The organism is Streptomyces acidiscabies, assembly GCF_020010905.1.
Classification (GTDB): Bacteria; Actinomycetota; Actinomycetes; order Streptomycetales; family Streptomycetaceae; genus Streptomyces; species Streptomyces acidiscabies.
In genome coordinates this window covers 2,876,570-3,335,847 of record NZ_JAGJBY010000001.1, presented here as the reverse complement: position 1 = coordinate 3,335,847, position 459,278 = coordinate 2,876,570, and the positions used below count along the sequence as shown (strand labels likewise).

At 70.6% G+C, this 459,278-nt stretch carries 407 protein-coding genes, 1 tRNA gene, 3 rRNA genes, 4 pseudogenes and 1 riboswitch (2 of these 416 running past the window's edge); of the genes and pseudogenes, 157 read left to right on the top strand and 258 right to left on the bottom strand.

Features of this window, described 5'->3' with window-relative positions; all coding sequences use genetic code 11:
* The 7 genes from J8M50_RS15505 to J8M50_RS15475 form a co-directional block, all read right to left on the bottom strand.
* A protein-coding gene (locus J8M50_RS15505) for a class F sortase (protein WP_075825440.1) crosses the window boundary here: on the bottom strand, positions 1-265 show its start. The gene continues 614 nt to the left of window position 1, outside the view; 265 of the gene's 879 nt are visible here — the first part of the coding sequence; the start codon lies at positions 263-265; its stop codon lies beyond the left edge, outside the window.
* 16 nt (positions 266-281) lie between these two features.
* Complete coding sequence (locus J8M50_RS15500) at positions 282-848, bottom strand: hypothetical protein (protein ID WP_010354357.1); 567 nt, start codon at positions 846-848, stop codon at positions 282-284.
* A 164-nt stretch (positions 849-1,012) separates the two neighbouring features.
* Complete coding sequence (locus J8M50_RS15495) at positions 1,013-2,281, bottom strand: MFS transporter (protein WP_040836710.1); 1,269 nt, start codon at positions 2,279-2,281, stop codon at positions 1,013-1,015.
* Between the two features lie 40 nt (positions 2,282-2,321).
* On the bottom strand, positions 2,322-3,779 hold the full coding sequence (locus J8M50_RS15490) for a CitMHS family transporter (RefSeq protein WP_010354359.1): 1,458 nt from the start codon (positions 3,777-3,779) through the stop codon (positions 2,322-2,324).
* A gap of 156 nt (positions 3,780-3,935) precedes the next feature.
* Positions 3,936-6,167, bottom strand: a complete 2,232-nt coding sequence (locus J8M50_RS15485) for a molybdopterin oxidoreductase family protein (protein ID WP_010354360.1) — start codon at positions 6,165-6,167, stop codon at positions 3,936-3,938.
* A gap of 159 nt (positions 6,168-6,326) precedes the next feature.
* Positions 6,327-6,944 carry a TetR/AcrR family transcriptional regulator gene (locus J8M50_RS15480; RefSeq protein WP_010354361.1) on the bottom strand — a complete coding sequence of 206 codons (618 nt, stop codon included), beginning with the start codon at positions 6,942-6,944 and terminating at the stop codon, positions 6,327-6,329.
* A gap of 81 nt (positions 6,945-7,025) precedes the next feature.
* The gene (locus J8M50_RS15475) at positions 7,026-7,742 is read right to left on the bottom strand and encodes a hypothetical protein (RefSeq protein WP_010354362.1); all 717 of its coding nucleotides are present in this window, start codon (positions 7,740-7,742) and stop codon (positions 7,026-7,028) included.
* Positions 7,743-7,902: 160 nt separating this feature from the next.
* On the opposite strand from J8M50_RS15475, the gene hmgA reads away from it, so the two are divergent.
* The 4 genes from hmgA (at position 7,903) to J8M50_RS15455 (ending at position 11,495) form a co-directional block, all read left to right on the top strand.
* Positions 7,903-9,234 (top strand): homogentisate 1,2-dioxygenase, encoded by a 1,332-nt coding sequence (gene hmgA / locus J8M50_RS15470; RefSeq protein ID WP_010354364.1) that lies wholly within the window; start codon positions 7,903-7,905, stop codon positions 9,232-9,234.
* On the top strand, positions 9,231-9,980 hold the full coding sequence (locus J8M50_RS15465) for a GntR family transcriptional regulator (RefSeq protein WP_010354365.1): 750 nt from the start codon (positions 9,231-9,233) through the stop codon (positions 9,978-9,980). The genes hmgA and J8M50_RS15465 overlap by 4 nt, the downstream gene beginning before the upstream one ends.
* 65 nt (positions 9,981-10,045) lie before the next feature.
* Entirely contained in the window at positions 10,046-10,318 is a 273-nt protein-coding gene (locus J8M50_RS15460; protein ID WP_223786307.1) for a class I SAM-dependent methyltransferase, read from the top strand.
* Positions 10,319-10,361: 43 nt separating this feature from the next.
* Positions 10,362-11,495 carry a type ISP restriction/modification enzyme gene (locus J8M50_RS15455; RefSeq protein WP_029183940.1) on the top strand — a complete coding sequence of 378 codons (1,134 nt, stop codon included), beginning with the start codon at positions 10,362-10,364 and terminating at the stop codon, positions 11,493-11,495.
* 22 nt (positions 11,496-11,517) lie between these two features.
* Here J8M50_RS15455 and J8M50_RS15450 read toward each other — a convergent pair whose 3' ends face one another.
* Positions 11,518-12,234: a TetR/AcrR family transcriptional regulator C-terminal domain-containing protein gene (locus tag J8M50_RS15450; protein WP_010354368.1), complete on the bottom strand. Its 717-nt coding sequence runs from the start codon at positions 12,232-12,234 to the stop codon at positions 11,518-11,520.
* A 63-nt stretch (positions 12,235-12,297) separates the two neighbouring features.
* Between J8M50_RS15450 and J8M50_RS15445 the strand changes: the two genes are divergently transcribed.
* Together J8M50_RS15445 and J8M50_RS15440 are read left to right on the top strand one after the other, a co-directional pair.
* The gene (locus J8M50_RS15445; protein ID WP_010354369.1) at positions 12,298-13,248 is read left to right on the top strand and encodes a daunorubicin resistance protein DrrA family ABC transporter ATP-binding protein; all 951 of its coding nucleotides are present in this window, start codon (positions 12,298-12,300) and stop codon (positions 13,246-13,248) included.
* The gene (locus tag J8M50_RS15440; protein ID WP_010354370.1) at positions 13,245-14,033 is read left to right on the top strand and encodes an ABC transporter permease; all 789 of its coding nucleotides are present in this window, start codon (positions 13,245-13,247) and stop codon (positions 14,031-14,033) included. The genes J8M50_RS15445 and J8M50_RS15440 overlap by 4 nt, the downstream gene beginning before the upstream one ends.
* A 222-nt stretch (positions 14,034-14,255) precedes the next feature.
* Here the strand turns inward: J8M50_RS15440 and J8M50_RS15435 are convergent, their stop codons facing one another.
* The 3 genes from J8M50_RS15435 to J8M50_RS15425 all read right to left on the bottom strand — a co-directional run bounded on the left by J8M50_RS15435 (position 14,256) and on the right by J8M50_RS15425 (position 16,032).
* Positions 14,256-14,531 (bottom strand): hypothetical protein, encoded by a 276-nt coding sequence (locus J8M50_RS15435; protein ID WP_010354371.1) that lies wholly within the window; start codon positions 14,529-14,531, stop codon positions 14,256-14,258.
* Positions 14,532-14,659: 128 nt separating this feature from the next.
* A complete protein-coding gene (locus J8M50_RS15430; RefSeq protein WP_010354372.1) occupies positions 14,660-15,493 on the bottom strand; it encodes an anti-sigma factor in 834 nt (277 codons plus the stop codon).
* Positions 15,490-16,032: a sigma-70 family RNA polymerase sigma factor gene (locus J8M50_RS15425; RefSeq protein WP_010354373.1), complete on the bottom strand. Its 543-nt coding sequence runs from the start codon at positions 16,030-16,032 to the stop codon at positions 15,490-15,492. The genes J8M50_RS15430 and J8M50_RS15425 overlap by 4 nt, the downstream gene beginning before the upstream one ends.
* A gap of 207 nt (positions 16,033-16,239) precedes the next feature.
* On the opposite strand from J8M50_RS15425, the gene J8M50_RS15420 reads away from it, so the two are divergent.
* The 4 genes from J8M50_RS15420 (at position 16,240) to J8M50_RS15405 (ending at position 23,483) form a co-directional block, all read left to right on the top strand.
* A complete protein-coding gene (locus tag J8M50_RS15420) occupies positions 16,240-17,772 on the top strand; it encodes a DUF4331 domain-containing protein (protein WP_010354374.1) in 1,533 nt (510 codons plus the stop codon).
* 576 nt (positions 17,773-18,348) lie between these two features.
* The gene (locus J8M50_RS15415; protein ID WP_223786306.1) at positions 18,349-20,124 is read left to right on the top strand and encodes a tetratricopeptide repeat protein; all 1,776 of its coding nucleotides are present in this window, start codon (positions 18,349-18,351) and stop codon (positions 20,122-20,124) included.
* Entirely contained in the window at positions 20,121-21,857 is a 1,737-nt protein-coding gene (locus J8M50_RS15410) for a HoxN/HupN/NixA family nickel/cobalt transporter (RefSeq protein WP_010354376.1), read from the top strand. The genes J8M50_RS15415 and J8M50_RS15410 overlap by 4 nt, the downstream gene beginning before the upstream one ends.
* Before the next feature lie 48 nt (positions 21,858-21,905).
* Positions 21,906-23,483: a serine/threonine-protein kinase gene (locus J8M50_RS15405; RefSeq protein WP_010354377.1), complete on the top strand. Its 1,578-nt coding sequence runs from the start codon at positions 21,906-21,908 to the stop codon at positions 23,481-23,483.
* A gap of 18 nt (positions 23,484-23,501) precedes the next feature.
* Here J8M50_RS15405 and J8M50_RS15400 read toward each other — a convergent pair whose 3' ends face one another.
* Positions 23,502-24,299: an SGNH/GDSL hydrolase family protein gene (locus J8M50_RS15400; RefSeq protein ID WP_029183942.1), complete on the bottom strand. Its 798-nt coding sequence runs from the start codon at positions 24,297-24,299 to the stop codon at positions 23,502-23,504.
* A gap of 263 nt (positions 24,300-24,562) precedes the next feature.
* Between J8M50_RS15400 and J8M50_RS15395 the strand changes: the two genes are divergently transcribed.
* The 5 genes from J8M50_RS15395 (at position 24,563) to J8M50_RS15375 (ending at position 30,260) form a co-directional block, all read left to right on the top strand.
* The gene (locus J8M50_RS15395; RefSeq protein WP_010354379.1) at positions 24,563-25,765 is read left to right on the top strand and encodes a S8 family peptidase; all 1,203 of its coding nucleotides are present in this window, start codon (positions 24,563-24,565) and stop codon (positions 25,763-25,765) included.
* 556 nt (positions 25,766-26,321) lie between these two features.
* The gene (locus tag J8M50_RS15390) at positions 26,322-27,188 is read left to right on the top strand and encodes a glycosyltransferase family 2 protein (protein ID WP_010354380.1); all 867 of its coding nucleotides are present in this window, start codon (positions 26,322-26,324) and stop codon (positions 27,186-27,188) included.
* Positions 27,185-28,240, top strand: a complete 1,056-nt coding sequence (locus J8M50_RS15385) for a glycosyltransferase family 2 protein (RefSeq protein WP_010354381.1) — start codon at positions 27,185-27,187, stop codon at positions 28,238-28,240. The genes J8M50_RS15390 and J8M50_RS15385 overlap by 4 nt, the downstream gene beginning before the upstream one ends.
* The gene (locus J8M50_RS15380; protein WP_010354382.1) at positions 28,237-29,037 is read left to right on the top strand and encodes a polysaccharide deacetylase family protein; all 801 of its coding nucleotides are present in this window, start codon (positions 28,237-28,239) and stop codon (positions 29,035-29,037) included. The genes J8M50_RS15385 and J8M50_RS15380 overlap by 4 nt, the downstream gene beginning before the upstream one ends.
* Before the next feature lie 125 nt (positions 29,038-29,162).
* The gene (locus tag J8M50_RS15375) at positions 29,163-30,260 is read left to right on the top strand and encodes a DUF5925 domain-containing protein (protein ID WP_010354384.1); all 1,098 of its coding nucleotides are present in this window, start codon (positions 29,163-29,165) and stop codon (positions 30,258-30,260) included.
* 87 nt (positions 30,261-30,347) lie between these two features.
* Here J8M50_RS15375 and J8M50_RS15370 read toward each other — a convergent pair whose 3' ends face one another.
* Complete coding sequence (locus J8M50_RS15370; protein ID WP_010354385.1) at positions 30,348-30,719, bottom strand: GntR family transcriptional regulator; 372 nt, start codon at positions 30,717-30,719, stop codon at positions 30,348-30,350.
* An 82-nt stretch (positions 30,720-30,801) separates the two neighbouring features.
* On the opposite strand from J8M50_RS15370, the gene J8M50_RS15365 reads away from it, so the two are divergent.
* Together J8M50_RS15365 and J8M50_RS15360 are read left to right on the top strand one after the other, a co-directional pair.
* A complete protein-coding gene (locus J8M50_RS15365; RefSeq protein ID WP_029183943.1) occupies positions 30,802-31,728 on the top strand; it encodes a GNAT family N-acetyltransferase in 927 nt (308 codons plus the stop codon).
* The gene (locus tag J8M50_RS15360; RefSeq protein WP_010354387.1) at positions 31,709-32,206 is read left to right on the top strand and encodes a ribonuclease FAU-1 family protein; all 498 of its coding nucleotides are present in this window, start codon (positions 31,709-31,711) and stop codon (positions 32,204-32,206) included. The genes J8M50_RS15365 and J8M50_RS15360 overlap by 20 nt, the downstream gene beginning before the upstream one ends.
* 89 nt (positions 32,207-32,295) lie before the next feature.
* Here J8M50_RS15360 and J8M50_RS15355 read toward each other — a convergent pair whose 3' ends face one another.
* A complete protein-coding gene (locus tag J8M50_RS15355) occupies positions 32,296-32,910 on the bottom strand; it encodes a class I SAM-dependent methyltransferase (RefSeq protein ID WP_040836713.1) in 615 nt (204 codons plus the stop codon).
* 106 nt (positions 32,911-33,016) lie between these two features.
* Between J8M50_RS15355 and J8M50_RS49105 the strand changes: the two genes are divergently transcribed.
* Positions 33,017-33,148 carry a hypothetical protein gene (locus J8M50_RS49105; protein ID WP_010354389.1) on the top strand — a complete coding sequence of 44 codons (132 nt, stop codon included), beginning with the start codon at positions 33,017-33,019 and terminating at the stop codon, positions 33,146-33,148.
* Between the two features lies 1 nt (position 33,149).
* Here J8M50_RS49105 and J8M50_RS15350 read toward each other — a convergent pair whose 3' ends face one another.
* From J8M50_RS15350 to J8M50_RS15340, 3 genes are all read right to left on the bottom strand, one after another.
* A complete protein-coding gene (locus J8M50_RS15350) occupies positions 33,150-33,599 on the bottom strand; it encodes a GNAT family N-acetyltransferase (protein WP_010354390.1) in 450 nt (149 codons plus the stop codon).
* A gap of 79 nt (positions 33,600-33,678) precedes the next feature.
* Positions 33,679-34,545, bottom strand: a complete 867-nt coding sequence (locus J8M50_RS15345; protein ID WP_010354391.1) for an esterase/lipase family protein — start codon at positions 34,543-34,545, stop codon at positions 33,679-33,681.
* Between the two features lie 174 nt (positions 34,546-34,719).
* Positions 34,720-35,166 carry a MarR family transcriptional regulator gene (locus J8M50_RS15340; protein WP_010354392.1) on the bottom strand — a complete coding sequence of 149 codons (447 nt, stop codon included), beginning with the start codon at positions 35,164-35,166 and terminating at the stop codon, positions 34,720-34,722.
* Between the two features lie 126 nt (positions 35,167-35,292).
* Between J8M50_RS15340 and J8M50_RS15335 the strand changes: the two genes are divergently transcribed.
* Positions 35,293-35,667, top strand: coding sequence for a cupin domain-containing protein (locus J8M50_RS15335; protein WP_010354393.1), 375 nt, complete (start codon positions 35,293-35,295; stop codon positions 35,665-35,667).
* Here J8M50_RS15335 and J8M50_RS49100 read toward each other — a convergent pair.
* From J8M50_RS49100 to J8M50_RS15310, 5 genes are all read right to left on the bottom strand, one after another.
* Positions 35,664-36,773 carry an NADAR family protein gene (locus J8M50_RS49100; RefSeq protein WP_263303511.1) on the bottom strand — a complete coding sequence of 370 codons (1,110 nt, stop codon included), beginning with the start codon at positions 36,771-36,773 and terminating at the stop codon, positions 35,664-35,666. The two genes, J8M50_RS15335 and J8M50_RS49100, sit on opposite strands and share 4 nt — an antisense overlap.
* A 25-nt stretch (positions 36,774-36,798) precedes the next feature.
* A complete protein-coding gene (locus J8M50_RS15325; RefSeq protein ID WP_010354395.1) occupies positions 36,799-37,599 on the bottom strand; it encodes a slipin family protein in 801 nt (266 codons plus the stop codon).
* A gap of 154 nt (positions 37,600-37,753) precedes the next feature.
* Positions 37,754-38,653, bottom strand: a complete 900-nt coding sequence (locus tag J8M50_RS15320; RefSeq protein ID WP_010354396.1) for a S1 family peptidase — start codon at positions 38,651-38,653, stop codon at positions 37,754-37,756.
* A 460-nt stretch (positions 38,654-39,113) separates the two neighbouring features.
* Complete coding sequence (locus tag J8M50_RS15315) at positions 39,114-40,094, bottom strand: LLM class oxidoreductase (RefSeq protein ID WP_223786210.1); 981 nt, start codon at positions 40,092-40,094, stop codon at positions 39,114-39,116.
* Positions 40,091-41,857, bottom strand: a complete 1,767-nt coding sequence (locus tag J8M50_RS15310) for an FAD/NAD(P)-binding protein (RefSeq protein WP_010354398.1) — start codon at positions 41,855-41,857, stop codon at positions 40,091-40,093. Before J8M50_RS15310 ends, J8M50_RS15315 begins: the two co-directional genes overlap by 4 nt.
* Positions 41,858-42,516: 659 nt before the next feature.
* Between J8M50_RS15310 and J8M50_RS15305 the strand changes: the two genes are divergently transcribed.
* Positions 42,517-42,954, top strand: coding sequence for a cell division protein SepF (locus J8M50_RS15305; protein ID WP_010354399.1), 438 nt, complete (start codon positions 42,517-42,519; stop codon positions 42,952-42,954).
* A 47-nt stretch (positions 42,955-43,001) separates the two neighbouring features.
* Here the strand turns inward: J8M50_RS15305 and J8M50_RS15300 are convergent, their stop codons facing one another.
* Positions 43,002-44,174 carry an acyl-CoA dehydrogenase family protein gene (locus J8M50_RS15300; protein ID WP_010354400.1) on the bottom strand — a complete coding sequence of 391 codons (1,173 nt, stop codon included), beginning with the start codon at positions 44,172-44,174 and terminating at the stop codon, positions 43,002-43,004.
* Between the two features lie 344 nt (positions 44,175-44,518).
* The gene (locus J8M50_RS15295; protein WP_010354401.1) at positions 44,519-46,099 is read right to left on the bottom strand and encodes an MFS transporter; all 1,581 of its coding nucleotides are present in this window, start codon (positions 46,097-46,099) and stop codon (positions 44,519-44,521) included.
* Positions 46,100-46,319: 220 nt separating this feature from the next.
* On the opposite strand from J8M50_RS15295, the gene J8M50_RS15290 reads away from it, so the two are divergent.
* Positions 46,320-47,603: a mannosyltransferase family protein gene (locus J8M50_RS15290; protein ID WP_010354402.1), complete on the top strand. Its 1,284-nt coding sequence runs from the start codon at positions 46,320-46,322 to the stop codon at positions 47,601-47,603.
* Positions 47,604-47,842: 239 nt separating this feature from the next.
* Positions 47,843-48,859 (top strand): phosphatase PAP2 family protein, encoded by a 1,017-nt coding sequence (locus J8M50_RS15285; protein ID WP_029183944.1) that lies wholly within the window; start codon positions 47,843-47,845, stop codon positions 48,857-48,859.
* 88 nt (positions 48,860-48,947) lie between these two features.
* Here the strand turns inward: J8M50_RS15285 and J8M50_RS15280 are convergent, their stop codons facing one another.
* From J8M50_RS15280 to J8M50_RS15265, 4 genes are all read right to left on the bottom strand, one after another.
* On the bottom strand, positions 48,948-49,163 hold the full coding sequence (locus J8M50_RS15280; RefSeq protein WP_010354404.1) for an I78 family peptidase inhibitor: 216 nt from the start codon (positions 49,161-49,163) through the stop codon (positions 48,948-48,950).
* Positions 49,164-49,899: 736 nt separating this feature from the next.
* Positions 49,900-50,385: an MTB12 C-terminal domain-containing protein gene (locus J8M50_RS15275; RefSeq protein ID WP_010354405.1), complete on the bottom strand. Its 486-nt coding sequence runs from the start codon at positions 50,383-50,385 to the stop codon at positions 49,900-49,902.
* Positions 50,386-50,477: 92 nt separating this feature from the next.
* On the bottom strand, positions 50,478-51,029 hold the full coding sequence (locus J8M50_RS15270) for a LysM peptidoglycan-binding domain-containing protein (protein WP_075661778.1): 552 nt from the start codon (positions 51,027-51,029) through the stop codon (positions 50,478-50,480).
* 116 nt (positions 51,030-51,145) lie between these two features.
* The gene (locus J8M50_RS15265) at positions 51,146-51,856 is read right to left on the bottom strand and encodes a LysM peptidoglycan-binding domain-containing protein (RefSeq protein WP_029183946.1); all 711 of its coding nucleotides are present in this window, start codon (positions 51,854-51,856) and stop codon (positions 51,146-51,148) included.
* Positions 51,857-52,378: 522 nt separating this feature from the next.
* On the opposite strand from J8M50_RS15265, the gene J8M50_RS15260 reads away from it, so the two are divergent.
* Together J8M50_RS15260 and J8M50_RS15255 are read left to right on the top strand one after the other, a co-directional pair.
* Positions 52,379-53,152, top strand: coding sequence for a DUF8842 C-terminal domain-containing protein (locus J8M50_RS15260; protein ID WP_010354410.1), 774 nt, complete (start codon positions 52,379-52,381; stop codon positions 53,150-53,152).
* Between the two features lie 62 nt (positions 53,153-53,214).
* Entirely contained in the window at positions 53,215-53,604 is a 390-nt protein-coding gene (locus J8M50_RS15255; RefSeq protein ID WP_010354411.1) for a hypothetical protein, read from the top strand.
* A gap of 44 nt (positions 53,605-53,648) precedes the next feature.
* Here J8M50_RS15255 and der read toward each other — a convergent pair whose 3' ends face one another.
* The 4 genes from der to J8M50_RS15235 form a co-directional block, all read right to left on the bottom strand.
* Positions 53,649-55,124, bottom strand: a complete 1,476-nt coding sequence (der, locus tag J8M50_RS15250) for a ribosome biogenesis GTPase Der (protein WP_435032925.1) — start codon at positions 55,122-55,124, stop codon at positions 53,649-53,651.
* A 53-nt stretch (positions 55,125-55,177) separates the two neighbouring features.
* The gene (locus J8M50_RS15245) at positions 55,178-55,765 is read right to left on the bottom strand and encodes a lysophospholipid acyltransferase family protein (RefSeq protein ID WP_050369057.1); all 588 of its coding nucleotides are present in this window, start codon (positions 55,763-55,765) and stop codon (positions 55,178-55,180) included.
* A gap of 136 nt (positions 55,766-55,901) precedes the next feature.
* Entirely contained in the window at positions 55,902-56,591 is a 690-nt protein-coding gene (gene cmk, locus J8M50_RS15240; protein WP_029183947.1) for a (d)CMP kinase, read from the bottom strand.
* Positions 56,592-56,691: 100 nt separating this feature from the next.
* Complete coding sequence (locus tag J8M50_RS15235) at positions 56,692-57,777, bottom strand: prephenate dehydrogenase (RefSeq protein WP_010354415.1); 1,086 nt, start codon at positions 57,775-57,777, stop codon at positions 56,692-56,694.
* Between the two features lie 264 nt (positions 57,778-58,041).
* Here J8M50_RS15235 and J8M50_RS15230 point away from each other — a divergent pair, with 264 nt between their 5' ends.
* Complete coding sequence (locus J8M50_RS15230) at positions 58,042-58,458, top strand: Rieske (2Fe-2S) protein (protein WP_010354416.1); 417 nt, start codon at positions 58,042-58,044, stop codon at positions 58,456-58,458.
* Positions 58,459-58,521: 63 nt separating this feature from the next.
* Here J8M50_RS15230 and J8M50_RS15225 read toward each other — a convergent pair whose 3' ends face one another.
* The 11 genes from J8M50_RS15225 to pyrG form a co-directional block, all read right to left on the bottom strand.
* Positions 58,522-59,541 (bottom strand): ADP-ribosylglycohydrolase family protein, encoded by a 1,020-nt coding sequence (locus tag J8M50_RS15225; protein WP_010354417.1) that lies wholly within the window; start codon positions 59,539-59,541, stop codon positions 58,522-58,524.
* A complete protein-coding gene (locus J8M50_RS15220; protein ID WP_010354418.1) occupies positions 59,538-60,260 on the bottom strand; it encodes an NUDIX hydrolase in 723 nt (240 codons plus the stop codon). Before J8M50_RS15220 ends, J8M50_RS15225 begins: the two co-directional genes overlap by 4 nt.
* Before the next feature lie 199 nt (positions 60,261-60,459).
* Positions 60,460-61,581: a pseudouridine synthase gene (locus J8M50_RS15215; protein ID WP_010354419.1), complete on the bottom strand. Its 1,122-nt coding sequence runs from the start codon at positions 61,579-61,581 to the stop codon at positions 60,460-60,462.
* Complete coding sequence (gene scpB / locus J8M50_RS15210; protein WP_233450382.1) at positions 61,581-62,147, bottom strand: SMC-Scp complex subunit ScpB; 567 nt, start codon at positions 62,145-62,147, stop codon at positions 61,581-61,583. The genes J8M50_RS15215 and scpB overlap by 1 nt, the downstream gene beginning before the upstream one ends.
* A gap of 50 nt (positions 62,148-62,197) precedes the next feature.
* The gene (locus tag J8M50_RS15205) at positions 62,198-63,130 is read right to left on the bottom strand and encodes a segregation and condensation protein A (protein ID WP_050987239.1); all 933 of its coding nucleotides are present in this window, start codon (positions 63,128-63,130) and stop codon (positions 62,198-62,200) included.
* 17 nt (positions 63,131-63,147) lie between these two features.
* On the bottom strand, positions 63,148-63,705 hold the full coding sequence (locus tag J8M50_RS15200) for a hypothetical protein (RefSeq protein WP_075693379.1): 558 nt from the start codon (positions 63,703-63,705) through the stop codon (positions 63,148-63,150).
* Positions 63,690-64,859 carry a ParA family protein gene (locus tag J8M50_RS15195; RefSeq protein WP_075661776.1) on the bottom strand — a complete coding sequence of 390 codons (1,170 nt, stop codon included), beginning with the start codon at positions 64,857-64,859 and terminating at the stop codon, positions 63,690-63,692. Before J8M50_RS15195 ends, J8M50_RS15200 begins: the two co-directional genes overlap by 16 nt.
* 358 nt (positions 64,860-65,217) lie before the next feature.
* Complete coding sequence (ald, locus tag J8M50_RS15190; protein WP_010354425.1) at positions 65,218-66,333, bottom strand: alanine dehydrogenase; 1,116 nt, start codon at positions 66,331-66,333, stop codon at positions 65,218-65,220.
* Positions 66,334-66,453: 120 nt separating this feature from the next.
* On the bottom strand, positions 66,454-68,511 hold the full coding sequence (locus tag J8M50_RS15185) for a tetratricopeptide repeat protein (RefSeq protein WP_010354426.1): 2,058 nt from the start codon (positions 68,509-68,511) through the stop codon (positions 66,454-66,456).
* A gap of 231 nt (positions 68,512-68,742) precedes the next feature.
* Positions 68,743-69,369: an NUDIX domain-containing protein gene (locus J8M50_RS15180; protein ID WP_010354427.1), complete on the bottom strand. Its 627-nt coding sequence runs from the start codon at positions 69,367-69,369 to the stop codon at positions 68,743-68,745.
* Positions 69,370-69,455: 86 nt separating this feature from the next.
* Complete coding sequence (gene pyrG / locus J8M50_RS15175; RefSeq protein ID WP_010354428.1) at positions 69,456-71,105, bottom strand: CTP synthase; 1,650 nt, start codon at positions 71,103-71,105, stop codon at positions 69,456-69,458.
* A 508-nt stretch (positions 71,106-71,613) separates the two neighbouring features.
* Between pyrG and J8M50_RS15170 the strand changes: the two genes are divergently transcribed.
* The 3 genes from J8M50_RS15170 (at position 71,614) to J8M50_RS15160 (ending at position 75,887) form a co-directional block, all read left to right on the top strand.
* Positions 71,614-73,416, top strand: a complete 1,803-nt coding sequence (locus J8M50_RS15170; RefSeq protein ID WP_010354429.1) for a glycoside hydrolase family 15 protein — start codon at positions 71,614-71,616, stop codon at positions 73,414-73,416.
* Positions 73,417-73,420: 4 nt separating this feature from the next.
* Positions 73,421-74,122: a nucleotidyltransferase domain-containing protein gene (locus tag J8M50_RS15165; protein WP_010354431.1), complete on the top strand. Its 702-nt coding sequence runs from the start codon at positions 73,421-73,423 to the stop codon at positions 74,120-74,122.
* Between the two features lie 85 nt (positions 74,123-74,207).
* Positions 74,208-75,887 carry a PucR family transcriptional regulator gene (locus J8M50_RS15160; RefSeq protein WP_010354433.1) on the top strand — a complete coding sequence of 560 codons (1,680 nt, stop codon included), beginning with the start codon at positions 74,208-74,210 and terminating at the stop codon, positions 75,885-75,887.
* A 4-nt stretch (positions 75,888-75,891) separates the two neighbouring features.
* Here the strand turns inward: J8M50_RS15160 and J8M50_RS15155 are convergent, their stop codons facing one another.
* From J8M50_RS15155 to J8M50_RS15135, 5 genes are all read right to left on the bottom strand, one after another.
* A complete protein-coding gene (locus J8M50_RS15155) occupies positions 75,892-77,013 on the bottom strand; it encodes a glycosyltransferase family 4 protein (RefSeq protein ID WP_010354434.1) in 1,122 nt (373 codons plus the stop codon).
* A 333-nt stretch (positions 77,014-77,346) separates the two neighbouring features.
* Positions 77,347-79,089 carry a DNA repair protein RecN gene (gene recN / locus J8M50_RS15150; RefSeq protein ID WP_029183950.1) on the bottom strand — a complete coding sequence of 581 codons (1,743 nt, stop codon included), beginning with the start codon at positions 79,087-79,089 and terminating at the stop codon, positions 77,347-77,349.
* A gap of 666 nt (positions 79,090-79,755) precedes the next feature.
* Entirely contained in the window at positions 79,756-80,661 is a 906-nt protein-coding gene (locus J8M50_RS15145; protein ID WP_010354437.1) for an NAD kinase, read from the bottom strand.
* Complete coding sequence (locus tag J8M50_RS15140) at positions 80,658-81,473, bottom strand: TlyA family RNA methyltransferase (protein WP_010354438.1); 816 nt, start codon at positions 81,471-81,473, stop codon at positions 80,658-80,660. The genes J8M50_RS15145 and J8M50_RS15140 overlap by 4 nt, the downstream gene beginning before the upstream one ends.
* Positions 81,474-81,520: 47 nt before the next feature.
* Positions 81,521-81,715, bottom strand: coding sequence for a hypothetical protein (locus tag J8M50_RS15135; RefSeq protein WP_010354439.1), 195 nt, complete (start codon positions 81,713-81,715; stop codon positions 81,521-81,523).
* 42 nt (positions 81,716-81,757) lie between these two features.
* On the opposite strand from J8M50_RS15135, the gene J8M50_RS15130 reads away from it, so the two are divergent.
* Positions 81,758-82,105: an SCP2 sterol-binding domain-containing protein gene (locus J8M50_RS15130; RefSeq protein WP_010354441.1), complete on the top strand. Its 348-nt coding sequence runs from the start codon at positions 81,758-81,760 to the stop codon at positions 82,103-82,105.
* Here the strand turns inward: J8M50_RS15130 and J8M50_RS15125 are convergent.
* From J8M50_RS15125 to J8M50_RS15110, 4 genes are read right to left on the bottom strand one after another with little or no spacing between them, the layout of a single operon-like run.
* Positions 82,089-82,964, bottom strand: a complete 876-nt coding sequence (locus tag J8M50_RS15125) for an ABC transporter ATP-binding protein (RefSeq protein WP_075661771.1) — start codon at positions 82,962-82,964, stop codon at positions 82,089-82,091. The genes J8M50_RS15130 and J8M50_RS15125 overlap by 17 nt on opposite strands.
* Complete coding sequence (locus J8M50_RS15120; RefSeq protein ID WP_078480834.1) at positions 82,961-84,031, bottom strand: FecCD family ABC transporter permease; 1,071 nt, start codon at positions 84,029-84,031, stop codon at positions 82,961-82,963. Before J8M50_RS15120 ends, J8M50_RS15125 begins: the two co-directional genes overlap by 4 nt.
* 8 nt (positions 84,032-84,039) lie before the next feature.
* Positions 84,040-85,074, bottom strand: a complete 1,035-nt coding sequence (locus tag J8M50_RS15115) for a FecCD family ABC transporter permease (protein WP_029183951.1) — start codon at positions 85,072-85,074, stop codon at positions 84,040-84,042.
* A 58-nt stretch (positions 85,075-85,132) separates the two neighbouring features.
* Positions 85,133-86,158 carry an HAD hydrolase-like protein gene (locus tag J8M50_RS15110; protein WP_010354446.1) on the bottom strand — a complete coding sequence of 342 codons (1,026 nt, stop codon included), beginning with the start codon at positions 86,156-86,158 and terminating at the stop codon, positions 85,133-85,135.
* Between the two features lie 72 nt (positions 86,159-86,230).
* Here J8M50_RS15110 and J8M50_RS15105 point away from each other — a divergent pair, with 72 nt between their 5' ends.
* A complete protein-coding gene (locus J8M50_RS15105) occupies positions 86,231-87,517 on the top strand; it encodes a DUF1015 family protein (RefSeq protein WP_010354448.1) in 1,287 nt (428 codons plus the stop codon).
* A gap of 57 nt (positions 87,518-87,574) precedes the next feature.
* Here J8M50_RS15105 and J8M50_RS15100 read toward each other — a convergent pair whose 3' ends face one another.
* The 6 genes and pseudogenes from J8M50_RS15100 to J8M50_RS15075 all read right to left on the bottom strand — a co-directional run bounded on the left by J8M50_RS15100 (position 87,575) and on the right by J8M50_RS15075 (position 96,199).
* Positions 87,575-88,453 (bottom strand): tetratricopeptide repeat protein, encoded by an 879-nt coding sequence (locus J8M50_RS15100; protein WP_223786303.1) that lies wholly within the window; start codon positions 88,451-88,453, stop codon positions 87,575-87,577.
* A gap of 345 nt (positions 88,454-88,798) precedes the next feature.
* A pseudogene (locus tag J8M50_RS50080) lies at positions 88,799-89,680 on the bottom strand (hypothetical protein); the annotation flags it as partial.
* A 193-nt stretch (positions 89,681-89,873) separates the two neighbouring features.
* Positions 89,874-89,990, bottom strand: a 5S ribosomal RNA gene (gene rrf / locus J8M50_RS15090).
* A gap of 110 nt (positions 89,991-90,100) precedes the next feature.
* Positions 90,101-93,224, bottom strand: a 23S ribosomal RNA gene (locus J8M50_RS15085).
* 281 nt (positions 93,225-93,505) lie between these two features.
* Positions 93,506-95,031: ribosomal RNA gene (locus tag J8M50_RS15080) — 16S ribosomal RNA — on the bottom strand.
* The 16S, 23S and 5S rRNA genes sit together here, the layout of an rRNA operon.
* 526 nt (positions 95,032-95,557) lie before the next feature.
* Entirely contained in the window at positions 95,558-96,199 is a 642-nt protein-coding gene (locus tag J8M50_RS15075) for a DNA-3-methyladenine glycosylase (RefSeq protein ID WP_010355652.1), read from the bottom strand.
* A gap of 122 nt (positions 96,200-96,321) precedes the next feature.
* Between J8M50_RS15075 and J8M50_RS15070 the strand changes: the two genes are divergently transcribed.
* From J8M50_RS15070 to J8M50_RS15060, 3 genes are all read left to right on the top strand, one after another.
* A complete protein-coding gene (locus J8M50_RS15070; RefSeq protein WP_010355651.1) occupies positions 96,322-97,104 on the top strand; it encodes a sporulation protein in 783 nt (260 codons plus the stop codon).
* Between the two features lie 51 nt (positions 97,105-97,155).
* Positions 97,156-97,695 carry a YbhB/YbcL family Raf kinase inhibitor-like protein gene (locus J8M50_RS15065; RefSeq protein WP_010355650.1) on the top strand — a complete coding sequence of 180 codons (540 nt, stop codon included), beginning with the start codon at positions 97,156-97,158 and terminating at the stop codon, positions 97,693-97,695.
* Between the two features lie 144 nt (positions 97,696-97,839).
* Positions 97,840-98,346: an HNH endonuclease gene (locus tag J8M50_RS15060; RefSeq protein WP_010355648.1), complete on the top strand. Its 507-nt coding sequence runs from the start codon at positions 97,840-97,842 to the stop codon at positions 98,344-98,346.
* A gap of 128 nt (positions 98,347-98,474) precedes the next feature.
* Here the strand turns inward: J8M50_RS15060 and J8M50_RS15055 are convergent, their stop codons facing one another.
* The 3 genes from J8M50_RS15055 to J8M50_RS15045 form a co-directional block, all read right to left on the bottom strand.
* A complete protein-coding gene (locus J8M50_RS15055) occupies positions 98,475-99,422 on the bottom strand; it encodes an SPFH domain-containing protein (protein WP_010355647.1) in 948 nt (315 codons plus the stop codon).
* 165 nt (positions 99,423-99,587) lie between these two features.
* A complete protein-coding gene (locus J8M50_RS15050) occupies positions 99,588-100,016 on the bottom strand; it encodes an NfeD family protein (RefSeq protein ID WP_010355646.1) in 429 nt (142 codons plus the stop codon).
* Between the two features lie 48 nt (positions 100,017-100,064).
* Entirely contained in the window at positions 100,065-100,862 is a 798-nt protein-coding gene (locus tag J8M50_RS15045) for an ABC transporter ATP-binding protein (protein WP_010355645.1), read from the bottom strand.
* Between the two features lie 319 nt (positions 100,863-101,181).
* Between J8M50_RS15045 and J8M50_RS15040 the strand changes: the two genes are divergently transcribed.
* Positions 101,182-101,964, top strand: a complete 783-nt coding sequence (locus J8M50_RS15040; protein ID WP_010355644.1) for an Rv1486c family protein — start codon at positions 101,182-101,184, stop codon at positions 101,962-101,964.
* Between the two features lie 61 nt (positions 101,965-102,025).
* Here J8M50_RS15040 and J8M50_RS15035 read toward each other — a convergent pair whose 3' ends face one another.
* From J8M50_RS15035 to J8M50_RS15020, 4 genes are all read right to left on the bottom strand, one after another.
* Positions 102,026-102,265, bottom strand: a complete 240-nt coding sequence (locus J8M50_RS15035; protein ID WP_010355643.1) for a chaplin — start codon at positions 102,263-102,265, stop codon at positions 102,026-102,028.
* A 159-nt stretch (positions 102,266-102,424) separates the two neighbouring features.
* Positions 102,425-102,679, bottom strand: coding sequence for a chaplin (locus tag J8M50_RS15030; RefSeq protein ID WP_010355642.1), 255 nt, complete (start codon positions 102,677-102,679; stop codon positions 102,425-102,427).
* Positions 102,680-102,852: 173 nt separating this feature from the next.
* The gene (locus J8M50_RS15025) at positions 102,853-103,494 is read right to left on the bottom strand and encodes a response regulator (protein WP_010355641.1); all 642 of its coding nucleotides are present in this window, start codon (positions 103,492-103,494) and stop codon (positions 102,853-102,855) included.
* Positions 103,487-104,638 carry a GAF domain-containing sensor histidine kinase gene (locus tag J8M50_RS15020; RefSeq protein ID WP_010355640.1) on the bottom strand — a complete coding sequence of 384 codons (1,152 nt, stop codon included), beginning with the start codon at positions 104,636-104,638 and terminating at the stop codon, positions 103,487-103,489. Before J8M50_RS15020 ends, J8M50_RS15025 begins: the two co-directional genes overlap by 8 nt.
* Positions 104,639-105,053: 415 nt before the next feature.
* On the opposite strand from J8M50_RS15020, the gene J8M50_RS15015 reads away from it, so the two are divergent.
* Positions 105,054-105,749 carry a transglycosylase SLT domain-containing protein gene (locus tag J8M50_RS15015; RefSeq protein WP_010355639.1) on the top strand — a complete coding sequence of 232 codons (696 nt, stop codon included), beginning with the start codon at positions 105,054-105,056 and terminating at the stop codon, positions 105,747-105,749.
* A 68-nt stretch (positions 105,750-105,817) separates the two neighbouring features.
* Here J8M50_RS15015 and J8M50_RS15010 read toward each other — a convergent pair whose 3' ends face one another.
* On the bottom strand, positions 105,818-108,283 hold the full coding sequence (locus tag J8M50_RS15010) for an ABC transporter ATP-binding protein/permease (protein ID WP_029184124.1): 2,466 nt from the start codon (positions 108,281-108,283) through the stop codon (positions 105,818-105,820).
* Positions 108,284-108,551: 268 nt separating this feature from the next.
* Here J8M50_RS15010 and J8M50_RS15005 point away from each other — a divergent pair, with 268 nt between their 5' ends.
* Both J8M50_RS15005 and serB read left to right on the top strand, forming a co-directional pair.
* Positions 108,552-110,015, top strand: a complete 1,464-nt coding sequence (locus J8M50_RS15005; RefSeq protein WP_319169081.1) for a streptophobe family protein — start codon at positions 108,552-108,554, stop codon at positions 110,013-110,015.
* 1,029 nt (positions 110,016-111,044) lie between these two features.
* The gene (serB, locus tag J8M50_RS15000; protein ID WP_010355637.1) at positions 111,045-112,265 is read left to right on the top strand and encodes a phosphoserine phosphatase SerB; all 1,221 of its coding nucleotides are present in this window, start codon (positions 111,045-111,047) and stop codon (positions 112,263-112,265) included.
* A 57-nt stretch (positions 112,266-112,322) separates the two neighbouring features.
* Here serB and J8M50_RS14995 read toward each other — a convergent pair whose 3' ends face one another.
* The 4 genes from J8M50_RS14995 to J8M50_RS14985 form a co-directional block, all read right to left on the bottom strand.
* Entirely contained in the window at positions 112,323-112,841 is a 519-nt protein-coding gene (locus J8M50_RS14995) for a SixA phosphatase family protein (protein ID WP_010355636.1), read from the bottom strand.
* A 76-nt stretch (positions 112,842-112,917) separates the two neighbouring features.
* On the bottom strand, positions 112,918-113,124 hold the full coding sequence (locus tag J8M50_RS14990) for a hypothetical protein (RefSeq protein WP_029184123.1): 207 nt from the start codon (positions 113,122-113,124) through the stop codon (positions 112,918-112,920).
* Between the two features lie 172 nt (positions 113,125-113,296).
* Positions 113,297-113,413 carry an SGM_5486 family transporter-associated protein gene (locus J8M50_RS49095; RefSeq protein ID WP_010355634.1) on the bottom strand — a complete coding sequence of 39 codons (117 nt, stop codon included), beginning with the start codon at positions 113,411-113,413 and terminating at the stop codon, positions 113,297-113,299.
* 47 nt (positions 113,414-113,460) lie between these two features.
* Entirely contained in the window at positions 113,461-114,738 is a 1,278-nt protein-coding gene (locus tag J8M50_RS14985; protein ID WP_010355633.1) for a CynX/NimT family MFS transporter, read from the bottom strand.
* Positions 114,739-114,822: 84 nt separating this feature from the next.
* Here J8M50_RS14985 and J8M50_RS14980 point away from each other — a divergent pair, with 84 nt between their 5' ends.
* On the top strand, positions 114,823-115,512 hold the full coding sequence (locus J8M50_RS14980; protein WP_010355632.1) for a FadR/GntR family transcriptional regulator: 690 nt from the start codon (positions 114,823-114,825) through the stop codon (positions 115,510-115,512).
* On the opposite strand, the gene J8M50_RS14975 is transcribed toward J8M50_RS14980, so the two are convergent.
* The 3 genes from J8M50_RS14975 to fabG form a co-directional block, all read right to left on the bottom strand.
* Entirely contained in the window at positions 115,493-115,849 is a 357-nt protein-coding gene (locus J8M50_RS14975; protein ID WP_010355631.1) for a hypothetical protein, read from the bottom strand. The two genes, J8M50_RS14980 and J8M50_RS14975, sit on opposite strands and share 20 nt — an antisense overlap.
* A 157-nt stretch (positions 115,850-116,006) precedes the next feature.
* Complete coding sequence (fabI, locus tag J8M50_RS14970) at positions 116,007-116,774, bottom strand: enoyl-ACP reductase FabI (RefSeq protein WP_010355630.1); 768 nt, start codon at positions 116,772-116,774, stop codon at positions 116,007-116,009.
* Between the two features lie 5 nt (positions 116,775-116,779).
* The gene (gene fabG / locus J8M50_RS14965) at positions 116,780-117,499 is read right to left on the bottom strand and encodes a 3-oxoacyl-[acyl-carrier-protein] reductase (protein ID WP_010355629.1); all 720 of its coding nucleotides are present in this window, start codon (positions 117,497-117,499) and stop codon (positions 116,780-116,782) included.
* Between the two features lie 247 nt (positions 117,500-117,746).
* Here fabG and J8M50_RS14960 point away from each other — a divergent pair, with 247 nt between their 5' ends.
* The 3 genes from J8M50_RS14960 to tyrS are packed head-to-tail and all read left to right on the top strand — an operon-like array spanning position 117,747 to position 121,971.
* Complete coding sequence (locus J8M50_RS14960) at positions 117,747-119,270, top strand: TldD/PmbA family protein (protein WP_010355628.1); 1,524 nt, start codon at positions 117,747-117,749, stop codon at positions 119,268-119,270.
* Positions 119,267-120,661 (top strand): metallopeptidase TldD-related protein, encoded by a 1,395-nt coding sequence (locus J8M50_RS14955; protein WP_010355627.1) that lies wholly within the window; start codon positions 119,267-119,269, stop codon positions 120,659-120,661. Before J8M50_RS14960 ends, J8M50_RS14955 begins: the two co-directional genes overlap by 4 nt.
* A gap of 44 nt (positions 120,662-120,705) precedes the next feature.
* Positions 120,706-121,971 carry a tyrosine--tRNA ligase gene (tyrS, locus tag J8M50_RS14950; RefSeq protein ID WP_010355626.1) on the top strand — a complete coding sequence of 422 codons (1,266 nt, stop codon included), beginning with the start codon at positions 120,706-120,708 and terminating at the stop codon, positions 121,969-121,971.
* Between the two features lie 54 nt (positions 121,972-122,025).
* Here tyrS and J8M50_RS14945 read toward each other — a convergent pair whose 3' ends face one another.
* Positions 122,026-122,304 carry a GlsB/YeaQ/YmgE family stress response membrane protein gene (locus J8M50_RS14945; protein WP_010355624.1) on the bottom strand — a complete coding sequence of 93 codons (279 nt, stop codon included), beginning with the start codon at positions 122,302-122,304 and terminating at the stop codon, positions 122,026-122,028.
* 222 nt (positions 122,305-122,526) lie between these two features.
* On the opposite strand from J8M50_RS14945, the gene J8M50_RS14940 reads away from it, so the two are divergent.
* Positions 122,527-122,910, top strand: a complete 384-nt coding sequence (locus J8M50_RS14940) for a DUF3099 domain-containing protein (RefSeq protein ID WP_010355622.1) — start codon at positions 122,527-122,529, stop codon at positions 122,908-122,910.
* Positions 122,911-123,114: 204 nt separating this feature from the next.
* Complete coding sequence (locus J8M50_RS14935) at positions 123,115-123,333, top strand: hypothetical protein (protein WP_010355621.1); 219 nt, start codon at positions 123,115-123,117, stop codon at positions 123,331-123,333.
* Between the two features lie 12 nt (positions 123,334-123,345).
* Here J8M50_RS14935 and moaA read toward each other — a convergent pair whose 3' ends face one another.
* From moaA to J8M50_RS14920, 3 genes are all read right to left on the bottom strand, one after another.
* Positions 123,346-124,335, bottom strand: coding sequence for a GTP 3',8-cyclase MoaA (moaA, locus tag J8M50_RS14930; RefSeq protein ID WP_010355620.1), 990 nt, complete (start codon positions 124,333-124,335; stop codon positions 123,346-123,348).
* A gap of 157 nt (positions 124,336-124,492) precedes the next feature.
* Positions 124,493-126,115: a monocarboxylic acid transporter gene (locus tag J8M50_RS14925; protein ID WP_010355618.1), complete on the bottom strand. Its 1,623-nt coding sequence runs from the start codon at positions 126,113-126,115 to the stop codon at positions 124,493-124,495.
* The gene (locus tag J8M50_RS14920) at positions 126,112-126,468 is read right to left on the bottom strand and encodes a DUF485 domain-containing protein (protein WP_010355616.1); all 357 of its coding nucleotides are present in this window, start codon (positions 126,466-126,468) and stop codon (positions 126,112-126,114) included. The genes J8M50_RS14925 and J8M50_RS14920 overlap by 4 nt, the downstream gene beginning before the upstream one ends.
* Before the next feature lie 357 nt (positions 126,469-126,825).
* On the opposite strand from J8M50_RS14920, the gene J8M50_RS14915 reads away from it, so the two are divergent.
* The 7 genes from J8M50_RS14915 (at position 126,826) to J8M50_RS14885 (ending at position 138,761) form a co-directional block, all read left to right on the top strand.
* Entirely contained in the window at positions 126,826-128,361 is a 1,536-nt protein-coding gene (locus J8M50_RS14915; RefSeq protein WP_010355615.1) for a S8 family serine peptidase, read from the top strand.
* 148 nt (positions 128,362-128,509) lie between these two features.
* Positions 128,510-131,539, top strand: coding sequence for an NACHT domain-containing protein (locus J8M50_RS14910; RefSeq protein ID WP_010355613.1), 3,030 nt, complete (start codon positions 128,510-128,512; stop codon positions 131,537-131,539).
* A 149-nt stretch (positions 131,540-131,688) separates the two neighbouring features.
* Positions 131,689-134,277 carry an MXAN_6230/SCO0854 family RING domain-containing protein gene (locus J8M50_RS14905; RefSeq protein ID WP_010355612.1) on the top strand — a complete coding sequence of 863 codons (2,589 nt, stop codon included), beginning with the start codon at positions 131,689-131,691 and terminating at the stop codon, positions 134,275-134,277.
* 41 nt (positions 134,278-134,318) lie between these two features.
* Complete coding sequence (locus tag J8M50_RS14900; protein ID WP_010355611.1) at positions 134,319-135,308, top strand: DEDDh family exonuclease; 990 nt, start codon at positions 134,319-134,321, stop codon at positions 135,306-135,308.
* 57 nt (positions 135,309-135,365) lie between these two features.
* Complete coding sequence (locus tag J8M50_RS14895) at positions 135,366-136,163, top strand: SURF1 family cytochrome oxidase biogenesis protein (protein ID WP_010355610.1); 798 nt, start codon at positions 135,366-135,368, stop codon at positions 136,161-136,163.
* Between the two features lie 55 nt (positions 136,164-136,218).
* Positions 136,219-138,000 (top strand): glycoside hydrolase family 15 protein, encoded by a 1,782-nt coding sequence (locus J8M50_RS14890; protein WP_010355609.1) that lies wholly within the window; start codon positions 136,219-136,221, stop codon positions 137,998-138,000.
* 5 nt (positions 138,001-138,005) lie between these two features.
* Positions 138,006-138,761, top strand: a complete 756-nt coding sequence (locus J8M50_RS14885; protein ID WP_010355608.1) for an SDR family oxidoreductase — start codon at positions 138,006-138,008, stop codon at positions 138,759-138,761.
* Between the two features lie 4 nt (positions 138,762-138,765).
* Here J8M50_RS14885 and amaP read toward each other — a convergent pair whose 3' ends face one another.
* From amaP to J8M50_RS14860, 5 genes are read right to left on the bottom strand one after another with little or no spacing between them, the layout of a single operon-like run.
* Entirely contained in the window at positions 138,766-139,344 is a 579-nt protein-coding gene (amaP, locus tag J8M50_RS14880) for an alkaline shock response membrane anchor protein AmaP (protein WP_010355606.1), read from the bottom strand.
* A gap of 6 nt (positions 139,345-139,350) precedes the next feature.
* A complete protein-coding gene (locus tag J8M50_RS14875) occupies positions 139,351-139,977 on the bottom strand; it encodes a DUF6286 domain-containing protein (RefSeq protein WP_010355605.1) in 627 nt (208 codons plus the stop codon).
* Positions 139,974-140,318, bottom strand: coding sequence for a hypothetical protein (locus J8M50_RS14870; protein ID WP_010355604.1), 345 nt, complete (start codon positions 140,316-140,318; stop codon positions 139,974-139,976). Before J8M50_RS14870 ends, J8M50_RS14875 begins: the two co-directional genes overlap by 4 nt.
* Entirely contained in the window at positions 140,315-140,500 is a 186-nt protein-coding gene (locus tag J8M50_RS14865; protein ID WP_029184122.1) for a hypothetical protein, read from the bottom strand. The genes J8M50_RS14870 and J8M50_RS14865 overlap by 4 nt, the downstream gene beginning before the upstream one ends.
* Positions 140,501-140,516: 16 nt before the next feature.
* Positions 140,517-140,981: an Asp23/Gls24 family envelope stress response protein gene (locus J8M50_RS14860; RefSeq protein ID WP_010355602.1), complete on the bottom strand. Its 465-nt coding sequence runs from the start codon at positions 140,979-140,981 to the stop codon at positions 140,517-140,519.
* Positions 140,982-141,075: 94 nt separating this feature from the next.
* On the opposite strand from J8M50_RS14860, the gene J8M50_RS14855 reads away from it, so the two are divergent.
* Positions 141,076-141,744 (top strand): hypothetical protein, encoded by a 669-nt coding sequence (locus J8M50_RS14855; protein WP_010355601.1) that lies wholly within the window; start codon positions 141,076-141,078, stop codon positions 141,742-141,744.
* A gap of 45 nt (positions 141,745-141,789) precedes the next feature.
* On the opposite strand, the gene J8M50_RS14850 is transcribed toward J8M50_RS14855, so the two are convergent.
* The 3 genes from J8M50_RS14850 to J8M50_RS14840 form a co-directional block, all read right to left on the bottom strand.
* Positions 141,790-142,581: an enoyl-CoA hydratase/isomerase family protein gene (locus J8M50_RS14850; protein WP_010355599.1), complete on the bottom strand. Its 792-nt coding sequence runs from the start codon at positions 142,579-142,581 to the stop codon at positions 141,790-141,792.
* 118 nt (positions 142,582-142,699) lie between these two features.
* Positions 142,700-142,921 (bottom strand): helix-turn-helix domain-containing protein, encoded by a 222-nt coding sequence (locus J8M50_RS14845; RefSeq protein WP_010355597.1) that lies wholly within the window; start codon positions 142,919-142,921, stop codon positions 142,700-142,702.
* Positions 142,922-143,266: 345 nt separating this feature from the next.
* Complete coding sequence (locus tag J8M50_RS14840) at positions 143,267-144,865, bottom strand: ABC-F family ATP-binding cassette domain-containing protein (protein WP_010355596.1); 1,599 nt, start codon at positions 144,863-144,865, stop codon at positions 143,267-143,269.
* A gap of 189 nt (positions 144,866-145,054) precedes the next feature.
* Here J8M50_RS14840 and ypfJ point away from each other — a divergent pair, with 189 nt between their 5' ends.
* A complete protein-coding gene (ypfJ, locus tag J8M50_RS14835; RefSeq protein WP_010355595.1) occupies positions 145,055-145,945 on the top strand; it encodes a KPN_02809 family neutral zinc metallopeptidase in 891 nt (296 codons plus the stop codon).
* 117 nt (positions 145,946-146,062) lie between these two features.
* Positions 146,063-146,476 carry a VOC family protein gene (locus tag J8M50_RS14830; RefSeq protein WP_040837098.1) on the top strand — a complete coding sequence of 138 codons (414 nt, stop codon included), beginning with the start codon at positions 146,063-146,065 and terminating at the stop codon, positions 146,474-146,476.
* 54 nt (positions 146,477-146,530) lie between these two features.
* On the opposite strand, the gene J8M50_RS14825 is transcribed toward J8M50_RS14830, so the two are convergent.
* The 3 genes from J8M50_RS14825 to J8M50_RS14815 all read right to left on the bottom strand — a co-directional run bounded on the left by J8M50_RS14825 (position 146,531) and on the right by J8M50_RS14815 (position 150,129).
* Positions 146,531-148,003: a hypothetical protein gene (locus J8M50_RS14825; RefSeq protein WP_167545697.1), complete on the bottom strand. Its 1,473-nt coding sequence runs from the start codon at positions 148,001-148,003 to the stop codon at positions 146,531-146,533.
* A gap of 211 nt (positions 148,004-148,214) precedes the next feature.
* On the bottom strand, positions 148,215-149,333 hold the full coding sequence (locus J8M50_RS14820) for an alpha/beta hydrolase (protein WP_029184121.1): 1,119 nt from the start codon (positions 149,331-149,333) through the stop codon (positions 148,215-148,217).
* Between the two features lie 127 nt (positions 149,334-149,460).
* Complete coding sequence (locus tag J8M50_RS14815) at positions 149,461-150,129, bottom strand: class II aldolase/adducin family protein (protein WP_010355583.1); 669 nt, start codon at positions 150,127-150,129, stop codon at positions 149,461-149,463.
* 129 nt (positions 150,130-150,258) lie between these two features.
* Here J8M50_RS14815 and J8M50_RS14810 point away from each other — a divergent pair, with 129 nt between their 5' ends.
* From J8M50_RS14810 to cobI, 9 genes are all read left to right on the top strand, one after another.
* Positions 150,259-151,470 (top strand): inorganic phosphate transporter, encoded by a 1,212-nt coding sequence (locus tag J8M50_RS14810; protein ID WP_010355581.1) that lies wholly within the window; start codon positions 150,259-150,261, stop codon positions 151,468-151,470.
* A 20-nt stretch (positions 151,471-151,490) separates the two neighbouring features.
* Positions 151,491-151,712: a hypothetical protein gene (locus tag J8M50_RS14805; RefSeq protein ID WP_010355580.1), complete on the top strand. Its 222-nt coding sequence runs from the start codon at positions 151,491-151,493 to the stop codon at positions 151,710-151,712.
* A gap of 148 nt (positions 151,713-151,860) precedes the next feature.
* A riboswitch (cobalamin riboswitch) is annotated at positions 151,861-152,001 on the top strand.
* Between the two features lie 101 nt (positions 152,002-152,102).
* Positions 152,103-153,059, top strand: coding sequence for a cobalamin biosynthesis protein (locus tag J8M50_RS14800; RefSeq protein ID WP_010355579.1), 957 nt, complete (start codon positions 152,103-152,105; stop codon positions 153,057-153,059).
* Positions 153,056-154,564 (top strand): cobyric acid synthase, encoded by a 1,509-nt coding sequence (locus J8M50_RS14795; RefSeq protein ID WP_010355578.1) that lies wholly within the window; start codon positions 153,056-153,058, stop codon positions 154,562-154,564. The genes J8M50_RS14800 and J8M50_RS14795 overlap by 4 nt, the downstream gene beginning before the upstream one ends.
* Positions 154,561-158,211, top strand: a complete 3,651-nt coding sequence (cobN, locus tag J8M50_RS14790; RefSeq protein ID WP_029184120.1) for a cobaltochelatase subunit CobN — start codon at positions 154,561-154,563, stop codon at positions 158,209-158,211. Before J8M50_RS14795 ends, cobN begins: the two co-directional genes overlap by 4 nt.
* Positions 158,208-160,193, top strand: a complete 1,986-nt coding sequence (locus tag J8M50_RS14785; RefSeq protein ID WP_029184119.1) for a putative cobaltochelatase — start codon at positions 158,208-158,210, stop codon at positions 160,191-160,193. Before cobN ends, J8M50_RS14785 begins: the two co-directional genes overlap by 4 nt.
* Positions 160,193-160,792: a cob(I)yrinic acid a,c-diamide adenosyltransferase gene (gene cobO / locus J8M50_RS14780; protein ID WP_010355571.1), complete on the top strand. Its 600-nt coding sequence runs from the start codon at positions 160,193-160,195 to the stop codon at positions 160,790-160,792. Before J8M50_RS14785 ends, cobO begins: the two co-directional genes overlap by 1 nt.
* On the top strand, positions 160,786-162,195 hold the full coding sequence (locus J8M50_RS14775; protein WP_010355570.1) for a cobyrinic acid a,c-diamide synthase CobB: 1,410 nt from the start codon (positions 160,786-160,788) through the stop codon (positions 162,193-162,195). Before cobO ends, J8M50_RS14775 begins: the two co-directional genes overlap by 7 nt.
* Positions 162,192-162,923 (top strand): precorrin-2 C(20)-methyltransferase, encoded by a 732-nt coding sequence (cobI, locus tag J8M50_RS14770; RefSeq protein WP_040837096.1) that lies wholly within the window; start codon positions 162,192-162,194, stop codon positions 162,921-162,923. The genes J8M50_RS14775 and cobI overlap by 4 nt, the downstream gene beginning before the upstream one ends.
* Positions 162,924-162,940: 17 nt before the next feature.
* Here the strand turns inward: cobI and J8M50_RS14765 are convergent, their stop codons facing one another.
* On the bottom strand, positions 162,941-163,669 hold the full coding sequence (locus tag J8M50_RS14765; protein ID WP_010355568.1) for a ZIP family metal transporter: 729 nt from the start codon (positions 163,667-163,669) through the stop codon (positions 162,941-162,943).
* Positions 163,670-163,784: 115 nt separating this feature from the next.
* On the opposite strand from J8M50_RS14765, the gene cobM reads away from it, so the two are divergent.
* From cobM to cobC, 6 genes are read left to right on the top strand one after another with little or no spacing between them, the layout of a single operon-like run.
* Positions 163,785-164,606 carry a precorrin-4 C(11)-methyltransferase gene (cobM, locus tag J8M50_RS14760; protein WP_010355567.1) on the top strand — a complete coding sequence of 274 codons (822 nt, stop codon included), beginning with the start codon at positions 163,785-163,787 and terminating at the stop codon, positions 164,604-164,606.
* On the top strand, positions 164,603-165,838 hold the full coding sequence (locus tag J8M50_RS14755) for a bifunctional cobalt-precorrin-7 (C(5))-methyltransferase/cobalt-precorrin-6B (C(15))-methyltransferase (RefSeq protein ID WP_010355566.1): 1,236 nt from the start codon (positions 164,603-164,605) through the stop codon (positions 165,836-165,838). The genes cobM and J8M50_RS14755 overlap by 4 nt, the downstream gene beginning before the upstream one ends.
* Positions 165,835-167,517 carry a precorrin-3B C(17)-methyltransferase gene (gene cobJ / locus J8M50_RS14750; protein ID WP_010355565.1) on the top strand — a complete coding sequence of 561 codons (1,683 nt, stop codon included), beginning with the start codon at positions 165,835-165,837 and terminating at the stop codon, positions 167,515-167,517. The genes J8M50_RS14755 and cobJ overlap by 4 nt, the downstream gene beginning before the upstream one ends.
* Positions 167,514-168,128, top strand: a complete 615-nt coding sequence (locus tag J8M50_RS14745; protein ID WP_010355564.1) for a precorrin-8X methylmutase — start codon at positions 167,514-167,516, stop codon at positions 168,126-168,128. Before cobJ ends, J8M50_RS14745 begins: the two co-directional genes overlap by 4 nt.
* The gene (locus J8M50_RS14740) at positions 168,125-169,054 is read left to right on the top strand and encodes a sirohydrochlorin chelatase (protein ID WP_010355563.1); all 930 of its coding nucleotides are present in this window, start codon (positions 168,125-168,127) and stop codon (positions 169,052-169,054) included. Before J8M50_RS14745 ends, J8M50_RS14740 begins: the two co-directional genes overlap by 4 nt.
* Positions 169,044-170,090, top strand: a complete 1,047-nt coding sequence (gene cobC, locus J8M50_RS14735) for an Rv2231c family histidinol phosphate aminotransferase CobC (protein ID WP_010355562.1) — start codon at positions 169,044-169,046, stop codon at positions 170,088-170,090. Before J8M50_RS14740 ends, cobC begins: the two co-directional genes overlap by 11 nt.
* Before the next feature lie 124 nt (positions 170,091-170,214).
* On the opposite strand, the gene J8M50_RS14730 is transcribed toward cobC, so the two are convergent.
* From J8M50_RS14730 to J8M50_RS14710, 5 genes are all read right to left on the bottom strand, one after another.
* Entirely contained in the window at positions 170,215-171,099 is an 885-nt protein-coding gene (locus J8M50_RS14730; RefSeq protein ID WP_010355561.1) for an SCO1860 family LAETG-anchored protein, read from the bottom strand.
* Between the two features lie 147 nt (positions 171,100-171,246).
* Positions 171,247-172,338: an amidohydrolase family protein gene (locus tag J8M50_RS14725; protein ID WP_010355560.1), complete on the bottom strand. Its 1,092-nt coding sequence runs from the start codon at positions 172,336-172,338 to the stop codon at positions 171,247-171,249.
* A 63-nt stretch (positions 172,339-172,401) separates the two neighbouring features.
* Positions 172,402-173,178 carry an amino acid ABC transporter ATP-binding protein gene (locus J8M50_RS14720; protein WP_010355559.1) on the bottom strand — a complete coding sequence of 259 codons (777 nt, stop codon included), beginning with the start codon at positions 173,176-173,178 and terminating at the stop codon, positions 172,402-172,404.
* On the bottom strand, positions 173,175-173,978 hold the full coding sequence (locus tag J8M50_RS14715; RefSeq protein ID WP_029184117.1) for an amino acid ABC transporter permease: 804 nt from the start codon (positions 173,976-173,978) through the stop codon (positions 173,175-173,177). Before J8M50_RS14715 ends, J8M50_RS14720 begins: the two co-directional genes overlap by 4 nt.
* Positions 173,975-174,820 (bottom strand): transporter substrate-binding domain-containing protein, encoded by an 846-nt coding sequence (locus tag J8M50_RS14710; RefSeq protein WP_010355557.1) that lies wholly within the window; start codon positions 174,818-174,820, stop codon positions 173,975-173,977. Before J8M50_RS14710 ends, J8M50_RS14715 begins: the two co-directional genes overlap by 4 nt.
* Before the next feature lie 193 nt (positions 174,821-175,013).
* Between J8M50_RS14710 and J8M50_RS14705 the strand changes: the two genes are divergently transcribed.
* Both J8M50_RS14705 and J8M50_RS14700 read left to right on the top strand, forming a co-directional pair.
* Complete coding sequence (locus J8M50_RS14705; RefSeq protein ID WP_010355556.1) at positions 175,014-176,117, top strand: pyridoxal-phosphate-dependent aminotransferase family protein; 1,104 nt, start codon at positions 175,014-175,016, stop codon at positions 176,115-176,117.
* A gap of 196 nt (positions 176,118-176,313) precedes the next feature.
* Positions 176,314-176,856 carry a DinB family protein gene (locus J8M50_RS14700; protein WP_010355555.1) on the top strand — a complete coding sequence of 181 codons (543 nt, stop codon included), beginning with the start codon at positions 176,314-176,316 and terminating at the stop codon, positions 176,854-176,856.
* A 135-nt stretch (positions 176,857-176,991) separates the two neighbouring features.
* Here J8M50_RS14700 and J8M50_RS14695 read toward each other — a convergent pair whose 3' ends face one another.
* Positions 176,992-178,056: an alkene reductase gene (locus tag J8M50_RS14695; RefSeq protein WP_010355554.1), complete on the bottom strand. Its 1,065-nt coding sequence runs from the start codon at positions 178,054-178,056 to the stop codon at positions 176,992-176,994.
* Positions 178,057-178,245: 189 nt separating this feature from the next.
* Between J8M50_RS14695 and J8M50_RS14690 the strand changes: the two genes are divergently transcribed.
* Complete coding sequence (locus J8M50_RS14690) at positions 178,246-178,725, top strand: MarR family winged helix-turn-helix transcriptional regulator (protein WP_010355553.1); 480 nt, start codon at positions 178,246-178,248, stop codon at positions 178,723-178,725.
* 25 nt (positions 178,726-178,750) lie between these two features.
* Here J8M50_RS14690 and J8M50_RS14685 read toward each other — a convergent pair whose 3' ends face one another.
* From J8M50_RS14685 to J8M50_RS14670, 4 genes are all read right to left on the bottom strand, one after another.
* Positions 178,751-179,803: an aminotransferase class V-fold PLP-dependent enzyme gene (locus tag J8M50_RS14685; RefSeq protein WP_029184116.1), complete on the bottom strand. Its 1,053-nt coding sequence runs from the start codon at positions 179,801-179,803 to the stop codon at positions 178,751-178,753.
* A gap of 83 nt (positions 179,804-179,886) precedes the next feature.
* Positions 179,887-180,618: a DsbA family oxidoreductase gene (locus tag J8M50_RS14680; protein ID WP_010355551.1), complete on the bottom strand. Its 732-nt coding sequence runs from the start codon at positions 180,616-180,618 to the stop codon at positions 179,887-179,889.
* A 488-nt stretch (positions 180,619-181,106) separates the two neighbouring features.
* A complete protein-coding gene (locus tag J8M50_RS14675; RefSeq protein WP_010355550.1) occupies positions 181,107-181,715 on the bottom strand; it encodes a DUF1349 domain-containing protein in 609 nt (202 codons plus the stop codon).
* A gap of 74 nt (positions 181,716-181,789) precedes the next feature.
* On the bottom strand, positions 181,790-183,319 hold the full coding sequence (locus tag J8M50_RS14670; RefSeq protein ID WP_010355549.1) for an aldehyde dehydrogenase (NADP(+)): 1,530 nt from the start codon (positions 183,317-183,319) through the stop codon (positions 181,790-181,792).
* A gap of 140 nt (positions 183,320-183,459) precedes the next feature.
* On the opposite strand from J8M50_RS14670, the gene J8M50_RS14665 reads away from it, so the two are divergent.
* From J8M50_RS14665 to J8M50_RS14655, 3 genes are all read left to right on the top strand, one after another.
* A complete protein-coding gene (locus tag J8M50_RS14665; RefSeq protein WP_010355548.1) occupies positions 183,460-184,233 on the top strand; it encodes an IclR family transcriptional regulator in 774 nt (257 codons plus the stop codon).
* Between the two features lie 4 nt (positions 184,234-184,237).
* Positions 184,238-184,708: a GNAT family N-acetyltransferase gene (locus J8M50_RS14660; RefSeq protein WP_010355547.1), complete on the top strand. Its 471-nt coding sequence runs from the start codon at positions 184,238-184,240 to the stop codon at positions 184,706-184,708.
* A gap of 77 nt (positions 184,709-184,785) precedes the next feature.
* Entirely contained in the window at positions 184,786-186,234 is a 1,449-nt protein-coding gene (locus tag J8M50_RS14655) for a peptidoglycan D,D-transpeptidase FtsI family protein (RefSeq protein ID WP_010355546.1), read from the top strand.
* Between the two features lie 2 nt (positions 186,235-186,236).
* On the opposite strand, the gene J8M50_RS14650 is transcribed toward J8M50_RS14655, so the two are convergent.
* Positions 186,237-187,694 (bottom strand): NCS2 family permease, encoded by a 1,458-nt coding sequence (locus J8M50_RS14650; protein ID WP_010355545.1) that lies wholly within the window; start codon positions 187,692-187,694, stop codon positions 186,237-186,239.
* A gap of 289 nt (positions 187,695-187,983) precedes the next feature.
* Between J8M50_RS14650 and J8M50_RS14645 the strand changes: the two genes are divergently transcribed.
* The 3 genes from J8M50_RS14645 (at position 187,984) to J8M50_RS14635 (ending at position 191,205) form a co-directional block, all read left to right on the top strand.
* On the top strand, positions 187,984-188,550 hold the full coding sequence (locus J8M50_RS14645) for a SigE family RNA polymerase sigma factor (RefSeq protein WP_010355544.1): 567 nt from the start codon (positions 187,984-187,986) through the stop codon (positions 188,548-188,550).
* Complete coding sequence (locus J8M50_RS14640) at positions 188,547-189,413, top strand: hypothetical protein (protein ID WP_010355543.1); 867 nt, start codon at positions 188,547-188,549, stop codon at positions 189,411-189,413. Before J8M50_RS14645 ends, J8M50_RS14640 begins: the two co-directional genes overlap by 4 nt.
* 133 nt (positions 189,414-189,546) lie before the next feature.
* Positions 189,547-191,205 (top strand): rhamnogalacturonan lyase B N-terminal domain-containing protein, encoded by a 1,659-nt coding sequence (locus tag J8M50_RS14635; protein WP_010355542.1) that lies wholly within the window; start codon positions 189,547-189,549, stop codon positions 191,203-191,205.
* An 86-nt stretch (positions 191,206-191,291) separates the two neighbouring features.
* On the opposite strand, the gene J8M50_RS14630 is transcribed toward J8M50_RS14635, so the two are convergent.
* The 17 genes from J8M50_RS14630 to J8M50_RS14550 all read right to left on the bottom strand — a co-directional run bounded on the left by J8M50_RS14630 (position 191,292) and on the right by J8M50_RS14550 (position 211,342).
* A complete protein-coding gene (locus J8M50_RS14630) occupies positions 191,292-192,413 on the bottom strand; it encodes a right-handed parallel beta-helix repeat-containing protein (protein WP_010355541.1) in 1,122 nt (373 codons plus the stop codon).
* Positions 192,414-192,470: 57 nt separating this feature from the next.
* Positions 192,471-193,502 (bottom strand): pectinesterase family protein, encoded by a 1,032-nt coding sequence (locus J8M50_RS14625; RefSeq protein WP_010355540.1) that lies wholly within the window; start codon positions 193,500-193,502, stop codon positions 192,471-192,473.
* Position 193,503: 1 nt separating this feature from the next.
* A complete protein-coding gene (locus J8M50_RS14620; RefSeq protein WP_010355539.1) occupies positions 193,504-194,628 on the bottom strand; it encodes a pectinesterase family protein in 1,125 nt (374 codons plus the stop codon).
* A gap of 76 nt (positions 194,629-194,704) precedes the next feature.
* The gene (locus J8M50_RS14615) at positions 194,705-196,063 is read right to left on the bottom strand and encodes a pectate lyase family protein (protein ID WP_010355537.1); all 1,359 of its coding nucleotides are present in this window, start codon (positions 196,061-196,063) and stop codon (positions 194,705-194,707) included.
* A 37-nt stretch (positions 196,064-196,100) separates the two neighbouring features.
* Positions 196,101-196,889, bottom strand: coding sequence for a rhamnogalacturonan acetylesterase (locus tag J8M50_RS14610; protein WP_029184114.1), 789 nt, complete (start codon positions 196,887-196,889; stop codon positions 196,101-196,103).
* Positions 196,890-196,994: 105 nt separating this feature from the next.
* Positions 196,995-198,335, bottom strand: coding sequence for an ABC transporter substrate-binding protein (locus tag J8M50_RS14605; RefSeq protein ID WP_010355535.1), 1,341 nt, complete (start codon positions 198,333-198,335; stop codon positions 196,995-196,997).
* A 47-nt stretch (positions 198,336-198,382) separates the two neighbouring features.
* Entirely contained in the window at positions 198,383-200,422 is a 2,040-nt protein-coding gene (locus J8M50_RS14600; protein ID WP_040837083.1) for a pectinesterase family protein, read from the bottom strand.
* A gap of 33 nt (positions 200,423-200,455) precedes the next feature.
* Positions 200,456-201,955, bottom strand: a complete 1,500-nt coding sequence (locus J8M50_RS14595) for a glycoside hydrolase family 43 protein (protein WP_010355533.1) — start codon at positions 201,953-201,955, stop codon at positions 200,456-200,458.
* Positions 201,952-202,797 carry a DUF6807 domain-containing protein gene (locus J8M50_RS14590; RefSeq protein ID WP_010355532.1) on the bottom strand — a complete coding sequence of 282 codons (846 nt, stop codon included), beginning with the start codon at positions 202,795-202,797 and terminating at the stop codon, positions 201,952-201,954. The genes J8M50_RS14595 and J8M50_RS14590 overlap by 4 nt, the downstream gene beginning before the upstream one ends.
* Complete coding sequence (locus J8M50_RS14585; RefSeq protein ID WP_010355531.1) at positions 202,794-203,963, bottom strand: Gfo/Idh/MocA family protein; 1,170 nt, start codon at positions 203,961-203,963, stop codon at positions 202,794-202,796. Before J8M50_RS14585 ends, J8M50_RS14590 begins: the two co-directional genes overlap by 4 nt.
* Positions 203,960-205,243 carry a pectate lyase family protein gene (locus tag J8M50_RS14580; protein WP_029184112.1) on the bottom strand — a complete coding sequence of 428 codons (1,284 nt, stop codon included), beginning with the start codon at positions 205,241-205,243 and terminating at the stop codon, positions 203,960-203,962. Before J8M50_RS14580 ends, J8M50_RS14585 begins: the two co-directional genes overlap by 4 nt.
* The gene (locus J8M50_RS14575) at positions 205,240-206,136 is read right to left on the bottom strand and encodes a carbohydrate ABC transporter permease (protein WP_010355529.1); all 897 of its coding nucleotides are present in this window, start codon (positions 206,134-206,136) and stop codon (positions 205,240-205,242) included. The genes J8M50_RS14580 and J8M50_RS14575 overlap by 4 nt, the downstream gene beginning before the upstream one ends.
* Positions 206,133-207,068: a carbohydrate ABC transporter permease gene (locus J8M50_RS14570; protein WP_010355528.1), complete on the bottom strand. Its 936-nt coding sequence runs from the start codon at positions 207,066-207,068 to the stop codon at positions 206,133-206,135. Before J8M50_RS14570 ends, J8M50_RS14575 begins: the two co-directional genes overlap by 4 nt.
* Before the next feature lie 97 nt (positions 207,069-207,165).
* Complete coding sequence (gene araD, locus J8M50_RS14565; RefSeq protein WP_010355527.1) at positions 207,166-208,899, bottom strand: L-arabinonate dehydratase; 1,734 nt, start codon at positions 208,897-208,899, stop codon at positions 207,166-207,168.
* On the bottom strand, positions 208,896-209,807 hold the full coding sequence (locus tag J8M50_RS14560; protein ID WP_010355526.1) for a dihydrodipicolinate synthase family protein: 912 nt from the start codon (positions 209,805-209,807) through the stop codon (positions 208,896-208,898). Before J8M50_RS14560 ends, araD begins: the two co-directional genes overlap by 4 nt.
* Entirely contained in the window at positions 209,804-210,460 is a 657-nt protein-coding gene (locus J8M50_RS14555; RefSeq protein WP_010355525.1) for a GntR family transcriptional regulator, read from the bottom strand. Before J8M50_RS14555 ends, J8M50_RS14560 begins: the two co-directional genes overlap by 4 nt.
* 120 nt (positions 210,461-210,580) lie before the next feature.
* Complete coding sequence (locus J8M50_RS14550) at positions 210,581-211,342, bottom strand: MBL fold metallo-hydrolase (protein ID WP_029184111.1); 762 nt, start codon at positions 211,340-211,342, stop codon at positions 210,581-210,583.
* A 163-nt stretch (positions 211,343-211,505) separates the two neighbouring features.
* On the opposite strand from J8M50_RS14550, the gene J8M50_RS14545 reads away from it, so the two are divergent.
* On the top strand, positions 211,506-212,825 hold the full coding sequence (locus tag J8M50_RS14545) for an MFS transporter (protein WP_010355522.1): 1,320 nt from the start codon (positions 211,506-211,508) through the stop codon (positions 212,823-212,825).
* A 271-nt stretch (positions 212,826-213,096) separates the two neighbouring features.
* Here the strand turns inward: J8M50_RS14545 and J8M50_RS14540 are convergent, their stop codons facing one another.
* The 8 genes from J8M50_RS14540 to J8M50_RS14505 form a co-directional block, all read right to left on the bottom strand.
* Positions 213,097-214,293, bottom strand: coding sequence for a TerD family protein (locus tag J8M50_RS14540; protein WP_059044835.1), 1,197 nt, complete (start codon positions 214,291-214,293; stop codon positions 213,097-213,099).
* Between the two features lie 129 nt (positions 214,294-214,422).
* Positions 214,423-217,383 carry a S8 family serine peptidase gene (locus J8M50_RS14535; protein ID WP_100216718.1) on the bottom strand — a complete coding sequence of 987 codons (2,961 nt, stop codon included), beginning with the start codon at positions 217,381-217,383 and terminating at the stop codon, positions 214,423-214,425.
* Between the two features lie 172 nt (positions 217,384-217,555).
* Positions 217,556-218,548: a zinc-dependent alcohol dehydrogenase family protein gene (locus J8M50_RS14530; RefSeq protein ID WP_010352408.1), complete on the bottom strand. Its 993-nt coding sequence runs from the start codon at positions 218,546-218,548 to the stop codon at positions 217,556-217,558.
* A gap of 31 nt (positions 218,549-218,579) precedes the next feature.
* On the bottom strand, positions 218,580-219,350 hold the full coding sequence (locus J8M50_RS14525) for a carbohydrate ABC transporter permease (RefSeq protein ID WP_263303958.1): 771 nt from the start codon (positions 219,348-219,350) through the stop codon (positions 218,580-218,582).
* Between the two features lie 50 nt (positions 219,351-219,400).
* Entirely contained in the window at positions 219,401-220,327 is a 927-nt protein-coding gene (locus tag J8M50_RS14520) for a carbohydrate ABC transporter permease (RefSeq protein ID WP_010352410.1), read from the bottom strand.
* Positions 220,324-221,670 carry an ABC transporter substrate-binding protein gene (locus tag J8M50_RS14515; protein WP_010352411.1) on the bottom strand — a complete coding sequence of 449 codons (1,347 nt, stop codon included), beginning with the start codon at positions 221,668-221,670 and terminating at the stop codon, positions 220,324-220,326. Before J8M50_RS14515 ends, J8M50_RS14520 begins: the two co-directional genes overlap by 4 nt.
* A 70-nt stretch (positions 221,671-221,740) precedes the next feature.
* Positions 221,741-222,511, bottom strand: a complete 771-nt coding sequence (locus J8M50_RS14510; protein ID WP_029183669.1) for a DeoR/GlpR family DNA-binding transcription regulator — start codon at positions 222,509-222,511, stop codon at positions 221,741-221,743.
* 295 nt (positions 222,512-222,806) lie between these two features.
* Positions 222,807-223,616: an NAD-dependent epimerase/dehydratase family protein gene (locus J8M50_RS14505; protein ID WP_010352413.1), complete on the bottom strand. Its 810-nt coding sequence runs from the start codon at positions 223,614-223,616 to the stop codon at positions 222,807-222,809.
* Positions 223,617-223,878: 262 nt separating this feature from the next.
* On the opposite strand from J8M50_RS14505, the gene J8M50_RS14500 reads away from it, so the two are divergent.
* Both J8M50_RS14500 and J8M50_RS14495 read left to right on the top strand, forming a co-directional pair.
* Positions 223,879-224,820 carry a 5-dehydro-4-deoxyglucarate dehydratase gene (locus tag J8M50_RS14500; protein ID WP_010352414.1) on the top strand — a complete coding sequence of 314 codons (942 nt, stop codon included), beginning with the start codon at positions 223,879-223,881 and terminating at the stop codon, positions 224,818-224,820.
* A complete protein-coding gene (locus J8M50_RS14495) occupies positions 224,817-225,977 on the top strand; it encodes a hypothetical protein (protein ID WP_010352415.1) in 1,161 nt (386 codons plus the stop codon). Before J8M50_RS14500 ends, J8M50_RS14495 begins: the two co-directional genes overlap by 4 nt.
* A gap of 61 nt (positions 225,978-226,038) precedes the next feature.
* Here the strand turns inward: J8M50_RS14495 and aac(3) are convergent, their stop codons facing one another.
* Positions 226,039-226,887: an aminoglycoside 3-N-acetyltransferase gene (aac(3), locus tag J8M50_RS14490; protein ID WP_010352416.1), complete on the bottom strand. Its 849-nt coding sequence runs from the start codon at positions 226,885-226,887 to the stop codon at positions 226,039-226,041.
* Positions 226,888-227,163: 276 nt separating this feature from the next.
* Entirely contained in the window at positions 227,164-227,730 is a 567-nt protein-coding gene (locus J8M50_RS14485; RefSeq protein ID WP_010352417.1) for a TetR/AcrR family transcriptional regulator, read from the bottom strand.
* A gap of 204 nt (positions 227,731-227,934) precedes the next feature.
* Here J8M50_RS14485 and J8M50_RS14480 point away from each other — a divergent pair, with 204 nt between their 5' ends.
* The gene (locus J8M50_RS14480; RefSeq protein WP_010352418.1) at positions 227,935-229,521 is read left to right on the top strand and encodes an MFS transporter; all 1,587 of its coding nucleotides are present in this window, start codon (positions 227,935-227,937) and stop codon (positions 229,519-229,521) included.
* Here the strand turns inward: J8M50_RS14480 and J8M50_RS14475 are convergent.
* The 9 genes from J8M50_RS14475 to J8M50_RS14435 all read right to left on the bottom strand — a co-directional run bounded on the left by J8M50_RS14475 (position 229,454) and on the right by J8M50_RS14435 (position 240,622).
* A complete protein-coding gene (locus tag J8M50_RS14475) occupies positions 229,454-230,320 on the bottom strand; it encodes a carbohydrate ABC transporter permease (RefSeq protein ID WP_010352419.1) in 867 nt (288 codons plus the stop codon). The genes J8M50_RS14480 and J8M50_RS14475 overlap by 68 nt on opposite strands.
* Positions 230,310-231,281 carry a carbohydrate ABC transporter permease gene (locus tag J8M50_RS14470; RefSeq protein ID WP_010352420.1) on the bottom strand — a complete coding sequence of 324 codons (972 nt, stop codon included), beginning with the start codon at positions 231,279-231,281 and terminating at the stop codon, positions 230,310-230,312. Before J8M50_RS14470 ends, J8M50_RS14475 begins: the two co-directional genes overlap by 11 nt.
* Position 231,282: 1 nt before the next feature.
* Positions 231,283-232,569, bottom strand: coding sequence for an ABC transporter substrate-binding protein (locus J8M50_RS14465; RefSeq protein WP_010352421.1), 1,287 nt, complete (start codon positions 232,567-232,569; stop codon positions 231,283-231,285).
* A 197-nt stretch (positions 232,570-232,766) separates the two neighbouring features.
* Entirely contained in the window at positions 232,767-233,789 is a 1,023-nt protein-coding gene (locus J8M50_RS14460; protein WP_010352422.1) for a LacI family DNA-binding transcriptional regulator, read from the bottom strand.
* A 118-nt stretch (positions 233,790-233,907) separates the two neighbouring features.
* Positions 233,908-234,924 carry a 1-aminocyclopropane-1-carboxylate deaminase gene (locus J8M50_RS14455; protein ID WP_010352423.1) on the bottom strand — a complete coding sequence of 339 codons (1,017 nt, stop codon included), beginning with the start codon at positions 234,922-234,924 and terminating at the stop codon, positions 233,908-233,910.
* A 37-nt stretch (positions 234,925-234,961) separates the two neighbouring features.
* Complete coding sequence (locus tag J8M50_RS14450; RefSeq protein WP_029183672.1) at positions 234,962-235,609, bottom strand: GntR family transcriptional regulator; 648 nt, start codon at positions 235,607-235,609, stop codon at positions 234,962-234,964.
* A 71-nt stretch (positions 235,610-235,680) separates the two neighbouring features.
* Positions 235,681-237,261: a TROVE domain-containing protein gene (locus J8M50_RS14445; RefSeq protein ID WP_010352425.1), complete on the bottom strand. Its 1,581-nt coding sequence runs from the start codon at positions 237,259-237,261 to the stop codon at positions 235,681-235,683.
* A 355-nt stretch (positions 237,262-237,616) separates the two neighbouring features.
* Positions 237,617-239,050 carry an alkaline phosphatase PhoX gene (locus J8M50_RS14440; protein WP_010352426.1) on the bottom strand — a complete coding sequence of 478 codons (1,434 nt, stop codon included), beginning with the start codon at positions 239,048-239,050 and terminating at the stop codon, positions 237,617-237,619.
* A 156-nt stretch (positions 239,051-239,206) separates the two neighbouring features.
* A complete protein-coding gene (locus J8M50_RS14435) occupies positions 239,207-240,622 on the bottom strand; it encodes a hypothetical protein (protein ID WP_010352427.1) in 1,416 nt (471 codons plus the stop codon).
* 322 nt (positions 240,623-240,944) lie between these two features.
* On the opposite strand from J8M50_RS14435, the gene J8M50_RS14430 reads away from it, so the two are divergent.
* Positions 240,945-242,762 carry a DUF8508 domain-containing protein gene (locus tag J8M50_RS14430; RefSeq protein ID WP_010352428.1) on the top strand — a complete coding sequence of 606 codons (1,818 nt, stop codon included), beginning with the start codon at positions 240,945-240,947 and terminating at the stop codon, positions 242,760-242,762.
* Here J8M50_RS14430 and J8M50_RS14425 read toward each other — a convergent pair.
* The 6 genes from J8M50_RS14425 to J8M50_RS14400 form a co-directional block, all read right to left on the bottom strand.
* A complete protein-coding gene (locus J8M50_RS14425) occupies positions 242,722-243,828 on the bottom strand; it encodes a cation:proton antiporter domain-containing protein (RefSeq protein WP_010352429.1) in 1,107 nt (368 codons plus the stop codon). The two genes, J8M50_RS14430 and J8M50_RS14425, sit on opposite strands and share 41 nt — an antisense overlap.
* Positions 243,825-244,865 carry a hypothetical protein gene (locus tag J8M50_RS14420; protein ID WP_141655560.1) on the bottom strand — a complete coding sequence of 347 codons (1,041 nt, stop codon included), beginning with the start codon at positions 244,863-244,865 and terminating at the stop codon, positions 243,825-243,827. Before J8M50_RS14420 ends, J8M50_RS14425 begins: the two co-directional genes overlap by 4 nt.
* A 6-nt stretch (positions 244,866-244,871) precedes the next feature.
* Positions 244,872-245,735: a MinD/ParA family ATP-binding protein gene (locus tag J8M50_RS14415; RefSeq protein ID WP_141655561.1), complete on the bottom strand. Its 864-nt coding sequence runs from the start codon at positions 245,733-245,735 to the stop codon at positions 244,872-244,874.
* A 71-nt stretch (positions 245,736-245,806) separates the two neighbouring features.
* Positions 245,807-249,763 (bottom strand): FxSxx-COOH system tetratricopeptide repeat protein, encoded by a 3,957-nt coding sequence (gene fxsT, locus J8M50_RS14410; RefSeq protein ID WP_010352432.1) that lies wholly within the window; start codon positions 249,761-249,763, stop codon positions 245,807-245,809.
* A gap of 23 nt (positions 249,764-249,786) precedes the next feature.
* Complete coding sequence (locus J8M50_RS14405; protein ID WP_010352433.1) at positions 249,787-250,560, bottom strand: hypothetical protein; 774 nt, start codon at positions 250,558-250,560, stop codon at positions 249,787-249,789.
* A gap of 45 nt (positions 250,561-250,605) precedes the next feature.
* Positions 250,606-251,829, bottom strand: coding sequence for an FxsB family cyclophane-forming radical SAM/SPASM peptide maturase (locus J8M50_RS14400; RefSeq protein ID WP_010352434.1), 1,224 nt, complete (start codon positions 251,827-251,829; stop codon positions 250,606-250,608).
* A 464-nt stretch (positions 251,830-252,293) separates the two neighbouring features.
* On the opposite strand from J8M50_RS14400, the gene J8M50_RS49685 reads away from it, so the two are divergent.
* From J8M50_RS49685 to J8M50_RS14385, 3 genes are read left to right on the top strand one after another with little or no spacing between them, the layout of a single operon-like run.
* Positions 252,294-253,436 (top strand): toll/interleukin-1 receptor domain-containing protein, encoded by a 1,143-nt coding sequence (locus J8M50_RS49685; RefSeq protein WP_010352435.1) that lies wholly within the window; start codon positions 252,294-252,296, stop codon positions 253,434-253,436.
* A complete protein-coding gene (locus J8M50_RS14390; protein WP_029183675.1) occupies positions 253,433-254,497 on the top strand; it encodes a hypothetical protein in 1,065 nt (354 codons plus the stop codon). Before J8M50_RS49685 ends, J8M50_RS14390 begins: the two co-directional genes overlap by 4 nt.
* Positions 254,494-255,456 (top strand): toll/interleukin-1 receptor domain-containing protein, encoded by a 963-nt coding sequence (locus J8M50_RS14385; RefSeq protein WP_029183676.1) that lies wholly within the window; start codon positions 254,494-254,496, stop codon positions 255,454-255,456. Before J8M50_RS14390 ends, J8M50_RS14385 begins: the two co-directional genes overlap by 4 nt.
* Before the next feature lie 3 nt (positions 255,457-255,459).
* Here J8M50_RS14385 and J8M50_RS14380 read toward each other — a convergent pair whose 3' ends face one another.
* From J8M50_RS14380 to J8M50_RS49085, 4 genes are all read right to left on the bottom strand, one after another.
* Positions 255,460-256,194 (bottom strand): SRPBCC family protein, encoded by a 735-nt coding sequence (locus J8M50_RS14380; RefSeq protein ID WP_010352436.1) that lies wholly within the window; start codon positions 256,192-256,194, stop codon positions 255,460-255,462.
* Positions 256,195-256,205: 11 nt separating this feature from the next.
* The gene (locus J8M50_RS14375; protein ID WP_010352437.1) at positions 256,206-256,820 is read right to left on the bottom strand and encodes an ArsR/SmtB family transcription factor; all 615 of its coding nucleotides are present in this window, start codon (positions 256,818-256,820) and stop codon (positions 256,206-256,208) included.
* Positions 256,821-256,913: 93 nt separating this feature from the next.
* Positions 256,914-257,570 carry a hypothetical protein gene (locus tag J8M50_RS14370; protein WP_010352438.1) on the bottom strand — a complete coding sequence of 219 codons (657 nt, stop codon included), beginning with the start codon at positions 257,568-257,570 and terminating at the stop codon, positions 256,914-256,916.
* Complete coding sequence (locus tag J8M50_RS49085; RefSeq protein ID WP_256725292.1) at positions 257,567-257,692, bottom strand: hypothetical protein; 126 nt, start codon at positions 257,690-257,692, stop codon at positions 257,567-257,569. Before J8M50_RS49085 ends, J8M50_RS14370 begins: the two co-directional genes overlap by 4 nt.
* Positions 257,693-257,855: 163 nt before the next feature.
* On the opposite strand from J8M50_RS49085, the gene dapA reads away from it, so the two are divergent.
* Positions 257,856-258,731, top strand: a complete 876-nt coding sequence (dapA, locus tag J8M50_RS14365; RefSeq protein WP_010352439.1) for a 4-hydroxy-tetrahydrodipicolinate synthase — start codon at positions 257,856-257,858, stop codon at positions 258,729-258,731.
* A 38-nt stretch (positions 258,732-258,769) separates the two neighbouring features.
* Positions 258,770-259,276, top strand: a complete 507-nt coding sequence (locus J8M50_RS14360) for an HAD domain-containing protein (RefSeq protein ID WP_010352440.1) — start codon at positions 258,770-258,772, stop codon at positions 259,274-259,276.
* A gap of 54 nt (positions 259,277-259,330) precedes the next feature.
* Here the strand turns inward: J8M50_RS14360 and dapD are convergent, their stop codons facing one another.
* The 3 genes from dapD to J8M50_RS14345 all read right to left on the bottom strand — a co-directional run bounded on the left by dapD (position 259,331) and on the right by J8M50_RS14345 (position 261,559).
* A complete protein-coding gene (gene dapD / locus J8M50_RS14355) occupies positions 259,331-260,320 on the bottom strand; it encodes a 2,3,4,5-tetrahydropyridine-2,6-dicarboxylate N-succinyltransferase (protein ID WP_029183677.1) in 990 nt (329 codons plus the stop codon).
* 379 nt (positions 260,321-260,699) lie between these two features.
* A complete protein-coding gene (locus J8M50_RS14350) occupies positions 260,700-261,239 on the bottom strand; it encodes a TetR/AcrR family transcriptional regulator (protein WP_010352442.1) in 540 nt (179 codons plus the stop codon).
* Positions 261,239-261,559 carry a DMT family transporter gene (locus J8M50_RS14345; protein WP_029183678.1) on the bottom strand — a complete coding sequence of 107 codons (321 nt, stop codon included), beginning with the start codon at positions 261,557-261,559 and terminating at the stop codon, positions 261,239-261,241. Before J8M50_RS14345 ends, J8M50_RS14350 begins: the two co-directional genes overlap by 1 nt.
* Positions 261,560-261,773: 214 nt before the next feature.
* Between J8M50_RS14345 and J8M50_RS14340 the strand changes: the two genes are divergently transcribed.
* Entirely contained in the window at positions 261,774-262,670 is an 897-nt protein-coding gene (locus tag J8M50_RS14340; RefSeq protein WP_010352444.1) for an AbfB domain-containing protein, read from the top strand.
* Positions 262,671-262,773: 103 nt separating this feature from the next.
* Here J8M50_RS14340 and J8M50_RS14335 read toward each other — a convergent pair whose 3' ends face one another.
* The 8 genes from J8M50_RS14335 to J8M50_RS14300 form a co-directional block, all read right to left on the bottom strand.
* Entirely contained in the window at positions 262,774-263,106 is a 333-nt protein-coding gene (locus tag J8M50_RS14335; protein WP_010352445.1) for a metal-sulfur cluster assembly factor, read from the bottom strand.
* Positions 263,103-263,564, bottom strand: a complete 462-nt coding sequence (sufU, locus tag J8M50_RS14330) for a Fe-S cluster assembly sulfur transfer protein SufU (RefSeq protein WP_010352446.1) — start codon at positions 263,562-263,564, stop codon at positions 263,103-263,105. The genes J8M50_RS14335 and sufU overlap by 4 nt, the downstream gene beginning before the upstream one ends.
* 9 nt (positions 263,565-263,573) lie before the next feature.
* Complete coding sequence (locus J8M50_RS14325; protein ID WP_010352447.1) at positions 263,574-264,830, bottom strand: cysteine desulfurase; 1,257 nt, start codon at positions 264,828-264,830, stop codon at positions 263,574-263,576.
* A complete protein-coding gene (gene sufC, locus J8M50_RS14320) occupies positions 264,827-265,591 on the bottom strand; it encodes a Fe-S cluster assembly ATPase SufC (protein WP_010352448.1) in 765 nt (254 codons plus the stop codon). Before sufC ends, J8M50_RS14325 begins: the two co-directional genes overlap by 4 nt.
* 7 nt (positions 265,592-265,598) lie before the next feature.
* The gene (locus J8M50_RS14315; RefSeq protein WP_010352449.1) at positions 265,599-265,916 is read right to left on the bottom strand and encodes a non-heme iron oxygenase ferredoxin subunit; all 318 of its coding nucleotides are present in this window, start codon (positions 265,914-265,916) and stop codon (positions 265,599-265,601) included.
* The gene (gene sufD / locus J8M50_RS14310; protein ID WP_010352450.1) at positions 265,916-267,097 is read right to left on the bottom strand and encodes a Fe-S cluster assembly protein SufD; all 1,182 of its coding nucleotides are present in this window, start codon (positions 267,095-267,097) and stop codon (positions 265,916-265,918) included. Before sufD ends, J8M50_RS14315 begins: the two co-directional genes overlap by 1 nt.
* A 64-nt stretch (positions 267,098-267,161) precedes the next feature.
* Positions 267,162-268,577 carry a Fe-S cluster assembly protein SufB gene (gene sufB / locus J8M50_RS14305; protein WP_010352451.1) on the bottom strand — a complete coding sequence of 472 codons (1,416 nt, stop codon included), beginning with the start codon at positions 268,575-268,577 and terminating at the stop codon, positions 267,162-267,164.
* The gene (locus J8M50_RS14300; protein ID WP_010352452.1) at positions 268,574-269,314 is read right to left on the bottom strand and encodes a helix-turn-helix transcriptional regulator; all 741 of its coding nucleotides are present in this window, start codon (positions 269,312-269,314) and stop codon (positions 268,574-268,576) included. Before J8M50_RS14300 ends, sufB begins: the two co-directional genes overlap by 4 nt.
* 161 nt (positions 269,315-269,475) lie before the next feature.
* Between J8M50_RS14300 and J8M50_RS14295 the strand changes: the two genes are divergently transcribed.
* From J8M50_RS14295 to J8M50_RS14280, 4 genes are all read left to right on the top strand, one after another.
* Entirely contained in the window at positions 269,476-270,270 is a 795-nt protein-coding gene (locus J8M50_RS14295) for an AAC(3) family N-acetyltransferase (RefSeq protein ID WP_010352453.1), read from the top strand.
* Between the two features lie 44 nt (positions 270,271-270,314).
* Complete coding sequence (locus J8M50_RS14290; protein WP_010352455.1) at positions 270,315-271,238, top strand: ABC transporter ATP-binding protein; 924 nt, start codon at positions 270,315-270,317, stop codon at positions 271,236-271,238.
* Positions 271,235-272,005, top strand: coding sequence for an ABC transporter permease (locus J8M50_RS14285; RefSeq protein ID WP_010352456.1), 771 nt, complete (start codon positions 271,235-271,237; stop codon positions 272,003-272,005). The genes J8M50_RS14290 and J8M50_RS14285 overlap by 4 nt, the downstream gene beginning before the upstream one ends.
* 124 nt (positions 272,006-272,129) lie before the next feature.
* Complete coding sequence (locus tag J8M50_RS14280; RefSeq protein ID WP_029183679.1) at positions 272,130-273,137, top strand: COX15/CtaA family protein; 1,008 nt, start codon at positions 272,130-272,132, stop codon at positions 273,135-273,137.
* Here the strand turns inward: J8M50_RS14280 and J8M50_RS14275 are convergent.
* The 3 genes from J8M50_RS14275 to J8M50_RS14265 form a co-directional block, all read right to left on the bottom strand.
* Complete coding sequence (locus J8M50_RS14275; RefSeq protein WP_010352458.1) at positions 273,134-274,186, bottom strand: amidohydrolase; 1,053 nt, start codon at positions 274,184-274,186, stop codon at positions 273,134-273,136. The two genes, J8M50_RS14280 and J8M50_RS14275, sit on opposite strands and share 4 nt — an antisense overlap.
* Positions 274,187-274,296: 110 nt before the next feature.
* Positions 274,297-274,614: a hypothetical protein gene (locus J8M50_RS14270; RefSeq protein ID WP_010352459.1), complete on the bottom strand. Its 318-nt coding sequence runs from the start codon at positions 274,612-274,614 to the stop codon at positions 274,297-274,299.
* A gap of 45 nt (positions 274,615-274,659) precedes the next feature.
* Positions 274,660-275,613: a heme o synthase gene (locus J8M50_RS14265; RefSeq protein ID WP_075661741.1), complete on the bottom strand. Its 954-nt coding sequence runs from the start codon at positions 275,611-275,613 to the stop codon at positions 274,660-274,662.
* 390 nt (positions 275,614-276,003) lie between these two features.
* Between J8M50_RS14265 and tkt the strand changes: the two genes are divergently transcribed.
* The 5 genes and pseudogenes from tkt (at position 276,004) to pgl (ending at position 283,107) form a co-directional block, all read left to right on the top strand.
* The gene (gene tkt / locus J8M50_RS14260; protein WP_010352461.1) at positions 276,004-278,091 is read left to right on the top strand and encodes a transketolase; all 2,088 of its coding nucleotides are present in this window, start codon (positions 276,004-276,006) and stop codon (positions 278,089-278,091) included.
* 38 nt (positions 278,092-278,129) lie between these two features.
* The gene (gene tal, locus J8M50_RS14255) at positions 278,130-279,248 is read left to right on the top strand and encodes a transaldolase (RefSeq protein WP_010352462.1); all 1,119 of its coding nucleotides are present in this window, start codon (positions 278,130-278,132) and stop codon (positions 279,246-279,248) included.
* 6 nt (positions 279,249-279,254) lie between these two features.
* Positions 279,255-280,778 (top strand): glucose-6-phosphate dehydrogenase, encoded by a 1,524-nt coding sequence (gene zwf / locus J8M50_RS14250; protein ID WP_010352463.1) that lies wholly within the window; start codon positions 279,255-279,257, stop codon positions 280,776-280,778.
* Positions 280,775-281,699 (top strand): annotated as a pseudogene (gene opcA / locus J8M50_RS14245) (glucose-6-phosphate dehydrogenase assembly protein OpcA); the annotation flags it as partial. The gene zwf and the pseudogene opcA, both read left to right, overlap by 4 nt.
* A 634-nt stretch (positions 281,700-282,333) precedes the next feature.
* Positions 282,334-283,107: a 6-phosphogluconolactonase gene (pgl, locus tag J8M50_RS14240; RefSeq protein ID WP_010352465.1), complete on the top strand. Its 774-nt coding sequence runs from the start codon at positions 282,334-282,336 to the stop codon at positions 283,105-283,107.
* A gap of 537 nt (positions 283,108-283,644) precedes the next feature.
* Here the strand turns inward: pgl and J8M50_RS14235 are convergent.
* The 12 genes from J8M50_RS14235 to uvrC form a co-directional block, all read right to left on the bottom strand.
* Complete coding sequence (locus J8M50_RS14235) at positions 283,645-284,229, bottom strand: hypothetical protein (RefSeq protein ID WP_010352466.1); 585 nt, start codon at positions 284,227-284,229, stop codon at positions 283,645-283,647.
* Between the two features lie 97 nt (positions 284,230-284,326).
* The gene (locus J8M50_RS14230) at positions 284,327-285,541 is read right to left on the bottom strand and encodes an MFS transporter (protein WP_050987183.1); all 1,215 of its coding nucleotides are present in this window, start codon (positions 285,539-285,541) and stop codon (positions 284,327-284,329) included.
* Positions 285,542-285,696: 155 nt separating this feature from the next.
* Entirely contained in the window at positions 285,697-286,032 is a 336-nt protein-coding gene (locus tag J8M50_RS14225) for an RNA polymerase-binding protein RbpA (RefSeq protein WP_010352468.1), read from the bottom strand.
* Between the two features lie 214 nt (positions 286,033-286,246).
* On the bottom strand, positions 286,247-286,483 hold the full coding sequence (gene secG, locus J8M50_RS14220; RefSeq protein ID WP_010352469.1) for a preprotein translocase subunit SecG: 237 nt from the start codon (positions 286,481-286,483) through the stop codon (positions 286,247-286,249).
* Between the two features lie 99 nt (positions 286,484-286,582).
* Positions 286,583-287,359, bottom strand: a complete 777-nt coding sequence (tpiA, locus tag J8M50_RS14215; protein ID WP_010352470.1) for a triose-phosphate isomerase — start codon at positions 287,357-287,359, stop codon at positions 286,583-286,585.
* Positions 287,360-287,364: 5 nt separating this feature from the next.
* Complete coding sequence (locus J8M50_RS14210; protein WP_010352471.1) at positions 287,365-288,576, bottom strand: phosphoglycerate kinase; 1,212 nt, start codon at positions 288,574-288,576, stop codon at positions 287,365-287,367.
* A 113-nt stretch (positions 288,577-288,689) separates the two neighbouring features.
* On the bottom strand, positions 288,690-289,694 hold the full coding sequence (gene gap, locus J8M50_RS14205) for a type I glyceraldehyde-3-phosphate dehydrogenase (RefSeq protein WP_010352472.1): 1,005 nt from the start codon (positions 289,692-289,694) through the stop codon (positions 288,690-288,692).
* Between the two features lie 229 nt (positions 289,695-289,923).
* A complete protein-coding gene (locus J8M50_RS14200; RefSeq protein ID WP_010352473.1) occupies positions 289,924-292,881 on the bottom strand; it encodes a M14 family metallopeptidase in 2,958 nt (985 codons plus the stop codon).
* Positions 292,882-293,110: 229 nt separating this feature from the next.
* Positions 293,111-294,100 (bottom strand): DNA-binding protein WhiA, encoded by a 990-nt coding sequence (gene whiA / locus J8M50_RS14195; protein WP_010352474.1) that lies wholly within the window; start codon positions 294,098-294,100, stop codon positions 293,111-293,113.
* Positions 294,091-295,167 (bottom strand): gluconeogenesis factor YvcK family protein, encoded by a 1,077-nt coding sequence (locus J8M50_RS14190; protein ID WP_029183681.1) that lies wholly within the window; start codon positions 295,165-295,167, stop codon positions 294,091-294,093. The genes whiA and J8M50_RS14190 overlap by 10 nt, the downstream gene beginning before the upstream one ends.
* Positions 295,164-296,129, bottom strand: a complete 966-nt coding sequence (gene rapZ, locus J8M50_RS14185) for an RNase adapter RapZ (RefSeq protein ID WP_010352477.1) — start codon at positions 296,127-296,129, stop codon at positions 295,164-295,166. Before rapZ ends, J8M50_RS14190 begins: the two co-directional genes overlap by 4 nt.
* Positions 296,126-298,165: an excinuclease ABC subunit UvrC gene (gene uvrC, locus J8M50_RS14180; RefSeq protein WP_010352478.1), complete on the bottom strand. Its 2,040-nt coding sequence runs from the start codon at positions 298,163-298,165 to the stop codon at positions 296,126-296,128. The genes rapZ and uvrC overlap by 4 nt, the downstream gene beginning before the upstream one ends.
* 295 nt (positions 298,166-298,460) lie before the next feature.
* On the opposite strand from uvrC, the gene J8M50_RS14175 reads away from it, so the two are divergent.
* The 3 genes from J8M50_RS14175 to J8M50_RS14165 all read left to right on the top strand — a co-directional run bounded on the left by J8M50_RS14175 (position 298,461) and on the right by J8M50_RS14165 (position 301,758).
* Positions 298,461-299,414 carry a hypothetical protein gene (locus tag J8M50_RS14175; protein ID WP_010352479.1) on the top strand — a complete coding sequence of 318 codons (954 nt, stop codon included), beginning with the start codon at positions 298,461-298,463 and terminating at the stop codon, positions 299,412-299,414.
* Positions 299,415-299,626: 212 nt separating this feature from the next.
* Positions 299,627-300,850 carry a LacI family DNA-binding transcriptional regulator gene (locus J8M50_RS14170; RefSeq protein ID WP_010352481.1) on the top strand — a complete coding sequence of 408 codons (1,224 nt, stop codon included), beginning with the start codon at positions 299,627-299,629 and terminating at the stop codon, positions 300,848-300,850.
* Positions 300,847-301,758: a carbohydrate kinase family protein gene (locus tag J8M50_RS14165; RefSeq protein ID WP_010352482.1), complete on the top strand. Its 912-nt coding sequence runs from the start codon at positions 300,847-300,849 to the stop codon at positions 301,756-301,758. The genes J8M50_RS14170 and J8M50_RS14165 overlap by 4 nt, the downstream gene beginning before the upstream one ends.
* A 96-nt stretch (positions 301,759-301,854) precedes the next feature.
* Here J8M50_RS14165 and uvrA read toward each other — a convergent pair whose 3' ends face one another.
* A complete protein-coding gene (uvrA, locus tag J8M50_RS14160) occupies positions 301,855-304,815 on the bottom strand; it encodes an excinuclease ABC subunit UvrA (RefSeq protein WP_029183682.1) in 2,961 nt (986 codons plus the stop codon).
* 223 nt (positions 304,816-305,038) lie between these two features.
* Here uvrA and J8M50_RS14155 point away from each other — a divergent pair, with 223 nt between their 5' ends.
* The 5 genes from J8M50_RS14155 to J8M50_RS14135 all read left to right on the top strand — a co-directional run bounded on the left by J8M50_RS14155 (position 305,039) and on the right by J8M50_RS14135 (position 309,201).
* Positions 305,039-305,725 carry a maleylpyruvate isomerase family mycothiol-dependent enzyme gene (locus J8M50_RS14155; protein WP_010352485.1) on the top strand — a complete coding sequence of 229 codons (687 nt, stop codon included), beginning with the start codon at positions 305,039-305,041 and terminating at the stop codon, positions 305,723-305,725.
* A gap of 9 nt (positions 305,726-305,734) precedes the next feature.
* Positions 305,735-306,391, top strand: a complete 657-nt coding sequence (locus tag J8M50_RS14150; RefSeq protein WP_010352486.1) for an MBL fold metallo-hydrolase — start codon at positions 305,735-305,737, stop codon at positions 306,389-306,391.
* A gap of 301 nt (positions 306,392-306,692) precedes the next feature.
* Positions 306,693-307,580 (top strand): ABC transporter substrate-binding protein, encoded by an 888-nt coding sequence (locus J8M50_RS14145; protein WP_010352487.1) that lies wholly within the window; start codon positions 306,693-306,695, stop codon positions 307,578-307,580.
* Entirely contained in the window at positions 307,577-308,452 is an 876-nt protein-coding gene (locus J8M50_RS14140) for an amino acid ABC transporter permease (RefSeq protein WP_010352488.1), read from the top strand. The genes J8M50_RS14145 and J8M50_RS14140 overlap by 4 nt, the downstream gene beginning before the upstream one ends.
* On the top strand, positions 308,449-309,201 hold the full coding sequence (locus tag J8M50_RS14135) for an amino acid ABC transporter ATP-binding protein (protein ID WP_010352490.1): 753 nt from the start codon (positions 308,449-308,451) through the stop codon (positions 309,199-309,201). The genes J8M50_RS14140 and J8M50_RS14135 overlap by 4 nt, the downstream gene beginning before the upstream one ends.
* 57 nt (positions 309,202-309,258) lie before the next feature.
* Here the strand turns inward: J8M50_RS14135 and aroQ are convergent, their stop codons facing one another.
* The gene (gene aroQ / locus J8M50_RS14130) at positions 309,259-309,732 is read right to left on the bottom strand and encodes a type II 3-dehydroquinate dehydratase (RefSeq protein ID WP_010352491.1); all 474 of its coding nucleotides are present in this window, start codon (positions 309,730-309,732) and stop codon (positions 309,259-309,261) included.
* Between the two features lie 96 nt (positions 309,733-309,828).
* Between aroQ and J8M50_RS14125 the strand changes: the two genes are divergently transcribed.
* Together J8M50_RS14125 and J8M50_RS14120 are read left to right on the top strand one after the other, a co-directional pair.
* The gene (locus tag J8M50_RS14125; RefSeq protein WP_010352492.1) at positions 309,829-310,875 is read left to right on the top strand and encodes a S66 family peptidase; all 1,047 of its coding nucleotides are present in this window, start codon (positions 309,829-309,831) and stop codon (positions 310,873-310,875) included.
* A gap of 113 nt (positions 310,876-310,988) precedes the next feature.
* Complete coding sequence (locus tag J8M50_RS14120; protein ID WP_010352493.1) at positions 310,989-312,269, top strand: MFS transporter; 1,281 nt, start codon at positions 310,989-310,991, stop codon at positions 312,267-312,269.
* A 37-nt stretch (positions 312,270-312,306) separates the two neighbouring features.
* On the opposite strand, the gene J8M50_RS14115 is transcribed toward J8M50_RS14120, so the two are convergent.
* From J8M50_RS14115 to J8M50_RS14090, 6 genes are all read right to left on the bottom strand, one after another.
* The gene (locus J8M50_RS14115; RefSeq protein ID WP_010352494.1) at positions 312,307-313,407 is read right to left on the bottom strand and encodes a calcium:cation antiporter; all 1,101 of its coding nucleotides are present in this window, start codon (positions 313,405-313,407) and stop codon (positions 312,307-312,309) included.
* Between the two features lie 128 nt (positions 313,408-313,535).
* On the bottom strand, positions 313,536-314,516 hold the full coding sequence (locus J8M50_RS14110) for a TerC family protein (RefSeq protein WP_010352496.1): 981 nt from the start codon (positions 314,514-314,516) through the stop codon (positions 313,536-313,538).
* Positions 314,517-314,751: 235 nt separating this feature from the next.
* Positions 314,752-316,665 (bottom strand): TerD family protein, encoded by a 1,914-nt coding sequence (locus J8M50_RS14105; RefSeq protein WP_010352497.1) that lies wholly within the window; start codon positions 316,663-316,665, stop codon positions 314,752-314,754.
* Between the two features lie 49 nt (positions 316,666-316,714).
* Positions 316,715-317,293, bottom strand: a complete 579-nt coding sequence (locus J8M50_RS14100; protein ID WP_010352498.1) for a TerD family protein — start codon at positions 317,291-317,293, stop codon at positions 316,715-316,717.
* Positions 317,294-317,448: 155 nt separating this feature from the next.
* On the bottom strand, positions 317,449-319,590 hold the full coding sequence (gene uvrB, locus J8M50_RS14095; protein ID WP_010352499.1) for an excinuclease ABC subunit UvrB: 2,142 nt from the start codon (positions 319,588-319,590) through the stop codon (positions 317,449-317,451).
* A gap of 56 nt (positions 319,591-319,646) precedes the next feature.
* Positions 319,647-320,507 carry an MHYT domain-containing protein gene (locus J8M50_RS14090; protein ID WP_010352500.1) on the bottom strand — a complete coding sequence of 287 codons (861 nt, stop codon included), beginning with the start codon at positions 320,505-320,507 and terminating at the stop codon, positions 319,647-319,649.
* A 276-nt stretch (positions 320,508-320,783) separates the two neighbouring features.
* On the opposite strand from J8M50_RS14090, the gene J8M50_RS14085 reads away from it, so the two are divergent.
* Together J8M50_RS14085 and J8M50_RS14080 are read left to right on the top strand one after the other, a co-directional pair.
* Positions 320,784-321,653, top strand: a complete 870-nt coding sequence (locus tag J8M50_RS14085; RefSeq protein WP_010352501.1) for a glycerophosphodiester phosphodiesterase — start codon at positions 320,784-320,786, stop codon at positions 321,651-321,653.
* Between the two features lie 45 nt (positions 321,654-321,698).
* Positions 321,699-322,253 (top strand): methylated-DNA--[protein]-cysteine S-methyltransferase, encoded by a 555-nt coding sequence (locus J8M50_RS14080; RefSeq protein ID WP_010352502.1) that lies wholly within the window; start codon positions 321,699-321,701, stop codon positions 322,251-322,253.
* A 33-nt stretch (positions 322,254-322,286) separates the two neighbouring features.
* Here J8M50_RS14080 and J8M50_RS14075 read toward each other — a convergent pair whose 3' ends face one another.
* Positions 322,287-322,715 (bottom strand): VOC family protein, encoded by a 429-nt coding sequence (locus tag J8M50_RS14075; RefSeq protein WP_010352503.1) that lies wholly within the window; start codon positions 322,713-322,715, stop codon positions 322,287-322,289.
* A 100-nt stretch (positions 322,716-322,815) separates the two neighbouring features.
* Here J8M50_RS14075 and J8M50_RS14070 point away from each other — a divergent pair, with 100 nt between their 5' ends.
* Complete coding sequence (locus J8M50_RS14070; RefSeq protein ID WP_010352504.1) at positions 322,816-323,724, top strand: pseudouridine-5'-phosphate glycosidase; 909 nt, start codon at positions 322,816-322,818, stop codon at positions 323,722-323,724.
* Positions 323,725-323,813: 89 nt separating this feature from the next.
* Positions 323,814-324,719 (top strand): carbohydrate kinase family protein, encoded by a 906-nt coding sequence (locus J8M50_RS14065; RefSeq protein ID WP_029183683.1) that lies wholly within the window; start codon positions 323,814-323,816, stop codon positions 324,717-324,719.
* A gap of 824 nt (positions 324,720-325,543) precedes the next feature.
* On the opposite strand, the gene J8M50_RS14060 is transcribed toward J8M50_RS14065, so the two are convergent.
* Entirely contained in the window at positions 325,544-326,338 is a 795-nt protein-coding gene (locus J8M50_RS14060) for a methyltransferase (RefSeq protein ID WP_010352506.1), read from the bottom strand.
* A 222-nt stretch (positions 326,339-326,560) separates the two neighbouring features.
* Here J8M50_RS14060 and J8M50_RS14055 point away from each other — a divergent pair, with 222 nt between their 5' ends.
* Complete coding sequence (locus J8M50_RS14055) at positions 326,561-327,688, top strand: magnesium and cobalt transport protein CorA (protein WP_010352507.1); 1,128 nt, start codon at positions 326,561-326,563, stop codon at positions 327,686-327,688.
* A gap of 55 nt (positions 327,689-327,743) precedes the next feature.
* On the opposite strand, the gene J8M50_RS14050 is transcribed toward J8M50_RS14055, so the two are convergent.
* The 4 genes from J8M50_RS14050 to J8M50_RS14035 form a co-directional block, all read right to left on the bottom strand.
* Positions 327,744-328,163: a CBS domain-containing protein gene (locus J8M50_RS14050; protein WP_010352508.1), complete on the bottom strand. Its 420-nt coding sequence runs from the start codon at positions 328,161-328,163 to the stop codon at positions 327,744-327,746.
* A gap of 145 nt (positions 328,164-328,308) precedes the next feature.
* Complete coding sequence (locus J8M50_RS14045) at positions 328,309-328,704, bottom strand: PPOX class F420-dependent oxidoreductase (protein ID WP_010352509.1); 396 nt, start codon at positions 328,702-328,704, stop codon at positions 328,309-328,311.
* A 69-nt stretch (positions 328,705-328,773) separates the two neighbouring features.
* Positions 328,774-329,415, bottom strand: a complete 642-nt coding sequence (locus J8M50_RS14040) for a nucleoside/nucleotide kinase family protein (RefSeq protein WP_059047483.1) — start codon at positions 329,413-329,415, stop codon at positions 328,774-328,776.
* A 6-nt stretch (positions 329,416-329,421) separates the two neighbouring features.
* A complete protein-coding gene (locus J8M50_RS14035) occupies positions 329,422-329,766 on the bottom strand; it encodes a winged helix-turn-helix transcriptional regulator (RefSeq protein WP_029183684.1) in 345 nt (114 codons plus the stop codon).
* A gap of 101 nt (positions 329,767-329,867) precedes the next feature.
* Between J8M50_RS14035 and J8M50_RS14030 the strand changes: the two genes are divergently transcribed.
* The 3 genes from J8M50_RS14030 (at position 329,868) to J8M50_RS14020 (ending at position 332,846) form a co-directional block, all read left to right on the top strand.
* Positions 329,868-330,509 (top strand): NAD(P)-dependent oxidoreductase, encoded by a 642-nt coding sequence (locus J8M50_RS14030; RefSeq protein WP_010352512.1) that lies wholly within the window; start codon positions 329,868-329,870, stop codon positions 330,507-330,509.
* 240 nt (positions 330,510-330,749) lie between these two features.
* Positions 330,750-331,229 (top strand): anthrone oxygenase family protein, encoded by a 480-nt coding sequence (locus tag J8M50_RS14025; RefSeq protein ID WP_029183685.1) that lies wholly within the window; start codon positions 330,750-330,752, stop codon positions 331,227-331,229.
* A gap of 129 nt (positions 331,230-331,358) precedes the next feature.
* The gene (locus J8M50_RS14020) at positions 331,359-332,846 is read left to right on the top strand and encodes a glutamate synthase subunit beta (RefSeq protein WP_010352515.1); all 1,488 of its coding nucleotides are present in this window, start codon (positions 331,359-331,361) and stop codon (positions 332,844-332,846) included.
* Positions 332,847-333,081: 235 nt separating this feature from the next.
* Here the strand turns inward: J8M50_RS14020 and J8M50_RS14015 are convergent, their stop codons facing one another.
* The gene (locus J8M50_RS14015; RefSeq protein ID WP_010352516.1) at positions 333,082-333,618 is read right to left on the bottom strand and encodes a carboxymuconolactone decarboxylase family protein; all 537 of its coding nucleotides are present in this window, start codon (positions 333,616-333,618) and stop codon (positions 333,082-333,084) included.
* A 46-nt stretch (positions 333,619-333,664) separates the two neighbouring features.
* Between J8M50_RS14015 and pdxR the strand changes: the two genes are divergently transcribed.
* Entirely contained in the window at positions 333,665-335,086 is a 1,422-nt protein-coding gene (gene pdxR, locus J8M50_RS14010) for a MocR-like pyridoxine biosynthesis transcription factor PdxR (RefSeq protein WP_010352517.1), read from the top strand.
* A 193-nt stretch (positions 335,087-335,279) separates the two neighbouring features.
* Here the strand turns inward: pdxR and J8M50_RS14005 are convergent, their stop codons facing one another.
* Positions 335,280-335,540 (bottom strand): DUF397 domain-containing protein, encoded by a 261-nt coding sequence (locus J8M50_RS14005; protein WP_010352518.1) that lies wholly within the window; start codon positions 335,538-335,540, stop codon positions 335,280-335,282.
* On the bottom strand, positions 335,541-336,401 hold the full coding sequence (locus J8M50_RS14000; RefSeq protein WP_010352519.1) for a Sco1979 family transcriptional regulator: 861 nt from the start codon (positions 336,399-336,401) through the stop codon (positions 335,541-335,543).
* Positions 336,402-336,733: 332 nt separating this feature from the next.
* On the opposite strand from J8M50_RS14000, the gene J8M50_RS50075 reads away from it, so the two are divergent.
* From J8M50_RS50075 to J8M50_RS13985, 3 genes are all read left to right on the top strand, one after another.
* Entirely contained in the window at positions 336,734-337,648 is a 915-nt protein-coding gene (locus J8M50_RS50075) for an ATP-binding protein (protein ID WP_370516615.1), read from the top strand.
* Between the two features lie 32 nt (positions 337,649-337,680).
* Positions 337,681-338,085 (top strand): hypothetical protein, encoded by a 405-nt coding sequence (locus J8M50_RS13990; RefSeq protein ID WP_050369994.1) that lies wholly within the window; start codon positions 337,681-337,683, stop codon positions 338,083-338,085.
* A gap of 299 nt (positions 338,086-338,384) precedes the next feature.
* Positions 338,385-340,256: an ABC transporter ATP-binding protein gene (locus tag J8M50_RS13985; protein ID WP_178855033.1), complete on the top strand. Its 1,872-nt coding sequence runs from the start codon at positions 338,385-338,387 to the stop codon at positions 340,254-340,256.
* Here the strand turns inward: J8M50_RS13985 and J8M50_RS13980 are convergent.
* The 3 genes from J8M50_RS13980 to J8M50_RS13970 all read right to left on the bottom strand — a co-directional run bounded on the left by J8M50_RS13980 (position 340,241) and on the right by J8M50_RS13970 (position 342,641).
* Positions 340,241-340,414: a DUF8839 family protein gene (locus J8M50_RS13980; RefSeq protein ID WP_010352523.1), complete on the bottom strand. Its 174-nt coding sequence runs from the start codon at positions 340,412-340,414 to the stop codon at positions 340,241-340,243. The genes J8M50_RS13985 and J8M50_RS13980 overlap by 16 nt on opposite strands.
* Before the next feature lie 141 nt (positions 340,415-340,555).
* Positions 340,556-341,197: a DUF899 domain-containing protein gene (locus tag J8M50_RS13975; RefSeq protein WP_010352524.1), complete on the bottom strand. Its 642-nt coding sequence runs from the start codon at positions 341,195-341,197 to the stop codon at positions 340,556-340,558.
* A 115-nt stretch (positions 341,198-341,312) separates the two neighbouring features.
* On the bottom strand, positions 341,313-342,641 hold the full coding sequence (locus J8M50_RS13970) for an amidohydrolase (protein ID WP_010352525.1): 1,329 nt from the start codon (positions 342,639-342,641) through the stop codon (positions 341,313-341,315).
* Between the two features lie 128 nt (positions 342,642-342,769).
* Here J8M50_RS13970 and J8M50_RS13965 point away from each other — a divergent pair, with 128 nt between their 5' ends.
* Entirely contained in the window at positions 342,770-343,711 is a 942-nt protein-coding gene (locus tag J8M50_RS13965; RefSeq protein ID WP_010352527.1) for an endonuclease/exonuclease/phosphatase family protein, read from the top strand.
* Positions 343,712-343,742: 31 nt separating this feature from the next.
* On the opposite strand, the gene J8M50_RS13960 is transcribed toward J8M50_RS13965, so the two are convergent.
* From J8M50_RS13960 to J8M50_RS13950, 3 genes are all read right to left on the bottom strand, one after another.
* On the bottom strand, positions 343,743-345,728 hold the full coding sequence (locus J8M50_RS13960; protein WP_075824731.1) for an FUSC family protein: 1,986 nt from the start codon (positions 345,726-345,728) through the stop codon (positions 343,743-343,745).
* Between the two features lie 198 nt (positions 345,729-345,926).
* On the bottom strand, positions 345,927-346,694 hold the full coding sequence (locus J8M50_RS13955) for a nucleotidyltransferase domain-containing protein (RefSeq protein WP_010358688.1): 768 nt from the start codon (positions 346,692-346,694) through the stop codon (positions 345,927-345,929).
* 42 nt (positions 346,695-346,736) lie between these two features.
* The gene (locus tag J8M50_RS13950) at positions 346,737-348,620 is read right to left on the bottom strand and encodes a tetratricopeptide repeat protein (RefSeq protein WP_010358689.1); all 1,884 of its coding nucleotides are present in this window, start codon (positions 348,618-348,620) and stop codon (positions 346,737-346,739) included.
* Between the two features lie 37 nt (positions 348,621-348,657).
* Here J8M50_RS13950 and J8M50_RS13945 point away from each other — a divergent pair, with 37 nt between their 5' ends.
* Positions 348,658-349,356 (top strand): hypothetical protein, encoded by a 699-nt coding sequence (locus J8M50_RS13945; RefSeq protein WP_223786209.1) that lies wholly within the window; start codon positions 348,658-348,660, stop codon positions 349,354-349,356.
* A 30-nt stretch (positions 349,357-349,386) separates the two neighbouring features.
* Entirely contained in the window at positions 349,387-349,788 is a 402-nt protein-coding gene (locus J8M50_RS13940) for a RidA family protein (RefSeq protein ID WP_010358691.1), read from the top strand.
* 79 nt (positions 349,789-349,867) lie between these two features.
* On the opposite strand, the gene J8M50_RS13935 is transcribed toward J8M50_RS13940, so the two are convergent.
* Together J8M50_RS13935 and J8M50_RS13930 are read right to left on the bottom strand one after the other, a co-directional pair.
* Positions 349,868-350,584 (bottom strand): aspartate/glutamate racemase family protein, encoded by a 717-nt coding sequence (locus tag J8M50_RS13935; protein WP_010358692.1) that lies wholly within the window; start codon positions 350,582-350,584, stop codon positions 349,868-349,870.
* 5 nt (positions 350,585-350,589) lie between these two features.
* Positions 350,590-352,032, bottom strand: coding sequence for an NCS1 family nucleobase:cation symporter-1 (locus tag J8M50_RS13930; protein ID WP_010358693.1), 1,443 nt, complete (start codon positions 352,030-352,032; stop codon positions 350,590-350,592).
* A gap of 147 nt (positions 352,033-352,179) precedes the next feature.
* Between J8M50_RS13930 and J8M50_RS13925 the strand changes: the two genes are divergently transcribed.
* Positions 352,180-352,866, top strand: coding sequence for a GntR family transcriptional regulator (locus J8M50_RS13925; RefSeq protein ID WP_010358694.1), 687 nt, complete (start codon positions 352,180-352,182; stop codon positions 352,864-352,866).
* 7 nt (positions 352,867-352,873) lie between these two features.
* On the opposite strand, the gene pip is transcribed toward J8M50_RS13925, so the two are convergent.
* The 7 genes from pip to J8M50_RS13890 form a co-directional block, all read right to left on the bottom strand.
* Positions 352,874-353,824, bottom strand: a complete 951-nt coding sequence (gene pip / locus J8M50_RS13920) for a prolyl aminopeptidase (protein ID WP_010358695.1) — start codon at positions 353,822-353,824, stop codon at positions 352,874-352,876.
* 37 nt (positions 353,825-353,861) lie between these two features.
* Positions 353,862-354,587, bottom strand: a complete 726-nt coding sequence (locus J8M50_RS13915) for a uracil-DNA glycosylase (RefSeq protein WP_075661722.1) — start codon at positions 354,585-354,587, stop codon at positions 353,862-353,864.
* Positions 354,588-354,695: 108 nt separating this feature from the next.
* On the bottom strand, positions 354,696-355,136 hold the full coding sequence (locus J8M50_RS13910) for a DoxX family protein (RefSeq protein WP_010358697.1): 441 nt from the start codon (positions 355,134-355,136) through the stop codon (positions 354,696-354,698).
* A gap of 157 nt (positions 355,137-355,293) precedes the next feature.
* Positions 355,294-355,989: a class I SAM-dependent methyltransferase gene (locus tag J8M50_RS13905; protein WP_010358698.1), complete on the bottom strand. Its 696-nt coding sequence runs from the start codon at positions 355,987-355,989 to the stop codon at positions 355,294-355,296.
* A gap of 7 nt (positions 355,990-355,996) precedes the next feature.
* Positions 355,997-357,637, bottom strand: coding sequence for an IS200/IS605 family element transposase accessory protein TnpB (locus J8M50_RS13900; protein WP_029184455.1), 1,641 nt, complete (start codon positions 357,635-357,637; stop codon positions 355,997-355,999).
* Positions 357,630-358,163 (bottom strand): recombinase family protein, encoded by a 534-nt coding sequence (locus J8M50_RS13895; RefSeq protein WP_010358700.1) that lies wholly within the window; start codon positions 358,161-358,163, stop codon positions 357,630-357,632. The genes J8M50_RS13900 and J8M50_RS13895 overlap by 8 nt, the downstream gene beginning before the upstream one ends.
* 147 nt (positions 358,164-358,310) lie before the next feature.
* The gene (locus J8M50_RS13890; RefSeq protein ID WP_010358701.1) at positions 358,311-359,231 is read right to left on the bottom strand and encodes an acyltransferase domain-containing protein; all 921 of its coding nucleotides are present in this window, start codon (positions 359,229-359,231) and stop codon (positions 358,311-358,313) included.
* A gap of 77 nt (positions 359,232-359,308) precedes the next feature.
* Here J8M50_RS13890 and J8M50_RS13885 point away from each other — a divergent pair, with 77 nt between their 5' ends.
* The gene (locus J8M50_RS13885; protein WP_178855030.1) at positions 359,309-359,566 is read left to right on the top strand and encodes a DUF6343 family protein; all 258 of its coding nucleotides are present in this window, start codon (positions 359,309-359,311) and stop codon (positions 359,564-359,566) included.
* Between the two features lie 24 nt (positions 359,567-359,590).
* On the opposite strand, the gene J8M50_RS13880 is transcribed toward J8M50_RS13885, so the two are convergent.
* From J8M50_RS13880 to rpsA, 5 genes are all read right to left on the bottom strand, one after another.
* Positions 359,591-359,971 (bottom strand): tetratricopeptide repeat protein, encoded by a 381-nt coding sequence (locus J8M50_RS13880; protein ID WP_010358703.1) that lies wholly within the window; start codon positions 359,969-359,971, stop codon positions 359,591-359,593.
* A 56-nt stretch (positions 359,972-360,027) separates the two neighbouring features.
* Positions 360,028-360,627 carry a dephospho-CoA kinase gene (gene coaE / locus J8M50_RS13875; protein ID WP_010358704.1) on the bottom strand — a complete coding sequence of 200 codons (600 nt, stop codon included), beginning with the start codon at positions 360,625-360,627 and terminating at the stop codon, positions 360,028-360,030.
* 93 nt (positions 360,628-360,720) lie between these two features.
* Positions 360,721-361,659 (bottom strand): PAC2 family protein, encoded by a 939-nt coding sequence (locus J8M50_RS13870; protein ID WP_010358705.1) that lies wholly within the window; start codon positions 361,657-361,659, stop codon positions 360,721-360,723.
* A gap of 87 nt (positions 361,660-361,746) precedes the next feature.
* Entirely contained in the window at positions 361,747-363,327 is a 1,581-nt protein-coding gene (locus tag J8M50_RS13865) for an NAD(P)/FAD-dependent oxidoreductase (protein ID WP_010358706.1), read from the bottom strand.
* A 185-nt stretch (positions 363,328-363,512) separates the two neighbouring features.
* Positions 363,513-365,018, bottom strand: coding sequence for a 30S ribosomal protein S1 (rpsA, locus tag J8M50_RS13860; protein ID WP_010358707.1), 1,506 nt, complete (start codon positions 365,016-365,018; stop codon positions 363,513-363,515).
* A 402-nt stretch (positions 365,019-365,420) separates the two neighbouring features.
* On the opposite strand from rpsA, the gene J8M50_RS13855 reads away from it, so the two are divergent.
* Both J8M50_RS13855 and hrpB read left to right on the top strand, forming a co-directional pair.
* Positions 365,421-366,239, top strand: a complete 819-nt coding sequence (locus J8M50_RS13855) for a class I SAM-dependent methyltransferase (RefSeq protein ID WP_029184459.1) — start codon at positions 365,421-365,423, stop codon at positions 366,237-366,239.
* Positions 366,240-366,282: 43 nt separating this feature from the next.
* Entirely contained in the window at positions 366,283-368,811 is a 2,529-nt protein-coding gene (gene hrpB, locus J8M50_RS13850; RefSeq protein ID WP_010358709.1) for an ATP-dependent helicase HrpB, read from the top strand.
* 5 nt (positions 368,812-368,816) lie between these two features.
* Here hrpB and pgfA read toward each other — a convergent pair whose 3' ends face one another.
* The 3 genes from pgfA to J8M50_RS13835 all read right to left on the bottom strand — a co-directional run bounded on the left by pgfA (position 368,817) and on the right by J8M50_RS13835 (position 371,854).
* Positions 368,817-369,803, bottom strand: a complete 987-nt coding sequence (gene pgfA / locus J8M50_RS13845; protein ID WP_010358710.1) for a cell envelope lipid trafficking protein PgfA — start codon at positions 369,801-369,803, stop codon at positions 368,817-368,819.
* A 10-nt stretch (positions 369,804-369,813) separates the two neighbouring features.
* Positions 369,814-369,948 (bottom strand): SPW_0924 family protein, encoded by a 135-nt coding sequence (locus J8M50_RS13840; RefSeq protein ID WP_010358711.1) that lies wholly within the window; start codon positions 369,946-369,948, stop codon positions 369,814-369,816.
* Between the two features lie 136 nt (positions 369,949-370,084).
* Complete coding sequence (locus J8M50_RS13835; protein WP_010358712.1) at positions 370,085-371,854, bottom strand: lytic transglycosylase domain-containing protein; 1,770 nt, start codon at positions 371,852-371,854, stop codon at positions 370,085-370,087.
* Between the two features lie 302 nt (positions 371,855-372,156).
* Between J8M50_RS13835 and J8M50_RS13830 the strand changes: the two are divergent.
* A pseudogene (locus tag J8M50_RS13830) lies at positions 372,157-372,963 on the top strand (DUF4184 family protein); the annotation flags it as partial.
* A 36-nt stretch (positions 372,964-372,999) separates the two neighbouring features.
* Here the strand turns inward: J8M50_RS13830 and polA are convergent.
* Positions 373,000-375,726 carry a DNA polymerase I gene (polA, locus tag J8M50_RS13825; protein WP_010358714.1) on the bottom strand — a complete coding sequence of 909 codons (2,727 nt, stop codon included), beginning with the start codon at positions 375,724-375,726 and terminating at the stop codon, positions 373,000-373,002.
* A gap of 132 nt (positions 375,727-375,858) precedes the next feature.
* Here polA and J8M50_RS13820 point away from each other — a divergent pair, with 132 nt between their 5' ends.
* From J8M50_RS13820 to J8M50_RS13790, 7 genes are all read left to right on the top strand, one after another.
* Positions 375,859-378,138 carry an FdhF/YdeP family oxidoreductase gene (locus J8M50_RS13820; RefSeq protein ID WP_010358715.1) on the top strand — a complete coding sequence of 760 codons (2,280 nt, stop codon included), beginning with the start codon at positions 375,859-375,861 and terminating at the stop codon, positions 378,136-378,138.
* 46 nt (positions 378,139-378,184) lie between these two features.
* Positions 378,185-378,658 (top strand): hotdog fold thioesterase, encoded by a 474-nt coding sequence (locus J8M50_RS13815; protein WP_010358716.1) that lies wholly within the window; start codon positions 378,185-378,187, stop codon positions 378,656-378,658.
* Positions 378,659-379,152: 494 nt separating this feature from the next.
* Complete coding sequence (locus J8M50_RS13810; protein WP_010358717.1) at positions 379,153-380,385, top strand: branched-chain amino acid ABC transporter substrate-binding protein; 1,233 nt, start codon at positions 379,153-379,155, stop codon at positions 380,383-380,385.
* 113 nt (positions 380,386-380,498) lie between these two features.
* A complete protein-coding gene (locus J8M50_RS13805; protein ID WP_010358718.1) occupies positions 380,499-381,428 on the top strand; it encodes a branched-chain amino acid ABC transporter permease in 930 nt (309 codons plus the stop codon).
* Positions 381,429-381,433: 5 nt separating this feature from the next.
* Positions 381,434-383,254 carry a branched-chain amino acid ABC transporter permease gene (locus tag J8M50_RS13800; RefSeq protein WP_010358719.1) on the top strand — a complete coding sequence of 607 codons (1,821 nt, stop codon included), beginning with the start codon at positions 381,434-381,436 and terminating at the stop codon, positions 383,252-383,254.
* 5 nt (positions 383,255-383,259) lie between these two features.
* Positions 383,260-384,102, top strand: coding sequence for an ABC transporter ATP-binding protein (locus J8M50_RS13795; protein ID WP_010358720.1), 843 nt, complete (start codon positions 383,260-383,262; stop codon positions 384,100-384,102).
* Complete coding sequence (locus J8M50_RS13790) at positions 384,099-384,815, top strand: ABC transporter ATP-binding protein (RefSeq protein ID WP_010358721.1); 717 nt, start codon at positions 384,099-384,101, stop codon at positions 384,813-384,815. Before J8M50_RS13795 ends, J8M50_RS13790 begins: the two co-directional genes overlap by 4 nt.
* Before the next feature lie 61 nt (positions 384,816-384,876).
* Here the strand turns inward: J8M50_RS13790 and J8M50_RS13785 are convergent, their stop codons facing one another.
* The gene (locus J8M50_RS13785; protein ID WP_010358722.1) at positions 384,877-385,530 is read right to left on the bottom strand and encodes an ANTAR domain-containing response regulator; all 654 of its coding nucleotides are present in this window, start codon (positions 385,528-385,530) and stop codon (positions 384,877-384,879) included.
* 100 nt (positions 385,531-385,630) lie between these two features.
* On the opposite strand from J8M50_RS13785, the gene J8M50_RS13780 reads away from it, so the two are divergent.
* Positions 385,631-385,705 (top strand) — tRNA-Leu (locus J8M50_RS13780).
* A gap of 130 nt (positions 385,706-385,835) precedes the next feature.
* On the top strand, positions 385,836-387,074 hold the full coding sequence (locus tag J8M50_RS13775; protein ID WP_078481279.1) for a serine hydrolase domain-containing protein: 1,239 nt from the start codon (positions 385,836-385,838) through the stop codon (positions 387,072-387,074).
* On the opposite strand, the gene pyk is transcribed toward J8M50_RS13775, so the two are convergent.
* Together pyk and J8M50_RS13765 are read right to left on the bottom strand one after the other, a co-directional pair.
* Complete coding sequence (pyk, locus tag J8M50_RS13770) at positions 386,989-388,425, bottom strand: pyruvate kinase (protein WP_059046647.1); 1,437 nt, start codon at positions 388,423-388,425, stop codon at positions 386,989-386,991. The two genes, J8M50_RS13775 and pyk, sit on opposite strands and share 86 nt — an antisense overlap.
* A 123-nt stretch (positions 388,426-388,548) precedes the next feature.
* A complete protein-coding gene (locus tag J8M50_RS13765) occupies positions 388,549-389,220 on the bottom strand; it encodes an SIMPL domain-containing protein (RefSeq protein ID WP_010356552.1) in 672 nt (223 codons plus the stop codon).
* Positions 389,221-389,351: 131 nt separating this feature from the next.
* Here J8M50_RS13765 and J8M50_RS13760 point away from each other — a divergent pair, with 131 nt between their 5' ends.
* Positions 389,352-391,154, top strand: coding sequence for a bifunctional metallophosphatase/5'-nucleotidase (locus tag J8M50_RS13760; protein WP_010356551.1), 1,803 nt, complete (start codon positions 389,352-389,354; stop codon positions 391,152-391,154).
* Positions 391,155-391,209: 55 nt separating this feature from the next.
* Here J8M50_RS13760 and J8M50_RS13755 read toward each other — a convergent pair whose 3' ends face one another.
* The 6 genes and pseudogenes from J8M50_RS13755 to J8M50_RS13735 form a co-directional block, all read right to left on the bottom strand.
* Positions 391,210-392,184 carry a phage baseplate protein gene (locus J8M50_RS13755; protein ID WP_010356550.1) on the bottom strand — a complete coding sequence of 325 codons (975 nt, stop codon included), beginning with the start codon at positions 392,182-392,184 and terminating at the stop codon, positions 391,210-391,212.
* A gap of 59 nt (positions 392,185-392,243) precedes the next feature.
* Positions 392,244-393,650 carry a lysine N(6)-hydroxylase/L-ornithine N(5)-oxygenase family protein gene (locus J8M50_RS13750; RefSeq protein ID WP_010356548.1) on the bottom strand — a complete coding sequence of 469 codons (1,407 nt, stop codon included), beginning with the start codon at positions 393,648-393,650 and terminating at the stop codon, positions 392,244-392,246.
* Positions 393,647-395,065 carry a pyridoxal phosphate-dependent decarboxylase family protein gene (locus J8M50_RS13745; protein WP_010356546.1) on the bottom strand — a complete coding sequence of 473 codons (1,419 nt, stop codon included), beginning with the start codon at positions 395,063-395,065 and terminating at the stop codon, positions 393,647-393,649. Before J8M50_RS13745 ends, J8M50_RS13750 begins: the two co-directional genes overlap by 4 nt.
* A gap of 9 nt (positions 395,066-395,074) precedes the next feature.
* Positions 395,075-395,476: pseudogene (locus tag J8M50_RS49680) on the bottom strand (aspartate aminotransferase family protein); the annotation flags it as partial.
* 136 nt (positions 395,477-395,612) lie between these two features.
* Positions 395,613-398,084: an aminopeptidase N gene (gene pepN, locus J8M50_RS13740; RefSeq protein WP_010356544.1), complete on the bottom strand. Its 2,472-nt coding sequence runs from the start codon at positions 398,082-398,084 to the stop codon at positions 395,613-395,615.
* Positions 398,085-398,200: 116 nt separating this feature from the next.
* Complete coding sequence (locus tag J8M50_RS13735; RefSeq protein WP_010356543.1) at positions 398,201-398,518, bottom strand: chorismate mutase; 318 nt, start codon at positions 398,516-398,518, stop codon at positions 398,201-398,203.
* Positions 398,519-398,613: 95 nt separating this feature from the next.
* Here J8M50_RS13735 and J8M50_RS13730 point away from each other — a divergent pair, with 95 nt between their 5' ends.
* Positions 398,614-399,486 carry a hypothetical protein gene (locus J8M50_RS13730; protein WP_010356542.1) on the top strand — a complete coding sequence of 291 codons (873 nt, stop codon included), beginning with the start codon at positions 398,614-398,616 and terminating at the stop codon, positions 399,484-399,486.
* A gap of 21 nt (positions 399,487-399,507) precedes the next feature.
* Here the strand turns inward: J8M50_RS13730 and J8M50_RS13725 are convergent, their stop codons facing one another.
* The 3 genes from J8M50_RS13725 to J8M50_RS13715 form a co-directional block, all read right to left on the bottom strand.
* On the bottom strand, positions 399,508-400,665 hold the full coding sequence (locus tag J8M50_RS13725; RefSeq protein WP_010356541.1) for an acetyl-CoA C-acetyltransferase: 1,158 nt from the start codon (positions 400,663-400,665) through the stop codon (positions 399,508-399,510).
* 81 nt (positions 400,666-400,746) lie between these two features.
* Positions 400,747-402,360 carry a cytochrome bc1 complex cytochrome b subunit gene (qcrB, locus tag J8M50_RS13720; protein WP_010356540.1) on the bottom strand — a complete coding sequence of 538 codons (1,614 nt, stop codon included), beginning with the start codon at positions 402,358-402,360 and terminating at the stop codon, positions 400,747-400,749.
* 63 nt (positions 402,361-402,423) lie between these two features.
* On the bottom strand, positions 402,424-402,765 hold the full coding sequence (locus tag J8M50_RS13715) for a MerR family transcriptional regulator (RefSeq protein ID WP_010356538.1): 342 nt from the start codon (positions 402,763-402,765) through the stop codon (positions 402,424-402,426).
* 60 nt (positions 402,766-402,825) lie between these two features.
* Here J8M50_RS13715 and J8M50_RS13710 point away from each other — a divergent pair, with 60 nt between their 5' ends.
* Positions 402,826-403,680, top strand: a complete 855-nt coding sequence (locus J8M50_RS13710) for an aldo/keto reductase (protein ID WP_010356537.1) — start codon at positions 402,826-402,828, stop codon at positions 403,678-403,680.
* Here the strand turns inward: J8M50_RS13710 and J8M50_RS13705 are convergent.
* The 4 genes from J8M50_RS13705 to J8M50_RS13690 form a co-directional block, all read right to left on the bottom strand.
* Complete coding sequence (locus J8M50_RS13705; protein ID WP_010356536.1) at positions 403,664-404,389, bottom strand: vWA domain-containing protein; 726 nt, start codon at positions 404,387-404,389, stop codon at positions 403,664-403,666. The genes J8M50_RS13710 and J8M50_RS13705 overlap by 17 nt on opposite strands.
* Positions 404,390-404,507: 118 nt before the next feature.
* Positions 404,508-405,968 (bottom strand): glutamate synthase subunit beta, encoded by a 1,461-nt coding sequence (locus J8M50_RS13700; protein WP_010356535.1) that lies wholly within the window; start codon positions 405,966-405,968, stop codon positions 404,508-404,510.
* Positions 405,961-410,553: a glutamate synthase large subunit gene (gene gltB, locus J8M50_RS13695; RefSeq protein ID WP_075662857.1), complete on the bottom strand. Its 4,593-nt coding sequence runs from the start codon at positions 410,551-410,553 to the stop codon at positions 405,961-405,963. The genes J8M50_RS13700 and gltB overlap by 8 nt, the downstream gene beginning before the upstream one ends.
* A gap of 375 nt (positions 410,554-410,928) precedes the next feature.
* Positions 410,929-411,660, bottom strand: a complete 732-nt coding sequence (locus tag J8M50_RS13690) for a VIT1/CCC1 transporter family protein (RefSeq protein WP_010356532.1) — start codon at positions 411,658-411,660, stop codon at positions 410,929-410,931.
* Positions 411,661-411,923: 263 nt separating this feature from the next.
* On the opposite strand from J8M50_RS13690, the gene J8M50_RS13685 reads away from it, so the two are divergent.
* From J8M50_RS13685 to J8M50_RS13655, 7 genes are read left to right on the top strand one after another with little or no spacing between them, the layout of a single operon-like run.
* Entirely contained in the window at positions 411,924-412,949 is a 1,026-nt protein-coding gene (locus J8M50_RS13685; RefSeq protein WP_010356531.1) for an ADP-ribosylglycohydrolase family protein, read from the top strand.
* A gap of 56 nt (positions 412,950-413,005) precedes the next feature.
* On the top strand, positions 413,006-414,364 hold the full coding sequence (locus J8M50_RS13680; RefSeq protein WP_078481094.1) for an ADP-ribosylglycohydrolase family protein: 1,359 nt from the start codon (positions 413,006-413,008) through the stop codon (positions 414,362-414,364).
* An 8-nt stretch (positions 414,365-414,372) separates the two neighbouring features.
* Positions 414,373-415,539, top strand: coding sequence for an ADP-ribosylglycohydrolase family protein (locus tag J8M50_RS13675; RefSeq protein ID WP_010356529.1), 1,167 nt, complete (start codon positions 414,373-414,375; stop codon positions 415,537-415,539).
* A complete protein-coding gene (locus J8M50_RS13670; RefSeq protein WP_040837405.1) occupies positions 415,527-417,026 on the top strand; it encodes an ADP-ribosylglycohydrolase family protein in 1,500 nt (499 codons plus the stop codon). The genes J8M50_RS13675 and J8M50_RS13670 overlap by 13 nt, the downstream gene beginning before the upstream one ends.
* The gene (locus tag J8M50_RS13665) at positions 417,023-417,916 is read left to right on the top strand and encodes a ribokinase (RefSeq protein ID WP_075662912.1); all 894 of its coding nucleotides are present in this window, start codon (positions 417,023-417,025) and stop codon (positions 417,914-417,916) included. Before J8M50_RS13670 ends, J8M50_RS13665 begins: the two co-directional genes overlap by 4 nt.
* Positions 417,913-419,103: a CaiB/BaiF CoA transferase family protein gene (locus J8M50_RS13660; RefSeq protein WP_029184233.1), complete on the top strand. Its 1,191-nt coding sequence runs from the start codon at positions 417,913-417,915 to the stop codon at positions 419,101-419,103. Before J8M50_RS13665 ends, J8M50_RS13660 begins: the two co-directional genes overlap by 4 nt.
* Positions 419,100-419,915, top strand: a complete 816-nt coding sequence (locus J8M50_RS13655) for an HpcH/HpaI aldolase/citrate lyase family protein (RefSeq protein WP_010356525.1) — start codon at positions 419,100-419,102, stop codon at positions 419,913-419,915. Before J8M50_RS13660 ends, J8M50_RS13655 begins: the two co-directional genes overlap by 4 nt.
* A gap of 85 nt (positions 419,916-420,000) precedes the next feature.
* Here the strand turns inward: J8M50_RS13655 and lgt are convergent, their stop codons facing one another.
* From lgt to hisI, 11 genes are all read right to left on the bottom strand, one after another.
* The gene (gene lgt, locus J8M50_RS13650; RefSeq protein WP_010356524.1) at positions 420,001-420,972 is read right to left on the bottom strand and encodes a prolipoprotein diacylglyceryl transferase; all 972 of its coding nucleotides are present in this window, start codon (positions 420,970-420,972) and stop codon (positions 420,001-420,003) included.
* A gap of 134 nt (positions 420,973-421,106) precedes the next feature.
* Positions 421,107-421,880 carry a DsbA family protein gene (locus tag J8M50_RS13645; protein ID WP_029184232.1) on the bottom strand — a complete coding sequence of 258 codons (774 nt, stop codon included), beginning with the start codon at positions 421,878-421,880 and terminating at the stop codon, positions 421,107-421,109.
* Positions 421,881-422,007: 127 nt separating this feature from the next.
* On the bottom strand, positions 422,008-422,826 hold the full coding sequence (gene trpA, locus J8M50_RS13640) for a tryptophan synthase subunit alpha (protein WP_010356522.1): 819 nt from the start codon (positions 422,824-422,826) through the stop codon (positions 422,008-422,010).
* A complete protein-coding gene (gene trpB / locus J8M50_RS13635; protein WP_010356521.1) occupies positions 422,823-424,070 on the bottom strand; it encodes a tryptophan synthase subunit beta in 1,248 nt (415 codons plus the stop codon). Before trpB ends, trpA begins: the two co-directional genes overlap by 4 nt.
* 60 nt (positions 424,071-424,130) lie before the next feature.
* The gene (gene trpM, locus J8M50_RS50070) at positions 424,131-424,328 is read right to left on the bottom strand and encodes a tryptophan biosynthesis modulator TrpM (RefSeq protein ID WP_075662911.1); all 198 of its coding nucleotides are present in this window, start codon (positions 424,326-424,328) and stop codon (positions 424,131-424,133) included.
* Positions 424,329-424,349: 21 nt separating this feature from the next.
* The gene (gene trpC, locus J8M50_RS13630; protein WP_010356520.1) at positions 424,350-425,159 is read right to left on the bottom strand and encodes an indole-3-glycerol phosphate synthase TrpC; all 810 of its coding nucleotides are present in this window, start codon (positions 425,157-425,159) and stop codon (positions 424,350-424,352) included.
* Between the two features lie 136 nt (positions 425,160-425,295).
* Positions 425,296-425,733, bottom strand: coding sequence for a DUF2752 domain-containing protein (locus J8M50_RS13625; protein WP_010356518.1), 438 nt, complete (start codon positions 425,731-425,733; stop codon positions 425,296-425,298).
* Between the two features lie 115 nt (positions 425,734-425,848).
* Positions 425,849-426,100, bottom strand: coding sequence for an HGxxPAAW family protein (locus J8M50_RS13620; protein ID WP_010356517.1), 252 nt, complete (start codon positions 426,098-426,100; stop codon positions 425,849-425,851).
* A gap of 123 nt (positions 426,101-426,223) precedes the next feature.
* Positions 426,224-426,862, bottom strand: a complete 639-nt coding sequence (locus tag J8M50_RS13615; protein ID WP_029184230.1) for a TIGR02234 family membrane protein — start codon at positions 426,860-426,862, stop codon at positions 426,224-426,226.
* 70 nt (positions 426,863-426,932) lie between these two features.
* Complete coding sequence (locus J8M50_RS13610; RefSeq protein ID WP_010356515.1) at positions 426,933-428,426, bottom strand: anthranilate synthase component I; 1,494 nt, start codon at positions 428,424-428,426, stop codon at positions 426,933-426,935.
* Between the two features lie 11 nt (positions 428,427-428,437).
* Complete coding sequence (gene hisI, locus J8M50_RS13605) at positions 428,438-428,818, bottom strand: phosphoribosyl-AMP cyclohydrolase (RefSeq protein WP_010356514.1); 381 nt, start codon at positions 428,816-428,818, stop codon at positions 428,438-428,440.
* A gap of 83 nt (positions 428,819-428,901) precedes the next feature.
* Between hisI and J8M50_RS13600 the strand changes: the two genes are divergently transcribed.
* Positions 428,902-429,537: a TIGR03085 family metal-binding protein gene (locus J8M50_RS13600; RefSeq protein WP_010356513.1), complete on the top strand. Its 636-nt coding sequence runs from the start codon at positions 428,902-428,904 to the stop codon at positions 429,535-429,537.
* A gap of 400 nt (positions 429,538-429,937) precedes the next feature.
* Here J8M50_RS13600 and J8M50_RS13595 read toward each other — a convergent pair whose 3' ends face one another.
* The 10 genes from J8M50_RS13595 to hisD all read right to left on the bottom strand — a co-directional run bounded on the left by J8M50_RS13595 (position 429,938) and on the right by hisD (position 437,811).
* Positions 429,938-431,398 carry an MFS transporter gene (locus J8M50_RS13595; protein WP_010356512.1) on the bottom strand — a complete coding sequence of 487 codons (1,461 nt, stop codon included), beginning with the start codon at positions 431,396-431,398 and terminating at the stop codon, positions 429,938-429,940.
* An 8-nt stretch (positions 431,399-431,406) separates the two neighbouring features.
* Positions 431,407-431,997 carry a winged helix-turn-helix domain-containing protein gene (locus tag J8M50_RS13590; RefSeq protein ID WP_029184228.1) on the bottom strand — a complete coding sequence of 197 codons (591 nt, stop codon included), beginning with the start codon at positions 431,995-431,997 and terminating at the stop codon, positions 431,407-431,409.
* 124 nt (positions 431,998-432,121) lie between these two features.
* The gene (gene hisF / locus J8M50_RS13585; protein ID WP_010356510.1) at positions 432,122-432,877 is read right to left on the bottom strand and encodes an imidazole glycerol phosphate synthase subunit HisF; all 756 of its coding nucleotides are present in this window, start codon (positions 432,875-432,877) and stop codon (positions 432,122-432,124) included.
* Positions 432,874-433,269 (bottom strand): RidA family protein, encoded by a 396-nt coding sequence (locus tag J8M50_RS13580; RefSeq protein ID WP_010356509.1) that lies wholly within the window; start codon positions 433,267-433,269, stop codon positions 432,874-432,876. The genes hisF and J8M50_RS13580 overlap by 4 nt, the downstream gene beginning before the upstream one ends.
* Positions 433,266-433,991, bottom strand: a complete 726-nt coding sequence (gene priA, locus J8M50_RS13575) for a bifunctional 1-(5-phosphoribosyl)-5-((5-phosphoribosylamino)methylideneamino)imidazole-4-carboxamide isomerase/phosphoribosylanthranilate isomerase PriA (protein WP_010356508.1) — start codon at positions 433,989-433,991, stop codon at positions 433,266-433,268. The genes J8M50_RS13580 and priA overlap by 4 nt, the downstream gene beginning before the upstream one ends.
* Positions 433,988-434,638 (bottom strand): imidazole glycerol phosphate synthase subunit HisH, encoded by a 651-nt coding sequence (gene hisH / locus J8M50_RS13570; protein ID WP_029184227.1) that lies wholly within the window; start codon positions 434,636-434,638, stop codon positions 433,988-433,990. Before hisH ends, priA begins: the two co-directional genes overlap by 4 nt.
* Positions 434,629-434,793, bottom strand: a complete 165-nt coding sequence (locus tag J8M50_RS13565) for a CG2302 family histidine operon protein (RefSeq protein ID WP_010356506.1) — start codon at positions 434,791-434,793, stop codon at positions 434,629-434,631. Before J8M50_RS13565 ends, hisH begins: the two co-directional genes overlap by 10 nt.
* Positions 434,790-435,383 (bottom strand): imidazoleglycerol-phosphate dehydratase HisB, encoded by a 594-nt coding sequence (gene hisB, locus J8M50_RS13560; protein WP_010356505.1) that lies wholly within the window; start codon positions 435,381-435,383, stop codon positions 434,790-434,792. Before hisB ends, J8M50_RS13565 begins: the two co-directional genes overlap by 4 nt.
* Complete coding sequence (locus J8M50_RS13555; RefSeq protein WP_010356504.1) at positions 435,380-436,489, bottom strand: histidinol-phosphate transaminase; 1,110 nt, start codon at positions 436,487-436,489, stop codon at positions 435,380-435,382. Before J8M50_RS13555 ends, hisB begins: the two co-directional genes overlap by 4 nt.
* A complete protein-coding gene (gene hisD / locus J8M50_RS13550) occupies positions 436,486-437,811 on the bottom strand; it encodes a histidinol dehydrogenase (protein ID WP_010356503.1) in 1,326 nt (441 codons plus the stop codon). Before hisD ends, J8M50_RS13555 begins: the two co-directional genes overlap by 4 nt.
* A 203-nt stretch (positions 437,812-438,014) precedes the next feature.
* On the opposite strand from hisD, the gene J8M50_RS13545 reads away from it, so the two are divergent.
* The 4 genes from J8M50_RS13545 to ybaK all read left to right on the top strand — a co-directional run bounded on the left by J8M50_RS13545 (position 438,015) and on the right by ybaK (position 442,059).
* Positions 438,015-439,589 (top strand): oxidoreductase, encoded by a 1,575-nt coding sequence (locus J8M50_RS13545; protein WP_029184226.1) that lies wholly within the window; start codon positions 438,015-438,017, stop codon positions 439,587-439,589.
* Positions 439,590-439,772: 183 nt separating this feature from the next.
* The gene (locus J8M50_RS13540) at positions 439,773-440,804 is read left to right on the top strand and encodes a hypothetical protein (RefSeq protein ID WP_059047740.1); all 1,032 of its coding nucleotides are present in this window, start codon (positions 439,773-439,775) and stop codon (positions 440,802-440,804) included.
* Positions 440,805-440,815: 11 nt separating this feature from the next.
* Positions 440,816-441,553, top strand: a complete 738-nt coding sequence (locus J8M50_RS13535; protein WP_010359746.1) for an LON peptidase substrate-binding domain-containing protein — start codon at positions 440,816-440,818, stop codon at positions 441,551-441,553.
* An 8-nt stretch (positions 441,554-441,561) separates the two neighbouring features.
* Positions 441,562-442,059: a Cys-tRNA(Pro) deacylase gene (gene ybaK / locus J8M50_RS13530; protein WP_010359748.1), complete on the top strand. Its 498-nt coding sequence runs from the start codon at positions 441,562-441,564 to the stop codon at positions 442,057-442,059.
* A gap of 213 nt (positions 442,060-442,272) precedes the next feature.
* Here the strand turns inward: ybaK and J8M50_RS13525 are convergent, their stop codons facing one another.
* The 4 genes from J8M50_RS13525 to J8M50_RS13510 all read right to left on the bottom strand — a co-directional run bounded on the left by J8M50_RS13525 (position 442,273) and on the right by J8M50_RS13510 (position 446,224).
* Positions 442,273-442,923, bottom strand: a complete 651-nt coding sequence (locus J8M50_RS13525; RefSeq protein ID WP_075662849.1) for a DUF2567 domain-containing protein — start codon at positions 442,921-442,923, stop codon at positions 442,273-442,275.
* Positions 442,924-443,043: 120 nt separating this feature from the next.
* Entirely contained in the window at positions 443,044-443,865 is an 822-nt protein-coding gene (locus tag J8M50_RS13520; protein ID WP_010359751.1) for an ABC transporter permease, read from the bottom strand.
* Positions 443,866-443,962: 97 nt separating this feature from the next.
* A complete protein-coding gene (locus tag J8M50_RS13515) occupies positions 443,963-444,937 on the bottom strand; it encodes an ABC transporter ATP-binding protein (protein WP_029184585.1) in 975 nt (324 codons plus the stop codon).
* 96 nt (positions 444,938-445,033) lie between these two features.
* On the bottom strand, positions 445,034-446,224 hold the full coding sequence (locus tag J8M50_RS13510; RefSeq protein ID WP_010359753.1) for an NYN domain-containing protein: 1,191 nt from the start codon (positions 446,222-446,224) through the stop codon (positions 445,034-445,036).
* A 223-nt stretch (positions 446,225-446,447) separates the two neighbouring features.
* Here J8M50_RS13510 and J8M50_RS13505 point away from each other — a divergent pair, with 223 nt between their 5' ends.
* Complete coding sequence (locus tag J8M50_RS13505) at positions 446,448-446,621, top strand: hypothetical protein (protein WP_010359754.1); 174 nt, start codon at positions 446,448-446,450, stop codon at positions 446,619-446,621.
* 99 nt (positions 446,622-446,720) lie between these two features.
* Here the strand turns inward: J8M50_RS13505 and dnaE are convergent, their stop codons facing one another.
* Positions 446,721-450,260 (bottom strand): DNA polymerase III subunit alpha, encoded by a 3,540-nt coding sequence (gene dnaE / locus J8M50_RS13500; protein ID WP_223786208.1) that lies wholly within the window; start codon positions 450,258-450,260, stop codon positions 446,721-446,723.
* A gap of 197 nt (positions 450,261-450,457) precedes the next feature.
* On the opposite strand from dnaE, the gene J8M50_RS13495 reads away from it, so the two are divergent.
* From J8M50_RS13495 to J8M50_RS13480, 4 genes are all read left to right on the top strand, one after another.
* A complete protein-coding gene (locus tag J8M50_RS13495) occupies positions 450,458-451,783 on the top strand; it encodes a DUF2252 domain-containing protein (protein ID WP_010359756.1) in 1,326 nt (441 codons plus the stop codon).
* Between the two features lie 88 nt (positions 451,784-451,871).
* The gene (locus J8M50_RS13490; protein ID WP_075825242.1) at positions 451,872-452,564 is read left to right on the top strand and encodes a hypothetical protein; all 693 of its coding nucleotides are present in this window, start codon (positions 451,872-451,874) and stop codon (positions 452,562-452,564) included.
* A gap of 58 nt (positions 452,565-452,622) precedes the next feature.
* On the top strand, positions 452,623-453,432 hold the full coding sequence (locus J8M50_RS13485) for a thioredoxin domain-containing protein (protein WP_010350386.1): 810 nt from the start codon (positions 452,623-452,625) through the stop codon (positions 453,430-453,432).
* 92 nt (positions 453,433-453,524) lie between these two features.
* On the top strand, positions 453,525-455,183 hold the full coding sequence (locus J8M50_RS13480) for an alkaline phosphatase D family protein (RefSeq protein WP_010350387.1): 1,659 nt from the start codon (positions 453,525-453,527) through the stop codon (positions 455,181-455,183).
* A gap of 3 nt (positions 455,184-455,186) precedes the next feature.
* On the opposite strand, the gene J8M50_RS13475 is transcribed toward J8M50_RS13480, so the two are convergent.
* Positions 455,187-455,756 (bottom strand): dienelactone hydrolase family protein, encoded by a 570-nt coding sequence (locus J8M50_RS13475; RefSeq protein ID WP_010350388.1) that lies wholly within the window; start codon positions 455,754-455,756, stop codon positions 455,187-455,189.
* An 86-nt stretch (positions 455,757-455,842) separates the two neighbouring features.
* Here J8M50_RS13475 and J8M50_RS13470 point away from each other — a divergent pair, with 86 nt between their 5' ends.
* Positions 455,843-456,955 (top strand): mechanosensitive ion channel family protein, encoded by a 1,113-nt coding sequence (locus J8M50_RS13470; RefSeq protein WP_010350389.1) that lies wholly within the window; start codon positions 455,843-455,845, stop codon positions 456,953-456,955.
* 14 nt (positions 456,956-456,969) lie between these two features.
* Here the strand turns inward: J8M50_RS13470 and J8M50_RS13465 are convergent, their stop codons facing one another.
* Positions 456,970-457,707 (bottom strand): SDR family NAD(P)-dependent oxidoreductase, encoded by a 738-nt coding sequence (locus tag J8M50_RS13465; protein WP_029183363.1) that lies wholly within the window; start codon positions 457,705-457,707, stop codon positions 456,970-456,972.
* 148 nt (positions 457,708-457,855) lie between these two features.
* Positions 457,856-459,278, bottom strand: the 3' portion of a protein-coding gene (locus J8M50_RS13460; RefSeq protein ID WP_010350392.1) for a Na+/H+ antiporter. The gene runs 164 nt beyond the window's last position; 1,423 of the gene's 1,587 nt are visible here — the last part of the coding sequence; its start codon lies off the right edge, out of view; the stop codon is at positions 457,856-457,858.

Here is a 459,278-nt window from a genome sequence, read left to right as displayed (position 1 = left end):
CGGAGGCCGAGGAGCCGCTCCCCGCACCGGCGCCGGACTCCGCGAGAACGCTCTTCGCGTCGGCGCCGGGAGCGTGCGCGGCGCTCACCGTCGGCGGCTCCGGATCGCCGGCCCACCACACGCAGCCCGTCGTCAGCGCGGCGGCCACCACGAGCGTGCGGGTGAGGCGGTAGGCACGGGTGCGGTACCAGGGGCGTACGGGGGGACGCCGCCGTCCCCGTGGGCCGGGCCCGGCGCCCGGGGAGGCGCCGGGGAACTGGGGCACGCGTACTGCTCCGGAGCTACGCGGCACCGTGCGGGCGGCGGCGGAGCCGGAACCAGGCCACCGCGCCGACCGCGGTGACGCCGACGGCCGCCGCGCCGGTCAGCGGGCTGAAGGCGTCGGCCTTGGCGAGACCGCCGCCGCCCGCCGGGGGACCGCCGTTGGGTCCGCCGGGGCCACCGCCGGGGCCGCCCGGACCGCCCGGCGGCGGGCTGCTCGGCGGGTTGGTCGGGATGTCGGGGCAGTCGACCTTGAAGACCTTCATCTTGCCCGCGCCGTTGCCGCCGACGATCTTCCAGGTCAGCTTGTACTGCCCGGTCGGCAGCAGCAGGTTCTCGGTGACGCCCGCACCGTTCGTGAGGGTGAGGGAGTCGGAGAGCGAGGCGGTGGTGCCGGACTGTCCGCCCTGGGGATTGATCGTCCAGTCGATGCCCTGGGCGGTGTCGAAGTTGAAGGCGTCCAGGTAGAACCGGCAGATCTTCGGCTGGTTGGCATGGGCGGCGACCGCGGTGTCCACCATGTGGACCTTGACGTCGCCGTTGTCACCGGGTGCGGCGATAGCGGCCGTAGCTCCCAGGAGTGTCATACCTGTGGCGGCGAGGGCCGTCAGGGCGGCGGCCCTACGGGAGAGGTACGGGCGAGAGTGATACCTGCGGGTCACACAGTCCTCCGAGTCAGATGATTGTCATCTTTTTCGGAAGCCTGCGCCGAAGAAGTACGCGATCGGCGGGAGCATCGCCGTACGGGGCGTCAGTCCTCACTCTTACGGCTCAGCGAGAGGCGTCCTCGCCGCCGGGGAGAACCGTCCCTCTCAGGTATCTCCCCCTCAGGTACCCCCTCCCCGTCCCCCGGAGGTCCCGGTGCCCGCAGCGCCACCCCCGACGACAGCAGCAACAGCACCCCCAGCATCAGGAACGGCGCGGCGACCCCGGCGGCACCGGCCATCAGCCCCGCCCCGGCGGGCGCCGCGACCTGCGCGAGCCGGTTGCCGGTGAGGCGCAGCGCGAGGGCCGTCGAGCGGGCGGAGGCGGGGGCCGCCTGGACGACCGTCGTCATCGACAGGGGCTGGCCGACGCCCAGGCAGAAGCCGAGCGCCGCGAGGACCGCCCCAAGTACCCACACCGGTACGGGAATCGCGATCGCCGCGCACAGCAGCGCGGCCAGCAGACAGGTCAGGGTGAGGAGCCACGTACGGCCCAGCAGCCGCAGCAGCGGGGTGAGGATCAGGCGGCAGGCGATGGAGGCGGCGGCGCGCAGGCTGAGGAGGAGGCCGACGGCCGCCGGGGAGATGCCGCGGTTCTCGCCGACGACGGGCAGGTACGCGGTGAGGATGTCCGTCGCGGAGAGCACCGACATGCTGACGAGCATCCCGGCGGGCACGCCCCGGGTCCGCAGGATCCCCGTCACGGACACCCGATCGCCTTGCCGCGCACGGGACTTGGGAACGGTCGCCCGGTCCTCGATCCGCCACAGCGAGCTGACCGCGACGGCCGCGCCCGCCCCGGCGACGAGGAGGGCGAGGGCGCTGGTACCGGCGAGGTCGTCGCCGCCGATGAGGGCACCGGCGGCGACGGGCCCGGCGAGCTGGCCGAGGGAGGCGCCGATGGTGAAGTGCCCGAAGTTGCGGTCCTGTTCGTGCGGCGCGGACTGCCGGGCCACCAGCGACTGCGCGCCGATGACGAAGCTGAGGTGCCCGAGCCCCATCACGCCGCTCCAAAGGGCCATCGCCCACAGGGAGTCGGCGACGCCGCTCATCGCGCAGCCGCCCGCGATCAGGACCACACCGGCCGGCAGCAGCGGGGCGCAGCGCCCGTGATCCGTACGGCGGCCCAGCGGGACCGCGACGAAGAGCGGCAGCAGCGCGTACACCCCCGCGATGACGCCGATCGCCCGCTCGTCGGCGCCCAGCGCGAGGGCCCGGTAGGAGACGGCGGGCCGGGCCATCGACACCGCCCCCTGTGCGAAGGAGAAGGCGACGACGAGCCTGAGCAGCCAGCCGCGGTTCCCGCCGGGCCTCACAAGTACCTCCATTTGTACGCCGGTTGAGCCGGGTCCTGCGCTAGATGATCCCGAAGAGCATGCCCGCCGCGAGGATCACCAGACAGGTGAGACAGGCCCACTTGACGACGAACCGGGTGTGGTCGCCGAACTCGACCTTCGCCATGCCGACGAGGACGTAGACGGCGGGGACGAGCGGGCTGGACATGTGCAGCGGCTGGCCGACGAGGGAGGCGCGGGCGATCTCCAGGGAGGAGACGCCGTGCGCCTGGCCGGCCTCGGCGAGGACGGGGAGGACGCCGAAGTAGAAACCGTCGTTGGACATGAAGTAGGTGAGCGGGAGGCTCAACAGACCGGTGACGAAGGCCATGTGGGGGCCCATGCCGTCGGGGATGTTGTCGACGAGCCAGCGCGCCATGTGGTCGACCATGCCGGTGCCCTTGAGGACGCCGGTGAAGACGGCGGCGGCGAAGACCATGCCGGAGACGTTGAGGACGTTCTCCGCGTGGGCGGCGAGGCGGGCCTTCTGATCGGGCATGTGCGGGAAGTTGACGGTCAGGGCGAGGGCCGCGCCGAGCAGGAACAGCACCGGTATCGGCAGCCACTCCATGATCATCGCAGTGAGGAGGGTGACCGTCAGGAGCGCGTTGAACCAGTACAGCTTGGGGCGCAGGGTGGAGCGGTCGGGGTCGAGGACCCGGAAGCCGTCGTCCTCGTCGCTGTCGTCGCCGCCCGTCGTACCCGTAGTACCTCCGGTGGAACCCGTGGACCCCGTCGTACCCGTAGTACCCCCGGCGGCGCCCTTGGCCCCCGTAGTACCTGTAGCACCCGTAGTGCCCGCGCCGACCAGGACCGTCTCCGACTCCGTGGTCTTCTCCTCGACCAGCACGTCGTCCAGCGTCAGCACGCCGAGCCGCTTGCGCTCGCGGCGGCCGAGGACGTACGAGAGGGCGAACACGAAGACCAGGCCGACGGCCAGCGCCGGGATCATCGGTACGAAGATGTCGCTCGCGTCGAGCTTCAGCGCGGTCGCCGCGCGGGCCGTCGGGCCGCCCCAGGGCAGCGTGTTCATCACGCCGTTGGCCATGGCCGCGACGCCGGTCATCACGACGAGGCTCATCTTGAGCCGCTTGTAGAGGGGGTACATCGCCGAGACGGTGATCATGAAGGTCGTGGAGCCGTCGCCGTCGAGGGAGACGATCGCCGCGAGGATCGCCGTACCGACGACGATCCTGAGCGGGTCGGCCTTGCAGAACTTCAGGATGCCCCGCACGATCGGGTCGAAGAGGCCGACGTCGATCATCACACCGAAGTAGACGATCGCGAACATGAGCATGGCCGCGGTGGGGGCGAGGCCGGTGACGCCGTCGATGACGTAGTCGCCGAGGTGGGCACCCTTGCCGACGAACACGCAGAACAGCGCGGGTATCAGTACGAGCGCCGCGATCGGCGACATCTTCTTCAGCATGATCAGGACAAGGAATGTCGCGATCATGGTGAAGCCGAGGATGGTCAGCATGAGTTGGATACCTAACGTTCGCCCTTGAACATCCCACCGGGGGCTGGCGGTGCGACGACGTTAGGTGGCGCGCAAGAGTGTTAACAAGACGTTGACACGCGAGCAATAAGCGCAAAACTCCTGGTCAGGTACTAGAGCTCTAGTACCGGTGGGGTATCAGCGGACCGGATCGAGATCGACGGGTACGCCGTTGAGGACCGCGTTCCCCGACAGGGGGTCCAGCAGCCGGCCGTCGAGGAGCTGGTTGACGTTGACGCCGGGATCGAGAGCCGCGTGGCCCATGCGGGTGCCGGGGCGGTCGTGTCCCCAGCCGTGCGGGAGGCTGACGACGCCGCGCCGGACCGAGTCGGTGACCTCGACGGGTGCGGTGACCGCTCCCCCGGCGCCCTTCACGCGGACGTACCCGCCGTCGGTGACGCCGAGGCGTTCGGCGTCCTCGGGGTGCAGGTGCAGGGTGCATCGGTTCGAACCGCCGGTCAGGGGCGGCACGTTGTGCATCCAGCTGTTGTTCGAGCGCAGGTGGCGGCGGCCCACCAGGACGAGCCCCGTGGGGAGTTGGGACATCGCGCGGACAAGTCGCGGGAGGTCGGCGGCGATCGGCTCCGGGAACAGCTCGACCTTGCCGCTCCGCGTCTTCAGCGGCTGCGGGAGGCGCGGACGCAGGGGGCCGAGGTCGATGCCGTGCGGGTGCGCGAGCACCTTCTCCAGGGTGACGCCGTCCGGCCGTACGCCGAAGCCGTCGCCGTACGGGCCGAGGCGGAGCATCAGGTCGAGGCGGCGCTCCACGCCGTTCTCGCCGGTGAGTTGATCGGCGAGATCCTTCGAGTCGCGGCCGTACGCCGGGGAGTGGGCCTCCTTGACGGCCTTGCCGAGAGTCTGGCCGATGACCAGGTCGTCGACGGCGGACGGGTCGGCGCCGTGCATGCCGGTCGCGGCGAGGGTGAGGCGCGCGAGGATCTCGCTCTCGGCCATGCGGCCGGGTTCCAGCGGGATCGCGGCCCGGTTGTAGCGGACCTGGGCGCGGATCGCGAGGGTGTTGAGCGCGAAGTCGTGGTGCGGGCTCTGCGAGGGCGGCGGCGGGGGCAGGATCACGTCGGCGTGCCGGGACGTCTCGTTGAGGTAGGGGTCGACGCTGACCATGAACTCCAGGGATTCCAGGGCCTTGTCGAGCCGGTCGCCGTCCGGCGCGGACAGCACGGGGTTCGCGGCGACCGCGATCAGCGCGCGGATCGGCTCGCCCTCCGCCGTCGCCGTATCGATCTCCTCGGCCAGCGCGGAGAGCGGCAACTCACCCTTGGCCTCCGGATGTTGACTCACCCGCGACCGCCACCTCCCCAGCGCGAACCCGTGACTGGGTCCCGCCGGACGCGGCGTCTTGTCCGTCGCCGCCTGGGGGAAAAGGGCGCCGCCGACGCGGTCGAGGTTGCCGGTGAGGATGTTCAGGACGTCCACGAGCCAGCTCGCGAGCGTGCCGTACGGGACCGTGCAGCTCCCGATCCGCGCGTACACGGCGGCAGTCGGGGCAGCGGCGAGGTCGCGGGCGAGGGTGCGGATCGTGTCGGCGTCGACGTCGCAGGCGGCGGCCACGGCGTCGGGGGTGAACTCGCCGACGGCTTCCCGGAGTTCGGCCAGGCCCTGGAGGTGCGGGGTCAACTCCCCTGTGTCCACGAGGTCTTCGGCGAACAGGGTGTGCGCCATCGCCGCGAGCAGCAGGGCGTCCGTGCCCGGCCGGATCGGGACGTGGCGGTCGGCGAGCTTCGCCGTGCGGGTGCGGCGCGGGTCGATGACGACGAGGGTGCCGCCGCGCGCCTTCAGCGCCTTGAGGCGGCCCGGGAAGTCGGGGGCCGTGCACAGACTCCCGTTGGACTCAAGGGGGTTGGCGCCGATCAGCAGGAGGTGGTCGGTGCGGTCGAGGTCGGGTACGGGGATGGCGTTCGCGTCTCCGAAGAGGAGGCCGGAGGAGACGTGCTTGGGCATCTGGTCCACCGTCGAGGCGGTGAAGTAGCTGCGCGTGCCGAGGCCGGCGAGCAGGACGGGCGGGTAGAGGGCGCCGGCGACGGTGTGCACGTTGGGGTTGCCGAGCACCACGCCGACCGAGTCGGCGCCGTACCGCTCGACGACGCCCCGCACTCCGGCGGCCACGGCGTCGAAGGCCTCCGTCCAGGTGGCCTCCCGCAGCTCGCCGTCCCTGCGGACGAGCGGTGTCCGCAGCCGGTCGGGGTCGCCGTCGACCGCGCCGAAGGACGCGCCCTTGGGGCACACGAAGCCCTTGCTGAACACGTCGTCCCGGTCTCCCCGGGCATGGGTGACCGTGGTCCCCTCGATCGTGAGCGTCAGACCGCAGGTGGCCTCGCACAGGGGGCAGACACGCAGGGCGGTTCGGGACACGGGTCCTCCCGGAGGGGCGGCGGCTTCGGCGCGGGTACTAGTACGCGGGTGCTAATACTCCGAGCGTACCGACCGGTAGGTATTACGGGGAGTCCTTTGGAGTTAGTCCTTGAGAGGGAGGGGACTACGACACCCCCGGTCCGGCCCCCGGTCCGGCCCTCAGTCCAGCACCCTCGCCAGATACGCCCGCAGCAGCTCCCGCGTCTCGTCGATCACCCTCTCGTCCCCCTCCGGGGACAGGCGGAAGGCCAGGTGGACGAGGGTGTCGGCGGTCTCGACGGCGATCAGGAACGTCCGGCGCAGGTCGTCGTCCGGCGTCCGGTCCAGGTACGCCGAGAGGAGTTCCGTGAGGCGGTCGGCTACGCGCGTGTTGGGCTCGGCGTGCCGGGAGCCGACCGGGATCTGGTTGCCGAAGTCGACGAGGGAGAAGCCGGGGGCGGTACGGGTCATCTCCAGGTACTCGTCGAGCACCGCGTCCATCGCCGCCCGCCAGTCCCCGGCGCCGGCCCGCTTGAGCCGCTCCGTCACCCGGGTGGAGTACCTCTCAAGGTTGCGCTGGGCCAGCGCGTCGGCCATCTGCCGCTTGTTCCCGAAGAAGCGGTACACCGAGCCGATGGGCACGCCGGCCCGCTGGGCGACGGCCCGCGTGGAGAGGTCGTCGTAGCCCACCTCGTCGAGGAGGTCCGCGCACGCGTCGAGGATCCTGGTCAGCCGTTCCGCACTCCGGCGCTGGACGGGCGCGCGGCGCAGCGATGTCGCTTGAGGCACGGAGTTCATGATGCCTTTCCGCCGGTGGCCGGGGTACCCCGCCCCTCGGGACGGAACGGGCTGCCGACCGCGCTCGGCTCCGCGGAGGTGCTAGAGGCTACCGCCCGTAGTACCGGAGAGGGACCGGGGGCTACTGGAGGGGGTGTGCACGACGAGGGAGACGTACGGGGAGTACGGGTAGGGGTACGAGCCCACCGCAGTGTCCGCCGCGCCTCCCGCCCCCGCCCCCAGCGCGACCCCCGTCGGCGACGCCGGCCCCGACACCGAGGCCGAAGGCGACGTCGCCCCCGGCGATTCCTCCGGCTCCGATGCCGTGATGTCCGCCGTGCTCTGTACCGCCTTGCCGTCCACCGCCCACACCGTGCCGTCGTCCGCGTACAGCCGGGCCGTGACGTGGTGGGTGCCGTGCGGCAGGTAGCCCACGCCGATGCGGTACCTCGGGGTGCGCAGTTCGGCGAGCGGCTTCTCGTCGACGTACAGGCGCGCGGCACCCCGGCCCTCGACGGCCCGCGCGGCGCTCCCCTCGGGGGAGAAGCGGAAGTTGCGCAGCGTGAGGCGTACCTCCCAGCTCCCGTCCGAGTCCGGTTCGACCTGGACGCCCACCCAGGGCGCCCCTTTGCTGCCTACCTCCCGGTACCGGCGGCCCGCCTCGTCCGTGTCGTCCAGGAGTTTTCCGGCAGGGGCGGTCGACGCCCCGTTCTTCCCGTCTCCCTGTTCGGAGCCGGCACTGGACTCGCAGCCCGCGAGTCCGGCCGGCAGCAGGACACAGACCGCGAGCGCGGCGAGAAACCCACGCGTCCACGACATGCCCGTGAGCCTAGAACAGCGCTCCGGCGCCCGAATCCCCCTGAGGTCTGGTTCTCGTCCCCCCGTGATCGTCCTACCAGAGGACTACACGGGTACCCCTTGCGAGCCAGCCCTTTCATTCCTACGGTGATACAGAGGATTCGGACGCGAGGGAGCGACGATGGCCACGGACGCGCGTAAGACCGCGGAGGGACTGACGTACCTCACCGGCTTCGGCAACGAGCACAGCTCGGAGGCGGTGCCCGGCGCGCTCCCCGAGGGCCGCAACTCCCCCCAGCGCGCCCCCCTCGGGCTCTACGCGGAGCAGCTCAGCGGTACGGCGTTCACCGAGCCGCGCGCCCACAACCGGCGCTCGTGGCTCTACCGGATCCGGCCGAGCGCCGCGCACCCCGCGTTCGCCCGGACCGACAACGGCGCGATCCGTACGGGCCCCTTCACGGAGGCCGTCCCCGACCCCAACCGGCTGCGCTGGAACCCCCTTCCGGAGCCCGCCCCCGGCACCGACTTCCTCGCCGGGCTCTGGACGGTCGGCGGCAACGGTGACGCCACGCAGCGCGCCGGGATGGCCGTGCACCTGTATCACGCGAACGCCTCCATGGACCGCGTCTTCTCCGACGCGGACGGGGAGTTGCTGATCGTCCCCGAGCGCGGCGGTCTCCTGCTGCACACGGAGTTCGGCCAACTCCACGCGGAACCGGGGCACATGGCGCTGATCCCGCGCGGCGTACGGTTCCGTGTCACCCTCCTCGACGCGACCGCCCGCGGGTACGTCTGCGAGAACTACGGCGCCCCCTTCCGGCTCCCCGACCTCGGGCCGATCGGCGCCAACGGCCTGGCGAATCCACGGGACTTCAAGGCACCGGCCGCCGCGTACGAGGACGTCGAAGGTCCCGTCGAGGTCGTCAACAAGTTCTGCGGCAACCTCTGGCGGGCGACGTACGGCCACTCCCCTCTCGACGTCGTCGCCTGGCACGGCAACCTCGTGCCGTACGTGTACGACCTGCGGCGCTTCAACGTCATCGGGACGATCTCGTACGACCATCCCGACCCGTCGATCTTCACGGTGCTGACGTCGCCGTCGGACACACCGGGGCTCGCCGGCGTCGACTTCGTGGTGTTCGCGCCGCGTTGGCTGGTCGGCGAGGACACGTTCCGGCCGCCGTACTTCCATCGGAACGTGATGAGCGAGTACATGGGGTTGATCGAGGGGGCGTACGACGCGAAGGCCGACGGGTTCGTGCCGGGCGGGGGGTCGCTGCACAACATGATGTCCGCGCACGGGCCCGACCGGGAGACGTACGACCGGGCGAGCGCCGCCGAGCTGAAGCCCCAACGCCTCGACGACGGGCTGGCGTTCATGTTCGAGACGCGCTGGCCGATCACGCTCGCGGCGCATGCCGGGGAGCATCTTCAGGAGCGGTACGACGATGTCTGGCGGGGGTTGGAGCGGCACTTCCGTCCCGGGCACCGGAGTTTCCGGCTGGCGCCGTGACCTCCTTCGCCCCCGACTCGCTCACTCTCAACGCCAAACTCCCTCTCTGGTACCAGGTTTCGCAGTCGCTGCGCGCCTCGATCCTCGGCCGCTCACCCGACGCACCCTTGCGCCTGCCCACGGAGGAGCAACTCGCGGTCCACTACGGCGTGAGCGTCCTCACGATGCGCCAGGCCCTCAAGGAGCTGGAGACCGAGGGCCTCATCACCCGCCACCGGCGCCGGGGCACCTTCATCGAACCCAGCGCCAGGCGCGGTACGCCCGTACGCCTGTTGGGTTCGGTGGACGCGATCGTCGCCCAGCAGTCGGGGATGCGCACGCAGCTCCTGGACCACGGCAAGGTCCCGGTCCCGCCCGAACTGGCCTCCCACTTCCCGGACTTGCGCGAACTGACGACGTACCACCGCCTCCGCTCCGACGAGAAAACGGGCGACCCCACCAACCACGCCCGCAACTGGCTCCGCCCCGAACTGGCCGCCCGCATAACCCCGGACGCCCTCACCCGCCACCCCATGACCAAGGTCCTCCGGGACATCGCCCACGCCGACATCGCCCGCATCACCGACACGATCGAGGCCCGCCTGGCGGACCCGGAAACCTCCCGCCTCCTCCAAGTCCCGCTGCTCAGCCCGATCCTGCATTACACGGGCGTCACGTACGACAAGTCGGGCCAAGTCCTGGACGTGGCCGTCATCCACTACCGGGGCGACCGCTTCTCGTTCACGGTGACACTGGAGGCACCGTGAACACGGCCTACTGGGATGCCGCCGCGACGACGAAGACGTTCACGCACCCGCTGCACCTGCCCTGACTGGACGGCGTCGATACCTCTCCGGGCATGATCGCCCAGGCCCGCCGGCTGTGCCCCGGGGCACGGTTCGCAGCGGCGGACGTGCCGCTGCCCGGTGCCTCGTTCGACCTGGTGCTCCTCTTCGCCGTGCTGACCTGCGTCCCCGACGACGACGCCCAGCACCTACTCTCCGCGTTCGACGCCGTCCACTCGCGCACCCTCCCCGTACCCACCATGAACGGCCACCCGGCGAAGGCGATCCAGCTCCTCGTGCGCGCGCCCGCGGCGACATGAACCCCTATGTCCCCTCTACGGCCCGCGCCGAGTCCGACGTACCATGCCCTGCGTGACGCACGACGACGCTCCGCTGCTCGGTGACCTCATGCCGTGGGCCGTTGGGCCGCCGCGGGTGGGGCGGGGGTGGCCGGTCGGGCCGGATGTGGGGGCCCTGAAGGCTCGTTGGGACGTGCTGCTGAAGGCCGGAGGGGCCGAGCGGGCGGCACTGTTCGAGCCGTCCCGGGGCCGGACTCCGGACTCGGCGGTGACCCAGCTGCCGGGGCAGGCCACGGACACCGGCAGGCTCGCGCACGCCGAAGGGCCCTGCCCGCCCCCGGTGCGCGTCCTGTACGCCCCGTACGACGAGCAGTGGCTGATCCCGGACCACCGGCTGATCGACGTGGCCCGGCCGGAGTTGTGGCGGGTGGCGGACGAGCGGCAGGTGTTCCTGGTGGAGACGCCGGACGGACTACTGGCCAGCGCGCATCTGCCCCTCCTGGGTCGTACCCGGGTACGACCCCTGTACCGCCGCCCGGGAGGACAGGAGCCCAACCTGGCCCCCGGCCTCCTGGACCACCTCGCCGATCACCTCAAGGCATCGCCCACCCCCGAAGACGTACTCGCCTGGATCCTCGCGACGACTACCCCCACAGAGCTACGGGTCCCCCTCACGGACGACCCCGAGATCTGGGCCGAGGGCACCCGCAGAGGCCACCGCATCCTCTGGCTCCACCGTCGAGGCGGCGACCGCCCCAAACTCCCCGGCGGCAGCCGCCCCTACGTCCGAGCCCCGATCCCGGCCCGCCCCCAGCACGTCCACTACGACCCCGAGGACCAGACCCTCCACCTCGACGAGGGCAAGGTCTCCCCGGTCCCCCAGGAAGCCTGGGACTTCACGCACGGCGAGACCCGGGTCCTGGAGCAGTGGTTCGCCGCACGGACCGAACAGGGCGAACCGGGCACCCTCTCGGCGATCGGCCCCCGCACCTGGCCCCAGCCGTGGACGTCCGAACTCCTGGAGCTGATCACGGTGTTGACACTCCTGACGGAGCTACGGGAGCCGTTCGAGGTCGAGCACCGGATCAAGGACCTCCACCCGACGGGCATCCTGCCGCCCCCGCCCCGCTCCCGCCGCCCCGCCTCGGTCCTGGACCACCAGGAGGAGGGCCCGGCAGGGCAGTTCACCCTGCTGTAGCCCCTGAGTACGAGCCCCCGCCCTACCCCCTGGGTACGAACCCGTCCAGCACCCGCCGCAACGCCTCCTCGAACACCGCCTCCATATCGATCGGCCCCGCATCCTCCGTGAACGCGGCGGCCATCCGCGGATACTTCCCGCTCATCACCTGCGCCCCCAGATAGGCGATCCGCACGGCGTTCTCCTCCTCCTCGGACCAGGGCAGCGACCGCGTCCGCTCGGCGGTGGCCAGCTCGCCCGACACATAGACGGTGACCACGCCGTTGAGCATCGCGACGAGCTGCATCTTCAGGCCGTACGTCATCCCGGTCAGCGGATCCAGGCAGGTCAGGCAGTGTTCCAGGTAGCGCAGGGCGTTGGGGCTGAAGCCGTAGGACGCCGACATCAGGCGGGGCAGCCAGGGGTGGCGGAGCATCAGCGCGCGCGTCTGGCGCCCGACGCGGAGCATGTCGGCCCGCCAGTCACCGCTCGGCTCCCACAGCTCGTGCTCGCCGCTGACCGCGTCCATCATCAGCTCGTACAGATCCTCCTTGCGGGGGACGTAGTTGTACAACGACATGGTCCCGCAGCCCAGTTCGGCGGCGACGTGCCGCATGGAGACCTCGTCGAGCCCCCGCGCGTCGGCGATGCGGACGGCAGCCGCCGCGATGTCGGCACGCGTGAACGCGGGCCGGGGCCCTCGGCCGGTCCGCTCGGGACGGCTCCAGATCACTTCGGGTACGGACGGACGGCCCGCCATCGATCATCACCTCGCCCCCCATCGTAGTTACGTACACCGTACGTAGTGCGCTATGGTCGGGCCATGACTTCTACGTACGCTGTACTTAGTGAAGGTCTGGAGAAGCGGTTCGGCGAGGTCCACGCCGTCCGGGGGCTCGATCTCGCCGTCCCCGAGGGCACGGTCTGCGGCGTCCTGGGCCCGAACGGGGCCGGCAAGACGACGGCCGTACGCCTGTTGACGACCCTGCTGCGGCCCGACGCCGGGTCCGCGCGGGTGGCGGGGCACGACCTCGTACGGGAGGCCGCCGCCGTACGGCGCGCCATCGGCGTGACCGGGCAGAGCACGTCGGTGGACGGCGATCTCACCGGCCGGCAGAACCTGCGCCTGTTCGCCCGTCTGCACCGGGTGCCGGGGCCGGGAGAGCGCGCCGCCGGCCTGCTGGAACGGTTCGGCCTCACCGAGGCCGCCGACCGGCCGGCGTCCACCTACTCGGGCGGAATGCTGCGCCGCCTCGACCTCGCGGCGAGCCTGGTGCGCCGCCCGGCCGTGCTCTTCCTCGACGAGCCGACCACCGGCCTGGACCCGGCCAGCAGGAACGACGTCTGGGACGCCGTACGGGAGGTGCGGCGGCAGGGCACCACCGTGCTGCTCACCACGCAGTACCTGGAGGAGGCGGACCAACTCGCCGACACCATCGCCCTGGTGGACCGGGGACGGGTCGCGCGGACCGGAACACCCGCCGAGCTCAAGGCGGTTGTCGGCACGTACGCCGAGGCCATCGTCGCCGATCCGGACCTGCTCGTGAAGGCCGCCGCCGTGCTCGACCAACTGACCGGCGGTGAACCGGTGTTCGACCACGAGCGCGGCGCGGTCGGCGCGGTCACCCGCGACACCACGCTCACCCTCCCCCGCCTGGTGCGCGAACTCGACGCGGCGGGCGTGCCGTTGCTCGACGCGAGCCTGCGGCCACCCACCCTCGACGAGGCGTTCCTGCGCCTCACGGACAACGTTCAGGAAGGCAGGGCGGCATGACCGCGAGCACGCTCCGGTACGACGGGACGGCCATGCTCGGCCGCCAGTTGCTGCGGGTCCGCAACAACCCGGCGCTGGTGATCCTGACCCAGACGATGCCGATCACGATGCTGCTCTTCTTCGGCTACGTCTTCGGCAGCGCGCTGGCGATGCCCGGCGCGCAGTACCGTTCCGTCCTCGTCCCCGGACTGCTGGTGGCGACCGCGGCGAACGGGATCATGACGGGGATGTTCCAGGCGGCCCAGGACGTCCACCGCGGGGTGACGGACCGGCTGCGGACCCTGCCGGTGAGCCGGGCGGCGGTGCCGCTCGGGCAGGCGGTGGCCGACCTGGTCGTCACGGCGGCCGGGACCGTGCCGTTCCTGCTGGTGGCGCTGGCGGTGGGCTGGCGGGTCGAGGGCTCGGCGCCCGCGGCGGCCGGCGCGCTGGCACTGCTGCTGCTGTTCCGGTTCGCCTGCACCTGGGTGGGCGTCTTCCTCGGGCTGCTCTCGCGCAGCGAGGAGGCCGCAGGTCAGCTCGGCAGCGCCACGTTCATGCTGCCGCTGCTGTCCAACGCCTACATCCCGACCGACAACCTGCCGGGCTGGCTGCGCACGATCGCGGAGTGGAACCCGATCAGCGCGCTGACGACGGCCCTGCGCGACCTGTTCGGCAACGCGCCCGTGCCCGAGGGCGCGGCCTGGCCGGTGGCGCATCCGGTCGCGGGTTCCCTGCTGTGGTGCGCCCTGCTGATCGGTGTCTTCGCGCCGTTGGCGGTACGGCGGTACGCGCGCGCCCAGCGGTGAGGTGAACGGGGTGGTGGACCGCCGAAGCCGGGGGATCTTCGGCGGTTCGCGACGTAACCAGACGAATTCGCGACGTAACCGGACGAACGGGTACGGGAGTTGAGGGAGCGGGAGTCGGGAGCCCGCGCCCGGGTGAGTGCGCCGGACACCGCCGCGGCCGTGGGGATGACGGACTGCGGCGGGGGACACGGCGGCACGGTGGGCCGCCTGAACGCGGGCCCGTCAGTGCCGGCGGCTCCCGAAGAGGGAGCGGCGGAGCCGGCGCAGCGGCGCGAAGAGCGAGACGCGGCTCACTCGGCGGCCCTGGTCGCTGGGCTGGTGCTGGGTGTCGCGCGCGGTCAGCTCACGCATGAGCGAGGTCGCCTCGACGGTCTCCCTCTGCGGTATGGCGGGACCCGCCAGTACCGAGAGGTGACGGTCGAGCCGCGAACTGGTCGCGCTGCTACCGCACGTGATCGCAGGGACCCTCGCCCTGCTGCGCATCGTTATCTGTTCCATCGTCACTCCCCACCCGTACGAGTCCACCCGACCCCGGGCAGGTTAACCCTATCTCCCCCTGGGGTCACGCGTGTATCGCGCTCACAGGATCAGCCTTCCCCGCAAGGGGGTTGACGACTCCCCCGCGATTACTCTCCGAATCCGACCGATTTCAGGGCGAGTTGGACAACTGGCTGCGAAGTGGGCTGAGGTGACCCGCCCGAGGGCTCCACCGTCACAGCGAGTGACGTCGCATCGGAACTGAGACCCGTCGCCACCAAGGGCGTGTCGCCGTCGAAGAGTCCGAGCGAACGAGGCTCCACATCGGGCCGCATGAGCCAGAGTTGATGGACCTGCCCGCCGCCGAGTCCGCCGTACCCGCGCAGCGTGACGATCGCGTCGCCCTCCGACGCGGAGGCGATGACGCCGATGCTGCGGCCCTGCGCGTCCCGGCCGTTCCCGGCGCGGGCGTCGGGTGCGGAGAGCACCTGCGCGATGTCCCGCGCGCGGTCCTGCGCGGCGTCCAACTGGTCCTGCGTACGGCTGGTTTGGACCGCGAAGAGGGAGGCGACGACGAGCGCGGCGGCGGCCGTGATGGTGGCGAACGGCGCGAAGAGCGGACGGCGCGCGCGGGGAGCGCGTGAAGCACGGGAGCGTCCGGGCGGCGGCTGCGCGCCCCACACGTGCGGCGGAAGCTGCGGCGCGCGCTCCTGAACAGTGCGCGCCCCCGCCGACTCCTGCGGGGTCACCTGTACGGCGGCCAGCACCCGGTCGCGCATCGCGGCCGGCGCCGGCGCGGCCGTCGACCACGCCAACCGGACGGCGTCCTCGGCGAGTTCACGCACCTCGGCGGCGCAGGACGTACAGGTACGCAGGTGTTTCTCGAAGCGGCGGCGCTCGTCACCGTCCAGTGCGTCGAGGGCGTAGGGGGCGGCCAGCGAGTGGAGGTCCCCTCTGCCCAGCAGACGGTTCAGGACGCTCATGCGGCACCTCCCAGGCAGTTGCGCAGCCGCGTGAGCCCGTCGCGCATCCTCGTCTTCACCGTGCCCAGCGGCAGGGAGAGCCGCTCGGCCACTTCACGGTACGTGTAGCCGTCGTAGTACGCGAGAGTGACGGACTGGCGCTGGAGCGTCGTCAGCCGGCCGAGACAGCGGCGTACCCATTCGCGTTCCATGCCCGCCTCGACCTCCTCGGAGACCTGATCGAAGGCGGGGTGGTGGGTGCGCAGGGCCTCGCGCTGCTCGCGTTCGCCGGCCGCGCGCACGCTGCGGACCCGGTCGACGGCGCGGCGGTGGGCGAGCGTGAGGATCCACGACAGGGCGCTGCCGCGCGCGGGGTCGAAGGTGGCGGCCGAGCGCCAGCACTCCAGCAGCACTTCCTGAGCCACCTCCTCCGACTGCGACGGATCGCGCAGTACGCGCCGTACGAGACCGAACACCGGACCGGAGACCAGACCGTACAACTGCTCGAAGGCCCGCTGGTCCCCTCGCGCCACGAGCACCAGCAGGTCGTCCGCCTCCATGCGGTTCCCCTCTCCGCGACCACAGCCGGGCCGTCCTGTCACACCAGGCACTCGCACGCGCACACACCTCCGGCGGAAGTACGGATCTGACGGCCCGAAACGCGGGTCGGAAGCAAAAATAAAAAACTTTCGGATGGACCAATCCGAACACCCCTCCCGCTCCGTATACCCGTCCGTCAAGCAAGTTGGGACCTCAGGACGGACGGCATGACGACACCTAACTTCCGGAGCGCCGCAGGGCGCAGGAGCATCGCGACCCTGATCTGTGGCGCGCTGGCCGCAGGCGGACTCACCGCCGCCTCAGTGGCCCTGCTGGAACCGGGGGTCGCCGCCGCTTCCAGCCACCGCGAAGCTCCGCTGATCTCCGGCACCCCGCAGTACGACAACACCGACGTGTACGCGTTCGTGAGCCCGGACCACCCGGACACCACGACGCTCGTCGCGAACTGGATCCCGTTCGAGGAGCCGGCCGGCGGCCCGAACTTCTTCCCGTTCGCGGAGGACGCGCAGTACGACCTCAACATCGACAACGACGGTGACGCGCGCCAGGACCTGACGTTCCGGTACACGTTCAAGACGCACGTCAAGAACAAGAAGACGTTCCTCTACAACACCGGCGCGGTCGAGAGCCTCGAAGACCCGGACCTGAACGTCACGCAGACCTACGACCTGGAGCTGATCAAGCTCAAGAAGGGCAAGGTCCAGCACGAGACGAAGATCGCCAGCGATGTTCCGGTGGCGCCGTCGAACGTCGGCAAGGCGTCCATGCCGAACTACGCGAAGCTGCGCGACCAGGCGATCTACAAGCTGTCCAACGGCTCGAAGACCTTCGCCGGCCAGGCCGACGACCCGTTCTTCCTCGACCTGCGCGTCTTCGACCTGCTGTACGGGGGCAACCTCTCCGAGGTCGGCAACGACACCCTCAAGGGCTACAACGTCAACACCATCGCCCTCCAGGTGCCGAACGACATGATCCGCGAGGCCGAGCACCAGCCGATCGTCGGCATCTGGTCGACGACCCAGCGCAAGAACGCGCGCGGCAAGTTCGAGCAGGTCTCCCGGCTCGGCAGCCCGCTGGTCAACGAGGTCGTCAACCCCATCAAGGACAAGGACAAGTTCAACGCGTCCCAGCCCAAGGACGACGGGCAGTTCCTGAAGAACGTCACCAACCCCGAACTGCCCAAGCTGATCGAGGCGATCTACAAGATCAAGGCCCCGGCCGAGCCGCGCAACGACCTCGTCGACGTGTTCCTCAAGGGCGTCAAGGGGCTCAACCAGCCGCCGTACGTGACGCCTTCGGAGCAGCTGCGGCTCAACACGTCCATCAAGCCGACCGCCAGCCCCAAGCGGCTCGGTGTGCTCGACGGCGACAACGCGGGCTTCCCGAACGGGCGTCGCCTCACGGACGACGTCATCGACGCCTCGCTCCAGGTCGTCGAGGGTGAACTCGTGGGCGCCAAGAACGACTTGGGCGACGCGGTCGACAAGAACGACAAGAACTTCGAGAAGTCCTTCCCGTACGTCGCCCTCCCGACCGAGGGGTCGCGCGGTCCCGTCGCGAAGGGTGTCAGCGGCGGCAACGACGTCCGCAGCCAGCTCGGCAACGCGCTCCAGCCTGCCGGGGCTTCGGAGACGGACAACAACACGCTGATCGCGGCGTCGGCCGGGGCCGGGGCGGCCGGGGTGCTGCTCATCGGCGGCGGCCTGATGTGGTTCCGGGGGCGGCGGCGGGCGTACTGACGCCCACGCGGTGACCGGCCAGGGAGAACCCTGGCGCAGTGACCGGGCCGGGGAGACCCCTGCAACTCCCCGGCCCTGACCCACAGACCGGCGCGGCCCGGACTGAACCGAATCCCCCACGGACCGGGCCGCGCCGACCGCAGGAAGACCGAGAGCGACCGAGGAGAGGGCATGGCCCCGCGCACCGACAGCGGCGAACCGGACCGGACGGAATCCGGGAACACCCCGGACCCCACGGACCAGCCGAAGCCGAAGGGGCGGCGGCCCGAGGGAAGTTCACCGCGTCCCGAAGCGGCACCGACACCCACGACCACCCTGACGGGGGCCAACTCCTCGGCGCCTGCTGCTTCTTCGGGGGAGCGGGGAGAGAAAGGGGGGCGGGGGGAGGCTGGTTCGGGAGGAGCGGAGTCGACGGGCACGGCCGACCTGGTGGAGAAGGCCGGTTTGACGGACGAGGGCGGTGCGGCGGAGAGGGCCGACTCGGCGGACGAGACCGGTGCGGTAGAGAAGGCCGGCTTGGCGGAGAAGGCCGACCCGGTGGACGAGGGCGGTGCGGCGGAAGTGAGCGGTTCCGAGGTGGGCGGCTCCGAGCCGAGCGGTTCGGCGAAGGCTGCTGAGAGCGGGACGCGGGACGCCGAAGACTCCGCGCCCGCAACCGCCCCCGCCCCGGCTCCGGCTCCGGCTCCGGCTCCGGCTCCGGCTCCGGCTCCGGCTCCGGCTCCGGCTCCGGCTCCGGCTCCGGCTCCGGCTCCGGGTGAGCCCAACTCCAGTGCCCCCTCCCCCGCTTCGAGCGAAGACTCCCCGTCCGACACCCCCGACACCGACGCCTCCGCGCCCGCCCCGGCTTCGGCTTCGGCTTCGGCTTCGGCTTCGGCTTCGGCTTCGGCTTCGGCTTCGGCTTCGGCTTCGGCTGAGCCCAACTCCGGGACCGCCTCCCCCACTTCGGGCGAAGACCCCCCGTTCCCCACCCCCGACCTCGACCCCCGAGTAGCCGCCGTCCGCCGCGCCGGCGCCGCAGGACGTCGCTGGCGGTCCCTTCAACTCGGCGCCTGTGCCGCCATGTTGGCCGTGGCCCTCACCGGCGGAGCCATAGCGATCGGCGCGATGAAGGACGGCAGCGCGGCCCCCGCCGCAACCGCCTCGGCGGTCTCCCCCGGCCTTCTCAACAGCGGCGACATCGACAGCGCGATCACCGCGCTCCAGACCCATCTCCGCGCCCAGCCACGGGACTTCGGCAGCTGGGCCACCCTCGGGCTCGCCTACGTCGAACAGGCCCGCACGAAGGGCGACCCTTCCCGCTACCCCCAGGCGGAGAAGGCGTTCACGAAGTCCCTCGAACTCTCCGCCGGCAACGGCCAGGCACTCGCCGGCCGCGCGGCACTGGCTGCGGCCCGCCACGACTTCCCCGGCGCCCTGAAGTACGCGGACCAGGTCCTCAAGGACAACCCGTACAACGAGCGCTCCCTGTGCACCCGCGTCGACGCGTTGGTCGAACTCGGCCGCTACGACGAGGCGTTGACGGCAGCCGAGACGGCGGACACGCGCCGCCCCGGCATCCCGGTGTTCACCCGCTACGCGTACGTCCAGGAACTCCGGGGCGACGTGACGACGGCTCGCCGCGTCCTGGAACAGGCCCTGGCCAGCTCCACGGCGAAGGGCGACATCGCCTACGTGGCGAGCCAGCTCGGCCAACTCGCCTGGAACCAGGGCGACTACGAGACGGCCCTCACCGACTACGCCCGAGCCCTGACCGCAGACGAGAACTACCTCCCGGCGCTGGAGGGCCGAGCGAAGGCGCAGGCGGCCAGCGGCCAACAGGCGGAAGCGATCAAGGGGTTGGAGTCGGTGGTGGCCCGCTACCCCCTCCCCGCCCCCCTGGTGGAACTCGGCGAGCTGTACGAGGCACGCGGCGCGGACGGCGACAAGATGATGGCGGCGGACCAGTACGCCCTGGTCGACGCCTGGACCGCCCTCGCCCGCGCCAACGGCGTGAACGCCGACCTGGACACGGCCCTCGCGGCGGCCGACCACGGCGACAAACAGGCGGCGCTGCGCGCGGCCCAGGCGGAGTGGGACCGCCGCGAAACGGTCCACACGGCGGACGCCCTCGCCTGGGCGCTGCACGTCAACGGCCGTGACGCGGAAGCCCTTCCGTACGCGAAGAAAGCCACCGCAACGGGTTACCGCAACGCGTCCTTCCTCTACCACCAGGGCATGATCGAGAACGCCACCGGCAACAAGACGGACGCCCGCGCGCACCTCACCAAGGCCCTCGCCCTGAACCCCGGCTTCTCCCCCCTCGGCGCCCGCACCGCGCGCGCCGCCCTCAAGACGCTGGAGGCGAACCAGTGATCTCCCGTCGTCTGTTCGCCTCCAGCGCGGCCGTCCTGACGGCCGGGTGCGCGCTCGCGCTCCTTCCCACCGCCAACGCGAGCGCGCACCCACTCGGCAACTTCACGGTCAACAGGTACGACGGCCTGGTCGCCGCCCCCGGCCAACTCCGCGTCACGCACGTCGAGGACCTCGCCGAGATCCCGGCGACCCAGGCGAAGCCCACGATCGAACGCCTCGGCGGCCTGACCCCGTGGGCGCAGCAGCGCTGCGAGACGGCCGCCGCCGACAGCAAGGTCACCGTCAACGGCACTGCGGTCACGCTGACTTCGGCGTCCGCGAAGGCCACCGTACGACCGGGTCAGGCGGGCCTGAACACCCTGCGCGTGGAGTGCGAGCTGAACGCTCCGCTACCGAAGGGCGAGTCGGTCTCCCTCACGTTCCACAGCGCGGGTGCCTCAACCGGCCCAGGCTGGCGGGAGATCACAGCTCGCGGCGACCGTATGACGCTCACGAAGTCGGACGTCCCCGAGAAGTCGGTGTCGGACGAACTCACGTCGTACCCGCAGGAGTTGCTCTCCTCCCCGGCGGACACGACGACCGCCGCCACGACCGTCGAGCCGGGTGGTCCGGCGCTCACCGAGAACGAGCGGACCGCCCCCGGCGCCGCCATCCTCCCCCGTGGCGCGGACCGTTGGACCCAGGCGCTGGACGATCTGGTCGCACGCCAGCACCTGACGTTCGGCTTCGCCACGCTGGCGATCGTCCTCGCGATCTTCCTGGGCGCGATGCACGCCGTGGCGCCCGGGCACGGCAAGACCATCATGGCCGCGACGGCCGCCGCGCGGGGCGGCAAGGCCCGTATGAAAGACGTCCTCCCGCTCGCCGCGTCGGTCACCGTCACGCACACCATCGGCGTCGTGGCCCTCGGCCTCCTCGTCACCGCCGGCTCGGCCGCCGCGCCCTCCGTCATCACCTGGCTGGGCCTCGCGAGCGGCGCGCTGGTCGCGGTGGCGGGCGCGACGCTGTTCCGCAAGGCGTGGAAGAACCGCAGGCACGGACACGGACATGGCCACAGCCACGGTCATGACCACGGCCACTCGCACGATCACGGGCACAGCCACTCGCACGACGACGACCACGGGCACGATCACGGTCACAGCCATGGGCACCCCCACCCCCCCAAGCCCTCCCCCTCCCGCCAACTCGCCCTGGTGGGCGCCGAGTCGACCTCAGCCACCACCGCCGCACTCCCCAACTCCCCCTCCCCCACGCCCAGTCACGACCACAGTCACACCCACGAACACGACACGCACCACGACGACGACCACAAGCACGACCACCACACGCACGAAGACCACACCCACACGCACACCCACAACGGCCACACCCACACCCACTCCATCGCCCCCACCCTCCGCGGCACGATCCTCCTCGGCCTGGCCGGCGGCATGGTCCCCAGCCCCTCCGCCGTGGTCGTCCTGGTGGGCGCCGCCGCCCTCGGCCAGGCCTGGTTCGGCCTGCTCCTCGTCATCGCGTACGGCATCGGCCTGGCCCTCACCCTCACCGCGGCCGGCTTCGCGGTCGTCCGCCTGGGCAGCCGCGTCTCCCGCCTGCTCGACGAGGGCCCGCGCTGGACGTCCCGCCCGGTCATCGCCCTGGTCCGCCGCAACATGCCCCTGTGGTCCGCGCTGATCGTCGTCGCACTCGGCGTCGGACTGATGCTCAAGGGGGCGGCAACCGTAGTGGGCTGAGCTAGTTTTGGGGAGTATCCGCGAGCGAGGGTGCGAAGAGGGGGAGCGATGTCCGAGCAACCCGGAGGCGAGCGGCTGATCGCGGACCGCTACCGACTGCAATCCCCGCTCGGCCAGGGCGGGATGGGCACGGTGTGGCGCGCGCGGGACGAGGTCCTGCACCGCGAGGTGGCCGTCAAGGAGGTCCGGCCGCCGGCCGGGTTGTCCGGACCGGAGATCGAGCGCATGTACGCCCGCCTGGAGCGCGAGGCGTGGGCGGCGGCACGCGTCGCGAACCGCAACGTCGTGACGGTGTACGACGTCGCGATGCAGGACGGCCGCCCGTGGATCGTGATGGAGCTGGTGCGCGGCATCTCGCTCGCCGAACTCCTGGACGCGGAGGGCCCGTTGGCGCCCGCGCGGGCCGCGTACGTCGGTGCCGAGGTGCTGTCCGCGCTGCGGGCGGCGCACGACGCGGGGGTGCTGCACCGGGACGTGAAACCGGCGAACGTGCTGCTGTCGAACGACGACCGGGTCGTCCTCACCGACTTCGGGATCGCTAGCGTGGAGGGCAGTTCGGCCATCACGATGACCGGCGAGGTCATCGGCTCCCCCGAATTCCTGTCCCCGGAACGGGCGTTGGGCCGCACCCCGGGCCCGGAGTCGGACCTGTGGTCGCTGGGCGTCCTGCTGTACGCGGCCGTCGAGGGCCACTCCCCGTTCCGCCAGGACACCCCGCTGAGCACGCTACGGGCCATCGTGGACGAGGAGTTGCCGCCCCCGCACCGGGCGGGCCCGCTCGCCCCGGTCATCGAGGGCCTGCTCCGCAAGGACCCCGCCGAACGCCTCACCCCCGACCGCGCGGAGCAGGACCTCAGGATCGTCGCGGCGGGCGGTACGGCGCGTACGGTGCCGTACACCCCGACGATCGTGCCGCCGCCCCCACCGCCCCCGACGTACCAGCAGCCGTCGTACCGACCCCAGCCCCCCACCGAGCCGTTGGTGCGCGACCAGCCGGGGCCCTCCGGGAGCAACCGGCGCGCCACGGCCGTACTGGTCGCGGGGGTGCTGGTCGTCGCGCTGGCGATCGGGGGGCTGACGTACGCGCTGCTGAACAACGAGGGCGACGGCGAGGCCAAGGGCGGGCAGCAGACCAACAGCCAGTCGCAGGGGGTGAGTTCACCGCCGGCCAGTCGGAGCGAGGAGCCGCCCCCGTCCCCGTCTCCGTCCCCCACTCCGACGCCGAGCAAGGAGAAGCCGCCGCAGTCGGTCGCGGTGACCGTGAGCGGTGAGGGCACCGAGTACTCGGGGACCTGCCCACCCCCGAAGTCCCAAGCCCCGGCGTTCACCGCGACGTTCACCGTCGGCCGGGTGCCCGCGACGGTGTCGTACCGGTGGGTGTCGAAGGACGGTCAGGCCGTCGACTCGGGCTGGCGGACGCTGGAGTTCGCCGACGGAGGGGGCACGTCGCAGAAGGCGCGGGTGTTCCTGACGACGGGCGAGGAGAGCGGGACGTTCGAGAACGAACTGTGGGTGGAGGTACGCAAGCCCGCGAACGCGAAGTCCAACTCGGTTCCGTTCTCGGTCACTTGCGAGACGGAGACCCCGCCGGGCGGAGCCTCCCCCTCACCGTCCGCATCGTACTGACAGTCCGTCAGTAACCCGTCAGTCGTTCGCGTTGAGCACCGGCAGATAGCCGCCGGACTGGCCGGCCGCCGTCGGGTGGTACGACTCGCCCGCGTTCAGCAGTTCGAGGCTGTGCAACCAGGGGCTGCCGGAGCAGAGTTCGTGCCCGGCGAAGGTGGTGCGGACGTCGCCGAAGGCGAAGCCGTGGTCGGCGGCGCGCTTGGCGATGGCCGCGTCGATGTAGTCGGCGGCGCCGTTGATCGCGCTGCGCTTGGTCTCGGAGAGGCCGAGGCAGACCATGCCGAGCTGGTAGAAGCGCGGGTAACCGAGCACGACCACATGGGCGTTGACGGCTTTGGAGCTGATCGCGCTGTACACGCTGTCGAGTCGGCCGGGGAGCGTCGAATCGACGTACGCCTTGGCGGTGTTGATGCGGCCCAGGCAGGTGCTGTCGCTGCCGAAGACACAGGTCGTCATGACGTCGGCGAACCCGGCGTCGTTGCCGCCGATGCTGATGGAGACGAGGCCGGTCGCGGAGTTGAGCCCGCCGAGCTGGCCGGAGAGGACGTCGCTGGTGGTGGCGCCCGAGCAGGCGGCGAAGGTGAATGAGGCGGGCGAGTGGGCGGCGTTCCAGAGGTACGGGTACGCCTTCGTGCTGCGCTTGCAGTCGCCGCTGGAGCTGATGTAGCTGCCCGATCCGACGCCGGAGGAGTAGGAGTCGCCGAGGGCGACGTAACCGCCGGTGGCGGCCTGGGCGCTGCCGGCTCCGCCGGTGAGGGCGGCGGTCGCGGCGAGAAGCACTGTGCTGACGAATACGGCAATTCGGGAACGTCTCATGGAACCTCCCTTTAGCAGCATGTCTGCCACAACTGTCGTAGCAACCACACGCGTTGACGGGAAGTGCTCATGCCAAGACTTTTGAGCACGTACCGGGACCGGTTTCCGACCTTTTCCGTTCGCTTTATTTCGTGCACATGTCAAGTTTGTTGACAAGCATTCAACCCTCTTGTTCTACGCAGGTAGTTGGCGGAGTCTTTACCTCCACAGCCGCCCTCCCCCCACCCAGGGAGCGGCATCGCCTAGCGGAGGACATCCTCGTCATGGCACAACTGCGTAGTCACAAAGCCCTGTTGACCGCCACCCTCGCGGCAGCAACCCTCGTCGGCGGGCTCACCGCACTGCCCGCCCAGGCCGCACCGGCCGAGGGCAAGGTCGTCGCGGCCGGCTCCCCCACCGCCGTCAAGGACAGCTACATCGTCACCCTGAAGTCGCAGGCCGGCCTCAAGTCGGCCTCGGTCGCGGGGAAGAACCTCATCAAGGAGTACGGCGGCGAGGTCGACAAGACCTTCGGTGCCGCGCTCAACGGCTACACGGCGACCCTCTCCGCGCAGGAGGCCCGCAGACTCGCGGCCGACCCGTCGGTGGCCTCCGTGGAGCAGAACCAGACCGTCCGGCTGGCCGACACCACGCAGTCCAGCGCCCCGTGGGGCCTCGACCGCGTGGACCAGGCCGCGCTCCCGCTGTCCGGCACGTACACCTACCCCGACAGCGCGGGCAGCGGCGTCACGGCGTACGTCATCGACACCGGCGTCCGCATCACGCACGCCCAGATCAGCGGCCGTGCCACGTACGGCTACGACGCGGTCGACGGCGACACCACCGCCGCCGACGGCAACGGCCACGGCACGCACGTCGCGACGACGATCGCGGGATCGACGTACGGCGTCGCCAAGAAGGCGAAGATCGTGGCCGTCCGGGTGCTCGACAACAGCGGCAGCGGCACCACGGCCGGCGTCATCGCGGGCGTCGACTGGGTCACGGCGAACCACTCGGGCCCCTCGGTCGCCAACCTCTCGCTGGGCGGCGGCGCGTCCGCCTCGCTGGACACCGCCGTACGCAACTCCATAGCCAGCGGCGTCACTTACGCGATCGCGGCCGGGAACAGCAACGTCGACGCCTCCTCGTCCTCCCCGGCCCGCGTCACCGAGGCGATCACCGTCGGCGCCACCACCAACACCGACGCACGCGCCAGTTACTCCAACTACGGCTCGGTGCTGGACATCTTCGCGCCGGGTTCCTCCATCACGGCCGGCTGGTACACCAGCGACACGGCCACCAACACCATCTCCGGTACCTCCATGGCGACCCCGCACGTAGCGGGCGCCGCCGCGGTCTATCTGGCGGGCCACACGTCGGCCACCCCCGCCCAAGTCGCCACCGCACTCGTCTCGGGGTCTACCACGAACGTGGTAACCAGCCCCGGCAGCGGCTCCCCGAACCGGCTGCTGAAGCTGGTCCCGTAATACCCGTAGTACCCGTAATACCCGCACATCTCAGCTGATGTCCCTGTTCCCCGGAGGCGCCCCACAGCCTTCGGGGAACTCCCATGTCAGAGGCCGGAGTTGAGGAAACTTTCCGGGCCGCGGCGGGAACCGATGACGGACGAGACGATGTGTAACGGTCAAACGAACAAAATCGTGAGCCCTCCCTTCAGGTCTTGCCATACGGGCTCATTCATCAATACCGTCGTACATCTCACTCGCATTCGGACCGTCGGACGCGGCACCAGGGGAGGGCTCAGGGACCGCGGCGGCACCGGAGCGGGAGCGCGGTAGGGGGGTGCCGAGCTCGGTCGCCGAACAGGGCGGCCGGGCCGTGCCGCGCGGTCGGCCGCCGTAACCTCGGGCGGCCGTCAGCTTTGCCAGCTCACCCGGCGGACCCGGGCCGGCGGACGCGACGCGCTCACGTCGCCTGCGCCGGGCCCTGGTCCCTCCGGGGGAGAAACCCCCCTTTCGAACCGGACTTTCAGCCGGGCCGCCCAGGGGCGGGCGGTCCGACCGGACGAGAGGGACCAGACTCATGAGTTCCGTTCTGCAACCGGCGACGACGGGCCAGGACCGCCTGGCCGACGACACCGCCATCACGTACCGCCCGATCTCCTCGCACCTGGCCATCACACCGCCCGTGAGCGTCGTCATACCGGCGATGAACGAGGCGGAGAACCTTCCGTACGTCTTCAAGACCCTGCCCGACTGGATCCACGAGGTGGTCCTGGTCGACGGCAACTCCACCGACGCGACCGTCCGCGTCGCCCGCGAACTGTGGCCCGCCGTCAAGGTCGTGGCGCAGCAGGGGCGCGGCAAGGGCGACGCGCTGATCACCGGGTTCGAGGCGTGCAGCGGCGACATCATCGTGATGGTCGACGCGGACGGCTCGGCCGACGGCAACGAGATCGTCAGCTACGTCTCCGCGCTGGTCTCCGGCGCCGACTTCGCCAAGGGCTCGCGGTTCGCCAACGGCGGCGGCACGGACGACATGACGTTCATCCGGTGGCTCGGCAACCGTGTGCTGTGCGCCATCGTCAACCGCAAGTTCGGCGCGCGCTACACCGACCTGTGCTACGGGTACAACGCGTTCTGGCGGCACTGCCTCGACAAGATCGACCTCGACTGCACGGGGTTCGAGATCGAGACCCTGATCAACATCCGGGTCGTCAAGGCGGGGCTGAAGGTGCAGGAGATACCGAGCCACGAGTACCTGCGCATCCACGGCGTCTCCAACCTGCGGGCGGTGCGCGACGGACTACGGGTACTACGGGTCATCCTCAGGGAGCGGTCCAACCGGCGTGCGCTGCGCAGCCGCCGGCGGACGTCGCCGCTGCTGGACACGGTGCCGGTACTCGACACGGGCCGGGGGCCCAACTCCGCGCGGGGCGACGCCTCGTGACCCCGCTCGACATCTCCGTGGTGATCTGCGTCTACACCGAGGACCGCTGGGACGACGTCCTCGCGGCGGTCGCCTCCGTACGCGCGCAGAGCCATCCGGCGCGGGAGACCCTGCTGGTCGTCGACCACAACCCGACGCTCCTGGACCGGCTCACTCTGGAGTACAAGGAGACCTCAGAGGTACGGGTACTGGCCAACGCCGGTCCGCGCGGACTGTCCGCCGGACGCAACACCGGCATCGCCGCGTCCTTCGGCGAGATCATCGCCTTCCTCGACGACGACGCGGTGGCCGAGCGGGACTGGCTGCGCCGGTTCGCCGACCCGTACAGCGACCCCCGGGTCCTGGCGGTCGGCGGGCGCTGCGAGCCCGTGTGGTCCTCAGGTCGTAGACCCGCCTGGTTCCCGGAGGAGTTCGACTGGGTGGTGGGCTGCTCGTACCGGGGCCTGCCGCCCGGCCGGGTCCGGGTACGGAACATCCTCGGCGGCAACGCCTCCTTCCGGCGCAGCGCGTTCGACCTCGTCGGCGGGTTCGCGAGCGGCATCGGGCGCGACGGCGACAAGCGTCCGATGGGCGGCGAGGAGACCGAACTGTGCATCCGGCTCGGCCACGAGAGACCCGACGCGATCCTCCTGGTCGACGACAGAGCCGTCATCCACCACAAAGTCCCCTCGGCCCGCGAGCACTTCGCCTACTTCCGCACCCGCACCTACGCCGAGGGCCTCTCCAAGGCGCTGGTCGCCCGCAGCGTCGGCACCGACAAGGGGCTGGAGTCCGAACGCCGGTACACGACACGGGTGTTGCCCGCCGGGGTCGCACGCGGCCTGCGCGACGCCCTGCGCGCGAGGCCCGGCGGGGCGCAGCGGGCGGGGGCGATCGTCGCGGGGGTCCTCACGGCTGCGGGCGGCTATGTCGTGGGCACGATCCGGGCCCGCCGCAACGGGACGACGTTCGCGGTGGTGCCGATCGACCGGGCAACGGTGGGGGGAAGCCGGGGAGTTGAGGTGGAGGGCGACCCGGCCGCCACCGGGTACGACAATGAGGGCGCCGCATGACCGACGTGCGCGTCCCCATCCTCATGTACCACGCGATCTCCGCCGAACCCAGCGCCGCGACACGGGAGTTGTCGGTGTCGCCGGAGGCGTTCGCGCGGCAGATGGAGCTGGTCGCGGCGAGGGACTTCACCCCGCTCACCACGGCCACCCTCGCCACGCGCTGGCGTTCGGGCCGCCCCCTGCCACCGCGCCCCGTCCTCATCACCTTCGACGACGGCTACGAGGGCGTCCACCGCCACGCCCTCCCGGTCCTCGCCCAACTCGGGTTCCCGGCAACCCTGTTCGTGTCCACCGGCTGGATCAAGGGCGCGTACGACACCGGCGGCGCCCTCGACACGATGCTCGACTGGGAGCAGATCCGCCAACTGGCCGACGCGGACGTGGAGATCGGCGGCCACAGCCACTCCCACCCGCAGCTCGACCAGCTGAACGACGCTGCTCTGCGCGGCGAGTTGACCCGCTGCCGGGATCTCCTCGCCGATCGGCTCGGCGCGCCGCCCGTGTCGTTCGCCTACCCGTACGGCTACTCCGACCGCCGGGTCCGCACCGCCGTCCGCGAGAACGGCTTCGCCCAGGCCCTCGCGGTCGGCAACTCCCTGGCCCGGCGCGCCCAGGGCCCGTACGCCCTGCGCCGGATCACGGTCCGCCGCCGCACCACAGATGCCGAGTTCACCCGCCTCCTCGACGGCCACGCCGTCACCCGCACGTTCGCCAAGGACCGCACCCTGACGAAGGGGTACGCCCTGGTACGCCGGACGCGGAGGGCCGGGAGGAGAGCGGCGGGGGCGCTGATCTGAGGCGAGGGCGTCGTACGACGGTAGGGGGGTAGGGGGCGCGGGCGTACCCGTACCCCTCCCTCTCAGGTACGTCATACCGGGAAACCGGGTGTACGGCCCGCCCTCCGTGCCGGATCATTGCGGGCATGTCTGTCGAGCCCCCGCACAACTCCCCGCCGATCCGGCTCACCGTGAACGACTCCGACTCACCGTCCGACGTCGTGAACGTGCTGTTCCTCGGCCGGTTCACGACGGGCGAGCAGCCGTATTCGCACGCGGCGAACATCGACCGCGTCCGCTCGGGCGCGACCCTGCTGCCGCCCGGCGCCAAGGTGCTGCACGTCGCCCGGGCCGACGACCGCAGCGCGACCCTCGCGGAGGGCGAGGGCTGGACCCTGCTGGCCACCCGCTGGAACCGGGGCGCGGACGTCACGGTCACGGCGACGTCCCCCGAACTCGCCGAAGAGATCCTCGCCGAGGCGACGGACGGCGCGGCGGACGTGCCCGAACCGCAGCCGGACGACGTCCCGATGGGGTTCTGGTACGTCTCCCCGCGCCGGGGTGCGCACCGTACAACTCGCCAGATCTCGGCGGAAACCTGGGAAGAGCTCCGCCCCAACTACACGGCCCCGGTGGCCGAGGCGATGGACACCCTGATGCAGACGACCCCGGAGGACATCTCCGGCCGTCTGCTCCTCCTGCACGGCCCGCCCGGCACCGGCAAGACCTCCGCGCTGCGCACGCTGGCCCGCTCCTGGCGCGACTGGTGCCAGGTCGACTGCGTCCTCGACCCCGAGCGCCTCTTCAGCGACGTCGGCTACCTCATGGACATCGCGATCGGCGAGGACGACGCGTCCGGCAGGTCCCGCTGGCGCCTGCTCCTCCTGGAGGACTGCGACGAACTGATCCGGGGCGGGGCGAAGCACGAGGCGGGCCAGGCCCTCTCCCGCCTCCTCAACCTCACGGACGGCCTCCTCGGCCAGGGCCGCAACGTCCTCGTCGGCATCACCACGAACGAGGACCTCGAACGCCTCCACCCCGCCGTCGTCCGCCCCGGCCGCTGCCTCGCCCGCATCGAGGTCGGCCCCCTCACCCGCCCCGAAGCGATCAAGTGGCTCGGCACGGACGAGGGCATCGGCCGCGAGGGCGCGACGCTGGCGGAGCTGTACGCACAACGCCGGGGGACGTCCCCGACGACGCTCCCGGAACCGAGGACCGACACGGACGCGGGCCTGTACCTGTAGCACTCACGTCGTAGCCCTCAGGGGGTAACTCTCGGGAGGTAGCTCTCAGGCTGTACCTCTCGCGATGTACCCCTCACGCCATACCCCTCACCCCTCCCCGAACACCGCCCGCACCGCCTCCCCCACAGCCCCCGCCACCGCCTCCTCCCCGAACCCCAACCGCCGAGCCCGCTCCACATACGCCTGCGCCGCAGCCGCCAGCTCCCGCTCCGCCGCATCCCCCGCAGCGGCGACGTACGTCCCATTGCGCCCCCGCGTCTCGATCACCCCGTCCGACTCCAGCGCCCGGTACGCCTTGGCGACCGTGTTGGGCGCGAGGCCGAGGGAATCGGCGAGCGCGCGGACCGTGGGGAGCCGGTACCCCACCGGCAGGGCCCCCGTCCGCGCCTGCTCGGAGATCTGCGTACGCACCTGCTCGTAGGGCGCGGGGCCGTCGATGATGTCGATCGTCAAGGTCACCCCCCGATTCTTCCGCACCCGCGCACCCCTCGCCGGAAAATGGGAGGCACCTCCCGCGCCCCCCGCCCTAACCTCCGCATATATGACCATCACTGTGCGAGATCTCCGCCTGGACGTGCCCGCCGACCCCGAAGCCTTCTGCCGGGTCCGCGACGCCGCCCTCCCGTACCTCCTGTTCACCCCCGCCTCGGTGGCCCACGACATCACGCACAGCCACCCGGACGCCCGCGTCCGCAGGCTCGTCGCCGAGGTGGACGGCGTGCTCGCCGGCACCGCCCAGATCAGCCTGGCGCACGACGCGCCGGAGCCCGGCAAGGGCAACCTGAACGTGTACGTCGACCCCGCGTACGAGGGCCGGGGCGCGGGTACGGCCCTGCGCGAGACCGCGGAGGAGTACCTGTCCGGCCTCGGCGCCACCCACCTGTACGCCTGGGTCCTGGACGCCCCCCGCAACCTCGCGTACGCCGAGCGCGCCGGCTACCGCCCCAGCCGCTCGGCCCACTTCCTGCGCCTGGACCTGACGACCGCGGACCTCACCGCGCCGTCCGTCCCCGAGGGCGTCGAACTGCGGACGGCCGCCGACTACGCCGCCGACCCGCGCCCCCTGTTCGAGCTCGACGCGGAGGTCACCTCCGACGAACCCGGCGACGTGGGCACCGAGTTCACGGACTACGAGGCGTGGGTCGAGGAGAACTGGCGCCACCCCCACCTGAACCGCGCCCTGACGAGCGTGGTCGTCGTCGACGGCCGCCCCGTCGCGCTGAGCGTCGCCCACACCGACGGCGCCGGCCGCTACCACACGGCCATGACCGGCACGGCCCGCGCGCACCGGGGCCAGGGCCTCGCGAAACTCGCCAAGACCGCCTCCCTGCACCGCGCCCGCGAGGCCGGCTGCACGGTCGCCTTCACCGGCAACGACACGGACAACGCGCCCATGCTCGCGATCAACAAGGGCTTCGGGTACGAGATCTGCGCGACGGAGGTACGCCATGTCCGCGACCTCGTCTGACCCGTCCCTGGAAGTGGTCCTCCTCAAGGCGGGCCGCACGAAAATCCGCTACCCCGCGACCCTCCTCTCCGACGACGGCACCCACATCACCGTCCGCGCCCCCTGGGCCGGCACCGGCACCCGGGACTTCGGCTTCGTCCGCTTCGAACCGGGCGACGTCTTCACCGAGCACTACTGGCGCGACCGCTGGTACGCGATCAAGGAGGTACGCACCTCCACCGGCACCCTCAAGGGCTGGTACTGCGACATCACCCGCCCCGCCGTCCGCACGGACCTCACCCTCACGGTGGAGGACCTCGACCTGGACCTCTGGCGCAACGCCTCCGGCACGGACGTACGCCGCCTGGACGAGGACGAGTTCGAGGAAAGCGGCCTGCGGGACCGCGACCCGGAGGCGGCGAAGGCGGCAACAGCAGCGCTGGACGAGCTGGAGGGGTACGCGAGGCGGACGGGCGGGTTGGAGGGGCTGCTGGCGTAGGGGGAGGGACGGATACGGCGGCGCCCCCCGCCGCCAAACGCCCGAGGCCCGCCCCGGCAACACCCGTACCGCCCCTCCCCAGCCCCCTCTCACCCCACCGCCACCACCACGTACCGCACATCATCCACAGCACCACCCCACAGCCGGTCGTCCCCGTCCAGCCGCTCCACCCGAGCACTCCCCCCACCCCTCTCCACCAGCTCCACCACCCGCTCCGCCGGAATCCCCACCGGCGTGACCGACCCCCACACGCCCTCCACCAGCACCATCCGCCCGCCCTCCCGCAGCAGCCCCCGCCAGCGCGCGAGCGCCCGCGCGGGGTCCGGCAGCGCCCACAGCACGTGCCGTACGAGGACGACGTCGAACCGCGCGTCCCCGACGGGTGGCTCCTGGGCGTCCCCCAGCAGGAACCCGGCGTCGTAGGCAGCCAGCTTGGTGCGGGCCAGTTCGAGCATCGCCGAGGAGCGGTCGACGCCGGTCACCCGGTGGCCCCGTTCCGCCGCGAGGAGCGACAGGCTCCCCGTCCCGCACCCGAGGTCGAGCACGTCGGAAGGGGTGGCCGGCAGCCACGTATCCATCCGCTCGCCCCACGCCCGCCGGACGGCGGGATCCCGCAGCCCGTGATCCGCCTCCTCGTCGAAGGACCCCGCGGCGAGATCCCAGTCGACCCCGCCCGCCACCGCACCACCATGTCGATCACTCATGCCCCCAGAGTGACACCCGCCACTGACAACGGGCCTCCGATGAGCCACCCTCCCCCAAAGGGCCCGCCCCGCACCCACGGACCAGGCGGCCCCCGAAGGAGGCCCCATGCGCCGCACAACCCTCCAGAAACCGCTGAAAAAGCAGACTCCCCGCTCCCGGGAAACCCCCGATCCCACCCCCGCCACCCGCCCCGAGATCCGCAAGGACATCGCCCGCACCTGGTGGCCGGAGACGTGAATCACACGAGCCGCTTGCGGTAGTGGACCCGGTCGTAGACCCCGTCCGTCCGCCGCTCCACGACCTCGTACCCGTACCTCGGGTAGATCTCCTGGTTCTCCCACATCAGCGCGTTGGTGTAGAGCCTGACCTCACCGAGCCCCGCTGCCCGCGCCCGCGCGTCCACGAACCGCAGCAGCCTCCCCCCGAGGCCCTGCCCGTGGGCGTCCGGATGCACGGCGATGCTGTCGAGGAACAGATGGTCGTCGTAGTCCCGAAGTACTACGACCCCGACGACCGGCTCCCCCACGACGAACACCCGCCCGGCGTCGACGTCCGCCGCGTGGTCCGCCTCCATCGGTTGGGGTACGACCCCGATACGTGCGATGTACGGCCGGTACGCCGCGTCCGTCACGGTCCGTACGGCCGGTACGTCGGCGGCGACGGCCGCTCTGATCTCGCTGTGCCCCATGCCCCGGACCGTACCGGCCCCCAAAACCCCGAAGGGCCGCCGCCCCGAGGACGGCGACCCTTCGAAGGTCAGGTGCATGTCAGCTGAAGACCGATGCGCAGGTCGTCGGCTTCGCCCGCGCCGGGTCCAGCGCGTTCGCGACCTCGTGGAACGCGATGCGGTCCGTGAGGCCGATGAGGGCGTGTTCGGAGAGGTCGAGGGGGCAGAGGTCCTGGATGAGGACGTTCCTGACATTGGCACCGGTCAGGAACTGGGACTGGTAGGGGGTGACAACCTCGTCGTACTTCGTGGCGATCACGGTGTACTTGACGCCGGGAACCGTGTCGCCGCCCGCGTTCAGCTTCGTCAGGAAGTCCGACCCGACGATCTGCTGCGCGAGCGCCGGCGTGCTGAGGTCGAGCCACTCGCGGGCGCCGGGGAAGTAGGGGAGCAGGTTGGTCAGCCCGCTGAGCGTCGTCCCCCGATTGCTGGGCGAGATCGCGACGAGGGAGTTCACCTTCGCCGCGCCACCGAGGAACTTGAGGTAGTACCGGGGCATCATCCCGCCCTGGGAGTGCCCGACGAGATCCACTTTCGCGGCGCCGGTCGCGGCGAGGACCTTGTCGACGTACGCGGCCAACTCCTCGGCCGACTTGTCGATCGGCCCGAGCCCGTGGATCAGCGGTACGCCCTCCAACTGGCCGTAGTCCAGGGCGAAGACACAGTAGTCACGGCCGACGAGATAGGGGCCGAGACCGAGCCAGTTGTCCACGGAGTTGGCGAGCGTCCCGTGGACGAGCACGATCGGCCGGGGATGCGCGGCGGACGGCTTGCACGAGTAATCATTCCAGCCGCTGCTGACGGCGGACGACGACTCGGCATGCGCGGCGGACGCGGGAACGGTAGCGGCAACAGCCGCCAGCAACAGCGCTGTCAGAGGTCTGAGCAGGCGTCTCCAGTGCAGCATCGATCGATCTCCTTGCGGCTCAAGGGGGGAGGTGCAACGGCACTAAGCCCTGTGATCCGGATCACGAGGATGCTGTTCACTCTTCAAGTTACGGACGAGTAGCCGAACTGGGAAGTTACGCGTCGGTAAAAACTAGGAGACTCCCCCATCCACACAACCCCCCAAGCCACCCCCTCACCAAACAGGCCGCACCACGCCACCCCCCACAACCCTCCCCAACTTCTCCCACACCCCCCGCAACTCCCCTTCCCCCACCACGATCCCCCACTCCCGCACCACCTCCGCGGCAGCCTCCTCGGCGGCCCGAGTACACGCCCACCCCAACGCGGTCAGCACCACGACCCGCACCCGCCCGTCCCCACCCCGCCCCCGTCGCTCCACGTACCCCTTCCGCACCAGCTCCTCCACCATCTGACTGGCGGCCTGCTTGGTCACCCCCAGGTGTCCCGCCAACTCCCCCACGCTGGCCCCCTCGCCCGCGATCCGCGCGAACGCGAACCCATGCACAGGCCGCACCCCCTCGAACCCCCGCGCAACCACGCCTTCATGAATACGCCGCGTCAACTCCCCGGCGGCGGCGAGCAGAACGGCGGACAGGGCGAGCGCATCGGAGTTCTCCACGCCCGCATTGAAACACCCTTGACGAGAAGGTCAAGGAGCTTGACCATGTCCAGGAAAGGTCAAGCAGCTTGACCATCACCTCAACTCACGTACCCGACCGCCGTGTTCACAGAGAATCGGAGCCCCATGCCAATCGTCCGAGCCGCCGAAGCCACCACCCACGAACTCCACGGCGCCTGCTTCGTCTCCTACGCCACTCCCCGCACCGGCAGCCGCCAACTGGCCGCCTGGCGAGCCGAGATCCCGCCCCGCACCAAGGCCCCCGCCCACACCGTCACCCACGAGGAGATCCTCCACCTCCTCACCGGCACCCTCCGGATCACCCTCGACACCGAAACCACCCACCTCGCCCCCGGCGACACCCTGATCGTCAACGCCGACTCCACCCTGACCATCGAGAACCCCACCGACCACACGGCGTTGACCTGGGTCACCACCTCGATCGGCCTCACAGCAAAGCTCACGGACGGCACAGAAGTCACACCCCCGTGGGCCAACTAACCCCTCCCCACCACCACTTCCGCCCGCACCAACTCCAGCAACCGCCCAACCCAGTTACGCCCGCCCGCACTCCCCGCGTCCCGCCAGTACAGCGAGTCCGAGAACCCGGTGTAACGAATCACCGCACCCCCGGTCCCCACCAACACCTCGGCCAGCGAGGGATGTTGCTCGAACTTGGCCCGCAACAACCCCGCCATGACGGCGAGTCGGACCGCACCCCAGTCCGCTCGCCGTACGGCACGACCACCCGCCTCCCGAGCCCCGCGACCGTCGCGGGCACCCCGGATAGCCGCACGATCGACGGGGTCCGCCGCGGAAAGAGCCCAATACCCGTGCAGGACGGTCGGATAGACGACTCCCCCGTACTCCACCGGCGCCGGATAGTCGTTGCGCAACACGAACAGCCCCGACCACTCGGGCCACCCGCCGGGATACACCCCCTCGGATACCTCAACCAACGCCCCCACCCCCGCAACGGGATCGTCCGCGTACACAACGGCCTTGCCCTCCGCCGCGACCCCCGCCCGCAGATACTCCAACACCCCCCGATGCATCTCGTCCGTCACCACCGGCCCGTCCCCGTCCACCCGCACCCCCACCTCGGTGAACAACACCCGCAACGGCCGGTCCAGCCGGTCCATGTCACCAAGGCAGAAGATCCGCCGATGAGCGGGGATCGCCAGATACGCCTCCCGAAGAAGCCCCCGGCTGTCGTCGTCGGGTGTCGCGCAGAACCGCCGGATCGCATCGGAACACCGCATCACGGCGGTGGCCCGCCCGGCCAACTCCTCGACGAGATCGGCGACTTCGAGCAGAAAGCTGTCGACCGTACGCGCCTCGCCCCACCGCCGCCTGCCCCACTCCCGAGCCGGCTCGACCCGAACCGGCGCTCCCGGTTCCGTGAGGGCCACCCGCCCATCCATCAACCACCGCTCCAGCCCGGCGAGTTCGGTCGCCTCCCCACACACGACGACCCCATCGGCGTACACGATCAGATCGTCGACGAAGCACCTCTCCCCCATCAACTCCCGCCGCCACACATGACACCACGCACCGGGAACCCGCTCCCCGTCCACCACCCGATACGTGGGCCGCTGCCAAGCCATGCACAAACCCCAGCCACCAAGCCTGCTACGACGCCTTCCCCCCGCTCTCCGGAGGCAACTGCGCCGGCGGCGTCGCCCGTTCCAGGAACCGCAGCAACTCCACCGGAAACGGCAGCACAAGCGTCGAGTTCTTCTCCGCCGCGACGGCAACCACCGTCTGGAGCAACCGGAGTTGCAGCGCGGCCGGTGTGTCCGCCATCTCCTGGGCCGCCTCGGCGAGTTTCTTCGACGCCTGCAACTCCGCGTCCGCGTTGATGACCCGTGCCCGCCGCTCGCGGTCCGCCTCGGCCTGGCGGGCCATGGACCGCTTCATCGTCTCGGGCAGGGACACGTCCTTGATCTCGACGCGATCGATGGAGACGCCCCACTCGACGGCAGGGCTGTCGATCATCAACTCCAGCCCCTGATTGAGCTTTTCGCGGTCGGAGAGGAGATCGTCGAGGTCGCTCTTGCCGATGATGGACCGCAACGACGTCTGCGCCATCTGCGACACGGCGAACCGGTAGTCCTCGACCCGGACGATCGCCTCGGCGGGCGCCGTCACCTTGAAGTACACGACCGCGTCGACCCGCACGGTCACGTTGTCCCGGGTGATCCCCTCCTGCCCGGGCACCGGCATCGTGACGATCTGCATGTTCACCTTACGGAGCCTGTCGACACCGGGAATGATCATCGTCAGCCCCGGCCCCCGCACATCCGGCCGCAGCTTCCCGAGCCGGAACACCACCCCCCGCTCGTACTGCTTGACGACCCGCGCGGCAGCGGTCGCGTACACGACCCCGGCGGTCACCAACCCCGCTCCCACCGCCACCAGTTCCTCGACCACAACGGCCACCGCCCTCCGTGCGTCAGACCTGCGTCCAGGGGCTCCCTCGACGGTAACCCGCCCCGCGTACAAGGGGGAGCCCCCGCACGCCGGTTGCGTACGGGGACTCGGAGCGCTCGGCCCGGTGCACTCGGGCAGAATCACTGACGGTAGGTCAGAACACGCTCACGCCGTACGCGTTGAGCGCCTCGACCACCGGCTGGAAGAACGTCGTCCCGCCGGAGGAGCAGTTCCCGCTGCCGCCCGAGGTCAGCCCGTAGGCGATCCCGCTGGTCGAGTACAGCGGGCCACCGGAGTCGCCGCCCTCGGCGCAGACGTTGGTCTGGATCATGCCGTAGACGACGTCGCCGCCACCGTAGTTGACGGTCGCGTTGAGGGCCGTCACCCGGCCGCTGTGGATACCGGTGGTCGAGCCGTCACGGTAGACCGTGGTGCCGACGCTCGGCGTACCCGCGCTGGTGATGTCCGTGTTCCCCGCGGTCCCGGACTTGGTCACCGAGGTGTTGGTGTACCGGACCAGCGCGTAGTCGTTGGTCGGGAAGCTGTAGCTGACGTTCGAACCGAGCACGGTCGACTGGCCGGAGTTGGAGTACCAGGTCGACGCGACCTCGCCGCAGTGACCGGCGGTGAGGAAGTAGTACGTGCTGCCGCTGACGACGTTGAAGCCGAGCGAACAGCGGTAGCCGCCACCGTAGATGGCGTCGCCACCGGCGATGAGCTTGTTGAACTTGCCGGGCGTGTGCTTGATCGTGAGGGCGCCGGCCTTGCTGCCCGCGTCCTTCTTGAGCTGCGCGATCTCCGCCGCGGAGACCGTGCTGTCGACGGTGACGACCACCCGGTTGGTGGCCGCGTCGACGGCCCAGGCGGTGCCCGGGATGTCGGACTTCAGCACCGAGCTGTTGACGCCGCTGAGTTCGGAGGCGCTGAACGTATGCGCGTCGGCGGCGTTCGCGGTGGGGACGGCGAAGCCGGCGGCGGCGACGAACCCGGCCGCGAGGGCGACCATGCGGGTGCGTCTCTTGTGGGTGGTGGGGGTGGTGCGCTTGTTCCTCACTTTTCGTTCCCTCCCGGGAAGCCAGGGGGCCCGCGTGGGGTCGGGGCCCGTGAGGCGCAGCCAGGGCCGGATTCCGCCCGTGAAACCAGGGATGGATGCCCCGGCAAGCGCTGAGGATGGAGTATTCGGCCGAACGGACGGTCGGCGCAAGAGCCCCCCGACCGCTCGCCGCACGCAAGAGCATCTTTCGGCCGAGAACCGGAGTTGAGACTGTGAGGTATGAGCTGTTTCAGGCCAACTTCGTCTTCTGTACGACGGTGAGGGGCCCCCATTGGTTCCCCAGAACCCCCAACTCCCAGTTGAAGCACACCCCCGCACCCACCCGCCACCGGCCCCGACCCGACTGCCCCCGGCGCACATCTACCCGGGTCACGCCCCACACCTGCGCGTCCCCGGGGGACGGCCGAAAACACCCCCCGGAACAACCCCTTCCGCGAACTCCCCACCGCTCCCCGCGACTTCACCGCGACGCCTGGACGGGCCGCCCCAGCCCCAAGTGCTCGCGCAAAGTCGCCCCGGGGTAGAACGTCCGGAACAACCCCCGGTGTTGAAGCAGCGCGACCGTCCCGTTGACCAGCCGCTCCAGATCCCGGCGCGGCTCGACCGGCGTCAGATGGAACCCGTCGACGGCCCCCTCCCGGTACCACCCGGCGATCAGCTCCGCGAGATCCACGGGCCCGCCCCGGTACGACGGCCCCCGCGCACTCGCCCTCGGCCCGCCCCCACCGTGCCCGGGTACGGCGGCCCGCTCCCCGTCCCCGAGGTCGATCACCAGCGCGGCCAGCACCCGCAGCGCGTCCGGGTCCCGCCCCGCCTCCCCGGCGAGCGCCCGCAGCCGCTCCCGCACGGCCCGCGCCTCCCCGGCCCCCGCGACGCGCACGAGCGCGACATCGCCATACCGCGCGGCGAAGCCCCACACGGCGGGATCACCGGCATCGACGACACGCAGCGGACAGGCGCCCGAAGAAACGCCGCTCCCCGAAGCCACACGCGCCTCAGGAAAGGCACCCGCCCCCGAAAACACACCTGCCTCCGCGAACGCCCCAGCACCGGCACCGGCACCGGCCACCCCGGCCCCGGCCCCAGCCCCAGCCCCAGCCCCAGCCCCAGCCCCAGCCCCAGCCCCAGCCCCAGAAAACGCCCCAGAAAACCCGAAGTAACCGCTCCCACAACCCTCCGCCGACACCAACCCCCCACCCCTCCCCCCACTCACCCGATCCAGCCCGACCACCCCCGCCCCCTCGACGGACATCGCCACCAACCCCACCCGCCGAGTCACCGCAGCCGCCTCCGCCAGCACCCCCACCACATCCCCCGCACCCCCGAGCGTCACGAAGTCCAGCCCACCCCGCTCGGCCAGCCCCACCAACTCCGCACAGTCCTCCCCCTCGGGCACATCCACGGCGGCGGCGAGATGCGGCAACCCCCAGGACGCGCTCACCGCGCACCCTCCCCGCGCAGAAACTCAAGCACCGCCCGAGCCGTCGCATCGTTCTGCCGGAACGCCGGCCCCCCGGTCCGGGGCCGCGTGAACGCCCCCGGCGTACGCGCGTCCGTATACGGTCCGAGCGCGAACCGCCGAGGATGCGCGCGCCCGTCCGCGTCGAGCACCCGCCCGTCCCGCGCGTCCACCCGCAGCAGCCCGGCGTCGGTCTCCCCCACCCCCTCCTCGGCGAGCCCCCGCAGCAGCGGATCCAGCGCCCGCCCCACGGACGCCTCCGGCAACCGCGCCTCGACGAGCGCCCGAGCCTCCACAACAGCCCCGGGGACGTTGGGACTTGACGCCCGGAACACCCCGTCCTCGGCGCGCACCTCCATCTCCCCGCCGACGAACCTCAGCACCCCCGCCCGGGACAGCGCGAGCATCTGCCGCAGCCGAGGTCCCGGCGGCCCGGACGCGAGGTAGCTGAAGAACCCGTGCCAGGAGGCGGGGACTTGACCCCCGAGGCGTATCAACTGGCCGTACACGGAGAGGAGTCCGAGGAAGACGGCCAAGTCGGCGCTGTACGCGTCATCGTGACGTCGCGTCAGATCCGCCTCGATGTACGCCCGCAATCCGTCCTGGAACTCCTCCGCCGACCCGTACCGCGCCCCCTCCAACGGCCGGTCCAGCACCGCCAGATCGAGCCGATCCCGGGGATCGGGCACGGCCTCGGCGACCAGCGCCCGCAGGTCCGCCCCGCTCCCCGCCGCGTACTTCTCCTCGAAGTCGGCCCAGCCCATCGCCGTCCGCTCGGGGTGCGCGGAGAACAGCCGGTGGTAGTGCGCGAACCCCAACTCCTTCTCCACCAGCGACCACACGTCCCGCCGGTAGTCGAACCCGCCCTCCCTGGCGAGGAGTTCGTCGATCTCGCCGGGCCCGAGGAACCGGGGCAGCGGCGGGCGCTCACCGGTGAACTCGTACCCGATCTTCGACCGGTACGGCACACCTCGCCGCGACCCCACGTACAGCACCGGCTCCCGCCCCGACGGCACGTACACCTCACCCTCGTACCGCCCGCCCCGCCCCTCGGTGAGCAGCACCATCAGATCGACGAACGCAAGCCCGAACCCCCGCACGAGCACGGGCGCGCCGGGTTCGAGCGCGGACAGATCACTGTCGGCGGTGAAGTCGGGCGGCAGATGAACAAGCCCGTGCCGCGAGGCGTACGAGGCCAACGCACGCTGCTCGTCGTCGAGTTCGGCGTCGAGATGCCCGAGGGCGAGGACGACGAGGTCGGCGTGGAGAACATCACGCCCACCTTCGAGCCACACCTCCTGCCGCCCATCCCACGCCCCAACAACCCGCACCGCCCGCCCCACATGCCGATGCACCCGCACCCCCACCGGCAACGCGGCAACCGCCTCCTCATAGAACCACCCCAAATACCGCCCCTGAAGCTGCCGATCAGCGAACGTACCCCCCTCCACCCCCGCCCACTCATGCAGCGTCGGCCCCTCCCGCACCGGCCCCTCCATGCTCACCGTCTCGTCCGTGAACATCGTGACGTCCTCGGCATGGGAGTTCATCCACAGCAACGGCGACTGCGCGGCACGCCATATGCGGCCCGCGCCCGGCGGATGCGGATCGACGAGGTGGATGTCGAGGCCCGAACCGTCGTACAGCTCAGGCGCGTTGGCGGCGATGCGTTCGATCAGCCCGGCCCCTCGGGGTCCGGCCCCGACGATGACAAGGGAAGACGAAGACAGGGAAGACGAAGACATGGCAGGCTCCGTGGCGGAAGTCCCCCGGGCAGGGGGTGGCGGTTGCCTTCACACGGAGCGGCGACGCGGCCGAGCCCCTCAGCAGGACCGCACCCCGAGGGTACGACCGCGTTTCCCCCAGCTGTCAAGGCCGTCCACACTGTGGGCGCTTCGTCTCAGGTCGGTTGACTCGTATCCGGAGACCTGTTCCACTTACCCCATGCATCCGCAGCTGTGGCTGGTCACCCGCTCCCACATCGACTTCGGTCGCGTGTGGTCCTGTTCCTGTTGAGCTGACCGCCACCTGCCCCACAGCTTCGCCGATGCCTTCCTCCCCGCCTTCACACGTGCGCCTCCCCTCACCCCGCACACCCTCCTGACGCTCGGTCAGCATCCGTACGCAGACTGACAATCAGCCCGCGTCGAGCCCGAACGGTCGCATCCGTTCACCCATACGCACCGCTTGTCACCCGTCCGCCACAAAGAATCGTATTTCACTCTCAGTCAGCAGCCGTACACGTTACGACCCTTGGGGCACTTGGACTCTCGACGAATCGGCTGTGCACCAGTACCGTCACAAACCCCCCGCGCGGCGTCTATCCACTTGGCGCGACATCCGCATCATGGACGACCATGGGTCCTGCGGATAGCAAGCAAGACCGCTGTGAGAGGAGGCGTCCATGGGATCGGTGCGCAAGGCGAGCGCTTGGCTTGGCCTCGTCGACGACAACGACGACGAGCGTTACTACGACGACGACTACTCCGAGGGGACCGACTCCGGCGAAGCCTGGGTCACCGACCCTCGGGTCAAGGTCGCCACGGACACGGCCGAGGAGAAAGGCCGCCGGATCGGCACGGTCACCCCGGACAGCTTCCGGGACGCCCGAGCGATCGGCGAACTGTTCCGCGAGGGCGTGCCCGTGATCATGAACCTGACGGCGATGGAGGCCGCCGACGCCAAGCGCGTCGTCGACTTCGCCGCCGGGCTCATCTTCGGCCTGCGCGGTTCGATCGAGCGCGTCTCCACGCGCGTGTTCCTGCTGACCCCGGCCAACACCGAGATCGTCAACGGCGACCCCGGCGGCCACCGCACGGACGGTTTCTTCAACCAGAGCTGAGGCAGGGCCGCTCACCGGCCCTGCCCCCTGGGGTTCAGGTCCGGGGGTCAGCGGAAGGCGTCGAGTCCGGTGAGCGCCTTGCCCAGCACCAACTGATGCATCTCCACGGTGCCTTCGTACGTCAGCACCGACTCCAGGTTCGTCGCGTGCCGCATCACCGGGTACTCCAGCGAGATCCCGTTGGCGCCGAGGATCGTCCGCGACGTACGGCAGATCTCGATGGCTTCGCGTACGTTGTTGAGCTTGCCGAAGCTGACCTGTTCGGGCCGGAGCCGTCCCGCGTCCATCCGCCGGCCCAGGTGATGCGCGAGCAGCACCCCCTTGTGCAACTCGACCGCCATGTCGGCGAGTTTGGCCTGCGTGAGCTGGAACGCGCCGATCGGCTTCCCGAACTGCTCCCGGGTCTTGGCGTATTCGACGGCCGCCTCGAAACAGGCCCGAGCCGCTCCCATCGCGCCCCACACGATCCCGTACCGGGCATGCGACAGACAGCCGAGCGGCCCCTTGAGCCCCACAACGTCGGGCAACACGGCATCTCCGGGCAACCGCACATCATCCAGCACCAGTTCACTGGTCACGGACGCCCGAAGCGACCACTTGTGCTTGATCTCAGGCGCGGAGAACCCGGCGACATCGGTAGGCACGACGAACCCCCGGACCCCACCCTCGGTCTGCGCCCACACGACGGCGACCCCGGCGACGGACCCATTGGTGATCCACATCTTCCGCCCGTTGAGAACCCAGTCGCCCCCATCACGCTTGGCGTAGGTCCGCATGGACCCGGGATCGGACCCGTGATCGGGCTCGGTAAGCCCGAAGCACCCGATGACCTCCCCCGCAGCCATCCGAGGCAGCCACTCGCTCTTCTGATCCTCGCTCCCAAACCGATAGATGGCATACATGGCAAGGGACCCCTGCACAGAAACAAGCGACCGAACCCCAGAATCCCCAGCCTCCAACTCCAGACAAGCCAACCCATACTGCACAGCACTGGCCCCCGCACACCCATACCCCTGAAGAGACATCCCAAGGGCCCCAATCCCCCCCAACTCCAGGGCCAACCCCCGCACATCAGGCAACTCCCCCGCCTCGTACCACCCCGCAACCCCGGGCAAAACCCGATCCCCCACCCACCGCCGCACGGTCTCCCGCACAGCAAGATCCTCGGGCGACAACAGCTCATCGATCCCGAGCAGATCACCAGCGTCGAACGTTCCCACATCTCCTCCAAAACTAGCACCGCTAGTTACACACCACCCCGGAACCTACGCCCCACAGTCCCACCCCAACAACCCCTCGGGAGGGAACCCACGACGACGGGAAAGTTGAGGAGCTGAGGGAGCCGAGGAGCCGAGGGGAGCCCAGGGGAGAAAACGAACGGGACCTATCAACGCAGGCGCCTGCCCCCACCCCAGGGGCGCGGGGAACTGCGCGCCCAGCCACAAACAACCCGCACCCGGCACCAACCAGCAACCCACCCCCACACCCCCCGAACCACCCACACACCCCCCAGCCGCCAACGGCGCCCCACCCCCACAGGAAACGCCCACCCCTCAACAAACAGTCACGGGCGGCGCGCGGGTGGGCAAGCCCCCCGAGGCCCAGGCACCTCAACCTGCATAACCCGCGGCAACCGCAACGCCATAACCGCCCCCAGCAACAACAACCCCGCACTGACCAACAACGTCACATGCAACCCATGCACGAACGACTCCCGAGCCACCCGCCGCAACACCCCTCCCGCAGGCCCCCCGATCTCCCCAGCAACGTCATACGCCTCCCCCAACGAATGCCCAGCAGCAACAGAAGCCTCCGCAGGCACCCCCACCACCCCCACAACCCCCGGCTTGTAGGCGGCATTCATCACGCTCCCGAGCAACGCGATCCCGATCCCCGCCCCCAGCTGATACGACGTCTCCCCCACAGCCGCAGCCCCACCCGCCTGCTCAGCAGGAGCCTCACTCAACATCGACTCATACGCGGCGAACAGGGTCGTCTCCAACCCGAACCCCAGCAACACGAACCCCCCGAGCAACAACCCGACGTTGTCAGATCCCCCCATCCCGGTAAGCGTCAGAACAGCGACGGCGGTCAACACGAACCCCCCGCACACCATCCGCCGAGGCCCAACCCGCCGCAACAACCGAGCCCCAGCAAGCCCCGCAGCCATCGCCGCGATGGTCAGAGGCAACAACCGCAACCCGGTCTGAAGCGGCGAAAGCCCGAGCACCAGCTGCAAATACTGCGCGGCGATCAACTCCAGCCCCACCAGCGCCAGCATGGCCAGCACGATGCACAACACAGCGGTCCCGAACGCGGGCCGAGCAAACATCCGCAGATCGACAAGCGGACACTCCCGCCGCCGCTGCCGCCGCACAAAGAGAACGAGCAACCCACCCCCAAGAACGAGCGGCACAAAGGTCAGCCCCCCGAACTCCCCACCACCGAGCTGCTTGACCCCAAGAACAGCACAGAACAACCCGGCGGCAGCCATGAGCGCCCCGACGACATCCCAGGGCCCACGACTCTCCCCCTTGGACTCGGGCAGCAACCACCGCCCGACGGGCAGACTGACCAGCATCAACGGAATGTTGACGAGAAAAACGGACCCCCACCAGAAGTGTTCGAGCAGGAACCCCCCGAGCAGGGGCCCCGCCGCAGCCCCGACGGCGGCAACCGCACTCCAGATCCCTATGGCCAGCGCCCGCTCCCGCCGATCGGGAAACACCTGCCGAAGAATCGACAACGTCGCCGGCATGATCATCGCCCCACCAACACCAAGCAGAGCCCGCGCAAGGATCAACACCTGCGCACTCCCGGCGAAGGCGGCAAGCCCGGAGGCCACCCCGAACAACGCGTACCCGAGCAACAGCACCCGCCGCCGCCCGACCTTGTCCCCCAGGGTCCCGAAAAGAATGAGCAGAGAAGCACAGACCAGCGGATACGTATCGACGATCCACAGCAGCTCGATGGCCCCGGGCTTGAGATCCTCGGTGACGGCAGGCACAGCCACATGCAGAACGGTCGCGTCGACGGCGACCAGCAACAGACTCACGCACAACACGACGAGCACGACCCACCGCTGCCCCCCGGCCCGCTCGGCGGAGCGTCCACGCATGGCTGTAGCCGTCACGGTCCCGGACATGCGTACCTCCCAGCTGATTCGCACGTCCGGCGGATTCACTGGGCGGGGACTCCCAGGACTCGGCCGGAGAGGAGCGGTGTCCCCGGCCCACGCAGACGAACGGCGAGTGCATCGCAGCGTACGCGAGTTCGCCCACCGAGCACGTGGCGGACCTCTCAGACGCCACCTGCAACCCATGTGGCGTACACCACTCGTCCACACCCCCCTGATAATCGAGCCCATGATCGAGACAGCGGCACGCGTCCCCCCGACCCTGCGCCGGGCGGCCCCGGCCCTGCTGGGATACGCGGCGGTCCGTGCCCTGGGCCTGGTGGTGCTGGCGATCTGGAGCGCCGCGAGGGACAAGAGCGCGTACACGTTGTTGACGGCACGCTGGGATTCGTTGTGGTACGTCCGCGTGGCCGAGCAGGGGTACGGCTACGAGGTCCGCCTCCCGAACGGCGACGTCCACTCCAACCTGGCGTTCTTCCCCCTCCTCCCCTGGCTGGAGCGCCTCCTCCACTCACTGACCCCGCTGTCGTACGCCGACGCGGGTTTCACCGTCTCCCTCCTCTCCTCCCTCGCCGCGGCCTGGGGCGTCTTCGCGGTCGCGGACCATGTGTACGGCGCCCGCGCGGCGGTGTACGCGGTGCTGGTGTGGGCGGTGCTCCCGGTCGGAATCGTGCAGTCGATGGCGTACAGCGAGTCGTTGTTCACCGCGCTCGCCGCCTGGGCGCTGTACGCCGTCCTGACCGGCCGGTGGGTCACGGCGGGCGTGCTCGCGTCGCTGGCCGGTCTGACCCGCCCGGTGGGTCTCGCGGTGGTGGCGGCGGTGTGGGCGGCCGGGCTGGCCTCCCTGCTCCGAGAACGGACCGCGCCCGGCCCGGGTTCCTCCGGCGAGCCCGTTCACTCGTCCGTGTCACCCGGCGGCACGGCGCCCGCAACCGGCGCGCAGGAGGCGGCGCGCGCCCCCGACACCTCCGTACCCGCCCCGCCCCCGCGCGCGGGGACACCCACCGGCGCGTGGAACCCGGCACGCGCCCTGGGGCTCCTGCTCGCGCCGCTCGGCTCGCTCGGCTACGTCCTGTGGGTCGGGCACCGCACCGGCGACGGCCCGCTCGGCTATCTCGACGTCCAGGCGGGCTGGCGCAACGGCTTCGACGGCGGCTACGCCTTCGCCCGCTTCGTCGCCGAGAAGTTCACCTCCCCGCCCGGCGCCCTCGCGGGCCTGGCACTGATCGCGGGGGTGACCCTGCTGCTGCGCCTGTACGCCGTCTGCGTACGGCAGCGCCAGCCGCTGCCCGTGCTCGTGTACGCCGGTGCCGTCCTCGCCCTCGCGCTGTGCGCGTCGAGCTACTTCGGCTCGAAGCCGCGTCTGCTGATGCCCGCGTTCCCGGTCCTGCTGCCGTTCGCGCTGGCGCTGGCCAGGTCGCGTACGGCGCGGTCGGCGCTGGTGGTGGGCGGCGCGGCGGTGGCGTCGGCGGTGTACGGGGCCTGGTGGCTGAACGGCTCGGGGCCGCCCTGACCCCGCCATGATCGCTTTTCGCGGACACCGTTAATTCCCGACTACCGCCGGTCGAACTCATTCATAACTCCGCCGAAACTCGCACCTCGATTGATCAAAGGAAATGAAGGTACGAACGGCCGCCGATTTCGGATTGAGGGGGAATAAACGGCATCCTGAGAGCAATCCCACATCACATCGTCATCACAAAGCCGTGGATTCGCGGGGGAAGAGACCTCACTCGCTGTAACGTCGATTGGGTGCGTACCGAACGAAACCTCACCCGTCTGGACCGGGTGTTCGCGAGACTGGACCGGGAGCCCGAACGCCCGGCCCACATCGTTTTCCCGCGGATGAGCCGGCACCGGGTCGCACTGCTGTCCGCGACCCTGGCCTTCTACCTCGCGATCGTCTGGCTCGTGGTGACGACCTCGTGGCTGGTCCGGTTCGACTGGCAGGTCATGTTCTTCCGGCCGTACCAGCAGTGGCCGTCCATCCACGCGTTCCTCGACTACTACGTCGTCCTCGGCCAGCGCGGCCCGACGGCGGTGATGGTCGCGGCCTGGCTCGGCTGGCGTTCGTGGCGCCAGCACACCCTGCGCCCGCTGCTCACGCTCGGCGCCTCGCTGCTGCTGCTGAACATCACGGTCGGCGCCGCGAAGATCGGCATGGGCCGCCTCGGACCCCACTACGCGACGACCGTCGGCTCGAACGAGATGGGCCTGGGCGGCGATATATTCCCCAGCGGCCACACCGCCAACGCGGTCGTGACCTGGGGGATCCTGGCGTATCTGGCGTCCACGCCGAGAGCCCGCCGCTGGCTGTCCGCCGGCTCCGCGCTGGTGTCGCTGGGGGTCGGCCTGACCACCGTCTACCTCGGTACGCACTGGCTGAGCGACGTCGTGCTCGGCTGGGCCGCCGGACTGCTGATCTTGCTCGCGCTCCCCTGGTGCGAGCCCCTGATCGCCCGCGCCGAGGCCGGAATCCTGGACCTGCGCGACCGCCTGCGCGACCGCCGCAGCGCCGCGCCCGTGCCCGTACCCCTACCCGCCGCGCCGGTCACCGTGCCCGTCTCGCTGGCGGCCCCCCGCAAGGTCGTCGACCTGGAGAAGGCCCCGATCCCGCGCCCGCCGAGAGCCCCGGCCTACCTCGCACCCGGCCCGCACACCACACGCGCCGAGCGCACCCCGGTCACCCCGATCGGCAGCCGCCGCCCCCCGCACGCCGACCGGCTGCCCCGCGGCACGACGGCCTCGGCCGCCCGCCCCGGCACCTGAGAGACACCGGTACGCACACCCCGGAGCCCTACGACGACGGCGCCGGCCCAGTTCGGAAACTGGGCCGGCGCCGTCGTCGTACGGCGTCTCAGCCCTTCCAGGCGCGGGTCACATGGTTGTCGCGGACCTCGAAGTTGAGGCGGCCCACCCGGTACTCCATGGTGATGATCGCGCCGGGCGGCAGGGACCTGACGGTCGGCCAGCCCCGTTGCCGGGCGCGCTGTTCGGCGTCCTCGGCCGTGAGGCCGACGTAGTCCTCGGGGTTGTCCTGGGGCTCCTCGGCGGGAGGGGGAATCGATGCCATGGCGCCACGCTAGGCCCACCGATCGCGCCGCGTGAAGCCCGGGTTCCCGCTTCTGGTCACACTTCAGTCACAGGATCACGGGGCGTGTTTCGGTCCCGGTCCGTCACACGTACGAGCGGTTCCGGCCGAGTTACACACGTATTCGAACGCAATTGCCGCAGGCTCGGACGCGCCCCTGAAAATCCGCTCCTCAATTAGTTTCCGGCCGTCTGGCGCATTCTCCTTCCGGCGCCGGTGCGGTGATCTGACGAGCCATGGGAAATACACAACTCCCGCACACGCCCCCGGTCGGAGCGGGCATCATGCCGGGTTCCGGGGAGCGGGCGGTGAGGAGGCGGACCGTGGCGGCGGCCGTACGGCCGGGGCGGGCGGGCGGGGTGACGGCCCTGCCGATGCGGGCCGAACTCGCCCGGCGCGGGCTCCAGATCGTCGACACCGACAGGCCTGCCACGTTCGGGCGGTCCGCCTACGCGCCCCTCAACAGCTCCGCCCACTCACCCGGCGTCGGGCTCGACCTGTGGATCACGGGCCCGCGCCCCCGACACGCGCAGGCTGACGACGGGCGCCCCCACCCCTCGCCCCCGCCCCTCGCCCGGACCGCGACCGCACCGGCGCCGGGCCGGCCGGGTCTACCGGCACGGCCGAGGCGCGGCGACACCACGCCGGAGGACATGCCTTCAGCAGCAACACACCCGAACCCGACGCGCCCCGGGCGCCCCCGCCCGGAAACATCCGCTCAGCACACCGGCGCCCCCGACGGAGTCCCCGTCGGCGTCGACTTCGGCAGCGCGCACAACGTGTTCGCCGAGATCTTCCACGCCCCCGCCTGCTCAACAGCCGTGCCCGTCGCGTCCGAGGCCGTGCCCGGCAGCGTGTACGTCACCAACGCCCGCTTGTCCGAAGCGAACCGGATCTCCTTGACGTCGGCGCCGCCCGCGGACGCGTCGTACGTCCGGAGGACCCCCGCGAGGAGCTTGCCGTTCTCCAGCAAGGACTGTCTCTCCTTGAGGGACGTCTTGGGGGCGAAGAACTTCGTCCAGGCGGCGCGGATGGACTGTTCCGCGGCGGCCGTGTCGGCGGGAGCCGTGGGCCGGGACGAGGAGGGGGACGGCGACGGGGTGAAGCGGGGCAGCTTGTCGTCGGGGTCGTGGCTGCACGCGGCGAGTGTGAGGAGAAGCGCGGCCACCCCTGCCACCCGCAGCGTGCCGTTCCGGAGAGCCATCTGATTGCACCACCATGTGTCGACGTCGGCCTGCCAGAAGGCATCTTGCAGTCAATTGCCGTTGTACGACAGCCACTTGAACCACAGCGAGATCAAACCGGCACCTGCGCCAGCGGCGGCCCGAAGACGGCCGTCGGCCGTTCCCTGGCCCCGGACCCGGGGAGCACGAGGAACGTACCGGGGTTGAGCCGGTCCGGATACGCGCCCACCACATCCTTGTTGGCCCGGTACAGCGCCCTCCACCCGCCCGCGACACGGTACTTGGCGGCGATCCCGGAGAGCGTGTCCCCGGACTTCACGATGTACATGCGCCCCTGGAGCCGGTACCGCTCGGAGCACGCGGGCCACGCCTCCCACCCTTGGAGCGCCAACACCTCCTGCGCGACAGCGATTTGCTGCTCCCGGGAAGCGAGGTCGGCGCGAGGGGCGTACGAGAGCCCCCCGAACTCCTTCCAGGTCGGCGCCCAGAACTGGAGCCCGCCGTAATACCCGTTGCCGGTGTTCGCGTCCCAACGCCCCCCGCTCTCGCACTCGGCGACACAGGCCCAGGGCCACTGATCGCGGGCGCAGTCGTAGGGGACCGGCGCGGGCGACGGAGCGACGAGGAGCGGCAGCAGGGCCGTCAGCAGAGGCACGAGAAACATCGCGTCACCGTAGACAGCACCCCCGTACCCCTCCCCCAGCCGCGCCACACAACGGCGGGGGTCCCACCCGGTCGGCTCACCGGATGGGACCCGGTCCCGGACGCTCGGGCGACGGCTCAGACGAGCAGCCGCTGCCCCGGCATGATCAGGTCGGGGTTTCCCCCGATGGCGGCCTTGTTGGCCGAGTACAGCCGACCCCAGGTCGTGCCGTTGCGCTCGGCGATGCCGCTGAGCGTGTCACCGGCGCGGACGGTGTAGTTCGCGCCCGGCGTCGCCCGGAGGGTCCCGCGCGAGGACCTCTCGGGAGCCGAGTTCTCGCGCGAACTCCCGCCGGTGGAGCTCTTCTTGTACGAGTTCTCGCTCTTGTACTTCTTCACCGACCCGGAACCCGAAGACCCGGAGCCGGAGTTGGCCGACCCGGAACCCGAAGACCCCGACCCCGACCCGGAGTTGGACGGCGCACTGCCGTAGGCCCCGGCACGGGACGAGCACACGGGCCAGGCACCCCAGCCCTGCCCGCGCTGCACCTTGCTGGCGACAGCTATCTGCTGCTCCCGGGACGCCTGGTCGGCGGTGGACGCGTACGCGCTCCCGCCGTAGGCACGCCATGTGGAGGCGGAGAACTGGAGTCCCCCGTAGTAGCCGTTGCCGGTGTTGATGTGCCAGTTGCCGCCGCTCTCGCACTTGGCGATCCTGTCCCACACCCCGCTGTCGGCCGCGGCGGCGTTGCCGCTCGTGGCCAGCAGACCGAGGGGGGCGAGGAGCACTGCCCCGGCAAGGACAGCGGTCGTACGGGCGCGGCGGGTGTTATCGGCACACTCGGACATGAAGTTCCCTCTCTACGGACCCGGATTTCCCCCTGACGAGCGGGACGCTATCCGCGCATGGACGCCGATATCGCGTTCCGCCCCCTGTGCGCCGACGTGATGCATCGGCGCGCTGTCTGTCCCAGCGCGGTTGCCGCACAGGTTCCGGGTGGTGCTCGGTGCACCGGCGGAGGAATCTAGGAGGCCTGACGAGGCGTTAGCAACCAACCCCCTGTTTCCGCAGGCCAGTTGGGAGTTACCAGGGGTAATGAAGAGGATTGAACAGCCTTTACATCCCACCATTTCGTGATCTGTCGACCATGAACCAGAGCGCCCTGTGAGTCACCTCACGGAACCAAGGCCCGTAACCCGCCCGTTACTTGACCATGAGTGTTCGAATCGCGACTCAAAGTGACCGACCGCGTCAGGTGGCTCGGTTCAGTCCTCCCAGGTGCGTGACTCCCACCACAGCTCGCCCGTTGAGTCTGAATGAGCCGGGGACCCACCCGGCCCGCCACAGCACCGCATCCCGAGGGAGCCCCCGTGCCGCGCATGCTCGACGTCAGCGACGAGGTACGCACCGAGATCGGCGACGAAGAAGCCGACCGGCTGCTCACCGGAGACAACGCCCCGGGCAGTTACGACTGCACGTCCTGCCGCACCCCGGGCGACTCCGAGCACGAGCGCACCAGCACCGTCCTGTTCATCGGGGACGAGACCGCCGTCCTCGCCTTCGCCCACGCCGGCTGCCTGCCCTCCCAGGTCGTCCAGGTGACGGAGGAACAGCTCCAGGGCGCCGTCCGCTCCATCGGCAGCGCCCCTGAGCCCGCCAAGGCCGTACCGGAGCAGGCGGTGCTCGGGGTGACGAGCGGACTCCTGCTGATCGCCGGGGAGTTGCACCCCGCGCTGGTCGTCGAGCCGACCGCGCCGATCGCGCGCCCCGGCTCCACCGGCTCCGGGGACGACTTCCTGCCGCTCCTCGTCGAGCAGGGCTTCCTGCCGGTCGGCCAGATCACCGAGGTGCCGCCGGTACGGCACGGCTGGTCGGTGCTGCTCGCCGTCGGCCAGCTGCACGCGATCCTCCAGCCCGGCCCGCACGGCGCCCAGCCGGCGGCCTGGTGGCAGGCGCACCAGCCGCTCCAGGTCACCGACGGCTGGCGGGCCGCCGCCAACAAACACCAGCAGGTGCTGATGTTCGCGGCCCCGGTCGGCTCCATCGGCCGCCAGCCCCGCGAGGACCTGCTGAGGGACGCCCTCGACAAGGCCGCCGCGAACGGCCGCCTGGTGGCCGCGGCCCTGCCCCTCGCGGGCACGTGACCCTCACTGCGGTCACACCAGTCGCACCGCATCCCTTGCCCACCCGGGTCGTTTGAACTGACGTGCACACATACGACTCTTCCCGGTGGCCGTCCTACGCCGCGATCCCGCCCGCCCGCCCCGGACAGGACCCGCAGTCGGCCACCCCGATCTACGACGCGCTCTACACCGAGTACGTCAAGTCCTTCCGGGCGCTGCCGGGCGACCGGAGCGGGGAGGAGGAGCTGGGGTTCACGGCGTTCGGGGGCGGGCCCGGACACAGCGTCGGGTACGCCGGGGGGTACGCGGGGTCGCACACCGGCACGTACAGCGCCTACAGCGCGGGGGCGCAGAGCGCGCGGCAGCAGGGGCAGTGGCAGCGGGTGGGGACGCTGGGGCAGCAGCAGCCGTACCAGTACCAGGGGACGCAGAACCTCCCCGCGCTGCCGCCGGGCCCGCGCCGGGGGTACTGAAAAGGGGCGGCTCCCGACGGAGCCGCCCCTTTTTCTGTAACCGCTTACTTCTTCTTGCCGCGCTTCTCGCGCACGCGCACCGAGATATGGATCGGCGTGCCCTCGAAGCCGAACTCCTCGCGCAGACGGCGTTCGATGAAGCGCCGGTAGCCCGCCTCGATGAAGCCGGAGGCGAAGAGCACGAAGCGCGGCGGCTTGGTGCCGGCCTGGGTGCCGAAGAGGATGCGGGGCTGCTTCCCGCCGCGGATCGGGTGCGGGTGCGCGGAGACCAGCCCGCCGAGGAACGCGTTCAGCCGGCCGGTCGGCACGCGCGTCTCCCAGCCCGCCAGCGCCGTCTCGATCGCCGGGACGAGCTTCTCCATGTGCCGCCCGGTGCGCGCCGAGACGTTCACGCGCGGCGCCCAGGCGACCTGGCCCAGCTCCGTCTCGATCTCCCGCTCCAGGTAGTAGCGGCGCTCCTCGTCGAGCGAGTCCCACTTGTTGTACGCGACGACGATCGCGCGGCCCGCCTCGACGGCCATCGTGACGATCCGCTGGTCCTGCACGGAGATGGAGTCGGCGGCGTCGATCAGGATGACGGCCACCTCGGCCTTCTCGACGGCGGCGGCGGTGCGCAGCGAGGCGTAGTAGTCGGCGCCCTGCTGGAGGTGGACCCGCTTGCGGATACCGGCGGTGTCGATGAACTTCCAGACCACGCCGCCGAGTTCGATCAGCTCGTCGACCGGGTCACGGGTCGTGCCCGCGATCTCGTTGACGACGACGCGGTCCTCGTTGGCCACCATGTTCAGCAGCGAGGACTTGCCGACGTTCGGGCGGCCGATCAGCGCGATCCGCCGGGGACCGCCGACGGCCGTGCCGAAGGACTGCTCCGGCGCCTCCGGGAGCGCCTCCAGGACGGAGTCCAGCATGTCGCCGGTGCCCCGGCCGTGCAGCGCGGAGACCGGGTGCGGCTCGCCGAGACCCAGCGCCCACAGGTACGAGGCGTCCGCCTCGCCGCTCTGCCCGTCCACCTTGTTGGCGCACAGCACGACCGGCTTCCCGGCCTTGCGCAGCAGCCGTACGACGGCCTCGTCGGTGTCCGTCGCGCCGACCTTGGCGTCCACGACGAAGACGACCGCGTCGGCCGCCTCGATCGCGTACTCCGCCTGCGCGGCCACGGACGCGTCGATGCCGAGGACGTCCTGCTCCCAGCCGCCGGTGTCGACGACCTTGAACCGCCGCCCGGCCCACTCGGCCTCGTACGTCACGCGGTCCCGGGTCACCCCCGGCTTGTCCTCCACGACGGCCTCGCGCCGTCCGATGATCCGGTTGACGAGCGTCGACTTGCCGACGTTCGGCCGCCCGACCACGGCCAGCACCGGAAGCGGTCCGTGCCCCGCCTCGTCGATGGCCCCCTCGACGTCCTCGACGTCGAAGCCCTCTTCCGCCGCGAGCTCCATGAACTCCGCGTACTCGGTGTCACCGAGCGCTCCGTGCTCGGAGTGGTTGTCGTCGTTCATGAAGTTCCGTACCTCGTTCATCGTGGTGATCGGTGGGCCGGCCGTTATTGGGACGGTCCACTACTAAGTGTCGCTTAGCGCCCGGTGAGGCGCTTCGCGTTTTCCAGGTGCGCGGTGAGCTGCTTCTGGATGCGTTCCGTGGCCTCGTCGAGGGCCTTGCGGGTGCGGCGGCCCGTTCCGTCGCTCGCGTCGAAGGGGTCGCCGAAGACGACGTCGACGCGCGAGCGCAGCGGGGGCAGCCCCTTGACCAACCGCCCCTGCCGCTCGGAACTTCCCAGGACGGCCACGGGGACGATCAGCGCGTTCCCGCGTACGGCGAAGTAGGCGAGGCCCGCCCGCAGCGCCGCGAAGTCTCCCTCACCCCGGCTGCCCTCGGGGAAGATCCCCAGGACGCCGCCGTTCTTCAGGACGTCCAGCGCCTGGGTGACGGCGCCCCGGTCGGTCGAGTCCCGGTCCACCTTCAGCTGGCCGATGCGCAGCAGGAAGGGGTCCAGGGGACCAACGAACGCTTCCTTCTTGATCAGGAAGTGCGTGGGCCTGGGTGCCACGCCCATCACCATCGGGCCGTCGATGTTGTGCGAGTGGTTGACGGCGAAGATGACGGGGCCGGTGGCGGGGACCCGCCAGGACCCGAGCACGCGGGGTTTCCAGAAGCCGTACATGAGGCCTACGCCGATCCGCCGGCCGACCTCGGCACCCTTCTCGGAGGGTACGGAGGGAGCGGCCGGTGTGTCCGGCGCGGAGAGACGCCGGGTGAGCCGGGACGTCCAGGCGGACCGGGTGGGGTGTGTGGTCACGTCACTTTCCCGCCCGCTTCTCCTCGACGAGGGTCACGACGCACTCGATGACCTGGGTCAGCGTCAGCTCCGTGGTGTCCACCTCGACCGCGTCGTCCGCCTTGGCGAGCGGCGAGGTCTTGCGGCTGGAGTCCGCCGCGTCCCGCTTGACCAGCGCCTCGCGGGTGGCGGCGACGTCGGTGCCCTGCCCCAGCTCCCCGCTGCGGCGGGCGGCCCGTGCCTCGGCGGACGCGGTGAGGAAGATCTTCAGGTCGGCGTCCGGCAGGACGGTCGTCCCGATGTCCCGGCCCTCGACGACGATCCCCTGCTCCGCGCCGGCGGCGATGGACCGCTGCAACTCGGTGATCCGGGCACGCACCTCGGGCACCGCGCTCACGGCGCTGACCTTGGAGGTCACGTCCTGCGTCCGGATGGGCCCGGCGACGTCCACCCCGTCGACCTGGATCGTGGGCGCGGCCGGGTCGGTCCCCGAAAGGATCTCCGGCTTCCCCGCGACCGCGGCGACGGCCTCGGCATCGTCGACGTCGATCCCGTTGCTCACCATCCACCAGGTGATCGCCCGGTACTGGGCCCCGGTGTCCAGGTAGCTAAGCCCAAGTGCCCCGGCCACAGCCTTCGACGTACTCGACTTCCCGGTGCCGGAGGGACCGTCGATGGCAACGATCACAGGCTGAGCGGCGCCGTTTTCCACGGGGGGACACCTTCCTGGTGCATGGTGGTGGGATCCGGGACGACAAGAACGCCCCGCACAAGGTTACTGCGTACACATCACCCCCCTCCCCGGTGCCCGGCTACTGGCGTACCCCCCAGCCCCGCTCCCGCAGAGCCGCCGCCAGCACCGGCGCGGCCTTCGGCTCCACCATCAGCTGCACCAGCCCGGCCTGTTGCCCCGTCGCGTGCTCGATCCGCACGTCCTCGACGTTCACCCCGGCCCGCCCGGCATCCGCGAAGATCCGGGCCAACTGCCCCGGCTGGTCGTCGATGAGCACGGCGACGATCTCGTACACCCGGTGCGCGGCGCCGTGCTTCCCCGGCACCCGGACCTGGCCCGCGTTCCCCCGCCGCAGCACGTCCTCGATCCCGGCGACCCCCGCCTTCAGCTGATCGGGATCCCCGGACTCCACGGCCCGCAGCGCCCGTACGGTCTCGTCGAGATCCGCGGCGACGTCGGAGAGCAGCTCGGCCACCGGCCCGGGATTCGCGGACAGGATGTCGATCCACATCCGGGGATCGGACCCGGCGATCCGCGTCACGTCCCGGATCCCCCCGCCGGACAGCCGCACGGCGGACTCCTCGGCATGTTCCAGCCGGGCGGCGACGAGGCTGGCCACGATGTGCGGCATGTGGGAGACGAGCGCGACGGCACGGTCGTGGGCGTCGGCGTCCATGACGACCGGCACCGCCCGGCAGTGGGAGACCAGCTCCAGCGCGAGATTGAGCACCTCGGTCTCGGTGTCCCGCGTGGGCGTCAGCACCCAGGGCCGCCCCTCGAACAGCTCGGCGGACGCGGCGAGGGGCCCGGACTTCTCCCGCCCGGACATGGGATGCGTCCCGAGGTACCGGGACAGATCGACGCCGGCGGCCTCCAGCTCCCGCCGGGGCCCGCCCTTGACGCTGGCGACGTCGAGATACCCGTACGCGACCCCGCGCCGCATGGCGTCGGCGAGCACCCGGGCGACATGGGCGGGCGGCGCGGCGACGACGGCGAGATCGACGGCCCCGTCGGGAGCCTCATCGGTCCCGGCCCCCAGCGCGGCGGCCGTCCGGGCCTGCTCCGGATCATGGTCGGCGAGATGGACGACGACCCCTCGCTGTACGAGGGCCATGGCGACGGACGTCCCGATGAGCCCGGTCCCGATGACGAGCGCGGTCCTCACTGCGCGACGCCCCTGAGCAGTTCCCCGACCCGCCGCGCCGTCTCCCCGACGACCTCGTCCACCTGGACGGCCCCCCTGACCGCTCGTACCGCCACGCCACCGCTCCTCGCTGTTCCGTCCCGCACACCGCGCCTCTGGACCACCCAGCGTAATCAGCACCACTGACAACGGCGCGCCCGCCCGCCCCCTGAGACGCCCGACGCCTTTGTGCCACTCCGTCCCGGTTGCTTCTCGTTGCCGCCCGTCGGTGCCAGGATGACGCGCATGACGCTCCCCGCGACCCGCCGAACGGTCCTCCTGACGTCCCTGATGACGACGAGCGCGGTGGCGCTCACGACAGCCTGTGGCGGCTCCGACGACAAGGACAGCTCCTCCTCGGACAGCACCCCGGGGACGACGGACCTCGCCAAGACCTCCGACATCCCGGTCGGTGGCGGCAAGATCTTCAAGGACCAGAAGGTCGTGGTCACGCAGCCGGTGAAGGGCGAGTTCAAGGCGTTCTCGGCGGTCTGCACGCACCAGGGCTGCACGGTGGCCACGGTCGCGGACGGCACGATCGACTGCCCCTGTCACAAGAGCATGTACAGCATCACGGACGGCGCGGTGAAGGGCGGCCCGGCCCCGCGCCCGCTGCCCGTGAAGGAGATCACGGTGAAGGGCGACACGATCACCTTGGTGTGAGCGCGAAACCCCGTCACGCGCGCGCGTGAGAAACCGCCGGCCCCCTCGCGCGCGCACCACCCCTCACTCGTCCCACAGCGCCCCCAGCGTCACCAGCTCGCTCCCGTACTCGATCCGGTCCGCCCACTCCGTGGGCCACGCGTCGATCCCCAGCCACGCCCCCGCGAAAGCGCCCGTGAGACAGGCGATCGAGTCGGAGTCCCCGGAGGAGCAGGCGGCCCGGCGCAGCGCGGTCACCGGCTCCTCGGGGAACAGCAGGAAGCAGAACAGCCCCGTCGCGAGCGCCTCCTCGGCGATCCACCCGGCCCCGGTCGCGAGACACGGGTCGGCCTCCGGATCGGGAGCCAGCAGAGCCGCTTCCAGCCGGTCGAGGACGGCGAGGCACTCGTCCCACCCGCGCGCGATGAAGTGCTCCGGGCTCGGGTCCTGGCTGCGGGTCCACAGGTCCCCCAGCCAGTCCCGCCGGTACTTGGACCGGTTCGCCAGCGCGTACGCGCGCAGGAGCCCGATCAGGGCGTCGGGCCGGGTCCCGTGCGCGAGGAGCCGTACCGCGTGCGCGGTGAGGTCGGAGGCGGCGAGCGCGGTGGGGTGGCCGTGGGTGAGCCCGGCCTGGAGCTGGGCGGCGCCCGCGCGCTGTTCGTCGCTGAGCGCGGGCGCGAGCCCGATGGGCGCGACGCGCATGTTGGCGCCGCACCCCTTGGAGTCGATCCGGCTGGCGTCCTGCCAGTGCCGCTCGGGGTCGTCGAGCAGCTCGCACGCCCTGAGACAGGTCGTTCCGGGTGCGCGGTTGTTCTCCGGGGAGTGGTACCACTTCACGAACTCCTCGCGCACCGACCGCTCCAGCCCCAGCGGCGCGAGCACGCCCCGGTCCCTCGCGGACCGCAGCCCGCGCGCGAGGGCCAGTGTCATCTGCGTGTCGTCGGAGACGAACGCGCGCGTGGGGAGCGGCATCTGCCGCCAGGGCCCGAACTTGGCGACGATCTGGGGGACGTCGTTGAACTCGGTGGGGAACCCGAACGCGTCCCCCAGTGCCAGCCCCACCAGGGCCCCGGAGGCGGCACGCTTGTGCGCGATGTAACTCATGAGGGACGTCCTTCTGAAGAGGGCCGGACGAGCGGCGGGTGGAGAGCGGTGGCCGTCCCCGCGCGGTAGAGGGCGGCGGGTTTGCCGCGCCCCCCGGTGAGCCGGGCGGCGCCCGCGCGGGCCGGTTCGACGAAGCCGGGTGTGGCGAGGACCTTGCGGCGGAAGTTGGGCCGGTCGAGGCCGGTGCCCCAGACGGTCTCGTACACGCGTTGCAGCTCGCCGAGGGTGAACTCGGGCGGGCAGAACGCGGTGGCGAGGCACGTGTACTCGAACTTGGCGCCCACGCGTGCGCGTGCGTCGGCGAGGATCCGGTCGTGGTCGAAGGCGAGCGGCCCGGCCTCGTCGTACGGCGTCCAGCGGGCCTGTACGGCGTCGCCCCCGCCGTGCGGTTCGGGTCCGTCGGGGACGAGGGCGGCGAAGGCGACGGAGACGACGCGCATCCGGGGGTCGCGGCCGGGGTCGCTGTAGGTGCGCAGCTGCTCCAGGTGGAGGCCGGCGGCGCCGGTGAGGCCGGTCTCCTCGGCGAGTTCGCGCAGGGCGGCGTCCTCGGCGGACTCCTCGGGCAGCACGAACCCGCCGGGCAGGGCCCACTGTCCGGCGTACGGCGGCCGGCCCCGTTCGACGAGCAGGACGTGCAGGGCGCCCGCGCGCAGGGTGAACACCGCGAGGTCGACGGTCACGGCGAAGGGTTCGTACGCGTGCTTGTCGTAGCCGTCCATAGTCGCCCCCCGCCTTTATGGTCATCTCGACCATAAGCAGCGTGTCCACCGGCGACAAGACCCTGGCCGCGACCGGCACCGGCCCTCCACAAAACCCACGAAAGCCCTCAGCACCCCCAGGAGGGCCTCTCCGGAACGCAATGACGGCCGGATCCCGGAGAACCAGGGATCGGCCGTCACGGAGCCGTACAGCCGCCTTCTAGAGGTCGACCTCCTGCATCAGCATCCCCACCTCGGTGTTGGACAGCCGCCGCAGCCAGCCCGACTTCTGGTCGCCGAGGGTGATCGGGCCGAAGGCGACCCGCACCAGCTTGTCCACCGGGAAGCCCGCCTCGGCGAGCATGCGCCGCACGATGTGCTTGCGGCCCTCGTGGAGCGTCACCTCGACCAGGTAGTTCTTGCCGGTCTGCTCGACGACCCGGAAGTGGTCCGCGCGTGCGTACCCGTCCTCCAGCTGGATGCCGTCCTTCAGCCGCTTGCCCAGGTCGCGCGGGATCGGGCCGACGATGTGCGCGAGGTAGACCTTCTTCACGCCGTACCGGGGGTGGGTCAGGCGGTGCGCCAGCTCACCGTGGTTGGTGAGCAGGATGACGCCCTCGGTCTCCGTGTCGAGCCGGCCCACGTGGAACAGGCGCGTCTCACGGTTGGTGACGTAGTCGCCGAGGCACTGCCGGCCCTCGTTGTCCTCCATCGTGGAGACGACACCGGCGGGCTTGTTCAGCGAGAAGAACTGGTACGTCTGCGTCGCGACCGTCAGCCCGTCGACACGCACCTCGTCCTTCTCGGGGTCGACGCGCTTGCCCTGCTCCAGGACGATCTCGCCGTTGACCTCCACGCGCGCCTGCTCGATCAGCTCCTCGCAGGCCCGCCGCGAGCCGTAGCCCGCGCGCGCGAGGATCTTCTGGAGCCGCTCGCCCTCCTGCTCGGCGCCCGGGAAGGTCTTGGGGAGCTTGACGTCCTTCTTGTCCGCGTACCGCTCCCGGTTGCGCTCCTCCGCGCGCGCGTCGTACTCACGCGAGGTCGCCGGGACCCAGCGCCCGCGACCGCTGCCCGCGGACTGCTTCGGGCCGCCCTTGGCACCGCCGCGCGCCGAGGCGCCGCGCCCGGACTTGGGGCCCTCCGGGGAGGCGCCGGGGCCCACGTCGTAGCGCCGCTCCTCGGGGCGCGGCCTCTTCGGCCGGCCGGCCTGGTTGTCGTCACGGTTGTTGCCGGCGCCGCGCTGACCGCCGCGGCCCCCGCTGTTCCCGCCGCGGCTGCCGCTGTTGCCACCACGGCTCCCGCCGTTGTTTCCGCTGCTGTTCCTGCCGCTGCTGCTTCGCATCAAAGTTCCGTCTTGTCGTCTTCCTCTGAATCCGGAGCGTCCGGATCGAACGACGGGACCCCTTCCAGCGTCTCGGCCTCGATCGCCTCCGCCTCCGGGAGGAAGGGCGCGAGGTCCGGAAGCTCGTCCAGACCGCGCAGGCCCATCCGCTCCAGGAAGTAGTTCGTCGTCGCATACAGGATCGCACCTGTTTCGGGTTCCGTGCCCGTCTCCTCGACCAGACCCCGTTGCAGCAGGGTGCGCATCACGCCGTCGCAGTTCACTCCGCGCACCGCGGAGACGCGGCTGCGGCTGACCGGCTGGCGGTAGGCGACGACCGCGAGCGTCTCCAGCGCCGCCTGGGTGAGGCGGGCCTGCTGGCCGTCCAGGACGAAGCCCTCGACGGCCGCCGAGTAGGCGGGCCGCGTGTAGTAGCGCCAGCCTCCGGCGACGGCCCTCAGCTCGAAGCCCCTGCCCTGTGCCGTGTACTCGTCGGCCAGCTCCCTGAGCGCGTCCGCGACCTGCCGCCGGGGCCGCTGAAGGAGCTTCGCGAGATGCTCCTCGGTCGCCGGTTCGTCGACGACCATCAGGACGGCCTCCAGCGCGGGCTTGAGGTCCAGCTCCGCGACGCCCTCGCTCACGTCTCCTCCTCCTCGGTCGGCCGGTCGAACTCGTCGGTCACCGCGGCGGCTGCGTCCTCGCCGGACCCGCCGGTCCACCGCACGAGCAGGTCCCCCAGCGCCGTCTCCTGGTCCAGCTCGACCGCCTTGTCCCGGTACAGCTCCAGCAGCGCGAGGAACCGGGCGACGACGGTGAGGGTGTCCTCGGTGTCCTCGACGAGCACCCGGAAGCTGGCCTCGCCGAGCTCCCTGAGCCGCGCGACGACGATCCGCGCCTGCTCCTGCACGCTCACCAGCGGTGCGTGGATGTGGTCGACGTACACCTGGGGCTTCGGCTTCGGCTGCATCGCCTTCACGGCGAGCCTGGCGAATCCTTCCGCCCCGATGCTGATCACGACCTCGGGCAGCAGCTCGGCGTGATGCGCTTCGAGCCCGACGGTACGGGGGTAGCGGCGCCCCTCGACGTCCAGGCGGTGGTTGAGGATGTCGGCGATCTGCTTGTACGCCCGGTACTGCAACAGGCGCGCGAACAGCAGGTCCCGCGCTTCGAGGAGCGCGAGGTCGGCCTCGTCCTCGACCTCGGCGGCGGGCAGCAGCCGGGCGGCCTTGAGGTCGAGGAGGGTCGCGGCGACGACGAGGAACTCGGTCGTCTGGTCGAGGTCCCAGTCCGGCCCCATCGCCCTGATGTGCGCCATGAACTCGTCGGTGACCTTGGACAGGGCGACCTCGGTGACGTCCAGCTTGTGCTTGGCGATCAGCTGGAGCAGCAGGTCGAAGGGGCCTTCGAAGTTGGCGAGCCGAACCTTGAAGACCCCGTCGGGAGCCACCTCTTCACGGACCGGCGCCTCTTCGGGAACCGGCGGATCCTCCTCGGCCCCCGGCCCCCGACCCAGTGCGCGTCGGCGGCCGGCCGGGGTACCGGCGGCAGAAGACGTGTCGTACGAGGTCATAGCCCCCGAAGGTACCCCTAACGCCCCCGCAACCGGCGTACGAGGATGCTCGCGTCACCGCGGGACTCCAGGTCGGCCAGGACGACGGCGACCGCCTCTCGGACGATGCGGCCCCTGTCGACGGCGAGGCCGTGCTCGCCCCGGAGCACCAGGCGCGCGTGCTCCAGGTCCATCAGTTCCTCGGCGGAGACGTAGACGGTGATCTTCTCGTCGTGGCGTTCGCGGCCGGAGGGGCGGCGGGCGGCGGCGCGGCTGCGTTTGCGGGACTCGGCGTCGGCGGAAGCGGCGTTGACAGAACCTTCCTGCGCCCGCCGCACACGCCCGTCGCCCCTGCTGCGGGACTCGCCCCCGTCGCCCTGGCCGGCGTCGGTGGCGACGTGTTCGGCCCCGTCGCCGTCCCCGCCCTGCGCGGGTACGGCGAGCGGCGCGTCCTCGGCGGACGCCCCTTCGCTCTCACCCGCCTGCCCCGGCACCCGGCCCTCGCCGGGCCGCCGGGGAGTGGACGGCTGGAGCGCCGTTCCCCCTGTCGTGCGGAAGAGTTCGTCGGCCCCCGGCAGACTCACTCGGCGTGACACCGGGCGAGCACCTCCCTGGCGAGCTGACGGTAGGCGGCGGCGCCGACGGAGTTGGACGCGTACGTGGTGATCGGCTCGCCCGCGACCGTGGTCTCCGGGAAGCGGACGGTCCGGCCGATCACCGTGTGGTAGACGTGATCGTCGAACGCCTCGACGACTCTCGCGAGCACCTCACGGCTGTGCACGGTCCGCGAGTCGTACATCGTCGCGAGGATGCCGTCCAGTTCCAGCTCGGGGTTGAGGCGCTCCTGGACCTTCTCGATGGTCTCGGTGAGCAGCGCGACCCCGCGCAGCGCGAAGAACTCGCACTCCAGCGGGACGATCACCTTGTGGGCGGCCGTGAGCGCGTTCACCGTGAGCAGGCCCAGGGAGGGCTGGCAGTCGATGACGATGTAGTCGTAGTCGTCCATCAGCGGCTTCAGCGCCCGCTGGAGGGTCGACTCGCGCGCGACCTCGGAGACCAGCTGGACCTCGGCCGCCGACAGGTCGATGTTGCTCGGCAGCAGGTCCATGTTGGGGACCGCGGTCTTGAGGAGGACCTCGTCGGCCGACATGCCCCGCTCCATGAGCAGGTTGTAGACCGTGAGGTCGAGCTCCATGGGGTTGACGCCGAGACCCACCGACAGCGCGCCCTGCGGGTCGAAGTCCACGAGCAGTACCCGCCGGCCGTACTCCGCGAGCGCGGCACCCAGGTTGATGGTCGACGTGGTCTTGCCGACGCCGCCCTTCTGGTTGCACATCGCGATGATCGTCGCGGGCCCGTGATCGGTCAGCGGGCCCGGGATCGGGAAGTACGGCAGCGGCCGTCCGGTCGGGCCGATGCGCTCGCGACGCTGGCGTGCGGCGTCGGGCGCGAGCGTGGCCGCGTACTCGGGGTCGGGCTCGTATTCGGCGTCGGGGTCGTAGAAGTGCCCGTCGGGCAGTTCGTCGTAGTCGGCGAAGTGGTTGTGGGGCGCGCCACTTCCGTCGCCGGCCATGGCGTTCACGTGATGGCCATCCATGCTCTGGTCTGCTGTCCGCAGGGTCTGCGGACTCTGGTGGGCTGCGAAGGTGCGCACAGCGACGGAGCCGACAGCCTCGGTTCCCTCAGGGCTTCGGCCCCGGACAGGCGTTCCTGCTCGACCACCCCCGGGAGAAAATGTCGACTCATTCACAAGTCGTCTTACCTCCTTGGTGACCAGGGAATTTCTAGACAGGTCAGCGTGGCACCATGCCGACGGTTGGCGACTCTATGGCGTGTCGACCGTTCGCAGCAACACAATCCGCCGGACCCGACCGGATGTGTCGGCAAAGAAACATGACGCTGTCAAGGGCGTACGGCCGTCGCACAGCAGGTTTCACCGCTGTACGAATCGGTCGAAGGGTTACGTTCGCGGCGAGTTGACCGAGCATCGCAAAGTGACCATACACACATTGGGCCGGACCTTATGGACAAGGCCCGGCCCGCTGTGCGTCGTTGACGCGTCTTGTTGACGTATCGCCTTTATGAAAAGGTGACTTGAAGTCGCCCGGTCACCCCAGCAGCGACGTCAGTTCGACGTGCTCAAGGCCGTGCGCCTCGGCGACCTCGCGGTAGACGACCTTGCCGTCATGGGTGTTGAGCCCCTTGGCGAGCGCGGGGTCGCGGCGCAGCGCCTCGGCCCAGCCGTGGTCGGCGAGTTCGACGATGTACGGCAGGGTCGCGTTGGTGAGCGCGTACGTCGAGGTGTTGGGGACCGCGCCGGGCATGTTGGCGACGCAGTAGAACACCGACTCGTGGACGGTGAACGTGGGTTCGGCGTGGGTCGTCGGCCGGGAGTCCTCGAAGCAGCCGCCTTGATCGATCGCGATGTCGACAAGGACACTTCCGGGCTTCATCCGGGCCACCAGCTCGTTGGTGACCAGCTTCGGCGCCTTCGCGCCGGGGATGAGGACGGCGCCCACGACGAGGTCGGCGTCCAGGACGGCCTTCTCCAGCTCGAAGGAGTTGGACATGATGGCCCGCACCCGGGTGCCGAACACCTTGTCGGCCTCGCGGAGTTTGTGGATGTCCCGGTCCAGCAGCGTGACGTGGAAGCCGAGTCCGATCGCGATCTGCGTGGCGTTCCACCCGGAGACCCCGCCGCCGATCACAACCGCCTTGGCGGGCTGGGTCCCTGGCACTCCGCCGGGCAGGACCCCACGACCGCCGGCCGACCGCATCAGGTGGTAGGCGCCGACCTGGGGCGCGAGCCGCCCCGCGACTTCGGACATCGGTGCGAGCAACGGCAGCGCGCGCCCCGGGAGTTCGACCGTCTCGTAGGCGATCGCGGTGGTGCCGGAGGCGACGAGCGCGTCCGTGCACTCCTTGGACGCGGCCAGGTGCAGGTAGGTGAAGAGCGTCTGATCCTTGCGCAGCCGGTGGTACTCCTCGGCGACCGGCTCCTTGACCTTGAGCAGCAGATCGGCGGCGCCCCACACCTCGTCCGCCGTCTCCAGGATCGCGGCGCCCGCCGCGACGTACTCCTCGTCCGGGATCGAGGACCCCACCCCGGCGCCGCGCTCGATGACGACCTCGTGGCCGTGGCGCACCAGTTCGTGCACACCGGCGGGGGTGATGGCCACCCGGAACTCGTTGTTCTTGACCTCGCGGGGGATGCCGACCTTCACGTCGATCACGGTCCTCGGCTCATGGGACGTATACGTATGCGTATACCGGGATATGTCGCACTGGTGGCGCGACAGAGCCAGTCTAATGAAGGTGTTCCCGGTGTCCAGCCTTCCAAAGCATCAATCTTCGGCTGATGTGCCACGGATTTCGTAGGTGTTATCCCCGTGTTCCGCCTCGGAATCATGGCCGGGACGCTCCTCGGCCAGCATTCGGTCGGCCGCCGCCCGGTGCACCCGGGCCGCCGCCGGGTCGCCGAGGTGCTCCAGCGTGTCGGCGAGGCGCAGGTGGAGCGCGGCCTGCAAGCGCTCGTCCTCCGCGCGCCGCGCCCACTCCAGCGCCTCCTGGCAGGTCCGCAGGGACTCCTCCGGCCGGCCCGCGTACTCCTGGACCCGCGCCAGTTCGCTGAGCGCCCGCGCGTGCGCCCCCACGTCCCCGTTCTTCCGGTGCCCGGCGGCCGAGGCACGCCACGCCCGCTGCGCCTCCCCGTACCGGCCGGCGTAGGTCTGCGCGGTGGCGATACGGCCGTACAGGCGCGCGGCGTCGGCGCGTTCGTCCCGGGCGAGCCGCTGGGCGAGGGCGCGGCCGTACCAGTCGGCGGCCCGTTCGTAGTCCCCGAGTTCGAGGTGCGCGCCGCCGATCGACTCCATGGCCCGACCGGTCGCGTACGGGTCGTTCGCCTCGCGCCCGGCGTCCAGGGCGGACCGGTAGCGGGTCAGCGCCTCCTCGGTGCGGCCGGTGCTCGCGTCGACGTCGGCGAGGTTGAGCAGCGCCGCCGCGCGCTCGCGCGGGAGGTCGCGGCGTTCGGCGACGTCGAGGACGAGGTGGTGGACGCCGTACAGGTCGGGGGCGGCGGCCCGGGTGCCGAAGTGGGCGACCATCGCGCGCACGAACTGGGACATCAACCGGCGTGCCAGGGTGTCGAGTTCACCGTCCGCGACCGCGAGGCGGGCCGAGGCGAGCAGGGCCGGGCGGCGCAGCCGCAGCCAGTCACCGGCGGCCCGCTGGCTGGGGAAGCGCAGGGCGCGCGGGAGGCCCTGGAGGCGGGCGCGGGCCTGCGGGTTCTCGGGTTCGGTGACCGCGCGGCAGGACTGGAGGAGGCGGACCGTGCGCTCCAGCATGCGCGCGCGGGCCAGGTGCAGTTCGGCCGGGCGGTCGTGCGTCTCGGCGGCGGCCTTCAGCAGGGGGTACAGGCAGCCGGGTACCTCGTACTGCGGGATCGGCGAGTCGACCGCGTGCAGCAGGCCCTGCGCGGTCAGGTCGTCCAGGGTGGTGCGGGCGGCGCCGATCGAGCAGCCGGCCAGCGCGGAGGCGGTGTGCGGGTCGACGAGCCCGGCCGGGGCGAGGCTCAGCAGTCGCAGTATCCGCGCGGCCGGCCCCGGCAGTCCCGCGTGCACGAGCCGGAAGACCCGGCTCAGCGGCGTCCCCTCGTCCCCCTCCGCGCGCACGTGCTTGGCGAGGTCGGCGACGGCCGCCGTCGGCCGCGCGGCCAGCCACCCCCCGGCCAGCACCAGCGCGGCGGGCTGCCCCTGGCACACCTCGACGAGCCCCTCCGCCGAGCGCGGGTCGACGGTCACCCGCACCGACCCGGTCGACCGGGTCAGCAGTTCCAGCGCCGACTTGGTGTCCAGCCCGCCCAGCGTGCACGGCCGCACATCGGCGATCCCGGTCAGCGGCCCCCCGGACACGGCGACGACCAGGCACTCCGGGTTGTCCGGCAGCAGCGCGTCCACATGTTCGGCACCCGGCGCGTCGTCGAGCAGCAGCAGCGTACGGCGCTCGGCGAGCGCGTCCCTCAGCAGCGCGGAGAGGTCGTCCTGGTCGGCCCCGGCGGGCGCCTCGACCTCCAGCTCGGCCAGCAGGTCACGGGCGGCGCGCTCGACCGGTACGGGCGTGCCGTCCGGCTCGGCGAGCCGTACCCGCAGGACGCCGTCCCGGTACTGGCCGGCGACCTGGCGCACGAGTTCCTCGGCGAGCGCGCTGCGGCCGGACCCCGGCCGGCCGGCGATGAGCAGCACCCGCGCGCGGGGCGACTTCTTGCCGACCAGGGTGTCCAGGCCGACGCGCTCGATATCGGCCCGCAGCTCCTTCAACTCCCTGGTCCGGCCCAGGAACTGGCCCTCTGTCACAGCGTGGCCCGACAGCACCGCGCCGTCCGTCTCCACTGCCTGATCCGCCACGGGCCACGCTCCCGTCTCACACACGCGCAACACCGGCACGCACTCTCGGCTCACTCAACGGGAGCCTAGTTCACGCTCTGCAACCTTCTTCGCGGAGCGCGGCCATGACAGCCCCTCAGGTCCCCTGATCGGATCAGCCGATGGTCATACCGAGAGGGTGAACCTCCGAGGGATCGAGGAACGATCACACAGGGTTCACGTTTGCGTCAGAAACGGTCACGCGGTGAACGGTCACGCCTCGAACGGCCGCGCGGGCCAGGCCGCCTCCGCCGCACGCAGCGCCGAAAGGCCGTCCCCGGCCCGCGCCGCGACCAGTGACAGCACCCCCACCACCAGACAGTTGTTGTGCAGCTCCCCCGCGAGGATCCCCCGCACCAGCTCGGCGACCGGCACGCGCGCGTGCTCCATGTCCGCCTCCTCGTCCTCGACCTCGAAGCGCTGCCCCTCCGCCTCGGAGAGCCCCTGCGCGAGGAAGACGCGCACGGCCTCGTCGCAGCCACCGGGCGTGGTGTAGACGTCGGTGAGGACGTGCCAGCTCTCCGCCTTGACGTGCGCCTCCTCGTACAGCTCGCGCTGCGCCGCGTGCAGCGGGTTCTCGCCGGGGACGTCGAGCAGACCGGCCGGGATCTCCCACAGCTTCTCGCGCACGGGGTGGCGGTACTGCTTGATGAGCAGCACCCGGTCCTCGGCGTCGAGGGCGAGGACGGCGACCGAGCCGGGGTGGACCTGGTAGTCGCGGCGGACGACCGAGCCGTCGGGCATGACCACGTCGTCGGTGCGCACGGACGTCTTCTTGCCGACGAAGGGAGTGTCCGTCGCGCGGACCTCCCACTCCTGCGGGGTGTCCTTGATCGTCATTGCTCTGGCCTCTCCGACGTGCGCAAACGAAAACCGGGGCGCTCCCGTTGAGAGGGAGACACCCCGGCCACCGTACAACCGGTGTGCTACTTCGAACTCTTGCGTTCCACCGAGGCCTTCACGAGCCCGGCGAACAGCGGGTGCGGCCTGGTCGGGCGCGAGCGCAGCTCCGGGTGCGCCTGCGTGGCGACCAGGTAGGGGTGGACGTCGCGGGGGTACTCGACGTACTCGACGAGCTTGCCGTCCGGGGACGTGCCCGAGAACTGGATGCCGGCCTTCTTCTCCAGCTCCGCGCGGTAGGCGTTGTTGACCTCGTAGCGGTGGCGGTGCCGCTCCTCGACGTACTCCTTGCCGTCGTACACCTCACGGACGATGGAGCCCTCGGCGAGCTTCGCCGGGTACATGCCGAGCCGCATCGTGCCGCCCATGTCGCCCTCGCCGGCCACGATGTCGAGCTGCTCGGCCATGGTCGAGATGACCGGGTGGGCCGTGGCCGCGTCGAACTCGGTGGAGTTGGCGTCCGGGATGTCCGCGAGGTTGCGGGCCGCCTCGATGACGATGCACTGGAGGCCCAGGCACAGTCCGAGCAGCGGGATCCTGTTCTCGCGGGCGTACTTGATCGCGCCGACCTTGCCGAGGACGCCGCGGTCGCCGAAGCCGCCGGGGATGCAGATGCCGTCCACGTCGGCGAGCTGGGCCGCCGCGCCGGCCGGGGTCTTGCAGTCGTCCGAGGTGACCCACTTGATCTTCACGCGGGCCTTGTTGGCGAACCCGCCCGCGCGCAGCGCCTCGGTGACCGAGAGGTAGGCGTCCGGGAGGTCGATGTACTTGCCGACCAGGGCGAGCGTGATCTCGTGGTCGGGGTTGTGGACGCGGTCCAGCAGGTCGTCCCACGTCGTCCAGTCCACGTCGCGGAACGGCAGGTCCAGCTTGCGGACCACGTACGCGTCGAGGCCCTCGCCGTGGACGGTCTTCGGGATGTCGTAGATGGAGCGCGCGTCCGGGCAGGCGACGACGGCGGACTCGTCGACGTCGCACATCAGGGAGATCTTGCGCTTGATCGCGGTCGGCACCTCGCGGTCGCAGCGCAGGACGATCGCGTCGGGCTGGATGCCGATGTTGCGCAGCGCGGCCACGGAGTGCTGGGTGGGCTTGGTCTTCAGCTCACCGGACGGGCCGATGTACGGAAGGAGCGAGATGTGGACCACGAACACGTTGTCCCGGCCGACCTCGTGACGGACCTGGCGGACCGTCTCCAGGAACGGCAGCGACTCGATGTCGCCGACCGTGCCGCCGACCTCGGTGATGACGACGTCGACCTCGTCGGTCGCCATCCGCCGGATGCGGTGCTTGATCTCGTTGGTGATGTGCGGGATGACCTGCACGGTGTCGCCCAGGTACTCGCCGCGCCGCTCCTTGGCGATCACGGTGTTGTACACCTGGCCGGTCGTGACGTTCGCGCTGCCGTCGAGGTCGCGGTCGAGGAAGCGCTCGTAGTGGCCGATGTCCAGGTCGGTCTCGGCGCCGTCGTTCGTGACGAACACCTCGCCGTGCTGGAAGGGGTTCATCGTGCCGGGGTCGACGTTCAGGTAGGGGTCGAGCTTCTGCATGACCACGCGCAGACCGCGAGCCTTCAGGAGCATGCCGAGGCTGGAGGCGGTCAGGCCCTTGCCGAGCGAGGAGGCGACACCCCCGGTGACGAAGATGTGCTTGGTCGTCGTAGATTTCGGCGTCATGGCCAAGAGGGGGCTCCCGTGGTCGCGGTCTGGGGGTCGCTGCGGTTCGGGGGTTTCGTGACCTCCGGTCCACGGGCTACCAGCGTATCAGCGCCCCGGAGAGATGGCTTCCGCCCACGCTCCGCGCACGCGCCGACACAAGTCTTTGACGAGGATTTCGTGTTCCTTGACGACGCTTTCACCCTGACTCACCCGTTCGGCGCAGCCGCGTTGGCGAGAGCGGCGCACAGATCATCTACGTGAGCCGTATCCTGCTCAGACACTCGCTGCCGAGCCCACCCGCTGCCTCACGGGACACCCCCGTCCGCGCACCGGAACAGCGAACGCTCGTCGGCTAGTTGAGCGAAAAATGCCAGCGGAAATCGGCGTTTTGCCACAGGGCGGGACGGCTGGTTTGCTTCACACCTCAACACCGTGCTTTTCGAAAAGCATGCTTTTGACACCGACCCCTTGACCGCAAGAAGCCCCCTTCACCGGGGGTGACGTGGCCGTTCGACTGGAGTTGCACGTGGCCGGGCGCATCGAAGACTACGCACTCATCGGAGACATGCAGACCGCCGCACTGGTCTGCCGGGACGGCACAGTCGACTGGCTGTGCCTGCCCCGCTTCGACTCGCACGCCATCTTCGCGGGCCTGCTCGGCACGGAGGATCACGGCTTCTGGCGCCTGGGCCCCGCCCATCCCGCCGAATCCGCTCCCCCGCCGGCCACCCGGCGCACCTACCGGGGCGACTCGCTGATCCTGGAGTCCGAGTGGGAGACCTCGCGCGGCACGGTCCGGGTCACCGACTTCATGCCCCCGCGCGACGGCGCGCCCCAGCTGATCCGCATCGTCGAGGGCGTCTCGGGCCGCGTGCCGATGCGCTCGGCGCTGCGCATGCGCTTCAGCTACGGCCGGATCGTCCCCTGGGTCCACAAGCACGAGGGCCGTACGGTCGCCGTCGCGGGCCCGGACTCGGTGTGGTTCGACACGACCGCACAGACGTACGGCAAGCAGCTCACGACGTACGCGGACTTCACGGTCGCGCCGGGCGACCGGATCGCGTTCACGATCTCCTGGGAGCCCTCGCACAAGCAGCCCCCGCCGCTCCCCGAGCCGGAGGCGTCCCTTGAGGCGACCGAGGAGTTCTGGCGCGAGTGGGTCGCGCAGTGCACGTACCACGGCCCCTACCGCGAGGCCGTGATCCGCTCGCTGATCACGCTGAAGGCCCTGACGTACGCCCCCACCGGCGGGATCGTCGCCGCGCCCACCACCTCGCTGCCGGAGGACATCGGCGGCGTACGCAACTGGGACTACCGCTACACGTGGCTGCGCGACGCCGCGATCACCCTCTCCTCGCTGCTGCGCACCGGCTACCGCGACGAGGCGCGCGCCTGGCGCGAGTGGCTGCTGCGGGCGGTTGCCGGTGACCCGGAGAACCTCCAGATCATGTACGGCATCGCGGGCGAGCGCGAGCTCGGCGAGGCGGAGCTGGACTGGCTGCCGGGGTACGAGAGCTCCGGGCCGGTCCGCGTCGGCAACGGCGCCGCCCACCAGCTCCAGCTCGACGTGTACGGCGAGGTCACCGAGGCGCTGCACCTCGGCCACATGACCGGCCTCGCCCGCAACGACTACGCCTCGCTGCTCCAGCTGAAGCTGATCCGCTACCTGGAGGACCACTGGAACGTGCCGGACGAGGGCATCTGGGAGGTCCGCGGCCCGCGCCGGCACTTCGTGCACTCCAAGGTGATGGCCTGGGTCGCCGTCGACCGCACGATCAAGCTCATCGAGTCCGGCGACGCGGACGGCCCCCTGGAGCGCTGGCGCGAGCTGCGCGACGACATCCACCGGGACGTCTGCGAGAAGGGGTACGACAAGGAGCGCAACACCTTCACGCAGTCGTACGGCTCGAAGGAGCTGGACGCGTCGTTGCTCCTGATCCCCCAGATGGGTTTCCTCCCGCCGGACGACAAGCGCGTCATCGGCACGATCGAGGCGATCCAGCGCGAGCTGTCCACGTCGGACGGCTTCATCCTGCGCTACCCGACCTCCGGCGGCGACGAGGGCGTCGACGGCCTCCCCGGCGACGAGGGCGCGTTCCTGGCGTGCTCGTTCTGGATGGCGGACGACCTCGCGATGATCGGCCGGGTGGACGAGGCACGCAAGCTCTTCGAGAAACTCCTCTCCCTGCGCAACGACCTCGGCCTCCTCGCCGAGGAGTGGGACCCCCGCCTGAAGCGCCAGGTGGGCAACTTCCCGCAGGCCTTCAGCCACGTCCCCCTGATCGACACAGCCCTGCGCCTGACGGCATCGGGCGCGTACGGCGGCTGAGGCCGTGCACAAGGACCAGGTCGCGGACCGTCTCCTGACCCTCGCCCGCCAGGACCCCGCGATCACGGGAGCCGCCCTCACCGGCTCCCACGCCACGGGCCACGCGGACGCGTGGTCCGACCTCGACCTGGTCCTCGCGGTCCACGGCGACCGCACACCGGTCGTCGCCGCGTGGACGGCCCGCCTGTACGCCGATTTCGGCGCCCTCCACCACTGGGACCTCGGCACCATCCGCGTCTTCCTCCTCCCCGGCTGGACGGAGGCCGACATCACGTTCGCCCCTGAGGCGGAGTTCGGCCCACGGGGCCCGCAGTGGCGCACTCTCTTCGGGAGTACGAGGGTGCTGGAGCCGTTCGGCGACCCGGACCCGGCGCACCTGATCGGCCTCTCCTGGCATCACGCCCTCCACGCGCGCGTGTGCGTGGAGCGGGGCCGGTTCTGGCAGGCCGAGCACTGGATCGGCGCGCTGCGGGCCCACTTGATCACCCTCGCGTGTCTCCGGCAGGGGGTTGCCTCGGCTCACGCCAAGGGGGCTCACCTGGTGGACCTCGCCCTGGAGCCGACGCTCGTGCGGTCCCTGGACGCGGAGGAGCTGCTCAGGGCGCTGGGGGCGGCGGCGGGGGTGCTGGCGACCGAGGTGGGGCACTGGGACGCGGGGCTGGCGGGGCGGTTGGGGCCGGGGCTGAGGGAGCTGGCCGCGCGGTAGGGGGTGCTGGTGGCGGTCGTGGCCGTCCGCCCGCGTCGGCCGTCCGCCCGCGCCGGAGTCCGGCGTCCCCAGGTAGCGTCCCCGTATGGACACCCCTCCCGACCACATCACCGTGCGCCGTGCCCTGGAGCTGCCGGGGCTGCGGCGTGGGCTGCCGGAGGTGCTTGCGGGGGCGGAGGGGCTGGAGCGTGGGGTGCGGTGGGTGCATGCCGGGGAGGTGCCGCATATCGCCTCGCTCCTCAAAGGGGGTGAGTTGTTGCTCACCACCGGGTACGGGCTCGGCACCCGGCCCGCCGAACAGCGTGCGTTCGTGCGGACTCTCGCCGAGCGGGGTATCGCCGCGCTCGTGGTCGAACTGGGGCCCCGTTTCACCCGGTTGCCGGCCGCGCTGGTCGAGACGGCGCGTACGACGGGGCTGCCGCTGGTCCAACTCCACCACGAGGTGGCCTTCGTGACGGTCACCGAGGAGATCCACACGGAGATCGTGAATGGGCACTACGCGCTGCTCCAGCAGGCGGAGGAGGTGCATCGGCGGTGCACGGACGCGTTGCTCAGCGGCGGCGGGATTCCCCAAGTGCTGGGCATCCTCGCGGACTTCAGCGGCAACCCAGTGTTCCTGGAGACGGCGGGGGGACGTCTGCTGTACGCGGCGGGAGCTGATCCGCTCCAGGTGTGGGAACGGCTGCGGGGGCCCGGCCGGGAGGCACCGTCGGGGACGGTGGTGGTGGACGTGCCGGGCGGGTACGGGGCCGGCTCGCCGCCGGGGGTCGGGTGGACCGGCTCGACGCCTGGCGCCGGTGCCGAGGCGGTCGGCGGTGGTGGCAGGGCCGGCTCCACCGGGGGCGCCGGCAGCGCTGCGGTGCGCGCCAGGCTCGTACTGCTTCCCGTGCGCGCCCCCCTCACCCCCGTACACCGCATCGCCGCCGACCGCGCCGCCGGCCTCCTCGCGGTCGTCCTGATGCAGGCGCGGCAGGAAGAGGAGCTGGCCGCACGCGGGCGGGGTGATTTCCTCACCGACCTCGCGGAGGGGCGGATCGCCGCCGAGGACGCGCCGGCCCAGGCCAGGGTGCTCGGGTTCAAGCCCGGCGCCGGTCCCCTGCTGCCGATCGTGATGCGCCTCGGCGATCCCGGGACGCTCACGGCGAGGGCGCTCGCGGAGGAGCTGGCGTCCCTGGGCGTCCCGGTCCTGCTCGGCGTCCGCCCCGTGGAGGGCCGTGTCCTGGTCCTCCTGGGCCTGCGCACGGAACAGGACCGTACGACGCTGGCGGACCGGGCGGCGGCAGCCCTCCACTCCGGAGCGGACCGAGCGGGCACCCGGCGCCCGGGTTCCCCGCCGCCGGTCGTCGTCGTCGGAGTCCCCGGCACCTGGACGGCAGCGGCGGCAAGCCTCCACCACGCGACCGAGGCGGCGACAGCGGCCCAGGGCCTCCCGCCCCAACCCTGGCACGACGCCCGCCACTTGGACACGGACCTGCTGCTGTGGCGGCTACGGGACCACCCCGACCTGGCGGCGTTCGTGACGAGGGCGATCGGCACCCTGCGATCCCACGACACCAGAGCCAAGCCCCCGCTGCTCCCCACGCTGGAAACCTACTTGGCACACGCGGGCCGCAAGGCGGAGACGGCGAGAGAACTCCACCTGAACCGCCAGACGTTGTACAACCGCCTGGCGAAAATCGGCGAGTTGCTGGGAGCGGACCTGGAGGACCCGCAGACGGTACTGACCTTGAGCCTGGCGCTGAGGGCAAGAAGATACGTGTCCTGAGCCCCTACCCAACAGGCCGAGGCTGGGTCAACTCGTCGTAAACGCTCAGCACTTGCGCCACCGTCTCGTCCTCCGTCGGCCAGCTCCCCACCTGCCGCTCCCCCAACTCCCGCAGCACCCCCCGCCGTTCCTCGTCCCCCAGCAGCCGAACCACCGCCCCCGCCAACGCCTCCGCATCCCCCAAAGCCACCAACTCCGCCGCATCCCCCACCAGTTCCCGCACCCCACTGGTCAGCGGAGCCACCAGCGGCACCCCCGCCCGCAAAGCCTCCTGCGCGAAAACGGACCGGGACTCGTCGACCCCCGGCAGCAACGCCAGATCAGCCGCCCCCAGCAGCTCCGGAACATCCTCCCGCCGCCCGACGAGCAGCACAGGCAGCCCTTCCCGGTCGATCCGCGCCTGCAACTCCCCCCGCAACGGCCCCTCTCCGGCGACGACGACCAGCGGAACGGGATCGAGGAACCGCCAGGCACGAGCCGCGTCGAGCAGCACCTCGTACCCCCGGTACCGGTCGAGCGATCCGACGGCAAGCAGCAACGGCCGCTCCCCCACCCCGAGTTCGGCCCGCACCTTGCCCCCCGGCAGCACACCGGAGCCCCGCTGCCCCGGCAGGGACACGGCGGCGAGCCGAGCGTCCCGGGCCCCGGTCCGCCGAGCCCGGTCGACGAGGTCGGAGGTGGTCCCCAGCACGACGGTGGCCGCCTTGACGACACGCCGCTCCAGCACGCGCAGCAGATGCGCGCGAGCCCCCTCGGCCCGGGCCCCGTTGTGCCAGGTGACGATCAGCGGCGTACGGCGCCCGCTGAGCGCGAGGACGGCCCGGAACGACGCGTGCAGCCCGTGCGCGTGGACAAGGTCGGCGTCGGAACAGGCGGCTCGCAGCGCCGCCACCGACCCCGGATCACTGCTGCGCGGCACGGGCACATGGTCCGCGCCGGCGCCGGAGAAGTCGTAGGCGTGATCGGACTCGGAGGGGGCGCACACCGTGACCCGTACGCCCCGCGCGACGAGCCCGGCGGTCAGCGAGCGCACGTGCGCGCTGCTGCGGGCGTTGCCGCCGCCGAGTACCTGCACGGTGCGCAGCGGCGCCTGGCCCTGGGACGAAGGGCTGCTCACGTGGCTCACGTGGCCGGAACTCCTGGCTCGGCGGGGGACGGTCACGAAGAAACGTACAGAAGGAACGCACGGGGACCCGCCCCGCGCACCTTCCTCCGTGTCCTCCAAGGATGCCAGCACGTACGGGTGTTCCGGACCGCCCGGCGGTCGCGAACCCCCGCACCTGAACCCTCTTGTCACCCACATGAGTGACGCCGTCCGGTTACGTACGAACAACCTCTCCACGGGTGGAGAACTTCGCACACCCGGCCGTCACAGCACCCCCGGACGACCCGCACATCACCCGTACGGCCGACAAGGGCGGGGGCGCGCCCCGTCAGGAGCGCGCCCCCGCAAAGCCTTCTACGCGTCCGCGCGAGCCGTCGCCAGCAGTTCCTCCGCGTGCGCCCGGGCCGTCTGCGAGTCCTCCTGCCCGGCGAGCATCCGGGACAGCTCCCTGATCCGGTCCTCGCCCTCCAGGACCTTCACGCCGGAGCGGGTGACGGACCCGTCGCTGGTCTTCTCGACCAGCAGCTGCCGGTCGGCGAAGGCCGCGACCTGCGGGAGGTGGGTGACGACGACGACCTGAGCGGACTTGGCGAGCTTGGCGAGGCGTCGGCCGATCTCGACGGCCGCCTTGCCGCCGACGCCGGCGTCGACCTCGTCGAAGAGGTACGTGGGGACGGGGTCCGTCCCGGCGAACACGACCTCCACCGCGAGCATCACGCGCGACAGCTCACCGCCGGACGCGCCCTTGGCGATCGGGCGCGGCGGGGCGCCGGGGTGCGGGGCGAGCAGCAGCTCGACCTCGTCGGCGCCGGAGGGGCCGTACGCGACCGTCCGGCCGTCGACCTCGACGCCCTCGGGGTCCTCGGTCTGGCGGATCGCGAACGACACGCGCGCGTGGGGCATCGCGAGGGAGGCGAGCTCGGCGGTGACGGCCGCGGCGAAGCGGTCGGCGGCCTCGGTGCGGGCGTCGGTCAACGCCTGGGCGAGGGTGCCGAGTCCGGTGCGCAGGGCGTCGCGTTCGGCGGTGAGTTCGTCGACGCGTTCGTCGTCGGAGTCCAGTTCGGTGAGGCGGGCGGCGCTCGTCTCGGCCCACTCCAGGACGGCGTTCACGTCGGGGCCGTACTTGCGGGTCAGGGCGGTGAGGGCGGCGCGGCGTTCCTCGACCGCCGCGAGCCTTCTGGGGTCGGCGTCCAGGTCGTCGGCGTACCCGGCGAGTTCGCCCGCCACGTCGCCGAGGAGGATGCCGATCTCGCCGATCCGGTCCGCGAGCGCGGACAGCGCCGGGTCGTGCGAGCGGACGGCCTCCAGGGCGCGCTGTGCGCCCGCTACGAGGGTTGCCGCGTCGATGCCCTCCGGGTCCTCGGGGTTGCCCGCGAGGGCGGCGTGCGCGAGGGTCGCGGCCGAGGACAGCGCCTCGGCGTGCCCGAGCCGCTCGGCCTCCTCGGAGAGTTCGGCGTCCTCGCCGGCGCGGGGTTCGACACCGGCGATCTCCTCCAGCCCGAAGCGCAGCAGATCGGCTTCCTGCGCTCTCTCCCGCGCGCGCGTGGTGATCTCGTCCAGCTCGGCGGCGACCGCCCGCAGCCGCCGGTACGCCTCGCCGTACTTCACGAGCTGTCCGGCGACAGCGTCACCGGCGTACCGGTCGAGCGCCTGCCGCTGCCGGGTGAGCTTCAGCAGGCCCTGCTGATCGGTCTGCCCGTGCACGGCCACGAGTTCATCGGCCAGCTCGGCAAGCACGCCCACGGGCACGCTCCGCCCGCCGACATGCGCCCGCGACCGGCCCTCCGCCGAAACGGTACGGCTGATGAGCAGCGCCCCGTCATCGAGCTCGGCCCCGGCCTCCTCGGCCCTGAGCGCCACGGCACCCCCCGAGGGCAAGGAGATCCGCCCCTCGACGACGGCCCGCTCGGCCCCGATCCGCACCAACGCCGGATCCGCCCTCCCACCGAGCAACAGACCCAGGCTGGTGACCACCATGGTCTTCCCCGCCCCGGTCTCCCCGGTCACGGCAGTAAACCCGGACGACAACTCGACAACAGCGTCATCGATGACTCCGAGGGACCGTATCCGCATCTCTTCCAGCACGCAGAAGACCATACGAGGTGGACGGGGAAGAGCGCGAGGCACCCTTGTCACCCGGGCGGGTGGAGGTGGGGGGGCGGGTGAAGACGGGGAGGGGCGGGGGTGAAGGCCGGGGTGACCGAAAGGGGGAAGGGGGCGGAGGCCGGGAGCGGGGGGAGCCGAAGTCGCGGGGCGGGGCTAGAGCCGGGGTCAGAGCCGGGGCTAGGGCTAGAGCTAGAGCCGGGGCTAGGGCCAGAGCCAGGGCCGGAGCCGGGGCCGAGGCTAGGGCCAGGGCCGGGGCTAGGGCCAGGGCCGGAGCTAGGGCCGGAGCCGGAGCCGGAGCCGGAGCTAGGGCCGGAGCCGGAGCCGGAGCCGGAGCCGGAGCCGGAGCTAGAGCTAGAGCTAGAGCTAGAGCCGGGGCCGGGGCCGGGGCTATAGCCAGGGCCAGGGCCAGGGCAGGCAGGCCGTCAGGCCGGGAGCTGGGGGCCAGGGGCCGGTGACGGACAGTGGCCAAGGCCCGAAGCAAGCGGGAACCGAGATCACCCGAACGGTAGGCAGCCGGAGCCGAGCAAACAACGCCGGGCAACCGCAGGTTTTTTAGGGGCGCGGGGCTGTATCGATATGCGGCTCCGCCGCGCGGGCGCGACCAGCCACAGATCACCCGCACCCGCCCACGGCGAAGCACCACCCCCCACGAACCGCCTAGTGCGGAGCCCCCCTCCACCCAGAAACCGGCAACGCAAACTTCGCCACCAACCGATCCGTGAACGACGCATGATGCAACCGCGCCAACCGAACCGGCACAGACCCCCGCCGAACCTCCACCCGAGCCCCCGGCGGCAGCTCAACAGTCCGCCGGCCGTCACACCACAACACCCCCGGCGGGACATGCGGCAGAACCTCCACCGCCAGCACCGAATCCGGCGACGTCACCAACGGCTTCGCGAACAGCGCATGCGCACTGATCGGCACCATCAGCAACGCCTCCACCTCGGGCCACACCACAGGCCCCCCGGCGGAGAAGGCGTACGCGGTGGACCCGGTAGGCGTCGACAGACAGATGCCGTCACACCCGAACCCCGTAACCGGCCGCCCATCGATCTCCAGAACGACCTCAAGCAGCTTCTCCGCCCCGGCCTTCTGAACGGCCGCCTCGTTCAGCGCCCAGTCCGTATGCACGATGTCCCCGTTGCTGTGCACGACGACATCGACGGTCATCCGCTCCTCGACCTCGTACGCCCGAGTCACCACCCGGTCGACGACCTTGTCGAGATCATCCCGCTCAGCCTCCGCGAGGAACCCCACACTCCCGAGATTGACGCCGAGCATGGGCACCCCGGACGCCCGAGCGAACTCGGCGCCACGCAGCAACGTCCCGTCCCCGCCAAGGACGATGAGCAGCTCACACCCCTCAAGGCACTGCGGAGTGGCCTCGCCAACCAGCTCGACCTCCGTCGGCAACGGCAGATCCCGCGCCTCGTACTCCAGGACCCGCACCCCGATCCCGGACCTGAGCAGCCCCTTCACGACAAGCTCGGCACTACGGATGGCGGCGGGCCGCCCCGTATGCGCGAGCAGGAAAACAGTACGACCTGAGTTCTGGGTCACCGCGGCCCCTCCGCCACTGCACGATCGACATCGGCCGGGTCCAGAGCGGGCGCCCCGGCACGCAGCCACAGAAAGTATTCGACATTCCCGGACGGCCCGGGCAGCGGACTCGCGGTGACCCCGTTCACACCGAGCCCCAGCCCCGCGGCCCGCCCGGCCACCCCCCGCACAGCTTCCGCACGGAGTTCGGGACTGCGTACGACCCCTCCGCTGCCGAGCCGTTCCTTCCCCACCTCGAACTGCGGCTTGACCATCATCACCAGGTCGGCGCCGGGTTTCGTGCACCGCGCCAGCGCGGGCAGCACGAGCCCGAGCGGAATGAAGGACAAGTCCCCCACGACAAGATCCACAGGCTCCCCATCGATCGCTTCAAGCGTCAACTCGCGTACGTTCGTACGGTCCTTGACGGTGACGCGTTCATCGCTCCGGAGAGACCAAGCGAGTTGTCCGTATCCGACGTCCACGGCGACGACGTGCGCGGCCCCGGCCCGCAGCAGCACATCGGTGAACCCGCCGGTGGAAGCGCCCGCGTCCAGCGCGCGCCGCCCCTCGACGACGAGCCCCTGCGGCACGAACACCGACAGCGCGCCCGCGAGCTTGTGCCCGCCCCGGGACACGTACTCGGGATCGTCGTCGTCGGCCTGCACGACGATCGCCGCGGCCGTCTCCACCTGGGTCGCCGGTTTCGTCGCGACGGTCTTCCCGACGCTCACCCGCCCCGCCTCGATCAGCTGACTGGCGTGCTCCCGCGACCGCGCCAGCTTCCGCCGCACCAGCTCCGCGTCCAACCGTCGACGCGCGACTCCTGCCACCTTGGGTCCAACTCCCGATTCCGGTACGACTTACGACTGATTTCCCGTTACGACGGTGAGGGCCCCGAAGGGCCCGGGCGGCCGTCGAGCGCGGTGAGCGCCTCGCGCAGCCCCCGGTGTACATCCTCGTACACCTCGACGTGCCCCTCGGTCGCGAGGTGCCCGGTGTCGGCGAGCCGGTCGAGGAGGGTGTCGACCTCGGGGTTCCCGGTGGGTGCGCGGCCGTCGGCGGCATCGTTCATGCCCCGACGCTACCGCGTGCCGCCGGTGTACGGTCGATCACAATGGCCACGATCGATGAGTGCCGTACGGCACTGGAGAAGCTCGCGCAGAACATGCGCGGCGCCGACGGCGACGTACGCGCGGCGGCGAGCATGGAACGCACGGTGAGCTGCCGTATCACCGACCTGGACGTCACGTTCACCGGCCGTATGACGGGCGGCGCGATCGTGGTGGACGACGTCGCGCCCGGACCGCCCGCCGAGAAGGCGCAGATCAGACTCACCATGACCGGGGACGACCTGGTGGCGATGGTCGCCGGTGAGCTGAACTTCGCGAAGGCGTGGGGCTCGGGCCGGGTGAAGCTGGAGGCGGGCTTCCGTGACCTGCTGAGCCTCAGGAAGCTGCTGTAGCGGCCTTCGTACGGGCCTGACGGGCGGCCGGCACGACCAGCGGCGTCCCCGTCTCCGGATCGTCGATGACCTGGCACCGCAGCCCGAACACCTCCTCCACGAGCCCCGCCGTGACGATGTCGCCCGGCGCTCCCTCGGCGATGACCTTCCCGTCCTTGAGCGCGATCAGGTGGGTCGCGTAGCGCGCGGCGTGGTTCAGGTCGTGCAGGACGGCGACGAGCGTGCGCCCCTGCTCCTCGTGGAGCTGCGCGCACAGGTCGAGGACGTCGATCTGGTGCTGGATGTCGAGGTACGTCGTCGGCTCATCGAGCAGCAGCAGCGGCGTCTGCTGCGCGAGCGCCATCGCGATCCACACCCGCTGCCGCTGCCCGCCGGACAACTCGTCGACGTACCGCTCCGCGAGCTCCGCGACACCGGTCTGCTCCATCGACTCCCGCACCACACGCTCGTCCTCGGCGGACCACTGACGCAGGATGCCCTGGTGGGGATAACGCCCCCGCCCGACAAGATCCCCGACGGTGATCCCATCGGGCGCGATCGACGACTGCGGCAGCAGCCCGAGGATCCGCGCGACCTTCTTCGCCGCCATCGACTGAATAACCTGCCCGTCGAGCAGCACACGGCCCTGCTGAGGCTTCAGCATCCGCGACAGCGCGCGCAGGAGGGTGGACTTGCCGCAGGCGTTGGGCCCGACGATGACGGTGAACGACTGATCGGGTATCTCCACGGAGAGCTGTTCGGCGATGACCCGCTGGTCGTAGGCGAGGGTGAGGTTCTCGGCGGAGAGACGGTTCACGGTGCTCCTTGGGGGGTTCTGGAGGTCTGCGGTGACATCTGCACGGTCGTACGATCCGGTCATATCCGGCCCGCCTTCCGTTCCGTGACCAGGAGCCACAGCAGGTACACGCCGCCGAGTACGCCCGTGACCACGCCGACCGGCAACCGGCCGTCGCCGAAGAGGTGTTGGGAGGACCAGTCGGCGGTGACCAGGAGGGTTGCGCCCATGCAGAGGGACGGGACCAGGTTGGGGCCCGGGGAGCGGGTGAGGCGGCGGGCCAGTTGGGGGGCCGTGAGCGCTACGAAGCTGACGGGGCCCGCGGCGGCGGTCGCGGCGGCGGTGAGCAGGACGGCGGACACCATCAGCAGCATCCGTACGCGTTCCACCCGTACCCCGAGCGCGCCCGAGACGTCGTCGCCCATCTCCATCATCCGCAGCCCGCGCGCGTTGGCCAGCACGAGCGGCACCAGCACGCAGACCAGCGCGAGCAGCGGCCAGACCTGCTTCCAGTCCCGCCCGTCGAGCGTCCCGGTCATCCAGACGACGGCCCGCGCGGCGTCCACGATGTCGGCCTTGGTGATGAGGTAGCCGTTGACCGCGGTCGCCACGGCGGAGACGCCGATCCCGACGAGGACGAGCCGGTACCCGTGCACGCCCCGCTTCCACGCGAGCAGATAGATCAGCGCGCCGGTGACGAGCCCGCCGACCAGCGCCCCCAGCGTGACCTGCGCGGTCGACCCGGAGAACAGCACGATCATGATCAGCGCTCCGGCGGTCGCCCCCTGGCTCAGCCCGAGGACGTCGGGACTGCCCAGCGGGTTGCGCGACACGGCCTGGAACAGCGCCCCGCCGAGCCCGAGCGATGCCCCGACCAGCAGCCCGACCAGGACACGCGGCAGCCGCAGCTCGTTGACGATGAACTCCTGGCCCGGATTCCCGTCCCCGAACAGCACCTTGAGGACGTCGGACGCGGGGATCGGGAAGTCGCCGGTGCCGATGAGCACGACGCTCGCGGTGAGCGCGGCCAGCAGCAGGACGAGGGTGACGGTCAGCGCGCGGGGGTCGAGACGGAGAGAGAGGCGGCCGGTGCGCAGGGCACGGGGTGCGGCCGGAGTACGGGGGGCGCGGGGAGCGCGGCTCCTGGGCATCGTCGTCTTCACAGCTGTGCCGTCCTCCGCCGCCGCACGAGAAAGATGAACACCGGCCCGCCGACGATCGCCGTGATGATCCCGACCTGCACCTCGGAGGGCCGCGCGACGACCCGCCCGAGCACGTCGGAGCCCAGCAGCAGGACGGGCGACAGGATCGCCGCGTACGGCATGATCCAGCGCAGGTCGGGGCCGGTGAACGAGCGCACGGCATGCGGGACCATCAGGCCGACGAACGCGATCGGACCGCACGCCGCGGTGGCCGCCCCGCACAGCACGGTCGCCGCGAGCATCGACAGCGCGCGCGTGCGGTTGAGGTTCGCGCCGAGTGCCGTGGCCGTGTCGTCGCCCATCGCCACGGCGTTGAGGGGACGGGCGAGCGCGAAGGCGAGGAGGGTACCGACGGCCAGGAACGGCAGCACCTGGCGGATCGTTTCGTCGGAGGCCCCGGAGAGCGAGCCGACGGTCCAGAACCGCATCCGCGCGAGCGCCGCCTCGTCCATGATCATGACGGCCTGGAGATAGCCGTACAGCGCGGCCGTGATCGCCGTCCCGGCGAGCGCGAGCCGTACGGGGGTCGCGCCCCGGCTGCCGCCCAGGAACCAGACGAGCGCACCGACCGCCGCCGCACCGAGGAAGGCGAACCACACGTACCCGCTCAGGCTCGTGACGCCGAGGAAGGTGATCGCGGTGACGACGGCCGCCGAGGCGCCCGCGTTGATGCCGAGGAGGCCCGGGTCGGCGAGCGGGTTGCGGGTCAGCGCCTGGAGTACGGCTCCGGCGAGGCCCAGCGCGGCGCCGGCCAGGAGGCCGAGGAGCGTCCGCGAGAGGCGGTCGCCGACGACGACGTCCGCGTAGCTCCCGGAGTCCTGGAACAGGCCGTGCCAGACCTGCCCGAGGGACAGCTCTTTCGCGCCAATGGCGATACTCGCGACGGCGACCGCCGCGAGGAGCGACACCGAGAGCACGAGCCCTAGGGAGCGCGCCCCTCGCCTGCCTCGGGGTGGGGAGACCGCCTGTTCCGGAACACTGTCGACCAACACGGAAGTTAGGTTAGCCTACCCTGCCATGCGCTCCGGTTGGCCGCTTCCCCGCCGCGCCTCAGACCCCCAGCCGCGCCAGCGCCTTCCCCCCGTCCAGCTCGCAGGAGCCCTCGCCCGCCGCCGTCCACGCCGCCGCGCACAGCGCCCGCAGGCCGTCCAACGCGTCGCCCTCGCCCGTGAGTTCGAGGTGCTCCGCCGCCGTCGCCGTCCAGCCTCCGCAGCGGAAGCCCGGGCCGTCCGCGGTGACCTCCGGCTGGCCGGTGAGCAGGCCACGCAGGTCGCGGTCCACATAGGTCGGCCGGTGCTGCGGAGGCGCCGCGAGGAGCTGGGCGCCGTCCGTGACGCCGGTCAGGACCAGGAGGGAGTCCACCTCGCCGTTGAACGCGCCCTCGATGTCCGTGTCGAGCCGGTCCCCGACGACCAACGGCCGCTCCGCGCCCGTACGCAGGATCGTCTCCCGGTGCATCGGGGGCAGCGGCTTGCCCGCCACCTGCGGCTCCGCGCCGGTCGCGATCCGGACGACCTGGACGGCCGCGCCGTTGCCCGGGGCGATCCCGCGCCCGCTGGGGATCGTCAGGTCCGTGTTGGACGCGAACCACGGCACCCCGCGCGCGATCGCGTACGACGCCTCCGCGAACCGCCCCCACGGCAGCTCCGGGCCGCCGTACCCCTGGACGACGGCCACGGGATCGTCGTCCGCCGACTCGACCGGCACCAGCCCGCGCTCGCGCAGGGCGACCCGCAGCCCCTCACCGCCGATGACCAGCACGCGCGCGCCTGCGGGAACCTGCTCGCTGATCAGCCGGGCGACGGCCTGCGCGGACGTGATGACGTCCTCCGGAGCCGTGTCGATCCCCAGCTCGGTCAGGTGGTCGGCCACCGTGTCCGGCGTCCTGAGCGCGTTGTTCGTCACGTACGCCAGGCGCATGCCCCCCGCGCGGGCGCGGTGCAGCGACTCGACGGCGTACGCGATCGCGTTCCCGCCCGCGTACACCACCCCGTCGAGATCGAGCAGCGCCGTGTCGTACGCCTCGCTCAGGGCCTGCCCACTGCCGTCCGGAACCCTCCGCACGCCCTGCCCCATACCCCACACTCCTCGTTCGCTCGCCTTTCCACCGATCATCCCCCATGCCACTGACAGCCGTACGATGCCCTGATGAACACAGCAGGTCACTCGCAGGCAACGGCGCCCCGAGGTCTGGAACTCACCCCGTTCCGAGGGCTTCGCTACGACCCCGACCGGGTCGGCGGACTCGCCGCGGTCACCTCGCCGCCGTACGACGTCGTCGTCCGCCCGGACGGCCTGCACGAACTGCACGACGCCGACCCGTACAACATCGTCCGGCTGATCCTCCCGCAGGCCACCACCCCGCGCGCGCGGGGCGAACAGGCCGCCGCGACCCTGCGCGCGTGGCTCACCGAGGGCATCCTCACCCCGGACCCCGCCCCGGCCCTGTACGTCTACGAGCAGCGCCACGCGGACGGCATGCTCCAGCGCGGCCTCATCGGCACCCTGCGCGTCTCGGAGCCCTCCGAGGGCGTCGTCCTGCCGCACGAGGACGTCATGCCGCACGTCGTCGCCGACCGCGCGGCCCTCATGCGCGCGACCCAGGCCAACCTGGAACCGCTGCTGCTCACCTACCGGGGCGACGGCGGCCCGACGGCGGACCTCGTCGAACGCACGGCGGCCCGCGCGCCCCTGCTGGCGACCACCACGGACGACGGCTACCACCACCGCCTGTGGCAGGTCACCGACCCGGCCGAGGTCGCCGCCGTCCAGGCCGACCTGGCCCGCCACCAGGCACTGATCGCCGACGGCCACCACCGCTGGGCGACGTACCGCATGCTCCGCGCGGAGCACCCCTCCCCCGGCCCCTGGGACCACGGTCTCGTCCTCCTCGTCGACACGGCCCGCTATCCCCTGCGCGTGCGCGCGATCCACCGCTACCTGCCGGGGCTGCCTCTTGGTGAGGCGCTGGCGGCTCTGGAGGGGCGCTTCCGGGTTCGGAGGCTGGAGGCCGCGCTTCCCGAGGCGCTGGAGGTTCTGGCGGACGCCGCGTGCGCGGGAAACGCGTATCTCCTCGCGGGGGACGGCGGGCTGTGGCTGGTCGACCGGCCGGATCCGGAGCTGCTGGCGCGCACGGTCCCTGCCGGGCATCCGACCGCCTGGCGCACGCTCGACGCGACCGTCCTGCACGCGACGCTTCTCGCCACGGTCTGGGAGATCCCGGAGGACGATCCCGCGCGCGTGGCGTACATCCATGACACGGAGGCGACCGTGCTGAAGGCCGAGCGGGACGGAGGGACGGCGGTTCTGCTGCATCCCGTGCGCGAGGAGGTCGTGCGGGAGCTGGCTCGGCAGGGGGTGACGATGCCGAGGAAGTCGACGTCGTTCGGGCCCAAGCCGGCTACTGGGTTGGTGCTGCGTGCGGTGGGTGTGTGAGGGCGCTCTATAAACGAAATGGGCCCCCTCTTTAAAAGAGGAGGCCCATTTCGATCGTCAGGCGTTGTCGTCGGAGTCCTTCTTGACGTCCTTCTCGACATCCTTCTCGTCGGCCGGTTCGGCTGCTACGGCCTCGTCGACCTCGTCCTCGACCTCTTCGTCGTCCTCATCCTCTTCGTCCTCGTCGGCCTCTTCGGCTTCCTGGGACGACGGGGGCTCGATCGCCTCGGGGGTCTCGGCGTCCTCGTCCGTCATGGCGTCCACGAACTCCACGCCGTCCAGTTCGGCCAGGCGGTCGGACGCGTCGGTGCTGCCGTCGCGGTCCGCCTCGACGGCCTTGGCGAACCACTCGCGCGCCTCGTCCACACGCTCGGCCTCAAGGAGGGCGTCCGCGTAGGCGTAGCGCAGGCGCGCGGTCCACGGCTGGACGGAGTTGGACGCCAGCTCGGGGCTCTGGAGCGTCACGATCGCCGCGTCGAGCTGGCCCATGTCACGCCGGGCACCCGCCGCGACGAGCCGCATCTCGACCTGGCCGGCCTTGTCCAGCTTGTTGACCTCCGGGGCACCGGCCATGTCCAGCGCCTTCTCCGGCCGCCCGAGCCCGCGCTCGCAGTCGGCCATCACCGGCCACAGCTCCGTGTTCCCGGTCATCCGCCGGGCCGCCCGGAACTCGGCGAGCGCCTCGCTGAACTTCTGGTTCGCGTACGCCGCGAACCCGGCCGCCTCGCGCACGGCAGCGACCCTCGACGCCAGCCGCAGGGCGACCTTCGAGTAGTCGTACGCCTTCTCCGGCTCCTCGTCGATCAGCCGCGCCACCATCACCAGGTTCCTGGCGACGTCCTCGGCGAGCCCCTTCGGCAGGCTCAGCAGCTCCTGCCGTACGTCCTTGTCGATCTCGTCGCCCGTGACGTCGTCCGGGATCGGCAGCCGCTTGATCGGCTCGCGGTCGCGGTCACGGTGGTCCCGGTCGTCACGCCCACGGAAGCCGCCACGGTCGTCCCTGCGGTCGTCACGACGGTCATCGCGCCGGTCGTCACGCCCACGGAAGCCACCGCCGGCGGGGCGTCCGCCTCGGTCGTCACGACGGGGGCCGCCGTAGCCGCCCCGGCCGCTGTCGCGTCGGTCGTCGCGACGGAAGCCACCGCGGTCGTCGTCGCGGCGGAAGGGGGGACGGTCGTTGTCACGACGGTCGCCGCCGCCCTGCGGACGGTCGTCGCGGCGGTCGTCCCTGCGGAAGCCACCACGGTCGCGGTCGTCGCGCTGGAACGCCGGACGGCCACCACGGTCGTCACGGCGGGGGCCGCCGTAGCCGCCACGGTCACCCTGCGGACGATCGTCACGCCGGTCGTCACGGCGGAAGGGAGGACGGTCATTGTCACGGCGGTCGCCCTGCGGACGGTCGTCGCGACGGAAACCGCCACGGTCGTCCCTGCGGTCGTCACGCCGGTCATCGCGCCGGTCGTTGTCACGGCGGAAGGACGGACGGTCGTCGTCGCGACGGAACGAGGGACGATCGTCACGGCGGGGGCCGCCGTAGCCGCCACGGTCACCCTGGGGACGGTTGCCTTGCGGACGGTCGTCGCGGCGGAAACCGCCACGGTCGTCACGACGGTCATTGTCACGACGCGGGCCGCCGTAGCCGCCACGGTCGCCCTGCGGACGATCGTCACGCCGGTCGTCACGGCGGAAGGGAGGACGGTCGTTGTCACGACGGAACGAGGGGCGGTCGTCGCGCCTGTCGTCCCGACGGAAACCGCCACGGTCGTCACGACGGTCGCCGCCACCCTGCGGACGGTCGTCGCGGCGGTCGTCCCTGCGGAAGCCACCACGGTCGCGGTCGTCGCGCTGGAACGCCGGACGGCCACCACGGTCGTCACGGCGGGGGCCGCCGTAGCCGCCACGGTCACCCTGGGGACGGTTGCCTTGCGGACGGTCGTCGCGGCGGAAACCGCCACGGTCGTCACGACGGTCATTGTCACGACGCGGGCCGCCGTAGCCGCCACGGTCGCCCTGCGGACGATCGTCACGCCGGTCGTCACGGCGGAAGGGAGGACGGTCGTTGTCACGACGGTCGCCGCCACCCTGCGGACGGTCGTCACGGCGGAAACCGCCACGGTCACCCCGGTCGCCCCGGCCGCTGTCGCGTCGGTCGTCGCGGCGGAAACCGCCACGATCGCCGCGCTCACCACGGTCGTTGCGGTCCCCACTGTCCCGTCGCCGCTGGTCGCGCTCCGGTCGGTCGTCGGGAGAGTTGGTGGACATGGGTGACTCCTGTCTTCGGTACCTCAAAGCATTGTAAAAACAAAAGGACCCCTGGTCCCAGCTGAACGCTGGGACCAGGGGTCCTCCAAAGATTGTTCGGCGGCGTCCTACTCTCCCACAGGGTCCCCCCTGCAGTACCATCGGCGCTGTAAGGCTTAGCTTCCGGGTTCGGAATGTAACCGGGCGTTTCCCTCACGCTATAACCACCGAAACCCTAATGGTTTCGAGCGAACAAGCACACTCTTTAATTATGGTGTGGTTCTGCTCTGAAGCCGACAACAGTTCGTTGTCTCAGAACTAACACAGTGGACGCGAGCAACTGAGGACAAGCCCTCGGCCTATTAGTACCAGTCACCTCCACACCTTACGGTGCTTCCAGATCTGGCCTATCAACCCAGTCGTCTACTGGGAGCCTTACCCTCTCAAGGAGGTGGGAACACTCATCTCGAAGCAGGCTTCCCGCTTAGATGCTTTCAGCGGTTATCCCTCCCGAACGTAGCCAACCAGCCATGCCCTTGGCAGAACAACTGGCACACCAGAGGTTCGTCCGTCCCGGTCCTCTCGTACTAGGGACAGCCCTTCTCAATGTTCCTGCGCGCGCAGCGGATAGGGACCGAACTGTCTCACGACGTTCTAAACCCAGCTCGCGTACCGCTTTAATGGGCGAACAGCCCAACCCTTGGGACCGACTCCAGCCCCAGGATGCGACGAGCCGACATCGAGGTGCCAAACCATCCCGTCGATATGGACTCTTGGGGAAGATCAGCCTGTTATCCCCGGGGTACCTTTTATCCGTTGAGCGACGGCGCTTCCACAAGCCACCGCCGGATCACTAGTCCCGACTTTCGTCCCTGCTCGACCCGTCGGTCTCACAGTCAAGCTCCCTTGTGCACTTACACTCAACACCTGATTACCAACCAGGCTGAGGGAACCTTTGGGCGCCTCCGTTACTCTTTAGGAGGCAACCGCCCCAGTTAAACTACCCATCAGACACTGTCCCTGATCCGGATCACGGACCCAGGTTAGACATCCAGCACGACCAGACTGGTATTTCAACGACGACTCCACAACCACTGGCGTGGCCGCTTCAAAGTCTCCCAGCTATCCTACACAAGCCGAACCGAACACCAATATCAAACTGTAGTAAAGGTCCCGGGGTCTTTCCGTCCTGCTGCGCGAAACGAGCATCTTTACTCGTAGTGCAATTTCACCGGGCCTATGGTTGAGACAGTCGAGAAGTCGTTACGCCATTCGTGCAGGTCGGAACTTACCCGACAAGGAATTTCGCTACCTTAGGATGGTTATAGTTACCACCGCCGTTTACTGGCGCTTAAGTTCTCAGCTTCGCCACACCGAAATGTGACTAACCGGTCCCCTTAACGTTCCAGCACCGGGCAGGCGTCAGTCCGTATACATCGCCTTACGGCTTCGCACGGACCTGTGTTTTTAGTAAACAGTCGCTTCTCGCTGGTCTCTGCGGCCACCCCCAGCTCAAGGAGCAAGTCCTCTCACCAGTGATGGCCCCCCTTCTCCCGAAGTTACGGGGGCATTTTGCCGAGTTCCTTAACCATAGTTCACCCGAACGCCTCGGTATTCTCTACCTGACCACCTGAGTCGGTTTAGGGTACGGGCCGCCATGAAACTCGCTAGAGGCTTTTCTCGACAGCATAGGATCATCCACTTCACCACAATCGGCTCGGCATCAGGTCTCAGCCTTGATGAGCGGCGGATTTGCCTACCACTCGGCCTACACCCTTACCCCGGGACTACCATCGCCCGGGCTGGACTACCTTCCTGCGTCACCCCATCACTCACCTACTACCAGATCGGTTCAGCGGCTCCACCACTTTCCTTTCCCCGAAGGGTCCGGAACGGCTTCACGGCCTTAGCATCACTGGATTCAATGTTTGACGCTTCACAGCGGGTACCGGAATATCAACCGGTTATCCATCGACTACGCCTGTCGGCCTCGCCTTAGGTCCCGACTTACCCTGGGCAGATCAGCTTGACCCAGGAACCCTTAGTCAATCGGCGCACACGTTTCCCACGTGTGAATCGCTACTCATGCCTGCATTCTCACTCGTGAACCGTCCACCACTGCCTTCCGGCGCAGCTTCACCCGGCACACGACGCTCCCCTACCCATCACAGCAGGCGTTGGCCCTATATGCTGCAATGACACGACTTCGGCGGTACGCTTGAGCCCCGCTACATTGTCGGCGCGGAATCACTAGACCAGTGAGCTATTACGCACTCTTTCAAGGGTGGCTGCTTCTAAGCCAACCTCCTGGTTGTCTCTGCGACTCCACATCCTTTCCCACTTAGCGTACGCTTAGGGGCCTTAGTCGATGCTCTGGGCTGTTTCCCTCTCGACCATGGAGCTTATCCCCCACAGTCTCACTGCCGCGCTCTCACTTACCGGCATTCGGAGTTTGGCTAAGGTCAGTAACCCGGTAGGGCCCATCGCCTATCCAGTGCTCTACCTCCGGCAAGAAACACACGACGCTGCACCTAAATGCATTTCGGGGAGAACCAGCTATCACGGAGTTTGATTGGCCTTTCACCCCTAACCACAGGTCATCCCCCAGGTTTTCAACCCTGGTGGGTTCGGTCCTCCACGAAGTCTTACCTCCGCTTCAACCTGCCCATGGCTAGATCACTCCGCTTCGGGTCTTGAGCGTGCTACTGAATCGCCCTGTTCGGACTCGCTTTCGCTACGGCTACCCCACCCGGGTTAACCTCGCAACACACCGCAAACTCGCAGGCTCATTCTTCAAAAGGCACGCAGTCACGACGCACCGAGTAAACTCGATGCGCGACGCTCCCACGGCTTGTAGGCACACGGTTTCAGGTACTATTTCACTCCGCTCCCGCGGTACTTTTCACCATTCCCTCACGGTACTATCCGCTATCGGTCACCAGGGAATATTTAGGCTTAGCGGGTGGTCCCGCCAGATTCACACGGGATTTCTCGGGCCCCGTGCTACTTGGGTGTCTCTCAAACGAGCCGTTGACGTTTCGACTACGGGGGTCTTACCCTCTACGCCGGACCTTTCGCATGTCCTTCGCCTACATCAACGGTTTCTGACTCGCCTCACAGCCGGCAGACTGTGAAAGAGAGATCCCACAACCCCCACGACGCAACCCCTGCCGGGTCTCACACGTCGTAGGTTTGGCCTCATCCGGTTTCGCTCGCCACTACTCCCGGAATCACGGTTGTTTTCTCTTCCTGAGGGTACTGAGATGTTTCACTTCCCCTCGTTCCCTCCACATACCCTATGTGTTCAGGTATGGGTGACAGCCCATGACGACTGCCGGGTTTCCCCATTCGGAAACCCCCGGATCAAAGCCTGGTTGACGGCTCCCCGGGGACTATCGTGGCCTCCCACGTCCTTCATCGGTTCCTGGTGCCAAGGCATCCACCGTGCGCCCTTAAAAACTTGGCCACAGATGCTCGCGTCCACTGTGCAGTTCTCAAACAACGACCAACCACCCATCACCCCCGGCCTTGGCCGAAGTTCACTGGGGTCGGCATCATGAGGGGGTTCATTCCCTCAGACACCCAACAGCGTGCCCGACCAGACCCTCGTCCGGAGATCATGCTTTCCACGCCCTTGCGGACAGTACCTGCAATGCCTCCGACCCAGAACCTGGCCGAATAATCAACGTTCCACCCATGAGCTGACCGTGCAGAACATCTGCCTGCAATCGGTACTGTGCTCCTTAGAAAGGAGGTGATCCAGCCGCACCTTCCGGTACGGCTACCTTGTTACGACTTCGTCCCAATCGCCAGTCCCACCTTCGACAGCTCCCTCCCACAAGGGGTTGGGCCACCGGCTTCGGGTGTTACCGACTTTCGTGACGTGACGGGCGGTGTGTACAAGGCCCGGGAACGTATTCACCGCAGCAATGCTGATCTGCGATTACTAGCAACTCCGACTTCATGGGGTCGAGTTGCAGACCCCAATCCGAACTGAGACAGGCTTTTTGAGATTCGCTCCACCTCACGGTTTCGCAGCTCTTTGTACCTGCCATTGTAGCACGTGTGCAGCCCAAGACATAAGGGGCATGATGACTTGACGTCGTCCCCACCTTCCTCCGAGTTGACCCCGGCGGTCTCCTGTGAGTCCCCGTCACCCCGAAGGGCACGCTGGCAACACAGGACAAGGGTTGCGCTCGTTGCGGGACTTAACCCAACATCTCACGACACGAGCTGACGACAGCCATGCACCACCTGTACACCGACCACAAGGGGGCGACCATCTCTGGCCGTTTCCGGTGTATGTCAAGCCTTGGTAAGGTTCTTCGCGTTGCGTCGAATTAAGCCACATGCTCCGCTGCTTGTGCGGGCCCCCGTCAATTCCTTTGAGTTTTAGCCTTGCGGCCGTACTCCCCAGGCGGGGAACTTAATGCGTTAGCTGCGGCACCGACGACGTGGAATGTCGCCAACACCTAGTTCCCACCGTTTACGGCGTGGACTACCAGGGTATCTAATCCTGTTCGCTCCCCACGCTTTCGCTCCTCAGCGTCAGTATCGGCCCAGAGATCCGCCTTCGCCACCGGTGTTCCTCCTGATATCTGCGCATTTCACCGCTACACCAGGAATTCCGATCTCCCCTACCGAACTCTAGCCTGCCCGTATCGAATGCAGACCCGGGGTTAAGCCCCGGGCTTTCACATCCGACGCGACAAGCCGCCTACGAGCTCTTTACGCCCAATAATTCCGGACAACGCTTGCGCCCTACGTATTACCGCGGCTGCTGGCACGTAGTTAGCCGGCGCTTCTTCTGCAGGTACCGTCACTTTCGCTTCTTCCCTGCTGAAAGAGGTTTACAACCCGAAGGCCGTCATCCCTCACGCGGCGTCGCTGCATCAGGCTTCCGCCCATTGTGCAATATTCCCCACTGCTGCCTCCCGTAGGAGTCTGGGCCGTGTCTCAGTCCCAGTGTGGCCGGTCGCCCTCTCAGGCCGGCTACCCGTCGTCGCCTTGGTGAGCCATTACCTCACCAACAAGCTGATAGGCCGCGGGCTCATCCTTCACCGCCGGAGCTTTCGACCCCCGCCCATGCAGGCAGGAGTGATATCCGGTATTAGACCCCGTTTCCAGGGCTTGTCCCAGAGTGAAGGGCAGATTGCCCACGTGTTACTCACCCGTTCGCCACTAATCCACCCCGAAGGGCTTCATCGTTCGACTTGCATGTGTTAAGCACGCCGCCAGCGTTCGTCCTGAGCCAGGATCAAACTCTCCGTGAATGTTTACCGGTAATCCGGTGCACAACACAGAAGAGCGGAACGATCGGAGGAATGATCCGACCGTTCACAGCGTCCTCGCTGTGTTTGTTTCAAAGGAACCTCATCCTCGGCCATCGGCCGGGGACGGGGTATCAACTAATCTGGCGTTGATTTTTGGCACGCTGTTGAGTTCTCAAGGAACGGACGCTTCCTTCGTACTCACCCTCTCGGGCTTTCCTCCGGGCTTTTCCCTTCGGTCTTGCGTTTCCGACTCTATCAGATCTTTTTCCGATCCGATTCCCTGTCGGCGGGACGTCTTGGGCTTTCTCGCTTTCGCTCGTCGGCCTTTCGACATTCACTACGTTAGCTGATCCTCTCGGCAACTCATAATCGAGTCTCCGTGAGTTCGAATTCGGGCATGCGGACATGACGAATTCGATCCCGCTGAGGGATGTTGCTAGGTAGTGGGTTGGCCGCTCCCGGCTCTCGGCGATCGCCGTACCGGGTCAAGCGGCTCGGGCTACGTTACGCACCTTCCCAAGGAGCGTCAACTTGAGCGGCGGCGGGGAACGTGGGCCCGATAAGGGCTCACCGTCGGGTCACCGGAGATCCAGAACCGCCACGGGTGGACGGCGCCGTCGCCCGATACTCCGGTGCGGGGACCACTGTCGACCTGGTCGGAGGGGACGGGTGTGCCGGTGAGGACGCGCAGCGGGGTGTCCTCGGGGGTGCACGCGTCGGTGCCGTCGAGGGACCGGTCGATGTCGAGAGCCGTCGCCAGCCGGGCCGGGCCTTTGGCGAGTTCTTTGTCGTTCCGGGCCGATAGTCGACGTTTGCGGGCCGGTTCGGCGCCTTCCAGGACCTCGCCGGCGCGCAGCAGGACGGCGCTCGCCTCGCCGTCGGGACCGCAGACGAGGTTCATGCAGTGCCACATGCCGTAGGTGAAGTAGACGTACACATGACCGGGCGGACCGAACATCACGCCGTTGCGGGCGGTGCGGCCACGGAAGGCGTGGGAGCCGGGGTCGTTCTCGCCGTCGTACGCCTCCACCTCTGTGATGCGCAGGACGATCGGGCCGTCCGGGGTCGTGCGGACCAGGAGGCGGCCGAGGAGGTCGGGGGCGACCTCCAGAACGGGGCGGTCGAAGAAGGTCCTGCGGAGAGGCGTACGGTCGGGGCTCGCGATCATGGCCGTCGAGCGTAGTGCAGTCGGGGTGTACGTCAGGGTGGGGTGGGGAACCGGACGTGGCCTGAACGCGTTTGTAGGGTTCAAAGGCCCGGTCAACCGGTCGTAAAACACGAGGGAGAGTCATGGCGTTCAAGAAGCTGCTCGCGAGCCTGGGTGCGGGCGGGGCGTCGGTGGAGACGGTGCTGACCGAGGTCAACGTCGTACCGGGCGGGGTCGTGCAGGGGGAGGTGCGGATCCAGGGCGGGTCCGTGAACCAGAACATCGAGGGGCTGTCGATCGGGTTGCAGGCCCAGGTCGAGGTCGAGGGGCAGGACGCGGAGTACAAGCAGAACATCGAGTTCACGAAGGTCAGCCTCGGCGGCGCCTTCGAGCTCCAGGCCGGTGCGGTGCACGCGGTGCCGTTCGGGCTCGACATCCCGTGGGAGACGCCGGTGACGACGATCTCCGGGCAGCCGCTGCGCGGGATGCACATCGGGGTGACGACGGAGCTGGCGATCGCGCGGGCCGTCGACTCCAGCGACCTCGACCCGATCAACGTCCACCCGCTCCCGGCGCAGCAGGCGATCCTCGACGCGTTCACGCAGCTCGGCTTCCGGTTCAAGAACGCCGACATGGAGCGCGGGCACATTCGCGGTACGCGCCAGAAGCTGCCGTTCTACCAGGAGATCGAGTTCTTCCCGCCGCAGCAGTACCACGGCCTCAACCAGGTCGAGCTGAGCTTCGTCGCCGATGAGAACGCGATGGATGTCATCCTTGAGATGGACAAGAAGCCGGGCCTGTTCAGCGAGGGCAGCGACACCTTCCGCTCCTTCCAGGTGGGCCTGCGCGACTTCCAGGGGACCGACTGGGCGGCGTACCTGAACCAGTGGCTGGCCGAGGTCGGCAGCAAGCGGAACTGGTTCTAGGCTCGGGGTTCCGAGGAACCACGTATTCAGACGTATGCAGGAGGTACCCAGGTGTCCGAGCTCAAGCGGCGGCCTCTCCCCCACGACTTCCACCCGCCCGTCCCGGCGTTCACGGTGACGAGCGAGGACGTCGAGGCGGGCGGCACGCTCAAGGCCGACCAGGTCCACGCCGAGGGGAACGTCTCGCCGCACCTGCGGTGGGAGGGGTTCCCGGCGGAGACGAAGAGCTTCGCGGTCACGTGCTACGACCCGGACGCGCCGACGGGCAGCGGGTTCTGGCACTGGGTGCTGTTCGACATCCCGGCGTCGGTGACGGAGCTGCCGGCCGGTGCGGGCACGGGAGAGTTCAAGGGACTGCCCGACGGCGCCGTACATGTCCGCAACGACTACGGGACGCGGGACTTCGGCGGTGCCGCGCCGCCCGCGGGGGACGGGCCGCACCGGTACGTCTTCACCGTGTACGCGGTGGACCAGGAGAAGCTCGGTGTCGACGGGGACGTCTCGCCCGCGTATGTCGGGTTCAATCTGCGGTTCCACGCGATCGCGCGGGCGCATGTGATCGGTGAGTACGAGGTTTTGGCCGGTAGCTGAAGTTCACCCGACGTTTGTCCGCCTCTGGTCTTGGAAGTGATCAGGGGCGGGCATTTTTTATTGCGTTGTCCATCTCGGCGTGCCCGTCCAGAGTTGATCCACGCCCGCCGGGGAGCGGGCCGATGCGCACGGGAGGTGGGCTGGATGCGGGACACGCTGGTGCTGAACGCGAGCTTCGAGCCGCTGTCTACGGTGACATTGAACCGGGCTGTCGTTCTGGTGCTCCAGGACAAGGCCGTCGTCGAGCAGGCCCACCCCGAGCTGCGTATGCGGGGCGCCGTGGTCGACATACCCGCGCCCCGGGTGATCCGGCTGTGCCGGTACGTCCGGGTGCCGTTCCGCAGACGGGCGCCGTGGTCGCGTCGGGGGGTGCTGGTGCGGGACCGGCACCGGTGCGCGTACTGCGGGCGCAGGGCGACGACCGTGGACCATGTGGTGCCGCGGGCGCAGGGTGGGCGGGACTCCTGGCTCAATACGGTGGCGTCCTGCGCGGAGGACAACCACCGCAAGGCCGACCGGACGCCGGAGCAGGCGGGTATGCCGCTGCTGCGGGAGCCGTTCGAGCCGACTCCGGCCGACGCGATGCTGCTGTCGCTGGGGACCGAGGATTTTCGGGCGCTGCCGGAGTGGTTGAGCTTGGACGCGGCTTAGACCGTAGGGCTTGCTGTTGTCTGCCGGGTGCGGGTTCGTTGTGGCTTGTCGCGCAGTTCCCCGCGCCCCTAAAAGACTTGGGGCCGCCTTCTCAGAGAAGGCGGCCCTCGTCGTTGTGCCGAAGAACCTCAGTCGATCGGCGGCTTCTCGCGCTTCTCCAGGTTGTTGCCGCCGTCCGAGGAGCCGTTGCCGCCGCCGCCCAAGCCGCCTAGGCCGCCCACCGCGCCCGAGAGGCCCTTGAGGGCGTCGCCGATTTCGCTGGGGACGATCCAGAGCTTGTTGGCGTCGCCCGCGGCGATCTTGGGGAGCATCTGGAGGTACTGGTAGGAGAGGAGCTTCTGGTCGGCGTCGCCGGCGTGGATGGCCTCGAAGACCGTGCGGACGGCCTGCGCCTCACCCTCGGCCTTGAGGGCGGCGGCCTTGGCCTCACCCTCGGCGCGCAGGATCTGGGACTGCTTCTCGCCCTCGGCGGTGAGGATCGCGGCCTGGCGGGTACCTTCGGCGGTCAGGATCGCGGCGCGCTTGTCACGGTCGGCGCGCATCTGCTTCTCCATCGAGTCCTGGATGGAGGTCGGCGGCTCGATCGCCTTCAGCTCGACGCGGTTGACGCGGATGCCCCACTTGCCGGTCGCCTCGTCGAGGACGCCGCGCAGGGCCGCGTTGATCTCCTCGCGGGAGGTGAGGGTCCGCTCCAGGTCCATGCCGCCGATGATGTTGCGCAGCGTGGTGACGGTGAGCTGTTCGATGGCCTGGATGTAGGAGGCGACCTCGTACGTCGCCGCGCGGGCGTCGGTCACCTGGTAGTAGATGACCGTGTCGATGTTGACGACCAGGTTGTCCTGGGTGATCACCGGCTGCGGCGGGAACGGGACGACCTGTTCGCGCAGGTCGATGCGGTTGCGGATGGTGTCGATGAACGGGACGACGATGTTGAGGCCCGCGTTCAGCGTGCGTGTGTAGCGGCCGAAGCGCTCGACGATCGCCGCGCTGGCCTGTGGGATGACCTGGATCGTCTTGATCAGGGCGATGAAGACCAACACCACCAGGATGATCAGAACGATGATGACCGGTTCCATCGTGCTCCCCGTACCCTTCTCCGCCTCGGCACTCTCCGACGATCTTATTGGGTGCCGACTGGCTGTGGACGATCATATGGGTGCAGAAGATCTTGCCGGTCGAGTCTGACAGACCTTCACACAACTCGCGGGTCGTTCAGTTCAGTTGGGACCGGGCGCCGGGGGTCACAGGACGATCGCCGTAGCGCCTTCGATGTCCACGACGTCCACCTCCTGGCCGGGTTCGTAGGCGCGGTCGCCGTCCAGGGAGCGGGCGGACCAGACCTCGCCGGCGAGTTTGATGCGGCCTCCCGCGCCGTCCACGCGCTCCAGGACGACGGCCTGCCTGCCCTTGAGCGCGTCGATGCCGGTGGGCAGGTGGGGGCGGCTTCTGCTGTGCCGGTTCGCGATGGGGCGTACGACGGCGACGAGCGCCACTGAGACGATCACGAAGACCAGGACCTGGCTGACGGCGCCGAAGCCGAGTCCGGCCACGACGGAGGCGGCGATCGCGCCGACCGCGAACATGCCGAACTCGGGCATGGCCGTGATCACCAGCGGGATTCCGAGCGCCGCCGCGCCGACGAGCCACCACACCCACGCGTCGATGTTCACAGGTCAATGGTAGGTCCGCGAGGTCGGCGCGGACAGGGTGCGTGCCGGTCAGGAGAGCGGCAGTCCCTGGGCCGTCCAGCGGTCGCCGACCTGCTCGACGACGAGGGGGAGGCCGAAGCAGAGGGAGAGGTTGCGGGAGGTGAGTTCGAGTTCCACGGGGCCCGCGGCGAGGACCTTACCCTGACGGATCATCAGGACGTGGGTGAAGCCGGGGGCGATCTCCTCGACGTGGTGCGTGACCATGATCATCGAGGGGGCGATGGGGTCGCGGGCGAGGCGGCCGAGGCGGCGTACGAGGTCCTCGCGGCCCCCGAGGTCGAGGCCGGCGGCGGGTTCGTCGAGGAGGAGGAGTTCGGGGTCGGTCATCAGGGCGCGGGCGATGAGGGTGCGCTTGCGCTCGCCCTCGGAGAGGGTGCCGAAGCGGCGGTCCAGGTAGTCCGTCATGCCGAGGCGGTCGAGGAAGGCGCGGGCGCGGAGTTCGTCGACGTCCTCGTACTCCTCCTGCCAGCCGGCCGTCATGCCGTACGCGGCGGTCAGGACGGTCTGGAGGACCGTCTGGCGCTTGGGGAGCTTCTCGGCGAGGGCGATGCCGGCCATGCCTACGCGGGGGCGGAGTTCGAAGACGTCCGTGCCGGGCTTGCCGAGGGTCTCGCCGAGGACGGCTACCGTGCCGGCGCTCGGGAAGAGGTACGTGGAGGCGAGGTTGAGGAGGGTCGTCTTGCCGGCGCCGTTCGGGCCGAGGATGACCCAGCGCTCGCCCTCCTTGACCGACCAGGAGACCTGGTCCACCAGCGACCGGCCCTCGCGGACCACCGATACGTCCTGAAGCTCCAGAACATCGCTCATGAGCGCGTTGTCTCCCCTTGCAGTGTGGCCGGTCTCGGTTGTCGCGTGCGCCAGTCGGCTCGGCGGCCGTGCGCGGGTGGGCGCGGCCCCTTCGGGAAAATCTACGCCACTGGTCCGGCGGGCTGTTCCATCGGTCCGGTCCTTGGGCGCCTCTGATGGGTATCCGCGGAAGAAGGAGCGGCGTTCGGTGCGTGCTCTCGGGGTGCCGCGTGGAAGTCTTCGTAGCGGAGCTACGGGGGCTTTCGCGCGGTGCAGCGAGAGTGCGTGCCGGGCGACGCGACGCCGCGGAGGCCCATCAGAGGCGCCCTAGGCTGGGGGCATGCTTGTTGAACCGCGCGCTGGTCGCCTCGCCGCTTGGGGAAATGCCCTGTTGGCCGGACTTGTCTCTCCGGACGACGCTGTCGTCGCCGTCGTCGGGGAGGACGCGGTGCACCGGGTGGAGGGGTTGCCCGGGGAGGGCGCGCCCGTCGGACTCACCCTGGCGCTGGGGCGGTTGAGGGCGCTCGGGGTGAGCGGGCTGCGGGTCGCGCTGCCCGCGCCGGGGCATCCGCTGGGGCTCAGCGGGCCGCCGGAGTTCAACGCGCGGGCGCTGGAGGCGGAGCAGGCGGTGGTGTGCCACGGCGCCGCTCTCGGTCTGGTGCCGGAGGTCTTCGAGGCGGGGCCCGCCGGGGACGTCCATGTCGAGGTGACCTGGCACTGTCTGCCGGTCCGTGAGGCGCCGCCGGCCGATGTGCCGTCCCTGGGCGAGGCGGAGCGTGAGCTCGCCGAGGCTCTGCGGGACGCGACCGCTGTGCTGTCCCGGCTCGATGTCGCCGGGTCCGGGCCGGTGGCCGAGGCGGCGATCGACGCGTACCGCGCGCGTGCGGAACGGGGGCGCGAGCTGCTGGCGCCGGGGTACCCGCCGCGCGCCGTACGGGTCCTCGAACTCGCCCAGCGGGTGGGCCTGTTGGTCTCCCTCGCCACGGAGAACGGGCCCGGCGGCGCGGTGAGCGCGTCGGAGATGGCGGCGCGGGGGGCGGCGCTGCGGCCGGTGGAGCGGACGGCTCGGCGGGCGTTGGTGGCGGCGTACAACGCGTATGTGGAGGAGCGGGAGCGGGGCTGAGACGGCTGCGGGACCCCACCCGGAAGAGTGGGGCCCCGCAGCCGTGTGCGCAAAGGTGACGTCAGTCGTTGACGCCCGTGTTGCCGAAGGCCGGGTTCAGCAGGCCGATGACGTTGATCGAGTCGCCGACGACGTTGACGGGGACGTGGACCGGGATCTGGCCGACGTTGCCGGAGCCGACGCCCGGGGACTTCACGGCAGCGCCCTCGGCAGACGAGTCGGCGACGGCGGCACCGGCCGAAGCACCAGCGGCGATACCGGCGACGGTGAGGGCCACGGCGGCCTTCTTGGCGATGTTCATGAGAAGCGTTCCTCCTGCGATTGCGTATCCGACCCGGCCGCGGGTCGTGCGCTGTCCAACGCGGGAGTGGTCATGAACGGCACGGGATCCGGTCCCGGTTGCGCCCGTTCGGATCATTGAAGCGACGGGACGATCAACCGACGGGCCGTTTGTAGAACTTCAGTGGTTGATGCCGAGGTTGCCGAACGCCGGGTTGAGCAGGCCGATGACGTTGACGCTGTTGCCGACCACGTTGACCGGGACGTGCACCGGCACCTGGATGACGTTGCCGGAGACGACGCCCGGGGAGTCGTGGGCCTCGCCGAAGGCAGCCGCCCCGGAGCCGCCGTCGGTCGCGGACGCGAGACCGGCACCGGCGGCGACCAGCCCACCGGCCACCATCGTCACAGCGGCGGCCTTCTTCAGGTTCTTCACTTCGCATGCCCTCCTGGCGATTGACCACGACGGTCGCCGTGGCACGCAGGGAGAACGGCGCACCCCCGGGAGAGGATGCGCCATGTGGGTGACATTCCCACGACAGTATGAATCTCGGACTGGAACTGATCCCTCCGCCTACGGCTCCCGCACGCCCTGCGACCAGCCCCTTCTCACCCCGTCACGCCGTGCCGCACGGCCCACAGCGCGGCCTGCGTACGGTCCGCCAGGTCGAGCTTCATGAGGATGTTCGAGACGTGCGTCTTGACGGTCTTCTCGGACAGCACGAGCGCCCGCGCGATCTCCCGGTTGGACCGCCCGTCGGCGATGAGCCCGAGGACCTCCCGCTCGCGCTCGGTGAGCGTCCCGCCCCTCCCCTGCCCGCCCGGCGACTCCTCCTGGGAGAGCAGCGCCCCGGCGACCTCGGGCTGGAGCAGGACGTGTCCGGCGTGGACGGAGCGGATCGCGCCGGCGAGGGCGTCGGGATCGACGTCCTTGTAGACGTACCCGGCGGCGCCCGCGCGCAGGGCCGGGACGACCGTCCGTTGCTCGGTGAAGCTCGTGACGATCAGCACGCGCGCGGGGTTGTCGAGGTCGCGGAGCTTGCGCAGGGCCTCGACGCCGTCCATGCCGGGCATCTTGACGTCCATGAGGACGACGTCGGGGCGCAGCTCCTCGGCGCGGGCGACGCCCTCCTCGCCGTCCCCGGCCTCGCCGACGACCTCTATGTCGTCCTGCACCTCCAGGAACGTACGCAGTCCGCGGCGGACGACCTGGTGGTCGTCGACCAGCAGCACCCTGATCGGCTCAGCCACCGGGGACCTCCATCTCGATGACGGTGCCCTGGCCGGGCTCCGATGTCACTGTCAGACGGCCGCCGACGCCGCCGGCGCGGTCCCGCATGGAGACCAGGCCGAGGTGGCGGCCGGCGCGGCGGACGATGGCGGGGTCGAAGCCCTTGCCGTCGTCCGTGACGCGCAGGACGGCGCCGCCGTGCCGTTCGTGCTTCTCCAGGGTGACGTCCACGCAGGCCGCGCCGGAGTGGCGCAGGGCGTTGTGGAGGGCTTCCTGGGCGACGCGCAGGAGGGCTTCCTCCTGGGCGGCGGGCAGGGCCCGCACGCCCCGGGCTGCGAGGGTGACGCGCGCGGTGTGGGCGCGGTCGAGGACCTGTATCTGGGTGCGCAGGGTGGCGACGAGGCCGTCCTCGTCGAGGGCGGCGGGACGCAGCTCGACGACGGCCGCGCGCAGTTCGTCGGCGGCCTCGGCGGCGAGGGCGGCGACCTGGTGCAGCTCGCCCTTCGCGCGCGCGGGGTCGCGGTCGACGAGGGCGGCGGCGGCCTGGGCGGTCAGGCGCAGGGAGAACAGTTTCTGGCTGACCGCGTCGTGCAGCTCGTGCGCGAGGCGGGAGCGTTCCTCGGCGATGGTCAGCTCGCGGCTGCGCTCGTACAGGCGCGCGTTGGTGAGGGCGATCGCGGCGTGCTGGGCGAGGATCGCGAGGAGGTCCATGTCCTCGTCGGTGAATCCGCACTCGCCGAGGGTCCTGGGGCAGTTCTTGTTGGCGAGGAAGAGGATGCCGACGACGTCGTCGCCGTTGTGGATGGGCAGGCCCAGGAAGTCCGACATCTCGGGGTGCGCCTCGGGCCAGCCCTCGAAGCGGGGGTCCTCGCGCACGTCCGCGAGGCGCTCGGGCCTGGCCTCCTTGAGCATCGCGGCGAGGATGCCGTGCTGGCGGGGCAGGGGGCCGATGGCCTTCCACTCCTCGTCGCTCACGCCGTCCACCACGAACTGGGCGAAGCCGCCGTGGTCGTCCGGCACGCCGAGGGCCGCGTACTGCGCGTCGAGCAGTTCGCGCGCGGAGGCGACGATCGTCTTGAGGACGTCGCGCACCTCCAGATGCCTGCTCATCGCCAGCAGTGCGGCGCTGACCGCCGCCAGCCCTGACCTGGGACCTTGACTCATGTCCTCACGGTACCGGCGGGGTCCGACAGCGCGGATCGGGCCGGTGACGGGCACGGGGGTCGGGCGGTGGTCCTAGGGCTGAGGTCGGGGGGCAGGGGCGGGGTCGGCCGGGAGAGCGTCACCGTCCGCGTTGCTTCAGCAACTCCTGGTGAGACTGTTACGCGTCCGATGTGAGCCCGCACATAGGACCCATATCACCTACGAAGGTGAATAGGAGATAAACAGGGACTGCCTGAACGGGAACGATTGGGCGGTGTGGGGTGATTTGCCCACCCCGACTCCACTAAGCGGCATCGTAGGTCACACCTTTGCCCAGCCATTTTGCTGCCGCTAAGAATGGCTCCCGTCGCTCAGCCCCGCGTCCCCCGACGGACATTCCGAGCGACCTCCCCGCTAATCGAAGAGGTCACCCGCCATGCCCAAGAACACGCACAAGATCGCGATAGCCGGCGCCGCCATCCTCGGTGCCGCCGCCCTCGCCTTCGCCGTCGTGCCGGCCGACGCGCAGACCACCACGAGCGAGGCCGCCCTCCCCGCGAACGTCGCCTACCGCACGGACGCCAAGACGGGCGTGACGGACCAGTTCTCCTCGACCGGCTCGAAGATCGAGGCCATCGCCGCGCAGAAGAAGGCGCTGGCCGACGCGGTCGCCAAGGCCGCCGCGGCCAAGAAAGCCGCCGCCGAGAAGGCCGCAGCCGCGAAGAAGGCCGCCGCCGACCGCGCCGCGAAGACCGCCGCGAGCCGCTCCACGCAGCGTGCCGAGGTCAAGCAGATCGCCGTCAAGACGTACTCGGACAACCTCGACGGCTGGATCCGCAACGCGCTCGACATCATGGAGAACAAGGGCATCCCGGGCTCCTACAACGGCCTGTACCGCAACATCATCCGGGAGTCCTCCGGCAACCCCTGGGCGATCAACAACTGGGACAGCAACGCCGCGATGGGCATCCCGTCCAAGGGCCTGCTCCAGGTGATCCAGCCGACGTTCACCGCGTACCACGTCTCCGGTACCTCGAAGAACATCTACGACCCGGTCGCCAACATCACCGCCGCCGCCAACTACGCGGCGCACCGGTACGGCTCGATCGACAACGTCAACAGCGCGTACTGAGCACCCCGCACACGACGACGAGGGCGCCCCCTGCACACAGGGGGCGCCCTCGTCGTCGTACTCAGGAGCTACTTGCGCATGACCTCCGGCTCGTGCCGGCGCAGGAAGCGGGCGACGAAGAAGCCGCAGATCACGCCGAGCGCGATGAGGGCGGCCATGTCCATGGTCCAGGCGCCGACCGTGTGCTCCCACAGCGGGTCGGTGCCCTCGCCCTCCTTGGGCGGGCTGATCCGGTTGAAGTCGAGGGTCGCGCCGGCGGCGGCGACGGCCCAGCGGGACGGCATCAGGTACGAGAACTCGTTGACGCCGATCGAGCCGTTCAGCGTGAAGAGGCAGCCGGTGAAGACGACCTGGATGATCGCGAACATCACGAGCAGCGGCATCGTCTTCTCGGCGGTCTTCACCAGCGAGGAGATCACCAGGCCGAACATCATCGAGGTGAACCCGAGCGCCATGATCGGCACGGACAGCTCGACCAGCGTCGCGCTGCCGAGGACCAGGCCCTTCGCGGGGATCTCGCGGCTGGCGAAGCCGATCACGCCGACCAGCAGGCCCTGGAAGACGGTGATCATGCCGAGCACGAACACCTTCGACATCAGGTACGCCGAGCGGGACAGGCCCGTCGCGCGCTCCCGCTCGTAGATGACCCGCTCCTTGATCAGCTCGCGGACCGAGTTCGCCGCGCCCGCGAAGCAGGCGCCGACCGCGAGGATGAGCAGGACGGTGGTCGCGGTGCCGTTGGGAACGATGCGTCCGCTCTGCGCGTTGACCCCATTGGGAAGGAGGCCCTTGTCGGCGTCGATCAGCAGGCTGACCGCGCCGAGCACCGCGGGAAGGATCACCATGAGAGCGAGGAAGCCCTTGTCGGACATGATGACCGAGGAATAGCGGCGCACCAGCGTGCCGAACTGACTCAGCCACCCCTGTGGCTTCGGCGGTTTCATCGCCTGCATGACCGGGACCTGTACGGCCTGCGGGGCGACGGCGTCGAGGTCCGCGGCGTACATCTGGTAGTGCTGCGAGCCCTTCCAGCGGCCCGCCCAGTCGTAGTCGCGGTAGTTCTCGAAGGCGGAGAAGACGTCGGCCCAGGTGTCGTAGCCGAAGAAGTTGAGCGCTTCCTCGGGCGGCCCGAAGTAGGCGACCGAGCCGCCGGGGGCCATCACGAGCAGCTTGTCGCAGATCGCGAGTTCGGCCACCGAGTGGGTGACGACCAGGACCGTACGGCCGTCGTCGGCGAGGCCGCGCAGGAGCTGCATGACGTCGCGGTCCATGCCCGGGTCGAGGCCGGAGGTCGGCTCGTCCAGGAAGATCAGCGACGGCTTCGTGAGCAGCTCCAGGGCGACGGAGACGCGCTTGCGCTGGCCGCCGGAGAGAGAAGTGACCTTCTTCTCCTTGTGGATGTCCAGCTTCAGCTCGCGCAGCACCTCGCCGATGCGGGACTCGCGCTCGGCGGTCGTGGTGTCGGCCGGGAAGCGGAGCTTGGCCGCGTACTTGAGGGCCTTCTTGACCGTCAGTTCCTTGTGCAGGATGTCGTCCTGCGGGACCAGGCCGATGCGCTGGCGCAGCTCGGCGAACTGCTTGTACAGGTTTCGGTTGTCGTACAGCACCTCGCCCTCGTTGGCCGGGCGGTAGCCGGTCAGCGCCTTGAGCAGCGTCGACTTGCCGGAGCCCGACGGTCCGATGACCGCGATCAGCGACTTCTCCGGGACGCCGAAGGAGACGTCCTTCAGGATCTGCTTGCCGCCGTCGACCGTGACCGTCAGGTGCCGCGCGGAGAACGAGACCTCGCCGGTGTCGACGAACTCTTCGAGGCGGTCGCCGACGATCCGGAACGTCGAGTGGCCGACGCCGACGATGTCCGCCGGGCCGAGCAGCGCCGTGCCGCCCTTGGGTATCGGCTGGCCGTTGACGTACGTGCCGTTGTGCGAGCCGAGGTCGCGGATCTCCATGCGGCCGTCGGGCGTCGAGTGGAACTCGGCGTGGTTGCGGGAGACCTGGAGGTCGGAGACGACCAGTTCGTTCTCCAGGGCGCGGCCGATGCGCATGACGTGGCCGAGCGCGAGCTGGTGGAACGTGGTCGGGCTGCGGTCGCCGTAGACCGGCGGCGCCCCCGCGCCGACGCCGGGGCCCTGCTGCGGGATGTGCGCGGCGGGCTGCTGGTTCCAGCCGGCGGCCTGGGCGGCGTACGGCTGCTGGTGCTGTTGCTGGTGCTGCTGGTGTGCTTGGTGTGTCACCGGCACCTGCGCCGCCGACAGGTTCAGGCGGGGGCCGTCCGTCGCGTTGCCGAGGTTGACGACGCTTCCCGGGCCCAGTTCGATGCGCTGGATCCGCTGGCCCTGCGTGTACATGCCGTTCGTGCTGCCGTGGTCCTCGATGACCCAGCCCCGGCCGTCGAAACTGACCGTGGCGTGCCGCCAGGAGACCCTGGCGTCGTCGAACACGACGTCCCCCTGAGGGTCGCGTCCGAGCGTGTAGGCCCTGGACGGATCGAGCGTCCAGGTACGTCCGTTTACTTCTAGTACGAGTTCAGGCACTCCATGCCCCACTGAGTTGTCCCCCGATATGCCCCTCATCCAGAGGGAGTCTAGGGATGTCGAACATCGGGGGGAACTATTTCAGTAGCGGCCCCCTGACCGAAAGTCGGGCCTTGCCAAGGGTGGTCGGAGGTTGTTCGGGAGTTGTTCGCGGCTTGTGAAGGCGGCGTCCACGCGGCTTCGTCGGCGCCGTTGACGGGGTGGAAACCCACCCCGAGAGTGGTAAACGCACGCGAGGGGGACAGACGCGGCGGATCGGGGGGTCTGCATGGGTGCGGGGACGAGTGCCGGGAGCGTAGGACGAACGCCGTACGGGCGGGGTACGCCGTGGGGAGACGTCCTGTTGACCGCGGTCGCCGCGGTGAGCTGGGCGTTGATCGGGATGGCGGGGGTCGCGGCGCTCGGGCTGCATCTCCTCCAGGCCGATTCCGCCGCGTCGCTCGGGCCGATGACGGCGGCCGTGGTGGCGCTCGGGGCGGGTGGGTCGGTGTCGCCCTCGGGGGACCTGTCCGCGTTCGGGATGACGGGGGCGGAGGCGGCCGGCGCCATCGAAATCGCGCCACTCGGGGTGGGGCTGGTCGGGGCGCTCCTGCTGTCCTGGTTCTTCCTGCGGTCCTTGCGTACGGCGGGAGTTGTCGTCCCGCTTTCCGAACTCCTCGTCCGGGCGGGGGCGGTGGCCGCGTTGTTCGTCGCGATGCTCGGGGGGCTCGCGTGGGCCGGACACGATGTGATCACGATCGACGGGGGGTCGCTCGGCGGGGGGTCGCTGAAGTTGCCCGGGGTCGGGGATCTCGGGGGGCTGCTGCCGGATCGGGTCGGGGATCTCGTCGAGGCGAAGGCGGCGGTCGGGTTCACCGTCGATACGGGGGCGACGCTGCTGGGTGGCTTCGCCTGGTGCGCCGGGGTTCTGGTGCTGGCGCTGCTCGCCTCCCGTCGTACGCCCCTTCCTCTGAGCTGGGGGTTCGTCCATCGCGTCGTGCGGCCCGCCGTGTCCGCCGTCGTGTCCGTGCTGCTTGTCGCCGTCGCGGCGGGGTGGGCTGCGGCCGTGTTCGCGTCCCTCCGTGACGACCATCCGGGCCGGATCTACGGCGCTGCGCTGCTCGGGGCGCCCAACGGGGTGTGGGTCGGGGTCGACGTCGGGTTGTTCGTGCCGCATGACGGGCGGGCCGGGGGGATCCTCACGTACGTCCTGCCGGACCCGCTGGACCGGCTCCTCGCGTCCGGGGGGCGGCAGTCCGTCACCCTGCCGCGGCTCGCCGAACTCGACGGGCGGGTGTGGTTGTTGGGGGTGGCGGCGGTGTTGATGATGCTGCTGGCGGGGGTGTTCGCGGCTGTCCGGACGCCCGTGGGGGGCGGGGGGTGGCGGTTCGTCGGGGGGTGTGCCGTGCGGTTGGGGGTCGTTACGGGGGTGGCGTTGGCGTTGCTCGCTCGGGTGACGGTGGTTTCCGTGGACGCGGGGTTGTCCGTGCTGGGGTTCGATGCGGTGGGGGCGGGGTTGATGTTGCGGGGGGACGTGGTGGTGGCGGGGCTGGCCGGGGTGGGGTGGGGGTTGGTGGCCGGGGCTGCGGGGGCGGGGTTGGCGTGGGTGAGCGGGGCTGCGGGGAAGGGGGTTTCCCGGTTGGCGGTGGGGGGTGGTGGAGGGGGCGGGGGCGGCGGGCCTTATGCGCCTCGGCCGTCGTATCGGGCGCCCAATGCTGAGACGAATCCGTATTTGCGGAAGCCGGAGGGGTGAGGGGGTGGTTCGGGTGCGGGTTGGTGGGTGGCTGGGGTAGGGGCGTTGGAGCTTGCCCGCGCTTGCGGGGTGCCGCTGCGCCCACCCGTGCCGCCCCTAGCGGCACGACTGCCCGCAGCTACGCGGGGCAAGTGGAGCGGGTGCGGGACGGCGGGTGGTGCGGTGCGGCTGGCCGCAGCTGCGGCAGGGGGTGAGGCGGGTGCAGGACGGCGAGTGGTCCGGCACGACTGCCCGCAGCTAGGGCAGGGGTGGGGCGGGTACGGGGCGGCAGGTGGTCCGGCACACGGCTGCCCACAGCTGCGCGGGCTGGGTGGGGCAGGTGCGGGCCGGTGGGGGTGCTGCGCGGGGCGCGGGTTTGTGGTGGCGCCGGGCAGCGCGGCTGACCTCAGCGCTACGCAGGCGCAGGAAAACGAGCGCGGGCCGGTGGGCGCCGCAGCGCGGCTGGACGCGGCTACGCAGGCGCAAGAAGGCAAGTGCGGGCAAGTGGGGTGCGGCGCGGCTGGCCTCAGCTGCGCGAGCTGAGTGAGGCACGTGCGGGTGAGTGGGGGTGCTGCGCTGCTGGGTGCGGCTGTGGGGCGCTGTCGGACGCGCCGCGCGAGCTGAGGGAAGCGGGGTGCGGGTCTGTGGTGGCGCCGGGCGGCGCGGCTGGCCTCGGCTGCGCAGGCGCAGGTGCGGGCAGGTGGGGTGCGGCTGGCCGCAGCTACGCAAGCTGGGTGAGGCACGTGGGGGTGCTGTGCTGCTGGGTGCGGCTGTGGGGCGCTGTCGGACGCGCTGTGCGGGTTGGGGGAAGCGGGGTGTGGGTCTGTGGTGGTGCCGTGTGGGGTGGCTGGCCTCGGCTGCGCAGGTGTGAGAAAGCGGGCGCGGGTTGGTAGGTGTGCGGTGCCCGTAGGAACAGGGAGGCGGGTGCGGGGTGGTGGGGTGGGCAGCCGCCGTAGCACGTCCGTCATCCTCTCGTCGTTCAGTGTTTTCCGTCCGACTGTCGGACCTGGGCGGCGCGGGGGGAGAGAGGGCGGTTACCGTGTAGGGACCATGAGCGATACGCAGACTCAGGCCCTGGCCTCGGACGTTCCCACTCTTCTCGTCAAGATCTTCGGCAAGGACAGGCCCGGTATCACGGCCGGGTTGTTCGACACGCTGGCCGCTTACGGCGTTGACGTGGTTGATATCGAGCAGGTGGTGACCCGGGGGCGGATGGTGCTGTGTGCGCTGGTCACCGAGCCGCCTCGGGGGCTGGAGGGGGAGCTGCGGTCGACCGTGCACAGCTGGGCCGAGTCGATGAAGATGCAGGCGGAGATCATCTCCGGTCTCGGTGACAACCGGCCTCGTGGGCTCGGGCGTTCGCTCGTGACCGTGCTCGGGCATCCGCTGACCGCCGAGGCGACGGCCGCTGTCGCCGCGCGGATCACCAAGGCCGGCGGCAACATCGACCGTATCTTCCGGCTCGCCAAGTACCCCGTGACGGCGGTGGAGTTCGCGGTCTCCGGCGTCGAGACGGAACCGCTGCGGACCGCGCTCGTCACGGACGCGGCGGCGCTCGGCGTCGACATCGCGGTCGTCGCGGCGGGGCTGCACCGGCGGGCCCAGCGGCTGATCGTCATGGACGTCGACTCGACGCTCATCCAGGACGAGGTGATCGAGCTCTTCGCGGCGCACGCCGGGTGTGAGGAGCAGGTCGCGGAGGTCACGGCCGCTGCGATGCGGGGTGAGCTGGACTTCGAGCAGTCGCTGCACGCGCGCGTGGAGCTGCTCGCGGGGCTCGACGCGTCGGTGGTGGAGAAGGTCCGTGAGGAGGTCCGGCTCACGCCGGGTGCCCGGACTCTCATCCGTACGCTGAAGCGGCTCGGGTATCAGGTCGGGGTCGTGTCCGGCGGGTTCACGCAGGTCACCGACGACCTCAAGGAGCGGCTCGGGCTCGACTTCGCGCAGGCCAACACGCTGGAGATCGCCGACGGGAAGCTGACCGGGCGGGTCACCGGCGAGATCGTCGACCGGGCCGGCAAGGCGCGGCTGCTGCGGAGGTTCGCGGCGGAGGCGGGCGTACCGCTCGCGCAGACCGTCGCCATCGGGGACGGCGCGAACGACCTCGACATGCTCAACACGGCGGGTCTCGGCGTCGCGTTCAACGCGAAGCCGGTCGTCCGGGAGGCCGCGCACACGGCCGTCAACGTGCCGTTCCTCGACACCGTGCTGTACCTGCTGGGCGTCACCCGGGAAGAGGTCGAGGCGGCGGACACGCACGACGAGGACTGAGCCGCTCAAGAGCCCGGCGCCGCTGCGGGCGGGCCGGGCTCCCGGGGTCCGGCCCGGTCAGGCGCTCGGCGCCCAGAAGTCGACCAGCTTGCCGACCCCGTGCTCGACGCTCTTCCAGGAGCCCTCGAAGGTCAGCGCCGCGAAGGCCGAGGTCGGGAAGCCGGTGCGGTTCATCTTCGCGAGGAGGTCGCCCTCCGCCCCGCCCGCGAGCGCGTCCGCGAGGGCGTGCACGCCCGGGTTGTGGCCGATCAGGATCAGGCTGCGTACGTCGTCCGGCGTCTCGTTCAGCACCGCGATCAGTTCGCCCAGGGACGCCTCGTAGACCCGCTCCTCGTATACCGTCTTCGGGCGTTCCGGGAGTTCGCCGACCGCGAGCTTCCACGTCTCCCGCGTGCGGACCGCCGTCGAGCACAGAGCCAGGTCGAAGCTGAATCCCGCGTCCGTCAGTCTGCGGCCCGCGACGGGGGCGTCCTTCCGGCCACGCTCCGCCAGGGGTCGCTCGTGGTCGTCTCCGTCGTTCCAGTCGGCTTTCGCGTGTCGCAGGAGGACGATCTTGCGGGGTTCTTCAACGCTCATACGTCCCAGCTTCGCATGAAACAGGCCACCGGGCTCGGGGAGTTGACCGGGTTCGGGGGGTGTTCGAGCGGGTCGCCTAGCTCGTCATCAGCTGCTGGAGGCGTTCCAGCAGTTGCGTCACCGTCGGGTGCGTGGCCGCCGCCTGGGTGTCCGACGGGTTCAGGACCATGCCCAGCAGGACGAGGAACGCGAGGATCGGGAGGGCCAGCGCCCACCAGGGGATACGGATGTCCGCGCCGCCCGTGGTCGCCGGGTGGGGGCGGGTGTGGGAACGGGCCGGCATGGTTCCTCCGCAGCGCTTCGAGTGGTCCGCGGCCGTCTCCCACGGCCACATCTCGAAGGTACGCAAGTCGCAAGGGCCGGCCCATCCGGACTTCCACCCACTTCACCCTGACCCTCACCCCCTAGGGGACGGGGGGTTAACCCCACCCCCGGTGTCCCCGGGGGTGGGTGGGTCAGGGCGAGGCGATCGTGGCGATGACGGCGATCACGATGAAGATGGCGAAGAACGAGCCGAAGACGATGAGCATCTTCCGCTGGCCGTTCTGCGGATTCGGGTCGAGCAGAGGCATACGACCAGTTTCGCACTCGGTACGAGGGGAGTGGGGGCCGGGGTGACTCAGGCGGCCAGTTCCTCCTCCACCGTGCGCTTGCGGCCCGCCAGGACGCCCACCGCGGTCTGGGGGACCAGGAGGAGGGCCATGAGGGTCAGGGGGACGTGCCAGTCGCCGGTGGACTGGTAGAGGACGCCGATCAGGAGGGGGCCGGGGATGGAGATCAGGTAGCCGACGCTCTGGGCGAACGCCGAGAGCCGGGCCACGCCCGCCCCCGTCCGGGCCCGCATGCCGACCATCGTGAGGGCGAGCGGGAAGGCGCAGTTGGAGACCCCGAGGAGCAGGGCCCAGAGCCAGGCGCCGGCGGCGGGAGCGGCGTACAGACCCGTGTACCCCGCGAGACCGCAGACGCCGAGCGCGACGACGATCGGCCCCTGGTGCGGCAGCCGCGTGGCCAGCCGGGGGATGACGAAGGCCAGGGGCACGCCCAGCACCATGGTGACGGCGAGGAGCAGCCCCGCGGTGCCCGCCGACACCCCGGCGTCCCGGAAGATCTGCGGCAGCCAGCCCATCGTCACGTACGCGCCGGTGGCCTGGAGCCCGAAGAAGACGGCGAGCGCCCAGGCGGTACGGCTGCGGGTGATCCGCAGGGGCTCGGCCTCACGTGAACGCGCAGGCGCGACGGCCCCCGCATCCGCACCAGCCCGTCGTACCCCCCGCCCGAACAGCACCCACGGCACCACCGCCACCCCCGCGAGCCCCGCCCACACCACGAGCCCGACCCGCCAGCCCTCCCCCATCGCGCCCGTCAGCGGGACCGTGATCGCCGCCGCCGTGGCCGTGCCGAGGGCCAGGGCCATCGAGTACACGCCCGTCATGGGGCCCACCCGGTCCGGGAAGTGCTGTTTGACGATGACCGGCATCAGGACGTTGCCGACGGCTATGCCCATGAGGGCGAGGGCGGTGGCGGCGAGGAAGCCGGGGACGCCGCCGGCGTAGGGGCGCAGGAGGAGGCCCGCCGTGAGGGCGATCAGGCCCGCGCCGACGATCCGGGTGGCGCCGAAGCGGTTCGCGAGGCGCGGGGCCGTGATGCCGAAGACGGCGAAGCAGAGGGGCGGTACGGACGTGAGGAGGCCGGCGACGCCGCCGCTCATGCCCATGCCGTCGCGGACCTCTTCGAGGAGCGCGCCGAGGCTGGTGATGGCGGGGCGGAGGTTGACGGCGGTGAGGACGATCGCGAGGACGAGGAGCCGTTTCGTCCAGGCGGGCGGGCTCGGTGTGGCCGGTGCCGTGTGCGCTGGGGGTGCCGGGACCGTCGTCCGCCGTGCCGTCTTGCTCACCATGCACCCATCATAGAATCATAGGATGATTCCCTGTCCAGCTCCGGACACCTCGTCCACCCCGCCCCTCCCGTGCGAAGGTGTCCCATGGCCCTGACCCACCCCCGCCGCTCCGCCCTTTCCGAACAGGTCATCGCGGCCCTGCGCCAGCAGATCACCTCCGGTGAGTGGCCCGTCGGCTCCCGCATCCCCACCGAGCCCGAGCTGGTCGAGCAGCTGGGCGTGGCCCGCAACACCGTCCGCGAGGCGGTCCGCGCGCTCGCCCACAACGGCCTGCTCGACATCCGGCAGGGCTCGGGGACGTACGTCGTCGCGACGAGCGAACTCGCCGGTGTCATGCAGCGCCGCTTCGCCGGTGCCGACCCCCGGCACATCGCCGAGCTGCGCGCGGCCCTGGAGTCCAGCGCGGCGCGGCTGGCCGCGGAGCGCCGTACGGACAAGGACCTGCGTCAGCTGGACGCGCTGCTGGCGCGGCGGGAGGAGGCGTGGGCGTCCGGGGAGCGGGAGGCGTTCGTGGCGGCGGACGCGACGCTGCACCTGGCGGTGGTGGCGGCGTCCCACAACGACGCGATGACCGCGCTGTACGCCGATCTGGGCGAGGTGCTGCGGGACTTCCTGCGCGACGAGGTGGGGTCGGAGCTGTCGCCGGGGTCGTACGTGGAGCACGCGCGGCTGATCGAGGCGATCCGGGCGGGGGACGCGCAGGGGGCGGCGGTGGAGGCCGCGGGGCACGCGTTCGGGTGCAGGTTCGGGACGGTCAGACTCGCTGGTGGCTGACCCACACCGCCCGGATCTCCTTCCAGCACCGGCCGGTCAGCCGTACGGTCCTGGCGGGGCCCGCGTCGGCGGGCGGCGTGTCCGTATCGATGTCCCACCAGCGCGCGCACTCGATGTGCAGGCGGACGCGGTCCGTGTCGGGGTAGGGGTTGTGGCACCAGGCGACGACCTGGGAGCCCGTCACTCCGGTACGGCACTCGGCGCCGAACAGCTGCACGCGCGCGGGAGGTGACGGTCTCTCCGGCGGCACCCGCGTGTGGGGCAGCGCTTCGTACGGCAGGCACAGCAGCAGGGCGACGGCGGCTATCGCAGGGGTGACGCTGCGGGACAGGCGCACAAGGGAACCTCCTGGGAGAGACGTACTCCTACAGGCGTACTCCCAGCCTGTGCCGCGACCACCTCAGGGCGCCCGGTCTGGAGGGCCGAACGGGTGAGGGCCCGTACCCGGGAGACGGCTCCCGGAAACGGACCCTCGGTGAGAACGAGACGCAGCGTCACGCGCCGATCGCGTGCAGACCGCCGTCCACGTGGATGATCTCGCCCGTCGTCTTCGGGAACCAGTCGCTCAGCAGGGCGACGATGCCCTTGCCGGCCGGCTCCGGGTCCTTGAGGTCCCACTCCAGCGGGGAGCGGTGGTCCCAGACGGCGGCCAGGTCGCTGAAGCCGGGGATCGACTTCGCGGCCATGGAGGCGAGCGGGCCGGCGGAGATGAGGTTGCAGCGGATGTTCTGCTTGCCGAGGTCGCGGGCGACGTAACGGCTGGTGGCTTCGAGCGCGGCCTTGGCCGGGCCCATCCAGTCGTACTGCGGCCAGGCGTACTGCGCGTCGAAGGTGAGGCCGACGACGGAGCCGCCGCTCTGCATCAGCGGCAGGCAGGCCATGGTGAGCGACTTCAGGGAGTACGCCGAGACGTGCATGGCCGTGGCCACGGACTCGAACGGCGTGTTGAGGAAGTTGCCGCCGAGCGCGTCCTGCGGCGCGAAGCCGATGGAGTGGACGACGCCGTCGAGGCCGCCGAGCTCCTGTCCGACGATGTCGGCCAGCCGGCCCATGTGCTCGTCGTTGGTGACGTCCAGCTCGATGACCTTGGTGGGCTTCGGCAGCTTCTTGGCGATGCGCTCGGTGAGCGTCGGCCGGGGGAACGCCGTGAGGATGATCTCGGCGCCCTGCTCCTGGGCCAGCTTGGCGGCGTGGAAGGCGATGGAGGACTCCATCAGCACGCCGGTGATCAGGACGCGCTTGCCGTCGAGGATTCCGCTCATGGTGATCAGTGACCCATTCCCAGTCCGCCGTCAACGGGGATGACGGCTCCAGTGATGTACGAGGCTTCGTCGGAGGCGAGGAACCGCACCGCGGCGGCGATCTCCTCCGGCTGCGCGTACCGGCCGAGCGGCACCTGGGACACGATGGCGGCGCGCTGCTCGTCGGTGAGGACCTTGGTCATGTCGGTGTCGACGAAACCGGGGGCCACGACGTTGAAGGTGAGGTTGCGGGAGCCCAGCTCGCGGGCGAGGGAGCGGGCGAAGCCGATGAGGCCGGCCTTGGAGGCGGCGTAGTTGGCCTGGCCGGGGCCGCCGTACAGGCCGACGACCGAGGAGATCAGGACGACGCGGCCCTTCTTGGCGCGCAGCATGCCGCGGTTGGCGCGCTTGACGACCCGGAAGGTGCCGGTGAGGTTCGTGTCGATGACCGACGTGAAATCGTCCTCGGACATGCGCATCAGGAGCTGGTCCTTGGTGACGCCGGCGTTGGCGACGAGCACCTCGACGTTGCCGTGCCGCTCCTCGATCTCCTTGTACGCCTGCTCGACCTGCTCGGGGTCGGTGATGTCGCACTTGACCGCCAGGCAGCCCAGTTTGGTGAGGGCCTCCGGAGGCTCACCCGTGCGGTACGTGATCGCGACCTTGTCGCCGGCGTCGGCGAATGCGCGGGCGATGGCGAGGCCGATGCCCCGGTTGCCTCCGGTGACGAGAACCGAGCGGCTCAACGGATCACCCTTTCGATAGAGGTCTGACACACCCGCCCGGCCCAGCGAGCGACAGGCGGCTTCCCCGAAAACCTATCCGCCCGCTCCCTTTCACGGACATTCGGGCACCGACAGTGGGTCATGAACCTGGCTGTGGGGTTCCTACAGTCGGCGCCGGGGGCCGGATTTCGGGGGAACGCGCGTGGTGGGACATGATTCACTGCCTGCGACGGTCCTCACAGGCGAGCACCCCGAAGGGATTCCACTCGTGCCCCATGAGATCGATCCATCGTTCCTCGCTCTCCCCCTACGCCCCCTCGCGGACGCCGCGCTCGCGCGTGCGCGCGCGTTGGGTGCCGAGCACGCGGACTTCCGGTTCGAGCGGGTGCGCAGTGCGGCGTGGCGGCTGCGGGACGGGCGGCCGGCCGGGTCGTCGGACTCCACGGATCTGGGGTACGCGGTCCGGGTCGTGCACGGGGGGACCTGGGGGTTCGCCTCGGGGGTGGATCTGAGCATGGACGCCGCCGCGAAGGTGGCCTCGCAGGCCGTCGCCATGGCCAAGCTGTCCGCGCAGGTCATCCGGGCCGCCGGGTCCGACGAGCGGGTGGAGCTGGCGGCCGAGCCGGTGCACGCCGAGAAGACGTGGGTGTCGGCGTACGACATCGACCCGTTCTCCGTGCCGGACGAGGAGAAGACCGGGCTGCTCGGGGAGTGGAGCGGGCGGCTGCTCGCGGCGGACGGCGTCGACCATGTGGACGCCTCGCTGCTGACCGTCCACGAGAACAAGTTCTACGCCGACACGGCGGGGACGGTGACGACGCAGCAGCGCGTACGACTGCACCCGCAGCTCACGGCCGTCTCCGTCGACGAGTCCAGCGGCGAGTTCGACTCGATGCGCACGCTCGCGCCGCCGGCCGGCCGGGGCTGGGAGTACCTCACCGGCACCGGCTGGGACTGGGACACCGAACTCGCCGAGCTGCCGTCGCTGCTCGCGGAGAAGATGCGCGCGCCGAGCGTCGAGGCGGGCCTGTACGACCTCGTCGTCGACCCCTCCAACCTGTGGCTGACGATCCACGAGTCCATCGGCCACGCCACGGAACTCGACCGCGCGCTCGGCTACGAGGCCGCGTACGCCGGGACCTCCTTCGCGACCTTCGACCAGCTCGGCAAGCTCAGGTACGGCTCCGAGCTGATGAACGTCACCGGCGACCGCACGGCCGAGCACGGGCTCGCGACGATCGGGTACGACGACGAGGGCGTCGCGGGCCAGTCCTGGGACCTGGTGCGGAAGGGCACGCTCGTCGGGTACCAACTCGACCGGCGGATCGCGAAGTTGACGGGGCTCGGGCGCTCCAACGGGTGCGCGTACGCCGACTCGCCGGGCCATGTCCCGGTCCAGCGCATGGCGAACGTGTCGCTGGCGCCCGACCCGGCGGGCATGTCCACGGAGGACCTCATCGGGGGCGTCGAGCGCGGCATCTACGTCGTCGGCGACCGCTCCTGGTCCATCGACATGCAGCGCTACAACTTCCAGTTCACCGGCCAGCGCTTCTTCCGCATCGAGAACGGCCGCCTGGCCGGCCAGCTGCGGGATGTCGCGTACCAGGCGACGACCACGGACTTCTGGGGGTCGATGACGGCGGTCGGGGGTCCCCAGACGTACGTCCTGGGCGGCGCCTTCAACTGCGGCAAGGCCCAGCCGGGGCAGGTCGCGGCGGTGTCGCACGGCTGTCCGTCCGCCCTCTTCAAGGGCGTCAACATTCTCAACACGACGCAGGAGGCCGGGCGATGAGTGCCGCCGTCAGCAAGCCGCACGAGATCGTCGAGCGGGCCCTGGAGCTGTCCCGTGCGGACGGGTGTGTCGTCATCGCGGACGAGCAGTCGTCGGCGAACCTGCGCTGGGCGGGCAACGCGCTGACCACGAACGGCGTCACGCGCGGGCGCACGCTGACCGTGATCGCGACCGTGGACGGCAAGGAGGGCACCGCGTCCGGCGTGGTGACCCGGGCCGCCGTCACGAGCGACGAGCTGGAGTCCCTCGTCCGGGCCGCCGAGGACGCCGCGCGCGCCGCCGGTCCCGCCGAGGACGCGCAGCCGCTGGTGTCGGGGACGCCCGCCTCGCCGGAGTTCGTGGAGGCGCCCGCCGAGACGTCGTCCGCCGTGTTCGCGGACTTCGCGCCCGCGCTGGGCGAGGCGTTCGCCCGCGCGCGGGAGGGCGGGCGCGAGCTGTACGGCTTCGCCCACCACGAGCTGGTCTCGACGTACCTCGGCACCTCGACGGGGCTGCGGCTGCGGCACGACCAGCCGAACGGCACGCTGGAGCTGAACGCCAAGTCGCCCGACCGTACGCGCTCCGCGTGGGCCGGCCGCTCAACGCGGGACTTCAAGGACGTCGACCCGGCGGCGCTGGACGCCGAGCTGGCCGTACGGCTGGGCTGGGCCGAGCGGCGTATCGAGCTGCCCGCCGGGCGGTACGAGACGCTGCTGCCGCCGACCGCCGTCGCCGACCTGCTGATCTACCAGATGTGGTCGCAGTCGGGGCGGGACGCGACCGAGGGGCGGACGGTGTTCTCGAAGCCGGGCGGCGGTACGCGGCTCGGTGAGCGGCTCACGGAGCTGCCGCTGTCGCTGCGCAGCGACCCGCACGAGCCGGGGCTCGAATCCGCGCCGTTCGTCATCGCGCACTCCTCCGGCGGCGACACGTCCGTCTTCGACAACGGGCTGCCCGTGCGGGCCACCGAGTGGATCGGGAACGGCGAGCTGAAGAACCTGGTCACCTCCCGGCACAGCGCCGCGCTGACGGGGCTGCCGGTCGCTCCCGGCGGGGACAACCTCATCCTGGACGGCGGCGGCTCGCAGTCCCTGGACGAGATGGTCGCGGCGACCGGGCGCGGGCTGCTGCTGACGTGCCTGTGGTACATCCGCGAGGTCGACCCGGCGACGCTGCTGCTCACCGGGCTCACCCGGGACGGGGTGTACCTCGTCGAGGACGGCGAGGTCGTCGGGGAGGTCAACAACTTCCGGTTCAACGAGTCGCCGGTGGACCTGCTCGGGCGGGCGGTCGAGGCGGGGCGTACGGAGAAGACGTTGCCGCGGGAGTGGAGCGACTGGTTCACGCGGGCGGCGATGCCGGCGCTGCGGGTGCCGGATTTCAATATGAGCTCTGTCAGCCAGGGCGTATAACCTCGTACCTGATTACCGGTACATCGCGAGGAGACAAGAGAACCGTGACGGACATCGTCGACGAGCTGAAGTGGCGCGGGCTGGTCGCCCTCTCCACTGACGAGGACGCATTGCGCAAGGCGTTCGCGGACGGTCCTGTCACGTTCTATTGCGGCTTCGACCCGACCGCGCCCAGCCTGCACCTCGGCAACCTCGTGCAGATCCTGACGATGCGGCGGATCCAGCAGGCCGGCAACCGTCCGCTCGGCCTGGTCGGCGGGGCGACGGGCCTGATCGGCGACCCGAAGCCGACAGCGGAGCGCACGCTCAACGCGCCCGAGGTCGTGGCCGGCTGGGTGGAGCGGCTGCGCGGGCAGATCGAGCGGTTCCTCGACTTCGAGGGACCGAACGCCGCGCTGATGGTCAACAACCTGGACTGGACCCAGGGCATGTCGGCCATCGAGTTCCTGCGGGACATCGGCAAGTACTTCCGGGTCAACAAGATGATCGCCAAGGAGGCCGTCTCCCGGCGGCTCAACTCCGACGCGGGCATCAGCTACACGGAGTTCAGCTACCAGATCCTCCAGGGCATGGACTTCCTGGAGCTGTACCGCCGCTACGGCTGCACGCTGCAGACCGGTGGCAGCGACCAGTGGGGCAACCTCACGTCGGGCACGGACCTGATCCACCGGGTCGAGCCGCAGGCCGAGGTGCACGCACTGGGGACGCCGCTGATCACGAAGGCGGACGGCACGAAGTTCGGCAAGACCGAGTCGGGGACGGTCTGGCTCGACGCGGAGATGACGACGCCGTACGCGTTCTACCAGTTCTGGCTGAACGCGGACGACCGGGACGTCTCCAAGTTCCTGCGCATCTTCAGCTTCCGCTCCCGCGAGGAGATCGAGGAGTTGGAGCGGCAGACCGAGGAGCGTCCGCAGGCGCGTGCCGCTCAGCGGGCGCTCGCCGAGGAACTGACCACGCTGGTGCACGGCGCGGACCAGATGGAGGCCGTGGTCGCCGCGTCCAAGGCGCTGTTCGGGCAGGGCGAGCTGGCGGACCTCGACGAGAAGACGCTCGCCGCGTCGCTCTCCGAGCTGCCGCACGTCCGGGTCGCCGAACTGGGGCTCGTCGTCGACCTGTTCGCCGAGGTCGGTCTCGTGGCCAGCAAGTCCGCCGCACGCCGGACCGTCAAGGAGGGCGGCGCCTACGTGAACAACGTGAAGGTCGCCTCCGAGGACGCCGTACCGGCGAAGGAGGACCTGTTGCACGGGCGGTGGCTGGTGCTGCGGCGCGGGAAGAAGAACCTCGCGGCGGTGGAGTTCACCGGCTGAGCCGACGTACGACGAAGAAGTGGTCCCCGGATTCCGGGGACCACTTCTCTCATGTCAGGTTCTCTGCTTGTTCCTGCCCAGCGTCGCCGAGTACGCCATGTCGCCCAGGAAGACGATCACCACCGCCGCGATCAGCTGGAACGCGTGGCGGCCCCAGTCGATGCCCCGGGTCGCGTCGATGCCGACCGCGCGGGCGAGGGCGTTGCCGGCGATCGCGCCGAGGATGCCGAAGATGGTGGTCAGCCAGAGAGGGCTGTGCTGCTTGCCCGGGATGATCGCCTTCGCGAGCAGGCCCAGCACGAACCCCACGATGATCGCCCACAACCAGCCCATGGCTGCCTCCTTGTACGGATCGACGTGAGCATTGGACCCAGTGTCGGTCCGGTCTCCGTACGCCGCATGTCGAGACCGGCGTACCCGGGTCGGCGCAGAAGGATCGCCCGGCCCGGAGATGCCCCGGTCTCGAAGGCTGCGCAGGTGCGGCGTAACGTGGAGGACGCCCGGGGCCGGTTCCGTGCCCGGGGGGAGTCGTAGGCGGGCGGACGGTGGAATGTGATGCGGAAGCAGGGTGCCGAGGGGAACGGCCAGGTGTTCCGGATCACCGGGGCGCGGCAGGGCTTGCAGGACGACGTGAGGAAACGGCAGCGGCGGTACATCATCTCGATGTCCGTGCGGACGGTGTCGGTGGTGCTCGCGGCGCTGTTGTGGAACGTGGAGCGGCATGTCGCGATGGTCGCGCTGGCCCTCGGGATCCTGCTGCCGTACATCGCGGTCGTGATCGCGAACGCGGGGCGGGAGAACGCGCCGGGGCTGCCGTCGACGTTCGTGCCCTCGCCGGGGCGGGCGCGGCTGGCGGGACCGCCCGTTGCGGAGCGCTCACCGGAATCGCCGGCGCCGTCCTCGGCGGCTGACGCGGGGCCGGGCGCTACCGGTCGGTAGCAGTGAACGCACTGTCCGTCCGCTGTGGACAAGGCTCAAGAAAAGCTCAGATCAATCATGTTGTTCCAGTCCCGTGCGAGCGCATCGCCGTGACATACTTCCTACGCGCTCCGCATCCCCCGTCGGAGCGACGGACCGACGCCGGGCAGCTCCCCCCGTGGCTGCTCGGCGTCGCCTTTGTGTACGGGTATGCGGGACTGCGCTGTGACTGACGAAACCCCCATCTGCTCGGCCAAGGGCTGCCGCGACGCCGCTGTGTGGGTGCTGGCCTGGAACAACCCGAAGATCCATACGCCGGAGCGGCGCAAGACGTGGCTGGCGTGCGAGGAGCACCGCGAGCATCTGTCGCAGTTCCTGGGGGTGCGGGGGTTCCTGAAGGACGTCGTCAAATTCGAGGACTGGGAAGCTCCCGAAGGGTCCTGACCGGCCCCCGTATCAGCCTCCGATCGCCGACATCGGCCGCTGCGGCTGCACGAACGACGGGTCGTCCAGCCCCGCGCCCGCCTTCTTGCCGTACATCGCGACGCTCCAGATCTTCGCCAGTTCCTCGTCGGACGCGCCCTCGCGCAGGGCCGTACGGAGGTCCGTCTCCTCGCGGGCGAACAGGCACGTGCGGATCTGGCCGTCGGCGGTGAGGCGGGTGCGGTCGCAGGCGGCGCAGAAGGGGCGGGTGACCGAGGCGATGACGCCGACCTTGTAGGGGCCGCCGTCCACCAGCCAGCGTTCCGCCGGGGCCGAGCCGCGTTCGTCCTGAGTCTCGGGGGCGAGGTCGAAGCGGGTGCGCAGGGACGTGAGGATGTCGCCGGCGGCGACCATGCCATCGCGGGTCCAGCCGTGCTGGGCGTCCAGCGGCATCTGCTCGATGAAGCGGAGTTCGTAGGCGTGCTCGATCGCCCAGGCGAGGAGGTCGGGGGCCTCGTCCTCGTTGAAGCCCGGCATCAGGACGGCGTTGACCTTGACGGGGGTGAGGCCCGCCTCGCTCGCGGCGGTCAGGCCGTCCAGGACGTCCCGGTGGCGGTCGCGGCGGGTGAGGGTCTTGAAGACGTCGGGGCGGAGGGTGTCCAGCGAGACGTTGACCCGGTCGAGGCCGGCCTCCTTGAGGGCGGCGGCGGTGCGGCGCAGGCCGATGCCGTTGGTCGTGAGGGACATCTGGGGGCGCGGGGCGAGGGCGGCGACGCGTTCGACGATGCCGACGAGGCCGGGGCGCAGGAGGGGTTCGCCGCCGGTGAAGCGGACCTCCTCGATGCCGAGGAGGCGCACGGCGATGTCGACCAGGCGGACGATCTCGTCGTCCGTGAGGAGGTCGGGCTTGGCCAGCCATTGCAGGCCCTCTTCGGGCATGCAGTACGTGCACCGCAGGTTGCAGCGGTCCGTCAGGGAGACCCTGAGGTCGGTGGCCTTGCGGCCGTAGGTGTCGATGAGCATCCGGGTCCCCTCCCCCGCCGTATGGATCGGAATTGCCTTTCCGTTACTTGCGAGCCTACGTGACAGCACTGACAACGATCGAATGGTCCCCGGACGTGCGAAGGGCCGCGCCGCCGGAGGGGGTGCGGCACGGCCCTTCGGGTCACGGGCGGTGGCGTCAGTGCGCGCCGGTGCCCGTGAGGGAGCGGACCTCCAGCTCGGCGTACTTCTTCGCGTCGGGCTCCTCCTTCGAGAGGTAGGTGCCGACGATGCCGAGGAGGAAGCCGACCGGGATCGAGATGATGCCGGGGTTCTCCAGCGGGAACCAGTGGAAGTCGGTGTCCGGGAACATCGACGTGGCCTTGCCGGAGACGACCGGCGAGAACAGCACCAGGCCGACGGCGCTGACGAGGCCGCCGTAGATCGACCAGAGGGCGCCCGTGGTCGTGAAGCGCTTCCAGAAGAGGCTGTAGAGGATGGTCGGCAGGTTGGCGGAGGCGGCGACCGCGAAGGCGAGGGCGACGAGGCCCGCGACGTTCAGGTCGCGCGCGAGGGCGCCCAGCAGGATCGATACCGCGCCGATGCCGACGGTGGCCCAGCGGGCGGCGCGGATCTCGTCCTTCTCGCTGGCCTTGCCCTTCTTGATGACGTTGGCGTAGATGTCGTGCGCGAAGGACGACGAGGACGCCAGCGTGAGCCCCGCGACCACCGCGAGGATCGTCGCGAAGGCGACGGCGGAGATCGACGCGAGCAGGATGGCGCCCCAGTTGGAGTCGACGCCGCCCAGATGCAGGGCCAGGAGTGGCGCGGCCGTGTTGCCCGCCTTGTTGGACGCGGTGATCTCGTCGTGCCCGATGAGCGCGGCGGCGCCGAAGCCGAGGGCGAGGGTCATCAGGTAGAAGGCGCCGATGAGGCCGATGGCCCACAGGACGGACTTCCGGGCGGCCTGCGCGGTGGGCACGGTGTAGAAGCGGATCAGGATGTGCGGGAGCCCGGCGGTGCCGAGCACCAGGGCGATGCCCAGCGAGATGAAGTCCAGCTTGGTGGTGCCGGTGAGGCCGTACTTGAGGCCCGGCTCCAGGAAGGCCGCGCCCTTGCCGCTGTTGTCGGCCGCGCTGCCGAGCAGGTCGGAGATGTTGAAGTCGAACTTGAGCATCACCAGGAAGGTCAGCAGCAGGGCGCCCGCCATGAGGAGGACGGCCTTGACCATCTGGACCCAGGTGGTGCCCTTCATGCCGCCGATGGTGACGTAGACGATCATCAGCAGGCCGACCAGTGCGACGATGCCGACCTTCCCGGCGTCGCTGGTGATGCCGAGGAGCAGCGAGACGAGGACGCCCGCGCCGGCCATCTGTGCGAGCAGGTAGAAGATCGAGACGACGATGGTGGAGGTGCCGGCGGCTGTCCGGACCGGGCGCTGGCGCATCCGGTACGCGAGGACGTCGCCCATCGTGTAGCGGCCGGAGTTGCGCAGGGGCTCGGCGACCAGGAGGAGGGCGACGAGCCAGGCGACCAGGAAGCCGATGGAGTAGAGGAAACCGTCGTATCCGAACAGGGCGATGGCGCCCGCGATGCCGAGGAAAGAGGCGGCGGACATGTAGTCGCCGGCGACGGCCAGGCCGTTCTGGAAGCCGGTGAACTGGCGCCCGCCCGCGTAGAAGTCGGCGGCGTCCTTGGTCTGGCGGCCCGCCCAGATGGTGATGACCAGGGTGGCGGCGACGAACACCGAGAACAGGCTGATGATCAGCGTGCGGTGCTCGCTCGCCGCGCCAGTGGCCGCAAGAGTGGTCAGGGCGCTCATTCGGCGTTCTCCATACGGGTCTTGATGGCCTCGGCCTTGGGGTCGAACTTGGCGGCGGCGGTGCGCGCGTACCACCAGGCGATGAGGAACGTGGTGAGGAACTGGGCGAGGCCGAGGACGAGGGCGACGTTGATGTTGCCGACGACCGTGGTGCCCATGAAATCGCCCGCGTAGTTGGAGAGCAGGACGTACAGCAGGTACCAGGCGATGAAGCCGACCGTCAGCGGGAAGGCGAACGAGCGGTAGGAGCGGCGCAGTTCGCCGAATTCCGCGCTCTCCTGCACCGCTTCGAACTCCTCGGCCGATGGCCGCTGCGCTGGGATCTTCGAGGGGGGCGGTGTCTCGGTGGCCACGGAGTCTCCTCGCGTTGCGAAGGTCGGATCTAACGGACGTACAGGCATATATGTACAGGCATACGACGGAAGCTCGATCGGCCTCGGGCTTCCTGCCCAAGGTCACGGCGCCGCGTTGAGGCTGGTTCAACTCGTTCGGGTTGTTTCGAAAGTTGACGTCGGGGGAATCCGGCTCCCCTCCGCGACCTCCCACCGCGACGCCCGTCAGGTGCCCGGATTCCGGAACACGGTCTCCGGAAGCCATTGCTGCGGGGCGAGTCGGGCGGATAGTTTCGGGGCGTACCACTGGTCATGTACCTGCCCGGTCGCGAACCTCGCGCCCGGTGCTTCGCCATACCCGGATGATGTGGAGACCCCATGGCTCATCTGCCTTCGAGACGCCGTCTCGCCCTCGCGGCCCCGCTCGTGCTGTCGCTGACCGCGTCCCTCGGCTTCCTGCCGACGGCGGCGACCGCGGCGCCCGTCGACTCGGCCGCGTCCTCGGCCACTTCGGCCTCTGTCGAGGCGGGAACGCTGACGTACGTCGTCAACACGAAGGCGGACCACCGCACGATCGCATCGGTGAAGAAGGCGGTCACTGCGGCGGGAGGGACCGTCGTGATCACGTACGACAAGATCGGCGTGATCGTCGCGCACTCCGCCAACCCGGCGTTCGCGGCCCAGATACGCACGGCGCGGGGCGTGCAGTCGGCGGGCGCGACGCGTACGGCGCCGCTGACGGCGGCCGGTACGACCGACGAGGGTGCCGTCCAGAAGCTGACGCAGGCCGAGGCCGCGAAGCTCGCCGCCGATGCCACCGCCGGTCAGGAGCCGATGGAGGCCGACCAGTGGGACCTGCGGGCGATCGGCGCGGACAAGGCCGCCGAGATCAACCCCGGCAGCAAGAAGGTCACCGTCGCCGTCATCGACACGGGCGTCGACGACACGCACCCCGACCTCGCCCCCAACTTCTCCGCCTCGCAGTCCGCGAGCTGCGTCGGCGGGGTCGCCGACACGACGCCGGGCGCCTGGCGGCCCGCCGACCCGAGCCACTACCACGGCACGCACGTCGCCGGTGAGATAGCCGCCGCCCGCAACGGCATCGGCGTCGCCGGGGTCGCGCCGGGCGTCAAGGTGTCCGGGATCCGCGTCTCGCAGGGCTCGGGGCAGTTCTTCTACCCCGAGGCGGTCGTCTGCGCGTTCGTCTTCGCCGCCGACCACGGCGTGGAGATCACGAACAACAGCTACTACGTCGACCCGTACCTCTACAACTGCCTCGACGACCCGGACCAGAAGGCCGTCGTCGACGCGGTGAACCGGGCCCAGTCGTACGCCCAGCGCAAGGGCACCCTCAGCATCGCCTCCGCCGGGAACTCCAACCAGGACCTCGACTCCGACGCGATCGAGGACACCACCAGCCCGAACGACACGACGCCGGTGACCCGCACGATCGACCCGCACAAGTGCTTCGACGTCCCGGCGCAGCTGCCGGGCCTGGTCACGGTCAGCGCGACCGGCGTCAAGGGCACCAAGTCGTACTACTCGACGTACGGTTACGGCCAGGTCGACGTCGCGGCGCCCGGCGGCGACCGGTACCAGATCCCGGACACCCCGTCCCAGAACGGCCGCATCCTCTCGACGCTGCCCGGCAACACCTACGGCTACCTCCAGGGCACGTCGATGGCCGCGCCGCACGCCGCGGGCGTCGCCGCGCTCCTCAAGTCGACCCACCCGTGGGCGTCCCCGGCCCAGCTCACGGCCCTGCTGAAGCTCCAGGCCGACAAGCAGGCGTGCCCGACCGAGCCGTACGACGGCAACGGCGACGGGATCGTGGACGCGACCTGTGTCGGCGGGAAGTTCTACAACGGGTTCTACGGGGCGGGCGTGGTCAGCGCGCTGAAGGCCGTCAAGTAGTAGCTCTCCGTACGCCGGGGAGGGGTGGTGCGACGATGCGCACCGCCCCTTTTCGGGTTTTACGAGGTCGGTGCGCGTCGGCCATTGTCGTCGGCCATTGTCAGTGGCGGCCCCTACGCTTGGGAGGCAGGCAGGAGGGGGCCCGCGGATGCAGGGGATCGAGAGTGTGGTGGCGCGGCTGGCGGTGACGGTCGTGAAGGCGCTGCTCACGCCGAGGCCGGGGGCGGGGCTGGTGGCGAAGCCGGTGCGTCCGCTGCCGAAGCCGGCGAGCCCCGAGCGGCTCGCGCGGGTGCTGGGCGGGCGGATCGAGGCCGCGTACGGGGGTCTGCCGGAGCATGAGCGGCTGGCTGCCGTCGCCGCTGTGCAGGACACGTTCGCCGGGGCCGGTGAGCTGACGGCCGACCGCCTCTTCGCCGTCGACCTCCAACCCGCGCGCCTCGCCGCCGAGTTGCGCCGTCCCGTCGCCGATCTCTCCGAGGGGGCGCGGGATCTGTACGGGGAGTTGCTGGGCCTGTGCTGCGTCCACCTCGTCGAGCAGCTCACCGCCGAGCCGTCGTTCGTCGCGCGGGCGGCGGTCGAACAGACGCGGCGCAGCGGGGAGTTGCTGCGGGAGCGGGATGTGCCGGTCGTCGATGCCTTCGAGGAGCGGTACGGGCGGTACGTCGCCGAGGCGCAGGCGCGCGTGGAGCTGTTCGGGGTGACGCTGGGGGGCCGGCATCGGGCGGAGTGGCCGCTCGACACCGCGTACTTGAGTCTCTCGGTGAGCGGGGAGCGGGAGCGGTGGCGGTACGAGAGCGCGCCGGCTTCCGTGCGGGTCGAGCACGCGCTCGCGGGCGGTGAGCGGCTGCTGGTGCGCGGGCCCGCCGGGTCCGGGAAGTCGACGTTGTTGCAGTGGGTCGCGCTGAATGCCGCCCGGCGGAGCTTCGGGCGGGAGTTGGAGGGGTGGAACCGGCTCGTGCCGTTCGTGCTGCGGCTGCGGTCGTTCCACTCGCCGGACGCGCTGCCGATGCCGGCGGACTTTCTGAGCGCGGCCGGGGTGCCGTTGCGGGCGCCCGAGGGGTGGGTCGAGGGGCTGTTGGAGAGCGGGCGGGCGGTGGTTCTCGTCGACGGGGTCGATGAGGTGCCGGTGCGGTTGCGGGACCGTACGGAGAAATGGCTGCGGTCCCTGGTGACCGCGTTCCCCCGCGCGCGGTACCTCGTCACGACCCGGCCCTCCGCCGTTCCCGAGGACTGGCTCGCGCCGCAGGGGTTCACCGCGCACACGCTGCTGCCGATGGAGCGGGACGACATCCGTTCTTTCGTGCGGCACTGGCACAACGCGGCTCGGGAGGAGTGTCCTGGGGAGGCGGTGCAGCTCGATCGGTACGAGGCGGGGCTCGGGGAGGCGGTGGCGACTCGGCGAGATCTGGGGCGGCTGGCCACGAACCCCCTGACGTGCGCGCTGCTGTGTGCCCTCAACCGGGACCGGCGTATGCAACTTCCCCGCGCGCGCAAGGAGTTGTACGACGCCGCGCTCGACATGCTGCTCGTGCGGCGGGACTCCGAGCGGGAGATCGGGGCCGTGGAGGGGGTTTCGCTGTCCCGGGAGGAACAGACCGTCCTGCTCCAGCGGCTGGCGTACTGGATGATCCGCAACGGGCAGGTGGAGATCGCCCGGGAGGAGGCGGTGGGGCTGGTCGGGGGGTGGCTGGAGGCGATGCCGCAGGTGCGGGCGCAGGGGGATGCGGGGCAGGTGTTCACGCACCTGCTGATCCGGACGGGGCTGCTGCGCGAGCCTACGCCGGGGTATGTGGACTTCGTCCATCGGACGTTCCAGGACTACTTGGGGGCGAAGGCTGCGGTTGAGGCGCGGGACTTCGGGTTGTTGGTGAAGAACGCGCATGACGATCAGTGGGGTGATGTGGTGTGCATGGCGGTGGGGCATGCGCGGGTGGATGAACGGGGCCTGATTCTGCGGAAGTTGCTGCGGGAGGCGGGCAAGGTACGGCGGCACCGGGACCGGCTGGTGCTGCTGGCGGCGGCGAGTCTCGATCACGCGCCGGAGCTGGGCCCCGAGGTGCGGGAGGAAGTGGAGGCGCGGACCGGCGTGTTGATGCCGCCTCGATCGGACGAGCAGTCGGACTCACTGGCCGGAGTGGGCCAGCTGGCCCTGGAGTTGCTGCCGGGACCCGAAGGATTGGCGGCGAGGGAAGCGGCTGCCGTGGTGCGGACGGCTCAACTGGTCGGCGGGGATGCCGCGTTGGGGGTGATCGCCCGGTTCCGGAAGGACGAGCGCCTCGCCGTACGGACTGCTCTCGGGTACGCCTGGCAGGCGTTCGACGCCGTCCGGTATTTCGAGGCGGTCCTCGAAGGGACCGTCGCCCCCGAGGAGATCCTGAACGTGCGCAGGGCCGAGGAGTTGGCGCTGCTCCCTCGCCTCCCCCAGCTCACCGGGCTGAACCTGATCGGCGACCACGGCATCCCCGAGGCGGCCGTACGCCTCCCCGCGCTGGAGTTCCTCGGCATGTTCCGCAACAGCAGGGTCGACGGCTTCTCACGCCTCAAGGAGTTCCCACAGCTGCGGCGGCTCTCCGTGAACCACTGCACGCGCGTCGCCGACCTCAACTCCCTCGCCGGCTCCCCGCTGACCCACGTCTACCTGTACGACCCCTTCCGCCCGTTCTCCCTGACCCCCTTGGCGGACCTCCCCGAACTCCAGCACCTGGTCTTCGACTTCCCGGCACCCCAGGCTCGCCTGGACCGGCTGGCCTTCGCACCCCGGCTCACCGGTCTGGGCCTCTTCGGGGGAGCGGGCACCACCGACCTCGACGGAATCGAGGCCATGACCTGTCTCGACTGGCTCGCCCTCACCGGTGAGCGCCAGTGGCGGGACTTCCTGGCGCGCAGGGTGTTCTCGCCACTGAGGTCGGTGCAGCTCATGGACGTAGGCCTGGTCGACTTCGCCGAGCTGACGCCGTACCAGGACCTGACCAAGATCTACCTCTCCGCCGTCACGCGGGTCGAGAACCTCGCGGCCCTCGCCGAACTGCCCCGCCTGAAACTCGTCGAGTTCTCCGGCTTCTACCAACTCGACATCGCCCCGCTGGCCCCCCTCGACCATGTGGACATCCACCTCTACCTCTGCCGGGGGACCATCGGCACCGACCTCATCCCCGTATCCCGCCTGATCGCAGACTGACAAAAACCAGTAGCCCTCCCCCACCCCACCCCCTACCGTCATCCCCACGGGGGCGGCTCCCCGGTGTGCTTCCTTCTCACTCCTGAAAAGTTCCTAGCGCACCCCCTCTCCGCCCCCGCCTCTCACCTCACCTTCCCGGGGGACCCCTCTTGAGCGAACTCGCCTCCGTCCTGCTGCGCCGCCTCCGTACCGTCTACGTCGACCAGCCGGGCCCGCGCCCGGGTGATCCCTCGACGGCAGGCGGCATGACAGCTCTGGAAGCCGAGTTGCTGGACCGGGGTTTCGCGCCGAACAGGCAGCTGAGGGAGGCCCTCGCCTGGCTGGGACCGGCCGGACTGGCGAGCGCGGGGCGGGAGTTGATCGCGTACATAGATGACGAACTCGGCGCGGACCGCACGCACATGCCGCTGTTCCGGAGCTTCCCGGCGTCCGTGCCGGACGACACCGAGGCGCTCTGGGTGGACCGTGTCTTCACGCTGCTCCTCCAGTGGCCGGAACAGCCCTGCGTCCTGTGCGCGACGGTGGCGAGCGTGCACCCGGTGTCCCCGTGCGCGCACCTGGTGTGCCGCGAGTGCTGGGACGGCGCCGACTACGCGGGCTGCCCGCTCTGCCACCGCAGGATCGACACCAAGGACCCGTTCCTAAGACCGACTCCCCGACGGACCCGGCATGACGGCACAGCCGTAGGCCCGCTCAAGCTGCTCGCGCTGGGCAGGGACGCGCGCGCGGACGCCGTCACAGCCCTGCGCACCCTCCTGGCCCGCCGCACCCCGCTCCCGCCCCGCGACCGGGCGGATCTCGGCGTGCTGCTGGAGCACGCTCCAGGGGGCGTGGAGTGGTTCCCGGCGGACGTGCCGGTCCGGGAGACCAAGGCGCTGGTGCTGGGCCGTCTGCTGGCCGTACAGAGCCGCCGTGAGGACGTCCTGCCGCTGCTGGACGCGCATCTGACGACCGCTACGGACGTGTTGCGGCTCCTGTGCGTGTGGTCCGGCGGAGACGCGGACCTGGTCGAGCCGCCGAGAATGCGCTCGCTCCCGCGCGGGATACGCCGGCGCCTGCTCACCGCCCTGGAGCGCTGCCCTCGCCTGGTCGAGGACGTCCTGCGCCACCCGACCGCGTGGAAGCGCGCGGCCGAAACGCTGCACCCCTTCGAACACCACACCCGGCACCCCAGGACGACCCTCGCCTTCGCGGTCCTGCGGGGCACGCCGATGACAGGGGAACTCGGCGAGGAAGTCCTCCGCACGGCAGCCGCCCACCCCCACGAGGTCCGGATCGACGGCACGCGCGTGAGAGCGGCGACCTGGCACGCGCGCGTGGAGGAAGCGCTGGCCGGAAAACACACCCGCGCGGCCCTGGACCTCCTCGCCGAGCGCCCCGGCGAGCTGCTCCGCCGCCTGGACCACGTCCTGCGCCTGGACGACCTCCGGACGCTCCCGGACGACTTCGCGGACGTCCTGCGCGCCGCTCTCCCCCAGGCGGGCCCGGCGCCCCTGCTGGCGGCCCTGGGGCGCCTGAGGGTCCGTCACCTCCCGGCCGCGCGCCGGGTGTTCTTCCCGCGCGGCCAGGTCACGCACGCGTACACGGTCGACGACACGCGCCCGCCGCTCGCCGGTGCCGTGACGGAGGCGGTGTGCGCGCTGCTGGAGGCGGAGGCGGTACGGCGCCTCGCGTCGGCCCCGCGCGTGGAGCTGGCGGTGGTGGACTCGGCGCTGGCCGGGCTCGCCGTGCCGGCGGCGGAGCGGGCGGACGCGAAGGCGCTGGTGTCGGTGCCGCGCGGGAGCACGCAGCCGCTGCCGCGCGGTGAGGTCCTGCGGCTGTTCCTGCACTGGACGGAGCCCGCGCGCACGCGCGTGGACCTCGATCTGTCGGTCGCCCTGTTCGACGAGGGGTGGGAGCAGGTCGGCCTGTGCGACTACACGAACCTGGTCCACGGCGAGCGCTGGGCGGTGCACTCCGGCGATCTGACGTCGGCTCCGGCGCCGGACGGCGCGACGGAGTACGTCGACCTGGACCTGAGCGCGCTGAGGGCGCACGGCGTGCGGTACGCGCTGCCGGTGGTGTTCAGCTTCAACAACATCCCCTTCGAGAAGCTCCTGGACGCCTTCGCCGGGTTCATGACCCTCCCGACGTCTGACGGCGAAGCCCGCGACGCGGCGTACGACCCGCGGACCGTGCGCCAGCGGTACGACCTGGCCGGGGACTCGCGGATCCACGTCCCGATGCTGGTGGACCTCAAAGAGCGGACGTTCCTGTGGGTCGATCTGCACCTGTCGGGGTCCGAGGGACTGCACAGCGTGGGCCGGCACTCGACGGCTCTCGCGCGGGCGGGCCGGGATCTGCACCAGTACTTCGCGTCGGGGCGGTCGACGCTGTGGGACCTGACGGTGTGGCATGCCTGCGCGCGTGCGCGGGAGGTGGCGGTGATCCGGCGGGCGCCGGTGCCGGGGGCGCTCGACGAGCTGTGGCACTACCGGTGCGGTGACGGTGAATCGGCCACGGCGTTCGCCGCGCGCGTACGCGTGCTGGACGCGCCCGACCGTCAGGAGCCGGTCGGTGACGCGGACGCTGCGGCGTCCGAACTCGCCGCGAAGAAGCGGGTGTTGCTCGGCCTCGTGCACGGCGGGGTGGCGCCCGAGGGGGCGAGCGGCGAGGTGTACCGGCTGCTGCCGGGCCCGGTCGACGGGGCGGGGCTGACGCCGCTGGCGGCGGGGGACCTGGTGGCCGCACTGGGGTGATGGGGCAGGGCTGTCGGTGTCGCCCCGTATCCTCGTGAACCATGCTCGAAGACCGCATGCTCACCACCCCGTCACCCACAGGCTGGCCTGACACATACCCCCAGGGGTACGCCGTGGTCGACGTCGAGACCACCGGGCTCGCGCGGGACGACCGGATAGTGTCCGCGGCGGTCTACCGGCTGGACGCGCGCGGGGAGGTCGAGGACCACTGGTACACGCTGGTGAACCCGGAGCGCGATCCGGGGCCGGTGTGGATCCACGGGCTGACGAGTGACGTGCTCGAAGGGGCGCCGCTCTTCGCCGAGGTCGCCGAGGAGTTCTCGCGGCGGCTGGACGGGCGCGTACTCGTCGCGCACAACGCGGTGTTCGACTGGCAGATGATCGCCCGCGAGTACGCGCGCGCGGAGCAGCAGGCGCCCGTCAGGCAGCGGCTGTGCACGATCGTGCTGAGCAAGGAGCTGGGGCTCCCGCTGCCGAACCACAAGCTGGAGACGCTGGCCGCGCACTTCGGCGTCGTCCAGCAGCGCGCGCACCACGCGCTGGACGACGCGCGCGTGCTGGCGGAGGCGTTCCGGCCGAGCCTGCGGGACGCAGCCGCGCGCGGGGTGCGGCTGCCGCTGCACGAGTGCCGGCCGCTGACGGAGTGGCAGGACCGGCCCGCGACGCCGCGGATCGGCCGGCAGAGCGGCGGCTACCAGCAGCAGTCGACCTGGCGGCCGTCTCGCAAGCGGCCCGCCTGCCCCTACCCGAACCCCGGCCGCTTCGAGGACGGCAAGCCGCTCAAGCAGGGGATGCGGATCGCGTTCTCCGGCGACACGTCGACCGAGCGTGACCTCCTGGAGGACCGCGCGGTGGAAGCCGGGCTGCACGTCTCCACGAGCATCTCCCGGCTCACCAGCCTCCTGGTGACCAACGACCCCGACTCGGGCACCTCGAAGGTCCTCAAGGCCCGCCAGTTCGGCACGCCGGTCGTCGACGAGGCGGCCTTCGGCCAGCTCCTGCGGGACGTGGCGGCGGCCGACGGCTCGTAGCCGGCCGCGTCCGACCCTGCCGGGGCCCGCGCGCGGAGCGGGTTGTACGGTCGTGGGGTGTACCGCTTCCTGTTGTCCCGGCAGTGGGTGATCCTCACGCTGGTCGCCCTCGTCCTCATCCCTACGATGATCCGGCTGGGCATCTGGCAGATGCACCGCTACGAGATGCGGCACGCGCGCAACGAGCTGGTGGCGAGCGCCCTGCACGCGGACCCGGTGCCGGTCGAGAAGCTGACGTCCCCGGGGCACGAGGTCACCCGCGCCGAGCGCTACCACTCGGTCACGGCGGTCGGCCGCTTCGACGCCGCGCGCGAGGTCGTCGTCCGCCGCAGGGTGAACGCGGACGACGAGGTCGGCTTCCACGTGCTGACGCCGCTCGTGCTGACGGACGGCAAGGTCGTGCTGGTCAACCGGGGCTGGATCCCCGCGGACGGGCCCAGCCAGACGGCGTTCCCGAAGATCCCGGCGCCCCCTGCGGGCCAGGTCACCGTCACCGGGCGGCTGATGCCCGACGAGACGACCGCGGCGAGCGGCATCAAGAACCTCAAGGGCCTGCCCGACCGGCAGATCATGCTGATCAGCAGCGGCGAGGAGGCGCACCGCCTGAACGCCCAGGTGCTCGGCGGCTACCTGGTCCTGACGGACCCGGAGCCCAAGGGCGACACCCCCGAGCCGATCGGCAAGCCGGGCGACGAGAACGCGGCCCTGAACTACGCGTATGCCATCCAGTGGTGGCTGTTCGCCGCTGCCGTCCCCTTCGGCTGGTTCGTCCTGGTCCGCCGCGAACGGCGCGACCGCGCGGAGCGGGAGCAGACGGCGGACGAGCCCGAGAAGGCGGAACCGGCGACCGTGTAGCTCGCGCGGGCGCGTGTCTGATTGCCGGTGCCCTTCTGCGGGAACCCGGACCTCCATGCGCATCGAGGACTACGCCGTCGTCGGCGACGAACAGACCGCCGCGCTGGTCGGCCGGGACGGCTCCGTCGACTGGCTCTGCCTGCCCCGCTTCGACTCGGCCGCCTGCTTCGCGCGCCTGCTGGGCGACGAGGAGAACGGCCACTGGAGGATCGCGCCCAAAGGGGTGACCGGTCCGTGCACCCGCCGGTCGTACCGGGGCGACACCCTCGTCCTGGACACCGAGTGGGAGACCGGGGACGGCGCCGTCCGGGTCACCGACCTGATGCCCCAGCGGGACAAGGCGCCCGACCTCGTACGGATCGTGGAGGGGCTGCGCGGCAAGGTCACCGTACGCAGCACGCTGCGGCTGCGGTTCGACTACGGGTCGATCGTGCCGTGGATGCGCCGCTCGGACGGCCACCGGGTCGCCGTCGCGGGCCCCGACTCGGCGTGGCTGCGCAGCGAGCCGCCGGTGCGGACGTGGGGCGAGGACTTCGGTACGCACGCGGAGTTCGAGGTCGCCGAGGGCGAGAAGGTCGCGTTCGTGCTGACCTGGCACCCGTCGCACGAACCGCAGCCGGCCCGGGTGGACCCCTACGAGGCCCTGGAGGCGTCGCTGGAGGACTGGGGCGCCTGGTCGGCCCACTGCCGCTACAAGGGGCCGTACGAGGCCGTCGTGCGGCGTTCCCTGATCACGCTGAAGGCGCTGACGTACGCGCCGACGGGCGGGATCGTCGCCGCGCCCACCACCTCGCTGCCGGAGGAGCTGGGCGGCGTACGCAACTGGGACTACCGGCACTGCTGGCTGCGCGACTCGACGCTCACCCTGGGCGCGCTGCTGTCCGCCGGCTACCACGAGGAGGCCCGCTCCTGGCACCGCTGGCTCCTGCGCGCGGTCGCCGGCGACCCGGCCGACCTCCAGATCATGTACGGCGTGGCGGGCGAACGTCGGCTGCCGGAACTGGAGTTGCCGTGGCTGTCCGGCTACGAGAACTCGCGCCCCGTACGCATCGGCAACGGCGCCGTCGACCAGCTCCAGCTCGACGTGTACGGCGAGGTCATGGACTCCCTCGCGCTCGCGCGGGACGCGGGGCTGCCCGCGCGCCCGCACGTGTGGGCGCTCCAGCGCGCGCTGATGGAGTGGCTGCGCGACAACTGGCGCCAGCCCGACGAGGGGCTGTGGGAAGTGCGGGGCGGGCGGCGCCAGTTCACGCACTCCAAGGTGATGGTGTGGGTCGCCGCCGACCGCGCCGTGCGCGCGCTGGAGACGCACCCGCATCTGCGCGGCGACCTCGACGGCTGGCGCGAGCTGCGCAGCGCCGTGCACGCGGAGGTGTGCGAGCGCGGGTACGACGCCGAACGGGGCACGTTCACGCAGTCGTACGGGTCCGCCGAACTCGACGCCGCGCTGTTGCTGATCCCGCGCGTGGGGTTCCTGCCCGGCGACGATCCGCGCGTGATCGGCACCGTCGACGCGGTGCGCGCGGAACTCGGCCACGACGGGCTGCTGCGGCGCTACAGCACCGACGGCACGACCGTCGACGGGCTGCCCGGCTCCGAAGGGACCTTCCTGGTCTGCTCGTTCTGGCTCGTCGACGCGCTGCACCTGACCGGCCGCCGCAAGGAGGCGCTCGCCCTCTTCGAACGGCTCGCCGGGCTCGTCAACGACGTCGGGCTGCTCGCCGAGGAGTACGACCCCGCCAGTGGGCGCCAGCTCGGCAACTTCCCGCAGGCGTTCAGCCACATCGGGCTCGTCAGCTCCGCCCTCGCCCTGTTCGGGGACGGGGAGGCAGGATAGGGGCCATGGATCTTGGACTGAAGGACCGGGTGTACGTCGTCACCGGGGCCACGCGCGGACTCGGCAACGCGGTCGCGCGCGAGCTGCTGGCGGACGGGGCGAAGGTGGTCGTCTCCGGGCGGGACGAGGAGCGGGTCGCGGAGGCGGCGCGCGGGCTGGGCGAGGGTGCGGTGGGGGTCGCCGTCGACAACGCGGACGCGCGGGCGCCTGAGCGGCTCATCGCCCGTGCGCGCGAGGCGTTCGGCGGGTTCGACGGGGTGCTCATCAGCGTGGGTGGGCCGCCGCCCGGGTTCGTCGCCGACAACACGGACGAGCAGTGGGAGGCCGCGTTCCAGTCCGTCTTCCTCGGTGCGGTACGGCTCGCGCGGGCGGCTGCCGCCGAGCTGGACGAGGGGGGTGTGATCGGGTTCGTGCTGTCGGGGTCCGTGCACGAGCCGATCCCCGGGCTGACGATCTCCAACGGGCTGCGGCCCGGTCTTGCCGGGTTCGCGAAGTCGTTGGCGGACGAGTTGGGGCCTCGGGGGATTCGGGTCGTGGGGTTGTTGCCGGCTCGGATCGATACGGATCGTGTGCGCGAGCTGGACGGGTTGTCGGCGGATCCGGAGGCTACTCGGGTTGCGAACGAGGCGCGGATTCCGTTGCGGCGGTATGGGCGGCCGGAGGAGTTCGGGCGGACAGGAGCGTTTCTGCTGTCACCGGCCGCCTCGTACCTGACGGGGATCATGGTCCCGGTGGACGGCGGGATGCGTCACGGATTCTGACCCGTCAGCTGACCCGTTCCGCCTTGTGCTTCATCGCCCTCATCCGTACCTCCGCCGGTAGCGCCTTCAGCGCCGCCGAGTCCCTCGCGCGCGCCAGGGAGTGCGTGATGAAGTTCCTCAGCGCCTCCCCCGGAGACGCGTGCGGTTCCACCCTCAGGTGGACCTGCGTTTCCGGGGCGTCGCGGCGGCCCGTCAGGTGTACGCGCGCGTGAGAGACGCCGTCCAGGTGGGCCGTCTCCGTGGCCAGGACGTTCTCCAGCGCGCTGCCCCTGAGGATCGCCGATTCGCCGTCGCCGGTGTTGATCAGGACCTCGCCCAGGCGGCGGCGTCGGAGGTTCGCCGTCAGCCACCACAGGGCCAGCAGGACGATCAGGGCGAGGCCCCCGATGACCGTCGGCCACCACCAGCCCTCGTCGCGCCAGCGGGTGCGCTGGGAGGCCGTCAGGAGGGCGTCGTGGCGGTCGCCGTGGAGCCACCAGGTGGGCAGGTCCGCGCCCAGCCCGATCGCGAGGACCGAGCCGCCGAGGGCGAGCAGGGCCAGCCCGGCGAGGCCGAGCAGGACACGGTTGACGGTGCGGAGCATCGGGGGTCACCCCTTCTTCGCGGGCCGGCGGACATGGATCGACAGCGCCGGAGGGTGGGCCAGTCCGAGGCCGTCCAGCGCCGCCGTGAGCGTGGCCTCCAGATCCGCGCGTACCTCGTCGAGGTCGCGGAAGTGGGACACCGTACGGACGTCGATACGGCGCCGTCCCATCCGTACGTGGACGGACTGGACGCCGGACACCTCCATCGCCCGGTCCCGCAGGACGAGCGCGGCGGCGTCGCGGTGCAGGCCCGCGCGTACGTCGGGGTGGGTCGGGCGCATCGGCAGGACGTCGCGGTGGCCCGGGGTCACCGCGAGCAGCAGGGCCAGCAGCCCGAGGGCGACGGCGACGCCCGCGCCGGTGCGGACCCAGGTGTCGTCCAGGGGGCGCGCGGCGAGTTGGTGGGCGAGTTCGCGGCGCCAGCGCATGGCCGGGTGACCGGCGCGGACGGCGGCGATGTCGTACAGGAAGACACCGGCCACGGCGAGGACGAGGACGGCCGTCAGGGCGGCCGGTGCCCGGCGGGCGGACCAGAAGCGGCGTACGCCTGCCGCCGCTTCCGGCTCCGGTTCCTTGTCCAGGATCACCGGCAGCCGCTGGGTCGTGCCTTCGCTGCCCTGGGGTTCGCTCATCGCGTCCTCCCCTGTGCCTCGCCGGGGACCACCGTCGGGTGGAGCCGTTCGATCGTGACGGTGACGTCCGGCACGTCCATTCCCACCAACGCGCGTACCCGCTCGACCACGTTTCGACGCACCGCGCGGCAACGTGCTCCGATATCGGTGGGGTAGTCGAGTTCGAGGACCACGCGTACGCGCGCGTGGTCGTGCGAGACAACCACCATGGCGTGCGGGGGCGCCGCGCCGGGCGGGAGGGGGCCGAGGGCCTCGCGGGCCGCCTGGGAGGCGATCTTCGCGACCACCCGGTCGGCGATCCGCGTCGCCCCGCGCTCCCCCGCCGCGACGGTGGACGTCATCGGCGCCGGTCGTCGCGCGAGCGCAGGAAGTCGCCGATCTCCAGGTCCCCTTCGAGGAACCGGCCGACGACGAACCCGATGGCGCCGAGGGCGGCCACCAGGAGGAACGCGCCGAACCCGCCGAAGTACCCGGCGAAGCCCAGCGCCATGCCGGCGATCATGCCGATCACGGCCCTGCTCATATGTCGTCCCTTCGCGTCACTGGATCCGGGGTTCCGGCTCGTCGTCCTCTTCATCGGGCAGCTTGACGTCGCTGACGGCGATGTTGACCTCGACGACCTCAAGGCCGGTCATCCGCTCGACGGCGGCGATCACGTTCTCGCGGACGGCCCGCGCGACATCCGCGATGGAGACGCCGTAGTCGACGACGATCTCCAGGTCCAGCGCGGTCTGCACCTCGCCGACCTCGGCCTTCACGCCGCGCGAGACGGACTTGGAGCTGCCGGGGACGCGGTCGCGCACGGCGCCGAAGGTGCGGCTGAGCCCGCTGCCCATGGCGTGCACACCGACGACGTCCCGCGCGGCGAGCCCCGCGATCTTCTCCACGACGCCGTCGGCGATCGTCGTCCGTCCCCTGGTCGCGGGGTCGCCACCCCCGCGTTTCACGGTCTTGCGCACCGTCTGATCGGTCTCGGCGGCGGAGTTCTGTGTGGTGTCGGTCATGATCCGTACGTCCCTTCCGGCCGGTGTCCTTCGACCAAACCAACCGTAAGCGCGGTTGCCCCATAGCGCCCCGGGGATGCGGCAGGCTGGTGGAATGACTGCGGAGCAGCACTGGCGTCAGACGGTCCGGCAGCAGCTCGGACTCGGCAGGTTCCTTCCCCTCGGCGGTCCTCGGGACGGCTGCTGGATCGCGGAGAGCGTCGCGGAGACGGTCCTCGCGCGGGCGGTGGCGGGCAACGTGGAGGGCGCGCGTCTCGGCCCCCTGCGGCTGACGCTCGCCGACCCCGAGAACGCGCACACCCCCGCCGTACCGCCGCCCCCGACGGCCCTCCCGCCGGGCCCCCTGAAGATGACCGCGGAGTTCTCCGCCCGGCCGACGGAGCCGTTGCCGAACTCGGCCGCCCGTCTGCGGGCCGCCCTCGCGGCGGCGTCGGCGGAGCGCCTCGGCCTCGTCGTCACGGAGATCGACCTGCGGGTGACGGGCCTGGTCCTCCCGGAGGACCCCCCGGACGAGCCGGAGCCGCTCCGGCCGTGGCGGGGGACCGTGCCGGACGCACTGGCCGGGGTGCCGGGGGTGCTGGGCGGCACCGTGCGCCTGGAGGAGCGGGCCGGGACGAACGCGCTCCCGCGCACGCACGCGCGCGTGGAGATCGCCGTACGCGCGGACCTGCGGACGCTGGACGTGGCGCGAGAGGCCCGCACGGCGGCGCAGCGGGTGCCGGGGAGCCCGACGGCGGCGGTGCTGGTGGTCGCCGTGGGGTGAGCCGCTGCCGGCACCGGTTCGTCGTACGCCCCCCGGCCCCCGCCCTTACTCCCCCAGCCCCGCCAAGTCCCTGAGACGGCGGGCCTGCGCTGCGCGTTCCGCTGCGCGCTGGTCGTCGTACGTACGGCCAGCCGCGCCCTGGAGGAGTGCCTTCGTCTCCACGACGGCGTCCCGGGGGGCCGCGAGGAGGGCCGTCGTGAGGTCCTTGACGGCCGTGTCCAGGTCCGCGGCGGGGACGGCCGTGTTGGCCAGGCCGATGCGGACGGCCTCCTCGGCGTGGACGTAGCGGCCCGTCAGGCAGATTTCTGCCGCGCGGCCGTAGCCCACCAGGGAGACCAGCGGGTGCGTGCCCGTGAGGTCGGGGACCAGGCCCAGGCTGGTCTCGCGCATCGCGAACTGCACGTCGTCGGCGACGACGCGCAGGTCACAGGCGAGCGCGAGCTGGAAGCCCGCGCCGATGGCATGGCCCTGGACGGCGGCGACGGACACGACGTCGCTGCGCCGCCACCAGGTGAAGCCCTCCTGGAACTCGGCGATGGCGGCGTCGAGTTCGGCGTCGCCACGGCGTGCGAGATCCACGAAGGACGGTTCGCCCTCGATGCCCTCGGGCGTGAACATCTGCCGGTCGAGTCCGGCGGAGAAGGACCTGCCCTCACCGCGCAGCACGACGACACGGACAGAGCCCGGCAGTGACCGCCCGGCCTCGGCGAGCGCCCGCCACATCGCGGGGCTCTGCGCATTGCGCTTGGCCGGGTTGGTCAGCGTCACCGTCGCGAGCGCGTCCTCGACGGTGAGCCGTACGCCGTCCTTGTCCAGTGCCGGTGCGAGCGAAGCCATGGGGCGCCTCCGATGGGTGCGGTCACCTGAGTACAGCTAAGTGACTGCACAGTAACCACCCGGTCGATCTGTGCGCCGACCGGGTGGCCACCATCGAGGAACGATGGGCCGCCCGACGTCAGGACGTGGCGGCCTTCTTGCCCCTCGTCGCGCCGCCACGCCCACGGAGCGTGACGCCCGACTCGCTGAGCATCCGGTGGACGAAGCCATACGAGCGGCCGGTCTCTTCGGCCAGCGCTCGGATACTCGCACCGGAGTCGTACTTTTTCTTCAGGTCTGCCGCGAGCTTGTCGCGCGCGGCGCCGGTCACCCGGCTGCCCTTCTTCAGAGTCTCGGCCACCCGTGCCTCCTCATGGGAAGTGCGCTCTGGTCCCCTCATGATCACCCCTCCCGGCGATCCTGGCCACCCATTCGGCAAGGTCCGTGGGTGAGGGTTTTGACGACAGGAGCACGTCTCCACAAACGGAAGATGACATTCCGAACGGCCGTGTCCGCCCCGTCGAACGCCACTTTGCGTGAACACGCAGGTCAGAGAGACACGAAGGCCGACCCCCTGTCGATGGTTGTCGACAAAGGGGCCGGCCGGGAAAAGCGGAACGGACACACCTCGATACGAGGAGATCTCACACAGATGATGGATCACCGGTAGGCCGAATGATCCATACTCAGTGGATCATCCATTCGATCAGGCCAGGGCGACCAGATCCGCGTAGTCCGCGCCCCACAGGTCCTCGACGCCGTCGGGCAGCAGGATGATCCGCTCGGGCTGGAGCGCCTCCACCGCGCCCTCGTCGTGGGTGACGAGGACGACGGCGCCCTTGTAGGTGCGCAGCGCGCCGAGGATCTCCTCGCGGGAGGCCGGGTCGAGGTTGTTGGTGGGCTCGTCGAGCAGCAGGACGTTCGCCGAGGAGACGACGAGGGTCGCGAGCGCGAGCCGGGTCTTCTCGCCGCCGGACAGGACGCCCGCGGGCTTGTCGACGTCGTCCCCGGAGAACAGGAACGAGCCGAGCGTCTTGCGGACCTCCACGAGGTCGAGGTCGGGCGCGGAGGAGCGCATGTTCTCCAGGACCGTGCGCTCCGGGTCGAGCGTCTCGTGCTCCTGCGCGTAGTAGCCGAGCTTGAGGCCGTGACCGGGCCGGACCTCGCCCGTGTCGGGTGTCTCGACGCCGCCGAGGAGGCGCAGCAGGGTCGTCTTGCCCGCGCCGTTGAGGCCGAGGATGACGACGCGGGAGCCCTTGTCGATGGCGAGGTCGACGTCCGTGAAGATCTCCAGGGAGCCGTACGACTTCGACAGGCCCTCCGCCATCAGCGGGGTCTTGCCGCAGGGCGCCGGTTCCGGGAAGCGGAGCTTGGCGACCTTGTCGGAGACGCGGACCGCGTCCAGGCCCGCGAGGAGCCGGTCGGCGCGCTTGGCCATGTTCTGCGCGGCGACCGTCTTGGTGGCCTTGGCGCGCATCTTGTCGGCCTGCGAGTGCAGGGCGGCGGCCTTCTTCTCGGCGTTCTGCCGCTCGCGCTTGCGGCGCTTCTCGTCGGCCTCGCGCTGCTGCTGGTAGAGCTTCCAGCCCATGTTGTAGACGTCGATCTGGGCGCGGTTGGCGTCCAGGTAGAACACCTTGTTGACGACCGTCTCGACCAGGTCCACGTCGTGGGAGATGACGATGAAGCCGCCCCGGTAGGTCTTCAGGTAGTCCCGCAGCCAGATGATCGAGTCGGCGTCGAGGTGGTTCGTGGGCTCGTCGAGCAGGAGCGTGTCCGCGTCGGAGAACAGGATGCGGGCCAGCTCCACGCGGCGGCGCTGACCGCCGGAGAGCGTGTGCAGGGGCTGGCCGAGCACGCGGTCGGGGAGGTTCAGCGCGGCGGCGATCGTCGCGGCCTCCGCCTCGGCGGCGTACCCGCCCTTGGTGAGGAACTCGGTCTCCTGGCGCTCGTACTGCCTGAGCGCCTTCTCACGGGTGGCGCCGCTGCCGTTCGCGATGCGCTGTTCGTTGTCGCGCATCTTGCGGATCAGTACGTCGAGCCCGCGCGCGGAGAGGATGCGGTCGCTGGCGAGGACGTCGAGGTCGCCGGTGCGGGGGTCCTGGGGGAGGTAGCCGACCTCGCCGGAGCGGGCGACCTGGCCCGCGGCGGGCTGGCCCTCGCCGGCCAGGACCTTCGTCAGGGTCGTCTTGCCGGCGCCGTTGCGGCCGACGAGGCCGATGCGGTCGCCCTTGGCGACGCGGAAGGTGGCGCTCTCGATGAGGATGCGGGCGCCTGCGCGCAGTTCGATACCGGAGGCGGAGATCACGGACAGACTCCAAGGCGTGTTCGGGTGACTGGACGAGGGTGTGCGGACGATCCCGTCGTCTAATGCGCGAGGAGAATGGCCATGAGGCCAGTCTAACGGGGGCCCGCAAGGAGTTTCGCTGCCGCGGGCGCTGGGCCGTCCGGGTGAGCTGCGGGGGCGGGGGCGCCGATCGCGCGGCACGCTGGGCGCATGCAGTTCGACGACGACGCGCCGCTGGACACCTCCGAGGTGCAGGACGTGCGCGGGAGCCGGATCCCGGGCGGGCGGGCCACCGTGGGCGGCGGGATCGCCGGGGTGATCGCGCTCCTGCTGGCGCTGTTCCTCGGCGTCGGCCCCGACCAGCTCGGGCTCTCCTCGGGGAGCGACGAGCCGACCACATCCGCCTCCTCGCTGGCCCAGGTGCAGCAGACCTGCCGGACCGGGCGGGACGCGAACACGAAGGACGACTGCCGGATCGTGGCCGTCGTCAACAGCGTGCAGGACTACTGGAGCCAGGAGTTCCGGCGGCGCGGCGGGACGTACACGCCGTCGTCGACGGTCCTGTTCAGCGGGCGCGTCAACACGGCGTGCGGCGCCGCGACGGCTGCCGTCGGGCCGTTCTACTGCCCCGGCGACCGCAAGGTCTACCTCGACCTCGGCTTCTTCGACGAGCTGCGCACGAAGTTCGGGGCGAGCGGCGGGTCCTTCGCGCAGGCGTACGTCGTCGCGCACGAGTACGGCCACCACGTCCAGGACCTCCTGGGCACCCTCAAGCGCGCGCAGGACGGCCGTACCGGCGCGAACAGCAACGCGGTGCGGGTGGAACTCCAGGCCGACTGCTACGGCGGTGTCTGGGCGCGGCACGCCACCACCACGAACGACCCGGCGACCGGGCGGCCCCTGCTGACGAACCTCGACGACGCCGACATCCGCGACGGCCTCGACGCGGCGGCCTCCGTCGGGGACGACCGGATCCAGGAGCGGTTCCAGGGGCGGGTCACGCCGGAGTCGTGGACGCACGGGTCGGCGGCGCAGCGGCAGCAGTGGTTCGACACCGGGTTCCGCAGCGGTGACATGGAGCGGTGCGACACCTTCCGGTGAGCCGGTCCGGCCGGCTGTTGCGGGGTTTCCAGGGCCGTTGTCAGTGGCGGGTGCCAGACTGGGCGACAGGTGATTTTCCGGCAGGAATCCCCAGGGATCGGTCAGGGAGTGGTCGGCATGGCGGGAGCGGCGAGCGGGCGTCCGAGCATCTGCCCGACGGTGCTGTACGGCGACGCGAAGGCGGCGATCCGGCAGCTCACGGAGGCCTTCGGCTTCACGGAGCTGACGGTGTACGAGGGCGAGGGCGGGGTGATCCTCCACGCCGAGCTGGTGTACGGGAACGGGGTCGTGATGCTCGGCTCCAAGGGGCGGGGCGGAGTCTTCGACACGGTGATGAAGGGGGCCGGGCCGACGGGGACGTACGTCGTCGTGGACGACGTGGACGCGCATCACCGGCGGGCGGTGGAGCAGGGCGCGGAGATCCTGATGCCGCCGACGGACCAGGACTACGGGGCGCGGGACTACATGGCGCGGGACCTGGAGGGGAACGTGTGGTCGTTCGGGACGTACGCGCCGGAGGTCAGGGGGTGAGATGAAGAGGCTGTGGGGGATGCCGGGGGCGGTGGGGCGCCCCCTGCGAGGTGGTCAGCTGCCTCCGGTGTGGACCTGGAAGGCCGCTCTGCGGACGGCCTTCGCGAGGGCCGGGTCCGGGTGGGCGGCGGCGAGGGCCACGAGGACCTGGACGGTGCGGGGGTGGCCGACCGCGCGGACCTCGTTCAGGAGCGCGGGGACGGTCGGCTGGAGCGCCGATTCGAGGTGGCGGACCAGCATCGGGGCCTCGCCGTGGTCGGCGACGGCGGCGGCCGTGTCCACCCACAGCCAGGTCGCCTCCTCGCGCGTGAGGACCTCGTGCGCGTCCTCCGGGTCGACGCCGTCGTGCTCCGCGAGCCACAGCAGGGCGTACGGGCGCAGGGCGGGTTCGTCGACGACCGCGCGGACGTCCGGCTCGGCCGGGGCGCCGACGACGCGCAGCGCCTCGAAGGCCAGGCCCCGCAGGAGGGCGTCCTCGCCGCGCGCCGCGACCAGGAGTTCCGTGACCGCGCTGCCGACCGTGCGGGCCGCGAGCCAGGCGCGGTACTCGGAGCGGGCCGCGTTCGGGCGGAGTTGGGCGCAGCCTCGGAGCATGTCCTCGGCGGCCTGCTCGATGTTCCCGGCGGGGCTCTGCGCGGCCACGCAGATCTGCTCCAGCTTGACCCAGGTCGCCCAGCTGCCCAGGGGGGTGAGGGTCGGCTGCCCGGCACCGCCGGTGAGCGCGCCTACGGTGGCCAGCGCGTGGAGGGCCCAGTCGAGGAGGGGGGCGAGTTCGACGGGGGTGGGACCGGCGGCTGTGGTGAGGCCGGCGGCTCCCGTGGGCGTGGCGAGTTCCGTGCCGGTCTCCGTCGTCGTCCCGGTGAACCCCTCGTCCCCGTCCGCCCCCGCGGCGTACGGGATCTCGCAGCGTTCCGTGCGGAGTTCGGTGACGCGTTGGGCGAGGAGGTCGAGGAGCTGTTCGACGGGGACCGGCCCGGCGGAGAGCTGGAGGAAGGAGAGGACCTGCGGCATCGCCGAGACGACCTCGGCGACCGTGGCGGGTTCCTCGTCGGGGGGTTCGGGGACCGCGAGGGACCAGGCGTCGAAGAGGGCCACCCAGCCGCGGAGCACCGCGCTGTCGTCGCGGTTCCAGGCGCGCAGCCGCCAGCCGGGGCGCGCGCTCGCGCCGTGCACCTCGATGAGGCCGGCGAGCCTCGCGGTGTCCCAGTCGGCGCGGACCTGGTCGACGCTCAGGCCGAGGTCGCTCGCCGCGCGCCGCGCGGTCGCCTCGGAGAGGGTCGCCCTGCCGTCGATGGTCGCGGCGTCCTTGCCGGGGCCGAGGGCGTTGTCCGCCCAGCGGGCCACGCGGGCGGCGGCGGCCAGGCCCGAGCGAGCCATTCTGGCCAGTTCCGCCGGGGCCGGTGTGCCTTCCGGGGGGCGGGGCGCGGCGCGGCGCGGGCGCCGCTGGTTCACAGCTGAGGGGGCGGCGGCCAGGGGTCGCGGGCGGACGAGTCGAAGCCTGGAGTCGCGCGGGATACGGGACGTCACGGGTGCAGTCTTCCGGTTGACGGTCCGAAAACCCAAACGGAATGTCACGGGGGGCTACGGGACTGGCCAACGCACGGGGTGCGGAGAGGGGACGGAGAGGGTGCTCGGGACGGGGACGGGACCAAGCGGAACCCCCGCTACCGGGGCGGGCGGATGTGCCGGGACTCACACCGGCGGGGCTCGGGTTCGGCCGGCTCCTCCTCGGCGCCGTTCACATCAGCGGCGTCAAGAACCTCCGCAGGGTCTCCTCGTACGCCGCCGGGTCCGCGTTCCACATCGCGCCGTGCGGGGCGTCGCGGACCTCGTGGAGGGTCGTGAGCGCGGGCGCCCGCGCGGCGAGGCGGCGGGAGAGGTCCCAGGGGGCGACCGTGTCGCCGGGGCCGTGGACGATCAGCGTGGGGACGCCGGGGAGCGTGACGTCGTCCGGGGGCTCCGCCCCGTTGCCGAGGCGGCCCAGCGCCGCGCGGACCGCCAGCGGGAGCAGGGCGCCCGGGGTGCGGCGGGCGGCGGCGAGCGAGCGCAGGGCCGTCTGCCAGTCGAGGAGCGGGGAGTCGAGGACCAGGCCGGAGACCCGGTCGGCGAGGCCGGAGCGGGTGGCCGCGCGCAGGGCCATCGCCGCGCCGGTCGACCAGCCGTACAGGATCACGCGGTCGGCGCCGTGCGCGAGGGCGTAGCGGATCGCCGCGTCGACGTCCCGCCACTCCGTCGTACCGAGGTGGTTGAGGCCGTCCGGCGGGCGCGGCGCGCCCTCGTCGCCCCGGTAGGCGGGGACCAGGGTCGGGAAGCGGCGGCGGTGCAGGAACCCCAGGACGTTCAGGGCGTGTTCGCGGCCCGCGCCGAGGCCGTGCACGGCGATCACCCAGGTGCGGCGCGCGCCGGGCACGAACCAGGCGGGCAGCGTGCCGAGTTCGCCGGGGACACGGACGTCCGTGTGGGTCAGGCCGAGGGCCGTCGTCGGGTCGCCGACGTGCAGGGCCGGGGTGAGGCGTACGGCCGTGCCGGGGCTGAGCGTGCCGTACGAGACGCGTTCCAGGCGGCGGACGACCGCGTCGGCGTCGTGCGGGGCGTTCGGCAGGACCGGGCCGATCACCGCGTGGACGTCCGCGCCGGTGATGCCGTACGTGCCGGGTCTGAGGGCGGCGAGGTCGCGGGTGAGCGTGATCTGGCCGGCGGCGGTGGCATGGACCGTGAGCTTGGGTTCGGTCGGCAGGGGCCGGCCCGGCGGCGCCTTCAGCGCCGTGTCGCTCGCCATCCGGCCCGCGGCGACGCTCGCCGCGCCGGCGGCCACTACTGCGGAGACGGCGACGGCCGTCGCTTTGACTGGGCGCACGGGTCCAGTGTCCGGGTGGTTCGCGGGGGCGGCCAGTGGTGCGGGGCCGGACCGGGGGCTCGGCGGGGCTTTCGTACGGCCGCTGGGGGCGTGTGTTCGGCCGGTCCCCCGCCGACGGCGTGCCCCCTCAGGCCGTCCCCTGCCCGTACCCCTTCAGCTTGTCGCCCGCCTCCCTCACCTGGTCCGGGGTCAGCAGGCTCGGGGTGTGGCCCGGGACCGAGGCCGCCGTCAGCCAGAGGTGGCACATCCATTCGAGCTGGGCCGTGTCGGTGAAAGCGCGGTCGAGGGTGGGGGCGTACGCGAGGGTGCCGTGGTTCTGGAGGAGGCAGGCCGTGCGGTCCTGGAGGGCCGTGAGGATGTGGTCGGCGAGCTGCTCGGTGCCGTACGTCGCGTAGGGGGCCACCCGGACCGGGCCGCCCAGGGCCCCCGTCATGTAGTGGACCGCCGGGAGTTCGGGGACGAGGGTGGAGACGGCCGTCGCGTGGACGGCGTGGGTGTGGACGACGGCTCCGGCGTCGGTCGCGCGGTAGACCGCGAGGTGCATGGGGAGTTCGCTGGTCGGCCGGAGCGTGCCGAGGACCTGGGTGCCGTCGAGGGCGACGCCCGTGACGTCCTGGGGCCCCAGCCGGTCGTACGGAACGCCTGTCGGTGTGATCAGGACCACGTCTGCGAGCCGGACCGAGACGTTTCCCGATGTGCCCACCACGAGTCCGTCGGTGACCGTGCGGCGTGCCGTCACGATCAAGGACTCCCATGCCGCGGCCTCTTCGGGACGCGGGCGCCTCTGCTCAGCCATACGGGTGATCCTGCCAGGTGTCGGAGTCATGCCCACAGTGACACCGCGAAGCCCTGTCCAGTTCATCTTCCGTTCATCCAGGTTACCTACCTTCAACCTGCCGATTACTACGAACGATTGTCTGGGTAAATGGAAAGCTTCTCGCTGATCCTCGCGATAGTGGTAGTAACCGCTCTCGCGTTCGATTTCACGAACGGTTTCCACGACACAGCCAACGCGATGGCCACCACCATCTCGACCGGCGCACTGCGACCCAAGGTGGCGGTGGCCATGTCCGCCGCACTGAACCTGGTGGGGGCGTTCCTCTCCGTGGAGGTCGCGAACACGATCTCCAAGGGACTTGTCGACGAAAGCGGTATACGACCCGAGGTGATCTTCGCGGCGCTGGTCGGCGCGATCCTCTGGAACCTGCTGACCTGGCTGGTCGGCCTCCCCTCCAGCTCCTCGCACGCCCTGATGGGCGGCCTGATCGGCGCGACGCTGGCCTCGGCCGGGACCGGCGCGGTGCACGGCGACGTACTGGTCACGAAGGTGCTGATTCCCGCAGTGGCCGCGCCGATCGTCGCCGGGGTCGCCGCGATGCTGGCGACGCGGCTGTCGTACACCCTGGCGAAGAAGGCCGACGGAAACGCGGCAGAAAAGGGTTACCGGTTCGGGCAGATCGCCTCGGCCGGGCTCGTCTCGCTGGCGCACGGCACGAACGACGCGCAGAAGACGATGGGCATCATCACGTTGGCGCTCGTCGCGGGCGGCTCGCTCGCGCCCGACTCGGACCCGCCCACCTGGGTCATCCTCTCCGCCGGTCTCGCGATCGCGCTCGGCACGTACCTGGGCGGCTGGCGCATCATCCGCACGATGGGCAAGGGCCTCACCGACCTCCAGCCGCGCCAGGGGTTCGCGGCGCAGACGTCCGCCGCGACGGTCATCCTCGCGTCGTCGCACCTCGGCTTCTCCCTCTCCACCACGCACGCGGTCTCCGGGTCCGTGATGGGCGCGGGGCTCGGCCGCAAGGGCGGGGTCGTGCGGTGGTCCACCGCCACGCGGATGTTCGTCGCGTGGGGGCTGACGCTGCCGGCCGCCGCGCTGGTCGGGGCGCTCGCGGAGTCGGTCACGGACCTGGGCGACTGGGGTACGGCCGCCGTCGCGGTGTTCCTCGTCGCGTCGAGCGCCGCGATCTGGAAGGTCTCGCGGCGTGAGGTCGTGGACCACAACAACGTGAACGACACGGACGACGCCGTCAGTTCCGCGCCGGAGACCGGTGCCGCCGACATCAAGGTCGTCATCCCCTCCCCGGCGACCGCCACCACCGACCCGGCCGCTCCCCCGGCCGCGACCGTCTGACCCCGAAGGACACCGCAACCATGAAGATCGACTGGTCCGCACTCGGCTCCGTCTTCGGTGTCAGCCTCGTGGTCACCGTCGGGATCGTGACCCTCTTCACGCTGGGCGTGATGGGCCTCTCCCGCCACGAACGCGCCCAGGCCGGCGGGGGTTCGGCGGCGCTCGCGGTGACGGGGGCGTACGCGTGTTTCGCGGCGTGCCTGGGGGCTGTGGCGTACGGCATCAGCCTGATCGTCGCCTGAGCCCGCCGGAAACCGGCAGCAACCGTTTGCACAACCCCGTGCGGCTTCGGCCGTGCGGGGTTTCGTGCGCGGGCGTGGGCCGGGTCACGTGTGGGGCCGTGTGGGGTTCTGCACACTCCGCTCTCGCAGGTCAACGGTGAGTTGACGGCTGTTTGAGGCCCGTGGTGGACTGCCAGGGCCATGTACGGCGGCTCAGGAGGAAGTCCGGTGCGAATCCGGCGCGGTCCCGCCACTGTGACCGGGGTAGTCATCCCCGGGAGCCAGGAACTCCCACCGCCGGTCTCGTCGAACCAGGGCGTGGACACCCTGAGTGAGGACATATCGCCATGCTCGGCCGCCGATTGAGGTACCGACTCCGACCGCTGACCGTTCCCACGGCCGGCTGAGCCGATGGGTGCCGATCGCATCTACGCGTACGGCGCCGCCGCCGGACTCCTCGGTGACCTGCTGTTCGGCGATCCCCGCCGGGGGCATCCGGTCGCCGCGTTCGGGCGCGCCGCGATGTCTGTGGAGCGGGTGTTGTGGCGCGACCACCGAGGGTGGGGGGCGCTGCACACTGCCGTCTGCGCGGGGGGCGCGGTGGCTCTCGGCGCGGCCTTGCAGGCTTCCGTACGTCGCTCCCCCGCCGCTTCCCTCGCCCTGACCGGCGTCGCCACCTGGGCGGTCGTCGGTGGTACCTCCCTCGCCCGCGAGGCCCGGCACATCGGGCGGTCACTGGAGGCCGGGGACGTCGACGCGGCGCGGGCGCGGCTGCCGCATCTGTGCGGGCGCGATCCGCAGGCGCTGGACGCCGACGGGATCGCGCGGGCCGTTGTGGAATCGGTTGCTGAGAACACGTCCGACGCGGTGGTGGGCGCGCTGGTGTGGGGGGCCGTGGGCGGGGTGCCGGGGCTGCTCGGGTTCCGGGCCGTCAACACGCTCGACGCGATGGTGGGGCACCGGTCGGCTCGGCATCTGCGGTACGGGTGGGCGTCCGCTCGGCTCGACGATGTCGCCGGGTGGCCGGGGGCTCGGCTGACGGCCGTGCTCGCGTGTGTTGCCGGGGACGATGCGCGGGGGGCTGTGCGGGCCTGGCGGGCGGACGCGGTGAGGCATCCGAGCCCCAATGCGGGGCCGGTGGAGGCGTCGTTCGCGGGGGCGTTGGGGGTGCGGATGGGGGGGACCTTGTCTTATGCGGGTCGTGTTGAGCATCGGCCTGTGCTCAATGGGGGTGGGCGGGGGGTTGTTGTCGGGGACATCGAGCGGGCGGTACGGCTGTCGCGGCGGGTGAGTTGGCTGGCGCTGGGGGCGACAGTCGCTGGACGGATGTTGTGCAAACGGTTGCTGAAAAAGGGGGCCAGCGTATGAGCGGCGGGCTACTGGTTGCCGGGACCACCTCCGACGCCGGGAAGAGTGTCGTCACCGCCGGGATCTGTCGGTGGCTCGTACGGCAGGGCGTGAAGGTCGCGCCGTTCAAGGCGCAGAACATGTCCCTCAACTCGTTCGTGACCCGCGAGGGTGCCGAGATCGGGCGGGCGCAGGCCATGCAGGCGCAGGCGTGCCGGATCGAGCCGACCGTGCTGATGAACCCCGTGCTGCTGAAGCCCGGCGGGGAGCGGAGCAGTCAGGTCGTGCTGATGGGGAAGCCCGTCGGCGAGATGGACGCGCGCCGGTATCACGGGGGGCGGCAGGAGCAGCTTCTCGGGACGGTGCTCGACTGCCTCGCCGAACTCCGGTCCACGCACGACGCGGTGATCTGCGAGGGCGCCGGTTCCCCCGCCGAGATCAATCTGCGGCGCACCGACATCGTCAACATGGGCATCGCCCGGGGCGCGAGGCTCCCCGTGCTGGTGGTCGGGGACATCGACCGGGGCGGCGTCTTCGCCTCGTTCTTCGGGACGGTCGCCCTGCTCTCGCCGGAGGACCAGGCGCTGGTCGCCGGGTTCCTGGTGAACAAGTTCCGCGGCGATGTGTCGCTGCTGGAACCGGGGTTGGAGATGCTGCGCGGGCTGACCGGACGGTCGACGTACGGGGTGCTGCCGTTCAGGCCGGGCCTCGGGATCGACGAGGAGGACGGCATGGCGGTGTCCCTGCGGGGCGCCGTACGGGAGTCCTCACTCGCACCGCCGGTCGGTGACGAGATCCTCCGGGTCGCCGTCTGCGCCGTGCCGTTGATGTCGAACTTCACGGACGTGGACGCGCTGGCCGCCGAACCCGGCGTGGTGGTGCGGTTCGTGGACCGGCCGGAGGAACTCGCGGACGCGGACCTGGTCGTCGTACCCGGAACTCGGGGGACGGTGAAGGCACTTGAGTGGCTCAAGGCGCGAGGGCTGGCCGTCGAGCTGGCGCGCAGGGCCGCCGCCGGGAGGCCAACTCTGGGGATCTGCGGCGGTTTTCAGCTGCTCGGCGAGCGGATCGAGGACGACGTCGAGTCGCGCGCCGGGGTCGTCGACGGGCTCGGACTGCTGCCCGTGCGGGTGCGGTTCGCCCGTGAGAAGACCTTGACCCGGCCGGTGGGCGAGGCCCTCGGGGAGCGGGTCGAGGGGTACGAGATCCACCATGGGATCGCCTCGGTCGATGGGGGCGAACCCTTCCTGGACGGCTGCCGGGTCGGCGCCGTCTGGGGTACGCACTGGCACGGCTCGCTGGAGTCGGACGGTTTCCGGCGGGCCTTCCTGCGCGAGGTGGCCGCCGCCGCGGGCCGCCGCTTCGTGCCCGCCGCCGACACCTCGTTCGCCGCGCTGCGCGAGCAACAGCTCGATCTGCTCGGCGACTTGATCGAACAGCACGCGGACACAGATGCGCTTCTGCGACTCATCGAGTCGGGAGCGCCGCAAGGACTGCCCTTCATCCCCCCGGGAGCGCCCGCATGAGCACAGTTTTGCTGTTGTCGACCGCCGACACGGACCTGTTGGCGGCGCGCGCCTCCGGCGCCCCGTACCGGATCGGCAACCCGACCCGGGTGGACGTCGCCGGGGAACTCCCGGCGCTGATCGAGGGCGCCGACATCGCTGTCGTCCGGCTCCTGGGCGGCAAGCGGGCCTGGGAGGACGGGCTCGCGGCGCTCAAGTCGGCGGGTATTCCTACCGTGTTGCTCGGTGGCGAGGCCGTACCCGACGCGGAGCTGATGGCCGAGTCGTCGGTGCCGGCCGGGGTCGTGGCGGAGGCGCTGCGCTACCTCGTCGAGGGCGGGTCGGCGAACCTCGTCGAACTCGCCCGATTCCTCTCCGACACCGTGCTGTTGACCGGTGAGGGGTTCGAAGAGCCGCAGAAGATGCCGGAGTTCGGCGTTCGCGGGGAGCGTGCCTGCGTCGAGGGCCGTCCCACCGTCGGCGTCCTCTTCTACCGGGCCCACGAGTTGAGCGGCAACACCTCCTTCGTCGACACCCTGTGCGACGCGATCGAGGCGCGCGGCGCCAACGCCCTTCCCGTGTACTGCGGTTCGCTGCGCGGTGCGGACGCCGGGCTGTACGAACTCCTGGGCGGGGCCGACGCGTTGGTGGCGACCGTCCTCGCGGCCGGGGGCACGCACGCCTCGGACGCCTCGGCCGGCGGTGACGAGGAGGCGTGGGACATCGGCGCGCTCGCCGACCTCGACATCCCTGTGCTGCAAGGGCTTTGCCTCACCTCGTCGCGGGCCGCGTGGGACGAGTCGGACGCCGCGCTCTCCCCCATGGACGCGGCGATGCAGGTCGCGATCCCCGAGTTCGACGGCCGGATCATCACCGTCCCGTTCTCCTTCAAGGAGCAGGGCCCGGACGACGTCCCGGTGTACGTCGCCGACCCCGAGCGGGCCGGGCGGGTCGCCGGAATCGCCGTACGGCACGCGCAGTTGAAGCACAAGCCGAACGCGGAGAAGAAGGTCGCGCTGGTCTTCACGGCGTACCCGACGAAGCACTCCCGGGTCGGCAACGCGGTCGGTCTGGACACGCCCGCTTCGGCGGTGCGGGTGCTGGACGCGCTGCGGGACGCCGGGTACGGGGTCAGTGGATACCCGTCCGAGGGCGACGAGTTGATCCACCGGCTCATCGAGGCCGGTGGGCATGACGTGGAGTGGCTGACCGAGGCGCAGTTGGCGTCCGCGCCCGCGCGGGTGCCGCTCGCCGACTACCAGGCGTGGTTCGACAAGCTGGACCCGGAGTTGCGGGACGCGATGACCGAGGCGTGGGGCGAGCCGCCGGGGTCGCTGTACGTGGACGGCGACGACATCGTCCTGGCCTCCCTCCAGTTCGGGAACGTCGTCGTGATGATCCAGCCGCCGCGCGGCTTCGGGGAGAACCCGATCGCGATCTACCACGACCCGGACATGCCGCCGTCGCACCACTACATGGCCGCGTACCGCTGGCTCGACAACTCGTTCGGCGCGGACGCGATCATCCACATGGGCAAGCACGGCACGATGGAGTGGCTGCCGGGCAAGGGCCTCGGCCTGAGCGGCGGTTGCGCCCCCGACGCCGTACTCGGTGAACTGCCGCTGATCTACCCGTTCATCGTCAACGACCCCGGCGAGGGGACGCAGGCGAAGCGGCGCGGGCACGCGACCGTCGTCGACCACCTGGTGCCGCCGATGGCCCGCGCGGACACGTACGGGGACCTCGCGAAGCTGGAGCAACTCCTCGACGAGTACGCCCTCGTGAGCGATCTCGACCCGGTGAAGGCGCCTGCGGTGCGGGCGCAGATCTGGACGCTGGTGAAGGCCGCCGAGCTGCATCACGACCTGCATGTCGACGAGCAGCCGGGGGACGACGCCTTCGACGAGTTCGTCATGCACATCGACGGCTACCTCTGCGAGATCAAGGACGTGCAGATCCGCGACGGGCTGCACATCCTCGGCGGCGGACCGGTCGACGAGGCTCGTGTGAACCTCGTGCTGGCCGTGCTGCGGGCCTCCCAGGTGTGGGGCGGCCAGGCGAACGCGCTGCCGGGTCTGCGGGCCTCCTTCGCCGCCCATTTCGGGCTGGTCGAGAAGGAGTTGCTCGCCGAGCCGGGGGCCGCGCTGAAGGTGCCGGTGGAGTTGAGCGAGCTGGTGGAGGGTCCCGCGCGGACCGCCGCCGACGCGATCGACCTGCTGGAGCAGCTGTGCCGGCGGGTCGCGCTCGGGATGGAGGAGCGGGGCTGGGCGGTGGAGGGCGTGCCCGCTCTGGTGCGTGAGGTGCTCGGGACCGAACTGCCGGACGCCGTGGCCGTGTTGACGTTCGCCTGCGAGGAGGTCGTGCCCCGGCTGGCCCGGACGACGGACGAGATCGGTCACATCTTGCGTGCGCTGGACGGGGGTTACGTCCCCGCCGGGCCCTCCGGGTCGCCGACGCGCGGTCTCGTCAACGTCCTGCCGACCGGCCGCAACTTCTACTCCGTCGACCCCAAGGCCATTCCCTCGCGGCTGAGTTGGGAGGTCGGGCAGGCGCTCGCCGACTCGCTCGTGCAGCGGTACCTGGCGGACACCGGGGAGTACCCGAAGTCCGTCGGGCTCACCGTCTGGGGCACCTCCGCGATGCGCACCCAGGGCGACGACATCTCCGAGATCCTCGCGCTGCTGGGCTGCCGTCCCGTGTGGGACGACGCGTCCCGCCGCGTCACCGGGTTCGAGGTCGTCCCCCTGGACGAGCTGGGCCGCCCCCGCATCGACGTCACCGTCCGCATCTCCGGCTTCTTCCGGGACGCGTTCCCGCACGTCGTCGGCCTGCTCGACGACGCCGTACGCGCGGTCGCGGACCTGGACGAGCCCGCCACGGGGAACTTCGTCAAGGCGCACGCCGACGAGGACACGGCCGAGCACGGCGACCGACGCCGGGCCACGGCTCGCATCTTCGGCTCCAAGCCGGGTGCGTACGGGGCCGGGTTGCTGCCGCTGATCGACGCGCGGAACTGGCGGTCGGACGCGGATCTCGCCGAGGTGTACGCGGTGTGGGGTGGTTACGCGTACGGGCGCGGGCTGGACGGGCGGGCGGCTCGGGGGGACATGGAGATGGCGTTCAAGCGGATCGCTGTCGCCGCGAAGAACGTCGACACCCGCGAGCACGACCTCGTCGACGCCGACGACTACTTCCAGTACCACGGCGGCATGGTCGCCATGGTCCGGCACCTCACCGGCACCAACCCCGAGGCGTACGTGGGGGATTCGGCGACACCGGACCAGGTGAAAACCCGCACGCTCGGCGAGGAGACCCACCGCGTGTTCCGCGCGCGCGTGGTCAACCCCCGCTGGATGGCTGCGATGCGGCGACACGGGTACAAGGGCGCGTTCGAGATGGCCGCGACCGTGGATTACCTGTTCGGGTACGACGCGACGGCCGGTGTGGTCGACGACTGGATGTACGAGAAGCTCAGCGCCGAGTACGTCTTCGACCCGGAGAACCGCGACTTCATGAAGAAGTCCAACCCGTGGGCGCTGCGCGGGATTACGGAGCGGCTGCTTGAGGCCGCCGACCGTGGGCTGTGGGCGGAGCCCGACGCGGACACGCTGGAGCGGCTGCGTGCCACGTACCTGGAGCTTGAAGGCGACTTGGAGGGCGACCAGTGAGTACTCCGTTTCCGTTCACGGCAGTTGTGGGGCAGGACGATCTGCGGCTTGCGCTGCTGCTGAACGCCGTGTCGCCCGCTGTGGGTGGCGTGTTGGTGCGCGGGGAGAAGGGGACCGCCAAGTCGACTGCTGTGCGGGCGCTTTCGGCGCTGCTGCCTGCGGTGGATGTGGTCGCCGGGTGTCGGTTCTCCTGTGATCCGGCGGCTCCTGATCCGGCTTGTCCTGATGGGCCGCACGAGGCCGGCGGTGATGCTCAACGTGCCGCTCGGATGGTCGAGTTGCCTGTCGGGGCGTCCGAGGACCGGCTGGTGGGTGCGCTGGATATCGAGCGTGCGCTTGCCGAGGGTGTGAAGGCGTTCGAGCCGGGACTCCTCGCCGACGCTCATCGCGGGATTCTGTACGTCGATGAGGTCAACCTCCTGCACGATCACCTCGTCGACCTCTTGCTCGACGCCGCCGCCATGGGTGCGTCGTACGTCGAGCGCGAGGGCGTGTCCGTGCGGCATGCCGCTCGGTTCCTGCTCGTCGGGACCATGAACCCTGAAGAAGGCGAGCTGCGACCGCAGTTGCTCGACCGGTTCGGGTTGACCGTCGAGGTCGCCGCCTCCCGCGAACCCGATCAGCGCGTCGAGGTCGTGCGGCGGCGGCTCGCGTACGACGACAACCCGGCCGAGTTCTCGGAGCGTTGGGCCGGCGAGGAGGCTGCTGTACGGCAACGGATCGTTGCCGCGCGGGAGTTGTTGCCGTCCGTGCTGCTCGGGGACGGGGTGTTGCGGCAGATCGCGGCTACCTGTGCGGCCTTTGAGGTCGACGGGATGCGGGCCGACATCGTGATGGCGCGTACCGCTACCGCGTTGGCCGCGTGGGCGGGGCGGACCGAGGTGCTGGCGGAGGATGTGCGGCAGGCCGCGTTGCTGGCGCTGCCTCATCGTCGTAGGCGAAATCCCTTTGACGCGCCGGGACTTGACGAGGACAAGCTCGACGAGACGTTGGAGGAGTTCTCGGGGGAGTCTCCTGAGGACGATCCCGATCCGGACGGGCCCGGTGGGGGTGGCGGGCAGCCGTCACCCCAGGACGGGCAGGGAGACGGTGGAGCCGCCGCCCAGCCCGAGGCCGGGGAGGGCGGGGAGCCTGTAGGAGGGGGCGGCGGCGAGCAGTCCGCCGTACGGGCCTCCGAGCCGTTCCGTACCAAGGTGTTGAGCGTGCCGGGGATCGGCGAGGGGGCTGCCGGGCGGCGGTCTCGGGCGCGTACCGAGCACGGTCGTACGACAGGGGCCCGGCGGCCTCAAGGGGCGCTCACCAAGCTGCACTTGGCGGCGACCGTGCAGGCCGCCGCGCCGCATCAGCGGGCTCGGGGGCGGTCCGGGCCGGGGCTGGTCGTGCGGCGGGACGATCTGCGGCAGGCGTCGCGAGAGGGGCGGGAGGGGAACCTCGTGCTCTTCGTCGTCGACGCGTCCGGGTCCATGGCCGCTCGGCAGCGGATGAGCGCTGTGAAGGGGGCCGTGGTGTCGTTGCTGCTCGACGCGTATCAGCGGCGCGACAAGGTGGGGTTGGTGACGTTCCGGGGGACCTCCGGGGATCTCGCGCTGCCTCCTACCTCGTCCGTCGACGCCGCCGCCGCTCGGCTGGAGTCGCTGCCTACCGGGGGGCGTACGCCTCTTGCCGCCGGGCTGTTGAAAGCCCATGACGTGCTGCGAGTTGAGCGGTTGCGGGATCCGGCTCGGCGGGCGCTCGTCGTCGTCGTGACCGATGGGCGGGCCACCGGGGGGCCCGAGCCGGTCGCTCTTGCCGGGCGTGCCGCTCGGCTGTTCGCCGCCGACGGGGTCGCCTCCGTCGTCGTCGACTGTGAGTCGGGGCCTGTGCGGTTGGGGCTCGCGGGGCAGCTCGCGGGTGAGCTGGGGGGTACGGCCGTCACGCTCGACGAGCTGCGCGCCGATTCAATTGCCGGGCTGGTCAAGGATGTTCAGAGGAGGGCCGCGTAATGCCTCAGGGGCAGCCGAGTGTGGTGCCGGACGACGGGCTGACGACCCGTCAGCGTCGTAATCGGCCACTTGTCGTCGTACACACGGGAGTTGGGAAGGGGAAGTCGACCGCCGCGTTCGGGCTCGCCCTGCGCGCCTGGAATCAGGGGTGGCCCATCGGGGTGTTCCAGTTCGTCAAGTCCGCGAAGTGGAAGGTCGGGGAGGAGAACGCTCTTCGCGTGCTCGGGGCTTCCGGTGAGGGCGGGTCCGTCAACTGGCACAAGATGGGTGAGGGGTGGTCCTGGGTCCAGCGGGACGACCAGATGGACAACGAGGAGAAGGCTCGGGAGGGTTGGGAGCAGGTCAAGCGGGATCTCGCCGCCGAGACGTACAAGCTGTACGTGCTCGACGAGTTCGCGTATCCGATGCACTGGGGGTGGGTCGACACCGATGAGGTCGTCGATGTGCTGCGAAATCGGCCTGGTACCCAGCATGTTGTGATCACCGGGCGTAACGCTCCCGAGAAGCTGGTCGCCGTCGCCGATCTCGTCACCGACATGTCCAAGGTCAAGCATCCGATGGACGCGGGGCAGAAGGGGCAGAGGGGTATCGAGTGGTGAGGTCCGTTCCTCGGTTGGTCATTGCCGCGCCGGCTTCCGGGAGCGGGAAGACCACTGTTGCCACGGGGTTGATGGCCGCGTTCGCCGCGCGGGGGGTTGTCGTGTCTCCGCACAAGGTGGGGCCGGACTATATCGATCCCGGGTATCACTCGCTGGCTGCTGGGCGGGTGGGGCGGAATCTCGACGCGTACCTCTGTGGGCCGGAGTTGGTCGCTCCCCTGTTCCTCCACGGGGCTCAGGGGTGCGATCTCGCCATCGTCGAGGGCGTCATGGGGATGTACGACGGGGCCGCCGGTGAAGGGGAGTTGGCGTCCACGGCTCAGGTCGCGAAGTTGTTGCGGGCGCCGGTGGTGCTGGTCGTCGACGCGTCGTCGCAGTCCCGGTCCGTTGCCGCGCTGGTGCATGGGTTCGTTTCCTGGGATCCCGAGGTTCGGGTGGGGGGTGTGATCCTCAACAAGGTGGCGTCCGACCGGCATGAGGAGTTGTTGCGGGAGGCGTTGGAGGGGGTCGGGGTGGCGGTGTTGGGGGTGTTGCGGCGGGTTGCTCAAGTGGATGTGCCTTCTCGGCATCTTGGGTTGGTGCCGGTGATTGAGCGGCGGGGGGCGGCTGTTGAGGCTGTGGCGGCGATGGCTGCGCAGGTCGCCGAAGGGTGTGACCTGGAGGCGTTGGAGGCGTTGGCGCGTACTGCTGGTGAGGTACCAGGGGGCTCTGCCCCCTGGACCCCCGCCTCGCCCACCCTCCACCCGACTCAGTTGGATGAAGGGTTGACGTCGCAGGGCGTTGCAGATCCGCCAACTGGCAAGCCTGTCATCGCTGTTGCTGGTGGGGCCGCCTTCAGTTTTTCCTATGCCGAGCACACCGAACTGCTTGCCGCTGCCGGGGCTGACGTCGTGAGCTTTGACCCGTTGCGAGATGAGGCGCTTCCCGACGGGACCTCCGGGGTTGTCATCGGGGGTGGGTTTCCCGAGGTGTATGCCTCTGAGTTGTCCGGAAATGAGGCTCTGCGTAAGGCCGTTACCTCGTTGGTCGAGGGTGGGGGTCCTGTTGCTGCCGAGTGTGCCGGGTTGCTTTATCTGTGTCGGGAGCTTGACGGGGTTCCCATGTGCGGAGTTATCGATGCCTCCGCTCGCATGAGTGAGCGGCTGACCCTCGGGTATCGGGATGCCGTTGCCGTCAGTGAGAGCGTGCTCGCCGGGGTCGGGACGCGGATGCGGGGGCACGAGTTTCATCGGACCGTGGTCGAACCGGGGGCCGGCGCCGCTCCTGCCTGGGGGTTTCGAGGGGCTCGGGGTCGAGTGGAGGGGTTCGTGGCGCGTAATGTGCACGCGAGTTATTTGCATACGCATTGGGCTGGTGAGCCCGGTGTGGCCCGTCGGTTCGTGGAGAGGTGCCGGACGTCATGAGCAGCAAGCTGGTCGGGGTCGGTGTGGGGCCGGGGGATCCGGAGCTGGTGACCGTCAAGGGGGTCAACGCGCTGCGGGACGCGGATGTCGTCGTCGTACCCGTGATGGATACCGGCGAACGCGGGCGCGCTGAAGCGACCGTGCTGCACTACGTCCCGGAGGACAAGGTCGTACGGATCGTCTTCGCGTTGAACGAGCGCAGTGACCGCGGTCGGCGTGAGGCTGCCTGGGATGCCGCCGGGGAGCGGGTCGCCGGGTTGTTGCGGGAACATGCGGCTGTTGCGTTCGCGACCATCGGGGACCCGAACGTGTATTCGACGTTCACCTATCTCGCGCAGACCGTCGCGGAGCTGGTGCCGGGGACGGTCGTCGAGACCGTGCCGGGGATCACGGCGATGCAGGACCTCGCGGCGCGGTCGGGGGCCGTGCTGACGGAGGGGACCGAGCCGTTGACGCTCGTGCCGGTGACAGCGGGGGCGGCGGTGCTGAAGGAGGCGCTCGCGGGGGCCGGGACCGTCGTGGCGTACAAGTTCGGGCGGCAGGCGGCGGAGGTCGTCGAGGCGCTCCGGGAGACCGGGCGGATCGAGGGGGCCGTGTGGGGGGCTTCGCTGGGACTTGAGGGCGAGACCGTGCGGGCCGCGTCGGAGCTGGACGGGGAGCCGTTGCCGTATCTGTCGACGCTGATCTCGCCGGCGCGGCGGGAGAGCGGGCGGGGTGGGAAGTTGTGAGACCGGTTGCACAACCCTCACCCCGCCAGTCCCACCACCAGCCAGATGAACGCCGCCCCCGCGATCGTGCACAGGACCGTCGAGCGGGCCGGGTGGTCGTGGTGGGCCTCGGGGAGGATCTCGGCGGCGGCGAGGTAGAGGAGGGCGCCGCCGAAGAAGCCGAGATAGCCGCCGAGCAGTTGCTCCGGGACGGTGATGAACGTCGTCGAGAGGGCGCCGGCGACGGGGGCGGCGGCGTCCGCGAACAGCATGGTCAGGGCCTTGCGGCGGGCGTTTCCGTAGAGGCTCGTGATCGTGTACGTGTTGAAGCCGTCGGCGAAGTCGTGGGCGATGACGGCGAGCGCGACGGCCGTCCCCATGCCCCCGCCGACCTGGAAGGCCGCGCCGATGGCGACGCCGTCCATGGCGCTGTGGCCGACCATCGCGGCGGCGGCCGTGAGACCGACCTCGGGGGCGCGGCCGTCATGTTCCTCGGCGCCGTGCGCGGCCTGGCGGAGCGCGAGGAGGCGTTCCACCAGATGGGCCAGCAGGAATCCGGCGACGAAGAGCAGGAGGGCGGCGGGGACGCCGTACACCTCGGTGCCCGCCGCGTCGAGGGCCTCGGGGAGCAGGTCGAGGCCGACGACCCCCAGCATCAGGCCGCCCGCCAGGCCCAGCACCAGATGGCGACGGTCGGTCACACGCTGCGCCGTCCAACCACCGGCCAGCGTCATCAGGAACGCGCCGAGCGCGACGAAGACCGCCATGAGGACTTCGTATCCGATCTCCCCTTGTTCGCGCATGTCCGCAGGTCGGCGGCCCGTACGGCCGCCGGTGTGCCGGTAACGCTCCAGTAACCCCTTTCTGAAAGGACTCTCCCCCATGGCCGATGCCCCCACCGGCAAGGTGACGTTCGTCGGTGCCGGCCCCGGCGCCGCCGATCTGCTGACGTTCCGGGCCGCCCGGGCCATAGCCGAGGCGGACGTGGTGATCTGGGCGGCGAGCCTGGTCCAGGCGGAGGTGCTGGACCACGCGCGCGAGGGTGCGGAGGTCCTCGACTCGGCGACGATGTCGCTGGAGGACGTCGTCGCCGTGTACGAGCGCGCGTACCTGGACGGCCTGAAGGTGGCCCGCATCCACTCCGGTGACCCGGCGCTGTGGGGCGGGACGCAGGAGCAGCTCGACCGGTGCGAGGAACTCGGCATCGAGACGGAGATCGTGCCCGGGGTGTCGTCGTTCTCGGCGGTCGCGGCGATCGCGGGGCGCGAGCTGACGGTCCCGGAGGTCGCGCAGTCCGTCGTCCTGACCCGTCTCGGCGGCGGCAAGACGCCGATGCCGCCCGGCGAGGAGGTGCGGGAGTTCGCGCGGCACGGTACGACGATGGCGGTCTTCCTGTCGGCGGCGCGCAGCGGACAGCTCGTGCGGGAGCTGCTCGAAGGGGGTTACCCGACGTCGACGCCGGTCGTGATCGCCTACCAGGCCACGTGGCCCGAGGAGTTGGTCGTGCGGTGCACGATCGAGACGCTGGAGGAGACCGTCAAGGAGCACAAGCTGTGGAAGCACACGCTGTTCCTGATCGGCCCGGCGCTCGGCGCGCGCGGCACCCGCTCGCACCTGTACCACCCCGGCCACTTCCACGGCTACCGCAAGGCCGACCCGGAGGCGCGCAAGGCGCTGCGGCGTGAACGGGGTGCGAGTACGTGATCACCGTCGTCGGTACGGGGACCGGTTCGCCGGTTCCCCAAGAGGTGCTGGACGGCGCGGAGTTGGTCGTCGGGGGGCGGCGGCATCTGTCCGCGGTCGCGCTTCCCGAGGGTGCCTCGACGGTCGTTCTCGGCCCGCTCGCGCCCGCGTTCGACGTCGTCGAGAAGTACGTCGGTGAGGGGCGGCGCGTCATCGTGCTCGCCTCCGGTGATCCGGGGTTCTTCGGGGTCGTGCGGGCGCTCGCCGAGCGGTTCGGGCCGGGGGCGCTGGACGTGCGGCCGGGGGTGTCGTCGGTGGCAACCGCCTTCGCCCGGCTGGGAGTTGTCTGGGACGACGCGGTCGTGGTGAGCGCGCACGGGCGGGACCCCCGGGTCGCCGTGAACGTGTGCCGGGCGTTTCCCAAGGTGGCCGTGTTGACCGGGCCCGGGGGCGGGCCCGCCGAGCTAGGGGCCGGACTCCTCGGGTACGAGCGGGAGTTGGTCGTCGGGACGGCGCTGGGTGATCCGGCGCTGGAGCGGGTGGAGCGGGTGACGCCCGAGGAGGCGGCTGTGCGGGACTGGGGTACGGCGGTGAGTGTCGTGCTGTGTCTCGACGCGCGGCGCTCCGGTTCTCAAATGCGGTCGCTGGCAGGGGGGTTCGCCTTTCCGGAGGGGTGGGCGCTGGCGGAGGGCGACTTCGCGCACCGGGACTCGATGATCACGAAGTTCGAGGTGCGGGCGCTCGCGCTGGCCCGACTCGGGCCCCGGGCCGGGGAGTTGGTGTGGGACGTGGGGTCCGGGTCGGGGTCCGTGGCCGTGGAGTGCGCACGGTTCGGGGCTGCCGTGTCGGCCGTCGAGAAGGCGGCGGACGGGGTGGAGCGGGTGCGGGCGAATGCCGCCGCGCACGGGGTCGACGTCCATGTGGTGCATGGGGTCGCGCCTTCTGCTTTGGCTCAACTCGACGATCCTGACGCCGTGTTCGTGGGCGGTGGGGGCGGTGAGCTGCCTGCCATCGTCGCCGAGTGCGCTCGGCGGGCGCGGCGGGTGGTCGTCGTGGCGATGGCCGCGCTCGACCGGGTGCCCGCCGTGCGGGCGGCGCTGTCCGGTGCCGGGTTCTCCTGTGACGGGGTGCTGTTGCAGTCGTCGCGGCTCGCGCCGCTGCCGGGGGATGTGACGCGGCTCGCGGCCACCAATCCCGTGTTTCTGCTGTGGGGCGTGCGAACGTCCTTTTCTGACGAAGGAGTTGCTCAGTGATCGGCCTGATTTCCGCCACGTCGGCGGGGGCTGCGGCACGGGAGAGGCTGGCCGTGGCCTGGCCGGACCGTACGCGGGTGTACGACGGGGCGGTGGGGGACGCCCTGCGGGCCGCGTTCGCGGAGTGCGAGCAGGTGGTGTGCTTCCTGGCGACGGGGGCGACGGTGCGGATCCTCGCGCCGCTGCTGTCGGACAAGGGGTCCGACCCCGGGGTGGTGTGTGTCGACGAGGGCGCGCGGTTCGCCGTGTCACTGCTCGGCGGGCATGGCGGTGGAGCCAATGAACTCGCCGTGGAGGTCGGGGAGTTGCTGGGGGCTCAGCCTGTGGTGACCACGGCTACCGACTCCGTCGGGGTGGCCGGTCTCGACATGCTCGGGGTGCCGGTCGAGGGGGATGTGGCGGCCGTGTCGCGGGCTCTGCTCGACGGGGAGCGGGTCGTGCTGGCGGCGGAGGTGCCGTGGCCGTTGCCTCCGGTGCCGTTCGCCGCCGACGGTTCGTACACGGCGCGGTTGACGGACCGCGCTGTCCAACCGGCGTCCCGGGAAGTCCTGTTGCGTCCGCCGTCCCTCGTCGTCGGGGTCGGCGCCTCCAAAGGTGCGCCCGTCGACGAGGTGCTGTCGGTGATCGAGGACGCCTTGCGGGACGCGGGGCTGTCGGCTCGTAGCGTCGCTCAACTCGCTACGGTGGACGCCAAGTCGGAGGAGCCCGGCATCCTGGAGGCCGCCGCGCGGCTCGGGGTGCCCGTAGTGACGTACTCCGCCGAGGAGTTGGCCGGGGTCGAGGTGCCGAATCCCTCGGACGCGCCGCTCGCTGCCGTGGGGACGCCGTCCGTCGCGGAGGCCGCCGCGCTGGTCGGGGGTGGTGAACTCCTCGTCCCCAAGCGGAAGTCGGCGGGTTCCCCGGCGATGGCGACCTGTGCTGTCGTACGGCGTCCCACGCGCGGCCGGCTCGCGGTCGTCGGGCTCGGTCCGGGGGCCCGGGATCTCCTCACGCCGCGCGCGAAGGCGGAGTTGCGGCGGGCGTCCGTGCTCGTCGGCCTGGATCAGTACGTCGATCAGGTCCGCGACCTGCTGCGGCCCGGAACTGTCGTGCTGGAGTCGGGACTTGGCGCCGAGGAGGAGCGCGCGCGGACCGCTGTCGCCGAGGCGCGCAAGGGCCAGGCCGTCGCGCTGATCGGCAGCGGGGACGCGGGCGTGTACGCGATGGCGTCGCCCGCGCTGGCCGAGGCCTCGGACGACATCGACGTCATCGGCGTACCCGGGGTGACCGCCGCGCTCGCGGCCGGGGCGATCCTGGGGGCGCCGCTCGGGCACGACCACGTGTCGATCAGCCTCTCCGACCTGCACACGCCGTGGGAGGTCATCGAACGGCGCGTACGGGCGGCGGCCGAGGCCGACTTGGTCGTCACGTTCTACAACCCCCGTTCGCGGGGCCGGGACTGGCAGTTGCCGAAGGCGCTGTCGCTGCTGTCCGAGCACCGGTCTTCCGCGACCCCTGTGGGTGTCGTGCGCAACGCCTCGCGCGTCGACGAGTCGAGCCGGGTGTCCACCCTGGGTGAACTCGACCCGGCGACGGTCGACATGATGACCGTCGTGACCGTGGGCAACACGGCCACCAGGATCATCGCGGGGCGCATGGTGACGCCGCGCGGCTACCGCTGGCAGGAGGAGGCGCGGTGAGCCCGATCGCAGGGGACCCGACGAACCGGGTCGTCCACCCCATCGAGCAGGAGTCCTTCCGGCGGCTGCGCGCCCGCCTGGACACCTCGCACTTCCCGCCCCTGTCGCGGGCGGTGGTGGAGCGGGTCATCCACTCCGCCGCCGATCTGGAGTACGCGGCTGATCTCGTCCTGGACGAGGGCGAGTTGGCGGCGGCGCACACCGCGCTGCACGCCGGTGCGCCCGTCGTCGTCGACGTGGAGATGGTCGCGGCCGGCATCACCCGGCGGGAGACCGTCTGCCGGCTGAAGGACGCCAAGTCCGGTCCGGGGCTGACCCGTTCGGCCCACGCGGTCCGGCTGGCGTACGAGGAGGTCGGGCCGGGGGCGATCTGGGTGATCGGCTGTGCGCCGACCGCGCTGGAGGAGCTGCTGACCCTGGACGCCTCCCCCGCCCTCGTCATCGGTCTGCCCGTCGGGTTCGTCGGGGCGGCCGAGTCGAAGGCCGCGCTGCGCGGGAGCGGGCTGCCCGCCGTGTCCAACGTGTCCGAGAAGGGCGGTTCGGCGGTCGCCGCCGCCGCGCTCAACGCCCTGCTGTACCAACCGAGTTCCGCTTCCGAGGAGATTCAGTGACCACCCCGCCGCCCGCCCTGCTCATCGCCGGCCACGGCACCCGGGACGACGCCGGAGCCGAGGCGTTCCGCGACTTCGTACGGGAGTTGGGGCGCCGTAACCCTCAACTCCCGGTGGCGGGCGGCTTCATCGAGCTGTCCCCGCCGCCGCTCGGCGACGCCGTGACCGAACTGGTGGAGCAGGGTGTCCGCCGCTTCGCCGCCGTCCCGCTGATGCTGGTGTCCGCCGGGCACGCCAAGGGCGACATCCCCGCCGCGCTCGCCCGCGAGAAGGAGCGCCACCCCGGGATCTCGTACACCTACGGCCGTCCGCTGGGCCCGCATCCGGCTCTGCTCGCGGTGCTGGAGCGGCGGTTGGAGGAGGCGCTCGGCGGTTCGTCCGCGCGCACACCCGAGGACCGCGCCGACGTCATGGTGCTGCTCGTCGGGCGCGGTTCGACCGACCCGGACGCCAACGCCGAGGTGTACAAGGCGGCCCGGCTGCTGTGGGAGGGGCGCGGGTACGCCGGTGTCGAGACCGCGTTCGTGTCGCTCGCGGCGCCGGACGTGCCGAGCGGGCTCGACCGGTGCGTGAAGCTGGGTGCGCGGCGGATCGTCGTCCTCCCCTACTTCCTGTTCACCGGCATCCTGCCGGACCGGGTCCGCCACCAGACCGAGGGGTGGGCCGCCGCGCATCCCGAGGTGGAGGTCTTCTCCGCCGAAGTCATAGGCCCCGAGCCGGAGTTGCTGGATCTGGTGATGGAGCGGTACACGGAGGCCGTCCAGGGCGACATCCGGATGAACTGCGACTCGTGCGTGTACCGGATCGCGCTGCCCGGCTTCGAGGACAAGGTGGGGGCGGCGCAGCAGCCGCACTTCCACCCCGACGACGACGGCCACCATCACCACGGCCACTCCCACGGCCACTCGCACTCCCATGCCCACTGACAGCCACGATCTGCGCCACCACGGCGACGCCGAGGTCCGCGACGACGGTTCCCATCTCGTCGACCTCGCCGTCAACGTCCGTGCGGACACGCCGCCTTCGTGGCTGCGGGCGCACATCGCCGACTCGCTGACCGGCCTGGCCGCCTATCCCGACGGCCGGGCCGCGCGGGCCGCCGTCGCGGCGCGGCACGGGCTGCCGGTGGAGCGGGTGCTGCTGACGGCGGGGGCGGCGGAGGCGTTCGTGCTGCTGGCTCGCGCCCTGAAAGTCCGTCAACCTGTCGTCGTGCACCCGCAGTTCACCGAGCCCGAGGCGGCTCTTCGGGATGCCGGGCACGCTGTGGGGCGCGTGCTGCTGCGGGCCGAGGACGGGTTCCGGCTAGACCCGGGGCTGGTTCCCGAGGATGCGGACCTGGTGGTGATCGGCAACCCGACGAATCCGACGTCGGTGTTGCACCCCTCCTCGTCGATCACCGAACTCGCCCGTCCTGGGCGGGTGTTGGTGGTCGACGAGGCGTTCATGGACGCGGTGCCGGGTGAGCGGGAGGCACTCGCCGGGCGAACCGACGTACCCGGCTTGGTGGTTCTGCGGAGCCTGACGAAGACGTGGGGGCTGGCGGGGCTGCGGATCGGGTACGTGCTCGCGGAGCCGGAGATCGTCCGGGCGCTGGAGCGGGCGCAGCCGCTGTGGCCGGTGTCGACGCCTGCGTTGGCGGCTGCGGAGGCGTGTGTGTCGGCGCGGGCGCTGACGGAGGCGGAGGGGGCGGCGCGGCGGATTGCCGTAGACCGGGCTCACCTGGTGGATGGGTTGCGGGAGTTGGGGGTACGTGTGGTGGGGCCGGCGGAGGGGTCGTTCGTGTTGGTGCGGGTTGAGGGGGCGGAGGGTGTGCGGGAGCGGTTGCGGGAGTCGGGGTACGCCGTGCGGCGGGGGGACACGTTTCCGGGGCTGGACGGGGAGTGGTTGAGGCTGGCGGTGAGGGACAGGGGGACGGTAGAGGGGTTCTTGGCGGCGCTGGAGAAGGTGCTGCGGGGATTCTGAGCGTCGTTCGGTGCATTGAAAGGCGCCGGGCAACTCGTGCTTTTTTAGGGGCGCGGGGAACTGCGCGACCAGCCACAATGGCGCCGCACCCGCCACTGTTCCCCGCGCCCCTCCCCTTTAGGCGCTAATTCCTACGACCCCGCCGAGCCAAAAACACCGCTCCCCCACCCACCGCAAGCAACGCAGCAGCACCCCCTGCGATATACGACGTACTCGAACTCCCCCCGGTCTCCGCGAGGTTCGCCTCAACCGGCTCCCCCTTCGGCTCAACAGCCGCCTCCCCCTGCGGCTCGGCCTGCTGCTTCACAGGAGCCGCAGGCGTCTCACAGGTCGACTTAACCAGCGTCAACGACCCCTGCACCTCAGCAACATTGAGGCTCAACGGATTGACGCTGACGGAGAGTTCAAGCGCGGTGGCCGCAGCCGTACGGGACGTGGTCTCCCGCTTGGACAGATCAAGCCGCACCTCACCGACCCCGGGCACCTTGACCTCGGTAGTACCCCCGGCGGACACCGTGACCTTCTTGCCCAGCACGGTCACCGCCCCCAACAGATTCGCGTCGGCGACAGGAGCCTTCCCGACCTCACAGACCGCCTTCGAACTCACCGCCTCGATCTCGACGAGGGACAACAACGGCAACCCGGGAACGTGAAGTTTCGCGTGGGCAAGCCGACTTGACGCCTCGGCCTTGCCCTCCTGGACATCCGCCTTCGCCTCGGCGACATCCGCCCGGAGGACGCTGAACGGCTGCCCCTTGTCGACCCCGTCGAGACTGGCCGAGAGCGCGGTCTTCTCCGCGGACGCGGGCGCCTGGACCTCGTTCAGCGAGACGGCCAGGGGGACTTGGACCGTCTTGTTGAGGAGGGAGACGTCAAGCCCGGTACGCAGGACGACGGCGCTGGCACGGCCCTCCTCGGTAGCATGCGCGGCGCTCGCGCCGACCAGGACCGCGGGACCTGCGGCCAGGACGGTAGCCGTCGCCATCGCGGCGAAACGGCGTGCGGGCATACGGAAGTTGGTGTTAGTCACTGTGGTGGGACCCTCAGTAGAAATTGCTCGGGACCCCGAAAGAATTACGCAGTACGAGCGAACGGTCAGCGAACCAGGACGAGTTCACACGATCGTGGGTACGTCATTCACTTGTTCGACACAGCGTCACCTCATGACACGGCCGTTCAGCACCACGTGTGACGGATCGGCCAGTACCCGTACGTCCGTTCGCGGGTCCTGCGCGTAGACGACGAGGTCGGCGGGGGCACCCTCGTCGAGGCCGGGCCGCCCGAGCCATGCGCGTGCTTTCCATGTCGTCGCCGCGAGCGCCTCGACGGGAGGGATCCCGGCGGTGACGAGTTCGGCGACCTCCTCGGCGACGAGCCCGTGCGGGAGGGTGCCACCGGCGTCGGTGCCGACGAAGACGGGGATCCCGGCGTCGTACGCGTTGCGGACCGTGTCGTAGCGGCGTTCGTGCAGGCGGCGCAAGTGGTCCGCCCAGTGGGGGAACTTCGCCTCGCCGCCTGCCGCGAGGGTCGGGAACGTCGCGATGTTGACGAGGGTGGGGACGATGGCGACGCCGCGTTCCGCGAAGAGGGGGATGGTGTCGTCGGTGAGGCCGGTGGCGTGCTCGACGCAGTCGATGCCGGCCTCTACGAGGTCGCGCAGGGAGTCCTCGGAGAAGCAGTGCGCGGTGACTCGGGCGCCGAGGCTGTGCGCTTTGCTGATAGCGGTTTCTACCGCTTCCCGGGGCCACGTCGGGGTGAGGTCGCCGACCTCGCGGTCGATCCAGTCGCCGACCAACTTGACCCAGCCGTCGCCTCGTCGGGCCTCCCGGGCGACGTACTCCGTGAGGTCCTCGGGTTCGATCTCGTGGGCGTAGCCTCGGATGTAGCGGCGGGTGCGGGCGATGTGGCGGCCGGCTCGAATGATCTTCGGGAGGTCGTCGCGGGTGTCTGCCCAGCGGGTGTCGGAGGGGGAGCCTGCGTCGCGGATCAGGAGGGTTCCCGCTTCGCGGTCGGTGAGGGCCTGTTGCTCGGCGATGTCCTGTTCAACGGGGCCGTGAGGGCCGAGGCCGACGTGGCAGTGGGCGTCTACGAGGCCGGGAAGCGTCCACCCCTCGACCGTGTGGATTTCGCGAGCGGTGGGGGGACGGTCGTAGGAGACTCGGCCGTCGATGACCCAGAGGTCGTCGCGGATGTCGTCCGGCCCGACGAGGATTCGGCCCTTCACGTGCAGCACCGCTTGATCGTTCATGCCGTGCACGATAGTTCTTCGGGTGCGGGCGCGTTGTGGCTGGTCGCGCAGTTCCCCGCGCCCCTAAAAGATGTCGTCCTCGCCGTCGATCCCCGTCGCCGCCGGGTCCAGTAGCCGTGACAAGAACAGGCGAGTGCGCTCATGAGCCGGGTTCGCGATGACCCTGCTCGGCGGTCCCTCCTCCACCACCACCCCGCCGTCCATGAACACCACCCTGTCCGCAACTTCGCTTGCGAACGTCATCTCGTGCGTGACCACCATCATCGTCATGCCGTCGTCCGCCAGCATCCGCATCACCGCGAGGACGTCGCCGACCAGCTCGGGGTCCAGGGCGGACGTGGGTTCGTCGAAGAGCATCACCTCGGGGCCCATCGCCAACGCCCGGGCGATGGCTACGCGTTGCTGCTGGCCGCCGGAGAGGGAGGCGGGACGGGCGTGGGCCTTGTCCTGGAGGCCTACGCGGATGAGGTTCTCGTGGGCCACGCGTTCGGCGGTCCTCTTGTCCCGCTTCAGGACCCGGCGTTGGGGGAGGGTGAGGTTCTCGGTGACGGTGAGGTGCGGGAAGAGGTTGAACTGCTGGAAGACCATGCCGATCTGGCGCCGGGCCGCGTCGATGTCCACGTCGGGGTCGGTGAGTTCGACTCCGCGTACGACGACTTTTCCGCGGGTCGGCTGTTCGAGCAGGTTGACGCAGCGCAGGAGCGTCGACTTGCCGGAGCCGGAGGGGCCGATGACGCAGACGACCTCGCCGCGTGCGACCTCCAGGTCGATGCCGCGCAGGACCTCGTTGTCGCCGAACGCCTTGTGGAGGCCGGTGACTTGGATCTCAGGGCCGCTCACTTGGACTCCATCCGCCGGACCACGAACCCGAGCGGCACGGTCACCAGCAGATAGCAGAGCCCCGCGACCAGGATCGGCGTCGAGTTGGCCGTCGTACTCGCCAAGTCCCGCCCGTACTTGGACAGTTCGCGTTCCTCCAGGGTGACGCCGAGGAGCAGCACCAGCGACGAGTCCTTGAACAGGATGATCAGTTCGTTGGTGAGCGGCGGCAGGATGATGCGGACGGCCTGCGGGATGACGACGGAGAGCATCGCGCGGACAGGGCTGAAACCGAGTGAACGGGCCGCCTCCGTCTGCCCTTTGGGGACCGCCTGGATGCCGGCACGGAACGTCTCCGCCATGTACGCGGCGCCGACGAGGCCGAGGGCGAGCGCGGCCTTGCCGTACGTGCCGCCGACGATCTCGGTGCCGGGGAAGGCGAGCGGGACGGCGACGCCGATGAAGACGAAGATGAGCAGGGCGGGCAGGCCCCGGAAGATCTCGATGTAGACCCCGGCGACCCAGCGGTAGGGGCCGACGGACGACAGCCTCATCAGCGCGATGACCAGGCCGAGCACGAGGCCGAGGGCGAACCCCGACAGGGTGTACAGGACCGTGTTCTTGAGGGCCAGCGTGATGACGTCCGGGAACATCTGGCGGGCGATGTCTCCTTGCGCGAACTGGTTGCGCAGGCGTCCCCAGTCGGCGCCGAGGGCGAAGGCGAGGACGGCGGCGACGAAGACGGCGTACTGGGCGGCGCGGCTCAGCCGCTGTTTCTGGCGTCTCGTCAACTTGGCCGCCTGCACGCCCTGTTCGGTCATGACGCGGACGGCGAGGCCGCTGCGGCGTCGTACGGGCCGATCCACTTCTCGTACAGCGTCTTGTACGTGCCGTCCGAACGGGCCTGTGCGAGCGCCTTGTTGATGGCGGCGAGGAGTTTCGTGTTGCCCTTCTTGACCGTGAAGCCGTACTGCTCACCGGTGTTGAGGTTGTCGACGACCTTGAAGGCGTCCGCGTTGGCCTTGGTCTTCAGCCAGCCTTGTACGACCGGGTAGTCGATGATGACGGCCTTGACCTGGCCGGTGCGCAGGCCGTTGAGGACGGCGTCGGAGGACTCGAAGGAGACCGGGTCGAAGCCCTGTTTCTTCGCGTAGTCCTCGCCGGTCGTCTGGGCCTGTGCGCCGAGCTTGGCGTTCTTCGTCTTGACGTCGGCGAGCGAGGTGAGGCCGCTCTTGCTGTCGACCAGGACGGCTTGGGTGGCATCGAAGTAGGGGTCGGAGAAGTCGACGTTCTTCTTGCGTTCGGCGGTGATGGTCATGCCGGCGGCGGCCACGTCGCACTCCCCCGAGTTGAGGAAGGCGCCGGTCTTGAAGTTCTCGAAGGGGGTGTCGAGGATCGTCTGCTTGACGCCGAGGTCCTTGGCGACGAGGTCGATCAGGGAGACGTCGAAGCCCTGCACCTTGCCGTCGATCTCCGACTGGAACGGCGGGTAGGGCAGGTGGGTGCAGGTGGTGAGCTGTCCGGCCTTGGCGAGCTGCACGCCTCCTGCGGCCGTCTTGGAACCACCGTCGTCGCTCGACGTGCAGGCGGTGAGGGCGGCGAGGAGGAGGGCTGCGGCGGTGAGGGCCTTCAGGCGGGTACGGCGGCCGGGGAGCGGGTGCACGTGGACCTCCGTAGGGGGTTGCCCTGGTATTCCCTGATGTAGCTCTGCGGTCGTAGTGATGTAGTACCGACGATCAGGGAGGCCGGGCCGTCTCTCAAATCGGGCCGGGGGTGGTGGGGGCCGTACGGATGAACGGGTACGGGTTTACGCTCTTGTGCGTCGACCGTTCGTGAGCAGCGAAAAGAGCAGCGCCGTGACCACCCATCCCCTCCTCGACCTCCCCCCGCTGAGCGCAGCGCACTTCGCCTCGATCGAGGACCGGGTCGCGAAGCTGCTGGGCACCTCGCAGGACGTCGTGATCATGCAGGGCGAGGCGCTGCTGCCGCTGGAGGGGGCGATCCGGGCGAGTGCCGGGCCCGGGACGACGGCGCTGAACATCATCACCGGCCCCTACGGGCAGACCTTCGGGAACTGGCTGCGGGACTGCGGCGCGACGGTGATCGACCTCGCGGTGCCGTTCCACACGGCAGTGACGGCGGCGCAGGTCCGGGAGGCGTTCGCCGCGCATCCCGCGATCGACTTCGTGTCCCTGGTCCACGCGGAGGCGGCGACCGGCAACACGAACCCGGTCGCGGAGATCGGGGAGGTACTACGGGACTACGACGCCCTGTTCTACCTCGACGCGGTCGCCTCCGTCGGCGCCGAACCCGTACTGCCTGAGGTGTGGGGGGTCGACCTGTGCGTCATCGGCGCGCAGAAGGCGATGGGCGGGCCCGCCGGGGTGTCGGCGGTGTCGGTGAGCGAGCGGGCGTGGGCGCGGATGGCCGCGAACCCGGGGGCGCCGCGCCGCTCGTACCTCTCCCTCCTGGACTGGAAGGAGCGCTGGGTCGACGCCGGTCGCAAGACTCTCCTGCACGCGCCCGCGCAGCTGGAGATGCTCGCGCTGGAGGCGTGCGTCAAGCGCATCGAGGCGGAGGGCCTGGACACGGTCATGTCCCGCCACGCCTCCGCCGCTGCCGCGACCCGCGCGGGCGTGCGGGCGCTGGGCGGCGGCCTGGAGCCGTACGTGTACGACGCCGGCGAGGCGGCCCCCGTCGCCACGACCCTGCGGACGCCGTCGGGCCTCCCGGCCTCGGAGCTGGTCGCGCGGGCCCTGGAGCTCGACCCTTCGTTGCCGCTCGCGGCTGGTGGGGGTGCGCTGGCCGCCGAGATGATCCGGGTGAACCATTACGGGGCTCACGCGGCGTTGGACGTGGTCGTGGCGTGCCTGTCGGTGCTCGGGGACGTGCTGGTGGAGCGAGGGGTGGAGGCGGACGCCGGGGCGGCTGGGCGCGCTGCGGAAGAGGCCTGGGGATAGGGGTACTACGCGCGCGGCTACCCCTGTAGTACGGGGTACTGGAGGGGTAGCCGCGCGCGGCACGGGCGTCTCCCGAGGGGTGCCGGGGTACCCGGGTAGTCCTGGGGTACGAGGGTTTCGGCCATCCTCCGCGTCCTCGCGACGCCGCCGCCGTAAATCCTCCGCGCACCCCCGTCGGCTGCGCCATGCTCCCCGTATGACGACCGACTCCTCCACCCCCACTCCCCCGCTCGCCCTTCCCGACGGGCGGCCCGTCCCGCCGTGGACGGCGGACGAGTCCGCCATGCTGGAGAGCTGGCTCGCGTTTCACCGGACGACGCTGGAGCTGAAGTGCGCCGGGCTGGACGACGAGCAGGTGCGGCGGGCCGCCGCCGCGCCGTCCGAGCTGACGCTCCTCGGGCTCGTCCAGCACATGGCCGAGGTCGAACGGAACTGGTTCCAGCGGGCGTTCGCGGGTCTTGAGGTGCCGTACGTCTACGAGGAGGAGACCGGTTACCGCCTCTCCCCCGGCCGGGGTCTCGACGAGGCGCTCGACGTATGGCACCGGGAGATCGCCCGGAGTCAGGAGCTGATCGCCGGGCGCTCCCTCGACGAGACCGGGCACCTCGCCGACGGTCCGTTCGCCGGTACGCCCCTCAGTCTGCGCTGGATCCTCGTCCACCTGATCGAGGAGTACGCCCGGCACAACGGGCACGCGGACATCCTGCGCGAGGCGATCGACGGGACGACGGGGGCGTGAGGGCGGAGGTATGAGGGGGTGAGGGGTAGGGGTGAGGGTGGGGGGCGTGCGGCTGTGCTGCCGGGCGCCTCTACCTCGTACCCCCACCCCCCTACCTGAGAGCCAGCCCCCTGAGGAGGGTCAGCCCCTTGAGGGTCAGCCCAGCGTCGGGTAGTCCGTGTAGCCCTTCTCCGTGCCGCCGTAGAACGTCGCCACGTCGGGCTGGTTGAACGGGCCGCCGGACTTCAGGCGGGCGGGGAGGTCGGGGTTGGCGAGGAAGAGCTGGCCGTAGGCGACCAGGTCCGCGGTGCCGTCCTCGACGAGGGAGAGGGCGTCGGGGCCGGTGGGGCCGTCGGTCGCGGGGCTCAGGACGAACGCGTTGCTGAAGCTCTTGCGCAGCGCCAGGGTCAGCTCACGGATGTCGCCGACCTCCATGACGTGGACGTAGGCGAGGTCCAGACGGTCCAGCTCGGCGATCAGCGCGGTGTACGCGGGCTCGGGGTCGGGCTCCGAGATGTCGTTGAGGTGGTTGCCGGGCGAGAGGCGGATCGCGGTGCGGGCGGCGCCGATCTCGGCGACGACGGCGCGGGCGACCTCGACGGCGAAACGGATGCGCTTCTCCGGCGTACCGCCCCATTCGTCGGTGCGGTGGTTGGTGCCGGGCGCGAGGAACTGGTGGATCAAGTAGCCGTTGGCGCCGTGGAGTTCGACGCCGTCGAAGCCCGCGTCGATCGCGTTGCGGGCGGCGGTGGCGAAGTCCTGGACGGTCTCGCGGATCTCGTCACCGGTCAGCTCGCGCGGCGCGATCATGTCCTTGGGGCCCTCGGCGGTGAAGACCTGCCCGTTCGCGGCGACGGGCGAGGCGCCGACGTTGACGACGCCCTCGGGGAGCAGCGAGGGGTGGCCTATGCGCCCCGCGTGCATGATCTGGGCGAAGATCCGGCCGCCGGCCTCGTGCACGGCATCGGTGACCTCGCGCCACGCGGCGACCTGCTCGGCGGAGTGCAGTCCGGGAGTACTGGGGTAGCCCTGGCCTACCACGGACGGCTGAATACCCTCCGTGACGATCAGTCCGGCCGTAGCCCTCTGGACGTAGTACTCGACGGTGAGGGCCGTGGGCAGCCCGCCCTCGGCGGCACGGCTGCGGGTCATCGGGGCCATGACGATGCGGTTGGCGAGGGGGGTGCCGGAGAGGTCGATCGGATCGAACGCGGTGGTCACGTGAGACTCCAGGAGACAGCGGGGTGCACGACGAGTTGCACAACCGGTTGCGCAACAGGTCACGCCATTATTTATATGGCCGACCAAATAAGTCGACGAACGCCACCCTACCCCATTGTTTGGTCGGCCAAGCATCTTGAGGGCGGCGGTAGACTTCCGGACAGCGGAAGACGAGGCGGGGAGTGACCGATGGAGGCCGGGGAACACACGGGCACCGCCGAAAAGCGACGCTCCGGCGGTCCGATGAACCACGCCCTGATGCGCGCAGCCCGGCTGCACCGCCACACCAGCGCGGGCCTGCTGCGCGGGCTCGGCCTGCACCCCGGCCAGGAGCTGGTGATGATGCACCTCTGGGGCTGCGGCGCCGCCCGCCAGTCCGACCTGGTGAAACTCCTCGACCTCGACCCCTCCACGGTCACGAAGATGCTCCAGCGGCTGGAGCAGGCCGGACACGTACGGCGGCTGCCGGACCCGGCCGACGGGCGTGCCGTCCTCGTCGAGGCCACCGACACCAGCTCGCGCATCCTGGAGGAGGTCGAGCGGGTGTGGGTGGAGCTGGAGGAGCGGGCGCTGGCCGGGTTCAGCGGCCCGGAACGGGCGCAGTTCCTGTCGATGCTGCGGCGCGTGGAGGGGAACCTCTGCACGGGGGACCCGCCGGAGAACTGCTGACCGTACGGGCGGGCGCCGGGTGTTCTCAGCGCAGCGCCTCCAGCAGGGTGTCCACGTCCTCCCGCGTGTTGTTGAGGTGGAAGGACGCCCGCAAGTTGCCCGCCCGGTTGGAGACTTGGATGCCCTTCTCCGCCAACTCCGGCTGGCGCACGCCCAGTCCGGGCACCGACACGATCGCCGAGCCGTCCGCCGGGAGCGCCCGGTGGCCCAGCGTCTCGACTCCCGTACGGAAGCGGTCGGCCAGGCTCAGGTCGTGCGCGTGGATCGCCGACACCCCTATCTCCTCCACGAGTTCGAGGGACGCCCGCAGGCCCGCGTAGCTGAACAGCGCCGGTGTCGTGTCGAACCGCCTTGCGGAGTGGGCGAGTTCGGTGACCGGGCCGTAGCAGCTGTCCCACGGGGTTTCCGCCGCGACCCAGCTCGCGAGGAGGGGGACGAGGGTGCCGAAGTCCTCCGGGACCGTCAGGAACGCCGAACCGTGCGGGCCCAGCAGCCACTTGAAGGTGACGGACGCCGTGTAGTCGTACTCGTTCGCGTCGAACGGGAGCCAGCCCGCCGCCTGGGAGAAGTCGACGTATGTGCGGGCGCCGTGCCGACGCGCCGCCTCCCTCAGTGCCGGGAGGTCCGCGATGCGGCCGTCCGCCGACTGGGCCGCGCTCACCGCGATCAACTCCGTGCCGGGGCGCACCGATTCGGCCAGCCGGTCCAACGGGACCGCGCGTACCTTCAGGTCGCCCCGGACGTGGAACGGGTTCAGTACGGACGTGAAGTCGTCCTCCGCCGTGAGGACTTCGGCGCCGGGCCGGAGGGACGCGGCGATCAGGGCCGTGTGCGTGGCCACCGAGGGGCCCGCCGCGACTCGCTCCGCGGGGACGCCGGCCAGCCTTCCGTACGCGGCTCGGCAGGTCTCCACGTCCGCCCACAGCTGGTCCAGCAGCTGTCCCTGTGCCCGTAGCGTCACCGCTTCCTGGATCGCGGTGACACCGCGGGCGGGGAGGAGGCCGCTGCTGGCCGTGTTGAGGTACGTGGTGCGGGGGGCGAATTCGGCGCGGACGAGGTTCGTGAACGGCGTCTCCATGCGTCCACTGTGCGGGTGCTGGTGGCCGTCGTCCATCGCTATTTGCTACGCCGTACCTTCAAGGCGCACTTAATGGAGAACGGTTACCGTGCCGTTTCCTCGCGCTGCGGGACCGCGCAGCCGTCCGGGCCGCATGCCTCCGCGTCGCCCTGGTCCAGCAGCGTCAGCGGGGAGCGTTCGCCCCATGCCTGGGTGAGAGCCTGCGCGAAGACCTCCGCCGGCTGGGCTCCCGAGACGCCGTACTTGCGGTCCAGCACGAAGAACGGCACGCCCGTAGCGCCCAGTTGGGCCGCCTCCTGCTCGTCCTCCCGTACCGCGTCCGCGTACGCCTCCGGGTCCGCCAGCACCTTGCGGACCTCGTCCGCGGCCAGGCCCGCCTCCGTCGCCAGCTCCACGATGCGCTCGTCACCCTCCGTGTACACGGAGCGCTCCTCCGCGAAGTTCGCCCGGTAGAAGATCTGGATCAGCTCGTCCTGCCTGCCCTGCTCCTTCGCGAAGTGCAGGACCCTGTGCATGTCGAACGTGCTGCCGTGGTCCCTGCCCCTCGTCCTGTACGCCAGGCCCTCCGCCGCCGCCTGCGTGCCGAGGTTGTCCTCCGCCGCCTCCGCCTGGGCCTCGCTGATCCCGTACTTCTTCGCGATCATCGGGATGACCGGGACGTTCTCGCTCTTGCTCCAGCCCGGGTCCAGCTCGAACGACCTGTGGACGACCTCCACCTGCTCCTTGTGCGGGAAGGCCGCCAGCGCCTTCTCGAAGCGGGCCTTGCCCACGTAGCACCACGGGCAGGCGATGTCGCTCCAGATCTCGACGCGCATGTCTTCGGCTCTTTCCGGTCGTCTCGTGCGGAGACTTCCTCCGCCGTCTTGCGTGAACGTTCAACCAGGCTGGTTCATTCCCGCCTGGCCGTTCGGGGCCGCTAGCATCTACCGCGCCCTGTCTGGTTTGTCGTGAGATCAGGAGTTGTTGCGTGGATGACCATGGAGACGACTTCGGGCCCTGGGGGTGGGAGAGTGCCAGTACCGGGGTGCAGCGGACCGAGGAGGAGTGGGCTGCTATTGCTCGTTGTGTTCGGCATGCCGTCAACAAGGTGAGTCCGGCTCTGCCGCTCTGCCTTCCCGGTGAGCCTCAGGAGTGTGGGCGGCCTGCTCAGCAGCATGTGCTGGCCTGGTCGGCTCATCTCAAGGCTGTTGCTCATCATCTGGTCGAGCAGTCCACGCCCAGTAAGGCTCGGGGGGCTCATGCTGCTGGGCCCTTGTATCGGCGGCGGTTGGCCGAGTTGCGGGAGCAGAGCGGGTGATTCCCGTCAGCTGCCGTCCCTCAAGTCCTTTGGCCAGTACGGGCGGTACTCGATGTGGTCGTACGTCACCACACACTGTTCGCCCATCGGGGACTGGGCCATGAAGCCGATCAGAGCCGCGCCCGTTTCTTCCGTGTCGCCCAAGGTGAAGAGGCGTACGAAGGTCCAGTGTTCGCCGTCGCGGGAGGCGTGGAAGGCCAGGGCCCGGCCGGTGCGGCTGATGCGGAGCCAGGCCGAACTACCGTCCACCGTGAAGGAGTTGGCGTCGTCCGAGTGGCCCCGGGTCACCACCGTGCAGACCGTGGGCGTGGTCGGGGAGAGTTCCAGGCAGAGTTTGGCCCAGGCCCGGTCTGCCACGTGGACGTACAACACCCCTGCGTCGAAGGGGGACTTGAAGCCTACGGTGACGCGGGCGATGAGCTGGAAGTCTCCCTCCGGGGCGCCCAGGAGGCGGGGGGCGTCGGAGGCCGGTTCCAGGGATTCCTCGGTGGGTGAGACGAAGCGGTCCTGTCGCGCCCCGGCCCATCCGCTGAGCACGCCGTCGTCGTAGGACCAGTGGCCGGCGGGGCCGTAAGTCCTTAGGGGGAAGGGGAGTTCGGGAAGCGAGAGATCCATGGGCGAATCATCGCAGGGTACGGCTGACGCCGCTCAGGGGCGCGGGGCAGCAACTCCCCACGCCCCCTACGGACTTAGCGCTCCAGGACCCCGTTGAACCGCCGGGGCAGGCCCAGTTCGTTCTCGTCCCGCAGCTCCAGCGGCAGCAGCGCCGTGGGCGTCGTCTGGTAGACGACCGGCCGCATCCAGCGTTCGATCGCCGTGCCGCCGACGGACGTGGACGTGGACGTCGTGGCCGGGTACGGGCCCCCGTGGTGCTGGGCGGCGGCGACCGCGACGCCCGTGGGCCAGCCGTTGACCAGGACGCGGCCTGCTAGGGGGGTCACCTCCGCAAGGAGGTCGGTGCCGCGGCCCTCTCCGGCCGCCTCCGCCTCCGACAGCTGGACGGTGGCGGTGAGGTTGCCGGGGAGGCGGGACAGGACGGAGGTGACCTCGGCGTCGTCGTCGTAGCGGACCACGACGGTCACCGGGCCGAAGCACTCTTCGAGGAGGAGGTCGTGGTCCCCCTCGGTGGCGAGGCGGGCCGCCGGGACCGTGAGGAAGCCGGGGCTGACCGTGTGCTCGCCGCCCGCGCCCGGGGTCACCGGGGACTCCACGTCGGGGAGTTGGGCTCGTTCGGCGACGCCCGCGATGAAGTTGTCGCGCATGCGGTGGTCCAGCAGGACGCCCGCGTCCGTGTCGCTGACGGCGGCCGTGAGGGACTTGACCAGGCCGTCGCCCGCCGCGCCGGAGGGGACGAGGACCAGGCCCGGCTTGACGCAGAACTGGCCGACGCCGAGGGTCATGGAGCCGGCGAGGCCCGTACCGATGGCCTCCGCGCGCTCGGTGGCGGCGGCCTCCGTGACGACGACCGGGTTGAGGGAGCCCAGCTCGCCGTGGAAGGGGATGGGCGTGGGGCGCGCGGCGGCGGCGTCGAAGAGGGCGCGGCCCCCTCGGATGGAGCCGGTGAAGCCGGCCGCGGCGACCAGCGGGTGCTTGATCAGCTCGATGCCGGACTCGAAGCCGTGGACGAGACCGAGGACGCCCTCGGGGATGCCGTGCGCGGCGGCGGCGCGGCGTACGACCTTGGCGACCAGCTCGGAGAGCCCCGGGTGGTCGGGGTGGGCCTTGACGACGACCGGGTTGCCGGCGGCCAGCGCGCTCGCGGTGTCGCCGCCGGCGACCGAGAAGGCGAAGGGGAAGTTCGAGGCCGAGTAGACGGCGACGACGCCCAGCGGGACCTTGTAGCGGCGCAGGTCCGGGATCGGCGGCGTGGCCGTGTCGTCGGGGTGGTTGATGACGACGTCGAGGAAGGCGCCCTCGTCGACGATGGCCGCGAAGGCGCGGAGCTGGTAACAGGTGCGGGCCAGCTCGCCGTTGAGGCGGACCGGGCCGAGCGCGGTCTCCGCGTCGGCGGTCTCGACGAGGGCTTCCTTGGCCGCTTCGAGCTGGTCGGCCGCGCTGCGTAGGAAGGCCGCGCGGACGGTGCGGTCGGCGAGGGAGGCGCGCGCGGCGTGGGCGGCGCGGACGGCGGCGTCGACCTCCTGGGCCGTCGCCTCGTCGGCGACCTGCTCCCGCTGCTTCCCGGTTCGGGGGTCGACGCTCCAGACTGGTGCTGCTGCCACCGGGGGTCCCTCCAACAAGTCGTGCCGCGGTGTCCTGTCGCCACCAGCACTGTTCGATATACTGAACGCTGTCTGTGCTGGTGAATATGCTGTTGCAGACTATAACTTCAGCTTCTCGTCGAACGAAGGGGTCACAGTCGATGTCGGCAGGCGAGGCGGGGGGCGGGGCACAGGTCAAGTCCGCGGTGCGGACGGTCGAGCTGCTGGAGTACTTCGCGGGCCGGCCCGGGATGCACTCCCTCGCGGCGGTCCAGGAGGCCGTCGGCTACCCCAAGTCCAGCCTCTACATGCTGCTGCGCACGCTGGTGGAGCTGGGCTGGGTGGAGACGGACGCGACGGGTACGCGGTACGGCATCGGGGTACGCGCGCTGCTGGTCGGTACGTCGTACATCGACGGCGACGAGGTCGTCGCGGCGGCCCGCCCGACGCTCGACCGGCTGTCGGACGACACGACCGAGACGATCCACCTCGCGCGCCTCGACGGCACGAACGTCGTCTACCTCGCGACCCGCCAGTCCCAGCACTACCTGCGCCCCTTCACGCGCGTGGGACGCCGCCTGCCCGCGCACTCGACGTCCCTCGGCAAGGCCCTCCTGTCGACGTACACGGACGAACAGGTCCGCAAGATGCTCCCGGAGACCCTCCCGGCACTCACGGAGCACACGATCACGGACCGCGAGAAGCTCATCGAGGAACTGCACGTCATCCGCGAACAGGGCTTCTCCGTCGACCGCGAGGAGAACACGCTGGGCCTGCGCTGCTTCGGCGTCGCGATCCCGTACCGCACGCCCGCGCGGGACGCGATCAGCTGCTCGGTCCCGGTGGCCCGCCTGACGCCCGCGCACGAACAGCTCGTCAAGGACGCGTTGTTCGACGCGCGCGACCGGCTGACACTGGCGACACGTAGGCTCTGATCGCATGGACGTCGTACTGCGCGCGGTGCACGACAGCGATCTGCCGGTCTTCTTCCGGCAGATGGCCGACCCCGAGTCGGTGTACATGGCCGCCTTCACCCCTCAGGACCCGACGGACCGGGACCGTTTCGACGCGCACTGGAAGCGCAACCTCGCCTCTGACGCCATCCTGCGCACGATCCTGGCCGACGGGGACGTCATCGGGCACGCGGCGGTGTACGGCGACCCGGACGAGCGGGAGGTCACCTACTGGGTCGACCGGTTCTACTGGGGACGCGGGATCGCGACAGCCGCGCTGCGAGCTCTGCTGGCGGAGGTTCCGGAGAGGCCGCTGTACGCGCGCGTGGCACTCGACAACGTGGGGTCGCTGCGGGTGCTGGAGAAGTGCGGGTTCCGGGAGAGCGGGCGGGATTCCGGGTACGCGCACGCGCGCGGGAGCGAGATCGAGGAAGCCGTCCTGGTGCTGGACGCCTGATCGCGCGTACATGAACGTCGGGTGAGAAAACGGGCGGACGGGAACTCTTCGCCGTTCGCGTTCGTCTGTTTGTTCGTATGAACAGGACCATCAGGCGTACCGCCGTCTTCACGCTGCTGCTCGTGCTCGCCCTGCTGGTGAGGGCGACATGGGTGCAGTTCTACGAGAGTCAGGCGCTCGCGGACGATCAGCTGAACCGGCGGAACGCGATCGAGACGTACTCGGACCCGCTCGGGAACATCATCGTGGCCGGGAAGTCGGTGACGGGGTCGGCGCGGACGAGCGGCGACCTCAAGTACAAGCGGACGTACACGAACGGCAAGCTGTACGCGGCGGTGACGGGGTACGCCTCGCAGGCGTACGCGCCGACGCAGCTGGAGGGCATCTACGCGGACGTGCTGAACGGCACGGACACGCGCCTGAAGACCGTGATGGACACGGTCACGGACCAGCGCGCCGCGCCGGGGAACGTGATCACGACGATCGACCCGGCCGTCCAGAAGGCCGCGTACGACGCGCTGGGCGACAACAAGGGCGCGGCCGTCGCGGTCGACCCGAAGACGGGGCGCATCCTCGCGGTCGTGTCGACCCCGTCGTACGACCCCTCGACGCTGACGGACGCGAACACGGCCGGCTCGGCCTGGAAGAGCCTCAACGCGGACGCGGACAAGCCGCTGGTCAACCGCGCGCTGCGGCAGCCGTTGCCCCCGGGGTCGACGTTCAAGCTGGTCGTCGCGGCTGCCGCGCTGGAGGACGGCCTGTACGACAACGTGGACGCGAGGACGGACAGCGAGAACCCGTACACGCTGCCGGGGACGCGGCAGGTGCTGGCCAACGAGAACGCGTCCGCGCCGTGCACGAACGCCTCGATCCGGGTCGCGCTCCAGTACTCCTGCAACAACGTCTTCGCGCACATGGCCGTCCAGTTGGGGCAGGACAAGGTGCGGGCGATGGCGGAGAAGTTCGGGTTCAACAACGAGGCGCAGGACGTCCCCGTGCGCCCGTACGCCAGCGTCTACCCGAAGGGCATGGACCCGGCGCAGACGGGCCTCACCGGCATCGGCCAGTTCGACGTGACGGCGACGCCGCTCCAGATGGCGATGGTGTCGGCGGCGATCGCGAACGGCGGCAAGCTGGTCTCGCCGCACATGGTGTCGCAGGTGACGAACAGCGGCGGTGACGTCCTGGAGGACGTGGACGGGGAGACGACGACCAGGCAGGTCGTCAGCTCGGGCACCGCCGAGCAGCTCCAGTCGGCGATGCAGACGGTCGTCCAGGACGGGACGGGGACGAACGCGCGGATCAGCGGGGCGACGGTCGGCGGCAAGACGGGGACGGCGCAGCACGGCGAGAACAACAGCAAGACGCCGTACGCCTGGTTCACGTCGTACGCGAAGGCCGGGGGCAAGGAAGTGGCCGTCGCGGTGATGGTCGAGCAGTCGGACGCGGCGCGGTCGGAGGTCAGTGGGAACGGGCTGGCCGCCCCCGTCGCGAAGGCGATGATGGAGGCGGCCGTCAAGAACTAGCTCTACTTCGTGCCGAGGATCTGCTCGATCGGGTCGATCGCGAAGTACACGACGAACAGCGCGCTCGTCCCCCACAGCAGCCAGTGGATGTCCCGCGCCTTCCCGAGGACCGTCTTGATCAGCACGTACGCCAGGAACCCGGCGCCGATGCCGTTCGTTATGGAGTACGTGAAGGGCATCACGGCGATGGTGAGGAAGGCGGGGATGGCGATCTCGTAGCGGTCCCAGTCGATGTGCTTGACCTGGGTCATCATCAGGAAGCCGACGGCGATGAGGGCGGGCGCGGCGGCCTGGAGGGGGACCATGGTCAGGAGCGGGGTGAAGAAGAGGGCGAGGGCGAAGAGACCACCGGTGATCAGGTTGGAGAACCCGGTGCGTGAGCCTTCTCCGACGCCTGCCGCGGACTCGATGTAGGAGGTCGCGGAGGACGAGGAGGAGGCGCCACCGGCGACGGCGGCCACGCCGTCGATCAGCAGGACGCGGCCGAGGTTCGGGACCTTGCCCTCCTCGTCCAGCAGCCCGGCTTCCGCGCTGATCCCGACGACCGTACCCATCGTGTCGAAGAAGTCCGACAGGATCAGCGTGAAGATCAGCAGGACGACGGTGATCACGCCGACGCCGGGCGCGGAGAACGCGCCGAACAGGCTGAAGTGGCCGATCAGCCCGAAGTCCGGGGTGTCGACGACCTTGTCGGGCCAGCTCGGCGTCGTCAGCCCCCAGCTCTTGATGTCGGCGACCGCGTCGATGACCATCGCGAGGGCGGTCATGGCGACGATGCTGATCAGGATCGCGCCCTTGACCTTGCGCGCGAGCAGCCCGATGGTCAGCAGCACGCCGAGGCAGAACACGAGGACGGGCCAGCCGGAGAGGTTGCCGGTGCCGCCGAGCTGAACCGGCACGGTGGTGTTCGCCGCGTCGGGGATACGGGTGACGAACCCGGCGTCCACGAAGCCGATGAACGCGATGAACAGCCCGATCCCGACGCTGATCGCCTGCTTCAGCGGCTGCGGTATCGCGTGCATCACGGCCTCGCGCAGCCCGGTGACGACGAGCGCGCAGATCAGCAGCCCTTCCAGGACGACGAGGCCCATCGCGTCGTCCCAGCTCATCAGCGGCGCGATCTGGAAGGCGACGACCGCGTTGAGGCCGAGTCCGGCGGCGAGGGCGAGCGGGAGGTTGCCGCCGACGCCCATGACGATCGTCATCACGGCGGCGACGAGCGCGGTGGCGGTGGTCAGCTGGACCGGGTCGAGGGTGTGGCCGTACTTGTCCTTGGCGCTCCCGAGGATGATCGGATTCAGGACAAGGATGTACGCCATCGTGAAGAACGTCGCGAGACCGCCGCGTGTCTCCCGGGCGAACGTCGAGCCGCGTTCGGAGATCCGGAAGAACCGGTCGATGCCGTTCAGCGCGGGTGGTGCGGCACTGGGCCGGTCGGTCTTCTCTTGCGTCTCGGACATGGCGGACACTCCTGGTTGCCGGTTGGATCAATGTGCGGATGCTGGCTGGATTGTTCCCGCGTTGAACTCTCTTCAGGTTTTCGCCGTGTTACGGATTCGGGATCCGCAACGGCCGGTCCCTCACACAGCGTTCGAAGACCCGTACGAAACGCACAAGTCGATCACTGCTACGCTTCCGCATCTCGTCCCGGCAATCTCCCCGGGGCATCCCCATGTCATCCACATGGCACACATGGGCGCCGACCCCCACCGAGCGCCGGAACGTCGCACATCGAGAAGAGGTCAACCCGTGGGCACAGTCGTGGACGACGCCGCCTCCGTGGAGTTCCATGCCTTCTTCGACCGCCACTACGCCGAACTGTCGCGGCTGGCCTACCTGTTGACCGGAGAGTCGGACACCGCCGACGACCTGGCGGCGGACGCGCTGCTGGCGCTGTGGCACCGCTGGGACCGGGTGCGCGCGGCCGACCACCCGGTGGCGTACGCCCGTGGCGTCGTCGCCAACCTGGCGCGGACGAAGATCCGCAGCGCGGTGCGGGAACGGCGCAGGATCGCGCTGTTCTGGTCGCAGCGCGAGGAGAAGACGGAGAACCCGGACGTCGCCGGTGTGGTGGACGTGCAGTCCGCACTGCGTAGACTCCCCTTCCGCAAGCGCGCCTGCGTCGTGCTGCGGCACGCCTTCGACCTCTCCGAGAAGGACACCGCGCTCGCCCTCGGGGTCTCGGTCGGTACGGTGAAGAGCCAGACCTCCAAGGGGATGGCCGAGTTGCAGAAACTGCTCGGCGCCGAGAAGGCTCCGAAACGGGTGCACGCCGCGGTGGCGCGCACCTCCGAGTCCGCGGGAAGGGACCGATGACCATGCGCCGGGACGTGCACGACGACTTGCGCGCCCGGCTGCACGAAGCGACCGAGCAGCACGAGCCCGACCGCGCGCGCATCCTGGCCCGCGTGGAGCGCGGCATGATGGCCGCGCCGGACCCGCAGAGCCACCGCTCGACGCGGCCGGTGCTCGGCTGGGCGCGGATCGTGGGCGCGACGGCGGCGGTCGCCGGGATGCTCGCGGTCGGCGGGTACGCGGTGGCGTCGGTGGTGAAGAGCGAGCCGCCGGCCGAGCAGACGGTCGCGGTCTCCCCCACGCCGACGGCGTCGCCGGACGCGACGAGCCGTCCGCCGAACTCGCCGTCTCCGTCGCCGAGTTCGAAGGGTGGGGCGCCCAAGTCCACGGATCCCGGCCCGAGTCGTACCGCAGGGGCGTCGCCGTCGCCGCAGGTCGGCACTCTTCCGCCGGCAGCCGGGACGAGCGACGGGCCGCTGTCGTCCGACGGTTCGATCGATGCGCACAGCAACGAGTTCTGGGCGCAGAGCGACGTCACGGTCAAGGCGTCGAAGGAACTCACCGCGCTCACCGTGCAGTTGAAGGTCGCGCAGACCGGTGGGGTGACGAACACGGGGGCCTGGCGGGCGCTGCCGGAGGACGACTTCGCGTTCACCGTCGGTGAGAAGGACGGGTTCCTGGTCTACACGTGGGTGCTCAAGGACGGGCGCACGGTGCCTTCCGGGGAGTGGGTGTTCGCCGGTCAGTACAACCATGACCGGGGTGGGCGGGACGCGCGGGGCGATACGTACGTCGTCGGCGGGACCGCCGAGGGCAAGGCGTGGTCGGTGGGCGGGGGGTTCGCGGCGGTGGACTCGGACAAATCGGCCAAGTCCGGTTCCTGAGGGCGTTCACGGCACGTTCTCCAGCCGCGTTCTCCAGCTGTGTCGGAAAAAGTTTCCGCAACAGCGGCAACCCTTTCCCCACCGGTGACAACTTCAGGACGGCAGCACCCCCCTGACCGACGGAGCCCCACCCTTGAGCACGCACAGAAAACACCTCTCCCGCCGCCGTGTCCTCGGCGGCAGCGCGATCGCCGTCGCCGCGGTGGGCGCGGCCGGGGTCGCCGGGGTCGTCTCCTCGGCATCGGCGGCGGCCTTCGGGTACGCCGACGACGGCAGGAACTACGTGGTCAACACGGGTGCTTCCCTGGTCTTCAAGGTCTCGAAGACGACCGGCGACATCACTTCGCTGGTCTACAAGGGCAAGGAGTACGAGGGGTACGGCGGCCGGCACTCGCACGTCGAGTCGGGTCTCGGCTCCGCGGCCGTCACCGTGCGGCAGTCCGGCTCGACGATCCTCGTCAAGGCGGTGCACGGCCCGATCACCCAGTGGTTCGCGGCCCGCAGCGGCCAGGACAACGTGTACCTGTGGACGAACAAGGCCGACGCGTCGTTCACGGCAACGCGTTTCCTCGTCCGTCTGAAGCCCGGCGTCTTCCCCAACGAGGGGTCGGACTCCTGGATCGAGGCCTCGGACAAGGTGATCGAGGCGGGGGACGTCTGGCGGCGGGGTGACGGGACGACCCACTCCAAGCACTACTCCGGCAAGCGGGTCATCGACTACGACTATGTCGGTTTCAAGGGTGCCGACTCGGCGCTGTGGATGGTGCGTTCCAACCACGAGAAGGCTTCCGGCGGTCCCTTCTACCGCTCGCTGCTGCGTCACTCCAACGACCTCGGCGCCGGGCTGTACGAGATCCTCCACTACAACCAGGCCCAGACCGAGCCGGAGCGGTTCGGTCTCCAGGGGCCGTACGTCCTCGCCTTCACCGGCGGCGGGGCTCCCGCGTCGTCGCTGCTGCACGGCAACCTCGACGCGTCCTGGGCCGACGGGCTCGGCATCACCGGCTGGGTCGGCAAGAAGGCGCGCGGCAAGGTCGCGGGGGTCGGGCTCAAGGGGATGTCCTCGGCGCACCCGTACACCGTGGGGTTCGCCAACGCGGACGCGCAGTACTGGACGAAGGCGGCGGGCGGGACCGGGGCGTTCTCGTGTGCGGGGATGCTGCCGGGGACGTATCAACTCACCGTCTACAAGGGTGAGTTGGCAGTGCACCGGGCGACGGTGAAGGTGACTGCGGGGACGACCACCGCTCTCAACTCCCTTTCCATCAGCGGCGATCCGTCCACCGCCAGGGCGGTCTGGCGGCTCGGTGACTGGAACGGCACGCCGTCCGAGTTCAAGAACGCGGCGCTCATGACGTACGCGCACCCCTCCGACGCGCGCGCCGCGAAGTGGACGGGGAACGTGACGATCGGGAGCGGGGACGCGGCGTCCTTCCCGGCGTACATGTGGAAGGCCGTGAACGACGGGGTCCAGGTCCACTTCAAGCTGACGGCTGAACAGGCGTCGGCGGCACGGACGTTGAGGATCGGGGTGACGGACGCGTTCGCGGGCGGGCGGCCCCGGGTGACGGTGAACGGGTGGACCTCGGCGGTCCCGGTGGCGCCGTCCCAGCCGTCGACGCGGTCGCTGACGACGGGGTCGTACCGGGGGAACAACCACACGTTCACGTACACGGTGCCGGCGACGGCGCTGGGGGCGGACAACGTGCTGACCCTGAACATCGTCAGCGGTTCGAGCGGCGAAACATTTCTGAGCCCGGGGACGGCGTTCGACTGCATCGATCTGCTCTAGCGCTCGGTCGTCGCGGCGGCGGGAAAAGGTTGCCGTTCCCCGCGAAAGTCGTTCGCAACTTTCGCGGGGAACGGTTGCGGCGTACGTCAGTCCATGGTCGCGCCGATGGTCGTCGACCCGGTCGTCAGGAACGTCGTCGCGGGCAGAGTCCCGCTGGAACTGCGGGAGTTGTACGTCGAGGACGCGTCCGTGGAGCGGAAGGACGGCGTGCCGACGCCGGAGTCCCAGTTGTTGCCGGACGACGTGACGCCCGACCCCTTGCTGACCGAGCCGCCGCCGTTGCCGACGGCGAGGTTCTTGCCGAGCTTCGCGGCGCCGGTCGCGAAGTAGTAGCCCCACTTGCCGTTGGCGTACGCGGTGGTGCGGTTGATGACGATCGCGCCGGTGTTGCTGTTCTCGGTGAAACCGTTGCCCGCGTTGCCCCAGGCCGCCGAGTTGTTGACGGCGTGGGCGACGGAGGGTCCGTTGCCGCCGAGCTTGTACCCGTTGCCGTTGCCCTCGAACGCGGAGTCGCCCCAGCGGTTGACGCCGTTGCCGAAGGCCCAGGTGTGCTCGATGGTGACCGGCGAGGAGAAGGACCAGAGGTCGATCCCGTCGTCCGAGTTGTTGTAGAGACGCGCTCCGGTGACCTTGTTGCCCGTCCCGGAGCCGAACTTGATGGCGACGCCGTCCGCGTTCTGGCCATGTGTCGCGGCGTCGTAGTTGCCGTAACTGTCCAGGTTCTTCACGGTGTTGTTCACCGTGTTCGCGCCGGTGAGGGTGAACCCGGAGTCGCCGCCGTTGATGGTCTTGACGTTGTTCCAGGTGGTGCCGGTGCAGGACTGGCAGACGACCGCGCTGTCCTTGGAGTTCTGGAAGGTGATGTTGGAGACGTTCCAGTAGGACGCGGTCAGCTTGAAGATCCAGGAGCCCGCCGCCATCGAGGACCCGTCGATCTTCACGGTCTCCGAGCCGTACGCGGTGAGCGTGATCGGCGAGCCGGAGGTTCCGTTGGCCGTCGACTGGAGAGTGGCCGTGGGGTAGTAGGTGCCGCCGCGCACCTGGACGACCGTACCGGCGGTGGCGTTCTTGATGGCATTCGCGAGGTCGGTGGAGTTGCTGACGACGACGGTCGCCGCCTGCGCCTGGGTGGGCAGGACGGCGATCCCGGCCCCGATGGTCAGGGCGGCGAGTGCGGTGAGCGGGGTGAGAACAGTACGACGAGACATGGAGTGCGGTCCCTTTCGCCGTGGGGGGATGGGGAGTTGGGGTGGTGCGGGGTGGTGCTAGCGGTGCGCTCGGGGACGCCAGTTCCCGAGGTAGGTACGCGGGGTGTGGACGACCGCCGCCGCGTCCGTCAGGTGGGGCCGGTTCTCCGGCACCGAAGTCACCGCGCCGGGGCCGGAGTTGGCGTACTCGGCGAAGCGCATGGTCTGCCAGGGGTACGCCTCGCGCATGTTGGTGTACGGCGCGACCGCGTCGATGCCGGACCCGATCCAGGTGTCCCGAACGACCAGGGAGGGCCAGGCAGTTGTCTCGTACGACGGCACCCAGGGCCGGGCGATCTTGTACGCCGCGTCCTCCGCGCCGGAGGTGATCCGGCCGCGCACGGCGAGGAAGCCGTAGGGGTTGGCGCGGGCCGTGGAGGGGGCGAAGACCATGCCCTTGGGAGTAAAGGTCACGTCCCGCTGGAGGGTGTGGAAGCGGCACGTGTCGAAGACCGCGCGGGCCCGCCCGAAGACGAAGTCGACGTCTCCCTCGATGTGGCAACGCCGGTAGTACTGGCGGTCGAAGACGTCCAGCGCGGTCGTGTCCGCGAACAGGGTGTCCTGGTGGGCCAGGATGCGGACGTTCTCGACGTGCGTGCGGTCGCCGGTGAGGTAGGCGGCGACCGCCTGCGTGCCGGTGATGTCGGGGTGGTCGGCGCGCAGCCAGTCGTTGGCGAGGGTGAGGTCGAGGACGGTGAGGCCGGGCGCCGCCGAGGTGAACGTCGCGGAGCCGGCCGTGCCGTAGGTGCCCGAACCGTCGGGTTTCGGCGTGCCGTTGGCGTTGTCGTAGACGATGACGGCGGCGCGGGGGTCGCGGACGGCTCCCCTGATCGTCAACTCGGCTCTGTCCGCCGGGATGTTGACGACTTCGCGGTACGTGCCGGGGTGGACGACGATCGTCCAGCCGGGGCCGGTGACGCGGTCCACGGCGGCCTGGACGGAGTCGCCGGGGCGGACGTGGACAACTCGCCTTGTGGGTACGGCGGTTGCGGGGGCCGCTGCGGTGATCGCTGCGGCTGTCCCCCCGATCAGGAAGGCGCGGCGGCGCATCTCAGCAGCCCTCCGGTTCCCAGTCGCCCAGGTACACGGCCCTGGTCGCCGACTCGGCCTGTGCGGCGGTGAGTTGGGGGCGGTTCTCGGGGACCGTGATCACCGCGCCGGGGCCATCGTTGCGGTACTCGGCAAAGCGCTGGCTCTGCCAGGGGAAGCTGTCCGACATGTTCGTGTACGGGGTGACCGCGTCGATGCCGGCGGCGAGGTGGGTCTCGCGGACCGTGAGCATCGGGCGGGCCGTCGGGTCGGAGCTGGGGACCCAGGGGCGGGCCAACTTGTAGTAGGCGTCCGGCGCTTGGCTGGAGACGCGGCTGTGCGAGACGAGGTAGCCGCGCGGGTTGGCGCCTGCCGTGGAGGGCGCGAAGACGAAGCCGTACGGTGCTCCCGCGAGGTCGGTGCGGGTCAGGGTGCGGAAGTGACAGCGTTCGAAGACGGCGGTCGCCCGGCCGAAGACGAAGTCGACGTCGCCTTCCAGGTAGCAGTCCGTGAAGTACTGGCGGGCGAACGCGGTGAGGCTCAACGAGTCGGCATACAGCGTGTCTTGGTGGCCGAGGAAGCGGCAGTGATGGAAGGCGGTGCGGTCGCCCTGCACCTTGATGGCTACCGCCTGCGTGCCGGTGATGTCGGGGTGGTCGGCACGGAGCCAGTCGTTGGCGAAGGTGATCCAGCGGGCAGTGAAGCCGGCGGCCTGGACGGTGGTCGTGGCTGAGCCTGTGGTGCCGTAAGTGCCCCCGCCGGGCTTGGGAGTTCCGGCCGCGTTGTCGTAGACGACCACCACGTCACGGGGGTTGTGGGAGGCGCCGATCCAGGTCATGCCGGTGCGGGTGGCGTCGACGGCGACCGTCTCGCGGTAGGTGCCGGGGGCGAGGATCAGGGTCCAGCCGGTACCGGTGGCGGCGGTTACGGCGGAGCGGACGGAGGTGAAGTCGCCGTGGCCTGCAGTGTCGACGTACAGGGTTTGGGGGGTGAGGCGGGTGGAGGGGGAGCCGTAGCGGCCGAACGGTCTTGTGGCGCGGGGTTGTTGGGCTTCGGACGGGGTGGAGGTGAGGGTGAGGGTGGCTGCCGTTGCGGCGGCGGTGGTGATGAATCCCCTTCTGGAGAGGGGGAGTTGGGGCGAGGGCATGGTGGGTGCTCCTTCGCGAGTGCGGGAGGGTGCCGGGACGGTGTGCAGGACCGTCCCGGCACGTCTGGGGTGGTGGTCAGTGCGCTCGGCCGACGCCCGCGCCGCGCGCGACGATCGAGGGGACCAGGCACGGGGAGTCGACCCGGGTGCGCAGGGTCGGGGTCCAGCCAGCGCCGGACTGGAGGGTCTCGGCGGGGATCTCCGCGTTGTGCACGGCGATGAGGTCGACGGGGCGGCCGTTGACGTAGTTGTTCTGGGCCGTCAGCGGGGCCTCGCTCCACTTCTTGATGACCTTGCCGACACTGGTCCCGGCGGGCAGCGAGATCGCGTTGTCGCTCGCGTACAGCGCGGAGTTGATGCCGACGCCGAAGAGGTAGTAGTCCGACTTCTGCGCCTCTTCGACCACGTAGTGGTTGTTGTAGACGTCGACCTGCCCGAACCGCACGCGCGGGGAGCGCTGGAGGATCCCGTCGAAGCGGTTGTGGTGCATGGTGACCTTGAGCTTGCCCGCGTCGAGCGCGGAGGTGCTGTCGCTGTTGCCGATCAGCATGTTCTTGTCGTGGTTCTCGAACGAATTCCACGACACGGTCACGTAGTTGGAGCCGCGCACGATGTCCGTGAGGCCGTCGTGCTGCTGGAACACCTTGCCGAAGTAGACCGGGCGTTCGCTGTCGGGGTAGCGCCCGTCGGTGAGCGTGTTGTGGTCGATCCACACGTGGTCGGTGCCGAAGACGACGACCGCGTCGTACTCGGAGTTCCAGTTGCCGGTGTGGTTGTCGTCGGTCGGGTCCCACTTGGGGAAGCAGTCGAGGGGGGCCTCGATCGTGAGGTTGCGCAGGATGACGTTCGAGACGCCCTTGATCTGCAGACTCCCGCCCAGGATCCCGGAGTTCTTGCCGACGCCGACGATCGTCGTGTTGCTCGGGATGTTGGCCTTGATGACCGAGTCCTGGTTCGCGGCGGAGGCCACGCGGGCGTCCTCCTGCGGGCCCATGGCGACCTTGTCGTTGCCGTAGACCGCCGGGTCGTAGTCCTTCAGGTACTGCTGGAGGTCGTACCCGCCCGCCTCGAAGGCGTCGCAGCCCTCGGAGACCGCGTCGATCATCCCCTGCACCTTGATGATCTTGGGAGCGCTCCCGCCGGCCGCGAGGGCGGCCTTGAACTCCGCCCAGGTGGTGACGGTGTAGACGTGTTCGGCGTCGGCCGCCGCTCCCCCGGTGGTGCCGGTGCCGTACGAGCCCCAGCCGTCTCCGGCGCCAAGTACCTGGCGGGACAGGTCAGTTCCGCGCGGCTGAGCTTGGGCCTGGGATGCGATGCCGGTCAGCGACAACACCAGGGCTGTGCAGCCCAGGAGGGCGCCGTATCTGCGGATGCTGGTGCTGGTGCTGGTGCTGGTGCTGGTGCTGGCATGATCATGACACTTCTGTGCGTGCATGGTGCGGCTCTCCTTTTTCGGAACAGGGGGTGGGGTGCTATGCGGCGACGGCGTCCGGCCAGGTGATCCACGACTCCGGGATCTCCTGGTCCAGCCGGCACACCTCGCGCCGCGCCAGCACCCTGGTTCTGACCAACTCCCGTGCCACCAGGCGGGCTACGGCGATCGCGCCGGGTGGGTTGAAGTGGGTGTTGTCCTGCTCGGTGGCGGTCCAGTTGAAGTACTTCTTCGTCTCCTCGACGCCGAGCTGCTGCCACAGGGCGAGGGAGAGGGCTTGGGTGTCGAGGAGGGGGACGCCTTCTGCGGACGCCAGTGCTCGCATCGATGCGGGGTACTCGCCGTGGGTGGGTACGGAGTTGCCCTGGGCGTCGAATCTGCGGCGTTCTACGGGGGTGGCGAGGACGGGGTGGGCGCCTTTGGCTCGGGCGCCGTTGATGTAGAGGCGGAGGTAGTCCTGGTACGTGGTCCAGGGTTCCGTGTAGCGGGTGGGGTCCTCGGCCTTTTCGTCGTTGTGGGCGAACTGGATGAGGAGGAAGTCGCCGGATTTGATGGTGCCGAGAATGGCAGCGAGGCGCCCTTCATCGACGAAGCTCTTGGAGCTACGGCCGTTCACGGCGTGGTTGGCGACGGCGATCCCCTTGTGCAGAAAGAAGGGGAGGGCCATGCCCCAGCCGGTTTCAGGGGCGGCGGGGGCGTATTTCTGGGCGGCGGTGGAGTCGCCGGCGATGTAGAAGGTACGGCGGTTCGCGGAGTGGGCGGGAGTGGCAACGCTGAGGGGAATCGCAGCGAGGGCCGCCACGGAAACCTGTCTACGGGTGAGAGACAAGAGAGGTCAGCCTTTCGTTTTTTAGGGGCGCGGGGAACTGCGCGACCAGCCACGGGCGGCCTGCACCCTGCGACGTACAGGCCACCCCAACGGCGAAACCAGCGTTTAACCCCGCTGCTGCTTCCATTCAGCCTGGGCAGCATTGAGCTCCTCGGCCAACTTGTCCAGGAAGTCCTTGGAACTCATCTTTCCCAGCAGCACCTTCTGGAAGTTAGGCTCATTGTCAGCCTTGGAGATCGTGTTCCAGTCAGGCAGGTAGTACGGCAACTGAACAATGCTCGTCGAGCCGTCGGTCAACGCCGCAGCCGCCAGTTTCGTGGGCTCAGCCTGCTGAACCCACGCATCACCGGCAGCCTCCGTATTGGCCGGCACCTGCCCCGCCGCCTCGTTGAACTTGGAGTTCTCCGCCTTGGACACCGCGAACTCGATGAACTTCCAAGCGGCCTCCTTGTTCTTGGAGCTCTTGAACACCCCGAGCCCGTCGACGGGGTTGGAGACCTGAACCCGCTTACCGTTCGCGGCGGTAGGCGAGGGAACCCCCCGGAACTTCCCGACCCCGAGCGCCTTCACATGATCCTGATAGGAACCGAGGTTGTGGTTGAGCATCCCGATCGTGCCGGAATCCCACTGCGCGACCATCTTCGTGAAGTCGTTGTTGAGGTCGGCGGAGGGGGTGACCTTCTTGTAGAGCGCGGCGTACTTCTCCAGCGCGGCGACGTTCTTGGGATCGTTGACGGTGGTCTTGTCACCGTTCCAGAAGGAGGTGATCTGCGACTGTCCGTACATCGCGTCGAGCGCTTGCGCGATGGACCCGGCACCACCACGGATGGTGTAACCGAATTCGTTCTTGCCGGAGTTGGTGAGTTTCTCGGCGGCGGCGTAGAAATTATCCCAGGTGGTGGGCGGCTGAAGCCCGGCCTTGTTGAACAGGTCGGTCCGGTAGTACAGAACGCCGTTGTTGGCGGAGGTGGGAATGGAGTAGAGCGTCCCGTCACCGCCCCCGGCGGCTTTGAGGGAAGCCACCATGTCCTTGTTGAGCTTGCTGCTCAGCGGCGATTTCGCGAGCTTGTCGTCGAGCGGCTCCAGCGCGTCCTGCGCGGCGAACCCGGCGAGCATGGCCGCGCCGACCCCGCCGACGTCGGGCAGACCGCCACCGCGGATCGTGGTGTCGACCTTGGACTGGTACTCCGTCGCGGCGATCCCGACGTACTCGACCTTGATGTCGGGGTTGGCCTTCTGGAAGTCGGAGATGACCGTCTTCCAGATGTCGGTGCGGACACCGCCGTTGTTGTCCCAGAAGACGATCTTCCCGGTGCCGCTGCCCTCGGCCCCCTTGGCACCGCTGCCGCTGCCGTCGTCGCCGCAGGCGGTTGCGGTGAGGGCGAGCACGGACCCCAGGGCGACGGCCACGGCGGCGCGGCTGTTTCTGCGGTTTCTGTTCTTCATCGGTCGGCTCTCTTCATTGAGGTGTCGGCTTGGTTCGGTCGTGGGGGTCAGTGCGTGCGGGCGGTGTGGGGTGCCCAGCCGTCGGTGCCCTTGAGGTAGGCGGTGACGGTGTGCGCGGTGGCCTGATCATCCGTCAACTGTGGTCGTTCGGCGGTGACTTCGGCTCCGGCTCCGTGGTTGCGGTACTCGGCGAAGCGGGCGTCGCGCCAGGAGAAGCCGCTCATGTCGGTCCAGGGCGCCGCCTTGATCGCGGCGGGGAGTTCGGTGTCGCGGATCAACACCTGTGCCACGGCGGCGGGTTCACCGCCGGGGTGCCAGGGCCGGCCGAGGTGGAAGCTGCCGGCGGGGGCGTCGCTGACGATCCGGGAGCGGGTGATCAGGAACCCGTAGGGGTTGCCCGTCCAGGTCGAAGCGGCCGTGATGTAGCCGTTGTTGGTGTCGGAGCCCCGGCTCAGCGCCCGGATCTCGGACCGTTCGATGACGGTCGTGGCGCGGCCGTAGACGAAGTCCACGTCCCCCTCGATGTAGGAGTCGCGGATGTAGACCCGGCTGACGGTGGTCAGGTTGGGGCTGTCGGTCATCAGGGTGTCCTGGTTGCCCAGGAAGACGGTGTCCTGGAAGACGATCCGGTCGCCGGTCGTCTTCATCGCCAGCGCTTGTTCGCCGTTCAGCTCGACTGCGGCCTCGTCGAAGTCGTTGCTGAAGGTGAGGTGCCGGGCGGTGACGTCGTTCGCGGCGATCCGTACCGTCGCGCTTCCCGTCGAACCGCCGTACGCGGCGGGCGTGTCGTAGACGATGACGGTGTCGGCGCGGCTCTGTCCAGTACCTTGCAGGAGGATCTTCGGCTTGTTCGCCGGGATGAACACCTTGGCGCGGTAGGTGCCGGGGGCGATGGCGATGGTCACGGGTACGTCGTTGCCCGCCGGTACGGCGTCCACGGCGGCCTGGACGGTCGGGTAGGCGGCGGGGACGCTCAGCGTCGTGCCGATCTGCTTCTGCGGGCCGGAGAAGCGCGTCACCAGCGCGGGTACGGCTGCCGCCGGGTCGAGCCGATAGCCGTAGAAGTCACGGGGGTTGAAGGCGGTTCCCCAACTGTCCGTGCGGCCGGTCGTGTTGCGCAGGATCGAGCCGCGCTGCACCAACTCGGCTGTGGCGTCGGCCTGGTAGGGGTGCTGGACGCCGTCGTAGTAGCTGTTCTCGATGACCATCCTGGTGCGGCCACGGGACCAATTGCCGTACGTCCAGACCGGATCGCCGTCGCTGACCTGTGCGGACAGGTAGTTGTTGTAGAGGTGCGCGTAGGCGCAGTTGTCCGCCGAAGGATTGCGTTGTTTGGTGCCGGTGAACCAGTTGTGGTCGATGGTGATCTGGGTGAGCGCGTTGGTGGTCCAGCCGATGCCCAACGCCTTGTTGTGGTTGCGGAACTGGTTGTAGGAGACGGTGACGTACTGGCTGTCCTTGCGGATGTCGAGCAGTCCGTCGCCCATGTGCTGGAGGCGGTTGTGGTCGATCCACACGTGGTCGACGGTGTCCATCTGGATCGCGTCGAAGTCGGTGGTCTTGCCGTCCCAGTCGCCCTCGACGTACGAGTCGCGGATCGTCAGGTTGCGGATGATGACGTTGCTGGTGCCGGGGGTGAGGTGGAGTTCGCCGTGGACGATCTCGCCGGTGTCGCCCACGCCGATGACGGTCTTGTCGGACCCGACGACGATGTTCGCGCCGAAGGGCTCCACGGCGATCGAGCCCTTGACGCGGATGACGTAAGGCTCGGGCGCGGAGGCGTACTTGACCAGGGACGCCTGGTCGGTGACGGTGACGACCTGGCCGCCGGCGCCTCCGGTGGTGCCGCCCGCGAGGGAGGCGAAGCCGTGCGGTTCGTCCATCCAACGGGAGGGGTGCGTAAGGGAGTTGCTCGCGGCAGGGCCGTTCGCTAAGCGCGCCCCTTCAACGGCCGTTCCCTGAGAGGCCGTTGCTCCGGCGGCACCCGCCTCCCCGGCCGTTCCCAGTCCCAGGGCTGCGACCATGCCGAGCAGGGCGGCCAGGACCAGCCCGGCGCCCGGTCTGCGCTTGCTAGGGAAGTGCGTCATTGCGGCTCCCAACAGGCGTGCTGAGTACGTGAGTTACAGAGTTCTGATCCTGAAGCGGGTGAACACGGCGGACCCCGCGTGTCCACTTCCCTCGGGTGCGAGGGCGACGAGTCCGAGCAGGGCGCCCACCCACCGCCAGGGCGTGGCGGCGAAGACGGGGCCCGACGGATGCAGGCCCTCGCCGACGTCGTAGAAGAACCGGCAGCGCGCCCCCGCGCCGATCTCGATGCGCAGCCGTACGCGTCCCGTCGGCACCAACTGCGGGTGTGCGGCGTCCCGTTCGCGCTCGGCGACGCCTTCCGCGAACCGGTGCACGAGGTGGACCGTGCCGTCGGGTCCGCGCTGGAGTCCGATCCAGCTGAACGCGTCGCCGAGGACGGCGAGTCCGCCCCGGGCGCCGGGGTCCTCGCTGGGCAGTTCGAGGGTCACCTCGACCGCCGAGGGGAGCCCGGGGAGCCGCTGGGTGAGGATGTTCGGGAGTTTCCGCAGGTCGTGCGCGTCGGCGGTGCGTACGCAGGACAGCCGCAGGCCGTCTCCCGAGTGCTGGGTGGCCCAGCCGTCCTGCGGGTTCGCCGTCCACGCCCACTGCCGGCCGAAGCGTCCGCCGGGGAAGTCGTCGTCGGTGGCGGGCGCGGCGTCCGGCTGCGGGGGCAGGGCGGGGCGTTCGTGTACGGCGACGGGGGCCCCGTCGGCGCCGAGGACGGGCCAGCCGTCGTCGTCCCAGCGCATCGGCTGGAGGTGAACGACCCTGCCGTAGGCGCCGCGTTGCTGGAAGTGGAGGAACCAGTCCTCGCCGGCCGGGGTGCGTACCCAGCCGCCCTGGTGGGGGCCGTTGACGTCGGTGTCCTTCTGTTCGAGGACGATGCGTTCCTCGTAGGGGCCGAAGAACTCCCGTGCGCGGAAGGCGCCTTGCCAGCCGGTCTCCACTCCCCCGGCGGGGGCGAAGATCCAGAACCGGCCCTCGTGGCGGTAGAGCTTGGGGCCTTCGAGGGTGAACCAGCCGGGGATGCGGTCGGCGTCGACAAGGACCTTGCCCTCGTCGAGAAGTGACCGTCCGTCAGCGTTCATCCGGTGGCCGGTGAGGCGGTTCTTCACGCCGGAGCGGGACTTGGCCCAGGCGTGGACGAGGTACGCCTCGCCGGTCTCGTCGTCCCACAGGGGGCAGGGGTCGATCAGACCCTTGCCGGCCTTGACCAGGTGCGGGCGGGTCCAAGGGCCCCTGATCTCGGGGGCGTTGACCTGGTAGATGCCCTGGTCGGGGTCGCCCCAGAAGATCCAGAACCGGTCGTCGTGGTGCCGCAGCGCGGGCGCCCACACCCCGCAGTCGTGCCGGGGGCTCCTGAACTCGGCGGCGGGCTCAAGGAGTTGCAGCGCGTGTCCGACGAGCGTCCAGTTGACGAGGTCGCGCGAGTGCAGCAGCGGCAGCCCGGGTGCGCGGCCGAAGCTGGACGCGGTGAGGTAGAAGTCGTCGCCGACGCGCAGGACGTCGGGGTCGGACCAGTCCGCGTTGAGGATCGGGTTCGTGTACGTCACTGGCTGACCGCCTTCCGGACCAGGGCCGTCGCCTCGTCGCGCCCGAGCCGTCCGTCGGCGACGACGGTGACGACGCGGCGTACGACGGTCTCGCCGGGCGGCACCGGCAGCCGTTCGGCGGACGCCAACGACGAGCCCACGCCGGGGTATTCGGCGGTGCGGACGAACCACGGGTCGCGTCGGGTGAGGCCGGTGGCGCCCGCGAAGACGAGGGTCCAGTCGGCGCCGGCCAGGGCGAGCCAGTCGGCGCGCGTGCCGTGCACCTCGGCCTCGCCCTCCGTTGACGCGGTGAAGACGTCGGGCGGTGAACTCTCCTTGCGGGCCCGCCAGAAGAAGCCGCCGTACGCCGCTCCGGGGCGGCCGTTGGTGGCGGGGCTGCCGATGGACAGCGGCGCCGGGCCGGGGTTGGTGAGGGAGAAGGTGAAGTCCAACGCCCAGGCAGTGTCGGTGAGTTCGGTGGCGGCGACGGTACGGCGCTCGCGCAGCAGCTCGGTCGTGGCCGTGGTCCAGCGCAGTTCCTCCACGAACCCGTCGGGGTCGCGGAGCTGGAACCCGGTGTGGCGCTGGACGCCGTGGTTGTCCAGCTCCGTCGGTCCCTGGTCGCGCACATAGGTGCGCCCGCCCCAGAAGTTGAACCCCTCGACGTCGGGTACGGCTACACCGACGCCGAGGTGGTGGAGGTGGTCGGCCGGGGTCAGCTCGGTGACCGCCGTGCCGGCGAGGGTGGTGACGGGGTGGAGGTAGGGGCGCGGGGAGAGCCGGGCGGGCAGCTCGGGCCGGGCGATGTAGCGGCCGACCGGGCGGCCCGCGACGCGCAGGACGGCGGTGTCGGGAGCGGTCATCGGGTGCTCACCTCTTTCGGCTGCGTCCGGGAGGCGCCGTCGCGCCGCGCCCAGCCGGCGCCGAGCTCGGAGTAGAGGGAGAGGGAGTCGGCGACTTTTTCCACGAGTCCGTCGATTCCGGGAACCACCCGGCGATTCTCCTCGTTCAGGAGGTACCAGGCGGTTTCGGGCAGTGGAGCCGGGTCCGGGGCGGTGCGGATCGCTTCCACGACCGTCATGAAGGCGCCGGTGGAGTCGGGTGGTACGAGAAGGGTGGTGGTGTCCGTCAGGTGATCGACGAGGTTCTCGAGGAGGTCGGTGCGGCCGTACTCGTACTCCTCCGGGCCGTGCCCGGCGCGCTGGAGGAGGACGCGGTCCTGCTTGTACCAGTAGGTGATCCGGCCCTTGCTGCCGTGGACGAGTACGTACGGCTCGCCCGGCCGCTCGGCGCACAGGGTCGCGGCGACGGTGACCGGACGGCCGTGAGAGGTGGTGACGCGAACGCAGGAGGTGTCGTCGGACTCGATGGTGTTGGCGTGGAACAGCTCGGTCTCCACGCGGGCCACGTCCTCGGCGCGGACGGCGCCGTCCAGGGCGAGGGCGGTGGCCACGGCGTGGGCGAGCGGGTTGGTGAGGGCGCCGTCGATGACGTCCACGCCGTTCAGGCGCCGCCTGCCCGCCCAGGGGGCGCGCCGGTAGTAGGACTCGGCGCGGGCCCAGGCGCCCGCTCCCCCGACCCCGGTGACCTCGCCGATCGTCCCGTCGGCGATCAGGTCCCGGATCGCGGGGACGGCGTGCGAGCCCAGCGACTGGAAGCCGATCTGACAGGCGACGCCGGCCGCTGCGACGCCGTCGGCCATGCGCCGGAACTCGGCGTAGGACGGCGCCGGGGGCTTCTCCAGCAGGAGGTGCACGCCCCGGCTCGCGGCGGTCAGCGCGAGGTCGGTGTGGGTCGGGATCGGCGTGCAGATGACGGCGATCCGGGCGCCGGTGGAGTCCAGGAGGGCGCCGAGGTCCGGGGACTGCGCGGGGGTGCCGAGCCCGGCGGGGATCTCGTCCGGGGTGAGGGGGGTGAGTTCGCAGATGCCCGCGAGGCGGACGATGCCCTTGTCCTGGAGGCGGAGGATGTTGTCGAGGTGCCAGCGGCCGTGGCCGCGTGCGCCGGCGAGGACGATGTCGAAGCTCATGGGTGCCTCCCCGCGCCCGCGCCCCGGGCCACCGCCCGGTCGGCCGCGTCGGCGCTGTCGATCGTGGTGTGCAGGGTGGGTGTCCAGCCGACGTCGGCGGTCAGGTCGCGTTCGCTGCCGGAGTTGTAGGCGTTGTGGATGGTGAGGAGGTCGACCGGGTAGCCGTTGAAGAGGGTGCCGCTCTGGTGGAGGGCGGTGCCGTTCCAGCTCTTGACCAGGTCGGCGGCCTCGATGTGGCCGGGGGTGTGGAAGGCGTTGTTCTCGGCGTGGATCGCGGACTCGGTGGAGACGCCGATCGAGTAGCGGTAGTCGTCGCCGGTGACGAGGTAGCGGTTGTTGTAGAGGTGCACCTGTCCGAAGCGGACGCGGGGCGCGCGCTGGACGACGCCGCGGAACTCGTTGTGGTGCAGGGTGACGCGGAGCTTGCCCCGGTCGCCGGTCGCGGTGTCGCCGGAGCCGATGAGCATCGCCTTGTCGTGGTCGGCGAAGCGGCTCCAGGAGACGGTGACGAGGTCGGAGGCATTGGTGATGTCGAGCAGGCCGTCGTGGCGCAGGTAGTTGCGGGCGAAGTAGGTCGGCTCGTCGGCGTCGGGGTGGCCCTGGTCGCCGAAGGTGACGTGGTCGACCCAGACGTGGGTGGCGCCGGAGAGCCACAGGTTGTCGTACGCGGTCTTCCAGTCGCCGAGGCCGCCGTTGTTGGGCTGCCAGACGGGGAAGCAGTCGTAGGCGTCGCGCAGGTCGAGGCCCCGGACGATGACGTTGGTGGCGTTCCTGACCTGGAGGTTCGCGCCCTTGACAACCGCCTTGCCGACCCCTACGAGGGTGGTATTGGACCCCACCTTGAGGACTACGCGCTCGGCCTGCCGGGCCGCCGAGGCCTGGCGGGCGTCCTCCTGCGGTCCGGCGGGCTTGGCTGCCCCCCAGGTACGGGGGTCGTACGCGGCGAGGTACGCCGTCAGGTCGTACCCGTCGGTCGCGTAGTCGGCGCAGTCCAGGCGGCGGCCCCGGTCGTCGGTGTTGGCGTCGATCGTCCCGGCAACCTTGATGATCTTCGGGGTGTCGCTGCCGTTGTCGAGGGCGCGGGCGAGTTCGGCGCGAGTGGTGACGGTGAAGACGTGCGCGGGGTCGGCGGCCGAGCCGCCGGTGGTGCCGGGGCCGTACGACGCCCAGCCGTCGTTGGCGGGGAGGGTGTCGCGGCTCGTGTCACGGGCCTCGGCGTGGGCCGGAAGGGCGAGTAAGGGCAACAGGGCAGCCATTATGGCGAGTTGACGGAGTCTCATCCCTTCACCGCCCCCGCGCTGAAGCCGGTGATGAGCCACTTCTGGATGAACGCGAAGACGATCACGACGGGTACGGCGGCGATGATGCCGCCCGCCGCGAGCGCGCCGAGGTCGACGCTGTCGGCGCTCATCAGGGTGTTGAGGCCGACGGGGATCGTCTGCTTGTCCTGGTTGCTGAGGAACATCAGCGCGAACAGGAAGTGGTTCCAGGAGTGCACGAAGGCGAAGGAGCCGACGGCGATGATCCCGGGCCGCAGCAGCGGCAGGACGACGATGCGGAACGCGGTGAAGCGGTTGCAGCCGTCGACCCAGGCGGCCTCTTCGAGGGAGTACGGCACGTTCTTGATGAAGTTGCTGATCAAAATCATCGACAGCGGCAGCTGGAAGACCGTCTCGGCGATGATGACGCTGATCAGCGAGTTGATCATCTTCAGCTCGGCGAAGATCTCGAAGAGCGGTACGAGCAGCAGCGCGCCCGGCACGAACTGCGAGCACAGCAGCGCCAGCATGAACCCGCGCTTGATCTTGAAGTCGAAGCGGGCGAGGGCGTAGCCGCCGGCGAGGGCGACCAGGGTGGTGACGAGGAGCGTGGCGATGCCGACGTACACGCTGTTCTCGAAGTAGGTGCCGAACTGCCGCTCCGTCCACACCTTTTCGAAGTGGTCGAAGGTAATGGGCCACGGGACAAGGGAAGTTGAACCGGCCGGGCGGAGGGCGAAGAGGAGGATCCAGTAGAAGGGGATGAGCGTGAAGACGAGGTAGATCGACAGGGGCAGGTAGATCTGCCAGCGGGGGACCTCGTCCCAGGCGCGGCGATGCTTCGACGGGCGCTGTGGCGTGGGGAGTTGGCGCACGGGGGCGGGGGCCGGCTCGGTGGCGTGGGTGGTGGTCACTTGGACTCGCCTCCGAACTTGCTCAGCCGCAGATAGATCATCGAGCAGAAGAGCAGGATCACGAACGCGACCGTGGTCAGGGCGGACGCGTAGCCGAAGTTGTGGGATTCGACGCTGGTGTTGGCGATGTAGAGCGGGAGGGTCGTCGTTTCTCCCGCCGGTCCGCCGCCGGTCAGCGTGTAGAGGAGGTCGACGTTGTTGAACTCCCAGACCGCGCGCAGCAGCGTGGAGAGGACGATCGCGTCCTTGAGGTGCGGCAGCGTGATGTGCCAGAACTGCTTGATGCGGCTCGCCCCGTCGACCTCGGCGGCCTCGTAGAGGTCCTTCGAGACGGACTGGAGGTCGGCGAGGATGAGGATCGCGAAGAACGGCACCCCGCGCCACAGATCGGCGACGACGACGGCCGGGAAGACGGTCGAGGTGTCCGACAGCCAGCTCGTGCCGTACGAGCCGAGCCCCATGTCGGCGAGGTAACGGGTGATCCCTGTCTGGGAGTTGTAGAGGAGCACCCAGATCGCGGAGGTCAGTACGCCGGAGACGGCCCAGGGCGAGAAGACGAGCGCGCGACCCAACGCCCGTCCTACGAACGTCTGGTTGACGATCAGCGCCAGCGCGAGGCCGAACAGCAGTTGGAGTCCCACCTCGACGAAGACCCACTTGGCGCTGAAGGTGAGCGTGTCCCAGAACTGCGGATCGTCGGTGAAGATCTGCCGGAAGTTGTCGAGTCCGGCGAATCCGTCGCGCCAGGGCTTGGTGGGGTTGAAGTGCTGGAGGCTGTAGTAGAAGACGCTGATCACCGGGTAGGCGATGAAGCCCAGCATCAGCAGGGCCGCCGGCGCGATCAGCAGGTACGGGAGCCTGCGCGGAGTGGCGGAGGCCCGGCGCCGCCGGGGTGGCGCGGGCTTTTTCGCCACGGCTGCGGCTTGGGCCATGACTGTTCTCCGTTCATGTACGTCGTCGTGCGGTAAGCGCTTTCTTCGCAGGCAGGCGGGTGCCTGGCGGTGTGGTGCGGTGGTGCCGTGCGGTGGTTCAGCCGGCGTACGGGTCCTGGACCTTGCCGGGGCGCGCGAGGAACTCGAAGTCGCAGCCGGTGTCGGCCTGCGTGATCTGCTCGTTGTAGAGGGCGCCGTAGCCGCGCTCGTAACGGGTCGGCGGGGGCGTCCAGTCCGCCCTGCGGCGCTCCAACTCATCGTCGTCCACGTCGAGTTGCAGGGTGCGCGCGGCGACGTCCAGCGTGATGGTGTCGCCGGTGCGGACCAGGGCGAGAGGGCCGCCGACGTACGACTCGGGCGCGATGTGCAGGACGCAGGCGCCGTAACTCGTGCCGCTCATACGGGCGTCGGAGATGCGGACCATGTCGCGGACGCCCTGCTTGAGCAGGTGGTCGGGGATCGGCAGCATGCCGTACTCGGGCATCCCCGGGCCGCCCTTGGGTCCTGAACCGCGCAGGACCAGGACGCTGTCGGCGGTGATGTTCAACGCCGGGTCATCGATGGTGCGTTGCATGGTCTTGTAGTCGTCGAAGACGACCGCGCGGCCGGTGTGCTTGAGGAGGTTCTGGTCGGCGGCGATGTGCTTGATGACCGCGCCGTCGGGACAGAGGTTGCCGCGCAGGACGGCGACCCCGCCCTCGGCCGCGACCGGGTTGTCGCGGGGGCGGATGACGTCGTCGTTGTGGACGACGGCGCCTTCGAGCTGTTCCCCCAACGTCCCGTTCACCGTCGGCCTGTTGAGGTGCAGCAGGTCGGTGATGCGGGCGAGGAAGGCGGGGAGGCCGCCCGCGAAGTAGAAGTCCTCCATCAGGTAAGTCCGGCCGCCGGGGCGGACGTTGGCGAGGACCGGGACGGTGCGGGCGATGCGGTCGAAGTCGTCGAGGGTGAGCTTGAGGCCGGCGCGGCCCGCCATCGCGATGAGGTGGATGACCGCGTTGGTGGAGCCACCGAGCCCGAGCACGGTCGTGACGGCGTCCTCAAATGCCTCTTGGGTGAGGATGGTTGACGGCTTCAGCCCCGTCCAGGCCAGCTCCACCGCGCGGCGCCCCGAGGCGGCGGCCATCCGCTCGTGCGCGGAGTCGACGGCCGGGATCGAGGAGGCGCCCGGCAGCGTCATGCCGAGGACCTCGGCGGCGGCGGTCATCGTGGACGCCGTCCCCATGGTCATGCAGTGGCCGGGGCTTCGCGCCAACCCGCCCTGGAGTTCTCGGAGTTCACAGTCCGTCAGGTTTCCGGCGCGGTGCTCGTCCCAGTACTTCCACATGTCGGTGCCGGAGCCGAGGGTCTCGCCGCGCCAGTGGCCGGGCAGCATCGGCCCCGCCGGTACGAAGAGTGACGGTACGTCGGCCGAGGTGGCGCCCATCAGCAGGGCGGGCGTCGACTTGTCGCAGCCGCCGAGCAGGACGGACGCGTCGACCGGGTACGACCTGAGCAGTTCCTCCGTCTCCATGGCGAGGAGGTTGCGGTAGAGCATCGGGGTCGGCTTCTGGTAGGTCTCCGAGAGGGTGGAGACCGGGAATTCGAGGGGGAAGCCGCCCGCCTGCCACACGCCCCGCTTGACCGCCTCGGCGCGCTCGCGCAGGTGGACGTGGCAGGGGTTGATGTCGGACCAGGTGTTGAGGACGGCGATCACCGGGCGGCCCCGGTACTCCTCGGACTCGTAACCCAGCTGGCGCATACGGGCGTTGTGCGACCAGGTGCGCAACTGGCCTTCCGTGCCGTACCACTGATGGCTTCTCAGGTCTTCGGGCGCTTTGCGCGGTGCGTTCACAGGGACCACCCGGCGGCTATCGCGGCGACCTCGGCGCGCTCGTCCTCGGGCAGCGTCCGGCTCGGCGGGCGCACCTCCCGGCGGCACAGTCCGAGTGAGGCCAGGGCCTCCTTGACGACGGTGACGTTGTTCGCGGAGCCACCCGCCGCGCGCAGTTCCTCGAAGCGCCGGATCTGCTCCCAGACCTTCATCGCGGCCGGGTAGTCCCCGGACCGGAGCGCTTCGATCATGTTCAGCGAGACGGCCGGGGCGACGTTCACGAGCCCCGACGTGAAGCCGGTCGCGCCGGCCGAGAAGTACGAGGGGGCGTACGGCTCGGCGAGCCCCGCGACCCACACGAACCGCTCCAGGCCGGCGTCCCGCGCGAACGCCGCGAACCGGGACGCGTCCGGGACGGCGTACTTGACGCCGATCACGTTCGGGCAGGCGTCGGCGAGTTCGGCGAGCCGCTCACCGCGCAGCTGCGCGTTGCGGACGTACGGCACGACGCCCAACTCCGGTACGGCCTCGGCGATTTCGCGGTGGTAGTCGACCCAGCCGGCCTGCGAGACGTAGGGGTGCACCGGCTGATGGACCATCACCATCTGCGCGCCGAACGCCCTTGCGTGGCGGGCGGCTTCGACGGCGCTCGGGATGTCGTGGCCGACGCCGACGAGCACCACGGCGCGGTCGCCGACCTCTTCGAGGGTCAACTCCGTGATCCGGCGCCGTTCTTCGGGGGTCAGCGTGTAGTACTCCCCGGTGTTCCCGTTGGGGGTGAGCGTGGTGATCCCGGCGTCGAGGAGCCGGCGCAGCAGGGCCCGGCAGACGGCCTCGTCGACACCGCCGTCCTCGGCGAACGGGGTCACCGGGATGGCGACGACGTCGGCCAGGGCCGCACGCTGGGTCTCGAACGCCACGTTGCTCATTCCTGGCCTTCCTGGTCCGTCTCGCCGGGGAACGCCCGCTCGACGAAGGATCCGATGTGGGCGTGCAGGGCGCGGGCCGCGCCGTCCGCGTCGCCGGCCAGGGCGAGGCGCAGGATCTCGCGGTGCTCGCCGGCCTCCCGCTCCCAGGACGGCGACGCCGCCCACGCCACGGCGGAGACCAGCGCGGCCTGGTCGCGGACCTCGTCGAGCATCCGGCCGAGCAGCGGGTTGCCGCACGGCAGGTACAGCGCGCGGTGGAACTCCCGGTTGGCGAGGGAGCGTTCGGCGGTGTCGGCGGCTTCGTCGGCACGGGTCAGCGCGTCGCGCGCGGCGTCCAGGGAGGCTCCCCGGCTCACCGTCCGCCGCAGCGCCTCCGGTTCGAGCAGGAGCCGTACGTCGTAGACCTCGCGCGCCATGTCCGCGTCCACCATGCGCACCGTGACGCCCTTGTACTGGCTCATCACGACGAGCCCGGTGCCGGCCAGGGTCTTGAGCGCCTCGCGCACCGGGGTCTTCGACACCCCGAAATGTGCGGCGAGTTCGGTCTCCACCAGGGCCTGACCGGGCGTCAGGCGCCCGGTGAGGATGCGGCGTTTGATCTCCTCCAGGACGTACTGCGTCCGGGAGGGGATCGGCGTGGGCACAGACGTCATGCGCGCCTCTCGGAAGTCGCGTATCTGATCTCGCGTATCGCGTCTCATATATGACGTACGAAGTACGACGCGTTGAAGGTAGGGAGGGGGTAAGCGTTTCGTCAATGCTTCTGACAGAAGTCAGAAGCGGAACGTCTCACCCTCACGTGCCATCCGGGTGGGTCCGCCGAAGGCCAGCGCGGCGCGGCCGGTCGCCGTCTGCCGCTTGAGAGTCGGTCCCACGTGCGTGACGAGGAGTTCCCGTACGCCCGCCTTGCGCGCCGCCTCGCCCGCGTCCTGCGGTGTCATATGCACCTGTTCGCCGTCGCGATGCCGGTCACGCCTGTCGATGTCTGCCTCGCACAACAACACGTCGGCCCCCCAGGCGAGTTCGGTCAGCGCGTCGCACGGTCCCGTGTCCCCCGAGTACGCCAGGACGCTGCCCTGGCACTCCGCGCGCAGCCCGTACGCCTCCGTGTCGTGCCGGACCGCCCGCGCGGCGAGGCGCAGGTTCCAGTGCCGGACGAGGAGGCCGTCGTACAGCGGCCTGAAGTCGAGGATTCCGCTGAGGAAGCGGACGTCGGCCTTGCCTAGGAACCCGGCGACCCTGAGGGCGCAGTCGCGGGGCGCGTACACCGGGATCGCCGCCGCCGGGGTCATGCCGCCGAACGCGAACGCGTACACCGCCGACAGCAGATCCGCGCTGTGGTCGGCGTGCAGATGCGACAGCCAGATCGCCGTGAGGCGGCTCGGGTCGGTGTGCCGCTGCAACTCCGCGAACGTTCCCGGACCGGCGTCCACCCATATCTCGGCGCCGCCGCCGCGCAGGAGGTAGCCCGAGCAAGGCCGGTCGGGGGCCGGGTGGGGGGAGGCGGTGCCGAGGACTGTGAGGCTCAGGGGCATGGGTCGGAGGGTACGGGTGAGGAGGGTGGTGTGTACCCCGTACGGACTACCCGGGTACACCTCCGGAGCTACCCGGACCTCAGAGGCGACCGTGTCCTCGGCGTCGTACCTAAGGCTGATGCCCGATGTCGTACCCCCCTCCTTAGACCCACGATGACCAGGCATGACGACAACCACCCGGGCCCTCCTGCGGGATCGTGACGCGGCCCTCTACCTCACCGGCGTCGTGGTCTCCGGGTTCGGGACCTCGGCGCTCTGGCTGGTCTCCGGCGTCTGGGTCAAGGACCTCACCGGGTCCGACGGGCTCGCGGCGCTGTGCCTGCTGGCGATGTGGGCGCCGACGCTCGCGGGGCCGCTGCTCGGCGCGCTCGCGGACCGTTTCCCGCGCCGGCCCCTCCTCATCGCCTCCAGCCTCTTCCTCGCCGCGCTCCTGCCGGTCCTGGTCACCGTCGACTCCCCCGGCCTCGTCTGGCTCGTCCTCGGCGTCCTCCTCGTGTACGGCGCGACCGGCGTCGTCAACGACGCCGCCGAGGCGGCGCTCGTCGCGAACACCCTCCCGGCGTCCCTGCTCGGCGACTTCAACGGGCTGCGGATGGCGATCACCGAGGGCATGAAGCTGGTGTCGCCGCTCGTGGGGGCGGGGTTGTACACGGTGTACGGCGGACCGGCGGTGGTGCTGCTGGACGCGGCGACGTTCGTGCTGGCGGCGGGGGTGTACGCGGGGCTGCGAGGCGGGAGTTCGGAGGATCAGGGCTCAAGGCCGGTGCGGGAAAAGGCCGTTGAGGGTTCGGTGTGGAGGCGGGCGGGCGGAGCGGTGGGTTCGCTTCTCACGCGGGCGCGGGGCACGGCACGCTCACCTCGCCGGCAGACAGAGCGAGCCACGCGCCTGCACGCCTCCGAGGGCGCCCGCCACCTCTGGGCCCACCCCCGCCTGCGGCCCCTCGTCCTCGCGGGCGGCTTCTCCATGCTGTGCGCCGGGCTGAACGGTGCCCTGCTCTACGCGGTGATCGACCGGCTGGGCCACTCCCCCTCGTACGCCGGGGTGTTGTACGCCGTGCAGGGGGCCGGTTCCGTGAGTGTCGGGCTGCTGTCGGGGCGGGCCCTGCGGTGGCTCGGGGAGCGGAGGTTCGCGGCGTGGGGGATCGGCGTGACGGCCGTCGCGGTGGCGCTGCGGGCGGTGCCGTCGGACGGCATCGCGCTGCTGTCCAGCGCGGCGATCGGGGCGGGGCTGCCGTGCGTCCTCATCGCCGCGCTGACGGCCGTACAGCGGGAGACGCCGGACGCGGTGCTGGGCCGGACGGTGGCCACGGCGAACACACTGGTGTACGCGCCGAACGTGATCGGCTTCGGGGTGGGCGCGGGCCTGGTCGAACTGGTCGACCAGCGGCCGGTGTTGGTCGTCCTCGGGGTGACGTGGCTGGCGGTGGGGTCGCTGTTGCTGCGGGGCGGCGACGATGAACGGCCAACGCGGCAAAGGGAGTAGAGCAATCACGCTCCCACCAGGGCGAGTTCTCCGCGTTCCGTCCACCGACCGGATCCGCTCCCCGGTGAACTCACGCCCACCCGGCCGGAGTTGAAGCGGGCGAGGGAGCGCTCACCCGTTCACCGTAGGGGCGTCGATCACGCGACGGCCCTGTTGGGCGGAGGGTTCACCCGACCGAGCGAGCGCGCGGAGCGGGGCGGCGGGCGACCTCCTGCGCGCCCTCGCAGGAGTCGCCCCGCCCGATGCAGGAGTCGCCCGGTACCGGCCCCCCCTACAGCGCCTGCCCCGCCGGCTTCACCATGTTCCGGACCGTCCGCGCCTTCACGAACTCGCCCATCGCGGTCATCTCCCACTCGCCCGTGAACTGCCGGACGAGCTTCGCCATCATCACCCCCGTCTGCGCCTCCGCGCTGGTCAGGTCGAAGCGGACCAGTTCCTCGCCGGTCGCCGCGTCGATGAGGCGGCAGTACGCCTTGGCGACCTCCGTGAACTTCTGGCCGGAGAAGGAGTTCACGGTGAAGACGAGGCCGGTGACGTCCTGCGGGATGCGGCCGAGGTCGACGACGATCACCTCGTCGTCACCGCCGCCCTCGCCCGTGAGGTTGTCGCCGGAGTGCTTGATCGCGCCGCCGAGGATGGACAGCTTGCCGAAGTAGCAGCTGTCGACGTGGTTGCGCTGCGGCCCGTAGGCGATGACGGACGCGTCGAGGTCGATGTCGCGGCTGCGGTACGCCGGTTCCCAGCCGAGACCCATCTTGACCTGGGAGAGGAGCGGCTGGCCGCCCTTGACCAGGGACACGGTCTGGTTCTTCTGGAGGCTGACGCGCCCCTTGTCGAGGTTGATCTTCCCGGCGCCGGGCGGCGGCGTGGCCGGCATCGGGGGCGCGGCGGCGGGCGGCGGGGTCGAGGCGACGGCCCGCGCGGGGGCGGGCGCCACGGGCGCGGGCGTGGGCGTGGACACCGGCGTGGGCGCCGGTTCCTCGACCGTCACCCCGAAGTCCGTCGCGATGCCCGCGAGGCCGTTGGCGTACCCCTGTCCCACCGCGCGGACCTTCCACGCGCCGTTGCGGAGGTAGATCTCGACGATGACGAGGGCGGTCTCGGCGCCGAGCTGGGGCGGGGTGAACGAGGCGATGGCGCCGTTGTCGTCGGCGCTCCGGATCGTCGCCGTCGGTTCGATGCCCTGGAAGGTCTGGCCCGCCGCGTCGGGGCTGGCGGTGACGACGATCTTCTCGATGCCGGGCGGGATCGCGGCCGTGTCGACGACGATCGCGTCGGGCGCGGAGCCGCCGCCGGAGCGGTACGTCACCCCCGGGCCGTTCGGCTGGTTGTAGAAGATGAAGTCGTCGTCCGAGCGCACCTTGCCGTCGGCGGTGAGCAGCAGGCCCGACACGTCGAGCCGCACGGGCGCGGTGACGTCCACCGTCACTCTCGCGACGGGGAGGGGGATGTTCGAGCCGGGGGTCATAGCGGTCATGCCGGGTGAACGAACGAGACCTCTTTGCCGTTCCCTTACCCGCTCTCCCGTCCGGTCTTCACTCGAACGGGTGGCCCCAGGCCTGACGGCCGAGGGCCACCCTCGCTCAAGGACGGAGCCTCAGTTCAGGCTGACCACCGTCCCCGCGCCGCTCGCGTACTCGACCCATCCGGTGGACCGGGCGCCCGTGCCGACCCCGGACCAGGCGGCCGTCACGTTCACCGGCGCCCCCGGAGTGGTGGTCGCCGAGGCGGGCGTCACGGAAAGTGACCCAGCGGGAACCGAACCGCCCCCGACCACGTTCACCTGGTACGTGTACGGCGTCGTCCCCGGAGTGCTCGCCCCGGCCTCCTGGATGACGGCGACGAGGTAGGTCCCCGCCTCCGGCTTCGTCAGCACGACGTTCGCGACGCCCTGCGCGTCGGGCAGCGCGACGGCGGAGTCGACGAGCTGTCCGTCGACGATCCGCCCGTACACGAACCCGACGACCCCGGTCGTCGCCCCGAACTTGACAGTGATCTCGGCGGCCTTGGCCCCGGCCGGCACGGCCGGCAGGTAGTCGACCTCGTCGGCCCCGGTCAGCGTCCCGCTCTCGGGCGCGGCGGAGACCGGCCCGGTGGGCGTCGCGGTGAACGCGGTGGCGGCCGAGGTCACCTGGTAGGCGACCTGCCCGGCGGCGCCCGTACCGGTCACCCGCGCGGGTGCGCGGACGGCCTGCGGGGTGACGACGATCGGGCTGCGGACGGACGTACGGCCGGACGTCCAGGTCAGCGACCCGGTGTCGGCGACCCCGAGGGGTGCGGAGGTGACGTCGAGCTTCACGGTGAACGTCTTGCGCTCACCCGGCCGGGTGAACCGCAGGGTGGACGGCTTGACGGTCGCCTTGACGCCCGGCAGGTCGACGGAGGCCCGGTAGACGCCCGGCGTGACGGCGGTGACCGTACGGGTCACGGTCTGGCTGCCGACGAGGTCGCCGACGGCGATGGACGCCGAGTTCAGGTCGCTGGCGTCGATCGGCTTCGCGCCCGTGCCGGTGTCGATGCCGAGGCCCTCCAGGTAGCGCAGCCAGTCGCGCTCGGAGGAGTCGTAGACGAGGCCGGGCCGCAGCATGCCCCACGCGGAGACCTCGCCGGCGCCCTGCGCGAAGACGTCCTCGCTGGGCTTGCCCTCGGGCGTCAGGGTGGGTGTCGTGGTCGTCATCATCGCCGACTTGATCGCCATGGGCGACCACTTGGGGTGCAGCGCGAGGTAGATCGCGGCGAGCCCGGTGATGTGCGGCGCCGACATCGACGTACCGGAGTAGAAGTCGAAGTCGTGGCCCCGGTTGGACGGCGGGGCGACGGCCGCGAGGATCGTCACGCCCGGCGCGGAGATGTCCGGCTTGAGGACGTCGCCGTTGTTCTGGAGCGAGGGTCCGCGCGAGGAGAACCCGGCGACCTGCGGGAAGGCGATGTCCGCGCCGCCGACGACGAGGGACGCCGTCGCGCCCGCGCCCGCCGCGTAGGTGCGGACGGCGGTGGAGTCCGGGATGTTGAGGTGCACCGTCGGCAGGCTGTGCGAGTCGCCGTCGGTGCTGCCCTGGGAGACGTTGACGAGGACCATGCCGACGGCGCCGGCGCGCTTGGCCTCGGCGGACTTGGCGACCCGGTCGACGACGCCCCGGTCGCAGACGACGAGCTTGCCCGCCGCCAGCGCCGGATCGAGTGTGCCGGGGGCGCAGATCGCGGCGTCGGTGGCGCTCGCGCCCGCGTTCTTCACGGCCGTCGAGCGGACGAGCGGCGCGGGGCCGACCGTACCCGTCAGCGTCGTGCTGATGCCGGTGTAGCGCTCGCCGTTGCCGAGGACGACCGTGCCCTTGTACGGCTCGATCGTGCTCGCGGCGACGGTCGTCGTCCACGGCGCGATGTTGTCCAGCGTGCTCGCGCCGGGGCCCGCGTTGCCGCCGGAGGTGGAGATGAAGACGCCGGCCGCGGCGGCGTTGCGGAACGCTATCTGGATCGGGTCGTCCACCGGGGACTCGGAGTCGCTGCCGATCGAGTAGTTGATGACGTCGACGCCGTCGGCGGTCGCCTGGTCGATCGCGGCGACGATGTCGCTGGTCAGACCGCCGGACTGGGTGCCGTCCTTGCTCTCCCACAGCACCTTGTAGACAGCGATGGCCGCGCCCGGGGCGACGCCGGAGATCTTGCCGTAGGACCGGCCGTCGATCGAGGCGGGCACGTTCGTGTTGCCGGCCGCCGTGGAGGCGGTGTGCGAGCCGTGGCCGCCGCCGTCCCTCGGGGACATGTAGTCCTCGCGGTTGGCCTCGGGCACCCACTCGCGCCAGGCGTCGCCGTACTGGCGGGCGCTGATCACCTTGCGGTTGCAGTCGGCGGCCGTGAACTCCTCGCCCGTCTCGCAGGTCCCGGTGAAGGTCGCGCCGTCCGTCTTGCGCATGACGGTCGTCGTACCCCTCAGGTAGGGGCGGTACTTGTCCCAGGCCGGGGGCTTGGCCGCGGTGAGGGCGGGCGCGGCGAAGGAGGTGCTCTCGGGCCAGATGCCGGTGTCGAGGTCGCCGATGACAACGCCCTTGCCGGCGTTGGCGGTTCCGCCGAGCGCCGACCAGAGTCCCTTGCGGCCCGACAGGTGCAGGTAGTCGACGGAGTTCTTGTCGTCGGTCGCCTTGTGGATCCGGTCGGGGGTCACGGAGATGACGCCCTTGGTCGCGGCGAGCTTCAGGATCTGGGCCGGAGTCAGCTTTGCGGAGAAGGTGTTGGTGGTGACGGAGTAGTGGTGGGCGACCTTCGCGCCGACCTTCTTCGCCGCCGCGTTCTGCTCGTCGACGAGGTGGGTGCGGTAGCGGCGGGCCTCGTCGGTGGTGACGTCGACCTTCTCGCCCGCGTCCGGCTTGGTCGCGGGGATGCCGTCGACGCCGCCGTCGTAGGTGGCGATCGGCTGATCGGTGAGGGTGACGAGATAGCGGCCGGATATGGAGGCCGGGGCATCTGCCGTGTCCGCCGCGGCAGTTGGCGCCGCGAAGGGTGCGGCGGCCAGGAGCAGGGCGGCGACGGACACGCCGACCGTCGCTGGTCTTCGGTTCATGAAGTCCCCCCAGAGACAAGGAAGAAGACAAAGGAGACAGACAAGGACAGGGGCGGGAGGTCGTCGTCGCCCCTGCCGCGAGTCGTTCGGGACGGTGTCAACAGCCGTGCGGCGGTTGGCGGTTCATGGTGCACACGGTGCGGCCCGAAAGGGAATGGCGCCTGCTGAACCTCTACCGGGGCACCACGACGACCTTGCGCCCCACACCCTTCGCGAACTGCTCCAGCGCCTGCGGGTACCGCTCCAGCGGCAGCCGGTCGCTGATGAACACGTCCGGGTCGAGCACCCCGCCCGCGAACAGCTCCGCCGCCCGCTCGAAGCTGTGCAGGACGGCCATCGAACCGGTGATGGTGATCTCCTGGTTGTAGATGCGGTACGGGTCGACGGTGACCCGCGTCGCGTAGTCGGCGACGCCGAACTGGAGGAACGTGCCCGCCTTCGCGACCCGCTCCAGCCCGTCCTGGATCGCCGCCGCGTTGCCGGTCGCGTCGACCACGATGTCCCAGCCCTGGGGACGCTCCAACTCATCAGCGTTTTCGGCTGCCTTGGCGACGCCGAGCAGCCTCGCCGTCTCCAGCCGCGCCGGGTTGACATCGACGACGTCCACGCTCGCCGCGCCCGTCCGCTTGGCCAGCTCCAGCATCATCAGCCCCATCGTCCCGGAGCCGTAGATCAGGACGTGCGCGCCGAGGCGGGCCCGGAGCACGTCGTACCCGCGTACCGCGCAGGACAGCGGCTCCACGAGCGCCGCGTCCTGGGTGCGTACATGGTCCGGCAGGCGTACGCAGTTGGCGGCCGGGGCGAGGGCGTAGCGGGCCGCTCCCCCGGCCGTGGTGACGCCGATCGCGGCCCAGCGTTCGCAGAGGTTGTTGTGGCCGGTACGGCAGTACGCGCACTCGTGGCAGTACAGGGAGGGGTCCACGGCGACCCGGTCGCCGATCGCCAACTCGGTGACCTGGGAGCCGGTTTCGACGATCTCGCCCGCGAACTCGTGGCCCGGCACGATCGGCAGGCTGGGCGCGAACTCGCCCTGGAGGATGTGCAGATCGGTGCCGCACAGGCCGCAGGCGGCGACCTCCACGACGACCTCGCGGGGTCCTGGTGTCGGGTCGGGGACCTCGGTGACGACGGCGCGGCCCACGGACTCGATGACGGCGGCCTTCATAGCGGGTCTCCCAACTCCGTTGCACGAGCGTTCACTTGACGGCCCCCAGCGACAGCCCCTGGACAAGCTTGTCCTGCGCCGCGAACCCCGCCGCCAGCACCGGCAGCGAGATGACGAGCGACGCGGCGCACACCTTCGCGAGGAACAGCCCCTGGCTGGTGATGAACCCGGTGAGGAAGACGGGCGCGGTCTCGGCGACGACCCCGGTCAGCACCCGCGCGAACAGCAGCTCGTTCCAGCTGAAGATGAAGCAGATCAAGGCGGTTGCCGCGATCCCGGGCAGCGCGATCGGCGCGACGACCCGCAGCAGCACCGTCGGCAGCCGCGCCCCGTCGACCCGGGCGGCCTCGATCACCGCGACCGGCACCTCGGACAGGAACGACTGCATCATCCACACGGCGATCGGCAGGTTCATGGACGTGTAGAGCAGGACCAACAGCCAGATGTTGTCCAGCAGTTCGGTGTTCTTGGCGAACAGGTAGATGGGCAGCAGCCCGGCGACGACCGGCAGCATCTTCGTCGACAGGAAGAAGAACAGGACGTCGGTCCACTTGCGCACCCGCCGGATCGACAGCGCGTACGCGGCGGGCAGTGTGAGCAGGAGCACCAGCAGCGTCGAACTCACCGACGCCACCGCCGAGTTGATCAGCGAGGGCCAAGGGCTCGCCCCGCCGCCGACGCCGAAGAAGTCGCGGTAGCCGTCGAGCGTCAACGCGGCGGTGAAGGAAGGCGGGTTGGTCGCCGCGTCGCTCTCGGAGTGGAACGACGTCAGCGCCATCCACGCGATCGGCAGGAAGAACATGATCCCGAGGACCCAGGCGAGAAGCCCGAGTCCCTTGCTGCGTACGGCGTTCACGCGCGCGACACCTCCTCGCGGAACAGGGACGACACCACGCGCAGCGCGAGCGTGGCGATGATCAGCGAGCCGATGACGACGAGGACACCGGCGGCCGAGGCGAGCCCGTTCTCGTGGGCCTGGTAGAAGCTCTGGTACACGGTGTAGGGGAGGTTGGCGGTGCCGAGGCCGCCGGAGGTGATGGTGAAGACGGCGTCGAAGTTCTGCACGATGTAGATCGAGCCGAGCAGCGCGCCGAGTTCGAGGTAGCGGCGCAGGTGCGGCAGCGTGAGATGCCGGAACACCTGCCAGTCCCCGGCGCCGTCGACGCGGGCGGCCTCGATCTGTTCGCGGTCGCGGCTCTGGAGCCCGGCGAGCAGGATCAGCATCATGAACGGCGTCCACTGCCACACGAGCGCGGCCTCTACGGCGAGCAGCGGGGTGTTCGAGATCCAGTCGGGTTGAGGGCCGCCGACGTAGTGCAACAGGCCGTTCAGCAGGCCGTATTCGGGGTTGTAGAGGACGTGCTTCCACAGCAGCGCGGCGGCCACCGGCACGACCAGGAACGGCGCGATGAGCAGGGTGCGGACGACGCCCCGGCCCCTGAAGCGGCGGTCGAGCAACAGGGCCAGCGCGAGGCCGAGAAGGAGGCTGGCCATCACAACAGCCGCTGTCAGCAGGACGGTTGTCCACACGGAGTGGCGGAGGTCCGAATCGGTCAGGACCTGCTGGTAGTTGTCGAAGCCGGTGAAGTGGCGGGCGTCGGGGTAGAGGGCGTTCCAGTCGAAGAAGGAGATCACCACGGTCGCCACGAACGGCAGTTGGGTGACGACGATCATGAAGACCAGGGCGGGGAGCAGCGGCGCGCGGGTGGCCCAGGCCCTCATGCGGGAGGCGTTCCGTACGCGAACCGGCTTCGTGCTCAGCACAGTTGTGGCGGTCATCGTCCCTCGTACTCCTCGGAGACCTGTTCGGCGAGCCGCTGGGCCTTGCGCAGCGCCGAGTCGACGGACTGGCGGCCCGCGATCGCCGCGCTGATCTCCTGCGAGACCTTGGTGCCCAGGTCGGTGAATTCGGGGATGCCGACGAACTGGATGCCGGGCGCGGGGCGTTGCTGGACGCCGGGGTCGTTCGGGCTGGCCGCCTCGATGGCCGCGCGGGTCATCTCCTGGAAGGCGGCGGCGGATTGGCGGTACTGGGGGTAGGCGTACGTCGAACCGCGTTTGCCCGCCGGGACGTTGGCCCAGCCGATCTGTTCGCCGACGAGCTGCTCGTACTGTTTGCCGGACGCCCAGGAGATGAACTTCCAGGCTTTGTCGGCGTTGTGGGACGCCTTCTCCATGCCCCAGGCCCAGGTGTAGAGCCAGCCGGAGGCGTCGGTCTTCTCGACGGGGGCGGGGGCGTAGCCGATCTTTCCCTTCACCGGGGAGCCGTCGGCCTCCAGGGAGCCGGCCGCCGAGGTGGCGTCGTACCACATGGCGGTCTTGCCCTGGGTCATGTTGTTGAGGCATTCGGCGAACCCGGACTGGGCGGCGCCGGACTCGCCGTGGTCGCGGACGAGGCCGACGTAGAACGAGACGGCCTTCTCCCACTCCGGGGAGTCGAGGCGGGCCTTCCAGTCCTTGTCGAACCAGGTGCCGCCGAAGGTGTTGACGACGGTCGTGAGGGGGGCCATGACCTCGCCCCAGCCGGGGAGGCCGCGCAGGCAGATGCCCTTCATGCCGGGGTCGGCGCCGTCGAGCTTCGCGGCGAGGTCGGCGACCTGGGTCCAGGTGGGGTGGGCGGGCATCGTGAGGTTGTGGGCGGCGAGGACGTCCTTGCGGTACATCAGGAAGGACGACTCGCCGTAGAAGGGCTGCCCGTAGAGCTTGCCGTCGTCGCCGGTGAGGGACTCGCGCATCGGGGCGAGGACGTCCTTCTCGTCGTACGCCGGGTCGTTCGCGAGGTAGGTGTCCATGGGGTGGAGCCAGCCGTTGCGGGCGTAGATGGGGATCTCGTAGTTGGAGAGGGTCGCGACGTCGTACTGGCCGGCCTGGTTGGCGAAGTCCTGGCTGATCTTGTCGCGGACGTCGTTCTCGGGGAGGACGGTGAAGTTGACCTTGATGCCGGTCGCCTTGGTGAAGTGGCCGGGGGTGAGTTTCTGGAGTTCGGTCATCTGGGGGTTGTTGACCATCAGGACGTTGATGGAGTCACCGCCGGAACCGGAGCCGCCGGCGCCGGTCCAGCAGCCGGTCAGGAGGAGGAGGGTGACAGCGGACAGCGCGGCCCTCTTGCCGGGGATGCGCATGGGACGCTCCCTAAGGGTTGATTTTTCGTATGAACTGAGTCGGCTTTCCGAACTCGACCGAGTTGGTTTTTCACACCCGCATGACCTGCGGTCCCATCAGCGAGTACCGATGCGCCTCGCCCGCCGACAGCGCCGTACTCGTCACGATCGTCTCCACCGCCCCCACCTCGGCGAACCGGCAGAAGCTCACCGCCCCGAACTTGGCGTGCACCCCGGTGAAGACGACCCTGCGCGCGGCGCGTACGGCCTGTGCCTTGACCTCGCCGACGGCCGGGTCGGGCGTGGTGAGCCCGTGCTCGCGCGTGATGCCGTTGGCGCCGAGGTAGGCGAGGTCGACGACGAACCCGGCGAGCATCTTCGTCGTCCAGTGGTCGACGGTGGCGAGCGTCCCCGCGCGTACGCGCCCGCCGAGCAGCAGGACGGAGATGTTGCCATCCTGCGCGAGCGCGCCCGCGACGGGGAGGGAGGCGGTGACGACGGTCAGTGCGCGGTCGCGGGGCAGGGCTTCGGCGATGAGCTGCGGGGTGAAGCCCTCGTCGACGAAGACGGTCTCGGCGTCGCCGAGGAGTCCGGCAGCGGCGGCGGCGATGCGGCGTTTCTCGGGGAGGTGGCTGGTCGCGCGGAACGCGAGGGTCGTCTCGAAGCCGGCGCTCTCGACGGGGTAGGCGCCGCCGTGGGTGCGGCGGACCAGGCCGTGGTCCTCCAGGGCGCGCAGGTCGCGCCGTACGGTCTCCTTGGCGACGCCCAGGTCGGCGGCGAGGGCGGTGACGTCCACGGAGCCGGTGGCGCGGGCGACGCGGACGATCTCGCGCTGACGCTCCTCTGCGGTCCTCGGATCCACGTCCACCACCTCCGAATACCCTCGGTGCCCGTTCGGGCCCACAGCAGCCCCTCAGGGCCCTTGACGGCCCATCAGGGGGTCGCGGGGCCCGTTCGGGCTCTCGGGGGAAGTTCTACCGGCGGCGTGGGGCGCTGAACAGGTCCGTCACACGGCGGATGCGGCCCGTTCGGGCCCGTTTCGCCGCGCGCGTGCCCGCACGGACCTGCGCGGCAGGGGCGGTTCGGGCAGGGCCGGTGCCCGGAAGGGCTGCGGGCGGGCCCGTTCGGTGCCCGCCCGCATGATCCCGTGGGGGGGGTCAGTACGGCCAGATCGGCGGGTCCGTCACGAAGCCGCCGCCGAGGTACGCGTGCGCCTCGTTGCCCTCCTGGAGCTCCCCCTGCTCGGCGATCAGCTTCTCGGCGTACGGCTCGGAGTCGTCCTGCGGGTCGTAGCCCAGCGCCCGCGCGGAGGTGAGGTCCCACCACAGGCGCGTGTTCGCGGACGAGCCGTGCACGACGGTGTGGCCGACGTTCTCGGCGGTCAGCGCGGCGTGGAAGAGGCGGGCGCCGTCGGCGGGGCTCAGCCAGATCGACAGCATCCGTACGGAGGTGGGTTCGGCGAAGCAGGAGCCGATGCGCACGGAGACGGTCTCCAGGCCGTGCCGGTCCCAGTAGAGCTGCGCCAGGTCCTCGCCGAAGGACTTCGACAGGCCGTAGAACGTGTCGGGGCGGCGCGGTGTGTCGACCGGGATCAGCGGGTCGCCCTCGCGCGGGCGCGGGGTGTAGCCGAGGACGTGGTTCGAGGAGGCGAAGACGATCCTGCGCACGCCCTCCGCGCGGGCGGCCTCGTACAGGTTGTAGGTGCCCTCGATGTTTGCCCTGAGGATTTTCTCGAACGAGGATTCCAGGGAGATGCCCGCGAGGTGGACGATCGCGTCGACACCCCGTACGGCTTCTTTGAGGGCGTCGCGGTCGGTGAGGTCGGCGGTGATCGCGCCGGGGTCCCCGTCGACCGGGACGAGGTCGAGCGAGCGCAGGTCGTAGCCGTACTCCGGGAGCAGGTCCCGCATCAGGGTGCCGAGGCCACCGGCGGCGCCGGTGAGCAGGACGGTGCGCGGAGCGGGCATCCTCGGGTCTCCTCGATTGCGTGTTCATTGCGCGGGCACGTGGGCGCATGCGTGATCAATATTCACATGCTTGGACAAGCTAAGTTTCCCGCCGTGTCCCGTCAAGGGGGCACGAAGGCGGGAATTCCGCTTTCGAGGACACCTCCGCGCGCTTGACCCGCCGCGACAGGGCTCCTTAGGGTGGTCGTGTTCATAAATATGTACGTCGATCAGAAGCGTGACCGCGTTCCCTCTGCGGTCGCCCGACCGCCAGGGAGAGCCCGTGCCGACCGCCCCTCTCGCCGACCGTCTGAGCGCCCCCACCGGGCCCCTCTTCTTCCCCGTCACCGCCTACGGCCGGGACGGCTCCCTCGACCTCGACGCCTTCCGCGCGCACGTACGCGCGGGGGTCGACGCCGGTGCGGCGGCCGTCTTCGCGTGCTGCGGCACCGGGGAGTTCCACGCGCTCGACCTGGACGAGTTCGAGGCGTGCGTGCGCACGGCCGTCGAGGAGACCGCCGGGCGCGTCCCGGTCGTCGCGGGCGCGGGGTACGGGACGCGGCTCGCCGTCCGGTACGCGCGTGTGGCGCACGAGGCGGGCGCCGACGGGCTGCTCGTCCTGCCGCCCTACCTGGTCGTCGCCGGGCAGGAAGGGCTGTTGCGGCACTACCGCGAGGTGGCCGCAGCGACGCCGCTCCCGGTGATCGTCTACCAGCGCGACAACGCGGTGTTCACGCCCGGGACGGTCGTCGAACTCGCGCGCACGGAGGGCGTCGTCGGCCTCAAGGACGGGCTCGGCGACCTCGACCTGATGCAGCGCATCGTCAGCGCCGTGCGCAGTGAGGTCCCCGGCGACTTCCTGTACTTCAACGGGCTGCCGACCGCCGAGCAGACGCAGCTCGCGTACCGCGCGCTGGGCGTCACGCTGTACTCGTCCGCCGTGTTCTGCTTCTCGCCCGAGATCGCGGGCGCGTTCCACCGCGCGCTGCGTGAGGGCGACGACGTCACCGTGAACCGTCTGCTCGACGGGTTCTTCCGGCCGTACGTCGAACTGCGCGCGCAGGGGCGCGGGTACGCCGTCTCGCTCGTCAAGGCCGCCGTGCGCATGCGCGGGCTGGACGTCGGCGAGGTCCGGCCGCCGTTGCACGAACCGGCCGAGGATCATGTGAAGCAGCTCGCGCAGTTGATCGAGCGCGGGCACGCGCTGCTGGAGGAGGGCAAGTGAAGGCGTCCACGTTCGTCTACCCCTGGGACGTCAACGGCGATCCCGGGGCCCCCGCCCGGATCGCCTCCCTCGGTGTGGAGCAGGTGACGCTGGCCGCCGCGTACCACTCGACACGCGCCCTGACGCCCCGTCATCCCCGGCACCGCATCGTCACCGCCGAGCACGCGGCGGTCCTGTACGGCCCTGACGCGCGCTGGGAGGGCCGGACCCTCCGCCCGTACCCCGCCGGGTCCTGGGCCCCCGGAGAGGCCTTCTCAGAGGCCGCGCAGGCCCTCTCCGTCGCCGGCCTGGAGATCCACACGTGGGTCGTCCTCGCGCACAACTCCCGCCTGGGCGCCGAGCACCCGTCCATCTCCGTGGTCAACGCGTACGGCGACCGCTACCCCTGGGCGCCCTGCATCGCGCAGCCCGACACGCGCGCGTACCTGATCGACCTCGCCGCCGAGGCCGCCGTACGCCCCGGCGCCGCCGGCACCGAGCTGGAGTCCCTCGGCTGGTACGGGCTCCAGCACCTGCACGCCCACGACAAGACGGGCGGCGTGCCGCTGGGCGACGCGGGGATGTACTTGATGGCCCTGTGCTTCTGCGCCGTCTGCCGTGAGGGGTACGCCGGGCACGGCGCCGACCCCGAGGCGCTCGCCGCCGCCGTACGCCGGGCTCTGGAGCCGCTGTGGAAGGGCGCGCCGGACGACAACAGCTGGTCGGGCGTCGAGAAGCTCCTCGGCGAGACGTACGCCGCCGTCACGCGCGCGTGGCGCGACGAACGGGCCCGCACGCTCCAGGAGGCCGCTGTTCACGCCGTCCGCGCAGCGGCCCCGGCGGGCTTCCAGATCCTGCTGCACGCCGACCCGGCGACGTACCACGTAGGAGCGAACCCGGGCGTCGACCCCGCACACATCCTCTCGGTCGCGGACGGCGTCGTCGTCCCCTGCGCGGGCGGGCCGGAACTCCTGCCGCCGTTCGCGGAGACCGGCCAGGAGGCGGTCATCGCGGCGAACTTCGGGATCGTCTCCGGGATGGGGGGCCGACCTGGGGATCTCGCGGCGGATGTCGCCCGCGCGCGGGGGCTGGGGGCGACGGAGATTCGGCTGTATCACGCGGGGTTGGCGTCGGATGCGGATCTGGAGGTCACTCGGGGGGTGTTGGCTGCGCGTTGAGGGTGGGGGCGAGCATCAGGAACGGCGGGCTGGGGCGGGCGAGCCTCTCCCCGGCACCCGCCTACCCCGCCAACTTCCCCTCGATCCACGCGCGCGCGAAGGTGACCGTCTCCCCCGCCTCGAACAGATAGCTCTCCGCCGCGCCGACCCACCCCCGTCGCCCGATCCCCGCCGCCAGCATGTCCCGCGCGATGACCTCGAACGGTTCCGCGCCCTCGGGGACCACCGTCGAGTAGTCGAACGCCCCCTCCTCCGAGTCGATGTCGTGGAAGCGGCGCCAGACGCGGCGGCCGTCCTCCAGGAGCGGCTGTTCGTAGTCGACGTACCGCTTGCCGGGGGCCTCGGCGAGGGCCTCCGCGTGGTGCAGCAGGGTCAGGGTGTCCAGGGGAGCGCCGAGGAGGAGTACGCGGCCGGTGTGGGCGACGAGCCGGGCGAGGGGGCTGTCGGGGCCGTGGGGGTCGTTCCAGGGGTGGTCGGACATCAGGGCGTCCGCCGCCGCGCCCAGGGCCGCGAAACTGGCGTCGGGGTGGCGGCTGCGTACGGCTCCGGGCCGACGGCGCAACGCCTCGGGCAGCCGCCCGTTGTTGTGATCGGCCTCGCTCGACTCGGCGTCGTACGCGGGGTGTTCCGCGCGCAGGGCGTCCTGCCACTCCTGGGGCCAGGTGACGAACTCGTACGGGGGCGCGTCGTTCCAGCCGCAGGTCACCATGAGGGTCCCGTGCGGCCCGACGACGTCCTGGAGCGCGCCGATCACCGTCTCGGGCCCGCCCGCGACGTAGCCGAGCGCGGACATGCGGGTGTGGAACATGACGACGTCACCGGCGGCGAGGCCGAGCGCGGCCAGGTCGCGACTGAGCCGGGTACGGGTCACGGGGCCGCCGGAGCGCTTCAGCAGGGCCATCTCGTCCATGGTCACGAACCTATCCCCCGGGGCCGGCCGAACTCCCTTACACCGAGGGCGATTTCGAACCACCGCCCACAACGCGCACCCCGGCCTCCGCCCACAACTCCTCTCGCCCCGGAGGCACGCACACCCTGAGCCTCGCCCCGGCCTCCGCCCATAACCCCTCTCGCCTCGGAGGCCACGCATGCCCTGAGCCTCACCCCGGCCTCCGCCCGCAGCCCCTCCCAACCCCGGAGGCCACGCACACCCCTCCCCTGCGGGCCTCCCCCTACGCCCGCACCCCTACCCCTTCAACCCCGCCACCAACACCCCCACATACCGCCGCACCTCCCCCCCATCCCCCTGCCCCAACTCCGCCGCCGTAGCCACCCCATGCGCCAACCGCAGCACATCCACGGTCGACACATCCCCCCGCAACACCCCCACCTCCTGGGCCCGTTCGACAAGCCTCCCCGCAGCCTCCTTCATCCGCGTCCCGCACACGCTCACCGCGGCGACACTCCCGTCGGTCACGGCGGAGCCCAACAGCGCCTTCATCCCCCGGACTTGATTGGTCCCGACACAGAGTTCATGGAGCCACTCCTCCAACGCCTCCCCCGGCGGGAGTTCCGCGCCGAGGGCGTCCGCCCGCAGCGCGAGCGCCTCGATGTGATCGACGTACGCCGCCTCCAACAGCGCCTGGCGCGTGGGGAAATGGCGATAGAGCGTGCCGGAGCCGACGCCGGCCCGCTTGGCGATGTCGTCGAGGGACGCCGACTCCCCGTGCTCGGCGAAGGCCTCGGCGGCGGCTTTCAGGAGCCGTTCGTAATTGCGGCGGGCGTCCGCGCGCATGGGCTTGACCTGCGTCATCCAGCAACTCCTTGCGACCCCATACGGCCACTCCTCGTCCCACACGCCCACCGGCTCCTTGCGAAGCGGGGACTCTCTCCGTATTTTGTCCAGCACTAACCGGGGACAGTCCCCGGTTACCCCGGAGCGACACGGCGACCGGCACACCGCGCTGCCCGCATGCTCCACCACTCCACCCCGAGGACACCAGACAGGGAGCACCCCATGTCCACCCCGTCCCCCGAACCCGCGCCCCCACCGGGCGCCGTCCTGCTCGTGATCGTCGCCGCGTACCTGATGGTCGGCGTCGACGCCACCGTCATGAACGTCGCCCTCCCCGCCATCCGGCAGGACCTCGACTTCACGGACACCACCCTCTCCTGGGTCCTCAACACCTACACCCTCGCGTTCGGCGGGTTACTCCTTCTGGGTGGCCGGACCGGGGACCTCCTGGGCAGGCGCCGCACCCTCACCCTCGGCGTCCTGGTCTTCACCGGCGCCTCCCTGCTCGGCGGACTCGCGCCCGACGGCACCTGGCTCCTCGTCGCCCGCGCACTGCAAGGCATCGGCGCCGCCCTCACCGCCCCGAGCACCCTGGCCCTGATCACGAGCACGTTCCCGGACGGCCCGCGCCGCCACCACGCGCTCGGCGTCTACTCCTCGACCGCGGGCATCGGCGCATCGGTCGGCCTGGTGCTCGGCGGCATGCTCACCTCGTGGGCGTCCTGGCGCTGGGCCCTGCTGATCAACGTCCCCGTCGGCGCGGCGATCGTCGCCGCACTCCCCCGGTACGTCCCCGAAACCCCGTGCCACAAAAGCGAGTTGGACATCAAGGGCGCCCTCGCAGGAACCCTCGGCACGACGTCGCTGGTGTACGGGTTCATCGAGGCGTCGGAGCGGGGGTGGACGCACGGCACGACCCTCGCCGCGTTCGCCGCGGCGGCCGTACTCCTCTGCTGCTTCACGCTCGTCGAGGCACGGGCCGCTCAACCCCTCATGCCGCTGCGGCTGTTGGCCGACCGCAACCGCGCGGGCGCGTACGCCGGGGTGATGCTGATGCCCGCCGGGATGTTCGGCGCGTTCTACTTCCTCACGCTGATCAGCCAACAGGCGCTGCACTACAGCCCGTTGAGGACGGGGTTCGCCTTCCTGCCGATGACCGTCGCGCTGTTCACGACGGTCCGCTACGTCCCCCGCCTCCTCGCCCGCCTCGGCGCGAAGCCGCTCATGCTGACCGGTACGGCCCTGCTGACCGCGTCGGCGACGTGGCTCTGGCGCATCGAACCCGGCGACGGCTACGCGGCGGGACTGCTCGGCCCCCTGCTGCTCACCGGCCTCGGGATCGGCCTGTGCCTGATGCCGCTGAACGCGACGATCCTCGCCAACGTCCGTCCCCACGAGGCCGGTTCGGCGTCGGGGCTGCTCCAGACGTGCCAGTGGCTCGGCGGCACCGTGGGACTCACCGTGCTGGTCACGGTGTACGGCACCGCCGCCCGCGACGCGAGAGGCACCCCCGGCGAGATCCTCACCGAGGGTGCCTCCCACGCGTTCGGGGCGGGCGCGCTGATCTCGCTCGCGGCGCTGCTGACGGTGGCGCTGGTGCTCCGTACCCCTCGAACTCCCGCGCCACCGCAGGCCGTTGCACCGCCGCAGCCCACCGCGTCACCGGAAGCCGGCGCACCATCGCAAGCCACCGTGCCCCCGGAAGCCGTCACTCGACCGGGAGCCGCCCCGCACCCGTCCGTCACATCTTCGTCGCCCCCGCCGCCAGATCCCGCAGGAAGTGCCGCGCCCCGATCAGGAACACGATGATCAGCGGCACCACACTCATCAGCGCCCCGGCCATCACCAGCGAATAGTCCGCCTGGTAAAGGACGTTGAGGTTCGCCAGCGCCACCTGCAAGGTCACCTTCTCGGGGTCGATCATCACGACCAGCGGCCAGATGTACTCGTTCCACAGCCCGATGAACGTGAAGATCCCGAGGAACGCCAGCGCCGGCCGGAACATCGGCAGCGCGATCTTCCAGTACAGCCGGAAGAACCCGGCCCCGTCGATGCGTCCGGCGTCCAGCAGTTCGTCCGGCAGCGAGTTCTCCGCGTACTGCCGCATCCAGAAGATGCCGAACGCGTTGGCCGCGCCGGGGACGATGAGCGCCTTGAGCGACCCGGCCCACCCGAACTCCGCCATCGTCACGAACTGCGGCACGAGGGAGAGTTGGGCCGGGATCATGTACGTCATCAGCAGCATGCCGAACATGAACCGCTTCGCCGGGAAGTCGTACTTGGCGAAGGCGAACGCGGCGAGCGAGTCGAAGAACAGCACCAGCGCCGTACCGACGACCGCGACGACGACCGTGTTGAACAACGACCCGAAGAAATCCACGGAGTCGACGACCCGCTTCATGTTGTCGAGGAGATGCGGCCCCGGCACCAGCTTCGGCGGATAGCGGTAGATGTCCTGCGTCGTGCCGGACGCCATCACCACCAGCCAGTAGAAGGGGAACAGCGAGACCAGCACACCCAGCAGCAGGACGACGCGGACGGCGATCCGGGTGACCCGGCTGCCGGAGCCGATCGCGAGCCCCGCGCTCTGCCTCTCGTCAGCGGCCACGGCGCGGCCCCCCGTCCCGACGCCCGGACACCAGACGCCAGTTGACGATCGTGAACACCGCGATGATCGCGAACAGCACCCACCCCATCGCGGCGCCGTACCCGAACTGGTGGTCCTTGAAGGCCTTTTCCCACAGGTACAGCACGATGGTCATCCCTTCCTGACCCGGCCCGCCCAGCGTCCCGACGTCGTCGGTCTGGAACAGCACCTGCGACTCGGTGAAGATCTGGAGCCCGTTGATGGTGGAGGTGACCGCCGCGAACAGGATCACGGGCCTCAACTGCGGTACGACGACCCGGAAGAGGGTCTGCCAGCTGTTGGCGCCGTCCATCCGCGCCGCCTCGAAGTGCTCGGTCGGGATGGCCTGGATCCCGGCGAGGAAGATCAGCGCGTTGTAGCCGATCCACCGCCAGATGATCATCAGCGAGATCGCCGACTTGATCCCCCACTCGGAGGACAGCCAGCCGACCCCGTCCAACCCCACCGACTTCAGGCCCGAGTTGAGGAGACCGGTCTGCGCGAACACCGACCCGAAGACGATCGTCATCGCGACCATCGAGGTCACGTTGGGGATGAAGTACGCGACCTTGAGCGCCCCGCCGAACCGCACCTGCGAGTGCAGCAGGAACGCGAGCACCAGCGCCAGGAACAGCATCGGCACCGTCGACAGGAGCCAGATCTCGAAGGTGTTGAGCACCGAGTGCCAGAACACTGAGTCCTGGAGCAGCCATCCGTACTGCTGGAGCCCCACGAACCGCATGCTCCCGATCCCGTCCCAGTCCTGGAAGGACAGGTACAGCGAGAACACGACGGGGAACGCCCCGAAGACGGCGAACAGCACGTAGAACGGCGCGATGGCGAGCCACGGCCCGAGGTGCCGCCGCCGCCCGCCGGGCGCGGTGGACGACGTACGGCGGACCAACGGCCGTTTCTGGGCGGCCCGTTCGGCGACTGCGGCCATGTCAGCTCACCCCCACTCTGACGAGCGCGGACTCGGCGCTGCTGACGGCGTCCCGCCAGGCGCGCTCGGGGTTCTTGCCGAGCGTCTGGACGTTGGTCAGCTCCTGGAAGAACGGCGTGTTGGCGGTCTCCTCGTAGGGGCTGAAGTAGAGGACCGGTGCCTTCTGCGCCGCCGGACCGAAGACGTCGATGGGCCGCTGGCCGCCGAAGAAGAGGTCGGCCTCGTGCATCGCGGGGTTCGCGTAGGCGGCCGGGGTGGTGGGGAACAGGGCCGACTCCTGGTAGGACTTGAGCTGGTTGGCCGGGCTGAGCAGCCAGGCCAGGAAGGCGAACGCGCGCTCCGGCTCCCGGCAGTAGCGGGTCAGCGTCATGTACGAACCGCCGTAATTGGCAGGGCCGTTGGGCATCGTCGTCAGCCGCCACAGGCCGGACGACTTCGGCGCGGTGTCCTTGAGGCCGTTGATCGCCCACACCGCCGTCGTCATGGTGGCGATGCGGCTGTCGTTCATCGCCGCGTTGTAGTCGGGGGTGCCGTCGGAGATCCGGGCGGCGAGGCCCTGCTTGAGGATCTCTACGGCGGTGTCCCAGGCGCGGCGTACGTGTGCCTGGTCGCCGATGAAGCGGTTGTCGGAGTCGACGAACTGCTTGGTGCTCTGGAGCATCGCCTGCTGGAAGACGTTGCCGATGTTGCTGACCAGGTACGGCCCGTTCCCGGCGCGCAGCTTCCTGCCGGCCTCGATGTACTTCTCCCAGGTCGACAACTCCCGGGCCACGTCGGCGGGTTCGTACGCGATGCCCGCCTTCTGGAACAGGTCGCGGCGGTAGTACAGCGCGGTCGGACCGGCGTCGAGCGGGAAGCCGATCATGCGGCCCGACGGGGTGAAGCAGCTCTTCCACTTCCAGTCGAGGTACTGGCCCCGCACCTTCTCCGCGCCGTAGTCCCGCAGGTCGAGGAACTCGTGCTCGTCGGGGAAGAACGTCGCGAGGTTGTCGGAGTTCGCGACGGTGATGTCGGGGACGTAGGCGCGGGCGGCGAGGCTGGTGCGCACCTTCGAGTCGATCTCGCCGGACGGCATCTGCGAGCCGCGCACCTTCAGCCCCGGCACGCCGGGGACCGCGCTGCGGGCGGTGGCGAGGAGCTTCTCGCTCAGTGCGCCCTTCCAGTACCACAGGCTCAGGTGGTCGGTGCCGGCCGAGGCCGAGCCGCTGCTCGCCCCGCAGCCGGACAGGCCCAGCAGGGCCCCGCCGACGCCGCCGAGGGAGACCCCCAGCAGGCGTCTGCGGGACATCGTTCGGTGTTCCATCACGCGCGGCTCGCTTTACGGGGACGGGGAAGACAACGATGTCGATGCCCTCGTGAACGTTCCCGTGAACGTTCACGGGAACGTTGCCGTCGAGTATTGGGGCGGCCGAAAACCAGTGTCAAGACACGTACGACGGTTATGTGCTGACGTCATGTCAGCAGGACGGATCCCGGGCAGCCCCCTCAGGCGGAGGCCCGCACCACCAGCTCGGGAGTCACCCAGGCGTCCTCGCCGGACAGCGGCTCCTCCCCCGCCAGCAGCCGCGCGACCTGCTCGATCGCCAGCCTCCCGAGCCGGCGCTTGTCCAGGTCGAGGGTGGTGAGCGCGGGTTCGACGAGGGTGCCGAGCGACAGCCCGTCGAAACCCAGCACCGCGAGATCGCCGGGGACGGTCAGCCCGCGCCGGCGCGCGGTGCGCATCGCGCCGACCGCGATCAGGTCGTTGAACCCGAACACGGCCGTCATCTCGGGGTGGTGCGCGTCCAGCAGCCACTCCATCCCCGCCTCGCCGCCGACGACGCTGTGCTCGGGGCACTGCACGACCCACCGCTCGTCGAGGTCGAGCCCGTGCCGCCGCGCCTCCGCGAGGAACGCCTCCCGCCGGGGTCCGGGTCCGGGCGAGCGGTCGCCGTCCAGCATGCCGATACGGCGGTGTCCCGCGCGGACGAGGTGCGCCATCCCGGCTTCGAGGCCGCCCGCCGCGTCGATGCCGACGGCCGCGAACCGGGTCTGCTGCGGGCCGCGTTCGAGCAGCACGAGGGGTACGCCGCCGAGGTGGCGGGCCAGCACGTCGTCCTCGTTCTTGAAGTAGCCGACGACCGCGTCCGCCTGGTGGGACAGCATGTCCAGCGCCTCGCGCTCGCGGACGGCGTCGGAGCGGGTGTCGCAGACGACGACCTGCCAGCCGCGCTGCTCGGCGGCCTCCAGCACCCCGGCGGCGACCTCGGGGAAGAACGGGTTCATCAGGTCGGGAATGACCAGACCGGCGGTCACCGCGCCCTTGCGGACCATGCCGCGCGCGAACCGGCTCGGCCGGTAGTCCAGCAACCGGGCGGCCTCCAGGACGCGTTCCTTCGTCGCCGGGTCGATCTCGCCCTTGTCGTTGACCGCGCGCGAGACCGTCTGCCGCGAGACGCCCGCCAGCCGGGCCACGTCATGGATGGTGGCCCGGCGGCTGCGGCCGTCAGGCTGCTCGATACGCGGCATCTGTCGCTCTTCGTCGGCCCACACGGGGTGAACTGTATCCGGCCGGTGCGGGAACATGATCCCCTCGTGCGGGCCGGTGACTTCATGATCCCCGGGCGCGGCCCGCGACTTCGGGCTCTCAGAACAGCGCGCTGTACGCGTTCAGCGCCGGCTGGCCGCCCAAGTGGGCGTACAGGACGGTGGATTCGGCGCCGATCTCGCCCCGCCGGACCAGATCGACCATCCCCGCCATGGACTTGCCCTCGTACACCGGGTCGGTGACCATGCCCTCCGTGCGGGCCGCAAGGCGCATCGCGTCGAGGGTCGTCTCGTCCGGGACGCCGTAGATCCCGGCGTGGTAGCGCTCGTCCAGCTCGACGTCGTTTTCGGTCAACTCGCGCTTGACGCCGATGAGTTGGCCGGTGCGCTGCGCGATGCGGGCGATCTGCGTCCGCGTCTCGACGGGCTTCGCGGAGGCGTCGATACCGAGTACGCGACGGGGACGGCCACCCGACTCCTCCAGCGCCGCGAACCCGGCGACCATCCCGGCCTGCGTGGAGCCGGTGACGGAACAGACCACGACCGTGTCGAAGAAGACGCCCAACTCCTGCTCCTGCTCGGCGACTTCGTACGCCCACCCGGCGAACCCGAGCCCGCCGAGCGGGTGGTCGGAGGCGCCGGCCGGGATCGCGTACGGCGTGCCGCCCGACTCCTCGACCTCCCTGAGCGCCAGCTCCCAGCTCTCCTTGAACCCGATCCCGAACCCGGCCTTCACGAGCCGGACGTCCGCACCGGCGAGGCGGCTGATCAGGATGTTGCCGACCTTGTCGTACACGGAGTCCGGCCAGTCCACCCAACTCTCCTGCACCAGCACGCACTTGAGCCCGGCGCGCGCGGCGCAGGCTGCGACCTGGCGAGTGTGGTTGGACTGCACCCCGCCGATCGACACGAGCGTGTCGCACCCCTTCGCGAGGGCGTCGGCGACCAGGTACTCCAGCTTGCGCGTCTTGTTGCCGCCGTACGCCACACCGGAGTTGCAGTCCTCGCGCTTGGCCCACAGGGCGGCGCCACCGAGGTGTGCGGTGAGGCGCTCCAGGGGGTGCACCGGGGAGGGGCCGAAGAGGAGGGGGTAACGGTCGTACGAGGAAAGGGACATGAGGTTCTCCCGAACGTGTCTCAAGGAACGCGAACTTTCAGACCAGGTCGACGAGTTCTTCGAGCCCCCGCCAGATCTCCGCCGTCGCCCGCACCGCCCCGGCCACGTCCCCGGCCTCGCACGCGTCGATCAGCTGCTCGTGCAGCCCGGCGGACCGGCAGTTGCCGCCTTCGCCGAACCGGCGCCGCTCCAGGCGGCGGATCAGCGGCGTGTAGCGGGCGATCGTGGCGGTGGCGGCGCGGTTGCCGCCGACCCGGACGAGTACGTCGTGCAGCTCGTCGTCCGCGAGGAGTGCCGCGTCGACGTCCCCCGCGACGACAGCGCCCGCGAACCGCTCGTTGGCGGCGCGCATGGTGGCGATGTCCGCGAGGGTGAGGCGGGTTACGGCGATCCGGGCCGCCAACTCGTGCATCGCGCCCACGACGGCGGCGGCGTCCCGCACCTCGCTCGCGACGAGCGGCGTGACCCGCGTATAGCTCTGCGGCTTGCTCTCCAGCAGCCCCTCGTCCACGAGCCGCGCGAACGCCTCCCGCACCGGCGCCCTCGACAGCCCCAGCCGCTCGGCCAGATCGACGTCCCGCACGACCGCCCCGGGCTCGATCTCCCCGCTGACGATGGCGTCCCGAATGGCTTCACAGGCGCGGTCCCTGAGGAGGGTACGGCCCACGGGTCTTATGGCTTCCATGAATTGAAATGTTAAATGTCAGTCAGATGAAGGGCAAGGCCCGCACTCCCCCGAAGTGCGGGCCTCAACGCTCAGACGTGCCACGGCCAGTCGGCGTTCCGCGCCCTCTCCAGCAGCGGCACCATCCGGAACGCCGCGTCCGAAAGCCCGCCGAACGTATGCCGGTTGGCCGTCCCGGAGGGACCGTGACCGGCCCGGTACCCCGCCAGGTTCCAGGTGTAGACCGGGATGTCGGCCGGGACCTGCCCGGTCGGGTCGCCGTGCGAGCTGTACGCGTACTGCTCGTCGGTGACGATCAGCACCCGGTCCTGCCCCCGGTAGTGCGAGCGGATCGCGGAGACCGTGTCGGTGCCCCCGAGGTCGCCGAAGCGCTCCAGGATCCTCAGCACCGACTCCCCCTGGTCGAAGGCGAGTCGGCGGCTCGTCGTCCCGAACTCGACGAGGTCCGCGTCCTCGGCGCGCAGCGCGAGCGCCGTGCCGAAGATCGCCGCCGCGTCGGCCCGGTTGAGCTGCGAGCGCTCCGAGAGGCGCGACCACATCGAGCCGGACCGGTCGACGAGGACGAGGGTGCGGCCGGGCAGCGCGGGCACGTTGGCCAGCGAGTGGCCGAGCGCCCGCTCCAGCGGGTACGACCAGCGCAGCGAGGGCGCGTGCCGGTACGCGGCGAGGTAGCGGAACGGGAACTGCCGGGAACGCGCGACCTGTTCGGGGTCGCTGATCCGGGCGGCGACCCGCGCGGCGACCTCGTCACAGACCCCGGCCTCGTCGAAGTTGCGCAGGTTCCGCAGCAGTGCCATCGCCCCCATCGACGGGATCACCGCCTCCCACGCGTCCTTGTCCATCGGACCCTGCAACCAGCCCGCCAGCGCCTCCCACGTCATCCCGGCCGCCGCGAGCCGCTCGGCACCGCCGTCCGACGTGACGACCGCCCGCCGACGCTCGACCGGCAGCTCCATCAACTCCCGGTGCGCACGCAGCACTTGGTCCGACCCCGGCACCACGGCCGTCTCCGGGTGGTGCCGCCGGTCCAGCGCGTACCGGAACAGCTCGCCCTGCCAGGGCTTCGCCGGGTCCGGCGCCGCGTGCACCAGGTTGAGGATGTCACCGAAGCGGTACCCCTTGGCCGAAGTGTCGTACTTCAGCAGGGACTTGGCGTGATAGAGCCGCCGTACGGCGTCGGCGACGCCGCGCTTGACGGGCTTCGGGACGTTACGGCCATGGGTCGCCGTCCAGTAGGCGAGCAACTCGCCGGGCTCGTCGGGGCGTTGCAGTACGGAGTCGACGACGCCGCGGTTCGAGGGGCCCTCGGTGACGCCGGCCGCGAGGCGCGCGTGCACGTACTCGGCGGCGCCGACCACGGCTGCCGTACGGAGGTTGCCCTCGCCGCGCAGCCAGCGGAGGAGTCCCGCCGTCCACTCGGGGTCGGTGACCGCCAACTGGCGTACCAGCGTGGCGAATCGGTTGTCCCGGTCGGCTCCGGACTCGTAGAAGGTGTTCTCGGAGACGAAGTTGGCGACCGCGAGCAGAAAAAGTTCGGAGCGTGCGTCTCGCTCGTGACCGTGACCGCCCTCGCCGGTGCGCAGGGTGCGGCCGGTAGTGGTGACGGGAGACGTCGTCCGCGCCTTCGTGGCGCGGGTGTTGAAACGGGCCATGGTGAATTCCCCCCGAAATTCAGCGAGTCACGAGGGAAGGCACGGCGCGTGGAAGGTGCCCGAGGTCGGAGTCGGCGACGGACTTATTCAGGTGCTCTACCAGATTGAGCTACGTCGGCCCTGAGCCGACGACGGGATTCGAACCCGCAACCGCCCGATCCAGAGAAGTAACCGTTGCCTGCGCACCGGGCACCCACCACAAGCCGCGCCTCCCGAGATCAAGTCGACTGCGGTATCGGATTCTTTGGAAGAGAAGTAACCGCCGTCTGCGCACCGGGAGGTGCGTGCTTTCGTGTCTCCGACTCTATGAGGCGCGGCCTGCGGAGGTCGAACCAATTAACGCCCCCCGCAACGCTTACCGCTTCTGCCGCTTCCAAGGCCCCGTGATCGCCACCATGATCCCCGGCGTCTGGATGTTCGCGTACAGCGTCCGCCCGTCCGGCGAGAAGGTCACCCCCGTGAACTCGCTGTATTCCGGGGCCTCTTCAGTGCCCGCGTTGAGTTCGTTGCGGGCGATCGGGTACGTGCGGCCGGAGTCCGTGGCGCCGAAGAGGTGCTGGACGCCCTCGCCGTCCTCGGCGATGACGAGGCCGCCGTAGGGGGAGACGGTGATGTTGTCGGGGCCGTCGAAGGCGCCGTCCTGCGCGGGGTCGGGGTTGACGCCCAGCAGGACCTTCAGGGTCAGCGTGCGCCGCTTCGGGTCGTAGAACCAGACCTGCCCGTCGTGCTGGACGGGGCTCTCGGAGCGGGCGTAGGAGGAGACGACGTAGGCGCCGCCGTCCGCCCACCACATGCCCTCCAGCTTGCGGGCGCGGGTGATCTCGCCGTCGGCGAACTGCTTGCGCACGGCGACGGTCTTCGCGTCGCGGTCGGGTACGTCGACCCAGTCGACGCCGTACACCGTGCCGATCTTCGTCGCCCGGGACAGGTCGTCCACGAACTTGCCGCCGGAGTCGAAGCACTTGGGCGCCTGGAGGACACCGGCGTCGTCGGCGAGCGTGCGGAACTTGCCCCGGCCGTGCTCGAAGCCCTTCGGCGGGGTCCAGCGGAACAGCAGGCCGTTGGGGGTCGCGGCGTCCTCGGTGAGGTAGGCGTGGCCGCGCTTCGGGTCGATGACGACGGCCTCGTGGTCGTAACGCCCGAAGAACTTCAGGGGTTTGGGGTCCTGGTTGGCGCGCCGGTCGATGGGGTCGACCTCGAAGACGTACCCGTGGTCCTTGGTCATCCCGTTCGTGCCGGCCCGGTCGGAGTTCTCCTCGCAGGTCAGCCAGGTCCCCCAAGGGGTGCGCCCGCCCGCGCAGTTGGTGGACGTCCCGGCGATCCCGACCCACTCCGCGACCCGCCCGCCGGGCCGCACCTCGACGACCGTGCAGCCACCGGAGGCGGCGGGGTCGTACACGAGCCCCTCGGTGAGCGGCACGGGGTGCGCCCACTTCGAACGCGGCCCCTTCAGCTCATGGTTGTTGACCAGCAACGTCGTACCACGCGGCCCGTCGAAGGTCGCCGTCCCGTCATGGTTGGACGGCGTGAACTCACCGGTCTCCAGCTTGGTCTGCCCGCTGTAGGTGATGACGCGGTACGAGAACCCGGCGGGAAGCGCGAGCAGCCCCTTGGGGTCGGGGAGAAGAGGCCCGTACCCGACTCCCCCGTGCTCGCACCCTTCGCTCTCGACGTCGGTGGAGGCAAGGGCGTTGGGCGCGGACCCAAGCACACCGGCACCACCGGCCAGTACAACCCCGGCGCCGGTGAGCGCAGATCTCGCGGCGAAGTCCCTGCGGGTGAGCGACATGTTGTCTCCTGAGACAGGTGAGTGTGCCGTGGAGGGTGGCGCACGGAAGTCCGCGACGACACACTTCCGCCCGCTCTTTAACAACAGTTGAACAACCCACCAGGGGCGCGGGGAACTGCGCGAGAACCACAAACGACCCGCACTCGCGCGAGCACCTCAACCCCCCTGCTGCGACCGCGCCTTGAACGCCGCCTTACGAGCCTCCTTGGCCACCCTCTTGTCCGGATGCAGCCGACCCATCGCCTCCAGCACATCAGCCGTAGCCGGATGCCCCACCCTCCACACCGCCGCAAAAAACCCTTCGTGCTGAGCCGCCAACCCCTCCACCAACGCCTGAAGTTCCTCGGAGTTCCCCTCCGCAGCCAGCTGCGCAGCCACCGTATCGATGGTCAGCCAGAACACCATCTCCTCGGACGGCGCAGGCACATCAGCAACCCCCAACTCACTGAGCCACACCCGAGCAAGCCCACCCAACTCAGGATCGTCGAGAACCTCCCGCACGGCGGGCTCCGCCTCCACCCCCACGAGCGACAAGGCCTGCTGACACCGCAACCGCCGCAACGGAGCCCCCTCGTCCGCACCCCGTGCAGCCGCCAGCAACTCCCGCGCCGCATCAAGGGGTTGACGCCGCCCGAGCCACTGCTCGGTCTCGGCCTGCGCCGCCCGCGACCCGTAAGAAGCGGTCCCGTCAAGCAGCACATCCGCACCCTTGTCGGCGAGTTCCCCCACCGCCGGCACGACGAACCCGGCATCGAGGAGCCGAGCCCGCAACCCGTACCGCCCCAGCGGAGTGAGCCGCACCATCCCGTACCGCGAGACGTCCGTCTCGTCGACGCCCTCGGCGACCTCGCCCTCCATGAGCGCCTCGTCGACGGGCTCGTACTCGACGAGCCCGACCGGCTCCAGCAGCCGGAACTGGTCGTCGAGCCGCATCATCGCGTCGGAGACCTGCTCCAGGACGTCGTTGGTGGGCTCCCCCATGTCCCCGGGGACGATCATCGACGCGGCGAGGGCGGGCAGCGGCACGGGCCCCTCGCCGGGGCCGTCCTCGCTGACGGACAGCAGGTAGAGGTTGCCGAGCACCCCGTCGAGGAACTCCGCCTCGGCCTCGGGGTCCCAGTCCAGCTCGGAGAGGTCGACCCGGCCGCCCTCGTCCATCATCTCCATGAGCGCGTCGAGATCGGGGGTGCTGGCGTCGGCGAGGACGGTCTCCAGCGCGGCGAGCCAGACGGTCAGCACGTCCTGCGGGGAGCCGCCGAGCAGCGCGAGGTCCTCGCCCGTACGGACGGTCCCGGCCTCCTCGTCGACGATCTCGACCAGCCCGGCGTCGACGGCGACCCGCCACGCCTCGCTGGCGTACGCGGGCGCGTCCTCCCCGGTCAGCCCCAGCTCCTCGGCGGCGGCCGGCAGCTGCTCCTCCGCGAGCCCGCCCCCGGCGTCCACCCTGGTCGCGGGCCCGGCCCACCGGGCGAGCCGCGCGGCCCGCTCCAGCAGCGGTACGGCGAGGGCGTCCCGCGCCAGCTCCGCTTCGGTGGCGAGCCGCACGGGCGGCAGGGGGGAGCTGTCTGACATCGGCTGTTTCTCCTCAGCGAGCACCGGCGGTACACCCCGTAGTACCTGAGACCGAGAGGACCCGGTCGTACCTCTCCCCGAAGCCTAGACGGGTTTCGTCCCCTGACGCCCGGTTCACCTGCCCGTCGGCCGCCGTACATGGCTGAAACCTTGACAAGTGGCGAGATCAACAAGGAGATTGACGCGCGTAGAAAGCGGGGCGGCCATTCACTCGTCCCCGCGCTTTCTACGCGTGTCACGTACCTGCCAGAATCAGGTTCCCGCACTCCCCCCACGCGCTGTGCCGTCCACGCCCCGCCCACTCCCGCCCCGGAGGGATCACTTGCCCAGCAAGTCGTCCGCGCGTCTCGCCGCGCTCACCGTCGCCGCCGTCTGTTCGGCCGCGTCCACCGTCGTCCTCGTCTCGCCCGCGCACGCGGACACCGTCCGTGTCCACGACATCCAGGGCACGACCCGGCTCTCCCCGTACGCCGGCCAGCAGGTCACGGACGTCCCGGGCATCGTCACGGGCATCCGTACGTACGGCTCGTCCCGGGGTTTCTGGATCCAGGACCCGAACCCGGACGCGAACCCGGCGACCAGTGAGGGCGTCTTCGTCTTCACCAGCTCGACCCCGAAGGGCGTCGCGGTCGGCGACGCGGTCACGGTCACGGGAACGGTCTCGGAGTTCGTCCCCGGCGGGACCGCCTCCGGGAACCAGGCCGTCACCGAGATCACGAAGCCGACGACCACCGTCGTCTCCAGCGGCAACGCGCTCCCGGCGCCGGTCGTGATCAGCGCCCGCTCGGTCCCGGCGACGTACGCGCCCGCGCCCGACGGCTCGATCAACGGCCTCACGCTGGAGCCGAAGAAGTACGCCCTGGACTACTACGAGTCCCTGGAGGGCATGAACGTCCAGGTCGCCGACACCCGCGTGGTCGGCGCCACGGACCCGTTCACCGAGCTGTGGGTGACGGTGAAGCCGTGGGAGAACGCGAACCGCCGGGGCGGCACGGTGTACGGCTCGTACGAGTCGCAGAACACCGGCCGGCTCCAGATCCAGTCCCTCGGCGCGACGGCCGACTTCCCGGCCGCGAACGTCGGTGACACGCTCAAGGGCGAGACGGCCGGCCCGCTCGACTACAACCAGTTCGGCGGCTACACCCTCGTCGCGAGCAAGCTCGGCACGCTCGAAAGCGCCGGTGTGCAGCGGGAGTCGACGCGCAAGCAGTCGCGGGGCGAGCTGGCGGTCGCGACGTACAACGTCGAGAACCTCGACCCCTCGGACACCACCTTCGCCGCGCACGCGTCCGCGATCGTGAACAACCTGAAGTCGCCCGACATCGTGTCCCTGGAGGAGATCCAGGACAACAACGGCGCGAAGAGCGACGGCACGACGGCCGCCGACGTCACGGTCACGAAGCTGATCGACGCGATCGTCGCGGCGGGCGGCCCGACGTACGACTGGCGTTCGATCTCCCCGGTCGACGGCCAGGACGGCGGCGAGCCCGGCGGCAACATCCGCCAGGTGTTCCTCTTCAACCCGCAGCGCGTCTCCTTCACGGACCGCGCGGGCGGCGACGCGACGACGGCCGTCGGGGTCACGAAGGTGCGTGGCAAGGCCGAACTGACCGTCTCCCCGGGCCGGATCGACCCGGCGAACGAGGCGTGGAAGAACAGCCGAAAGCCGCTCGTCGGCGAGTTCGTCTTCCGTGGCAAGACGGTCTTCCTGATCGCCAACCACTTCAACTCGAAGGGCGGCGACCAGGGTCTGACCTCGCAGTACCAGCCCCCGGCCCGCTCCTCGGAGGTCCAGCGCCACCAACAGGCCACGCTGGTCAACGCGTTCGTCAAGAACGTCCTGGACACCCAGAAGAACGCGGACGTCATCGCGCTCGGTGACATCAACGACTTCGAGTTCTCCGGCACCGCGAAGATCCTGGAGTCGGACGGCGTGCTCTGGTCGGCGATCAAGTCCCTGCCGAAGAGCGAGCGTTACTCGTACGTCTACCAGGGCAACACGCAGGTCCTCGACCAGATCCTGATCAGCCCCTCGATCCGCCGGTCCTGCGACTTCGACTACGACTCCGTGCACGTCAACTCGGAGTTCCACGACCAGATCAGCGACCACGACCCGCAGGTGCTGCGCTTCCAGCCGTAGCGGTACGGATACGACGGCCCGGTCCCCTCTTCCGCCGAGGGCCCGGGCCGTTCCTACGCCGAGGGCCGCCGCCCTTCCCTACGGCCGAATTGGCCAGGAAATGCAGCAGGTTGACGGTCACGATCGCGGGCGCGACGATCCCCGGCGCGCGCGGGAACGCCGGTTCGAGGGACAGCGCGAGGACGATCGCCGTGACCCCGTTCTGCTGGCCCAGCGAGAGCAACACCCGGTCGGTGCGCGGGAGTCGGCGGGTCAGGACGGCTGCGACGACGGCGTGCGCGGCGAACGCGGCGGCGCCGAGGACGACTCCGTACCCGAAGCTGACGCCCCCGACGAGCAGCATCCCGAGCAGGAACGCGGCCGTGGCATAAGCCCCTTTGGTCACCGCGCCCACGAAACGCCCCACCAACGCGGGCCGGAAGAACAGCCCGACGACCGCGATCCCCAGCATCAGCGTGTACGACGCGGCGAGCACCAGCATCCCCACGACCAGCACGACCCCGGCGGCGTCCGCCCACCGCCCGCGCCAGCGGCGTACGAGGAACCAGACGCCCCCGGCGACCGCCACCAGGACGGCGCTCCAGCCGAGTTGGGCCGCGTAGCCGCCCGCCGAGCCGCCGATGCCCTCGCCGTCCGCGGCCAGCGGGACGGTGAACGCGGTGAGCAGGACGGTCACGGGGTCGTCGAAGGACGCCCAGACGGAGAGGATCGTCTTCGCGCGCGGGGACATCCGGGAGGAGTCGCGCAGGGCGGCGACGGAGAGGGGGTCCACCTGGGCGACGGTGACGGCGAGGACGAGGTACGCGGGATCGTCGAGCGTCAGCCACAACACCCCGGCGATCAGGGCCGCTTTGGCGACGACGCCGACCGTCACCGCGAGGCCGATCAGCCCCAGGTGCTCGCGGGCCTCGCGCAGCGAGATGTCGGAGGTGCTGCCGTAGAGGCCGACTGCGAGCAGGAGCATCGTCGCGAAGAGGAACGCGTCGGAGCCGCTGACCTCCCCGGTGCCGTTCCCCACCGCCCAGCCCGCCGCCAACAGGCCCAGCAGCAGGCCGAGTTGCCTCACCCGGACGTGAACCGGTCGGGCGCCAGGACGCGTTCCACGGCCGTCGTCAGCTCGGCCATCCTGAGGTCGGCGTGGAAGACGCGGTCCTGGTTGAGGGTGACGCCGAGCAGGAAGGGCCCGTCGCCGACGGCGGCGTAGTAGAGGGCGCCCTCATCGACGTCGAGGACGGTCCGCGTGAGCCGGCCGGGCAGGACGGCCTTGAGGGAGTGGTTGAGGCGGGCGACGACGAACGGCAGCCGCTGGGCGATGTCCTGGTAGCGGTCGCGGCGGCTCTCCCGGCTGATGTTGCGGAAGTAGGGGGCGAGCTGGGCGAGTTCGAGGACGTCGGTGGAGAGGAGGCCGGACGGGTCGTGGTAGGCGACGTAGTGCAGGTCCTCGACGGACAGCGCGGCGGCGCAGGCGGTGAGGAGGGTCTCGGGGTGCGGTCCGACGGCGCCGGAGCGGTCGGTGTGCAGCGCCTCGGTGACGGTCGCCGGGCCGTCCGGCTGCGAACGGACCACGGGCGGCGGCTTCTTGAGGTCGGCCGCCTCGAACCCGCCGTAGTTCGGGCCGCGTTGGCGCAGCAGCTCGGCGAACCGGACGGCGAGGCGGGCCATCGCCCGGTCGCCGGACTCGTCGTGCTCGGCGCCGAGCGAGACGCCGGTGAGGTACTCGCCGGGGCGGACGTAGTAGTGGAAGACGGAGGCCTCGCCCAGTCTCAGCACCGTACGGATGAGCCGTCCGCTCTCGGCGGGGCGCAGGGCGCGGTCCATCCGGCCGAGCAGGAAGTTGAGCTGGCGTCCGACGCGGATGTACAGCTCGCGGTCGACGGCGGCGTCCTCGGCGACCGACTCCAGTATGTCCACGGAGTAGTTGTAGACACCCCGGTGGTAGGCGGCGACGTGGTGGAGCCCGTCGGAGTGCAGCGCTTCGGCGCACATCTCGACGAAGTCGTCGCTGGCGGTGGTGACATGGGCCGCGCGCCGGCGGCGCAGCGGGGTCATCACCGAGGTCCCGGTGGGAGTGTCGGTTCGGTCGGGGTCCGCGGTGTCCACCACGCCTCCTCAGGGGCCGCCTGGGCCGAAGCCGGTGCGGAACAGGTCGGGTTCGAGCGCTTCGAGGCCGTCGCGGAACGCCTTGCCGAAGGGGCTCTGCGGGCCGGGCAGCGCCCCCTGGGCGACGGTCTGCGCGGCTCGGGGGTCGTAGGGCAGGTCGAGAACGGTTCGTACTGGCAGTGTGTCCCTGGAAGCTGTCCCTCCAACCCCGTTCGGCGAATTGTGGCCGGGAAGTCGCGGACCGGGACCGGGTCTGTTCGCCACGTATCCCGCGAGTCTGCCCAGCAGTCCCGCGCGCTCCAGTGCGGCGGTGAGTTCGCGTACGGCGGGATGGGTACGGCCGTCCGGCGGGCCGACGAGGAAGACGTACTCGACGCTCTCGCACACCCGGCGCGTGCACGGCCCCCACCCGGTGCCGCAGTCGACGAGGAGGCAGCCGGCGATCTCGGCGAGGCTCTCGGTGGCCCGGCCGACGATGTCGGGCAGGTCGGGGCGGCTGGCGAACGCCGAACTCCCCCTGCCGCGCAGGCCGTTGAAGAGGCTCATGTGCCGGCTGCGGCCGTCCCGGGAGGCCAGTTCGCGCAGCAGCGGCTGGGCGACCCGGTCGCACAGGGCGATCTTCTCCTCGCGCGCGAACCCGACGAGTCCGCAGCCCTGTTCCTCACCGCAGGCCCGCTGCCAGGCGGTGAGCAGCGAGGTGAGCCCGGCGCTCTCCAGGTCGGCGTCCATGAGGACGACGTCCTGTCCTTTGGGCCCCATCTCGGCGTCGATCAGCGCTCCGGCGGTCGCCGTCACGAGGCTCGCCCCGGTCCCGCGCCACGGTGAGAGCACCGCCGCCGACCAGGGTTGCCCCCACTCCCGCCCGTTCCTCACGGCCGTACCCTTCTGTTCTGTCTCCTTGCAGGTCATCAACTGGTGCCCGGTATCCGGATGCTGACACTCGATCAGATGTACGGCACGTCGATGTCCAGCTCTATGCGCTGCCCGCCGGGTCCGCTGCCGCCGCTCTCGCCGGCGCGGGTCTGGCTGTCCTGGAGGTTGGTCGCGGCGAACGAGGTGAGGGGGTGGCGATCGCCGCAGCGGACCCGGAAGCGTTCGTAGGTGCGCCGGTCGAGTTCGAGGGCGGCGGCCGACTCCCCCACGAAGACGAGGGCGTTGGCGTGGTCGAGGGCGGCGATGAGGGTCAACGGGTGGTCGGAGCCGAGGGTTTCGGCGAGGCCCCGCCAGCCCTGTTCGCTCAGTTCGGCGACGCCGTCGAGGATCCCGGCGGAGCGCCGGCACAGGGCGAGGTTGGTCTGGGCGATGCGGTGGAAGGGGTGGCCCTCGTGCCAACTGGCGTACCCGCGTACGGATTCCTCGGCGAGCCGGCAGGCCTGCGCGTGTTCGCCGAGGAGCCTGAGGTCGGCGGCGAGGGCGAGGGAGGCGGCGAGGCGTTCGTGGTGGTCGGGTCCGGCGTAGGCGAGCCAGCCGGCCATGGCGTCGGCGTCGCACTTGCGGGCGGTGCGCAGCCGGTCGGGGTCGTGGCTGCCGGTGCGGCGCAGGGTGGCGGCGAGGGCGCGGCCCGCGTACAGGGTGACGGGGTCGGACTCGCCGTGGTGGCGTTCGGCGTCCGCGAACGCCTGGCGCAGCTGGGCGAGGGAGGTGGGGTAGTCGCCGGACTCCCGGTAGCGGCAGCCGAGTTGGACGGCGAGGCTGAGGGTGAGTTCGTGGGTGATGCCGAGGACGCGGCGGCTGCGTTCGTAGGTCTCGCGGTGCAGGTCGAGGGCTTCGGCGGTCATGCCGACCATGGCGAGGGAGAGGCCGAGGTTCAAAAAGGCCATCAGGGAGTACGGGTTGTCGGCGCCGGAGACGGTGGTGAGGATGTCGGCGGTCGACTGGTCCTCGGCGAACGCGTCCTGGACCTCGCCGAGCGCGCGCAGTTCGGCGCCCCGGCCGGTGGCGCTGCGCAGGGTGTACGGGTGTTCCAGGCCGAGGCCCGCGCGCAGCCGGTTCAGCGCGCGGTGGTTGACGCGTTCGGCGTCGGCGAAGCGTCCCGCGTCGCGGTGCACGTTGCCGAGTTCGACGGCGAGCCTCAGCGTGAGGATGTCGTCGGTGGTTTCGAGGTCGCCGTGCCGCTGCGTCCAGGTCTCCAGGAGCTGTTCGGCGAGCGTGCGGGCGGGGTCGAGGCGGCGGGCGAGGCGCCGGTGGCGTACCTGGTTGACGAGCCAGCGCCGTACGTCGGTGTCGTCGCTGAGGGCGGCGCCGCTGGGGTCGACGTGCTGGTCGAGTTCCTCGAACACCGGCTGGTGGCGCTCCTCGTCGGCCTCCGGGTCGGGCGGTACGAGGGAGGCGAGGACGCGTTGGGTGGCGGCGCGGGACTGCTGGAACTCCTCGGCGGTGAGTTCGTCGCGTAGGAAGCGCAGGCCCATGGGGTCGCCGACGACGCGGCCGACGCCGAAGTCGGTGCGGGCCAGGGCCCGTTGGCCGAGCGCGTGGAAGGCGCGGCCGGCGGTGGCGGGTCCGGTGGGCTCCTCCTCGGGGCACAGCCAGCGCAGGGCGGCGGGGCTGCGCAGGACGTCGAGGGCGGCGCCGGTCGGGGCGAGGTGGGCGAGCAGCAGCAGGAACCGTTCGGCGCTGGGGTGGTCGGCGCGCAGGGACTCCATGGAGACGGCCCAGGTGGCGTGCGCGGCGGCCGGGTAGCCGGGTTCGCGGGAGGCGGGGGTGCCGCCGCCCTCGGCGCGGGTGCGCATGGCGAGGGCGTAGGCGGCGACGGCCTCGCGCAGGGGCGGTCCGGCGTTCTTGATGTAGGCGGCGGCCTGTTCGACGGTCTGCGGGAGGTGTCCGGAGACGGCGAGGATGTCCTGGGCGAGGTCGGCGGCCAACCCCGGGAAGTGCAGGCGCAGTTGCTCGCCCGCCTCGGCCTCGGTGGGCATGTCGATCTCGACGGGGCGGCCCGTGGCGTGCCAGTCGGCGGCGTCGGAGGTGATCAGGACGTGACTCGAACCGCCGCCCGGGACAAGGCCGTTGAGGTCGGCGGGGCTGCGGACGTCGTCGTACACGAGCAGGAAGCGGTGGTGGTCGCCCCAGCCGTCGGCGAGGGCGTCGAGGGTGCGGGCGACGGCGTCGGTCGCGGAGCGCCGGGCGACGCCCAACCGCTCGCCGAGGGCGGCGAGTTCGTCGCGGACGCAGTCGGCGGTGTCGGCGCGCAGCCACCAGATAGCGTCGTAGTCGGGGGCGAACCGGTAGGCGAACTCCAGGGCGATCCGGCTCTTGCCGACGCCGAGCGGGCCGGTGAGGATCGCCGGGGACACGGGCCGGCCGGGCGGGAACGCGTCGCGCAGGGCGCCGATGCACTCCTCGCGGCCCTGGAAGGTGGCGCCGCGCGGCGGGGTCTTCCAGATCTTCGGGTTCTGTCCGGGGAAGCGCACCCCGCCCGAACCCGGGGCGCGGGCCTGGCCGTTCTGCGCGAAGTGCTCCAGGAGCAGCTCCTCGGCCTCGCTCTCCCCGAGGTTCTGCAGGTGCGGCCCCTTGAGGTCGCCGAGCGGCGGCCGTACGCGGGTCTCCTCGACCCGCACGGCGACGATCGAGTCGCTCCGGTCCCCCGACCCGAGCCGCCCGGCGGCCCGCAGGTGCTGCTGGATCACGGCGTCCAGCTCGGGCGCGGACTGGAGCGCGGGCGATACGACGAGGATGGTGTACGAGGGTTTCGCGTCGGCCGGCATCGCGTGCGGGTCCCACTGCGCGGTCGTCTCGCAGCTGATGCCGAGCCGGGCGAGGACGCTGCGGATCCACTCGGCCCACAGCCGGTCGGGGGCGGCGTGCACGATGCGCGCGGTGCGCAGGCCGGGGGTGCGGACCTCCTCGAACCGCTCGGCGAACCTGAGGCGCAGCGGCTCGGGGACGGGGCGGACGCAGGAGATCTTGCCCCGGGTGATCTCCTGTGCGATCCGTACGTACGCGTCGAGTTGGAGGGATTTCGTGCCGGGGCGCAGCGTGAAGGGGACGAGGGTCTCCTCGTAGGCGAACGCCGGGTGGTGCGGGACCTCGACCTGGCCCCAGTACTCGTCGAGGGAGCCGGTGGTGAGGGGGGCGACGAGTCCGGCGAACTGCCGTTCCACATAGGCTCGCCTGCGCCCCGCCTTGCCCGGCTCGGCGTGCTCGACGCGCATCGGGACGGGCAGGATGCGGATCTCCCGCCCTGTCTCGCGGGCCTGTTGGTGGATCTGGCGGGCGACGGAGGCGGTGCCCTCGATGGACTGGTTGCTCAGGTTGAACCCGGCGACGACGACGTCCGGCAGCCACAGCGTGCACACGGACGCGTTGTCGGAGTGGCCGGTGCGGCTGTCGATCAGGACGTAGTCGTACGGCCCCTGGCGCAGCCGTTCGCGCAGCGTCTCGACGTAACGGCGGCCCTGGTGCTGGCCGTAGAACGCGGACCAGTCGAAGTAGGCGACGCGCTCGCTGTACTTGTCGTTCTGGACGCCGGGGCCGAGGTAGTCGATGGTGCCCCGGGGGCGGAAGTCGCTCCAGCGGATGGTGTCGCGGTGCGGGAGGACGTCGGTGTGCGTCGACAGGAGTTCGGACAGGTGCTGTTCGAAGGTGTCCTCGTCCAACTCCTGGGCCCGCTCCTGTGCGAGCAGCGCCTCCACGCCCCGGCCGTAGCCCTGGACCATGTCGACGACGCCGGTCGTACGGCTCAACTCGGCGTCGTTCAGGAAGGGGTGGTAGAAGCGGTGGAGTCCGGGAGACTCCAGGTCCCAGTCGACGACGAGCACGCGGCTGCCCTCGGTCGCCAGGATCCAGGCGACGTTGGCCAGGGCCATCGTGCGTCCCACGCCTCCTTTGTAGGAGTAGAACGTGACTACGGTCGCCGGTTCATGGGCGGCCTCGGCGCCGGGCGGCTCCGGCTCCACGCTGCTCATTGATGCTGCTCCACATGTTCGCGTCAGCCATGCGGTCCGCGGAGGACGGGACGCTCACCGTCCGCCGGGGAGGAGAACCAGGATCTGGTGCGAGGGGGCGAGTCCGGCCGCTCGATCGCGGTCCCCGGGGGGGCCGTCTCCTGTGGCGTACCGGTGCGCCCGCTGAGCCACGGTACCGGTACAGGGGCAAGGTGCACATCCCATGAGACGACAGACGTACGGGACATAGCCCGGAAAGGGGTCAGGTACCCGGCGTCATGTGCGGTCATGGTGGGGGGTGTTCGGTCCGCTGCCGACAGTACCCGCTCGGCGACATTCCGCAACACCCGTAAGTAGCCGCCCCTCGCGGCCGGGTCGCGGATCAACTGCCCTACTCCGCTGCGGGGATAGTCCGTCCCGGCGGGCTGGCCCGACTGCCGGGCCGTCTCCTCGACCAGCCGCGCGGGCAGCCCGGCGCTCTGCCACACCACCCCGACCGGCCGCACCGAGGCGTCCCCGGTGCGGTGCAGGCGCCAGCTGAGGCGCTCCTCGAAGACGGAGAGGTCGTAGGTGCAGGAGGGGCTGCGGAAGTATTCCTGCGAGTAAAGGACCACCAGACAACGGCAGTTCATCGCCGGGACCTCGGCCGGCAGGGCGAGCGCCAGATCGCTGCGGCGGTGGTCGGCGAGGAGTCCCTCGTATCCCGGCTCGCGGCCCGTGCGCCCCCGGATCTCGGTCTGGAGATCCGCGTGGAAGTGTTCGACGTCCCGTCGCCCCGCACCCTCGACCGCATGGCTGACGAAGAAGTACGGCACCATGCTCGCCTCCCCCCGGCCCAGCCCAGGCCCTTGCGTTCCCTTTGATCAATGCAACGGCTCTACCCCGGCGGGCATCCCCATGGTAGAGGGATTCCCTTGCTCTGTAACGGGGTTGTGACGCTCTTTCACCAGTGCGAGCAGACTGTCGTTCACGCGTTCGGAAACATGCGCGATGAACGCCTTGAGGTCGGCGCAGTAACAGGACGGGTTGTCGTACCCGTTGGCGGCCCGGTACCGGTGCGCCCGCAGCCCGCCGCCGCACACGCGTACGACGGGACAGTCCCGGCACTCGCCGCACAGCCCGCCGATCCCCGCCCGCTCGGCCGCGAACCCCGGGTGCGCGGCGGCCTCGTCGAGGCTGTGCCGGGCGAGATGGAAGCCGGTGCTCGCGGCTCCTTCGTGTACGGCCTTGAGGATGTCGTTCTGCTCGATCGCGCCGTCGGGCTGGATCACGACGACGTCGGAACCGCCGACTCCCCATACTTCAGTGCCGGTCGACCCGCCCAGCAACACGTCCACCAGCGAGTCGAACATCCGCACCGGGACCTCGCGGACCGGCGCGTCGAACCAGCGGTCGAAGGCCGCCGCGAGCCAGCGGGCGTACGGGGTGCCCCCCGATTCCAGCCCGGGCGGCGGGTGTTGGCGGGTGCCGAGCGGCAACAGGAAGTCCAGGGACGGGGGTTGCTGCTTCAGGAGGGCCTCGTACGTCTCCACCGGGTCGGCCGCGAGGTCGACGGTGCACAGCAGTCCGGCGTACAGGGACGGGCGTGCGCGCAGCAGCTCCAGCGCTTTCAGTACGTCGTCGTACGTCCCCCGGCCCGACGCGCGCCGCCGGCGCCGGTCGTGCGCCTCCCGCGTTCCGTCGAGGCTGACGCCCACCCGGATGCCGTACCGCTGGAAGACGTCCAGCCAACTCGCCTTGATCTGGGCGCCGTTGGTCTGGACGACGAGGTCCAGCGGGGTGTCCAGGCCGCGCCACTGTTCGTGCAGCGCCTGCGCGAAGTGCGCGATGCGGCGCGGGCCCGCGAGGAGGGGTTCGCCGCCGTGCAGCATGACGCGGGCCCGGGTCGGGCGGTGCGCGCGGACGTGGTCCGCTATCCGACGGGCCGTCAACTCCCGTATGGCATACGGCATCGCGCGGGGCTGGGTGGACCAGCCGGTGTCACGCAGGGCGTAGACGTAGCAGTCGGGGCAGGCGAAGTCGCAGCGGGAGTGCAGCTTGACGACGAACTGGGAGAAGGTGACGGCCAGTTGGGTGTCAGACGGCACTGTGCCACCCCGGCGGGGTGAGGGGACCGCTCCTGGTCCGGCGTAGGAGTGCCTCGATGATCGCGGAACGCGGTAAGCCGTACAGCTGATCCCCGGACGCCGCCCGGACCAGGTCGGCTAACTCTCCCCGTTCCCGCCTGCCTTCACTCTCGCGCTCGGTCCTCTTCACGCCAGACTCCATTCCCCCCGAGCCCCGCGCTCGCGCCGGGACCGGCCCAGGACCCTGCTACAGTCCGGGACTCGTGAGACGTCGGCGAATATCACCCCGTACGCCTGACGTGTGCCCGTACGCCTGACGTGTGCGCCCGTCAGGCACTCTTCACTGTACCCAGGGCGGTCAAGGAAGCCTATCCTCAAGGAGCGGGGGTCCCGGACCGACCCGGAGCCAGACGTTGCGAAGCACAGGTCCAAGCCGGTGAGAGCAACGCCCTGCCGGCCACCCGGCGGCAGTCTGCGAGGGGCGCGTGGATCGATCCGTCAACTACTTCTACACCAGCTGCACACAGGCCGACGGCTGGCCGTCGCTCAGCCGCTTCCACGCCGATCTGGAGTACCGGCTCAAGGCCCAGGAGGGCCTGTGGGTGGCCGGTGTACTCGGACCGCAGACAGGCTCGGGACCGGTGCTGGAGCGCGGGGTCACGCGGGTCGGCGTGCTGGTCGCGCTGTACTCCCGGCACTACTTCCAGGACCGTGACTGCGGCCTGGAGTGGTCGGTGTTCCAACGCCGCGTCCGCAGCCAGGAGTTCCTCACGGACCAGCCGCTCGCCGACTGCGTGATCCCCCTCGTGTGGAATCCGGAAACCCCGTACGAACCTCCCGAGGGCATCCCGGCCCCCTGGTCGTTCCTCGCCGAACTGGACGGCGCGGGTTCCGCGGCCGGTCAACTGTACGAGAACAAAGGGCTGTCGGGCCTGATGCAGTCCCAGCTCCCCGAGGCGGCCGACCTGTACGTCGCTCTCCTGGGCCTGCTCGCGCGCCGGATCGCGAAGGCGCAGGATTTCCGCCTCGCCCCCCTGGAGGGCGACGAACTCCGCACGGTCACACCGGCGTTCGGCACGACCCCCGCACCCGAGCGCGTCAGCCGGACCGTCCCGGGTGGCGACCTGGTGACCCACGGCTCCGGGAACGGCGGCTATCTGCGCTACTCCGACGTGGGCCACCGGGGAAGCGCCCGGCTCCGCTCCGTCGCCATCAGTTACGTCGGCGCCGACCAGCCGTGGGCCGACTGGATACAGGAGGTCCTGGAGGAGGACCCCGGCACGGCCACCGTCCACCAGGTGCGCTGGAGAACGGAGTTGGAGCCGCTGTCGGAAGCGGTCGCGCGGGCGCGGGCGGAGAGTTCGCGGGTCGTCGTGGTGTTCTCGCGCAGCTACTTCACCGCCGGAGCACCCGACCCCTACCAGTGGGAGGAGGTGTTCATCGGGCCGGACGCGGCGGATCTGATCCCCGTTCAGATCGACACCGAGCCAAGGCCGTTGCTCGTGCGCCGGGGCGTTCAGGTCGCCCAGCTCACCGGCTCGGACGAGGGACAGGCCCAGCGCCTGCGCGACATGGTCGGGGACGCAGGTCCGACCGTACCGGGTCAGCGCGAGGGGGATGCGCGGTGACCTTCCCCCCGCCGCGTTCGGGCCGCTCGCCGACGGAACCGCCGCCGATATCCAACATCCCTGAGCAGGGGCTGCCGTTCAACGGCCGCGACGAGCAGATCGCCCGGCTCACCAAGCTCTTCCGGCAGTACGGCCATGTCCTGCTGCACGACGCCGAGTCGGGGCACGGGTTCGGCAAGACCCAGATGGCGATCGCCTATTGCTGGCGGTTCACCCTGCGCTACGACGTGGTCTGGTGGTTCAAGTGCTCCGACGAGACCGACGACGACCGGCTGCTCACCCTGATCGAGACGCAGGAACAGGAGCTGCTCGAACTCTGCGCACAGACCCTGGGCGGGCCGCCGAAGCCCAGACCCGACAGCAGGTGGCTGTTCGTGTACGACAACGTCTCCGACCCCGACCGCATCTACGAGCACTTCGTCCCCGGCGCCGGCCACCGCCTCGTCATCTCCCGCACGAAAGGTCTCACCTGGGGGGAGAACTGCCTCGCACTCGGCGGACTCAGTCCGACGATCGCCGAAGCACTTCTCCTCCAACAGGCCGAGAGCCTCACCGGCGAACAGGCCGAACGCCTCGCGCGCCGCGCCAAGGGGCACCCCGGCACGCTCCTGACGGCCGCCGAGATCGTCCGCCAGTCCGGGTACGAGGGGTACATGGACCGGTTCGGGCCCAGTACCCCGCCGCACGGCACCCCGATCCCCGGCTCCGGCAGCCTCCTCGGCTCGACCGACAAGCGCACCCTCATCGAGGCCATCGTCCGCTCCCCCGTCAACGGCACGCGCGAGACCTTCGACCTGTGGGTCCAGTCCATCCGACTCGCCCTGAAACCGGTCCTGTTCGCCCCGCTGATCGACGGCGGCTCGGCCCGCAACCGCGTCATCGCCATCGTCAACGAGGCCGCCACTTCGGTGCCGATCCTCACCGCCCTCGCGAACGCCATGGAGGAACAGGACGACCACGAGGCGACACGTGTCGTACGCCGCCTGGTGGACAAGGCAACTGCCGGACGAACGGCCACGGCTGACGCCGGACGGCCCCACGACTTCGGGGAGGATCCATGACCGGCCGACCGCCGTTCTTCTTCACCAGCTACGCCGAACGCCGTGCCGACAGCGACCTGGTGGAGCGGTTCCACGCCCGGCTCCAGCGGGAGGTGGAGATCAAACGCGGGCGCTCGGCCCCGAACGAGGGCTTCCTCAACACCGGTGCCGTACGGCTCGGTCAGGGCTGGCGCCGGAAGATCGGTACGGCGCTGGGGCGGACCAGATTCCTGGTCGTCCTGCTGACGGACGACTACCTCGCGAGCTCTTGGTGTGCGCGGGAGTGGGCGGTGATGCAGGAACGCGTACGGCTCGCGGAGCCGGCGGAGCCGGTGGCCCTCCTGCCCCTCTTCTGGACCGGGGTCAGCCGCGAACTCCCTGCGGAGGCAGCCGACTTGCAGCTCCGGATGGCGACGCTCGGCGCGGCGTACACGGACCGGTGCCTGGTCGACCTGATGCGGGAGGACCCTCAAGGGTACGAGAAGTTCGTGATCGGCCTGACGGACCACATGGTGAAGGAGGCGTCGACCGAACTGCCGGAGATGGACGGCGAGTTGGCGGCAAGCTACCCACCGGCGTTCGGGTTGGCGGCACCGGAGGGGGAAGAGGAGGCGGAGGCGGCGCAAATAATGCAGGCGGAACCGGAGTTGAAGACAGCGCAGGCCACCCCGGTCGAGACGTTCAGGAAAGTCGACCTCATCGACGCCTTCGTCCGCTCCCCCATCTCCGGCACCCGCGAGACCTACGACCTCTGGCTGGAGTCCGTCCGACTCCTCATCGCCCCGGTCCAGTTGGCCCCCGGCACGGACGCCGGCACCCTGCGGAACCGCGTGATCGCACTGATCAACTTCGCCTTGCCGCGAGAGACCCCGGACGTCCTCCTGGCCCTCGCCGAAGCCCTGGAGGAACTGGGCGACCACGAGGCGACCCGCGAAGTACGCCGCCTCGTCGACCTGGCCGCACGGAACAAGAAGCCGTAACCCCTACTCCCCGAACACCCCGTCCAGCCACCCCTGCCAACCCGCCTCCGCAGCCTTGGGATCCGCACCCTCCCCGAAGTCATGCACGCTGATCCCCACCGGCGCCCCCCACCTCCCACGCCCGAACACCCGAACAAGCGCCTGCTCGGTCCGCAACCCGATGAACTCCGGCGTCCGATAGTCGAGTACGGCCTCGAACTCCCGCGGCCCGCGCACGGTGACCCGCTCCCCGACGACCTCTCCGACCCCCAACTCCCGCGCCACCAGGGCAAGAGCGTCCGGCGTGGCAGAAGCAGCCGACCCCTCCGCAGAGGAGAACGCCACCGCCCGCGGAGCGAAGTGCGCCAAGTACTCCCGCAGCGTGTGCAGATAGAAGTCCGTGTGCCGCCCGGCCCCGTCGTACTGGTTCTCCCAGTCGTCGACGAAGATCCCGCTGTGCACGTACCGCACCCACGCCCGCCGCCCCTCGTCCCGGGACTCGACGGTGTAGTCGAGCTGATTCCGGGACTGGACGGCCATGCCCACGTCCTCGCTCACGTTCGTGTACCGGTACGGCGGTTCCCACGCCGTGACGGTCGACCCGAACGGCCCGCTCCCCCCGACGCGGGGCTCGGGCGCCTCCATGGGCCACAGATACGCCCCGGAGTTCTGCGTCACCGCCTCCCACACCTGCTCCGGCGTCGCGTCCACCTCGAACTCGCGGACGATCTCGAATTCCTTCTCCGTGCCCTTGGACATGGCGACTCTCCTCAGTTCTCGGTCAGTTCGGTACGGGACGGCGTCTCTTTGAGCGTCGGATGCAGCCCGAGCACGATCCGGTGATCGCGCCCGCCCGCCGCGTCCGGCGCGTCGTACTTGCGGATCAGCGCGCTCACCCCGGCCGTCAACTCCTGGACGAACGCGGCCCGTTCGGCGGCGGACGCGAACCGCACCTCGCCGTCCAGCGCGTAGGTCGCCAGCCCCTGACGGGCTTTGGCCGCGCCGGTGATCAGCGATCCGACGTCCCGTACGAGCCGTGCGCCCAGCGCCAGCAGCCAGCGCGCGGAGAGCTGGTCACGGAACCTGTCGGGATCCGGCTGCACCTCCGCGAGGGCCAGCGGCGAGATGACGTACGACGCGGCGGTGGCCCGCATCAGCCGCTCGGTGACGTTCCCCTTGCGCCGCTCCCCGGCCAGCTCGACCAGGCCGTGCTTCTCCAGCGCCTTGAGGTGATAGTTCACCTTCTGCCGGGGCAGCCCGACCCGCCCGGCCAGCATCGCGGCGGACGCGGGTCCGGCGGCCAGCTCCGCGAGCAGCCGCGCCCTTATCGGGTCCAGCGTCGCGGCTGCCGCCTCAGGGTTCTCGATCACGGTGACGTCCAGCATGGCTCCACCGTCTCACCGAAAACTTTTTTTGTCCAGGCGAGAAGAGTTGTCGGTGAGCGGGCATGACTCGACACCCCTCGTGGGGGCTCCGCCTTACGCCTTCTCCCCGTCCTCCCCCAGCCTCGACAACTGGCTCTGGAACCAGTCCAGCCGCGCCTGCAACAGCGCGGCCTCCGCGGTGAGTTCGGGCACCCCGAACCGCGCGGACACCGCCCCCTCCCGCGCGACGACCCGCAGCCCCTCGCCTGCCAGCCGCGCGAACGAGGCGAGGGAGACGGCGGTACGGCCCTGTACGCAGCCCGCGCAGGACGCGGCGAGCCCGAGCCATCCCGGGCGGCCCCACCCGGCGTCGGCGAGCGCGGCGGCGGGGGCGCCACAGGCGCAGGGCCCGACGGTCATCACGCGGACACGCTGTCTCGCGTACCGGAATCCCAGCTCGAAGCGGATGTAGGCGCCGAGGACGGTCACGTCCAGCAGCACCGCGTCACGGTTCTCGGCGACGCAGAGCAGCCCCTCGGCCGTACCCCGCTCGTGCACGCAGTGGAATCCGCAGTCGCACCGCCGCTGCGGCGCCCGGTGCCGCAGCCCGTACACGCACGACGCCTCCGCGACCACCCCGTACGGCAGCGCGCCGCCCAGCGACACGCCCGTGAACCCGGCCCGGGTGCCGTCGTACGCCAGCACCGGGCGAGCGATCTTGTATCCGGTCGGCGGCCGATCCGGACGTTCCTCCGGCAGCCGCAGCCTCATCGACCGACCGGCACCTCTTCGACGGCCAACTCCTGCTGCTCGTCGACGAGTTCGACCTCGTCCTCGACGATGTCGTCGCACTCTTCCGCGACGCCGGTGGCGACTGCCCTGCCGAGCCTCATACTGCCTCCCCTGTGGCGGTTTCCCTCGGCCATGGTGACGGACGGGCGGGGGTTTGGACACAGGGCCTCAGCTGGGCGGATCACCTTCGAGGAAGCACTGCTAATCAATACCGGGTAGCAGATTTAAGTAGGGCTACACCATCACCCCGCCGACACTACTCCCATGACCACCTTCGGCCGCGCCCTCTGCGCGATGATCACCCCCTTCACCGAGACCGGTGCCCTCGACCTGGACGGCGCGCAACGCCTGGCCGCCCACCTGATCGACGAAGGCTGCGACGGCCTGGTCCTCTCCGGCACGACCGGCGAATCCCCCACGACGACGGACGCGGAGAAGTCAGCGCTGGTACGAGCGGTACGGGAAGCCGTGGGCCCAACCACCCCCATCCTCACGGGAGTCGGCACCGCGGACACCCACCACACGGCCCAACTCACCCTGGACGCGGCCAAGTCCGGAGCAACCGGCATCCTCCTGGCGCCGCCGTACTACAGCCGCCCACCTCAAGCCGCCATCGAATCCCACCTCCGCGAGATCGCCGACCTCAGCGAACTCCCGGTCATGCTCTACGACATCCCCTCCCGCACAGCCACCCGCCTCGAACCCCCCACCCTCCTCCGCCTGTCCGAACACCCCCGCATCATCGCGGTCAAGGACTGCTCCTACGACTTCCTGGCCGCCCAAAAGCTCATCTCCCGCACAGACTTGGCGTACTACGCAGGCTGCGACGAACACAACCTCGCCCTGTACGCCGTAGGCGGCACGGGCTACGTCAGCACGATCGCGAACGCCGCAGCCCGCCAAGTCCGCAGCATCCTGGACCTGTTCGACGCAGGCAACACCTCAGCAGCGGCAAAGGCCCAACAACGCCTCATCCCCCTAACGGAGTTGATGATGGCCTCCGACCTCCCCGGCACAGTAACCGCCAAGGCCCTCCTCACCGACCTGGGCCTCCCCTCGGGCCCGGTACGACGCCCACTCCTGAACGCGGACGCTGAGACGAGGAGGGCGCTGCGCGCGGCGTACGAGGAATGCCGATGAACTGACCGAAAAGACGGCACCCCTCTACCGTGAGCACCATGCCACCCCGCCCCCTCCTCTTCCTGGACGTGGACGGCCCGTTGAACCCCTACGCGGCCCAACCGGAACGCCGCCCCGAGGGCTACACGACCATCCGCGCCGCAGTCCCCTCCCACCCCCGCCCCCTCCGGGTCTGGCTCAACCCCACCCACGGCCCTTCCCTCCTGGCCCTCCCCTACGACCTGGTCTGGGCAACGACGTGGATGTCCTTGGCGAACACCTGGATAGCCCCGACCGTGAACCTCCCGCCCCTCCCCTACGTCGACTTCGGCCCCGACCTCCTCGCCCTCCGCCCCGACGAACTCCACTGGAAAACACCCCACTTGCTGACGTACGCCGCAGGCCGCCCCTTCGCCTGGGTGGACGACGAGCAGTCCCCGGCGGACACGGAGTACGTCACGGCCCACCACCCCGCCCCAGCCCTCCTCCACCACGTGAACCCCCGACTGGGCCTGAGGGAAGGCGACTTCAGGGTGTTGGAGGAGTGGGCCGCCGCCAACGCGTGAGCGCCCTCCCCCTGGCCGGGGAAGAGCGCTCAGCGAACCAGCAGGCAGCGTCGGTCAGTTGTGGCTGTGCAGGATCTCGTTCAGGCCGCCCCACACCGCGTTGTTCGGCCGAGCCTCGACCGTCCCGGTCACGGAGTTGCGGCGGAAGAGGATGTTCGACGCACCCGACAGCTCACGGGCCTTCACGATCTGGCCGTCCGGCATCGTGACGCGAGTGCCGGCGGTGACGTACAGACCCGCCTCGACCACGCATTCGTCGCCCAGCGCGATACCCACCCCGGCCTCGGCCCCGATCAGGCACCGCTCGCCGATCGTGATGCGGACGTTCCCGCCCCCGGACAGCGTGCCCATCGTGGACGCCCCGCCCCCGATGTCGGACCCGTCCCCGACGACGACCCCGGCGGAGATACGCCCCTCCACCATGGACGTCCCGAGCGTCCCCGCGTTGAAGTTGACGAAGCCCTCGTGCATGACGGTCGTACCCTCGGCGAGGTGCGCACCGAGGCGGACGCGGTCGGCGTCGGCGATGCGGACGCCCTTGGGGGCGACGTAGTCGGTCATGCGGGGGAACTTGTCGATGGACGTCACCTGAAGGTGGAGCCCCTCGGCGCGCGCGTTCAGCCGCACCTTCTCGACGTCGTCCACGGCGACCGGCCCCAGCGAGGTCCACGCCACGTTCGCGAGGAACCCGAAGATCCCGTCGAGACTCACCCCGTGCGGCTTCACAAGCCGGTGGGAGAGCAGGTGCAACCGCAGATACGCATCATGCACGTCCACAGGCTTCTCGGCCAGCGAAGAAATAACCGTACGAACCGCAACCACCTCGACACCCCGGCGCGCGTCGACCCCGATCGCCTTCGCCGCACCCTCCCCGAGCAGCTCGACCGCCTTCTCGGCCGACAACCGCTCACTCCCCGAGGGCCCGGGCCCGGCGTCGAGGGCGGGGGCGGGGAACCACGTGTCGAGTACGGTCCCATCAGCGGCGATGGTGGCAAGACCCGCGGCCACCGCGCCGCCGGTACCAGGTGCAGTCGTGTCACTCATGAGGGAAACCTAACCGGCGAACCCCCACAGAAGCGAACCAGCCACCGGCCGTCTCAGGGTACGAACGACCAGCACAGCGACAAGAATGGTACGAGGCGCCTCAGCCGAGCACCCCTGACAGCCCCCGGCACGGCGGGAGACCCCCGAACGGCGAGCCCGCCCCGGCCTGCCCCGCACGGCAGGAGAGCCGCAAACGGCGGGAAGCGGGGTGCCGGGGTGCGGCGCAGCCGTCGCTTACGAAGACCACAGCCCACAGCTCGGTCCACCCCACCGCCCAACACCACCCGCGACGGGCTCGCCGCACCCCCGGCACCCCCGACCCACCCCCAAACCCCCCGCGCCCCACGCCACGCCACAGCCACCCCGCACGCACACCCCCTCACCCCCCAATCACCCTCCCCAACACCTCCCGAGCCGCCCCCTCGTCATACCCCACCCCCGTCAACAACACCTGCAAACAGATCCCGTCCACCAACGCCACCACCCCCCGAGCCGTCACCTCATCCGTCCTCCGCGCCAGCAACTCCCCCGCAGACTCCGCCCATTCCCCCGCCACCACCTTCAACGCAGGCCGCCGCAAAGCCGCGAGATACAGCTCGTACTCCAACTCCACCCGCCCCAGATCCCCTTGCAGCCACTCCCCCAGCAACCGAGCGAGCCCGCCCGCGAGATCACTCCCCGACTCCCACAACTCGACCTCACCTGCGAGCATTTCACCGAACCGCTCGTTGGCCTGCCGAAGCGCGGCGACCATCAGCTCGTCCAGCGTGGCGAAGTGATACGTCGTCGACCCGAGCGGCACATCCGCCTCGGCCGCGACGGTCCGGTGGCTCAGCCCGTCCAGCCCCTTCTGCCGTACGACACGCAGCGCCGCGTCGATGATCCGCTGCCGCCGCTCGGGGTCGTACCGCCGCCCCATCAGTGCGCCCCACCGAGGTTGAGCACCACAACTCCCGCCACGATCAACAGAATCCCGGCGATCTTCGCGCCCCCGACCCCGTCCCCGAACAGCACGACGCCGATCACCGCGATGGTCGCCGTACCGACGCCCGCCCAGATCGCGTACGCCGTCCCGATGGACACGCTCCGCAACGTCTGCGCGAGCAGCGCGAACGACACGACATAGCCGAGCCCGGTCAGCAGGGACGGCCACAACTTGCTGAAACCGTCGCTGTACTTCATCGCGCTGGTGGCGATCACCTCGGCGAGGATGGCGCCGGCGAGCATCAGATATCCCATGCGTACGAGCGTACACATCGATAGGTACACCCGTACACATACACACTCGCGACGCCCGATGACCCGCCCTGTGAACGGCAGTTGAGAAAGCGTTATCGAACGCGATCACCCAAACCGGTACTCCCCAGTCACAGGGTCCACTAGTGTTTCACCGTTCACACACCGGGCCCCCGCATTCGCGGCCCCGCCATGGGCGCCGCTGGAGGATCAGCGCATGCCATTCAAGAAGTCCCGGCCCTCTCAAGAGAATTCGTGGGAGAACGGCTGGGCCCCGGACATCTCGCGGGCCCCCGGCACCCGACGTCTGTGGCTGGCCGGTGCCCTCGCGCTGGCCACGGTGACGGCCTGCGTCACGGCGATCACCGTCATGGACCAGAAGTCGGTCAAGTCCGACGAGGCGAAGCAGGCCGACACGAAGTCGGCCAAGGAGACCGGCCCCGGCCTGATCTCGTTCGCCACCCCGACGCCGGGCGCCTCGGCCTCCGGCGGCAAGGGCAAGGAGGAGACCGCGGGCGGCACCACCCCCTCGGGCTCCCCCTCCCCGTCCGCCGACCCCTCGGCCTCCCCGTCCCCGGCGGACGGCGACGGCAAGGGCGCCGGCGACAAGGGGACCGGCGGCACCAAGCCCGTCCCGTCCCCCACCCCGGCCAAGCCGGCCCCGAACAAGCCCCCGGCGCAGCCCGCGACCAACCCGTACGACCGTTCGCTCAGCGCCGTCAACTACCCCGACCGCTACTGGCACGTCAGCAACGGTCTCGTGAAGCTCGACGTGCCGGGCGGCTCGGAGTCCCGCGAGGACTCCACCTTCACGGTCGTCCCCGGCCTCGCCGACAACTCCTGCTTCACCTTCAAGACGCACGACGGCAATTACCTGCGCCACCGCAACTTCGTCCTGCGGGCCGAACGCAACGACGGCTCCCGCCTGTTCTCCCAGGACGCGACCTTCTGCTCCTCCCCCTCCCCCTACTCGGACGCCGTGATGCTGCGGTCCGTGAACTACCCCAACTACGTCCTGCGCCACAAGAACTTCCAGCTCCGCCTGGACCCGTACGGCTACAACACGACGATGCGCCAGGACTTCTCGTTCCGGGTGACAACGCCGCTCGGATAATCGCACCGCGCACAACAGCGCACACAACAACGGAGGGCGAGGTCCGTAAAGACCTCGCCCTCCGTCATGCACAAAGGCACAAAGGCACAAAGGACAAGCACCCTCAGACGTTGAACCCCAACGCCCTCAACTGGTCCCGCCCGTCATCCGTGATCTTGTCCGGCCCCCACGGCGGCATCCACACCCAGTTGATGCGCAACTCGTTGACCAGCCCGTCAGTGGCCGACTTGGCCTGGTCCTCGATGACATCGGTCAGCGGACAGGCCGCCGACGTCAGGGTCATGTCGATCGTCGCGATGTTCGCGTCGTCGATGTGGATGCCGTAGATCAGGCCGAGGTTGACGACGTCGATGCCCAGTTCCGGGTCGACGACGTCGTACAGCGCCTCGCGGACTTCGTCCTCCGACGCCGGCTTCATCTCGATGGTCTCGCTCATACGCTCTTCGCCTCCCTCTCCGCGAAAGCCTGGGCCGTCGCGTCCTTCCAGGCCATCCAGCTCAGCAGGGCGCACTTGACGCGCGCCGGGTACTTGGAGACCCCGGCGAACGCGACGGCGTCCTCCAGGACCTCCTCCATAGCGTCGTCGGGCTCGATCCGGCCCTTGGACTGCATCAGCTCCAGGAAGGTCTCCTGGATCTTCTGCGCGTCGGCGAGGTCCTTGCCGACGAGGAGTTCGTTCAGGACGGAGGCGCTGGCCTGGCTGATGGAGCAGCCCTGGCCCTCGTACGACACGTCCTCGATCGTCGTACCGTCGTACTTCACGCGGAGCGTGATCTCGTCGCCGCACGTCGGGTTCACGTGGTGCACCTCGGCGTCGCCGTCCCTCAGACCACGCCCGTGCGGGTGCTTGTAGTGGTCCAGGATGACTTCCTGGTACATCGAATCCAGCTTCACGACAGCCCCTCAGCCGAAGAAGTTCCGTACGTGCTCCAGCCCGTCGACCAGAGCGTCGATCTCCGCCGGCGTGGAGTACAGATAGAACGACGCTCGCGTGGTCGCAGGAATTCCGTACCGCAGGCAGACGGGCCGGGCACAGTGATGACCGACACGTACGGCGATCCCCTGCTCGTCCAGCACCTGCCCCACGTCGTGCGGGTGGATGTCACCGAGCGTGAACGAGATCGCGGCGCCCCGGTCCTCGGCAGTGGACGGCCCGATGATCCGCAGATCAGGCACCGCCAACAACCGCTGGACCGCGTACTCCGTCAGCGCGTGCTCGTGCGCCAGGATCTTGTCCATGCCGATCGCGCTCAGATAGTCGATCGCCGCACCCAGACCGACCGCCTGCGCGATCGGCGGCGTCCCCGCCTCGAACTTGTGCGGAGCGGGAGCGTACGTCGACGAGTGCATCGACACGGTCTCGATCATCTCGCCACCACCGAGGAACGGCGGCAGATCCTCAAGGAGTTCCTGCCGCCCCCACAGCACACCGATCCCGGTCGGCCCGCACATCTTGTGACCCGTGAAGGCCACGAAGTCCGCCTGGAGCGCCTGCACGTCCAGCGGCATGTGCGGCGCGGCCTGCGAGGCGTCGATGCAGACCAGCGCACCGACCTCCTGCGCCCGGCGCACGATGGCCTCGACGGGGTTGACCGTGCCGAGGATGTTGGAGACCAGCACGAAGGAGACGATCTTCGTCTTCTCGGTGATGATCTCCTCTATGTTCGACAGGTCCAGCCGGCCGTCGTCCGTGAGGCCGAACCACTTCAGCTTCGCGCCCGTCCGCTGCGACAGCAGCTGCCACGGCACGATGTTGGAGTGGTGCTCCATCTCCGTGATGACGATCTCGGTCTCGGAGTCCACGCGGTACGGCTCGTCGGCCCAGCCCAGCATGTTCGCGACGAGGTTCAGCGACTCGGAGGCGTTCTTCGTGAAGATCACCTCGTCCCGCGAGGGCGCGTTGATGAAGGCGGCGACCTTGTCGCGCGCGCCCTCGTACAGCGCCGTGGCCTCCTCCGCGAGCACGTGCACACCGCGGTGGACGTTGGCGTTGTGGCGCTCGTAGTACTCGGCGAGGGCGTCCAGCACCTGGCGCGGCTTCTGAGAGGTCGCCGCGTTGTCCAGGTACACGAGCTTCTGACCGTCGTGGACCTGGCGGTCCAGGATGGGGAAGTCCTTGCGGATCGCCTCAATGTCGAGGAGGCCCGGCAACTGCGTCACTCTGATGCGCCGCCCTTCGTGTAAGCCTCGTAGCCCTCGGCCTCCAGCTTGTCGGCCAGCTCGGGGCCGCCCGACTCGACGATCCGGCCGTTCGCGAAGACGTGGACGTGGTCGGGCTTGATGTAGCGCAGGATGCGCGTGTAGTGCGTGATCAGCAGCGTGCCGACCTCGCCGCTCTCGCGGACGCGGTTGACGCCCTCGGAGACGACGCGCAGGGCGTCGACGTCGAGGCCGGAGTCCGTCTCGTCGAGGATCGCGATCTTCGGCTTGAGCAGTTCGAGCTGAAGGATCTCGTGGCGCTTCTTCTCACCGCCGGAGAAGCCCTCGTTGACGTTGCGCTCGGCGAAGGTGGGGTCCATGGAGAGCTTCTCCATGGCCTCCTTGACCTCCTTCACCCAGGTACGCAGCTTGGGGGCCTCACCGCGGATGGCGGTGGCGGAGGTCCTCAAAAAATTACTGACAGAAACACCCGGAACCTCGACCGGGTACTGCATCGCGAGGAACAGGCCCGCGCGGGCACGCTCGTCGACAGACATCTCCAGGACGTCCTCGCCGTCCAGCAGAACCGTGCCGCCGGTGATCGTGTACTTCGGGTGACCGGCGAGGGAGTACGCGAGCGTGGACTTGCCGGAGCCGTTGGGGCCCATGATGGCGTGCGTCTCGCCCTGCTTCACGGTCAGGTCGACGCCCTTGAGGATCTCCTTCGTGGCGTTGTCGGCCTCGACGGTGACGTGCAAGTCGCGGATTTCAAGCGTTGCCATAGGTGCCTCAGGACTCCTGGTTGAGGGAGACGAGCACATCGTCCCCTTCGATCTTTACGGGGTATACGGGTACGGGGCGCGTCGCGGGGAGGCCGGACGGCTTGCCGGTGCGGAGGTCGAAGGCGGAGCCGTGCAGCCAGCACTCGATCTGACAGTCCTCCACCTCGCCCTCGGAGAGCGAGACGTTCGCGTGCGAGCAGATGTCGTGGATCGCGAACACCTCCCCCTCGGTCTGCACGACCGAGACCGGCGTGCCGTCGAGTTCCACCCGCTTCGGGGTGTCCTCCGCCAGCTCGCTCAGCCCACAGGCGCGTACGAAGGCCATCAGACGGACGCCCCCAGCTCCGCGTCGATCTTCACGAGCAGGCGCTCCTCGATGTCCGGGACACCGATCTGCTGGACCAGCTCCGCGAAGAAGCCGCGCACGACGAGCCGGCGGGCCTCGTCGGCCGGGATGCCGCGCGCCATCAGGTAGAAGAGCTGCTCGTCGTCGAACCGGCCGGTCGCGGAGGCGTGCCCGGCACCGACGATCTCGCCGGTCTCGATCTCCAGGTTCGGTACGGAGTCGACGCGCGCGCCGTCGGTGAGGACGAGGTTGCGGTTCATCTCGTACGTGTCCGTGCCCTCGGCCTTGGCCTCGATGAGCACGTCGCCGATCCACACCGCGTGGGCGCCCTCGCCCTGGAGCGCGCCCTTGTAGACGACGTTCGACTTGCAGTGCGGGGTGTTGTGGTCGACCAGGAGGCGGTGCTCCTGGTGCTGCCCGGCGTCGGTGAAGTACAGCCCGAACAGCTCGGCCTCGCCGCCGGTCGCGGCGTAGGAGACGCGCGGGTGCAGCCGTACGACGTCGCCGCCGAAGGTGACGACGACCGACTTGAAGCTGGCGTCGCGGCCGATCAGCGCGCTGTGCTGGGCGACGTGGACGGCCTTGTCGTCCCAGTCCTGGACGGAGACGACGGTGAGCTTGGCGCCGTCGCCGAGGACGTACTCGACGTTGGCCGCGACGACCGCGTCACCGGTGTGGTCGATGACGACGACGGCCTCGGCGAAGGCTCCGAGCTCGATGACCTGGTGGCCGAAGGAGGTGCCGCCCTCGCCGTGCACGGCGATGCGGATCGGCTCGGTGAGGACCGTCTCCTTGGGGACGGTGATCACGCCCGCCCGCTCGAACGCGGAGTACGCCTGAGCGGCGACCCGGTCGACGGGGGCGCCCGTCCGGCCGAGCCGGGCGTCGTCGCGGCCGGCCAGCTCGACGGTGACGCCCTCGGGTGCCTCGACGGCCACCGTGACACCCTCGCCGGTGGCGACGGCGGTGCCGTCGTGCAGCCCGCGCAGGCGCTCCAGCGGGGTGAACCGCCACTCCTCCTCGCGGCCATGGGGGACGGGAAAGTCCGCCACGTCGTAGGACGGGGGCGCGCTCATGCGGGTGGCGACGGTGGACTCGGCGGCCACCGCGATGGCGCCGGCGGTGGTGGACCCCACCGGGGAGTTCTGAGCCTCAGCCATGGCTGTCGTAGTGCTCACTTTCTTACGCTTGTATGACTTGCGAGGGCGACCCGAGGGGCCACGGTCAGCCGACCGCGCCTTCCATCTGGAGCTCGATCAGCCGGTTCAGCTCCAGCGCGTACTCCATCGGCAGCTCCTTCGCGATCGGCTCGACGAAGCCGCGCACGATCATCGCCATCGCCTCGAACTCGGTCATGCCCCGGCTCATCAGGTAGAAGAGCTGGTCGTCACTGACCTTGGAGACGGTCGCCTCGTGGCCCATGGACACGTCGTCCTCGCGGACGTCCACGTAGGGGTACGTGTCGGAGCGGGAGATGGTGTCGACGAGCAGCGCGTCGCACAGCACGTTGGACTTGGAGCCGTGGGCGCCCTCGCCGATCTCGACGAGACCGCGGTAGGAGGTACGGCCGCCGCCGCGCGCCACCGACTTGGAGACGATGTTGGAGGAGGTGTTCGGCGCCATGTGGACCATCTTGGAGCCGGCGTCCTGGTGCTGGCCCTCGCCCGCGAAGGCGATGGAGAGGGTCTCGCCCTTGGCGTGCTCGCCCATCAGGTAGACGGCCGGGTACTTCATCGTCACCTTGGAGCCGATGTTGCCGTCGACCCACTCCATGGTCGCGCCCTCGTAGGCGACGGCGCGCTTGGTGACCAGGTTGTAGACGTTGTTCGACCAGTTCTGGATGGTCGTGTACCGGCAGCGCGCGTTCTTCTTGACGATGATCTCGACGACCGCGCTGTGCAGGGAGTCCGACTTGTAGATCGGCGCCGTACAGCCCTCGACGTAGTGCACGTAGGCACCCTCGTCGACGATGATCAGGGTCCGCTCGAACTGGCCCATGTTCTCGGTGTTGATCCGGAAGTAGGCCTGGAGCGGGATCTCGACGTGCACGCCCGGGGGGACGTAGATGAAGGAACCGCCGGACCACACGGCCGTGTTGAGGGAGGCGAACTTGTTGTCGCCGACCGGGATGACCGTCCCGAAGTACTCCTTGAAGAGCTCCGGGTGCTCCTTCAGCGCGGTGTCCGTGTCGAGGAAGATGACGCCCTGCTCCTCCAGGTCCTCGCGGATCTGGTGGTAGACGACCTCGGACTCGTACTGGGCCGCGACACCGGCGACGAGGCGCTGCTTCTCCGCCTCCGGGATGCCGAGCTTGTCGTACGTGTTCTTGATGTCCTCGGGCAGGTCCTCCCAGGACTCCGCCTGCTTCTCCGTGGAGCGCACGAAGTACTTGATGTTGTCGAAGTCGATGCCGGAGAGGTCGGAGCCCCAGTTCGGCATGGGCTTCTTCTCGAAGAGGCGCAGGCCCTTGAGGCGCAGCTTCATCATCCACTCGGGCTCGGACTTCTTGCCCGAAATGTCCTTGACGACGTCCTCGTTCAGTCCTCGCTTGGCAGCGGCACCGGCCTCGTCGGAGTCGGCCCAGCCGTACTCGTACTTGCCAAGACCCTCTAGTTCGGGGTGGGCAGTCTCCGTGGTCATGCTGGGTTCCTCCCGGCCGTGCTTGCTGATGCGGTGTGGGAAATCTGGGGGTCCTTCGGGCCCGCCGAGGCCTTCGGGATGAACGTCGTGCACACGCCGTCGCCGTGGGCGATGGTGGCGAGGCGCTGGACGTGGGTGCCGAGCAGCTCGGCGAAGAACTCCGTCTCCGCCTCGCAGAGCTGCGGGAACTGCTCCGCGACGTGCGCCACGGGGCAGTGGTGCTGGCAGAGCTGCTCTCCCACGGGCGCGCTCCGGGCCGTAGCAGCGTACCCGTCCACCGAGAGGGCCTTGGCCAGGGCTTCCGTACGTTTCTCGGGCGGGACCCCGGCGAGGGCCCGGCGGTACGCGGGCGCCTGCGCGGCGACGCGGGCGCGGGCGAACGCGGTGACCGCGTCCTCGCCGCCCTCGCGCTCGGCGATCCAGCGCAGCGCCTCGGCGGCCAGCTTGTCGTAGGACTGGTCGAAGGCGTCCCGGCCACAGTCGGTCAGGACGAACACCTTCGCGGGACGGCCGCGGGTGCGGGCGCCGTAGACCCGCTGCTCACGGGCCTCCACGACGGTGTCGGCGACCAGCGCGTCCAGATGACGGCGGACGGCCGCCTGGGTCAGGCCCAGGCGGGCGGCGAGTTCGGCGACGGTGGAGGGGCCGTGGTCCAGGATCGAGCGGGCGACGCGGTTGCGGGTGGACCGCTCCCCGGTCGCGAGCTCCTCCTGCGGTGCCTCACCGACGTTTTTCACAACGCCATTGTTGCGTAATTCCCCAGGGTCGGGCAAGCCGCGCCCGCTCCGCCCCGCGGTGCCCTGCGTCACTTAGGCATACCTAATCTGACCTGCGGAAACGATCTTCCGCCCGATCAAACCGGTGGACCCGGGCCCGGCCCTGCGGGACACTCCCGACCATGCCCACACCCCTTCCCACCGGCCCACTCGTCACCCGGAAGACCCTCGCGGACGACCTCCGCACGCTGGGTGTGAAACCGGGCGAAAATCTCCTCGTCCACTCCTCCCTCTCCGCCCTGGGCTGGGTCAACGGCGGCGCGGTAGCCGTGATCCAGGCCCTCCTGGACGCCCTCGGCCCCACCGGCACGCTCACCGTCCCCACCCAGTCCGGCGACATCTCCGACCCGGCCCAGTGGGAGGACCCCCCGGTCCCCGAGTCCTGGTGGGCGGAGATCCGCGCGACCATGCCCCTCTACGACCCCGCGCTCACCCTCACCCGGGGCATGGGCGTCATCCCCGAGACGCTCCGCCGCTGGCCCGGCGCCCTGCGCAGCGCCCACCCCACGACCTCGTTCGCGGCGCTCGGCCCGGACGCCGCGAAGATCACCGCGAACCACGCCACCGACTGCCAGCTCGGCGAGCACAGCCCCCTGGCCCGCCTGGCGGAGCTGGACGCCCGCGTCCTCCTCCTCGGCGTCGGCTACGACAACTGCACCACCTTCCACTTCGCCGAGTACCGCGTCCCCGGCCCCGTCACCACCTACGGCCTCCCCACCCCGGACGGCTGGCGCACGGTCACCGACGTCGACCTCTCCGACGAGGGCTTCGAGGAACTCGGCCACGACTACGAGCGCGACCGCCCGGTGGTACGGGGCAAGGTGGGCGCGGCGGACACCCGGCTGTTCCCGGTCCGGGACGCGGTGGCGTACGCGGAACGCTGGCTGCCGATCCATCGGCCGTACGAGATCCCGTGACCCCGGCGCCCGAACCCCTCCCCGGCTCCCTAGACTCGTCTCTCATGCGAAGTGAGCCTGTCGTCCAGGTCCGGGCCCTGGTGAAGCGGTACGGCACCAAGACCGCGGTGGACGGCCTCGATCTGGTGGCCCTGGCCGGTGTCACCGCCGTGCTGGGACCCAACGGCGCGGGGAAGACGACGACGATCGAGGTGTGCGAGGGGTACCGGCGGGCGGACGGCGGGACGGTGAGCGTGCTGGGGCTCGACCCTGTCGCCGGGGCCGCCGAGCTGAAGCCCCGGATCGGCGTGATGCTGCAGTCGGGGGGCGTGTACTCCGGTGCGCGCGCCGACGAGATGCTCCGGCACATGGCGAAACTCCACGCGCACCCCCTCGACGTGGACGCGCTCATCGACCGGCTCGGCCTCGGCAGCTGCGGCCGGACCACCTACCGCCGCCTCTCCGGCGGCCAGCAACAGCGCCTCGCGCTCGCCATGGCCGTCGTCGGCCGCCCGGAACTCGTCTTCCTCGACGAGCCCACCGCCGGCCTCGACCCCCAGGCCCGCCGCGCCACCTGGGACCTCGTACGGGACCTGCGCGACGACGGCGTCTCCGTCATCCTCACGACGCACCACATGGACGAGGCCGAGCAGCTCGCCGACGACGTCGCGATCATCGACGCCGGGAAGGTCATCGCGCAGGGCTCCCCGGAGACCCTGTGCAAGGGCGGCGCCGAGAACACCCTCCGCTTCACCGGCCGCCCCGGTCTGGACGTCGGCTCACTGCTCAAGGCGCTCCCCACGGACTCCGCCGCCGCCGAACTCACGCCCGGCTCCTACCGGATCACCGGCAAGATCGACCCCCAACTCCTCGCGACGGTCACCTCCTGGTGCGCACAGCACGGCGTGATGCCGGACCGCATCTCGGTCGAACGCCACACGCTGGAGGACGTCTTCCTGGAACTGACCGGCAAGGAGCTGCGGGCATGACCGCGACCGGCGCATACACCCCCCGCCCCGGGGCGGCCCCCCTCCCCCGCATGATCGCGGCACAGGCGGCCCTGGAGACGAAGATGCTCCTGCGCAACGGCGAGCAACTCCTCCTCACGGTCATCATCCCCACCCTCCTCCTGGTCCTCTTCAGCTCGGTGGACATCATCGACACGGGCAAGGGCAAGTCGATCGACTTCCTGACCCCCGGCATCCTGGCCCTCTCGGTCATGTCCACAGCCTTCACAGGCCAGGCGATCGCTACAGGCTTCGAACGCAGATACGGAGTCCTGAAGCGCCTGGCATCGTCCCCGCTCCCGCGCTGGGCACTGATGACGGCGAAAACGGCATCGGTGCTGGTGACGGAGATCCTCCAGGTACTCCTGGTAACGGCAATCGCCTTGGCCATGGGCTGGTCCCCGCAAGGCAATCCGCTGACGGTCTTCCTCCTGCTGATCCTCGGCACGGCAGCGTTCTCGGGCCTGGGCCTGTTGATGGCAGGCACGCTGAAGGCGGAAGCAACGCTGGCGGCGGCGAACCTGGTCTTCCTGCTGCTCCTGGTAGGCGGCGGCGTAATAGTCCCGATGGACAAATACCCGCAAGCAGCACAGGACGTCTTGTCTCTCCTACCGATCTCAGCCCTCTCAGACGGCCTCCGAGACGTACTCCAACACGGAGCAGGAGTCCCATGGTCAAACCTGGGCATCCTGGCGGCATGGTCGGTAGCAGGCTTGGCGGCGGCGGGCCGTTTCTTCCGCTGGGAGTAGACACCCGCACCCAACAACAAACAGCCACCCCCACTAACTTAGGGGCGCGGGGAACTGCGCGACCAGCCACAACGAAACCCGCACCCGCCCCCCTCGTGAACGCATGCACAAGCCCGCCCCTACGATGGACCCCGTGCCGAACCTGACCCCCGCCGACGCCGCAGCCGCCCTGCGCAACCCCCTCGCCTACATCGCAGCCCGCTGGACCCCAACCCCCCGAACGGTCCAGCGCGCAGCCCTCGCCGCGCTCATCATGTCCGTCGTCATCGTGGTCACCGGCGGCGCAGTCAGACTCACCGGCTCCGGCCTCGGCTGCCCGACCTGGCCGAAGTGCACGGACACCTCCCTGACGGCAACCAGCGAAATGGGCCTGCACGGAGCGATCGAGTTCAGCAACCGCATGCTGACGTACGTCCTGTGCGCGGCAGTCGGCTGGGCGATCATCGCCGCGAGGTCGGAGAAGCCGTACCGCAGGTCCCTCACCCGCCTCGGCTGGGCCCAGTTCTGGGTGGTCATGAGCAACGCGGTGCTGGGCGGCATCGTCGTACTCGTCGGCCTGAACCCGTACACGGTGGCGGCCCACTTCCTCCTCTCCTCGGCGTTGATCGCCGTGGCGACGGTGATGTGGCAGCGCACGAGGGAGGGCGACGAGGCCCCCCGCCCGGTCGTGGGCAAGGCGGTCCAGCAGCTCGTGTGGTCCCTGGTCATCGCCTCGGCGCTGCTGATCGCGATCGGCACGATCGTCACCGGCGCGGGCCCCCACGCGGGCGACTCCAGCGAGGTCGAGCGCATCCGGATCGACTGGGAGATGATCGCGAAGCTGCACGCGGTACTGGCCTGGATCGTCGTAACCCTGACGTTCGCCCTGTGGTTCGTCCTGAAGGCGGTGGACGCCCCGAAGCCCCCCCTGAACAGGACCCGGGAACTGTTCCTGATCCTGCTGGCGCAAGGTGCGATCGGCTACGTCCAGTACTTCACGAACCTCCCCGAGATCCTGGTCGGCGCCCACATGTTCGGCTCGACGGTGACCTGGATCTGGGTCCTGAGGGTCCTGCTGTCCCTGCGGGAACGCCCGTACGACGAGGTCACCCTCCCCACCCCGACGGCGAACGCGATCCCGACCCGCGCCTAAACCCCGTACACCCGACGGGCGTTCCCGGAAGCCAGCATCCCCGCCACCCGCTGCGCATCCCCCAACAGCCAGGCCCCCTCGGCGACCCACCCCCCGAGCACCCGCGCCACCGCCTCCTGGAACAGCCGCGCGGCGACAAGGTGCAGCTCCGGCAGTGCGCGAGCCCCGCTGGAGTAGAGGACCTTGCCGAACGGGGCCAGTTCCAGGGTCTCCGCGAGGACGGTCGCCGCGCGGGCGCCCGTGTGCAGGAACGCCGTCCCGCAGTCGACGTACACATGGGGGTACGCCGCCGCGAGGTGGGCGGCCTCCCGGTGCCGGGGATACGCGTGGAGCAGGACCAGATCCGTCCCCAGCCCCGACGTCGTACGGATGAGGTCCACCGGCAGCACCGGCCCCACCCGCAGTTGCAGCGGGCGCCCCGAGGCGAGGGCGATCCACAGCAGGTGGCGCAGGAGGACGGGGTCTTGGACCGCGTCCCCGACGCGTCGGCCCGCGAGCCAGCGGCCGGCCGCGCCCCGCACCTCCCCGGCGTCGGGAGGCTCCGGCGCGACGATGTGTCCCGCAGCGGCGAAGGCGACCGCGTTCGCGGCGGCGCCGTGCACGGACTCCGCGAGGTTGGAGAGGAACCCCTCGACCGTCCCGGACGTGTCCGCGACCTGCTGCGCGAGGAGTTCGAGGCGGACGATCTCGCGCGCCTCGGCGTCGGCGGTCGCGGCGAGTTCAGGGGGCTGCGTGAGGTCGTCCGGCACCCCGGTGTCGACGAGGAACGTCGTCACCCCCGACCCCCGCAGCAGCCGCCGCCCCGCCTCCAGCACCCCCAGCTCACGCCGCCTGGCCAGATAACGCGCGGGCGGGCAGTGGGGTTCCAGGTCCAGCGCGGGCGGACACCAGCGGCGTACGGCGAAGCCGGTCTGGGTGTCGAAGAGGGTCGTACCGGAGGCGGGCGGCCCGTCCGTGTCCGCGAGCCGCGCCTCGAACGTCCCCAGACCCAGTTCGGTCCGGAGCACGCCGTGACAGTACTGGTCCACCAGGGACGGCGTCTCGATCATCCGGTCTCCCTGTAGGTGGCGTCGCCTTACAGGGGTTAACGGGAGAGGCGTGCGTCAGGTCGCGGTTGACGCGGGAGGCACCCGAAAAAGACCGCGCGCCCCGGGAAGCCTCAGCCGCCGATCTGGATCCCGGCCATCCGCTTCCACTCGTACGGCCCCGTCTGCACCTTCGCCGCGAACTCCCCGTCGAACTCCTCGTGACGGGTGATCCCGGCCTTCTCGACGGCGGCCACGGCGACGTCGTATGAGGGGGCGACCACGTCACCCCACCCGCCGTCCGCGCCCACGAGGACGATCCGCGCCCCGCGCTGCCCGATGTACGCGACCTGTCCCTCCGCACCGCCGTGCGCCTTCGCGAACGTACCGATGCGCTTGGCGAGCTTCGCCGCCGTACGGTCCTGCCGGTCCTGCGTCTTCGTGTCTGCCATAACCCGGATGCTACCGGCGGGTAGGAAACACCGGCAAGGAACGGATCAGTGGAGGAAGGGGTCCACGGCGACGGCGACGAACAGCAGCGAGACATAGGTGATCGACCAGTGGAACAGCCGCATCTCCTTGAGCTTGGCCCCCTCGGTCTCGGCCTTGGCCCGGTTCTGGAGGGCGTGCGCCTCCCACAGCCACCAGCCACCGGCGGCGAGCGCGACGACCGTGTAGAACCAGCCGGTGTAGCCGAGCGGCGTCAGCAGCAGGGAGACGCCGACCATCACCCAGCTGTAGATGACGATCTGCCGGGCGACGACCTTGTTGGAGGCGACGACCGGCAGCATCGGCACACCGACGCGCGCGTAGTCGTCCTTGACCTTCATGGACAGCGGCCAGTAGTGCGGCGGCGTCCAGAAGAAGATGACGAGGAAGAGGATGACCGGCGCCCACGCGAGCGAGTCGGTGACGGCGGTCCAGCCGATGAGGACCGGCATACAGCCCGCGATGCCGCCCCAGATGATGTTCTGGGAGGTACGCCGTTTGAGGATCATCGTGTAGACGACGACGTAGAAGAGGAGCGCCCCGAGGGCGAGCCACGCGGACAGCCAGTTGACGGCGAGCCCGAACAGCAGCGTCGAGCCGACCGCGAGCGCGATCCCGAAGGCGAGGCACTCGCGCGGCGAGACCATGCCGGTGACCAGCGGACGCTGCGAGGTGCGGTCCATGAGCGCGTCGATGTCGCGGTCGATGTACATGTTGAGCGCGTTCGCGCCGCCCGCGGACAGGTAGCCGGCGAAGCAGGTGATGAGGACGAGCCCGAGGTCGGGAACCCCCTGCTGCGCCAGGAACATCACCGGAACGGTGGTGATGAGGAGCAGCTCGATGATCCTCGGCTTGGTCAGCGCCACGAACGCTTTGACACGGGCCCCGAACGGCCGGTGCACCGGGCTCTGGCTCGCACCGGTAACCCCCGCTGGACGGGATTCGACGGCCGTCACGCACACCCCTGAAAGAGATATCCCAGCAAGCCTCCCCGTGTGAAGTCCCGGTAAAGGCTCGCGCGTACCACGCCACTGTAGACGTTGCCCATACCTCGGCCTTCGCGGGGGTACCCCGTGTTGGAAGGGCTACCGGGAGGGGGGACAGAACGGGCGCACGACGGCTCGTTTGAGTGCTCGGATGACGCGCTCCGTATTCAGATGCCGAGCCCCGGGAACCCGGTCGAGAGGCGGATCCCGAAGACTCCCGGCAGTCTGGACGGACGGGAGAAACCGCACGTACTTACGGGGGTAGGCTCGACAACGGCCGGTGGGCCCCCCGTGCACCGGCAGCCGGTGGGCGCGTTGCCCGAGCAGCCGGTGAACCGAACATGTGGAGAGGAGCCCTGACCCAGGGTGAGCACCAAGCCGACCACCACAGACCTCGACTGGACCGAGTTGGACCAGCGGGCCGTCGACACCGCCCGCGTCCTGGCCGCCGATGCCGTACAGAAGGTCGGGAACGGCCATCCGGGTACGGCGATGAGCCTCGCGCCGGCCGCGTACACCCTCTTCCAGAAGGTGATGCGGCACGACCCCGCCGACGCCGACTGGGTCGGGCGCGACCGTTTCGTGCTGTCCGCCGGCCACTCGTCCCTCACTCTCTACACCCAGCTGTACCTGGCCGGCTTCGGCCTGGAGCTGGACGACCTGAAGGCGTTCCGGACCTGGGGCTCGAAGACCCCGGGCCACCCGGAGTACGGCCACACCACCGGTGTCGAGACGACGACGGGCCCGCTGGGCCAGGGTGTCGCGAACGCGGTGGGCATGGCGATGGCCGCCCGCTACGAGCGCGGCCTGTTCGACCCCGAGGCCCCGGCGGGCGAGTCGCCCTTCGACCACTTCGTGTACGCCATCGCCGGTGACGGCTGCCTCCAGGAGGGCATCTCCGCCGAGGCGTCCTCCCTCGCGGGCCACCAGAAGCTCGGCAACCTGGTCCTGCTGTGGGACGACAACCACATCTCGATCGAGGGCGACACCGAGACGGCCGTCTCCGAGGACACCGTCAAGCGGTACGAGGCGTACGGCTGGCACGTCCAGCGCGTCGCCCCGAAGCCGGACGGCGACCTGGACCCGCACGCGATCTACAACGCGATCGAGGCCGCGAAGAAGGTGACGGACAAGCCGTCGTTCATCGCGATGCGCTCGATCATCGCCTGGCCCGCCCCGACCGCGCAGAACACCGAGGCCGCGCACGGCTCGGCGCTCGGCGACGACGAGGTGGCGGCCACCAAGCGCGTGCTGGGCTTCGACCCGGCGCTGTCCTTCGAGGTCTCCGACGAGGTCATCGCGCACACGCGCGGCGCCCTGGAGCGCGGCGCGCAGGCGAAGGCCGACTGGGAGAAGTCGTTCCAGCTGTGGCGCGACGACAACCCGGAGCGCGCCGCCGAGTTCGACCGCATCGACGCGGGCGAGCTGCCCGCGGGCTGGGAGGAGAAGCTCCCGGTCTTCGAGGCGGGCAAGGGTGTCGCGACGCGTGCCGCGTCCGGCAAGGTCCTCCAGGCGCTCGGCGCGGTCATCCCGGAGCTGTGGGGCGGCTCGGCCGACCTCGCGGGCTCCAACAACACGACGATCGACGCGTCGTCCTCCTTCCTCCCGGCGGACAACCCGCTCACCGAGGCGGACCCGTACGGCCGCACGATCCACTTCGGCATCCGCGAGCACTCGATGGCCGCCGAGATGAACGGCATCGCGCTGCACGGCAACACCCGCATCTACGGCGGCACGTTCCTCGTGTTCTCCGACTACATGCGCAACGCCGTGCGCCTGTCCGCGCTGATGCACCTGCCGGTGACGTACGTGTGGACGCACGACTCGATCGGCCTCGGCGAGGACGGCCCGACGCACCAGCCGGTGGAGCACGTCGCCGCGCTGCGCGCGATCCCGGGCCTGAACGTCGTCCGCCCGGCCGACGCGAACGAGACCGCGATCGCCTGGCGCGAGATCCTGCGCCGCGGCAAGCGCGAGTACGGCGTCTCGGCGCCGCACGGCCTGGCGCTGACGCGTCAGGGTGTGCCGACGTACGAGCCCAACGAGGACACGGTCAAGGGCGGGTACGTCCACACCGAGGCGTCCGCCGGCACCCCCGAGGTCATCCTCATCGCGACCGGCTCCGAGGTCCATGTGGCCGTCGCCGCGCGCGAGTTGCTGGAGGCGGAGGGCACGCCGACGCGCGTGGTCTCGATGCCGTCGGTGGAGTGGTTCGAGGAGCAGACGGCCGAGTACCGCGCGGAGGTCCTGCCCGCTTCGGTGAAGGCGCGTGTCTCCGTCGAGGCCGGTATCGGTCTCACCTGGCACAAGTACGTAGGTGACGCGGGCCGCATCGTTTCCCTGGAGCACTTCGGCGCTTCGGCCGACGGCAAGGTCCTCTTCCAGGAGTACGGCTTCACTGCCGAGAACGTGGCTGCGAAGGCGCGGGAATCCGTCGCCGCCGCCCAGCGCTGACGCCCCTATACGACCACGCACGTAGGAGATGTAATTCCATGACAGACGCACTGAAGCGCCTCTCCGAGGAGGGCGTCGCGATCTGGCTGGACGACCTGTCGCGCAAGCGGATCACGTCCGGCAACCTCGCCGAGCTGATCGACCAGCAGCACGTCGTGGGCGTCACCACCAACCCGTCGATCTTCCAGAAGGCGATCTCGTCCGGCGACGGCTACGAGCAGCAGGTCACCGACCTCGCCGCCCGCAAGGTCACCGTCGACGAGGCGATCCGCATGATCACGACGGCGGACGTCCGTGACGCCGCCGACATCCTGCGCCCCGTCTTCGACGCGTCCGGCGGACAGGACGGCCGGGTCTCCATCGAGGTCGACCCGCGCCTCGCGCACGAGACGGTACCGACGGTCGCCGAGGCCAAGCAGCTCGCGTGGCTGGTGGACCGCCCGAACACGCTGATCAAGATCCCGGCGACCAAGGCGGGCCTCCCGGCGATCACCGAGGTGATCGGCCACGGCATCAGCGTCAACGTCACGCTGATCTTCTCCCTCGCGCGCTACCGCGAGGTCATGGACGCCTACCTGGCGGGCCTGGAGAAGGCCAAGGCCAAGGGCATCGACCTGGCGGGCATCCACTCGGTCGCGTCCTTCTTCGTGTCCCGCGTGGACACCGAGATCGACAAGCGCCTGACCGCGCTGGGCACCGACGAGGCCCTCGCCCTCAAGGGCAAGGCGGCACTCGCCAACGCGCGGCTCGCCTACCAGGCGTACGAAGAGGTCTTCTCTTCCGACCGCTGGGCGGCCCTGGAGAAGGCGGGCGCCAACAAGCAGCGTCCGCTGTGGGCGTCGACCGGCGTGAAGGACCCGTCGTACAAGGACACCCTGTACGTCGACGACCTGGTCGCGCCGAACACCGTCAACACCATGCCGGAGGCCACCCTGCTGGCCACCGAGGACCACGGTCAGATCACCGGCAACACCATCGCGGGCACGTACGAGCAGGCTCGCGCCGAGCTCGACGCGGTGGAGAAGCTCGGGATCGCGTACGACGACGTGGTCCAGCTCCTTGAGGACGAGGGCGTCCAGAAGTTCGAGGAGTCCTGGAACGACCTGCTCAAGTCGACCGAGGCGGAGCTTGAGCGCCTCGCTCCTTCGGAGGGCTGATTTCACTTGTCGAGCAGCAATCCGCTGCGTGACCCGGCAGACCGACGGCTCCCGCGCATCGCGGGGCCGTCGGGCCTTGTCATCTTCGGTGTCACGGGCGATTTGTCACGTAAAAAGCTGATGCCCGCCGTGTACGACCTCGCCAACCGTGGCCTGCTTCCGCCGGGTTTCTCCCTGGTCGGGTTCGCGCGCCGGGAGTGGGAGCACGAGGACTTCGCGGCCGAGGTCCACGACGCCGTCAAGGAGCACGCGCGTACGCCGTTCCGTGAGGAGGTCTGGCAGCAGCTCATCCAGGGGATGCGCTTCGTCCAGGGCACCTTCGACGACGACGACGCGTTCGAGCGGCTGCGCGCCACCATCGACGAGCTGGACAAGGCACAGGGCACGGGCGGCAACTTCGCCTTCTACCTGTCCGTGCCGCCGGGCGCCTTCCCGGTGGTCATCCAGCAGCTGAAGAAGCACGGTCTCGCCGACCAGAAGCGCGGCTCGTGGCGGCGCGCCGTCATCGAGAAGCCGTTCGGGCACGACCTGAAGTCGGCCGAGGAGCTGAACGCGACGGTCGAGGACGTCTTCGCGCCCGACCAGGTCTTCCGCATCGACCACTACCTCGGCAAGGAGACCGTCCAGAACATCCTGGCGCTCCGGTTCGCCAACACGATGTTCGAGCCGATCTGGAACCGGTCCTTCGTGGACCACATCCAGATCACGATGGCCGAGGACATCGGCATCGGCGGCCGTGCCGGGTACTACGACGGCATCGGCGCGGCGCGCGACGTCATCCAGAACCACCTCCTCCAGCTGATGGCGCTGACCGCGATGGAGGAGCCCGCCTCCTTCGACGCGGACGCGCTCGCCGCCGAGAAGACCAAGGTCCTGGGCGCGGTCAAGCTCCCCAAGGACCTCGGCCGCGACACCGTCCGCGCGCAGTACGCGGCCGGCTGGCAGGGCGGCGAGAAGGTCATCGGCTACCTCGAAGAGGACGGCATCGACAAGGCGTCGAAGACCGACACGTACGCCGCGATCAAGGTCGAGGTCGACAACCGCCGCTGGGCGGGCGTCCCGTTCTACCTGCGCACCGGCAAGCGGCTCGGCCGCCGCGTCACCGAGATCGCGGTCGTCTTCCAGCGCGCCCCGCACTCCCCCTTCGACACGACGGCCACCGAGGAGCTGGGCTCCAACGCGATCGTCATCCGCGTCCAGCCGGACGAGGGCGTGACGGTCCGCTTCGGCTCCAAGGTGCCGGGTACGTCGATGGAGATCCGGGACGTGTCCATGGACTTCGCGTACGGCGAGTCCTTCACGGAGTCGTCCCCGGAGGCGTACGAGCGGCTGATCCTGGACGTCCTGCTGGGCGACTCCAACCTCTTCCCGCGCACGGAGGAGGTCGAGCTGTCCTGGAAGATCCTCGACCCGATCGAGGAGTACTGGGACACCCACGGCACGCCCCCGCAGTACCCGGCGGGCACCTGGGGTCCGGCCGAGGCGGACGAGATGCTCGCACGCGAGGGACGGAGCTGGCGCCGGCCATGAAGATCGACCTCACGGACACCACCGCCGGCAAGATAAACAAGGCTCTGATCAAGGGCCGCCGCGAGATCGGCACCCCGGCCGTCGGCATGGTCCTCACCCTGGTCCTCGTCACCGACGAGGAGAACGCGTACGACGCCCTGAAGGCGGCCGGCGACGCGTCCCGCGAGCACCCCTCGCGCACGCTCGTCGTCATCCGGCGTGTCTCCCGCTCGCCGCGCGACCGCACGCAGTCGCGCATCGACGCGGAGATCCTGCTCGGCGCGGACGCCGGGACCGGCGAGACCGTCGTCCTGCGGCTGCACGGCGAGGTCTCCGACCACGCCCAGTCCGTCGTCCTGCCGCTGCTGCTGCCGGACGCGCCGGTCGTCGTCTGGTGGCCGGTCACCGCACCGGCCGACCCGGCGAACGACCCGCTCGGCGCGCTCGCGCAGCGCCGGGTCACCGATGCGTACGCCGCCGAGCAGCCGGTCCGCGAGCTGACCGCCCGCGCGAAGACGTACGCACCCGGCGACACGGACCTCTCCTGGACCCGCATCACGCCCTGGCGCTCGATGCTGGCCGCGGCTCTCGACCAGGTCACCTGCGAGGTGACGGCCGTCGAGGTCGAGGGGGAGGAGTTCAACCCGAGCTGCGAGCTGCTGGCGATGTGGCTGGCGGACCGTCTGGACGTGCCGGTCCGCCGCACGCTCTCCGCGGGCCCCGGGCTGACCGCCGTCCGCCTGTCGACGGACGTGGGGCCCATCGCCCTCGACCGTTCCGACGGGTCGGTGGCGACCTTGTCGATCCAGGGCCAGCCTGACCGGGCGGTCGCTCTGAAGCGCCGGGACACGGTCGATCTGATCGCGGAGGAGTTGCGGCGGCTGGATCCGGACGATACGTATGCGTCTGCGCTGCGGTTCGGGGTGGAGCGGCTCAACTCGTCGGTGTCCAGGGCGTTTCCGGCGCCGGTGACGCGGACGTCGGCGGCGGGGTCGGTTGCGACTTTGACGCCGGGGGCGGGCTCGGGTTCGGGTTCGGGTTCGGGTTCGACACCAGGGTCGGGGTCGGGCACGGCTTCGACGCCGGGCACGGGGTCGAGTTCGGCCTCGGGCAGGGCTTCGGCTTCGGCTTCGGCGCCGGGTTCCCTCTCGGGCTCGGCTGCGGCTTCAGCCTCGGGCTCGACGCCGAGTGCCACCTCGGGTTCGGCTGCGGGTCCTGCCTCGGGCGCGGCTCCGGGTGCCGTCTCGGGTACAGGCTCGGCTTCGACGCCGGGTTCCCGTTCGGATTCGGCTGCGGCTTCGGCCTTGAGGCCGGCCGTGGGTTCTACGCCGGGTTCCCCCTCGGGCTCGGCTTCGCCTTCCGTGCCGGCTCCCTCTTCTCCCCCCGCCTCGGCACTCGCCGATCCCGTCGCCATCCCGAAGACCGACTCCTCCGTCGAGGGAGCGCGAAAAAGTGGTGCTGCCGGAGCAGGCGAGCCCGCAGGAGGGGGAGGAACTCCCCCCGCTCCCCCGGCGGCTGCGCAAGCTCCCGTACTACCGGCCGAAGCGCCGCAGCCGGTAAGGAAGGCCATCTCCCCATGACCACACCCCAGTTGGTCGTCCACCGCGACAAGGAGCTGATGGCGCAGGCCGCCGCGGCCCGTCTCATCACGCGGATCGTCGACGCGCAGTCCTCGAAGGGCAGCGCGTCGATCGTCCTCACGGGTGGCCGCAACGGCAACGGCCTGCTCGCGGCGCTCGCGACAGCGCCCGCGCGCGACGCCATCGACTGGTCGCGTCTCGACCTGTGGTGGGGCGACGAACGCTTCCTCCCCGAGGGCGACCCCGACCGCAACGTCACCCAGGCCCGCGAGGCCCTCCTCGACTCCGTCCCCCTCGACCCGAAGCGCGTGCACGCGATGCCCGCGTCGGACGGCGAGTACGGGACGGACGTGGAGGCGGCGGCGGAGGCGTACGCGGAGGAACTGGCGAGGTCGGCCGACCACGGCGACGTACCGACGTTCGACGTCCTCATGCTGGGCGTGGGACCGGACACGCACGTGGCGTCCCTCTTCCCCGAACTCCCCGCGGTCCGCGAGGAGACCCGCACGGTGGTGGGCGTCCGAGGCGCCCCGAAACCCCCGCCCACGCGAGTCACCCTCACGCTCCCCGCGATCCGGGCGGCCAAGGAGGTCTGGCTCCTCGCAGCCGGCGAGGACAAGGCTCAGGCCGCCGCGATCGCCCTCTCGGGCGCAGGCGAGATCCAGGCCCCGGCGGCAGGCGCCCGAGGCCTGGCCCGCACGCTCTGGCTCCTGGACCGCCCTGCGGCATCCCAACTCCCGCGCGCGCTGTACCCACCGGCGACGGCGTAACAACAAAGGCTGCGGGCCCCGTCTGTGACAGACGGGGCCCGCAGCCTTTCGCACTCACCACTCACCGCACCCGAACGCTCACCACATCAGAGATCCGCCACCGCACAGGATGCCGATCCTTGGGCCCCTTCAGCCCATACACGACAGCCCGAAACTCCAGCCCCCCACGCCGAACCCCCTTCACCTGCACAGCAACCCGCCCCTCAGGCCCACCCCGCCGAACCACACCCCCACACCCCACCTGCCGCCAGGCCGCTTTCCCACTCCGCTCCTGAAGACATATCCGCAAATACTGAGCAGCATCGTCATCCCCATGAGCACTGACCTTGAAGACCTTCCCCACACCAACCGCCCGGGGCGCCACCACGGACACATCCCCCTTGGCATAAGCAGGCCCAGCGGCCAGAGCCACAACAACAAGCCCCACCCCGACCCCGCTCAGCCCTTTACTGATCCCACGCACAGCAGCCCCTCCCAAGAAGTATTTCCCGCCACCCCTCCAGATGCGAGAACACCCCCACGGGTTGCACCCGCCCCTCAGCCGCGCGGGTCGGAGGCATCGATACGCTCGACGAACCGACGGACCTGATCCTCGACGGGTTCGTTCCCGGTGACGGACAGGGTGTAGCTGCGCAGCCCCGTCACGACGAACTCCATCGTGACGTGGGCTTCCTCGCCCCGGCCACCGACCGAGACGCCGAGGCTCCAGGGCGGGGGCAAGCAGTTCCACCGCCGGTGCCAGTCGAGGGCGACCAGTTCGCGGGCCAAGAGACGCGCGGCGGCGTCGACCGGCTCCTCCCAATCATGGTCGGCGACGAAGCGGTCCAGCTCGGCGTCGTACCGGTCGGCGTCGAAGCGGGAGTCCGGCGGCAGCGGCACCCGGCTGTCGTCGTCCGTGTTCTCCCACGTCCACACCACCAGGCCACCACACCGCTGGATGGTCACGAAGACGCCCCCACAGCAACCGGTCTCGCAGAAGTTGTTCGACAGCTCGACCCGCCGAGGTTCGGCATCGGCCCTCAGCGGCCACGTTTCCGGCGGGCCGATCATCATCTCGTGCAAGAGACTCGAATCGCTGTCGGGGTGGATCGCCTCCACCACATCCACCCCGTCGACCGACAAGCGGATGCGCGCCTTCGGCCGCCATGGCCCTGGATCCGCGGGGACATGACGAAGGGAAAGGACGTTGAACGGCCCGGAAGACTCCATCCCCCGATCATCACACCTTCGTCGCCATCGCCAGCTCATCAACAGGTACGTCCGCCTTGGCCGCAGGTCTCAACGAGACGACCGCGAGCAGGAACAGCAAGGCCGCGAACAGGACAGGCGCGTTGAGTCCGAAGGCCTTCGCGGTCACCCCGCCCAGCAGCGCACCGACCGGCGCCCCCGAGGTGGAAGCCGTACGGAACGCCGCGGCGATCCGCCCCAACAGCCCCTCAGGGCTGCGTTCCTGCATGAGCGTCACCTGGTTGACGTTCCACACCATGCCCATCACACCGAGCAGCGCCATCCCCACGAGCAGCGCGCCCAGATGCCGTACGGACCCCATGGCCACGAGGGAGACGAGCTGAACGGTCCCGCCCCACATCAGCGCCCGCGCCCGCCCGAACCGCCGGGCAACGCGCTGCGCGAGGAACCCTCCGGCGATGGACCCCACGGAGTACGCGGTCATGGCGGCGGCGAACCCCGCGTCCCCCGCGTCCAGCCACCGCGTGACGACCAGAACCAGGGTCGCGATCAGCGCCCCCATCCCGATGTTGCACAACAGCGTGGCCGTACAGATGGCGCGCAGCACCCGGTCCCGCCACAACACCCGTATCCCCTCGGCGATTTCCCCGCGCAACGTGCTCCCCGTGGCCCGCGCCTCCCGCGCGACAGGCCGCACCCGCAGCGAGGCGACAAGCCCAGCGGCGACGAAGTAACTGACCGCGTCCACCACGAACGGCACGGCCATCCCCACCAACACGAGCACCGGCACAACGGGCCCCGCCACCAACCCCCCGGCAACTTGCTGACCGGTCATCAACCGAGCGTTGGCGGAGCCAAGTTGATCCCGCTCGACAACCGACGGCAGCAAAGCAGTAGAAGCATTGTCGAACAACGTCTGAAGGGTGGTCAGCACAAAGGCAAGCCCCAACAACACCCCCACAGAAGCCTCTCCCAAGGCCACCACCACAGCAAACCCGGCGACCAACACCCCCCGCACCACATCAACAGCCCACATAGCCCGCCGCTGATCCACCCGATCAGCCAACGCCCCACCCACCAGCCCGAACAACAACCAGGGCACATACCCACAAGCGGTAACAGAAGCAATCACCAACGGATCACCAGTAACCCGCACAGCCAACAAGGGCATAGCGGTATTCCGCAAAGCATCCCCAAACCGCGACACAACAGCGGCAGACCACAACTGCCAGAACTCACGCTTCATACTTCAGAAGGTAGAGCCCACCACTGACAACGGACCTCAGCCCCAGTCCTTTAGGGGCGCGGGGCTGTATCTATTTGCGGCTACCGCCGCGCGGGCGCGACAAGCCACAACGGCGCCGCAGCCCCGAAACCAACAGACCGCGGCACCCCGGTGGGTTAAATCTCGCCCCGCAACTTAGCAAGGGCCTCCGCCAAGATCGCCTCACCATCAGCATCACTACGCCGCTCCCGCACATACGCCAGATGCGTCTTGTACGGCTCGGTCCGCGGCGGAGCCGGCGGATTGTCCCGGTCCTGCCCCGCAGGGAACCCGCACCGCGGACAGTCCCACGTATCCGGCACCTGTGCGTCACTCGCGAAACTGGGCTGCGTCTCATGCCCGTTGGAGCACCAGAAGGAGATGCGCAGTCGGGGTGCGGACTCGCCCCGCTCGGCCTCGCCCATCGGCCCCGCCCCGACCCGGCTTCCTCGGATCGCGTTGCCACTTGCCACGGTCGTAACTCCCTGCGTGATGGTGCCGCGAAGCGAGTCGGCGTTTCGCTCCACTGCGAGCGGCTCAGTCTACGTAAGACCAACCGGCCTAAGGCCCAACGCGCGTCCAGTGATTGGAGTTACCGCACACAGACGCAAGCCCCATGATAGGCCGCGCCAAGGAGCGCGTACCGAACATGGGGCTTTGCGTACGTATTGTGCTGGGGGACGCCGCTCAGTTGTTGGCCTTCATGATCAGGCCGAGGACGATGATGCAGGCGAACCAGAGCAGACCGACCACGACGGTGATGCGGTCGAGGTTGCGCTCGGCGACCGAGGAGCCGCCGACGGAGGACTGCATGCCGCCACCGAACATGTCGGAGAGGCCGCCGCCCTTCCCCTTGTGCATCAGCACCAGCAGCATCAGCAGCAGGCTGAAGACGATCAGGGCGATGGAGAACCCCAGAACCACGGCTGGACCAACTTCCTCGGATGCGGATGACGACGGGGACTTTAGCGGGTAGTCACTAAGGTCCCCGTCAGGGTACGACGGATCGCGGCTACGGCCTACTCACTGATCCCGGAAGCGCACGATCTTGACGAACTCGTCGGCGTCGAGGGAGGCGCCACCGACGAGCGCGCCGTCGATGTCGGCCTGCGCCATGATCTCGGCGACGTTCCCGGCCTTGACGGAACCGCCGTACTGGATGCGGACCTTGTCGGCGAGCTCCTGGTCGTACAGCTCGGCGAGCTTGCCCCGGATCGCGGCGCACACTTCCTGCGCGTCACCGGCGCCGCAGACCTTGCCGGTGCCGATGGCCCAGACGGGCTCGTAGGCGATGACGACGGTCTCGGCCTGCTCGGCGGCGACGTCCTTCAGCCCGCCCTCGACCTGAGCGAGGGTGTGGGAGACGTGGTTGCCGGCCTCGCGGACGTCGAGTTCCTCGCCGACGCACAGGATCGGGGTGATCCCGTGCTTGAACGCGGCCTTGACCTTGGCGTTCACGATCTCGTCGGTCTCGGCGTGGTACTGGCGGCGCTCGGAGTGGCCGACGGCGACGTACGAGCACTTCAGCTTGGCGAGCATGGGGCCGGAGATCTCGCCGGTGTAGGCGCCGGAGTCGTACGCGGAGATGTCCTGGGAGCCGTACGTGATCTTCAGCTTGTCGCCGTCGACCAGGGTCTGCACGGAGCGCAGGTCGGTGAAGGGGGCGAGGACGGCGACCTCGACGGCCTCGTAGTCCTTGTCGGCCAGGGCGAACGCGAGCTTCTGGACGTGGGCGATGGCCTCAAGGTGGTTGAGGTTCATCTTCCAGTTGCCCGCCATGATCGGCGTGCGGGTGGTCATGAAGGTCAGTTCTCCAATGCGGCGAGGCCGGGGAGCGTCTTGCCCTCAAGGTATTCGAGGGAGGCGCCGCCACCGGTCGAGATGTGGCCGAACGCGTTCTCGTCGAAGCCGAGGGTGCGTACGGCGGCGGCGGAGTCTCCACCGCCGACGACGGTGAAGCCGTCCGAGTCGACGAGGGCCTGGGCGACCGCCTTGGTGCCCTCGGCGTAGTCGGGGTGCTCGAAGACGCCCATGGGACCGTTCCAGAAGACGGTCGCTGCGTCGGCGAGCTTGGACGTGTACAGCACACCGGTCCCCGGGCCGACGTCCAGCCCGAGACTGCCCTCGGGCATCCGGTCCACATCGACGGTGGTGTGCTCGCTGGGCGCCTTGGTCTTCAGGTCGGGGAAGGCGGTGGAGACGACGACGTCGACCGGGACGAGCAGCTCGACGCCCAGCTTCTCGGCGCGCTCCAGGTACTCGGTGACGGCCGGGATCTGGTCCTCCTGGAGGAGGGAGGCGCCGACCTCGTGGCCCTGGGCCTTGAGGAAGGTGAAGGCCATGCCGCCGCCGATGAGGATGCGGTCGGCCTTGCCGAGGAGCTGGTCGATGACGGCGAGCTTGTCGGAGACCTTGGAACCGCCGAGCGCGACGACGTAGGGGCGGGCGACGTCCTCGGTGAGCTTCTTGAGGACGCCGACCTCGGTGGCGATGAGGTACCCGGCGTAGTGCGGGAGGCGCGCGGGGAGGTCGAACACGGAGGCGTGCTTGCGGTGCACGGCGCCGAAGCCGTCACCGACGTACACGTCCGCGAGGGCCGCGAGCCGGTCGGCGAACTCGCCGCGCTCGGTGTCGTCCTTGGACGTCTCGCCCGCGTTGAAGCGGAGGTTCTCGACGACCGCGACCTGGCCGGGCTCCAGGCCGTTCACGGCGTCGTGGGCGGCGGGGCCGACGGTGTCCTGGGCGAAGGCCACGGGCGTGCCGAGCAGCTCGCCGAGTCGTTCGGCGGCGGGCAGCAGCGAGAACGCGAGGTCCGGGGCGCCCTTGGGGCGGCCGAGGTGCGAGGCGACGACGACCTTGGCGTCGGCGGCGACGAGGGCCTCGATCGTCGGCAGGACGGCGCGGATCCGGCCGTCGTCGGTGATGAGACCGCCGGCCAGCGGAACGTTGAGGTCGGCGCGGACGAAGACGCGCTTGCCGGACACGCCTTCGGCGAGGAGATCGTCGATCGTCTTCAATGCAGTCTCCAGTCGTACGGGTGCTTGCACGTGCGACAGGGCCCGGGCAGCGCCTCTTCGCATGCTGCCCGAGCCCTGCGGCTCACATCGGTGCGGTGCCTGTCAGGCGGTGATCAGAGCCGGCCGCCGACGAAGACCGTGAGGTCGACGAGGCGGTTGGAGTAGCCCCACTCGTTGTCGTACCAGCCGATGATCTTCACCTGCTTGCCCTGGACCATGGTCAGGGACGAGTCGAAGGTGCAGGACGCCGGCCAGTTGACGATGTCCGAGGAGACGATCGGGTCCTCGGTGTAGTCGAGGTAGCCCTTCAGCTCGCCCTGGGCCGCCTTCTGGAAGGCCGCGTTGACCTCTTCCTTCGTGACCACGCGCTCGGTCTCGACGACGAGGTCGGTGACGGAACCGGTCGGGACCGGGACGCGCATCGCCATGCCGTTGAGCTTGCCGGACAGCTCCGGGATGACCACGCCGAGGGCCTTCGCGGCGCCGGTGGACGCCGGGATGATGTTCTCGGCGGCGGCGCGGGCGCGGCGCAGGTCCTTGTGCGGGAAGTCCTGGAGGCGCTGGTCGCTGGTGTAGGCGTGGACCGTGGTCATCAGGCCCGAGACGATGCCGAAGTTCTCCAGGAGAACCTTGGCCATCGGCGCCACGCAGTTGGTGGTGCAGGAGGCGTTCGAAATGATGTCGTGCGCGCTCGCGTCGTACTTGTCCTCGTTGACGCCGAGCACGATGGTGATGTCCTCGTCGGTCGCCGGAGCGGAGATGAGGACCTTCTTGGCGCCGCCCGCGATGTGCTTGGCGGCGTCGGCGCGCTTGGTGAAGATGCCGGTCGACTCGATGACGATGTCGACCCCCAGGTCGCCCCACGGGATCTGGGCGGGGTCGCGCTCGGAAAGGACCTTGATGACATGACCGTCGACCGTGATGGTGTCGGCGGTGTGCGTGACCTCTGCCTTGAGACGGCCGAGGACCGTGTCGTACTTGAGCAGGTGGGCGGTGGTCGCGGTGTCACCCAGGTCGTTGACGGCCACGACCTCGATGTCGGCACCCTGCGCCAGCAGCGCGCGGAAGTAGTTGCGGCCGATACGGCCGAAGCCGTTGATGCCTACGCGGATCGTCACGAACCGATCTCCTCGTTGGTACGCCGGCCTTCGTCGCCGGCGAGCTGTTTTTGGGATGTCCCCGACCACCCCCGACCCTACCTCTCCGGGGCGGTGCCGGTGACATCGAGTCGTCCCATACGCGGCGAGGCGGTCCGTACCCACCAGTAGGGGTACGGACCGCCAGGACCCGGAAAACCTTTTCACACGATTCGGTCACGAATCATGGACGATCCTTGACCGGGCCGATTCACCTCTCAAGTGAGGCGAGGGCCTTTCCGATGAGCGCCTTGCGCTCCGCCGCCGTGGTCAGGTGCTCCAGGCCGAAGCCCAGCAGCACGGTGTCCTTCGTGGTGACGGCGCCGTACGTCTGGAACAGCGCGCCCGTGCGCGTCCAGTCCTTCAGCACGGCCGGGCTGCCCGCCGGGGGCCCGGTGACCTGCCAGGCGCCGAGCACGGTCTCGAAGCCCTCGGCCTGGGTCGCCGCGCCGCCCACGACGACGGAGGTGTCGTCGAGGAGCACGCCGTGGCCGCCGGTGCCCGGGTCGGTGACGTACGCGAACGACACCTCGACGCTCTTCCCGGCGTACGCGCTCAGGTCGAACTCGACCTGCTGCCAGCCGCTGGAGGTCCCGGTGAACGCGTTCCAGGCGCCCGAGGTCCCGGTGTTGGTGCAGGTGCTGCCGTTCAGGGTCAGGTAGTGGCTGAGCCAGGGGTGCTCGCCGATGTAGAAGCCGCCGCCGCACTCCGCCGGTACGGCCGTGCCGGTCGCGCCGCTCTTCTCCGGCAGGGTCGTCCAGTCGGCGCCGCCCGCGCTGTGCGCCTCGACGATCGCGTTGTCGTACCCCTGCTCGGTGTCCCAGAACAGCCGCGCCCGCAGCGTGGGCTGCTGGGCGGCGGTCACCGAGGTCAGGTCGATGGTCCGGGTCAGCCGCTTGTAGGCGTCGTCGGTGTGCACGGCCGCGGCCATGTACGACCCCGAGTACGGCCCGTACGGGTTGACCGTCCCGGCGTACTGCCCCGCGCCCGCGCTCGCGAACTGGGGGTACTTGTCGGCCGGGAGTTCGTCCGAGGTGACGCCGTACGTGCCCGCCTGGTCCAGCGGGTTGCCGGGGGCGCCGGCCAGCAGGCCGGAGAAGCCGGTCAGCTTCCCGGAGCCCGTGACACCGCTCGCGCCCGCGACCGACGTGCGCGAGTAGGCGCCCAGGTAGTACTGGCTGAAGTCGTCGGAGGGGGTGCCGTCGCCGAGGTCGACCGCGCCGCCGGCCCGCTCGCCGGCCTCGATCAGCTTGCCGCCCTCGTTGAGGTAGGCCCGCAGTTCGAGCTGCGTCGGGTTACCGGGGACGGCCGCGCCCGTGTAGTGCACGACCGTACGGAAGTGCTTCAGCACGCCGAGCGCGTCCGGCACGCCCTGCGTGGCCACGTCCCACACAACTGCCTTGCGGCCGTTGGCCTTCAGCGCGTCGACGTACGCCTGTGCCTGCGTCGCGGCGGCGCCCTCCTCGGCGACGACGAGCGTGTCGGCGGCGGCCCGCCGGGCGACCGTGTACGTGAACTTGCCGCTGGTGACCTTCTTGCCGGCCTTGGTCACGCCGGTGAACCACACCTGGACCTTGTCGCCGGGGTCGCCGTCGCGCACCTTCGCGCGGTACTCGTCGTAGAAGAGGTTGTCCTCCCCGCCGAACGTCTCCCCGCCCTTCCACGACCGCAGCCCCGTGCTGTGCGTACGGCCGCCGTTGACGCGGTACTTGAGCTCCTTGTCCCGCAGCGCCCTGCGGGCGACGACGGAGACCTCCTGGTCGGCGCCGCGCGAGTACGAGGTGGTGAAGGGGGCCGGGGTGAGGTCGGCGGCCTTCAGGCCCAGCGAGGACTTCGGCTGGTCCGGGGTCCCCGCGGACTCGGCGACCGAGAGCGCGAACGGGATGTTCTTCGCGAACTCCTGCTGGATCAGCTTCTCGTCGTCCGGGAACGTGAAGACCGAACGGCAGTCGGCCGCGTTCCACTGGTCGTTCGGGTCGAGGTCGGACGCGGTCTGGCACGTCGACATCTCCGGGGTGAACATCGCCATCCCGTTGACGTTCGACGCGTGCCCGTCGGCCTCGCCGTTCGTCGTGTACAGCTCCGAGGAGACCTGCGGGTGGTAGCCGGGGATCGCCGAGTTCTCCGGCGTACCGGCGAGCGCCTTGTAGACGACGTCGTCCGGGGTGTCCGTCGCGACCTGCCAGCCGACCCCGTACAGCAGCAGCTGGGCGGCGGAGTGGTAGTTGATGCCGTACGTGAACCCGATGCGCTTCTCGAAGGAGTCGAGCGCCTTCGTCTCCGGCTCGGAGGCGGGCGCGGTGCCCCGGTAGGTCTCGCTGGTCGGGTTGGGGGACGAACCCTCGTCGTCGTAGCCCCACCGGTAGGCGAAGTTGCGGTTCAGGTCGACGCCGTCGCCCGTCGCGATCACGCCGTCGCCGTTGTTGTCGCGCAGGTTCTTGCGCCACATGCGGGTGGAGGCGTCCTTGAACGTGTAGTCGTAGCCGTCCGGGTTGGCCGACGGCAGGAACCACAGCTCGGTGGAGTCGACGATCTTCCTGATCCGCTTGTCGTTCTTGTAGTTGTCCAGGTAGTAGTGCATCAGCCGCCGGGTCATCTCCGGGGTGATCCACTCGCGCGCGTGCTGGTTCGAGGCGTACAGGACGGCCGGCCTGCTGCCGTCCTTGGTCTTCTTCGCGCCCTTGGTGAGCTTCAGCGCGAGGATGTCCTGGCCGTTCACCGTCTTGCCGATGGAGACGACCTTCGTGAGGCCGGGGTTCTCCTGCGCGATGCGCAGGATCTCCTCCTTGAGGCCGCCGCTGCCGCTGTACTTGCGGAACACCCCGTCCGACGCGGCCTCCACGCGGCGCTCGGCCTTCGCGGAGAGGGTGTGCTCCGTGAGGTCGACGCCCTGCTTCTCCAGGGCGCCGGCCTGCTGGTCGGTGAGGTAGACCTCGACGGTCGCCTCGCCCTTGGCCGGGACCGCCTCACTCAGCTCGTGCCCGTCCTGGCCCGCCTTGAGCAGCAACGGCACCTGGGCCTTGGTGACTTCGGCACGGAAGACCTTGACCTCGTCCCCGTTCTTCATGGTCCCCGTGCTGCCCGGCTGCGCCTGCGCGATCGGCGCGACGGCGGCTCCGCCGGCCAGCAGCGCCCCTACGGCGAGGATCGATCTCGCTCTGCGTCTCATGAACTCCCCTAGCCCTGGTCCACCACATCGACGAACAGGTGCTCAGGCTCATGACAGGGGCACAGCTCCGTCAAGGGTGCCTCATGGGAAAACCATGCGGACGGGTCAATCTTCGGGGGTGTGGTGACGGAGGGTCAGAGAGTTGTGGGGCGGGGGTGGTTGGTGAGAAGTGTGTGCCTGCGGTGACCGAAAGGCGCCGCCCTCGGAGGCGACGCCCGATGCCGGCGGGTCAGCCCGCGAGGTTGTCGGCCAGCTCGTCGCTGAGGTTCGCCTCCGTGCTGGGGATGCCGAGGTCGGTCGCGCGCTTGTCGGCCATCGCGAGGAGACGGCGGATACGGCCGGCCACGGCGTCCTTGGTGAGCGGAGGGTCGGCGAGGGCGCCGAGCTCTTCGAGGGACGCCTGCTTGTGGTCCATGCGCAGCCGCCCGGCGGCGGCGAGGTGCTCGGGGACCTCCTCGCCGAGGATCTCCAGCGCGCGCTGCACCCGGGCCCCGGCGGCGACGGCGGCACGCGCCGAGCGGCGCAGGTTCGCGTCGTCGAAGTTGGCGAGGCGGTTCGCGGTGGCGCGGACCTCGCGCCGCATCCGGCGCTCCTCCCAGGCCAGCACCGACTCGTGCGCGCCGAGCCTGGTCAGCAGCGCCCCGATCGCGTCGCCGTCGCGGACGACGACCCGGTCCACGCCCCGCACCTCGCGGGCCTTCGCCCCGATGGAGAGCCTGCGGGCGGCGCCGACGAGGGCGAGCGCGGCCTCGGGGCCCGGGCAGGTCACCTCCAGGGAGGAGGAGCGGCCCGGCTCGGTGAGGGAGCCGTGCGCGAGGAAGGCCCCGCGCCAGGCCGCCTCGGCGTCACAGGTGGCCCCGGAGACGACCTGCGGGGGGAGCCCCCGGATCGGGCGTCCCCGGCCGTCCACGAGGCCCGTCTGGCGCGCGAGCTGATCGCCGCCGGCGACCACTCTCACGACGTAACGCGAACCCCTGCGCAGCCCGCCGGGTGCCATCACGATCAGTTCCGAGCTGTGCCCGAAGATCTCCAGGATGTCCCGTTTGAGCCGGCGGGCCGCCATCGCCGTGTCCAGCTCCGCCTCGATCACGATCCGCCCGCTCACGAGGTGCAGGCCGCCGGCGAACCGCAGGATGGCCGAGACCTCCGCTTTCCTGCAGCAGGTCCGGGTGACGGGGAGCCGGGAGATCTCGTCCTTCACCGCTGCCGTCATCGCCATGGGCCGATCCTTCCATGCATCCGAAAAATACGGTCGTACGCGGCGGCCAGCAGCTCCGGGTCGTGCCGAGGAGTCCCGTCGAGCCGAGCCACCGGCGCCAGCTCGACCGCGGCGCCGAACGGTTTGGCGGCGTCGGTCAGGGATTCGCGGTCGGGCACGGCGGCCTCGTCGGCCAGCACCACGTCCAGGGCGAGTTTAGGGGCGTGTCGCCCCAAAACCTCCAAATGACGCTGCGGGGAGAACCCGTCGGTTTCGCCGGGCTGGGGGGCGAGATTCAGCGCGAGCACCCGGCGCGCCTTCGTCTGCGTCAGGGCCTCCACCAGCTCCGGGACCAGCAGATGGGGCATGACGGAGGAGAACCAGGAACCGGGTCCGAGAACCACCCAGTCGGCGTCCCGTACGGCCTCCACGGCCTCCGGCACGGCGGGCGGGTCGTGCGGCACCAGGTGCACGGACTGCACCTCGCCGGGCGTCAGCGCGACCGTCGCCTGCCCGCGTACGGTGTCCACCTCGTCCGGCCGCTGTGGGTCGTGCCCCTTGACCAGGGCCTCCAGCTCCAGCGGGACCGCCGACATGGGCAGCACCCTGCCGTGCGCCCCGAGGAGCTTGCCGACCAGGTCGAGGGCCTGGACGTGGTCCCCGAGCTGCTCCCACAGGGCGACGATCAGGAGGTTGCCGACCGCGTGGCCGTTGATCTCGCCCTGGGACTGGAAGCGGTGCTGGACGACCCGGGCCCAGGTCTGGCCCCAGTCGTCGTCCCCGCACAGCGCGGCGAGCGCCTTGCGCAGGTCGCCGGGCGGGAGCACGCCCAGCTCGTCCCGCAGCCGACCGCTGGAGCCGCCGTCGTCGGCGACGGTGACAACGGCCGTGAGGTCGCCGGTGATCCGGCGCAGCGCGGCCAGCGAGGCCGACAGGCCCATGCCGCCGCCGAGCGCGACGACCTTGGGCTGCGCGCCCCTGCGGCGCGGTCTCGCCCCGCGCGCCTCGACCGGCCGTACCGCCCTGCCCGGCTGTCCGTCGGGCACCCCCCTGCGCAGCCGGCCCAGCCGCGGAGTACGTCCTGTCATTCCCGTCCCATGTCCCGGTGCACGACCACCGTCTCCACGCCCTCGGCCGCGAGTCGCGCGGCGAGCTTCTCCGACATCGCCACGGACCGGTGCTTGCCGCCCGTACAGCCGACGGCGATGGTCACGTACCGCTTGCCCTCACGACGGTAGCCCGCGGCAATCAGTTGGAGAAGTTCGGCGTACCGGTCGAGGAACTCCTTCGCGCCGGGCTGGCCGAGGACGTACGCCGAGACCTCCTCGTTCAGGCCGGTGTAGGGGCGCAGCTCCGGGACCCAGTGGGGGTTGGGGAGGAAGCGCATGTCGACGACCAGGTCGGCGTCCACGGGGAGGCCGTACTTGAAGCCGAACGACATGACCGTGGCCCGCAGCTCCGGTTCCTCCTCGCCCGCGAACTGGGCGTCCATCTTGGCGCGCAGCTCGTGGACGTTGAGGCTGGAGGTGTCGATCACCAGGTCGGCGTCCCCGCGCAGCTCGCGCAGCAGCTCGCGTTCGGCGTCGATGCCGTCGACGATGCGGCCGTCGCCCTGGAGGGGGTGCGGGCGGCGCACCGACTCGAAGCGGCGCACCAGCGCGTCGTCCGAGGACTCCAGGAACACGATCCGCCGGGTGACGTGCTTGGACTCCAGGTCGGCGAGGGACTCGCGGAGGTTGTCGAAGAAACGCCGGCCGCGGACGTCCACGACGACGGCGATCCTCGCCACGTTCCCCTGCGAGCGGGCGCCCAGCTCCACCATGGTGGGGATCAGGGCGGGCGGCAGGTTGTCGACGACGAACCAGCCGAGGTCCTCCAGGCACTTCGCGGCCGTCGAACGGCCGGCTCCCGACATGCCGGAGATGATCACCAGCTCGGGGATCGCCGCCTCGGGGATCCCGGGCTGCGGGGTGTCGGGCTGGGGGGTGTCGGGCGGCGGGGTGTCGGTACTCACCTGTGCTTCTTCCTGACGCTTCTCGTGCTCGTTCATGGCTCCTGTCCCCGTTCCTCGCGTCCTTCGCGCACTTCGTCTTCCATGATCTCTCCCGTGGCCGTGTTGACGGCGGGTGCCGCCGGGGCCGCCTGCGCGAGGGTCACGGCGATGGTCTCGGCCGTCTTGCGGCCTATGCCCGGAACCTCGCAGATCTGGTCGATCGTCGCGGAACGCAGCTTCTTCACCGAGCCGAAGTGCTTGATCAGCGCCTGCTTGCGGGTGTCGCCGAGTCCCGGTACGTCGTCCAGCGGGCCCGCCCGGAACCTCTTGGCCCGTTTGGTGCGCTGATACGTGATCGCGAACCGGTGCGCCTCGTCGCGCACGCGTTGCAGAAGGTACAGGCCCTCGCTGGTACGTGGCATGACCACCGGGTCGTCGTCGTCCGGCAGCCAGACCTCCTCCAGGCGCTTGGCGAGCCCGCAGACAGCGATGTCGTCGATGCCGAGTTCGTCCAGTGCGCGCTTGGCTGCCGCGACCTGGGGCTGACCGCCGTCGACCACCAGGAGCTGCGGGGGGTAGGCGAACTTCTTGGGGCGGCCGTCCTCTTCCGTGAAGGCGTTGCCCGGAGGGGTGTCACCAGGGGTGTCACCGGCATCGGTTGTCGTGTCCCCGTCCGTCCACTCGCCGGTCTTCTCCTTCTCCGCGAGGTAGCGGCGGAACCGGCGGGTGATCACCTCGTGCATGGACCGGACGTCGTCCTGGCCCTCGAAGCTCTTGATCTGGAAGCGGCGGTACTCGCTCTTGCGGGCCAGGCCGTCCTCGAAGACGACCATGGACGCCACGACGTCGTCGCCCTGGAGGTGGGAGATGTCGAAGCACTCGACGCGCAGGGGCGCGCTGTCCAGGCCGAGGGCCTCGGCGATCTCCTCCAGTGCGCGGGAGCGGGTCGTGAGGTCGGAGGCGCGCTTCGTCTTGTGCAGGACGAGGGCCTGCTGGGCGTTGCGCGCGACGGTCTCCATCAGGGCCCGCTTGTCGCCGCGCTGCGGGATGCGCAGCGAGACGGCGGCGCCGCGCCGCCCGGTCAGCCACTCCTGGACCGGCTCCACGGGCTCCGGCAGCGCGGGGACCAGGACCTCCTTGGGGACCGCGTCCCCGGTCTCCTCGCCGTAGAGCTGCTGGAGGGCGTGCTCCACGAGCCCTGCGGTCGTCACCGCCTCCACCCGGTCGGTGATCCAGCCGCGCTGGCCGCGCACCCGGCCGCCCCTGACGTGGAAGATCTGGACGGCCGCCTCCAGCTCGTCCTCCGCGACGGCGATCAGGTCGGCGTCGGTCGCGTCCGCGAGCACGACCGCGCTCTTCTCCATCGCCTTCTTGAGGGCCTCGATGTCGTCCCGCAGGCGGGCCGCCCGCTCGTACTCCATCTCGTCGGCCGCCGACGCCATCTGCTTCTCCAGCCGGCGCAGGTACGTCCCCGTCCGGCCCGTCATGAAGTCGCAGAACTCCTCGGCCAGTTCGCGGTGCTCCTCGGCGGAGACCTTCTCCACGCACGGCGCCGAGCACTTCCCGATGTACCCCAGCAGACACGGCCGGCCCGTCCGCGCCGCGTTCCTGAACACGCCCGCCGAGCACGTCCGCACCGGGAACACCCTCAGCAGCAGGTCCACCGTGTCCCGGATCGCCCACGCGTGCCCGTACGGCCCGAAGTACCGCACACCCTTCTTCTTCTGGCCCCGCATCACCTGGACCCGCGGGTACTCCTCGTTCATCGTCACCGCGAGGTACGGGTAGCTCTTGTCGTCCCGGTACTTCACGTTGAAGCGCGGGTCGTACTCCTTGATCCAGGAGTACTCCAGCTGGAGCGCCTCGACCTCCGTGGACACCACGGTCCACTCCACGGACGCCGCGGTCGTCACCATCGTCCGCGTCCGCGGATGCAGCCCGGCCAGGTCCTGGAAATAGCTCCCCAGCCGCTGCCGCAGGCTCTTGGCCTTCCCGACGTAGATGACCCGCCGGTGCTCGTCACGGAACCTGTACACCCCCGGAGACTCCGGGATCTCACCCGGCTTGGGGCGGTAGCTGGAGGGATCGGCCATACCCCCCACCCTACTGTCGCCGACTGACACTCAGACGTCGCGGAGAAGTCGGCCACGGACGAGGTCCCGCGGGGTGGGTGGGCCCGTTCCGGTCCATTCCGGTCACCCCTCTCGTCCACCCCCGTCACAACTGTTGTCGCCGCCTGAGCGACACGCTTCAATGCGGGGAACTCGGGGCCGTGAACAGCGTCGTACGGGTGAGCCGTAGGAAGAGGCAGAAAACCCTCCTGCGTCATCGGGGAGGCCCCGATCCACGAACGGTCTGACCAGCCGTTGTTCACAGAAAGGCCCCTCCATGCCGCACGCCGCACAGCACGCGGGCCCCTCCGACGTCACAGCGGAACTGGACACGGCCCTGCGAGGCGGCCCCTTCCACGTCGCCCTGCGGGCCGCGATAGCCGCACGCGGCCTGCCCCTGCAACGCGTCCAGCACCATCTCTCCCGCTACGGCGTCAGAGTCGGTGTCACCAGCCTGAGTTACTGGCAGCAGGGTGCCCGCCGCCCCCAGCGCCCGGAGTCCCTGCGCGCCGTCCGCGCCCTGGAGGAGATCCTCCATCTGCCGGAGGAGTCCCTGATCCGCCTCCTCGCGGAGGCCGAGGGCGACGCCGCCCCCGGCCGCCCCGCCGCCCGCTCCTACCGCGCCCTCCTCCAGGCCACCGACGTCATGGAGCGTCTCCTCACCGACCTGGGCTGCCCGCTCGACCCCGGCCTCCAGACCATCGGCCACCACGAACGCGTCCGCATCGGCGCCGGCCGTGAACTCCTCAGCCGCGAGGCCCACCACATCGTCCGCGCCCACCGCGACGGAGTCGACCGCTTCGTCGCCGTCCACCACGGCGACCCCGGCTGCACCCCGGACCGGATGGAGGTGCGCGCCCTGGAGAACTGCCGCACCGGCCGCGTCCGCCACCACCAGGAGACCGGCATCCTCGTCGCCGAGCTGCTCTTCGACACCCGGCTGCGCCCCGGCGACACCTTCCTCTTCCGCTACGAGGTGGAGGACGGCACCGCCGGCGCCTCCCGCGAGTACGTCCACGACGTCAACCTCGCGGGCGGCCAGTACGTCCTCCAGGTCCAGTTCGACGAACAGGCCCTCCCCGCCCGCTGCCACCGCTTCACCCAGCACTCCTACGCCGCCCCGCGCACCGGCCGCCACTCCCTCCCCCTCAGCGGCAGCCACCACTCGGTCCACCTGGTCGAACCCCGCCTGCGCACCGGCATAGTGGGCATCGGCTGGGACTGGGAGTAACCGGTCTCGCCCAGAGCGGCCCGTCACCCCGGAGCCCCGAACTCCGGGGCCGCTCCCCGCTCGCCGTCACCTGACTCGGCCCGCCCCACCCCGTCCGGCCTGACGCGTTCCCTCCAGACGTAAACGCTTACGCAAGCGTTTACGTCCCCCGGAAATTGCGATACCTTCCCGGCCGTACCGACACCCGTACCGCCCGCCGAGGGGAGCCCACCATGGCGACCATGGCCGATGTCGCCCGGCACGCGGGGGTCTCCGTCGCCACCGTGTCCCACGTCCTCAACGACACCCGCCCGGTCCTCCCGCACACCCGCCGGGCCGTCCTCGACGCGGTCGACGCCCTCGGCTACACGCCGAACACCCTGGCCCGCTCCCTCGTCACCTCCCGCACCCGCTCCATCGGCCTCGCGGTGTCGACGCTCACCAACCCGTACTTCACCCAGATCCTCCAGGGCGTGGAGACAGCGGCCCTGGAGCACGGCTACAGCCTCCTGATAGCCGACCCCCACGACGACCCCGCCCACGAGCGCACCGTCGTCCAGCTCCTGCACGAGCGCCGGGTCGACGGGCTCGTCGTCGCCCCTTCCGCCGACCCGCGCGGCCTCGTCTCCTACCTCACCCGCCACCGCGTCCCCACGGTCCTCCTCGACCGTGTCCTCGACGCCCCGCCCGGTGCCGGCCCCCTCTTCGACCAGGTCTGCGCGGACAACACCGAGCCGACCGCCGGCCTCGTCACCCACCTCGCGGCCCTCGGCCACCGCCGCATCGCCCTCATCGCCGGCCACCCCGGCCTCAGCACCACCACGGAACGCGTTACCGGCTACCGCCAGGCCCTCACTACGGCCGGCCTCTCCTTCGATCCCCACCTCGTCGCCCACGCGCCCACCCTCCGCAGCGGCCCTGCGCTCCCGGCCTCCGCCGACCGCCTCCCTCACACCGGCTCCGACGCCCCGGACGCCCTCCTTCCCGCCACGCCTCTCAGCACCGCTCCTCCACAGCCTGCCTCCGCGATCCCGGGCGCCCTCGCACACCCCGCACACCCTGCCTCCCCCTCCGCCGAGCAGGCGACCGCCGCCCTCCTCGCCCTCCCCGACCCGCCCACCGCCCTCGTCACCGGCAACGACGCCATCACCCTCGGTGCCCTGACCGCCCTGCGGGCCCGCGGGCTCACCGTGCCCGGCGATCTCGCCCTGTGCTGTTTCGACGACTTTCCCTGGGCCGACCTCCTCTCTCCCCGTCTCACCGCCGTCGCCCAGCCCGGCCGGGAGATCGGGGCCCGTGCCGTCCGTCTGCTCCTGGACCGCCTCGCCGAGCCGGCCCGTCCGACCCGCACCGTCCGCCTCCCTTCCGTCTTCGTCCACCGCACCTCGTGCGGCTGCCCCGAACAGCCCCTCGGCAGCGAGCGGTCCACGCACCGCCAGAGAGGAACCGACTCGTGATCGTCGTCACCGGAGAAGCCCTGATCGACCTGGTCCCGCTCGGCGAGGGCGCCCTCGCCGAACTCCAGCCGGCGCTGGGCGGCGGGCCGTACAACACCGCGGTGGCCCTCGGCCGCCTCGGCTCCCCCACCGCGTTCCTCTCCCGCACCTCCACCGACCCCTTCGGGAACGCCCTGCTGGAGGGGCTGCGCTCCTCGGGCGTCGACGTCTCCCATGTGCAGCGCGGCCCGGAGCCGACCACGCTGGCCGCCGCGACCCTGGACGAGAACGGGGCCGCCGCCTACTCCTTCTACGTCGACGGCACCGCCGACCGCCTCTTCACGGCGCCGGCCGAACTGCCCCCGGGGACGGAGGCGGTGGCCTTCGGCACCTGTTCGCTCGTCCTGGAGCCGGGGGCGAGCGCCTACGAGCGGCTGATGCGCGACGCCTCCGCCAAGGGCCTGTTCACGCTGCTGGACCCGAACATCCGCCCCGGCCTGATCTCCGACCCGGACGCCTACCGCGCCCGCTTCCGGGGCTGGCTGCCTCATGTCACCCTCCTCAAACTGTCCGAGGACGACATGCGCTGGCTGGCCGTCACCCCGCTCGACCTGCTGGCCTCCGGTCCGTCCGCCGTCGTCGTCACGCACGGCTCGGCCGGGCTGTCCCTGTTCCTCCCGGGCGGGAAGGTGTATCCGGTGCCCGGCGACGAGGTGGCGGTGGTGGACACCATCGGCGCGGGCGACACCGTGAACGCGGCGCTTCTGCATGGCCTGTCGGAGATGGGGGTGCTCTCGGCCGCCGCGATGGGGGGACTCAGTTACGAGGCCTGGCACCGGCTCCTGAGCTTCGCCGCGCGCGCCGCGGCACTGACCTGCTCCCGGGCGGGGGCGGAACCGCCGTACGCCTCCGAACTGGAGGACTTCTGACTCGCACGCTGTGGCGTTGTCAAGGTTCGCCTGTCTGATGGTGGAACGGACGGCGCCCCACGGGGAGTTCCCGTGGGGCGCCGACTTTTTCACCTTTTATTTGGCTTTTCTGGCCACAGCCGCCTTCTTCGCCGGAGCCGCCTTCTTCGCCGGTGCGGCCTTCTTCGCCGCGACCGCCTTCCGCGGCGCCTTCACCTGCACCGCGTCGCTGACCCGGTCCGCGCCGAGGATCTCGCGCAAGAACTTGCCGGTGTGGCTGGCCGGAACGCCCGCGATCTCCTCCGGCGTGCCCTCGGCGACGACGACGCCGCCGCCCGCGCCGCCCTCGGGGCCCATGTCGACGACCCAGTCCGCGGTCTTGATGACGTCGAGGTTGTGCTCGATGACGATGACCGAGTTGCCCTTGTCGACCAGACCGGAGAGGACCTTCAGGAGCTTGCTGATGTCCTCGAAGTGCAGACCGGTGGTCGGCTCGTCCAGGACGTAGACGGTCCGCCCGGTGGACCGGCGCTGGAGTTCGCTCGCGAGCTTGACGCGCTGGGCCTCGCCGCCGGAGAGCGTGGTGGCGGACTGGCCGAGACGGACGTAGCCGAGGCCGACGTCCTTGAGCGTGCCGAGGTGCCGGGAGATCGAGGGGACCGCCTCGAAGAAGGCCGTGGCCTCCTCGATCGGCATGTTCAGGACCTCGGCGATGGACTTGCCCTTGTAGTGGACCTCCAGGGTCTCCCGGTTGTAGCGGGCGCCGTGGCAGACCTCGCACGGGACGTAGACGTCCGGGAGGAAGTTCATCTCGATCTTGATCGTGCCGTCGCCCGCGCAGTTCTCGCAGCGACCGCCCTTGACGTTGAAGGAGAAGCGGCCGGGCAGGTAGCCGCGGACCTTCGCCTCGCTGGTCTCGGCGAACAGCTTGCGGATGTGGTCGAAGACGCCCGTGTACGTCGCCGGGTTGGAGCGCGGGGTGCGGCCGATGGGCGACTGGTCGACGTGGACGACCTTGTCGACGAGGTCGTCGCCGTCCACGCGCGTGTGCCGGCCGGGGACGCTCCTCGCGCCGTTCAGCTCGCGCGCCAGGTGCGTGTACAGGATGTCGTTGACCAGCGTGGACTTGCCGGAGCCCGAGACGCCCGTGACGGCGGTGAAGACGCCGAGCGGGAAGGAGACGTCGATGTCCTTGAGGTTGTTCTCGCGGGCGCCGTGGACCGTGAGCTGCCGGGCGGGGTCGCGCGGGCGGCGAACGTCCGGCAGCGGGATGGACTTGCGGCCCGAGAGGTACTGCCCGGTCTGCGACTCGGCGTTGTCGAGCAGCTCCTTGTAGGAGCCGCTGTGGACGACCTTGCCGCCGTGCTCACCGGCGCCGGGGCCGATGTCGACGACCCAGTCGGCGACCTTGATGGTGTCCTCGTCGTGCTCGACGACGATGAGGGTGTTGCCCATGTCGCGCAGCCGCACCAGCGTCTCGATGAGCCGGTGGTTGTCGCGCTGGTGCAGGCCGATGGACGGCTCGTCGAGGACGTAGAGGACGCCGACGAGTCCGGAGCCGATCTGGGTGGCGAGGCGGATGCGCTGGGCCTCGCCGCCGGAGAGCGTGCCGGCCGCGCGGTTCAGCGAGAGGTAGTCGAGGCCGACGTCGACCAGGAACCGCAGCCGCTCGTTGACCTCCTTGAGGACGCGCTCGGCGATCTTCTTGTCGCGCGCGCTGAGCCTCAGTTCGCCCAGGAAGTCCGCGCAGTCGCTGATGGACATCCCGGAGACCTCGGCGATGGACTTCCCCATGACCGTGACCGCGAGGACGATCGGCTTGAGGCGGGTGCCCTCGCAGGTCGGGCAGGGCACCTCGCGCATGTAGCCCTCGAAGCGCTCGCGGCTGGCGTCGCTCTCGGACTCGCCGTGCCGGCGCTTCACGAACGGGACGGCGCCCTCGAAGGGCGTCGTGTAGACCCGCTCGCGGCCGTACCGGTTGCGGTAGCGGACCTCGATCTGCGTCTTGTGGCCGTACAGCAGGGCCTTCTTGGCGCGCTGCGGGAGGCCCGCGAAGGGGATGTCCGTACGGAACCCCAGCGCGTCGGCGAGGGCGCCGACCAGGCGGCCGAAGTAGTCCTTCGTGTGGCCGTGGGACCAGGGGTGGATGGCGCCCTCGTCGAGGGACTTGTCCTCGTCCGGGACGATCAGCTCGGCGTCGACCTCCATGCGCGTGCCGATGCCGCTGCACTCGGGACAGGCGCCGAAGGGCGAGTTGAAGGAGAAGGAGCGGGGCTCCAGCTCCTCGAAGGAGAGGTCGTCGTACGGGCAGTACAGGTGCTCCGAGTACATGCGCTCGCGCTCGGGGTCGTCCGCCGGGAGGTCGACGAAGTCGAGGACGACCATGCCGCCGGACAGGCCGAGCGCGGTCTCGACGGAGTCGGTGAGGCGGCGCTTGGCGCCTTCCTTGACCGTGAGGCGGTCGACGACCACCTCGATGGTGTGCTTCTCCTGCTTCTTGAGGACGGGCGGCTCGGAGAGCTGGATCGTCTCGCCGTCGACACGCGCGCGGGAGTAGCCCTTGGTCTGGAGGTCGGCGAAGAGGTCGACGAACTCGCCCTTGCGCTCGCGCACGAGCGGCGAGAGGACCTGGAAGCGGCTGCCCTCGGGAAGCTCCAGGACCTTGTCGACGATGGCCTGCGGCGACTGGCGCGAGATCGGGCGACGGCACTGGGGGCAGTGCGGTTTGCCGATGCGGGCGAAGAGCAGTCGCAGGTAGTCGTAGACCTCGGTGATCGTGCCGACCGTGGAGCGGGGGTTGCGCGAGGTCGACTTCTGGTCGATCGAGACGGCCGGGGAGAGGCCCTCGATGAAGTCGACGTCGGGCTTGTCCATCTGGCCGAGGAACTGGCGGGCGTACGAGGAGAGGGACTCCACGTAGCGCCGCTGGCCCTCCGCGAAGATCGTGTCGAAGGCGAGGGAGGACTTGCCCGAACCGGACAGGCCCGTGAAGACGATGAGCGAGTCACGGGGCAGGTCGAGCGAGACGTTCTTCAGATTGTGCTCGCGCGCGCCACGGACGATGAGACGGTCGGCCACGCCGGTCCGCACCTTTCTTGAGAGAAGTGACAGGGGCGGGGCCCCCGTCTTTCCCAGACTAGGGGGAGCCACTGACAACGCCGGTCGGATGCACGGGTTGCGAACAATCCCCTGCCGTCCAGCATGCCCGACGCCTGCAAGTCACCGTATCGCACATACATTCGATTCACGGTGCCCACAAGACACCTTCACCCGATGGAGTGACGGGGCTAGGGTCGGCCCCATGACTGATCACGTGCGTGACCTGGACTCGGTACGGGACGCGACGGAGCGGCTGCTGAGCGCGGTCGCCGGGCTGGACAACGCGTCGGTCGCCGAACCGTCACGGTTGCCGGGCTGGAGCCGTGGCCACGTCCTCGCCCACCTGGCCCGCAACGCCGACGCTCTGGTGGACGTCCTGGGCGGTCGCCCGATGTACGCGACCGCCGAGGCCCGGGACGCGGACATCGAGCGGGACGCCCCGCGCGCGCTGGAGGTCCACCTCGCCGACCTGCGCGCGAGCAACGCGCGCTTCCTGGCCGCCGGTGACGCCCCGGCCGACTGGTCGCGGACGGTGACCCTGCGCAACGGCGTCACGGACAGCGCGGCCCGGATCCCGTTCCGGCGCTGGGTCGAGGTCGAGCTGCACCACGTGGACCTGGGCATCGGGTACGGCCTGACGGATCTCCCGGAGGACTTCACGGAGCGGGAGATCGCCTTCCTCGCCGACCGGTACGCCGCCCTCGCCGCCGTACCGCCGACCCTCCTGACGGACGGCACGCGCGCGTGGCGCACGGGCCGGGCCGGGGACTCCCCCGAGGTGACCGTCACGGGCTCCGGCGCCGAGTTGCTGGGCTGGCTCGCGGGGCGTCCCGGGGCGCCGGCGCCGGTCGCCGACGGCGGCCTCCTGCCGACGCTGCCCCCGCTATAGGCTGCGGTCATGACGTACAGCGGACAGGTGACGGTCGGCGGCGCGGCGGACGTGCACGAGCTCAAGGACCTGATGATCACCAAGATCGCGGTCGGCCCGATGAACAACAACGCCTATCTGCTGCGCTGCCGGGCCACGGACGAGCAGTTGCTGATCGACGCGGCGAACGACGCGCACACCCTGCTCGGGACGATCGGCGACGACGGCATCGCGTCCGTCGTCACGACCCACCAGCACGGCGACCACTGGCAGGCGCTCGCGGAGGTCGTGGCGGCCACCGGCGCGCGCACGTACGCGGGGCGCGCGGACGCCGAGGGCATCCCGGTGCCGACGGACGTCCCTGTCGACGACGGCGACGTGATCCGGGTGGGCCGGGTGGAGCTGACCGCGCGTCACCTGGTGGGGCACACGCCGGGGTCGATCGCGCTGGTCTACGACGACCCGCACGGCCATCCGCACGTGTTCACCGGCGACTGCCTGTTCCCCGGCGGGGTGGGCAACACCCGCAAGGACCCGGAGGCGTTCGCGAGCCTCATCCACGACGTGGAGACGAAGATCTTCGCCGTCCTCCCGGACGAGACGTGGGTCTACCCGGGCCACGGCGACGACACGACCCTGGGCGCCGAGCGCCCGCAGCTCCCGGAGTGGCACGCGCGCGGGTGGTAAGGCGGGGCCCGCACCCCGTACGAACGCCTCCGCGCCCCGTGTGAATCGCGCACCCGCGCCGGACCGCCGCACGCGCTCCCCGCGCGCGTGTGCGTGCGGTCCACTGGTGCACGTGCCCCGCGCGGGAAGACGGCTCCCGCTCGGCAAGGGCCGCCGGTCTCTCGCATTCCCCGCCCTTGACCGGCGGCCCAGGCACATCCTTCGCGGCCCCGTTCACATGAGCGCAACAGGCGTTCCCACTATGCGGACACCTACTGTCGTGAACTGGACAATCCGGCGCTTTCGCTGCCACTCTCCGGCCATGCGCCTCGTCCCCCGTGTCCAGCGCCGTGCTCTCACGGCCGCCGCCGTCGCCCTCCTCGCCAGCGCCGTGGGCTGTGCTCCCCAGTCGGACGACAAGGCCGGTGCGACGCCCTCCGGTTCGTCGTCCGGCGCCGCGTGCGCGAAGGGCGCCCTGGCGACCACGGCGTCCGGCAAGCTGACCGTCGGCACCGACACGCCCGCGTACGAGCCGTGGTTCAAGGACGACAAGCCGTCCAACGGCCAGGGCTTCGAGTCGGCCGTCACCTACGCGGTGGCCCAGCAGCTCGGTTACGACAAGGGCGCCGTCGTCTGGCAGACCGTGCCGTTCAACAAGGCGTTCGCGCCCGGTGTGAAGACCTTCGACTTCGACATCAACCAGGTGTCGATCAGCGCCGAGCGCAAGAAGGCCGTCGACTTCTCGTCCGGCTACTACGACGTCCGCCAGGCCGTGATCGCGCTGAAGGGCACCAAGGCCGCGCAGGCGAAGAGCCTGGCCGACCTGAAGGGCCTCAAGCTGGGCGCCCAGGTCGGCACGACGAGCCTGGAGTACATCCAGGACGTCGTGAAGCCGGGGCAGGAGGCCGCCGCGTACGCCAAGAACGACCAGGCCAAGGCCGCGCTCCAGAACAAGCAGGTCGACGCGATCGTCGTGGACCTGCCGACCGCGTTCTACATCACCGGCGCGGAGGTCACCGACGCCACGATCGTCGGCCAGTTCGAGAACCGGAGCGGCGCCACCGAGCAGTTCGGGCTGGTCCTCGACAAGGGCAGCGCGCTCACGCCCTGTGTGACGGCCGCCGTGGACGCCCTGCGCAAGGACGGCACGCTCGCGAAGCTGGAGCAGCAGTGGCTGTCCGACGCTGTCGACGCCCCGGTGCTCAAGTGACGGTCGCCAAGGCCGAGGAGGAGCACGCGTACGCCCCGTCGGAGCGCCGTCTGGAGCGTGAGCGCTACCGGCGCGCGCGTGCGCGCAGGGCGACGGCGATCGCCGCGCTGTCGACGCTCGTCGTCGCCGTGGTGCTCTATCTGGTCGTCGTCAACGCGCCGGGCTGGCAGCGCACCAAGGAGACGTTCTTCGACGGGCACTACGCGCGCGAGGCGCTGCCCAAGGTCCTCGAAGGGCTGTGGCTGAACCTGCGGCTGCTGGTGGTCTGCGGGGCGGCCGTCCTGGTGCTGGGGATGCTCATCGCCATCGCGCGCACGCTGCGCGGCCCGGTCTTCTTCCCGCTGCGGGTGCTCGCCGCCGCCTACACGGACTTCTTCCGGGGCCTGCCGCTGATCATCAACCTGATGATCGTCGTCCTGGGCGTCCCCGCGCTGCGCCTCCAGGGGGTGACGGTCGATCCGGTGCTGCTGGGCGGTACGGCGCTGACGCTGACGTACTCGGCGTACGTCGCGGAGGTGTTCCGCGCGGGCATCGAGTCCGTGCATCCCTCGCAGCGCGCGGCGGCCCGCTCGCTGGGTCTGTCGAACCGGCAGGCGCTGCGTCACGTGGTGCTGCCGCAGGCGGTGCGCCGTCAGGTGCCGCCGCTGCTGAACGACCTGGTGTCCCTCCAGAAGGACACCGGCCTGGTGTCGATCGGCGGCGCGATCGACGCCGTACGCGCGGCGGACATCATCGTCGGGCGCAGCCTGAACTACACGCCGTACATCGTCGCGGGGCTGCTGTTCGTGGCGCTGACGATCCCGATGACCCGGTTCACGGACTGGGTGACGGCGCGGATGGACCGTCAGCGGTCCCAGGGAGGTACGGCATGAGCGGCGCGCCGGTGCTGCGGATGGAGTCCGTGCGCAAGACGTTCGGCGAGTCCGTCGTCCTCAGGGACGTCGATCTGGAGGTCGCCCCGCACACCGTGACCGCGCTGATCGGCGCCTCCGGTTCGGGCAAGTCGACGCTGCTGCGGTGCGCGAACCTGCTGGAGGACATCGACGACGGCGCGATCTGGCTGGACGGCGAGGAGATCACCGACCCGCGCGCGGACCAGGACGCGGTGCGGCGCCGGATCGGCGTGGTCTTCCAGTCGTACAACCTGTTCCCGCACATGACGGTCCTGGAGAACATCACGCTCGCCCCGCGCCGCGTCCACGGCGTGCCCCGCGAGGAGGCCGAGGAGCGGGCCAGGGAGCTGCTGGAGCGCCTCGGACTGGCCGGCAAGGCGTCCGACTACCCCGACAGGCTCAGCGGCGGCCAGCAGCAGCGCGTGGCGATCGTGCGCGCTCTCGCCGTACGGCCCCGGCTGCTGCTCCTCGACGAGATCACCGCCGCGCTCGACCCGGAGCTGGTGGGCGAGGTCCTGAACGTCGTCCGCGACCTGAAGGGCGACGGGATGACGATGGTGCTGGCCACCCACGAGATGGGCTTCGCGCGCGAAGTCGCCGACCAGGTCTGCTTCCTGGACGGCGGGGTCGTGCTGGAGCGCGGCAGCGCCGAGCAGATCTTCGGCGCCCCGCAGCAGGAGCGAACCCAGCGGTTCCTGCGGCGGATCGTGGAGGCCGGTCGCCTGTAGAGAGGCATGGGTAAGGGGCGTCAGCCTTGGCCGACGCCCCTTACCCAACCAGCGTGTTCACGCCCGCGCCGTCCCCTCCCCCGCCAGCGCCGCGACCCGCTCCACCCCGAACACGTACCCCTGCACCCCGCACCCCGCGATCACCCCGTCCGCGCGCAGCGACACGTACGAGTGGTGCCGGAACGCCTCCCTCTTGTGGATGTTGGAGATGTGGACCTCGATCACCGGCAGCCCGTCACAGGTGTTGAGGGCGTCGAGGATCGCGACGGAGGTGTGCGAGTAGGCGCCCGGGTTGATGACGATCCCGCAGTGGTCCATCCGTGCCTCGTGGATCCAGTCGACGAGCTCGCCCTCGTGGTTGGACTGCCGGAAGTCGACCGTGCCGCCGTGGGTGGCCGCCGCCTTGACGCACAGTGCCTCGACGTCCGCGAGCGTGTCGGACCCGTAGATCTCCGGCTGGCGCTGGCCCAGGAGGTTCAGGTTGGGGCCGTTGAGGATCATGATCGGGGCGTTGGCCAGGGTGCGGGGCACGGTTCCTCCGGTCCGGTCGGGGCGGCCCGGCGGGGCCGCCGCTCACCTCCGGTTTATCACGGTGCGCCGTTCGGGTGAGGCCCGTACCGTGCGGTCATGGCAGCTCCCGCGTACCCGCCCAAGCCGTCCCCCGGTGACCGTGTCGCCGTCGTCTCGCCGTCCGCCGGGCTGCCCGGCCTCTTCCCGCGCCCGTTCGACCTCGGACTCGCGCGCCTGCGTGAGGAGTTCGGCCTGGAGCCGGTCGAGTACCCGACGACCCGCAGGATGGGCGCCACCCCGCAGGAGCGCGCCGCCGACCTGCACGCGGCCTTCGCCGACCCGCGGATCAAGGCGGTGATCGCGTCCATCGGGGGCGACGACCAGATCACCGTCCTGCCGTTCCTGGACCGGGAGCTGATCCGCGCGAACCCGAAGCCGTTCTTCGGGTACAGCGACAACACGAACCTGCTGGCCTACCTGTACAGCACGGGCATCGTCGGCTACCACGGCGGAAGCGTCATGGTGCAGTTCGGCCGCCCTCTCGCCATGGACCGCGAGACCGCCGGCTCCCTGCGCGCGGCCCTGTTCACCTCGGGCCCCTACGAACTGCGCCCCGCAGCCCGCTGGGGCGACATCGAGGGCGACTGGGCCGACCCGGAGACCTTCACGCGCGCGCCCGAGACCCGCCCCGGCACCGGCTGGACCTGGCTGAACGCCGACCGCGTGGTGGAGGGCCGCAGCTGGGGCGGCAGCCTGGAGATCCTCTCCTGGCTCCTGATGGCCGACCGCGAGATCGCCGCGGACCCTTCGGTGTACGACGGCGGCGTGCTGTTCCTGGAGACCTCCGAGGACCTGCCCAGCGCCACGGAGGTCTTCCACGTCCTGCGCAACATGGGCGAGCGCGGGCTCCTGAGGCGCTTCCCGGCGCTTCTCATGGGCCGGGCCAAGACATGGTCCTTCGAGCGGCCGAACGGCCCTCAGGCGAGCGCACAGCACGCCGCCGACCAGCGCGCGGCGGTCGAGCGGGCGCTGAAGACGTACGCCCCTGACACGATGGCCGTCTTCGACGTCGACCTCGGCCACACGAACCCTCAAATCGTCGTCCCCTACGGCGGTGTCGTACGGGTCGACGGCCTCGCGCGGCGCATCGTCGTGCACTACTGAGCCGCCGGGGCGCGCCCCCGATGCTCCGTGCGCCGCCGTGACGCACGGTGGTCACGGCTGGTTGACGCGGTATGCAGCCTGTACGCGCGGTGACATCACCGGCATCACCCTCCATGCCCCGGCTCGCCGCCGCCTCCCTCGCGGGGACGGCCATCGAGTTCTACGACTTCTCCGTCTACGCGACGGCGGCGGCGCTCGTCCTGGGGCCCCTGTTCTTCCCGACGTTCTCGCCCCTCGCGGGCGCGCTGGCGGCCTTCGGGACCTTCGGGATCGGGTTCGTCGCACGTCCCCTGGGGTCGATGCTGTTCGGACACGTCGGCGACCGCCACGGACGGCGTCCCGTGCTGGTCGTGTCGCTGCTCCTGACGGGTGCGTCGACGGTCGCGGTCGGCTGCGTCCCGTCGTACGCGTCGATCGGGGTGGCCGCGCCGGTGCTGCTGCTCGTGCTGCGGTTCCTCCAGGGGCTGGGGCTCGGCGGCGAGTGGGGCGGCGCGGTGCTGCTGACGGCGGAGCACGCGCCGGCCGGACGGCGCGCTCTGTGGTCGAGCTTTCCTCCGGTGGGAGGCGCTGTGGGGTTCGTGCTCGCCAACGGGGTGATGCTGGGGCTGTCGGCGGGACTCTCGCCGGAGCAGTTCGCGTCCTGGGGATGGCGGGTGCCGTTCTGGGCCGCGGGGGTGCTCGCGCTCGCGGGAGTGTGGCTGCGGTCGTCCCTCGCGGAGAGTCCCCGCTTCCTGGAGATCGACGACCACGCGCGCGTGCCGCTCGTCGAGGTGTTCGTCCACCACCGGCGGCTTCTTCTGCTGACGGCCGGAGCGCTGGCCGCCGGGTACGCGGTCTTCTACACGGTGACGACCTGGTCGCTCGCCTACGCGACGGAACGGCTCGGCGTGAGCCGTACGGTCATGCTGACGTGCGTCATGGCCGCCGTCGTCGTGCAGGGGGCGCTCACCCCGTTCGCGGCTCACCTGGGAGACCGGTTCGGGCGGCGGCCGATGTGCCTGACCGGGTGCGTGCTGACGGTGCTGTGGATGTTCCCGGCGGTCGCGCTCCTGGCGACCGGTGAGCCGCTGCTGATGTTCCTCGGGGTGCTGGGGGCGCTGCTCGCGTTCACCGTGATGTTCGCCGTGATCGGCGCATATCTCCCGGAACTCTACGAACCGCGCGTCCGTTGTACGGGTGCGGCGGTCGGCTACAACCTCGGCGGGGTCCTCGGAGGCGCCCTCACCCCCCTCGTCGCGACCACCCTGGCCGAGGGCTCCGGCCGGGTGCCGTGGGGCGTGGCGGCGTACCTGACGGCGGTGGCGCTGGTGAGCCTGGGCTGCTTCGCGCTGCTGCCGGAGACGCGGCCGGTGGCGGTCGTACGAGGGGCTGCGGTGGACCGCGTCACAGGTTGACGGCGTTACGGGCTGACGGCATCACAGGTTGACCGCGTCACGGGTTGACCGCCAGCTCCAGATACGCGGCGAACAGCACGAGGTGCACGCCCCCTTGCAGCGGCGTCGCCCGCCCCGGCACCACCGTCAGGGAGCCGACGACGACGGTCAGGGCGAGCAGGACCATGTGGGTCGAGCCGAGGCCGAGAACGAGCGGTCCGGAGAGCCACACGGAGGCCAGGGCGACCGCCGGGATCGTCAGGCCGATGCTCGCCATGGCCGAGCCGAGGGCGAGGTTGAGGCTGGTCTGGACGCGGTCGCGGCGGGCGGCCCGCAGGGCGGCGATGGTCTCGGGGAGCAGGACGAGCAGGGCGATGACGACGCCGACGACCGCGTGGTGCAGTCCGGCCGACTCCACTCCCGACTCGATCGTCGGGGAGACCCCTTTGGCGAGGCCGACCACGCCGATCAGGGCGAGGCCGAGGAGGCCGAGGCTGACGTACGTGGTGCGCAGGGACGGCAGGTCGGCGTGGTCGTCGGCGGCCAGGACGTCGCCGTCATGGGTGACCGGCAGGAAGTAGTCGCGGTGCCGTACGGTCTGGGTCGCCACGAACAGGCCGTACAGGACGAGCGACGACAGCGCCGCGAAGGTGAGCTGGACCGTGGAGAACTCCGGCCCCGGCTTGCTGGTCGTGAACGTCGGCAGGACCAGGCTGAGCACGGCCAGCGTCGCGACCGTCGCGAGCGCCGCGCCGGTGCCCTCCGGGTTGAAGACGGCCGTGCCGTGCCGCAGCGAGGCGACGAGCAGGCAGACGCCGAGGATGCCGTTGCAGGTGATCATCACGGCGGCGAAGACGGTGTCCCGCGCGAGCGTGGAGCTCTTGTCGCCGCCGTCCACCATCAGGGTGACGATCAGGGCGACCTCGATGATCGTGACGGCGACCGCGAGGACCAGCGAGCCGAAGGGTTCGCCGACCCGGTGGGCGATGACCTCGGCGTGGTGGACGGCCGCGAGGACGGCTCCGGCGAGGACCAGGGTGACCAGCGCGACGACCGCGCCGGGGAGGTCGCGGCCCCAGGTGAACACCAGGAGGACGACCGCGAGGACCGGCACGGCCGTCGTCCACCGGGCGGTGAGTGCCCGAAGCCCAGTGATCATGCGGCGATCGTCGCAGACGGGGCGAGGAGTCGCATGTGGAGGTTCCCTGGGGTCGGTCTCGCGTGGACGTCCGGACATGAAGCGGTGCCCGGCGTCGTCGCCGGGCACCGTTCACCGCCGTGCGGGGATCAGCTGGTGACGCTGTCCTTCTCGGCCGCCTCGGCCTCCGCCTGCTTCTTGGAGGCCCGCAGGCTCGTGATCGTCGTGACGACCAGGACCCCGCAGATGACGCCCAGGGAGACCGGGATGCTGATCACCGGGACGTGGACCCCCGACTCGTGCAGCGCGTGCAGGACGAGCTTGACGCCGATGAAGCCGAGGATGACGGAGAGGCCGTAGCTGAGGTGGACCAGCTTGCGCAGCAGCCCGCCGAGGAGGAAGTACAGCTGGCGCAGGCCCATGAGGGCGAACGCGTTGGCGGTGAAGACGATGTACGGGTCCTGGGTGAGGCCGAAGATCGCGGGGATCGAGTCGAGCGCGAACAGGACGTCCGTGGTGCCGATCGCGAGGATGACGACCAGCATCGGGGTCATGACCCGCTTGCCGTTCTCCTGGACCCACAGCTTCGTGCCGTGGTAGCGGTCGGCGACGCCGAAGCGCTTCTCGACGGCCTTGAGGAGCTTGTTCTCCTCGAACTCCTCCTCCTCTTCGTCGGCGCGCGCCTCCTGGATGAGCTTCCAGGCGGTCCAGATGAGGAAGGCGCCGAAGATGTAGAAGACCCAGGAGAAGTTGGCGATGATCGCGGCACCGGCGGCGATGAAGATCGCCCGCAGGACCAGGGCGATGAGGACGCCGATGAGCAGGACCCGCTGCTGGTACTGGGACGGGACCGAGAACTTCGCCATGATCAGGATGAAGACGAAGAGGTTGTCGACGCTCAGCGACTTCTCGGTGATGAACCCGGCGAAGAACTCCCCGGAGGGCTCACCGCCGCCGAATATCGCGAGGCCGAGGCCGAAGAGCCCGGCGAGGGCGATCCAGACGACCGTCCAGATCCCCGCCTCCTTGATGGACACGTCGTGCGGCTTGCGGCCGATGAAGAAGTCGACCGCGATGAGGGCGCTGAGGCCCACGATCGTCAGGACCCACAGGGTCAAGGAAACATCCACTGCTGTGCCTCCGGCAGTACGTAACGGCAGATACTCAGCGTCGCGTCGCGCTGCCGGAGGTCTCTTCCACCCACTTGTGGGCCGACGCCCCGGGATCTGGCCTGATCCGTATTGACGGGTACGCCGCAGTTGTCAGGGAGTACTCCCCTCCGTACGGAAAACAGTACCCCAATCACCAAGGAAAGGTAAAGCGATTGGCAAAAGAAAGATCAAAAACGCAGGTCAGGGCTCTTTACTAGGGCTTGGTACGAGCTGCCGCGACCTGCGCGAGGACCTGCTGGAGCACCCCGCTGCCGGGCGGCACGAGCGCCGGTTCGTACGTCCACGCGTGCCCCACCCACGGGTCGGCGAGGTAGTCGTCCGGCACCGGCGTCAGCCGCAGCAGGGACCGCCACAGCGGGTCGAGCAGCGGGCCGTACGCGGTCGCGTCCTCCCGGTCGGCGACCATCATCAGGTGCACGCCGACGCCCGGGCCCTCGTCCGCGAGGTAGCGCAGCTGCGTCACCGCGCGGTCGTCGAAGCCGTGCGGGAAGTCGTTCACGACGAGCAGCTGGTGCGCGGGGTCGAAGTCCGGCGGCAGCGCGTCCGGGGCGCCGCCGCGCACCGCCATCTGCACCAGGTCGACGCGCTGTGTGAGCCGCCCGAGGACGTCCGCCACCCCGGCGGCGCCCACGGCGGGCGGCCCGGCCAGCACGCCCGCCCCGGCCAGCGGGGCCAGGGACGACGCCGCCGCACCGGCCGCGTCCACGACGTGCACCGTGAACGCGCCCGCCGGATGCGCCGCGAGCAGCCGGGCCACGTGCGCGACAGCCATGTCCAGCGCGAGCCGCCGTACGTCGTACGCGTCGACGACCGCGCCGTCCGCCGCGCCGACCGCCCCGCTGTCGATCCACAGCCCCCGCTCCAGCGGCAGCCTGACCAGCATCGGGATGCGCAACTGCTCGCTCTCCGGCAGCCGCAGATCACCCAGGCGCAGGGCCATGGGGAGTTCCTCGGGGACCCGGTAGGCGTGCCAGACCGGGTTGTCCCAGCCCGCGTAGGACGGCGGCAGCGCGGGTTCGACGACCTCGGACTCGGCGACGAGCTGCGTCAGGTCCCGGTCGAGGACCTCGCGCGCCTGGTCCATCAGCTGGGTGTGCTTCGCGCGCGCCGCCTCCCGCGCGGCGTCGGCCTGCCCGCCCATCCGCGCGCGCGGGTCCGCGAGCGCCTCGTCCAGCTCCCGCTCCATGCGCGCGTCCGCGAAGTCGACGGCACTGCGGTAGGCGGCCGTCGTGCGCGCGTAGTCCTCGAACATGCCCCACACCTGGTTGTAGAGCCGCTCCTCCATCGACCACCCGGTCGCGTCCCCCGCGACGGGCCGCGCGGGCTGTCCCGGCGAGGCCGGGGGCGCGGTCGGCGGGGGCGGCGGAGGGGTCGTGCGGCGGCGGGGGTGGGTGTAGTCGACGCCGCTGTCCTGCGCGCCGTAGAGTCCGGCGCCCTGCGGGGGTGCGGCGGGGGGTTCGTCGTAGGGGCTGCCGTACGGGCCTGCCGGCGCCGTCGGGCGGGCGTCGTACGGCGTCGCGTTCTGGTCCTGGGTGAGGGGGGCCGGGACCGGCGGGGCCGGGGTGGGGGCGGTGGCCTGCTGGATCGTGGACGCGACCTGGTGGGCCTGGGGCAGGCCCTGGTCGGTGAGGAGTTCGGCGAGGCCGCCCGCGTAGCCCTGGCCGACGGCGCGGACCTTCCAGGCGCCCTGGCGGCGGTACAGCTCCACGGCGACGACGGCCGACTCGGCGTCGAGGCCAGTGAGGGTGAACGTCGCGAGGTCGGTGCCGTCGGCGCCCGCGACCGCGACGAACGGGGCCGCCGAGGCGCCGAAGCGGACGGCCCCGGCGCCGCCCGGCAGCGCGAGCAGCACGTGCACGCGGTGCGCGCGCTGCGGTACGGCGTCCAGGTCGACGGCGATACGGTGCTCGCGGGCGGCCTGCCGGGGGACCTCCAGGCCGGGCAGGGCGGGCGCGCCGGGGTGGGCGACCCACTCGGGGCCGGGGACGCGCCCCTGGTCGTCGCCCAGCGTCACCCCGGCCACGACCGGGGCCGCGGCCGAGACCCTGATCACCAGGCGGACCTGGGAGAGCGGATGGTTCTGCCCCCGCGTCAGCTCGGCCGTCATCGCCTGTCGTCCCCCTGTGTCGTGCTGTGTGGTTGTGGTGCCGCGGCCCTCAGAGGACCGGCTGGATGGCCGGCATGAGGTCCTGGAAGGTGCGGCCGTTGGCCGGGGTGCCGATGGCGGTCATCGACCAGCCCTGGCCCACGCGGTGCACCTTGGCCATGATCTGGGCCGTGTAGTTGCCGCCGCCCGCGAGGGTGTAGCGCGCCAGCTCCTGGCCGTTGGTCTCGTCGACCAGGCGGCAGAACGCGTTCTGCACCTCCTGGAAGGTCTGGCCCGTGAAGGAGTTGACGGTGAAGACGATCTGGTCGATGTGGACCGGCACGCGCGAGAGGTCGACGAGGATCGCCTCGTCGTCCCCGCCCTGGCCGACGCCGCCGACCAGGTTGTCGCCGGTGTGCCGCACGGAGCCGTCGTCGCTCACCAGGTGGCGGAAGAACACGACGTCGACCGGCTGCTGGTCCGCGAAGAGGACCGCGGAGGCGTCGAGGTCGATCTCGCGGGTGCGGGAACCGAACAGGCCGCGCCGGGGGGCCGCCTGCCAGCCGAGACCCATCCGCACCGCGCTCAGGCTGCCTCCGTCGTTCTTCTGAAGACTGATTGCCTGACCCTTGGTCATGTTGACGGTCACGAGCCGATTCCCCTCTCGAACTTCCCCTGTTCCCGCGGGCTCCGCGGATGTTCCAGAACCCTACGCAAAGCCACTGACAGTGCCGTACCCGGGAGCGCGTTTTGTGTCGGTCCTGCAACACAGCGCGTACTGCGCGGCGCTCCCGGATACGCGGGTCATGCCAGGCCCCCCTCCTTCATCTGGCGCAGTTCCTTCTTCATCTCGGAGACCTCGTCCCGCAGCCGGGCGGCGACCTCGAACTGGAGGTCGGCGGCGGCGGCGCGCATCCGCTCGGTCATCGCCTCGATCTGGTCGGCGAGGTCGGCGGCCGGAGTGTCCGTGGGGACGGTTTCCTTGGCCCTGCCCTTGGCGGACTTGGCCGCCTTGGCGCGGGCCTTCTCGCCGAGCGACGGCACGGGCGCCTTGGTGCCGCGGCCGTCCTTCTTCGCGCGGTAGCCGCTGCCGAGGAGTTGTTCGGTGTCGACCTCCTCGCGCGCGATCTGGGCGACGATGTCGTTGATCTTCTTGCGCAGCGGCTGGGGGTCGATGCCGTGCGCCGTGTTGTAGGCGACCTGCTTCTCCCGGCGCCGGTTGGTCTCCTCGATGGCGCGCTCCATCGCGGGGGTGATCCGGTCGGCGTACATGTGGACCTGTCCGGAGACGTTGCGCGCGGCGCGGCCGATGGTCTGGATCAGGGACGTGCCCGAGCGCAGGAAGCCCTCCTTGTCGGCGTCGAGGATCGCCACCAGGGAGACCTCGGGCAGGTCGAGGCCCTCGCGCAGGAGGTTGATGCCGACCAGGACGTCGAACTCACCGGCGCGCAGTTCGCGCAGGAGCTCGATGCGGCGCAGCGTGTCGACGTCGCTGTGCAGGTAGCGGACGTGGATGCCGAGTTCGAGGAAGTAGTCGGTGAGGTCCTCGGCCATCTTCTTGGTGAGGGTGGTGACCAGGACGCGCTCGTCCTTCTCGACCCGGTCGCGGATCTCGTGCACCAGGTCGTCGATCTGGCCCTCGGTGGGCTTGACGACGACCTCGGGGTCGATGAGGCCGGTGGGGCGGATGATCTGCTCGACGGCGCCGTCCGCGCGCGAGAGTTCGTACTTGCCGGGGGTCGCCGACAGGTAGACCGTCTGCCCGATGCGCTCCTGGAACTCCTCCCACTTCAGGGGGCGGTTGTCGAGCGCCGAGGGGAGGCGGAATCCGTGGTCGACGAGGGTGCGCTTGCGGGAGGCGTCGCCCTCGTACATCGCGCCGATCTGCGGGACCGTGTTGTGCGACTCGTCGATGACCAGCAGGAAGTCGTCCGGGAAGTAGTCCAGGAGGGTGTTGGGCGGGGAGCCCGGTTCGCGGCCGTCGAAGTGCATCGAGTAGTTCTCGACGCCGGAGCAGGAGCCGATCTGGCGGAGCATCTCCAGGTCGTACGTCGTGCGCATGCGCAGGCGCTGGGCCTCCAGGAGCTTGCTCTGCTTCTCCAGTTCGGCGAGGCGCTCGCCGAGTTCCTTCTCGATGTCGTTGGCTGCGCGCTCCAGGCGCTCGGGGCCCGCGACGTAGTGGGTGGCCGGGAAGATGTGGAGCTGCTGGTCGTCGCTGATGATCTCGCCGGTGAGCGGGTGGAGCGTGGAGAGGGCCTCGATCTCGTCGCCGAACATCTCGATGCGGACGGCGAGTTCCTCGTAGACCGGGAAGATCTCGATGGTGTCGCCGCGCACCCGGAACGTCCCGCGCGTGAAGGCGAGGTCGTTGCGCGTGTACTGGATGTCGACGAAGCGGCGCAGCAGGTCGTCCCGGTCGATCTCCTCGCCGACCTTCAGGCGGACCATGCGGTCCACGTACTCCTGCGGCGTGCCGAGGCCGTAGATGCAGGAGACGGAGGCGACCACGACGACGTCCCTGCGGGTGAGCAGCGAGTTCGTCGCGGAGTGGCGCAGGCGCTCGACCTCCTCGTTGATCGAGGAGTCCTTCTCGATGTAGGTGTCCGACTGCGGGACGTACGCCTCGGGCTGGTAGTAGTCGTAGTACGAGACGAAGTATTCGACCGCGTTGTTCGGCAGGAGCTCGCGGAACTCGTTCGCCAGCTGGGCGGCCAGGGTCTTGTTCGGCGCCATCACGAGCGTGGGGCGCTGGAGCTTCTCGATCATCCACGCGGTGGTGGCGGACTTGCCGGTGCCGGTCGCGCCGAGGAGGACGATGTCCTTCTCACCGGCCTGCACGCGCTGGGCGAGTTCGGCGATGGCCGCCGGCTGGTCGCCGCTGGGCTGGTAGGGGCTGACGACCTCGAAGGGCGCCACCGTACGTTCGATGCTGGAAACGGGCCGCATGCCATCCACCGTACGACCCCCCACTGACAACGGGTCCCCATCAGGGGTTTTCCGTGTCAGCGGCGCTGCGGTTCCCGGACCTCGCGGCGGGCGGTGCGGCGGGCGCGGACGCTGGGGCGGCGGCCGGTGTGGTGGCCGGCCGGGTGCGCGGGGACGCCGGGTTTGTGCTCGACGGGCGGTACGGCGGGTCTGCCCATGACCATCAGGGGGTCGAACACGACGACGACGGCCGCGAGCGCGAGGAACGCGAGGGGGCCGATCAGCATCGGGGCGAGCAGGGAGGCGGGCGAGTCGCCGGAGGTGGTGTCGCCGGGGTGTGTGTGGACGCTGAGGGCGGCCATGCCGGTGTAGTGCATACCGGTGACGGCGAGGCCCATGACGAGGCTCGCGCCCACGCTCCAGAGGAAGCCTCTGACCTGTCCGGCGGCCCACAGCGCCGCTGTCGCGGCCCCCATGGCGATCGCGACGGACGCCGCGACGGTGAACGTGTTGTACTCCAGGCGCCCGTTGAGCTGCATACCGGCCATGCCCAGGTAGTGCATGGAGGCGATACCGAGGCCGGTGATCGTCCCTCCGGTGAACAGCGCGGTTCCCGAGGCCCCCTTGTAGCCGACGATGAAGATCCCGACGCCGACCATGAGGATCGCGACACCGAGGCTCGTGTACGTGAGGGGTTTGTCGTACCGGATGGGTGCACCCTGGACGGTGAATCCCATCATCGCGACGAAGTGCATCGTCCAGATGCCGGAGCCGATCGCCGCCGAGCCGAGGGCGAGCCAGCCGGGGCGCCAGGAGTGGGAGACGAGCAGGGCTCTGGTCGTACAGCGCAGACCGAGGGCTCCGCCGAGGCAGGCCATGAAGTAGGCCACCATCGGGGTGACGAGTCCGTAGCTGAATCCGTCGACCGTGCCTTGCATGCGGGGTTGCCCTTCCGCCCTGTTGATTGATTTTCCCTGGAATGCGCCCCTTCCCAGGACCGCCGAGCGGTCAGGGTTGACGCAGAGAGTATGACCCCCACCGGAATGGTCGAACGATTTTCCGGCAAAGAAACACGCCCTTGCCCCACTTGTGCGCCTGCGGTGCGCGCGTGTGGCTGTCGCCATTCATTCTGTGGCCATCCGCGGTCTCCTCCTGCGCCGCCCCTGTGATGTCACAGTGAATCCCGACGTGATCACAGGAAGCGAGGAGTCGTCATGCACGCGCGTGTAGCCGCCGTTACCTCCACCGCTCTTCTGGGCACCGCCGCGGTCCTCTTGGCGCAAGCGCCGGACGCGAGCGCGGCAGCCCGTCCCGCACCCGTCGTCGTGGCCCACCGGGGCGCCTCCGCGCGGGCGCCCGAGAACACGCTGGCCGCCGTCGACAAAGCGGCGGAAATGGAGGTCGCCTGGGTCGAGAACGACGTCCAGCGGACAAAGGACGGCGAACTCGTGGTGATCCACGACGACACGCTCAGGCGCACCACCAATGCGGCCAAGATCTTCCCGGGCCGGGCGCCGTGGAAAGTGAAGGACTTCACCGCGGCGGAGATCGCCCAGCTCGACGCGGGGAGTTGGTTCGGACCCGCGTTCGCAGGTCAGCGGGTGCCGACGTTGAAGCAGTTCGTGAACCGCCTCGACACCCACCGGCAGAAACTCCTCCTGGAGATCAAGAATCCGCAGCTCTATCCCGGTATCGAACAGCAGATCATCAAGGTGCTCGGCAACGAGGGATGGCTCGATCCCTGGCATCTGACCAGCCGTCTGATCGTCCAGAGCTTCGACGCCGCGAGCATCCGTACGGTGCACGGCCTCAGGCCGGCCGTCCGCACCGGGTTCCTCGGTACGCCCGCCGTGGCCGATCTGCCGTCCTACGCGCGGTTCGCCGATCTGATCAATCCCTCGCACACGACGGTGACGAGCGAGTACGTCTCCGCCGTGCACGCGCTGCGGGGGCCGCACCACCGGCGGCTCCAGATGTACGTCTGGACGGTGGACGACGCCGTCAACGCGCGCAAGGCCGCCGGGTACGGGGTGGACGGGATCATCACGAACAAGCCGGACGTGGTGCGGGCCGCGCTGCCGTAGGAGCTTCCCGGGGGCGTTGTCAGTGGCGGGTCGTACGGTGGGGGCATGAGCGGTGACGGGGAGTTCGGGCAGCGGGTCGGGTGGGCCGTCGTGGACAGCGGGATCGGGCCGCTGCTGCTGGCCGCGACCGATCAGGGGCTGGTCAACATCATGTTCCACGCGACGGACGCGGTGCGGGAGCGGGCGCTGGAGCGGCTCGGGGACCGGTTGGGGGCGGTTCCCGAGGCGGCGCCCGGCTCGCCCGTGCTGGCCGAGGCGGTGCGCCAGGTCGAGGAGTACTTCGCCGGGCGGCGCCGGGACTTCGCGCTGCCGCTGGACTGGTCGCTGATCTCCGGCTTCAACCGGCGTGTGCTGCGCGAGCTGGCGGCCGGTGTGCCGTACGGGGCGGTCGTCGGGTACGGCGACCTCGCGCGGCGCGTCGGCCGGCCGGAGGCCGCGCAGGCGGTGGGGGCGGCGATGGGGTCCAACCCGCTGCCGGTCGTGGTGCCTTGCCACCGGGTGGTGGAGAGCGGCGGCGGGATCGGGGGGTTCGGGGGCGGGCTGGAGACCAAGCGGCGGCTGCTGGCGCTGGAGGGGGTGTTGCCGGAGCCGTTGTTCTGAGGCGAGGCTCCGGCGCGGGCAGGGGGCCGGCCGTCAGTCGTAGTGCCGTGCCTCCACCACGTTCCCGTCGGGGTCGCGGAAGTAGAAGCTGCGCGGGGCTTTCCCGCGGGCCCCGAAGGAGCCGTGGGCGACGGGGGAGGTGGGGACGTCGAGGGACTCCAGGCGGGCGCGCAGAGCGTCGTAGGCGGGCGCCTGGAGGGCCAGGCAGACGTGGTTGACGGGATGACCGGCGCTGGCCGCGGAGTCGGGGAGCATGCGCATGTCGGGCGCGAGGGTGAGGGGCATCAGGTCGAGAAGGGTGTCGTCGTTGACCCGTACGGAGGGGAACGGGACCTCGCCCGCCGTGAACTCGGGGAGCCGTACGGGGTCGAGGCCCACCGCGCGCGCGTAGAAGCCGGCGGAGGCGACGGGGTCGCGTACCCAGAGCACGACGTGGTCGAGACGTGCGGAGTTGTCCGTCATGCACCCCAGGCTGGTGGTGTCTCCCACAGGCCGCAAGAGTTTGACCGGCCAGAACGATCGCCAGAGATGAAAGGGAGAACGACCGACAGGAGGCGGGCCCATGGTGCTGATGGTGTCGGAAGAGGTACGGGAGGCGCTCGCCGCGCGCAGGCCCGTCGTGGCACTGGAGTCGACGATCATCGCGCACGGGCTGCCCCGGCCGCGCAACCTTCAGGTGGCGCGCGAGCTGGAGGCCGTCGTCCGCGCGGAGGGTGCCGTACCGGCGACCGTCGCCGTGCTGGACGGGCAGCCGCGCGTGGGGCTCGACGAGAAGCAGTTGGAGCGGATCGCCGACAGTGACGGCATCCGCAAGCTGGGCCATCGTGACCTGCCGCTCGCGGTGGCCTCCGGGGCGAGCGGGGCGACGACCGTCTCCGCGACCGCGCAGCTCGCCGCGCTGGCCGGTGTGCGGGTGTTCGCGACCGGTGGGCTCGGCGGGGTGCACCGGGAGTGGACCCTCACTCAGGACGAGTCCGCCGACCTCGGGCTCCTCGCGCGCACGCGGATCACTGTCGTGTGCGCGGGCGTCAAGTCCATCCTCGACGTCCCCGCGACGCTTCAGCGCCTGGAGACGCTCGGCGTGGCCGTCGCCGGGTACGGCACGGACCGCTTCCCCGGCTTCTACCTGTCCGACTCCGGCCACCCTGTGGAGTGGACGCTCCGTACGCCCGGTGAGGTCGCCGAGGTGATGCGGGCGCAGGACCTTCTCGCCGGGCCGGAGTCCGCCCTCATCGTCGCCAACCCCGTCCCCGAGGAACAGCAGCTGGAACCGGGCCTCCACGCGCGCGTACTCGCCGACGCGCTCCAGGCGTGCGAGGCCGAGAACATCACCGGCCAGGCCGTCACCCCCTTCCTCCTCTCCTACCTCGTCCGCCACACCGACGGGGCGTCCCTGGAGGCCAATCTGGCGGCCGTACGCGGCAATGTGCGGCTCGCCGGGCGCATCGCGGCGGCTTGGGTGGGGGATTGAGGGGGCGGGGCGAGAGGGGGGCTTCTGGGAGCGGGGCGGCGGGCGTGGTGGGGCGAGGAAGGCTCGGCGAGGTCTGCTCGGGTGACTCGGTGAGCGGTTTCGGTGGGTTGTTGGTTGTCGGGGACGTCGTCACCGATGTGGTTGCGCGGTATCGGGGGCCCTTGGACGTGGGGACCGACACCGCGGCTGTTGTGCGGCGGCTGCCGGGTGGGGCGGGGGCCAATGTGGCGTGCTGGGCGGCCCATTGGGGGTGCGGGGATGTGCGGCTGCTGGGGCGGGTCGGGGTGGCCGAGGCGGGGTGGCACGAACAGGAGCTGGTGGGGTGCGGGGTACGGCCGTACCTGGTCGTCGATCCGGAGGCCCCGACCGGGACGGTCATCTGTCTGGTCGACTCCGGTGCGGCGGCCGAGCGGACGTTCCTCACGGACAGCGGCGCGGCGTTGCGGCTGGCGCCCGGTGACTGGTCGGAGGAGCTGCTCGACGGCGTCGTACGGGTGCACCTCTCGGGGTACCTGCTGTTCTCCGCCGACGGACGCGCACTGGTCCGCGTCGTCCTCGCGGGCGCCCGCGCGCGGGGAGTGCCGGTGAGCCTCGATCCCGCGTCGGCCGGTTTCCTCAAGGAGCTGGGCGCCGAACGGTTCCTGGAACTCGTCGACGGCATCGACGTACTGCTCCCCAGCCGCGACGAGGCGTGCCTCCTGACCGGCCTGCGGGACACGGCCGACGCGGCGGTCGAACTCAGCCGCCGTATCCCCCTGGTGATCGCCAAGGACGGCCCGTACGGCGCCCTGGTGGCCCACGCCGGTTCCCTCCTCGCGCGCGTGCCCGCGGTGCCCGCACAGCCCCACGACACCACCGGCGCGGGCGACGCGTTCACCGGCGCTTTCCTCGCGGCCCTGACGACGGGTGCCTCCCTGGAGGCCGCAGCAGCGGAGGGGTGCCGCGCAGGCGCACGCGCGGTGGAGGTGGTGGGCGCTCGGCCGCCGGGGCGGTGAGGGGCGGTACGACGAGCTGGGAGCTTCCCGGTGTTCGCCGGGCGGAGGGGTGGCGGGGGCGCGGTGGACCGGGGGCCGTTGGAGGAGAACGGTGAGAGCCCGGAGCGTAGACCGCGGGTGCCGTCGGACACACGCGCACGCGCCGCGCAGGCGGCAGGCGGCAGGCGGCAGGCGGCAGGCGGCAGGCGGCAGGCGGCAGTACAGCCTCGCTCCCCCACGGCCCCCGCGCGCGTGCCGATCAGGGGTCAGCGCCCCCACAGCGACCTCGCTCGGCGCACCACCCCCTGTATGCGTGCCGACCAGCGGACGGCGGCTTGGGCCTCCTCGGCCTTCCCGCACTGCCCTCGCGCGCGTGCCGACCAGAACGCATCCGCCAGACGCTCACTCCCCCGAGCCCGGCCCCACCCGCACGCCGACCTGTCGCCACGCCCCCGTCCGACAGGTCGAGCAGCACCCCACGGCACTCTGCTCAGCAGCCCTTCCGGCATGGCCGACAGCTCCTCGCGGCACCCCCGGTCCGCTCCCGTCCGGCAAGGCGCGTTGCCTGTCCGGCGGCGCAAGCCCTGGCGGCCCGGCGACGCCGGGCGAGGCGCCGGGCCGTATCCGTACGCGGCTGTACGCCCGGACGCGACGGGCGACGCCGCACCGGCCCGCCGCCCCACCGCACCCACCTCTCCGCCGTTCCCGCCCCGCGCTCCCGCCGCACCGCGCGCCTCCCCGGCCCGCTGTACCACGCGCCTCCCCGACGGCCCCGCCCCACCACACCGCGTACCTCCCGATCCCCACCTGGCCACGCCCTCCCCGAAGACATCCCCGCGCCCGCCCTACCCCTTCCTCCCCCACGCCGAGATCATCGGTGCCGTCGCCAGGTCCATCTCCCCCGTCGCCACGTTCGCGAGGTGGTGGTCGATGTCCTCGTCCGTCGCGAGGCCCGCGGTGATGAGGTCGGTGCGGAGGTGGCGGATCGTTGCGGATTCGAGGGCGGCGCAGGCGGGGGAGGCGAGGGGGAAGTACGCGTCGGCCTCTACGCGGTGGAGGCCGGCGTCGCGGAGGAGGCGGGGCAGGCGGCGGCCGTAGGAGAGGTCGGCGCCGCGTTCGGCGAGGAGCGTGCGGAAGGCGTGGCGCAGACGGTTGGCCAACTGCTGGGCGGGGCCGTGTTCGTCGGGGCAGAGGAGGGGCTGGAGAGCCGGGTCGGCGTCCTCGACGAGCAGGCGTCCGCCGGGGCGGAGAGCCTTGATCATGGAGTGCAACGCCCGTTCGCGGTCCGGGACATGGACGAGTACGAGCCTGGCGTGGACGAGGTCGAACCCCTCCCCCGGCGGCTCCTCGGCGCCGACGTCGTGGACGCGGACCTCGATGGGCGGGCGCGCGGCGCGCGCGAGGTGGGTGGTGTCGATGTCGGTGGCGAGGACCCGGCCGGTGGGCCCGACCTTCTTGGCGATCCAGGAGGCGACGGAGGTGCCGCCCGCGCCGACCTCCCAGCAGCGCCAGCCGGGGCCGATGCCGAGCGCGTCGAGGTGGCGGAAGGTGGTGGGGTCGAAGAGCGTGGCGAAGGCGTCGAAGCGCTCTCCCGCCTCGGCCCGCCGGTTGTCGAGGAGATACCCGTCGGTTCGCGTCATGATCGGATCATCCCATTTACCCCGGTTCCCGGATGCGGGCGACGCGGCCGGAAATCCGCTCCCCGCATGGCTTCCCGTACCAGGGGAACAGAGTTGTCCACAGGGGAGTACAGAGCGGAATCAGAGTTTTCCACAGGCTTACCCGACCCTTGCCCCGACCTGGCACACTGGCCAGCCAAGCGCGGGAAACGCGGCGTACGGGGAGCCGGCGAGGAGATCCACATGACCATGGCGGGGAATCTGCGGAAGGTCACCGGCCTGGGCGGGGTCGGCGGCCTGCGCCGGGTGGCACGGCTGGCGCGGCGGCGCACGAAGGTCGATCTCAGCCATCACGCGCGCTCGCCGCTGGGCTCCTCCGTGGTGAACTGCGTGACCTACAAGGAGGGTGCCCGGGCGCCCTCCGGCGCCGATCTGGTGGAGACGGTGGAGCGGGTCCGCAAGCAGGGCCACGGCTTCGTCTGGCTGGGGCTGCACGAGCCGACGAACGCCGAGTTCGCGGGCATCGCCGAGCTCTTCGACCTGCACCCGCTGGCGGTCGAGGACGCGGTGGAGGCGCACCAGCGCCCGAAGGTGGAGCGGTACGGGGAGACGCTGTTCGCGGTCTTCAAGACGGTCTGCTACGTGGAGCACGAGCAGTTGACGGCGACCAGCGAGGTCGTCAACACCGGCGAGATCATGGTGTTCGTCGGCCCCGACTTCGTGATCACGGTCCGGCACGGGCGGCACGGCTCGCTGGGCCCGCTGCGCGAGGAGCTGGAGGCGGACACCGCGCAGCTCGCCAAGGGTCCCTCGGCGGTGCTGCACGCGATCGCGGACCATGTGGTGGACGACTACCTGCACGTCACGGACGCGGTGCAGGCCGACATCGACCAGGTGGAGACGGACGTCTTCGCGGAGGACGGCGCGCGGGCCGACCCGGGCCGGATCTACCAGCTCAAGCGTGAACTGCTGGAGCTGAAGCGGGCGGTGGTGCCGCTGGGCCGTCCGCTGCTGGACCTCGCGGACCGTCCGGTGCGGGTGGTCGACCCGGAGATACAGGCGTACTTCCGGGACGTCTCGGACCATCTGCAGCGTGTCACCGAGCAGATCGCCTCCTTCGACGAACTGCTGAACTCGATCCTCCAGGCGCACCTGGCGCAGGTGACGGTCGCGCAGAACGAGGACATGCGGAAGATCACCGCGTGGGCGGCGGTGATCGCGGTGCCGACGATGGTGTGCGGGATCTACGGCATGAACTTCGACCACATGCCGGAGCTGCGCTGGAAGTTCGGGTATCCGCTGGTGCTGGGGGTGATAGCGACGGCGTGCCTGGCCCTGTACCGGGGCTTCCGGCGCAACGGCTGGCTCTGACGGAGGCAGGCCGGTACGCCGGAAGCGGGGGCGGTGCGGTCACGTGCGGGCCCGGTCAGCCGCGGGCGTACACACTCTCCGCCCACGACGCGATCTGGCTCTCCGTGAGGTGTTGTGCGAGGTCGGCCTCGCTGATCATGCCGACGAGGCGTTTGTTCTCGATCACGGGGAGCCGGCGGATGCGGTGCCCCTGCATCTCCCGCAGCACCTCGTCGACGTCGGCTCCGGCGTCGATCCAGCGGGGCGTGCCCTGGGCCATCTGACCGGCGGTCACCTTGGCCGGGTCGTGCCCCATGGCGACGCAGCCGACGACGATGTCGCGGTCCGTGAGGATGCCGCAGAGCCGGTCGTCCTCGTCGCTGATGGGCAGCGCCCCGACGTCGAGGTCGCGCATCAGCTGGGCGGCGCGGTCGAGGGTCTCGTGCATGGGGATCCACTGGGCGCCCCGGTGCATGATGTCTCCGGCGGTGGTCATGGACTGCCTCCCTGGCCGGACGGCCGGCACGGCGCGGACGCGCCGCTGTCCCGGCGCCCTACATTCTTGCCGCGCATCGGGCGGACCGCATGTCCACGAGGCGGGCCCGGCAACGCCGGGCGTCCCGCCCCCGTCAGGGTGCCCCTCAGGCCGAGAACCCCACGACCTTCTCCGGAACGACTCGGATGATCACCCTGACCTCGTCGTCCTTCTCGCCGGGCGGGTCGATGCCCAGGTACCTGTGCGCGAGGTCGTGCGGGAGCCGCTTCTCGGGGTCCGGGAGGATCTCGGCGCGGCCCCGGATCTCGACCGAGGCGTAGGGGTTCGCGAGGTCGAAGACCGTGAGGCTGATGCGGGGGTCGCGGCGCAGGTTGCGCACCTTCTGCCGGTTGTCCAGGGAGGTCAGCAGGACGGTGTCGTCCTCGCGTTTCATCCAGACCACCGAGTTGTGCGGGGCGCCGTCGGGGCCGAGGGTCGCGACGGACGCGAAGTTCTTGCCGTCGAGGAGGGCGCGGACGGTGTCGTCGAAGAAGATCGCCATACCGACACCCTAGTTAGATGCACGCGCATTCAATAGCACTTCGGTCAACTCTCCCTCGCTTGTTCGCTCTCAGCCGTTCCACGCGGGGTGCCGAGGGTCATCGGCCCGCACCAGAACGTCCGCGCTCGCCGCCGGGTCGGTCTCTTGCTCGTACCGCTCGAAGGCGGGCAGCGTCCACTGCTCGTCCTGCGGGGTACGGCGGCGCAGGGAGCCCTGGGAGAGGTGGACGTGGACGCTGAGGTCGAAGGGGAACCAGTGCCGCAGCAGGAGCGGGCCGTGGAGCAACAGGAGTCCGCCGGGCGGGAGTTCGACGTACGGGCTGCGGGTCGCGCGGTCGGTCGCCGGGTCCCACAGGTCGGGCAGGATACGGCCGGTGCCGCCGGGTTCGAGGGGGCCGAAGACCTCGCGCCACAGCGCGCGGGTGTCGAACCAGCCGTCGTAGTAGGCGTCCACGTCGTGGTGGCCGTACTCGAAGCGGAGCGACGCGGGGCGCAGGAAGCCGTGGGTGTCGACGACGCGGGAGGGCCGACCGCGCGCCCGCAGGCCCTCCGCGACCCGCGCCGCGAGGTCCCCGGGCCGGGCTGCCGGAGCGCCGTCGAAGGCGATGCGTGGCCAGGGGCCGCCGTCTGTCGGTTTCAGATCGGACAGTCGCTCCGCCAGGAGGTCGGAGAGCCGGTCCCAAGTGATCGCTTCTAGTCGCACAGTGGTCATGATGCGTCAGGGGCGGCGGCCGGCTTCGGGGAGGTGGGCCTCGCTCCACGCCCGGGCCGCGTCGAGGAAGGGCAGGAGGGTGCGGCCGAGGGGCGTGAGGGCGTACTCGACGCGGGGCGGGTTCTCGTCGTACGCGGTCCGCGTGACGTATCCGTCGCGTTCCATCGCGCGCAGGGTCTCGCTGAGGACCTTGGGGGTGGCCCGGATCGGCACGCGGAGTTCGGTGAAGCGGCGGGGGCCGCCCTCAAGGCAACGGATGACCATTCCTGACCACTTTCCCCCGATCCTGAACGGAACGTCGGCAGAGGGGCAGGCGGGATGGAACATGTCCGGGCGGAGTGCGTCGGTCATCCGTCGAGGTTAGCGCCGATACCGTTGCGGTGACCGGCACTTCGTGGTCCATGCTCCGGGCCGGGCGGCGAGACGCGCCGCCGGTGAGGAGGCCGAGAGGCATGGACGGGATCGTCGTCTTCGGGGCCGGTGGACGGGCCGGACGCGCGGTGTGCGCGGAGGCACTGCGGCGGGGACTCACGGTGGTCGGGGCGGTACGGGATCCGGCGCGGCATCCCGGGCTCGGGGAGAGCGGGGTGACGGTCGTACGCGGGGACGTCACCGCTCCGCAGGGGGTGCTGGCCGGGCGGGCGGGACGGTGGGGCGTCGTACACGCCGCGGCGAGCTTCGAGCCGGACTTCTTCGCACGGGCCGTCGACGCGCTGCTCGCGGCGGAGGGGGTGTCCCGGCTGGTCGCCGTAGGCCTCTTCGCGGATCTGCTCGGGCCGGACGGGCGGCCCGTGATGGAGGACCCGGCGGCGTTCCCGCCGGAACACCTGCCGTTCGCACGGGCGCACACCGCCGGACTGACGCGGCTGCGGACAGCCGGGGGCGGAATGGACTGGGCGGTCCTGACGCCGGGCGGCGAACTGACGGAGGGTCCGGCCGAGGGACGGTACGTCATCGGAGGGGACCAAGTGCCTGCGGGGGCACCCGGGTTGACGTACGGGGACCTCGCGGCGGCCTTGGTGGACGAGGTGGTGGCGCCCACTGTGCGCGGGGGCCGGGGGGCGGTTTGGGTGCCGGTGGGGGCGGCTGAGTGATGGCGTAGGCCGTGCGCGCGCGTGGTTCGCGGTCGCGGCTCGCGCGGAATCCGACCCTGCGCGGTGCCGTACGCGCGCGTGCCGTACGCCCCACGCCGATCCGCCCCCGGCGCCCGCCCCAGCACCCGCCCCGCCGCCGTCCCTGCCCGCCACCGTGTGTCGTCGATGTTGGCCGGGCATCACTTGTGGTGACGGGGCTGGTGGGGCAGGATCTCGGCGGCGACAGGGGGGTTGACGTTCATGGTGGACGGGCCGTACGTGGCGATGGCGGTGGCCGGGGTGCTGGTGACCGGTGTCATGGCGGGCGTGTTCGCGGCGTTCTCGGTGCTGGTCATGCGGGGGCTCGGGGCGTTGCCGGCGGCGCAGGGGGTGGCCGCGATGAACGCGATCAACCGGGCGGCGCTGACCTCGGTGTTCATGTGGCTGTTCCTCGGGGCCGCGGCGGTGTGCGCCGTGGTCGCGGTGGTGACGTTCGTGCTGTGGCCGGAGCAGGGGCGGGTGGAGCTGCTGCTGGGCAGCGGGCTGTACCTGGTGGGCGCGTTCGGGGTGACGGTGACGGCGAACGTGCCGCGTAACGAGCGGCTGCTCGCGCTCGGCGCGGAGTCGGCGGAGGGGATCGCGTACTGGCCCGCGTACGTGCGCGAGTGGACGATGTGGAACCACGTCAGGACGGTCGCCTCGGGTGCGGCGGCCCTCTCGTACGCCCTGGCGTTGGCCTGAGCTTTCCGCTCTGCGTGAGCGGCGGGGGCGTCGTATTGTGGCGGAAAGGTGCCGTCGTACGCGGGAGCGTGCCGGCGTACGGCGCCCGCCGCAGGTGCGGACGTGCGGACTCCCCCGAGGACATCAGCCATGGCGGACCCCAAGGGATTCATGCGCACCCCCCGTCAGGACTGGCCGCGCAGGCCCGTCGCGGAGCGGGTGCGGGACTGGGACGAGGTGTACGTCCCCGGGGCGCTGCTGCCCATCGTGGGCGCGCAGGCGGACCGGTGCATGGACTGCGGGGTCCCGTTCTGCCACGACGCCTGTCCGCTCGGGAACCTGATCCCGGAGTGGAACGACCTGGTGTCCCGGGCGGACTGGCGGGCGGCGAGCGAGCGGCTGCACGCGACGAACAACTTCCCCGAGTTCACCGGCCGGTTGTGTCCGGCGCCGTGCGAGGCGGGGTGCGTGCTCGCGATCGACCAGCCGGCCGTGACGATCAAGAACGTCGAGTGCGCGATCGCGGACCGGGCCTGGGAGGAGGGGCTGGTGGCGCCCCGGCCGCCCGACCGGCTCTCCGGGCGGACGGTCGCGGTGATCGGCTCCGGGCCCGCCGGGCTCGCCGCCGCGCAGCAGTTGACGCGCGCGGGGCACACGGTCGTCGTGTACGAGAAGGACGACCGGCTCGGCGGGCTCATGCGGTACGGCATCCCCGAATTCAAGATGGAGAAGCGGCACCTGGAGCGCCGTATCGATCAGATGCGGTCCGAAGGGACGAAGTTCCGGACATCCACGGTCGTCGGGCGGGACGTTCCGGCGGACCGGCTGCGGGCTCGGTACGACGCGGTGGTGATCGCGACGGGGGCTTCGGCGTGGCGGGAACTTTCGGTGCCGGGTCGGGAGTTGGAGGGGATACATCAGGCCATGGAGTACCTGCCGCCGGCCAACCGGGTGTGCGAGGGGGATACGGAGGCCTCCCCGCTGTCGGCTGCCGGCAGGCACGTGGTGATCGTGGGCGGAGGTGATACGGGTGCGGACTGCCTGGGGACGGCGGTACGGCAAGGGGCCGCGTCGGTCACGCAGTTGGACATCTACGGCCGTCCCGACGGCGAGCGCGACCCCGACGCCGACCCGTGGCCGACGTACCCGAGGATCTACCGCCTCTCCGCCGCGCACGAGGAGGCGGCCGAACTCGGCACGGCACCCTCCGCCCACGCCGACGCGCGCCTCTTCGCGGCGTCCACGCTCCACTTCACCGGCGACGAGGCGGGCCGGGTGAACGCCCTCCACCTCGTCGAGGTCGACGAACACCGCCAGCCCGTGGACGGCACCTCCCGATCCCTCCCCGCCGACCTCGTCCTCCTGGCCCTGGGCTTCTCCGGCCCCGACCTCTCGGACGGCCTGCTCGACCAGCTGAACGTGTCCCTGAACCCACGCGGCACGATCGCCCGCGGACGCGACTTCGCCACGAACACCCCGGGCGTCTTCGCCACCGGCGACGCCGCGCGCGGACAGTCACTGATCGTCTGGGCCATCGCGGAGGGCCGATCGGCGGCAGCGGCCGTCGACCGCTACCTGACGGGCAACTCGACCCTGCCGGCTCCGATCGTCCCGGACGACCGGCCGATGATCGTGTGAGACCGACGGGGGTGCTCGGCGAGCGCCGTCGACCTGCGAGGGCCTCCGTACGGCAGTCGGTCGTCGGGCCTGTGCGTCGGTTCCGCCGAGTCCGGCGGAGGGCGGCCGGGGCCGTGTGCCGAAGATGGGCGGCGCGTCCCGTGCGGAAACCGGCCGGGGCCCCCGCGCCGCAGGCCGACAGCACGCCCGCGCGGAAGCCGCACGCAGGCCCTCCCCCGCCCCTCCCGCGGAGCGTTCAGCGTTCGTCCGTCCCCGCCACCTTCCCCGTCGCCAGGGCCACCCGGTTCCACGTGTTGATCGTGCAGATCAGGGCGATCAGCTGGGCCAGTTCGTGGTCGTCGAAGTGGCTGGCCGCCTCGGTGTAGACGGCGTCGGAGACGCCTCCCTGGGGCAGGGTCAGGGACTCCGTGAGGGCCAGGGCCGCGCGCTCCTTCGGGGTGTAGAAGTGGCGGGCCTCGCGCCAGAGGGGGACGAGGTGGAGGCGGTCCTCGTGCTCGCCGGCCTTGCGGGCGTCGTTGGTGTGCATGTGGAGGCAGTAGGCGCAGCCGTTGAGGTGCGAGGCGCGGATCTGGACGAGTTCGACGAGGGCGGGGTCGAGGCCCTCGCGTGCGGCCATGCCGAGGGCCGCGATGGCGCGGTAGGTCTTGCGGGAGGCGGTGGCGAAGTCCAGGCGTGTGCGGGCGTTTTCGGCGGCGGCGACACCTGCCTCGATGTCGGCGGTGGTAAAGCCGGTGTCGGTGGCCGTCGGCGTCTGTGTCGTCTGCGTCGTCATGCCTCGAATCTAGGCCCCGCAAAGCCCCTCTGTAGGGTGCATTTCCATGGCGAGTTCATGGGTCAATTCCGCCCGGCGCATCGGCTCCGACCTGCACCTCGACGTGTCCGGCCCGGGCGGGCGCCGGGCCGCTGTCGCCGGTGCGCTGCGGGACGCCGTACGCAGTGGCCGGCTCACGCCGGGGACCCGGCTGCCGCCGTACCGTTCGCTGGCCGCCGACCTCGGGGTGGCCCGCAACACGGTGGCGGACGCGTACGCGGAACTCGTCGCCGAGGGCTGGCTGACCGCGCGGCAGGGGTCGGGCACGCGCGTGGCGGACCGGACGGAGCCCCTGCGACACGCCGGGAAACCGGCGGTCGGCGGCCCTCCACGCGCGCGTGGCCCGCGATACGACCTGCGGCCGGGTACGCCGGACGCCTCGTCGTTCCCGCGCGCGGCCTGGCTGGCGTCCTACCGGCGGGCGCTGAACGCCGCGCCGGTCGAGGCGTTCGGGCCGGGGGACCCTGCGGGGCGGCGGGAGCTGCGGGAGGCGCTCACGGAGTTCCTGGCACGCGTGCGCGGGGTGCGCACCGAGCCGGACCGGATCGTGGTCTGCGCCAGCTTCGCGCACGCGCTGCGGCTGCTGTTCGGCCAGGGCGGCGGCGGGGTGCTGCGCGGCCCGGTGGGCGTCGAGTCGTACGGGCTGGCCTTCCACCAGGACCTGCTCGCGGACGCGGCCGTACGGACCGTACCGCTGCCCCTGGACGACCACGGCGCGCGCGTGGACGTGCTGGGGCGGGAGCGGGCCGTCCTGCTCACCCCGGCCCACCAGTTCCCGACCGGCGGCCCGCTGCACCCGGAGCGCCGGGCGGCGGTGGTCGACTGGGCACGCGCGCGCGGGGCGATCGTCCTGGAGGACGACTACGACGGCGAGTTCCGCTACGACCGCCGTCCCGTCGGCGCCGTCCAGGGGCTCGACCCGGAGCGGGTCGTGTACGTCGGCTCGGTCAGCAAGAGCCTGTCGCCGGCCCTGCGGCTGGGCTGGATGGTGCTGCCGGACCACCTGGTCGACGCCGTGCGCGAGGCGAAGGGCGAGCGGGAGGCGTGGTCGAGCGTCCCCGAGCAGCTCGCGCTGGCCGATCTCGTCGTGTCGGGGGCGTACGACCGCCATGTGCGCCGGATGCGGCAGCGGTACCGCGCGCGCCGTGACCGGCTCGTCGCGGCGCTGGCCGAGCGGGCGCCGCACATCCGGGTCAGCGGGGTCGCGGCGGGGCTGCACGCGGTGCTGCGGCTGCCGGACGGCACCGAGGGGGCGACGGTCGAGGCGGCTGCCGCGCGCGGGGTCGCGCTGGAGGGCCTTGCCGGGTTCCGGCACCCGGCGGCGGAGGGGTCTGTGGGCGACGGTCTCGTGGTCGGGTACGGCACTCCGTCGGAGCACGCGTACGAGGGGGCGCTGGGGGCTCTGTGTGCGGTGTTGCCGGGGCCGTAGGCCGTAGGGCGACCACCGTTCCCGGTGGACGCCCCGCGCCGCAGCGGGTCGTGCGCTGTAGGTCACCTGCCTAGAGGGCAGTCGATACGGTCATAACTGATCAATGTGGGTCGAGCAGTCAACTTTAGAGAGGTGCGAGAAGCAAACAAGAAGAGAAGTCACCGAACATGATCCGAACCCGTGAACAAGGTGTTCAGGAGAGCAGGAAGTCCGCCTCACCCGCCTTCGCGCCCTCGATGAACGCCGTCATCTCGGCCGGGGTGTAGATCAGCGCGGGCCCGTCCGGATCGGTGGACTGGCGCAGCGCGATCCGGCCGTCCTCCAGCTTCATCGCCTCCAGGCAGTTGCCCCCGTTCCCGCCGCTCCACGGCTTGTGCCAGCCCTCGTTGCCCAGTTCCCGCGCGGGCATGCCGTTGTAGATCCGCGGGGCGGGAGAGGACGAGATGCGTTTCATTTACAGCTCCTTGCGGAGATCCCGGAGGATCTCCTTCGTGCGATGTGCCGTAGCGGCCTGCGCCGCCATGCGGTCCATGACCTCAAGGTGTGTCGCCACCTCCTCGCGCGCGTCGAGATAGACCGCGCCGGTCAAGTACTCGCTGTAGACCATGTCCGGAAGCTCCGGCATGGCGAATCGGAACAGCACGAAGGGCCCGTACGTACCCGGATGCGGCCCGCTCGTGAACGGAGCGATCTGAAGCACCACGTTGGGCAGCTTCGCGGCGTCGAGCAGCCTGTCGATCTGTGCACGCATCACCTCCGGGCCGCCGACCGGGCGGCGCAGCACCGTCTCGTCCATGACGACCCATATCCGGGGCGCGTCGGGACGAGTGAGCAGTTCCTGGCGGCGCATGCGCAGGTCGACGAGACGGTCGATGTCTTCCGGCCGGGTCCGCGCGATCGCGCCCGAGACGAGCACCCCGCGCGCGTAGTCCTCGGTCTGGAGCAGTCCGGGGACGAAGTGCGGCTCGTACTGGCGGATCAGGGCGGCGGCGCCCTCCAGGCTGACGTGCATGGAGAACCAGCCGGGCAGGACGTCGTGGTAGCGCTGCCACCAGCCGGGCCTGTTGGCGTCCTCGGCGAGCCGTACGAAGCCCTCGGCCTCGTCGCCCGCGACGCCGTACGCCTTCAGGAGCAGTTGCAGGTACGGGATCTTGAGCGCGACCTCGGCGTTCTCCATCCGGCGGATCGTGGCGGGCGCGACGCGCAGGACCTTGGCGGCCTCCTCGCGTTTGAGCCCGGCGCGTTCCCGCAGGTCCAGCAGGCGCCGACCGAGGACCACCTGTCCCACGGTCGGCGCGGACCGCGGCTCGCTCACGCTCCACCTCCACGAAACTCCACGAACGTCCCTGACTCTTCTCCTGACCCGCACGGCGGCCCGTCCCGCGGCCACGCGGGCTGTCCGGCCGGAAAGATTCCCGACAGCCCTGCGGCGCCGTTCGGAGACCTCGCGGAGTTCTGTCCGGCCGCCACGCGCGCGTACGGCGATGTACGTCCGTGCGTGGGCGACGGCCCTCCGGTGTCCCAATCGGCGCCGCTCTACGTGCTGTTGCGAGCAGTGTGCCACGGCGTCCCACCGCGTCGCGCAGCACTCTGCAATTTTCAGAGTGACACTTGCCAAGTGTTCTCGGCGGGGCGATAGTGGCAAGCGTGATTCCGTCCGCGCCTTTAGGAACAGACGCCGCCGCAGGCCGCCCCGCCGGTCTCGGTGCCGCACCGGGAGCAGGTTCTGACCAGACCTCTGCCGAGCGCAGGTTCCGGTTCGAGCTGGCCGCACATCCGGGTTCCCCGGCCCAGGCGAGACGCCTGGTGCGGGCCCGGCTGACCGGCTGGGCGGTGTGCGAGGACACGTGCGACTCGGCCGCCCTCGTCATCACCGAGCTGGTCACCAACGCGATCGTGCACACGGCCGGCGGGGTCGTCGTGTGCGAGCTCCAGGACGGCGCGGAGATGCTGCGTATCGCGGTGCGTGACGAAGGATGCGCGCCCGGTGAGCCTCGCCCGTCCCCTCAGCTCCCCGAGGAGGAACACGGCCGCGGCCTCCTCCTCGTCGACGCCCTGTGCCGCGCCTGGGGCGCCCAGGAGCACGGCCTCGGCCTCCTGGTGTGGGCCGAGCTCCCCCGGGGCGCCTCAGCCCCGCACAACGACCTCGGCTGGGGTGCCCGCCCCAAGCCGACCCCGTCCGACGAGCCCGCCCCGCACGAGGGCGAGAGCAGCAAGGCGGCTCCCACGGGAACGGGCGGGGACATGGACGAGCGGGTGGTGACACAGCGGACGGGGGCTTCGCGGTACGCCGCCGAGGCTCCGGCCCCGTCATCTCACGCCGCGCAGGCCTCCGTGGATCACGCGCAGCGCCCCGCCCCCTTGCTTCCGCATCACCCGCCGCACGCCCATCCCGAGCCCCATCCCCTTCCGGGGCATCCGAGCCGTTCGGGCAGACAGCACGCCCAGAGTCCTGACGGCGATTCCACCAGCTGGCGCTCGCACCCCGGTTCGGCCACCGCGACGTCGCAACCGGGTCTTCCCGGCACCGGCGAGCGGGGCCGGGAGCGGGGCAGGGCGTGAGCGCCCCGTCCGCCGAAGGTCCGGTGCTCACCATGAACACGCTCGTCCGAGTCGGCCGCCATCTGTCGCACACGCCCGGCGCCCCCGCGCGCCTGCCCGTACCCGACGGCATGACGGTCCCGCTGGGCTGCGACGCCGTCGCCGTACCCGCGCGTCTGGGCCCCCTCCTGATGCCGCGCCTCCCGCGCGTGGGGTGCGTGTACGCCGACGACACGCACTGGTGGTGGCTCGTCCCCGCGGACTCCGACTATGCCGTCGAGTGGCCCGCGCCCGCGCAGTACGCGACGGGGGCGGTCCTGCCCGACACGCCGCACACCCTCACGCTCATCAACCGGCCGACGGGGACCGTCCCGTACACGCCGCCGATACCGCTGTACCTGGCCCTGTGCCGGCTGACGGGGGCAACACCCACCTGGTCACGCCCGATCAGCGCGTAGCCCCCCGAGAGGCGTCAGGACAGCACGCGTGATCTCTTGAGGCTGCGTGTTCCGGCGCAGCCTCAAGCACTTCCTCCTCCCTCACCCCACAGCGCACGCCCGCGCACAAGCACCACCAGCCGCGCGCCCTCCCCCGCCCCGCCCCCGCACGCCATAGTGGCCCTTCGTGCATATGCAGAACCGCCACCCGGGGGAGGCAGAGCGTGCGCAGACCGCGCGGGCAGCGGAAAGGCGGGCCTGAGGAACGCGAGGTGTCCGGCTCGGAGCGATTACTGTTCGGCGGCCCGCTGAGCTACGACATGGGCTGGAACCAGCACCGGGACGCGTTCCTGGAACTGGGGTTCCGTTCGATGCTCAGCCGGCTCCCCTCACTGCTGACGGTCAGCCTCAGGCTGGCCAGACAGGCGGACCCGCGCGCGGCGAAGATCGTCGTGGCGGCGGAGCTGTCGCGGGGCGCCGCCCAGGCGGTGAGCCTGCTCGCGGTGAACAGCGTCCTGAGCCGGCTCATCGCCCAGGGCCCGATCGAGGCGAGGGTCCGCGACGCCGCGCCCGCACTGATCACGATGGCCGTGGTGCTGTTCGTCAGCGCACTCCTGCGCGCGGCGTCGACGTACGCGACCGGCCGCCTGGAGCCGAAGGTCGAGCGCGTGGCGACCGAGCTGTACCTGGAGCGCGCCGCGGCCGTCGAACTCGCCGCGATAGAGGACCACGCCTTCCACAAGCTCCTGGACACGGCGCAGTACGGCGCCCAGTCCGCGCGCAGGATGATCGGCTACGGCACGCGCGTGGTGAACTCGGTGATCTCGCTGGCCGCTGCGGCGGGCGTCCTGACGGTCCTGCACCCGGTGCTGCTGCCGCTCCTGCTGACGATGACGCTGCCGAGCGCGTGGAGCGCCCTGACGAACGCGAGGCGCCGCTACGAGTCGTTCCACACGTGGGTGCAGCACGCGCGCGCGGGACAGCTGATCGCGAGCCTGCTGACGGAACCGGCGGCGGCCCCGGAGATCCGGGTGCACGGCGTCGGCCCGTTCCTGCTGCGCCACTTCCGGTCGATGTCGGAGACCGCGGAGGCGGAACAGGCGCGGCTGGCCGGTCTGACGGCCCGTACGGGGCTGATCGCGGCGGCGTGGACGGGCCTGGCGACGGTCGCGACGTACGCGACCCTGGGCGGCCTGCTGCTGGGCGGCGCGATGGCCCTGGCGGTCGCGGGGACGGCCGTGATCGCGATCCGCAGCGGCTCGGCGAGCCTGAACACGCTGGTCCTGGAGGTGAACCAGCTCCACGAGGAGGCCCTGTTCGTCGGCGACCTGCAACGGCTGTACGTCGAGGCGGCCGAGCGGGCGATCCCGGCGGGCGGGACGGACCTCCCGGAGGACCCGGGGGAGATCCGCTTCGAGAACGTCACCTTCCGCTACCCGGGCGACGACTCACCGGACCACCGCCCGGCGCTGGACGACGTCTCGCTCACGCTGCCGCTGGGCCGCATCATCGCGCTGGTCGGCGAGAACGGCTCGGGCAAGACGACCCTGGTGAAGCTGCTGGCCGGGCTGTACCGGCCGGAGTCGGGGCGGGTCCTGTGGGACGGCGTGGACGCGGCCGGCGCGGACCGCCGTCAGCTCGCGGAGCGGATCGCGATGGTCGCGCAGGACTTCAAGCGCTGGCCGTTCACGGCGAAGGTGAACGTGGCGATCGGCCGCTCGGCCGCGCCGCTCACCGAGGAGCGGCTCGCGGAGTCCGTCGCGCAGGCGGGCGCGCAGGACGTCGTCGCGGACCTCCCGCGCGGCCTGGACACGCTGCTGGCGCGCCAGTTCAGCGGCGGTCACGAGCTGTCGGGCGGCCAGTGGCAGCGGCTGGGCATCGCGCGGGCGGCCTACCGGCGCGGGCGCATCCTGATCGTGGACGAGCCGACGGCCGCGCTCGACGCGCGCGCGGAGCTCGAAGTGTTCGAGAAGATCCGGGCGCTCGCCGACAGCGGCCAGACCGTCGTCCTGATCACCCACCGGCTGGCGTCGGTCCGCCACGCCGACTTGGTGCACGTCCTGGAGCAGGGCCGGCTGGTCGAGTCGGGCACCCCGGACGAGCTGCTGGCGACAGGGGGCGTGTACGCGGAGCTGTACGCCCTCCAGGCCGAGCAGTTCACCGTACGGCTGCCCGCTCACTCCCCGGAGTGACCCCGCACGATCACCAGGAAGGCGTCGCCGGCGAGGTCCATGACGACCTCCGCCGGCAGCCCTTCCGAACGCCTCGCGCGCGCGAACTCCTCCGCGGGCCACGACCCGCGCGGGCCGCCCGCGGGGAACCGTTCCAGCACGGTCCGCCCGTTCACCATGTCGTCCTCCGGGAAGCGTCTCCCGTACGGCCGCCTGTTCCGGCCGTCGCTCGTACTGGAGTGAACGCTCCACAGGGGCCGAAGGACTCGGCATATGACAGGACTGAGACCTACCTGACACACCGTCCGCACGCAGAGTGATCAGAAGTCGTACTCGTCGTGATAGAGAACGTCCGTTTCGGGCCCCCGTCCCCACACGGTCAGGTCGAGCAGCCCGGCCGCCGTACCGAGCCCGTCGAGTCCGCGCCCGAAGGCGGAGTACGTGTGGAAGACGCGGTCGGCGTCCCGCAGGAAGCAGCTCAGGCCCTGCCGCTCGACGAGTTCGCCGTCGGGTCGCGCGAGGGTCGCCTCGAAGTCGGCGTTGAAGTCGCTGTCGTAGGACGAGTACCAGGGCACCGTCCAGCCGAGCCGCGCCTTGAACGGCAGCACGCGCGTGTAGGGCGCTCTGGAGACGACCGCGAACGCCGTGTCCCTCGCCTTGAGGTGGGCGAGGTGGCCGACCTGGTCGAGGAAGGCCGAGCAGCCCCGGCAGCCGGTCTCCCACTCGGGCGCGAACATGAAGTGGTGGACGACGAGTTGGGCGCGGCCCGCGAAGAGGTCGAGCAGGGTCGCCTTGCCGTCGCCGCCCTCGAAGACGTACTCCGCGCCGACCTCGACCATCGGCATCCGGCGCCGCTGCACACCGAGCGCCTCACGCGCGCGGGCGAGCGCCTCCTCCTTCGCCAGCAGGTCCTCGCGCGCCGCGCGCCACTGTTCGCGCGAGACGATCTCCGGGAGCGACATCGCCCACCCCTTCACGTACGACGGTCCGTCGGAGGGGGTGACTGGAGGGCCGCGCGGAACTCATCGTCGTACGCGAAGAAATTTTTGGGGCCGCCCGGATCAGGTGTCGCGCGGTTCAGGTGTCGTAGTCCTGGACACGCCTCCCGTGGGCGCGGTCGGTGAGGGCGGGCAGGCGGGCCGTCAACTCCGTGACGACGGACTGCACGTCGACGGTGAGGAGTCGACGCTCGTGCATGAGGACGCGGCCGTCGACGATCGTCGTCCGGACGTCGCTCGCGCGGGCGCTGTGCACGAGGGTCGCGGCGAGGTCGTGGACGGGCTGGGTGTGCGGGCCGGTGAGGTCGACGAGGACGAGGTCGGCGCGCATCCCGGGGGCGAGCGTGCCGATGCGGTCGCCGAGCCCGAGGGCGCGGGCGCTCTGCGGGCCCGCGTGGTCGAGTGCCTGGCGGGCCGTCAGCCAGCGCGGGTCGCCGGTCGTCGACTTCTGCACCAGCGCGGTGAGGGCCATCGACTCCCAGACGTCCAGGGAGTTGTTGGAGGCGGCACCGTCCGTCGCGAGTCCGACGGGTACGCCGATCTCGCGCAGCGCGCGCACGGGGGTGGTCGTCGGCCAGGCGAACTTGAGGTACCCGCGCGGGGCGGTCGCCACGGACACGCGCCCTCGCGCGCGGGCGAGGACGGGGAGGTCGCGGTCGAGGATGCCGGTGCCGTGCGCGATCAGGACGTCCGTGTCGAGGATCCCGGTGCGCTCCAGGACGTCGATCGGGGTGACGCCGTGGCGCGCGAGGCTCGTCTCGGCCTGGTCGCGGTTCTCCGAGGCGTGCAGGTGGACGGGGAGTCCGTGTTCCCGGGCGAGGGCCGCGGTGGCCGCGAGATCGGCTTCCGTGACGGTGTACGGGGCGTGCGGGGCCAGGGTGGTGGTGATCCGCCCGCCCGCCCCCTCGCGGTGCCTCAGGGCGAACTCCAGGGACTCCTCGCGGCCCTTCGGCCCCTGGGAGGAGAAGTACGCCTGCCCGAGGTGGGCGCGCATCCCGGTCTCCTCGACGACGGCGGCGACCGCGTCCATCGCGAAGTAGTGGTCGGCGAAGCAGGTGACGCCCGCGCGGATCATCTCGGCGCAGGCCAGGCGCGCGCCCAGTTCGACGTCCCGCGCGGTGAGGTTCGACTCGACCGGCCAGACGACGTCGTTGAACCACTCCTCGGTCGGCAGGTCCTCCGCGAGTCCGCGCAGGGCGACCATCGGCGCGTGCGTATGGCAGTTGATCAGCCCGGGGAGCGCGATCTGCCCGCGCGCGTCGATGCGGTGTGCGGCTTCCCCGGGCGGGTCGTCGCCGATCGACTCGATCCGGCCGTCCCGTACGACGACCGTCGCGTCCGTACGGAAGGTGAGACCCGGTTCCAGAATCGTGCAGCCCGAGATGACGAGGTCCGCGGAAGGCGTCATCCTGACACCGTACGACGGGGTCCTCGGCCTGCGTGAGCCGTGGCGGGCATCCTGTCCGGCGCCTGTCGCTGCGGCCTCCCCTGAAGGCACCCTTGGGCCCTGGAAGCGCGCTCTGGAGGGAGCCCGTCATGCTCCTCGGCACCTGGAACCTGGAGAACCTCTACCGTCCCGGCGGCCCGTTCGGGCCCAAGGACAAAGCCTCCTACGACACGAAGCTGGCCTCCCTCGCCGAGAGGGTCGAGGCCCTCGCGCCCGACGTCCTCGGCGTCCAGGAGGTCGGCGACCCCGACGCGCTGGACGACCTCCTGGGCGTGATCGGCGGCACCTGGCACACGGCGCTCTCCGCGCACCCCGACGGGCGCGGCATCCGCGTCGGCGTGATCAGCAGGGCGCCCCTGGAGGTCGTCGCGGACGTCAACGCGTTCCCGCACGACCTGCGGCCCGTCCAGGTCGACGACTCCGGGCTGACGGTCTCCGCGACGGGCCGCGGCCTCCTCGCGGTCCGCACCGGCGCCCTGCACCTCGCGGTGGCCCACCTGAAGTCCAAGCTCCTCACCTACCCGGGCAACCGTTTCTTCCCGCACAACGAGGGCGAACGGGCCCGCTACGGCGCGTACGCGCTGTACCGCCGCGCCTCCGAGGCGGTCACCCTGCGCGCCCTCGCCGACGACCTCCTCGCGGGCGACGGCCGCGCGCGGGACGTCGCCGTCGTGGGCGACCTCAACGACGAGGTCCAGGCGGCCACGACCCAGATCCTCCTGGGCCCGCCCGGGTCGGAGATAGGCACGCCCGGCTACAAACTGCCGGACCAGGGCGACCGTGCGCGCCTGTGGGACGTCGCGCCCCTGATCCCGGCCGAGCGGCGCTACTCCCGCGTCAACTCCGGCCGCCGCGAACTCATCGACCACATCCTCCTGAGCCACCAGCTGGTCCACCGCGTGACCGAGGCCGGCACCGGAACCCCGTCGGCCGACGGGGTGCTGCGACTGCCGTCGGTGAACGAGGACCCGAGGGAACGGCGGGACGCGTCGGGGTCGGACCATGCGCCGGTGTGGGTGCGGGTGGGGTAGGGCGCGCACGGGAACTCCCCCTGGGTGCCCCTCACACCGCCCGCGGCAACCTCATCCGCCCCCGCGCCCCCGGCACCCGATGCGCGTCCAACGCCGTCAGCAGCTCGTCGAGCAGTTCCCGGTGCCGTGCGCCCAAGTGCCCCGTGTCGTCGAGCTGTACGGCGCTGGCCGTCGTCGTGTCGACGAGGCGTTCCAGGAGGGCGGCTATCTCGTCGGTGCCGGCGGTGTGGCGGGCGAGGGCGGGGTGTTCGGCGGCGGAGAGGGCGATGGCGGTGCGGGCTTCGGCGAGGGTTCGGTAGGCCTCGCGGCGGAGGGCCCAGCGGGTGGCGCGGTCGCCGATGGGGGCGGAGGGTGCCTCAGAGGGGCTCTCGGCGCCGTTCGGGGCATTCCGGGGGATTCGGTGCACCTCGTGCGTTCCAGGGCGCCTCACGCGCTTCTGCGGCTTCCGGACCCGGGGCTCCTCGCCGGTGTCGCTCAGGACGTACGCCAGGTACTCCTGCGCGGCCCGGGTCGCCAGCGCGAGCCGGGCGCGCACCTGGCCCCCGCGCTCGCCCGGCATCGGGAGGTGGCCGACGACCAGGACGAGGACGCAGGCGAGGAGGGTCTCGCCGATGCGCCCGGCGGACGCCTGGGGTTCGCCGCCGACCATGACCAGGGCGAGGACGAGGACGGTGACGACAGCGGTCTGCGCGGCGAAGTGGCGCGTGGCGACAGGGACGAGGGCCCCGCAGACGGCGACGAGGACGACGAGCCCCTCGGGTCGGGGCAGGAACGCGGCGAACCCGGCGAAGACGAGCGCCCCGAGGACCGTGCCGGCGGCCCGGTTCAGGACGCGTGAGACGAGCGGGCCGAGGTCGGGCTTGACGAGGAAGACGGCGGTGGCGGGGAGCCAGTACCAGTGCGTGTGCTCGCCGTACCAGTGGGAGTGGTGCAGGGCCTGCGCAATGGCGGCGCTCGCGCCGAAGCACAGGGCGACCCGCATCCCGTACTCCCGCCCGCCCGCGCCGAACGCGGCCCGCAGCAGATCGGCGGCCGTGCGCCTGCGCGCGTGCGGAGCGGCGCCGTGTCCCCGGTCGAACGCCTCGGCGGCGTGCAGCAGCGCGTCGTCCAGGGCCCGCAGCGCGGGCGCGGAGCGCGAGGGCGCGGGCAGCGGCCCGGTGTGCGTGTTCTCGCGGACGGCGGCGGCCAGGCGCCGGGGCCCTTCGGAGGCGCGTTCGGAGACGGGTTCCCCGGCCCAGGCGAGCGCGGTCGCGGCCTCCCCGAGGGGCAGCGCGGCGGCGTACTGCGCGTGCAGCCGCCGTTCCGTGGAGGAGCTGGCGTAGCGGCGCAGCCGGGGTCCGGCGAAGGCGTCCTGCGCGTGGTCGAGGGCGGCGGTGAGGGCGGCCCGGCGCGCGCCGGCGTCGGGGCCGCCGACGGCGTCGAGGAGGGCGGCGATCGCGTCGTACACGCCCGCGACGGCGGCCCGTTCGCCGTCGAAGCGGAAGTCCCCGGCGAGCGAGCCCGGTGTGGGCAGGGCGAGGCGCAGCAGGAGCAGCCAGCCCGCGCCCGCGAGGTACGCGAGGGCGCGCTGCCAGCCCGCCTCGTCGACCGGCATGCCCGCGCCGATCGCGGAGGCGACGAGGACCTGGGTGCCGGCCGCGGACGCGACGGGGCCGATGGCGCTCATGCCCCCGGCGACGAGGCCGAGCGCGGTCAGGGCGAGGGTGAGGACGACGGGGCCCGCGTGCGCGCCCGCGTAGGTGCCGCCGAGGAGTCCCGCCGCACCGGCGAGCGCGGGCGTCCCGAGCCGCTGTACGGACGTACGCCTGCTGCCCGGACGGTCGTTGATCCCCGCGAGCATCGCGGCGATCGCGGCGACGACGCCGAGCGAGGTGCGTCCGGCGGCCACGGCGACCGCCAGCAGCGGTCCCGCCGCGAGCGCCCCGCGCGCGACCGCCGCCCAGGGGACGGGGCCGCGTTGCGCGCGCAGCGCGTGCGCGAGCCAGGGCGGAAGGGCGACACCGGCGCTTCGGGACACGGGGCTCCTGTCGTGACGGGGACGGGTGCCGTCGGGCGACGTCGGCCGGGGCTTCGGGCTTGTCCCTCCACGGTACGGAACGGGTCGGCCGGTTGCGTTTCGCCGAGGTGAAGCGGGGTGTGATCAGCCGGTTTCTTTATGAACGCAACTCCCGCGCGGGCGGCGATCCCCCGGACGGCCTCCCGAAGGCGCCGGTCCCTAGGGACGCCGTTCCGCCCCCACCCGTTCCTCGAACAGCGCGCCCGCGCGGTCGATCGCCTCCCCGATGTCCCCCGCGCCCACGACGACGCCGTCGACGTCCCGCAGCCCCGCGCGCTCCAGCAGCCGCTTCTCGTTGGTGACCCACTCCCCGCGCGCGGCGAGCACGGCGTGCCCCGCCTGCGTGGCAGCCACGGCGATCGCCCCGAGCGCCTCGGTCCACCGTCCCTCTCGCGCGTGCGCGGCGTGTGCGTAGGCGAGTGTGGCGCGGGCGGTGTCGTACCAGCGCGCGCTGGCGGCCGTGCGGAGCTTCTCGGGGTAGCCGTCGGGGCGGGGCGCGTCCCCGCGCAGGACGCGGTTGACCGCGAGTTCGGCGACGACCAGGTACGTGGGGATGCCCGCGAGGTGGAACAGCAGCGGCTCGACGTCGTACCGCCCCTCCCGCGCGCGGGCCAGTTCCCGCTCCACGACGTCCAGATCCCGGTAGTGGACGTCGACGCGCCGCCCCTCGACGCTCAGCCACGCACCCCCGTTGAACACACCCCCACCCCACCCGCCGACCTCGGAGACCTCCCCCGGCCACCCGACCGCCCGCAGATCCGCAGGCTCGAAGGCCCCCCGGTAATAGACCGCCAGATCCCAGTCGCTGTCGGGCCGTTGCGTCCCCTGCGCGCGGGAGCCGCCGAGCGCGACGGCCCGCACGCCGGGAAGCGCGGCGAGCCGGTCGGCGACGGTGTCGAGGAACTGGGCGTCGGTGAGGTGGTCCATGCCCGCAGGCTACGAACCATCACCCCACCGGCACCACGGGTTTCAGCCCGCTGCCGCCAGCCCGAACCCCGCCCCGGAGATCCCGCCGAGCCCCTCCACGATCCCCTGCAACGGCCCCCGCAGCGCGGCCAGTTCGGCGCGCATCGGCTCGCCCTGCACCCACCCGGCCTCGTGGTCGAGCGGGCTGACGGCGGCGGGCCGGGTCGCCTCGTAGGCCGTCAGGCGCGGGTGCCAGGCGGTGGTGAAGGGCCGGATGACGTCGTTGATCAGGCTGTACGACAGGCTCTGCACGGTCGGTGCGCCCGTACCCGGCGCGAGGCCGATGCTGTACGTGTGCAGCGTCGCGCGGGTGAAGTCGATCACCGACTTGAGCGAGGCCAGCGCCTCGCGCAGGCTCCCCTCGCCGGGGGCGAGTTCCTGGACGCCGATCCGGGTGACGAGTTCGACCTGGATGTCGAACGCGGCCATCCGCTCGGACTCGCTGGGTGCTGCCACGGGGACCTCCCTCCGGCTGCCGGGAGCCCCCAGGGTATCCGGGCCGCGATCTCCGCACAGCGTGCGCAGAGCGGCCCGCCGGAGGGCCTCCGTGCGGGCCGGAGCGGGGTCGTGGTGGTGCCAGGCGTGCAGAGTGACGGGATGGAGCCGCCAGGCGCCCAGAGCGCCGCCTGAGGCGTTCTCGGGGGTCAGCAGGCTCCGCGCGGACAGTTCGGCGATCCCCTGGGCGGCACGTCTGCGCGCCACCGCCTGCGGCACCCGGTCGACGGCGGCCAGCACCCCGGCCGCGTCCCGCGCGGTCACCGGCAGCGGATGCAGAGCGGCGGCGCACCGCAGGACGTCGGCGGCCTCGTCGCCGTCCACGTCCGCGACCATGCCGGCCGTGACGTCCCGTTCGGCCAGCGTGTCCAGGAGCGATCTCCCGCGCGTGTGCAGGAGGTCGTAGAGGGTGCGCGGATCGTGTCCCGCGCGCACGGCGCGTCCCAGGAGCGCGAGCGCGAGGGGATGGCCGTCGACCGCTTCGGCGAGGGCGTCCGCGTCCGCGTCGTCCGAAGCGCCGCCGAGCAGCACGCGCGCGTGGTGCGCGTCGAGCGGTCCCAGGTCGACGACGGCGCCCTGTCCGCCGTACGCGTGGCTGCGGAGCGTGAAGAGCGTGTGCCCCAGGGGGTGCCGGGCGGTCAGCGCGGCGATCTCCGCCGGGCGTCCCGAGGGGACGTCGTCGACGATCCGCAGGAAGGGCCGGTCGGTGTCCGGGTCCGGTACCGGGGCGTCGTACGACCGTCCGTCCAGCCAGTGGACGCCGCCCGGGTAGGCCGCCGCGAAGCGCAGCGCGTACTCGCGCGCGAGCGCGGTCTTGCCGATGCCCGCCATGCCACGGATCTGGACGGTCCGGGCCGGCACCCGGCCGGCGGTGAGGGGCGCCGCGTGCGCGTGCAGGGCGGAGTGGATCCGCCACAGCTCGGGGAGGCGGCCGAGGAACTCGGCGTGCGGACCGCGTACGGCGGCCCTGGGCAGCGGCATGGGACCGTCGAGGCGGGCCAGGCGGGCGACGACGTCCGCGACGAGCCCGGCGGGGTCCCCGGGGTCCGCGTGCCGTGCGTCGCGCAGTTCGACGGGGTGGATGTGGGAGGCGGTCGGCTCGGGGTTGACGACCATGACCCGGCGGCGGGGGTCGCCTTCGGCGAGACCGGCGAGATAGGCGCAGGTCAGCTCCCACTGGCACGCCTCGCGTTCGGGATACCCGGCGGAGTAGTAGGCCAGCAGGGCCGTGGAGCGCGCCAGTTCGCGGCGGATCGTTTCGCTGATCCCCTCGAAGGGGGCGACACCCGTCTCGTCGGTGAACACCCGCAGGCCCTCCCCGCGCAGCGCACGCGCGAGGGGGCGGACCGACTCCACGTCCGCGCGGCTGTAACTGAGGAAGACGTCCCACACGGCGCCTTACCCTACTGTGAGCATCGGGGAGGCGATCATGGGACACAGGCAGCGCAGGCGACGGGGACCGAGCGGACCGTCGCAGATCACGGCGACACTGTCGATACCGTTCGTGGGCGAGATCTCCGGCACCTGGCAGCCGGCCGACGCGGAGCGCAGCGCGGCGTGGGAGCTGTACCTGGAGCTGGTGACCCGGGTCTCGGTGGAGGACCTGCACCCCGACGAGGGGTTCCTGCGCGAGGCGTTGACCTCGCTCTACACGTTCTTCGGCACCACCCGCGACATCCTGCGCCGCTACGGCCCCGACGTCGCCCCGCCGCTGGCCCCCGGCCACGTCAGCTTCGGCGTCCTCGCGGTGACCGTCCTGAACCGCGTCCTGCGCCCCCTCCTGGCCTCCTGGCACCCCCGCCTGACCGCGTACGAGTCCCGGCGCCCCGAGGGCCACGACCCGGTCGACTGGGAGCGCGCGTGGGACCAGGCACCGGCGCTGCGCGCCCAGCTCACGGAGGTCCGCCGCACCCTGTCCTCCCTGGCCCGCACGCTCCAGAAGGTCGCCGACGTGAGCGACCTGATCGACCTCCCGGCGCCCCGTTCCCCGGGGCTGGGGGCAGACAGGGGCACCCCCCCCCGCAGGTTCGAGCGGATCCTGACGGCCCGGAGTCGTGAGACCGGCGCACGGCCGGAACGTTTCCGCCGTACGAAACTCGGGTGCGGTCACGCACTCCGGACCGGATGATCGTCAGTCGTCCGCCACCGAGGAGTGCCCATGATCCGCCGCGTCACCTCCCCCGATCTCTTCCGCCCGCCCACCTACTCCCACGCCTCGGTCGTCGAGGCCGGCACGAGACTCGCGTTCCTCGCGGGGTCGGTGCCCCTCGATGCGGCGGGCACCCTTGTGGGACCGGGGGATCCGGTACGGCAGGCCGAGCAGGCCATCGCCAACCTGGAGGAGCAACTCCGGTCGGTCGGCAGCGACTTGGCGCACGTCGTGGTGACGGACGTGTACGTCGTGAGCCCCGACCCGGCCGTCCTGGCGGCGGTATGGACCGTGGTCGAGGCGTCCGGCCTCAGCACCGGCCCCCACTCCTCGACCCTCCTCGGCGTCGCCTGCCTCGGCTACCCGGGCCAGTTGGTGGAGATCACGGCGACGGCGGTGGTACCGGAGTAGGGGGCGCACGAGGGGGCTCGCACCGCCAAGCGCGCGCCGCCTCGCGCCGTACGACAAACGCCCCAGCCCCGCGCTTCCCCTACCCTCCCCTCCCCCAAACCCTCCTCTTCTCCAGCGGCCTCCCATAGCTCCCCGCCCGGCTCGTGTTCAGCCCCAGGGACACCAGGGACTCGGCCAGCTTCACCGCCGCGCCCACCCCGTCCACCACCGGCACCCCCAGCTTCTCCGCGACGACCCGCTGGAGCCCCGTCATCCCCGCGCACCCGAGGACCAGCACCTCCGCCCCGGCGGAAAGGGCCTGCTCGGCGGCGCCGACGAACGCCGACTCCGTGCGCGCGGGGTCGGTGAGTTCGAGGACGCCGAGGCCGATGGAGACGACGACAGCGCAATTGCGGGCCACCCCCGCCAGCTCCAAACTGTCCTCGATCTGGCCGCACGTCCGCTCCAGGGTCGTGACCACCCCGTACCGGCGCCCCAGCAGACACGCGAGGTGCGCCGCCGCCTCCGTGATGTCGACGACGGGTACGTCGACGAGTTCCCGGACGCCTTCGCGGCCGTGCTCCCCGAACCCCGCCATGACGACGGCGTCGTACGCGGGCCCGTCGTACGTGCGCAGCGCGTCGATGACGGCCGCAGCGGAGAGGTAGCTGTCGAGCCAGCCCTCCGCCGACGCGGGCCCCCACGCGGGGGTGAGACCCGTGACGAGGGTGCCCGGCGCAGCAGCGGCGCGGGCACCCCGTACGATCTCGGCGGTCATCTCCTGCGTGGTGTTGCAGTTGGTGACGACGATCCGCACCTGCGTCAGACCTCCTGCTCCGCGCGCTCACTGCGACAGATCACGAGGTAGAGGCCGGCGGCGAGGGCCGTGCCGATGAACCAGGAGTACGGCGCGACGTCGCTGAACGTCTTGACGAGCGCGAGGACCGCGGCGACCCCGGCGGAGGGCAGGAACGCCCACAGCGCCTTGGGGTTGACGCCGTGGCGGTAGTAGTACCGGGAGCCGGGGGTGGCGTCGAAGAGTTCGTCGACGTTCACGCGCCCGCGCTTGACCCAGTAGTAGTCGACCATGATCACGCCGAACAGCGGTCCGAGGAACGCGCCGAGGCCGCCGAGGAAGTAGTTGACGACGGTCGGGTTGGAGAAGAGGTTCCACGGCGTGACGAGCAGCGCGGCGACGGTGCTGATCATGCCGCCGACCTTGAACGTGATCTTCTGCGGCCAGACGTTGGCGAGGTCGTACGCCGGGGAGACGAAGTTGGCGACGATGTTGACGCCCATGGTGGCGATGGCGAAGGTGAGCGCGCCGACGATCAGGACCCAGGTGTTGCCGACCTTGGCGACGAGTTCGGCGGGGTCGGTGATGGCCTGGCCGTAGACCTCCAGGGAGCCGGCGGTGACGATCACGGAGACGACGACGAAGGCGGTCGAGTTGATCGGCAGGCCCCAGAAGTTGCCGCGGCGCACGGTCTTGAAGTCGGGCGCGAAGCGGGAGAAGTCGCAGAAGTTCAGCATCAGCGTGCCGTAGGTCGCGAGGATCAGGCCGATCGCGCCGAACCACTGCCGCCACTGCTCGCCGACGGAGACGGGGTGCGGGGTGGAGGTGAGGGAGATCGACCAGCCGGCCTTGGAGAGGACCCACACGGCGAGCGCGATCATCACGAGCCAGATCGCCGGTCCGCAGAAGTCCTGGAACTTGCGGACGGCCTCCATGCCCTGCCGGATGATCAGCGCCTGGACGAGCCACAGCGACACGAACGACACCCAGCCGAGCGCGTCGAGGCCGAGGAAGGAGTGCTTGGTCCAGGATTCCAGCCCGGGCCAGGCCGCGAGCAGCATGACGTTGACGGCGACGGAGGCCAGGTACGTCTGGATGCCGTACCACATGATCGCGATGACGGCCCTGATCAGCGCGGGGATGTTGGCGCCCCAGACGCCGAAGCTGATCCGGCTGACGACGGGGAACGGCACGCCGTGGCGCTGGCCGATCTTCCCCATCCAGTTCATGCCGATGTAGATCAGCACGAAGCCGACGAGGAGGGCGGTGAAGACCTGCCAGACGTTCATGCCGAGGACCAGCAGGCCCGCGGCGAACGTGTAGTTGCCGAGGTTGTGGACGTCGGACATCCACATCGCGAAGAGGTCGAAGACCTTCCAGTTGCGCTTCTGCGCGGGCGCGAGGTCTTCGTTGACGAGCCGGGGGTCGGGGGTGAACGCGGGCGTTTCGACGCTGCCGGTGAGGGACAAAGGGGCTCCAGAGGGGAGGACTCGGGGACGCTGAGCGGGTTTTGGTATACCAAAGTGCGGACATGGTCGCGCCGCCGAGCACCTCTGTCGATGTCTCCACCGTTACGGCTGGGTAAAAGACCTCCCGGCGTCGGAGAAAATGGCCGCATGGGCTCCACGACGAAGACCGCCACGCCGGACACCGCGAACGGCGAACCCCTCGGCGCGGTCCGGGAACGCGTCCTCGCGACCCTGCGGCAGGACATCATCGCCGGGCGCCTGGCCCCCGGGGACCGGCTGGTGGAGCGGGAGCTGGCCGAGCGGTTCGGCGTCTCCCGCGTCCCCGTCCGCGAGGCGGTGCGCGCGCTGGTCGCCGAGGGCTTCGTCCACTTCGCGTCCGCGCGCCGGGCCGTCGTACGCGGTCTCACCCCGGACGACGTACGGGAACTCTTCGAGCTGCGCGAGGCGTTGGAGGTGTACGCGGCGGGGCTCGCGGCGGCGCGGGCGACGCCGGAGGCGCTCGGGGAGCTGCGGGGGCTCCTCGAAGAGGCGGCGACGGCGACGAAGGCGGCCGACGCGGAGGCCGTCACCGACATCAACACGCGGTTCCACGACAGCGTGCTCGCGATGGCCGGCAACAGCCTCCTCAGCTCCGTGATGGAACCCGTCGACGGCCGCCTGCGCTGGCTGACCCGGCAGAACGAGGACTGGGCCCAGCTGCTGACGGAGCACCAGGATCTGTACGACGCGATCGCGTCCGGCGATCCCGGGCAGGCCCGCAGCCACGCGCTGACGCACGTCCAGACCAACTACCGCTCGACGGTACGGCGGCTGTTCGGGGACGACGGGGGGTAGCCGGCGTTCAGCGGTCCGCGTACCTGTCCGTCGCCGCCACCAGCGCGTCCACCATCGTGTCCGGGCCGATCGAGTGGCCCACCTCGTCGACGACCGTCAACTCGCTGTCGGGCCACGCGTGATGCAGGCGCCAGACGACGCCCGTGAGGTTGCCGAGGTCGACGCTGCCCTGGATCAGGCTGCCGGGGATGCCGGCGAGGAGGTGGGCGTCGCGCAGGACCGCGTCCGTGTCCATGAAGTGGTCGTTGCCGAAGTAGTGGGTCACCGTGCGGGCGAAGCCCATGCGGAACACCGGGTCCTCGTACCGTTCGGCCGAGCGCGGGGGCGCCGAGACCATCGCCGTCTCCCAATCGGTCCAGGCGCGGGCCGCGCGCTCGCGGACCTCGGGGTCGGGGGACTCCAGGAGCCGGTTGTAGGCGGCGGCGAGATTGCCCTCGCGGTCGTCCTCCGGCAGGCCCGCGAGGAACTGCGCGAACGCCTCCGGGAAGACCCGGCCAAGGCCCCGGGTGAGGAGGGCCACCTCAGCGTCGGAGCCGGTCGCGACGCCGGTCAGCACGAGTTCCGACACGACGCCGGGGTACGTCTGCGCGTACCTGAGCCCCAGCACCGACCCCCACGACACGCCCCACACCAGCCAGCGCCCGATCCCCAACGCCCGCCGCAGCAGCTCCAGGTCGGCCATCACGTGGTCGGTCGTGTTGACGCTCATGTCCGTGCCGTACTCGGCCGCGTGCGGGGTGGAGCGTCCGCAGCCGCGCTGGTCCAGCAGGACGATGCGGTAGCGCGCGGGGTCGAACAGGCGCCGGTAGTACGGCCCGCAGCCGCTTCCCGGCCCGCCGTGCAGTACCAGCGCCGGTTTGCCCCGCGGGTTTCCGCACGTCTCCCAGTACAGGTGGTTGCCGTCGCCCACGTCGAGCATGCCGTGGTCGTACGGTTCGGTCTCCGGATACAGTCCCATCCCCGCACGCTATTTCGCCCGGCCCCTGGACCTCACCTCATTTCAGCCCCGCCGCCCTCGCCGCCGTCCGCAGCACCTCCCGCAGCATCTGCGGGGTGAGCTTGCCGGTGAAGGTGTTGCGCTGGCTGACGTGGAAACACCCGAAGACCTGTACGCCGTCCAGCTCCACCCGCGCCCCGTGCCCGAACGCCGGCCTCGGCCTCGGCACCTCCCACCCCGCCGCCGCCAGCGCGGGCCACAACGCCTGCCACCCCCACGCCCCCAGCACGACGATCGCCCTGAGCCCCGGCCGCAACACCTCCAACTCCTCCACGAGCCACGCCCTGCACGCGTCCCGCTCCCCCGGCGTCGGCTTGTTCTCCGGCGGCGCGCAGTGCACCGGCGCGGTGATCCGTACGCCGTACAGCTCCAGCCCGTCGTCCACGCCCACGGCCTCCGCCTGAGAGGCGAGCCCGACGTCGTACAGCGCCCGATACAGCACGTCCCCCGACCGGTCCCCGGTGAACATCCGCCCCGTCCGATTCCCCCCGTGCGCGGCGGGAGCGAGCCCGACGATGAGCAGGGGCGCATCTCCCCCACCGAACCCGGGCACGGGCCGCCCCCAGTACGTCCACTCCGCGAAGGCGGCGCGTTTGGTACGGGCCACTTGCTCCCGCCAGCCGACCAGACGGGGGCAGGCTCGGCAGGTGGTGATCCGGGTGTCCAGGGCGGCGAGGGGGTCGGGAGGTGGCGTGGGCGCACCATGCTGGTCCAGTTCCTCCATACGTTCACCGTAGAGCGGGCGCCCCGCTCTCGCTGCCGGGGTCTCCGCCTCGCGGTGAAGCGTGCACTGCGACTCCGTCGCCCTCGGCATCCCGGCGCCCCCTCGCGGTCAGCCCTGTCGGCGTACCAGCCCCGCCAGTTCCGTCACCGTTCCCCGTCGCGCCCACGCGATGACCGCCAGCGGGACGAACACGATCAGTGGAGTCGCCGCGTTCTCCCCGTCGAAGACCGTCACCTGCGTGATGAACGCGCCCACCATCAGCGCGGCCAGGGAAGCCGCCCCCACCGACTGGAGTGCCGGGATCAACAGGGCGATGGCTCCGGCGAGTTCGAGGGTGCCGATCGTGTACATCCCCGGGGCGCCCCAGCCGATCCGGTCGAAGGACTCGACCGCCGCGGGGTGGGCGATCAGCTTGGGCAAGGCACTGGCGGCACCGAAGAACAGGGCGAGGAGGATCTGGACGCCGCGCAGGACGGCTCGGGCTCGCCGGGCTCGGGGAGCCGGTGTGGTGGAAGGGGCGGTCGCGACGGGCACGGTGGTTTCGGACATGGCGTTCTCCCTGGTGAGCGGTCTCGTTGCGGTCGAGAGGTAGACCGCACCCGGAGCCGTTTCTCATCGCCGCCCCACCCTCTTTCTTCACGCCCTCGCCCCACCCCTTTCCCGCCCCCACCTCCATCTCTCTACGCCGCCACCGCCCGCCCCCCTTTCACGCCCTCGCCACCACCGCCCGCACCCACACCCCGTCCTCCGTCAACACCTCACCCACCCTCAACCCCACCTCCGCCAACGCCTCCCCGAACTGTCCTTCACCCATCGGCCGTGCCAGAAAGGTCTGTGTCCACACCGCATCCGCGAACTCGTACTCGACATGCACCGAGTTGACCCCGTCCCCCACCGGCGTCGAGGACCGTATCCGCACCCGGAACCCGCTCGGATCGACCCGCTCCCGAGGCACGTCGGTGTGATAGTCGGCGCCCTCCCGCTGGATCAGGACACTGCCGCCCGGCGCGACATGGCGGACGCAGGTGCGCAGCAACCCCCGCCGCACCTCCGCATCCCCGGCGTGCACGAGGAAGGAGGCGAGGAGCACGACGTCGAAGGTCTCCCCGAGGTCCAGTTCCTCGATGGGACTGCGCACCGTCCGCACCCCGCGCACCCGCTCCAGCATCTCCGCCGACTCGTCGACCGCGGTGACCCGGAACCCTCGCTCCACCAGAGGGTGCGTCATCCTCCCCACCCCGCACCCCAGTTCCAGAATCCGCGCCCCCGCAGGCACGGCCCCCGCGATCACGCCCGACTCCGCACCCACCGGCAACCGCGAGTAGAGCTCCACCGCACACCCGTCCGGCGTGATCGCCCCGGGCCCCGTCCCCTCGTACCCGTCCCGCATCCTCATCTCCATACCGTTCCTAATCAGTGTCCGGGAATGAGCTTTGTACCCATGTCCCGGAACTGCGCGCATCCCGAACGGTTTTGGACGCACTGGTCCCCCGCGTTCGCTGAGAAGTCCCCGTCCGGGTACGTGCATCGTGTGCACGCTCCGTGATGGGTGGGCGGGTTTCCTCACGCCCCCGCACGCCCGGTCCGGCCTGGACGGTCCGAAGCCCGCACCCATCGCTCTGGTGGGTGCGGGGCGGTGCCGTCCGTCGCCGGATCGGGTGCCCGAGGGCGCGTCGCCCGATCGCGATGCTCGCGGCATCGTGACGGAACATCTTGCGATTCCTGCTGGTGAGGGGCTTGCGCCAGTGCTCATCGCCCCACATCGACGTATAGGCCGGATCAACAGCCACGATCGACAGGCCCTGCTCGGCAGCCATCGACACCAGCCGGGCTTTGAGCTTGCCGGTGGGCATGCCGGAGATCACCTGCCGGAACCGCTTGCGACGGCCGTGCTTCTCGCGGGTCTTCTCCGCCGTGAAGTCCAGATTCTCGATACCGATGGCCTTCACGCCACAGCGCTTCGCCCAGTGCAGCAGACGGCTGATGGCGTGCCGGATCTGCGCGTCACGATGGGCGGCGGTTTGGGACAGGTCGAAGAAGAAGCGACGCGGGTCGCCCGTCGGGTTGCCGTTCCGGTCGAGCCGGTACGCGGCGAAGTGGTCCGCGTTGGTATCGACACCGATCATGCCGTCAGCGCGTGCAGTCTCCAGCGGGATCGTCTTCACCACGGGCCGGGTCCACGAGGCTGTCAGGTACCAGCGTCCGCGTCCCACATCGAGGTGGATACGGTAGGCCACCGCTCGGTTCGCGGCTGTCCGGTCACGCCATTCGGCACCCCGATGCTGGAACTGCACTTTCGAGGCGAGGACGTATCTGCCGTGCCCGGCGTTCGCCAGGTGAGCCAGCGGCGCGGGGAGCCTGATGCTGACCTCGCCGTCCGGGGTGACGCGGATCGTCTCGTTCCCGAACCGCTTGCCGGACTCCCCGTCCGCGGCGAGGAACCAGCGCGACGCCTCCCAGCGTTCCCGCCACCGCTGTTCGGTGAGCTGCGCGGCCCGGAGGTTGTGACGGTTGTCGAGCAGGCGTCGGCCTCCACGCACGACGTGCACGGCACCGGTCTCACGCTCGGCGCGGGCTACGTCGAGACGATGTGTCAGGATCACCAGGCGCCGGGACTTGTTGAACCACTCGTTCTTGGAGCGGTAGCCGCCCGGCGCCCGCTTGGTGCCCTTCTCACCGATCGGCTGGGACAGCCGGTGCCTCAGTGTCCGCACACCAGCCTCAAGGCTGTTGACATACGCGAGTTGACAGCGCCGCGAGAGTGCCCACTGATCGTGTATGGCTCTGGTGATCGACCCGGCCCAGCGCGACGACGACTCTGCTGTCAGGCCCTGCTTGCGGGCAGCCCACGTACTGCTGTCGTGCTCCAGGCCGTCGCGACAGCGGGCCTTGAGGTCGCGTGACGCCAGACACCCCAGATGCTCACCCACCCGGCGGAGAACCATCTCGTCCTCGGTGGCGAGGTGCTTGAGCCGGTCACGGATCGCCACACCGGACGGGCCGGGGACGACGAACGCGTCTTCGATGGCGCGAAGCTGCTTCCTACTCATCGCCGGCCGCCGCTTCGAGAGCCCTGCGTGCACGGTTCTTCGCCGAGCGACTGCCGTACAGGCGGGCGCAGAACGAGGTCAGCACCTCCATCATGTCGCGCACCAGGTCGTCTTCGGCCTCACCGTCATCGAGCACGATGAGCCGACGACCGGTGGCGGACAGGGCTGCCTCCACGAGTTCGACATTCGTACGACCGAGCCGGTCCTTGTGTTCCACCACCACGGCGGTCACGGTCGGGTCTGCGATCTCCGACTCGACCCGGACGACTTTGTGCCCGGCCCTGGCCGCCCACTCCGACAAGCGTGCGGTCTGCCGATCCAGGTCGGCCTTCCGGTCGTGGGAGGAGACACGGGCGTACAAGCCCACACCGCCGATTACAGACGGTGCGGTGTTCCCATCGATGTTCACCAGGATCGTGCGCGGCCCCACCCGTTCCGCAGGGACCGGCAACGTGCCCTCACGGAACCAGCGATACGCAGTACGCGGAGCGACCCCCTGCGCCCGTGCCCACTCCGTCAGGTTCATACACGAAACCCTATGTCACTCATGACATCTAAAAGACACTAATAGACACTTATTCGAGAGCAGTCGCTACCCCCCAACTCCCCACCCCCGCACCCCAGTTCCCCACCCCCACCACTTCACCCGTTCGAGTGAACCCCCACCCCGCGCTCAACCTTCCAGCAGGAACCACCCCTCCCCGCCGTACCAGTGCCCACCCCCCTCAAGATGCTCCACCACGGCCCGCTCCACGACGGTCCGCCGAGGCAGCTCCGCCAGCTCCACCTGCGTGGACCCGAACACGAAGCGCACGGGCGTCAGGTCGCTCTCCTCCTCCAGCGCGTGCACATGGAACCGCTCCTGGAAGCGGACGATGTTGGACTCGGCCGGCAGGTACCGCTTCAGCTGGGGATCGAGCAGCCAGGACCCGCACGTGGCGACCGGGTACGGCTCCTCGGGGAAGTGCGCGGCGAAGAACTCGCGCGCGAGCGCGAGGGACCGGTCGCAGGACTCGGGGCTGAGCGGCCCCATGAAGTCGGGGATGTGCAGCCCGAGCGCGGGATCCCCGGCGGAGAACCCGGCGGCGGCGATGGACTCCCCCAACACCTGCGGAACCACCCCCCGTTGGAACTGCAACCGCCCCAACTGGTAGAGCTCCCCGCGCAGATGGAGGGAGAGCCAGCGCGCGGTCATGATCCCGCCGGTCCCGTGCCACCGCCGGTGGACGGCGACCCCGCGCCCGACGTCGGCGAGGGTCCGCCGGCTGACGTCGGAGGAGATCCCACGCTCCTGGTGGTACGCGCGCACGAAGGGCAGCGCGGCGACGAAGACGTACAGCGGGAACCACCGGGCGACGGCCCGGGACGCGCCGGGATACCGGGGCAGGTCCACCCCGCCGGTCACGGCCCCCAGGTCCCGTACGAGGTCGGCGACCCCGCGCTCCAGGACCTCCCGGGCCGGGGCGTCGCCGAGGAGCTGGCGGCTCAGCCGGACCGGCTCCTCGATGTCCTGGTGCGGCACCCCGAGATCGAGCAGCGCCTCCACCAGCCCGTCGGCGTCGGCGAGCACGGACACACCGTCCCTGAGTTCCACGAACCCACCCCCTGTAGCTCCACCTCTGGAGAACGTCTCCACCGAAGAGTACGTTTCAGGAAGGAGTGGTGATCCCGATGCGTACGGGCAGTGAGCCGACGACCGCGCGCAGTGCGCTGCGGATGCGACTGTGGCTGAGCTTGTGGGGTCTGGCCTGGGCCGTCTTCGGCACGGCCGCGTTCGCGCTGGCGGGCCGCCCCGGCTGGGCCGCGGCCTGCGGCGCGCTCTGGCTGGTGATCATGATCGACCTGACGCTGATCCTGCGGCACATCCGGCAGGGCCCGCACTGGCAGCCGGGCCGCGACATACCGCCGTACCGGCCGCCGGAGCACTGAGAGCCGGAGCACCAGGGCCCGGACTCACACGTCGAACCGCGCCGCCCGCAGATACTCCGGATTCGGGTCCAGCGCGGCGGCCAGCCGGAAGTGCCGCTTCGCCTGGTCATCGCGGCCCTGCCGCTCGTACGTGCGCGCGAGCGCGAAGTGGGCGAACGCGTTGTCCGGCTCGCGCTCCAGGACGATCGTGAACTCCAGCTCCGCCGGGCGCAGTTGCGCCGCCGCGAAGAAGGCACGCGCGCGCAGGAGGCGGGCGGCGGTGTTCTCGGGGTGCGCGTCGATGACTCCGTCGAGCAGCTTCACCGCACCCCGCGGGTCCCGCGCGGCGAGCAACTGCTCGGCGGCGCGGAAGTCGATGACATGCGTCTCCGGAGAACGTCCGGTCGAACCGCTGGTATCGGGCACGGAAAAGTCCTTCCCTCACTGACCGCGTTCAACGCCCCCCGTGGGGCCCGCTATTCCTACGACGCCGCACGCGCCCTCAGCTCGCCCCACACCTCGCGCACCCGCCGCTCCAGCTCGGCCAGCGGTACGTCGTTGTCGATCACGATGTCCGCGATCGCCCGGCGCTTCTCGCGCGTGGCCTGCGCGGCCATCCTCGCGCGGGCGTCGTCCTCGGTCATCCCGCGCAGCCGCACGAGCCGGTCGAGCTGTGTCCCGGGCGCGACGTCGACCACGATGACGAGGTCGTACAGCGAGGCGAGCCCGTTCTCCGCGAGCAGGGGGACGTCGTGGACGACCACCGCGTCCGCCGGAGCCGCCGCCTCCAGCTCGCGGGACCGGGCGCCGACCAGAGGGTGGACGATCGAGTTGAGCAGCGCCAGCTTCTCGGGATCGGCGAAGACGATCGCCCCGAGCTTCGGCCGGTCCAGACCGCCGTCCTGCCCCAGCACCCCCGCCCCGAACGCCTCCACGACCGCCGCGAGCCCGTCCGTCCCGGGCGCGACCACCTCCCGCGCGATCCGGTCCGCGTCGACCAGCACGGCCCCGGCCTCGACCAGCAACCGCGACACCTCGCTCTTACCGGCCCCGATGCCGCCGGTCAGCCCCACTGTCAGCATGGTGAAAGCTTAGGACCCCCCACTGACATCGGGACCTGACCGAATGCCTCGGAACGGCGGCGGCCCTGCCGGAGGGCGTCTCAGCCCTCCCGCTCAGCCCTCACCCTCGCGTTCCGCGAGGAACTTCTCGAACTCCCTGCCGATCTCGTCCGCCGACGGGATGTCGACCGGCTCCGCGAGCATGTTGCCGCGGGTCTCCGCGCCCGCGACGGCGTCGTACTGGTGCTCCAGCCCCTCCACGAGGGCCGTGAGCTCCTCGTCGCCCTCACGGATCTGGCGGTCGATCTCGGTCTGGGTGCGGTGCGCCTCCGTGCGGAGGGTGTGCGCGAGAGCGGGCAGGACGAGGCCGGTGGCGGCGGTGATGGCCTCCAGGACGGTGAGGGAGGCGTCCGGGTAGGAGGAGCGGGCGATGTAGTGCGGGACGTGCGCGGCGACGCCGAGGACGTCGTGGCCGGCCTCCATGAGGCGGTACTCGACGAGCGCCTCGGCGCTGCCGGGCACCTGCGCCTCGTCGAAGGGGCTGCGGTGGCCGGGGACCAGGTCCGTACGGTTGCCGTGCGGGGTGAGGCCGACGGGGCGGGTGTGCGGGACGCCCATGGGAATGCCGTGGAACGTCACCGACAGGCGTACGCCGAGCCGCTCCACGATCTGCTGGACGGCCGCGGCGAACCGCTCCCACTCGACGTCCGGCTCGGGCCCGGACAGCAGCAGGAAGGGCGCGCCGGTGGCGTCCTGCACGAGGCGTACGTCGATCGACGGCTCCTCGTACTCCTGCCAGCGGTCGCGCTTGAACGTGAGCAGCGGGCGCCGCGCGCGGTAGTCGACGAGGCGGTCGTGGTCGAAGCGGGCCACCACCTGGTTCGGCAGTCCGTCGAGCAGGCCCTCCACGATCTGGTCGCCGGTCTCGCCCGCGTCGATGTACCCGTCGAAGTGGTAGAGCATGACAAGTCCGGCCGACTCCTGGGCCAGCGCCATGTCGACGACCGCCAGCCCCTTCGGCTCCCATGCGTACAAACCCTGTGGATCAAGCACTTGGACCGCTCCTCCTCGTGTTCGTACGGCACAACGTCCAGGAGGGCTCGGACATTCCCGCTACCCGCGCCTCGGCCGGGTGAATCCTCAGGACGCGAGCACGCGCGCGTGGAGCGAGGTCACCGCCCTGCGCGCGGAGGTGAACGCGCCGTGCTGCCAGGCGTCCGTGTAGCTGAGCCAGTCGCCGGCGAACCAGACCCTGCCCGTGGGCTCGTTCAGCGGCTTGTAGCGGACGTCGTCGGGTCCCCCGGGGGTGGAGTGCCAGGCGGCCTCCAGATGGGGCGTCTGACGCCAGTGGTGCGAGAACGACGAGACGAGTTCGCTCCGGTACTTCTCGCCGTAGATCTTCACCCCCGCGGCCACCGCGCGCCGTTCGCGCTCCTCGGGCCGCAGGCGCGCGTACGCGTCGGCGTTCGCACCGTAGTTGTAGTAGCCGACCAGGACACCGCGCTCGCCGCCGAACCCGTACGACGGGTGCCAGATGTGCACGACGTCCTGGTCGGTCTCGGTGATCCCGCCGTAGATCCGGTGGTCCAGTTCCCACCACCGCGACCGGTACTCCAGGCCGATCTTCGCGGCCGACGACGGGGTGATCGCCTCCAGCGCGGACTGCACCCCGGAGCCGAGGTTGTGCGGCACCTTGGCGAGGATGTTGGGCGGGAGCGCGGCGACGGCGTAGTCGGCGTCGACGGCCTTCGTACGGCCCGCCTGCGTGTAGGTGACGGTGACGCCCCGGCCGGTGTCGGTGATCCGCGACACGACCGCTCCCGTCCGCACGCGGTGGGCCCCCACCGCGCGGGTGAGCGCCAGCGGTATCCGGTCCATCCCGCCGACCGGCTGGAACATCAGCATCGCCTGGTCGAACCCGAACTCGAAGGAGAAGTACCGGCCGACACCGCTCGCGAACACCTCCGAGGCGCTCGGCACGTTCCCCAGCGGCACTCCGGGTGTCCCGGCGGCGGCCGGTACGGTCGCGTATCCGCGCCGCTCCCCGCCGTCGTACGTCAGCCGGTCGCCGAGCTCCCCCCAGTCCTTGAGGAACTCGACCAGCCGTTCCCGGTCCGTGCTGGTCAGCTGCTCGTCCAGCGCTCCCTGGTCGGTGGCCTTGGCGAGCAGTTCGGAGACGTACCCGTACACGTCGGCCTTGGCGGTGCGGTGGCGGACCGGCGCGGTCATGCCGGCGGACTCGTTGTAGAGGTAGGCGTCCGCGTTGACGTTGGTGAACACCTCGATGGGGACGCCGAGTTCGCGGCAGTAGTCCAGGGTGACCATCCACTGGGGTATCCGCGCGGGTCCCGCGTTCAGGTACTGCCCGTCGGCGAACCGCGCGGTCTGCGTGTGGCCGTACAGGTCGGTCGTCCGGTCCCCGGCGCGCACGGTGAAGTTCCGGCCGCCCGTCCGTGCCCGCGCCTCCAGGACCGTGCAGTCGTAGCCGGCCTTGCCGAGTTCGTAGGCGGTGGTCAGTCCGGCGATCCCGCCGCCGATCACGACCACCTTGGCCGCGCGGCGTCCGGTGGTGCTCAGGTCCCCGCCTCTGGGCGGCCGGTACTCCTCGGCGCGCGCGGTGGGGGCGAGTCCCAGGGCCCCCATGGTGGCGAAGAGCGCTCCCGCTCCGCCGGTGATCCCCACGTCCCGCAAGAACGTCCGCCGGTCACGCGTCCGTGCCATGACTGAGCCCCTTCCCGATCATGAACAACTGCCGGGAAGCGTCTCAACATCCAGTTACGGCACGGTGGTTGCCGCTGTGTCCGGTGAGTTTCGGAGAAAACAGAAAACTGAGAGGCCGCACCTCGAAAGGTACGGCCCCTCAGTCAACAACTACCGCTCAGTGAGCGCCGGTCGTGCGGTGAGCGTCAGCTCTGGCCGCCCGCCAGCTTCTCGCGCAGGGCAGCGAGCGCCTCGTCCGAGGCGAGCGCGCCGGACGTGTCCGCACCCTCGGAGGAGTACGAGCTGCCACCGCCACCACCGGCGGCCGGAGCCGCACCGGCGACGTCGACACCCTCGGCAGCGGCAGCGGCATCGGCCTCACGGCTCTTGATGACCTGCTGCTGGTGCTGCTCGAAGCGGGACTGCGCCTCGGCGTACTGGTTCTCCCACACCTCACGCTGGGATTCGAAGCCCTCGAGCCAGTCGTTGGTCTCGGGGTCGAAGCCCTCGGGGTAGATGTAGTTGCCCTGGTCGTCGTAGGACGCGGCCATGCCGTACAGGGTCGGGTCGAACTCGACCGAGGCCGGGTCGCTGCCGAAGGACTCGTTGGCCTGCTTGAGGGACAGCGAGATCCGGCGGCGCTCCAGGTCGATGTCGATGACCTTGACGAAGATCTCGTCGTTGACCTGGACGACCTGCTCCGGGATCTCCACGTGGCGCTCGGCCAGCTCGGAGATGTGGACCAGACCCTCGATGCCCTCGTCGACGCGGACGAACGCACCGAACGGAACGAGCTTCGTGACCTTGCCGGGCACGACCTGACCGATCTGGTGCGTGCGCGCGAACTGCTGCCACGGGTCTTCCTGGGTCGCCTTCAGCGACAGGGAGACGCGCTCGCGGTCCATGTCGACGTCCAGGACCTCGACCGTGACCTCCTGGCCGACCTCGACGACCTCGGAGGGGTGGTCGATGTGCTTCCAGGACAGCTCGGAGACGTGGACCAGACCGTCGACGCCACCCAGGTCCACGAAGGCACCGAAGTTGACGATCGAGGAGACGACGCCGGAACGGACCTGACCCTTCTGCAGGGTCGTGAGGAACGTCTGGCGGACCTCGGACTGGGTCTGCTCCAGCCAGGCACGGCGGGACAGGACCACGTTGTTGCGGTTCTTGTCCAGCTCGATGATCTTGGCCTCGAGCTCCTTGCCCACGTACGGCTGGAGGTCGCGGACACGACGCATCTCGACGAGAGAGGCCGGAAGGAAGCCACGGAGGCCGATGTCGAGGATGAGACCACCCTTGACGACCTCGATGACGGTACCGGTGACGATGCCGTCTTCTTCCTTGATCTTCTCGATCGTGCCCCAGGCGCGCTCGTACTGCGCGCGCTTCTTGGACAGGATCAGACGGCCTTCCTTGTCCTCCTTCTGGAGAACCAGGGCCTCGATCTCGTCACCAACCGCGACGACCTCGTTCGGGTCGACGTCGTGCTTGATGGAGAGCTCGCGGCTCGGGATGACGCCTTCGGTCTTGTAACCGATGTCGAGCAGGACCTCGTCCCGGTCGACCTTCACGATGACGCCGTCGACGATGTCGCCGTCGTTGAAGTACTTGATCGTCTCGTCGATCGCGGCGAGGAAAGCTTCCTCGTTACCGATGTCGTTGACCGCAACCTGCGGGGTGGTGGCGGTGGTCTCGGTGCTGCTCGTCATGTGGGAAAGGGCTCCGGTACGGACATTGAAGTCGTAGGTACTGCTTACGCCAGGAGCCCGTTTCGCACACTGATGAAGGCCGGACAGCCAAGGAAGCGCCCGCCGAAGAACGGCGACGGCACCTCGAAAACCGAGGGGACAACCAACAGATGCGAGCACAGCCTGCTAGGTCTGAGGAGCGCAGGCTCGCAGCGCAACTTGTAGCATACGGGGGCAGCCGGACGGGGTCAATGCGCGAAGGCGCACACCCGGGGCGGATCCCCGCATACCCGGCACAAGAAGCGTCTCTGGAGGCCAACGCAGGCCCGCGAGACCCCTTCCGTGACACCCGCGCGGGCGCCTGTGCCCGAAAAAGGGTGACGGAAGAGTACGACGAGGGAGCCGATCATCCAAGAGCCAACGGTGTCCGCTGTGGACCACGACCCCGAATCCGACTCCGAGGCCACGCGGCGTTCCGCGGACGTCACGGAGAGCGCCCGCGCGAACCGGGGGTGGTGGGACCGCAACGCGGACGAGTACCAGGTCGAGCACGGCACGTTCCTCGGCGACGACCGCTTCGTGTGGGGCCCCGAGGGGCTCGACGAGGTGGAGGCCGAACTCCTGGGCCCCGCCGAGAAGCTGGCGGGCCTCTCGGTCCTGGAGATCGGCGCGGGCGCGGCGCAGTGCTCGCGCTGGCTCGCCGCGCAGGGGGCCCGGCCCGTCGCCCTCGACATCTCCCACCGCCAGCTCCAGCACTCCCTGCGCATCGGCGGGGGCATCCCCCTGGTCTGCGCCGACGCGGGCGTCCTGCCCTTCGCGGACGGCTCCTTCGACCTCGCGTGCTCCGCGTACGGCGCCCTGCCGTTCGTCGCCGACCCGGCGCAGGTCCTGCGCGAGGTGCGCCGCGTGCTGCGCCCCGGTGGCCGTTTCGTCTTCTCGGTCACCCATCCCATCCGCTGGGCCTTCCCCGACGAACCCGGTCCCGAGGGCCTGACGGTCGCCGCCTCCTACTTCGACCGCACCCCGTACGTCGAACAGGACGCCGAGGGCAACGCCGTCTACGTGGAACACCACCGCACCCTGGGCGACCGCGTCCGCGACATCGTGACGGCGGGCTTCCGCCTCGTCGACCTCACCGAGCCGGAGTGGCCGGCCTGGAACACGTCCGAGTGGGGCGGCTGGTCGCCGCTGCGGGGCAACTTGATCCCGGGGACGGCGATCTTCACGTGCGAGCGGGACTGAGACCGGCCGGACCAAGGCGCACGCGCGTACGACACTGGGTCCCGTGATCCGCTACGACGCCCTCGACGCCCTCCCCGTCCGCAGTGCGCTGCCCGCCCTCGGTGATGCCCTGGACGCGCGCGGGACGGCCGTTCTCGTGGCGCCCCCGGGGACGGGGAAGACGACGCTCGTGCCGCTGGCGCTGGCGGGGCTGCTCGGGGAGGGGCCCGCGCGCACGGTCGTCGTCGCCGAGCCCCGGCGGATCGCCGCGCGGGCTGCTGCCCGGCGGATGGCCTGGCTGCTCGGGGAGGAGGTCGGGAACAGCATCGGGTACACCGTGCGCGGCGAGCGGGTCGTCGGCCCGCGTACGCGCGTGGAGGTCGTGACGACCGGCGTGCTGCTGCAACGGCTCCAGCGGGACCAGGAGCTGGCCGGGGTCGACGTCGTCGTGCTGGACGAGTGTCATGAGCGGCATCTGGACGCGGACACCGCCGCCGCGTTCCTGTGGGACGTACGGGAGACGCTGCGGCCGGAGTTGAGGCTCGTGGCGGCGTCCGCGACGACGGACGCGCAGGGGTGGGCCGAGTTGCTGGGCGGGGCTCCTGTCGTCGAGGCGCGGGGCGTGTCGTACCCGGTCGAGACCGTGTGGGCGCCGCCCGCGCGCGGGGTACGGCCGCCGCACGGCACGTGGGTCGATCCGGCGCTGCTCGCGCACGTCGCGTCGGTGGTGCGGCGGGCGCTCGCCGAGCGGGCGGGGGACGTGCTGTGCTTCCTCCCCGGCGTGGGCGAGATCGCGCGGGTGGCGGGACAGCTGAGCGGGGGCGTCGGGGACGTCGAGGTCCTCCAGGTGCACGGGCGCGCACCGGCCGCCGTCCAGGACGCGGTGCTGGCCCCCGGTGCGCGGCGCAGGGTGGTCCTCGCGACGGCCGTCGCGGAGTCGTCGCTGACGGTCCCCGGGGTGCGTGTGGTCGTGGACTCCGGGCTGGCGCGTGAGCCCCGCGTCGACCACGCGCGCGGGCTGAGCGCGCTGGCGACCGTACGGGCGTCCCGGGCAGCGGGGCGCCAGCGGGCCGGCCGCGCGGGCCGTGAGGCGCCCGGCACGGTCTACCGCTGCTGGCCGGAGGCCGAGAACGCGCGTCTCCCGCGTTTTCCCGCCCCCGAGATCAAAGTGGCCGACCTCGCCGCGTTCGCCCTCCAGGCGGCCTGCTGGGGCGATCCCGAGGCCGCCTCGCTGGCGTTGCTCGACCCGCCGCCGACGGGGGCGATGGCGGCGGCGCGCGACCTGCTGACGGCGATCGGCGCGGTCGACCCCACGGGCCGCGCCACCGCACGAGGCGTCCGGCTGGCCCGGCTGGGCCTGCACCCCCGCCTGGGCCGCGCTCTCCTGGACGGCACCACCGCCGTGGGCGCGGAACGGGCCGCCGAGGTGGTGGCCCTCCTGAGCGAGGAGCCACCCCGCGAGTACGGCGACGACCTCGCCGCCGCGCTGCGGGCCGCCCGGCGCGGGGGCGACGCGTACAGCGCGCGCTGGCGGACGGAGGTACGGCGCTTGCGGTCGGTCGCCTCCGGAGCAACTCCGACGCCCGCGCCCGGCGGCACCGCTACGGCACCCGCCTCCCCCACCACCGACACCCCCGCCCTGATCACCGCCCTCGCCTTCCCCGAGCGCCTCGCCAGACTCGACGGCGGCACCTACCTCATGCTCTCCGGCACCCGCGCGGAACTCCGCGAGGGCTCCCCCCTCCGCCCCTCCCCCTGGCTGGCGATCGCCGTGGCCGACCGCCCCGTCGGCAAGGGCCACGCGCGCGTGCAGCTCGCGACGGTCGTCGACGAGGACACCGCGCGGTGGGCCGCGGGCGCGCTGCTCGACGAGCGGGAGGAGGTCCGGTGGGCCGGCGGGGACGTCGTCGCGCGGCGGGTGGAGCGGCTGGGGGCCGTCGAGCTGGCGGTGCGGCCTCTCAGGAACGCCGACGCCGGGCTCGTACGCGCAGCCCTCCTTGAGGGCCTGCGGCAGGAAGGGTTCGGCGTGCTGCGGTGGACCGACACGGGTGCGGTGCTGCGGCAGCGGCTCGCGTTTCTGCGGGCGCGGGTCGGGGAACCCTGGCCGGACGTCTCCGACGAGGCTCTCCACGCGCGCGTGGACGAGTGGCTGGAGCCGGAGCTGGGGAGGGCCCGGCAGCGGAAGGATCTCGCGCGGATCGATGCCGGGAACGCGCTGGGGCGGTTGCTGCCGTGGGCGTCCGGGGAGGCCGGGAAGCTGGGCGAGCTGGCGCCGGAGCGGATCGTCGTACCCAGCGGGTCGAGCGTCCGGGTCGACTACGGCGATCCCGAACGGCCCGTGCTGGCCGTGAAGGTGCAGGAGATGTTCGGGCTCCAGGAGTCGCCCCGGGTGGCCGGTGTGCCGGTGGTGGTGCATCTGCTGTCCCCGGCGGGGCGGCCGGTCGCCGTCACGGCGGATCTCGCGTCGTTCTGGCGGGACGGCTACCGGGGCGTACGCGCGGAGCTGCGCGGCCGGTACCCGAAGCACCCGTGGCCCGAGGACCCGGCGACGGCGGAGCCGACCCGGCACACGAACGCGCGCCTCGGACGCTGACCGGCTCAGACACCGACCGGCTCGGGCAGTGGCTCCGCGCGCGGGGTGATCGGGCGCCTCCCCCGGGCCTCCAGGAGCAGCGCGAGGGCCAGCAGCAGCAACCCCAGCCCGGCGAACCCCCACGGCAGGTACGACGTCATGAGCAGCACGAGCGTGCGGTTGCTCTTCACGAGGTCGACGGTGTGCTCGATGTAGTCCTCGCGCATCTTGACGTCCCCGGCGAACGCGGTGACCTTCTCGCGCCCCCCGAGGAGCGTGCCCCCGCGCAGTTCCTCCTGGTGGACCTCCTCGCCGTTGACGGGCGCCCCGGTGAGCGGTTCGACCCAGAACTTGCGGACGGTGGTGTACCAGCGGGTGGTGCCGGTGGAGGCGATGGTCTCGGGGGTGATGCCCGCGACGGGCATCGTCCTGGGCATGGGGACCTGCGTCCAGGGGATGGTCTGCTCGAAGTAGTAGACCGTCAGGCCACGGAACGTCTGCGTGCCCTTGTAGTGGATCGGCGCCGACGTGCGGGTCTGCGCGTCGAAGTACTCGTAGTCCCGTTTCTCCACGAGGAACGGCCACTTGAACTCGATGCCCGTGCGGGTGACAGGGTCGCCGTCGACCATCTCCCCGTCGGCGTGGACGGGCGCCTGCGTGTGCGCGTCGAAGATGTACCGCTCGGGGACCCTGGAGACCATCTTGCCGTCGGGGCCGACGACGTAGGAGAGGCCGTCCCAGACGACGACATCCTTGCCGGCGGTCTTCTCGACGCGCTCGGACTCCTCGACGTTGCCCTTGAGGGTCTGGACGATGGTGACTTTCGGGACCGTACGCGCGCGCAGGGTGCCGTAGTCGAGGAGGGTCGCGTTCTTCGCCTCCAGGACGGTCGCCTGGTAGGTGTTCGCGGGGATCTTGGCGAGCCGGGGGAAGGCGTACCAGCGCAGCAGGGGCGCGAGGGACGCGAAGAAGACGGCGAGGGCGAGCAGGATCAGGGCGGATCTGCGGCGCATCGCGCCCTCCTCACGGGTGCGCGGGCACGGTCGTCAGCAGTGGCTTCGGCGATGTCTTGCCGGTGGGCGTGCCGACGGCGCTGATCGTCAGGACGAGGGCGAGGGCGACGGCCAGACCGGCCGCGGCGGCGATCAGGGCGCGCATACGGACCTCCCGGACCTGACGGCCTGTCAGGTGTCGGCACCGTAGCAACGGGTGGCCGAGATGAGAACAGCCGCGGCGCCTCCTTCCCGAAGACCGGGAGGGGGGCGCCGCGGCTGCTGTGCGGGCCTGTGCGGGCCTAGGAGGCCGAGGGTGAGGGTTCGGTCGAGCCGCTCGGCGAGGGGCTCGCAGAGGGCGGATCGCTCGGTGCGGGCTCCGGGTCCGGCGTGGCGGCCGGCGCCGCCGTGACCGTCAGTTCGACCGTGAGGCTCGCACCCCCCGCCGTCGTGATCTTCAGCAGGAACGTCCCGGCGTTGTCGTCCGCGTACAGCTTCGGCAGCTTCAGGAGGCCGAGCGCGTCCGTCGTCAGGCCGGTCAGGGTGCGGACGGGCTTGCCGTCGGCGTCCTTGAAGTACGGGCCCTTGTCGTTGGCCGTGGTGTCGCCGGCGGCGGCGACCAGGGTGGCGGTCGCGGCGACCTTCCCGGCGGCCGAGCCCTTCAGCGTGGCCTTGACCTGGACCTGGTCGGCGAACTCGCCGCCCGCGACGGTGCTCAGCAGACCGTTCAGGAGGTTCGAGATCAGGTCGGCGGAGCGGGCGTCGACGGTCGCCGTGTAGTCGACCGGGTCGACCGTACGGCCGATGACCAGCGCGCGGACGATGAACGAGCCGGTCTTCTCGCCCGCCTGGAGCGCGGGCGCCGTGGCGACACCCTTCGCGTCGGTCGTGACCGTCGCGAGCTTCTCGCCGCCGGTGAACGTGGTGTCCGTGTCGCCGACGATCAGGAAGCGGACGCGGACCTTGGCGACGGCCTTGCCGTCGGCGGTCTCCGCGCGCGCCGAGGGCTTCTGCGCGAAGGCGCTCCCGGCGGTCGCCGTCAGCTTGGCCGCTCCGGCGTTCTCCAGGCGGCGGACCGTGTCGGTCGGGGTCTGGGCCGGCGGCGGCGTGGTCGGCGGGGGCTTCGGCGGGTCCGTCTTCGGGGGCGCCGGGGTCTTCGGCGGGGTGCTCGGCTTCGGCGTGGTCGGCTTCGGGCCCGGAACGGTCGCCGGGTTGTCGCTGCGGTTGCCCGGGAGGGTGCCCGTGCCGTTCGGGATCTCGTGCGTGCCCCTGCGGTAGTACTCCAGCCACGAGGTGACGGTGTTGTAGTACGCCGTCGAGTTGTTGTAGCTGAGGATCGCGCTGCGCAGGCCCGACGCCGTGTTCATGTCCCAGCCGTTGCGGCACAGGTAGTGCGCGGCGGCGAGGGTGGCGTCGTAGACGTTGTTGGGGTCCTTCTTGCCGTCGCCGTTGCCGTCGCGGCCGGCCCACGCCCAGGTCGAGGGGATGAACTGCATGGGGCCCACGGCGCGGTCGTACAGGGCGTCGCCGTCGAAGGCGCCGCCGTCCGTGTCGCTGATGTGGGCGAAGCCGACGCCGTTGAGGGGCGGGCCGAGGATCGGGGTGATCGTCGTGCCGTCCGCCGCGACGTTCCCGCCGCTCGCGTGGCCCGACTCGACCTTGCCGATCGCGGCGAGGAGCTCCCAGGGGAGGTTGCAGCCGGGCTTGTCGGCCGCGAGGGCCGTCGCGGCCCTCTTGTAGGCGTCCAGGACGGTCGCGGGGATCCCCGACTCGGAGACGGTGCCGGTCGCGCCGGTGCCGGGTATCCCGGGTATCGGGGTGGTGCCCGAACTGGGTACCGGGCTCGGGCTGTTGAGGGGCGGCAGGTCCGTGTAGTACGGCGAGTTGCCGGTGGCGCCTCCGGTCGTCGCACCCGGGTCTGCCGCTGCCGCAGGTGTGTCGGCAGGTCTGTCCTGGGTGGTGCCCGCGACGACCTCCGGTGCCTGGGACGCGGCCAGGGCGGCGACCGCGACGGCGGCCACGGTGGTGTTGACCGCGCTCTTGCGCAGCCTCCTGCCGAAATGCGCCGACATGAAGTGAACCCCTCCCGTGGACGCCCGAGCGCCCGTCTCTGTCTGCACGTGCTCACCTGTGTGACGAACGGGCCGCCCGGGAGGTTGCCCCTCCAGCCGGTTTTCGTCCCGCTGTCACCGCTCGACCCGCGTACACCGGGCGTACCGACGAGTACGGCGACCCTACGTCAACTCCCTTGGCACCGGCACCCGTCGGGGCTGTTTTCCTCCGCCCCACAGGCCCCGGCGGCCGGGAACCGCACCCCGCGCGGCGGACGTCCTCACCGTGTCGCCGTGATCGTCTTCCCGCCTGAGGAGCAGTTGTGCCGTTCACCCTGAGCCACGCCGCCGCCGTGCTGCCGGGTGTGCGCGGCGACGGGAGCGGCCGGGGTCGGCTGATTCCCGCCGTTCTCGTGGCCGGGTCCTTCGCGCCGGACCTCACGTACTACGCGGCGAGCGCCGTCCCCGGCGCGATGCGGTTCGGCGACGTCACGCACTCCTTCGCCGGGGTGTTCACGGTCGACGTGCTGCTCGCGTGGCTGCTGGCCGGGCTGTGGCTCCTGGTCCGCGAGCCGCTGGTCGCACTGCTGCCCGCCGCCGGGCGGCCCCGGGTCGCCGCGCTCACCCGCTGCGGTGTCCCCCGCGCGCGCGTGCAGGGCGCTCTGGTGGCGCGGTGGTACGTCTCCTCCGTCGCCGGGTCCCTCACGCATGTCGTCTGGGACGCGTTCACCCATCACGACCGGTGGGGGATGCGGCTGTTCCCGGTCCTCGGCGAGGAGATCGCCGGGTCGCCGCTGTACTGGTACCTCCAGTACGGGGGGTCGCTGGTCGCCGCCGTCGCCATCGGGGGGTTCCTGGCGTACGCGCTGCGCCGGGCGCCCTCCGGGGCGGCGCCGGGGGTGCCGGTGCTGTCGGTCGGGGACCGGTGGCTCGCGGGGGTGCTGATCGGCGCGTGCGCGGGGGTGGGGGCGGTGCTGCGGGTGGTGCGGTGGTGGGCGTACTGGGGAGAGCGCGGCGCCAAACCCTGGGAGATCGTCCCGACGGTGTGCTTCGGGGCGGGAGCGGGGCTTCTCGTGGGAGTCGTGGTGTACGCCGTCGTCGTACGGGCTGTCGCGGCCGGGCGAGCGGCGAGGAGTGCCCTCCGGGAGAGAGCACTCCTCGGTGTCTCAGTGAGCCGCCGACTCCCAGTCCAGGCCCGACCCCACCGACACGTCCAGCGGAGCGCGCAGGTGGACCGCGTCGGCCATCTCCCGGCGGACCAGTTCCTCGACCCGCGCGGCCTCTCCGGGCGCGATCTCCAGGACGATTTCGTCGTGGACCTGGAGCAGCAGGCGTGAGGTCAGCTCCGCCTCCTCCATCGCCACGGCCACCTTCAGCATCGCGATCTTGACGATGTCCGCCGCCGTGCCCTGGATGGGCGCGTTGAGGGCCATGCGTTCGGCCGTCTCGCGGCGCTGGCGGTTGTCGCTGTTGAGGTCGGGGAGGTAGCGGCGGCGGCCGAAGAGGGTCTCCGTGTAGCCCGTCGCGCGCGCCTCCTCGACCGCGCGGTGCAGGTAGTCCCGTACGCCGCCGAAGCGCTCGAAGTACGTGTCCATCAGCCCGCGCGCCTCGCCCGCGTCGATGTTCAGCTGCTGGGAGAGGCCGAACGCGGACAGGCCGTACGCCAGGCCGTACGACATGGCCTTGATCTTGCGGCGCATCTCCGCGTCGACGGCGTCCTTGTCGACGGCGAAGACCTGCGCGGCGACCGTGTTGTGGAGGTCCTCGCCGGAGGTGAACGCCTCGATGAGGCCCTCGTCCTCGGAGAGGTGAGCCATGACGCGCAGCTCGATCTGGCTGTAGTCGGCGGTCATCAGGGACTCGAAGCCCTCGCCGACGACGAACCCGCGCCGGATCGCGCGGCCCTCCTCGGTGCGCACCGGGATGTTCTGGAGGTTGGGGTCGACGGAGGACAGGCGGCCGGTCGCGGCGACGGTCTGGTTGAACGTCGTGTGGATACGGCCGTCCGCCGCGACCGTCTTGATCAGGCCCTCGACGGTGACGCGGAGCTTGGCCTGCTCGCGGTGGCGGAGCATGACGACCGGCAGTTCGTTCTCCGTCTGGCCGGCGAGCCAGGCGAGCGCGTCCGCGTCGGTCGTGTAGCCCGTCTTCGTCTTCTTCGTCTTCGGCAGGCCCAGTTCGCCGAACAGGACCTCCTGGAGCTGCTTCGGGGAGCCGAGGTTGAACTCGTGGCCCGCCGCCGCGTGCGCCTCCTTCACCGCCTGCTGGACGGCTCCGGCGAACATCTGCTCCATGGCCTCCAGGTGCGCGCGGTCGGCCGCGATGCCGTGGCGCTCCATGCGGGCCAGGATCGCGGACGTCGGCAGCTCCATGTCCCGCAGCAGGTCGGTCGCGCCGACCTCCTCCAGGCGCGCGCGGAACGCCTCGCCGAGGTCGAGGATCGCGCGGGCCTGGATCATCAGGGCCTCGCTCTCCGCGCCGTCGTCAGCGCCGAACGCGAGCTGGCCGTCGGCCGCCGCGGCGGGCTCCAGTTCGCGGCCCAGGTACTCCAGGGAGAGCGCGTCCAGGTCGAAGGAGCGGCGGCCCGGCTTGACCAGGTACGCGGCCAGCGCGGTGTCCATGATGACGCCCTCGATGGTCCAGCCGTGCTCGGCGAAGACCCGCATCGCGCCCTTGGCGTTGTGGAAGACCTTGGGCCGGCCGGCGTCCGCGAGCCAGGCCGCCCACGCGCGCTCGTCCGTCTCGTCGAGCTGCGCCGGGTCGAACCAGGCGGCCGGGCCGTCGGCCGTGGCGAGCGCGACCTCCGCGACGCTGCCCGCGCCCAGGGCCCAGGTGTCGACGGTCGCCACGCCCAGCGTGCCCGCCTCGTGCTGCGCGAGCCAGGGGGCCAGTTCGCCCGTGCCCAGCACCGTGCCGTCCAGTTCCACGCCCGGCGCGGCGACCGGCGCCGGGCCGGCCTCCTCGCCGCCGGGGTCGACCGCGAGGAGGCGCTCACGCAGGGACGGGTTGCGGATCTCCAGCGTGTCCAGGACCAGGGCGACGGCCGTGCGGTCGTACGGGGCGCGCTCCAGGTCCTGGACCGCCTTGTCCAGCTCGACCGTCCGCACCATCTCCGTCAGGCGGCGGTTCAGCTTCACCGCGTCCAGGTGGTCGCGGAGGTTCTGGCCCGCCTTGCCCTTGACCTCCTCGACGCGCTCCACCAGTTCCGCGAACGAGCCGAACTGGTTGATCCACTTCGCGGCGGTCTTCTCGCCGACGCCCGGGATGCCCGGCAGGTTGTCCGACGGGTCGCCGCGCAGCGCCGCGAAGTCCGGGTACTGGGCGGGCGTCAACCCGTACTTCTCGAAAACCTTCTCCGGGGTGAACCGGGTCAGCTCCGAGACGCCCTTGGTGGGGTACAGGACCGTCGTGTGCTCCGTGACCAGCTGGAACGAGTCCCGGTCGCCGGTCACGATCAGGACGTCGTACCCGGCCGCCTCCGCCTGCGTCGCCAGCGTCGCGATGATGTCGTCCGCCTCGAAGCCGTCCACCGCGAACCGGGACACGTGCATCGCGTCCAGCAGTTCGCCGATCAGCTCCACCTGGCCCTTGAACTCGTCCGGCGTCTTCGAGCGGTTGGCCTTGTACTCGGTGAACTCCTCGGAGCGCCAGGTCTTGCGGGACACGTCGAACGCCACGGCGAAGTGCGTGGGCGCCTCGTCGCGCAACGTGTTCGCCAGCATCGAGGCGAAGCCGTAGATCGCGTTCGTCGGCTGCCCCACCGCCGTCGTGAAGTTCTCCACCGGCAGCGCGAAGAACGCGCGGTACGCCAGCGAATGCCCGTCCATGAGCATCAGCCGGGGCCTGGCCCCGCCGGTTGCCGTGTCGTTCGTCTTCGATGCTGTCTCTGCCACGCCCCCGATCCTGCCACGCGCCACTGACAACGGACCGCCAACGACCCCCGGCCCCCGCCCCGTCCCGGCTGTCGGTGCCCCGTGGGAGGATCGACTAAGGACTCCGCTTGCGGTTGCGAAGGAGAGTGTGGGATGGCCGGGAAGGCACCGAAGAGTGATCCGGTTCAGGACGCGCCGCAGGTCGGTGGGCCGAAGCATGCGGCGGCCGGGCTGCCTGCGGTGGGGCACTCGCTGCGGATGGCCCAGCAGCAGATGGGGGTCAAGCGGACGGCGCTGACGCTGCTGCGGGTCAACCAGAAGGAAGGCTTCGACTGCCCCGGGTGCGCCTGGCCCGAGCCCGATCACCGGCATGCCGCCGAGTTCTGCGAGAACGGCGCCAAGGCCGTCGCCGAAGAGGCGACGCTGCGCCGGGTCACCCCGGAGTTCTTCGCCGAGCACAGCGTCGACGACCTCGCGACGCGCAGCGGGTACTGGCTGGGCCAGCAGGGGCGGCTCACGCACCCGATGTACCTCCCCGAGGGCGCCGACCACTACGAACCGGTCTCCTGGGACCGCGCGTTCGCCATCATGGGCGAGGAGTTCGACCGCCTCGAATCGCCGGACGAGGCGGTGTTCTACACCTCGGGCCGCACGAGCAACGAGGCCGCGTTCCTGTACCAGCTCTTCGCGCGGGAGCTGGGCACGAACAACCTCCCGGACTGCTCGAACATGTGCCACGAGTCGAGCGGCTCGGCCCTGTCGGAGACGATCGGCATCGGCAAGGGCAGCGTCCTGCTGGAGGACCTCTACCAGGCGGACCTGATCATCGTCGCCGGCCAGAACCCGGGCACGAACCACCCGCGCATGCTCTCCGCGCTGGAGAAGGCGAAGGCGTCCGGCGCGAAGGTGATCAGCGTCAACCCGCTGCCCGAGGCGGGCCTGGAGAAGTTCAAGAACCCGCAGACCGCCAAGGGCATGACAACCGGCGCTCCCCTCACGGACCTGTTCCTCCAGATCCGCATCGGCGGCGACCAGGCCCTGTTCCGCCTCCTGAACAAGCTGATCCTGGAGACTCCCGAAGCCCTCGACGACGACTTCATCGCCGAACACACCCACGGTTTCGAGGAGTTCGCCGAGACCGCGAAAGCAGCGGACTGGGACGAGACCCTCGCGGCGACCGGCCTCACGCGCGCGGAGATCGAGGAGGCCCTGCGCATGGTCCTCGCCTCGGAGCGGACGATCGTCTGCTGGGCGATGGGCCTGACCCAGCACAAGCACTCCGTGCCGACGATCCGCGAGGTCGTCAACTTCCTCCTCCTGCGCGGCAACATCGGCCGCCCGGGCGCGGGCGTGTGCCCGGTCCGGGGCCACTCCAACGTGCAGGGCGACCGCACGATGGGCATCTTCGAGCGCCCCGCGCCCGCGTTCCTGGACGCCCTGGAGAAGGAGTTCGGCTTCGCGCCCCCGCGCGGGCACGGCTACGACGTCGTACGGGCGATCCGCGCCCTGCGCGACGGCGAGGCGAAGCTCTTCTTCGCGATGGGCGGCAACTTCGTCTCGGCGTCCCCGGACACGGACGTCACGGAGGCGGCGATGCGCAAGGCGCGCCTGACGGTGCACGTGTCGACGAAGCTGAACCGCTCGCACGTCGTGACGGGCGCGCGGGCGCTGATCCTGCCCACCCTGGGCCGCACGGAACGCGATCTCCAGGGCTCCGGCGAGCAGTTCGTGACCGTCGAGGACTCGATGGGCATGGTCCACGCGTCCCGGGGCCGCCTGAAGCCGGCGAGCGCGCAACTCCTGTCGGAACCGGCGATCGTGTGCCGGCTGGCCCGCCGCGTCCTGAAGGACCGGACCACCACCCCCTGGGAGGAGTTCGAGAAGGACTACGCGTCGATCCGCGACCGCATCGCCCGCGTGATCCCCGGCTTCGAGGACTTCAACGCGCGCGTGGCGCACCCCGGCGGCTTCACCCTCCCGCACGCCCCGCGCGACGAGCGCCGCTTCCCGACGGCGACCGGCAAGGCCAACTTCACGTCCGCGCCGGTGGAGTTCCCCGAGCTGCCGGAGGGCCGTCTGCTGCTCCAGACGCTGCGCAGCCACGACCAGTACAACACCACGATCTACGGCCTGGACGACCGCTACCGGGGCATCAAGAACGGCCGCCGGGTGGTCATGGTCAACCCTCAGGACGCGGAGCGGCTGAACCTCAAGGACGGTGCGTACGTCGATCTCGTCGGCGAGTGGAGGGACGGCGTGGAGCGGCGTGCGCCGGGCTTCCGGGTCGTCGTCTACCCCACCGCGCGCGGGTGCGCGGCGGCGTACTACCCGGAGACGAACGTCCTGGTGCCGCTGGACGCGACGGCGGACACCAGCAACACCCCGGCCAGCAAGTCCGTGGTGGTGCGTCTGGAACAATCGGCGACCGCCTGAGCGTTTGCTCAGCGACAGCGCCACCACGAGACGAAAGCCGGATGCCATGGCCGAGCAGACGTTCCCGCAAGAGGTCGTCGACGAGTACGCCGCACTCGGCGTCGACCTGCCGTCCCTGTTCTCCGCGGGCCATCTCGGCACCCGGATGGGCGTCGAGATCGTCCAGGCGTCCGCGGACCAGGTGGTGGGCACGATGCCGGTGGAGGGCAACACCCAGCCGTACGGGCTGCTGCACGGCGGCGCCTCGGCGGTGCTGGCCGAGACCCTCGGCTCGGTCGGCGCGATGCTGCACGGCGGGAGCACGAGACTGGCTGTGGGCGTGGACCTGAACTGCACGCACCACCGGGGTGTGCGCTCCGGCCTGGTGACCGGCGTGGCCACGCCCGTGCACCGGGGGCGCTCGACGGCGACGTACGAGATCGTCATCACCGACGAGGCGGGGCGGCGGGTGTGCACGGCGCGGCTGACCTGTCTTCTGCGTGACATCGGCGCGGGCGACCAGGCGCCGTCCGTCCGGTAGCCGGTCACCGTCCGCCGTATATCGATGCAGGTCCGCACCCCGCTCCGGGGTGCGGACCTGCGGTGTTTTTCGCGGCCCGATACGGGCGACGGAATACGGAAAAGCGATCAGGAACGTCCGATTCCCTTTCATGAACGTAACCCTGCGTAATGAGGACGCAATATAGCGACCCCAGCCGGACAAGAGCCTGCGGCAACGAATTCCGTCATCAGCAAAACGCCCCAGACTCCTGAACCACACCCGCCCGGTCCTGCACGTTCTCACCATGCGGACGGAACGAACCGGCTCGAATTCCACTGTTCCACCCTTCCAGTACCGCTCTGCATTACCCCGTGTCATAACAAGAGCGTCACAGCATTGGCCAGAGTCTCCTCCAGGTATCCACACCCGCTTAGAGTCACGGCCAGTCACGGCGCGGCCGGAATACCCCTCCGGTCAACGCCTGACTCGGCCACTTCCAGGGGGGAGGGCCGTGCCAGGGAAAGGACTGGATCGTGCGTCAACGCTCGTTCATCGCCATCACCGCCGCACTGGCGGCGGGCTCTCTCACTCTGACCGCCTGTGGCTCGCGCGACGACAGCGGTGACAAGTCCGGCTCGGACGGCACCACCACCGTCACCATCGGCCTGGACGCCCCGATCAGCGGCGACCTGTCCGCCATGGGTCTCGGTATGCGCAACTCCGCCGACCTCGCGACGAAGATCGCGAACAAGCAGGAGTTCGTCAAGGGCGTCACCTTCAAGATCCAGCCCCTCGACGACCAGGGCCTGTCCGCCCCCGGCCAGCAGAACGCCACGAAGTTCGTCGCCGACAAGAACGTCATCGGCGTCGTCGGCCCGCTGAACACCAGCGTCGCCGTCACGATGCAGAAGATCTTCGAGGCCGCGAGCCTGGTCCAGATCTCCCCGGCCACCACCGGCCCGATCCTGACCCAGGGCCCGGACTGGGCGACCAAGAAGGTCCGCCAGTTCAAGTCGTTCTACCGCACCGCGACCACGGACGCCATCCAGGGCCCGTTCGCCGCGCAGTACGTCCACAACACGGCGAAGAAGACCAAGGTCTTCGTCATCGACGACAAGAAGGCGTACGGCGCCGGCCTCGCGGGCACCTTCACCGCCGAGTTCAAGAAGCTCGGCGGCCAGGTCGTCGGCACCGAGCACATCAACCCGGACGCCAAGGACTTCTCCGCGGTCGCCGCCAAGGTCAAGGCCTCCGGCGCCGACGTCGTCTACTACGGCGGCGAGTACCCGCAGGCCGGCCCGCTCTCCAAGCAGATCAAGGCGGGCGGCGCGAACGTCCCGCTGGTCGGCGGCGACGGCATCAAGGACGACAAGTTCATCGCGCTCGCCGGCGCCACCGGCAACGGCGACATCGCGACCTCCGTCGGCGCCCCCGTCGAGTCACTGCCCTCCGCCAAGAAGTTCATCGACGACTACAAGGCCGGCGGCTACACCGACGGCTACTCCGCCTACGGCGGCTACTCGTACGACAGCGCCTGGGCGATCATCGAGGCCGTCAAGAAGGTCGTCGACGACAACGGCGGCAAGCTCCCCGCCGACCCCCGCGCCAAGATCCTCGCCGCCATGCAGAACGTCTCCTTCGACGGCGTGACCGGCAAGGTCTCCTTCGACGAGTTCGGCGACGCGACCAACAAGCAGCTCACCGTCTACTCCGTCACGGCCGGCGCCTGGAAGACCGTCACCACCGGCACCTACAACGGCGGCTGACACACCTAGCCACACCCCCCTCACGACGAGCCGCGCGGGGCGCTGTTCCAACAGCGCCCCGCGCGCACTCGCATCCGGCCACCGTCACACACGACCGTCTCGGAGGACATGCGGTGAACGAACTGCCGCAGCAGCTGGTCAACGGCTTGCTACTAGGAGCCATGTACGGGCTCGTCGCCATCGGCTACACGATGGTGTACGGCATCGTCCAGCTCATCAACTTCGCCCACGGCGAGATCTTCATGACCGGCGGCTTCGGCGCGCTCACGGTCTGGCTCTGGCTCCCGAGCGGCACGACCATGTGGCTCGCCCTGCCCCTGATGATCGTCGGCGCGATCGTCGTCGCCGTCACCATCGCGGTCGGCGCCGAACGCTTCGCGTACCGACCCCTGCGCGGCGGCCCCCGCCTCGCCCCCCTCATCACGGCGATCGGCCTCTCCCTCGCCCTCCAGCAGGCGGTCTGGGCCTGGTACCCCGACGCCAAGTCGGCGCGCACCTTCCCGGAGATCCCCGGCGGCCCCTTCGAACTCGGCGACGTCACCATCCAGACCGGTGACATCTTCCTGCTCTGCGCCGCCCCCCTCTCCATGGCCTTCCTCGCCTACTTCGTGATGAAGACCCGCACCGGCCGCGGCATGCAGGCCACCGCCCAGGACCCCGACACGGCGAAGCTGATGGGCGTCAACACCGACCGCATCATCGTCCTCGCCTTCGCCCTCGGCGCCACCTTCGCCGCCGTCGGAGCCGTCGCCTACGGCCTCAAGTACGGCCAGATCGACTTCAAGATGGGCTTCCTCCTCGGCCTCAAGGCGTTCACCGCGGCCGTCCTCGGCGGTATCGGCAACATCTACGGCGCCATGATCGGCGGCGTCGTCCTCGGCATCGCCGAGACCCTCACCACCGCCTACGTCGCCGACATCCCCGGCATGGACAAGTTCGGCAGCCAGTCCTGGGCCGACGTCTGGGCCTTCGTACTCCTCATCCTCGTACTGCTGTTCAGGCCACAGGGCCTGCTCGGCGAGCGCGTCGCGGACAGGGCGTGACACCCATGACGACACAGACCACCGCACCGAAGACCCCGGACACCGCGCCCGCGTCCGCCGGACTCGTCGCCCTCCCCGAGAAGACCGGCCGCGCCCTCGCCCTCGGCGGCAGCGCGCTGGCCATCGTCTCGACCTTCCTCGCCTGGACCTGGACCGGCGACTTCCCCGGCGACCTCACCGTCTACGGCTACCCCGGCGGCCTCCAGGTCCTCGTCCTCGTCGCCGCCGCCCTGACCGCCCTCTTCACCCTCTCCTCGTACGGCGTGAAGGGCCTGGCCTGGCTCACCCCGGCCGGCGGCGACGCGGCCGTCAAGTTCGCCGCCCTCGCCGGCTTCGCCACCACCTGGTACACGGTCATCGCGATCAGCACCGACCTCGGCGGCGTCGTCAACCTCGAACCCGGCGCCTACGTCGCCGCAGCGGCCACCCTCATCGCCCTGACCGGCGCCCTCGCCCTGCCCTTCGAGCATCCCGCGCCCGACCCGATCGACCCCGACGACAGCGGCTGGGAACAGTTCAAGCACCGCGCCCGCCACCAGTGGACGACCGTCAAGGCCGCCTTCGGCGCCGACGCACCGGGGCAGGTCCGCGCGCTCCCCCCGTACGCCGAGATCCTCATCATCATCGCCGTCCTCGCCCTCGGCCTCACCGTCTTCACCTACGGCATCGGCACCGAGTACGACGAACTCTTCATCGGCTTCCTGATCACGGCAGGGTTCGGCTTCGCCGCCCTCAACAAGGCCGGCCTCGTCGCCCACGCCTCCCAGATCACCTCACGCCACCAGAGCATCACCATCACCGGCGGCTTCATCACCGCCGCGCTCTTCCCCTTCACCCAGACCGACGACCAGTACGCAACCATCGGCGTCCAGATCCTCATCTTCGCCACCGTCGCCCTCGGCCTGAACATCGTCGTCGGCCTCGCCGGGCTCCTCGACCTCGGATACGTCGCCTTCCTCGGCGTCGGCGCCTACGCCGCCGCCCTCGTCTCCGGCAGCACCACCTCGCCGATCGACGTCCACTTCCCCTTCTGGGCCGCCGTCCTCGTCGGCGCCGCCGCCTCCCTCGTCTTCGGCGTCCTCATCGGCGCCCCGACGCTGCGGCTGCGCGGCGACTACCTCGCCATCGTCACCCTCGGCTTCGGCGAGATCTTCCGCATCACCGTCAACAACCTCGACGGCACCTCCGGTCCCAAGGTCACCAACGGCTCCAACGGCGTCGTCTCCATCCCCGACCTGAAGATCTTCGGCTTCGACCTCGGTATCCCGCACGACATCGCGGGCTTCACCATCGGCCGCTTCGCCAACTACTTCCTGCTGATGCTCCTCATCACCGCCGTCGTCATCGTCGTCTTCCGGCGCAGCAGCGACTCCCGCATCGGCCGCGCCTGGATCGCCATCCGCGAGGACGAGACCGCCGCCCTCGCCATGGGCATCAACGGCTTCCGCGTCAAGCTCATCGCCTTCGCCGTCGGCGCCACCCTCGCCGGCCTCGCCGGCACCGTCCAGGCCCACGTCAGCTACGCCGTCACCCCGGACCAGTACGTCTTCGCCAGCTCCTCGCCGCCCAACTCCGCGTTCCTGCTGGCCGCCGTCGTCCTCGGCGGCATGGGCACCATCAGCGGACCCCTCGTCGGCGCGGCGCTCCTCTTCCTCATCCCCAACAAGCTCCAGTTCCTCGGCGAGTACCAGCTCTTCAGCTTCGGCGTCGCACTCATCCTCATCATGCGCTTCCGGCCCGAAGGCCTGATCCCCAACCGCCGCCGCCAACTGGAGTTCCACGAAGAGGCCGAAGCGCCCACCGTCCTCAGCAAGGCAGGGGCCTGACGACCATGACGAACACCGTCCTCGACGCACGCGGCGTCACCATGCGCTTCGGCGGCCTCACCGCCGTACGGAACGTCGACCTCACCGTCAACAGCGGCGAGATCGTCGGGCTCATCGGGCCCAACGGTGCCGGCAAGACGACCTTCTTCAACTGCCTCACCGGCCTGTACGTCCCCACCGAGGGCGAGGTCCGCTACAAGGACACCGTCCTGCCGGCCAAGTCCTTCAAGGTCACCGCCGCCGGCATCGCCCGCACCTTCCAGAACATCCGGCTCTTCGCCAACATGACCGTCCTGGAGAACGTCCTCGTCGGCCGCCACACCCGGACGAAGGAAGGGTTCTGGTCAGCCGTCCTGCGCCTGCCCTCCTTCCACCGGGCCGAGGCCGCCTCCCGCGAACGCGGCATGGAACTCCTCCAGTTCGTCGGCCTCGCGGACAAGGCCGACCACCTCGCGCGCAACCTGCCCTACGGCGAACAGCGCAAGCTGGAGATCGCGCGCGCCCTCGCCAGCGAACCCGGGCTGCTCCTCCTCGACGAGCCCACCGCCGGCATGAACCCCCAGGAGACCCGCGCCACCGAGGAGCTGGTCTTCGCCATCCGCGACCAGGGCATCGCCGTCCTCGTCATCGAGCACGACATGCGGTTCATCTTCAACCTCTGCGACCGTGTCGCCGTCCTCGTCCAGGGCGAGAAGCTCATCGAGGGCGACAGCGCCACCGTCCAGGGGGACGAACGCGTCGTCGCCGCGTACCTCGGCGAACCCTTCGAGGACGCGCCCGGCGCCGAGGAAGTCGCCGAGGTCGAAGCGGCGGAGGCCCACAGCACCACCGAAGGAGGCGCGAAGTGACCGCGCTGCTCGAAGTCGAAGACCTCCGCGTCGCCTACGGCAAGATCGAGGCCGTCAAGGGCATCTCCTTCAGCGTCGACGAAGGTGAGGTCGTCACCCTCATCGGCACCAACGGGGCCGGCAAGACGACCACCCTGCGCACGCTCTCCGGGCTCCTCAAGCCGGTCGGCGGGCAGATCCGCTTCAACGGCAAGTCCCTGAAGAAGATCCCCGCGCACCAGATCGTCTCCCTGGGGCTCGCGCACTCGCCCGAGGGGCGGCACATCTTCCCCCGCATGACCATCGAGGACAACCTCCGCCTCGGTGCCTTCCTGCGCAGCGACAAGCCCGGCATCGAGCAGGACATCCAGCGCGCCTACGACCTCTTCCCGATCCTGGGCGAACGCCGCAAGCAGGCGGCGGGCACCCTCTCGGGGGGCGAGCAGCAGATGCTGGCGATGGGCCGCGCCCTGATGTCGCAGCCCAAGCTCCTGATGCTGGACGAGCCCTCGATGGGGCTCTCCCCCATCATGATGCAGAAGATCATGGCCACGATCGCCGAGCTGAAGTCCCAGGGCATGACGATCCTCCTCATCGAGCAGAACGCCCAGGCCGCCCTCTCCCTCGCGGACCACGGCCACGTCATGGAGGTCGGCAACATCGTCCTGTCCGGCACGGGCCAGGACCTCCTCCACGACGAGTCGGTACGCAAGGCGTACCTCGGCGAGGACTGAGCACGGGTACGACGATGGCGGGCATCCCCGGCGCCGGGGGTGCCCGCCATCGTCGTACCGTTTAGCCCTTCGCGGACTTCTTCTCGTCCGCGTCCAGGATGACCGCCTCCGCGACCTGCTGCATCGACATGCGGCGGTCCATCGACGTCTTCTGGATCCAGCGGAACGCGGCCGGCTCCGTCAGGCCGTACTCGGTCTGGAGGATCGACTTCGCGCGGTCGACCAGCTTGCGGGTCTCCAGGCGCTGGGTGAGGTCGGCGACCTCGTTCTCCAGCTCCTTCAGCTCCGTGAACCGCGAGACGGCCATCTCGATCGCCGGGACGACGTCGCTCTTGCTGAACGGCTTCACGAGGTACGCCATCGCCCCCGCGTCCCGCGCGCGCTCGACCAGGTCCCGCTGCGAGAACGCGGTCAGCATCAGCACCGGGGCGATCCGCTCCTCGGCGATCTTCTCGGCCGCGGAGATGCCGTCCAGCTTGGGCATCTTCACGTCCAGGATCACCAGGTCCGGCTTGTGCTCGCGGGCCAGCTCAATCGCCTGCTCCCCGTCCCCGGCCTCCCCGACAACCGCGTACCCCTCCTCCTCCAGCATCTCCTTCAGATCGAGACGGATCAACGCCTCGTCCTCGGCAATGACGACGCGGGTCGTCAGCGGAGGCACGTGCGACTTGTCGTCGTCGGGCGCGTCTACGGGCTGGGGCGACTCGGCGGTCACGGGGGCTCCTTGGTCGGGGCAGGGGTACTGCTGACAAGAGCGTACCTAGCTGCGGTAAGGTGGGGGCACAGCAGGTCACGGGAAACCTTCGATTCTGCGGGCCCCGGTAGCCCAATTGGCAGCAGGCAATGGATTCAAAACCCATACAGTGTCGGTTCGAGTCCGACCCGGGGCACTTTTCCTTCGATTCGAAGGAAGCGATGCGGAAGATCACAGTTCGATGATCTTCCGCTTTTTGCATATCAGGGTTCATTCCAGGGTGGACCCCGATGCTCGGGGATCTGTGCGTCGGCAGTGTGGAGCGCATGGTCTCAACGCGCATGTCACGCCGGTCCTTTGTGGGTTCCGCAGCCGCGCTGGCCGGCACCCTCCTGCTGCCCGCTCATCCCGCCGCCGCCTCGACCTCGCCGTTCCCGCCCTTGGACCCGATCGCTCTGCGAGCGGCGATCGATGATCTGGAGCACCCGCCGTCGACCGCGGCCCAGTTGCTCGTCGGTGGTGCGGCTGGCCGCTGGAGCGGCTCCTCCGGGGTCGCCGACCTCCGTACGAGGCGTCCGGTGACCGCGTACGACAAGGTCCGGATCGGCAGCGTTACCAAGGTCTTTGTCGCCACCGTGGTGTTGCAGTTGGTGGCGGAGGGGCGGGTCTCTCTGGACTCGCCGGTGTGGCGGGTGCTGCCGGGGTTGCTGCCCGAGCGGTTCGCTGCTGTCACCGTGGCGCAGTTGTTGAACCACACCAGCGGGCTGCCTGATCACGTCGGTATCCCGGAGCCTGAGTCCGCCGAGGACGTCTTCCGGCATCGTTTCGACCACTGGACGCCGCGCGAGTGGGTGGCGACGGCTACGCACGGGCCGCTGAAGTTCGCCCCGGGCTCCCGGCAGGAGTACCGGGGCGTCAATTACGTACTGGCCGCGCTGATCGTCGAGAAGGTGACCGGCCGCTCGTACGGCGAGGTGGTGGCGGAACGCATCCTGCGTCCGCTGGGCCTGACTCGTACCGTCGTGCCCGGGAACGACCCGCGCATCCACGGGCCGCACGTGCACGGCTATCTGCGCATGGCCGACGCGAGCTTGCGGGACATCACCACGTACGACCAGTCGTCCAGCCGGGGAGAGGGCGACATGATCTCCACCACGGGCGACCTCGACCGGATGCTCACCGCCCTGTTCTCGGGCGAGCTGCTCCCGCCCGAGCTGCTCCGGCTGATGTTCACCCTGCCGCCGGACGACGTGCTGATGCTGGACGGCTCCCCGGCCCGCTACAGCACCGGACTACAGCGGGCCACCGTCAACGGCGTCACCCTCTGGGGCAAGACCGGGGAGACGTACGGCTACAAGAACGCCGCGTTCTCCAGCCGTGACCAGCAGCGCCGCTTCGTCCTCGCGTACCACCCGACGACCGCCCGCAGCGGCGACGAGAGTCGGCTCATCGCCCGGGTGGCCGACCTGCTCACCCGCTCTACCGGGGGCTGTCGTCCTCGCCGATGTGGTGCACCCGCACCATGTTCGTCGCCCCCGACACCCCGGGCGGCGACCCCGCCGTGATGACGACGACGTCGCCCTTCTGGCAGAGACCGTGCTTGAGGAGCAGTTCGTCGACCTGTTCCACCATCGCGTCGGTGGAGTCGACCCACGGGCCGAGCAGTGTCTCCACGCCCCAACTCACGCTCAGCTGCGCCCGCGTGGAAGCCACCGGCGTGAACGCCAGGACCGGGATCGGGGAGCGGTAACGGGAGAGGCGGCGGACCGTGTCGCCGGTCTGTGTGAAGGCGACCAGGTACTTGGCGCCCAGGAAGTCGCCGATCTCGGCAGCCGCCCGGGCCACCGCGCCTCCCTGTGTGCGGGGTTTGTTGTGGTCCGTCAGCGGCGGGAGCCCCTTCGCGAGGATGTCCTCCTCGGCCGCTTCGACGATCTTCGCCATCGTGCGGACCGTCTCGATGGGGTACTTGCCGACGCTGGTCTCGCCGGAGAGCATCACGGCGTCGGTGCCGTCGATGACGGCGTTGGCGACGTCGGACGCCTCCGCGCGCGTCGGGCGCGAGTTCTCGATCATCGAGTCGAGCATCTGGGTCGCGACGATGACCGGCTTGGCGTTGCGCCTGGCGAGTTTGACGGCGCGCTTCTGGACGAGCGGGACCTGTTCCAGGGGCATCTCGACGCCGAGGTCTCCGCGCGCGACCATGATCCCGTCGAACGCGGCGACGATGTCCTCGATGGCGTCGACGGCCTGGGGCTTCTCGACCTTGGCGATGACGGGGAGGCGGCGCTGTTCCTCGTCCATGATGCGGTGGACGTCGTCGATGTCCTTGCCGCTGCGGACGAAGGAGAGGGCGATGATGTCGGCGCCGTGGCGCAGCGCCCAGCGGAGGTCGGCCTCGTCCTTGTCGGAGAGCGCGGGGACGGAGACGGCGACGCCGGGGAGGTTGAGGCCCTTGTGGTCGGAGACCATGCCGCCTTCGACGACGGTGGTGTGGACGCGGGGCCCGTCGACGGAGGTCACTTCGAGGCAGACCTTGCCGTCGTCGACGAGGACGCGTTCACCGGGAGTGACGTCGGCGGCGAGCCCGGCGTAGGTCGTACCGCAGGAGTGGCCGTCGCCCTGGGCGCCTTCCTCGACGGTGATCGTGAAGGTGTCGCCGCGTTCCAGGAGGACGGGTCCTTCGGCGAACGTGCCGAGGCGGATCTTGGGTCCCTGGAGGTCGGCGAGGATGCCGACGCCCCGTCCGGCCTCCTCGGCGGCCTTGCGGACGCGGTGGAGCCGGTCCTCGTGCTCCGCGTGGCTGCCGTGGCTGAGATTGAGGCGGGCGATGTCCATTCCGGCGTCGACCAGGGCCTTGATCTGGTCGTACGAGTCGGTGGCGGGCCCCAGGGTGCAGACGATCTTCGCTCGGCGCATGGTCCGAGCCTAGGCCCTACCGCCGGGTAGGCCATTGGCCGCGAATGACTACTCAACAACCTTTGCGTGAAGGGTTATTGACAAGCCGCGAAGTGTGCGCACGACCGCTCCGATGAGCGTATTTCATGCGTCGAGGGCGGGCGGACGGAGGGTGAAACGGGCAATGACGGCGGCCTCGACCCAGAGCTGGGGCAGTTCGAGGTCGAGGGGCGCGGGTTGCCCGAGGGACACGCTCCGTGTCCGCTGCGCGAAGGCGGCCTCGGCGCGAGGGCGTGCCGCGCGCCCCCCTTCGTCGGAGAGTTCGAGGAGCGCGGCGAGGGTGGTGCCGAGCGCGTCGGCGTACTCGCGGGCGCGCCGGACGGCTTCGCGGACGGCGGCGCGGCGGACCTCGCCAGGGACGGGTGAGTCGTGGCGCAGTTCCCAGGAGGGGCCGTCCACGGAGATGAGGTCGAGCTCGGCGAGGCGGGTGACGAGTTCGCCGAGGGCGGTGAAGTCGGTGACGCGGACGCCGATGTGGACGCGTCCCTGGTAGCCCATGACCTGGCCCCGGTCGTCGAGGACGAAGGCGGGGGCGACGGAGAGGCCGCCGGTGGAGACGCGTTCGACGGCGTCGCCGTAGGAGGTGATGAGGTCGAGGGCGAGGGTGTTGGCGCGGGTGAGGTCGTCGAGGACCTGCCGTCGGTCGAGTCCTTCGGCGCCGACACTCACGCCGACCCGGGCGACCTCGGGGTCCGTCTCGATGCCTGCCTCGCCCCGGACCGTCAGCAGCGGTGCCTCAGCGGTGCCGTTCGTCATACGGCACACTGTCGCACGTCCGGCCGACCCCGTCAGGTCACCTGATCGCAACCTTCCGGACCTGTTGCCGAGGGTCATGGACGGGTCAGAATCTACGCGCGTCGTTGACGATTCCCCGAGGAGTGCGAGATATGCCTTTGAACCGCCGTAAGTTTCTGAAGAAGTCCGCCGTGACCGGGGCGGGGGTGGCGATCGCGGGTGCGGCGGCGGCTCCGGCGCAGGCCGCCGGGAAGACCCCGAAGCCCTCGCCGAAGAAGCGCTACTCGCTGACGGTCATGGGCACGACCGACCTGCACGGTCACGTCTTCAACTGGGACTACTTCAAGGACGCGGAGTACAAGGACACGGCCGGCAACGCCCAGGGCCTGGCCCGGATCTCGACGCTGGTGAACCAGCTGCGCGCGGAGAAGGGCCGCCACAACACGCTCCTGATCGACGCGGGCGACACGATCCAGGGCACCCCGCTGACGTACTACTACGCGAAGGTCGACCCGATCACCGCCAAGGGCGGCCCGGTGCACCCGATGGCGCAGGCGATGAACGCGATCGGGTACGACGCGGCGGCGCTCGGCAACCACGAGTTCAACTACGGCATCGAGACGCTGCGCAAGTTCGAGTCGCAGCTGCGCTTCCCGCTGCTGGGCGCGAACGCGGTGGACGCGAAGACCCTCAAGCCCGCGTTCCCGCCCTACGTCATCAAGACGGTGTGCCCGAAGGGGGCGCCGCCGGTGAAGGTCGCGATCCTCGGTCTCACGAACCCGGGCATCGCGATCTGGGACAAGGCGTACGTGCAGGGCAAGCTGGCGTTCCCGGGGCTTGAGGAGCAGGCCGCGAAGTACGTCCCGAAGCTGCGGTCGCTGGGCGCGGACGTCGTGATCGTGTCGGCGCACTCGGGTTCCTCGGGGACGTCGTCGTACGGGGACCAGCTGCCGTACGTGGAGAACGCGGCGGCGAACGTGGCGCGGCTGGTGCCGGGCATCGACGCGATCCTGGTGGGCCACGCGCACGTGGAGCTCCCGGAGCTGAAGGTCGTCAACGAGAAGACCGGCAAGACGGTGATCCTCTCGGAGCCGCTGGCGTACGCCGAGCGCCTGTCGGTGTTCGACATCGAGCTGGTCCGGGAGAAGGGCCGCTGGAGCGTCGAGTCGGTCTCGTCGAAGGTGCTGAACTCGAATTCGGTCGCGGACGACCCGAAGATCACGCGGCTGCTGAGCGACGAGCACGCGAAGGTCGTGAAGTACGTCAACCAGGTCGTCGGCACGGCCACGGCGACGCTGACGACGGTCGAGGCGCGGTACAAGGACGCCCCGATCATCGACCTGATCACGAAGGTCCAGGAGGACGTCGTGAAGGCCGCGCTGGCGGGTACGGCGCACGCGTCGCTGCCGGTGATCGCGCAGGCCTCGCCGTTCTCGCGCACCTCGGAGATCCCGGCCGGGAACGTGACGATCCGGGACCTGTCGAGCCTGTACGTGTACGACAACACGCTGGTCGCGAAGTTGCTGACGGGCGCGCAGGTCCGGGCGTACCTGGAGTACTCGGCGCAGTACTACGTCCAGACGGCGCCGGACGCGGTCGTGGACGTGGAGAAGCTGACGAACGCGGGCGGGCGTCCGGACTACAACTACGACTACGTGTCGGGTCTTTCGTACGACATCGACATCGCGCAGCCGGTGGGGTCGCGGATCAAGAACCTCAGCTACCAGGGTGCGGCGCTGGACGACGCGCAGCAGTTCGTGTTCGCGGTGAACAACTACCGGGCGAACGGCGGCGGGGCGTTCCCGCACGTGGCGGCGGCGCAGGAGCTGTGGGCGGAGTCTACGGAGATCCGGACGCGGATCTCGGAGTGGGTGACGGCGAAGGGCGTGCTGGACCCGAAGGACTTCGCGTCGGTGGACTGGAAGCTGACGCGGAACGGAACGCCGGTGTTCTAGGCGGGAGTTGAGTTTGATGAGGGGGGACCGCCTATGCCGCGGTCCCCCCTCTTTTTCAGACCGTCGTGTCCGTGTAGTAGAAGCTCGCCTTCTTGTCGGTCTCGGTCAGTGATCTCTCCGAGGCAAGTCCGAAGTGCAGCCTGGCCGGTGACGTGGCGTCAGGGAGCTGGATCGCCATTCCCTCGGGTTCGCGGTAGAACAACTCCTGTCCGACGCCGGTGAGTTGCCGGTCGAGTACGGCTCCGGTGTTCCAGTCGACCGCGGTGAGGTGGACGTCGCCGAAGGAGGTTCCGTCGAGGGTGTAGAGGTGGCGGCCGAGGGTGGCGTACCCCTGGAAGGTGGGCCCGGTGAGGACGGCGGGCTGGGTGATGGCCGCGAGGGGGGTGAAGATGCCGGCCTTGAAGGTGGTGAGGTCGTGGAGGGTGTACGTCCAGGTTCCTGCGGTCCGACTCCGGTGTGCGATACGGCTGTTGGCGGGGTCCAGGGCGACGGTGTTGTGGTCGGAGCCGGGGGCGGGGTCGAAGCGGACGAGCTGGGTCGAGCCGGTCGTGAGGACGGCGCCGTCGGTGAAGCGGAAGCGGGCGACGCGGGTGCCGTAGCCGTTGTCCTCGCTGTCGGGGACCGCGTCGGTCTCGGTCCACAGGTAGGTGCTGGTGCCGACGGGTTCGGCGGCGATGGAGACGCCGTGGCCGAAGCCCTTGAGGTACATGCGGCCGGTGACGGTGCCGGTCCAGTCGAGGCGGGTGATGCAGAGGTCGCCGTTCCTGGAGCGTTCGGCGCCGGTGACGGGTGCGGTCTCGCCGGTGAGGGTGCGTCCGCCTTGGGTCAACTGGGCTGTGTAGAGGCGCCTGTTGGTGTTGTCGAAGGCGAAGGACTGGAGGACGCGGGTCTCGCTGAGGGTGACCTCGTGGAGCCAGGGTTTGGTGGTGGTGAGGTTGAGGCGGGGTGAGGCGGGGACGGCCGCGGTGGCTGCTGCGGCCGGGGTGAGGGCGAGGGCGGTCGCCGCGAGGAGTATCTGTCGTCGGTTCAAGTGTGCTGCTCCCCCGTGATGTTGGACATGCCGGAGCATTGCATCACGGGGGTGTGCGGTCAGCGTGGTTCGACGAGCGGGGTGAGGACGCGTGGCTGCCGGGCGGCCGGTACGCGGGGGTTGGCCTCAAGTCCGAAGGTGGTGAAGGCCGTTCGGTTGGGCAGCTGGTACGTCTCTTTCCGCGTCAGGGAGTTGAGGATGGTGGCGCTGCGCCAGGCGGTGAGGCCGAGGTCGGGGGCGCCGACGCCGTGGGTGTGGCGTTCGGCGTTCTGGACGTAGACGTTGCCGGTGACGACGGGGTCGAGGACGAGGCGGAACTCCTCGTCGATGCGCGGCCGTTCGGCGTTGTCGCGGCGGAGGTAGGGGTCGAGTCCGGCGAGGAGGCGGTCGAGGGGGCGCTCCTGGTAGCCGGTGGCGAGGATGACGGCGTCGGTGGTGAGGCGGGAGCGGGTGCCCTGCTGGACGTGGTCGAGGTGGAGTTCGACCTTGGTGGTGGCGATGCGGCCGGCCGTACGGACCTTGACGCCGGGGGTGAGGACGGTGTCGGGCCAGCCGCCGTGCAGGGTGCGGTCGTACAGCTCGTCGTGAATCTCGGCGAGGGTGCGGGCGTCGATCGCCTTGTGCAAGTGGCCCTGTCTCGCGAGGAGTTCGTCGCGGACGGGTTCGGGGAGGGCGTGGAAGTAGCGGGTGTGGTCGGGGGTGAAGTGTTCGAGGCCGAGCTTGGAGTACTCCATGGGGGCGAAGGCTTCGCTGCGGCCGATCCAGTGGAGGCGTTCGCGGCCCTTGGGGCGGTTGCGCAGGAGGTCGAGGAAGATCTCCGCGCCGGACTGTCCGGTGCCGACGACGGTGACGTGGCCTGCGGCGAGGAACGCAGCGCGGTGGTCGAGGTAGTCGGCGGCGTGGACGACGGGGACGCCGGTCGCGTCGACGAGGGGGCGCAGGACGTCGGGGATGTGGGGTTCGGTGCCGACGCCGAGGGCGACGTTCTTCGTGTACGTGCGGCCGAGGGCCTCGGCCTCTCCTTCGGCGTCGAGCTGGGTGAAGTCGACCTCGAACAGGGCGCGTTCGGGGTTCCAGCGGACGGCGTCGACCTGGTGGCGGAAGTGGAGCCCGGGGAGGTTGCCCGCGACCCAGCGGCAGTAGGCGTCGTACTCGGCGCGCTGCATGTGGGAGCGCTCGGCGAAGTAGAAGGGGAAGAGGCGGTCGCGGGTCTTGAGGTAGTTGAGGAAGGTCCAGGGGCTGGCGGGGTCGGCGAGGGTCACCAGGTCGGCCAGGAAGGGGACCTGTACGCGGGCGCCGTCGATGAGGAGGCCGGGGTGCCAGTCGAAGCCGGGGCGCTGTTCGTAGAAGACGGCGTCGAGTCCGGTGAGGGGCTGGGCGAGGGCGGCGAGGGAGAGGTTGACGGGGCCGATGCCGATCCCGACGAGGTCGTGCGGGGTGTCGGGGGGTGTGGGGGCGTCGGTCATGTGGGGGTGGTTCCTTCCACGAGGTCCAAGAGGCGGTCGAGGTCGGCCGGCCTGGTGTGGGGGTTGAGGAGGGTGGCCTTCAGCCAGAGCCGTCCGTCGCCGGTGCGGGCCCTGCCGAGGACGGCGGTGCCCTGTTCGAGGAGGGTTCGGCGGACTGCGGCGACGTCCGCTCCTACGGGGCGGAAGAGGACGGTGCTGATGACCGGGCGGGCGTGCAGCTCGAAGCGGGGGCGTTCTTCGACGCGGTCCGCGAACTGGCGTGCCAGGTCGCAGACTTGGTCGACGAGTTCGGCGAGTCCCGTCCGGCCGAGGGTCTTCAGGGTGACGGCGATCTTCAGGGCGTCCGGTCTGCGGGTGGTGCGCAGGGAGCGGCCGAGGAGGTCGGGGAGGCCGGCTTCGGTGTCGTCGTCCGCGTTGAGGTAGTCGGCCCGGTGGTGCAGGACGTCCAGGTCCTTGCCGTCCCGTACGGCGAGGAGGCCCGCCGCGACCGGCTGCCAGCCGATCTTGTGCAGGTCGAGGGTGACGGTGTGGGCGGCCCGTATCCCGGCGAGCTTGCCCCGGTGCCGGGCGCTGAACAGCAGGCCGCCGCCGTACGCCGCGTCGACGTGCAGCCGGGCGCCGTGGGCCGCGCACTGGGCGGCGATCTCGGGGAGGGGGTCGATGAGCCCGGCGTCGGTGGTGCCTGCGGTGGCGGCGACGACGACGGGGCCGGGGCCGGTGAGACGGGCGAGGGCCTCGCCGAGGGCGGCGGGATCGAGGATGCCGTCGGGGGTGGGGACGACGAGGGGTTCGGGGAGCCCGAGGAGCCAGGCGGCACGGGGGAGGGAGTGGTGGGCGTTGGCGCCACAGAGGAGTTGGAGGGAGGCGCCGTGGGCTTCGCGGGCGAGGAGGAGGGCGAGGTGGTTGGACTCGGTACCGCCGGTGGTGACGAGGGCGTCGGGGGTGGAGGCGCCGGGGACTGCCTGGCGCCCCGACGCACCAGCCCGGGAAGCACCGGCCCCGAGCCCCTCGGCTCCGGCAGCGCCGAGCGCGAGGGCCGCCTCAGCCCCGGCAACACCGGGCACGGTCTCGCGCCCCGGCGCACCGGCCCGGGGAGCATCAGCCCCAAGCACCTCGGCTCCGGCAGCGCCGAGCGCGAGGGCCGCCTCAGCCCCGGCAGCACCGGGCACGGTCTCGCGCCCCGGCGCACCGGCCCGGGGAGCATCAGCCCCGAGCGCCTCGGCTCCGGCAGCGCCGAGCGCGAGGGCCGCCCCGGAAACGCCAGGCCCGGCCTCAGTTCCGACAGCACTGAACACCTGGGCCGCCCCGGCCCCGGCCTCGGTTCCGGCGGCGCCGGGCGCGAGAGCCGCTTCGGCCCCGGCACCGAGGTCCGCCTCAGCCCCGAGCCCGCTGGCCCCGACACCTTCGGCGCGCATCCCCCCGTACACCTCCCCCGCCAACACCCCCACCACCAGCGCCTCCAGCTCCGAAGCCGCCGGTGCCTGGTCCCACGAGTCCAGGGACGGGTTCAGTGCCGATGCCGCGAGGTCCGCCGCCACGGGGAGCGCCAGCGGTGGGCAGTGGAGGTGGGCCGCGCAGAGGGGGTCGGCGGGGTCGGCCGAGCCTTCCGCCAGCGTGCGGACGATCGTGGACAGGGCCCCGGGGTCGCCCTGTTCCGGGAGCAGGTCGCCCACCGCGTCCCGTACCCGCGCCGCCACCGCCCCCGGTCCCCCCGCCGGGAGCGGGCCGCCCCTCCCCCGTACCCCCTCGGCCAGCGCGTCGAGGACCGTCGCCAGGAGGGGGCTGAGCGCGTCGTGGGGACCCGAGGCGAGGGGGGGCAGGGTCATGCGGGGGTCCTTCCGGGGGCGGGGGGCTCCAGCATGTCCCGCCGGAGGCCCCCGGACCCGGAAACCCGAGCGATCAGACCCGAAAGTGGTACTCGCGCCCGGAGAAAATCTGCTTCTACGATCTGGGCCCCGCCCCTCAGAAGCCGCGCGCCTTCAACACCCTCCCCAGATCGTCGAGTTGGTCCGCGAGCTTGCGCCGCAGCGCGGGTGTGGGACCGGCGTCCGCGAGGCACGCCTCGCCGAGGCGCAGGTTCTCGGTGTCGACGGCGTGCACGGGGAACGCCCACTTGCCGATGACGGCGGCGATGGCGGGCCCCCGGCGTTCGGCGACGGGTACGGCGTCGGCGTAGAAGCGGGCGACGTACGGCCGTAGCAGCTCGGCCTGTTCGGGCTGCCAGAAGCCCTGCGCGGTGGCGGTGAACAGGTAGTTGGAGAGGTCGTCGGAGGAGAACATGGCGTCCCAGGCCCGCGCCTTGGCGTCGGCGTCGGGCAGCGCGGCCCGGCAGCGCGCGGCACCTTCCTGCCCGGTCGCGGACGGATCACGCGTCAACTCCCCGGCGACAGCGGCCTCGTCGGTGGCCCCGAGCACCGCGAGCCGCCCGAGGATCCGCCACCGCAGGTCGGGATCCAGCTCGGGCCCACCCGGCACGGTCCCGTCGGCGAGCCACGCGGCGATGGTGTCGGGATGCTGCGCGACGTCGATGAAGTGCCGCACGGCGATGAGCCGCAGCCCCGGACTGTCCCCGTCCTCGGTGCGCCGGACGATGTCCTTGCACAGCAGACACAGCGAGGTCAGCGCCCCCGGCCGCTCCTCCGGCGTGAGGTAGCGCCCCGCCAGCTCGGTGGTCGCGAAGGTGAGGACGGCCTCGGTGAGGGCGAGGTCGGTCTCGCGGGGCAGGTGGGTGCGGGCGGTCTCCAGGTAGGCGGCGGCGGGGAGTTCACCGTCACGGACGGCGTCGCGCAGCGCGTTCCAGACGACGGCCCGCGTCAACGGGTCGGGGAGGGCGGCGAGTTGCCTGCGGACGGTGTCGGCGGAGTCGGCGTCGAAACGGACCTTGGCGTAGGTGAGGTCGCCGTCGTTGAGGAGCAGCAGCGCGGGTTTCTTGCCGAGGTCGTGGGGTGCGCTCTGCGGGACGTCGAGGTGAACTCCGGGCCGGGGTACGAGAGTTCCCGCGTCCTCGTCGTACAGGCCGACGGCGATGCGGTGGGGTCGGGTGCCGGCGCGCTCGACGGTGAGGGTGCGCTCGGCGCCGGTGCCGGCGACGACGGGGGTGAGGGTGTCGACGCCGGTCGTACGCAGCCACGCGTCGGCCCAGGCGTGGACGTCGCGGTCGGTGGCGGAGGCGAGGTTGTCGATGAAGTCGGCGAGGGTCGCGTTGCCGAACTTGTGCCGGGTGAAGTGGGTGTTGATGCCGGCGAGGAAGTCGTCCTCGCCGAGCCAGGTCACCAACTGGCGTAGCGCGGAAGCGCCCTTGGCGTAGGAGATGCCGTCGAAGTTGAGGAGGGCGGAGGCGGTGTCGGGGACGGCGTCGGGGGCGACGGGGTGGGTGGTGGGGCGCTGGTCGGCGTCGTAGCCCCAGGCCTTGCGGGAGACGCCGAACTCGGTCCAGGGGCCGGTGAAGCGGGTCGCCTCGGCGGTGGTGCGGTAACCCATGTACTCGGCGAAGGACTCGTTCAGCCAGATGTCGTCCCACCAGCGCAGGGTGACGAGGTTGCCGAACCACATGTGGGCCATCTCGTGGGCGACGACCATCGCGCGGGTCTGGCGTTCGGTCTCGGTGACGGCCGAGCGGTACACGAACTCGTCGCGGAACGTGACCAGTCCGGGGTTCTCCATCGCGCCGGCGTTGAACTCGGGGACGAACGCCTGGTCGTAGGAGTCGAAGGGGTAGGGCTCGGTGAACTGCTCGTGGTAGCGGTCGTAGCACCGGCGGGTGATCTCGAAGAGTTCGTCCGCGTCCGTGTCGAGGTGTGCGGCGAGGGAGCGGCGGCAGTGCAGGCCGAAGGGGAGGCCCTGGTGTTCGGTGCGTACGGAGTGCCAGGGGCCGGCGGCGACGGCCATGAGGTACGTCGAGATGGGCGGGGTCGTCGCGGCGCGCCAGCGGCCCTCGCCGAGGTCCTCGGTGATGCCGTTCGCGAGGACGGTCCAGCCGTCGGGGGCCTTGACCGTGACGTCGAACGTCGCCTTCAGGTCGGGCTGGTCGAAGGCCGCGTAGATCCGCTGGACGTCGTCCAGGAACAGTTGGGTGTAGAGGTACGTCTCACCGTCGGCCGGGTCGGTGAAGCGGTGCATGCCCTCGCCGGTGCGGGAGTAGCGCATGCTCGCCTCGACGCGCAGCTCGTGCTCGCCGTCCTTGAGCTTCTTCAGCGGGTAGCGGTTCCCCTTGAGCTTCCCGGTGTCCAGGGCCTTGCCGTCGAGGGTGACGGCCTTCAGCTCGGCCGGCTTCAGCTCGACGAAGGTGTCCGCCCCCGCGCGCGCGGCAAAACGAATGACTGTGAGGGACTCGAACGTCTCATCTCCGGTCGTCAGGTCAAGGTCGACTGCATAACTGCGAACATCAAGAAGTTCGGCACGGCTCTGCGCTTCGTCGCGCGTCAGTACGGACATGGGGGCCATGCTGCCCGATCCGGCGAACGGGGCACAGAGGCGGATCGGTACGCGGTGTTCGGGGGGCTTTGCGCCGGGGGTCGCCCGGGGTCGCGCCCCCCTGCGCCGTCGCGCTCTCAGGCGCCCGCGTCCTCCGCGATCCGTTCGTGGTGGCGGATCACCTCGGCGACGATGAAGTTGAGGAACTTCTCGGCGAAGGCGGGGTCGAGCTTGGCGCTCTCGGCGAGGCCCCGCAGCCGTTTGATCTGGCGGGCCTCGCGGGCCGGGTCGGCGGCCGGGAGGTGGTGGTGGGCCTTGAGGTAGCCGACCTGTTGCGTGGCCTTGAACCGTTCCGCGAGCATGTGGATGACGGCGGCGTCGATGTTGTCGATGCTGTCGCGCAGCCGCGTCAGCTCGTCCTGGACCTCGGGGTCGACGGTGTTGCTGGTGGTCATGGACATTCACCCTAATCCGTCCCGCCCGGGAGGGCCCGGGGTGTCCAGCACTCGTACAGTAAGAAGAGAGTGCACGGCGTCGGAGGGGGTGCGGCGTGGCTGACGGCGGGCCGGTCGAGCACGGTTTCCCGCACCTGGAGACGGTGCGGTCGGCGGTGACGGCGCTGTACCGGCGCCTGTCGTACGACACGGTGCGCGCGTTCGGGGCGAGCGTGCCGCCGGCGGACGTGGCGTTCGCGGACGCCGACGACCTGCACCTGGGCGCGCAGCGCGTCGCACGGGAGCTGATCCGGCACTACCGCCTCCCGGACGCCCGTCTGATCGTCGGCTTCCGTGAGATGGAGCACGCGGCGAACATCGAGCTGACGGCGGGCCCGGAGTACTTCGTCGAGCTGAACGACCGTTTCCGCACGCACCGCGAGGACATCGGCGCGGCCCTGGCGCACGAGATCATGCACGTGTACCTGCACCGCCTGGACCTGAGCTTCCCCGGCACGCGGGACAATGAGATCCTGACGGACACGGCGGCCACCTACCTCGGCGCGGGCTGGCTCCTGCTGGACGCGTACCGCGAGCACGGCGAGTCGTCCCAGAAGCTCGGCTATCTCACGCCGGAGGAGTTCGGGTACGTCCTCGCCAAGCGCTCCCTGTTCTTCGGCGAGGACCCGCGTACGTGGTTCACGAGCCCGCAGGCGTACACGGCGTACGAGGCGGGTCTGGCCCGCGCCCTCCTCGACGAGCGCCAGCCTCCGCTGACGGCGGCGGGCTGGGCGGGGCGGCGCCGGTACGCGCGCGACCGCAAGCAGGCCCGTACGGCGCCGGACACGCCGTACGCGTTCTCGCCGGGCACCCCGCTGCGGGTGAGCTTCCCGTGCCCGACGTGCCATCAGCGGATCAGGGTGCCGGTGAAGGGGAGGGTGCGGGCGCGGTGCGGGCTGTGCCGTACGGTCCTGGAGTGCGATACGTGAGTCCCGGTGTACGCCGGTGAGTTACAGCCGTTCGACGATCGTCACGTTGGCCTGTCCCCCGCCCTCGCACATGGTCTGCAACCCGAACCGCCCCTGGACGCGCTCCAGTTCGTGCAGCAGCGTCGTCATGAGCCGGGCCCCGGTGGCGCCCAGCGGATGCCCGAGGGCGATCGCGCCGCCGTTGACGTTGACCTTCTCCGGGTCGGCGCCGGTCTCCTTGATCCACGCCAACACCACGGGCGCGAACGCCTCGTTGATCTCGACGAGGTCGATCTCGTCGAGCCGCAGCCCGGTCTTCTTCAGCGCGTGCGCGGTCGCCGGGATGGGCGCGGTGAGCATCCTGATCGGGTCCTCGCCGCGTACGGAGAGGTGGTGGACGCGGGCGCGTGGCGTCAACCCGTGTTCCTGGACGGCCCGTTCGGAGGCGATGAGCAACGCGGCGGCACCGTCGGAGACTTGGGACGAGCACGCGGCGGTGACGGTCCCGCCGTCGATGACGGGCTTGAGCGCGGCCATCTTCTCCAGCGAGGTGTCCCGCCGGGGGCCCTCGTCGGCGCCGACTCCCTTGCAGGGCACGGTCTCCCGCGCGAACCGCCCCTCGTCGATGGCGCGTACGGCCCGGCGGTGCGAGGTGAGCGCGAACTCCTCCTGCGCCTCCCTGCTGATCCCCCACTTCGCGGCGATCATCTCCGCCCCCGCGAACTGGTTCACCGGCCGGTTCCCGTACCGCTCCCGCCACCCCTCGCTCCCCGCGAACGGCCCCTCGGTGAAGCCGAGTTCGACGGCGGCCTGGCGGGTGGCGTAGGCGATGGGGATCTGCGTCATGTTCTGGACGCCGCCGGCCACGACGAGGTCCTGCGTCCCGGACATGACGGCCTGCGCGGCGAAGTGCAGGGCCTGCTGTGAGGACCCGCACTGCCGGTCGACGGTGACGCCGGGCACCTCCTCGGGGAGCCCGGCGGCGAGCCAGGCGGTCCGGGCGATGTCCCCGGCCTGCGGTCCGACGGCGTCCAGGCAGCCGAAGACGACGTCCTCGACGGCGGCGGGGTCGATGCCGGCGCGGCGGACCAGCTCCTTCAGGACGTGCGCCCCGAGATCCGCCGGGTGGACACCGCCGAGCCCTCCCTTCCGCTTCCCGATCGGTGTGCGGACCGCTTCGACGATGTATGCCTCGGCCATGGCGACTCCCTGGCGAAGTTCCCTGCGTGGGGCGGGCGCTGGCACCATACCCACCAAGCGCTTGCTAGGGAAGAGTCGTGCTCAGTGGCCTCGCGTCAGCTCCTTGTACTCCTTCACGGTCGGTTTCGCGATCTGCGTGCCCGGTCCGAACATCGCCCGCGCGAGCCGCTCCCGCACCCGCTGCACCACGGTCACCTGCCGCCGGACCCCGTTCGCGTCGACGCGCGCGCCGATCTCGTACGGCGCGGGCTGGTCGTGCTGGGTGAGGGTGTGCAACTGGGCCTGGCTGAGGGGCTGGTGGACCTCGATGTACTCGCCGTGCGGGAGGAGTTTGATCATGCCGGTCTCCATGCCGTGCAGCACCTTGTCCCGGTCGCGGCGCTGGAGGCCGAGGCAGACACGTTTCGTGACGATGAAGGCGAGGACGGGGATCACGAAGACGCCGACGCGGACGAACCAGGTGATCGAGTTGATCGACAGGTGGAGGTGCGTGGCGACGATGTCGTTGCCGCCGCCGATCAGCAGGACGCCGTACAGACTCAGCCAGGCGACGCCGAGTCCCGTACGGACGGGGACGTTTCGGGGCCGGTCGAGGAGGTGGTGCTCGCGTCTGTCGCCGGTGATCCATGCCTCGACGAACGGGTAGACGCCGAGCGCCACGAGGATCAGCGGGAACAGGGTGAAGGGGATGAGGACGCCCAACTGGAGTGTGTGGCCCCAGCCGTTGATCTCCCATGCCGGCATGACGCGGATCAGCCCCTCGGAGAACCCGAGGTACCAGTCCGGCTGTGCGCCGGTCGTCACGAGGTCCGGGCGGTAGGGGCCGAACGCCCACACGGGGTTGATCGTCGCGATGCCGCCCATCAGGGCGAGCACCCCGAACACCAGGAAGAAGAAGCCGCCCGCCTTCGCCATGTACACCGGCATGAAGGGCATCCCGACCACGGACTTCTGCGTCTTTCCCGGGCCCGGGTACTGCGTGTGCTTGTGGTAGAAGACCAGGATCAGGTGCGCGACGACCAGTCCCAGCATGATGCCGGGCAGCAGCAGGATGTGGATCGGGTAGAGGCGCGAGATGAAGTCGACGCCGGGCCACTCGCCGCCGAACAGGAAGAACGAGATGTACGTCCCGACGACCGGGATGGCCAGGATCGCCCCGTCCGCGAACCGCAGTCCGGTGCCGGACAGCAGGTCGTCCGGGAGCGAGTATCCCGTCAGCCCGGTCATGATCCCGAGGAACAGCAGGGTCCATCCGAAGACCCAGTTCATCTCGCGCGGCTTCCTGAACGCGCCCGTGAAGAACACCCGCATCATGTGGACCAGCATCCCGGCGACGAACACCAGCGCCGCCCAGTGGTGGATCTGCCGGATCAGCAGTCCGCCGCGTACGTCGAAGCTGATGTCGAGCGTCGACTCGTACGCCTGGGTCATGCTCACGCCGTTGAGGGGGGTGTACGTGCCGTTGTAGATCACCTCGGAGCTGCTGGGGTCGAAGAACAGCGTCAGATAGACCCCGGTCAGGATCAGCACGATGAAGCTGTAGAGGCAGATCTCCCCCAGCATGAACGACCAGTGGTCCGGGAAGACCTTGCGCAGATTGGCCTTGGCCAGCCCGTATATCCCGAGTCGGCCATCGGCCCAGTCGGCGAAAGCCTCGCCCTTGCCCTTACTGTCCGTGCGCACCCCGTCAGCCATGGACCACAGGGTGGCACGAGCCGGGGGCTACGCCAACAGGGCGACCGGAGAAGGGAGTTGATGTTACGTCAGAGGCGTGAGGAGCCTCGTGAGGGAGGTCCGGGAGCCCTCCAGGCGGGCGATCCGCCCCTCGATGCCGTCCAGTTGCTCCCTGAGCAGCGGCGTGAGGCAGGGTTCGACCTCGGCATCGCTGCCACAGACGCAGTCCAGCACCTCGCGGATGACGCGGGTCGGCAGCCCGGCGTCGAGCAGGACGCGGATACGGCGGACGACGACCGGCGCGTCGTCGGCGTACACGCGGTGCCCGCCGGAGGTCCGCTCGGCGTCGAGAAGCCCCTGCTCCTCGTAGTACCGCAGCAGCCGCACGGCCACCCCGGTCTCCTCGCTCAGCTCCCCGATCCGCACTGTGACCCCGCTCACGTCGACTTGAAACTCACACCGGTGTGACGTCCTAGCGTCTCAGCCATGACCGACACAGACGTATTCCTTCTCGGCGGCGACCTCCCCGTACGCAGGATCGGCTACGGCGCGATGCGCCTGTCCGGCGCGCCCCACGAGCGCTCCGGCATGACCGCCCCGATCTGGACCGCCCCCACCGACCGCGCCGAGTCGATCGCCCTGCTGCGCACGGCGGTCGAGCAGGGCGTGACCTTCTTCGACACCTCCGACGCGTACGCCCTCGGCGCGAGCGAGGAGCTGCTGGCCGAGGCGCTGCGGCCGTACGGCGACGAGGTGGTCGTCGCGACGAAGGGGGGCGTCCTGCGGCCGAGCCCGGCCGAGTGGGTCACCCACGGCCACCCCGCCTACCTCCGCCAACAGGCGGAGCTGAGCCTGCGCCGGCTGCGCACCGACCGGATCGACCTGCTCCAGCTGCACCGCATCGACCCGGAGTACCCCCTGGCCGACCAGGTCGGCGCGTTGAAGCAGCTCCAGGACGAGGGCAAGGTCCGGCACATCGGCCTCTCGGAGGTGACCGTGTCCGAGCTGGAGGAGGCGTCGAGGACGGCCACGATCGCCTCGGTCCAGAACCTCTACAACCTCGCCGACCGCACCCACGAGCCGGTGATCGACCACACCGCCGCGCACGGCATCGCCTTCATCCCGTACTTCCCGGTGACCGTCGGCGACGAGGCACCCCGACTCGCCACCGTGGCCGCCGAGTTGGGTACGACAGTCTCCCAACTCGCCCTCGCATGGCTCCTGCACCGCGCCCCGAACATCGTCCCGATCCCCGGCACATCCTCGCCGGTCCACCTCACGGAGAACACCGAGGCGCTCCGACTGCGGCTCACCGAGGAGCAGTTCAAGCGGATCGGATGACGCCGCACGCCCGCGCCTGCACCAGCCACTTCGGGAACTCGCCGAGGAGCCGGTCGTACAGCTCGGCGTCCGACATCCGGCGCGGGTCCGAACCCGCGTGGAAGAAACCGGCGTTGTCGACGACACGTCTGCCGGGTACGGGGAGTTCGTCGAGTCTGCGCAGGAAGTCGAACTGTTTGCCGCGGGCGTCGCCGAAGCCGATGAACTGCCAGAACAGAGGGAGCCGGGCGGCCTTGCACAGGTAGCGTTCGGCAGCGGGCCTGCTGGTCGGGCCGCCGTCGGTCTGGAAGACGACCAGCGCCGGGTCGGTGGCGCCGCTGTCGAGATAGTGGTCGATGACGGCGTCCATGGCGAGGTGGTAGTTGGTCCGGCCCATGTGCCCGAGGTCCGACACGATCCGCTCGATCCGCCCCTCATGTCCGACCAGCGTGATCTCGGTGACGGCGTCGATCTCGGTGGAGAAGGCGACGACCGGAACCTCGCCGTCGTCGTCCAGATGTGCCGCGAGCCCCAGCACCCGGTCCGCCAACGCCTGCACCGTGCCGTCCTTGTAGTACGGCTTCATCGACCCGGAGTAGTCGACGACCAGGTAGACGGCCGCCCGCTGCCCCTCAAGACCGTGCTCGGCGAGCGACTCCCCGGCCCTCTTGTAGAGGCTGACCAGCGCGGGCGCGGTCTCCTGGACCTTCATGAGGCTGATGGCTGCCATGCCGGCCACCTTATCCAGACGTACGGCGACGCCTGCCCGGTCGTCCGGTCGGGGACAGTGGGGCAGGCGTCGTCTACAGTTCCGTACGCCTTTGTACGGGACGTCTTTGGGGTGACCGTCAGACCATCAGTGAGCGGTCCGTCGGACGGATCGGGGCCGGCAGGTCGCTGGCCCCCGTGAGGAAACGGTCGCAGCCGCGCGCCGCCGAGCGGCCCTCGGCGATGGCCCACACGATGAGGGACTGACCCCGCCCCGCGTCACCGGCGACGAACACGCCCGGCACGTTCGTCTGGAACTCGGCGTCGCGGGCGACGTTCCCGCGCTCGTCCAGTTCGAGGCCGAACTGCTCGACCAGACCGTTCTCCCGGTCGGTCCCGGTGAACCCCATGGCCAGCGTGACGAGTTGGGCGGGGATCTTCCGCTCGGTGCCCGGCTTCTGCGTGAGCTTGCCCTCGATGAACTCGACCTCGACGAGGTGCAGCCACTGCACGTTGCCCTCCTCGTCGCCCTCGAAGTGGGTCGTGGAGACGGAGTAGACCCGCTCGCCGCCCTCCTCGTGCGCGGAGGTGACCTTGTACAGCATGGGGAAGGTGGGCCACGGCTGACCGGCCGGCCGGTCCTCGCCGGGCCGCGGCATGATCTCCAACTGCGTGACGGACGCGGCCCCTTGACGGTGCGCGGTGCCGACACAGTCGGCGCCCGTGTCCCCGCCGCCGATGACGACGACGTGCTTGCCCTCGGCGGTGATGGGGGACGTCACGTAGTCGCCCTCCTGCACCTTGTTCGCGAGGGGCAGGTACTCCATCGCCTGGTGGACGCCCTTCAACTCCCGCCCGGGGACAGGGAGATCGCGCGCGGTGGTCGCCCCGGCGGCGATGACGACGGCGTCGTACCGCTTCTTGAGGTCGGTCGCCTTGAGGTCGCGCCCGATCTCGATCCCCGTACGGAAGCGGGTCCCCTCCGCGCGCATCTGCTCGATGCGCCGGTTGATGTGCCGCTTCTCCATCTTGAACTCGGGGATGCCGTACCGCAGAAGACCGCCGACGCGGTCGGCGCGCTCGTACACGGCGACGGTGTGACCGGCCCGGGTGAGCTGCTGCGCGGCGGCGAGCCCGGCGGGCCCGGAGCCGATGACGGCGACGGTCTTGCCGGAGAGCCGCTCGGGCGCCTGCGCGGCGACCGTACCGGCGTCCCACGCCTTGTCGATGATGGAGACTTCGACGTTCTTGATGGTGACGGCGGGCTGGTTGATGCCGAGGACGCACGCCGACTCGCAGGGAGCCGGGCAGAGCCGCCCCGTGAACTCGGGGAAGTTGTTGGTGGCGTGCAGCCGCTCGGACGCGGCGGACCAGTCCTCGCGGTACGCGTAGTCGTTCCACTCGGGGATGAGGTTCCCGAGCGGACAGCCGTTGTGGCAGAACGGGATGCCGCAGTCCATACAGCGGGACGCCTGCTGCGAGATGATCGGCAGCAGCGAGCCGGGGACGTAGACCTCGTTCCAGTCCTTGAGACGCACGTCGACGGGACGGGACTTGGCGACCTCACGGCCGTGGTTCAGGAAGCCCTTCGGGTCAGCCATTGGTCGCCGCCTCCATCATCTTCTCGGTGATCTCGGACTCGGAGAGTCCCGCCTGCTCGGCGGCGTCCTTGGCGGCGAGCACTGCCTTGTACGTGCTGGGGATGATCTTCGTGAAGCGCTCGGCCGCGGCGTCCCAGTCCGCGATCAGCTTCTCGGCGACCGTGGACCCGGTCTCCTCCGCGTGCCGGCGCACGACGTCGTGCAGCCACCGCTTGTCGTCGGCGGACGGCTCCTCGATCGCGCCGAGGTTCCCGGAGTTCACGTTGTCCCGGTTCAGGTCGATGACGTACGCGACGCCACCGGACATGCCGGCCGCGAAGTTGCGCCCGGTCTCGCCGAGGACGACCGCGTGACCGCCGGTCATGTACTCGCAGCCGTGGTCGCCGACACCCTCGGAGACGACCAGCGCACCCGAGTTGCGGACGCAGAACCGCTCACCGGTACGCCCGCGCAGGAACAGCTCCCCGCCGGTCGCGCCGTACGCGATGGTGTTGCCCGCGATGGTCGAGTACTCGGCGAGGTGGTCGGCGCCCCGGTCGGGACGGACGATGACCCGGCCGCCGGAGAGGCCCTTGCCGACGTAGTCGTTCGCGTCGCCTTCGAGGCGCAGCGTGACACCGCGCGGCAGGAACGCGCCGAAGGACTGGCCGGCGGACCCGGTGAAGGTGATGTCGATGGTGTCGTCGGGCAGACCCGCGCCGCCGAACTTCTTCGTCACCTCGTGGCCGAGCATCGTCCCGACGGTGCGGTTGATGTTGCGGACCTTGATCTGCGCGCGCACCGGCTGCGCGGACGTCGCGTCGGAGGCGGCGAGCGCGTCGGCGGCGAGCTTGATCAGCTCGTTGTCGAGGGCCTTCTCCAGGCCGTGGTCCTGGGCGACCGTCTGGTGCAGCACGGCGCCTTCCGGCAGCTCGGGGACGTAGAACAGCGGGGCCAGGTCGAGGCCCTGCGCCTTCCAGTGGTCCACGGCGCGCTCGACGTCGAGGAACTCGGCGTGCCCGACGGCCTCCTCGATCGACCGGAAGCCCAACTCCGCGAGGAGCTCGCGGACTTCCTGCGCGATGAACGTGAAGAAGTTGACGACGTACTCGGCCTTGCCGGCGAACCGGTCGCGCAGAACGGGGTTCTGCGTGGCGATGCCGACGGGGCAGGTGTCGAGGTGGCAGACGCGCATCATGACGCAGCCGGAGACGACGAGCGGCGCGGTCGCGAAACCGAACTCCTCGGCGCCGAGCAGCGCGGCGATGACGACGTCACGGCCGGTCTTGAGCTGACCGTCGGTCTGGACGACGATCCGGTCGCGCAGGCCGTTCAGAAGCAAGGTCTGCTGCGTCTCGGCGAGACCCAGCTCCCAAGGTCCACCGGCGTGCTTGAGAGACGTCAGCGGCGAGGCACCCGTACCGCCGTCGTGACCCGAGATCAGGACGACGTCCGCGTGCGCCTTGGACACACCCGCCGCGACCGTGCCCACGCCGACCTCGGAGACCAGCTTGACGTGGATCCGCGCCTTCGGGTTCGCGTTCTTGAGGTCGTGGATCAGCTGAGCCAGGTCCTCGATGGAGTAGATGTCGTGGTGCGGCGGCGGCGAGATGAGGCCGACGCCCGGCGTCGAGTGCCGCGTCTTGGCGACCCACGGGTACACCTTGTGGCCGGGCAGCTGGCCGCCCTCGCCGGGCTTGGCGCCCTGGGCCATCTTGATCTGGATGTCGTCCGCGTTGACCAGGTACTCCGAGGTCACGCCGAAGCGGCCGGAGGCGACCTGCTTGATCGCGGAGCGGCGCGCCGGGTCGTACAGCCGGTCCGCGTCCTCGCCGCCCTCACCGGTGTTCGACTTGCCGCCGAGCTGGTTCATGGCGATGGCGAGGGTCTCGTGGGCCTCGCGGGAGATGGAGCCGTAGGACATGGCGCCGGTGGAGAAGCGCTTGACGATGTCCTCGACGGACTCGACCTCGTCGAGGGAGATCGACGGCCGGTCGCTCTTGAAGCCGAACAGGCCGCGCAGCGTCATGAGGCGCTCGGACTGCTCGTTCACGCGGTCCGTGTACTTCTTGAAGATGTCGTAGCGGCCGGAGCGCGTCGAGTGCTGGAGGCGGAAGACCGTCTCCGGGTCGAAGAGGTGCGGCTCGCCCTCGCGGCGCCACTGGTACTCGCCGCCTATCTCCAGCGCGCGGTGCGCCGGGGCGATGCCGGAGGCGGGGTACGCCTTGGCGTGCCGGGCGGCGACCTCCTTGGCGACGACGTCGATGCCGACGCCGCCGATCTTGCTGGCGGTGCCGATGAAGTACTTCGCGACGAACGCGTCCTGGAGGCCGACGGCCTCGAAGACCTGGGCGCCCCGGTAGGAGGCGACCGTGGAGATGCCCATCTTGGACATGACCTTGAGGACGCCCTTGCCGAGCGCGTAGATCAGGTTGCGGATGGCCTGCTCGGGCTCGATGTCCGAGAGGAAGGTGCCCGCGCGGGCGAGGTCCTCGACGGACTCCATCGCCAGGTACGGGTTGACGGCGGCGGCGCCGAAGCCGATCAGCAGGGCGACGTGGTGGACCTCGCGGACGTCCCCGGCCTCGACCAGCAGGCCCACCTGGGTGCGCTGCTTGGTGCGGATGAGGTGGTGGTGGACGGCGGCCGTCAGCAGCAGCGAGGGGATCGGCGCGTGCTCGGCGTCGGAGTGGCGGTCCGAGAGAACGATCAGACGGGCGCCGTTGTCGATCGCGGCGTCGGCCTCGGCGCAGATCTCCTCGATGCGCGCGGCGAGGGACTCACCGCCGCCGCTCACCCGGTACAGACCGGAGAGGGTCGCGGCCTTGAAGCCGGGCATGTCGCCGTCGGCGTTGATGTGGATGAGCTTGGCCAGCTCGTCGTTGTCGATCACCGGGAACGGCAGGGTGACGGTACGACAGGAGGCCGCGCTCGGCTCCAGCAGGTTGCCCTGGGGGCCCAGCGAGGAGCGCAGGGAGGTGACGAGCTCCTCGCGGATGGCGTCCAGCGGAGGGTTGGTGACCTGCGCGAAGAGCTGCGTGAAGTAGTCGAACAGCAGCCGGGGGCGGCTGGAGAGCGCCGCGATCGGCGAGTCCGTGCCCATGGAGCCGATCGGCTCGGCGCCGGCCTTCGCCATCGGGGCGATGATGACGCGCAGCTCCTCCTCGGTGTACCCGAAGGTCTGCTGGCGGCGGGTGACGGAGGCGTGGGTGTGGACGATGTGCTCGCGCTCGGGCAGGTCGCCCAGCTCGATCTCGCCGGTCTCCAGCCACTCCGCGTACGGCGCCTCGGCGGCGAGGGACGCCTTGATCTCGTCGTCCTCGATGATGCGGTGCTCGGCGGTGTCGACGAGGAACATCTTGCCGGGCTGGAGGCGGCCCTTGCGGACGACCTTCGCGGGGTCGATGTCCAGGACGCCGACCTCGGAGCCGAGGACGACGAGGCCGTCGTCGGTCACCCAGTAGCGGCCGGGGCGCAGGCCGTTGCGGTCGAGGACCGCGCCGACCTGGGTGCCGTCGGTGAAGGTGACACAGGCGGGGCCGTCCCAGGGCTCCATCAGCGTGGCGTGGAACTGGTAGAACGCGCGCCGGGCCGGGTCCATCGAGTCGTGGTTCTCCCACGCCTCCGGGATCATCATCAGCACGGAGTGCGGCAGGGAGCGCCCGCCGAGGTGGAGCAGCTCCAGGACCTCGTCGAAGGAGGCGGAGTCGGAGGCGTCGGGGGTGCAGATCGGGAAGATCCGCTCGATGCCCTTCTCGCCGAACAGGTCACTGACGAGCTGCGACTCGCGGGCGACCATCCAGTTGCGGTTGCCCTTGACGGTGTTGATCTCACCGTTGTGCGCGACGAACCGGTACGGGTGGGCCAGCGGCCACGACGGGAACGTGTTCGTGGAGAACCGGGAGTGGACGAGCGCGACGGCCGAGGCGAACCGGCGGTCGGAGAGGTCCGGGAAGAACGGCTCCAGCTGGCCGGTGGTCAGCATGCCCTTGTGGACGATGGTCCGCGCGGACAGCGACGGGAAGTAGACGCCGGCCTCGCGCTCGGCGCGCTTGCGCAGCGCGAACGCCTTGCGGTCGAGGACGATGCCCTCGGTCTCACCGTCCGAGACGAAGATCTCGTGGAAGGCGGGCATGGTGGAGCGGGCGGTGGCGCCGAGCAGGCCGGGGGCGACGGGGACCTCACGCCACCCGAGGACGGTGAGGCCCTCTTCGCCGGCGATCGTCTCGATCCGCGAGACGGCGTCTTCCGTGCCGTCCTCGGGGAGGAAGGCGATACCTACGGCGTACGAACCGGCTGCGGGGAGCTCGAATCCGGCGACCTCGCGGAAGAACGCGTCCGGGACCTGGGTCAGGATGCCCGCGCCGTCGCCCGAGTCGGGCTCGGAGCCGGTGGCGCCGCGGTGTTCGAGGTTGCGCAGAACGGTCAGCGCCTGCTCGACCAGCGTGTGGCTCGCCTCACCGGTGAGGGTGGCCACGAAGCCGACGCCACAGGCGTCGTGCTCGTTACGGGGGTCGTACATACCCTGCGCGGCAGGGCGAGCATCCATGAAGGACCAGTTCTGGCCATTCCCGGAGTGCTGGGACGGCTGGCGCGGCGTACGCATCGGCTCTCCCGTCGTCGTCTCAAGTGGCATATCTGCGTTGCCGAGGGACGACGTTGGCCCTCTGCGTAAGTGCAAAATTTCGTGCAGGTTACATGATGGGGCGGTTCTCGGGAAGTGGATACACCGTTCCAGCATGCGGACGCCGTAGGGTCGCGGCGGGTGCCGCGCAAGGCGGCTGAAAATGTGCGGGAGCGAGCGGGACAGATCGGTGTCCGTCGTTCCTGGGGGAGTACGGAAGGGGCGTCTTCACCCGTCCCGCGCGTGTGCCACGGGCGTCGTTGCCCGCAGCGCTTACGGCTCATGCCCGGTGGTCACGCATCCGAAACCAGCGAGTAACGGCTATTTATACGGTCCCTCGCATACCTAGCAGCCTCCCTATCCTACGGCCGTACCGAACAAAGTGCCCAGGACGTACGTCACACCCGCCGCCGCGCCGCCCAGCGCCAACTGCCGCAGCCCGCTGTACCACCAGGTCCGCGCGGTCACGCGGGCGACGACGGCCCCGCACAGGAAGAGCCCGAGCAGCGCCACGAGCACGGCCGGCCACAGTGCGCTCGCCCCCAGCAGGTACGGCAGCAGCGGCAGCAGCGCACCCAGCGCGAACGCCCCGAACGACGAGACGGCGGCGACAAGCGGGGAGGGCAGGTCCGAGGGGTCGATCCCCAGCTCCTCGCGCGCATGGATCTCCAGCGCCATCTCGGGGTCCTTCGACAACTGCCGGGCGACCTCGCGCGCGAGCGGCGCATCCACGCCCCGCGCCTCGTACAGCGCCGCCAGCTCGGCCTCCTCATCCGCCGGGTGCCTGCGCAACTGCGCCCGCTCGACGTCGAGTTCCGCCTCCACCAGCTCCCGCTGCGAGGCGACGGAGGTGTACTCGCCGGCCGCCATCGAGAAGGCGCCCGCCGCGAGGCCCGCGAGGCCGGTGAGGACGACGGCCTGGTGCCCCAGGTCGCCGCCCGCGACGCCGGTCATCAGGGCGAGGTTGGACACCAGTCCGTCCATCGCCCCGAACACCGCCGGCCTGAGCCAGCCGCCGTTGACGTCACGGTGGGTGTGGTTGTCGCGGTGCGCCTCGTGCAGCGGCGCCTCGATGTCGATGAGAGCCATGTTCTTCCATCCCCGGCAAGCTAAGCCAAAGCTAACTTTGGACACGTTCTAATTCTCTACAGCACCGAGGCTACGTCGGTCATTCCCTCCTCGCCAGCAAGGAAAGGCTGGGCTTAGCTGCGGTTTTACCGCCGGACGCTCATTCGATTTGAGTTGCGCTCAAAAGTCGTCCGGGTGACAAAAGGGGCTTCCAGGCTGAGGTCAACCGCCAATGGTGGGACAGATCTGTTCACTGACCGCCCCTCTCCCCCGGAGGTTCACGGATGGCATCGATCGCAGCGCTGCGTGAACGGGCGAGAGGCGCCCTGCTCGGCCTCGCCGTAGGAGACGCCCTCGGCGCCCCGGCGGAGAACATGAAGCCGTCCGAGATCCGCGCCCGCTGGGGCCGTATCACCGGGTACGTCACCGACACGCCCGCCGGCACCGACGACACCGAGTACGCGATCCTCTCCGGCCTCCTCCTCGCCCGCCACGGCTCGGCCCTCACCCCCGCCCACGTCCAATCCGCCTGGCACGCCTGGATCGCCGACCGCGACGAGGGCCCCTTCCGAGGCGCCGGCTTCAGCGAACGCGGCACGCTGGAGAACCTCCGCCGCGGCCTGACCGCCCCCGTCACGGCCCAGCACCGCCACGCCTGGAGCGACGGCCTCGCGATGCGCGCGGCGGTCTTCGGCGTCTTCGCGGCGGGCCGCCCGGCGGAGGCGGCCCGCCTGGCGGCGATCGACGGCTCGGTGAGCCACGAGGGCGAGGGCATCTACGGCGGCCAGGCGGTGGCGGCAGGCGTAGCAACGGCCATGACAGGCGCACCCCCCATCACGGTGATCGCCTCCGCCCTGGCGGTCATCCCCGACGACTCCTGGACAGCCCGCTCCCTACGCCGCGCGGTGGCCCACGCCCACGAGGGCGAACGAGCCATCCGCACAGCGGTGATCATCCCCGGCTACCCCTGGACGGACCTGGCCCCGGAGGCGGTGGCGCTGTCCTTCGGCGCATACGCCTACGCGAACGCGGACTTCCGAACCTCGGTCCTGACGGCGGTGAACATGGGCAGAGACGCGGACACAACGGCAGCGGTAGCAGGCGCCCTATCAGGAGCAACGCAGGGCGCCGCAGCAATCCCCACCCTCTGGGCCCAGGCAATCGGCCCGGCAAAAGGCTCGTGCCTCCCCGAAATGGCGGGCCACCACGTCCTGGACGTAGCGGAACTCCTGATCCAGACGGAGAGCACGAAGTGGACGCCGACGAGATCGGACTTCGCGCTGGCGGCGGAGGGCGGGGAGGAGAGGTGAGGGAGGAAGAGGAGACGGAGACCAAGGAAAACGAACGCCGAGAACCGGACGCAAGAGTGACAACAAACAACAGCGCATCAAACCCAACGCACACCCCAACCCACCCAGGGGCGCGGGGAACTGCGCGACCAGCCACGCACTACCCGCACCCGCCCCACAACGGAACCACCCCCCACAGCTGCCCCCACCCCCCACCACAAGCCGCCGACGAAGAGCACCCCCCACAAGAAAAACCCGCACCCACCAACGGTGCGGGCAGACACGACCCGGCCATCGGCGAAGCCAATCGCGAAGCCAAGGCCCGGCGTCCAATCACCGGCATGCTCCTGGGCCTAGCCACAGGCGACGCCACCGGCTGGCCCTCCGCCCGCCACAGAGCCTCCCGCATGCCCACCTGGACCCGCCGCCTAACCCGCGAACTGGACACCTTCGCAGAACAGAACGCCACCACCACCCTCCCCGTCCCCATCGCCCTGAACCAACCCCCCGCTCCCCTCCACCTGGGCCCCTCGGACGACGCGGAATGGGCAGCCCTAACCGCCCAGACCCTCCTCCGCACCACAGACCCCACCACCCTGAACGACCTGAGCAGAGACCACCGCACAAGAACGGCGATCGACCTCACCTGGACCTCCTTGGCAGCGGAGGTAGCAGCCGCAGCGGCAAACGCCCCGGAGATCGAATCAGCCGTACTCCCCCTACGCGCCCGCATCTCGGTAAGAGCCGGCCTGACAAACCTCGCAGCAGGCCTACGCCCCCCGGCAACAGGCCACGACAACCCCCACTACTTCGACGACGCGGCCTGCGTAAGAGCATGCGTCCTGGCAACAACCCACCCAGGAAACCCCCAACGAGCAGCGGACCTAGCGGAGTTCGACGCCCGCTACACCCAGGACGGCGACGGAGTACACGGCGCAAGAGCAATGGCAGCGGCAATCTCCTTGGCGCTGGCCGGAGAGAACATCGAAACCTGCGTAGAAGCGGCCCTGACCCAACTCCCCCCGGAAACAGAGATCGGCAGAAACGCCCGCCACGCCCTCCACCTGGCAGAAACAACGGACTCGGCATTCGCCCTGATCCCCCTGCTGGAACACCAGATCGTGGACCACGTCTACAGCTACGGCATCGCAGCGGCGGAAACGGTCCCAGTAACCCTGGCAATCTCCCTCGCCGCGAACGGCCGCATCGCAGAGGCGGTCCCAGCAGCAACCTGCCTCTCCAGAGTCGCCGACTCCACCCCAGCCCTGACCGGCGCCCTGACCGGCGCGATCGGCGGCGCGGCATCGATCCCCGACACCTGGCGCACAACCACCCGCACACTCTCCGGCTGCACCCTCCCCCGCCTCACCGGCACCGACCTCCTGGAACTCGCCGAACTCCTGGAAGCCGCACAACCGGCAACAACAGGAGCATGATTCACCCCATGTCAGACAAAACACCCCACCCTTCCCTGGAGGACCGCATCACCGCCGCCCTGGTCGGCGCGGCGGTGGGCGACGCACTCGGCGGCCCGGTGGAGGGCTACTCCCCCGCCCAGATCATGGCCCGCCACGGCGGCAGAATCACCGGCATCGTGGGCCCCTGGAACGGCGACGACTGGCGCACGGCCCGCCCGATCGCCCCGTACCACAAGGGAAACGGCCACATCACGGACGACACCCTGATGACCCACGCGCTGATCAGGGTCTACGCGAAGGTCCGCGACCACCTGGACGCGTACGCGATCGCCGACCACCTGGTCCCGGACCTGATGACAACCCCCCGCTGGATCCCGGAGCTGGAATCGGAGACCCTCCTCCTCCACCGCCTCTTCCTGGCGGAAAAATGGCTGGCCACCCGCCTCCACTACGCCCACGCGGACCCCCGCGAGGCAGGCGTGGGCAACATCGTCAACTGCGGCGCGGCGATGTACATGACCCCGGTAGGCCTGATCAACGCGGCCAACCCCAGAGCCGCGTACAACGAGGCCCTGGACATCACGGCCGCCCACCAGTCCTCGTACGGCCGCGAGGCGGCGGGAGTCTTCGCGGCGGCGGTATCGGCGGCGTGCATCCCCGACGCGACCCCCGCGTCGATCATCGCCACGTGCCTGACGTTGGCGAAGGACGGCACAAGAACGGCGATCGAAAAGGTAGCGGAAACGGCAACCCACTACTCGGACCCGGAATCAGCCCTAACCCCCCTGAGGGAAGCAATCGCCCCGTACGACACGGTAGGCCCGGACTACCGCACCCCTTCCTTGAACGCCCGCCGCCCCTCTCGCCTCCACGCGATCGAAGAACTCCCCATCGCCCTGGCCATGTTGCTGATCACGAACGGCGACTACGAGGAGGCGGTCCTAGGAGCCGTCAACTACGGCAGAGACTGCGACTCGATCGCCACGATGACAGGGGCCTTGGCAGGAGCACTGGGCTCCGCACCCCCACAGATTTGGTCCAACGAGGTAGCAACAGCAAGCAAGTTGGACCTCTGGCACCCAGCAAAAACGCTCACAGAGGTAACAAGAGAAATCTTCGAGAAGGACGTAGCCCACCGCCGAACCCACGAGTCAGCCTTCACGTCCATGGGAGCGCACCTGTGCTCCGCCTGACCTGGCTACAACCGGAGGACTTGCTGGCCCATGAACTCCGCCAGGCAAGGGAAGACGGCAGAGACACAAGGGAAATCGCGGCCCGCTGGCAAAAGGCGGGAGGCAAGGAAGCACCCTCAAGGGCAGGAGCTTCCCCCACGCCACCCCCACCCCACCTACGCGACTTGGCAACAGCCCTCCTGGCAGAACTGGCAGCCCATCAAGGCGAGTTGGCAACAGCAGAACCCACGGACTGGCCAGCGATCCAAGCCACATGGCCCCCCACCAACCTAAGGGGCGCGGGGAACTGCGCGACCAGCCACAACGAACCGACACTCGACGAAGCACAGTCACCCCCACAAACCTCAGGGGCGCGGGGCTGTATCCAATGTGCGACTACCGTCGCGCGGGCGCGACAAGCCACGACGAACCCCGCACTCGACCACTCACCCAAACCACCCCCAACCCCCCGTACCTACGAATCCGCCTGGCTAGGCAGAGCCGTCGGCTGCCTCCTAGGCAAACCCGTAGAAAAACTCCCCCTCCCCGCCATCCGAGCCCTAGCCAAATCCACCGGCAACTGGCCCCTGACCACCTACTTCACAGCAAAGGGCGTCCCCAACTCCCTCCTCACCGCCCACCCTTGGAACCGCCGCTCAGCCCCCACCTCCCTAGCCGAGAACATCGACGGCATGCCGGAGGACGACGACCTCAACTACCCCCTCCTGAACCTGCTCCTCCTCCAACGCCACGGCAGAAACTTCACAACGGAGGACGTAGCAAGACTCTGGCTGGACGAACTCCCAGCAGGCCGAACATTCACAGCGGAGCGAATCGCCTACCGCAACCTCCTCACCGGCATCGACCCCCCAAGAACGGCCCACCACAACAACCCGTTCAGGGAATGGATCGGCGCAATGATCCGTGCGGACGTCCACGGCTGGACAAACCCGGGAAACCCCAGGGCGGCGGCAGAACAGGCATACAGAGACGCAACGTTGACGCACACGGCGAACGGCGTCTACGCGGCGATGTACATCGCGGCAACGATCGCAACAGCAGCAACAGGCACCCAGGACATCCACACCTGCCTAGCCACAGCCCTAACCCTGATCCCCCCAACATCCCGCCTGCACAAGGCAGTTGAGGAAGCAATCCAACTGGCCAGAACGGAACGGGACTTCGACAGGATCGTGGACGAACTCCACGCCACCCATGGCCACTACCACTGGGTCCACGCGATCCCGAACACCGCACTGATCGCAGCAGCCCTGACCCACGCGGACGGCGACTTCACGGGGTCCATCTCCCGCACGGTATCGGGAGGTTGGGACACAGACTCGAACGGCGCAACAGCAGGCAGCATCGCCGCCCTCCTCACCGGCCCACCCCCACCCCACTGGACAGCACCTCTCAAGAACCGCCTGTCCACAACGATCGCCGACTTCGACGGCACCGGCTTCGACACCCTCGCCCACCTCACCCACGCAGAGGCAGCCCGCCCATGACCCACATCGTCGTACTGGGCAGCACGAACATGGACCTGGTCACGTACGTGGACCACCCCCCACGCCCCGGCGAGACGGTGACGGGCAGGGACCTCCGCACCACCCCCGGAGGGAAGGGCGCGAACCAGGCGATCGCAGCGTCGAGAGCGGGCGCGACGGTCTCGATGATCGGCGCGGTGGGAACGGACCCCCACAGCCCCCACCTGCGCACCGCGTTGGACACGGCGGGCGTGAACACGGACCACATCCGCACGATGGACACGACGTCCGGCACGGCCCACATCGTCGTGGACGCGGACGGCGGCAGCGCGATCGTCGTGATCCCGGGCGCGAACGGCACGGTCGACCATCTGGCCCCCGGCGACGAGACGTTGATCGCCTCGGCGGACACCTTGCTGCTCCAGCTGGAGATCCCGCTCCCGGCGGTGATCGCGGGAGCGCGGGCGGCAAGAGCACACGGCGTCCGCACGATCCTCACCCCGTCCCCGGCCCGCCCCCTCCCGCCCGAACTCCTCGCGAACACCGACCTGTTGGTGGCGGGCGAGTACGAGGCGATCACCCTCACCGACCGCACGGACCCCCTGGACGCGGCCCGCCACCTCCTGACCCAAGTCCCGGAGGTGATCGTCACGTTGGGCGAGGCAGGAGTCCTGTACGTCTCCCGAAGCACCGACCCCCTCGCGGTCCCGACCCCGCCGACGACCCCCGTCGACACAACGGCCGCCGGAGACACCTTCGTCGGCGCCCTGGCGACAGCCCTCGGCGAGGAACGCCCCCTCCCCGAGTCCCTCCGCTGGGCGACGGCGGCGGCGTCCCTGTCGGTCGAACGCCAGGGCGCGTCCGCGTCGATGCCGTACCGCCAGGAGATCGAGGAGCGCTACACCACATGACAGCAACTCCCTTGCAGGGCCTACGAGTCCTGGACCTGGCCACCCTCTTCGCGGGCCCCCTCGCCGCCACCCTGCTGGGCGACTTCGGCGCGGAGGTCATCAAGGTCGAGCACCCCACGAAACCGGACCCGTCCCGGGGCCACGGCCCGTCGAAGCACGGCATCGGCCTGTGGTGGAAGGTCCTGGGCCGGGGCAAGCGCACGATGACCCTGGATCTCTCGACGCCCGGCGGCCGTGCCACGCTCCTGCGCCTCGCGCAGACGGCGGACGTGATCATCGAGAACTTCCGCCCCGGCACCCTGGAGCGGTGGGACCTCGGCTGGGCCGAACTCCACGCCGTGAACCCCCGGTTGGTCCTCACGCGCGTCACCGCGTTCGGCCAGTTCGGCCCCGCCTCGCACCGCCCCGGCTTCGGCACCCTCGCGGAGGCGCTGAGCGGTTTCGCCGCCGTCACCGGCGAGCCGGACGCGCCCCCGACGCTCCCGCCGTTCGGCCTCGCCGACTCGATCGCGGGCCTGGCGACGGCGTACGCGGTGATGACGGCCCTGGCCGCCCGCGACCGCACCGGCGAGGGCCAGGTCGTCGACATGGCGATCATCGAACCCATCCTCACGGTCCTCGGCCCGCAGCCGACCTGGTACGACCAGCTCGGCCACGTCCAGCAGCGCACCGGCAACCGCTCCGCGAACAACGCCCCCCGCAACACGTACCGCACGGCCGACGGCACCTGGGTCGCCGTCTCCACCTCCGCCCAGTCCGTCGCCGAACGTGTGATGCGCCTGGTCGGCCGCCCCGACCTGATCGCCGAACCCTGGTTCGCGACCGGCGCCCAGCGCGCGGCCCACGCGGACGTGCTGGACGAGGCGGTGGCCCAGTGGATCGCGGCCCGCCCCCGCGACGAGGTCCTCACGGCCTTCGAGAAGGCGGAGGCGGCGATCGCCCCGGTCCAGGACGTACGGGACGTGGTCCACGATCCCCAGTACGAGGCGCTGGGCACCCTGACCCGCGTCGACGACCCCGACCTCGGCCCCCTCCTCATGCAGAACGTCCTCTTCCGCCTCTCCACCACCCCCGGCGCGATCCGCTGGGCCGGCCGCGCGCACGGCGCCGACACGGACGCGATCCTCCACGAACTCGGCCTCACCGCCCAGGAGTTGACCACCCTCCGCGAGCAGGGCGCCGTATGAGAAAGTTCCCCCTGACCTGGCTCTACGCCCCCGGCGACCGTCCCGAGGTCGTCACCAAGGCCCTGGCGGCGGGCGCCGACGTGGTGATCATCGACCTGGAGGACGCGGTCTCCCCCGACCGCAAGGACTACGCCCGAGCGGCAACGGCGGAACGCCTCGCGGACCCCCACACCCACAGAATCCACGTCCGCGTGAACGCCCCGGACACCCCCTGGTCCCACGCCGACCTCACGACCCTCTCCCCCCTCCCCGGCATCTCGGCCCTGCGCCTCCCGAAGATCACCACCCCCCAGGACATCGCGGCGACGGCACACCTCCTGTCCCGTGACGTCCCGCTGTACGCCCTCCTGGAATCAGCCCTGGCCGTCGAGAACGCGTACGCCATCGCCACGGCCCACCCCGCGCTGGCGGGAATCGCCCTGGGCGAAGCGGACCTCAAGGCCGACCTGAACACCACGTCGGACGACTCCCTGGCCTACCCCCGCTCCCGCACGATCCTCGCCGCCCGGGCCGCCGCGCTCCCGCCCCCACCCCAGTCGATCCACCCCAACACCCGCGACCTCGCCGCCCTCGCCACCACCAGCGCCCGGGGCCGGGCCCTGGGTTTCCTGGGCCGGGCAGCGATCCACCCCCGTCAGCTCCCGGTCATCGAAAGGGCCTACCTCCCCACGGAGGAGGAGATCGAGAAGGCGGAGTCCGTCATCAAGGCAGCGGCGACGACCGAGGGCGCCCAAGCCCTGCCGGACGGCACCTTCATCGACAGGGCGGTACTGGAAGCGGCCCACCGAACCCTGTCCCTGATCGACGCCTGACCTCGCCCCCCCAGCCCCCGGCCTCCGGCAAAGACGAAGGGCGCCCAGGGAAACCCTGGACGCCCTCACCGTCGTAGAGAACCGGCTAGCTCTTCTTGCTCGCCGACTCGCTCCCGGTGTCAGCCTTCTCAGCCTCGCCGGCCTTGTCGTCCTCAGCAGCCTTGTCGTCCTCGGCAGCCTTCTCCGACGCCGCCTCCCCGGAAACGGAAGCCGCAGCCTCCGCCTCGGCCTTCTCCTCCAGCGCGCCGGGCTCCACAACCTCTTCCCGGCCGGGCTTCTTCTTCGCCGAGATCACCAGGTACACGACCGCGAGCAGGAAGACCAGCAGCGCGGTCCAGTTGTTGAGGCGCAGCCCCAGGATGTGGTGCGCGTCGTCGACGCGGAGGTACTCGGTCCAGAACCGGCCGACACAGTACGCGGCGACATAGAGCGCGAACGCCCGCCCGTGCCCGAGCGTGAACCGCCGGTCGGCCCAGATGACGAGGAACGCGACGCCGACGCACCAGAGGGACTCGTACAGGAAGGTCGGGTGGTAGTACCCCGGCACACGACCGTCCGCGGAGGACGTGATGTGCAGGGCCCAGGGAAGGTCGGTCGCCTTCCCGTACAGCTCCTGGTTGAACCAGTTCCCCCAGCGCCCGATGGCCTGCGCGAGCGCGATGCCCGGCGCCACCGCGTCCGCGTACGCCGGCATCGGGATCCCCCGGCGCCGGCACCCGATCCACGCCCCGAGCGCCCCGAGCGCGATGGCCCCCCAGATCCCGAGGCCACCCTCCCAGACCTTGAAGGCGTCGACCCAGTCCCGGCCCTCGCTGAAGTACAGCTCGTAGTCGGTGATGACGTGGTAGAGCCGCCCCCCGACGAGACCGAACGGCACCGCCCAGACGGCGATGTCGGCGATGGTCCCGGCCCGGCCGCCCCGCGCAAGCCACCGCTTGTTGCCGAGCCAGACCGCGACGAAGACGCCGATGATGATGCAGAACGCGTAGCCGCGCAGCGGAATGGGTCCGAGGTGGATGACCCCGCGCGACGGGCTGGGAATGTAGGCAAGTTCCATGGCAGGGTCGACGCTACCTTGCCGGACCGGACCGACGACGGGCGGCCCGGCAACGGCTGCATAACGGGCCGGTCAAACACGGGGGAACACCTGTCGGTCCCCTGTCGACCGGCCGCCCCGAACCCCTGTCGCCCTCACCCCTTGTCGGCCTCCTCCACCATCTTCTTCAGCTTGGCCGGTGTCATCGACTGGTCCTGGTAGATGTTCTTCCCGTTGAACAGCACGGTCGGCGTCCCCCCGAACCCCCCGCTGCTGAACGCGGCTGCGGACTTCTTCACCCACGCGTTGTGCGTCCCGTTCTCGACGCACGTCCGGAAGGCGGGCGTGTCGAGCCCCTCGACCTTCCCGGCCAGTTCGACGAGCTTCGCCTCCTTGGCGTACGCGTCGTCGGTCTCCTGCGGCTGGTTCTCGTACAGCACGTCGTGGTACGCCGGGAACTTCCCGACGTCCTGCGCGCAGGCCGCCGCGTTGGCCGCCTTCCGGGACCCGGTCCCCTTCAGGTTCCCGTCGATGAGGGTGGCCAGGTGGTACTCGACCTTGAGCTTCCCCGCGCCGGTCAGCTCATGGATCACCGAGCGGTACGCCGTCTCGAATGACTTGCAGGCCGGGCACCGGAAGTCCTCCCACACCGTCAGCGTCGACCTGGCGCTCTCCTTGCCGACGGGGATGGCCAGCGCGTCCTTCCCGTTGGCCCCGGCCGGCGCGACGACCGGCCCCGCGCCGCTCCCGCTGTCCTTGCCCGCGTTCGCCGCGACGACCCCGATGCCCGCCGCGACCCCCAGCACGGCGACGATACTCGCCCCGACGATCAGCACCTTGCGCCGCTTGTCGGCGGCCCGCTGCTTCTCACGCTCGACCGCCAGCCGCTCCCGCGCCGACAGCTTTCCCACTCGATTCTTCTCGCTCACACCCCGCAAACGAACGGGGGAGACGCAGTGCGCCTCCCCCGTCCCAGGACCACTCGATCGAGTGACCGATTCACCCGTTACGCCCGAACAGAAGCCCCAAATGTTGCTTTACCGGGCATCTCCAGCGCTACGCCGACCGGCGCACACCCTTCGCCAGATCGGCCGCCAGCTCCCGCACGGCCTCGATCCCGGCCGCGGCGTCCGGCGCGTCCAGCATCCGCTTCACGAACGCCGACCCGACGATCACGCCGTCAGCGAAGACGGCCACCTCGGCGGCCTGCTCGGCGTTGGACACCCCGAGCCCGACGCAGACCGGCAGGTCGTCCCGGGTCGCCCGGGTCCGCTCGACCAGGTCCTGCGCCTGCGCGCCGACCGACGCGCGCGTACCGGTCACGCCCATCAGCGAAGCGGCGTACACGAACCCGCTGCCGGCCGCCGTGATCTCCGCGAGGCGCGCGTCCTTGCTGCTCGGCGCGACCACGAAGACCGTCGCGAGCCCGTGCTTGGCCGCGTGCTCCCTCCACAGCCCGGCCTCCTGGACGGGCAGGTCGGGCAGGATGCAGCCCGCGCCACCGGCCTCGGCCAGCTCGGCGGTGAACCGCTCGACGCCGTAGCGGTCGATGGGGTTCCAGTACGTCATGACGAGCACCGGCTTGCCGGTCGCCTCGTACGCCTCACGGACCGTCCGCATGACGTCCGCGATCCGTACGCCCCCGCGCAGGGCGATGTCGTCGGCGGTCTGGATGACCGGCCCGTCAAGCACCGGGTCACTGTGCGGGAGCCCGACCTCGACGACGTCCGCGCCGCCGTCGAAGACGGCCTTGATCGCGTCGATGCCGCCGTCCACGGTCGGGAAACCGGCCGGGAGGTAGGCGATGAGAGCGGACCGGTTCTCGGCCTTCGCGGCGGCGAGGGTGTCGCTCAACAGCTGGATGTTGCCGCTCACTTGGAGTCCCCCTCGGTCGAACCGTCGTACAGGCCGAAGTAGCGCGCCGCCGTGTCCATGTCCTTGTCGCCGCGCCCGGACAGGTTGACGACGATCAGGCCGTCCTTGCCCAGTTCCTTGCCGACCTCCAGCGCGCCCGCGAGCGCGTGCGCGGACTCGATGGCCGGGATGATGCCCTCGGTGCGCGACAGGAGGCGCAGGGCCTGCATCGCCGCGTCGTCGGTGACCGCGCGGTACTCGCCGCGACCGCTGTCCTTGAGGTACGCGTGCTCCGGGCCGATGCCGGGGTAGTCCAGACCCGCCGAGATCGAGTACGGCTCGGTGATCTGCCCCTCGTCGTCCTGGAGGACGTACGACCGCGAGCCGTGCAGGATGCCGGGCTCACCGGCCGTCAGGGTCGCTGCGTGCTCGCCCGTCTCCACGCCGTGACCTGCGGGTTCGCAGCCGATGAGGCGTACGTCGCTGTCGGGGATGAAGGCGTGGAACAGGCCGATCGCGTTGGAGCCGCCGCCGACGCAGGCGATCGCCGCGTCGGGGAGGCGGCCCGCGCGCTCCAGGATCTGGCGGCGCGCCTCGACGCCGATCACGCGGTGGAAGTCGCGGACCATCGCCGGGAACGGGTGCGGGCCCGCGACCGTGCCGAACAGGTAGTGCGTGCGGTCGACGTTGGCGACCCAGTCGCGGAACGCCTCGTTGATCGCGTCCTTCAGCGTGCGGCTGCCGGACTTCACGGCGATGACCTCGGCGCCGAGCATGCGCATGCGCGCGACGTTCAGCGCCTGGCGCTGGGTGTCGATCTCGCCCATGTAGATCGTGCAGTCGAGGCCGAACAGCGCGCACGCGGTGGCCGTCGCGACGCCGTGCTGGCCCGCGCCGGTCTCCGCGATGACCCTGGTCTTGCCCATGCGCTTGGTGAGCAGGGCCTGGCCGAGGACGTTGTTGATCTTGTGGGAGCCGGTGTGGTTGAGATCCTCGCGCTTGAGGAACATCCGCACGCCGCCCGCGTGCTCCGCGAAGCGGGGCACCTCGGTGAGGGAGCTGGGGCGGCCGGTGTAGTTGACCAGCAGATCGTCCAGTTCGCGGGCGAACTCGGGGTCGTGCTTGGCCTTGTCGTACTCGACGGCGACTTCGTCCACGGCGGCGACGAGCGCCTCCGGGATGAACTTGCCGCCGAAGTCGCCGAAGTACCCCTCGGCGGTGGGGACTTGACCCTCGGGGTCGGGAATGAAGAACTCGCTAGGCATGCGGAAACCTCACGGTGAGTTGGTTGGGAGAAGCATCAATTCGCCGTGGGGTACGGGGACTTACGACACGCACGACCCCGCGCCCCTGAGAACAGGGCGCCGCTGCCATCGCATGCCGTTCACCTGACCGGGTTCGTCCCCGATGACGTACCTGACCCTCCGGCCGTGCACCTTGCGCGCGGGCGCGCGGCAGCCCCGAGGACGGCACCCGCGCGCGAGGCGGGCGTGCCCTTCCTGGGTGGCCGGAGTCGGAGTCATCGCCGTAAGCCTAACGGGTGATCAACCGCGGCTGTTGCGGATCGCCGGGTGCTCGCCCGCCGCGACCAGGTCCGCGACCGCCGTCTTCGGGTCCTTGCCGGTGACGAGGGACTCGCCGACGAGTACGGCGTCGGCGCCCGCGTTGGCGTACGCGATGAGGTCGTGCGGGCCCCGGACGCCGGACTCGGCGATCTTGACGATGTGGCCGGGGATCTCGGGGGCGACGCGCTCGAACGTGGTGCGGTCCACCTCAAGGGTCTTGAGGTTGCGCGCGTTGACGCCGATGACCTTCGCGCCCGCGGCGACCGCGCGCTCGACCTCGTCCTCCTCGTGGACCTCGACGAGCGCGGTGAGGCCGATCGACTCGGCGCGCTCGACCAGGGACTCCAGCGCGGGCTGGTCGAGGGCGGCGACGATCAGCAGCGCGATGTCAGCGCCGTGCGCGCGCGCCTCCCACAGCTGGTACGACGTGACGATGAAGTCCTTGCGCAGGACGGGGATGTCCACGCGCGCGCGTACGGCGTCGAGGTCGGCCAGCGAGCCGCCGAAGCGGCGCTGTTCGGTGAGGACGGAGATCGCGGCGGCGCCGCCCGCCTCGTAGTCGGCGGCGAGGCCCGCCGGGTCGGCGATCGCGGCCAGCGCGCCCTTGGAGGGGCTGGAGCGCTTGACCTCGCAGATCACCTTGACGCCGTCACCCTTGAGGGCGGCGACGCCGTCCTTGGCCGCCGGAGCCTTGGCCACGCGCTCCTTCAGCTCGTCGAGGCTGACGCGCGCCTGCCGCTCCGCGAGGTCGGCACGGACTCCGTCGATGATCTCGTCGAGCACACTCACGCGAGCGGCCCCCTTCCGAGTGGTTCCGGATGGTTCCGGGTGGTGACAATTCCTTGGCAGCGATGGTATCCGCCGTACCGCGCGAGCCTCGCATCAGGCCGACGCCGGTCCCACTACCTGGACGTTCCCCCGATGATCAAGGCCGTAGCCAGCCAGCGACCGGCAGGTTCCGGACAACCGTGAAGACCAGCAGGAACGCGCCGATCGCCCACAGGTGCGCGTTCCCGAGCACCACGCGCGCGGGCCGCCCCCGCGCCGCACGGACCACCCAGACAGTCCACACGACGGCGAACCCCAGATAGGCGAGTACGGCGGCGGCGTTGTCCTGGAGCGCGCCCAGGAAGTCCCCGTGCGCGAAGGCGTGCGCACTGCGCAGACCGCCGCAGCCGGGGCAGTACACGCCGGTGAGCTGGAACAGCGGGCAGACGGGATAGTGCCCCGGCTCATTGGGGTCGACGGTCGCGACGTACCCGAACGCCCCCACGACGGCCGCCATGATCCCCGCGGGGACGGCGAGACGCGCGAACACGCCGGAGGAAGGTTTCACCGGGGCCTCGGTGCTGTCGGTCGTCATGTCTCGCATTGTGCCCGCGGGGGCGGGGAAAGCACCCGCGCACGCGCGAGGGCGGCTCCGGCGCACCCTGTCGGTGTCCGGAACCGCCCTCGGAAGTCTCGCGCGGAAAGGCGGCTCAGCTCTCGGCCTTGGCCGGGGTGCCGTAGGTGATGTGGTCGGGGAGGTCGCGGAAGCCCTTCGGCTGGCCGAGGCCCATGCCCTTCATGACCAGGCCGACGGCACCGCCGAGGACCGAGATCACCATGCCGGCCCAGAAACCCAGCGGCTCCGCCATCACCATGAACGCGCCCGCGACGCAGAACCCGATGAAACAGATCGTTGCACCGGTCCAAGCCGCCAAAGTGTGACCGTGGCTGCTGCCCGCCATGACTTGCTCCTCATGCTGTCCATGTGGCGCCCGACCCGGACGCTCACTCACATTGTCCCGCACGCACCCGCGCGCGGGACGCCGGGGTGTCCCGCGCGCGGGTGCGTGCGGCCCCGGCGAACGCTACGCCCCCGTGGGGTCCTCGCCCCGGTCCAGCGCCTTCCACATGTCCTCCGGCCGGTCCGGGTCGGCCGGTTTGGCGGTACGGCGGGGCCGAGGCGCGCCGTCCCGCTCGTACCGCCCCGACATCCCGGGCCACAGACGGCCGTAGCGCAGGGCGAGGAGCCCGGCGAGGAGGAGCAGGGCGCCACCGGCGGCGGCGACGTACGGCCAGGCCGTGTGGGAGAGCGCGGCGACCGTCGCGGACGTGTCGCCGGACGCCTTCGCGGCCTGCTCGTCGAGCGCGGAGCTGTCGTCCGCGCCGGAGAGCGCGGCGAACAGGGTTCCGGCGCCGGAGAGCGCGAGAACGGCGGACACGGCGAGGCGCCCGGCCCTGCGGACGGCGAAGACGGCGACGAGCGCGGCGAGGCCCACTATCGCGAGCGCCGCGGGCACGCCCGTGACGTCGCTGCCCTTCGCGGTGAGCCGGAAGGCGCCACCCGCGACGGACGCGGTCCCCTCCGACCAGCGCTGCCGGGTGGCCAGCAGCGCGACAGCCGCCCCCAGCGCCCCGCTGAGCAGGGCGAGGGCGAGGCTACGACGTCCGGAGTTCGCGGCTCCGGCTCCGGGGCGGGGTTGAGGCACAGCAGTCACGTACCCCACTATCGCCTGAACCCCGGGCGTTCCGTCACCCGGGGTTCATTTCCGGCGCAGGAAGGCTCTGCCGGGCGTGTCAGGCGCTTCCCCCGAGCCGGTTGGCCGTGTGGACCGCCCGCAGCACCGCCGCCGCCTTGTTGCGGCACTCCTGGTCCTCCGCGACCGGGTCGGAGTCGGCGACGATGCCCGCGCCCGCCTGGACGTACGCGGTGCCGTCGCGCAGCAGGGCCGTGCGGATGGCGATCGCCGTGTCGGAGTCGCCCGCGAAGTCGAGGTAGCCGACGCAGCCGCCGTACAGCCCGCGCCGGGACGGTTCCAGTTCGTCGATGATCTGCATCGCGCGGGGCTTCGGCGCGCCGGAGAGGGTGCCGGCGGGGAAGCAGGCCGTGAGGACGTCGAAGGCGGTACGGCCGGGCGCGACACGCCCGGTGACGGTGGACACGATGTGCATCACGTGGGAGTACCGCTCGACGGACATGAAGTCGACGACCTCCACGGAACCCGGCTCGCACACGCGCCCCAGGTCGTTGCGGCCGAGGTCGACGAGCATCAGGTGCTCGGCGCGCTCCTTGGGGTCGGCGAGCAGCTCGTCCGCGAGGGCCTGGTCCTCCTGCGGGGTCGCCCCCCGGTGCCGGGTCCCGGCGATGGGGTGGACCATCGCGCGCCCGTCCTCGACCTTGACGAGGGCCTCGGGGGACGACCCGACGACGTCGAACCCGTCGAACCGGAAGAGGTACATGTACGGCGACGGGTTGGTCGCCCTGAGCACCCGGTACACGTCGAGCGCGCTGGCCGTGCACGGCGTCTCGAACCGCTGCGAGGGCACGACCTGGAACGCCTCGCCCGCGCGGATGCGCTCCTTGATGTCCTCGACGGCGTCCATGAAGTCGGGCCCGCCCCACAGGGCGGTGTACTCGGGAAGCTCGGAGGGCGGCAGGACGGCGGGCGGCTGGGCGACCGCGCGCGAGAGGTCCGCCTCCATCGCGTCGAGCCGCGCGACCGCGTCCGCGTACGCCTCGTCGACGCCCGTGTCGAGGTCGTTGTGGTTGATCGCGTTGGCGATCAGCAGGACCGAGCCCTCCCAGTGGTCCATCACCGCGAGGTCGCTGGTGAGGAGCATGGTCAGCTCGGGGAGCCGGAGGTCGTCGCGCCCGCCGGGCCCGATCTTCTCCAGGCGGCGGACGATGTCGTACCCGAGATAGCCGACCATGCCGCCGGTGAACGGCGGGAGGTCCTGCGCGTGGGGCGTGTGCAGCGTCTCGATCGTCGCCCTGAGGGCCGCGAGGGGGTCGCCGTCGACGGGGACGCCCACGGGCGGTGTGCCGAGCCAGTGCGCCTGGCCGTCGCGCGCGGTGAGGGTGGCTGCGCTGCGGACGCCTACGAAGGAGTAGCGAGACCATTGATACGCCGTCCGGCCGTTCTCCGCGGACTCCAGCAGGAACGTGCCGGTGCGCTCGGCGGCGAGCTTGCGGTAGAGCGCGACCGGGGTGTCGCCGTCGGCGAGGAGCTTGCGGGTGACCGGGATGACCCGCCGGTCGACGGCCAGCTTGCGGAACGTGTCGAGGTCCATGGCGGCCGACCCTACTGACCCGAGGCGATCGGGAGCACATCCTCGTCGAAGCAGGTGCGCGCGCCCGTGTGGCAGGCGGCGCCGACCTGGTCGACCTTCACGAGCAGCGTGTCCGCGTCGCAGTCCAGGGCGACCGACTTCACCCACTGGACGTGCCCGGACGTGTCGCCCTTGACCCAATACTCGCCGCGGCTGCGCGACCAGTACGTGCACCTGCCGGTCGTCAGCGTCCTGTGCAGCGCCTCGTCGTCCATCCAGCCCAGCATCAGCACCTCGCCGGTGTCGTGCTGCTGGGCGATCGCGGGTACGAGGCCGTCGGGGCTGCGCTTGAGGCGGGCCGCGATCTCGGGATCGAGGCTGCTGGGCCGGGGGTTGCCGGTCGTGCTGGTCATGCCTGCCATTGTGCCGCCTGCCACTGACAGTGACGGTCCGGCGTCCACTGTGCGGACGTCCGCGGCGGTCGTAGGCTGGCGGCATGTCGACCTTCGCCAAGCGTGAACGGCTCCTCCTCGCCGACCTCTTGGAGACCTCCGGTCCGGACGCCCCGACGCTCTGCGAGGGCTGGCGGACCCGGGATCTCGCGGCGCACGTGGTGGTGCGCGAACGCCGTCCCGACGCGGCGGGCGGGACCCTGATCAAGCAACTGGCGTCCCGCCTGGAGAAGGTGATGGACGAGTACAGGGCGAAGCCGTACGAGGACCTGATCGCCCTGATCCGCACGGGCCCCCCGCGCTTCTCCCCCTTCGCCCTGAAGCAGCTGGACGAGGCGGCCAACACGGTGGAGTTCTACATCCACACGGAAGACATCCGCCGGGCCCAGCCCGACTGGACCCCCCGCCCCCTGGACCCCGTCTTCCAGGACGCCCTCTGGTCCCGCCTGGAACGCACCGCCCGCCTGATGGCCCGCTCCTCCCCCACGGGCCTGGTCCTCCGCCGCCCCGACGGCCGCACAGCAGTAGCCCACCGCGGCACCCCGGTAGTAACCGCCACCGCCGACCCCGCCGAACTCCTGATGTTCGTCTTCGGCCGCCAGTCCACGGCCCAGGTGGACCTGGAGGGCGACAAGGAGGCAATCGAGAAACTCCGGGCGGGCAAGCAACTGGGCATCTGAGGGGGCCACGCTGGCAACGCGGGGCACTCTTCGCCGCGCGACCTCGCGCGCGTGGGACGAAGCGGCCGGACAGCCCGTGGTCCGCGCCCTCGGGCCCGTCCCCGCGCGCGTGGATCGAAACCTGAACGCGACCGTCGAGTCCGGCGTCACCTTCGGCCCGTCCCCGCGCGTGGAGCGAAGCGGTTCGCCGTCCGGTGACCGTGGTGGTCGCGGGGCCTGTCCCCGCGCGCGTGGGACGAAGGCGGCGGCTGTAGCTGGGCCCTCCGTACCCGGAGGCGCCGTCCCGCGCGCGGGACGAACCGGTACGTCTGACTCGTCCTGGAGTCCGAGGAGGGTGCCACCCCGCGCGCTCACGACGAACGCCGGAGCGAGCAGCCACGGCGGAGAGACGCCCCGTCCCTCACCCCGGCAGCTCCGCCCGCCGCAGCCCCCGCACCCCCAGCACCACCACCGCGCTGAGCCCGTTCAGCGTCGCGCACGCCGTGAAGACCGGGCCGGTGCCCCACAGGGAGACCGCCCAGCCGACGACCGGGAAGGTCAGCGGGGCTACGCCGTAGCCGATGAGGGTCGATACGGCGGTGACGCGGCCGATGTACGCCGCGCCCGCGCGGGACTGGACCAGCGTTCCGGCGAGGGCGCCGCCGAGACCGGCGAGCAGCCCGACGCACAGGGCGACGGCGACCGCCCCGGCGACGGACGGCACGCGCGCGAGGGCGGCGATGGCGAGGGCGCCGCCGACCGTGGCGCCCGCGAGGACCAACCCCGCGCGCGGAACACGCCCCCGCCAGGCGAGCAGCAGCGACGCCGCCCCGGCCCCGACACCGAACCCGGCGAGCACGAGCCCCAGCCCGGAGGCCCCCCACCCCCGCTCCCCGGCAAGCAGCGTCAGCCCGAGGTTCATAGGCCCCACGAACCCCAGATCGCTGAGCGTGATGGCGAGCACCAGCGCGGAGAGCACCCGATCCCGCCGCACGTACCGCACACCGTCGACAAGCTCCCCGACCACACCACGCCGCCAGTCACCCCACGCACCTGACCCCCCGGCCCACGCCTGCCCACGCCACCGGGCACCCCAACTGCCGGCCCACGCCTCCTCACGCCGCCAGACACGCCACCCACGTCCCCTTTCAGGCCACCCCGCACCCCCGCCCCCACCCCGCGCGGGAACCACACCCCCCGAAGCCGTCCGGCCTCGCGCGGACGCATCACTCCCCGCAGCCACCCCACCCCGCACGGAAACCGTGTCCCTCGACCCCACCCGCCCACGCGGATCCGCCTCCACCCCCGCCCGAACCCGAACCGCCCCCAACACCGGCCACGACACCCCGATCAGCAACGCCGCCGCCCCGAACGCCCCGGCCGTACCCCCCAACGCGACCCCCACCCCGCCCAGCGGCCCGCCCAGAACGTTCGCCAGGCGTGTGGAGAGCCCCCGGAGCCCCTGCACCCTTCCGAACTCCCCCGGCGGGGCTATGAGGGCCGGCAGGGCCCCCGCAGCGGGCAGGAACGCGGCGTCGACGACCCCGAAGAGGACGGCGACCGCGCCGAGGACCCAGAGCCCGGGGCTCGCGAAGAACAGCAGCACAGCCGCAGACAGCACGAGCGCACACCGCACCCCCGTACTGCCCAGGACGACCCGCCGAGCCCCGTACCGATCGGCCAGCACACCCCCGCCCAGCATCAGCACGGCCCGGGGCAGTGCCCCCGCGACGGTCACGAGCCCCGCCTGGACGGGCGTCCCGGACTGGACGGCGGCCCAGGAGAGGGCGATGTAGTACACGTTGTCGCCGACCCCGGAGAGGGTGAACCCGGCGAGCCAGCGCAGGACGTTGGGATCCCGATGAGCACCACGCGCGCGCACGACGACGCTCAGAACCGGAACGGGAAGGCGTACGTATGGATCTGCACGTTCTCCCGCCCCTCGGTGTCACCGGCGGCCTCGGCGGCCCGCCCCCGCTCGTCGTAGCGCTGCAACAGGGCCAGCACCTCCCGGTTCAGCTCGGACAGCTCCGCCGCGGTGAGCCGCAGGTTGGACTCGGAGGACTCGACCGCGGCGTTCCACTCGGCACTCCAGTGCGCGCGCTGGTCGAGGAAGCGCCGGTACATGTCGGCGCGCTGCTCGAAGAACAGCCGGCTCGCGGCGGTGTGCGCGGCGGCGGCCTCGGGCGCGTCGCGGAAGTCCGCGTCGTGGATGCGCAGTCCGTCGGAGGTCCGCTGCCACCACCGCTCGCGCCCGTCCGTGCTCTGCGGCTCGGCCTCCTCGATGAGCCCGTGCTCGGCGAGCTTGCGCAGGTGGTAGCTGACGAGGGACACGGCCTCGTCGACCTGCTCGGCGAGCTGCGAGGCGGTCGCCACGCGCGCGACGGTCAGCCCCCGGTACAACGCGGACCGCAACGGGTGCGCGAGCGCTTTGAGCGTGCCCACGTCGGTGATCCGCCGGTCCCTCTCCTGGCTTGCCATGCGAACCAGGCTAGATACGAAAGGAAAGTTGCGCAACATATTTTGCGCAACTTCTCTTTCGCATCACCGCACAAGTAAGCCCCGCTCGCCAGGCGAACGGGGCTTACACCAACGCGCTAGAAGCTCACCGAACCGGGTGTCCCGCTTCCCGCAGCACCTGCTTCACTTCCCCGATCCGCAGATCCCCGAAGTGGAACACCGAAGCGGCCAGCACGGCATCCGCCCCAGCGCCCACGGCCGGCGCGAAGTCACCCAGCTTCCCCGCACCCCCGGACGCGATCAACGGCACGGACACGTGCTTGCGGACAGCCTCGATCATCTCGATGTCGTACCCGTCCTTCGTCCCGTCCGCGTCCATCGAGTTGAGCAGGATCTCCCCGGCCCCCAGCTCGGCGGCCCGGTGGGCCCACTCGACGGCGTCGATGCCGGTCCCCCGGCGCCCGCCGTGCGTGGTGACCTCGAACGACCCGGACTCCGTGCGCCGCGCGTCCACGGACAGCACGAGCACCTGGCTCCCGAACCGCTCGGCGATCTCCCGGATCAGCTCGGGACGGGCGATGGCGGCCGTGTTGACGCCCACCTTGTCCGCGCCCGCGCGCAGCAGCTTGTCGACGTCCTCGGGCGCGCGCACGCCACCGCCGACGGTCAGCGGGATGAACACCTGCTCGGCGGTGCGCCGCACCACGTCGTAGGTGGTCTCCCGGTCCCCGGAGGACGCGGTGATGTCGAGGAACGTCAGCTCGTCGGCGCCCTCCGCGTCGTACACCTTGGCCATCTCGACGGGGTCGCCCGCGTCGCGCAGGTTCTGGAAGTTGACGCCCTTGACGACCCGCCCGTTGTCGACGTCCAGGCAGGGGATGACGCGTACGGCGAGGGTCATGACGAGGCTCCCGAGAACGCTTCCAGCTCGACCTCGACGAGGATGCGCGGGTCGACGAACCCGGTGACGACGACGATCGTGCTGACCGGGCGCACCGCGTCGAAGATCTCCTTGTGGGCGCGTCCCACCTCGTCGACGTCCCGCGCGTGCGTGAGGTACAGGCGCGTACGGATGACCGCTTCCGGCCCGAGGCCGAACTCGGCGATGGCCGCGAGCGCCGTCCCGAACGCCACCTTGGCCTGCTCGTACGGGTCGCCCTCGCCGTACAGGACGCCGCCCTTGAACGACGTCGTGCCGCCGACGACGACCCGGTCGCCCGCCTGGACCGCGCGCGCGAAGCCGAAGGGCTCCTCCCAGGGGCTGCCGCTCTGCACCCGCCGTACGGCCGTCACGACGACACCGCCGCCAGCGCCTCTTCCAGCGTGAACGCCTTCGCGTACAGGGCCTTGCCGACGATGGAGCCCTCGACGCCGAGGGGGACGAGTTCCGCGATCGCGCGCAGGTCGTCGAGGGACGACACGCCGCCGGAGGCGACGACAGGCCGGTCGGTGGCGGCACAGACGCCGCGCAGCAGCTCCAGGTTGGGGCCCTGGAGGGTGCCGTCCTTGGCGATGTCGGTGACGACGTACCGCGCGCAGCCCTCGGCGTTCAGCCGCTCCAGCGTCTCGTACAGGTCCCCGCCGTCGCGCGTCCACCCGCGCCCGCGCAGGGTGGTGCCGCGTACGTCGAGGCCGACCGCGATCTTGTCGCCGTGCTCGGCGATGACCTTGGCGACCCACTCCGGCGTCTCCAGGGCGGCCGTACCGAGGTTCACGCGCGTGCAGCCCGTCGCGAGGGCGGCGGCCAGCGTGTCGTCGTCCCGGATGCCGCCGGACAGCTCGACCTTGATGTCCATCGCGCCGGCGACCTCGGCGATCAGCGCCCGGTTGTCGCCGGTGCCGAACGCGGCGTCCAGGTCGACGAGGTGCAGCCACTCCGCGCCCGCGCGCTGCCAGGCGAGGGCGGCCTCCAGGGGGGAGCCGTAGGACGTCTCGGTCCCGGACTCGCCGTGCACGAGACGGACGGCCTGGCCGTCGCGGACGTCCACGGCGGGAAGGAGTTCGAGCTTGGTCACAGTGTTCCGATCCAGTTGGTGAGGAGCTGGGCTCCGGCGTCGCCGGACTTCTCGGGGTGGAACTGCGTCGCCCACAGGGCGCCGTTCTCGACGGCGGCGACGAACGGGGTGCCGTGGGTCGTCCAGGCGACCTTGGGCGCCCTGATGGCCGCGTTGCGGACCTCCAGGGACCAGTCCTGGACGCCGTAGGAGTGCACGAAGTAGAAGCGCGCGTCCGGTTCGACCCCGGCGAAGAGTTCGGAGCCCTGAGGGGCGTCCACGGTGTTCCAGCCCATGTGCGGGACGATGCCGGCCTTGAGGGGCTCGACCGTGCCCGGCCACTCGTCGAGGCCCTCGGTCTCGACGCCGTGCTCGATGCCGCGCGCGAAGAGGATCTGCATGCCGACGCAGATGCCCATCACCGGGCGCCCGCCGGACAGCCGCCGGCCGACGATCCAGTCACCGCGCGCGGCCGTGAGGCCCTTCATGCAGGCGGCGAAGGCGCCCACACCGGGCACCAGGAGGCCGTCGGCGTTCATCGCCCTGTCGTAGTCACGCGTTATCTCGACCTCGGCGCCCACGCGCGCGAGAGCGCGTTCGGCGGACCGGACGTTGCCGAAGCCGTAGTCGAAGACGACGACCTTCTTCGGGGAGCCGCTCAATTCCACACCTCCAGCCTGAGGACGCCCGCGACCAGACACAGCGCGGCGCTGATCGAGAGGAGCACGATCAGGCTCGTCGGCATCTTCTGCTTGGCGAAGGAGTAGATGCCGCCGAGCAGGAACAGACCGAGAACGATCAGAATGGTCGACAGGCCGGTCACAGCGCGCCCTTCGTGGAAGGAAGGATGCCCGCCGCGCGCGGGTCGCGCTCGCTGGCGTAGCGCAGCGCCCGCGCGAGGGCCTTGAACTGGCACTCGACGATGTGGTGCGCGTTGCGCCCGTACGGCACGTGCACGTGGAGCGCGATCTGCGCCTGCGCGACGAACGACTCCAGGATGTGCCGGGTCATCGTCGTGTCGTACTCGCCGATCATCGGCGCCATCTTCTCGGGCTCGGTGTGCACGAGGTACGGGCGGCCGGACAGGTCGACGGTCACCTGCGCGAGGGACTCGTCCAGGGGCACCGTGCAGTTGCCGAAGCGGTAGATGCCGACCTTGTCGCCGAGGGCCTGCCGGAAGGCGGCGCCCAGCGCGAGCGCGGTGTCCTCGATGGTGTGGTGCGAGTCGATGTGCAGGTCGCCCTCGGTCTTCACGGTCAGGTCGAACAGACCGTGCCGGCCGAGCTGGTCGAGCATGTGGTCGTAGAAGCCGACACCCGTGGAGATCTCGGTTCTGCCCGTCCCGTCGAGGTCGATCTCGACCAGGACGGACGTCTCCTTGGTGGCGCGTTCGGTACGGCCGACGCGGTTCATGCGCGCTGCTCCTTCTTGAGTTCACGGACCGCGTCGAGGAACGCGTCGTTCTCGGTGGGGGTCCCGGCGGACACCCTGAGGAACCCGGGTACCCCGTTGTCCCTGATCAGGACGCCGCGGTCCAGGATGAATCGCCACGCCACGCGCGGGTCGTCGAAACGGCCGAACTGCACGAAGTTGGCGTCGGACTCGGTCACCTCGTAGCCGATGGCCCGCAGCTCGCCGACCAGCCGGTCGCGCTCCGCCTTGAGCTGCTCGACGTACTTCAGCAGCGTCCCGGTGTGCTCCAGGGCGGCCAGCGCGGTCGCCTGGGTGACCGCGGAGAGGTGGTAGGGAAGCCGGACGAGCTGTACGGCGTCGACGACCGCCGGGTGCGCGGCGAGGTAGCCGAGACGCAGACCCGCCGCGCCGAACGCCTTGGACATCGTCCGGGAGACGACCAGGTTGGGCCGGCCCGCCAGGAGGGGCAGCAGCGAGTCGCCGTGGCTGAACTCGATGTACGCCTCGTCGACGACGACCATGGACGGCTTCGCGGCCTGCGCGGCCTCGTACAGCGCAAGGACGGTCTCGCGCGGGACGGCGTTGCCGGTGGGGTTGTTGGGGGTCGTCACGAAGACGACGTCCGGGCGGTGCTCGGCGATCGCGCGCGTGGCGTCGTCGACGTCGATCGTGAAGTCGTCCTTGCGGGGGCCCGAGATCCACTCGGTGCCCGTCCCGCGCGCGATGAGGCCGTGCATCGAGTACGACGGCTCGAACCCGATCGCGCTGCGGCCGGGTCCGCCGAAGGTCTGCAACAGCTGCTGGATGACCTCGTTGGACCCGTTGGCGGCCCACACGTTGGCGAGCGCGACCTCGTACCCGGTGGTGTCCGTCAGGTACTTCGCGAGCTGCGTGCGCAGCTCCACGGCGTCCCGGTCGGGGTAGCGGTTGAGGTCGCGGGCGGCCTCGCGCACGCGCTCGGCGATCCGCTCGACCAGTTCCTCGGGGAGCTGGTAGGGGTTCTCGTTCGTGTTCAGCCGTACGGGGACGTCCAGTTGGGGCGCTCCGTAGGGGGACTTGCCGCGCAGCTCGTCCCGTACGGGGAGGTCGTCGATTCCGAATGTCACTTGCTCTCAGGCACCTTCCACCCGAACCGGGCCTTGATCGCCGCGCCGTGCGCCGGGAGGTCCTCGGCCTCCGCGAGCGTGACCACGTGGTGGGCGACGTCGGCGAGCGCCTCGCGCGTGTAGTCGACGATGTGGATGCCGCGCAGGAACGACTGCACGGACAGGCCGGAGGAGTGGCAGGCGCACCCTCCGGTGGGCAGGACGTGGTTGGAGCCGGCCGCGTAGTCGCCCAGGGAGACAGGCGCCCAGGGGCCGACGAAGACCGCGCCCGCGTTGCGCACTCGGTTGGCGACTTCCAAAGCGTCCGCGGTCTGGATCTCCAGGTGCTCGGCGCCGTACGCGTCGACCACCCGCAGGCCCTCCTCGATGCCGTCGACGAGGACGATCGCGGACTGCCGGCCCGCGAGCGCGGGGGCGATGCGGTCGTCGATGTGCTTGCTGGCGGCGACCTGCGGGATCAGTTCCTTCTCGACGGCGTCCGCGAGTTCGGCGGAGTCGGTGACCAGGACGGCGGCGGCGAGCGGGTCGTGCTCGGCCTGGCTGATCAGGTCGGCGGCGACGTGCACCGGGTCGGCGGTCGCGTCCGCGAGGACCGCGATCTCGGTCGGCCCGGCCTCGGCGTCGATGCCGATCCGGCCGGTGAAGTAGCGCTTGGCTGCGGCGACCCAGATGTTGCCGGGTCCGGTGACCATGTTCGCGGGCGGGCAGGACTCGGTGCCGTACGCGAACATCGCGACGGCCGTGGCGCCGCCGGCCGCGTACACCTCGTCGACGCCGAGCAGCGCGCACGCGGCGAGGATCGTCGGGTGCGGCAGGCCGTCGAAGTCGGCCTGCGCCGGGGAGGCGAGGGCGATGGACTCGACGCCGGCCTCCTGCGCGGGCACGACGTTCATGATCACGGAGGACGGGTACACGGACCGCCCGCCGGGCGCGTACAGCCCGACCCGGTCGACGGGCACCCACTTCTCGGTCACGGACCCGCCGGGCACGACCTGGGTCGTGTGCGTCGCACGGCGCTGCGCGCGGTGGACGAGGCGGGCGCGCCGGATCGACTCCTCCAGGGCCGCGCGGACGGCGGGGTCGAGGCCGTCCAGCGCCTTCGTGAGCGCCTCGGCCGGGACGCGCACGGACGTGAGCCGTACACCGTCGAACTTCTCGGCGAAGTCGATCAGCGCCGCGTCGCCCCGATGATGCACGGCCTCGCAGATGGGCCGCACCTTCTCCAGGGCAGCCGCGACATCGAAGTCGGCTCGGGGCAGCAGGTCGCGCAGGGCGGGCCCTTCGGGGAGGGCATCGCCGCGCAGATCGATTCGCGAGATCACGAAACCAATTCTCGCAGACCCGGTTCCGGGGCCGTCCGCGCGTATCAATGGCTGATACAGAACCTCCCCGTCACGCAACGTGGCAATGAATTCGGACAGGTTGGGAACTTTCGAAGATCGATGTCACGTTCAGTGTTCAAAGCCTCACGGAGCGGGCAGAACAGGTGCGAGGAGAACAGATGTACGAGGAAGGAGGGGCAGTGGTGATCGAGGGGGCCGGAGCGCAGGTCAGGGACCTCCCGGGAGACCTGACGGCGGTCGAGGCGGGACTGTGGCAGGCGTTCCGGGACGGCGGGGTGTACGACCTGAGCTGCGGCAACCCGGAGGTGGACGACCCGCACGGCGGCCACCCCTGGGGCGAGGGGCGGACGGTGCGGGCCAGGGTGGTGGCCTGGCTCCTGCTGGACGGCCCGCCGGCGCTGACGGGCCGGGTGTCGTCGCTGAAGCTGGTCGGCGTCCGCATCAGCGGCACGCTGGACCTGTCCGGCGGCCGGGTCCTGCCGTACGTGGAACTGCGCGGCTGCCGGTTCGACCGGGAGGTGCTGCTCCCGGAGGCCCGGTTCACGACGCTGCGCCTCGTGGACTGCGCGGTCCCCCGCCTGGAGGCGGCCCGGGTGCACACGGAAGGGGACCTGCACCTCCCGCGCAGCCGCTTCCCCGAGGGCATCCGCCTGACCGACGCGCACATAGGGACGGACCTGCTGCTCAGCCAGGCGGTGGTGCACCGCGACCGCAGCGGGCGCTCCGTCGTCGCCGACGGGATGACGGTCGGCCAGGACGTCCAGGCGGACCTCCTGGAGTCCTACGGCGAGCTGAGCCTGCGCGGCGCCAAGGTCGGGGTGTCGCTGAGCCTGCGCGGAGCGCGCCTCGCCGACCCGCTGGGCCGGTTCGCGCTCAACGCCCCGCAGCTCACCGTCGAGCGCTCGCTGTACCTGACACCGGCGGCGGCAGGCGGTCCGCAGACGACCGGGGTGACACCCGCGCGGGGCATCCGCGTCCAGCGCTTCGAGTGCCGGGGCGGCCTGCGGCTGGACGACGGGCGGTTCGGGGACGCCGTGGACCTCCAGTCCGCGCGCTTCACCCTCACGGACGACCAGGAGCTGTCCCTGCGCCGGGTGCACGCGTCGGAGCTGCGCTTCCTCGGCCAGCGCCCGGCGCACGGCACGGTCGCCCTGTCGGGCGCGCGGGTCGTCAACCTGATCGACCGCGCGACGGCCTGGCCGGGCCCCGGCCGCCTGCACATGGCCGGGTTCACGTACGACAACCTGATCCCGGTCGGCCCGTTCCCGCTGGCCGCGCGCCTGGAGTGGGTCGCTGCGGCGACCGCGGAGTACGCGCCGGAGCCGTACGAGCGCCTCGCGGGGGTCCTGCGGGCGGGCGGGGAGGACGAGGACGCGCGCGAGGTCCTGCTCGCCAAGCAGCGCAGACGCCGCGAGACGCTCCCGCCGGGCGCGAAGTTCTGGGGGTACGCGCAGGACTGGACGGTCGCCTACGGGTACCGGCCGGGCCGGGCAGCGGTGTGGATGGGGGTGCTGTGGGCGGCGGGGTCGGTCGCCTTCGGCCACGCCCCGCACCACCCCACGGGCGGGAGCAGCCCGTCCTGGGACCCGGTCCTGTTCGCCCTGGACCTCCTCCTGCCGGTGATCGACCTCGGGCAGGCCGGGCAGTGGCGGCTCGACGGGGCCTGGCAGTGGGCGGCGGCCGTGATGATCCTGCTGGGCTGGATCCTGGCGACGACGGTGGCGGCGGGCGCGACCCGGCTGCTGCGGAGGGACTGAAACATGCGCGCCGCAACCCCCACGGAACCCGCACGCAGGGCGGCCCCACAGCCACGGAAACCGCACGCTGTGCCCGTAGCGTGGCGACTGAACGGTAACCTTTTACCTTCCCTTGACCTCTGGGCGTACAACTTTCCATGGGTTGCGCTTTACCTCTGGCGCGTCGCCGACCAGCGTTTTTCAATGGTCGACACCATGGCTCTGCTGCCCCCGTTCATCCGCCCGGCCCGCGCGCCGAAAGCCCCGAAGGCCGCGCCGCCCCTCGCCGTCACCGGACTGCCGGCCGACGACGAGATGCTGCTCGACGTCCCCGACGACCTCCTCGGCCCCGCGCTGGTCGCGGCCGGGCGCGGCGAGCACAGACCGGCGGCCGGACTCCTCGCGCGCACCCGTGTACGGCGCGACTGGGAGGCCCGCGACCGGTACGTCAAGCGCCTCGCGGCGTTCGCGCAGGCGCGGCCCGATTGGTTCGAGGTGTGGCGGGCTAGCGCGCCCCGCGATCCGGACGTCCTGCTGGTCGCCGCCCAGCTCGCGGTCGGCCGCGCCTGGCGCTCCCCCGCGCGCGAGGAGCTGCTGCGCGAGGTGAGCCCGCTGATCACGGCGGCGGCGCAGGCCTGGGACCGCGACCCGGTGCCGTGGCGCATCGCCCTCGACCACGCGCGCGGGGCGCACGCCGGGCACAAGTACTTCGGCGAGCTGTGGGAGGCGGCCGTCCGCCGCTCGCCCCACCACTTCGGGTGCCACGTGTCCGCGCTGCGCTACCTGGGCGCCTCCTGGCACGGCTCGCACGTCGAGGGCTTCGACTTCGCCGACCGCGCCGCGCAGGACGCCCCCGCCGACTCCCTCGTGCAGTCGCTGCCGGCGCTCGTCGCGTTCTCGTACCTGACCGACGGCTGCGGACCCCACGTGGCGCGCGAGCGGCTCCACTCGGCGGCCGACCGGGCGATCGTCCTGTCGGCCCGGCTCGGTCCCGGCGACTCGCGCGCGGCCGAGATCCGCAACGGCCTCGTCTACGTCCTGGACCGGCTCGGGCGGCGCGAGGACGCGCTCGTCCAACTGCGGCTGGTGGGCCCGTACGTCACCTCGTTCCCCTGGAACCGCTTCTCCGACGACCCCCTCGGCCACTTCCTCGCCGCCCGCGAGGACCTCCTCCACGGCCGCCCGGTCCACCCGTGGAGCGGCCACGACGGACATCCGACCGGCGCGGAGCATTAGGCTTCCGCACCGTGACCACCGTCCGTCTGCCGCTCTTCCCCCTGAACTCGGTGCTGTTCCCCGGGCTCGTGCTGCCGCTGAACGTCTTCGAGGAGCGCTATCGCGCGATGATGCGCTCCCTGCTCAAGACACCGGAGGACGAGCCGCGCCGGTTCGCCGTCGTCGCCATCCGCGACGGCCACGAGGTCGCGCCCGCGGACCGGGGCATGCCCGACCCGACCGCACAGCTGCGGCGCGGACCCCTCGCCGGGTTCGGCCCCGACCCGCTCAAGGCGTTCCACTCCGTGGGGTGCATCGCCGACGCGGCGACCGTCCGGGAGCGGGGCGACGGCACGTTCGAGGTACTGGCGACCGGTACGACCCGGGTGCGGCTGCTGTCCGTCGACGCGTCGGGGCCGTACCTCACAGCCGAGGTGGAGGAGCTGTCCGAGGAGCGCGGCGAGGAGGCGCAGGCGCTCGCCGAAGTCGTCCTGCGGGCCTTCCGCCAGTACCAGAAACGGCTCGCCGGCGCCCGGGAGCTGTCCGTCCTCTCCGGTGACCTCCCCGACGAGCCCGGCGTCGTGTCGTACCTCGTCGCCGCGACGATGATGCTCGACACGCCGACCAAGCAACGGCTCCTCCAGGCACCGGACTTCGCGTCCCGGCTGCGGGACGAGCTGAAGCTCCTGCGCGCCGAGACGGCGATCCTGCGCGGCCTGCCCTCCCTGCCCGCGTCCGACCTGACGCGCGGCCCCACGAGCCTGAACTGAGGACCCCGGTGGCGAAGAAGCCGAAGAAACAGGCCGGTGGAACGCCGGCGACCGTCGCGCTGACGGCGGCGGGGGTGCCGTACACGGTCCACTCCTACGACCACGACCCCGCGCACCCCTCGTACGGCGAGGAGGCCGCCGAGGCGATGGGGGTGTCGCCGGAGCGGGTGTTCAAGACGCTGGTGGCGGACGTCGACGGGGCTCTGACCGTCGCGGTGGTCCCGGTGGCCGGAACCCTCGACCTGAAGGCGCTGGCGACGGCCGTGGGCGGCAAGAAGGCGGCCATGGCGGACCCGGCCCTGGCCGAACGCACCACGGGGTACGTCCGGGGCGGCATCTCCCCCCTGGGCCAGCGCAAGCGACTCCCGACGGTGCTGGACGCCTCGGCCGACGCCCACGCCACCATCTGCGTCTCCGCCGGCCGCCGGGGCCTGGAGGTCGAACTCTCCCCCGGCGACCTCGCCAACCTCACCGAAGCGGTCCTGGCCCCCATCGGACGTACGTGACCCCTCGACGCGCCGCCCCCTCTCCGTTAAGCAGAGAAGGCATGTCGAAACGCACACGGAAACGAAAGTGGCGCACCAAGAAACGACGCGCGAACCACGGGAGGCGCCCGGCATAGGGCTCACGGCGCGGGCGGGGATCCTCGCGCCCGCGCCGGGTGTGTCGCGGCGCGGGCCGTGGGAGACAAAAAACAGCGACCCCCACCCGAACGCCCCCTACACCGGCGGCGACAGATACGGGTATTCGTACACTTCCGGATCCCGCGGCCCGAACAACGCCGTCAGCCCCAGATGCACCAGCAGCCCCCCGATGGACCACACCATCAACGCCCCCTCGGCCCCCAGCTTCAGCGGCGCCGAGAACGTCACCCCCTTGCCCGCGCTCTTCGCGTGGGCGATGACGTCGGAGCTCGGCCCGAGCCAGGTGCCCAGCTTCCACGCGACGACCGAGGCCAGCACGCCCCCGACGGTCAGCCCGACGACGAGCGGGATGCCACCCCGCCGGCGCCACAGGAAGACCCCGACCGCGCTGAGCGCCCCGCAGGCCAGCGCGAGCAGCGTGAACGTTCCGTCGACGCCGATGGCCTGTTCGCCCTCGGAGTCCTTGAGGTAGACGACCCAGCTCCCGTCGGACTGGTCCCCCACGAGCGGCACACGCGGCGCCAGCCAGAGCCACAGCAGCCCCAGCACGACGCCCAGCACGGTCACCCCCACGGCGACCAGCGCCCCGTCCCGGAGATCGGCCAGCAGTTCGGCCCGGTCCTTCACGCCCACCACCTCCCCGTACCCCTCCGGAGGCGGCGGAGGCCAGTCCCCCCGCGGGGACGGTTCGTGCGGCGGCGTAGGCGGAGTCAACGGAGCGGTCACCCTGCCATCGTGCCAGGCCCGCCTGAGCCCCGCCCCACCGGAGCCCGGTCCGAGCCGCACGGCACCGGGAACCCCCTGGCAAAGGCCCGCAGAACCGCACCACCCCGGCACCCCTCGACCTCACCGAACCGCAGCCCTCCGATAAGCCCAGGTAGCCACCGCCAACGACACGACCCCCACCCCCGCGCACACCGCAAGATCCCCCAGCACGTACCCCCAGTCGGGCCGCGCGGCGAACGTCCGCGCCATCGCCTCCACCCCGTACGTCGACGGCAGCAGATCCCGGGCGAACCGCACCACCTCCGGCATCCGGTCCGGCGGCAGCACCCCCAACAACAGCGCGGCGGACATCCCCAACTGCCCCATCACGGTCGCCAGTTCAGGCCGAGGCGCCAACAGACCCAGCGCCGCCCCCAGCCCGGACAACGCGGCCCCCGCCAGAGGAATCACGGCGAGCAGGATCCAGAGATGGGTCAGCGGCAGCCCGAAGAGCACGCACCCGAAAACAGCCGTGATCACCGTCCCCGGCACGGTGAACGACGCGTACGCCCCGGCGGCCCCCAGCACGACAGCGGCGGGCGGCACAGGAAGCGTCGCGTAGTGATCGAGCCCCCCGCTGGCCCGCAACTGCCCGAAGTACTGCGCGAGAAGGTTCAGCGCGACGAAGGCGACGACGAGGACGGCGGACCCGGCGACGACGGCCTCGGCCTCGCTCCCCCCGTCGACGACCCCCCGCATCATGATGAGAATCCCGACGGACTGGAACGTCGCGACGAAGAGCAGCGGAATCCGGGCCACCCGCGCACGCGAGAGCTGCGCGCGGTAGACGGCGGCGAGGGACGGCCACAGCCGGGCGCGCGGCCCGAGCTCGGCGGGCTCGCGCTTCCCCGGCTCGGCCCCCCGCACACTCCCCGGCAGAACCCCGGCGGGTACGACACTCACGTGGCGCTGCTCCTCTTCTCCGGGGCCCCGACCCCGTCCCGTACGGATCCGGCGCCCGAAAAACTCATCCCGTCACACAGGACGCCAAAAGGGCCCTTCATGCCTTCACCAACCCCTGCCGGAAATTCCCCCCGAGCGCGAGGTACACGTCCTCAAGGCTCGGCGTGGCCAGCGTGAAATCGTCGAGCGCGGCGAACGCAGCCCCGCCGGTCACGGTCGACACGACGGCCCGCGCCTCCTCCGGCGCGAGCCGCAGCGTCCACCGCCGCCCCGACTCGACCGCCCGCTCCCGCAGCGCCGCCACCTCGGGAACGTCCAGCGGCGCCTTCTCCCGCCACACGAGATCGACCCGCACCTCCCCGGCGACCTGCTCCTTCAGCCCGGTCGGCGTGTCGCAGGCGATGACGCGCCCCCGGTCGAGGACGGCGACCCGGTCGAGGACGGTCTCCGCCTCGATGACGTTGTGCGTGACGAGCAGCACGGTCGTCCCCCGCTCGGCCCGCCGCCGGTCGACGGCGGACCAGACGGCGCGCCGGGCGACGGGATCCATGCCGGTGGTGGGTTCGTCGAGGACGAGCAGCCGCCGCTCCCCCACGAGCGCGGTGGCGAAACAGGCGAGCCGCCGCTGCCCCCCGGACAGCTTGCGCAACGGCCGCCCGGCCAGCGCCGTGAGCCCCAGCTCGTCGAGGACCGCGTCCCGCTCGGCGCGCGCCGCGTGCACGTCGAGCCCGCGCAGCCGCGCGGTGGTCTCGGCGGCGAGGGAGACGGTGAGTTCGTCGAGCGCGGTGGACTCCTGTCCGAGGTACGCGAGGAGCCGCGACGCCCGTTCGGGATGGCGCACGATGTCGTGCCCGAGGATCTCGACGCTGCCGGAGTCGGGCCGCATCAGCCCGGTGAGCTGCCGTACGAGGGTGGACTTCCCGGCGCCGTTGGGCCCGAGCAGTCCGAAGATCTCACCGCGCCGGATGTCGAGGCTCACGTCGTCCGTGGCCCGCACCTCGGGCGTCCCGGGAGCGCCGCGTCTGCCGCGCACCGCCCGGTAGGTCTTGGTCAGCCCGCGCACGGCACACACGACGTCCTCGGTGTGCCGGACTGCCGGTGTCGCGCGCGTACTCACAAGGGGAGAGCGTACGGGGTCGGCGGGCCCCTCCCTTGTCCGGGTCGTCGCTCAGTCGGCGGCCGGCTGGTGCTCGACGCCGGTCCTGGCGTCGATCTCACGCCAGAATCCGGCCCGGATCGCGTACCGGTCGTGCTCGTCGATCTGGTCGTCCTTGTGCGCGAGGAGCCCGAAGCGGGCGGCGTAGCGCAGCAGCTCGCCGTCGATGCGGTGGGGGACGCGGGGATACATTCCGGACAGTTTCGGGAGGTGACTCTGGTCACCGAGACGGGCGATCCAGCGCCGCGCGAACACCTGCCCGACCTCGTACGGGTCGCCGCCGACGGTCGTGATGTCCTCCTCGCGGTCCGCCCAGCGCTGTTCGGCGGTGGTGAGCTGCGCGAGCGTCGGCATCGCGGCGGCCTCGGGGGCTTCGGCGGCGGGCCGGTCGACCCAGCCCTTGTCGGAGGACCAGCGCAGGGTCGCGGCCGGGGCGGGAAGCGGCTTCTCGCCGGAGGCGCGCAGGGCGGCGAGGTCCTTCGGGGTGGGGATGCCCTTGTGTGCGGAGGCGCGCTCCGAGATGCCGTTGCCGTCGGCCGACGCGTGCTCGTGCGGCTCGGGCTCGGGGGGACGCGGCGCGTCCGGCAGGGGTGCGCCGAGGATCGCCGCGATCTCCGGGCGCGGCACGGGCTGCGGCGCGCACACCCCGCCGTGCTCCTTCGCGCGGACGGCCTTCGTGATCCACGTCCGGTCGAGCACCCGCCGCTCGTCCGCCTCCGCGACGAGGTCCTCCGACTGGTTGTAGTCCCCGTCGGCGGCCTGGACGGCCCACAGGTGTACGGCGACGCCGTGCTCCTTCGCGGCCATCATCCCCGGCAGCAGATCGCCGTCGCCGGTCACCAGCACGACGTCCGAACAGGCGCGGTTGCGGGCCAGCTCGGTCAGCTCGGCGTGCATCGCCGCGTCGACGCCCTTCTGCGCCCAGCGTCCGTCGCTGCGGGTCAGCGCGCCGAGCCGGACGGTGACCCGGGGCATCACGCGCAGCCTGCGGTGCTCGGGCTGGGGGACGCGGTCGGGGGCGCCGTCGAACCAGTAGATCCGCAGCAGCGGCCGTTCCGTGTCGGACTCCGCCTGTTCTCGCAGGCCCTGTACGAGCGCACTGTGGTCGACGCTGATACGGGAGCGCGAGGGATCGCCGGCGAGGAGACTGGCGGCGGCCCCCAGCAGATACCCGGCGTCCACCAGGACGATGCAGCGGTCCACGCGACTCACCCTCTTCCCGGGAGTTGTGCTTCGGGCTTCCTTGGAGTCTGCCCGACCTCGCGGGGGTTAACGGCCGGAACTCGATCTTCGGCGTGGCGTTTGGGGACATTGCCCCCTCCGCCCCCTTGGTCACACAGGGCAATGATCCGAAATGCGGCTTATCTCCAGCCGTGTGAGTCTGAACCAGGCCCTAGCCCCTAACCATCCCAGGAGGCAGATCCCCATGGCCAAGAACAAGAAACAGAACCGCGCCCAGGCATCCCAGTCGTCCCAGGCGGAACGAGGCCAGCAGCAGGCCGACCAGACCGCGATGCAGGCCGAAGCGAAACGAGCCACCACGGCAAGCCCGATGGACATGGCCCGCAAACACCGCGAACGCCGCTTCGGCCACAACTGAGGCGACACCTGAAGCAACGCCTGCGGCACGCAAGAGGCAGTAGCGCGATGAGGGGCGCACCCCGTTCGGGATGCGCCCCTCATCTACGTCATCACTACCTCACCCGGCCAGGCACGCCGGTCCCAGCAGCACCTTCAGGTCACCGAACAACGCCGGGTCCGGCTTCACCCGGTGTCGGTCCAACCGCAGGATCGTCGTCTTCGTCGGCCCCTGCAACCGGATCCGCACCTCGCTGTCCCCCCGATGATGCGTGAGGATCTCGTTCAGCCGGCTCACCATCGGCGGCGTCACCCGGGTCGCCGGGATCGTCAGGATCACCGGCGCGTTGGTCCCCGCGTTGGACAGGTCCGGCACGGCCAGCTCCATCGCGACGAGCCGCGGCACGTCCTCCCGCTTGTCGAGGCGGCCCTTGACGAACACGACCGCGTCCTCGACGAGCTGCGTGGAGATCAGCTGGTACGTCGCCGGGAAGAACATGCACTCGATGGACCCGGCGAGATCCTCGACCGTCGCGATGGCCCACGCGTTGCCCTGCTTGGTCATCTTCCGCTGGAGCCCGGAGATGATCCCCCCGATGGTCACGACGGCCCCGTCCGCGTGCTCACCCCCCGTGAGCTGCGAGATCCCGGCGTCGGCCTTGTCGGACAGCACGTGCTCAAGCCCGAACAGGGGATGGTCGGAGACGTACAGCCCGAGCATCTCCCGCTCCTGCGCGAGCAGATACGTCTTCTCCCACTCGTCGGTGGTGAACTCGACGTCCAGCCCGAACCCGGGCTCGTCGCTGTCCTCCTCCCCCATCCCCCCGAACAGGTCGAACTGCCCCTCGGCCTCCTTGCGCTTCACCGCGACCACGTAGTCGATCATCGTGTCGAAGTGCGCGGTGAGCCCCTTGCGCGTGTGCCCGAGGGAGTCGAACGCCCCGGCCTTGATCAGCGACTCGGTGGTCCGCTTGTTGCAGGCGACGGCCTCGACCTTGTCGAGGTAGTCGGGGAAGGACCCGTACTTCCCCTTGGCCTTGCGGCTGCGGATGATCGACTCGACGACGTTCGTGCCGACGTTGCGGACCGCTTCGAGCCCGAAGAGGATCACATCGTCGCCCTGCGCGGCGAAGTTGTGCACCGACTCGTTGACGTCCGGCGGCAGCACCTTGATGCCCATGCGCCGGCATTCGTTGAGGTAGACGGCCGACTTGTCCTTGTCGTCCTTGACGGAGGTCAGCAGCCCGGCCATGTACTCGGCGGGGTAGTTGGCCTTGAGGTAGGCGGTCCAGTAGGAGACGAGCCCGTACGCGGCGGAGTGCGCCTTGTTGAACGCGTACCCGGCGAACGGCACCAGCACGTCCCACAGCGCCTGGATCGCCTCGTCGCTGTAGCCGTTCTTCTTCGCGCCCGCCTGGAAGATCGTGAAGTTCTTCGCCAGTTCTTCGGGCTTCTTCTTGCCCATCACGCGGCGCAGGATGTCGGCCTCGCCGAGCGAGTACCCGGCGATGATCTGCGCGGCCTTCTGCACCTGCTCCTGGTAGACGATCAGGCCGTAGGTGACGGCGAGGACCTCTTCGAGGGGCTCTTCGAGCTCCTTGTGGATCGGGGTGATCTCCTGGAGCTTGTTCTTGCGCAGCGCGTAGTTCGTGTGCGAGTCCATGCCCATCGGGCCGGGACGGTAGAGCGCGGAGACGGCGGAGATGTCTTCGAAGTTGTCGGGCTTCATCAGCCGCAGCAGCGACCGCATGGGCCCGCCGTCGAACTGGAACACGCCGAGCGTGTCGCCGCGCTGGAGGAGTTCGAAGGTCTTCGGGTCGTCGAGCGGCAGGGCCAGCAGGTCGAGTTCGACGCCCTTGTTGGACTTCACCATCTTGACGGCGTCGTCCATGATCGTCAGGTTGCGCAGGCCGAGGAAGTCCATCTTCAGCAGGCCGAGCGACTCGCACTGCGGGTAGTCCCACTGGGTGATGGTCACCCCGTCGGTGTGCCGCACCCAGATCGGCGCGTGGTCGACGATGGGCTCGCTGGACATGATGACGCCGGCGGCGTGCACGCCCATCTGCCGTACGAGGCCCTCGACGCCCTTGGCGGTGTCGATGACCTTCTTGACGTCCGGCTCGTTCTCGTACATCCCCCGGATCTCGCCCGCCTCGTTGTAGCGCGGGTGGGCGGGGTTGGTGATGCCGTCGAGGTCGATGCCCTTGCCGAGGACGTCGGCGGGCATGGCCTTGGTGAGGCGGTCGCCCATCGCGTACGGGTAGCCCAGCACGCGCGCGGAGTCCTTGATGGCGTTCTTGGCCTTGATCTTGCCGTAGGTGCCGATCATGGCGACCTTGTCGGAGCCGTACTTCTCCGTCACGTACCGGATCACCTCGACGCGCCTGCGCTCGTCGAAGTCGATGTCGACATCCGGCATGGAGATGCGCTCGGGGTTGAGGAACCGCTCGAAGATCAGGCCGTGCGGGATGGGGTCGAGGTCGGTGATGCCCATGGCGTACGCGACGATCGAACCGGCCGCGGAGCCTCGGCCGGGGCCGACCGCGATGCCCTGCTTCTTGGCCCACATGATGAAGTCGGCGACGACGAGGAAGTAGCCCGGGAAGCCCATCGAGATGATGGTGTCCATCTCGTACTCGACCTGCTTCATGCGGTCGTCCGGGATGCCGCCGGGGAAACGGCGGTTCATGCCGCGCATGGTCTCCTCGCGGAACCAGGAGACCTCCGTGTACCCCTCGGGGATGTCGAACTTCGGCATGAGGTTCTTCTCGACGAACATGCCGTCCGTGTCGACCATCTCGGCGATCAGGAGGGTGTTGGCGCAGCCCTCCTGCCAGGCGTCCGAGGAGTCGATGGCGTACATCTCGTCCGTGGACTTCAGGTAGTAGCCGGTGCCGTCGAACTTGAAGCGGTCCGGGTCGGAGAGGTTCTTGCCGGTCTGGATGCACAGCAGCGCGTCGTGGGCGACCGACTCGTGCGCGTACGTGTAGTGCGAGTCGTTCGTCACCAGGGGCGGGATGCCGAGCTTCTTGCCGATCTCCAGGAGGCCGTCGCGGACCCGGTGCTCGATCTCGATGCCGTGGTCCATCAGCTCCAGGAAGTAGCGGTCCTTGCCGAAGATGTCCTGGTAGTCGGCCGCCGCCTTGAGGGCCTCGTCGTACTGGCCGAGGCGCAGCCGGGTCTGGAGCTCGCCGGAGGGGCAGCCGGTGGAGGCGACGATCCCCTCGGACCACTGGGAGATCGTCTCCTTGTCCATCCGGGGCCACTTCTGGAGCCAGCCCTCGGCGTACGCGTCCGAGGAGAGCCGGAAGAGGTTGTGCAGGCCGGTCGAGTTCACGGCCCACATCGTTTTGTGGGTGTAACCACCGGAACCGGAGACGTCGTCCCGCTTCTGGTGCGGCTGACCCCACTGGATCTTGCGCTTGTTGCGCCGGGACTCGGGCGCGACGTACGCCTCGATCCCGATGATCGGGGTGACCCCTGCTTTCTTCGCGGAGTGGAAGAAGTCGTACGCCCCGTGGAGGTTGCCGTGGTCGGACATCGCGATGTGGGTCATGCCCATCTCGTTGCACGCGTCGAACATGTCCTTGAGCCGCGCGGCACCGTCCAGCAGCGAGTACTGGGTGTGGACGTGCAGGTGCGTGAACGGCGGCTTTGACACGGCTTGGCCTCCTACAGGGAAACGGGTGACGACAGGACTGCGGAGTGGTCTGGGGGTCGGCGTGAAGTCTATGCCTCGGCACTGACACGCGAAGGTCTCCCCCGCGTACCTTCACTGGCGGGCACCAATCGAAGGACCCGTCCGTTGGAGTCGGCAGAAACACTGTCGAACACGTACGCACCAGGAGGCACCCGGCGATGTCGGTCAACCGGCTCAACGACGAGCAGCGCGGCGAGGAGATCCTCGCCGTTTTCGACACCGCGTTCGGCGAGCTCCTGGCCGCCGACCCGGCCGCGTTCCGCGTGAAGTTCCGCAAGATGGCGGCTTCCGCGTTCGCGTTCTACCGGGGGACGGCCGCTCTCTTCTACCACGACCTGGACGCAGAGAAGCATGGCGGCCCCTACCTGGACGACCGCACCGCGCGCGTATGGATCCACGGCGACCTGCACGCGGAGAACTTCGGCACGTACATGGACGCGACGGGCCGCCTGATCTTCAACGTCAACGACTTCGACGAGGCGTACGTCGGCCCCTTCACCTGGGACCTCAAGCGCTTCGCCGCCTCCATCGCCCTCATCGGGTACGCGAAGGCGCTGAGCGACGAGCAGATCGGCGAGCTGGTCGGCGTCTACGCGGGCGCGTACCGCGAGCGCATCCACGCGCTGGCGACGGGCGCGAAGAGCGACGAGGTCCCGCCGTTCACGCTGGACACCGCCGAGGGCCCGCTCCTGGACGCCCTCAGGGACGCCCGCTCGCTGACCCGCTTCAGCCTGCTGGAGTCGATGACGGAGATCCGTGACTTCGAGCGCCGCTTCGCACCGGGCGGCGGCTCCATCGAGCTGGACGCGGCGACGCGCTACAAGGTGCTGGCCGCGTTCGACGGCTACCTGGAGACCCTCCCGGACTCCTCGCTGGCCCGCCCGGACTCGTACCGCGTCAAGGACGTCGTCGGCCGCCGGGGCATCGGCATCGGGTCGGCCGGGCTGCCCTCGTACAACATCCTGCTGGAGGGGCACAGCGACGCCCTGGAGAACGACGTCGTGATCTACATCAAGCAGGCCCAGACCCCGGCCGTCTCCCGGCACATCACGGACCGCGCGATCCGGGACTACTTCCAGCACGAGGGCCACCGCACGGTCATCTCCCAGCGCGCCCTCCAGGCGCACGCGGACCCGTGGCTGGGCTGGACCGAGCTGGACGGCGCGGGCCAGCTGGTCGCCGAGGTGTCGCCGTACGCGGTGGACCTGGACTGGGGCGACATCGACGACCCCGAGGAGATCGCGGCGGTCGTCGCGGACCTCGGCCGGGCGACGGCGACGATGCACGCGGCGGCGGACGACACCTCGGGCGAGTCGCTGGTGCCGTTCTCCACGGAGCGCGCCATCGACGCGGCGCTCGCGGCCGACGAGGAGGGCCTCGCGCCGCTCCTGGTGGACTTCGCGCACACGTACGGCGCCCGCGCGCGCCAGGACCACCAGACCTTCGTCGACCTGTTCCGCAACGGCCGGATACCGGGTCTGTGACGCACGGGTCACGCACAGCCGCCCCGGGGCCTCTCACAGGCAGTTTTTAGGGGTGTCTTACGGCGGACCGTGTCACACTGCCGGTGTTATGAACATATCCGGGACCCGACTCAGAGCCGTTCGCGCGGCGCTGTTCACGGCACTCGTCGTGACGCTCAGCACCGCGTCGCACGTCCTGCTGTCCCGGGCCCCCCTGCCGCTGAACACGGTCGCGCTGATCGCGGCGGCCGTGTTCGCGCTCGCCTACCTCCTCGCGGGCCGCGAACGCGGCTACACCCGGATCGCCGCGCTGCTGGTCCCGCTGGAGCTGGCGGCCGACACGGTCTTCACGACCGGTCAGCACGTCTGCTACGGCCCGGCCGGCGGCCCGGTCACCGGCCCGCTGCGCTCGGTCGGCTGGAACGTCCTGTGCGGCGACGGCACCGCGTTCGGCACCCCCCTCGCCCGCGTCGCCCAGTCCGGCCAGGTCCCGGCGCTGCTCGCGCACGCCGACCCGGCGACGGCGTGGGGGCTGCTCGCGGCGCACGTCAGCGTCGGCCTGGTCGCCGCCGCCTGGCTGCGCCGGGGCGAGCGGGCCCTGGCCCAGCTGCTGGGGGCCGCCGCGGTGACGACGTTCCGGCCGCTGCTGCTCGCGGTGGCCGCCGTGACGCACCGGCCGCGCCCCGAGACCGGCGCCACCGGCCGCCTCCCGCGCGCGACGCGCCGTACGGCCGCCGTCCGCGACCTGCTCCTCGTCCACTCCCTGGGACGCAGGGGTCCGCCGCTCGCCGCCTGCGCCTGAAACAGGCACGCGACGCGACACCCCCCTCTTTTCACACGCTTTCAGGGAGAACACCGACATGAGCAAGCGCAACAGTCAGGCGGCGAAGAGCGCGGCGCGCGAGCGGCTGCGCGAGGAGCGCGCGCGGCAGGCGAAGAAGGACAAGGTCAAGCGGCAGGTCATCGTCGCCGCCTCGGCGCTGGCGGTGCTCGCGGCGGCCGGCGGGATCAGCTACGCGGTGATCCAGGCCAACAAGCCCGGCCACTGGGAGGCCGTGAAGGACGACACGGTCGTCGCCCCGGCCAACACGACGGGCACGGACGGCACGACCGTCGTCATCGGCAAGGACACCGCGAAGAAGACCCTCAAGATCTACGAGGACCCGCGCTGCCCGATCTGCGCCCAGTTCGAGCAAACCGTCGGGACGACCGTGAAGAAGGACATCGACGACGGGAAGTTCAAGTTCCAGTACAGCGGCGCGACCTTCATCGACAACAAGGACAACGGTGAGGGTTCCAAGAACGCGCTGAGCGCGCTCGGCGCGGCGCTGAACGTCAGCCCCGAGGCGTTCCTGGAGTACAAGACCGCGATGTACTCGACGAAGTGGCACCCGGACGAGTCGAGCGACAAGTTCAAGAAGGACAGCTACCTCATCGAGATAGCCGACACGGTCCCCGCGCTCAAGGGCAACGCGAAGTTCCAGGACGCCGTCAAGAAGGGCACGTACGACGCCTGGGCGATGGCCATGTCCAAGACGTTCGACGACAACAAGGAAGGCGTGCAGGGGACACCCGCCTTCGTCATGGACGGCAAGCAGCTCAACGACGGGAAGCCGATGCTGACGGTGGACGACTTCAACAAGGTCGTCGACGCGGCGATCAAGGGCTGAACCCCTCCTGAAGCCGACCAGGTGAACAACTGGCGGGCGGACTTCACGAGTTCGCCCGCCCCCGTTCATACTGATCAGTAACCTGAGGGTTCGTGACCACACCGCAGAGAGCCACTCACACATCCCTCACCCCGCGCCGCCGTACGGTCGTCAAGGCCGCGGCGGCGACCGCCGTCCTGGCCGGACCGCTGGCCGCCGCCCTGCCCGCGCGCGCCGCCTCCGAAACCACCCCGGCCTTCCTGCACGGCCTCGCCTCCGGCGACCCCCTCGCCGACGGCGTCCTCCTGTGGACCCGGGTGACCCCCACCGCCGAGGCGCTCCCCGGCTCGGGGCTCGGCCCGGACACCGAGGTGGAGTGGGTGATAGCCCGCGACAAGGCCCTCACGGACATCGCCGCGCGCGGCACCGTCACCGCGACCGCCGCCTCCGACCACACCGTCAAGGCGGACGTCCGCGGCCTCGCCCCGGCGACCGACTACTGGTTCCGCTTCTCGGCGGGCACCACCCTCTCCCCCGTCGCGCGCACGCGTACGGCCCCGGCGGCGGACGCGTCCGTCGCAGGCCTGCGCTTCGGCGTGGTCTCCTGCGCGAACTGGGAGGCCGGGTACTTCGCGTCGTACCGCCACCTCGCCGCCCGCAATGACCTGGACGCCTGGCTGCACCTCGGCGACTACATCTACGAGTACGGCACCGGCCAGTACGGCACCCGGGGCAAGGTGATCCGCCCGCACGTCCCCACCCACGAGATCATCACCCTCGCCGACTACCGCGCCCGGCACGGCAACTACAAGACGGACGGCGACCTCCAGGCGCTGCACGCCAAGGCGCCGGTCGTCGCGATCTGGGACGACCACGAGTTCGCCAACGACTCCTGGTCCGGCGGCGCCGAGAACCACACCGAGGGCGCCGAGGGCACCTGGACGGCCCGGCAGGCCGCCGCAAAGCAGGCGTACTTCGAGTGGATGCCGGTACGGCCCGCCCTCGCCGGTACGACCTACCGGCGGCTGCGGTTCGGGAAGCTCGCCGACCTCTCGCTGCTCGACCTGCGGTCCTTCCGCTCGCAGCAGGTCAAGACCGGCAACGGTTCGGTGGACGACCCCGAGCGCACCATCACCGGCCGCGCCCAACTGGACTGGCTGAAGGCGGGGCTGAAGTCCTCCGACACGACCTGGAAGCTCGTCGGGAACTCGGTGATGATCTCGCCGTTCGCGATCGGCTCCCTGGCCGCCGACATCTTCAAGCCGCTGGCCAAGCTGCTCGGCCTGCCCGAGGAGGGCATCGCCCTCAACACCGACCAGTGGGACGGCTACACCGACGACCGGCGCGAACTGCTGGCCCACCTGAGGTCGAACGCGATCTCCAACACGGTCTTCCTCACCGGCGACATCCACATGGCGTGGGCGAACGACGTCCCCGTGGACGCCGGCACCTACCCCCTCTCCCCGTCCGCCGCCACCGAGTTCGTCGTCACGTCGATCACCTCCGACAACCTCGACGACCTCACGAACGCCCCCGAGGGCGTCATCTCCGCCCTGGCCTCGCCGGTGATCCGCGCCGCCAACCGACACGTCCAGTGGATCGACACCGACCGCCACGGGTACGGCGTACTCGACATCACGCCCGCCCGCGCGCAGATGGACTACTACACGCTCTCCGACAAGACGAAGCAGAACGCGACGTCGTCGTGGTCGCGGTCCTACCGGACGCTCGCCGGGACCCAGAAGGTCGAGCGGACCTACGACCCCGTGTAAGCCCTAGAGCGTTTCGAGGAAGCCGAGCGCCACCCGCCAGGTGGTCTCGGCGGCCTCCTCGTCGTAGTCGGGGAGACCGGGGTCGGTGTAGAGGTGGCCGGCCCCGGCGTACCGGTGGACCTCCACGTCGGCGCCGGTCCGGCCCATCTGGAGGTACCAGGAGTTCAGCCAGTCGTCCGTCTCGAACTGGTCCGGCGAGGCGACGTGCAGCTGTACGGGGAGTTCGTCCACGGACGCGTTGGGCGCGATGTCCGACGTGCCGTGCAGCAGGAGCAGGCCGCGCGCCTTCTCGTCGCCCAGCGCGAGGGTCTGCGCGACGGACGCGCCCAGCGAGAAGCCGGCGTAGACCAGGCCGCGCTCGGAATAGGGAGCGGCGGCGAGGACGGCGCGCTTGAGGAGCTCCTCCTTGCCGACGGTCTCCTTGAACTCCATCCCCGCCTCGGCCTCGTCGAACGTCCGCCCCTCGAAGAGATCGGGCGTCCAGACCACGTGCCCGGCCCCGCGCAGCCGCTCCGCGGCGTCCTGTACGGCGGGCCTGAGGCCGTAGGTCGAGTGGAAGAGCATGATGTTCATGCCCTCATGGTGCCAGCCACACCCTGCACACGAGTCTCACGGGCCCCCATGTTCAGGGCCACCCCTGAGCGACTACGTTCGACGGTATGGAGAACCTGCTCCGACCCGTGATCGTCGTGGGCGGCTCACTCGCCCTGACCCTGCTCATCGGCTGGGCCACCGACCGCCTGCTGCGCAAGGCCGACGCCCGCCATTCGGAGACCCCGCTGTGGGGCCTGCTGCGCCGGGGCCGCGTCCCCTACCAACTGCTGATCTGCGCCGCCCTGCTGAGAGGCTCGTACGACAGGGCCGACCTGCTCCAGGACCAGCGCGTCGCCATCGGCCGCGCGCTGACGCTGGTGCTGATCGGCTCCGCGGCCTGGCTCATCGTCCGCATCGCCTCCGCGATCGTGGAGACGACGTTCACCCGGTACGCCAGCTCCCGCGCCAACCGCGACCCCGCGCGCGTACGCCGGGTACGCACCCAGGTCTCCCTGATCATGCGGGTCGTCGCGGCCGTCGTCGGGGTCGTCGCCATCGCCGCGATGCTGCTGACGTTCCCCGCGATGCGCGCCGCCGGGGCCTCGCTGCTCGCCTCCGCCGGCATCATCGGCATCGTCGCCGGTGTCGCCGCCCAGTCGACGCTCAGCAACATGTTCGCCGGGTTCCAGATCGCCTTCGGCGACATGGTCCGGCTCGGTGACACGGTCGTCGTCGACGGGGAGTGGGGCACGGTCGAGGACATCACCCTGACGTACCTGACCGTCCGCACCTGGGACGAACGCCGGATCACGATGCCGGTGTCGTACTTCACGTCCAAGCCGTTCGAGAACTGGTCGCGGGGCGGGGCTCAGCTGACCGGCACGGTGTTCTGGCAACTGGACCACTCGGCCCCGCTGGACGCGATGCGGGTCCACCTGCGCGACATCCTGCGGGCGTGCGAGCACTGGGACGGCCGCGCGTACGACCTGACGGTGACGGACAGCACCCCGAACACGATCGAGGTCCGCGCCCTCCTCACGGCGAAGGACGCGGACGACATCTGGAAGGTACGGGTGACGGTCCGCGAGCAGATGATCACCTGGCTCTGCACGCAGCACCCGTACGCCCTCCCCCGGGTCAACACGGCGGACGCCCACCTGCCCCCGACGAGCCCGCGCCCGGACGGGGTGTCACCCCGCAGGGCGCACGAGCCTCCTCCGCGCGCACCGCGGGGGTGACGGTACGGGGGTGCCTAATGCCCCCGCTCCGCACCCCCGTTGACCTGCACGACCTGCGACGTCACATGCCCGGCCCCGGCAGACGCCAGCCAGTACAACGTCCCCGCCACGTCCTCGGGCGTCCCGGCCCGCCCATTGGACGTCTCACCGACCAACCGCTCCCGCCGCTCCTCGGCCATCGCCCCGCCGAAGAACTCCGTGTCCTCGATATACCCGGGCGCGACGACATTGACGGTGATCCCCCGGGGCCCGAGCTGCCGGGCAAGATCATGGGCGTAAGGATGAAGCGCGGCTTTAGAAGCGGCATAAGCCCCGCTCCCGGACCCCCGATAAGCGGCGATGGAACTGACAAAGAGAACCCGCCCCCCAGAGGAAACCCGCTCTTTAAGCGCCTCGGTAAGCAAAACGGCGGTCAACGTATTACTACGAAAATTAACCCCCCACTCATGAGCAACAACCTCAAGCGGATCAGAACTCCCGCTCGGAGTCTCAAGCCCCCCATTCCCCCCGGCCGCATGAACAAGAACATCAACACCCCCCAACTCGCGATCCACCACCCGAACCACCTCTCGAACCCCCTCAACCCCACCAAGATCCGCAGCACAAAAAAGAGCCCCAGAAACCCCGGCCCGCTCCAGCACTTCTTTCCGCCGCCCGACCAACAAAACCCGATCCCCACCACCAGCAAAAACCCGAGCCACCGCAAGCCCGATCCCGGTCCCACCACCACTGATCACAACATTACGAGTCATGAGGGAAACCCTACAGACCACGCCCAAAAACGGCCCCCCCATTGGGCGCGCAGCGCCCTTCTAGGGGCGCGGGGAACTGCGCGAGCAACCACAACGAACCCGCACTCCGCACCCAACCGCTCCACCCCACCCCTCCCCGCCCCCGGCATCACCGCAAGCTCCGCACATCCAACTGCCTCAACACCCGATCCACAATCTCCGGATCCGCCCCGCTCTCACTCCGCGCAGCCAACACCTCATGCCGAGCCGCACTCATCATCTCCCCCTGAATCCGCCGCACCCGCTTCAACCGCCGAACCCTCTTCTCATGCCCCTCCAGCCGCTCGTCCTCGACGATATAAGGAGAAATCCGCACCCCGATCTCAAACGCCCGCCGCAACAACTGCTCGGACACCTCCTCAGGCAACTCCTCCACCTCCTCGATCTCCCGCAACCTCCGCTTGGCGGCTTTGGCAGCCCGAACCGCCAACTCCCGCTCGTACTCCTTCTCCCGCTCGGTATCGGCCCGAACCCCGAGCCGCCGAACAAGAAACGGCAGGGTAAGCCCCTGAAGCACAAGGGTGGTCATGATCACCCCGAAGGCGATGAAGACGATCTCGTCACGAGCGGGAAAAGCGGACCCGTCGTCGACATGCAAGGGAATAGCAAGAGCAAGGGCGACAGAAGCAACCCCCCGCATCCCGGACCACCACATGACGACGGTCTCCCGCCAGCTCATGGGAATCTCCTCGTCGACATCCCGCCGAGCATGCATCTTCCGGGCCAGCCACCCCGCAGGAAGCAACCAGAACAACCGCACGAAGATAACGACCCCGGCAACAACGGCGGCCCACCCGAGCATCTCCCCCCAGCGCCCGGAAGCGGTCCGAATGGCGTTGTGCAGCTCAAGCCCGATAAGCCCGAAGGCGACGCCGGTGACCAGCGTGTCGACGATGTCCCAAAACGCATGCCCGGCAAGCCGATTGACGACGTCATCAGGATCAGCGGCGTACTCGGCAAGAAACAAAGCACAGGTCAGCACGGCCAACACCCCGGACCCATGCAACTCCTCGGCCAGCACGTACGCGGCGAACGGCACGAGCAACGTCAGACTGATCTGAAGAGTCGCGTCCCCGAGCAGATCGAGCAGCCGGTTGGCCCCCCACCCGAGCACAACCCCCACCACGACAGCGACAACGGCGGACAGCACGAACTGAAGAACAGCCTCCCCCGCATGGAACTCCCCACTGACGACAGCGGCGATGGCGACGTGATACAGCACGATCGCGGTGACGTCGTTGAACAGCCCCTCCCCCTCCAGAATGGAGACGAGCCGCCGGGGCAACCCCAACTGCCCCGCGACAGCGGTGGCGGCGACGGGATCGGGCGGAGCCACCAGCGCCCCCAGCGCGACAGCGGCGGCGACGGACAGCCCGGGCACGATGCTGTGGGCAACGGCGGCGACGGAGAACGTGGTCACGAAGACGAGCGCGACGGCGAGCAGAAAGATGGGCCGCCGATTCGCGGCGAACTGCCGCCAGGAGGTCCGCCGCACGGCCGCGTACAGCAGCGGCGGCAACAGCACGGGCAGG

Bases quoted from the DNA above. Each gene is read 5' to 3' on its own strand.
- recN (WP_029183950.1), bottom strand. From the start codon at position 79,089: ATGGTCTTCTGCGTGCTGGAAGAGATGCGGATACGGTCCCTCGGAGTC.
- J8M50_RS14690 (WP_010355553.1), top strand. From the start codon at position 178,246: ATGGAGGCCGGGGAACACACGGGCACCGCCGAAAAGCGACGCTCCGGC.
- fxsT (WP_010352432.1), bottom strand. From the start codon at position 249,763: ATGAGCAGCGTGGAGCCGGAGCCGCCCGGCGCCGAGGCCGCCCATGAA.
- J8M50_RS13840 (WP_010358711.1), bottom strand. From the start codon at position 369,948: ATGCGCGCCCTGATCGCCGCCGCGGCCGGTCTGGCCGTCGCCCTCGCC.
- J8M50_RS14155 (WP_010352485.1), top strand. From the start codon at position 305,039: ATGACTGATCACGTGCGTGACCTGGACTCGGTACGGGACGCGACGGAG.
- J8M50_RS14730 (WP_010355561.1), bottom strand. From the start codon at position 171,099: ATGCCCGCACGCCGTTTCGCCGCGATGGCGACGGCTACCGTCCTGGCC.
- J8M50_RS13590 (WP_029184228.1), bottom strand. From the start codon at position 431,997: ATGGCAAGCCAGGAGAGGGACCGGCGGATCACCGACGTGGGCACGCTC.
- J8M50_RS14555 (WP_010355525.1), bottom strand. From the start codon at position 210,460: ATGACGTCTGTGCCCACGCCGATCCCCTCCCGGACGCAGTACGTCCTG.
- J8M50_RS14550 (WP_029184111.1), bottom strand. From the start codon at position 211,342: ATGCCCCTGAGCCTCACAGTCCTCGGCACCGCCTCCCCCCACCCGGCC.
- J8M50_RS14980 (WP_010355632.1), top strand. From the start codon at position 114,823: ATGGCCCTGACCCACCCCCGCCGCTCCGCCCTTTCCGAACAGGTCATC.
- J8M50_RS13885 (WP_178855030.1), top strand. From the start codon at position 359,309: ATGCGTACGGGCAGTGAGCCGACGACCGCGCGCAGTGCGCTGCGGATG.
- J8M50_RS15125 (WP_075661771.1), bottom strand. From the start codon at position 82,964: ATGACCGGATCGTACGACCGTGCAGATGTCACCGCAGACCTCCAGAAC.
- J8M50_RS14630 (WP_010355541.1), bottom strand. From the start codon at position 192,413: ATGTCTCGTCGTACTGTTCTCACCCCGCTCACCGCACTCGCCGCCCTG.
- cobC (WP_010355562.1), top strand. From the start codon at position 169,044: ATGCCCACTGACAGCCACGATCTGCGCCACCACGGCGACGCCGAGGTC.
- dapA (WP_010352439.1), top strand. From the start codon at position 257,856: ATGACCACCTTCGGCCGCGCCCTCTGCGCGATGATCACCCCCTTCACC.
- whiA (WP_010352474.1), bottom strand. From the start codon at position 294,100: ATGGCGATGACGGCAGCGGTGAAGGACGAGATCTCCCGGCTCCCCGTC.
- J8M50_RS14350 (WP_010352442.1), bottom strand. From the start codon at position 261,239: ATGGGGCGGCGGTACGACCCCGAGCGGCGGCAGCGGATCATCGACGCG.
- J8M50_RS15270 (WP_075661778.1), bottom strand. From the start codon at position 51,029: ATGTTTCTCGTGCCTCTGCTGACGGCCCTGCTGCCGCTCCTCGTCGCT.
- J8M50_RS15075 (WP_010355652.1), bottom strand. From the start codon at position 96,199: ATGATCGCGAGCCCCGACCGTACGCCTCTCCGCAGGACCTTCTTCGAC.
- pyrG (WP_010354428.1), bottom strand. From the start codon at position 71,105: ATGACGCCGAAATCTACGACGACCAAGCACATCTTCGTCACCGGGGGT.
- J8M50_RS15275 (WP_010354405.1), bottom strand. From the start codon at position 50,385: ATGGCTCTCCGGAACGGCACGCTGCGGGTGGCAGGGGTGGCCGCGCTT.
- J8M50_RS13975 (WP_010352524.1), bottom strand. From the start codon at position 341,197: ATGTCGCTCCCGGAGATCGTCTCGCGCGAACAGTGGCGCGCGGCGCGC.
- J8M50_RS15440 (WP_010354370.1), top strand. From the start codon at position 13,245: ATGACCGCGAGCACGCTCCGGTACGACGGGACGGCCATGCTCGGCCGC.
- J8M50_RS14035 (WP_029183684.1), bottom strand. From the start codon at position 329,766: ATGACCGACGCACTCCGCCCGGACATGTTCCATCCCGCCTGCCCCTCT.
- J8M50_RS15130 (WP_010354441.1), top strand. From the start codon at position 81,758: ATGGCCACGATCGATGAGTGCCGTACGGCACTGGAGAAGCTCGCGCAG.
- J8M50_RS14530 (WP_010352408.1), bottom strand. From the start codon at position 218,548: ATGAAGGCCGCCGTCATCGAGTCCGTGGGCCGCGCCGTCGTCACCGAG.
- J8M50_RS13820 (WP_010358715.1), top strand. From the start codon at position 375,859: ATGGCCGGGAAGGCACCGAAGAGTGATCCGGTTCAGGACGCGCCGCAG.
- hisI (WP_010356514.1), bottom strand. From the start codon at position 428,818: ATGACCAGCACGACCGGCAACCCCCGGCCCAGCAGCCTCGATCCCGAG.
- J8M50_RS49085 (WP_256725292.1), bottom strand. From the start codon at position 257,692: ATGAGGCTCGGCAGGGCAGTCGCCACCGGCGTCGCGGAAGAGTGCGAC.
- J8M50_RS13475 (WP_010350388.1), bottom strand. From the start codon at position 455,756: ATGAACATCATGCTCTTCCACTCGACCTACGGCCTCAGGCCCGCCGTA.
- rpsA (WP_010358707.1), bottom strand. From the start codon at position 365,018: ATGACGAGCAGCACCGAGACCACCGCCACCACCCCGCAGGTTGCGGTC.
- gltB (WP_075662857.1), bottom strand. From the start codon at position 410,553: ATGCGTACGCCGCGCCAGCCGTCCCAGCACTCCGGGAATGGCCAGAAC.
- J8M50_RS14765 (WP_010355568.1), bottom strand. From the start codon at position 163,669: ATGGCGGTCTTCGTCGCGCTCGGCGCGTTCCTGATGACGCTGGCCGGT.
- sufD (WP_010352450.1), bottom strand. From the start codon at position 267,097: ATGGCTGAGGCTCAGAACTCCCCGGTGGGGTCCACCACCGCCGGCGCC.
- J8M50_RS14380 (WP_010352436.1), bottom strand. From the start codon at position 256,194: ATGTCCAAGGGCACGGAGAAGGAATTCGAGATCGTCCGCGAGTTCGAG.
- J8M50_RS14650 (WP_010355545.1), bottom strand. From the start codon at position 187,694: ATGTCCGAGACGCAAGAGAAGACCGACCGGCCCAGTGCCGCACCACCC.
- J8M50_RS15205 (WP_050987239.1), bottom strand. From the start codon at position 63,130: ATGACCTCGTACGACACGTCTTCTGCCGCCGGTACCCCGGCCGGCCGC.
- lgt (WP_010356524.1), bottom strand. From the start codon at position 420,972: ATGGAACTTGCCTACATTCCCAGCCCGTCGCGCGGGGTCATCCACCTC.
- J8M50_RS14005 (WP_010352518.1), bottom strand. From the start codon at position 335,540: ATGAAACGCATCTCGTCCTCTCCCGCCCCGCGGATCTACAACGGCATG.
- J8M50_RS14660 (WP_010355547.1), top strand. From the start codon at position 184,238: ATGGACGTCGTACTGCGCGCGGTGCACGACAGCGATCTGCCGGTCTTC.
- J8M50_RS15310 (WP_010354398.1), bottom strand. From the start codon at position 41,857: ATGTCTTCGTCTTCCCTGTCTTCGTCTTCCCTTGTCATCGTCGGGGCC.
- J8M50_RS13945 (WP_223786209.1), top strand. From the start codon at position 348,658: ATGGGACACAGGCAGCGCAGGCGACGGGGACCGAGCGGACCGTCGCAG.
- J8M50_RS15290 (WP_010354402.1), top strand. From the start codon at position 46,320: ATGATCGAGACAGCGGCACGCGTCCCCCCGACCCTGCGCCGGGCGGCC.
- J8M50_RS15105 (WP_010354448.1), top strand. From the start codon at position 86,231: ATGAACACAGCAGGTCACTCGCAGGCAACGGCGCCCCGAGGTCTGGAA.
- J8M50_RS14335 (WP_010352445.1), bottom strand. From the start codon at position 263,106: ATGAGCGAGACCATCGAGATGAAGCCGGCGTCGGAGGACGAAGTCCGC.
- cobM (WP_010355567.1), top strand. From the start codon at position 163,785: ATGGCCGATGCCCCCACCGGCAAGGTGACGTTCGTCGGTGCCGGCCCC.
- J8M50_RS13765 (WP_010356552.1), bottom strand. From the start codon at position 389,220: ATGACGAACGGCACCGCTGAGGCACCGCTGCTGACGGTCCGGGGCGAG.
- J8M50_RS14560 (WP_010355526.1), bottom strand. From the start codon at position 209,807: ATGAGCAACGTGGCGTTCGAGACCCAGCGTGCGGCCCTGGCCGACGTC.
- J8M50_RS15450 (WP_010354368.1), bottom strand. From the start codon at position 12,234: ATGGCGGGCCGTCCGTCCGTACCCGAAGTGATCTGGAGCCGTCCCGAG.
- J8M50_RS13540 (WP_059047740.1), top strand. From the start codon at position 439,773: ATGGTCGACACCATGGCTCTGCTGCCCCCGTTCATCCGCCCGGCCCGC.
- J8M50_RS14030 (WP_010352512.1), top strand. From the start codon at position 329,868: ATGGACGGGATCGTCGTCTTCGGGGCCGGTGGACGGGCCGGACGCGCG.
- J8M50_RS14505 (WP_010352413.1), bottom strand. From the start codon at position 223,616: ATGCCCGCTCCGCGCACCGTCCTGCTCACCGGCGCCGCCGGTGGCCTC.
- J8M50_RS13495 (WP_010359756.1), top strand. From the start codon at position 450,458: ATGTCGGTCAACCGGCTCAACGACGAGCAGCGCGGCGAGGAGATCCTC.
- J8M50_RS13620 (WP_010356517.1), bottom strand. From the start codon at position 426,100: ATGGCGGGCAGCAGCCACGGTCACACTTTGGCGGCTTGGACCGGTGCA.
- J8M50_RS15035 (WP_010355643.1), bottom strand. From the start codon at position 102,265: ATGAACATCGCCAAGAAGGCCGCCGTGGCCCTCACCGTCGCCGGTATC.
- J8M50_RS14045 (WP_010352509.1), bottom strand. From the start codon at position 328,704: ATGGCGATCTTCTTCGACGACACCGTCCGCGCCCTCCTCGACGGCAAG.
- J8M50_RS14995 (WP_010355636.1), bottom strand. From the start codon at position 112,841: ATGAGCGTTGAAGAACCCCGCAAGATCGTCCTCCTGCGACACGCGAAA.
- J8M50_RS13465 (WP_029183363.1), bottom strand. From the start codon at position 457,707: ATGACTCGTAATGTTGTGATCAGTGGTGGTGGGACCGGGATCGGGCTT.
- J8M50_RS14405 (WP_010352433.1), bottom strand. From the start codon at position 250,560: ATGGTGCCGTACTTCTTCGTCAGCCATGCGGTCGAGGGTGCGGGGCGA.
- pepN (WP_010356544.1), bottom strand. From the start codon at position 398,084: ATGTCCGTACTGACGCGCGACGAAGCGCAGAGCCGTGCCGAACTTCTT.
- J8M50_RS15005 (WP_319169081.1), top strand. From the start codon at position 108,552: ATGGGTGCGGGGACGAGTGCCGGGAGCGTAGGACGAACGCCGTACGGG.
- J8M50_RS15265 (WP_029183946.1), bottom strand. From the start codon at position 51,856: ATGTCCGAGTGTGCCGATAACACCCGCCGCGCCCGTACGACCGCTGTC.
- pgfA (WP_010358710.1), bottom strand. From the start codon at position 369,803: ATGCGCCGCAGATCCGCCCTGATCCTGCTCGCCCTCGCCGTCTTCTTC.
- J8M50_RS14685 (WP_029184116.1), bottom strand. From the start codon at position 179,803: ATGGAGACGCCGTTCACGAACCTCGTCCGCGCCGAATTCGCCCCCCGC.
- J8M50_RS15360 (WP_010354387.1), top strand. From the start codon at position 31,709: ATGTCCGCGACCTCGTCTGACCCGTCCCTGGAAGTGGTCCTCCTCAAG.
- J8M50_RS15420 (WP_010354374.1), top strand. From the start codon at position 16,240: ATGACGACACCTAACTTCCGGAGCGCCGCAGGGCGCAGGAGCATCGCG.
- J8M50_RS13735 (WP_010356543.1), bottom strand. From the start codon at position 398,518: ATGACCACCAGCAACACCGTCGACCCCGAGGTCCAGGACGAGCTGACG.
- J8M50_RS14640 (WP_010355543.1), top strand. From the start codon at position 188,547: ATGACCATGCGCCGGGACGTGCACGACGACTTGCGCGCCCGGCTGCAC.
- J8M50_RS14830 (WP_040837098.1), top strand. From the start codon at position 146,063: ATGGCGGGAGCGGCGAGCGGGCGTCCGAGCATCTGCCCGACGGTGCTG.
- J8M50_RS15400 (WP_029183942.1), bottom strand. From the start codon at position 24,299: ATGAGACGTTCCCGAATTGCCGTATTCGTCAGCACAGTGCTTCTCGCC.
- J8M50_RS15015 (WP_010355639.1), top strand. From the start codon at position 105,054: ATGCCCAAGAACACGCACAAGATCGCGATAGCCGGCGCCGCCATCCTC.
- sufC (WP_010352448.1), bottom strand. From the start codon at position 265,591: ATGGCAACGCTTGAAATCCGCGACTTGCACGTCACCGTCGAGGCCGAC.
- J8M50_RS14460 (WP_010352422.1), bottom strand. From the start codon at position 233,789: ATGCCGCGTATCGAGCAGCCTGACGGCCGCAGCCGCCGGGCCACCATC.
- J8M50_RS13690 (WP_010356532.1), bottom strand. From the start codon at position 411,660: ATGGCTCTCATCGACATCGAGGCGCCGCTGCACGAGGCGCACCGCGAC.
- J8M50_RS14080 (WP_010352502.1), top strand. From the start codon at position 321,699: ATGAGCGGTGACGGGGAGTTCGGGCAGCGGGTCGGGTGGGCCGTCGTG.
- J8M50_RS15380 (WP_010354382.1), top strand. From the start codon at position 28,237: ATGACCGACGTGCGCGTCCCCATCCTCATGTACCACGCGATCTCCGCC.
- J8M50_RS14455 (WP_010352423.1), bottom strand. From the start codon at position 234,924: ATGTCCCTTTCCTCGTACGACCGTTACCCCCTCCTCTTCGGCCCCTCC.
- moaA (WP_010355620.1), bottom strand. From the start codon at position 124,335: ATGCTCATCGACACCTACGGCCGCAAGGCCACCGACCTCAGGGTCTCC.
- cobN (WP_029184120.1), top strand. From the start codon at position 154,561: ATGAGCACAGTTTTGCTGTTGTCGACCGCCGACACGGACCTGTTGGCG.
- J8M50_RS15395 (WP_010354379.1), top strand. From the start codon at position 24,563: ATGGCACAACTGCGTAGTCACAAAGCCCTGTTGACCGCCACCCTCGCG.
- trpM (WP_075662911.1), bottom strand. From the start codon at position 424,328: ATGACTCCGACTCCGGCCACCCAGGAAGGGCACGCCCGCCTCGCGCGC.
- J8M50_RS49100 (WP_263303511.1), bottom strand. From the start codon at position 36,773: ATGGCTTGGCAGCGGCCCACGTATCGGGTGGTGGACGGGGAGCGGGTT.
- J8M50_RS15060 (WP_010355648.1), top strand. From the start codon at position 97,840: ATGCGGGACACGCTGGTGCTGAACGCGAGCTTCGAGCCGCTGTCTACG.
- J8M50_RS14625 (WP_010355540.1), bottom strand. From the start codon at position 193,502: ATGCGCCGCCGCGCCTTCCTGATCGGGGGGACAGCCGCAGCGATCACC.
- J8M50_RS14485 (WP_010352417.1), bottom strand. From the start codon at position 227,730: ATGACGCAGGTCAAGCCCATGCGCGCGGACGCCCGCCGCAATTACGAA.
- J8M50_RS14990 (WP_029184123.1), bottom strand. From the start codon at position 113,124: ATGCCGGCCCGTTCCCACACCCGCCCCCACCCGGCGACCACGGGCGGC.
- J8M50_RS15455 (WP_029183940.1), top strand. From the start codon at position 10,362: ATGCCCTGCGTGACGCACGACGACGCTCCGCTGCTCGGTGACCTCATG.
- J8M50_RS15135 (WP_010354439.1), bottom strand. From the start codon at position 81,715: ATGAACGATGCCGCCGACGGCCGCGCACCCACCGGGAACCCCGAGGTC.
- J8M50_RS14145 (WP_010352487.1), top strand. From the start codon at position 306,693: ATGCGCCTCGTCCCCCGTGTCCAGCGCCGTGCTCTCACGGCCGCCGCC.
- scpB (WP_233450382.1), bottom strand. From the start codon at position 62,147: ATGGTCGTCGACGAACCGGCGACCGAGGAGCATCTCGCGAAGCTCCTT.
- J8M50_RS15375 (WP_010354384.1), top strand. From the start codon at position 29,163: ATGTCTGTCGAGCCCCCGCACAACTCCCCGCCGATCCGGCTCACCGTG.
- J8M50_RS14275 (WP_010352458.1), bottom strand. From the start codon at position 274,186: ATGATCGAGACGCCGTCCCTGGTGGACCAGTACTGTCACGGCGTGCTC.
- J8M50_RS14175 (WP_010352479.1), top strand. From the start codon at position 298,461: ATGCCGCACGCCGCACAGCACGCGGGCCCCTCCGACGTCACAGCGGAA.
- dapD (WP_029183677.1), bottom strand. From the start codon at position 260,320: ATGAGTGACACGACTGCACCTGGTACCGGCGGCGCGGTGGCCGCGGGT.
- J8M50_RS14810 (WP_010355581.1), top strand. From the start codon at position 150,259: ATGGAAAGCTTCTCGCTGATCCTCGCGATAGTGGTAGTAACCGCTCTC.
- J8M50_RS14525 (WP_263303958.1), bottom strand. From the start codon at position 219,350: ATGTTCTTCCTGCCGATCGCGTGGATGGCGCTGACGTCGTTCCACTCC.
- rapZ (WP_010352477.1), bottom strand. From the start codon at position 296,129: ATGAACGAGCACGAGAAGCGTCAGGAAGAAGCACAGGTGAGTACCGAC.
- J8M50_RS14280 (WP_029183679.1), top strand. From the start codon at position 272,130: ATGGACCCCGTGCCGAACCTGACCCCCGCCGACGCCGCAGCCGCCCTG.
- J8M50_RS15305 (WP_010354399.1), top strand. From the start codon at position 42,517: ATGGGATCGGTGCGCAAGGCGAGCGCTTGGCTTGGCCTCGTCGACGAC.
- J8M50_RS14230 (WP_050987183.1), bottom strand. From the start codon at position 285,541: ATGAAGCGTGAGTTCTGGCAGTTGTGGTCTGCCGCTGTTGTGTCGCGG.
- J8M50_RS15040 (WP_010355644.1), top strand. From the start codon at position 101,182: ATGCTTGTTGAACCGCGCGCTGGTCGCCTCGCCGCTTGGGGAAATGCC.
- J8M50_RS14085 (WP_010352501.1), top strand. From the start codon at position 320,784: ATGCACGCGCGTGTAGCCGCCGTTACCTCCACCGCTCTTCTGGGCACC.
- J8M50_RS14070 (WP_010352504.1), top strand. From the start codon at position 322,816: ATGGTGCTGATGGTGTCGGAAGAGGTACGGGAGGCGCTCGCCGCGCGC.
- J8M50_RS14150 (WP_010352486.1), top strand. From the start codon at position 305,735: ATGACGTACAGCGGACAGGTGACGGTCGGCGGCGCGGCGGACGTGCAC.
- J8M50_RS13700 (WP_010356535.1), bottom strand. From the start codon at position 405,968: ATGGCTGACCCGAAGGGCTTCCTGAACCACGGCCGTGAGGTCGCCAAG.
- J8M50_RS15475 (WP_010354362.1), bottom strand. From the start codon at position 7,742: ATGTCGTGGACGCGTGGGTTTCTCGCCGCGCTCGCGGTCTGTGTCCTG.
- J8M50_RS13800 (WP_010358719.1), top strand. From the start codon at position 381,434: ATGACGACACAGACCACCGCACCGAAGACCCCGGACACCGCGCCCGCG.
- hisF (WP_010356510.1), bottom strand. From the start codon at position 432,877: ATGACCCTCGCCGTACGCGTCATCCCCTGCCTGGACGTCGACAACGGG.
- J8M50_RS14105 (WP_010352497.1), bottom strand. From the start codon at position 316,665: ATGACGGCCGAGCTGACGCGGGGGCAGAACCATCCGCTCTCCCAGGTC.
- qcrB (WP_010356540.1), bottom strand. From the start codon at position 402,360: ATGGCTGACGGGGTGCGCACGGACAGTAAGGGCAAGGGCGAGGCTTTC.
- J8M50_RS14715 (WP_029184117.1), bottom strand. From the start codon at position 173,978: ATGACCGAACAGGGCGTGCAGGCGGCCAAGTTGACGAGACGCCAGAAA.
- serB (WP_010355637.1), top strand. From the start codon at position 111,045: ATGAGCGATACGCAGACTCAGGCCCTGGCCTCGGACGTTCCCACTCTT.
- J8M50_RS13965 (WP_010352527.1), top strand. From the start codon at position 342,770: ATGCTCCTCGGCACCTGGAACCTGGAGAACCTCTACCGTCCCGGCGGC.
- coaE (WP_010358704.1), bottom strand. From the start codon at position 360,627: ATGCTGACAGTGGGGCTGACCGGCGGCATCGGGGCCGGTAAGAGCGAG.
- J8M50_RS13505 (WP_010359754.1), top strand. From the start codon at position 446,448: ATGGCCAAGAACAAGAAACAGAACCGCGCCCAGGCATCCCAGTCGTCC.
- J8M50_RS15490 (WP_010354359.1), bottom strand. From the start codon at position 3,779: ATGCTGACCATCCTCGGCTTCACCATGATCGCGACATTCCTTGTCCTG.
- J8M50_RS15245 (WP_050369057.1), bottom strand. From the start codon at position 55,765: ATGTACGGCTTCTGGAAACCCCGCGTGCTCGGGTCCTGGCGGGTCCCC.
- J8M50_RS15390 (WP_010354380.1), top strand. From the start codon at position 26,322: ATGAGTTCCGTTCTGCAACCGGCGACGACGGGCCAGGACCGCCTGGCC.
- J8M50_RS14480 (WP_010352418.1), top strand. From the start codon at position 227,935: ATGTCCACCCCGTCCCCCGAACCCGCGCCCCCACCGGGCGCCGTCCTG.
- J8M50_RS14940 (WP_010355622.1), top strand. From the start codon at position 122,527: ATGCGGAAGCAGGGTGCCGAGGGGAACGGCCAGGTGTTCCGGATCACC.
- J8M50_RS14860 (WP_010355602.1), bottom strand. From the start codon at position 140,981: ATGACCGACACCACACAGAACTCCGCCGCCGAGACCGATCAGACGGTG.
- J8M50_RS14385 (WP_029183676.1), top strand. From the start codon at position 254,494: ATGACCGGCCGACCGCCGTTCTTCTTCACCAGCTACGCCGAACGCCGT.
- J8M50_RS14850 (WP_010355599.1), bottom strand. From the start codon at position 142,581: ATGGCTTCGCTCGCACCGGCACTGGACAAGGACGGCGTACGGCTCACC.
- J8M50_RS14450 (WP_029183672.1), bottom strand. From the start codon at position 235,609: ATGGAAGCCATAAGACCCGTGGGCCGTACCCTCCTCAGGGACCGCGCC.
- J8M50_RS13610 (WP_010356515.1), bottom strand. From the start codon at position 428,426: ATGGACCTCGACACGTTCCGCAAGCTGGCCGTCGACCGGCGGGTCATC.
- trpB (WP_010356521.1), bottom strand. From the start codon at position 424,070: ATGCCTAGCGAGTTCTTCATTCCCGACCCCGAGGGTCAAGTCCCCACC.
- J8M50_RS14865 (WP_029184122.1), bottom strand. From the start codon at position 140,500: ATGAGCAGGGCCGTGATCGGCATGATCGCCGGCATGGCGCTGGGCTTC.
- der (WP_435032925.1), bottom strand. From the start codon at position 55,124: ATGAACGAGGTACGGAACTTCATGAACGACGACAACCACTCCGAGCAC.
- J8M50_RS15295 (WP_010354401.1), bottom strand. From the start codon at position 46,099: ATGTCCGGGACCGTGACGGCTACAGCCATGCGTGGACGCTCCGCCGAG.
- J8M50_RS14465 (WP_010352421.1), bottom strand. From the start codon at position 232,569: ATGTCCCGCAGACGCCTGCTGGGGGTCTCCCTCGGCGGCGTCGGCGGG.
- J8M50_RS13900 (WP_029184455.1), bottom strand. From the start codon at position 357,637: ATGAGTAGGAAGCAGCTTCGCGCCATCGAAGACGCGTTCGTCGTCCCC.
- J8M50_RS14360 (WP_010352440.1), top strand. From the start codon at position 258,770: ATGCCACCCCGCCCCCTCCTCTTCCTGGACGTGGACGGCCCGTTGAAC.
- J8M50_RS13905 (WP_010358698.1), bottom strand. From the start codon at position 355,989: ATGGAGATGAGGATGCGGGACGGGTACGAGGGGACGGGGCCCGGGGCG.
- J8M50_RS15120 (WP_078480834.1), bottom strand. From the start codon at position 84,031: ATGCCCAGGAGCCGCGCTCCCCGCGCCCCCCGTACTCCGGCCGCACCC.
- J8M50_RS15220 (WP_010354418.1), bottom strand. From the start codon at position 60,260: ATGGACGGCTACGACAAGCACGCGTACGAACCCTTCGCCGTGACCGTC.
- J8M50_RS13910 (WP_010358697.1), bottom strand. From the start codon at position 355,136: ATGTCCGAAACCACCGTGCCCGTCGCGACCGCCCCTTCCACCACACCG.
- pgl (WP_010352465.1), top strand. From the start codon at position 282,334: ATGACCACACCCCAGTTGGTCGTCCACCGCGACAAGGAGCTGATGGCG.
- J8M50_RS15215 (WP_010354419.1), bottom strand. From the start codon at position 61,581: ATGCGAAGCAGCAGCGGCAGGAACAGCAGCGGAAACAACGGCGGGAGC.
- J8M50_RS15045 (WP_010355645.1), bottom strand. From the start codon at position 100,862: ATGAGCGATGTTCTGGAGCTTCAGGACGTATCGGTGGTCCGCGAGGGC.
- J8M50_RS14375 (WP_010352437.1), bottom strand. From the start codon at position 256,820: ATGCTGGACGTCACCGTGATCGAGAACCCTGAGGCGGCAGCCGCGACG.
- J8M50_RS14115 (WP_010352494.1), bottom strand. From the start codon at position 313,407: ATGATCACTGGGCTTCGGGCACTCACCGCCCGGTGGACGACGGCCGTG.
- J8M50_RS14370 (WP_010352438.1), bottom strand. From the start codon at position 257,570: ATGAGGCTGCGGCTGCCGGAGGAACGTCCGGATCGGCCGCCGACCGGA.
- J8M50_RS14870 (WP_010355604.1), bottom strand. From the start codon at position 140,318: ATGACGTCCACCGTCGCGGCGGGGGAGCGCGGGGCGACGCGGATCGCC.
- pyk (WP_059046647.1), bottom strand. From the start codon at position 388,425: ATGCGCCGAGCGAAGATCGTCTGCACCCTGGGGCCCGCCACCGACTCG.
- J8M50_RS14725 (WP_010355560.1), bottom strand. From the start codon at position 172,338: ATGAACGATCAAGCGGTGCTGCACGTGAAGGGCCGAATCCTCGTCGGG.
- J8M50_RS14700 (WP_010355555.1), top strand. From the start codon at position 176,314: ATGACGACCGACTCCTCCACCCCCACTCCCCCGCTCGCCCTTCCCGAC.
- J8M50_RS14925 (WP_010355618.1), bottom strand. From the start codon at position 126,115: ATGAGCGCCCTGACCACTCTTGCGGCCACTGGCGCGGCGAGCGAGCAC.
- J8M50_RS14570 (WP_010355528.1), bottom strand. From the start codon at position 207,068: ATGGCCCAAGCCGCAGCCGTGGCGAAAAAGCCCGCGCCACCCCGGCGG.
- J8M50_RS14915 (WP_010355615.1), top strand. From the start codon at position 126,826: ATGGCTCATCTGCCTTCGAGACGCCGTCTCGCCCTCGCGGCCCCGCTC.
- J8M50_RS14795 (WP_010355578.1), top strand. From the start codon at position 153,056: ATGAGCGGCGGGCTACTGGTTGCCGGGACCACCTCCGACGCCGGGAAG.
- J8M50_RS13675 (WP_010356529.1), top strand. From the start codon at position 414,373: ATGTCAGACAAAACACCCCACCCTTCCCTGGAGGACCGCATCACCGCC.
- J8M50_RS14270 (WP_010352459.1), bottom strand. From the start codon at position 274,614: ATGGCAGACACGAAGACGCAGGACCGGCAGGACCGTACGGCGGCGAAG.
- J8M50_RS15180 (WP_010354427.1), bottom strand. From the start codon at position 69,369: ATGACGATCAAGGACACCCCGCAGGAGTGGGAGGTCCGCGCGACGGAC.
- J8M50_RS14655 (WP_010355546.1), top strand. From the start codon at position 184,786: ATGAACAGGACCATCAGGCGTACCGCCGTCTTCACGCTGCTGCTCGTG.
- J8M50_RS13895 (WP_010358700.1), bottom strand. From the start codon at position 358,163: ATGAACCTGACGGAGTGGGCACGGGCGCAGGGGGTCGCTCCGCGTACT.
- J8M50_RS14020 (WP_010352515.1), top strand. From the start codon at position 331,359: ATGGCGGACCCCAAGGGATTCATGCGCACCCCCCGTCAGGACTGGCCG.
- uvrB (WP_010352499.1), bottom strand. From the start codon at position 319,590: ATGCGGCCCGTTTCCAGCATCGAACGTACGGTGGCGCCCTTCGAGGTC.
- J8M50_RS14680 (WP_010355551.1), bottom strand. From the start codon at position 180,618: ATGCGCGTCGAGATCTGGAGCGACATCGCCTGCCCGTGGTGCTACGTG.
- J8M50_RS15020 (WP_010355640.1), bottom strand. From the start codon at position 104,638: ATGAGTCAAGGTCCCAGGTCAGGGCTGGCGGCGGTCAGCGCCGCACTG.
- J8M50_RS13970 (WP_010352525.1), bottom strand. From the start codon at position 342,641: ATGACGCCTTCCGCGGACCTCGTCATCTCGGGCTGCACGATTCTGGAA.
- J8M50_RS14050 (WP_010352508.1), bottom strand. From the start codon at position 328,163: ATGACCACCGCCGGAGACATCATGCACCGGGGCGCCCAGTGGATCCCC.
- J8M50_RS14345 (WP_029183678.1), bottom strand. From the start codon at position 261,559: ATGGGATATCTGATGCTCGCCGGCGCCATCCTCGCCGAGGTGATCGCC.
- pdxR (WP_010352517.1), top strand. From the start codon at position 333,665: ATGGCGAGTTCATGGGTCAATTCCGCCCGGCGCATCGGCTCCGACCTG.
- J8M50_RS15160 (WP_010354433.1), top strand. From the start codon at position 74,208: ATGGACACCCCTCCCGACCACATCACCGTGCGCCGTGCCCTGGAGCTG.
- J8M50_RS13685 (WP_010356531.1), top strand. From the start codon at position 411,924: ATGGCATCGATCGCAGCGCTGCGTGAACGGGCGAGAGGCGCCCTGCTC.
- J8M50_RS14815 (WP_010355583.1), bottom strand. From the start codon at position 150,129: ATGGCTGAGCAGAGGCGCCCGCGTCCCGAAGAGGCCGCGGCATGGGAG.
- tal (WP_010352462.1), top strand. From the start codon at position 278,130: ATGACAGACGCACTGAAGCGCCTCTCCGAGGAGGGCGTCGCGATCTGG.
- J8M50_RS14170 (WP_010352481.1), top strand. From the start codon at position 299,627: ATGGCGACCATGGCCGATGTCGCCCGGCACGCGGGGGTCTCCGTCGCC.
- J8M50_RS14945 (WP_010355624.1), bottom strand. From the start codon at position 122,304: ATGGGCTGGTTGTGGGCGATCATCGTGGGGTTCGTGCTGGGCCTGCTC.
- J8M50_RS14135 (WP_010352490.1), top strand. From the start codon at position 308,449: ATGAGCGGCGCGCCGGTGCTGCGGATGGAGTCCGTGCGCAAGACGTTC.
- J8M50_RS14605 (WP_010355535.1), bottom strand. From the start codon at position 198,335: ATGAAGAACAGAAACCGCAGAAACAGCCGCGCCGCCGTGGCCGTCGCC.
- J8M50_RS14315 (WP_010352449.1), bottom strand. From the start codon at position 265,916: ATGGCCTTCGTACGCGCCTGTGGGCTGAGCGAGCTGGCGGAGGACACC.
- J8M50_RS13865 (WP_010358706.1), bottom strand. From the start codon at position 363,327: ATGGCACGGACGCGTGACCGGCGGACGTTCTTGCGGGACGTGGGGATC.
- J8M50_RS15430 (WP_010354372.1), bottom strand. From the start codon at position 15,493: ATGAGCGTCCTGAACCGTCTGCTGGGCAGAGGGGACCTCCACTCGCTG.
- J8M50_RS15070 (WP_010355651.1), top strand. From the start codon at position 96,322: ATGGCGTTCAAGAAGCTGCTCGCGAGCCTGGGTGCGGGCGGGGCGTCG.
- J8M50_RS13725 (WP_010356541.1), bottom strand. From the start codon at position 400,665: ATGGCCGAGGCATACATCGTCGAAGCGGTCCGCACACCGATCGGGAAG.
- J8M50_RS15500 (WP_010354357.1), bottom strand. From the start codon at position 848: ATGACACTCCTGGGAGCTACGGCCGCTATCGCCGCACCCGGTGACAAC.
- J8M50_RS13980 (WP_010352523.1), bottom strand. From the start codon at position 340,414: ATGGTGAACGGGCGGACCGTGCTGGAACGGTTCCCCGCGGGCGGCCCG.
- J8M50_RS13795 (WP_010358720.1), top strand. From the start codon at position 383,260: ATGACGAACACCGTCCTCGACGCACGCGGCGTCACCATGCGCTTCGGC.
- J8M50_RS14075 (WP_010352503.1), bottom strand. From the start codon at position 322,715: ATGACGGACAACTCCGCACGTCTCGACCACGTCGTGCTCTGGGTACGC.
- J8M50_RS13490 (WP_075825242.1), top strand. From the start codon at position 451,872: ATGAACATATCCGGGACCCGACTCAGAGCCGTTCGCGCGGCGCTGTTC.
- J8M50_RS13705 (WP_010356536.1), bottom strand. From the start codon at position 404,389: ATGGCAGCCATCAGCCTCATGAAGGTCCAGGAGACCGCGCCCGCGCTG.
- J8M50_RS13665 (WP_075662912.1), top strand. From the start codon at position 417,023: ATGACCCACATCGTCGTACTGGGCAGCACGAACATGGACCTGGTCACG.
- J8M50_RS15435 (WP_010354371.1), bottom strand. From the start codon at position 14,531: ATGGAACAGATAACGATGCGCAGCAGGGCGAGGGTCCCTGCGATCACG.
- J8M50_RS13835 (WP_010358712.1), bottom strand. From the start codon at position 371,854: ATGTCGGCGCATTTCGGCAGGAGGCTGCGCAAGAGCGCGGTCAACACC.
- J8M50_RS14910 (WP_010355613.1), top strand. From the start codon at position 128,510: ATGCAGGGGATCGAGAGTGTGGTGGCGCGGCTGGCGGTGACGGTCGTG.
- J8M50_RS13660 (WP_029184233.1), top strand. From the start codon at position 417,913: ATGACAGCAACTCCCTTGCAGGGCCTACGAGTCCTGGACCTGGCCACC.
- J8M50_RS13600 (WP_010356513.1), top strand. From the start codon at position 428,902: ATGTCGACCTTCGCCAAGCGTGAACGGCTCCTCCTCGCCGACCTCTTG.
- J8M50_RS13760 (WP_010356551.1), top strand. From the start codon at position 389,352: ATGCCTTTGAACCGCCGTAAGTTTCTGAAGAAGTCCGCCGTGACCGGG.
- J8M50_RS14890 (WP_010355609.1), top strand. From the start codon at position 136,219: ATGCGCATCGAGGACTACGCCGTCGTCGGCGACGAACAGACCGCCGCG.
- J8M50_RS14800 (WP_010355579.1), top strand. From the start codon at position 152,103: ATGGGTGCCGATCGCATCTACGCGTACGGCGCCGCCGCCGGACTCCTC.
- J8M50_RS14665 (WP_010355548.1), top strand. From the start codon at position 183,460: ATGTCGGCAGGCGAGGCGGGGGGCGGGGCACAGGTCAAGTCCGCGGTG.
- J8M50_RS15425 (WP_010354373.1), bottom strand. From the start codon at position 16,032: ATGGAGGCGGACGACCTGCTGGTGCTCGTGGCGCGAGGGGACCAGCGG.
- J8M50_RS14470 (WP_010352420.1), bottom strand. From the start codon at position 231,281: ATGGCCGCAGTCGCCGAACGGGCCGCCCAGAAACGGCCGTTGGTCCGC.
- tpiA (WP_010352470.1), bottom strand. From the start codon at position 287,359: ATGACCACCCGCACGCCGATCATGGCGGGCAACTGGAAGATGAACCTC.
- J8M50_RS49095 (WP_010355634.1), bottom strand. From the start codon at position 113,413: ATGCCTCTGCTCGACCCGAATCCGCAGAACGGCCAGCGGAAGATGCTC.
- J8M50_RS13625 (WP_010356518.1), bottom strand. From the start codon at position 425,733: ATGACGACCGACAGCACCGAGGCCCCGGTGAAACCTTCCTCCGGCGTG.
- J8M50_RS14675 (WP_010355550.1), bottom strand. From the start codon at position 181,715: ATGGATCTCTCGCTTCCCGAACTCCCCTTCCCCCTAAGGACTTACGGC.
- sufB (WP_010352451.1), bottom strand. From the start codon at position 268,577: ATGACCACGGAGACTGCCCACCCCGAACTAGAGGGTCTTGGCAAGTAC.
- J8M50_RS14120 (WP_010352493.1), top strand. From the start codon at position 310,989: ATGCCCCGGCTCGCCGCCGCCTCCCTCGCGGGGACGGCCATCGAGTTC.
- J8M50_RS13745 (WP_010356546.1), bottom strand. From the start codon at position 395,065: ATGCGCGCCGAAGGTGTCGGGGCCAGCGGGCTCGGGGCTGAGGCGGAC.
- ypfJ (WP_010355595.1), top strand. From the start codon at position 145,055: ATGCAGTTCGACGACGACGCGCCGCTGGACACCTCCGAGGTGCAGGAC.
- J8M50_RS14340 (WP_010352444.1), top strand. From the start codon at position 261,774: ATGCCATTCAAGAAGTCCCGGCCCTCTCAAGAGAATTCGTGGGAGAAC.
- J8M50_RS13955 (WP_010358688.1), bottom strand. From the start codon at position 346,694: ATGGACCACCTCACCGACGCCCAGTTCCTCGACACCGTCGCCGACCGG.
- J8M50_RS15355 (WP_040836713.1), bottom strand. From the start codon at position 32,910: ATGAGTGATCGACATGGTGGTGCGGTGGCGGGCGGGGTCGACTGGGAT.
- J8M50_RS14545 (WP_010355522.1), top strand. From the start codon at position 211,506: ATGACGACAACCACCCGGGCCCTCCTGCGGGATCGTGACGCGGCCCTC.
- J8M50_RS14435 (WP_010352427.1), bottom strand. From the start codon at position 240,622: ATGTCAGACAGCTCCCCCCTGCCGCCCGTGCGGCTCGCCACCGAAGCG.
- J8M50_RS14200 (WP_010352473.1), bottom strand. From the start codon at position 292,881: ATGAGACGCAGAGCGAGATCGATCCTCGCCGTAGGGGCGCTGCTGGCC.
- J8M50_RS13485 (WP_010350386.1), top strand. From the start codon at position 452,623: ATGAGCAAGCGCAACAGTCAGGCGGCGAAGAGCGCGGCGCGCGAGCGG.
- J8M50_RS13470 (WP_010350389.1), top strand. From the start codon at position 455,843: ATGGAGAACCTGCTCCGACCCGTGATCGTCGTGGGCGGCTCACTCGCC.
- J8M50_RS14190 (WP_029183681.1), bottom strand. From the start codon at position 295,167: ATGACAGGACGTACTCCGCGGCTGGGCCGGCTGCGCAGGGGGGTGCCC.
- J8M50_RS15225 (WP_010354417.1), bottom strand. From the start codon at position 59,541: ATGAGTTACATCGCGCACAAGCGTGCCGCCTCCGGGGCCCTGGTGGGG.
- J8M50_RS15055 (WP_010355647.1), bottom strand. From the start codon at position 99,422: ATGGAACCGGTCATCATCGTTCTGATCATCCTGGTGGTGTTGGTCTTC.
- J8M50_RS14025 (WP_029183685.1), top strand. From the start codon at position 330,750: ATGGTGGACGGGCCGTACGTGGCGATGGCGGTGGCCGGGGTGCTGGTG.
- J8M50_RS15405 (WP_010354377.1), top strand. From the start codon at position 21,906: ATGTCCGAGCAACCCGGAGGCGAGCGGCTGATCGCGGACCGCTACCGA.
- J8M50_RS14615 (WP_010355537.1), bottom strand. From the start codon at position 196,063: ATGCACGCACAGAAGTGTCATGATCATGCCAGCACCAGCACCAGCACC.
- J8M50_RS14600 (WP_040837083.1), bottom strand. From the start codon at position 200,422: ATGACGCACTTCCCTAGCAAGCGCAGACCGGGCGCCGGGCTGGTCCTG.
- J8M50_RS14985 (WP_010355633.1), bottom strand. From the start codon at position 114,738: ATGGTGAGCAAGACGGCACGGCGGACGACGGTCCCGGCACCCCCAGCG.
- J8M50_RS14540 (WP_059044835.1), bottom strand. From the start codon at position 214,293: ATGACCCCCGGCTCGAACATCCCCCTCCCCGTCGCGAGAGTGACGGTG.
- uvrC (WP_010352478.1), bottom strand. From the start codon at position 298,165: ATGGCCGATCCCTCCAGCTACCGCCCCAAGCCGGGTGAGATCCCGGAG.
- J8M50_RS13925 (WP_010358694.1), top strand. From the start codon at position 352,180: ATGGGCTCCACGACGAAGACCGCCACGCCGGACACCGCGAACGGCGAA.
- amaP (WP_010355606.1), bottom strand. From the start codon at position 139,344: ATGCTCCGCACCGTCAACCGTGTCCTGCTCGGCCTCGCCGGGCTGGCC.
- J8M50_RS14885 (WP_010355608.1), top strand. From the start codon at position 138,006: ATGGATCTTGGACTGAAGGACCGGGTGTACGTCGTCACCGGGGCCACG.
- J8M50_RS14620 (WP_010355539.1), bottom strand. From the start codon at position 194,628: ATGCCCTCGCCCCAACTCCCCCTCTCCAGAAGGGGATTCATCACCACC.
- J8M50_RS13985 (WP_178855033.1), top strand. From the start codon at position 338,385: ATGGGCTGGAACCAGCACCGGGACGCGTTCCTGGAACTGGGGTTCCGT.
- J8M50_RS15345 (WP_010354391.1), bottom strand. From the start codon at position 34,545: ATGCTGCACTGGAGACGCCTGCTCAGACCTCTGACAGCGCTGTTGCTG.
- J8M50_RS14125 (WP_010352492.1), top strand. From the start codon at position 309,829: ATGGCAGCTCCCGCGTACCCGCCCAAGCCGTCCCCCGGTGACCGTGTC.
- J8M50_RS15335 (WP_010354393.1), top strand. From the start codon at position 35,293: ATGCCAATCGTCCGAGCCGCCGAAGCCACCACCCACGAACTCCACGGC.
- J8M50_RS15230 (WP_010354416.1), top strand. From the start codon at position 58,042: ATGACGCTCCCCGCGACCCGCCGAACGGTCCTCCTGACGTCCCTGATG.
- J8M50_RS15110 (WP_010354446.1), bottom strand. From the start codon at position 86,158: ATGGGGCAGGGCGTGCGGAGGGTTCCGGACGGCAGTGGGCAGGCCCTG.
- J8M50_RS14855 (WP_010355601.1), top strand. From the start codon at position 141,076: ATGACTGCGGAGCAGCACTGGCGTCAGACGGTCCGGCAGCAGCTCGGA.
- J8M50_RS14900 (WP_010355611.1), top strand. From the start codon at position 134,319: ATGCTCGAAGACCGCATGCTCACCACCCCGTCACCCACAGGCTGGCCT.
- hisB (WP_010356505.1), bottom strand. From the start codon at position 435,383: ATGAACCGCGTCGGCCGTACCGAACGCGCCACCAAGGAGACGTCCGTC.
- J8M50_RS14040 (WP_059047483.1), bottom strand. From the start codon at position 329,415: ATGACCACTGTGCGACTAGAAGCGATCACTTGGGACCGGCTCTCCGAC.
- fabI (WP_010355630.1), bottom strand. From the start codon at position 116,774: ATGAGCGGAATCCTCGACGGCAAGCGCGTCCTGATCACCGGCGTGCTG.
- J8M50_RS14055 (WP_010352507.1), top strand. From the start codon at position 326,561: ATGACCATGGCGGGGAATCTGCGGAAGGTCACCGGCCTGGGCGGGGTC.
- pip (WP_010358695.1), bottom strand. From the start codon at position 353,824: ATGGGACTGTATCCGGAGACCGAACCGTACGACCACGGCATGCTCGAC.
- J8M50_RS13815 (WP_010358716.1), top strand. From the start codon at position 378,185: ATGGCCGAGCAGACGTTCCCGCAAGAGGTCGTCGACGAGTACGCCGCA.
- cobO (WP_010355571.1), top strand. From the start codon at position 160,193: ATGCCTCAGGGGCAGCCGAGTGTGGTGCCGGACGACGGGCTGACGACC.
- J8M50_RS14585 (WP_010355531.1), bottom strand. From the start codon at position 203,963: ATGAGCTTCGACATCGTCCTCGCCGGCGCACGCGGCCACGGCCGCTGG.
- J8M50_RS13710 (WP_010356537.1), top strand. From the start codon at position 402,826: ATGACCGACACAGACGTATTCCTTCTCGGCGGCGACCTCCCCGTACGC.
- J8M50_RS14590 (WP_010355532.1), bottom strand. From the start codon at position 202,797: ATGACCGCTCCCGACACCGCCGTCCTGCGCGTCGCGGGCCGCCCGGTC.
- J8M50_RS14295 (WP_010352453.1), top strand. From the start codon at position 269,476: ATGCCCACACCCCTTCCCACCGGCCCACTCGTCACCCGGAAGACCCTC.
- cobI (WP_040837096.1), top strand. From the start codon at position 162,192: ATGAGCAGCAAGCTGGTCGGGGTCGGTGTGGGGCCGGGGGATCCGGAG.
- J8M50_RS15365 (WP_029183943.1), top strand. From the start codon at position 30,802: ATGACCATCACTGTGCGAGATCTCCGCCTGGACGTGCCCGCCGACCCC.
- J8M50_RS13915 (WP_075661722.1), bottom strand. From the start codon at position 354,587: ATGGAGGAACTGGACCAGCATGGTGCGCCCACGCCACCTCCCGACCCC.
- J8M50_RS15480 (WP_010354361.1), bottom strand. From the start codon at position 6,944: ATGAACTCCGTGCCTCAAGCGACATCGCTGCGCCGCGCGCCCGTCCAG.
- J8M50_RS13655 (WP_010356525.1), top strand. From the start codon at position 419,100: ATGAGAAAGTTCCCCCTGACCTGGCTCTACGCCCCCGGCGACCGTCCC.
- J8M50_RS14285 (WP_010352456.1), top strand. From the start codon at position 271,235: ATGACCGCGACCGGCGCATACACCCCCCGCCCCGGGGCGGCCCCCCTC.
- J8M50_RS15280 (WP_010354404.1), bottom strand. From the start codon at position 49,163: ATGGCATCGATTCCCCCTCCCGCCGAGGAGCCCCAGGACAACCCCGAG.
- J8M50_RS13750 (WP_010356548.1), bottom strand. From the start codon at position 393,650: ATGACCGACGCCCCCACACCCCCCGACACCCCGCACGACCTCGTCGGG.
- J8M50_RS49105 (WP_010354389.1), top strand. From the start codon at position 33,017: ATGCGCCGCACAACCCTCCAGAAACCGCTGAAAAAGCAGACTCCCCGC.
- J8M50_RS13990 (WP_050369994.1), top strand. From the start codon at position 337,681: ATGAACACGCTCGTCCGAGTCGGCCGCCATCTGTCGCACACGCCCGGC.
- J8M50_RS14445 (WP_010352425.1), bottom strand. From the start codon at position 237,261: ATGGCCCGTTTCAACACCCGCGCCACGAAGGCGCGGACGACGTCTCCC.
- J8M50_RS14515 (WP_010352411.1), bottom strand. From the start codon at position 221,670: ATGCGCATCCCCGGCAAGAGGGCCGCGCTGTCCGCTGTCACCCTCCTC.
- J8M50_RS14520 (WP_010352410.1), bottom strand. From the start codon at position 220,327: ATGACCGCCACAACTGTGCTGAGCACGAAGCCGGTTCGCGTACGGAAC.
- J8M50_RS14535 (WP_100216718.1), bottom strand. From the start codon at position 217,383: ATGAACCGAAGACCAGCGACGGTCGGCGTGTCCGTCGCCGCCCTGCTC.
- J8M50_RS14805 (WP_010355580.1), top strand. From the start codon at position 151,491: ATGAAGATCGACTGGTCCGCACTCGGCTCCGTCTTCGGTGTCAGCCTC.
- J8M50_RS15350 (WP_010354390.1), bottom strand. From the start codon at position 33,599: ATGGGGCACAGCGAGATCAGAGCGGCCGTCGCCGCCGACGTACCGGCC.
- J8M50_RS14060 (WP_010352506.1), bottom strand. From the start codon at position 326,338: ATGACGCGAACCGACGGGTATCTCCTCGACAACCGGCGGGCCGAGGCG.
- J8M50_RS13775 (WP_078481279.1), top strand. From the start codon at position 385,836: ATGGTCTCAACGCGCATGTCACGCCGGTCCTTTGTGGGTTCCGCAGCC.
- J8M50_RS14440 (WP_010352426.1), bottom strand. From the start codon at position 239,050: ATGTCGCTCACCCGCAGGGACTTCGCCGCGAGATCTGCGCTCACCGGC.
- J8M50_RS14580 (WP_029184112.1), bottom strand. From the start codon at position 205,243: ATGAGACTCCGTCAACTCGCCATAATGGCTGCCCTGTTGCCCTTACTC.
- J8M50_RS15445 (WP_010354369.1), top strand. From the start codon at position 12,298: ATGACTTCTACGTACGCTGTACTTAGTGAAGGTCTGGAGAAGCGGTTC.
- hmgA (WP_010354364.1), top strand. From the start codon at position 7,903: ATGGCCACGGACGCGCGTAAGACCGCGGAGGGACTGACGTACCTCACC.
- J8M50_RS14955 (WP_010355627.1), top strand. From the start codon at position 119,267: ATGAGTGCCGCCGTCAGCAAGCCGCACGAGATCGTCGAGCGGGCCCTG.
- J8M50_RS14875 (WP_010355605.1), bottom strand. From the start codon at position 139,977: ATGAGCGAACCCCAGGGCAGCGAAGGCACGACCCAGCGGCTGCCGGTG.
- J8M50_RS14290 (WP_010352455.1), top strand. From the start codon at position 270,315: ATGCGAAGTGAGCCTGTCGTCCAGGTCCGGGCCCTGGTGAAGCGGTAC.
- J8M50_RS14015 (WP_010352516.1), bottom strand. From the start codon at position 333,618: ATGACGACGCAGACGACACAGACGCCGACGGCCACCGACACCGGCTTT.
- J8M50_RS13940 (WP_010358691.1), top strand. From the start codon at position 349,387: ATGATCCGCCGCGTCACCTCCCCCGATCTCTTCCGCCCGCCCACCTAC.
- J8M50_RS14090 (WP_010352500.1), bottom strand. From the start codon at position 320,507: ATGCAAGGCACGGTCGACGGATTCAGCTACGGACTCGTCACCCCGATG.